The sequence below is a fragment of the Ancylobacter polymorphus genome (assembly GCF_022836935.1).
Classification (GTDB): Bacteria; Pseudomonadota; Alphaproteobacteria; order Rhizobiales; family Xanthobacteraceae; genus Ancylobacter; species Ancylobacter polymorphus_A.
Genome location: NZ_CP083239.1, coordinates 284220 through 727462, shown reverse-complemented (window position 1 = coordinate 727462; position 443243 = coordinate 284220). Strand labels below are relative to the sequence as shown.

Sequence of the window (443243 nt, the reverse complement as noted above, 5' to 3'; positions counted from 1 at the left end):
CCGGCGAGGCGATCTGGCGCGGCGTCGGCGGCGCGGTGCTCGGGGTCGACGAGGTGCTGTCGGGAAAGGTGAGCAATGCCTTCGTCTCGATGCGGCCGCCCGGCCACCACGCCGAGACGCGGACCCCGATGGGCTTCTGCCTGTTCAACAATGTTGCCATCGCTGCCCGCCATGCCCAGAAGGTGCACGGCATCGGCCGTGTCGCCATCGTCGATTTCGACGTGCATCACGGCAATGGCACGCAGGAGATTTTCTTCTCCGATCCGAGCGTAATGTATGCCTCCACCCACCAGATGCCGCTCTTTCCCGGCACGGGCGCGGTGGGCGAGCGCGGCACGACCGACAACATCGTCAATGCCCCGTTGCGTTCCGGCGACGATGGCGTGCATTTCCGCGAGGCCTTTGAAAGCCGCATCCTGCCGCGCCTGCAGGCCTTCGGTCCGGAACTGCTCATCATCTCCGCCGGCTTCGACGCGCATACGCGCGACCCGCTGGGCAACATCAACCTGCTGGAAGACGATTATACCTGGGTGACCAAGAAGCTGATGGACATTGCCGACAAGCATTGCGGCGGCAAGATTGTCTCGGTGCTGGAGGGTGGCTACGACCTCGAAGGTTTGGCGCGCTCCGCCTCTGCCCATGTCATGGCGCTGATGCGCGGCTGACCGCGAAGGGGTGAGTGCGGCGCGTGCGCCCTGTATAAGGAACGCGACTCATCTCAAGGAGAACGCGATGACCGACGCGGCGGACGTGAACGCGCTGAGCTTTGAAAAGGCGCTCGCGGAACTGGAGACCATCGTCGCCAAGCTCGAGGGCGGCAATGTCCCGCTGGAGGAGTCGATCGCGCTCTATGCCCGCGGCGAGGCACTGAAAGCCCGCTGCGATGCGCTGCTCAAGGACGCCGAGGCGCGGGTCGAAAAGATCACCCTCGGCGCCGATGGCCGCCCGTCCGGCACCCAGCCGCTGGACGGTGAGTAAGCCGGACCCTCAGCGCGAGGCACTGCCCATGGCTGTGCGCCTGCGCGCCCATCATCTGCTCTGTGTGCTGACCTTTGTCGGCAGGGGATACACGCCCGCCTTCACCGCCAATTATCGGCGCGTCGTTGCCCGCCTGAACGCGGGAGAGCCGGCCGAGCTTGTTGAGGGGCCGGATGATATCTGCGCGCCGATGCTCAAGGAGCAGGGCTCCCATTGCCGCACGGAGAGCGTGGCGCAGCGCGATGCGCAGGCCCGCGCCGCACTCGCGCAACGGCTGGGCCTGATGCTGGAACAGGGCGGACGGATCGTCCTGACCGCCGAAAGGCTGACGCAGATGCGCGCGGCCTATGCTGAAGGCGCGATGCAAGCCACCTGCACCGGCTGCGAGTGGGCCGCGTTCTGCACAGACATCGCCGGGCAGGGGTTTGCGGGGACGCGGCTTGCCGGCGTGCGGATCAGCCCGCCTGCCGGTTCCGGCAGTCCGGATTGAACACCCGTACCGTCGAGGCCGGATGACGGGCCAGCGCCGTTGGCGGGCGCACCGGGCGGCGCACCAGCTCCCCCGCGCAATTGGGGCAGATGCCGCCCAGCACCGCCCTCGCGCAGTCCGCGCAGAAGGTGCATTCGAAAGTGCAGATCATCGCCTCGCGCGAGCTCGGCGGGAGATCGCGGTTGCAGCATTCGCAGCCTGGCCGAAGCTCCAGCATGAGCCCGTCCCTTCCTTCAGTAAACGCCTGGGATCAGCCGTGCCGTGCGGGCGCTGTAGGCGCGGTATTCATCGCCGAACGTGTCCAGCATCATCTTCTCTTCGCGGCCGATGCGGAAGGCGTAAAGGATGCCGAAGCCGATGAACCCCGCCGGGCCGGCGACCCAGTTCGGGATCAGGATCAGCTGCGCCAGCGCCCACAGGAAGAAGGCCGAGTACATGGGGTGGCGCACATGCCGGTAGACGCCGCCGGTGACCAGCTTGTGCGTATCCTTGATCTCCAGCGTCACCGACCAGTTCTTGCCGAGGTCCTTATGGGTGCGGCGGAACAGCCACAGCGCCGCGACGAAGGTCAACGTGCCGAGCGCGAACTGGAGGACCGAATAGGGATAATTGGCGAAATCGAACACCCGCGAGGTTGCCCACAGCAGCGGCACGATGCCGAGGCCGGCGGTGGAGCAGGAGAGCAGAATGAGCTCGCGCAGCCGGTCGCGGGCGTCGACGACGCGCTCGCGCTTCACCTTGCGTTCGAAGGGCAGGCGGATGACGTACCAGCCGATACAGCCGGCGGCCCACACGATCTTGGCGGCGAGGAGAAGGTTCATGAAGCGTCCGTTGGTTCAGGCGATCAGGGAGCCATCCGCCGCGAAGCGACCGACCGGGCCCTCCGGGCGTGAGGACAGGTCGGCGAAGGCAAGCGGGCCGAGGGCGAACATAAAATAGTCGTAGGGCGCCTTCTGCTCGTTCGCCAGCAGGAACTGGTAATGCAGCCGCATGGCGTGCCAGCGCAGCCGCCTCAGCTTGGCGTGGGTGAGCATTTCCTTGATGTTGGCGTTGCGCAGCAGGGGCTGGCTGGCTTCCGGCTGATCAAAGCTGGTTCGGCGCAGCGTCACCGGGTGGAATTTGTAGAAATTGATCGCGTCATGCCGCGCCTGATATTCGACCCAGGTAAGGCCCGGGGTCTGCGCGACACGGGCGGCCTGCCGGCGCACCTTGCCGCCCTTGGCGTGCAGGGCGAGCTTGGGAATGGTGGCGCCGCAGGTGAGCAGGTTCACCCGCGTCGGCCCCTCCGCCAGGCCAGGATAGCGGTCCAGCGCCCGGTCGATCACGCCGAGCATCAGCGTCGCCCCGAGGCTGTGGCCGACGAGGATGATCTCGTCCTGGTCGCCGGCGCGCACCGCCTCCACCAGCACCTCGGCGAAGCGGTCAAGCCTTGCATCGACCGCAGGCGTGGCATCGTGAAGATAGTCGCGGGCAAGGTCCCAGTCGTCGAGCGCCTGATGCAGCCGCCAGTCGCGCCCCGGCCGGCGGAAGAGGCCGAAGAAGGTGGCGATGCCAGCGGCGAGCGCAGCGGCCCAAGCGAGCGGGGCCGGCAGGACGAGGCCGGCGCCCCACAGCACGAGCCCGCCCGCTGCGAGCCCGGCGGTGAGGAACAGCGCGGCGATGAGATAGGGAAAGAAGAAGAAGGCGCCGTAGCGGGGGCTGGCGCGGAAATAGCCGCGCGCCGCGCCGCCGCGCAAAAAATCCCCGAGCCCGCCGAAGCCGCGCCACAGCCGCACCGGGTCGGACCGGGCATCGAGCGTCTGGATGATGTCCTCCCACCGCAGGATTCGGTAGTCGGTACGGGTCGACCAGTTTGGACCTTTCGCGTCGATCTCCCAGCGGGCATAGGGCTGCGCGCCATCGTCGAGACGGGGCGATACTTTCACCTGGACCGACCACAATGCGCCGAAGCGCTCGGCCTGATTGGCGAAGCGGCCGTGGTGATAGTCCATTTCGGTCGGGTCATGACCGGGGAAGAACAGCATCAGCCGGCGGAAGGTCCGGCCGGCCTGCGGGGCGGCGCCGGGCGCCGCGACAGCCCCATGGGCGGGGACATCGGGCGCGGGGCGCGCAGTGGCGGCCTCCGGTCCGTCATCCCTGTCCGTCGTCGCGGTGACTCGTGCTTCCATGCCACTTTTCTAGAGTAAGCCGGGGCGTGAGGCCAATGTCGTCTGGGTCTGTCCGTCCTGTCTCCACATGCGGTTGCGTGGCTGGCTGGCCTTTGCGGTCGCGCGGGCGTGCGTTGCGCCCCTCGCTATCCTTGTGTATGCCGTTGAACTTCGCTCGGCGGCGCGCGCGCCTGTGCGCGCCTCGGCGGATGTGTTTTCGGAGCCGTTCTTGACCCGTCCCTCCACGCCGCTACTCGACACGATCCGCGAGCCGGCCGATTTGCGCCGCTTGCCGGAGGAGCAGTTGCCGCAGATCGCGGCGGAACTGCGCGAGGAGATGATCGACGCGGTTTCCGTAACCGGCGGTCACCTCGGCGCCGGGCTTGGCGTGGTTGAGCTGACCGTGGCGCTGCACCACGTCTTCGACACGCCCAATGACCGGCTGATCTGGGATGTCGGGCACCAGTGCTATCCGCACAAGATTCTCACCGGCCGGCGCGAGCGCATGCGCACGCTGCGCCAGGGCGGGGGGCTCTCGGGCTTCACCAACCGGGCGGAAAGCGTCTACGATCCCTTCGGTGCCGGCCATTCCTCCACCTCGATCTCTGCCGGGCTCGGCATGGCGGTGGCGCGCGACCTCGCGGGCGAGGCCCGCAACGTGGTCTGCGTGATCGGCGACGGCGCGATGTCGGCCGGCATGGCCTATGAGGCGATGAACAATGCCGGGGCGATGGATTCGCGCCTCATCGTCATTCTCAATGACAATGACATGTCGATCGCCCCGCCCGTGGGCGCGATGTCGGCCTATCTGGCGCGGCTTCTCTCCGGCCGCACCTACCGCTCGCTGCGCGAGACCGCGAAGCAGCTCGCCGGCAGCCTGCCGAAGTTCTTCGGCCGTCAGGCGGCGCGGGCGGAAGAGTTCGCGCGCGGGTTCTGGACCGGCGGTACGCTGTTTGAGGAACTGGGCTTCTATTATGTCGGGCCGATCGATGGGCATAATCTGAGCCATCTCCTGCCCATTCTGCGCAATGTGCGCGACGCCGAGACCGGTCCGGTGCTGGTCCATGTCGTGACCCAGAAGGGCAAGGGCTACCCGCCCGCCGAAGCCTCCGCCGACAAATATCACGGCGTCCAGCGCTTTGATGTCGCCACGGGGGCGCAGAAGAAGGCCGCGTCCAACGCGCCGAGCTATACCCGCGTTTTCGCCGACAGCCTGATCGAGGAAGCCCGCCACGACGACAAGATCGTCGCCATCAACGCTGCCATGCCGGCCGGCACGGGGCTCGACCTGTTCGGCGAGGCCTTTCCCACCCGCACTTTCGATGTCGGCATCGCCGAGCAGCATGCCGTGACCTTCGCTGCCGGGCTAGCGACCGAGGGCTACAAGCCGTTCTGCGCGATCTATTCGACCTTCCTCCAACGCGCCTACGACCAGATCGTCCATGACGTGGCGATCCAGCGCCTGCCCGTGCGCTTCGCCATCGACCGCGCCGGCCTCGTCGGGGCGGATGGGGCGACCCATGTCGGCGCCTTCGATGTGCCGATGCTCGCCAGCCTGCCCGGCATGGTGGTGATGGCGGCGGCTGATGAGGCGGAGCTCGTCCACATGGTCGCCACCGCTGCGGCCTTTGATGAAGGGCCGATCGCTTTTCGCTATCCCCGAGGCGAGGGCGTGGGCGTGGAGCGCCCGGCCCGCGGCACGCCGCTGGAGATCGGGCGCGGGCGGGTCGTCCGCGAGGGCTCGAAGATCGCCCTGCTGTCGCTCGGCACCCGGCTCGCGGCCTGTCTCGGTGCCGCCGACCAGCTCGCCGGCTTCGGCCTGTCGACAACCGTCGCCGATGCCCGCTTCGCCAAGCCGATCGACCGTGATCTGGTGCTGCGTCTGGCGCGTGAGCATGAAGTGCTCGTCGTGGTCGAGGAGGGAGCGGTCGGCGGCTTTGGCAGCCATGTGCTGACCCTGCTGGCCGAAACCGGTGCGCTGGATCGGGGGCTCAAGGTGCGCACCCTCGCCTTGCCGGACCGTTTCATCGAGCAGGATTCCCCGGCCAGCCAGATGCACGAGGCCGGCCTTGATGCGGAAGGCATCGTGCGCGGTGTCTTCAATGCACTGGGCCGCGAGGAAGAAGCCGCGCTCGCGCTGCTGCGCGGCTGATCCGGCCGCGCGCCCGGCATGGTGTCGCCCCCTTCCCCTCCCGACGGCCGTGACCGCGCCGACCGCGTGCTGGTGGCGCGAGGCTTCTTCGATAGCCGCGCCCGGGCGCAGGCGGCCATTGCCGCCGGGCTCGTCACCGCCGATGGAAAGCAGGTCTCCAAGGCTTCGGAAACCATCGCCGCCAATGCCGCGATCGCGGCGCGCGAAGCCTATGAATGGGTGTCGCGGGCGGGATTGAAGCTGGAGGCGGCGCTGGACACGGCGGGGCTTGCCGTCGAGGGCGTGGAGGCGCTCGATGTCGGCGCATCCACCGGCGGCTTCAGTGAGGTGCTACTGGCACGCGGAGCAGCGCGTGTGCATGCGGTGGATGTCGGCCATGGGCAATTGCACGCGCGACTGCGGGATGACCCGCGCGTGGTGTCGCTGGAAGGCACCGACATACGTGGCCTCTCTCCCGGAGCGGTGCCGCCTGCGGGAATGATCTCCATCGACGTGTCGTTTATCTCGCTGCAACAGGTGTTGCCTGCGGCGCTTCGGCATGCCGCCCCGAAGGCGCATCTCGTGGCGCTGGTGAAGCCGCAGTTCGAGGTGGGGCGCGACAAGCTGTCGAAGGGCGGGATCGTGAAGGATGCAGGGGCCCGCAGCGACGCGGTCGAGCGGGTCGTTGCACTCTTGCAGGATCACGGCTGGCAGGTGTTGCACCGTCTGCCATCGCCTATTCTCGGCGGCGACGGCAACGAGGAGTATCTGCTCGTGGCGGCGCGGGCGGCGTGAAGCATCAGCAGGCAGACACCGATGCAGAGGCGGCCCAGACGGGCGAGCCCAGAAACAGTCCGGCCGCGACGCCCGAACGGTGCCGATATTGATCGACCAGAGCCGAGACAAGCGAGCCATTTTCCCTGAATTATGACGCATGATGGAGCTGCTTCCCGCATGAAGGTCGTCACGCTGGAGATCGACCGCCTGGGCCACCGTGGCGATGGCATTGCCGACACGCCGGAGGGGCCGGTCTTCGTGCCGCTGACTCTGCCCGGCGAGGTGGTGGAAGTGGCACGCGAAAATGACCGCGCGCAGCTGCTGGCGATCCGCACACCGAGCCCGGAGCGCGTGGAGCCAATCTGCCCGCATGTCGGTCTGTGCGGCGGCTGCGCGCTCCAGCACTGGGCGCCGGCGCCCTATGAAACCTGGAAACGCAGCCTTGTGGTCGAGGCGCTGGCGCGGGCCGGGCTTGCCACCGAGGTGGCGCCGCTGCTCCCCGCGCATGGCGACGGGCGTCGCCGGGCGACTTTCCACGCCCGGGGCACCGGCGGCAGCGCGCCGAAAGGGCGTGACACGCTGGCGGTCGGCTTTGCCGGACGGCGCAGCCACGCGGTGGTGGCCATCGATGCCTGCCCCATTCTGGCGCCGGGACTCGACGGTGCGCTGGCGGCGGCGTGGGCGGTGGCGCAGGAACTGGTGCCGCTGGCCAAGCCGCTCGACATTCAGGTAACGGCCACCGAAACCGGGCTCGACATGGATGTGCGCGGCAGCGGCCCGTTGAAGCCGGACCGCGTCGCCGCTCTGGCGCAGATCGCGGGTGCGCACCGGCTGGCGCGTCTCACCCGCCATGGCGAACTGGTGCTGCAGCGCGAGCCGCCACTGCTCACCATGGGCCGTGCGCGGGTGGCCCTGCCGCCGGGGTCGTTCCTGCAGGCGACGGCGGCGGGGGAGGCGGCGCTGGCGCATTTGGTCATGGAAGCCGTCGATGGCGCGCGCGGCGCGGCGCGGGCGGTGGACCTGTTCTCCGGCGTCGGCACCTTCGCCCTGCGGCTGGCCGAGCGGGTGCGGGTGAGCGCCTATGAATCCTCCGCCACTGCCATCGAGGCGCTGAACAAGGCGGTGCGGGGGGCGGCGGGGCTCAAGCCGCTGGCCGGCGAGGTGCGGGACCTGTTCCGCCGGCCGCTGCTGGCGCAGGAGATGAAAGGCGTGGATGTCGCGGTGTTCGATCCCCCGCGCCAGGGAGCGGAGGCGCAGGCGCGCCAGCTGGCGGCGAGCGCGGTGCCGCTGGTGATCGGCGTCTCCTGCGACCCCGTCACCTTCGCGCGCGACGCGCAGATCCTTGCCGAAGGCGGCTACCGGCTGGAGCGCGTCACCCCGGTCGACCAGTTCCTCTATTCCTCGCATGTGGAAGTGGTGGGTGTGTTCCGGCGCTGAGCGGCGTCAATTGCCCCAGCGCTCCATCCACATGCGCTCGCCGATGGAGCAGGACACGCGCGGCTCGGCGGCGGAGGCGGGCCGCACAAGCGGCGCGGGGGGCGGGCGGACGCCGGCGATTTCCAGCACCAGCTTGGTCTTGATGGCGTCGGCGAATTCGTGCGTGCCGCGCACGGGAATGACAAAAGCGCCCGGCCCGCCGATCACGCAGTCCTCATAATAGATGTCGAGGTCGCCAATATCGAGCAGCGAGCCGCTGGCTTCCTTCAGCATCAGCGGCAGGCCGTTAATGGTGATGCCGCGCGCCACCACCGCGTCGCGGGTGACATCCACCAGCGGCCCCTGATTATTGGTGCCGTCGCCCGATATGTCGATCACGCGCCGCAGGCCACGAATGCCGTTGCCCTCCATCAGGTCGGCACCGAAGGTCATGGCGCTGGAAATGGAGGTGCGGTAGACGCGCCGCAACGGTGCCCGGCTGATCGCGTCGGCGAAGGCGCGGGCCTCGCCGGGGCTGCCGATCAGCATCCAGTCGACCACCAGCTTCTGCTCGTCCGCCCCCGCCCATTCGACATAGGCGATGGCGACGCGGCCATGCGGGCCGAGCCGCAGCGCATTGAGGAATTCCGGCGAGGTGACGGCGGCGATATAGCCCTCGCGCTGCAGCGCGAGTTCGTCGAGGTCCATGGAGTAGGACACGTCGACCGCCAGCACCAATTCGACATCGACGATCGTGTCGGCGCGGGCGAGGGCCGGTGCGCTCACACCCAGAAAGGCCGCGGCCAGGGCGGCAAAGGCACACATGCACGCCATCGCGACCTCCGTCCTTGACGGGTCTCGACGTGTCAGAGACGCGTCGTCACGATGGTGACACGAGCCTTGCCCGGCCAGAAGCCGAAAGTGCAGGCAGAAGCGCCGAGCCGATGCCGTTCGCGTGAGCGTTCGCTACCGGGGTAGCGCCCGCGCCCGCTGCCGTCAGCCGTCCAGCATCTCCGTGCCGAGGATTTCGATGCCGAAGCCGGCGACGCCGACATAGGTGCGCGCGCGCGACGCCAGCAGGCGGATGGAGGAAATGCCGAGATCGCGCAGGATCTGTGCGCCGAGGCCGACCTCGCGCCAGTTTTGGTCGCGCAGCTTGGCGGTTTCGATCTTGTCCTCGCCGCCGACGGTGGACACCGGCACGCCGGTCGTGCCGTCGCGCAGATAGACCAGCACGCCGCGCCCTTCCGCCTTGATGCGCTCCAGCGAGGCGCGCAGCGCCTTGCCGCCGGTGAACACGTCGCCAATCGGGTCGGCCCGGTGCAGCCGTACCAGCACGTCGCGCCCGTCGCCGATCTTGCCGTAGACGAGGGCGATATGGTTCACCGGCTCGAACGGCGTGACATAGGAAATGGCGTGCATCTCGCCGACGATGGTGGGCGCGGCGAATTCGGCGGTGCGGCTCACCAGCTTCTCGCGCAGCTGGCGATAGGCGATGAGATCGGCCACCGAAATGCGGGTGAGCTTGTGCGCGGCGGCGAAGTCCGTGACCTTCGGCCCGCGCATCACCGTGCCGTCGTCATTGACCAGCTCGCAGATGACGCCGACCGGCTCCAGATTGGCGAGGCGGCACAGATCCACCGCCGCCTCGGTGTGGCCGGAGCGGATGAGCACGCCGCCTTCCTTGGCGATGAGCGGGAAGATGTGGCCGGGGCGGACGAAATCCACCGCGCCGGCATTGGGGTTGGCGAGGCCGCGCACGGTGGCGGTGCGGTCCTCGGCGGAAATGCCCGTGGTGGTGCCGTGGCGGTAGTCCACCGAGATGGTGAAGGCGGTGGCGTGCGGGGCGTCGTTATCCGTCACCATCGGGTTGAGCCGCAGCCGCTTGGCGTGCTCGGCGGTGAGCGGGGTGCAGACGATCCCCGAGGTGTGGCGCACGATGAAGGCGAGCTTTTCCGCCGTCGCGAACTGGGCGGCGACGATGAGGTCGCCTTCGTTCTCGCGGTCGTCATCGTCGGTGACGACGAGCATCTCGCCACGGGCAAAGGCTTCGATGGCCGCTTCGACGCGGGCCTGCAGATTATCGCTCATGAAGGTCGCTTCCACGCTCGCCAGCCCGAGGAAATCGTTCGGCGTCACCGCGCCGCCGGTGGCGGCGGCGATGCGCGCGCCCGCTTCCCGGGAAATCCAGGCCGTCTCGTCCTTGCACAGCGCGGTGATGCTGGCGGGCGACAGGCCGACGGCGCGCGCGAAGGCGCTCTTGGTCGTGCCTGAGGTGGTGAGCCAGTCCGCGAGTTTCATGACCGACAGGCTAGGCCGTCCTGCTTTCGTCCGCAATGAAAAGATGCGGAGCTTTCAGTAATACTGAAAGAGGGGGCGCGGGCCACGCGGCAAAGCAGGCAGCGTGAAGCACCCCGTCGCCGGTTCGGGCGCGGGGCTGCGGGCCGGCACGTCGCCTGCCGCCCCGAAAAGGGGCGTGCGGGGCGCCGGGGCGGAAACCCCGGCGGTCGCCTGCACCGTGTGTGAAAAGGTGGTGCAAGCAGGTCTTCAACCGTCCGACGCGCCGCCTCCGGCGCCCCGCAACGCGGTGTTTCTAGGCTTGCTCCATGCGCGCCCGGGAGGACTGTCGCTTTCTATCCTCCCCTGTGGGGTGCTTGACGCGCCGGCACGCCCTTGCGGACGGGTCGGCGCGCGTCGCCCCGTGGCCGGTGGGAAGACCGACCGGGGACGCATGGCTTGGGCCGCCGGGCCTTGGGGTGCGTTATCCCCGCTGCTCGGCCACCGCCCCCCACCCCGCGCGAGCCGGCCGCTCCGGTTGCGCCCCCTTCGTCGGGATGAGGTGGGGCAAGGATGGCAGAGAAAATGGGGCGTGTCTAGGATTTTATTCCTCGATGAGGTCGAGCGTAAATGCCGTGGCCGCCTCCTGTTCCCGCGCCGTCATCCCGGACGGCCGTCAGGCCGATCCGGGATCGTGCTGACATCGTGCCGACATTGGAGAGCGATCCCGGCTCTTCGCTGCGCTTCGGCCGGGATGACGACGCTTGGCGATGAATGCTGCCCCTTCGCTGCCACCGGCCGCAAGCGCCGGCCTCAGCGCGGGAACGGCCATACGGGCGGCGTGCCGACCTGCCCGCGATGGCGCAGGAAATGGTCGGCGAGCACGCAGGCCACCATCGCCTCGCCCACCGGCACGGCGCGGATGCCGACGCAGGGGTCGTGCCTTCCCTTGGTGACGATCTCCGCGTCTTCACCATGGCGCGTCACCGTGCGGCGCGGGGTGAGGATGGAGGAGGTGGGCTTCACCGCGAACCGCACCACCACCGGCTGGCCGGTGGAAATGCCGCCGAGAATGCCGCCGGCATGGTTGGCGAGGAAGACCGGGCGGCCGTCATTGCCTATGCGCATCTCGTCGGCATTGTCCTCGCCGGTGAGCGTGGCGCTGGCGAAGCCCTCGCCGATCTCCACGCCCTTCACCGCGTTGATGCTCATCAGCGCCGCCGCGAGGTCGGCGTCGAGCTTGCCATAGAGCGGGGCGCCGAGGCCCGGCGGCACGCCTTCCGCCACCACCTCGATCACCGCGCCCACCGAGGAGCCGGATTTGCGGATGCCGTCGAGATAGTCCGCCATGCGCGCGGCGGCCTGCGCGTCCGGGCAGAAGAACGGGTTGCTGCCGATCTCGGCGCTGTCCCAGTTCGCCCGGTCGATGCCGATCTCGCCCATCTGCACCAGCGCGCCGGTGATGGTCACGCCAGGCAGCACCTTGGCGGCGATGGCGCCGGCGGCGACGCGCACCGCCGTCTCGCGCGCGGAGGAGCGCCCGCCGCCGCGAGGGTCGCGCAGGCCGTATTTCACGTCATAGGCATAATCGGCATGGCCGGGGCGGTAGCTCTCGGAAATCGCCGAATAATCCTTGGAGCGCTGGTCGACATTCTCGATGAGGAAGGCGATCGGCGTGCCGGTGGAAATAAGCGTGCCGTCCTCCTCGGCCAGCGTGCCGGAGAGGATCTTCACCTCGTCCGGCTCGCGGCGCTGGGTGGTGAAGCGCGACTGGCCGGGGCGGCGGCGGTCGAGCGCGGCCTGCACCTCCTCCAGCCGGAAGCGGAGGCCGGGCGGGCAGCCGTCGATCACCCCGCCAATCGCCGGGCCATGGCTCTCGCCGAAGGTGGTGACACGGAAGAGATGGCCGAAACTGTTGAAGGACATAGCGGTTCCGCCGGCGGCAGGGGAGGGGTCACGGCGCTTCTAGGCGCCCGCGCGGCGGGCGTCAAACGCGGCGCCGCACCCTCCGACCGTTGAGCGCCATGGAGAATGCGACCAATCGTGCTACATCATTGCGATCCCTGATTGCCAACCCCGAGCCGATGCCCCTTTTTGAAATCGCCGTCGTCGTCCTGCTCGTCCTGATCAATGGCGTGCTCGCCATGGCCGAGCTTTCCGTCGTCTCCGCCCGCCCGGCCCGCCTGCGCTCCATGGCCGATGCCGGCTCCCGCGGCGCCCGCATGGCGCTGCAGCTCGCCGCCGACCCCGGCCGCTTCCTCTCCACCGTGCAGATCGGCATCACCCTGATCGGCATTCTGGCCGGCGCCTTCTCCGGCGCCACGCTCGGCACCATGCTGGGCGAATGGCTGCAGCAACAGGGCATGTCGCCCGGCCTTGCCGGCGGCCTCGGCTATTCGCTCGTGGTGGCGGCGATCACCTATATCTCGCTGATCATCGGCGAACTCATCCCCAAGCGCCTCGCTCTGCAGAGCCCGGAAAAGCTCGCGAGCCTGGTGGCGCCGGGCATGGTGATGCTGGCCCGCATCGGCGCGCCGGCGGTGTGGCTGCTCGACATTTCCTCCCGCCTCGTGCTGCGCCTGCTCGGCGAGCACGGCAAGGGCGAGGAGAACAACGTCACCGACGAGGAAATCCGCGCCATCGTGATGGAGGCGGAGACGGCGGGCGTCATCGACCCCGACGAGCGCAAGATGATCGCGGGCGTGATGCGCCTCGCCGACCGGCCGGTGCGCGCGGTGATGACGCCGCGCACCGATGTCGACTGGATCGACCTCACCGACGACCCCGACGCCGTGCGCCAGACCATTCGCGAGACCCGCCACACCCGCATGCCGGCCTGCGAGGGCACGCCGGAGGAGAGCGTCGGCGTCATCGACATTCGCGACCTGCTCGAAGCCTATCTCAATGGCGAGACGCCGGACCCGCGCCGCCTGGTGAAGCCCGCCGCCGTGCTGGTGGAGACCGCCGGCGCGCTCGACGCGATGAAGGTGCTGCGCCATGCGGAATCGCCGCTGGCGCTGGTGGTGGACGAATATGGCTCGATGGTCGGCATCCTCACCCCTGCCGACCTGCTCGACGCCATCGCCGGCACGGTGGTGCTGGACGAGGCGGGCCTTGCCAAGCCCGATGTGGTGGAACGCGCCGATGGCAGCTATCTCGTCGCCGGCTCCACGCCGGTGGACGAACTCGCCGAGGTGCTCGGCATCCAGCTGCCGCAGGACGCCGGCTTCCACACCGCCGCCGGCCTGGTGCTGCATGAACTCAAGGCGCTGCCGCAGGAGGGCGCTGCCTTCGAATCCATGGGCTGGCGCTTCGAGGTGGTGGACATGGACGGACGGCGCGTCGACAAGCTGCTGGTGCAGCGCGCCGTGGTGCCGCGCCGGCGGGCGCCGCTTTTGGGCTGAACCTGATCGGAAAAACGTGCTCTGCCGCGCTTCAGCGCACCATCACATCGACCGAGACCGCCGACGTGGCCGTCGGCAGCCCGCCATAGCGGGTGCCGACGCCGACGACGACGGTGACGATGGCGACCGCGAGCGCGGCGGCGATCAGGCCATATTCAAGGCCTGTGCCCTGGGGGCGGCGTGCGACGGCGGTGCGACGGCGCGATGCCATCGACTGCCCGACCATTTCCCGTTCCACCATTTCGCGCATGGGCCTGTCTCTGCTTGAAATCATCCACGTGACATCTGTCTTGGGACAGATTTTGTTGTGGGGTCAGCTTGCGCCTCACACCTTGACCACGCGTTAAAGCCAGCCTTGCGCGCTCATCCTCTTGGTCTGTGGTTAATGTTTGCCGGAACGGCATGGTTAATACTTTGTCGCGGCAAGGAATTCAGCCGCGCGGCTTCGCCCGCCTTGTCGGCTCGGCCTGCGCCGGGTCTTCCGGCCAGGGGTGGCGCGGGTAGCGCCCGCGCATCTCCGCGCGCACATCGCGCCAGGAGCCGGCCCAGAAGGCCGGCAGGTCGCGGGTGAGCTGGATCGGCCGGTGCGCCGGGGAGAGCAGCGACAGGATCAGCGGCACCCGCCCGCCGGCGATGCTGGGGTGGGTGGTGAGGCCGAACAGTTCCTGCACCCGCACATGCAGCGTCGGCCCGCCCTCGGCGGCGTAGTCGATGGGCAGGCGCGAGCCGGTCGGCACCTCGTAATGGGTGGGCGCCGCCGCTTCCATGCCGCGCGACAGCTCCCAGGGCAGCAGGCCGGAGAGCGCCTGGCCGAGCCGGTCGGCGGTGACAGCCCCGAACGAGGTGACATCGCCCAGCGCCGGGGCCAGCCAGTCCTCGGCGGTGGCGGCCAGTGTCTCCCAGCCAAGGTCCGGCCAGAGGTCCGGCGCGCTGGCGTGGAGAAAGCGCGCACGGTCCAGCCATTGCCGCTGCGCCTCGGACCAGGCGAGCCGCTCCAGCCCGCGCGCGGCGGCGGCACGGGCCAGCGCCCGCGCGGTCTCCGGCCCGGGTTTGAGCGGCGCGGTGCGCTCCGCCAGCACCAGCGCGCCGAGCCGGCGGATGTGGCGCGCGCGCAGCGCGCCCGCGGCGGGGTCGAACGCCGTTTCCACGCCCTCGGTGATGGCGTCGCCGAATTCGGCCTCGATCTCGGCTTCGGTCAGCTCGGCGGCGAGCAGGATGCGGGCCTCGTCCGCCGTGCCGGTGAGTTCGGCGACGGCGAGGAAGCGGGCGCGGGCGAGTGCGGTGGCGGGGTCGATCGCTGCGCCGCGCCCATTCGCCAGCACGAAGCGCCGCCCGTCGCCGCGCCCGCGGGCCACGCGGTCAGGAAAGGCCAGCGCCAGCAGCACAGCGGGGGAGGGGGCGTCGCCCGCCGCCCGCGTCCCCGCCCCGCGCACCCCCGCTACCTGCCGTTCCGCCTCGCCGGCCCAGCGCTCCGCCAGACGGCGCGCCTCCTCCGCGCGGCGGGAGCGGTCGCGGGAAAAATCCATCAGCCGGTGCGCGAGGTCGGGCGCGTCGCCGCCGAGGCCGCGCTCGGACACGAGGGCGGCGATGCGCGCCGCTTCTTCGCCCGCGCCGCGCCGCGCGCCCTCGATCACCATGCGGGCGAGGCGCGGTTCCAGCGGCAGCCGGGCCATGGCGCGGCCGAGCGGGCTCACCTGCCCGTCGGCGTCAAAGGCGCCGAGCGCCGTCAGCAGCGCCTTCGCCTCCGTCACCGCTGGGGTGGGCGGCGGATCAAGAAAGGCGAGGCTGGCGGGATCGCGCACGCCCCACACGGCGAGGTCGAGCACGAGGCGGGAGAGATCGGCGGCGAGGATTTCCGGCGTGGCGAAGGCCGGCAGGCTCGCGGTTTCCGGTTCGCTCCACAGCCGCAGGCACACGCCGGGCTCGGTGCGCCCGGCGCGGCCGCGCCGCTGGTCGGCGGCGGCGCGCGACACCCGCACCGTTTCCAGCCGGGTGAGGCCGACGCCGGGCTCGAAGCGGGGCACCCGGGCGAGGCCGCTGTCGATGACGACGCGCACGCCCTCGATGGTGAGGCTGGTCTCGGCGATGGAGGTGGCGAGCACCACCTTGCGCCGGCCTTTGGGCGCCGGGGCGATGGCGCGGTCCTGCTCGGTCGGGGGGAGGGCGCCGTAGAGCGGGGCGATGTCGAGCGCGGGGTCGTGGACCATCTCGCGCAGAAAGCGCTCGGTGCGGCGGATCTCAGACGCGCCGGGCAGGAAGGCGAGCAGCGAGCCCGTCTCTTCGCGCAGCGCGCGGGCGATGAGATCGGCCATTTGCCGCTCCACCGGCGCGCCCGGCACCCGGCCGGCATAGCGCGTTGCCACCGGGAAGGCGCGGCCGAGGCTCTCGATGACCGGCGCGCCGGCGAGCAGCCGGGCGACGCGGGCGCCGTCCAGCGTCGCGGACATCACCAGGAGCCGCAAATCCTCGCGCAGCGCGCCCTGCGCGTCGAGCGCCAGAGCGAGGCCGAGATCGGCGTCGAGGCTGCGCTCATGGAACTCGTCGAACAGCACGGCGGCGACCTCGGAAAGTTCCGGGTCGTCCAGCATCATGCGGGTGAAGATGCCTTCGGTTATCACCTCGATGCGGGTGGCGCGCCCCACCTTGGAGCCGAAACGGGCGCGGTAGCCGACCGTCTGCCCGGCCTCCTCGCCCAGCGTCTGCGCCATGCGCGTGGCGGCGGCGCGGGCGGCGAGGCGGCGCGGCTCCAGCACGAGGATTTTCCGCCCCGCCACCCAGGGCTCGCCGAGCAGCGCCAGCGGCACCCGCGTGGTCTTGCCCGCGCCGGGCGGGGCGACGAGCACGGCGGACGCGCCCGCGCGCAGGGCGGCGGTGAGTTCCGGCAGGGCGTCGTCGATGGGGAGGGGCGAGAGGGGCGGCGGCATGGGCAGGGCTATACAGCCGCCGGGTCGATTGCGGAACTGTCCGGCGGGTGGGTCGTTCCGGCATCTCGGCCGCGACGCCCCGCGCGTCTCGGCGCGCCGTCATCCTGAGGCGCCGCCGCAGGCGGCCTCGAAGGATGGTCCGTTCGGTGCGCCCCGGCGCGCCTCCTCCGAGGCCCGGCCGCTGGCCGGGCATCCTTGGGATGACGTTGCTTGGGTTGGGGCCGCGAGGCCGTTTCCGTGCCCTCACGACCGGGCTTGACCCGGCCACCCAGGCTTTTGGCCGGGTGCTACTGGGAAGGCTGGGTCCCCGGGTCAAGCCCGGGGATGAGGGAGGCGGAAGGTCGCCCAGGCTTTTCAGCGGTGCAGTACGGCGCCGCCGGATTCCCGGGACAGGACGCGCGAAGGGCGCCGACCTTCCGGCCCGCGCCCTCCCCTCACAGATTGCGATGCTCTCAGCGGGTGGAGCGAGCGTTCTGTTCGATCTGGCGCTGGATGTAGGGCTCGACATTCTGGGTCGAGGGCTGCTGCACATAGGCGTTGCGGCCCTCGATGACCGGGCCCGCCACGCCGCCATTGGCCCGCGCCTCGCTGGAGCTGCGGACAGCGGCGTCGTAGCCGGCCTTCTCCGCCGGGTCCCGCCCATCGGCCAAAGCCGTGTTGACCAGGCCAGCGGCAGACAGAGAAAGAACGGCGGCGGTGAGGGTCATCTTCCAGTTGATCTTGGTCATGATAGTATCTCCTGTTTTGATCTCTCCTGATCCGATTTGTCGGTGCGCCGGAGAGCCTATATAAACTGAATGAGTAATTGCCTTTACTCGGGTATCTGACGCGCCGGCGGCTTGCCGACGTCCGATGAAGCCAAGATAGGCGGCAGATGTCGCAGAAATTCTTCGCAAGAGACCGTCAATTGTCTCCGGCTGTCGCAACCGATCGGCGCTATACGCTTTGTTACAATTTTTCCCAGCGGGCAAAGGGCGATGGCGGTATGTAAAAGGCGTGGAGCTTAACCATGGACGCCGTACCGCACATCGCCATCGTCGACGACCATCGCGACATTCGCGATCTCGTCGGTAAATATCTGCACCGGCACGGTTACCGCACTTCGCTGGCGGAGAACGCTGCCGCGTTCCGCCGGCTGATGGAGCGTAACGCCTTCGACCTCGTGGTGCTCGACGTGATGATGCCGGGCGAGGACGGCCTCTCGCTCTGCCGCTATCTCAGGGAATCCACCCAGCTGCCCGTCATCATGCTGACCGCCATGGCGGAAGAGACCGACCGCATCGTCGGGCTGGAACTGGGGGCGGATGACTATCTCTCCAAGCCTTTCAACCCGCGCGAACTGCTCGCCCGCATCAAGGCGGTGCTGCGGCGAGTGCAGAGCCTGCCGCCGCAGCGGGGCCAGCTGAAGGCCAAGGAACTGCGCTTCGACCGCTGGGCGCTCAATGTCGGGCGACGCGAACTGATCGATCCGGACGGCCTCACCGTGCCGTTGAGCACCGCCGAGTTCCGGCTGCTCAGCGTGTTTCTCGACCATGCCGGGCTGGTGCTAAGCCGCGACCAGTTGCTCGACCTTACCGTCGGACGCAGTGCGGAGCCGTTCGACCGCGCCATCGACAACCAGGTGAGCCGGCTGCGCAAGAAGATCGAGACCGACCCCAAGTCCCCGGCGCTGATCAAGACGCATTGGGGCGGCGGCTACAGCTTCTCGGCCGAGGTGGAAGGCCAATGATGAGTGTGTGGAACCGCAGCCTGACCGCCCGCTTCGTCGCCGTGATGCTGCTGGCGCTCGCAGTGTCGCAGGGCATCAGCTTCCTGCTGTTTACCGACGAGATGGGCGGCGTGCTGCTGCGCACGGCCAAGGCGGAGTTCCTCAGCCGCAGCGCCTCGGTGGCGCAGGTGCTGGAAACCACCCCCGCCGCCGTGCAGCAGGACATATTGCAGGCAAGCGGCACGAGCTATACGCGCTTCTGGGTGACACCGAGCTTCCCCAGCGATGTCGAGAGCTGGCGCCGCGAGGCCAAGCAGCGCCTGGCCGAGCCGCTGCCGACCCTGGCCAATCTGGCCGGTAGCGAGACGGGTGGACGGGAAACGGCGGCAGCGCCGCCGCCTTCACCTGCGCTCGCCCCGCAGCCGGTAAGCACGGCCGGCGGAACGACGGCGCCGTCGAATGGCGCGCCCTACACGACCTGGCTCGACCTGCCGGCGCATGCCTGGCCGCTCTCGCGCGCGGCCAAGTTCATGTATTGGGGCGACACCACCGGCCTCGGCCTCGCCGTGCAGCTGAAGGACGGGTCCTGGCTCAACAGCGCCTTCTCCAAGAAGATGGCGAACAGCATGTGGACCACCCGCTCGCTGATTTCGCTGGCGGTGACGGCGATCGTGCTGTCGCTCTGCGCGGTCTTCATCGCCCGCACCATGACCAAGCCCATGCGGCGCCTCGCCGCGGCGGCGGAAGCGCTGGGGCGGGGCGAAAGCGTCGCGCCGTTGGAGGAGAAGGGGCCGGACGACCTTCGTCACACGGCGGTGGCGTTCAACCTCATGCAGTCGCGACTGCAGCGCTTCGTCGAGGACCGCACCCGGATGCTGGCGGCGATCGGGCACGATCTGCGCACGCCGATCACCTCGCTCCGGCTGCGGGCGGAATTCGTTGCCGATGACGAGACGCGCGAGAAGATGCTCGACACGCTGGACGAACTGCGCGCCATGACCGAGGCGACGCTGGCCTTCTCGCGCGAGCAGGCGACCGAGGAGGTCACACGCAATGTCGATCTCACCGCGCTGGTGGGCAGCCTGTGCGACGACCTTGTGGAGATCGGCTACGAGGTCGCCTGTGCCGAAGGGCCGAAGATCAGCTATCGCTGCCGGCCCGACGCGCTGAAGCGGGCGGTGCGCAATCTGGTGGAGAATGCGGTGCGCTATGGCGAGCGCGCCCGCGTCACCTTGAGAACGACGCCGCAGGCGATCGAGATCGTCATCGAAGATGACGGGCCGGGCATTCCGCCCGAGATCGCCGAGAAGGTGTTCGAGCCCTTCTTCCGCCTGGAGCGTTCGCGCAACCGGGAAACCGGGGGGATCGGCCTCGGCCTGTCGATCTCGCGCAATATGGTGCGGCACCATGGCGGCGACATCACGCTGGCCAATACCGGCCACGGCCTGCGTGCCACGATCAGCCTGCCCCATGCGGCTCTCGCCGGGCCGGAAGCGAAAGGCCCGGTACGCGCGTCGCGTCGGTCCGGCCTTCCCATCGGCGCCCGCACGCCGGCGGAGTGATGTTGCCCGTCCGCTTCTGATTACGGCCGTACGGCCGGCGTTTCGATCTCCATGCCGGCGGCGCGCTGCATGAGGTAAAGCTCCAGTGCGATGAACTCCTCGGAGCCCGCCGCGAAAGGTTCGGCCCGTACGCCGATCATGCAGTTTCGCATGCGGCGCTGCAGCGAGCCGATGCCCTGCCATTCCAGCCGATAGAGCGGATAGCCTGTCGGGTGCGCCTGGGTGACGGCGCTGCCGGCAAGGCGTCCGCGCCAGTTGTCGTCATGGCAATTGGCGCAGGAGAGGTCGAGCTGGCCCATGCGGGTGGTGAAGAGGTCACGCCCGGTCGCGCGATAAGGGTCGAGCCGCGGGTCGGCGGGCGGCGTGATGGGCAGGCCGCGCGACTGGTGCGCCACGAAGGTGGTGAGGGCGAGCATCTCGTCGCTCTCGCGCGCCAGCGCCGGCGCGCCCTGCCGCGTGCTGCGGCACTGGCTGATGCGTCCGGTGAGGTCGACAGGTTTTCCGCTGGCGGAATCGAGGGCAGGATAGCGGGCGGCGACGCCGCGCATCGCCTCCGCCGCCCCGTGGCAGTCGGCGCAGGACTGGCCGGACGTGCCGGCCTTCTCCGCCCACAGGCCCGCGCCCTGCAGCACCCAAAGCATGCCGGGATTGGCGGAATCGTCCGCCTGCATGGCCTGTGTCTCCGGTGCCATGAAGGTCGCGCCGGAGCGCCGCTCCCCCGGCGCGATGCCGTTCGCCGCTGCCGGGTCAGCGAGAAGGGCCAGGGCGAGGAGGGCCAGGGCGAGGAGGCTCACGGCCGCCCGGCGCATCAGCTCACCACGATCTCGGCGCTGGCGGTCTCCGTTTGGCCTCCATCGCCGGTCCACTCGAACGAAACCGTGCCGCTTTCCGTGGCAATGAGGGAGAACGAGACGAACGGGTTCGCCGACATGGCGGGGAAGAACTCCGCCGCGAACACCTCGGTGCCATTATAGGTGCAGACGAGGCGGGTGAGGATGTTGCGCGGGATCGTCGCCCCGTTAGGCCCCATGCGGTAGCCGGTTTCCATGGGATGGGCGATCATCGCCCTGACGTCGACGATCTCGCCCTTTCTCGCGGTCTTCGGCACGCTGACGAGGGCGCGGGTCATGACAAATCCTCGATGCAGGCGGCGAGGGTGACGATGACATTGGCGTCGCTTGACCAGTAGCTGCCGTCGCTCAGCTCGGCGACGGCGAGCACGGTCTGCGAGGTGGCGAGGCGAATGCGGGTGGCGATGCGGGCGCGGCCATTGCGCGGGCCGAGATGGAAGATGGCGACATCCGCCTGCGGGTTCTTTTCATTGAACAGCCCGATACGGCGGACATAAGCGGCCTCACTCATCGGGCTCTCGACCGCGACGGTGACGCCGACCGCATTGCCGTTCTCCACCAGCGGCGGGACGGTGAGCGTCACCCGGCCGGCATTGACCGGCGCGCCACCAGTGAAGCCGGCGACGGCTTCTTCCAGCGAGGGCCGCGCCAGCGCACGTAGCGGCAGTGCCATGACCAGAAGGCCGATGCCGCCGGCCAGCATGGCGCGGCGACCCAGCGAGGGACCGCCAGCGGGTTCCAGTATCGCGCGCTCTCGGATCGTGGGCGTTTCCATGGGCTCACTCCTTGAGGGTCAAGAGATAGGCGACCAAATGCTCGATCTCGGCCGCCCCGAGCACCGGCTTGTCCTGCCAGGCCGGCGCGATCCGCGCCCCTGTCGCACGCGCGTGGTAGCTGGGCATGATGCTCTCCGGGTTGAGCCGCTTCATGTCGACGATGCGCAGCCTGATCTGCGCCTCATTGAGCCGCGCGCCGACGCCGGCAAGGCTCGGCGCGAGCGTGCCCTGAAGCTGCATCGCACCGCCGGGAACCGCGTGACACAGGATGCACAGGCTGCGATGCCGCTCGGCGATCAGCGCCTGCCCCATGGCTGGATCGCCGCGCTGCCCGCCCAGCTTTTCGCGAATGCCGTCGTCGGTAACGACATAGGGCACCGGTTCGGTACCCTCCCGAGCGTCGGCGCGTAGGGCGTCCCCCGCCACGCCGGACAAGGCGAGAGCGGCACCCGCCAGGGCCCGCCTCACCCGAACGCCTCCGTGGTGATCGTCGCGAACCACGCCTCGCCATAGGCGGCCTCCTCGGCGCGGATGGAGGCCGACGCGTCCAAAGGCGAGGTGCCGCCGGCGCCCTCCACTTCTGTGAGCAGCCCGTTCTGCGGGCTGTAGACCCCGGCGATGGAGATGCCGTAATCCGGCGCCAGCAGGCTGTAGCAGGTGTTGATCAGCTTCGGCTCGCCCGGGTCGCGCCCGCGCAGCAGGGCGATGACGGCGCTGGCGCAGGCCTTGGCCTGGGCGTTGGCCGTAAAGGCAGATTTCGGCATCGCCCCGCCAATGGCCGCGTCGCCGATGACATGGATATGCGGCACCAGCCGGGATTCGAAGGTGACGGGGTCGATCGGGCACCAGCCGGTGCGATCCGTGACGCCGGCGATGGCGGCGATGGCGCCGGCGCGCTGCGGGGGAATGACGTTGGCCACCGTAGCTTTGTGCTCGCCGAACTCGGTCCGCAGGGTCCGGCTCGCGGCCTCCACCTCGGTCAGCGCGCCGCCGAAGGACAGGCCCACCCATTCGATCATGCCGGGGTAGAGCGCGGCCCAGCCCGCTTCGAACAGCCGCTGCTTGGAGAAGGCGTCCTTGGCGTCGAGGATGATGAGCTTGGAGCGCGGCTTATGGGCTTTGAGGTAGTGCGCGATCAGGCTCGCCCGCTCATAGGGACCGGGCGGGCAGCGGAACGGATTTGCCGGGGCGGAGATGACCACCAGCCCGCCATCCTCCATCGCCTCCAGCTGGCGGCGCAGCAGCAGGGTCTGCTCGCCGGCCTTCCAGGCATGCGGCATCAGCTGGCTCGCCGCCGCGTCATAGCCGGGAATGGCGTCGAAGTTGAGCTCGATCCCGGGCGCGACGACGAGGCGATCATAGCTGAGCCGCACCTCGTCGGCGAGCACGACGCGGCGCTGGTCCGCCTCGACGCGCACGGCCTTCTGCGGCACATGGGTGATGCCGTCGGCGGCGAGGCCGGCATAGCCGAAATGCTGGGCCTTCATGTCGCGCAGCCCTGCGATCACCGCATTGCTGAGCGGGCAGGCGGTGTAATGCGCATTGGGTTCCACCAGCGCCACTGATATGCCGGGGTCCTCGCGCTTCAGGGCGCGGGCAAGGCTCGCCCCGCCGAAACCGCCGCCAATCACCACCACGCGGGGGGCCGACTGTGCGCGCACGGCAGGGCTGGTGAGAGCGGCGCAGACCCCCGCCGCCAGCCCGCCCAGAACGCGCCTACGGCTGGGCGGGTGCGTTGCCCCCATTGGCGAAATAATCGGCGATGGCCCGTGTTTCCTCATCGGTGAAACCCTTGGCGATGCGCGTCATCACGGTTGAACGGCGCTCGCCCGAGCGGAACGCCGCCATGTCCGCCACGATCTTGTCGGCGGGCTGCCCGTTCAGGCTCGGCACCGGCCCGCTGGTGGCCGTGCGCGGATGGCAGCCGGAGCAGGAGGCCGCCCCGCGCGGTGGCGCGGCGTCTGCCGGCGCAGCGGACATCAACAGTCCTAGAGCCGGCAGCAGCAGAAAGAGGCCGCGCATCAGGCAAGCTCGTGGTTCTTCAAGGGCATGGTGCGGTAGCGCTTGCCGGTGGCGGCGAACAGCGCGTTGAGCACCGCCGGCGCGGCGACGGCGATGGTCGGCTCACCCACCCCGCCCCAGAACCCGCCGGAGGGCAGCATGATGGTTTCCACGTCAGGCATCTGCGCCATGCGCAGCACCTCGTAGGTGTCGAAATTGGTCTCGGCAATCTGGCCTCCCTCCACGGTGCATTCGCCATAGAGGCAGGCGGAAAGGCCGTAGACGAAGGAGCCCTCGACCTGCCGCTCGACCTGCGCCGGATTGACCACATGGCCGGGATCGGTGGCGGCAACGATACGGTGGATCTTCAACTCGCCATTCTCCACCGAGACTTCGGCGGCGGCGGCGACATAGGAGCCGAAGCCCATGATCTGGCCAAGGCCGCGATGGCGCCCCGGTGCCGGGGGCGTGTCCCAGCCGATGCCGTTCGCCGCCGCTTCCAGCACGGCGAGATGTTTGGGGTGGTTTGCCATCAGCTTGCGGCGGAAGGCGAGCGGCTCAGTGCCGGCGGCATGGGCGAGCTCGTCGATGAAGCATTCGACATAGATGGCGTTCTGGTTGAGGTTCACCCCGCGCCAGAAGCCGGGCGGCACCGGCGGGTTGCGCATGGCGTGGTCGATCAACAGGTTCGGCACGGTATAGGCGAGGTGGCCCTCCGGCAGGCTTGCCGTCAGACCCTGGAACACCACAGGGTCCATGCCGCCCTGCATGCCTTCCGGCCGAACCGCAGCGAGGATGGACTGGCCAGAAATGCGCAGATGCAGCGCCGTGAGGTTGCCGTCCGCGTCCAGCGCGCCGGTCAGCTTGGCCTGGGTCGTGGGGTGATAGGCCCCGTGCAGCATGTCCTCCTCGCGGGTCCACAACAGCTTGACCGGGATGCCCGGCATCTGCCGGGCGATGCTGACCGACTGGCGGACATAATCCTGGAAGTTGCCGCGCCGGCCGAAGCCACCGCCGAGGTGGATCTTGTAGACCTCGCACTGGCCGACCGGCAGGCCGGCGGCCTCGGCGGCGGCCGCGAGGCTGGCTTCGCCATTCTGCGTCGGGACCCACACCTCGCATTTCTCCGCCGTCCAGCGCGCGGTGGCGTTCATCGGCTCCATGGTGGCGTGGTTCTGGTAGGGGAAGGCGTAGGTAGCGGTGATGACCTTGCCGCCCGCGGCCTTGATGCGGGCAATCTCCGCCTTTGCGTCGCCCTGGCGGTTGCCGACGAAGGCCTCCTCCGCGTCCAGCCCCTCCGCCAGCATCGCGCTTATGTCGGCGCTGGAAAGGCTCTTGTTGGGGCCCTCGTCCCAGGTGATCGGCAGCGCGTCCAGCGCCGTCTTCGCTCGCCACCAGGTGTCGGCGACGACGGCGACGGAGCGGTCATCCACCTTCACCACCTGCTTCACGCCGGGCATGGACCGGATGGTGGCCGCGTCGAAGCTGACGAGCCGGCCGCCGAAGACCGGGCAGGCCTTGATCGCGGCATTGAGCAGGCCTTCCATCTTCAGGTCGGCGCCGTAGACTTGGCGGCCGGTGAGCTTTTCCACCGTGTCGAGGCGCGGCAGCGGTTGGCCGGCGACGGTCCAGTCCTTGGCGTCTTTGAGCGTCACCTCGGCCGGTGGCGTCTGGCGGCCGGCGGCTTCCGCCACCTCGCCATAGCGCAGGGTGCGCCCGCTCGGGCCATGGGTGACGACGCTTTTCGCCGCCGTGCATTCGCTCGCCGGCACGCCCCAGCGCTCCGCGGCGGCGGCGACCAGCATATGGCGCGCGGCGGCGCCGCCCTTGCGGACATAGTCATGTGAATCGCGAATGCCGCGCGAGCCGCCGGTGGAGTAGCTGCCCCAAACGCGGTTGCGGCGCAGATTCTCGCCCGGCGGCGGATATTCCGTCGTGACCTTCGACCAGTCGCCTTCCAGCTCCTCCACCACCAGCTGGGCGAGGCCGGTAAGCGTGCCCTGGCCCATTTCCGAGCGGGCGATGCGGACGACGATGGTGTCGTCCGGTTTCACCACCACCCAGGCATTGATCTCCGGTGGCAGGGTCGCCGCCTCCTGCGCCGAGGCCGACGCCAGGAAGGGCACATGGAAGCCGAGCGACAGGCCGCCGATGCTGGCGGCGGAACCGACGATGAAATGGCGGCGCGAGACCGACTGGACGATGCTCATGGCGCTCTCCCTCAGCCGGCCTTGCCGTCGGCGGCCAGGTGAATGGCGGCGCGGACGCGGTTATAGGTGCCACACCGGCAGATATTGGTGATCTCGGCGTTGATGTCGTCGTCGCTGGGGTTGGGGTTGGTCTCCAACAGGCTCGCCACCGCCATGATCATGCCGGTCTGGCAGTAGCCGCACTGGGGAACGTCCAGCGCCAGCCAGGCCTTCTGCACCGGGTGCGAGCCGTCGGGCGACAGGCCCTCGATGGTGACGATCTTCTGCCCGGCCTCGATGGCGGAAAGCGGCATCACGCAGGAGCGCGTCGCCACCCCGTCGATATGAACCGTGCAGGCGCCGCACATGGCGATGCCGCAGCCGAACTTGGTGCCGGTGAGCCCGATCTGCTCGCGCAGGACCCAGAGAAGCGGCGTATCGGGCTCCGCCTCGATCGTGTGCATCTGCCCGTTGACGGTGAGCTGGACCATGGTGGCCTCCCGGCTGGAGAAACGGAGACTGCCGCACGGGCCGGACAGCGAGGGGCTTCCGGCGACGGGGCGGCAGGCATTGGTCGGCCGGGAAAAGCTAGGCGCGGGCTGTCGCAGAAGCGTGCCGCCCACGCCATCTATTGTCGCGAGGTGTCGCAACGGCAGCTGCTGATAAGAATTGATACAAAGTGACGGGGTGGCGCCCGCTCAGCTGACCGGCGCCGCGAAGTAGCCGGCGCCTCTCATGTCGTCGAGCAGCCCCGGTCCCATCGGCTGCCAGCCGAGCGCGCGTTGCGTGATGTCGGTGGAGGCCGGGTGGTCCATCCGCGCGAAGCCGGTGAACCAGCCGAAATAGCCGCGCACCTCCTCCGGGGCCAGCGACACGCAAGGCAGACCCAGCCCGTCCGCGATGGTCCGGGCGATGTCACGAAAGGGAATGCCGAGTTCCCCGGCAGCGTGAAAGGCATCGCCGCTCGGGCCGCGCTCCATGGCGAGGCGATAGGCGCGGGCGGCATCGGCCACATGCACCGCCGGCCAGACATTGGTGCCGTCACCTATATAGGCCGCACGGCGCTGTTCCCGCGCCAGGCCGATCAGCATGGGCACGAAACCGTGGTCGCCGCGCCCATGGACGGAGGGCGGAAGGCGCATGATCGTCGTGGGGATGCCGCGCGCGGTGAGCGCCCGCGCCGCGCTGTCGGAGGCGCGGGGATAGGCGTCGCTGGGTTGCGGGGCGATGACGTCTTCGGTCACCGGCACGCCCGGTAGGCCCAGCCCGGCGAGACCGGCGGTGACGATGAACGGCTTCTGCGTGCCGGCGATCGCCGCCCCTATCGTCTCGATGGCCGCCTTGTCGAGCGCGCAGGCCCAGGCGAAGCGGGCGAAATCGTGGATGAAGCCCGTATGAATGATGGCGTCGCACCGCTCCGCCCCCTCGCGCAGGGTCTCCGGCGCTTCGAGGTCGCCCCGCGACACCTGCGCGCCCATGCGGACGAGTTGATCCGCGCCGCGTTGCGAGCGCGCGAGGCCCAGCACGCGATATCCGTTTGCGATGAGCTCGGCGGTTACGGCGGAACCGACAAAACCTGTCGCGCCGGTCACAAATACTTGCATCACACTTCTCCTTCTTGTCGGGGAGAAGAATAGGCGTCACACTGTATCAAGTTAAAGTAGTGACTTTATAGGGGTATAATGACTACCATGCTGCAGGATGCCGCTGATAGGCACCGGCTCGGCGCCTATCTCAGGGATCGCCGCCAGCGGCTCGACGCGGCCGCGCTGGGTTTCGATGGCCGCCGCCGCACGCCGGGCCTGCGCCGCGAGGAAGTCGCGCAGCGCGCCCATATCAGCACCACCTGGTACACCTGGCTGGAGCAGGGCAGGGGCGGCGCCCCTTCGCCGCGCGTGCTCGACAGCCTCGCCCGCGCGCTGATGCTGACCGAGGCGGAGCGCGAGCATCTCTACCTCGTGGGCATCGGCCATCGCCCCAAGGCGGGTGCCCCCGCGCAGGAGGGAATTTCCGGGCGGCTGCAGCGCTTTCTCGATGCCATGCCGATGATCCCGGCCACCGTCGCCACCGCGACATGGGACATCATCGGCTGGAACCGCGCGGCACGGCTGGCTCTCGCCGATTACGAGGCCATGGCCCCCGATGAGCGCAACATATTGCGGCGGATATTCCTCGATCCGGCCACGCGCGCCGCCCAGAGCGACTGGGAGGCCGTCGCTCGGTTTCTGGTGGCGACGTTTCGGGCGGAGACCGTCCGCGCCGGCGCGGATGCGCGGGCGTCCGTACTTGTCGCCGAACTGTCCGCGCGCAGCGCCGATTTCGCCCGCCTGTGGAGCGAGAACGACGTGCGCACCACGGGCGAAGGCGCGAAGACCATTCGTCACGCGAGGGTGGGCGAGATTACCTTCGAGTTCTCCTCCTTTGCCATCGACGGACGGCCGGACCTCAGGCTGATGGCCTATGTACCAGCGACGGCCGGCGACCTCGATAAAATGAGCCGGCTATGTAGTGAGGTCTAGGCGCGTCGGAAACCAGCCTTGGAGCCGGCAGATTTCGCGTCGCCTGGCGCGGCGGCGGCCATGGCCTTGGTTGATCATGTCCGGGAGGTTTCAGATCTCGCTTTCGAGGATGTGTCGGAAGCGGTTGATACCTGCCCGGGGATAAGGGCGGCGGCAGGTCCGGCCGCTGGCCGGGCACCTCAGGATGAACGTTATGCGGGAAGAACGCTGCGCCAGTTACACGCATGGCCGGGCGTGACCCGGCCATGCAGGTTTTCGACGGTGCAAGGCGGGACCGCTGGATCCCCGGGACAGGCCCGGGGATGAGGGCGGCTCGCCCGCCGGTTCAGAAGATCGCGTCGAGCGTGCGGCCGATCTTCTCGACGATCTCGCCCATCTGGCTCTCGCTGACGATGAGCGGCGGGCTGACGGCGAAGGTGTCGCCGGCGGTGCGCACCAGCATGCCCTCGTCGTGGAACAGCCGCTCCATGCCCTCATAGGCGCGGCGGCCGACACCGTCCTCGCGCGAGGCGAAGTCGATGGCGCCGACGAGGCCGACGGTGCGGATGTCGAGCACGCCGGGCTTGGAACGCAGCGAGTGGAACGCCTCCGCCCACACCGGCTCCAGCGCGCGGGCGCGCTCGAACAGGCCTTCCTCGCGGTAGAGGTCCAGCGTCGCCAGCGAGGCCGCGCAGGCCAGCGGGTGGGCCGAATAGGTGTAGCCGTGGAACAGGTCGATGACCGGCGCGTCGCTCTTCACGAAGGCGTCGTAAATGTGCTTGCGCACCAGCACGCCGCCCATCGGCACCGCGCCAGAGGTGACGCCCTTGGCGAAGGTGATCATGTCGGGCACCACGCCATAGCGCTCGGCGGCGAAGGCATAGCCGAGGCGGCCGAAGCCGGTGATGACCTCGTCGAAGATCAGCAGGATGCCGTATTTGTCGCAGATCTCGCGCAGGCGCTTGAGATAGCCGACCGGGGCGGGAATGGCGCCGGTGGAGCCGGCCATCGGCTCGACGATGACGGCGGCGATGGTGGAGGCGTCGTGCAGGGCGACGAGGTTCTCCAGCGCGTCGGCGCGCTCGGCGCCCCACTCCGGCTCTCCCTTGGAGAAGGCCTGCTTCTCGCGATTATAGGTGTGCGGCAGATGGTCGACGCCCGGCAGCAGCGAGCCGAACATCTTGCGGTTCGGCGACATGCCACCGACCGAGATGCCGCCGAAGCCGACGCCGTGATAGCCGCGCTCGCGGCCGATGAGGCGGGTGCGCGTCGCGTTGCCCGTGGTGGCGTGGTAGGCGAGCGCGATCTTCAGCGCGCTGTCGCCGGCCTCCGAGCCGGAATTGCACAGGAACACATGGTCGAGATCGCCCGGCGCCAGCGCGGCGATGCGGGCGGCGACGGCGAACGCCTTGGGGTGGCCGTACTGGAAGGGCGGGGCGAAATCCATCTCCGCCGCCTGGTTCTGGATCGCCTCGACGATGGGATCGCGGTTATGGCCGGCATTGGCGCACCACAGACCGGCGGTGGCATCCAGCACCCCGCGCCCTTCGGGCGTGTAGTAGTGCATGTCCTTGGCGCGGGACAGCAGCCGCGGCCGCGCCTTGAACGCCCGGTTGGGCGTGAAGGGCATGAAGAACGCCTCAAGGTCGTTCGGGCTGGCAATGGCGGACGAAGAGGAGGGCATGGAAAACTCCGTCAGGGGACGACGATCAGGGCAGGCCGCGCTTTTTTATTCATGTATAATATCTATGCAGGATCTGCTCACGAGAAATAATCATGATGTGATCACTTTCCTTTCTGCCGCCCGACGGAGCTTGACCCCGCCGCCTCATCGCGGCCATCAAGGCGCGGCAGAGGGAAAGTGGTCACGTTGCGTCATGCGGCGCGCGGCATACTTTCCGTGGAGCGTTTCGGCCGTTGCGGGAGGGGGGACCCGGGACGGCGCAGGATAGGACGTTGCAGTGCCGGAGAGCACGACACTCGACTCGCCCGCCGCCGGTGCCGCCACCCCGGAAGCGGTGCGGCACGCGCTGGCGCTCGTGCTCGGCTCCGATGAGCTGCGCTCCTCGCCGCAGCTCGGCAACATCCTGCGTTTCGTCGTCGAAGCCACATTGGAAGGACGGCGCGAGGCGATCAAGGGCTACACCATCGCCGTCGAGGCGCTGGGCCGCGACGCCTCCTTCGACCCGCAGGCGGACCCGATCGTGCGGGTGGAGGCCACCAGGCTGCGCCGGGCGCTGGAGCGCTATTATGCCGGCGCCGGGGCGGGCGACGAGATCGAAATCGCCATTCCGCGCGGCAGCTATGTGCCGCAATTCCTGCCGCGCCTCGCGGCCGGGGAGGGCGCGGACGAGGCGTTTGTCAGTGACGGCGACGCCGAGGCCGACGCCACCACCCATGCCTCCCCGCCGGAGACACCCGCACCCGCCGCCCTGCCGCCGCCGGCCCGGCCGCGGCTCGGCCGCGTGCTCGCGCTCGCTTTGCTGCTGCTGGCCTGCGGCATCGTCGTGGCGGGCCTCGTCACCGGCAGCCATGACCCGCTGGGCGTGCGCAGCCTGCTCGCCGGCTCCACCTGGCAACCGCTGGAGCGCACCAACCGGCTCGGCATCCCGATGATCGAGGTGCGGGGCTTCGAGACCACCGGGGGCGCGGCCAAGGCCCCCGGCGCCGCCGCCAGCGGCGATTTCACCGCCGAGGGGATCGAGGTGCGGGTGCGCGACGCGCTCGCCCGCTTCGACCTGCTCGACGTGCTGGCGAGCCCGGATGCGCGGCCGGCGCTGCGCTGTTCCGGCGAGGGCGCTGCCGCCAGCTCCGCCTTCGCGCTGGGCGGGCTGGTGGAGAACCATGACGACGGCACGCTTTCCGTGCTTCTGCGGCTGTCCGACCTGTGCGACGGCACCATCGTCTGGTCGCGCGAGTTCGACAGCCTCAAGCGCGGCGGCGACGCCACGGCACTGGAGATCGGCCTGGTGCGCGACATCATGGCGGCGATCGCCGAGCCCTATGGCGTCATCCAGGCCCGGGCGCGGGCGCGCGTCACCGCCGCCGGCGGCCCGGCGAGCGCGGGGCCTTATGGCTGCGTGCTGATCGCCTATTCCTATTGGCGCTCCTATCTCCCGGCCGAGCATGAGGCGGCGCAGGCGTGCCTGGAAAAGGCGGTGGCGGAGGATCGCACCTTCGCCCTCGGCTATGCGCTGCTGGCCGAGCTTTCGCTCGACGAGATCCGCGCCGGCGCCCCGATGCGCGCCGCCACCCCGACGCTCAACCGCGCCCTCGCCGCCGCCGAGCAGGCGGTGGAACTGGCGCCCACCAGCGCCTTCGCCCGGCGCGTGCTGATGGATGTGCATTTCTTCCGGGGCGAACGCGCGGCGACGCTGGCGGCCGGCACCGCCGCGCTGGAGCTGAACCCCTATGATGTCGACATCATCGCCGATTTCGGCGGCCGACTGATCGCGCTGGGCGAGACCGCGCGCGGCGAGGCCATGCTGGCGCAGGCGGCGCAGGCGGCACCGGGCATGCCGCCCTGGGTGGAATATCACCGCGTCATCGCCGCCTATATAAGGGGCGATGCGGTGGCGGCGATGGCGGCGGCGGATCATCTCATGGGCGAGGGCTACGCGCCCGGCTTGCTGGCGCGGGCGCTGGCCAGCCATCTCGCCGGCGAGGATGAGGAGGCGCGGGCCGATGTGTCCAAGCTCGTCGCGCTCGCCCCCGCCTGGGGCAGCGACCCCGACACCATGATCGCCCGTTTCTTCCCCGATGCCGGCGTCGCCCGCAAGGTGCGGGCCGATCTCGCCGATCTCGGCCTGAAGCGGTCGAATTCCGCCGCCGCGAATTGATAACCCGCCCGCACACAGGAACGCGTGGCAGGACGGGGCGGGAGGCGCTATAGGCTTGGTCCGCCCGGATCACCCCTTCCACGCGGACCCCTCTCATGTCGGACAGTTTCGATCTCGCCATTGTCGGTGCGGGCGTCGTCGGCCTTGGCCATGCCCTTGCCGCCCGCCGCCGCGGGCTGAAGGCCGTCGTCATCGACCGCGACGCGCAGGCCAATGGCGCCTCGGTGCGCAATTTCGGCTTCGTCACCGTCACCGGCCAGCAGCGTGGGACGTGCTGGCGCCGCGCCATGCGCTCGCGCGACATCTGGGCCGAGGTGGCGCCCAAGGCCGGCATCGCGGTGGAGCATCGCGGCCTGCTGGTCGCCGTGCGCCGGCCGGAGGCGATGCCGGTGCTGGAAGCCTTCCGCGCCACCGAGATGGGCGAGGGCTGCGAGCTGCTGACCGCCGAGGCGGCGCGCGAACGGCTGCCGGCGCTCACCGGCCCGCTTTCCGGCGGCCTGTGGAGCCCGCACGACATGCGGGTGGAATCGCGCGACGCCATTCCCCGCCTCGCCGCCTGGCTGGCGAGCGAGGGCGTGGAATTCCGCCGCGAAAGTGCGGTGACCGCCGTGGAGCCGGGGCGGGTCGTCACCTCCTCCGGCACGGTTTCGGCCGCGCGCATCGTGGTGGCGCCGGGCGACGATTTCCACACGCTGTTCGAGGACCGTTTCAAAGCCTATGGCGTCACCCGCTGCAAGCTGCACATGCTGCGCGTGACCGACCCCGCGCTTGGCCGGCTGCCGGGCTCGGTAATGACCGACCTCTCGCTCGGGCGCTATCTCGGCTATGCCGAACTGCCCGAGGCGGAGGCGCTGAAGCGCGTGCTGGAAGCCGAGCAGGCCGAGCATCTGAAACACGGGGTGCATCTCATCGTGGTGCAGTCGGCCGACGGCTCGCTCGTGGTCGGCGACAGCCATCATTACGCCGCGACGCCGGACCCCTTCGCTCCGGATTTCGTCGATGAACTGATCCTCGACGAATATGAAGCCCTGTTCGGCCGCCGGCCTGCCGTCACCGAGCGCTGGATCGGCACCTATGCCTCGGCTGCCGACCGGCTCGCCTTCATCGACCGGCCGCATGAGCATATCCGCCTCGTGGTGGTGACCAGCGGCACTGGCGCTTCCACCGGCTTCGCCATTGCCGAGGAAGCGGTGGCGGAGCTGTTCGACTGAAGCTCCGGCATTGCCGCCAAGCCATTGGCGCCAAGCCATTGCGCCAAGCCATTGCCGCACGTCGCCCCATCCTCTAAACCCGCGCCGTACTTCGAGAAGGACGGCGCCCATGGCCAAGGACAAACCCACCAAGCTCCGCGCCCGCATGCCGCGCGGCTTCGCCGATCGCGGGCCGGGCGACCTCGCGCCGACGCGGGAGATGCTGGACAAGATCCGGCGGGTCTATGAGCTCTATGGCTTCGAGGCGCTGGAAACCCCCTTCATCGAATATACCGACGCGCTGGGGAAGTTCCTGCCGGACCAGGACCGGCCGAATGAGGGCGTGTTCTCGTTCCAGGACGATGACGAGCAGTGGCTGTCGCTGCGCTACGACCTCACCGCCCCGCTCGCCCGCCATGTGGCGGAGAATTTCGACAAGCTGCCGAAACCCTTCCGCAGCTACCGCGCCGGCTGGGTGTTTCGCAACGAGAAGCCCGGGCCGGGGCGCTTCCGCCAGTTCATGCAGTTCGACGCCGACACGGTGGGCGCGCCGACGGTCGCGGCGGACGCCGAGATCTGCATGATGATGGCGGACACGCTGGAAGCGCTGGGGCTGGCCGGCAAGTTCGTCATCAAGGTGAACAACCGCAAGGTGCTCGACGGCGTGCTGGAGGCCATCGGCCTCGGCGGCGACGCGAATGCCGGCCGCCGGCTGACCGTGCTGCGCGCCATCGACAAGTTCGACAAGGTGGGACCGCAGGGTGTCGAGGATCTATTGGGTGAAGGCAGGTGGGAAAATCCAGAAGCCAAGAGCGGCGACTTCACCAAGGGCGCGGGCCTTAACAACAGCCAGATCTATAGAATAATCAGGCTTCTCAATTTGGAGCCCAGTTCGGGCATCAGGGCTGAAGCTCGGTTCCTGTCCAAAGCGGAGTTCGATGAGAAATGGGGCAATCATCCGGCCAGGTGGTTTGACCGTTTGGATCAAGAGGGCTTCTCCGACGATATTAGAACTCTGGTGGATGACTGGCTGGGATTGGACGCCGAGGTCCCGACTGCTCTGTTGGAAGGGTTAGCTGAGCTAAAGGCAATTCAGTTCTTGTGCAATGCTGGTGGTTATGAAGGAGATCGTATTCGAGGCGACGTATCCGTCGTCCGTGGCCTCGAATACTATACCGGCCCGGTCTTCGAGGCCGAGCTGACCTTCGAGGTGAAGGACGAGAAGGGCCGCCCGGTGCGCTTCGGTTCGGTCGGCGGCGGCGGGCGCTATGACGGGCTGGTGGGGCGCTTCCGGGGGGAAGCGGTGCCGGCGACGGGCTTCTCCATCGGCGTCTCGCGGCTGGCTTCCGCGCTGTCCTACCTCAAGACCGACGCCGCGCCGGAGTTCGGCCCCGTGGTGGTGGTGGTGATGGACCGCGACCAGACCGCGCATTACATGGGCCTCGTCGCCACCCTGCGGCAGGCGGGCATCCGCGCCGAGATGTATCTCGGCAACCCGAAGAATCTCGGCAACCAGTTCAAATATGCCGACCGCCGCAACTCGCCCTGCGTGGTCATCCAGGGCTCGGACGAGCGGGCAAACGGGCAGGTGCAGATCAAGGATCTGATCGAAGGCGCCAAGGCCGCCGCCGCCATCACCGACAATGCCGAATGGCGCAGCACCCGCCCAGCGCAGTTCGCCTGCGGTGAGGCCGAGCTGGTGGAAAAGGTGCGCGAGCTGCTCGACCATCACGGCGTGCCGCACGGGGCCGCGCTGGGGTAGGGGCGCCCGTCTGCGTGCGTCAACCCCCGGCGTTGCCGGGCGCCTCAGCATGACGGGCGTGCGGACGGGCCGTCATTGCGCGCACCGTCATCCCATCAGAAACCGTGCAGCGGGCCTTCGACGGAGATTTCCACCCCGTTCAGCGTGCCCTTGCGGTGGGGCGCGGCGGGGGGCGCGAGGTGGGGCTCGACCTCGGCCTTGAACGCCTTGAGCGCGTCGCGCTGGGCGGTGATGGTCTTCGCCTCCAGCCGCAGCCGGAAATCGGCGGGGTTGAGGCCATTGGCCTGAAGCCAGGCGGAGAGTTCGCTGAGGGCGCCTTTCATCGCGGAAGTCCTTGGCAGGAAACGGAATGCGGCGAGGAGATAGGCGCGGACCCGCCGGGATGCCAGAGGGGGCGAGGCGCACGGGAACGGGCGGCCCGTCGCCCACCCCGAAACCATCTCGCCGCCCGCGCATGGACCCGCGCGCGGGGCTTTGCTAGAAGCGCGCAGCTTCTCGCCGCCCCGTTTCCCGCACACCGGACCCGCCCATGCCCGCCGACCAAAGCCACGCCGAGGAACTGCTCGCGCTCTATGCGCGCGCCGGTTTCACGCGCGTCGAGCCGCCGGTGCTCCAGCCCGCCGATGCCTTTCTCGACCTGTCGGGCGAGGAGATGCGGCGCACCATGTTCATCACCATGGACCCGGACGGGCACGAGCTGTGCCTGCGACCGGACCTCACTCTGCCGGTGTGCCGCCATTACATCGCCGAGGGCGCCGCCCAGCCGCGCGATTTCGCCTATCTCGGCCCGGTGTTCCGCTCGGATGTGGCGGGCGGGGAGCTGCTGCAGGCCGGCGTCGAATCCCTCGGCCGGCACGACCGCGAGGCGGCGGATGCCGATGTGCTGGCGCTGGGGCTGGAGACGGCGGCGCTGTGGGGGGTGATCGACCCCACCATCCGGCTCGGCGATGCCGGCCTGTTCGCCACGCTGCTCGACGCGCTGAACCTGCCGCCCGTGTGGCGGCGGCGGCTCATCAAGGATTTCGCCCGCTCCGGCGATCTCGGCGCTGACCTCGCGCTGCTGAAGCACCGCCCCGAGGCCGGCGGCGTCACCGCCCATGCCGGCGTGCTCTCGGCGCTGGCGGGCTCCGACCCGGCGGCGGCGCGGGCGCTGGTGACGGATTTGCTCTCCATCGCCGGCATTTCCACCGTCGGCGGGCGTTCCGTTTCGGAAATCGCCGAGCGCTTTCTCGAACAGGCCGCGCCCGGCGATGCCGAAGGCCTGTCGGCGGAGAAGGTCATGGTGATCGAGCGCTATCTCGCCATTGCCGGCACGCCCGACCAGGCGGCGGCGCGGCTGCGGGCGCTGGCTGAGGAGGCGGGGCTGGAGCTGGACGGCGCGCTCGACGCCTTCGAGACCCGCACCCATTTCATCGCCGCGCAGGGCATCGAGCCCGAGCGCCTCTCCTTCGCCACCGCCTTCGGCCGGCCACTGGATTACTATTCCGGCATGGTGTTCGAGCTGCATGAGAACGGGGCGGGTGCGCCCTTGGTCGCCGGCGGGCGCTATGACGGGCTGCTCGGCCGGCTCGGCGCCGGGGAACCCATTCCCGCCGTCGGCTTCGCCGTCTGGCTCGGCCGGCTCGATGCCGTGGAGGCCCGTCTATGAGCGCGCTGATCGTCGCCGTGCCGTCCAAGGGCCGGCTGCAGGAAAACGCCACCGGCTTCTTCGCCCGCGCCGGCATGTCGCTGACCCAGTCGCGCGGCGCGCGCGACTATCGCGGCACGCTGAGCGGGGTGGAGGGGGTGGAAGTCGCCTATCTCTCGGCCTCCGAGATCGCCAGCCAGCTGGCGGCGGGCGCCGTGCATCTCGGCGTCACCGGCGAGGATCTGGTGCGCGAGAGCATCCCCGACGCTGATTCCAAGGTGCTGCTGGTGGAAGGGCTCGGATTCGGCCACGCCAATGTGGTGGTGGCGGTGCCGCAGGCCTGGATCGACGTGCGCACCATGCGCGACCTCGACGATGTCGCCACGCATTTCCACGCCACGCGCGGGCGGCGGGTGCGGGTGGCGACGAAATATCTCAACCTCACGCGCGGCTTCTTCGCCCGCCACGGTATTGTCGATTACCGCATCGTGGAAAGCTTAGGCGCCACCGAGGGCACGCCGGCGGCGGGCACGGCGGAGCTGATCGTCGACATCACCACGACCGGCTCGACGCTGGCGGCGAACGCGCTGAAGGTGATCGACGACGGCGTCATCCTGCGCTCCGAGGCCAATCTCGTCGCCTCGCTCAACGCGGACTGGAACCAGGCGGCGCGGGCGGCGGCGCGGGCGCTGCTCGACCGGGTGACGGCGGCCAAGCGCGCCGCCACCATGCGCGAGGTGAAGACGCGCTTTGCCGCCTGCGATGCCGGCGTGGTGCAGGAGGCGGTGCGCCGTTTCCGCGCCGTGGCGCCCTTCGGCGCGCCGACTTCCTCCGGCATGGTGACGCTGCACTGCCCGCCGGACACGCTGCACCCGCTGGCGGTGTTTTTGCGCGAACAGGGGGCGGCCACCGTCTCGGTCGGCCCGCTCGACTATGTGTTCGCCGCCGAGAACCCGCTTTACGAAAAGCTGGAAGAGCGGATCGGGTAGGGTTTCGCTACCCTTGCCTCCTCATGGCCGGGCTTGACCCGGCCACCCCGCTCTGGCCCGCGCCTCGAAGGACGCAGACGGCCACTCGGCCCGTGCCCCGCTCAAGACTTGGCTCCCCGGGTCAAGCCCGGGGATGGGGGGGATTCGTCATCCCGGCCGAGCGGAGCGAGAGCCGGGATCGTTCTCAGGACTGGCGGCAATCCCGGATCGGCCTTCGGCCGTCCGGGATGACGGTGAAGAGCGTTTACCCCCGCGCGGCCTGGGCCACTTCCGCCGCTTCCGGCTGCGCGAAGGCTGCCGCCTCGCCAATCGCATGGCCGAACAGAATGAGGCAGGGCCCGCTGGCGCCATCCGCCACCGCCGCTTCCAGCGCCGCCTGCAACGTGGCGACGGTGGCGGGGATTTGCCGTTCCTCCGGCCGCGTGGCCGAGAACAGCGCGATGGCCGGCGTCGCCGGATCGAGCCCCGCCGCCATCGCCTTGCCCGCCAGTTCGCCCCAGGTGCGCTGGGGCATGTAGACCACCGTGGTGGCGGCGGGATCGGCCAGCGCCTGCCAGTCGAGATCGCGCGGGAGCTTGCCGTCGCGCGCATGGGCGGTGACGAATTGCAGCCGGCGCGCATGGTCGCGATGGGTGAGCGAGGTGGTGAGCCGGCTCGCCGCCCCCTGCGCCGCGGTGATGCCGGGCACCACTTCCACCGGCAGGCCGGCATGGCGCGCGGCGGTGATTTCCTCGCCGGCGCGGCCGAACACCATGGGGTCGCCGCCCTTCAGCCGCACCACGCGCTTGCCCTGCTTGGCCAGCGAGACCATCAGCGCGTTGATGTCGTCCTGCTTGCAGGAGGCCTTGTAGCCGGTCTTGCCGACCAGCATCTTGCGGGCCTCGCGGCGGGCGACATCGAGCACCGCCGGGGCGACGAGATCGTCATACAGCACCACATCGGCGGATTGCAGCACGCGCACCGCCTTCAGGGTGAGCAGTTCCGGATCGCCCGGGCCGGCGCCGACCAGCGCGACGGAACCCTGGGGCGTGTCGGAGCGCTCGACCTCGGCGCGGCCGAGCAGGCTCTCGCGCAAGGCCTCCGTCGGTTCGGCCTCCGGCGTCTCCAGCGCGGCGCGGGTGAAGCGCTCCCAGAAGCCGCGGCGGCCCTGATAGGACAGGGCGAGGGCGGACACCGCCGGGCGCCAGCTGCGCGCCGCTTCCGCCCAGCGCTTGAAGCCCTGTGGGATCACCGCCTCGATCTTGGCCCGCACCGCCTGCCCGAACACCGGGGCGGCGCCGTCGGTGGAAATGCCGACCACCAGCGGCGAGCGGTTGACGATGGCGCCGAAGGCGAAATCGCAGAAGGCGGGCTTGTCGACCACATTGACCGGCACGCCGGCGCGCCGCGCGGCCTCAGCGAAGCGCGCGCACTCCTCGTCCTCCTCGATCGCGCCGATGGCGAGCGCCGCGCCGTCGAGGTCGGCCGGGGTCCAGTCGCGGGCGATGAGCAGGAGCGGGCCGTCGGGCGGGGCGGCGGCGAGTTCGACCAGATCCTCGCAGAAATCGGGGGCGATCACCTCCACCCGCGCCCCGGCGGCGGAGAGCAGCTCCGCCTTCCACGCCGCCGCCTCCGAGCCGCCGGCCAGCACGACGCGGCGCCCGGCCAGCGCGAAGAACACCGGCAGGCGGGCGAGCGGGTCCATGCGCCCGGAAGCGCGGCGGGCCCGGCGCGCGCCGGGCGGGGTGGGGAGGGCGGAATCGGTCATCGCGGCGGTCGTCCGAGAGGGGCTGGTGGACTTATCACACAAAATTCCCGTCGATTAAAGGTAATGGACGAAAATTGTTCGGAAAATATCAGTGGGCCTTTTCCGACAGCTTGTCGGTCCAGGCCAGCACCACGCCGGAGAGCACGAACACGACATGGATGATGACCAGCCACATCAGCTGCTTCTCGTCGACGCCGCGGTCGAGATTCATGAAGGCTTTCAAGAGCGCGATGGCGGAAATGGCGACGATGGAGGCGAGCAGCTTCTGCTTGAGGCCGGAGAAATCGACCTTGGTCATCCATTCCGGCCAGTCGGAATGGCCTGAGGCGTCGATCTTGGAGACGAAATTCTCATAGCCGGAGAAGATGACGATGATGACCAGCGAGCCGGTGAAGGTGAGGTCGATCAGCGCCAATATGCCGAGAATGGTGTCGGCCTCGTCGAACTCATTGGCGTGGGTGACGAAATGCAGGAGTTCGACGCCGAATTTGAACAGAAGCACCGCAAGCGCGATCACCAGCCCGAGATAGAACGGCGCCATGATCCAGCGGCTGACGAAGATGAAGCGTTCGATGACCTTTTCCATGCGTCCGTCGCCTTGAGCTGACCCCGCCTCTCGCGGGTGCGAAAGGCGTGCCACGACGCGGCGCCGGCGGCAATAGGCTCTATGAAGGGGCGCGAGGGGCGCGCGCGGGGCGTCGCGTACCCCTCGCTGGGCGACAGCGTGCTAGAGCACGTTCCGATCTGTTTGCATCGCAATCAGATCGGAAAAACGTTCTCTATCAATAATCGAGAGACTGATTCACCGATCAGCTTGATTCAAGCTGATCGGATCAGGCTCTAGTTCGCCGTCACTTTCTGATAGGTGTTCTTCAGCTCGTCCTGAATGACGATGGCGGTGCCCTTGGCGTCGAGCAGCAGGTCCTGCTGCGGCGTGCGGGTGCTGTAGCTCCAGCCCGCCGGCGGCTTGAGCCGGCTGCCGAGGCCGGCGAGGTCGGCATAGCTCAGCGTCGGGTCGACGATCTGGGCGTAGGACTGCATCACATAGACCGCGCCGTCCGGGGCGGTGAGCTGGAACACCGGCTTGCCGGCGTCGAAGCGGTAGGTGGTCTCGCGGTCGATGGTCTGCTCGGTATAGCTCGGCCCCATCGCCTGATGCAGCGACAGCGACACTTCCGCCCGCTTGGCCATGACGATGCCGCCCACCGTGATGACCTCGCCGGTCTTGGTGTCGCCGGTGGCGGTGATGCCGTCCATGATGAAATGGCGCGGCCCGTTCATGACCACGGCGAGCGTGTCGAACTCCCGGAGCAGGTCGCGCCGGGTCAGCGCGTCCCATTTGTCGGCGGGGCAGTCGTCAAAGCCGAGCGTGTTGAACACCGAGGCCTTGAGGCCGTCCAGGGTGAGATGCACCGCCACCAGCTCGCAATAGCGCGCGTCGCGCAGCACCGCCGGCAGCTTCGGCGTGACATCCGGCGTCGGCTGCTGCGCCAGCGCCGCCGTCGCGCACAGCGGCAGCAGGGCAAGAAGGGCGGAGCGGGTGAGCGTGGGGAGCCGGGCGAACATGGGCAACATCCTCGGTCGGGGCGGGTGGCGGGAAGCTACCCCCACACCGGCGCCAGGCGGAAGACGCGCCCGGCGATGCGACCAAGAATAGACAGGCAAAGAACAGACAGGCACGGCGGGTGGCGAGGCGCGGCGGGAAGACCCGCCGCCCCCGGTGGCGTCAGGCGGTGACGTCAGGCGGTGACGCCGGTGCCGATGGGGCAGGAGACGCCGGTGCCGCCGAGCCCGCAATAGCCGTTCGGGTTCTTGGCGAGGTATTGCTGGTGGTAGTCCTCGGCGAAGTAGAACACCGGGGCGTCGACGATCTCGGTGGTGATGGCGGGGAAGCCCTTCGCCTTCAGCGCCGGCTCATAGGCCGCCTTGCTCGCCTCGGCCTCCGCGCGCTGCTGGGCTGAGGTGACATAGATGCCGGAACGGTAGGTGGTGCCGACATCATTGCCCTGCCGCATGCCCTGGGTCGGGTCGTGGCTCTCCCAGAACAGCTTGAGCAGCTGTGCGTAGCTGACCTTCGCGGGGTCGAACACGACCAGCACCGCCTCGGCATGGCCGGTGAGCCCGGTGCAGGTCTCCTCATAGGTCGGGTTCGGGGTGATGCCGTTGATGTAGCCGACGGCGGTCACATAGACGCCCGGCGTCTGCCAGAACTTGCGCTCCGCGCCCCAGAAGCAGCCAAGCCCGAAAATCGCGGTCTCGAACCCTTCGGGATAGGGGCCCTTCAGCTTGTGGCCGTTGACGAAATGGGTCTCGGCGGTGGGCAGCGGGCGGGCGCGGCCGGGCAGCGCCTGCGCGGGGGTCGGCAGGTCGATACTCTTCTTGAAGAAGAACATGGGGCAAATCCCTTGCTGGAATGGCGCCAATATGGGGATTGCCGCCGCTTCGCGCGAGGGCGGAGCCGTGCCGCGCTCTTCACGCGCGCGGCATCACGCCGCCGGGCGGCGGCCGATCAGCAGCAGCAGCGCGCCGATGACGCCGAGCACGAGGAAGAGAGGGGCGCCGAGCACCGGCACGACGAGATAATCCCACACCGTGGCGGAGAGGGTGCGGGTGACGAAGGCCTGGAAGCGGGTCAGCGAGTCCGGTCCCACGGCGAGCCAGGTGACGCCGAGCGGGGTGGTGACGATCTCCGCCGAGGCGATGGAGCGCACCCCGTCCAGCACCAGCGCCACGAAGGCCCCGGCCAGAACCCACAGGCCGACGAAGCGGAAGAGAAAGCGGATCATGCGCGGCGTCCCGGTCCTCATGCGCTGTGGCGCATCTGTCGCGTCCGACCGTCTGTAGGCGGGGCGGGCGGGGGAGGCAAGGCCCGCGCGGTCCGGCACGGCCGGGGAGGGCCGCGGCAAAACCCTGTGCGCGCGGCATTGCGCCGCCGGTCTCGCGCGTCCGTGAAGACCCTTAGCCTTGATGTGGATCAAGGTTGTCGCTCGCCCGCGGCGCGAAAGCTCCCTCCACATCATGGAGTCGTTCCAGATCGGCCGATCGGAACGTGGAGGGTCGAATGACGCAGCTACAAAGCTCCGCTGGACGCGGCTCGGGTGCCACCGAGCCGGGCGTCGATCAGAGCGGAAAGAAGATGACCTTCGGCGAGGGCGGCCTCGCCTTCGTCTTCGCGGTCCTGGCGCTGTCCTGCATCACCGTCGCGGCAAAGACGCACGATGCCGCCTATGCCTTCCACGCCTATCTCTCGGCCTTCGCCAGCATCGCGGCGGTGTTCGTCATCCTCAACCGCTATGTGGACCGCCCGGCGGCCCTGCCGGCGCTGGAGATCGACGGCAAGCCGAACTACAATTTCGGCCCGGTGAAATTCGCCACCGCGGCGGCGATGTTCTGGGGCATTGCCGGCTTCCTGGTCGGCGTCGTCATCGCCTTCCAGCTCGCCTTCCCCTGGCTCAACTTCGACCTGCCCTGGACCGCCTTCGGCCGGCTGCGCCCGCTGCACACCTCGGCGGTGATCTTCGCCTTTGGCGGCAACGTGCTGATCGCCACCTCGTTCTATGTGGTGCAGCGCACCTCGCGCGCCCGCCTCGTCGGCTATCTCGCGCCGTGGTTCGTGGTGCTGGGCTATAATTTCTTCATCGTCATCGCCGGCACGGGTTATCTCCTGGGCATCACCCAGGGCAAGGAATATGCCGAGCCGGAATGGTACGCCGATCTGTGGCTGACCGTGGTGTGGGTGACCTATCTGCTCGTGTTCCTCGCCACGCTGTGGCGCCGCAAGGAACCGCACATCTATGTGGCGAACTGGTTCTACCTCGCCTTCATCGTCACCATCGCGATGCTGCATCTCGGCAATAATGCCAGCATCCCGGTCTCGGTGTTCTCGCCCAAATCCTACATCGTCTGGGCGGGCGTGCAGGATGCAATGGTGCAGTGGTGGTACGGCCATAACGCGGTCGGCTTCTTCCTCACCGCCGGCTTTCTCGCCATCATGTACTATTTCATCCCCAAGCGGGCCGACCGGCCGGTCTATTCCTACCGGCTGTCGATCATCCACTTCTGGGCGCTGATCTTCATCTATATCTGGGCCGGCCCGCACCACCTGCACTACACCGCGCTGCCGGACTGGGCGCAGACGCTGGGCATGACCTTCTCCATCATCCTGTGGATGCCCTCCTGGGGCGGCATGATCAACGGCCTGATGACGCTCTCGGGCGCCTGGGACAAGCTGCGCACCGACCCGGTACTGCGCATGATGGTGGTGTCGGTCGCCTTCTACGGCATGTCGACCTTCGAAGGCCCTATGATGTCGGTGAAGGCGGTGAACTCGCTGTCCCACTACACCGACTGGACCATCGGCCATGTGCATTCCGGTGCGCTGGGCTGGGTCGCCTACATCTCCTTCGGCGCCATCTACTGCCTCGTGCCCTGGCTCTGGCAGAAGCGGGAACTGTATTCGCTCCGCCTCGTCAACTGGCACTTCTGGATCTCGACCATCGGTATCGTCTTCTACATCTCGGCGATGTGGGTGGCGGGCATCCTACAGGGCCTGATGTGGCGCGCCTACACCTCGCTCGGCTTCCTCGAATACTCGTTCATCGAGACGGTCGAGGCGATGCACCCCTTCTACATCATCCGCGCGGTGGGTGGCGTGCTGTTCCTGATCGGCGGGCTGATCATGGCCTTCAACCTGATCATGACCATCCGCCAGCCGGATCTGGCGGAAGCCGGCACCGGCGTCCCCAACCCGTCCCTCGTGCCGGCCGAGTGAGGAGGCAAGATCATGGCTGAAGCCGTCGCTCCGAAGAAATCCCTCTGGGCCAAGCACGCCTTTCTCGAGAAGAACTCGATCTGGCTGGTGATCGGCATCCTGCTCGTGGTCGCCATTGGCGGCCTCGTGGAAATCGTGCCGCTGTTCTACCTCAAGAGCACCATCGAGAAGGTCTCCGGCATCCGTCCCTGGACACCGCTGGAGCTTGCGGGCCGCAACATCTATGTCCGCGAGGGCTGCTACAACTGCCACTCGCAGATGGTGCGCCCGCTGCGCGACGAGGTGGAACGCTACGGCCACTACTCGCTGGCGGCCGAGAGCATGTATGACCGCCCGTTCCAGTGGGGCTCCAAGCGCACCGGGCCGGACCTCGCCCGCGTCGGCAACAAATATTCCGACGAATGGCAGCGCCAGCACCTCGCCGATCCGCGCTCGGTGGTTCCGGGCTCGATCATGCCCGGCTACCCCTTCCTGGCGCAGACCCCGCTCAAGACCTATGAGGTCGCCGACGACATGAAGGTGAACGCCGTGCTCGGCGTGCCCTATTCCGAGGCGATGGTCACGGAAGCGCTGGCGGACCTTCGGGCGCAGGCCAACCCCGACGCCGATGCCGACGGGCTGAAGGAACGCTATCCCGGCGCGCAGCAGCGCGACTTTGACGGCAATCCCAAGCTTCTGTCGGAAGCGGATGCGCTGATCGCCTATCTCCAGGCGCTCGGCACCATGGTCGACTTCAAGCTCTACGACGACAAGGCAAACATCCGCTGAGGAGGCTGGGATGAACGAGACCTATCGCGCCCTCGCCGAATTCGCTCAGACCTGGGGGCTTCTCTACTTCGTCGGCATCTTCCTCTGCGTGCTCGCCTATGCGCTCTCGCCGCGGCGCAAGGCGCAGTTCGAGGACGCTGCCCGCATGCCGCTGCGCGAGGATTGATCATGGCCGAGCATCACAAGAACGAAGTCGACGCCGTCACCGGCGTCTCGACGACCGGCCACGAGTGGGACGGCATTCGCGAACTGAACAACCCGCTGCCGCGCTGGTGGCTGTGGACCTTCTATGCCTGCATCGTCTGGGCGGTGGTCTACTGGATCGCCTACCCGGCCTGGCCGCTGGTCTCCGGCTACACCTCAGGCGTGCTCGGCTGGAAGTCGCGCGAGGCGGTGCAGGTCCAGCTCGCGGACCTGCGCACCCAGCGCGGCGCCTTCGCCGAGAAGCTGGAGGCTGCCTCGCTCGAACAGATCGAGGCCAATCCCGAACTTCTGGCCTTCGCCCGCGCCCAGGGCCGCGCCGCCTTCGGCGACAATTGCGCCCCGTGCCATGGCTCGGGTGCCGCCGGCTCCAAGGGCTATCCCAACCTGAACGACGACGACTGGATGTGGGGCGGCTCGCTGGAGCAGATCCAGCAGACCATCCTGCACGGCATCCGCTCCACCGATGCCGACGCCCATGTCGGCGATATGCCCGCCTTCGGCCGCGACGGCCTGCTGCAGCGTCCGGAAATCGTCGCGGTGGCGGATTATGTGCGCTCGCTCTCCAACCTGCCGGTGCCGAAGGGCGTGACGCCGGACCTCGCCAAGGGCAAGGAAGTGTTCGCCGCCAATTGCGCCGCCTGCCACGGCGCCGACGGCAAGGGCAATATCGAGCTTGGCGCGCCCAATCTCACCGACGGCATCTGGCTCTACGGTTCGGACCGCGACACCATCATCGCCACCCTGACCAATGGCCGCGCCGGCATCATGCCGGCCTGGTCGGGGCGTCTCGACCCGACCACCATCAAGGCTCTCACCGTCTATGTGCATGCGCTCGGTGGGGGACAGTAGCGCGCGCACCCTGACGGGTTGAGGCCATGCGGCGGGGCGTCTCAGCGGCGTCCCGCCGCATAAGCATTTTTCCGCCCGGCAAGCCCCGGATCAACGCTCCCCGCGCACGGGTTTAGAAAGTCTCCATGAGAGGCGCACAGCGCACGCTTCGGGGACCGACATGAACATGGCGACCAAGGTGGAACGGCTCGAAGAGCCCGAATATGACGACGATGCCCCGCTGTACGAGGCCCGGCGCAAGATCTACCCCATCGCCGTCCACGGCACGTTCCGCAAGATCAAGTGGACGCTGCTCATCGTCACCCTCGGCATCTATTATCTGCTGCCCTTCCTGCGCTGGGACCGCGGGCCGAACGCGCCCTCGCAGGCGGTGCTGGTCGATCTCGCCAATGGGCGGTTCTATTTCTTCTTCATCGAAATCTGGCCGCAGGAAATCTACTACGTCACCGGCCTTCTGATCCTCGCCGCCCTCGTGCTGTTCCTGATGAACGCGGTGGCAGGGCGGCTGTGGTGCGGCTATCTCTGCCCGCAGACCGTGTGGACCGACCTGTTCCAGGCCATTGAGCGCATGGTGGAAGGCGACCCGCGCGAGCGGCGTGAGAAGCTGAAGACCGCCTCGCGCGGCCGGCGCGTCTTCGAGGCGGCGTCCAAGCACACGCTGTGGCTGATGGTGGCGTGGTGGACCGGCGGCGCCTGGGTGCTTTATTTCGCCGACGCGCCGACGCTGGTGTGGCAGCTGTTCACCGGCACCGCGCCGATGGTGGCCTATCTCTGGATCGCCATTCTGACCTTCACCACCTATGTGCTCGCCGGCCATATGCGCGAGCAGGTGTGCACCTATATGTGCCCGTGGCCGCGCATCCAGGCCGCGCTCACCGACGAATACGCCTTCAACGTCACCTATCGCTACGATCGCGGCGAGCCGCGCGGCTCGTTCAAGAAGACCGAGGCGCTGCGCGCGGCGGGCGTGCCGGCGGGCGACTGCATCGACTGCAAGCAATGCGTCGCCGCCTGCCCGACGGGTGTCGATATCCGGCTCGGCAGCCAGCTCGCCTGCATCCAGTGCGGCCTGTGCATCGACGCCTGCGATACGGTGATGAACAAGGTGGGCCGCCCCACCGGGCTGATCGCCTACGACACCGAGATGAATGTCGAGCGCCGCATGAAGGGGCTGGCGCCGGTCAGCAAGGTGCTGCGCGCCCGCACCCTGCTCTATGCCGGGCTGATCGTCATTGTCGGCGGCATCATGGTGGCGACGCTGGCGATGCGGGGCTCGGAGGGCGTCTCCGTCATCCATGACCGCAACCCGCTGTTCGTGCGGCTCTCCGACGGCTCGCTGCGCAATGCCTACACGTTGCGCATCGTCAACAAGCAGTCGCTGCCGCGCCGCTTCGCCATCGCGGTGGAGGGCGTGCCGGAGGCGCGGCTGGAAGTAGTGGGCGGCATTTCCGAAACCGAGAACGGCCATCCCGTGGTCGAGGTCGGGCCGGACCAGACCTATGAGCTGCGGGCGCTGATCTCCACCTCCGCCAAGCTGCCGGCCAATGCCTCGCTGCCGGTCACCTTCTCCGTCACCGACGTGATCGGCGGCGAGACCTCGACCGCTCCCGACCATTTCAAGGGCCCCTGACGCCCCGACCGGAGACCCCGCATGGCCACGCTCATGACCGCGCGCGACGAACCCAAGGTCCGGCCACTCACCGGCCGGACGGTGCTGCTCTGCTTCATCGCCTTTTTCGGCGTGGTGTTCACCGCCAATTTCTTCCTGGTGCGGGCGGCGCTGACCACGTTCGGCGGGGTGGAGACGGAAAGCTCCTACAAGGCCGGGCTCGCCTTCAAGGCCGAGAGCGAGGCCGCCGCCGCCCAGGCCGCGCGCCACTGGCAGGTCGACGCCCATATCGAGCCGGGTCGGCTCGATGTCGCCGCCCGCGACGCCGCCGGCCGACCGCTCACCGATGTCGCGCTCAGCGCCACGCTGCGCCATCCCACCGACCGCCGCTTCGACGTGACGCTCGATCCGGTCAAGGTCGGCGCCGGCCAGTGGCGGGCGAGCGACACCATCGCCGCCGGCCAGTGGGAGCTGGTGATCGAACTCTCCCGCGACGGCGAGCGGCTGTTCCGCTCCACCAACCGCGTCGTCATCCGCTAGTCCTGAGGCAAACCCATGGGCGCGCAGGCTCTTTCTCTCCCGGCGACCGCCTCTCTGCCCGCCACCCCGGCGACGCAGGATTATTCGCTGTTCCTGCGCCGCGACCCGGCCGGGCAGGCGGAAATGGCCTTCGCGGTGGAGGGCATCGACTGCGCCGCCTGCATCGACGAGATCGAGGATGGCTGCGAGGCGCTGCCCGGCATCGCCCGGGCGCGGCTGAACTACACCACCCACCGCCTCACCATCGGCTGGGAGGCGAAGGCCGAGCCCGCCCCGGCACGGGTGCTGGAGGCGCTGGCGAAGGCCGGCTACCGCGCCTATCCCTTCGAGGCGGACCGGCTGGAGGAGATCGACAACGCCACCTCGCGGCACCTGCTGCGCTGCCTCGGCGTCGCCGGCTTCGCGGCGATGAACATCATGCTGCTCTCGGTGTCGGTGTGGTCGGGCAATGTCACCGACATCACCCCCGAGACGCGCGATTTCTTCCATTGGCTCTCGGCGCTGATCGCGCTGCCCGCCGCCGCCTATGCCGGCCAGCCCTTCTTCCAGAGCGCGCTGCGGGCGTTGAAGGCGCGTTCGCTCAACATGGACGTGCCGATTACGCTCGGCGTGCTGCTGGCGCTCAGCGTCTCGGTGTTCGAGACGCTGCACCATGCCGAGCACGCCTATTTCGACTCGGCGGTGATGCTGCTGTTCTTCCTGCTGGCGGGGCGCTATCTCGACCATGCCATGCGCCGGCGCACGCGGGCGGAGGCGGGCAATCTCGCGGCGCTGAAGGCGGTGAGCGCCAACCGCATCGAGCCGGACGGGCGGCTCGTCACCGTGCCCGCCGCCGCGGTTAAGCCGGGCGACGAGGTGATGTTGCGGGCGGGCGAGCGCGCGCCGGTGGACGGCATCGTGCTGTCCGGCACGGCGGCGGTGGATGAGAGCCTCGTCACCGGCGAGACGCTGCCGCGCAGCCTAAGCGTCGGCGCCACCGTGCATGCCGGCAGCCTCATCCATGACGGCGTGCTGCGGCTGAAGACCGTCGCGGCCGGGGAAGACACGTTTCTCGACGAGATCGAGCGGCTGCTCGACAAGGCCTCGACTGCGCGCGGGCGCTATATCCGCCTCGCCGACCGCGCCGCCCGGCTCTACGCGCCGATGGTGCACACCACGGCGCTGCTGGCGCTGGTCGGCTGGCTGATCGCCGGTGCCTCGCTGCACCAGGCGGTGCTGATCGCGGTAGCGGTTCTCATCATCACCTGCCCCTGCGCGCTGGCGCTGGCCGTGCCGGCGGTGCAGGTGGTGGCGGCGGGCACGCTGATGCGCGCCGGCGTGCTGCTGCATTCCGGCGACACCTTCGAGCGCCTCGCCGAAATCGACACCGTCGCCTTCGACAAGACCGGCACGCTGACCCTGCCGGAGCCGAGCCTTTCCGACGCGGGCGATGTGCCGGCACCGCTGCTCGCCGCCGCCGCCCGGCTGGCGCTGGCCAGCACCCACCCGCTGGCGCGGGCGATCGCCGCCGCGCACCCCGACGCACGGCCGCTCGACACGGTGCGCGAGGTGCCCGGCGCGGGGGTGGAGGCGGAGATTGACGGGGTTATGGCGCGGCTCGGCAGCCCGGCCTTTTGCGGCTGCGAAAAGCTCGCGGCCGAACGTGCCGCCCTGAGCCCCGAGGCCTCGCTGGTCGCGGTGCGGCTGGGGGAAGCCTGCGCCGTGCTCGACATTCGCCAGGCGCTGCGCCGCGACGCCAGGGCGGTGATCGACGAGCTGCGCGCCGCCGGGCTGAAGGTGGTGCTGCTTTCGGGCGACCGGCGCGCGGCGGTGGCGGCGGTGGCGGGCGAACTCGGCGTCACCGACTGGTGGGCGCAGATGCGGCCGGGCGACAAGATCGCCGTGCTGGAGAGCCTCGACGCCACGGGGAAGGGCGTGCTTATGGTGGGCGACGGCATCAATGACGCGCCCTCGCTCGCCAGCGCCCATGTCTCGCTCTCGCCGATCAGCGCCGCCGACGTGACGCGGGCGCAGGCCGACGCGGTGTTTCTCGGCGAGAAGCTGGCGCCTGTCGTCCTCGCGCTGAAAGTGGCGCGGCGGGCGCGGCACCTGATGCGGCAGAACCTGATGATTGCCGTCATCTACAATCTCATCGCCGTGCCGCTGGCGGTCGCCGGCTATGTGACGCCCTTGGTGGCGGCGCTGGCCATGTCGGGCTCGTCGGTCATCGTCACGCTGAACGCGCTCCGTGCGCGGCAGGGCGGCTTTGCCGCCGGGGAAAAGGAGGCGGCATGAGCGTGCTGCTCTATCTGGTGCCGGCGGCGCTGAGCCTCGGCCTGCTCGGGCTGGTGGCCTTCCTCTGGTCGCTGCGCAGCGGCCAGTATGACGATATCGAGGGCGCGGCGGTGCGCGTGCTGTCCGATGACGATCTACACGAGACGGCGCATGAGCGCCCGGACCGCAACGCCCTGACCGGCGAGCCGCGGGCATGAGCGCGAGCGAGTATTTCGACGCCGAGGCGGAAGCCGCCCGTGCCGGCCGGCTCGGCTGCGCCTGCCCGGAAGACGCGCCACGCGCGCTGCGCCGCTCGCTCGGCATCGGCCGACTGGCCGGCGGCTTCGCCCTCGTGGTGCTGGCGCAGGCGCTGACGCTGGGCGCGCTGCCGCTCGCCGGGGCGATGCTGGCCCCGCGCCCCGAACTCGCCACCCTGCCGCTCGGCGCCCTGCTGCTCGGCGCGGCGCTGGCGAGCCTTCCCGCCAGCTTTTTGCTCGACAATTTCGGCCGGCGCGCCGCCTTCGCGCTCGGCGCCAGCCTCGGCGTCGCCGGCGGGCTGATGGCGGCCTATGCGATGGCGCTCGGTGCCTTCCCGATGCTGGTGCTGGGTGCCGCCTGGCTCGGCGCAGCGCAGGGCTTCGGCATGTTCTACCGCCACGCGGCGGCGTTCGGCGCCGCCTCCGGGGCGCAGGCGGGGATGGTGGCGCGCCTCATCGGCGCCGGGGCGCTGGCCGGCCTTGCCGGGCCGCTGCTGGCAGGGGCGGCGGAAGCGGCCCTCGCGCCCTACACCTTCGCCGGCACGCTGCTGCTCGCCGCGCTGGCGCAGCTCGGTGCGCTGGCCTTCGCCGTGCTGCTGCCCGAGGCGCGCTTCTCCCATGCCGATCTCACCGTGGAGGCGATGACCGCCCCGCTGGAACGCCCCGCGCCGCTGGCCTGGCGGGCGCTGATCCTGCCGACGCTGATCGGCGCGCTGGCCTGGGGGGCGATGACCTCGGCCATGGCCGGCGCGCCGCTGTCGCTGGCCGGCTGCGGCGTCGGCGTGCCGCTGATCTCGGGAATCGTCGCCTGGCATGTGGTGGCGATGTACGCGCCGGCGCTGGCCGGCGGGGTGCTGGTGCGCCGGATCGGCGCGACGCCGCTGGCACTGCTCGCCCTCGCGCTGTGTCTCGGCGCGGCTGTGGCGGTGACGCAGGCGAGCGACGCGGTGACGATCAGCCTCGCTTTTCTCACCGTGGGCGCCGGCTGGGCGCTGGCGAGCCTTGCCACCACGCTGATGCTGCATGGCGCGGGCACGCCCAACCGGCTGCAGCTCGCCGCCCATGACGGCCTGCTGCTCGCCGCCGCGCTGCTCGGCGTGCTGATTTAGCCCTCACATCCCCCCTCATCCCGGACGGCGCCGGCCGATCCGGCATGACGGCCTTGGTCGCGATATTGACGCCCGCGACGCTTTATGTAAGTGATCGTTCACTGACATTGCGGTGAGGGATCAGGCATGTTCACGCGGCTGATGACGGCACGGCGCTTCGCGCCGCTGTTCTGGTGCCAGTTTTTCGCGGCGTTCAACGACAATTTCGTGAAGAACGCCATGGCGCTGCTGATCCTCTACGGCATCGCCCATGTGAATGGCGGCGCGCTGGTGACGCTGGCGGGCGGCGTGTTCATCCTGCCCTTTTTCCTGTTCTCCTCGCTCGGCGGCCAGCTCGCCGACCGCTACGACAAGGCGCTGATCGCCCGGCGGGTGAAGTTCGCCGAAATCTGGATCGTGCTCATCGCCAGCGCCGGCTTCGTCATCCAGTCGATCCCGCTGCTGTTCATCGGCCTGTTCCTCATGGGCACGCTGAGCGCGCTGTTCGGGCCGGTGAAATACGGCATCCTGCCCGACCACCTCGCCAAGGACGAACTCGTTTCCGGCAATGCGCTGATCGAGATGGCGACCTTCGCCGCCATTCTCGGCGGCACGGTGGGCGGGGCGCTGGCCTTCACCCATACCGGCGAATGGGCGGTGGCCGGCTTCACCTTCGTGCTCGCCGTCATCGCCTGGCTGTCCGCCCGCGCTATCCCCCCGACGCTGGCCGGCGCGCCGGACCTCGTGATCGACCGCAACATCTGGCGCAGCACGATGACGCTGCTGGCCGACATCCGCGCGGAGAAGCCGATCTGGCGCGGGGCGCTGATCGTCTCCTGGTTCTGGCTGGTCGGCGGCGTGGTGCTCTCGCTGCTGCCCACCCTGGTGAAGGACAATATTGGCGGGCTGGAAAGCGTCGTCACCCTGTTCCTCGTCCTGTTCACCATCGGCGTCGCCATCGGCTCGACGCTGGCGGCGAAACTGTCGGAAGGGCGCATCCTGCTGGCGCTGGTGCCGGCGGCGGGGCTGCTGATGGGCGTGTTCGCGCTCGATCTCGCCTTCATGATGGGCACGCTCGCCCCGGCGGCCCAGCCGATCGGCTGGTATGATTTCCTCACCTCCGGCGCCGGCGTGCATGCCGCCATCGGGCTGATCGGCCTGGCCGCCGCCGGCGGCGCCTTCGTGGTGCCGACCTTCGCCTTCGTGCAGGCGGCGGCGGGCGAGGACCGGCGCGCCCGGGTGATCGCCGGCAACAATGTGCTGAACGCCGCCTTCATGGTGGCCGGCGCGGTCATCGTCGCCGGGCTGCAATTCGCCGGCTTCACCGCGCCGGCGCTGCTCGGGCTGATCGGCGCGGCGAGCCTCGTCGTCGCCATTCTCGCCGGCCGCGCCTTCCAGGGGCAGGTGCTGCGCGACCTCATCAAGCTGGTGTTCCGCGTGCTGTTCCGCGTCGAGGTGACGGGGGCGGAGCATCTCAAAGCCGCCGGTCCCGGCTCGGTGATCGCCATCAACCATGTCAGCTTTCTCGACGCGCCGCTGATCATGGCGCTGCTCGACAATGACCCGGTCTTCGCCGTCGACCGCGCCATCGCCGAGGCGTGGTGGGTAAAGCCCTTCCTCAAGCTGGTGCGCGCCTTCCCGCTCGACCCGACCAAGCCGATGGCGACCCGCGACCTGATCCGCCAGGTGCAGCAGGGCGAGCAATTGGTGATCTTCCCCGAGGGGCGCATCACCGTCACCGGCTCGATCATGAAGATCTATGACGGCTCGGCGCTGATCGCCGACAAGGCCGACGCCCCCGTGGTGCCGGTGCGCATCGAAGGGCTGGAGCAGACCTATTTCTCCCGCCTCGACGGCCACCAGACCCGCAAGCGCCTGTTCCCCAAGGTGCGCGTCACCATCCTGCCGCCGCGCAAGCTGAAGGTCGACAAGGAGCTGTTCGGCCGCAAGCGCCGGCGCGCGGCGGGCGCGGCGCTCTATGACGTGATGAGCGATCTCGTCTTCGAGACCAGCCACACCAATGTCACCGTCTATCAGGCGGTGGAAGACGCGGCGGTGCGGCTCGGCATGAAGCGCATCGTGCTGGAAGACCCGCTCGGCACCATCCTGTCCTATCGCAAGCTGCTGCTCGGGGCGAAGATCCTCGGTGACAAGCTGGCGAAGGAGACCGCGCCGGGCGAGAAGGTCGGCGTGCTGCTGCCCAACGCCGCCGGCATCGCCGTGGTGCTGATGGGCCTCTCCCGCCATGGCCGCGTGCCGGTCATGCTCAACTACACCGCCGGCGCCACCAATCTCGTCATCGCCTGCAAGGCGGCCGAGGTGAAGCTCGTGGTCGCCTCGCGCGCGTTCATCGAGAAGGCGCGGCTGGAGGCGGAAGTCGCGGAACTGGAAAAGCATGTGCGGGTGCTGATGAGCGAGGACATCCGCGCCTCCGTCACCACGCCGGACAAGATAAGGGCGATGCTGCCGTTGCCGGCGCCGAAGCCCGCCCACCCGGATGACCCGGCCTTCGTGCTGTTCACCTCGGGCTCGGAAGGCACGCCGAAGGGCGTGGTGCTCTCCCACCGCAACATTCTCACCAATGTGGCGCAGGTGGCGGCGCGGATCGACTTCTCGCCCGCCGACATCATGTTCAACGTGCTGCCCGTGTTCCATTCCTTCGGGCTCACCGGCGGGCTGGTGCTGCCGATGGTGTCGGGGCTGAAGACGTATCTCTACCCCTCGCCGCTGCACTACCGGATCATCCCGGAACTGGTCTACGCCACCAACGCCACCGCCATTGTCGGCACCGATACCTTCCTCATGGGCTATGCCCGCACCGCCAACCCCTATGATTTCCGCTCGCTGCGCTTCGTGGTGGCGGGGGCCGAGCCGGTGAAGGCGGAAACGCGTCGGGTGTGGATGGAGAAGTTCGGCCACCGCATTCTGGAAGGCTACGGCGTCACCGAATGCGCGCCGGTGCTGGCGGTGAACACGCCGATGTTCAACCGCGTCGGCACGGTCGGCCGCATGCTGCCGGGCATCCATCACCGGCTGGAGACCATGGCCGGAATCGAGGAAGGCGGGCGGCTTCAGGTGCGCGGGCCGAATGTGATGCTCGGCTATCTCCGCGCGGAGAAGCCCGGCGTGATCGAGCCGCCGGAGCATGGCTGGTACGACACGGGCGACATCGTCAGCTTCGACGAGGAGGGCTTTGTCGCCATTCGCGGCCGGGTGAAGCGCTTCGCCAAGATCGCCGGCGAGATGATCTCGCTCGCCGCCATCGACGCCATGGTGGCGACGCTGCGGCCCGATGCCGAGCATGTCGCCGTGGCGGTGCCGGATGCGCGGCGCGGCGAGCGCATCATCCTGATGACTACGGCGCCGGACCTCACCCGCGCCGCGCTTCAGGCCTATGGCCGGGAGCGGGCGGTGACCGAGCTGATGATCCCGGCGGATATCCTGCGCATGGACGCGCTGCCGCTGCTCGGTTCGGGCAAGGTGGACTTCACCAAGGCGCGCGGCATCGCGTTGGAAATGCTCGCCGCCCGCGCGCCAGCCGGAGACGGGGCATGAGGGCGGCGCCCGCCCGGCGCGGGCGCGAGGGCGGGGCGGCGCGGGCGCGCGGGCCTGATCCGCGGGCGCGGGGGGCGGATACGCGCGCGCGCATCGAGGCGGTGGCGCTGGAACTCTTCGCGCAGAAGGGCGTCGCCGGCACCTCGGTACGCGACATCGCGCTCGGCGTCGGGGTGAGCGAGGGGGCGCTCTACCGGCATTTCCCCTCCAAGGAGCAATTGGCGCGCGAGCTTTTTCTCACCCGCTATGCCGGGCTGGCGGCGCAGATTTGCCAGCTCGACGCCGCCGAGCCGGAATTGGAGCCCAAGCTGCGGGCGGTGGTGCGGCTGGCCTGCGGCCTGTTCGATGCCGAGCCGGCGCTGTTCGCCTATCTGCTCATCCACCAGCACGAGCATCTCGGCACCGTGCCGGACGCGCCGGACGCGAATGTGGTGGAAGCGGTGGCGCAGATGCTGCGCGGCGCCGGCGTGCCGCCCGCGCGCGTCACACTGGCCAGCGCCATGGCGCTCGGCTGCGTGGTGCAGCCGGCGGTGTTCGCGCTCTATGGCCGGATCGAAGGTCCGCTGGCGGCGCAGGCGGAGGCGATCGCGGCGGCGGTGCTGGGCGTGGTGGAACGGGCGAAGGCGGGATAGGGCGGGGCGAGGTCGGGCCGTTCTTCACCTCTCCCCATGGGGGGAGAGGTCGCCGCGCAGCGGCGGGTGAGGGGCGGGGCGTGTTCGGCGCAACAGAAAAGGCCCCTCACCCCAACCCTCTCCCCGATGGGGAGAGGGAGCGGCGGCGCCCTGCGTCGAAACGGGCCCTGCCGTTCTTCACCTCACCCCATGGGGGAGAGGTCGCCGGCGCCGTCCTCAGAACAGCTTCATGCCGGGCGGGATCGGCAGGCCGGCGGTGATCGCCTGGGTCTTTTCCTGCACGATGCGCTCGCCCTTGGCGCGGGCATCGGCATGGGCGGCGACGATCAGGTCTTCCAGAATCTCGGCCTCGTCCGGGTTCAGCAGGCTCGGGTCGATATGGATCGCCTTGAGCGCGCCCTTGGCCGAGACCCGCACCGTGACCATGCCGCCGCCGGCGGCGCCGTCGACCTCGATGGCTTCAAGCTCCGCCTGGAGCTGCTCCATCTTGGACTGCATCTCCTTCACCTTCGACATGATGCCGAGAAGGTCTTTCATCGGGAAACTCCTCTAATCAGAATTCGATCTCGTCATCCGCGCCCGGCCCGTCGTCGCGGGCGGCCATCAGATCGGCGTCGGTCATGTCGGCATCGCCGGTGAAGCCGGCGGGTTCCTCCGGGGCGAGGGAGCGCACATCGACGATGGTGGCGCCGGGAAAACGCGCCAGCGCCGCCGCGACCAGCGGGTCGGCGCGCACGCCGGTCATCATCGCGTCGCGCTGGGCGGCGGCCTTCTCGGCCAGCGTCGGCTCGCCCTCTTCGCGCGAAAGCGCGACCAGCCAGCGCCGGCCGGTCCATTCCGACAGCTTGGACTGCAGTTCCTGAATGAGGTTCGGCGCGCCGCCAGGGGCGAGCGCCACTTCCATCTGCCCGTCCTCGAAGGCGACGAGGCGCACGCTGTTTTCCAGCGCGAATTTCAGCTTGAGGTCGCGCCGGGCGGCGGCGAGGGCGACGAGGTCCTCGAAGCTCGCCACGGCGAGTCCGGGCGTGGGCGCGGGCGCCGCTGCGGCCGGGCGCGGCGTGGCGCGCGAGGCGACGGACAGGTGGCTGGCGGCAGTCGGCGCGGCGGAAGGGGCTTTCGAGGGCGCGGGGAAACTGCGCGGCGCTGTCGCCGCCATCGCCGAACCGCCACCCCCGGACCCGCCGCCCATCGGCGCGCCGCCACCGGAAGGCCGGCCGGCCGGCGCCTCCGGCGCGCCGTCGCGCAGGCGCCGCAGCGCCTCGTCCGGGGTCGGCAGGTCGCTCGCATAGGCGAGGCGCACCAGCACCATTTCCGCCGCCTGCATGGGTTTCGCCGCCTGCTGCACCTCGCTGAGGCCCTTGGTGAGCATCTGCCAGGCGCGCGAGAGCACCCGCATGGACAGGCCACGGGCGAACTCCCGCCCGCGCAGGCGCTCGGCTTCCACCAGCGCCGCGTCGTCCGCCGTCTCGGGCAGGATTTTCATGCGGGTGACGAGATGGGTGAATTCAGCGAGATCGGCGATCACCACCGCCGGGTCGGCGCCGGAATCATATTGCTCGCGCAGTTCGGTCAGCGCTTTCGCGATGTCGCCCTGCATCAGGGCCTCGAACAGGTCGATGACCCGCCCGCGATCGGCGAGGCCGAGCAGCGCGCGCACCTGCTCGCCATGCACCATGCCGCCGGTCGCCTGGCCGCCGGAATGGGCGATGGCCTGATCGAGCAGCGAGAGCGCGTCGCGCACCGAGCCTTCCGCGGCGCGGGCGATGAGGCTCAGCGCCTCGGCGTCGATGCCGACCCCTTCCGCCGTGCAGATGCCCTGGAGATGGCGCGCCAGCGTGCCGGCCTCGACCCGGCGCAGATCGAAGCGCTGGGTGCGCGAGAGCACCGTGACCGGCACCTTGCGGATTTCCGTGGTGGCGAAGATGAACTTCACATGCTCGGGCGGCTCTTCCAGCGTCTTCAGCAGGCCGTTGAAGGCCGCCGTGGAGAGCATGTGCACTTCGTCGATGATGAACACCTTGTAGCGCGCCAGCACCGGCTTGTAGCGCGCCGCCTCGATGATCTCGCGGATGTCGCCGATGCCGGTATTGGACGCGGCGTCCATTTCCTGCACGTCGACATGCCGGCTCTCGATGATGTCCCGGCAGTGGCGGCCGAGCACGGGCATATCGAGCGTCGGCGCGCCGCCGCCGGCGGGGCCGTCGGCCGGCTCGTAATTGAGCGCGCGGGCGAGGATGCGGGCGGTGGTGGTCTTGCCGACGCCGCGCACGCCGGTGAGGATATAGGCCTGCGCGATGCGCCCGGAGGCGAAGGCGTTGCCCAGCGTGCGCACCATCGCCTCCTGGCCGATCAGATCGGCGAAGGTCTGCGGCCGGTATTTGCGCGCCAGGACGCGATACGGGGCGGCGGCCGCCGCCGGGACCACGGCCGGCACCATGGCCGGCACGCTCGGCAGCGGGCCGAGATCGAAGCCCGGCCCATCATCGCCGGGGTGCGTCAGGTCGGGCATGTCGGGAGTGTCGGCGCTCATGGCCCCTTCATAGCATCGCGGGCGGTGCCGGGCACAACGGCGCAGTGACGCGCGGGGGAAATTTCCGGGGACGAGAGCGAGGGCAGCGCCGGTGGTGCCTTCGGGGCAGGGTCCGCGCGGAGCGGTCGGCGCACAGCGTGGCCAAGGGTGGGAGGCTGGACAGAGACCCGATCCGGGCTCGTTGGGGCTGCTTCCTTCCGGACCTGACCCGGTTGGCGAGTGGCTCGTCCACCGCCAACCTCCCGCCGCCTATATCGTCCAGATGCACGGGGGATGCAAGGGGGCTGGCTGGGGCGGGCGCTCATAGGTCGTGTGGGGACATGCCGCCACCCGGCGGATCAGGGACATCGTCGTCTCGCTTCCAGGGACGAAGCGAGAAAACGCCGCTCGCGTCGCGCCTCGGCGACTGTCCGCGACATCGTTTATCTCGCGGAAGGACGATGGTATGAAAGCGCGTTATATGCGCGCCTTGGCGCGAGTTTTGGTGATGGAATAGAAGTCTTTGTTGCAGTGCGCGCGAACTCGATGCGCAGCCGGAGAGGCCACATATGACCAAAATCGTATCGTCGAAAGCAATTGCTGAATTCTGTGTGCAAAAGCTAGGGGCTGAACTGATTGGCGAGCCGGGAGAATTTTCAATACGCCGTGTCTGTACGTCGAGTGGGCTGGTTGAAGGCGGAATTGCTTTTTCAAAGACAGATCCGAGCGAGGCGACGCAGCGGCTCATTCCCCGCAATTCGGTTTTGCTCGCTCCGTTGGGTTCTTCGGTGGTGCCGGATCCGGAAGGGTTGATAATTCTGCTCGAAAACCCTCGACTCGCCTTTGCCCAGGTTGTCGCCGAATTTCTTGTTGGTCCTTCTTTTTCTGGTATTCATCCAACCTCTATAATTCATCCCTCCGCCCACATCGACGAGACCGCTTCCATAGGTGAATATAGCATTATTGGACCGGATTGTGTTGTCGGTGCTGGAAGCGTTGTTCATCGGCACGTTGTTTTATCGAGAAATGTTACAATAGGAAAGAATTGCGTCATCTTTTCTCACGCCGTGCTGGGTGAGGATGGCTTCGGCGTCGAGACGGATTCGAATGGGAACCTGCTCAGGATTCCTCATCTCGGCGGCGTTGTCGTCGGGGACTTTGTCCAGATCGGCAATTTCACGGCTGTGGCATCGGGCACGATCGAGCCGACGATTATCGGCGATTACACAATGATCGACAATTTGGTCCATGTCGCCCACAACGTTCGCATTGGACGAAATTGTCAGATCATCGCGTGCAGCGAGATCAGCGGAAGTGTCACGATCGGCGATCGCGCTTGGATCGCACCAAATGCGGCCATCCTGCAAAAACTGCAAATTGGTGCGGGCGCTGTTGTCGGGCTCGGAGCGGCCGTGACAAAGTCGGTGGAGCCGAGTACCGTTGTAGCGGGAGTTCCGGCACGTGTCATCAAGAGACTGGAGGGGCCGTAAGTGCCCATATCTGATTCCGCTTCGCCGCGCGGCTTTACGTGGGCTGATTATTTATTCTTGCTGCAGGAATTTCTGAAGTCTGGATATCGAATCGTCAATTACAGCGATTTCGATCCGCTTCAGTCTCATGCCATCATCCGTCATGACATTGATTTTTCTTTCAAGTCGGCTCTCGATATAGCTCTTATGGAGGCGGATTTAGGGGTTTCGGCTCAATATTTTATCCTGCTGAGGACTGAATTTTACAATTTATGTTCCCCGTCGGATCTTCAGATAGTCGAAAAAATCCGCGATCTCGGGCACGAGATAGGGCTTCATTTTGATGCTTCCCGTTACGAGGATCGGTCCGATGTTCTCGAGGCCGCCGCGCGTCGGGAGTGCGTTATTCTTGAAAGCATCATCTCGCGGCCCGTCACGTCAATTAGTTTTCATCGGCCGGCCAAGTCGCTTTTGGGGATGTCGAATTGTCTGGCGGGTCGCCAGCATACGTATCAGCCAAAGTTCTTCTCGGATGTGGCGTATTACAGTGATAGCCAAGGATCTTTCAGGTTTGGGCATCCGCTTGATAGCGAGGCTTTTCGCGCCCGGGCGGCGATGCAGTTGCTGACGCATCCAATCTGGTGGACGTCGGAGCCTGTGACGGACCGGCTGGGGCTGATTGACCGTTTTCTTGAGGATCGGTCCTCGCTCTTGCGCCGGGAAGCTGCCGCAAACTGCAAGCCCTACGCCCAGCGCCTGGCTGAAGCGGATCGCGCGGCGGGCGGATTCACCGCGCGCGCCGATTGTCCCTGATCCCGCGCACTTGGCGCACATCCTGCGGATCGCCGTCGGGCGTCTTGCACGTTGTCCGGCGGTCATGGGTCTGCACAGGCGGCACGCCCCATCGGGCCTACGTCTACGCACCCGCTGCGCCTAGGGCGTTGCTGCGCTGCGGAAACCCCTCGCTCAAACCGTTGTGACCGTTGCGGCGTCAAGGTTAATTGAGTGGTGGCGTTGAAGATCGGATGTTACCAAGAGGAAGGTTTAAACAAGAGTCGATAGAGCAAGTATCAACCGAAGGAGAGGTAAGTTGCTACGAGCGTTCGACGAAAATTTTTCCTTTTGTCATCAGTCGATTCAGGCTGCCGTTGCATCGCTTATCGGTGGGGCGCAGCGCAAAGAACAGGTGGCGCGGCGCAGAGGCGCCTCGGCCGCCGGCCTCGCCGCCCTGCTCGCCGCGGGCGCGCTGACGCTGGCCGGCCCGGCCGCGGCGCAGACGGCGCCGCCGGTGAACTCCCCGCCCGAGGTCACGACCTCGGCCGAGGAAGGCTATGCGCCGCAATCCGGCCAGCCCGGCAAGGATGTGGTGTGGGTGCCGACCCCCGACACGCTGGTGGAGCGCATGCTCGACATGGCCGAGGTGACGCCGCAGGACCACCTGATCGACCTCGGCTCCGGCGACGGGCGCACGGTGATCGCCGCCGCCCAGCGCGGGCTGCGCGCCCATGGCATCGAATACAATCCCGAGCTGGTCGCGCTGGCCAAGCGCCGCGCCGAGGCGGCCGGGGTCGCCGACCGCGCCAGCTTCGAGCAGGCCGATATCTTCGAGACCGATTTCACCAAGGCGCAGGTGCTGACCCTGTTCCTGCTGCCGGAGCTGAACGAGCGGCTGCGGCCGCAGATTCTCGAACTCGAACCCGGCACCCGCGTCGTTTCCAACAGTTTCGACATGGGCGACTGGGAGGCCGACCGGGTCGATCGTCTCGACGACAATTGCGCCCGCTGGTGCACGGCGCTGATGTGGATCGTGCCGGCCAAGGTGGAAGGCGAGTGGCAGCTCGGCGAACAGCCGCTGCGGCTCACCCAGAGCTATCAGAAGGTCACCGGCGACCTCGGCGGCAAGCCGATCGAGCAGGGCCGCGTCGTCGGCAAGGAGCTGCGCTTCACCGTCGATGGTGTCGACTATGTCGGCGCGGTGGTCGGCAACAGCCTGTCCGGCACCGCCTCGGACGGGCCGGTGAAGAACTGGACCGCCGTTCGCAGCTAACGCCTCCGCGCCCCGCCCGTGCCGCCCCGGCCTGCCCGCCGGCCGGGGTGCCGCGCCCGTGCGCGCCCGCCCCTTCCCGACATGGAGAGCCCCGTGAAGCCCCTCGCGATCGCGCGCGATTCCGCTGTGGCCGTCGATCCTGCCCGGATGCAGGGAACGCCGAAACCGGCGCTTTCCGCGCTCGACGGCATCGCCATGCTGATCGGCATCGTGGTGGGCATCGGCATTTTCCGCACCCCGCAGATCGTCGCGCTCAACGTGTCGAGCGAATGGGCCTTTGTCGGCTTCTGGGTGATCGGCGGCCTCGTCACCCTCATCGGCGCCTTCGTCTATGCCGAACTCGGCTCGGCCCATCCCCATGCCGGCGGCGAATATCACTATCTGCGCCGCGCGCTCGGGCGGCATGTGGCGCTGCTTTTCGCCTGGGCCCGGCTGACCGTGATCCAGACCGGCGCCATCGCGGCGGTGGCCTTCGTGTTCGGCGACTATGCGCAGGGAATCCTGCCATTGGGACCCTGGGGGCCGGCACTCTATGCCGCCGGGGCGATCCTGGTGTTTACCGCCATCAACCTGACCAGCTCGCGCCAGAGCCGGCGACTGCAGCTCGGCTTCACAATCCTCACCATCCTCGCCGTGCTGGCCATCGCCGGCTTCGGCCTCGCGCTCGGCAGCGCTCCCTCCCTGCCACCGGCGCCGGAAGCGAGTTCGGCGAGCGGGGCGTTCGGCCTTGCCATGGTGCTGATCCTGCTCACCTATGGCGGCTGGAACGAGGTGGCCTATCTCTCCGGCGAAATGAAGGATGTGCGGCGCAACATGCCGCGCGTGCTGGTGGTGAGCGTCGCGGTCATCACCGGGCTCTATTTCCTCGTCAACCTCGCCTATCTCAACGTGCTCGGCCTGGAGGGGCTGCGCGCCAGCGACGTGGTCGCGGCCGATACGCTGCAGCGTCTGTTCGGCCCCGGCGCCTCGCTGGCGGTGGCGCTGCTGGTGTGCTTCGCCGCGCTGAGCACGATGAACGCCACCATCTTCACCGGCGCCCGGCTGTATTATTCGCTGGGGCGCGAACTCCCGGTGCTGGGCCGTATCGGCCTGTGGGAGGAGCGCAGCAACATGCCGGTCAACGCCATTCTGGCGCAGAGCGCGATCGCGCTGGCGCTGGTGATCTTCGGCGCCGGCACCCGCGTCGGCTTCCAGGCCATGGTGGAATATACCGCGCCGGTGTTCTGGTTCTTCCTGCTGCTGGTCGGGGTGTCGTTCTTCCTGCTGCGCCGGGAGGAAGCCGGGCGGAAAGGCGCTTTCCGGGCCCCGCTCTACCCGCTGACCCCGGCGCTGTTCTGCCTCACCTGCGCCTATCTGCTCTATGCCAGCATCGCCTATACCGGCTATGGCGCGCTGGTCGGGGTGGCCGTGCTGCTGGCGGGCGTGCCCTTCCTCCGCTGGGGCGGCGCGCCGGCACGGGCGGCGTGAGCGGGTGCGTCAGCCCGCGCCGCCGAGCAGGCCTTCCACCAGCGCATAGACCGCCTTCACCCGCTCTTCATTGGGGTAGTAGCGGTTGGCCAGCACGACGACACCGAGCTTTTCCGCCGGCAGCATCACCACATAGCTGCCGAAGCCGTTGGTGGAGCCGGTCTTGTTGATGAAGCTCGCGGGGGCCGGCGGGGAGGGCGGGTCGAGCTTCTTGATCGGCTGCGGCTTCAGCGCCATGTCCGGCCCATTGCCGGCAAGCAGCCGGTCGCGTTTCGCCGGCCAGGGATAGCGCTCCCACACCATCTCCTGCACATAGCTTGACGTCTCGTAATAGCCGGTATGGGTGCGGGCCAGCGCCCGCGCCATGTCCGGCGCCACCTTGCCGACGCCCATATTGGCGTCGAGGAAGGTGAGCATGTCGATCGCGGTGGACTTCACCCCATAGGCTTCCGGCGCCAGCACGCCCGGCGTCACCCGGGTCGGCTTGTCCGCGGCGGTGTAGCCCATGGCGTAGCGCGCCATCGCCGCTTCCGGCACGTCGATATAGGTGCTGGAGAGGCCGAGCGCCGGAAACAGGTCGTTCTCCGCCGCGCGGGGAAAACTGGTGCCGAGCGCGGTGGCGGTGACGAGGCCGAGCACGCCGATGCTGATATTGGAATAGGCGCGGCGCGTCGCCGGCGGCGCGGCCGGCTTCCAGGCGGCGAGCCACTCCACCAGCTCCTTCTCGTTGCGCACGCTGTCGGGCACCTGCAGCGGCATGCCGCCCGTCGCATGGGTGGCGAGATCGAGCGGGGTGAGGGCGCCGAAAGCGGTGCCGGTGAGCCGCTGCGCCACCTTGTCGAGCGGCGCGTTGAGATCGAGCCGTCCGCGCTCCGCCGCCAGCGCGGCCAGCGTCACGTTGAAGGTCTTGCTGACCGAGCCGAGCTCGAACAGCGTGTCGCCATCCACCGGCCTGCCGTCGGTGCGCGCGGTCTGGCCGATGGCGAGGATTTCGTGCTGGCCGTTGCGGGTGATCCCGACCACGAGGCCGGGAATGCCGTGGGTCTTGGCCAGCGCGCTGAAAATGGGCGCCGCCACCTTGCCGAAATCGGCCGGGGCGGCGGCGCTCTGGGCGCGGGCCGGCGCCACGGCGGCGCCGAGCGGCAGCAGGGCCGAGGCGAGCAATGCGCGGCGGGACAGCTGGATCATGGAAGGCTCCTTGGCTCGGACACTCCCGCCCTAACGGGCGAATGTGTCCGTGGCGCGGATGAGCCGGTCGAGAATGCCGGGCTCGGAATAGGCGTGGCCGGCGCCTTCGATCAGATAGAGCTCGGCATCGGTCCAGATCTTCGACAGTTCCCAGGCGTAGCGCGCCGGGCAGGGCATGTCGTAGCGCCCATGCACGATGGCGCCGGGAATGCCCCGGAGCTTGTGCGCGTCGTCGAGGAGCTGCCGCTCGCGCAGCCAGGCCTTGTGGACGAAAAAGTGGTTCTCGATGCGGGCGAAGGCGAGGGCGAAATGCCCGTCGCTGAAATCGGCGGAATAGCCGGCATGCGGCAGCAGGGTGATGGTCTCCCCTTCCCAGGTCGACCACGCCTTGGCCGCTTCGAGCTTTGCCGCCTCGTCGGCGCCGGTGAGCAAGGCGCGATAGGCGGTGACCGGGTCGGCCCGTTCCTCCGGCGTCTTCAGCGGCTCAAGGAAGCGCTCCCATTTGTCGGGGAACATCTCGGAGACGCCGAAGCGGTAATACCAGTCGAGTTCGGCCTGGGTGAGGGTGTAGACACCGCGCAGGATCAGCTCGCTGACGCGTTCGGGATGGGTCTCGGCATAGGCGAGCGCCAGCGTCGAGCCCCAGGACCCGCCGAAGACCTGCCATTTCTCGAAGCCGAAGGTCTCGCGCAGCCGCTCGATATCCGCCACCAGGTCCCAGGTGGTGTTGTGCTCCAGCTCGGCATAGGGGGTGGAGCGCCCGCAGCCGCGCTGGTCGAACAGCACCACCTCATAGCGGGTCGGGTCGAACAGCGAGCGGTGCGCGGGCGAGATGCCGCCGCCCGGCCCGCCATGCAGGAACACGGCGGGCTTGCCGCCCTTCGTTCCCACGCGCTCCCAATAGATGGAATGGCCATTGCCGACATCGAGCATGCCGGTCTCGAACGGTTCGATCGGCGGGTAGAGGCTGCGCAGTTCGCTCATGGGGGCCGTACTTGTTGGGTTAGGGGCGCCGGCGCGGCGCCGACTCACCCGCTACTCTACTCCGATGACGGGCGGCGGCGCTGCCTCCCTGAATTGAGAGGGGCCTCGCCTTCATCGGGGACGTTCGGGCGCGGGCCGAGGCCTGTGCGGCGTTAACCCTGGGAGGAAACGCCCTTCCCGTGCCCCACTCTCTCCCCTTAACCCCCGCTTATACAATAGTCGTCTAAGTCGTTGGAATATAACGACTTTCGTTTCCAAGTTTAGCAGAATGAAGGGGGAACAGGGGGTGTACAAAACGAAACTTAGTAAACCGCCCAGAGCAATGATTGTAGCGCGTTTGTTCCCGTTTTGTCAACCTCGCCCTACCGCCTCGCAGCCGCCAGCCAGCCCTCAACTGCATCGGCGGCCAGCTGCGTGCCGTCGGCGCTCTTCAGCCCGCACAGGGCGCACCGCATCCGGCGCACGGAGCGCTCAAGGCCCTCCATCTCGCCGACCGCGCTGTGGTCGATTAGCTGCCTGGCAGTGAACACGGAGCGGTGCCAGCACGGCTTGCACTCCACGCCGAGCACTTTCTCGTCGCGCATCATGCTCAGGATGTTGGGGCCGGGCTGATAGATCATGTTCGCATTTTGTTCTCACACCGTGAGAACGTCAAGGCGCGCCGACTATCCTCTGGATCTCGAGGCACTGCGACCAGCGATACGGTACGCCGGGGCTGCGCTCGCAGTCGAAGTTCTCCCCGCCGATGCCGTCCACGAGCAGAAACGCCAGCGCCGAACTAACGATGAGGAGTATGGCAAGCTGCAGATGAGTCATCGGTGCAATCCGCCTCTAGGTGCGTCAACTACCAGTTGCCACCCTAACCGTCCCCGGTTATGGTGTCAATAAGAGGGGACGGTTATGGAGGGGGAGATTTGACAAACTTTCCGGGGACGGATAGTCGCGCACGGATGGGTCGCCCGCCGCTGCATGTGAAGGAAACCAAGGTTCGTCTCACCGACGAGCATCGCAGCCGCATTGAGGCGATCGTTGGCCCGAACCGCATGGCCTCCTTCATCCGGGAGGCGATCGAGGAGAAGCTCGAGCGGGAAGAGGCCGCGAGGCGCTCTGGGGCAAAGAAAAACCCCGCCGCCGGTTAGGGCGACGGGGTGGTGTGGGCTATAGCTTGCCGGACCTGATATCGGCGGCGAGCCGGATGGTGGTGCGCAGCATGGCCTGCGCTAATTTCACCTGATTGACTGAGCCATCAGGATTCTTCTCGGCTGCAGCGAATATGGCCGGGTCACCTGAACGTAGAAGGCCCTCGACGATCTTGCTGGCCTCGTCGAAGGCGGCGTCCTTGATGAATCGCAGTTCGCTGTCTTGAGTCACCACATCCTGCCTTCTGCCCGGCGCTTTTTGTATCGGTGCACCGCAAACGCCAAAAACTCACGCTTGAGCCGAAGTCGCGGTAAAGCCCATTCGATAGCCTGAGAACCGGCATACACCAAGATCAAGGTGCCTCCGACGACGCTATATACCACTAAGTGCGCGGCGCCGACGGCATATATCATTTGGTCCATCACGCCGCCTCCTGCATGTCGCCCCACGCCTCCAGCATGACGTCCAGCCCTGCGGCCAGATCCGCACCCTCACCGTTCCACACCGTCGCCGAGGCGCGCGGGCGGTAAGCCTCGGATGCATGCCCGCCGGCAATGCCTCCCCGGCCCTCAAGGCGAACGACGATTCCCCCAAGCTGGCGTACGCCGGCTTCCTCATTGGCGAAGCGCATGTCGTCGCACACGACCCGGCCCCCCTGGTCAATAGCCTGCAGTGCACGGTGCTGCCACAGCGACGACCAAAGGCCTGGGCCGATTAGGTCCCTTCCGAACTCTGTGCCGAGAAGCTGCATGAACTGTCGTGGCGATTTGCCCTGCAGCATTCGCGACGGGAGTTCCTTGTGCTCTCCCTCAATCTGAGACTCTGTCATCCCGATAGCGCGGCACATGTCTTTCAACGGCCCGGCGAACTTCACCAGCGTGTAGCCATGCATCGTGACGAGGTGGCGGGCCGCCGTCGACTTGCCGCCACCGGCCGGCGCGCTGAATGCCACGACCGGTGGCAGGCGGCGCGGCTGGGGGCGGTTGTCGTTGGCGGGTGGGCTGGCGTTCACGGTGAGCCGCATGCCCGGCGGAACGACGAAGCCAGGCGCATCCTTGTCGCCCACTGCGGCGTAGAAGTCCTCAGCGATGCCCATTGGTGTCCTCCGCGAGAATGGCGTCGATGGCTGCGCGCCAAGCTTGGCGATCGGGCTCGCCAGTTCCCTCAAAGTCGTCACCTGACCATCCGGCCATGGCATCAATCATGCCATCGTCAGGCTCCCGCATCGCCTCCACGGCGGCGCGAGCATCCTCCAGCCATTCGGCGCGGTGCTCCGGCAGCATGTTTTCCAGCGTTGTGTCCGGCAGCCCGTTGCGCCGCCGCATCACGTTCAGCAGCCGCTCTGCCACATCGTGCAGCTTGCCCATCACACCGCCTCCATCTCTTTGGTCTGCTCGCTCTCCACCAGCGGTCGGAACCGCCAGGACGCGAACGGTTTCTCGAAATCCACGATCTTGTCGCCGACGCGGTACGGCAGCCGGTCGTTGCGGATCTCGTCCAGCAACACGCCCTCCGCGCCGAAATGGTCCACGACGATGTCGCGGATGGTGTAGGTCTCGCCCTGGGTGGGGTATCGCTCGTCGCCATAGCCAAGCATGCCGAGCTCGGCGGTGCTGATGCAGGCGACCTTCTGGCCCTTACGGAGCATTGGCTGCCTCCACCTCGCCTGCGCACAGCTCCAAGGCTTGGCCGATGAGCCGCGCTTGTGCCGGGAGCATCACGTAGCTTGCGCCGGTCTCCCTGCAAAAAATCTCGACCAAGCCGAGAGCATCGACATCCGGGCGCACTTCGATGTCGTCGCAATTGCCGTCGTTGTCGACCACGCGCCGGGTGGTCACGATCTCGAAGTCATTCATCATCTTCCCCCATCTCGATCGGCTTGCGGCGCACGCGCCGCCAGAAGCTGGTCTTGGCCGCTTTGCGCTCACCGGCGCGCCACGAGAGGAAACGCCGCCACCCGGTCAACGCATCCTGCTCGGCACCGCCCTTCAGGGGTTCGCCCGTGGCTTTGTTGCTCACCCCATCCCCCAAGCCATGAACACCACCGGCTTGCCGGCGGCGCGGAACTCCGCGATTTCGTGCTGCACCCCGGCGCTCTCTTCCCAGCCGGGCATTTTCACCACCACGCATGCTTCGGCGAGCCGCACCCACGGAGCGTCCATTCGCTGCCAGAAGTCAGCATCGATCTTGTTGAGCCTCCCCACGCGCGCGACTTGATGCGCATGGGCAATCGGTGAGAACGCCGCGATGCCGAGCTCCATCAGCCGCGCCGTCACCTCAGCCGCGTCATAGGCGGCTGCGTCGTGGCCATGGACGTACTTCGTGTAGGGTGTGGCCACATACACCGCCTTGCCGACGAGTCCCGCCAGTTCGGCGGGGTGGATGTCGGCGTTGTCGTTGGCGGCCTCTGCGGCGTTGAACGCGGCTGCGTACTGCTCCAGTGGGTTGGTGCAGTAGGCCGTGTTTTCCTTGGTAACTATGCCAGTCGCGCCCTTCTGCGCCTCGTCATAGCCCCGCGCGATGCGGGCTGCGGTCTGGTTGGTCATGCGGCCTCCTTGGGCACAGCGTCATGGGCGCCGCGCCCCTCAAATTCCCTCCACTGGCGGGCCTTGTGCTCCTCGCGTGCCTTGATAATGGGCTCGACGAGTGGCAGCCGCTCCTCAATGCCGCTCACGACGTCGTCCATGCTTTGGCCTAAGATGGTGAACTGAAAGACCGGCCAAGATGAAGACAATTCTAGACTCGTGGCAGTTTCCACCACCGCTTTGTAGTGGGCGCGACCAAGGCGTCCAGACATTACGGCCAGACTCACCTTCACGTCGCGCTTGAACAACTCGTCAATGAGCGTATCGAACGTCTTCATCTCTTTCGTCTCCTGATTCACCCCAAACCTCCCATTACCCAAAGAAGCCCGATGACGGGCAGAATGATCTGCCAGGCCAGCACCGCGAACAGCGACAGGCTGACGAGCAGGCCGACAATGATGTTGCCGATGGTTTCGCTGCGCCGGATGCGGCGACGTGCCTTCTCGCGGGCCTCATCCAGTGTGAGGCGTCCGGCCTTGATGTCGTCGAGGATGGTCACCCCACGCTCCTCTCGTTGATGGGTTCATTGTCGTTGGCGGCTTCGGGCGGCATCCCGTCCACGATAGCGACGCGCGTGCGCCCGACCTCGCCCATGAAAGCGTCATAGGTGATGCTCTGAAGCGACCGGCCGGACAGGAACCCAGAGCCGTAATGCCACGCGTCCTGGGGCGTAGGCGTCTGGTGCACTTCGGAGATGCACCCGCCGCCTTCGGTGGCGAACTTCGCCGAGTGGTGCAGGTGGAAGCCGTGGATGTACCGGAACTTGGTGGCGCCCCAATCCTCGGCCCGCCGATGCGCCATGATGGCCGGCATGTCGCGGATCTTGGCCTCGTGGCCGTGCGTCGCGCCGATCATCACCCGGCCGAAGCGATACCAAAAAAACAGGCTGGCATCGGTATCGACAGTGACGCGCGGCTCGTTGCGATAGTGCCCCTTCAGGAAGTGCGCGACAGCAACGGCGGCGTGCTCGTCGTGGTTACCCTTCAGAATGCGAACGGTAACGAGCTCGTGCCGCAACAGGTGCGCATCGATAGCCCGAACCACCAGCCGCTCGGCGACATCCAGGCACTTATCGTACCTCCCGTCCACGTCAAGCACGTTGCCGCTGCGGGCCGTCTTGTTCTCGTTGGTGTCGCTGTGCAGCAAATCACCGCCACCGAGAACGATGGCTCTCTTGCTTGGTGGCGTGCGGCTGACAAGCTCGTCGATCGCTTCTGAAATGACGCGCTCGGCGATTGTGAGATCCCAGTTGGTGCCGGTCTCACCGGCCCACGCTTTGAGGCCGACATGCAGATCCGGCAACGGCGTAAACGTCAAACGACGGCCGGTCGGCAGTGTTGTAAGATCGGGCGGCGCGAGCGGGTAGCCCTTCGGCTCGTAGTTCTTGAACGCTTCCTGCAGTTGGGCTGCCCAGTCGATCGGCGTGCGCTCGGCCCCTGTCTTCACCCACTTCAGGACTTCCCGCCCCTCTGGATCCACCAGCGCCGAAATGCCCTTGATGGACTGGCCGGCGGGGACGGCGAACACCTCGCCATGCTCGCGGGTCTGTCGCACCCATGCGTCGCCCTGCTTGCTGGCGATGCTCTGGATGGCGTAGCCCGGCAGCACCGGTTCTGTACCGAGCATGCCGCGCTCCGCAGCGCGAGCGAGGCGGCGGCGCATCGAGTCTCGCGTCATGCCGAGAGCGTCCGCCGCCGCCTGCTTGTTGCCGTGCTCGCGGAATGCTGCGACGCAGATGGCGAGGTCTTCGTCTGTGAAGGTGATCACGCGCGACGGCCCTTGATGAGGACCTTGCATTTGCTGCCGCTGCGAAACGCCCATACGGAAAGAAAAACTGCAACAGATAACGGGCCTAGCGTCGCCGCAAGGAGATTTCCGGCCAAGTCGGACGATGTGTAATCAAAACCGGCGCGGATGTTTCGATACTCGACGAGTCCAATAAACAGAAGACCGATCACGTACCAGGCTGTCCAGAAAGTCAGCGGCTCCAAGCTGAGAGCAAATATGATAAACCAGTCCATCTTCCCCCTCCATCATCAGGACAAAAAAATAGGTGCCCGCCACCTCTCGGCAGCGGGCAGAACTAGCGACCCATGAGGCCGCAAATGGCAGAGCCGGGCACGACGAAGCCGAACCCGGTGATTGAAGGGAACATGCCGCCGAGCGCGACGCTCTGGACGCCTACGGTGATGCCGGCCAGCCGGCCACTCACGAGCACGCCGCCGCCTGACATGCCTTGCACGATGGTGCCGTTGACCGTGACAACCTCGGCCCACGGGCCGCGCCTCTCGGCCTTACCGACGACTTCTCCAGCCGCGCGCACGAAATCGACGCTGCCAGGGTTGCCGTAAGCCACATAGTGTGAGCCGGGCGCCAGCGGCTCGCAGGACAGCGTCACCGACTGCACATCGGCGAAGTCATCAATGCGAAGCAGCGCGACGTCGTAGTCTTTGTTCGACCACAGCACCTTGGCTTCGCGGGTGACGCCGGTGTCAGTGACAACCTTGACCTCGCGCCCGTCAGCGACGTGCGCAGCCGTGACGATGTAGCCACTGCCGATGTGCGCACCAGATCCGTGGCCGTCGGCGAAGTCGATCTTGACCGAGAAAGATGCTGCCGGCGGCGCCGGCATGTCACGATAGGCGGCATAAGAGAGGCCGCCGAAGACAACAGAAGCGGCCACTGCGATGGCCATCATACCGTAGCGCATGCCCAAGCCCTCTGAGGCCCGGCACCACGCCGCGACCTTCTGCGGCCAGATAGGCGTCGGCAGCGGCAAGCGGCGGCAATCCGCAAGATTGGCCGGAGTTGTCACAAATTGGAGCGGCGTGACGGCTACCGCGGCATGGCAGCGATGATGGCTGCCATCTTCTCCCATGCATAGAATCCGAACGCGGCGACGGCGCCAGCCCATCCGGTCACGCGCGCAATGCCGAGCCAGCCGATGCGGGTCACAAACAATGCGCCCTGCGCCTGCGTCAGCAGTGTCTCGATGCGGTCGATCTTGTCGTTGACCGACGCCACGTCACTGCGCACGGAACGGAACTCCCCGCGAACCTCGTCCCGGAAATCGTCGTGCTTGTCGTTGAGGTGGCGCACTTCGTTCTCGACCACGGCGAGCCTTTCCAGTTCGGTGATCGTCATTTGCGGCCCATGGCGGCTAGGAACTTGCCGGCGATGTCAGAGGCCGCCTTGCTCCCGAAATAGAACCCGATGACCGTCATCACGATGCCGGTCACCTGCACGCCTGGGTCCTTCGTCACCCCCAACTGCAGCACGGTGTCCCACACCACGATCTTGGCCACGTAGGACAGTGCGCAGAAGCCCATAAGCGAGCGGATGGAGTACCACTTGTCATTGCTCGCTGCGGCTGTCGCGAGCGATATCTGGCCTTGGAAGAACGCGATCTGCTGCTCGGATTGCAGCTTCTTGGCGTCAGTGTCCGCCGCTAGCTTGGCCTGATACGCTCGCTCCAGCGGGCCGGTCAGCTGGCTGATGACGCCGCCAGTGAGCCAGCCGACGATGCTCACGTCGGCCATCCCATGCGCTTGGCGATGCGGTACCACACCTCGGCAGCGGCCCACACAAGGCCGCCAAGCGCCATCTCTGCGACCATGGCCACTTCCGGGTCGCCGCCGAAATACTCGGCGTCGCTGGCCGCGATATAGCCCTTGTAAAGCAGCGCCCCGGCGATGACTCGCATCAGGATGCGCGCGAATGCGCCGGTCATTTGGCGCTCCTCTTGAAGATGGCGATGAGAGCAGAAACCAGATTAGCCAGCCATGACGGCTGCGCCGCAGGCGGATGAACATCGGCTGGCGTGTAATAGTCCCTCTCCGGCGGAGGCGGGGTGATTGTTGCTGTAGCCTTCCCCCATCCAGCCGCCTCTAGCGCCGCATAGAAGTCGGCGTGAGTCTTGGCGATGGTGCTGTCAGTCCCATCCGCCCCGTTCACGATGCGGCGCGGGTGGTCCTTGGGCTGGGCACTAAGAGCGGCGGGAAACTTGAAGTCGGCGAGCTTCTTGCCGGTGAATAAGCCTTCCGACATGCCCACGACGGCGATATCAGCGCCATGCACCGGATCCAGGGCAAGGCTCGGATTTTTCGTGAGCGGGATGCCGAGGCGCTTCTCGAACTTCCGATAGTTGTCGAGGTGCGTGATCTGGATCGGCCCGCGCCCGAACCACCCATCGCGCCAATACGGCGTCTTCACCCAAGACAGCCGCCCCTTGGCCCACGCTGCCTCAAGGCGCGCCTTAACCGTCGCATCGGAGGGGTTCTTATCCGTGTGAGAGGCGTACACAGTCTCCTTGATGCCGAGCATGTAGCCGCCCGTCTCGTGGTGGACCTGCGCCAGGATGTCGGCGACGTGGTGCGTGTCCTTCACGCTGTGTCGCTCGGCCGCGTCGAGAATGGCGGTTAGGCCCTCGACCTGCGGCTGGGAGAGCGAACCGCCAAACGGCCTCGCTCGCACCCGGTCGAAAAAGACCGTGCGGTTCATTGTGGTCTCCAGATTGTAAGGAGGGTCAGAAGGTGGGCGACGACTAAAGTTGTGCGGCGCTCATAGGACTTCGTAAGAGAAGCTGATCGCCAAGTTAAGCGCGCCGCTGGCAGGGGCCGCCAGGCTGACTTGCGCCTGATCGTTAGTTGCATCGCCAAGAACGCCGACAGGTCGATTCTGGCCAATGACAGCGCCTGAGCCCGTCAATTGCTGCGCTCCAGTCAAGGCGCTTGCAAACGGAAGCGTCATGTTAAAGCTCGTCGCTGTGTCAGAGCCGGCCGTTGCTGAAATCTGCACAAGTCCAGACACTTGCACATATTTCCCCAGCCTGAAGACTCGGAGAGGGTGCGTAGTAAAAGACGCGACGTTTGCGTTATTTGTAAACGTCGGCGTGTACACACCAGAATACGACCCAGAAGCGACATAGAACGATGTCTGATACTGGGAGATGATGACAGCTTGGCCCGGTGAAAGAACGATGGCCGGGCCGGCAAGCCCAGATATGGTCACATCGTTGCTTGTGCCATTGGCGCATTCAAAACTGTGATAGCGGAACCCGTTGGAAAACGAGACAGCCGTCACGGAGCCGCTAAGGACGATCTTGTCATGCCCCTCGACCGCGACCGTGCCGTTGGACGTGATGAGCTTGGTGGCCTGCTTGACGTAGCTCCCCCCGCCGCTGTCCGTCGTGTTGATGTTGATTCGGCCGGGCAAGCCAACGCCGATCCCGGACATAAGCTCCATCGTCTCAAGGGTGCCATTGAAGGTGACATCGTTGAGATTGAGGAAGGTCGAAGGGACGACGCCCGTCGTTATCTTGCCAGAGACGCGCGCGGTAGCCGCTGAGAAGTTCGAACCGAACAGCTTGGCCGGAGTGCCGGACGGGTAAGCACCTCGGCTGTAGGCGATGGAGCACTCAAAGTCTGCCAGCTCGATCGTGTCGGTGTTGCTCTTGCCTATCACCGCGATTTCGGCGTCGCTGAAATAGTCCCGAACCTTTATCCCGCTGAACTTGTGCGTCGTTCCTGTGTCCGAAAGGTCGAAATACAGTATATGAGACAGGTTTACGATGCTGTCAGTCGGGTTAGACAGCTCTCCATGCCCGTCGATGAGCACGTCGTCGACCATGCCACGAATGCGAACGGCAGGGCGCACTGTGTCAGTGTCTGTGCCGTTATTCGTGAAATACGTGCCGATGAGCTTCACGCCGCGCGTCGTATTCAGGTCGCCATCGCGCGAGCCGTCGATGCGCACGGCGCCGTACTGGTTCTCCTGGATGTTTCGCAGGTACCCGCCAATAATGGTGTGCTGGATGCAGCTCTCGTTCACGCCCTGTGCGACATCAGCGACAGTGGACGCCGTAAGCGTAGCGACATCAAGCTCATTCTGGCAGTCGATCCAGAGCGCCGGCACGTCGGTGCGGTAGCTGTAGACGGAGGGGTTTATATAGGTGAATAGCTCCGACCCGGAATTGTACACCCCGGCCTTGCGCCACCACCCATCGACACGGACGCTATCGAAGAGCATCCCCTCGCAGGTCTTGGAGGCGCCTTGAAATTCGCGCCCGAATAGCACCCCGAGATCGGGAGACAGTCCAGTCGAGGACTCGATGCTGAGATCGCGGACGCGCCAGCCTGCCGACCCGAGGAGATCGAGAACAGCGCCATCGTCAAAGCGGCCGATGATCTGCGCGCCGTTTCCCTGTAGTACGAGGCCGCGCGTCTGGAGCCCGGTGAAGTTGATAGGTCCCTCTACCGCATAGCGGAAGCCGGGCTGGAGCGCGATGCCGAATTTATGCCGCTTCCACCCGTAGGAAGAGGTTGGCGGCCATTCGACATCCTCCAGCAGCGTCAGCATCTCATCGCGCATGGCGTCGAAAGCGGGCTTGAAGTCGGTAGCGCCTGAAAAGTCAGGCACTTCGCCGCCTGGGCAATAGATGATCTGGGTATCAAGCCCGATGTACATTTCCGGCGTCAGACAGCGCGGAGCGGCGCGGGAAATGACGCTCGGCGCTTTCCCATTCAACCAGGCGTCGGTCAGCTTCTCTGTATGAAACTGGTCGCCTTGGGGGACCCATCCACCATCATAGACATACTGCCCATCGCCCACAGCATAGGCCAGCCATCCGGTTTCGGGCGTGGTGAAGGTCCACGCCGAGCCTGTCCATTGGGCCAGCTTGCCGGCATTGGCCAACCACGCTCCGGAAGGTGAATTCCCTACCGCATAGGTGTCGTCGGCGACAGGGGAGCCCGGCGGGGTGTTGGTGACAGCCTGCACGGTGTAGGTCGGCGCAGCGGACTCGATGATGCTGGTGCGCTCGATCAAGGATCGCACCTGCGTGGCGAGATAGCCGGCTGTGAAGCGCGATGGCGCGTCGTAGCGGATGTAATACGAGGCGCCGGATTGGGTGGTGCCCGTCCATGCCAGCGCGAGCGTCAGCGAGGTGTAGGGGCTAACGGGCGTGGCAGCGATCGTCACACGCTGGCCGGCGAGCTCCAGAGTATCACCGGCGCGCACGTCACTCCACAACACCCCTGAGCCGGTCACAGTCGTGCTGCCGTTCGACACCGAGACGGCGCCGGTCGCGTAATAATCAGCCATGTTGGGATGCCTTTAGAAGTATTGAATGAGCTAGAAGTCGGAGACGTTCATGGAGCCGATCCAGCCCAATGGATTCCAGGTGATGGACGTGTCTTTGTACCATCGATACTGTGATCGGTTGATAACTGCGCCGCGCCAATACGAGTTATATGTTCCGCCGCTGCCGACCACGTTTTGCATGTCGGTGTATCCGCAGCCGCACCACCATAGACCTGCTGTGTCGTTTACGAGGAAGAACGAGAAAGAGGGACCGGCCCCCGCTGGCGCGGCAGATGGAAGGCTATAGACGCCCGTCGGGAAAGAAACCGGGAAAGCGTTGAAGCCGGTGAACCGTGGCGTTTGCCGATTGGACCGAAATAAAAAGTCCGCCTCGGCGGCGGCTTCCCAGTTCACGTTGTGCTTGGTGATGTCAAGCGCGCCGTTGAAGAAGCGAATGCGCTTGATGCGACCCGTGTCTGCCGCTGGCGTGTAGGCCGGGTCTACACCAAGAATTGCATACCGGACGGCATCGTCTGACAGAAGATTGCCAATGATTATTTCATTGGCACTCACCCAGAATATCGACGGCAGGGAGTCAATATATCCCGTATCCATCCGATAAGCTATGACTGGCGGATAATCTGGATAGCTTCGACTTAATGTGATCCTGACCCCGTATCGAATAGTCGCGCTTTCATTAAATGGTCCGCCATAGACAGTGTCCGCAGGGGACCGCGCCCCGCCTCCGGTCCACTGCGTCGGCGTCGCCATGCCTGTCTCGCGAATCTGCACCATGTTGCGACTGGTCGTCAGCATCATGTCGTCCAGTGAGCAGGTCAGATGGTCGAACCCCGGACGGGAGATGAAAACCCCCATCCCATAGAGCGGGTGAACGCCGATCCTGCCGCCGTTCGGCCCCGTCGCCTCCGTGGCCGTGGCGTCGGTCTGGAACACAAGATAAGCGTAATCCCGCGTGCTGAAGGACGGCGAAACCTTGATTTCATCGGTCGCGAGATTGACGGCGCACGTGCGATACGCTTTCTGATAGCTGACGGTATCGGGTGGGAGCGAGAGCAGCCTGCCGGCGGGATGCCAGTTCACTGTTCCGCTGCCCGCCGTTGCCCACGCAAGAGCCGGTGTCTTGACCGTCGCCCCGGTGACGGGGATGCGCCTGACCGTACGGGTGCCCGGCACGGGATTGGCGGGGTAGCTGAAGCTCTGCGTCGAAAGACTGCCCCCAGCCACCACGCCGCCCTTGAGCAGCCGGAAGGCATTGGTCCAAGCGCTGTCGAACGTTAGATAGCGCTCATCAAGGGCCGGGTCCTTCAGGTCGTGCCCGGCAAGGCCCGTGCGCAAGCGCACGACGCCGTCAATGACGGCGATCGTCGTGTTTGTGCTCATGGCGCCTATGAGGAATAGAAGTCGAGGAAGGGAGCCGACGGAACGGCGCCGCTGAAGACGATCAATGGGTCAGAGCCCGGCGGCCCAAGCTCGATGCTGCCACCCTTGAGGGTGCCCATCTGGATGCTGATAGCGTCGAGCGTGGCGACGTTCAGCGCTTCCGCCGTCACCGTGCCTTCTTTGATGAGCGTGCCGGAGATCGTGACGCTGGTCCCGTCGATGACAAACGGGGTGATCGTCGCTCCGCTCACCGTGTTCTTGACGATGAACTTCTCGGCGTCGAAGGACACCACCGAATAGGCCCCGCCGCCTACCGCGGAATAGGCCGCGATTGTCATCGCCGCCTGCGTGGTGGACAGGCTGTCGCTCACCTTGGCGACGATGTCGTAGGCCGCCAGCGCTCCGGCTGGGGTTACTGCCGTCGTCCAGGAGACGTTCAGGTTCGCGCCGATGTTGTCGACCTGCGCTTGCAAGTCCGTGATCGACTGAGCGATGGCGGAATCGGGCCCAACCGCGACCGTGATCGCCTCGGTGTAGGAGGCCGTCACCCGATCGCTCGTGGCGCGAAGCTGGAAGCGCCATTCCTGCCGATCAAGGAAGGACTGCGCGTCAAGCTCCGCCTGGATCTGGGCTTGCAGTTCCAGCTTTTCGTTCAGGGTCGCGAGCGCCGCGTCGTTCTGCTCGACGATCTTCTCGCGCAGGCCCGCCTTGAAGCTGTCGATGGTGGCCTGGAGATTGTCCGCGCGCACCTCGTCCGCCCCCGGAGCGGCGAGGCTGTAGGACGCCCACGGCCCTTGCTTGCCGGTGGCATTGACCGCGGCGACCTGCAGCGTGAGCGCGAACGGGTCCACCACGGCGGAAAGGATGTTCTCGCGGGTCTCGCCGAGCGCCGTCCAGTTTTCCCCGTCGTCATAGGAGACGCGCGCTACATAGGTGACGGCGCCGGCCGACGGTGCCCACTGAGCTTCCACGCGGCGCGGCACCTCATTGGCGATGATGCGGGCCGTGAGGCCGAAGACCTGCGGGAAGGTCGGCAGCACAAGGCTCGTGCCCGTCGGCAGCGGAGGCGGCGGCGTGCCGTCCTCCACATGCACGCGCTCATCGTCCAGATAGACGCTGATCTGGACCCGGCTTCCCGAAGGAGTGCCGCGCGAGACAACGCCCCGGCGCACCCAACCAGTGCCGAGCCCGAAGGCAAGGCTGGGCAGCGGCGAACCGGGCTCCAGATCAAGCACATTGTCGAGCGTCAGGCTCTGCGCGGCTTCGACAATGCCGAGGTCGGTTCCGTCCAGCACCACCACAGCCGCATTGGCGCCCATGCTGCACTTGATCGGCCCGAAGGATTTAGCGCGCGGCGTCCGCAGCACGACGTAGTGCTGGCCGGTCTCTGCCCAGGTCAGTTTCCGATCAAGATAGAGCGACGTTCCGATCTGCTGGGCGATCTTGGCGCCCTGCCCCCATTCCAGCGGAAGATCGGATTGCAGCAGGATCGGCGTGCCGATCGAGAGCATCCGGCCTTCATATTCGGTCTCGAAGGTCGCGTGCCGGCGCCTATAAAGGTTCTGGCGCAGCAGGAATTCCGCTTCCCGTTGCGCCTGCGCCCGGTTCACCACGCCTTCAAGCTGGAGCCGCGTGGCGTCGGCGATCATCTCTTCCGTGGCGTCTCGCGGGGCCACAGCCTCCTCGATCTGCCAGGTGTCCTCGTTGATGTACTCATGAACGACGCACTGCTGCGCGTCGGACGGCTTCATGATGTACTCAATTTCGAGGGAGCCCCGGACGATCTCGCCATCGGTCAGCATCACCTCGGGAACCGACGCCCACTCATCCCGGAACAGCGAGAGCGTACCGCCGAGCCATTTGTGCTTGGCCCGACAGGCGCCGAGCGCGATGTCGAGGGCATCCGGCACCGGCTGGGTGGACGTGAAGTCGTAGTCGAACGTGTCCCCCCGGCTCGCGGCCAAGGCGTCCAGGTCATAGAACGCCTGGAAGTCCATCCGCGTGTCGGAGAACCTGCCGCCATATTCCGTGTTGGTGGCGATGTCATAGGCTGCCCAGGCCGGCGAGCGCGTCGCCTGCTCCTCCCAAGCGGAGCCAGTCCACACCGGGAGGATTCGCGTCTCGACCACGGCGAGATTGCTGGCGGAATCGCCGGAGAATTGGTCGGTGGCCTTGGCGCGGATCGCGATGGTGCTAACCGGGAAGGATTTCGGCCCGGTGATGAAGGCGCGCAGCCCCGCCCAGATCATGGTGTCGGAGACGTTCGGGTCCGTGCTCTTGAAGATCAGCCGGCGTAGCCGCCCCTCGTAACGGCCAGGGGGAACATCGCCGCCCACGCTAAAGCGAACGGCGGATTTGGACCTGAAAAACTTGGAGAATTCCGAGCCCAGCAGAGACCACGTGCCGTCACCGGTCGGATTCCCGGAACTGTCGACGGGCCGATATTCCGCCCGTGCGCCGACGGGATAGAAGGCGAAATCCCCATTGTCGTTGACCTCGCCAACGCCATTCGGGCAGACAACATCGAACACCAGGCGCGTAGCCGTGGTGCCGGAGGCGTTGGCGATGAACCCGCCCGTCCAGGCGGGGTACTGCAGTTCCTGCCCGTCCACCTCTTCCGAGGTCTCGACATTCACCGGGAAGGCGGTGATTTCCTCGCCCGGGTCATAGAAGTCGATGGTGACGCCGGTGAAATTGGGGTTCAGGCCGTCCTCCGCGGACCAGAGGACCGTGTCGCCAATCAGGATCTGTTCGCGCTCGAACTTGCCCACCCCTTCGGAGAGCAGCAGGTGCACATACTGGTTGTTGCCCTCGAAGGACGACCAGGGAACAGCCGCATAGTCGCAGGTGCGCTTGGTGCGGCCATAGGCGCAGGGGATGGGCTGGAGAGGCTTGGCGGAATTGCTCTGGCGCGCCCACGAATAGATCGGCGTTTCGGCCGCCTGGTCGCCGCCGGCCTTGACCGCCGTGAGGGTGGACAGCAGGAAGCCGCCACCGAGAAGAATGGCGCCGGAGATCACCGCCTTGCCGATGGCGCCAGAGACACCAAGGGCCGTGGCAATTCCGCCCGCTGCATAGGGCGCCAGCGCGGTCAGGGCGATCATCCCCAGCAGGCCCGCGATGCTGCCGCCGTTCATCGAGCCGCCACGGGGGAGCGACTGGAACAGTACGGACATGCCGGCCTTGATGCGGGTCTTGCGCCACTGGGCGCGCAGCACCGGCTCGCCATTCACGACGCAGATCGTCGGCGTGCGGGTCGTGCTCCAGCCGGTGCGGCGCAGGAAGCTGGCGACCGTCTCGCGGGCCTTGGGCATGGCGCGCGCAAGCTCGATCCCCGGCGCTGCGATGTGCAGCACCGGAAGCATGGTCGCAGTGGTCATGCGGTCAGTCCTAGTGGGGAGGCTCGGCAGGCGGCGCGGCTGTCACCGGCTCGAAGAACCGGACCTGATTCCATCCGGCGGCGCGGAGCGTCGGCACCGCCTCGATCTGGACGCCGAAGGTCTCGTCGCAGTGGATCACCCGGCGCTCGAGAGCGAGCCACACGCCGATATGCGCGGCGCGGTGCGCGCGGGCCATGGCGACCAAGGCGCCGTCAGGAGCGGAGATCATGCCAGGCACAGCCGGAGGCGGACATTCGCGCCAGTGGCCGCGCTCGGGGTGCTGGTCGATGGTCTCCATCATCCAGCGCCATGTGAGATCGGCAGGCAGCGCCACGGATGGCAGCGTGCGGCCGAACAGTTCCGCCTGCACCTCAACGGCAAGGTGCCAGCAGGAGCGCTCCCGCGTCCATTTCTGGCCCAGCAGGGAGGTCAGATAGGCGGCGCGGTTCATGGTCAGGAGAAAATCGTGAAAGAGCCGTCCTCGAAGTCGAGACAGATTCGTCCATCGCTGGACACGATCTTACCCACCGTGATCTGCCCCGCCGGGATTGTGCCTTGGTCCACCTCGATTGCCGACGGCCAGACGATATCGAGATCCACCACGGCGCCCTTCACCATAGGGGCCAATACTTCCGAAGGAACAGCCGCCGCCACGGCAGCAGCCGGTGCGCCAAAGCCCAAGGCACGGATCATCGTTCGACGCGAGAGCATCGGCAGTCTCCAGATTGTTGAGGGGTGGGCTACCGAACAAGCCCAGGGAAATCCGCCCGCGTGTAGACCTTGGACGGAAACTTCTTGTCGTAGAGGATGGAACCCTGAGCGGTGCCGGTGATCGTGGTGGCGGTCACCTTCACGCGCTTGATCACGAAGGGCACGGGCCCATAAGCCGGCTCGGTCACGTCCTCGCTCACATACTGGCGGAAGATGGCCACCAGATGCGCGTCGTACTCCATCGCCGCCTCAAGCGCGGCGGTGAAGCCTCGGTCGACATTGTCGATGGTGATTTCGCAGCTGGGCGGCTGGCCTTCCTGATAGGTCGGGAACGCTGCGGAGAAGGCGCCTGGCGAGAACACCACGGTCTCGCCAGGATTGAAGGTCGCCCCAAGCTCGATGCCGAACGACTGCTGGCGCACGTCGTTCACGATGCGCGCCGGCACCTCATTGTCTTCGGCATCCAGGATCGCCGGGTGCTGCAGTTCCAGTGTGTCATAGAGCATTACGCTGGGCGGGCAGGCGGCGTTCGCCTCCTCCCAAGCAGCATTCCAGATGCCGGACATATCAGGTTCTCATGAAAAAGGCCGCCCGGAGGGGCGGCCTTGCGCTGATTGAAGGACGGGCGGAGCCTAGTCGCCCGATCCGGCCACGACGGGCGAGAGCCCCAGCATCTGCGTCGCCGTCATGCCGTCAAGGCCGACGACAGCGACGATGCGGGGGGGGGCTGAGCGCTTAGGCTAGCCGCGTCAGCCCGTTGGCCGCACAGACAGCGTTGAGGTGGTCCGATCCCCACAAGATCGGCATCTCCGGGGCAGACGGGTCCGGGGAGAAATCGGCTATCAGGGCCTCGATGACGGGTCGCAGGACGGCCTCGGGCAGGGCCTCGGGATAGACGCCCTGCCTCGCCGCCGCGATCATATCGATGAAGGCGGGCCACACATCGGCCCGCAGACCTATGTGTGTCGCGTCGGTTTCGTCGCCGGCAGCGAGCGGGATGGTGTAAGATACGGGGCCCCACCCCATCGCCGCGCCGATCTGGTCGCCTGCGTCCTTGAGCGCCATCGGCAGTATAAGCACCGCGCTATGCATTACCATTCCTCCTCGGGGCGAAGCTCGCGGACGGAGATGTTGTCGTAAATTTGCACAGTGCCAGCGCCGCCAGAACTGTCGCCGAGGGAAATCACCGCAGTACTCCCAGACGCCACGAACGTCGTGGCTGCTGTTCCAGTGTAGTTTCCATATGTTGTTACCGTTAGAAGGCTGGCCCCGCCGACCACCGTGCCGATGTTAAAGCGACCGGCTCCTTGCTTTTGCGACCAGTTGACTTCAACTCGATAGGTCTTTCCTGCGACGGTGTTGATGGTCTGGCTGACCCAGCCCGCCCCGTTGTTCGTGACCTCAAGCTGGCCGGATGCGTTGCGGGCGGCAGTAACGTTGGCAGAACTTGGCGTCCAGCCAGAGGCATCAACGTCGAACGTCCCGTTCACCACCAATTCCGGCCCCGGCACTAGCAGACCCTTCGCGCCGCGCTCTTTGTAGTAGTCCAAGAGCCATTTACGCTCGGCAGCGGTCAGTGTCCTGCCGATGACGGTCCAACCTACCACATCACCAACCGCCCGCAGGATGTTTGACACGCCCCCGGTATAGGAGGTCGGGCCAAGCTGGAATGTACTGCCAGCCGCGTAGCTGGCCGGCGCGATGAGCGTGCCGTTTCGCCCCGCGATCACCACGTCGCCTGTCACCGCCTGCGGCAGCACTGTATCGAGCCGATCATCGGACATGTCTAGGCGTGCGAAATAGTAAGACGGGACGCCCTCTTCGGTCATGATGAGACCATTCAAGCTGAACGACTGATACGGGGTCAGTGGTCCATCTTCGATCTGCAATTTCCCGAGATTGATCGAGCCCGTGCCGGGAAGTAGGCGAAGGTTGGCTGATGTGAGTGCCTTGAACGAACAGCGATAGCCGCCAGAAACATGCTCCATCGCTGCGTCTGTCGTGTTGTTGCCGCTGCTTGCCACGCCGGTAACCAGATTGAAACTGGCAGTGATTGCACCTCCTGTAGAGCCAACTCCGATTGAACCTGATGTGCCTGCCGCAGCGAAAAAAGATACGGTCCTGCCCGATGCAATCGGGGCCGACATCTGAAGGATGCTAGCACCAGACGTGCCAGTAAGAGTGGTGCCAAAGCCGACACCATCCCGCACAAGCGTTGCGCCGTTCACCGTGTTAGGAGACGATCCTTCGAGTAGGTCACTACCAAGGTATATGTTCCGCCTGTCCTTCGGCGCGCGCCCAATCAGCGGCCGAAGCGACACCGACGACTGGCGGGCGTGGGTGGCGTGTATCCTGTCCGACACAAGCGCGATTTGCTGCCCCACAATCGTAGCGGGGCTGGTGCCGGCCGCGTCCTGAAAAAGCGACGACAGGTCGAAAGCGTCATACGCGGCGCCCGTTTCGCCGTAGCGGAAGAGGTCCTGTAGCGTCGGGTTGATCGCGACCTTGCCGATATTGGCGTAGGTGAGCGTCGGCATCAGGGAGCCCTCCCGTCGATCTGCACCATCATCACCCACGGGCCGGCGAGCGTGCCGCCGCCCTCGCGATGCAGCGACACCTGATCGCCCTTGGCCAGCACGAGGCCGAGGTCAGTGATGGTCGTGACCCCGGCCCCCAGCGCGATGCCGCTGCGGACGGTGGCGCCGTTCTTGCGCACCGCCAGCGTCACGCCCGTCGCCGCGCCCACCAGCATTTCGGCGCGCAGGTACTGGCACGTCGCGGCGGCGTGATAGTCCCGCGTCACCCACCAGCCGCCGAGGCCGGTATCGACCGTGTCACTCACGACGAGGAGGAGCGGCTCGCCGGGCGCGCCGGGGAGCCCCTGAGCGCCGGCGGGAAGGAAGAAGGCAAGCTTCGGCTCCTCGGGCGTGCTGCCAGGCCCCAGAACCACGTCGGCCGGCTGACCGGGCGCGAGGGTCGTGGTCGGCAGGATCGAGATGTCCGGGGTCCGGCCGACCTCACCGCGCGGGATGCTGAAGCGCAGCTTCGGCTCCTCGGGCGTGCTGTCGGGATCCAGCACCACGTCCGCATCCTGCCCCGCGTCGAGCGTGGCGGTGGAGAGCACCGAGATGTCGGGGGTCAGTCCGACGCCGCCGCGAAAATCGGTCGCCTCGGCGATATCGTCCACCAGCCCGTCGGGGCCGAGATACTGCCCCACAGACGGCTTGTCGCCGCCGCCGCCCGTCCAGTCCGCGACCCGCATGACGACGCTGTCGCCATAGGCCACGGCCGCAAACAGCGGCGCCCAGCCGCGAGGGCCCTGGATGCCGGGGACTTCGACAATACTGAGGCTCGCGGTGAGCATGTGGCCGGCGTGGCCGATCGTGATGTAGCCGGCGCCAATCTTCTTCCTAGCAGTACCCGACACCGAAAACAGGTCAATGGTCGTCTGACGCCCGTCGGGCAGCGCCTCAATCAACTCCGCGCCATAGTGAACGATAATCCCGTCGGGAAGATCAAGGGACAATTCCCCTGTTTCTGTCGACAAAACTACGGGATTTTTGCTCCCACGCGCGCGAACCTCTAGCTCTAGAGTGAGCCCGGTGAAATCATGCCCATTTACTCTGATGGTTGCTGTCAGCCCATCCTCGCCAGGATACATAGGCAGGTAAATTTCATCGGGCATTACGATGGTCTCCTATGCCAGGCGCAAAATTTGGCGAGGCTGTGCTTTTCACTTCTGTTGCGCCGTCATCTATTCAACCGGCACCATGTCGGCCGGGAAGACCCACGCCTCAAACGAGTACATGCGCAGCGAGCCAGAGCGCCCGTCGAAGTTGGGCGCGCCGATCATCTGCATGACGCGCGTGTCGCAGGGCATACCGTCAATCGCCACCGGCATCAGAAACCGCGCCGTGCCGTAATAGAGATCGTCGCGAACGAACGAAGCCCATGTGTTGGCCTGTTCCGCAGTGAACCGGAACGAGAACCGCAGGCGCATCACGTCGTCGCCAGGACGACGGCGGCGGCGGAGGTCGCCTCCTTCCATCTCGGTTTCGATAGGATCACGGAACATCAAGCCGGAGCCGTCACCTTCCATCTGCGCATGCGGAAGGGACAACGGCCATTCGGGATAGATCACGCCGTCTGCCTCCGAAGGCCGAACGTGCGCGCCGCCGCTTGGGCGCCGCGTCCGTTGCTCTGGAACTGGTTCACCATGGCTTCCTCGACCATCCGGTTGATGTCGATCTGGACGCCGGTGGGTGTGCGCTGCGTGGACACGTTGGCGCCGGCATTGTTGTTGATGACGACGCTCATCTGCGGCGCCTTGCCGGCACTCAAATGGTTCGGGAGGATGCGGCCAGAGACGTTCGGGACGAAGGTTTCCGGTCCCTGCTCACCCACCGTATAGGCGCTGCCGGCGCGGACTGGGCCGCCACCAGCGCGCTGCCCGCTTATGGCGCTGATGAAGCTGCCGACAAGGCCCCCTGGGCCGCTGCCAGGCGGGCTAAAGATGGCGTTCAATGCCATATCGAGAAGGCGATCGGCGACGCGGGCCAGGGCATTCTCTAGCGCCTGCGCGGCCGAAACCCCGTTCTGCATGTCGCTGATAAACCCACCGAGCACATCGCGGCCCAGGTCGTTCAGGTCAGCAGCCTGATCTACCAGGAACTGCTGCTCCTCGCGCAGCCGCTCCGCCTCGACAGTTGCCTCGGCATAGGCCGTGGCAAGCTCGGAAATCTTCTGGCGAACCTCGGGCGTGATTTCGATCTTGGCGCGCTCGGCCGCGTTGAGCAGGTCAGCCTCGGCCCGCGCTTTCTCCATGGTGAACCCATAGTCGTTCACCAGCGGGTTGAGGCTCGCCTGCGCCGCCGTCTCGTACTGGATAGCCTGCGTGCGCTCCTGGATCATGCGCGTCATGCGCTGATAAGCGTCGAGCTTTTCAGCTTCGGATTTGGACTTGCCAAGTGCCGGAGGCGGGCGCGTCGTCGCAGGAGACGTAAACCCGAACAGCTTGTCGAACTCAGACGACTGCTGATCGGTGAGGCTTGTGCCCATGCCGCTTCGCAGGCGAAGGAGCGCGATACCCTTTGGGTCCTGCGCAAACGCTTCGGAGAAGCGGCCGGAACCTATCAGCTTTGATTGCACTCCGATCAGCTGGAAAAGCTGCCTAATGTCATTCAGAGCCGTGCTAATGCCACCCAAAACGGTGGTGATGGCAGACAAGGCGCCGGCATCGGCGAGGGTCTTGTAAAGCTCCGTGACGGCGTTATTCAGCCGGTTGATCTCGGACGTGAGGGTGCTTTTGCGGCCCGTATCGTAAAGCTTGTTGAGCTCGTCAATGAGCCGTGGCAGCAACTCCGTTGCCGGCACGACGCCATTTTCGAGCATCTTGCCGAGCTCCTGCTCGGTGACGCCCATGGCCTTGGCGGCGAGGCCAAATGCACCAGGCAGACGCTCGCCAAGCTGGCCGCGAAGCTCTTCCGCACTCACGGTGCCCTTGGAGATCATCTGTTGGACGGCCAGCAACGCGCCTTCGGTGTCGGACGAGCTCTTTCCTAGCGAAGCCATTGCCGCCGCCACGCCCTCGAAGATCCGGCGCGTCTCCTCCCCCTCAAGGGCAGTGCCCTTCGTGGCGGCGAGAAGCGAGGCATAGGCGTTGCCGGTCGATATGAGCTCCAGGCCAAGCCGCTCAGACACCTCCGTCACGTAGGACATCTCGCCTGCAGCCGCCGCGGAGTCGCCCGTGATGGCTTTGAGGCTGGCGCCAAGACTGTCGACGCTCTGGACGGTCTTGAGGAAGTCACCGGCCGCGAAGCCGATGCCGAGGCTGGCAACCAGTGCCCGTCCGGCGTTCGACACCGAGGCCGCGAACACGTCCATGCTGCGTTTTGCGCGCGAGAACTGGTTGTCGACGTTCTTCGCCGTGCGTCCGACATCGCTATCGAGCTTGTCGAGCTGGCGCTTGATGTTCCTCGTGTCTGCACTAATAGTGAGGACAAGAGCTTCAAGATCGGTTGCCATATAGGTCCGCGCACATGAAGTTGAATTTTACCATCGGCGTGGCAGCGATTTTTGTAACGTTCTCGGCCTCAGCCGATGATTTTCAGTACAAAGGCGCGCCATCGTTCACGTACGGCTGCGATATGCGCGGCCATGACGACATGGGAGACCCGATACGGCGTTATTGCTGGCTCAATGTCAGCAACATGAGCGGACCTGGCATGTTGATAGGAAACGCCTACGTTATGTCCCAGGCAAAGATACTTGAGGTTGACGCCTCTGGCATAAAAATAGTCAGGGCACCCAACTGGGAAGGGTGCGACGTTGCTCCGCGTCGAATGGCTGTTGATGGAAAGCGTATTGATGGCTTGCCGAAAGATGAGCAGCTGCGTCGTCTTGCATCTGGATCCATCTATCTCCGCGATGAGCAAGCGCCATGGCCTAATTGCCGGATGGCGCCACGCGGGACGAGGCTCGATGGTTTTCGAGAGGCGCTTGATGCGATGACTGCGGAGTGGAGCGCCTACCGTAGTTAGGCCCTACCCATACAGCCGCTTGAGCTCGGCAAGCCGCTCGCGGCTCGGGGGCTCGATCTTCGGCTTGGTCTTGACGCCATTCGCCTCACACCAGCCCTCGTGAGCCTCGAAAAGCTCGGTGAGTGTCGCCGACCAGAACTGCGTCGGCGACCACCCTAGGTTTCCGAAGGCGAAGCGTTCCCAGAGCCGCCAGGGGAGCTCGTCTCGCCCCCGGCGGCTTCCCCGTTTCCCGCGTCGTCCTTCACGCTGTGAGCAAGCGCCGCGATGAACGCATCACGGCAGGCCGGCAGATCCTTGAGCGTCAGGCGCTTCATCGCCGCACCCACATCGCCCTTCACAGCTAGCGCCTCAACGCCAACAATCACGGCGTTGACCTCCACGTTCGCCATCTTGGCATAGAGCTCGGAAAAGCTCTGGCACCGCAGACGGCTCGACACAGTGGCGAGTCCCTGCATCGTCGCGGCGATGACGAGATCAACACCGCCAACGGTAAGCGGGACTTCTCCCCGCTCGCTGTTGTAGGTCGCCATCAGCTGGCCGCCGTGAAGGCCGGAGACTCGGTCGGCACCCAGGTCGCCGAGAAGGCGAGCGGGTCTTCCATGTCGCCGCTGAACTCGAAGTCCGCCACCATGAACGGTCCCTCGAACGTGCCGTATCCGGGGACGATGATCTGATAGTCGGTAATGGCCTGCGTCCGCGCGTCGTCCGCTACCGACTTGCCGATCTGAGCGTTGTCGAACAGGCCGTCGCCAGTGAAAGAAAGCGTCTGCCGGCCCGGCATCGCGGTGGCGGAAATCGGCGCCGACGGGTTGGTGCAGTCCGGCACGGTGGTGTCAATCTGCGCATTCGAGATCGGCATGGACCGCGTGCGGATGCCGCAGACGAAATCGAAGGTCGACCCGTTGTAGCGCTTGATGACAAGCTCGCGGGCGTTCTGCTGGCTCATAGCAAAAGGCCCTCCTATGGGCCGAAATGTGTGACTCGGATGGAAACGACGCCGTGCAGGCTTGCATTGTCGGCATCAGGGAAAAGGCGGGTGCTCGTGACAGCTGCCATCGCAGCCGATCGCCCGGCCACGGTCAGATTCTGCAGATGCACGGCGTCTCGGATAGCCTGGATGATTTCCTTGGCCGGCTGCTGGCTGCCATAGGCCGTCCAGACGTGCGCCGTGATGGTCTCTTCCAGTCCGTCCCGGCACTGCACGTCAGCCGGAACGCTGTCAGCCTCGCCCATGTCGACATACGGTAGCGCGGCGTCCTGCGGGGCACTGGCGTAGACCGGCACGTCAAGCGCATCTGACAGAAGCGCGTAGAGCGCCTTCTGCAACTCCCACATCATGGGCCTCCACCGGCCGCCACCTTACGGACAGCCTTGTTGATGGCCCGCGTGACGCGCGAGCGGATTCGCTTTCGCATGGCTCTGTAGGTCGGGAAGATGTGCGGCTGGGCAGCTTGGCCGGGGTGAGAAACGCGCGCCGCAGCGACGGTATCGCCTGTCTCATTGCGCCAGAGCAGACGGCTGGCGTTTTTGGCCTTGATGACGTGCGCTCGCGTGCCGTACTCGATGAAACGCCAGATGTAGTTGGCGAAGACGCCCCAGGCGTTTGGATCCTTGGTCTGCTGGATGCCGATTTGAGACTTTCCGGGGCGGCTCGACAGCTTATCGGCTTCAATCGAGGCGGCGTACTCGCCGCTGTCTCGAGGCGCACGCGCCGCGATAGCGCCGGCCAACTCGCGCGCGCCCGTCTCGATCGCCTTGGCGTATTCCTTCTCGGCTTCCGGCACCAGTTTTTGCAGCTTCCGCGTCAGCTTTTCGCGGCCCTCAAACTTGGCCTTCACCATCGCTATTCGGCAACCTCGACACTAAACTCGAGCATGTCGTTCCGCTGGTCAGGGTTGGCGCTGGAGCGGATGTTGTAGGTCACACCATCAACCATCACGCGGTGCTTCTGCGTGATCTGCCGAGCCTCGGTAGACGAGCGTATCCGCAGCACGCCAGCAAAAGCCGACTCCAGCCTGCCGCCCTGCACGCGCTCTCTTGCGCGCTCCGGCGTGAAGCTCGCCCACACCGTCATGATGGGCTGCCATGACCTGCTGAAGCCGCCGGCACCATCCGAAGTTTCGACCAGCGCCTCGAAGCGCGCCCGCTTGTTCAGAGTGCCGGCGCGCATGTCAGATCGTCACGCCAGGGGCAATGATTTCGACCGCGAGCACCGACGTGCTTTTGGCAATGCCGAGCAGGCAGACATTCTCGCCAGAGCCAACGTCAGCGACGGGGCAGATGCCGCCCGCGGTATCGCTGAGATAGTAAGCGGCCCCAAGCGTCAGCGTGGCGCCGATCGTTAGATCGCCCTGCTTGTGGACGACGACGGGCTGATTGGCAGCCGAGCCGGTCAGCGCGATGCCGCGTGCCGTCTTGGCCTCGGCAGTCGCCGAGTTGCTGTCCGCCAGCATCCACTTCTTGGTGGTGGACGATTTGTAGACCGACTTGCCGGCGGTCAGGGCCTCGCCAGCGAATCCAGTCTCGAGCACGGCATTAGAGCCGGGCACGACGTTCGCTGCGGTGATGGTGATGTCGGCCATTTTTGGTTCCAGCTATGAGCGCAGCGCGGCCTAGCCACCTGCGCCCCAATGACGATATGGCGTCAGAAGCGCCTCCACGCCGTATGGAACCGGCGGAAGCACCTTGTCTGAGATAGATTCACGTTCGCGAAACCATCCGCCTATAAGCAGCAAGACAGCGCGAGAAATGGCGGCAGGAACCGCATCGTAACCGGCCGTATATTCGACACGGACAGAACCCGGCTCACCGCTTGGAGTTGGCCAGGCTTTGCCTGCCTGCGGGAGAACGTAGCCACCACCGATAGAGCCGGCTCCGACAACCCTGAAATCAGTGATTTCGACCTCTGCCCCGCCTACCGGCGTATAAAACAGGCCGGTCACAACCTTGATCGGCGGCCTTGGAAGCCAGATCGCTCCCGATGGGGCGCCGTAACTGCCAGAAGCTGGGAAATTATCGAGAGAAATTTCCCAGCTCGTCGCCAAAACGCTTCGGCCAAGCCAAGAATTTTCCCCAGAAATCCAGTCCTGTGCAGCGTCTATCAGGCCCTCAATGTACGTATCTTCATCGTCATAATCGACACGAAGGTGCTTTTTTGCAGTGCTCAGGTCGACAATTTTATCAGTTGAGGCCGTCACAAGGCTCAATGTCATGTGTCGGTCCTCATTGCTCATCCGCGTTTGCGGCGCCGTTCGATCTTCTTGGGCATATCTGGCGCCGCTTCGTGATGTGGCGGCGTGTTCGCAACTGCTGCAAGCAGCCCGGCAGCCACTAACCCAGTCGCCATCGCCCCGAAGTCATCACGCTCGTCACCCTCAGCAAGGTCGACGAGCGTGAGGCCGTCAAACGAACACGGAAACGGCCTCACGACTCGGTATTTCATCAGGCCGGCGGATTGGCTGTCGGACGCGAGCGCGGGTGGCCGAGCAGCGCGATCACAGCCATCGGCGCGTTGCCTGAGTTGGCGGTGACGTCGTCAATCTCGATCGAGACGTAACGTTTGCTGCCCTTGTAGCCAATCTTGCGAGTGGCGCCATCATCAGAAAAGATGAAGCCTGCGGTCGACTCGAGGCCGATCAGGTCGGCATCGGCCACTGCGGTATGGTTGCCCTGCGTAGAGGTGTCGCCCTCCTTCACAGTCACAGTCCACGTCGCATCTGCGTCAGCGAGAGTGCCGGTAGCGATGAGGAAGGTGACGCTTTCATAGCCCTGCGTATCAATCGCGCCGGACACCTGGGCAGTGCCGTCAGCCACGACGACAGGGGCAATCGCCACCTTCGGGGTGACGTTATTGACGAGATCCTTGGAAGCCATCAGGCTATCTCCTTGGTGTGAGGATTGGCGGCCCGGTCAGGCTAGGCCGCCGCTCTGTTGGCTATCAGGACGCGGCGCACTTCAGCTTCCGCACCGCTTCGGCCAGGACAACCTGGCCGCCGAGGCGGCGACGGAAGATGTAGCGAACATTGCCGGAAGTGGCCTGCGTGTACGGATCGCGCAGCATCACCATTGCGATGCGGTCGACCAGCAGGTACGCGCGGCTGAAGTCGCCATAAGCGATCGGATAGGTGCCGGCACCCTCCGACGGCATATCGGGCACCTCAACATACGGATCGCCATCGATGGTGTTCGGCTTCCCGAGGGCGACGCCAGGCATCCAGATGTAATTCTTGTCGGCATCCTTGAGCTTGCGGACAGAGCCCAGAGTGGTCCGATTGAGCGACCACACAGCGTTGCGCGTATAGGCGGTCTTCAGCGCATGCTTGAGGGTAAGCAGACCGTTCGCCTGTCCGTCGGCATCGGCGATGGTGGCAGCCGAGCCAGAGATGGTCTCCGCGAGGCCGGCACTGGCGTCCATAAAGCCCTGAGGCTTGCCGACACCGTTGCCAGCAACCACCGCAGTGCCTTCAGCAAGGGCAAACTGCTCGTTGGCCTCCAGGCTGATCTCCGAGGCGAGATCGAACGCCGAGTCCTCGAGATTCTGCTCGCTGATGTCAATCAGCGCATACAGTTCATGGGTGGGAATTTCCCACATGCCATAGCGCAGACCGTCAGTCTCCGAGCGGGCGCCCTGCTCGGCAACCCACTGTGCGGCGAACTGCGCCGTGCGCTTCGGAATCTGGATGGACTTCGACGCGGTCTGGCGAACGCGAACCATCGAACGAACCGGAGAAATCTCCGTGACGCCCTTGATGATCTCACGCACGTACTCCGCCGGAGCCAGATAGCCGCCGGTGGTGTCATTGCCGACCGACAGAGCCTTGTATTCGTCTTCGACGTCCTTGAGGGCCTTCTGCTCGGCCGCAGTCAGGTTCATTGTGCCGCGGGTGGTGGCGCCGATGACAGCGCGCGCCCACTCATTGACCTTGCCCTTGAGCTCTTCCTTGCGAGCCTCCGGATTGGCGGTCGCGGCAAGCGAAAGCCGGTTCAGCTTTGCTTCCAGGTCGTCGACGTGCTTCTTTTCGTCGTCGAGGGCCTTCTTGGCTTCCAGGAGCTCAGCGGTGCGCTTCTGGTTGTCGGTCTCGAACTTATCCATGGCCGCATTGATGCGGTCGACCTTCTCGGTCAGGACAACGTCCGCAGAACCCTTCTTCTCGATTTCCTTGATGCGGTCATCGTTGGCCTTCTTGAACTCTTCGAAGGCAGACATGACCTGCTCAATGCCGGATTTCTCCGTCATGGCAACTTCCTTATGATTGAGTTGGGGTGTGAGCTCGCCGCTACGCGGCGGTTAGCGCCTTGATGCGCTCCGCCAGCAGCACCAGGCATTCATCCTGCTGCTTGACTTCGGCTGCGCCCTCGCCGGCCGTTTCGTCCTCATCACGAGGCGTCGTGTCCGTCTCCGCTTCGTCTCGAAGCGCACTTTTGAAGACTGCGACAGCTTTTACGCTGTCGGTACGCGACAGCCCGGCATCACGCAGGGCGTCTTCGATGTCGCGTGGGTTGAAGCTCTTGAATCCGGTGACGCGCGATCTGTCGTTTGACGGGTCATCAACCAGCGAAATCTCGAACAGCTTTACAGCTTCAAGAACCCGCTTGGCTTCTCCGGCTCCTGATTTGGCCTTGGTTGCTCGATATCCGATGGACAGACCATCGAGCACTCCGTCTTTCATCAGAGCATGAATGGTCTTGCCGCGGTCGGTATCAAGGCCGGACAGTTTGCCCTCGACGTAGAGGCCGCGATCATCCTCAGCCATCTTGGTCCACTTGCCGATCGGCAGGTCGTCGCCGGTAAAGGGGTTGCCGCCGCTGCCGTGCATCAGCTTCATGGCCGGCAGGCGCCCCTTTTTGGACCACTCGGCCAGGGAGGCTGCGAATGCGCCGGGAGCGATGATGTCGCCATGGCTGTCAACGTTGCCAAAAACGGCGCCGTAGCCCTTAAACTCTCCGGTCGTCCCGTCGACATCGCTTGCGGCGAACTTCACCTCAAGGCGGTTGATTGTCATGCTGTTAAATCCTGCGCGCCAGCGGCGCCATTTTGGCCGACATCGACGGTGCCTGTTGGTGTACCGCCAACATTGCTCGGGATGGGAAGCACAGAAGCTGTTCCGCCCATGGCGTTGAGCTCTTCCTCGTACCGAACCTCATCCTGCGTCATCCACGCAGGAGAACCGCCAGAACCAAGAGCCTTGGAATAGTACTCTGCTCGATCCTTGGTGGCGCCACGCATCAATGAATTCATATAAAACGATGCAAAATATTGCTCGTCCTCTGGGCCATCAAGCAAATCATTGTCGATTGACTGCTCAATACGCACTACCCACGGCATGAGCGTGTGAACGACATGCTGCAAGAAGATTGATTCCGTCGCTGCGCGCGCCGCCATATCGGCCGGATGGCCAACCATCAGCGGCATGACGCGCATGGCGCGACAAAGCTCCTCAATTTGGAACTTTCGAGTGTCCAGATGCTGCGCATCGACGCCGGTCATTGACCTTGGCGCCCACTGCAGGCCGGAATCGATAATGAACGGCTTGTGGCGGTTGCTTCCGCCAATTTGCGCGGCAACCCACGCTTGAAGCTGCTGAAATTTGGCCGGATCGAGCTTCTGATCAGTCGACAAAACGCCGGACATCTGCAGGCCGTTAGCGTGGAGCTCGGCCTGCGTGTTCTCCGTGGCGATTGTCAGCCCGATCGCCTCTCTGGCGCGCCGAACTGCGTCCATACCGCGCCAAGTATCCCACGACGGACCCCTGACATGCCAAATCATGGCTTGCGGGAACGTCGCCGTTGATCCATCCGGCGCGGTTACAGTGTATGTGAGCGAATAGTCATTGTTCCTGGTGACTGTGATGCACCCAGGATCAATGGGGATAAGCTCCTTGACGCGCCCGCGGACCAGGTTTTTGTAGAAAAAGGCATTTCCAGTCAGGGCGAGATGAAAAATCATCGTCTCGCGCATGGCGAACGACGTCTGCCAAGGGTTTGGACGACGATTCAGCACCTTGTAGAGCGGGTGTTCGGTAGCCGGCTTGCTCCCCTTCCCATCAGGGAGCTCCTGCATTACGCGCAGCGGCACCTGCGCAACACCCTCGGCGATGACACGCACGCAAGCCAGAATCGTAGAGACATCAAGAGCGCTATCCCAGCTGACCTCGACGCCTGCCTTCGATTTCCTGGATCCGAAGAATTCGAGCCATGCAGGGTCAAAAGACACTGATTTATGCTCGGATCGGCGCCCGAGCACCCAATCAATGATACCCATCAGGCAATCCCTAAATTTCTGGCACTGCCACTAGGGCACAAGAACCAAAGCGCCGTCGGCTAGTAGCTCTTTGAAGGGTCAAGCACTTCCCAGAAGGAAGCCACCGGCGCCTCGACGACTTCCCGCGCCTTCAGCCCGATTGCCATGGCAGCCGCCACCGCGCCGTCGATGCGGAAACGCGTCTTGGACTTGTCGAGCTTTCGGTTGCCGGACGGGTCAGACACCACAATCGCGTTGGCGAAGCAGAAGCCCAGAAGGGGATTCCCTTCGTGCTTGAGCCGCCGATGAACGACAGACGCCTCAAGCGCTTCAACCGCCGGTGACATGTCGCGGAAGCCCTGCCCCCACGGAATGAGCCGAATTCCGTCCCGCGCCGTGTCTTTGCCCTCGATATAGGCGCTTATGCCAAGGCGCTGGAACTCGCTGAGCAACTGCTCGATGCGCCAGCGGTCGTAAGCAAGGCCGACGACGTTGTATTCGTCCGCTATGTCGCCAATCTGGCGCGCCACGTAGGAGTAATCCACGGCGCGACCAGGCGGCGTTTCCAGCCACCCGTCTGCCGCCCACACGTCATAAGGCGCACGATCTCGGTGGGCATGGTCTTTGACGAACTCTTTTGGCTTCCAGAACCACGCGCCAAGACGCTCCTCGCCATGCTTGGCAGATACGCCTAGAAGCGCTGTAAGGTCATGCACGCCGGACAAGTCCAGCGCGAGATAGATGTCCTCGCCAGGCACCAACTTGTCGCCGGTCTGACACGCCTTCCATTCAGAGCGCGCAATGAGTGGCGTTTGCTGATCAACCCGCTGATTGAGATACAGGTTGCGGAACGCAGCTTCCTTTGACTTCTGGCGCCCCGCCTCATCGGCGAGCGCCGCCAGATCCTCGATTGACCGAAAGTCGCCAAGCGCCGGGTTCGCCGCCTCCCAGGCCGCGCGGTCGAGGATATCAGCCTCGTCGTCGGCGCAATACAGATGCACCAGGATGCGGTCGTCGTTGGCCACTAGCCCGTCGTCAATGAGCTTCGACAGCGGATGCTCTGGATCGGGAGACTGCGTCGAGATGACGAGCCCCAGCGGCTCCTGCCGCGCGCCCTGCGACGTGTTGAGCACGTCGTAAAGCTCGGAATTACGGGACTGCGCAAGCTCGTCGTAGATCCATACCGACGGGTTCAAGCCGTGTTTTGTGCCGGCGTCGGCGGACAAAGCGCGGTAGAACGAGCCGTTCTGCTTGCACACCACCGTCTTGGTCGACGGCACGATGGTCAGGATCTGCGCCAGTTCCTCGTCGGCCTCAACCAGCTGGCGAATGAATTTGAAGACCTGCCCGGCCTGCTCCCGGTCGTTGGCCGCGGAATAGATTTCCCCGTTCAGGATTGCCTCAGGGCCAACCAGATGCGCCAGCGCAATCGCCGCGATGATCGCAGTTTTCCCGTTCTTGCGGGCCACTGACAGGATGGCTCGCCGCACCTTGCGATTGGCGCCCTTGTGCGGCGCATACAGGTCGATGATGAACTGCTTCTGCCAAGGCCGCAGCTTCATCAAGCCGCCTTGCCCCTCGCCGGACGGCACCTTCAGAAGCTCGATGAAGTCGATGACACGCTGCGCACGCGCCAAGCCGGCCTTGGTTACGCCGTCTCCCCGGCGCGCCCATTCGGGCCGTTGAACGGCCATTCGCTATTCCTATTTGCCGCCGATGAGGCCGGCGAACTTGCTTTTTGGCTTTTCCGTTTTGGGCGCCAACGCCGCCCGCGCCTTTGGGTCCAGCCCAAGGCGATCGCCCATGGCCATCATGATCCGTGATGCTTCATTTCGGATCTTGAACCAGGGGTTTGGAACTAGGTTTCCGGTCGCTCCAGGCACAAGAGGCGGCTCGGTCTTCAGTGCCTCGGTGGCGCGCTTATGGTCTGCCCAGGCAACGGCATAGACTGCAATCCCGCCAGCGTCGGTGGCCGCATAGGTCTGCGGCGGCATGGCCGCAACAATCATCTCAAAGCAGTCGCGTGCGTCGCCCTCAAGATAGTTCGGGATGTACACATCGCCGGCTGGGCGTATCGAGGGTGCGCGCTGTTTTCGCTTTCCGGGATTGCCCTTAAGCGCCTGCATTTCTGGCGTTTCGGGGCGCGGACCTCTTGCGCCCATGTCTGATTCCTGCTAGTGTAATTTTAACGTCGTAGAGCGTTGCTCCGACGCAACATGCAGCCCGAAAAATTAATCCCGAAACCTGCGGGATTTATTGCGCGATTGGGCCGCCGGTAGTTAGAACGCGTCGCCCTAGAGATATGACCTCCCCCTAGGGTGCCTTCTTCTGCCCATCAAACTTGGCCTTGACGTGCTCGGCAGCCTCTTTGACTGCGTCGATCGCAGCAGAAGCATCGCCCTTGACCGCGGCGGCCACAGCCTGAACTGCTGCCCGCCTCGCCTTACTGCAATGATGACAGGGCATGCTCACTCCACTGGCCAGCCATCAGGACCGAACTCAATGTACGTCCCGCGCTCCATCTGCTGCTTGTCCCTGTCGTGATGCTGCTTGCACAGCGGCTGTAGGTTGGACATGTCGAAGAACAGCAGATGGTCGCCGTGATGTGGCTTGATGTGGTCAACCACATCCGCCTCTGTCACCACATCATCGCGCAGGCACATCACGCACAGTGGCTGCTCTGCCCTTACAGCCTCACGCAGGCGCTTCCACCGCGCAGTGTCATAGAGCTTGCGGTACTCGGCCGCCTCAGCACTGCGCCCATCAACACGTCCCCGCGCACTCTCCAATGTCGTCTTCCTCGTCATCGTCATAGAGCGAGTACAGCGCAGCAGCAGGGAACAGCGCATAGTGCAGCACGTCGGCTGCATCGAACCACGCCACCAGCGTGGATGTGCCGCCCTGCCGGCCGATGACCGTCATGGCCGGGCCACCAGTCAGCAGCGCGACGGGCTCTCCGTCATCGAAGCGCGCGGCTGCCGGGAACATTCCGAACGGCGTATGGATGAGATTGTCGTCGTCGCTCATCATGCTCTCCTCAGCATTGCATCAGATCGCCACCTAAGCAGCGTCATCCGGAACCATCGGCCAGATCATCGCGCCGGTGGCCGTCACGACCACCATCACGCCACGCCCGCCAGGTTGTGGGTTGCTTGTCAGGAAGCGCGCCAGCGCGGCGCTACAGCGGATCATGAGGCACCTGCAGGCAGAACGCCGTCGAGCGCCAGATGCAGCGCCACTGCGGACGCGCCGGTCAGCAGCACGTTGCGGATCACGCTCACGGCGCTTTACGCGGTTCGATGGTCCCGGTCACCCGGAGCGGCCAAGACGGCTCCCATTCTGGATCCTGCCATGATTTCAGGTAGATGATGGCCGCGAAGATATGCTCGCTGAGGATGAACAGCGGAAGGAACAGCCAGTGGCGCTGATGGATAAGCGGTGCTGGGCTGTCGAGGCCACCGATGTAGACCGGGCACACGCCAAACCAGCCCTTATGCGTCAGCATCATAGTCAAGCCCTTCGATGTGGTGGCGTGGTGCAAGCGCCGTGCAGGGTCGGCTCCGACATGCAAGGCGGTGGAGATATCCCGCCTTGATAGGCCTCGACGCGGGCGCCCATGCGGTGCGCCTATGACCAGCAAGAGCCGAAGCTCCGAGCTGCGCATCGTTTCGAAGGGTGGAACAGGTGAACAAAGGTCGGCCTAAGCCGCCGTCCATACCCCTGTACGCCACCCGCTCGCTGGCCTAGGACCCCAGCGGCCCGGTTTGTACCCGGTGACCTCGAAAACTGCAGGCGGGGCGACCGTCACGCCGAAGCGCGCTGCCGTCGTTGTTCCCCGCCTCTTGGGAATGCGCACAGCGCACCCCGAATGACCAAACGCGCCGGCCTCAACCACACTCGCGAACGCAGGGAGGCCGGCGCAGTCACCGCGGCGGAGGAGAGCGCCGTCGGTGAGGGGGAGACGTCAGGTACTGCATGACGAACATGTCGCCGTGGCTCGCTGCGTCCATGGGCATGAGGCGGGTCGACGTATTGGCTGCCCAGCGGCTCGCGTGCTCGACGCTAGCGCCTCAATCTCGGCGGGGCCTGAAATCAACCCCTTCATATAACCCGCACGGCGAACGGTTCCGGTTATAACCAACGTCACGCAGCGCGAAGGCTGGGTGCCGTCTCGTCCATTCGGATGCGGGCAAGCTCGTTCTGCACGGCATAGAGGCCGACCATCACCAGCGCCTTGCCCGCCCCCATCGCCCCGGCCCGGTTTCCGCTTCCCGCGCTTCGCCCCACCTGCTCCAGCGTCTCACCGTAGACGGCAGCCGCCTCAAAGCATTCTACCAGGGGACCAAGTGCGCTGCGCAGGCGCGCAAGGCGCCGTTGGTCGTCAATGCGCGCGTTGACCTTCTCGTCACCGCTCCACGGCTTCGGGACGGGGGCGGCCGGCCGCATCATGCCGTCAGTCTGTCGCCCGGCCTGCGTCGGCGGCACGTCCGCATAGGCGGCGGCGGTGAGCCTGCGCTCGCCCTTGTAGATGATTTCACCGTCTGGACGGATCCATGTCCGCTGGTCGATCTGCACCGGCTCCATACCCAGTGATGTGCCGCCAAGCAGCGTGCCGCTGTTCGCGCTCGCCTCAATGCGGCGATACTCCATCGCCGCGCGGAGCAGACTGGTCTTGCCGTCAGCAATCAGCGCCTTGGCAAGCGGCCACGAGCGATTGTCATTGTCGGCCTCGCCGTCCCAGTCCTCGCCGAGTATCTGCCGGTGACGCGCTCGCGTGCCGGCCTTACGGCACGACTTGGCCTCTGCACGTTGGGCGGTCTCTCGTGCCTTGCGGGCCGTGGCGACATGCGCGGCGCTTTCGGCTGCAAGATCGGCATAGGTCTCGCGCCACTTCGTGGTAGGCGCGTTGTCGTTGTCAGGCTGCACCGCTTGCCTCCCAGCGTGGTGAACTGCCCCGATATAGGCGCGGCAGCGGCGATGCGGGTGCAATGCCAGACGTTGGCCGGAGTTGTCCTTAGGCGGCCAGCCGCGAGGGGGCGTTGTCGTTAGCCGCCCATCCAGCCATCGCCAGCCACTCCTCAACTGTCGCCTCGACAAGGTCAGCGGCTTCGTCCTCGGTGGTGGCGTGGATTGTCACCACCATGTAGCCGAGCCCGATGAGCAGCGCGTGCCGGTTGATCTGCGCCTCGCTCGGCTTGCCGTTCTCGGCCTTGAGCTCAATCATCAGCAGCCGCCCGTGGGCGCCGTAGACGCGCAGGTCAGGCTCACCAGCCTCCAGCCCAGTGGCCTTGGCCTTGACAGCCTCCTGCCGCCCACGACGCCCGGCATTCATGTCCCCGGCCAGGGCGAACGCGCCGGGCTTGTCGGCATCGGCGGTGTAGTCGGGCCGGGCGCGGAGCCGGCGCACCGCAGCCGCCTGCAGGCGCCATTCGAGATCGGGAGCCTCCGCGGTGTGCGTCGTGACAACCCGCGTGCCGGTGGTGGTGACGCTGGTGCGCTTGCGGGTGACGATACGGGGCATGGGGCTGGTCCTGATGGGCTGGTTGTGTAGCTGCATAGGCACAACCGAGATGCCGATTTGGGGAGCGTGTAAATATTATCTCTCATCGCGGAATTACCCTTAAAATAAGGGGAGAGAGAGATATCTTACATTTTTACACTCTCTATATTAAAACGTTGATTTTGTTGAAGAAAGAGCGTGCAAAAAATTTGCACGCTCTCTGCACGCTCCGCACGCTCTCAAGGGGGAGCGTGCAAAACAGGGTGGAGCGTGCAAACCGAAATTCACGCTCTAAGCAGCCTCCTTTAGGCGTATCCTGACACCGTTTGCAGAGGCTTCGGGGGCGTGGATATCCCCCGCCAAAGTAAGCCGCTCGAGGGCCGATTTGACCATGCGGTCGTCGGCTTTGGAGATGCCCTTCTTGCGCACAAGGTGCGACAGTCGCATCACGCCATCCTCCGACTTTCGCAGGGCGGCGACGATGGCCTTGCACAGTTCCTCGAACTGCGAACCAGACATGTACTCGGCGATGCCGGTATCGACGCAGTCAATGGAACGCTGAACGATGCCGTAACCCCATTCCACGTCGTCCACGTCTACCGCGGGAGCCGATGGGTCGCGCGACAGCGCCCTGATAGTGGCGAGCTTGATGACGTGCTCAGCGGTTCGCCCTATGAGTCCCTCGTGGGCGCCGTTGTCCTCTATCTGCGAGATCTGCCAATCTTCGATTGCCAGCCACCTCTGTTCGGCCTCCTTGTCGGCCCACGGCACCGTGTAAAGCGTCGGGCGCATGGTGGCATTCTTCCAGTTGGCCTTGGCCAGCGTCCCGCCAGGAAGCGCCTCGTGAGCCTTGTTGATGGCGTTGATGAGCGAAGGCGGCGTGATCTGCTGCGGAGGCGCCTCTTGTCTCTCTGGCCGCTGCTTCACCTCGACAACCACGAGGCGCGCGATGAAGCCGTCGGACAGCGTTTCTTCTGAAAGGCCGCGGTAGAACGTCGTCGGCGTCGACATGCCGAACAGCGATACGGTCGGGCAGTGGATTGGCTCCGTTGTCGCCACTCGCGTCGGGTCGGCATGTTCCTTGCCAGACCATACGCTGGTTGATTTCGAGAACACCTCGAGAAGCACCTTGCGAATGGTCTTCGCCCATGACGACGAACCGGTGCCCGTGACGGACTGCATCACAACTCCCATTTCGTCCCACGGCATGACGAACACCGGATTGCTGCGGCACACCTTCTCGATTGCACTGCCGGACGTCACCTCCCCCGGCCCGATGAGGTACGGCTTGCGTGTATCCATGGCGAGCGTGTGGAGCGACTTCTGCGGGTGCTCCTTGCCGAACCCCGGCCCGGCTATGCCAACCATGTAGGTGTTGAGCCCTGCCCCCGTCGGGCCAATTGCCTGCCTGCCGTACATGGTGCCGACGAAAGACGTTGCCGCCATGACCGCGAATTCAGGCACTGGGCGTCGTCCCGTGTCGAGTATCCACCTTGCGATTTGCTCGATAAGCCCACCAGCCACGTCAGGCGAGAACGGGTCCATCTTTGCCCGCGGCGCACGCACAGGAACAACTTCCTCCACGTCGTCGTTTCCTGGAGTATCGTCGTTGGCTTGGTCATGCCCTCCGGCCGGCACCTCTTCCACAGTCGCCGCAGCGCGGGCTTTAGCGGCGAGCACAGCCGCGCTGCGCATCGCCCCCAGGGTCCATTTATCCTCCTTCGGCGCGTAGCCCGTGCGCTCGATGAGCCACTTGTAGGCAACTTCGTGATAGCTGGTGCAGTTGGCTGCCATCACCAAATCGATCGGAGTATAGGACAGCGATGCACCCCAATCCGTAATGCCAGTGGGGTGAATGCCGACGTTGAAATTCTCCACCCCGCGCCAGAACGCCCTAGCCCGGTAGCTGCCATCGCGCTGTCGGCGCGCCTCCTGCCCGAAAAGCGCCGGCACCCACAGATCGAGGTTGTCCAGCGCGTGAGAGTTCGCCTCGCGCCAGATCGTATCGCCGAATATCGCGTCACCAGACCGCTGCTGCTGCCTATGCTCCTGCACGGTCCCGAACGGGCGCAGCGCCTCGACCAGCCGCTCTGCGATGTCATCTGGAAGCTCCGGCAACTTTTCTAGTGGCGTGTCCATGAGTGTGTCTTCCGTGGTCCACTCATAGGGCTTGCCAGAGTCCGGGTGCAGGGTCGGCGGCAGCACGGTCTGACGACCGTAGGCGAGCAGGTCAATGACGCGCGATTCGAACCCGCCAGGAAGCAGCAGGTTGAACGGTCGGTTTACGATGTTGTCTGACCCGCGGAAGAACGCGCTATAGCCCTTCTTCCCCCGCTTCTTCACCGGGCTTTCAGGCAGCACAGCCTCAATAGCTGCGCGCAAATCCTGGTCGTCGGTGTCGATGTCGATGACCTTCAGTGTCTTGTCTATAGCAACGCAAACACCGGCATCGGGCCACCGCGACCAAATGCTGGTTTCGATCTCGGTGGGGAGGCGGTCGCAGAACCGGCTCCAGTCCATGTCGCCGTACCATTGCCCGCCCGACACGGACCCAGGGCGCTTACTCCCCGGCATGATGGGAATGGCGCTGTAGCCCATGTCGACGAGCTCGGCGCCGCAGCGAGAATAAGGGGAGTTGGTCATGGTGGCGCTGCCGTTGAGCATTATGCGGCCCTTTTGACTGACATGTTCGGGGTAACGACGCGGTGCCACTCGGAGTGGCATTTGCGGCACAGATGGCTGGTCGGCCATTCGTTTGCATCATTGAAGAGGTGTGACGGTGCCCAATGATGTACTTCTGAGCCATCCAGAGAACCGCATCTCTCACATGGAGTGATTTTGTGTGCAGCCAGTACCGGTATACGGCCCTCATCTAGTCCGGCTATCTGCTCATGCGGCAAGTCGGTTCCTTTGCCGCCGCATTCAGGGCAAAAGGCTTTGTATTGGATCGATCCATTGGAACAGATGATTTTGCCTAGATTGGCGAACGGTGTGGACCCACTGCACCTGCGTCGGTGATTGGGCCTCTTGTTCCATGGAAGGTCTTCTAGGTTTGCGGTGTATGCCGATTCCGCTCCAGCGCCGGTCAAGACAACCCCCTTCAGCACGGAAACACGGGCCAGCCGATAGCGGCATAGGACAGGGCTAGGTCTAGGGACATGCAAAAACCTGTGGTCTGGAATTAGGCTGCGCGCTGCAGGTTGGTGGTGGCGACAGAGCGGACCATGGCAATCAGGATGTCGCGGAACGGCACAGGGGTATGAATCCGTGGTGTGCTGTTGGTGCCGCCGCCCTTCGCCCCGACTTCGCCGATCCGCTTTGCTCGCTTCAGGCCCATCCGTGCGACGACTGCCGGATCCAGCCGTATCTCGCTCTCGCCCCATTCAAGTTCTGGCAGCTCGACGCCAACGGCATAAAGCAGCGTGGGCTTGCGCGCGTAATGACCGTAACGCCCCTGCTCCACACAGCACGTCCAGCCACCATAGAAGTCGGCCACAATCCAGCCGCCTGAGCGCGGAGGCACGTTCAATCCGAAGTGCGGCCACGCATGGCTCTGCCACGGATGCTCAAGTACGCCGCCCCAACGTCGAACTGCTTTCAGCGCCGCGTCAAAGCACCCACCATCATCTCCCTTCTTTTTTCGCTCGCCGGTGCGCTTGATCCACAGCGGTTGGCCGGCCCAGAACTTACCCCACCGCTGACACGGCGGGTGCGCCACCACGGGGTACGGCCCGGCATATTGGCGGGCATCCCTCACCTCGTCCCACGGGTCGACGCCGGGGATGCCGTAATAAGCTCCGTCGGTTTCGACGTAGAGCGCGGCTATCGTGTTGCCGGCGCCAGCCGCAACGCGCAGGTTGTCGTTGGCATGCTCCATCAGAACGGGCTTTCGTGCTTGAGCGTCGTCACCAGCGCCTCGCGGCGCCCGGCCTCGATGCGCTCGAGGAACTCCCACCACTCGTCTTCGGTCAGCGATGCAAGGTCCGTCTTTTGGATGGAATCCAGATACTCACCGCCCTTGTCGCCACCCTCCCGGATGGCGAGGCGCTCGATGCGAGTCAGTTTCTGCTGAGGCATGCGATACGTGTCCCTTGCTAGTGGGATGCAGTCCGGGTCGTCACAGAGCCAGGCGATGGGATGCCTATCGCTGGGGGCCCAGCCGTGCCCGGTGCCTGGCCTGCCGCAGACGGCGCAGATGAGGTAGTTGTTGAGGCGGGTTGCGCTGGGCGGGGGTGTGGGGGCGGTCATGCGGCGTCACCGAAGAGCGACGCAGTGACGGCGTTGTCGTTGGCCGGCTTCGGGCGGAACATGGACGGCTGGTCGATGGCGCGCTCAATGGCGCGGCACGCCGAGTCGAAATAGCCGGCGTCAAGCTCGACGCCGACGAATCCCCGTCCGAGGCGCGCGCACGCAACGCCGGTGCTTCCAGATCCCATGAACGGGTCGAACACCACGCCGTCGGTCCATAGAATTACCTGTTCCATCAATTCTACCGGCTTCTGCGTCGGATGGTCGGTGTTGCCCGTCCGAGGCGCGCGCACGACATCAGATGGGCGGCCATTTGCGAAGAAGTGGTCTTCGCCGGGATAGAACAGGGCAACCTCGGTCTGGCGCCCGTGCTCATGTTTAAGGTCACCCATAGACCAGTTGTTCTTCACCCATGTGATCATGGACTTCGGCTTCGGAACGTCTGGAAGATTGTCCCATCGGCAGAAGATGTACTTGCTATGCCGAGCAGGGAGGCCGCATGTCCATTGCAGCATGCCAACATCGCCATCATTGGCTATCGCGGCATGCTTCGTGCTGCGATGGTTGGATCTGAACTCCATGCCATAGGGCGGGTCGGTAATGATGGTCGCGTACACGGCAGCCGGCGCGATGTCGCGGCAATCAGCGTTGTAAAGAACAATGTCGTCGAACCGCTCTACGCGCATGCCCGCACCTCCTGATTATCATTCGCCGCGCTAAACTTCCCCGCCTCTAGCCCCCATGCCGTCCACCCAGGCCAGGCCTGACGGGCGAACATCTCGAGATATGGGCCAGCGACGAGCCGCTCGATGCGGTCGTACTGCGCATCCGGCTTGCGGCTGTGCTCGCGGCGCGGCGCGCGGATGACCTGCCTGACACCCTTGCCGATCCGGCGAGGCTTGCCGCGCTTGAACAGGTGGCAAATCTCTGCCTCTTGGCGAGTCCAGTACCCCATGCCCATGCGGCCCTTGTCCCAAACAAAGGCGATCGAGACCGGCTTGAACCCCCATGCCGCGGCCACGTCCATTGCCTCGCGCTGCAGGTGGGACACGGTCCACATAAACAGCAGACAGTCCTTCGCGGCGCTGTCGGCGACAGGAAGCCCCTTCAAGTCGGCGAGCGACATAGTGCTGTACGGTTGCGCGCCGAGTGTGGGCGCCAGGTGCTTGCCGCCGTAGCTGGTGAACTGCCAGGGAGGATCGGCCAAGATGGCGCCGAACGGGCCGGCTGGTAGGCTCTGCATCTGAACCTCGCTCAAAACGGAATCTCGTCGTCCAGGTCGCCGGTCCACGCCGGCTCTGGTGCTGGCCTTGTTGCCGCCAGCAGCGCCCCAAGGCTGCGCTTCTGGGGCACTGGCGGCGCGGCGTAGTTGTCGTTGCCGCCGCCGGGCTTCCAATCCACCACATCTTGGTAGCGCCCTGCCGGCTTCAGCCGGACTTCCAGGGTTGGCGCGAGCTCACCGGCCCGCGCCAACCATTCATTGACCGACGCCGGAAACGGCCTGGCGCCGCCGTGTTTTGCCCAGTACCTGTCTGCCTTCGACTTCGCGAAACCGGCGTGCTGCGGGCAAAGCCATTCCTTCTGCACCGCCATGCCGAGCCTGTAGTCGCAGCGCACGCTCGGCGGCTTGTTCGGATCTTTGTTGATGTGCTCGCGGAAGGTGCGGCCGGTGACGCGATGCCATACCGGCTCGGCGGTGGAGAGGATGGGCGCGATGTCGGCTTGGGCCGTGAACTTCACATCTTCTGACGGCGGAAACTCGTGCCCGCAGCACGGGCACGTCATCACCGAGATGTGGACCAATTCCTCGCATTGCGGGCACAGCTTCACAGGAGCCTCGCCCTGTCCCTTTCCAGGAACCCGCGGCTGCACCATGTCCACCGGCCCGTGCTTTCGCACCAATCCGGCGAAGTCCAGCACAAGGCAGTTGGGTTTTGGACCGGCGGCGATGGCCGCGAGACGGTCTTCAACCCCAGTAAGTGACGCTCCGGGCGCGTAGAGCGGCCTTGTGCCTCTGCCCATCATCTGCAGATAGAGCGACGCCGAAAGCGTCGGGCGAAGTGCCGCGATGAGGTCGACGCCCTTGTGGTTGAATCCCGTGGTCAGCACCGAGTTGTTCGTGATGGCGCGCAGCCGGTAGGCCTTGAAGTCTTCGATGATACGGCGCCGCTCGTCTTTGGGCGTATCGCCCGTCACCGTCTCGCAGCTGATTCCATGGCTGCGGATTTCGTCACGGACGTGCAGCGCGTGCTCCACGCCGGAGCAGAAACACAGCCAGGAGCGTCGATCGCGGCCCTTGGCGACTATTTCCTGCACGGCGGCAGCTGTCACGGCGGCCTTGTCGACAGCCTCTTGCAGGGCACTCTGCTTATAGTCGCCGCCGATGCGCCCGACGCCGCTAAGGTCAAAGCCTGTGTCTGTTCCCTTAGACGAAAGCGGCGCGAGGTAACCGTCGCGGATGCCGTCGCCAATGCCGTATTCATAGACGACCTTGTCGAAGAGCCGATCATCGCCTTCGTCCAGTCGCCCACTATCCAGCCGGAAGGGTGTGGCGGTCAGGCCGACGATCTTGAGGTCAGGATTCACCTCTCGCAGGCCTGCGATGAACTTGCCGTACATCGTCTCGGACTTCGCCGGGATGAGGTGGCACTCATCCACCATCAGCACATCGACATGGCCGAGGCTGACGACCTTGTTCCACACGGTCTGAATGCCGGCGAACAGGATTTGCGCATGTCGGTCGCGCCGTCCAAGACCAGCGGAATAGATGCCGGCCGGAGCGAACGGCCAAGAGCCCAGAAGCTCGAGATAGTTCTGTTCAATCAACTCGGCGACATGGGTGGCGACGAGCACGCGCATGTCCGGCCAGCCCTGCACCAGGCGCTGGATAAGCTCGGCCATGACGAGGCTCTTACCGCATCCCGTGGCGAGGTCCACGAGCGGGTTGCCCGGCTCCGACTGCCAATAGTCGAAGACGGCGTCAACCGCATCCTGCTGATAGGGGCGGAGCTCAAGCGGCATGGCTTGACTCCGAAGCACAACGGGAGCGCTGGCGCTTTTCGCTCCTCACGCCGCCATCCCCATCTTTGCCAGACGCAGGCGCTCGGCTTCCGCAAGCTGGCGTGCGCGCTCACGGCCGACGCCAAGGCTACGCCCGATCTCGGCGAGGTCGTCGCCCATGGCTTGGCGCAGCACCACCGTGCCGTTGCGCCCCTGTAGGCGGGACAGCGCGAGCGAAAGCTCGGCATAGTGCTCCTGCGACGGCATTGTGGCGGTGATGTCCACGTCTTCGCGCGCACCAACCAGCACTGGACGGCACGCACGGCGGCGCTTGTTCTCGGCGATGATGCCGCGCATGGCCCAGTGCAGATAGGCGAAGAACGACCCCTCCTCACGGTACGACTGCCAGTTGGCGAGGCAGCGCACATAGACGTCGTTGACCAGGTCATCGGCCTCGTCGCCGACGTAGCCGCGGCGTCTGGCAAGGGCGAAGAGGCCCTTTCGATAGGCCAGCAGCTTGGCGTCGAACCATGCCGGGCGCTTGGCAGTGGCGTTGTCGTTGTGTGCGTGCATTGTGGTGTCCTGCGTGGATGGAGGAGTCAGGCGGACGGCGCCCGCCGTTGGGGGCGGTCATGCGGCAACTGGCCAGCCGTCAGCATCCAACACGGGCGGCACGCATTCCTCGCCCTTGAGTCCGGCGATGTGGCGCAGCAGACCTTCGGGCGTACCAGGCATGTTGTCGTTGTCTGGCTTCTGCCACGGCTCGTCTTCGGCCTTGTCGACGGTCAGCGCCTCAATTGCGGCGGCGAGGCTGAACGGTAGGTGTTCGTTCTCAAGCACGACCTTGTCGCCATAGGCCCCGCCGATCTGGTCCTTCAGGTCATCCCAAGACTCAATTCGAACACCACGGACAGCGAGCGCGATCTTCATCATGTCGCCCTTGCCGATGGTGTAGCCGCGCTGCTGGTACTTCAGCACACGGCACGCCGAGGCGAGCGGGAAGCGCGTGCCGGGGTTGAAGCGCAGGAAGCGCTGGCTGTTGTGCTTCAGGAAGTCGTCGTGGAGGATGAAGCCGGAGTCGGGAGCGTCTTCACCGACGTCATAGAGTTCGAAGCTGACGGGGTTGTATTTCTGCTTCTTGCCCGTATCCAGATCCAGCGCGCCCATCACGATGGTGAAGTCGAACGCAGCGAAGATGTCTTCGGCGGTCGGGAAGAAATCGAAGTGCATAAGCTGGGCGATGTTGTTGCTGCGGTCAGCGAACGTTACGGCGCGCTTACTGGCGGCAACGCACCAGAGCCCGTCTTCGTATGCTTGGTAGACTCCAAGCTCGAACGCGGCGCGCGACTTGAAGTACAGGTCCACGTCGTTGATCTTGGCGCCTGTGAATACACTGGTCACGGCGCCACCCGCGACGAAGGCATGGTCGAAGTGCGCCGGCAGCGCCGTCACGATCTGACGGCGTTCGGTCTCATAGGTCATCGGTAGGTTCCTCTGAAAAAACTAGCGAAAGCTAATCGCCTCTAGCGGCGCTACGCCGCGTTCTGGCCCCTGTCGTCGCTCGCGCCGTCGGTCCACAGCGTCCCGTCCGGCATCTCGTAAGTGATCGTCTCGTTGTCCGGGTCGCAGTCCACTTGGCGCCCCTGAACCAGTCCGGGGACATAGAGGTGCGCAGGGCAGCCCTCGTCCTGCTCCGCCAGCGAAAGCGGCTTTGACCAGCGCGCGCAGTCCCAGCCTGCGTTGCCGTCCATCAGGGGCGTGGCGTGCAGGCACGTCCGGCAGTGCGCCCTGGCCCACGTCTCGCCCCAGCACACCTCTGCCTGCCGGCAGAACCTGCCGCGGAAGTCGTCGCGCTTGGTGCAGAGCCGTGATGGCGGCTCTGGCATGCTGATGACGCGCTCGACACGCGCAACGGCGCGCATGGCGAAGTCGGCGTCATAAGGCACGCGTTCGAAGTGCAGATCCTCGTCGTTCTTGTTTGACGCCATGTAGAGCACGCGATCTATGCCAAGGCCGAACATGTAAAATTGGAATGTGGCGTAGTGCTCCGGCTTACCATCCTTCACGCCAATCTTGACGACTTTCTTGAAGATGTCGTCCTTCATGGATTTGCACTCGACGATGTGCTCCTTCTTAGGGGCCTCTACGATGCCGATGGCTCTCCCGTCGATCTTGCCGCGTAGATGCCCACCAACGGCGCGCACCTTGTCCTGTTGGCCACTCACCTCGATTCCAATGAGGCGCAGCAGATCCAGCAGACGCTCCTCCTCGATGTTGCCGCGCTCGAAAATGCGGCGCTGCCGCCATCCGATCTGCTCCGGCACCGAGGCGCGCCGGAACGCGAGCCACAGGGCGCGGTCGCACTCCAGGCCGATGTCGCCTGCCGGCACTCCGACGGATTCCCAGTCATCGTACCCTTCTGTCAGTGCCTGCCGCACAGCGCGAAGTGTGCTGGACTCGGGGCGAGGTAGGGGTGGCACGGTTAGCCCAACACGCTGTCGATGTAGGTGAACTCCGGCTCTGGTTTCGGAAGCGGGGCCGGCTCTGTGGAGATGTCCGCCAGCGTCGCGTCGCGCCAGGTATTGCCCCAGCGCCCCGCGACTTCGACCTGCAGCACTACCTTGCCGCGCCAGTTTGTGCGGTATCGTGTCTTGCCCGTTACCATCACGCCGCCTCCACGTCCGGCCCGCCGCAGTGCGCCGCGATCGTCATCCCCAGAGCCTTGGTAATGTGGCCGTCCAGCCCGCCCATCTTCTGCGGCGGGCTGGTGCTCATCGCCCGCTGATATGCCGCCCGGCATTCCGACTCGTCGGCGTAGCGGGGGAAGAACTCGCGCTCGAGCGCGGCAATGCCGTCGTCAATGCGGCCGGTCTTGAGCATGATGAGCGCGTCGAGCACGACTTCGCGCCCACGACTTGCAAGCTCGCGCACAAGGTCACCCGTGCTGATGTCTTCAAGCGCTTCGTCGACATCAACGTCGACCTGAACCGTCACCGTTCCCATCACGCTGCCCTCATCGGCATAACCACTGCCAGCAGATCGCCGCCCGCCTGAAACACAGCCGGCGAGCCGGGATCCGCGAGGCACATGTCCACTTCGGCCCCGCCAAACGCGGCGAGCGTCGAAACTAGGTAGGCGCCGTTGAACCCGATGGTGATTGGCTCGCCGCTGTAGTCGGTGGCGATGTCCGCGCCCGCCTCGCCACCGGGTCCGCGCGACGACACCTGAATGCCGCCAGGTGCAATCTCAAGCCGCACCGTCTTCGACGTGCCTTCCGATACGGTCATGGCGAGATCTGTGGCCTTGCTCAGTGCAGTCTTGTCGACGCGCACCACCTTGTCGTTGCGGAGCGGGATGACGCGGCCATAGTCCGGGAATGTGCCGTCGATGAGCTTCGACGTCAGCACCGTGTCACCGCTGGCCACGCGGATCTTCGACGACGACAGCGACACACGCGCCTCGCCCTTGGGCAGCACCGCAATGGCCTTGCGCGGGATGATAGAGGCCGGAACGGTGCCTATGTCAGCGCCAGTCCGCTTGGCCAGCACATGGCCTGTGGTGGCCACTGCGATCAGGCCGTCCGTGGTCGAATGCAAGTACACGCCGTTCAGGTAATAGCGGGTCTCCTCCGTCGACTGCGCGTAGGCCACCGGCGCGACGAAGTCAGCGAGATCGAGATCGAATTCGGTGGTGAACGCGCCGACGTTGAGCGTCGGATATTCGTCCGCCGGCAGCGTCGGCAGCTTGGCGCGATTTCGGCCCGCCTTCAGCGTCAGAGTGTCGTCAGCCAGTCCGATGTCGATGGTGTCGCCGGAGACGCGCTTGACGAAGTCGAGCAGGCGCGCCGCGTCGACAGTGGTTTCGCCGGACTTGGCGACGGTGGCAGGCAGGCTCGCCGATATCTCGATGTCGAGATCGGTGGCACGCGCCGTCAGTGTGTCCGTGCCGGCCGAGAGATGCACATTGGCGAGAATCGGAATGGTGTTTCTGCGCTCGACGACGCGCGAGACGGCGCCAAGCACGCGCGCCAGATCGGCGCGCTGCACGGTGATGTTCATGTGGTGTGTCCTGGTGGTGGTGTTACGCGCCGAGATACAAGGCCAACGCCATGTAGAGGTGATAGGCGAGCCACCCAGCACTGCCGAGCACGATGATGGCAGCGCAGGCAAGGCCGAACAGGCCGAAGTAGATGAGCGGGGCGAGGTCGGGGAAGTTGTACATTATGCAGCCCTCCTTCGCCGGGCATGCACCTTGCGCTGGTCTGTGATGACGTTCTCAGACAATCGCTTCATTTCGCTCACCAGCGCTCCGACGTCCTGGCCAAGCTCGTTGCCGAGGTCCACGACCTTCGCCAGCGCCTCCAGAAACGTGTTGCGCTTGGCCTCTTCGGCACTCGGCATGGCAGCGATGAACTTGACTGCCTTGTCGAGTGCTTCCGCCGGTGTGTCGGCGCGCAGGAACTCATAGTGGGTGTTGCTGATGCCGTTCTGCTTCCACCACTTGAGCATGACGCTCGGCGTCGAGTTTGCCCTGATGCAGAACTCCCCATCAGGCTGCCGCAGGCCCTTGTCCGCCATGCGGGCAGGTATGGCGTCGATGAGGGCCTGGATGTCGGTGGTGTTCATGCTCATCGCGCCACCCTCTCCTCAGTCACTTTGAACCCCGGCACCGTCCGCATCCCGCCGCGCACTGCCTCATCGGCAAGCTGCTGCGTTGCGGCCACCAGGCGCTCCGGCGCGTAGCTCCACGCCCAGTCCAGCGCCTTCTCTTGGTCCACCATCTCGGCGCTCCACACGCTGCGCAGGCCCGTCTTGGTGGTCGCGGCCTTGTCGGCGCGCTTCGCCACACGCTCGACGTCCTGCGCCGCCTGGTACAGTTCCTCGGCTTTCTCACGCTCCTCGAGATTGCCGCGGCTGGCCTGCATTGCGGCCTGCGCAGCTGCAGCCGCGTCGGCCGCCTCCTTGGCCAGGCGCGCGGCCTCGGCGCGCTTCTCCTCTTCAAGCTTGTTACGCCACGGCGTCAGCAGCCCCTGCAGTGCCTCCTTGGCGAGCACAGCGCGGCCGGTGAGCTTCGTGGTCTTGCCGATGAGGCGATTATATCGCTCTTGGATCTCGGCGACGGCCTCGTCCAGCGGACGCTTTTCTTCTTTGCGCGCTTCTTCGGCGCGCTTCATGGCATCGGCGATAAGCTCCAGTAGCTCCGTCACCGCATCGGCCTGCTTCTGGTCCGATATCGGCTCGCCATCCGCCCAGTTCTTCGCCTCCAGGAACAGGTCTTCGATTTCCTGCCGGATGGCGTCGTAGGATGATGGGTCCTCGACACGCGGGGCCTCGTCACGCGGGGTCTCGTCAGGTGGCGGCCCGTTGTGCCCCACCGCTATGGGCGCCGCAGATGGCGCGCCCCAAGATTCCGGGACGTGGCCAAGAACGACGCCGTCCTTTGGCGCGTACTTGTCGGCGACACGCGCCACGCTTGCCTTGCTGTGTGTGTTCATCTATCCAGCCTGCCGTGTGTGTGGTGATTGCCGGGCGGCTATGTGGTGTGGCCGCCCGGCGCTCTTCTGGTCAGGCGGCGCGCTTGGCGCCCCAGGGGCGGCTTCCAGCCGGCTTGGCAGCGGCAGCCGGCTGTGCGGCAGCCGGGCGAGCGGCGGGCCGATTGTCGTTGGCTGCCGGCTTTGGCTGGGTGTCGTCGATGGCCGGCGCGGGAATCTCGTCGGCGTCCGGGAAGTAGTACCGCTTGATCTCGGCGCGAGCGGGGTACTGGCCGTCCTTTGACGGCTTCCCGAGGCCGATCTTCGCGGTGTACGACTTGAAGTGAAGATCCTCGCTGTCTTCGACGTCGTTGACGCCGATAGCCCGGCAGAGCGAGGCGAACTGGCGCTGGCCGATTTCCTGCGCCTGCGGGCTGGGATTCTCCAGGTTGAAGTTGGCGAAGAGCTTGCGCCCCTCATAGTCCGCAGGCTCGATGACGCGGTTCGTCACCTTCAGGATTGTGCCTCTGCCGTCTTTCGTCGGCGCGACGTCAGACGCTTCGATCTCCAGGAGATAGATGCCGTTCGGCAGTTCAGAATAGTCGCTCTGCGTCGTGTCGTGCGCGGTCGCGTCAAAGCGCTGGCCGAGAGAAGCCATGTGGATAGTCTCCTAGGTGGTGGCTAGTGGTGTGCGTGCTAGTGCTGGTGTGGGTGCCGCTCACGCCGCGCGCAGGGCTTCGGCGATGCGCTGGAACTGGTCGGCGAGATCGCGTGAGAATGACGACGCGTCGAGCGACAGGGTGACGACGAGGGGTTCGCGGGGAGATGGCTGGGAGGGAGCGCCCGATGGGAGTAGCGTGAGACTTTCATCGTTCACGTACCAAAAGCGGCCCGATCCATAATCACTGTCCGGCCAACCGTCTGACTTTTCGACGATGAAATATGTTCCGTCGAAGCCAACGATGGTGGATTCCCACACATCGTCGCCTTCCTGCACCCGCACCCCGTCACCCACCTTGAACTTCGGCGGCTCGGCGGGCTCAAGCTGGTTGTCGGTGTAGAAGTAGATTCCAGAGCCTTCCAGCATCCAGCCATCACCACTGGCTGATCGGGCGATCTTCGCGACCGTGCCAGGCGTTACGGGCTTGAAGAAGCCACCAGGCGTGCTGTTGTCAGTGACACGCACATAGTCACCAACCTTGAACCGGTGTTCCACCTTCTCCACCGCGTCAAGCGGCAGCCACGAGCCATGCCTGAGGATGACCTTGTCGTCGGTCACGCTGTCCACCTCGGCGGTATAGCTGCCGGTGGTGAAGGTCTCGCCGGACTTCAGGCGCACGGTGTCGTTGGCGGAGAGGGAGGCGATGGAGAATTCATCCCAGCTTTTGCTGATATTCCTCGTGTCTCCAACGTCGTCATGGATAGAATAGCTATTTTCAAACACATGGGTCACTTCATAATTCTTGCCGTTTGTCATATCCACCCAGGTGTCTTCGTCGTCCCAAAAACGAACCTTGTCACCCACCTTCACATTCTCAACACTCATCATCCCCTCCTCACGCCGCCTTGCGGCCCGACGGCGCCACAGCGCCGGGAAAATACTTGGAAAGCTCTGCGAAGCCGGCGCCCTTGACGTACCGGACACTGTCGGGCATCGAGAACCGATTCTTGGCCACGAAGCCGGCGCCCTCGACGAGGTGGATCTGGCGCTCCTTGCCGCCCTCGGCATGGGTGATGGTCTTCTTCGGCGCGACCTCCTTCTCCTTGAGGGTCACGCGGTAGTTCATGAACGCCACCACGTCGGCCTGCTCACGCACCAAGGCGTTGCCGCGCTTATGCAGCTTGATGGTGTAGCGGCTGTAAGGGTCGGTGGTGGGCGAGTCGAAGCGCACGATCTCCGGGTGCGCCAGCTGCACGACGGCAATGCCGGCCTGCTGCAACTCGCCCATGGCGGCGAGGAATTCACGCCATTCGGCGTCGGCCTCGACATAGCCGCGGCCATAGCCCGGCTCCTCGATCGAGGACACGCCGAGGCGGGCGCATGTCGCCTTCCAGATCAGACCCTCGAGGCCATCGAGCGAGTCGATGATGACGGTCTTGAAATCGTGCTGGGTGTCGAGAAGATCGCCGACGACAGACCACAGATCGTCGAGCGCCTTGATGGTGCCGGGTGTCGGCATGTCCACATCAGACGGCGGGCGCTCGCCTTCGGTGGGGAGATAGAGCGGGTCAGGCCACTCGGCGGCAAGACTGGTCTTGCCGATGCCGTCCACGCCGTAGAGCACGACGATGGGCGGATTGGTGCTCTTGGACGACTTGAGAGACGAGAGGGAAATTGCCATCACCCACCCCTCACGCCGGCTGTTCGGGGTCGGCGGCGCCCATCAGCGCCCAGATCGCCAGCGCCGCAAACGCGATGATTGTCACCTCCAACATCAGTTCGCCCTCGCTACAGCCGGGAACGGAACGACGTTGTTGAGGGGTGTTGCCGCCCGCAGGTGCTCCTCGGGGAATTCAAGCTGCGCGCCGTCATTTGCGCGGCGGGCAGTGTAATAGTCGCCGTATCCGGTGCGGTGCTGCTTGAGCACCGTGGCGATTTCACCAGTCTTCGCAATGCGCACGGGTTCGCCGAGCGCGTATCTGAACTGCGTCATGTGGTGTTTGTCCTGGTGGTGTCAGGAAGTCAGGAGGCGCGCGTAACGAACGCCGGCAGTTCGGCGCTGTCGCACGCCACGTCATCGGCGCGCAGCACGAATTGCTCGTCGATGAACTTGTTGTAGCGGTCGCCAGTCGGCTCGACGCCGGTGATGCGGTAAGAGAAATAGCCGTTTGCGTATTCGGTAACGGCGGTGACGCGGCCTTTGATGAGTGCCGTCACATTGTCGCCAATGGCGAACTTCGGTGCGCTTTCCGGCATGGTGTCTCCGGTGGTCGCGATGTAGCGCTGTAGCTTTCCGCGGCATCTGCCGCACCGGGCCATATAGGCGCGCGGTTCGTCGTGTGGGGAAATATCGGTGCTTGGTCGGAGTTGTCCTAAATTGATGCCTACACAAAAAGACCATGGGCGCCGGCCGCATATGAGCAGCTGGCGTCCATGGCTAAGGCGGCATGGGGAGACGGTGGGATCTTAATCTTCTGGGTGTGCAGGGCGCGGGGGTCATCGCCATGTCCTCGGTGGTGCGTGGTTGATGGCGCCAAACTACACGATTCGTAGCGCAGGTCAACAGCGATCTACATTTTTCGTAGCGGACAATGTCCTGCAGGTGTGCAAGAAGCGTAGCATGTCAAATGCTTCGCGCTACGATTTGTCCAGCATCGGTGGACGGGTTGGCTGGGCTCTCGGCGCTGCCAAGGGCAAAAGCCAGGCCGGCCTTGGCAAGGCGCTCGATCGTCCGAGTAGTGCCATCAGCAACATTGTCACCAAAAACAGGGCACTGCGTCCGAATGGTCGATGGGATGAGATCGCCAGCTATTTGGGCGTGAACCTGCCGTGGTTGATGACTGGGAAGGGCCCTGTCTGGGCCGACCCGCTCCTCAATGACGACATCGACCACCAGTTTACTCGCACCTCGCTTGACAGCGATTTCAAGCGAATCCCGCTCGATGATGACCAGCGCGCCTACACAGAGAGCGAACGGTACTCGCCTGTGATCCCTGGCGCGTTCCCGGAACTGGACATATCGGCCGGCGCGGGAGAGGGAATTGTCGGTGATGTTTACAGCCTGCCCACTGGCAGCGCCTCGATCAGCGGGCACCGCGTCGTTGCTGAATGGAAATTCCCTGACGCATTCGTCCGCCACGAGCTTGGACTATCAACGGCGCAAACGATCATTGCTCCGGTGCGTGGCGACTCAATGTCCCCGACATACCGCGACGGCGACCGAGTGATTATTGACCTCAGGGTTCGCGATTTCGCTGACGATGGAGTCTATTTCATCACCGACGGGCAAAGCGCGCCGCGCATCAAACGACTCGAGTACGTTTTCAATAGCTCACCCCCCACCGTTCGCGTGATTTCCGACAACCCGGCGAGCGCAGAGCAAAAGGTAGCGCTACATGAGCTTACGATTCTAGGGCGGATATCAGGCAGGATTACAAGGGGTTAGACCAAGCGTTGCGCTGGCTGCTATTTTTTTCGTAGCGTGTCCATTGACGGGCTACACATACCGTAGCACATTGCTCCCCGAAGCCGGCGCACCGCCGGTCAGAGGAGCCCGCCATGAACGACCGCAGACGCACCGCCACCGCCGGCCAGTCTATCCACCCCCACGGACGTGATGCCGCCAAGAGCGGCCAGACCACCAAGCCTCGCCGCAAGCGCGAGCCGACGCAGGCGCATCGGCGCCACGTCGAACAGCACCCGGACGACGCCATGTCGGCGCTCCGCCTCTCCAAGCTCGAAAGCGGGGCGGCGTGATCATGGGCGCTCATTTCACCACCAGCACCGGCACCCCCACCGCCGTCGACATCGCGTATGGCCGTGCGCCGCTCGCCGCCTATGACCGCATTCTGGCAGCCGTCGCGCGCTGGAACGCCATTGAGGCAGCCGGCGAAAACCTGATGGCGCGCGACCTCATCAAAGACGCGGAGCGCAACGAGCGCCGCGGCCAGACCTGGCGGGCCTCTGAGGCGCGCGGTAAGGCGGCGGCACATGCCGCCAACGCTGTCCGGCACCGGCTGAACGCCGCCGAGTGCGAGACGGTTCTCGCCGAGATGAGCGTCGAGCGGGAGGCGGCGTGATCCCATGCGCCAGTCCTCCCACGGCATCCGCCCCATAGCCTCATCTATCCGCGACGCAGAGCGCGAGCTTAGCGATGCCGAATGGACGGGCGACGAACAAGCAATAACGCGAGCGTCAACTGTCCTCGCGTCCCTGAAATCACAACAGGCACGCGGCGAAGAATACGCCGTGCCGTTCTGAGGTACGCCAAAATGGCTGGAACCATAACCTCCCGCTTTTCGGTTATCTTGACGGGCTTAATGCTTGCCGGCTGTGGCGCTGAGCCTATCGAGACTGAGAACACTGGAAACCCTGAGGTAAGTGCAGGGCTTTTGGCCGAAGTCGACGGATGTCGCATATGGCGTCTCAGAGATGGAAATTCTCGCAACGTCTATTTCGCCAACTGCTCTGGTCGCGCCCAGCAAATGACTTGGGAAGAGACGCATCCATGCGGAGGAAAGGGCCAGACATGCGCATACCCAGTCACTACGCTGGGAGATGACCGATGAACATCACTGCCATCAGGGCCACCCCATGACCTACACCATCATCCTCGACGGCGTGCCGCTGTCACCGTGCTGCATTGCCGAGGCAGCGGCCATTCTTGACGCAGCGATCTCCACCGGCCGGCGTTGCAGCCTGTATGCGCGACGGAGTCCGCAATGAGCCGCACGCTGAAAGACACCACCACCAGGCTGCTCGGCGAGCAGCTGCGTGCCGCGGAGGTGCGTGCCGAGCGGTACGAAGAGGCGCTGCGGAAGATTGTTGAGCGGGCCGACAACGGCGCGCTCGGCACGAGCAAGGTGCAGGACATGCGCCGCATCGCGGCGGACGTGCTGCCATGACCACCAAGCCTAAGCCTTGGCACGGCATACCGCCAAATGGTGCCGCGTGCTTCTGGCTTATCGCCGCCCCGCAGATTGCAGCGCTGGTCCTCGTGCTGGTGCTGCTCGGGCGGAGATTAGCGGACTGAAATTCGCGGGCGTGTGTGGACATGGAGTGCGCGCAATCCAACTAGGCTGCCGCCCACACGTCCGCGAACACCAATTGCAGGGACGGCCATCTAAAGGGAGCAACCCAGGCACACAGCGCCAACCCTGCAACCCCATTCGACTGGTCGGGCCGGAATGATTGCGAAACCCAGAAGGGCCACGCCCGGCCAGTCGAACCACAATGCAGCGCCGGCCGAACGACGAGCGTAACCCATCACGCCCCCCGCCGACGCTGCATCCCCTAACCCTGCCGGGCCGTCCACGCCTCGCAACCCGACGATCCAGCGCCCGGCAGGGCCACCCCCACGCCACAGGAGACCACCATGGCCGCCATTAACTTCGCACCGACGCCTCGTAGAAACTCCGAAACCCTGATTGGTGTGGCGGAGCGCATGATGCGGGAGGCCGGTGGAGACCTCGACGCCGCCACCGAGAAAATGACGAACTACGTCCTGAACAAGAAGCGCCTCACGGATGAGGCTGTGCGCCTCGCATGCCGGAACCTGCTCGGTGAGACCGTGCGTAGCGAGCGGCGCGCCATCGACACACTGCTGGCTGATCCGCGCGCCACGGGACCGAAGGCACCGGCCAGCAAGTCCAAGTCTTACAACGAGCGCGTGGCGCACATTTTCAACGCAAGCGCCGAAGCTACCCGCCGCCGGCTGGCCGATCTCGGCACGCACGTTCGTGAGGCTCTGCTCGACAAGCCGTACGTCATTGACGGCGTCCGTCGCCCGCTGCGCGACCACATCGGCTCCGACATCGTGAAGTACGCCACGGAGCACATGAACAAGGGCCTGACGATGGTCCGCGACGGCAGGTTTCTCATCGCCGTCGGCAACACGGCCGGCAACCGCAAGATCGGTGACGCCGTGACGGCCGAAGAAGCCATTCGCCTCCGTATCGAGGCTGACAAGACCTCGGCGTAAGCCGAGTGGCGGGGCCATTCGTCTATCGCAATCCAAAGAGCGAGCGCCCCGCCGACACATTGCCTGCTTGGGCCATCACCGGTGCGTAACCCAGCCGAAGAGCGCCCGAGCAGGCAAGGCAATTCAGATACCGGACGGGTTGGTGCCCGCGGCCTTGCGCAACCCAATCGAATGACGCCCCGGCCGTCCGGTTCCTAATACGCAGTCGTGGTGGCCAAGTGAGCCGAGCAACCCAATATGTGCGCGCCACCCGACTGCGTAGCCCCCTAACTGCCGGCCGAAAGTGCGCAGCAACCCAGTAGCGTAGCGCCGGCAGCACCCATCGCGAGATCCGGCCAGTGGCGTCCCGCAACCCAATCGGCCTGCGCCGTCTCTCGCGTACCCCACATCGCAACCCAGGGTATGCACCATGTACATCGAGACCAACCAAGACGTTGCCACCAACAACAACCCCGCAGACATTGCCGCCGCTGTCGAGCGACGGACCAAGACGAGCAGGGCGCGGGCCGTCACGCCCTCGCAACCCACAAGCGCAATGCCCGCCCCTGCTCACCCCATCCACGGCGGCGCGGCCGAGAAGGCGGTGCAACCCAACTGTGCTCCGCCCGCCGTCGTGGACCCTGATTACGTGCCGCTGCCGGACTATGTGCCCAGCGACGCCGTCACCGCGCTCGTCGCGCAGATACAGAACGACCACAAATTTCGGCAGGGCATGATCCGCGCCAAGAACCGCATCGTCCTACAGGGCATGGCTTGTGTGCGCGTCGCCATCCATCAGCCGGCAGATTACGAAAACGACGCCACCAAGAAGGCGCTGCGCGAACGCGCCGACAAGATATACCGCGAAGCAGCCGCTAACCCTGACCACGAGTTTCATGAGAGGATCTGGCCTTATCTTATGGCCGCCGAGCCTCTGGAGAACGCCGCAGCGGGCGCGGCCCGCGGCCTCGACAAGCTCGCCAAGCAGTTGCCCGTCTTCCCGTGGGTGCAGTCCGTCAAAGGGCTCGGCACCGTGTCGTTTGCGACCATCGTTGGCGAGGCCGGCGACATCGGCACCTATCGCAACCCGTCGTGCCTCTGGAAGCGCATGGGTGTGGCGGTCATCGGCGGCAAGGCGCAGGGCAAGCCTGGCGCTGGCGCTACGGCGGAAGACTGGATCGCTCACGGCTATCGCGCGCCGCGCCGCTCCGTGTCATGGAACGCCCGCAATGGTCTCATTCTCGGCATGGGCAAGTGGCGTCCGATGTTCGGTGAAGATGTCGATGCCAACCCCGATCTGACGCCGTACCAGCGGCTGTTCGCGAAGCGAGTGAGGCACGAGGCGATCAAGTGCCCGCACAGGCGTAAGGACGGCACCATCATCCTTGGCGAAGATGGCCAGCCGCTTCGCATCAAGTGCAGCGCAACGGGCAAGGAATCCTATAGCGCCCACGCCATCGCACGGGCCATGCGCTACGTCGAAAAGCGGATGCTCAAGGATCTCTATCTGAATTGGCGCCGGGCTTCGGCCTGATGCCGGGCGGGGCCAATCGTCGAGAGCAACCCAGGACTATCGCGCCCCGCCACTAATTGCCTGCCGGCCATACCCCCCCCCCCCAGCGCGGAACCCAACAAGGGCGCGCCGGCAGGCACCCAAGAAGCGACGACGCAGGGCCATCCATGTGTCGCAACCCATTGAGGCATGCGCCCCGCGTCGTCGCCACCAGCTACCCCACACACGCCATGGAACACCACGCCATGATTCCCGCTAACGACAACGCGCGCGCTTCGCATGCTAACGCTGTGCCGCACGCTACTGCCACTCAGCACGCTACCGCCCCTTCGCACACCGCCACACCCTACGCCACCTACACGGCGCCAGGCGGAATCCGGCACCGGGTCCGTATCGTCAGCACCACCAAGGCCGGACGGCTCGGCATCACCGAGAACCTTGGAGATGCAAGCTCGCCGCAGAGATACGTCTCAACCCGCGAACTCTCGCAGTTCCTGCCGACGCCCTATCCGGTGCGCGCTGGCGAGACCGCCCCCGCGTCCATCACGCCGCTCGCCGCGATCCGTCGCGCAAACCGAGACGGTCGTGTTGAGGCAGCCCATCGTATTGCCGCGATGGTGGCTGCGCTCAATGAGGATAGCTCCGACATAGCCGGCTGTGTTTGCAGCGCACTCGGCATCACGCGCCTAGATCTCATCGGAGATTCACGCATCGGGCTGCTCATTCAGGCGCGTCGCGTCATCGTCGCCAGCACATTCGTGCGAGAGCGCGGCGTGACGCTGCACAAACTCGGTGAAGCTGCCGGCTGTCACTACAGTACTGCCAAGTACCACCTGCAGGCAGCGGGCATATCGCGGCGCACCGTTTCTGAGTTCGACGTGCCGTTCATGCGGGCGCTCTGGCGGCGTGGCTTCGCGCGGCTGGGTGGCGAGCCTGGACAGATGCCGCCGGAAGTCGCTGCGCGCGTGTCTGCGTTCATCCACGTCATCGGGCCAGGCGCTGTCGAGCCGAAAGCTATCAACGATTTGCGCCGCTACCTCGCCGAGAAGATCGCGCGCGAGCGGCTGGATCTCCAAGGGGAAACGAAATGCGCCGCGTGATGGCATGGCTGCTGGCAACGTGGTTGCTGGCCTGGCGCGACGAGCCTGATGTCTACGACGAGGTGCATGGAGACGTGGTGATCGTGCCGCGCCGTGGTGCCGCCCATGACTGAACTGCAGAGGCGCGTCGAGCGTGCCATGACGTTCCGCGTTGGCGGGGACGAAGGCGCAGTGAATGCCAAAGCAGCACTGCGCAAGGTCGAGGCCGAGATGAAATCCACCCCCGCGCCGGGGCTGGTGAACGAGGATGTGCTTGCCAACGCAGCCGACAACCTCGAAGCGGCTGGCTTCTATACCAGCGCCAATCGCGTGCGGGAGGCATGGGACCGCATCGAAGCCCTACAGGCCGAGGTGGCGAAGGTTCAGGCGAAGTACGACCGCGAGCGCCACGCCGCCGACGAGTACGAAACCCGCGCCACAGCCGCCGAAGCCGAGCGCGACAAGCTCAAGGCCGAGGTGGAGCGGCTGCGCATTGCCTTGGGAGGGGCGGAATGATCGTTCGCACGGCTCGCGCCCGTAAGGGCGACGTCATCTGTGACATTGATGGCATCCTCTGCCTGTTCCCGCGAAAGATGGCGCAGCCGGAGCCGGGCATTGATTTGGAGGTGATGATAACTCACCACCCGACCCCTATCTGGCCCGACCTGCCATCAGATGCATCGGTTGAGGTTGTGCGCGCCAATCCGCCCAGGCTCGGCTACCTCTTCGTTGCGCCCGTTACCGACGATCATGTGCTGGTCTCGCACAAGGGCTTTGAGTGCTCAGGGTCGATGTGTCGGACTACTGCTCGCGTCGATGAGCGCGGAGATGCTGCCGTCAAGGCGCGATTGGGGCGTGGAGTGGGATGGCTTACGCCCGGCCGCTCGCCCGTTATCGAGACCGACAACGTGAACGTCGGCTGGCACGGGCAGCAGTATCGCGAACCAAAGCCGGGGCTTGCCTATGTAAGCCTCACCGATCTGCGCGACGGGAAGAACCGCGTCTGCGGACTGCCCGATCTAGCGCACGTCGATCCTCGCATCCTGGCAATGCTGAGACGGCCAACAGCCCGCGCCGCCCTGTCGCCGGCCAAGGCGGGAGGGTGAGATGCGCATCAACGTCACGGAGCTTCCGACCTTCGCCCAACCTGTCGTCGGGAATGTCTATGCCTGCGGAGGCGGATACGGGCGCAAGGCCGGGCACGCCATGGTCCTACTAGCCATTACCGCGAAACAAAGCGCTCTGTTACTGGTGATCGACAAGGATGGCGAGCCGGTAGGCGTTACCTCCTATGGGCTGCACGCGATTGAGGAGCGCGCCCCAATAGCCTTCGTGCGCGGGCTCGACCAGATCGACCTGACAATGGAGCCGCTTCCATGAATGACCGCGCACCGACCAAGGCGACGCTGCTGCCCTGTCCGTTTTGCGGCGGGGAGCCGCGCCAATTCAATTGCGTTGAGCCTGATGGTTTCGTTTCCGGCACTTTCGTCCGTTGTGACGCCTGTGGCATCGACATCAACGACGAATACGAAGCCGATGCCATCGCAGCCTGGAACCGCCGCGCCTCCCCGCCCGCTCCGGCGGCTGAGCCGGTGGCGTACTTACGGGCGTTTTACGGCCCCAGAGGGATTGAGGTTTCGGTCAGCGTCATCTGCCCGAAGGACTTCCCGGTCGTAAATGACCGCACCACGGAATACCCCCTCTACACCCACCCCCTCGACGCAGCCGCGATCCGCGCCGAGGCGAGGAAAGCTGCGTTGGAGGAGGCGGCGGCTTGGCACGACGATCAAGCCGCGCTGCACGATGCGCAGGGCGACGCGTGCGGAACGGGCTCCGATGGATGGAAGCGCCACACCGTAGCCGCTGCCGATCATCGCCGGTCTGCCACCTCCGTCCGCGCCCTCGCCGACAAGGGGGAGGCGGAGTGATGAAGATCACGGTGCTGAACGCCGAAGCCGAAGACATCTGGCGCGTGCCGGGGCTGATCGCGGTGTATCGGCGCAGCGGGTTTGCCGAGGGGAACCGTCCGCGTCAGCAAGATTGCGTCATTTATGTCGGAGAAGGCCGCGAGCGGACGGCGGCGGTCTGGGGCGGCCCCGATCATATCCGGGTAGCTTTCCCCGCACCTCCCGCAGGAGTGCGCGATGGGGAGTGAGAGGCGGAAATTTAACCGCTGGTTCGTCGAGACATTCAGCGATCCAGACCACCGGTTTGACCACATTCCCAAATGGCTCAAGGCGGATCTATGGCTAGCTTGGCAAGCCGCCACCCGCGCCGCTCTCCCCCAGGAGGAACAGGAATGACCCTACTCACAGATAAGCAGCGAGAGGAAGTGGTGGAGGCGATGCGGACTAAGCGCCGTGAGCTTATCGCCAAGCCGCTGGACCGCATCTACGGCGACCTTCTCACCGCCGCATTGCCGGCGATAGAGCGTGCGGTGCTGGATGGAATTGGCGCCGAAATGGCAGATCGGCAGTGGTGCGAGGGCATGAAGACGGCAGCGGCGATGCTGGACAACCATGTTTATGGCCTAATGACGTGGCCGGTATCCGAGCAAGAGAAATACCTAGCGGCTATGCGCGAGATTGATCGCCGCGTGGCCGTCACTCAAGCCGCTATTGCTGAAAGCCGCGCCGAACGCCGCGCTCTTGCCGGGGAAGTGGGGTGATGGTCGAGTCCCCGACGCTGAAACACGCCGGAGCCACATGGTGGCATACCGACGACTACGCGAGCCCGAACCTCTCGAAGGCCAGCCTTGGAGAATTCTTCCTCGTGGCATTGAGCGCGGGCGCTCAAATTGGCGAGGTGTGGCCTTTCAATTATCGCTACGCCCGGTCGCTGGTGCAAGTGTCGCTGTTCGCCACCGAGGCGCAGAAGGCGGAGATTGAGGCCAAGACGCGCTATCGCCTGCGCAAGCCGCCAGTGGTGAAGCCATGCTGACCCCCGAGCGCACCGGGCGCCGCTGGCGCGACTACCTCATGGGCTTCGCGCGGCAGGCCGCCACGATGTCGAAGGACAGCACAAAGGTCGGTGCCGCGGCGTTTGGCGACGTGCGGCAGATCCTGGAGACTGGTTTCAACGGGCTGCCGCGTGGCGTGGATGACCTGCCGGAGCGGATGGAACGCCCGGCCAAATATCTCTGGACCGGTCACGCCGAGGAGAACCTGGTCGCCCACGCGGCCCGCCCACGGCTTGCCGGCTCGACGGTCTACGTCACGCACTTCTGCTGCTCGAGGTGCGCTCGGATGCTCATCAACGCTGGCGTCGCGCGTGTCGTTGTCGGTGACGGCAGCACCAGCATGCCGGCCGAAGAGTTTGAGGCTGCGGCTGTGATGTTTCGCGAGGCAGGTGTCGAGATTGAGGAGATGCGCGATGCGGCATGATAATGATAACCGGCCCGTCTTCGTCTCGCGCAAGACTGCAGCCGCATTGCTTGAGATCAGCGTCGACACGTTTGACCAATGGGTTCAATCCGGGTTCGTGCCACCAGCTTCGGTCAATCGCGGCCAGATCACACGCTGGCATTGGCCGACCGTTGAAGCCAAGCTGTCAGAACGGCACAATACGGCAGAGGCGGACGTGTTCACCTTGCCGCCAGGCCCGTATGTCAGGAAGGGGCGTCGTAAGTGACCAGGCAGGCGAAGTACCCTAAGGGCGTGTTCTGCACCCGCAAGCCGAACGGCACGACCTACTGGTACTATCAACGCGACAAGGGCAAGCCCACACGCGGGCCGTTGGTGCGTCTGCCTGACTTCGGCTCTCCCGAGTTCTACGAGGCGCTGAGGGACATCGCGCGCGGTGACGCCCCGACTCGCTACAACATCGCGGCCATGATTGCGGACTACAAGTCCGATCCGCAGTGGGGGACGAAGCGCCCGGCGACGATCGCCACCTATGAATCGGCTCTGGCGCCAATCCTTCAGTACTGGGGCGAGCGCGAGCCGGGGGAGATCACCGTCGCTCACGTCATCGATCTGATCAACAAGTTCGCCGGCAAGCCATCCATGGGGAACATGGTGTTGGTGATGGTCAAGAAGCTGATGAAGTTCGCGGTGCAGCGCGGGCATCGGATGGATAACCCGGCGCGAGAGGTGGACGCGCTCTATGAGGACACAGACGGCGCCAAGCCGCTCACGCCCGCAGCCTGGGCGGCGTTGATGGCGCCAGAGTGCCCGACATCGGTGCGCCGACTTGCCATCTTGGGGCGCGCCACGGGGCAACGCATTTCAGATCTCATCCGCATGCGGCCTGCCGACCGAGACGAGGACGGAATCAGCCACACCATCACCAAGCTGCGGGACAAGCCGCATTGGAGCCTGCTGAAGCCGGAAGAAGCGGCCGAGATTGACGGATGGGGCGTTGGGCCGGCCACCCCCTATGTGCTGCGGCCTGATGGCCGGCGCTACGACACGGACTCCATGCGCGACGCCTGGAACGGCTACATCAAGACCGAGTCTGGTGCGGCGCTGGCCGGATTTACGCCGCACGACCTGCGCGCGACGAAGGTCTGTGACGAGCGGATCGCAGGCAAGACCCATCAGCAGATCGCCGCCATGGTCGGCATGTCGGTGGGCATGGTGATGAAATACAGCAAGCACATTGACCAGCGTTTGGCGGCTCGCGGAGGGGCCTGACGCCGCCCCAAACCCGACACGTTCTGCGAACGGAAACAGAACAAGAACAGTAAACTTTCGGCAGTTTTACGAAAACCGGCAGGGCGCGGCGCTTTGAAAAATAGGCGTTTGCGACCTTTTTCGTTTAACCCCCGCTTAAAAGCCCTGATTTAGGGTTCGTTTACCGGCTCACACAGGTGCCCTGCGGGGCGGAGGTTCATGTTCGGACGACGCGGCGAGAGGGAGAGGCGGGAGCCGGTGCTGGGCACGCCCGGCTTCGATGGTGACCTGCGCCTCAGCGCCGAGGACCGGCCGACGATTCCGCCTGCGCCGCTGGAGCGCGCCCCCGCCCGCAACCGCAAGGCGCCGCCAAAGGCACTGCCGCCGCCGCGCATCAACCGCCGCCGCCATGACGAATGGGACGAGGCCGAGGAAGCCGATTGGGAGGACGAGCCGCGCGTGGCGAGGAAAAGCCGGAACCGCCGACAGGATGAGGAGCGCGTACGCGAGCGCGGCCGTGGCGGCGGGCGCCGCCGCCCGCCCAAGCGCGGCCTGTTCGGCCGGCTGGTCTATTGGGGCCTCGTGCTCGGCCTGTGGGGGACGATCGGCCTTGCCGGGCTGATCGTCTATGAGGCGAGCCAGCTGCCGCCGATTCAGAACCTCGCCATTCCCGACCGCCCGCCCACCGTCATTATCCAGGGCGCGGACGGGCAGGCGATTGCCACGCGCGGCGAGATGGGCGGCACCAATGTGCCGCTGCGCGCGCTGCCGCCCTATCTGCCGCAGGCTTTCGTCGCCATCGAGGACCGGCGCTTCTACGCGCATTTCGGCCTCGACCCGATGGGCCTCGCCCGCGCGGTGGTGGTCAACCTGACCAAGGGAAGGCTGCGCGAGGGCGGCTCGACCCTGACCCAGCAGCTCGCCAAGAACCTGTTCCTCACCCAGGAGCGCACCCTGTCGCGCAAGGTGCAGGAACTGATCCTCTCGATCTGGCTGGAGACCAAATACTCCAAGAACGAGATTCTCGAACTCTATATGAACCGCGTCTATTTCGGCGCTGGCGCCTATGGGGTGGAAGCCGCCGCGCAACGTTATTTCGGCAAGTCGGCGCGGCAGGTCACGCTGTCGGAAGCGGCGATGCTGGCGGGACTGGTGAAATCGCCCTCCGCCCTCGCCCCCACGCGCAATCTGGAGGGCGCGCAGGCCCGCGCCGAGATCGTGCTGGCGGCGATGCAGGAGGCCGGCTTCATCACCCCGGAAATGCGCCAGACCGCGCTCAATCGCCCCGCCACCGTGGCCAAGGCGCAGGGGCCGGATTCCTATGGCTATGTCGCCGACTGGGTGCTGGAGCAGGTGAAGACGCTGGTCGGCCCGGTGACGCAGGACCTCGTGGTGCAGACCACCATCGACCCCGCCGTGCAGACCGCCGCCGACAAGGCGCTGAAGGACGCGCTGGCGAAATCCGGCAAGAAGCTCGGCGTCGAGCAGGGCGCGCTCGTGGTGATGGACACCAGCGGTGGCGTGCGGGCGCTGGTCGGCGGGCGCTCCTATGAGGAGAGCCAGTATAACCGCGCGGTGACGGCGCGGCGCCAGCCCGGCTCCTCCTTCAAGCCCTTCGTCTATCTCACCGCCATGGAACGCGGGCTGACGCCGGAAAGCGTGCGCGCCGACGCGCCGATCCAGCTCAAGGGCTGGAAGCCGGAGAACTTCTCGCGCGAATATCGCGGCGCGGTGGATTTGAAGACCGCGCTGGCGCTCTCGCTCAACACCGTGTCGGTGCGCCTCGCGCTGGAAGTGGGGCCGGACGAGGTGGTGAAGACCGCGCACCGGCTCGGCATCAACTCCAAGCTGGAGCCCAACGCCTCGATCGCGCTCGGCACGTCGGAAGTGTCGGTGCTGGAAATGGCGAGCGCCTATGCGCCCTTCGCCAATGGCGGCGTCGGCGTCACCCCGCACATCATCGCGCGGGTGCGCGACAAGGCGGGAACCATCCTCTACGCCTATGCCGAGGCCGGGCGCGGCCTGGTGATGGCGCCGCCGCATGTGGCGATGATGAACCGCATGATGCAGGAGGTGCTCGTCACCGGCACGGCGCGGCGCGCCGACCTGCCGGGCTGGCCCGCCGCCGGCAAGACCGGCACCAGCCAGGATTACCGCGACGCCTGGTTCGTCGGCTATACCGGCCGCTTCATCACCAGCGTCTGGATCGGCAATGACGATTCCTCGCCAACCAAGAAGGCGGGCGGCTCCGGCCTGCCGGTGGATATCTGGAGCCAGGTGATGAAGGTGGCGCACAAGGACCAGCCGGTGGTGCCGCTGCCCGGCACCGAGGCGCCCGCCATCGCCGGCGGGGCGGGCCAGTTGCCCCCGGGCGACGTGCCGGAGGAACCGGTGGTGACCGGCGGCCCGCAGCGCGCCCCCGCCGCCCCGCGCCCGGGCCTCGACAACTGGCTGCTCGACAAGCTGTTCGGCAGCGGGTGAGACGGGCCACAGGCCGCGCACCCTGCCGGCGGAGCGGCTACTCCGCCCCGTAACGGTGCAGGCTCGCGCCGTGCTTCTTCAGCCAGGCTTCGGCGGCGTGCCGCTCGGGGAAGAGGCGGTCCACCGTCGCCCAGAAGCGCGGGCCGTGGTTCATCTCGCGCCGATGCGCCACCTCATGCGCCGCGAGATAGTCGAGCACCGAGGGCGGGGCGAGGATCAGACGCCAGGAAAAGGACAACGCGCCGGTGCTGGAGCAGGAGCCCCAGCGGCTCGCCGTGTCGCGCAGGGTGACGCGGGTGATGGAAACGCCGAGCGCGCCGGCATGGCGCCGCGCCGCCTCCAGGAGATCGCGCCGCGCCTCGCGCTTGAGAAAATCACTGACCCGCCGCGCCACATGCGCGCTGTCGCCGGCCACGAATAGCGCGGCCTCGTCGTCTTCCCTGCCGGTCCACACCGTGCCGCGCATCTCCGGCCGATGGACGATGCGGTGCGGGGTGCCGCGCAGCGGCACGGTGGCGCCGGGGGTGAAGGCGACGACCTCCGGCAGGCGCGAGAGCCGCAATTCCACCCAGCCGGCATGGCGGCGGGCGAAATCCAGCGCTTCGTCCAGTGTGCCACGGGCGGGAAGGGTGAGCACCACATCGCGCGTCGCCGCCCGCACGCGCAGTGTGTAGCGCCGGGCGCGCGGATTACGCCGGAGCTGGACAAGGACCTCCTCCGCCGTCAGCCGCAGCCGGAAATGGCTGGGCTCCGGCGCGGCCGGGGTCTTGCGTCGGGCGGAGGCGAGGGCGCGGAAGAGCATGAAACGACCGGGCCGGGAAAAGGCGCCCCAATTATGGCACCCGCCGGCGCGGCAGCGCCAGACGGGGAACGTGCCGGCCGGTTTCGCCGCGTGCGGCGTCGCTATCCAGAACTTAGAGACTGATTTACCGATCAGGTTGTTTCAACCTGATCGGATCAGGCTCTAGCGGGCGACGCGGCGGCGGTTGCGGTCCTGCACCGGCTGATAGGCGATGCGCGCGTGATAGGCGCAATAGGGCAGGCCGGTCTTGGAGCGGCTGCCGCAATAGTGGAAATCGCCCTTGCCGGGGTCGCCCACCGGCCAGCGGCAGGTGAACTCGGTGAGGTCGAGAATGGTGCAGCGCTCGCCCATCGGGATCACCTTGGCGGCGACCTCGGGCACAACCTCGGGCTCCGGCTCGGCGACTGGCGCCATCACCGGGGCGAGGACGGTGTTGCCCTGCACCATCGGCCGCGCGACCTGGGCGGCCGGGGCGGGGCGCGGCTTGCGCGGGCGGGGTGCCGGGGCGGCGGGCGCCTTGGCGCGGCCGGAAAGGCCCAGACGGTGCACCTTGCCGATGACCGCGTTGCGGGTGACGCCGCCGAGTTCGGCCGCGATCTGGCTCGCCGAGAGGCCTTCCGACCAGAGTTTCTTGAGCAGCTCGACGCGTTCGTCGGTCCAGTTCATCGCTTGGCCTCCTTCGTGCTGACCGGGAAGCGGAATCCCTCAACGCTCCGGCAGGTCGAACCTGCCGAACCCAACGCCCGCAAACGCAACAGGGAATTGCCGCCGCACGAGATGTCGTATCTCACTGGGGGGAGGCTACAATATGCGCGGACTCGGAGCGAGTAGGTTCAGAGCCGAAACGATCGTTTTCCCCAGCTAGAGTCCGCACTGCAACACTCGCGGGCGAAGCGGAGTCGGATCAAGCACTTGGCCGCGCCGGCCAAGCGGGCGCCGGGCCGATGGCTGTCATTCCGGTGCAGATCAGTCATGCATGAGCGTGGGAACTCAACCGGTTTCTGCCGGTTTGGACGGAATGCGCGGCCGTTCCGTTTCGCTGCGGCGGAAGGGTAGGGGCGCGTCCCACCCGCAGTGGAGATGCCGATGAAACGGCTTGCCCGCGCCTTCCCCTGCCTTGCCCTCCTCGGTGCCCTATTCGGTGCCCTCGCCACACCCGCCATGGCCGCCCCCGCCGCGCCGCAGGCGCCGCTCGCGCTTGCGGCAAAAGTAGGCCCGCACATTACCCCCGTCGCGCAGGGCTGTGGCCCCGGCGCCTGGCGCGGGCCGTGGGGCGGATGCCGTGACACGCCCTATTATGGCCCGCTGCCCGGGGGCGGCTATGCCGGCCCGCCCGGCGCGCCGGTCTATTACGGCAATGGCTGCCCGCCCGGCTTCTGGCGCGGGCCCTGGGGTCATTGCCGCGACACGCCCTATCACGGCCCGCTGCCCGGCGGCGGCTGGAAGCCCTGAAGCCCTCGCGCGCACGGAGACAGATGATGACCTCTTTCCTCAGACTGGCGACCCTCGCCACCGTGCTTGCTCTTGGCGCCACTGCGCAGGCGCAGAGCCCGGCGCCCGCCGCCCCGCCGCCCCCGGCCGAGGCGGCACAGCCGTTGGTCGACCTCTACAGCGCGGAGGACGCGCAGGCCACGCTCGACGCCCGGCTGGTGGCGCTGAAGACCGTGATCCGCCTTACCCCTGAGCAGGAAAAGCTCTGGCTGCCGGTGGAGGAGGCGATCCGCCAGGCGGCGAAGAACGCCGCCGGGCGCGCGGCGGACCGCGCGGAAGCGGAGCCGGCTCAGGACTTCCTCGACGTGCTGGAGCGGCTTGCCGGCGCGGAGGCGGCGCGCGCCGCCGACCTCAATTCAGTCATCGCCGCGCTGAAGCCGCTGGTCGCGACGCTGAGCGTGGAGCAGAAGCGCCGCATCCCGGCCTTTCTCGACATGACCGACCATGCCGGGCGTCCGCAGCCGACGCTGGAACTGTGGATCTTCGAGGCCGAGCAGGAATAGCGACGCCGAGGCGCGCGGCCCGGCGGCAATTCGCGCGCGCCGGGCCGGCGAATATTGACCGCACGTCGCCATTCGCTAGAATTGCCGCCATCGGGTGCCGCCCCCGCAAGGGCGGCACGTTTCGTTTTGGGCGGGCGTTGACCCTGCGGGCGCGCTGCATGTTGAGAGAGGGAGGGGCGAGGTGATCACCCCCATCCTGCCGACCTATAACCGTGTCGACCTCGTTTTCGAGCGGGGCGAGGGCGCCTGGCTGTTCACCAAGGACGGCGAGCGATATCTCGACTTCACCGCCGGCATCGCGGTGAACGTGCTCGGCCACGCCCATCCCCATCTCGTCGCCGCGCTCACCGCGCAGGCCGGCAAGCTCTGGCACCTCTCCAACCTGTTCCGCATCGAAGGCGGCGAGCGCCTCGCCGCGCGCCTCACCGCGGCGACCTTCGCCGACACCATGTTCTTTACGAACTCGGGCGCCGAGGCGCTGGAATGCGCGATCAAGATGGCGCGCAAATACCATTCCGCCAGCGGCCAGCCCGAGCGCGCCCGCATCATCACCTTCGAGGGCGCCTTCCACGGCCGCACGCTGGCGACCATCGCCGCCGGCGGCAACGCGAAATATCTCGAAGGCTTCGGCCCGGCCATGCCCGGATTCGACCAGGTGCCGTTCGGCGATCTCGACGCGGTGAAGGCGGCGATCGGCCCGGAAACCGGTGCCATCCTCATCGAGCCGGTGCAGGGCGAAGGCGGCGTGCGCACCGCGCCCTGGGCCTTCCTGCGCGAATTGCGGGCGCTGTGCGACGCGCATGGGCTGCTGCTCATCCTCGACGAGGTGCAGTGCGGCGTCGGGCGCACCGGCAAGTTCTTCGCCCATGAATGGGCCGGCATCACGCCGGATATCATGGCGGTCGCCAAGGGCATTGGCGGCGGCTTCCCCGTCGGCGCCTGCCTCGCCACCGAGAACGCCGCCAAAGGCATGACCGCCGGCACCCATGGCTCGACCTATGGCGGCAACCCGCTGGCGATGAGCGTCGCCAATGCGGTGCTGGACGTGGTGCTGGAAGAGGGTTTCTTCGAGCAGGTGCTCGCCACCTCGGCCCGGCTGCGCCAGCGCCTCGCCGAGCTGAAGGACCGCCACCCCGCGGTGATCGCGGAAGTGCGCGGCGAGGGCCTGCTGCTCGGCCTGCGCACCGTGGTGCCCAACACCGATCTCATCGCCGCCATGCGGACTGAGGGCATGCTCGCCCCCTCGGCGGCGGACAATGTCGTGCGCCTGCTGCCGCCGCTGACCATTGGCGACGCCGAAATCGACGCGGCATTCGCCAAGCTCGACGCCGCCTGCGCGCGGATCGAGGCGACGCTGAAGGCGGATGCCGCCAAGGGAGCTGCGGCATGAACGCGCATAATCCGGGTGCGGTGAAGCACTTCCTCGACCTCGACCAGATGCCGGCGGACGAACTCCGGGCGGTGATGGAGCTGTCCAAGAGCCTCAAGAGCCGCCGGCGCGAAGTGGCGGCGGAGAAGCCGTTTGCCGGCAAAGTGCTGGCCATGGTGTTCGACCAGCCCTCCACGCGCACGCGCATTTCCTTCGATCTCGCCATGCGCCAGCTCGGCGGCGACACGCTGATGCTGACCGGCGCGGAAATGCAGCTCGGGCGCGGCGAGACCATTGCCGACACCGCCCGCGTGCTCTCGCGCTATGTCGACGCGATCATGATCCGCATTCTCGACCATGCGGCGCTGGCGGAACTCGCCGAATATGCCACGGTGCCGGTCATCAACGGGCTGACGCGCGATTCCCATCCCTGCCAGATCATGGCCGATGTGCTCACCTTCGAGGAGCATCGCGGGCCGATCGCTGGGCGCACCGTCGCCTGGACCGGTGACGCCAATAATGTGCTGGTGTCCTGGGTGCATGCTGCCCAGCGCTTCGACTTCGCGCTCAATGTCGCCACCCCGCCCGAACTCGCCCCGCGCCCGGCGCTGGTGAACTGGGTGCGCGAGACCGGCGCCCGGGTCACTTTCGGCCATGAGGCCGAGGCGGCGGTGGAGGGCGCGGATTGCGTCGTCACCGACACCTGGGTGTCGATGGGCGATGCCGAGGCCGAACGCCGGCACAATCTGCTGAAACCTTTCCAGGTCAATGGCGCGCTGATGCGGCGGGCGGCGAAAGATGCGCTGTTCATGCACTGCCTGCCGGCGCATCGCGGTGAGGAAGTCACCGACGAGGTGATGGACGGCCCGCAATCCGTGGTGTTTGACGAGGCGGAAAACCGGCTGCACGCGCAGAAGGGCATTCTCGCCTGGTGCCTCGACGGCGCGGTGGCCTAGTTCCGGGCCGTCATCCCGGCCGACGCGCAGCGGCGTGCCGGGATCGCGTTCCCTCCTGAATCCGATCCCGGATCGGCCTGCGTCCGTCCGGGATGACAGCACTGACGGGCGTCCTCCGGCCCCCTCGCACATTCCCGGCGGCGCTCCTATATGGGCGGGCGACATGACAACACACAGCGCTTCTCCCTCCCCGGCCTCTCGTGGGCCCGATCCCCGCGCGGTCGATGACCGCGTGACCCCGTTCCACATTGACGGGCTCGATGTGCGCGGGCGCGTCGTGCGTCTGGGCACCAGCCTCGACGCCGTGCTCGCGCATCACGACTATCCCGCCGCGGTCAAGCGCCTGCTCGGCGAGGCCGTGGCGCTCACCGTGCTGCTCGGCTCGACGCTGAAGATTCAGGGCCGCTTCATTCTGCAGACGCGCACCGACGGGCCGGTCGACCTTCTCGTGGTGGATTTCGCCGCCCCGCAGGATGTGCGCGCCTATGCCCGCTTCGATCTGGAGCGGCTGGAGGCGATGCAGGCGGCACTGCCGGCCGGCGCCGGCTTCGACAGCGGCGCGCTGCTCGGCCATGGCCATCTCGCCATGACCATCGACCAGGGGCTGAGCGTCAACCGCTACCAGGGCGTGGTCGCGCTGGCGGGCGAGGGGCTGGAAGCCGCCGCGCACCAATATTTCACCCAGTCCGAACAGATCCCCACCCGCGTGCGCCTCGCCGTGGCGGAGGAGATGCACCCGGGCGGGGCGCCGTCCTCCTGGCGGGCCGGCGGGCTGATGGTGCAGTTCCTGCCGACCGAGGGCGGGCGGGTGCGCCCGGTCGACCTGCATCCCGGCGACGCGCCGGAGGGCATGGACCTCCCCGAGACGGACGAGGACGACGCCTGGGTCGAGACGCTCTCCATCATGGGCACGGTGGAAGATGTGGAACTGGTCGACGCGGACCTCTCCAGCGAGCGACTGCTGTTCCGCCTGTTCCACGAGCGCGGCGTGCGGGTGTTCGACACCGAGGCCGTGGTCGCCAAATGCTCCTGCTCGCGCGAGCGGGTGATGAACGTGCTCTCCAGCTTCACGACGGAAGAGCGCGGCAGCCTGGTGGAGGACGGCAAGATCGCCGTCACCTGCGAGTTCTGCGGCCGCACCTATGACTTCAAGGCCGAGGAAGTCGTCGAGGGCGGCGAAGCGGACGAAAGCGCCGCGCAGGGCTGAGCCGCCCGTCTGGTGGACCCACGCATTCCCCGGGCGTGGCCCGGGGAATGTTGCCGACAGCGGCGCTTACCCCGCGCACTCCGCGATGAGCCCGGCGAGGAACCGCTCGCAGGCGCGCAGCTGGCTGATCTCGATATATTCGTCCGGCTTGTGCGCCTGGTCGATGGAGCCCGGCCCGCAGATGATGGTGGGGATGCCCTGGGCCTGGAAGTGGCCGCCTTCGGTGCCGTAGGACACGGTATAGGTGCGGTTCTGCCCGGCGAGGCGCAGCGCCAGCGTCTCGGCCGGCGAGCCGGTCTGGGGCGCGAGCGGCGGCACCTTGTAGATGAAATCGGTGGTGATGGCGGCTTCCGGCGCGGTCTCGCGCAGCTTCGGCAGCACCACCTCCGCGCCGAAACGGGTGAAGCGCTCCAGCAACGCGTCCTCGTCGAAGCCCGGCAGGCCGCGCACATTCCAGCGAATGGCGCATTCGCGCGGCACGATATTGCCGGCGGTGCCGCCGCCGACCACCGTCACCTGCAGCGTGGTGCTGGGCGGGTCGAAGCGGCCCGAAGGGTCGCCCGCCGCCACCAGCTCGGCGCGGATGCGGTCGAGCTCCCCGATCAGCGCGGCGGCGGCGAAGATGGCGTTGGCCCCGAGCTGCGGCATGGAGGAATGTGCCTCCCGCCCGGTGACCGTGGTGACATAAGCGATGCCGGATTTATGCGCGTCCACCACCCGCATCGAGGTCGGCTCGCCGACGATGCAGGCGCGCGGCAGGGGCAGGTCGACGCCCAGCCGGCGCACCGCCGGCACCACGCCGGTGCAGCCGACCTCCTCGTCATAGGACACCAGAAGATGGATCGGCGTCGCCAGCGGCCGGGCCACCATGTCCGGCACCATGGCGAGGCAGCAGGCGAGAAAGCCCTTCATGTCGCAGGAGCCGCGCCCATAGACCTTGTCATCGACGGGGGTGAGGGTGAACGGGTCGGTGCTCCAGGGCTGGCCGTCCACCGGCACCACATCGGAATGGCCGGAGAGGCAGACGCCGCCCACGCCCGCCGGCCCGATAGTGGCGAACAGGCTCGCCTTGTCGCCGGCCTCGCTGGGGATGATCGTGCTCTCGATGCCGAAGGCGGCGAGATAGTCGCGCACGAAGGCGATGAGATCGAGATTGGAGTTGCGGCTCGTCGTGTCGAAGGCGACCAGATAGGCCAGCAATTCCTCGGTCGTCGTCCGTACGGCAAGCATGGAGAATCCTCGTCGCGAAGTGAGCGCCAGCATACCGGCTTATGCTGCGGTGCCCAACTAGCGCCGCCAGAAACTCGGCAGGAACAGCACCAGCACGGTGAACAATTCCAGCCGGCCCGCCAGCATGCCGAAGGACAGCAGCCAGATCACATGGTCGGGCAGGGTGGCGAAATTCTGCGCAGGGCCGACCACGGGCCCGAGGCCGGGGCCGACATTCGCCACCGCGGTGATCGAGGCGGAGAAGGCCGTCACCAGATCGAAGCCGAGTATGTTGATGGCGATGGCGATGAGCATGAAGCTGGTGAGGTAGAGAAAGGCGAAGGACAGCACCGAGGCCACCACATCGTCGCCGATCGGCTTGCCGCCATAGACCACCGGGAACACGCCATTGGGATAGATGACGCGCTTGAGGTGCTGCTTCAGCGCCGAGCCGAGAACGGCGACGCGGAAGGCTTTCATGCCGCCGGCGGTGGAGCCGGTGCAGGCGCCGAGAAACAGCAGGATGAAATAGAGCGCCTCGGTCGGCGGTCCCCAGTTCGTGTAGTCGTCGGCGACAAAGCCGGTGGTCGACATGATCGAGACGACATTGAACAGCGCGTTGCGTAGCGCGGTCTCGCCCTGGTTGATGCCGCCGCTCACCTGCTGCACGGTGGAGACGACGGTGAACAGAGCCACCAGCGTCAGGAACAGCCGCACCTCGGCATTGGCGAACAGCCGGCTGAAATCGCCTGCCAGCACCCGCACATACAGCACGAAGGGCAGCGAGCCCGACAGCATGAAGAAGATGGCGGCGTATTCGATGGCGGGGCTGTTGAAATAGCCGATCGAGGCGTCGTGGGTGGAGAAGCCGCCGGTGGAGATGGTCGCCATGGCGTGGGCGACGGCGTCGAACACGCTCATGCCGCAAAAGGCATAGGTGAGGGCGCAGGCGAAGGTGAGGAAGATGTAGGAGGCGAGAATGCCCTTGGCCATCTGCGCCGCGCGCGGCAGCAGCTTCTCCGACTTGTCGGAGGATTCGGCGCGGAACAGCTGCATGCCGCCGATCTGCATCATCGGCAGCAGGGCGATGGCCAGCACGATGATGCCGATGCCGCCATACCAGTGCAGGAAGGCGCGCCAGATGAGCAGGCCCGGCGGGCGATGGTCGAGGCCGCCAATGACGGTGGCGCCGGTCGTGGTGAGCCCGCTCATCGCCTCGAAATAGGCATCGGCAAAGGAGAGGTTCGATTCCGCCCACATGAAGGGGACGGCGGCGAAGGCGGAGAGCAGCAGCCAGCTCAGCGTGGTGAGCACGAAGGCCTGGCGCAGCGACAGGCGCTGCACCTCGCTGGAACGGCCCGCCAGCCACAGCGACAGGCCGACGAACACGGTGATGACGGAGGAGGCGGCATAGGCGAGGAAGTCGCCGCGGCCCGCGACGAGGTCGACCATCGCCGGAATCATCATCGTCGTGCCGAGGACGGCGAGGAGGACGCCGAGAATGGCGGCGATCGGGCGGAAGTCGATCACGGGATCAGGAGACCATTCGGCGCGGCGGGGGCCCACGAAGCAAAGCTGCCGCCACCATAGCCGCTTCCCGGCAGGGCCGGAAGCCGGCTGCGCCGGTCATCCCGTCAGTTCAGCGTCCGCGCTTCGCCGGGCACATCCAGCGAGAAGGCCGGAACTTCGGCCTCGAAGGTCTCGCCGGTGGTGGTTTCCAGGCTGTAGCGGCCTTCCATGATGCCGGTGGAGGTCGGCAGCGGCACGCCGCTTGTATATTCGAAATGCCCGCCCGGCGGCAGCACCGGCTGCTCGCCGACCACGCCGGCGCCGCGCACTTCCTGCACGCGGCCCAGCGCGTCGGTGATGACCCAGTGGCGGGATTTGAGCTGCACCGTGTCGACGCCGAGATTGATGATCTCGATCGTGTAGGCCCAGAAATACTGGCTACGCTCGGGATCGGAGCGTTCGGGTGCGAAGCGCGGGGTTACCGTCACCTGCACGCCTTTCGTCGTCGCCCGATACATGCCCGCTCTCCCGCGCCCCCCGAATCGCCCAAGTGTGTCTACTGAAAGGCTTTTGGCGCCGCAGAGCAAGCGGCGGCGGGTCACGCCTGCGTTTGCGTGCCGCCGCCGGATACCGTGCCGCGTGGTTTCCTCACACCTCTTTCAGCGCGCGGGCGACGTCGTCGGTGAGGTCGTCGACATGCTCCAGCCCCACCGAGAGCCGCACCATGCCGTCGAAAATGCCCATCTCGGCGCGGGCTTCCGGGGTGAAGCGCTGATGCGTTGTGGTGGCGGGATGGGTGACGAGGCTCTTGGCGTCGCCGAGATTGTTGGAGATGCGCACCACCTTCAACGCATTGAGGAAGCGGAACGCGCCGGCCTTGCCGCCCTCCACCTCGAAGGTCACCAGCGTGCCGCCGCCGCGCATCTGGCGCTTCGCCAATTCGTGCTGGGGATGGTCGGCGCGGAAGGGATAGATGACGCGGGAGACGCCGGGCAGGGCGGCGAGACGGTCGGCCAGCGTGGCGGCGCTCGCCTGCGCACGCTCGACCCGCAGCGGCAGCGTTTCCAGCCCCTTCAGCATCACCCAGGCATTGAAGGGCGAAACGGACGGCCCGGTCTGGCGCAGGAAGGTCTGCAGATGGTCGGTGAGGAATTTCTCCGAACACAGCACCACGCCGGCGAGGCAGCGGCCCTGGCCGTCAATATGCTTAGTGGCGGAATACACCACCACATCGGCCCCCAGGCTGAGCGGGCTCTGCAGCATCGGCGTGGCGAAGACGTTGTCGACGATGAGGCAGGCGCCGGCCGCCTTCGAAATCTCCGCCACGGCCGCGATGTCGACCAGTTCCAGCGTCGGGTTGGTCGGGCTTTCCAGGAAGAACACGCGGGTTTCCGGCCGCACCGCCGCCTTCCAGGCAGCGAGGTCGGTGCCGTCCACCAGCGTCGAGGCAATGCCGAAGCGCGGCAGCAATTCCTCGATCACATAGCGGCAGGAGCCGAACAGCGCCCGCGCCGCCACCACATGGTCGCCGGCTTTCAGCTGGCACAGCAGCGAGGCGGTGACGGCCGCCATGCCCGACGCCGTGGCGCGGGCGACTTCCGCCCCTTCCAGCAGCGCGAGGCGGGTTTCGAACATCGCCGCCGTCGGGTTGGAGTAGCGGGTGTAGATGAAGCCGGGGTCCTCGCCCTTGAAGCGGGCTTCGGCCTGCTCGGCGCTCTCATAGACATAGCCCTGGGTGAGGTACAGCGCCTCCGCAGTCTCGCCGAAGGGCGAGCGCAGGATGCCGCCCTGCACGAGGCGGGTCTCGGGGCGCAGCCCGGCGATGTCGGCAGGGGAAAGCTTGGGCGTGTCGGACATTCGCGGCTCCGGTCTCTCGCATTGAACCGGGGTCGCCCGCGCTGTCGCGCGGCCCCGGCCTGTTTAGCAACCTTGTTTAGCGTGGCGGCAAGCCGGCCGGCTCAAATGACCACGTCGATCCGTTTCGCTTACTCCCGTGCCGGGCGGGCCGTCAAGCGGACTTCTGCCGACCAGCACTTGGCCAGCACTTGGCCATCCAGCACTTGGCGTCGTCGGATGCCTCCGCTAAAGCCATCACACGGTTGGCGCGCAGCGACGGAGCGGCAGAGTGGCGGAGTCAGGTCTGAGCGGCGAGGGCATTCTGCCCGGCCACGCCATCGAGGCGCTGGCCGCGGGCGGCGCCATTCGCAGCACCCGCCCGTTCGATGCCGACCAGGTGCAGCCGGCCAGCCTCGACCTGCGGCTCGGCCCGGTGGCCTGGCGCATCCGCGCCAGCTTCCTGCCCGGCCCCGGCGAGACGGTGGCGGACCGCCTGACCCGGCTCGGCCTGCATAAGCTCGACCTCACCGGCGGCGAGGTGCTGGAGACGGGCTGCGTCTATCTCGTCGAGCTGGAAGAAGCGCTGGCGCTGCCCGCCGACATCGCCGCCTCGGCCAATCCGAAAAGCTCCACTGGCCGGCTCGACGTGTTCACCCGCGTCATCGCCGACCGTTCGCGCGCCTTCGACATCGTGCCCGCCGGCTATGCCGGCAAGCTCTATCTGGAAATCAGCCCGCGCACCTTTCCCATTCTGGTGCGGCAGGGCTCGCGCCTGTCGCAGATCCGCTTCCGGCGGGGGGATGCGCGGCTCGACGAGGCCGGCATCGCCTCCCTCAACGCCGCCGAGCGACTGGTCGACAGCCCCGAGCCTGACGTGGCCGGCGGCGGCATCGCGGTGAGCGTCGATCTCTCCGGCGAGGGCTTTGGCGGCCTGCTCGGCTTCCGCGCCAAGCGCCACACCGGGGTCATCGATGTCGACCGCCGCGCCGCCTGCGAGGTCGAGGATTTCTGGGAGCCGCTGGTGACGCGCGGCCGGCGCGAGCTGGTGCTGGACCCCGACGCCTTCTACATCCTCGCCTCCAAGGAGGCGGTGCATGTGCCGCCCGGCCATGCGGCGGAGATGGTGCCGTTCGACCCGCTGGTGGGCGAGTTCCGCGTGCATTATGCCGGCTTCTTCGACCCCGGCTTCGGCCATGACGCCGCCGGCGGGCGCGGCGCCCGCGCCGTGCTGGAAGTGCGCTCGCGCGAGGTGCCGTTCATTCTCGAAGACGGGCAGATCGTCGGCCGGCTGGTCTATGAGACCATGCTGGAGCGCCCCCGCACCCTCTATGGCGAGGGCCTCGGCTCCAATTATCAGGCGCAGGGGCTGAAACTCTCCAAGCATTTCAAGGCCTGGACGCGGGACTGAGGGGACGGGGCCCCTATGCCGTCATCCCCGAGCCATCCGCGCACGCACCGTCATCCTGAGGTGCGAGCGCAGCGAGCCTCGAAGGATGGAGGTAGGGGCGGGGCTCCGCGACATCCTTCGAGGCCCGGCCGATGGCCGGGCACCTCAGGATGACGGTGTGCCTGCGGGAAGCGATCCCGGCTCTTGCTTCGCGCGGCCGGGATGATGGTGTGAGAACGGCGGGATGCCCGCCCTTGCATCCTCACCCCGCCGGCGGGTCGCGCCCTTCCACGAAGGCGCGCAGCAGATGATGCGCGATCGCCATGCGCGGCGGGGCGATCAGCCCCTCCGGATGGGTGCGGGTGAGCAGCAGCCGCGCTTCCTCGCGCGGGAACCAGCGTGCGGCTTCCAGCTCGTTCGGATCGATCGCGATCTCCCGCGACGCCGCCTGCGCGTGGAAGCCGGTCATGATCGACATCGGGAACGGCCAGGGCTGCGAACACAGATAGCGCACCGCGCCGGTGGCGATGCCGGCCTCTTCCAGCGTCTCGCGCCGCACCGCGTCCTCGAAGGTCTCGCCGGGTTCGACGAAGCCGGCGAGGCAGGACCACATGCCGGGCGCGAAGCGGGCGGAACGGCCGAGCAGGCACTCATCGCCATCGACGGTGAGCATGATGACGACCGGATCGGTGCGCGGAAAATGCTGCGCGCCGCAACTCGGGCAGTCACGCCGCCAGCCGGCCTCGGCCATGGCGAGCCGCCCGCCGCAATTGGAGCAGAAGCTGCGCCGCGCGTGCCAGGCGAGCATCGCCTTGGCGGTGGCGAGCTGGCCAGTCTCCTCGACGCTGGTGAGTTCGCGCACCGCGATGGCGCGCAGGTCGATGACGAAGAGGTCCGGCCGCGCTTCCGGCCGCTCGGTCAGGGCGCCGAGAGCGGGGGCGGGAAGCGGCAGGACGAGATGCGGCACCTCGCCTTCCAACCCGAGCAGGCAGGCTTCATTCAGCCGCCCGCCCAGCGCGACGGCGTCTTCGAGCGCAAACAGCGCGGTGCAGGAGCCCGGCCCCTCTTCCATGCCGGCGATGAAGCCGGGCAGGCGGCGCAGCACGACGCTCTCGCCGGAAATCAGGCAGGCGCGGGCGCGTGGATCGGCGCGGAAACGCTCCATCTCGCCGCGCCGCAGCCCGGCCCGGTCGAGCCGGGAGCCGGTATAGCCGAGATGCGGCCACAGGCCGAGCGAAGTGTCGTCGGTGGAGGCAACGCCGCTCATGCCGCCAGCGCCTCACGCAGCCGCGCCGCCAGCATCAAGGCCTGCGGTGCCGCATAGGTCTGGCGCTCGCCACCCGCGCCCCACACCGCGCCGGGCCAGGCGGCATCCCGCTCGAAGCGGGCGATGACATGGATGTGCAGCTGGCGCACCATATTGCCGAGCGCGGCGACGTTCAGCTTGTCGCAGTGGGTGAGCGACTTCAGCGCCCGGCTCACCGCGTCGATCTCGCCCCACAGGGTGGCGCGGGCCGCGTCGTCGAGGTCGATCAGCTCGGCGAGGCCGGGGCGGCGCGGCACCAGGATGACCCAGGGAAACCGGGCATCGTCCATCAGCCGCACGCTGGCGAGGGCAAGGTCGAGAACGGGGAAGCTGTCGCCCTCAAGGCGCGGGTCGAGAACGAAGGTCGAGGCGTCGCTCATGCGGGCGCTAAGCTCCCCATGCCCGCCGGCTGCGGGCGCGGGAAAGCTATAGCCCTCACTGGCCCGCCTTTCCATCGCCGCGCGCGGGGGGCGATGCCGACCTGCAATGCAGCAACAGCATTTGTCGTGCGCGTCACTTTGTCCTAGAGAGAAGGCAGCGTTCCCCCGCCGAAGCAGCGTGCCATGTCCCTCTCCGTGCCGGCCGATTCCCTGCGCCGCACCGCCATGCCGGTGCTGGTGGCGCTGAGCGCCGCCCATTTCCTCAACGACATGATCCAGTCGCTGATTCCGGCGATCTACCCGCTGATCAAGAGCGCCTATGCGCTCGATTTCGGCCAGATCGGCATCATCACCCTGACCTTCCAGATTTCCGCCTCGCTGCTGCAGCCGCTGATCGGGCTCTATACCGACCGGCATCCGCTGCCCTATTCCACCGTGGCGGGGATGGGGTTCACGCTTCTCGGCCTCATCGGCCTCGCCCATGCCGGCACCTACCCGCTGCTGCTGGTGTCGGCGGCCTTTGTCGGCATCGGCTCGTCGATCTTCCACCCGGAGGCGACGCGCATGGCGCGCAAGGCCTCGGGCGGGCGGCACGGCTTCGCGCAGGGGCTGTTTCAGGTCGGCGGACAGACCGGCGGTGCCATCGGGCCGCTGCTGGCGGCGTTCATCATCGTGCCGAACGGCCAGTCGAGCCTCGCCTGGTTCTGCGCTGCCGCGCTCGTCGCCATGCCGCTGCTCACCTGGACCGCCCGCCACAGCGCGCTCGCCGTGCCGGTGCGGTCGGAAGGGCACCGGGGCGAGCCTGACGTGCCGCACCGCCCGTTCCGCGAAGTGGCGTTTCCGCTGGCGGTGCTGATCGTGCTGCTGTGCTCGAAGACCGCCTATACTGCCAGTTTCACCTCCTTCTACACCTTCTACCTGATCGAGCGTTTCGGCGTGTCGGTGCAGGCCTCGCAGCTGATGCTGTTCCTGTTCCTCGTCTCCTCGGCGGCGGGGGTGCTGTTCGGCGGCATGCTGGGCGACCGGATCGGCCGCAACAAGATCATCTGGTTCTCGATCCTCGGCGCGCTGCCCTTCACGCTGGCGCTGCCCTATGCCGGGCTCGCCGGCACGGCGGCGCTGACCATCGTCATCAACCTCATCATGTCGAGCGCCTTCGCCGCCATCCTCGTCTACGCCATCGAGCTGATGCCGCACCGCATCGGGCTGGTCGGCGGGTTCTTCTATGGGCTGGTGTTCGGCCTTGGCGGGCTGGCGGCGGCGGCGCTGGGCGTGTTCGCCGACCGCTACGGCATCGACGCGGTGTATCAGGCCTGCGCCTTCCTGCCCGCCTTCGGCCTGCTGGCCTTTCTCCTGCCGAGCCTGCGCGGCGCGCGGGTGTCCTGACCCCGCGCGCCCGGCACATACCGTAGCGCCGCCTCAGGCGGCGTTGGCCTCGTCATCGGCGTCCAGCACCTGCAACAGCGCGCGGCGGATGGCGGAATGGCGCGCCGCGCCCATGATCTTCGCCCCCATCAGATCGGTGACGTAGAACACGTCCACCGCCCGCTCGCCAAAGGTGGCGATGTGCGCCGAGGCGATGTTGAGGTTGAGCCGCGACAGCGTCTGGGTCAGGCCGTAGAGCAGGCCCGGCCGGTCGAGCCCGGACACTTCGATCACGGTGTGGCGGTTCGACCAGGAATTGTTGAGCGTGACCTCGGGCTCCACGGTGAAGGCGCGCGGCCGCCGCGGGATGCGGCGGGCGACCACTTCCGGCAGCCGGATCTCGCCGGCCAGCGACTTCTCGATGGCGGAGGCGATGCGATCGGCGCGGCGCATCTCGTCCTCGTCCTGCTCGAAGGCGCGGGTGAGCGAAATGGTGTCGAGCGCCCGCCCGTCCGTGGTGGTGCTGATCTGCGCGTCGACAATGTGCGCCCCGGCGCTGGCGCAGGCGCCGGCGATCACCGCCAGTAGCTTGGGGTGATCGGGCGCGAAGACGGTGAGCTCGGTGATGCCGCGCGTGGGATCGGTGATGGCGCGGGTGGCGAGCGCCTTGCCCTGCGCCTCGGTCTCGCGGATGAAGCGGGCATGCTCCATCTGGTGCTGGCGGTCGGTCTGCAGCCAGTAGGTGGGGTAGTGGCGGCCCATATAGGCGTCGAGGTCGGCCGCGTCCCACTCGGCGAGGGCGCCGCGCAGTTCCGCCTGGGCGCGGGCGACGCGCTGGTTGCGGTTGCTCTCGGAGAAGCCGCCGGTGATGACCGGCTCGGTCTCGTGATAGAGCGTGCGCAGAAGCTGCGACTTCCAGTTGTTCCACACGCCCGGCCCCACGGCGCGGATATCGGCGGTGGTGAGGATGAGCAGCAGCTTCATCCGCTCCAGATTCTGCACCACGCTTGCGAAATTCTCGATCGTCTTGCGGTCGGAGAGGTCGCGCGATTGGGCGATGGTGGACATGGTGAGGTGCTGTTCGATCAACCAGGCCACCGTGTCGGTATCCACCGGGCTGAGGCCGAAACGCGGGCACAGGCGGCGGGCGACGCGGGCGCCGGCGATGGAATGGTCCTCCGGCCGGCCCTTGGCGATGTCGTGCAGCAGCACCGCGATATAGAGCAGCTGCCGGTTCTTGATCGTCGGCATCAGCTCATTGGCGAGGCCGTAATCGGGCCGGTCGCCGCGCTCGATGCGCGAGAGCGCGCCGATGGAGCGGATGAGGTGCTCGTCCACCGTGTAGGAATGATACATGTTGAACTGCATCATCGCGACGATGCGGCCGAATTCCGGGATGAAGCGGCCGAGCACGCCGGTCTCGTTCATCCGCCGCAAGACGATTTCCGGGCTTTCCTTCGAGGTGAGGATCTCGACGAACAGCCGGTTGGCTTCCGGGTTCTCGCGCAGATTGTGGTCGATGAGCTTGAGCGAGCGCGTGGCGAGGCGCATCGCGTCGGGGTGGAAGTTCAGCCCGTGCTTGCCGGCGAGATGGAAGATGCGGATGAGGTTGAGCGGGTCGCGGCCGAAGGCGCTGGAATCGGCGACATTGATGCGGTCATTGTCGACGATGAAATCGGCGCTTTCCTTCAGCGTGCGCCGGCCGGAGCGGCGCAGCCGCGCGATCATCCGGTCGAGCCGCGGCACCGGCTTGTCGTGGCGCTCTTCCAGCGCGGCGGAGACGATGGCGGTGAGGTCGCCGACATCCTTGGCCACGAGGAAATAGTGCTTCATGAAGCGCTCCACATCCTTCAGGCCGGGATGGGAGACATAGCCGAGCCGCTCGGCCATTTCGCGCTGCAGGTCGAAGGAGAGGCGCTCCTCCGGCTTGCCGGCGAGGAAATGCAGGTGGCAGCGCACGGACCAGAGGAAATTCTCGCAGCGGCGGAAGATCTTGGCTTCCTCAGGCGTGAACACGCCCTTGGCCACGAGTTCGCGCGTCTCGTGCACGCGGTAGACATATTTCGCGATCCAGAACAGCGTGTGCAGATCGCGCAGGCCGCCCTTGCCGTCCTTCACATTCGGCTCGACGACATAGCGCGACTGGCCGGCGCGCTTCAGCCGCTCCTCGCGCTCGCCGAGCTTGGCGGCGACGAATTCCGCCGCCGTGCCCTGCACCACCTCCTTGTCGAAGCGGGCGGTCAGCTCCTCGAACAGCGTCTTCTCGCCGATGAGCAGCCGCGCTTCGAGCAGCGCGGTGCGGATGGTCATGTCGCCGCGCGCCTGGCGGATGCACTCATCGACCGAGCGGGTAGAGTGGCCGACCTTGAGCCCCATGTCCCACAGCACGTAGAGAATGGCCTCGGCGACGCTCTCGCCCCAGGCGGTCTGCTTGTAGGGCAGCAGGAAAAGGATGTCTGTGTCCGAGCCCGGCGCCATCAGGCCGCGGCCATAGCCGCCGACGGCGACAATCGCCATGCGCTCGGAGGTGGAGGGATTGTCCGAGGGATAGAGCGTCTTTACCGCCAGCTCGTGCACCAGGGCGATGATCTCGTCCTGCAGGCGCGAGAGCCGCTCGGCGCAGCGACGGCCGGAGCCTTCCACCATCAGCCAGCGCTCGGCGACCTTGTGGCCGTGCTGATAGGCGGCCTTGAGGCGTCGCGCCATCTGCGTGCGCAATTCGATCTCGCGGCCGGACTTGCTGGTGCCGAGCACCTCGCGCGCCAGCGCGGCGAGTTCGACGCGCATGGCGTCGATGTCGAACAGTTCCTTGAAGGGATGGTCGGGGCGGCGGCGGGGTTCGGTCATGGCGGGGTCCGGCTGGTCGGATATCCGCTTTACCCGATCCGCCGGCCGCCGTCATCGTGCGCTGCCGCGCGGGAAGGCCGGCGCAGCCACACGACATGTCCGCACGAGGGCGGACATGGTTCCAAAAACGAGACATGCCCGCCGCGAGGGCGGGCAAGGCTCTCAAACGAGACATGCCCGCCGCGAGGGCGGGCAAGGCTCTCAAACGAGACATGCCCGCCACGAGGGCGGGCATGTCCATCCTGACGGCACGGCAGACGCCGGCGGTCGCTACATGAGGGCCGCGGGCGCGGCCGAACCGTGAGGCGTGGATCAGTTGGTCGTGGTGGTGGTCGCACCCGTGCTCGGGGTTTCCGAACGGGCCTGCTCCAGGCTCTTGAACTCGGGAGCCGCGTTCAGCTCTTCCTTGGTCATCGAGACCACGACCTTCTCGCCATTGTCGGTGGGGGTGGCGGTCAGCGAGTCGAAGGACACTGCGACCGGCTTGGCGCCGATGCCGAGGAAGCCGCCGACATCGATCACCACGGCGATGATCTCGCCTTCGCGCTCGACGATCACGTCGCTGATTGAGCCGAGCTTCTCGTCATTGGCGGTCACCACCTCGGTGCCCATCAGGTCGGAGCCGAGCCACTGGCCCGCGCTCTGGGCGCTGATGAATTTCGGCGTCGCCGGGGTCGCAGTCGCCGAGGCGGCCGGAGCGGCGCTGTCGGTCGAGCCGGCCGTGCCGGGGGTCGGGGTGGTCGCCGGCATTTCGGAGGCCGGGGCCTGCGGGTTGCCGGCATCCGGCTGAACCGGGCTGGCGGCCGGCGGCGTGGTGGTCTCAGGCGCCGGGCTCTGGGCGAAGGCGACCGCGGGGGCGAGCGCCAGGGCAGCGGCGGCGGTGAGTGTCGCGAGCTTGCTGGTCATCGTCTTCTCCGTGTTCGATAATTTCGAAAATCGGACCGATCGTTCGATCCTCTGTTGTAGAAACGAAATAGAACCGGATGAGTTCCCCAACGTAGCGACTTTTCGAAGGTGGTATTTATTTAGGAAAATCTCAACTACGACCGACGAGCGAAGCGTCGGCGACGCAAACCGTCAATTCTTCGGTCGATAGACTTGATTTCGTCACGCCCAGCGCGGAAAGGCAGCCCTTGGGGGTGCGGGTGGCGCGGCTCGGGGCCAGCGGCGCGGGCTCCGGCTGGCTGTTGACGATGACGGGCGCGGGGGCCGTGGCCGGAACCGGCGCCGTCGCGGCGGGGGTCGGCTGCGGCATCGCGTCGAGACGTGCGCCCTTGCCGGCACGATTGACGAGATGCGCCTGCCGGGCACCCAACTCCGGCCCGAAGGCGTCGATGGCGATCGCCTGGGGCGCGGTGCGGGTGAGCGAGCCGGTGGCGAGGGCGCCGGCGGTGAGCGGCACCATGAAGGCGACGCCGGTGATGGCGCCGAGAAGATAGGCGGAGCCTTTGAAAACGCTGTCGGTGCCCCTCATCACTGTTCCCCTTCCCTCCGGCATCCGCAGACAGCCATGCCCGGTCGCGCGACGTGCATCACGTCGCCGCCGCAGTGTTCCGCAGACGATGTTTCGCTGAAATCGGTCCGGCGATTCGTCGCCGGGATCGCAGGGTTAACGCGCGTAAACCGTAACGCGTTCCCGTTCAGGATCACGTTTTCGTGCGCGGCCTGTGCAGTGGGAGGAGGAGAAAACGCCCGGCGCGGTCAGCGCTCGGGCGTCAAATGGCTCTCGGGCACGCTCACCGTGCAGATGAGTCCGGAGGGGGCGAAGTTGAGTTCCACCTTGCCGTCGAGCGCGCGGGCGAGGTTGCGCTCGATCACCAGCGAGCCGAAGCCGCGTCCTTCCGGCTTGGAGACGACGGGGCCGCCGCGCTCCCGCCAGGAGAGCTCGAAGCCCCCGCCGGCCTCCGGCGTGCGCCGGGCCCAGAGGATGTCGACATGGCCGCTCGGCACGGACAGCGCGCCATATTTGGCGGCGTTGGTCGACAGTTCGTGGATGGCGAGGCCGATATTCTGCGCCGCTTCCGGCTTCAGGAACAGGCTCGGCCCCTCGATGGTGAACTGGCTGTTCTCGCGATCGAGGTGATGGCCGAGCTGCGAGCGCACCATGTCGTTCAGCGAGGCGCCGTACCAGCTCTCCTGCACCAGAAGGTCGTGCGACTTGGAGAGGGCCTGCAGGCGGGCGCTGAAAATCTCGACGAAATTGTCGATCGAGCCGGCATGGCGGGCGGTCTGCCGCGCCATGGCCTGGATCACCGCCAGCAGGTTTTTCGAGCGGTGGGTGAGTTCGCGCATCAACAGGCGCAGATGCTGCTCATTCTCCTTGCGCTCGGTGACATCGACGGCGGCGCCGGTGAGGCCCACCGTGGTGCCGGCGAGATCGCGCAGCGGGTCGATATGAATGTCGTACCAGCATTTGCGCCCGCCTTCCTCGATCTCGATCTCGCCCTTGCGCGAGGCGGAGGAGGCGAGGGCGTCGCGCTTGAGCAGGGTCAGCGCCTGCGCCTGCGCCTCGCCGAGCAGATCGGCATCGCTGGAGCCGAGCACCTGCTCCACGGGGAAGCCGAACAGCGGCTTGCTGACCGAGGTGTAGCGGAGCTCGCGGTCCTGGGTGAAGATGGCGACATTGGAGCCGCGCAGCGCCATCTCGTAGCGCTGAAGGGCCGTTGCGAGCTCAAGGGTGAGTCGTCGCTGCTCGCTCACCGCATGGCGCGGTGTCGGCATGTCGATCAGCGCGGCGAAGTTCGACCACAGAGCGATCGCGCCGATCAGGTTGAGCAGGGCGATGCCGATGCGCACGCCCATCGGCAGCAAGGGATAGGTGCTGCCGAAATCGAAGATCACCAGCAGCGAGAGCACGCCGAAAAGCAGCACCAGGGTCGCCAGCAGCAAACCCAGAAGCCGTGTGCGGATCGATAGGTTGCGGCGCAGGAACAGCAGCCGCACCAGGGCCACGAAGATGGCCAGCGACGACAGGACGGTGATCCAGCGTGCCGCGTTGTCGACAAGGGCGATGTCGGGCATTTAGGGGCTCAGGCGCTGGCACGCTGCTCCCGCGGACGGGCGCGTCGCTCGAAGAACAGCGCCTGGCTGATGACGGCGGCGACGGTCGAGGGCTGGAAGGGCTTGGCGATTAGGAAGGCCGGTTCGGGGCGGACACCGGTGAGGAAGCGCTCGGGATAGGCGGTGATGAAGATCACCGGGACCTCGGTGTTCTCGATCAGCTCGTTGACCGCGTCGAGGCCGGACGAGCCATCCGCCAGCTGGATGTCGGCGAGGATGAGGCCAGGCGCCTTGCGGCGGGCGAGATCCACCGCCTCGGTATGGGTGCGGGCGATGCCGGTGACGCGGTGGCCGAGGCCTTCGACCAACCCTTCGAGATCGAGCGCGATGAAGGGCTCATCCTCGATGATCAGCACGTCGGTGGCGATTTCCGCCGCCAGTTCGCGCCCGGCATCGGCGACCAGGTTGCGCAAGGTCGGTACGTCGATGGAGAGGATGCTCGCGGCCTCCTCCTCGGTGAAGCCTTCCAGCGACACCAGCAGGAACGCCTGGCGCACCACCGGGGTGATGTGGCCAAGCCGCCGCTCTCCCTGCAGCGGGGCCGGCGGGGCGTCGAGCTGGGCGTTCAGCGTGACGGAATCCCACAGCCGCGTGAGCAGGGTGTAAAGCGCCACACGGGGATCGATCGAGCGGTCGAGCGTCGAGGGATCGGCGATGAGCGTCTCCAGCATGGCCGTAACATAGGCGTCGCCGGCCGACTGGCTGCCACTGAGCGCGCGCGCATAGCGGCGCAGAAAGGGCAGGTGCTGCGCGACAAGTTGAGAAGTGCTCACTCGCGTCTCCCCGAAGCTGCAAATTGTGAAGCGGCTGATAACGCGCGATGGACCGCGTGGTTCCGGAGTAGGTCAAAAATTTTCGCGATGCACTAGAATTCCTGGAACCGTTTCGCTTCTGGCTCGTTGTGGCCTCGTATGCAGCGACGGAGCCGTCTTCCCTCTCGACCTTTCGGGGGCTCAATGTCGGGAAAGAAAATGATGAGTGACGATCATTCGGAGGGTGCGGCCGCTGCGGCGGACGGCATGTCCTCCTCGCCTCTGGGCGGCGGCAAGGAAACCGCTCTCGGCAGCGAGATACAGGCCAAGATCGGCCAACACCTGCGCGCCATGTATGACGACGTGGTGCGCCAGGGCGTGCCAGACCGTTTCATCGACCTGCTCTCCAAACTCGATAAGGCGGACGGCACGTCTGGCGAGGGTGGAGGGCGCAAGTGAGCCGGTTCGATCCGACTTTGCGCGACGAAATCATCGCCGCCATTCCCAATCTGCGAGCCTTCGCGATCTCGCTTTCGGGCAGCGTCGACCGGGCGGACGATCTGGTGCAGGAGACGCTGCTGCGCGCCTTCGCCAATATTTCCAGCTTCCGGCCCGGCACCAACCTGCCGGCCTGGCTGTTCACCATCCTGCGCAACCTGTTCCGCTCCGAATACCGCAAGAGGCGGCGGGAAGTGCCGGATTCGGACGGCGCCTTCGCCGCGACGCTGACCAGCAATCCCGACCAGAACACTCATCTGGATTTCGAGGATTTCCGCGCCGCGCTCGACCAGCTGCCGCCCGACCAGCGCGAAGCGCTTGTGCTGGTGGGTGCCTCCGGCTTTTCCTATGAGGAAGCCGCCGATATCTGCCAATGCGCGGTCGGCACCATCAAGAGCCGGGTGAACCGGGCGCGCAAGCGGCTCGGCGAAATGCTGGCGCTGGACGATGTCAGCGATTTCGGCCCAGACAAGACCACGCGCGCGGTGCTGGCTGCCGAGCGTACCTGACCTGCCCTCCGGCGGTTCTTCGCCACCCACCGTCGCTCTCACCGGGTGGTTCCTGCACATATCAACAGACCTGTTCGCCTCGCGTCTTGTGCGAGAACGCCCCCGGCTTGCGCCGGGGGCGTTTGCATTGGTGCCACCGAGCGGTTCGGCTTCCGGGCCGAAGCCCGGAAGCCGAGGCTTCAAGGCGCGCGGCCGCGCCGCATGAACCCGAACACCGCCGACACCAGAAACAGGATGATGGCGACGAAGAAGATGATCTTGGCGATTTCGATGGCGGTTCCGGCAATGCCGCCGAAACCGAGAACGGCGGCGATCAGAGCCACCACGAGAAAGGTCAGCGCCCAACCCAGCATGTAAGCCTCCACTTCGCGAGACGGCCGTGGCCGTGTGGCGGGACAACAAATGAGGCGGCTCAGGGTTCCTCGGGCGCGGGACGGGCTCAGATGCGCTTCGCCAGCGAGGGGGCGACGGCGCGGGCTTCCGCCAGCAGGGCGGTGACGATCGGCGTCATCGGCTCGCGGTCGAGCACGACGAGGCCCATCTGGTGCAGCACTTCCGGCCCCTCGATCGGGATGGAGCGGATGCTGGCGGGAAAGGCGAACACATCCGCCAGCGTGTTGGCCACCACGCTCGCCCATTTGCCGGTGCGCACATGCGAGAGAAGAGCGAGCGTCGAATTGGCCTCCAGCATCGGCACCACCGCATGCCCGGCCTCGGCGAGCTGCTTGTCGACGATGCGGCGGTTCTGCATGTCGGGGGTGAGCAGGCACAGCGGCACCCGGCCGATTTCCTCCCAGGTCACCTTGGCCTTGTCGCCGAGCGGCGAGTCGGCGGAGGTGAGGAAGCGATAGCCTTCCTTGTAGAGCGGCACGGTCTGCACCCGCCCGAGCGGGTCGTTGTCGAGATAGGTGATGCCGGCATCGGCCTCCAGATTCTCGATCAGCCGTAGCACCTCGTTGGAGGAGGCGGAAATCAGCGTGAAGCGCACATCGGCGTGCTTGGCGTGGAACGGCGTGGTGAGCTCGGAGAGCATCGGCATGGCGGTGGGGATGGCGGCGATGCGCAGATGGCCGGAAAGCCCCTTGCGCATGCCGGCGATTTCCTGGCGCATGGCGCGCACATCGCCGATGACCCGCCGCGCCCATTGCAGCGCGCGCTCCCCTTCCGGGGTGAAACCGATGAAGCGCGAACCCCGCTCCACCAGCCGGACGCCGAGCTGTTCTTCCAGCTGCTTGAGGCCGGCCGAGAGCGTGGGCTGGGTCACCCCGCAGGATTCGGCGGCACGGCCGAAATGGCGCTCCTTGGCGAGGGCGAGCAGGAGTTCAAAACGGTCGATCACGCGGGACGTTTCCTGACACAGACGATAGAAACATTCTATCAAACTATCAGAAAAGCTTCATCCTGCGAATTGGACGGATTAAAGACCGCCGCGCCCCACCGTCACCCCTCATTCGGCCGCCCCCCGCAGCGGCGGGGTGGGCAGCGTATCCGCCGCGAAGAGATCGGGCGGCGCGGGTGCGCGCGCCGGGCCGTCGGCCTCGAACTCCAGCTGCTCGATGCGCGCGCCGCGTTTGGCGATCTTGTCGGCGGAGGTCAATGCCTGCGCCACGTCGTCGGTCATCTGGCCGAAGTGCTTTTGCAGATTGCCGACGCGGTCGCGCAGGCGGATCACATCGGCGACCAGCTTGCCGCATTCCGTGCGGATGAGGTCGGCCTGCTCGCGCATGCGCGCATCCTTGCAGATGGCCTGCACCACCTGCACGGCGAGCATCAGCAGCGAGGGCGAGACGAGGATGACGCGGGCGCGGAACGCCTGCTGGATGAGATCGTCGAAATGCTCGTGCAATTCGCCATAGACGGATTCGGAGGGCACGAACATCAGCGCCACGTCCTGCGTCTCGCCGCCGACGAGGTAGCGTTCGGCAATGTCCTTCACATGCCGGCCGACATCGGCCTTCAGCCGCGCTTCCGCCGGCTTGCGCGCTTCCGGCGTCGGCGCCTCGCGAAAGGCGGTGATCGCTTCCAGCGGAAATTTGGAATCGACCAGCAGCGGGCGGGTGTCGCCGGGCAGGAAGATGGCGCAGTCGGCGCGCCGTCCATTGGAGAGCGTGTGCTGGAAGGCGAAGCTGTCGCGCGGCAAAGCGTCGGCGATGATCGCCTGCAGCCGCCCTTCGCCGAAGGCGCCGCGCGCCTGCTTGTTGGCCAGCGTCTCGCGCAGGCTCATCACCTGGCCGGAGAGTTCGCCCAGACTCGCCCGCGCCTGATCGACAAGGGCGAGGCGCTCGTTCAGCCGCACGAGGTTTTCGTGCGTGGCCTCGCTCGCCCGCGCCAGACTTTCGCCCATGCGGTGGGAGGAGGCGTCGAGCCGCTCAGCCACGGCGCGGGCGAGGTCGCCCTGGCGCTGGGCCAGCACCTCCGTCATGGACTGCACCCGGCCGATGGTTTCCGCCTGGGTGCGGGCGAGATCGGCGAGGCGTTCCTCCAGCTCGTCGGCGCGGCGCGCCTGCTCGTCCGCCTCAAGCGCGTTCTGCCGGGCGCTGCGCGAGACCGCGCGCAGAACGGCGACGAGCAGCAGAAAGGCGAGCGCACCGGCGCCGGCGAGCGTCTGCGCCAGCGTCACCGGCTGCGTGCCGAGCGTGAACACGATCTGATCCATCGCCGTCTTCTACCAGATTCTGGTCATGGTGCGAACGGAGAGTGAACATCGCTTCGACTCAGGGTAAACCCCGCGTTGACGGAATTCGGCGCGGCGCTTATCTGAACGGCATGTCGATACGTCCGCTCGTGATCCTCCCCGATACCCGCCTGCGCCAGCTCTCCGACCCCGTGCTGCGCGTGGATGCGCGCGTGCGCGCCATCGTCGAGGACATGTTCGAGACCATGTATGACGCCCCCGGCATCGGGCTGGCGGCGATCCAGGTTGGCATTCCCGAGCGCATCGTCACCGTCGATGTCGGCCCGCGCCAGGCGCAGGCGGACGGGGCGGAGGACGAGGAGGCGGAGCGCGAAAAGCACCCGCTGGCGCTGATCAACCCGGAGATCATCGCCTCGTCAGAGGAAATGTCGGTCTATGCCGAGGGCTGTCTGTCGATCCCGGAATATTACGCCGATGTCGAGCGCCCGGCACGGGTGAAGGTCCGCTATATGGACCTCAATGGCGAGACGCAGGAAATGGACGCCGACGGCCTGCTCGCCACCTGCGTGCAGCATGAGATCGACCATCTCAACGGCGTGCTGTTCATCGACCACATCTCCAAGCTCAAGCGCGACCGGGTGATCACCAAGTTCACCAAGCTGGCGAAGAAAGAGCGGGCCTGACCCCGCCGCGCAGGCGACGCGTCGTTTCCCACCTTCCAGCGGAGAGCCGCATGCGCATCGTCTTCATGGGCACGCCCGATTTCGCGGTTTCCACGCTGGTGGAGATCGTCGGCGCCGGCCACGAGGTGGTGGCGGCCTATACGCGCGCGCCGGCGCCGGGCGGGCGGCGCGGGCTCGATCTCGTGCCCTCGCCGGTGCACCGCGCGGCGGAACGGCTCGGCATTCCCGTCCTGACGCCGTCCACCCTGCGCACCGAGGACGCGGCCGCAACCTTCGCCGCGCATGAGGCCGACGCCGCCGTGGTGGTGGCCTATGGGCGCCTTCTCCCGCAGGCGATCCTCGATCTTCCCCCGCTCGGCTGCCTCAACCTGCACGCCTCGCTGCTGCCGCGCTGGCGCGGCGCCGCGCCGATCCAGCGGGCCATTATGGCCGGCGACAGCGAGACCGGCGTCGCGGTCATGAAGATGGAGGCAGGGCTCGATACCGGGCCGGTGGGGCTGGTGGAGCGCGTCGCCATCGGGCCGGACATGACGGCGGGCGAGTTGCACGACCGGCTGATGATCGTCGGCGGCGACCTGATGGCGCGGGCGCTGGCGGCGCTGGAGCGCGGGGCGCTCGGCTTCACGCCGCAGCCGAGCGAGGGCGTGACCTATGCCGCCAAGATCGACAAGAACGAGACCCGCATCGACTGGACCCGGCCGGCGCAGGCGGTGCACGACCATATTCGCGGCCTCTCGCCCTTTCCCGGCGCCTGGTTCGATCTCGACGGCGCGCGGGTGAAAGTGCTGCGCTCGACGCTCGGGGCGGGTGCTGGCGCGCCCGGGACGGTGCTTGACGATGCGCTCACCATCGCCTGCGGAGAGGGCGCGGTACGGCTCGTCGAGGTGCAGAAGGCTGGCAGCCGGGCGATGCCGGCGGATGAGTTTTTGCGCGGCAGCGACCTGACCGCGGGCAGGGTGGTGACATGACGGACATACGCGCTCTCACGGCCGAGGATCACGCGCTCTGGCTGCCGCTCTGGCAGGCCTATCTCGTCTTTTACGAGGCGACGCTGCCGGACGAGGTGACGGCGACCACCTGGCAGCGCCTGCTCGATCCGGCCGAGCCGGTGCATGGCGCGCTGGCCTTCGATGCGGCCGGGAAGGCGGTGGGCCTCACCCACTGGCTGTTCCACCGCTCTACCTGGTCGGTGGGCAATGTATGCTACCTCAACGACCTCTATGTGGACGCCAGCCAGCGCGGGCAGGGCCTCGGCCGCCGGCTGATCGACCATGTCGCGGCGGACGCGGCGGCCAAGGGCAGCCCGAAGGTCTATTGGCTGACGCACGAGACCAACCAGACGGCGCAGCGGCTGTATAACAGCCTCGCCGAGCGCACCGGCTTCATTCAGTACCGCAAGCCGCTCACGGTCTGAGGACGTACCCCTTGCGGCCGTCATCCCGGACGGCCGCAAGGCCGATCCGGGATCGCGTGGTTCAGGGGCGTGTGACATTGACGAGCGATCCAGGCTCTTCGCTCTGCTTCGGCCGGGATGGCGCTTTCGTCTTGCGGGGCGGCGTTCGCCCCCTCACTTGCCCGGCTGCGGCACCACGCGCAGATAAGGCTTCAGCGTCTTCCAGCCGCCGGGAAACTTCTCCTTCGCCGCCTCGTCGCTGACCGAGGGGACGATGATCACGTCCTCGCCGTCCTTCCAGTTGGCCGGGGTGGCGACGGCGTGCCGGGCGGTGAGTTGCAGCGAGTCGATCACCCGCAGGATCTCGTCGAAATTGCGTCCGGCGCTGGCGGGATAGGTGAGGGAGAGTTTAAGCTTCTTGTCCGGTCCGACGACGAACACCGAGCGAACGGTCATCGTGTCCGAGGCGTTGGGGTGGATCATGTCGTAAAGACCGGAGACGGTGCGCTCCGGGTCGGCGATCAGCGGGAAGTTCGGGGCGTAGCCCTGCGTTTCCGCGATGTCTTCCGCCCATTTCGCATGCGCGTCGAGCGGATCGACGGAGAGGCCGATCACCTTGACGTTGCGCCGGTCGAATTCCGGCTTCAGCCGCGCCACCTGCCCGAGTTCCGTGGTGCAGACCGGCGTGAAGTTCTTCGGGTGCGAGAACAGCACCCCCCAGGAATCGCCCAGCCATTCATGGAAGCGGATCGGCCCGTCGGTGGTCTCGGCGTCGAAATCGGGAACGACGTCCCCGAGGCGGATGGTCATGGCGAACTCCCGTCAAGAAATCTAGTGTTTTAGTAGCATACTCCGCGCGGCGGCGGGTGCAAGCCGCATCCTACCCTGCGACCGTGACAGTGGAACCTGCGGGCCAACCGCACGTTACCGGACGGGCGCCGCCTCCGGCTTGGGGGAACGGCACCATCGAGATCAGGTATCGCCGTCACGGTCTGCCGGGCAGGTCCGGCATGCTCAAAAGGAGAGGGATCATGCTCAAGATCGTTGTGCTTTCGCTGGCCACGCTCAGCATCGCCGCCTGCACCACCACGGAACGCCGCGCCGCGGGCGGCGCGCTCATCGGCGGCGGCACCGGCGCGGTCATTGGCGGCATTGCCGGCGGCGGCACGGGCGCGGCGATCGGCGCGGGCGTGGGTGCGGGCACCGGCGCGCTGATTGGCGCGGCGACCTCGCCGGGCGATTGCTGGGCCTATGACCGCTATGGCCGCCGCGTGGCGGTGCGCTGCTGACCGCAGCGCCTTATCCAAGCGAGACATGAGGCGGCCCCCAAGCGGGGCCGTTTTCGCGTTCGGCTATTGGCTCGCCCACAGCACACGGGCGATCCAGGCGATGTCCGCCTCCTGCAGCAGGCGGTCGGGATGCTCGGGGTTGAGCGAGCGCAGCTCCACCGTGCGGTTGGTCTGGCGCTTCAGCTCCTTGGCCAAAACCTCGCCTTCGCGGGTCTTCACCACCACCCGGTCGCCGCGCCGGATCGGCGCCGAGGGCGAGAGCACGACGACATCGCCGTCGCGATAGAGCGGCAGCATGGAATCGCCGGAGATTTCCAGCGCATAGGCGTGTTCGTCGCCGACATTGGGAAAGGCGATCTCGTCCCAGGCGCCGCCGACGGGAAAGCCGGCATCGTCGAAATAGCCGCCTTCGCCCGCCTGCGCGAAGCCGATGAGCGGGATGGCGCGGCGCCCGCCGGTGCCGCCATTCACCAGCCCCATGAAATCGTCGAGGCTCGTGCCGGTGGCGGCCAGCACCTTGGCGATGCTCTCGGTGGAGGGCCAGCGCGGCCGCCCGTCCGCCGCCTCGCGCTTGGAGCGGTTGAAGGTGGTGGCGTCCAGCCCGGCGCGGCGGGCGAGGGCGGAGGGGCTGAGGTCCAGCCGTTCCGCCAGCCTGTCCAAAGCGCGCCAGATCTGGGCATGGCTGAGCATGATTCGTGCCCGGATTTTTGTCAGGTGCGTAGGAATTATACCCTAATCTCGCCATTGTCCAGCCGCGGTGCGGCGGCTTTGGCGTCGCTGCCGCCCGGCGCTGGACAGGGCGCGTGCCCTGCCTAGGATGGCCGCCCTTTCGGGCAGGGGCCGGCATGCGCATGGACGAGACGCCACAGGACGAGACGCCACAGGACGAGACCGGGGCCCTGCTGCTGGCGGCGGCGCGCCGGGCCATCGCCTACCGCGCGGACCCCACAGCGCACCCGCCCGCGCAGGATTATGCCGCCTGCCTCGCTGCCTTTGACGGCCCGCTGCCCGAGCACGGCGTGCCGGGCGCGGACGTGCTCGACGCGCTGGTGGCGCGGGCCGAGCCGGGGCTGCGCGCCTCCGCCGGGCCGCGCTTCTTCGGCTGGGTGATCGGCAATTCCCACCCGGTTGGCGTTGCCGCCGACTGGCTGACCGCCGCCTGGGGACAGAACACCGCCAATCATTTTGCCGCGCCCGCCGCCGCCGCCGCCGAGACGGTGGCGGCGCGCTGGCTGCTGGAGGTGCTGCGCCTGCCGGCGGAAAGCGGGGTCGGCTTCGTCACCGGCGCCACCATGGCGAGTTTCGTCGCCCTCGCCGCCGCGCGCGGCGAGGTGTTGCGCCGGGCGGGGTGGGATGTGGAGGCGCTGGGCCTGTTCGGCGCCCCGCCGGTGCGGGTGCTGATCGGCGAGGAGGCCCATGCCAGCGTGTTCTCGGCGCTGCATTATCTCGGCTTCGGCAAGGCGAGCCTGATCCGCGTGCCGGCCGATGCTGAGGGCGTGATGCGGCCGGACGCCTTCGAGGACCTGCTGGCGCGGGCCGTGCCCGCAGGCGCGCCGCTCATCGTGGTGACGCAGGCCGGGCATATCCATAGTGGCGCCAGCGACGACCATGTGCGGCTGGTCCCGCTCGCCCGGGCGCGGGCGGGGTGGGTGCATGTGGACGGCGCCTTCGGCTTGTGGGCGCGCGCCTGCCCGACGCGCGCGCACCTCGCCGGCGGTGTCGAGACGGCCGATTCCTGGGCGACGGACGGGCACAAATGGCTGCAGACGCCGTTCGACTGCGGCTATGCCATCGTGCGCGACGCCGACGCCCACCGCCGGGCCATGACCATCGCGGCGAGCTATCTGCCGCCGGTGAGCGAGCATGAGCGCGACCCCTCGCATTATGTGCCGGAGCTGTCGCGCCGCGCCCGGGGCTTCGCCAGCTGGGCGCTGCTGCGCCATTTCGGCCGGGCCGGCATCGCCGCGATGGTGGAGCGCCATTGCGCGCAGGCCCGGCTTCTGGCGGAACGTCTCGCCGCCGAGCCGGGGGTGACGGTGCTGAACGAGGTGGTGCTGAACCAGGTGGCGGTGCGCTTCGGCGGCGCGGAGGCGGGGGCGGCGGAGGGGGCGCAAGGCGACGCGCTGACCCGCGCCACCATCGCGGCGGTGCAGGAAGACGGCACCTGCTTCGCCGCCGGCGCGGCATGGCGCGGGCGCTGGATCATGCGGCTCTCGGTGATCGGCGCCTCCACCACCGAGGCGGACATCCATCTCTCCGCCGACGCCATTATCCGCGCCTGGCGCCGCGTTGCCTCGGCGGCCGTGGCCCTGTAGGACGGGCCGAACGGCACGAGGCGGGAAACGGACATGGCGGCGGCGCAGGCGAGGCTCATCTACAAGATCGCGCCGCGCGCGCTGTGGCAGGCGGCGGAGGCCGCCGGGCGGTTCGACGGCGCGCCGGTGGATGTGGCCGACGGGTTCATCCATTTCTCCACAGCGGGCCAAGTGGCGGAGACGGCGGCGAAGCATTTCGCCGGGCAGGGCGACCTGCTGCTGGTGGCGGTACGGGTGGAGCATCTCCCGCCCGATCTTCTGCGCTGGGAGCCCTCACGCGGGGGCGACCTGTTCCCGCATCTCTACGGCCCGCTCGCGCTCGACGCGGTAGCCTATGTGCGCGACCTGCCGCTCGGCCCGCAGGGGCGGCATCTGTTCCCGGCACTGGAGGGCTGATCGATGAGCCGCCTGCTCGACCTCGCCCTTCCCTTCGCCCGGCTGATGGACCCCGAGACCGCGCACGGTCTCTCCATCCGCGCGCTTGCCTGCCTGCCGCCCCGCCCGGCGCCTGTGGACGATCCCCGCCTCAACGTGTCGGCCTTCGGCCTCGCCTTTCCCAATCCGGTGGGGCTGGCGGCGGGGTTCGACAAGGAGGCGGAGGTGCCCGACGCGATGCTGGGCGCCGGCTTCGGCTTTGTCGAGGTCGGCACCATCACGCCGCGCCCGCAGCCCGGCAATCCGCGCCCGCGCAATTTCCGCCTGGTCGAGGACCGGGCGGTGATCAACCGCTACGGTTTCAACAGCGGCGGCCATGGCCCGGCGCTGGCGCGGCTTTCCGCCCGCACAAAGCGCCGGGCGCCCGGCATTGTCGGGGTGAATGTCGGGGCGAACAAGGACAGCACCGACCGCGCCGCCGATTACGTCGCCGGCATCCGCGCCTTCGCCGGAGTGGCGAGCTATTTCACCGCCAATGTCTCCTCGCCCAACACCCCCGGCCTGCGCGACCTGCAGGAGGAAAAGGCGCTCGACGAACTGCTGGCGCGGGTGATCGAGGCGCGCGATGCGGCCGCGCCCGGCGTGCCGCTGCTGCTGAAGATCGCGCCCGATCTCGCTCTGCCGCATCTCGACGGGGTGGTGAGCGTGGCGCGCCGGCGGCGGATCGACGGGCTGATCGTCTCCAACACCACCCTTTCCCGCCCGCCCAGCCTGCGCTCGCCGCACAAGAGCGAGACCGGCGGCCTCTCCGGCCGGCCGCTGTTCACGCTCTCCACCCGCATGCTGGCGGAGACCTATGTGCGGGTGGACGGTGCCTTCCCGTTGATCGGGGTCGGCGGCATCGACAGCCCCGCCGCCGCTCTGGCCAAGATCGAGGCCGGGGCGAGCCTCATCCAGCTCTATTCCGCTCTCGTCTACGAGGGGCTGGGGCTGGTGGAGCGGATCAAGCAGGGGCTATGTGAGCACTTGGTCCGCAAAGGACACACCCTAAAGGAGGCCGTGGGCTCACGAGCAGCTTGGCACATTGCAACGAATCGAACCGTCGAGCAAGATTAAGTATGTGAAATCAAAGGCTTGATAGCCACCCTATTTTAGGAAGGTCTAAGAGATACTAAGAGGGCACCTTGTGGCGGGGGACCAAAAACATGCCACCCCGCAACCCGCTGAAAAGAAATAGAATCCCCATTCTCCTCCACTTTGTCGACTCGCCGATATTGACTCAAGGTCCCGAAAGGGCATTCTAAACTTCTGTTCTGTTCTCAAGTGATTCAATGACGGAATCCGCCATGAGAACTGAGCAGCCTGACGAAATCATTGTCCAACTGTGGGCTATTTCAATTTCGGCCAAGGGGACATGGCCGGTGATGGTTATTGCTGTCGCCGTATCTCTCGTCCTAGCCGTGTTTTTTTGGCGGATGCTTCATATCAAATTCTGGCCGGGAAAGTTCGATTGACCAGCGCCGGCATCCGCAATGCCAGGAAAACGCCGCGGCCGGCGATGAAGGCGAGATAGGCCAGCCACAGGCCGGTATTGCCCAGAGGCAGGGTCAGCCACCAGGCGAGGAAGAACAGCGCCACCGCCGGGAACATCATGTTGCGCATGTCGCGCGCCCAGGTCGATCCGCCATAGATGCCGTCATAGGCGAAGGCGGCGACGCCGAGCAGCGGGGTCAGCGCCGCCAGCGGCAGGAAGGCGCGGCCGACCTCCCGCACCTGGTCGTTCGCCGACAGAAGATCGATCAGCGGTCCGCCGCCCACCAGCAGCAGCGCACTGGCCGGCGCGGCGAAGCCGAAGCCCCAGGCCAGCACCAGCCGCACCGCGCGGCGGAAACCCGCTCTGTCCCTGGCGCCGACGCTCTGGCCGCAAATCTGCTCGGCCGCAGTGGAGAAACCGTCGAGGAAGAAGGCCGAGACCATGACGATGTTGTAGAGCACCGCATTGGCGGCGAGCGTCACATCGTCCTGCCGCGCCCCCTGCGCGGTGAAGAACAGCAGCACGCTCATCAGCAGCGCGGTGCGGATCATGATGTCGCGATTGACCGCCACCGTCTCGATGAGCCGGCTGCGGTCGATGACCGTGCGCCACGGCACCCGCCAGTCCCGCCCCACCAGCCGGGCGGCGGCAATGAGGCCGAACGCCGTCCCGGTGATTTCCGCCAGCACATTGGCGCTCGCGGCGCCGGCAATGCCGAAATCCCACCACAGCACCAGAGCGACCGTGGCCACCGCATTCACGACGGCGATGAGGATTTGCAGGGCGAGGCCGATATCGGTGCGCGCGATGCCGACCAGCCAGCCGAGCAGGGCGAAATTGGCAATGGCGAAGGGCGCGGAAAGGATGCGCACGGAGAAATACAGCGTCGCCGCCGCGTGAACGCCCTCGCTGGCGCCCATGGCGAGAAAGGCGAGATCGGCCAGCGGGGCGTGCAGCACGATGAGCGCGAGGCCGATACCGGCGGAGATCAGCAAAGCGCGGATCAGTACCGCGCGCAGTTCCACGCTCTCGCCGCGCCCGAGCGCCTGGGCGGTGAGGCCGGCCGTGCCCATGCGGATCGAGCCGAAGATCCAAAAGGCGAAATCGAACAGCAGCGCGCCCACCGCCACCGCGCCGAGCAGCGTCGCGTCGCCGAGCCGGCCGATGGCGCCGGTGGCGACGAGGCCCAGGATGGGCGTCGTCATCTGCGCCAGCGTCGCCGGCAAGGCGAGGGCGAGGAAGCGCCGGGAGGTGACCTCCACCCGGCCGGCGGCCGCGAGGCTCACGGGATCAGCGTCCGCGATTGGCGATGCGCAGGATGAGCCAGAGCGGGACGACGATCACCGCGCCGAGGATGAAATAGCGCCACAGCCGCTCGATCGCCTCGAAGCTGAAGTTGAACAGATGCCGCACCAGGCTTTCCAGGCTGGCGAGGATGTTGAGCGGGTCGAGCCCCAGTGCGGCGAGGATGACGCCCACCACCACCGAGAGCAGCACGAGCCGCATGAGAACCCAGAAGGGCGAACCGCCCATCCAGCGGGCAAGCTGATTATCGGCCATGACTCACATTTCCCCGGCAGGCGAACGCTGCTTCCCTAGCACGGCGCTGGGCCGGCGGGGAGCGTGGCTTTCGTCCTCGCCGATCATCGCCTCCAGCGTTTCCAGCCGGTCGGCCTCGCCCGGCGGCTTGTCCCAGCGCAGCCGGGCGATGCGGGGAAAGCGCATGGCGAGGCCGGAGCGGTGGCGGGTGGAGCGCGCCAGCCCTTCAAAGGCGACTTCCACCACCAGCCCCTCCGTCGGCGTGTGCACCACCTCGCGCACCGGACCGAAGCGGTTCACCGTGTTGCGGCGCACGAAGCGGTCGATCTCGATGAGCTCGGCATCGGTGAAGCCGAAATAGGCCTTGCCGACCGGCACCAGCTCCCCCGCTTCCGTCCAGACGCCGAAAGTGTAGTCGGAATAATAGGAGGAGCGCTTGCCATGGCCGCGCTGGGCATACATCAGCACCGCGTCGACGCTGTGCGGGTCGCGCTTCCATTTCCACCACGGCCCCTTGGGGCGGCCGGGCAGATAGGCGCTGTCGGCGCGCTTGAGCATCACCCCTTCCACCGCTTCCGCGTCCTCTCCCGCGCCATGGGCGGCGGGGTCGGCACGGGCCGCAGTCAGCGCGTCCCATGTGGGGAAGGGCACGAGCGGCGAGAGGTCGAGCCGTCCCTCCGTGGGATGGGTTTCTATCAACGCCTCCAGCCGCGCGCGGCGGGCGTCGAAGGGCAGATCGCGCAGATCCTCGCCCGCCGCCATCAGGAGGTCATAGGCGCGGATATGGGCGGGGAACTCCATCAGCAGCTTGGGCGACACCGCCTTGCGGTTCAGCCGCTGCTGCAGCACGTTGAAGGACTGCACCCGCCCCTCGCGCAGGATCAGCAATTCGCCGTCGATTACGCCGTCAAAGGCGAGCGCTTCGGCAAGGTCGGGGAACGCGCCGGAAATATCCTCGCCGGTGCGGCTGTAGAGCCGCGTCACGTGCCGCCCGTCCGGCCCCGCGGCACGGGCCGCCTGCACGCGGATGCCGTCCCATTTCCATTCGGCGCGGAAATCGGCGGGGTCGAGCTTGGCGACATCCGCCTCTTCCAGCGGGTGCGAGAGCATGACCGGGCGGAACGGGGCGGGGTCCTCGGTTTCCGGCTTCGGCCCGCGCCCTTCCGCCCAGGCGAATAGCTCCTCATAGGGCGGCGCCAGCCCCGGCCAGACCAGTTCGATCGCGTCCGGCGCGTGCTCGCCCAGCGCCGCCACGGCGGTCTTGGCGAGGCGGGCGGACACGCCGATGCGCAGCCCACCGGTGATGAGCTTCAACAGCGCCCAGCGCCCGGTCTCGTCCAGCCGGTCGAGCAGGGAGGCGAGCACCGCCGGCATCTCGGCGCGGCCCATATGGGTGAAGGCGTGGACGATGGCGGAAAGCGGCGGCGGCTCGGTGTCGTTGAGCCCGTGCGGCGCCGGCCACATCAGCGCGACCGTCTCCGAGAGGTCGCCGACATAGTCATAGGAGAGGGCGAACAGCACCGGGTCGGTGCGCTCGCCGATGAGCTGACGGATGAGGCCGGGCTTGGCGTTGCGGAACGACAGCGCCCCGGTGAGCGCGGCCAGCGCCCAGCCGCGCTCCGGGTCCGGCGTGTGGCGGAAATAATCGGCGATGAGCCTTATCTTGCCGTTGCGGCGCGGTTCATAGGCGAGGCGGTCGAGCAGAGCGGCGAAACGGTTCACGGCGCCACCTCCGGTGCCGGCGGCACGTCCGTAGTGGGGGCATCGGGCGCGGGGGCGTCGGGCGTGGCGCTCTCGCCCTCCTCCTCGCCATAGCCGACCATGTGCAGCGGCCGGGCGCGCAGCCCTTGCTCCGTTGCCCAGTGCACCAGCGCGTCTTCCTGCCCGTGGGTGACCCAGAGCTCCTCGCAGCCGGTGGCGCGGATGGCGACCTGCAACTCGTCCCAATCCGCATGGTCGGAAAGGATCAGCGGCAGCTCGACGCCGTTCTGCCGGGCACGGGCGCGGATGCGCATCCAGCCCGAGGCGAAGGCGGTGACGGGATCGGGGAAGCGCCGCGACCAAACATCGGTGAGCGCGCCCGGCGGGCACAGCACTACGGCGCCCGCCCGCTCGGCCGGGGTCGCGTCGCGGGCGGGCCGGGTCTCGCCGAGATCGATGCCCTGCGTGCGGTAATAGGCGGTGAGCTTCTCCATGGCGCCGTGCAGCAGGATCGGCCGGTCATGGCCGGCAGCGCGCAGCAGCGCCATCACCCGCTGCGCCTTGCCGAGCGCATAGGCGCCGACGAGATGCGCGCGCTCGGGAAACAGCGCCAGCGAGTCCATCAGCTTGCCGATCTCCGTCGCCGGAGCGGGATGGCGGAACACCGGCAGGCCGAAGGTCGCCTCCGAGATGAAGACATGGCAGGGCACCGGTGCGAAGGGCAGGGCGGTGGGGTCGGCGCCGGGCTTGTAGTCGCCCGAGGCGACGATGGTGCAGCCGCGCCAGTCGAGCGCGATCTGCGCGCTGCCCAGAATATGCCCGGCGGGGTGGAAGGTGACGCCGACGCCGTTCACCTCGATGCGCGCGCCATAGTCGGCCGCCTGGGTCGCCCCGGCGAAGGCCTCGCCATAGCGGATGGCCATGATGTCGAGCGTCTGCCGCGTCGCGAGCACGCGGCCATGGCCGGCGCGGGCATGGTCGGAATGGCCATGGGTGATGAGCGCCCGCGCCACCGGCCGCGTCGGGTCGATGAAGAAGTCGCCGGCTGGCGAGTAAAGCCCCTGTGGGGTGGTGTGGAGAAGCTCTTCCGGGCGCATCGTGAAACCTATATAGGGCGCGCCTCCTCTTTTTTCGCGAGACCCCGCCATGGCCGACGGCCGGCTCATTCTCTCCTCCGGCGACCCGACGGTCGATCGCCGGATCGACTGGGCGCGCGCGCTGATGGAGGAAGGCAACGCCGCCGACGCGGTGGAGCTTCTCGCCGAGGCGGTGGCCCGCGCCGGCCACTATGCGCCGGGCTGGTTCCTGCTCGGCGAGGCGCGTGAGGCGGCGGGCGACGCGCCGGGGGCGGGCGAGGCCTTCGCGCAGGCGCGGGCGCTCGATCCCGCCGACACGCTCGGCGCCACGCTGCGCCTCGCCCGGCTGGAGGGCGAGGTGGCGGGCATGAGCCCGGCCTATGTGCGCGCGCTGTTCGACCAATATGCCGACCGCTTCGACGCGGCGCTGGCGCGGCTCGACTATCGCGGGCCGGAGGTGATCGAAGCGGGGCTGGCGCAGGTCTGCGAAAGGCTGGCGCGCCCTTTCGCCTTCGCCCATGGGCTCGATCTCGGCTGTGGCACCGGGCTGGTCGGTGCCCGGCTGGTCGACCGCATCGGCACGATGGAGGGTGTGGACCTCTCGCCCAACATGGTCGCCCATGCGCGGCGGCGGAAGGTCTATGATACGCTCGCCGCCGGCGAGATGGTCGCCTTCCTCGCGGCGCGCCCGGCGCGCGAGGTGGATTTGATCTTCGCCGGCGACGCCTTCTGCTATCTCGACGACCTCACCCCCATTCTCACCGAGAGCCGGCGGGTGCTGGAGCCGGGCGGGCTGCTCGCCTTCACCACCGAGACCCATGGCGGTGAGGGCGTCCTGCTGCGCGACACGCTGCGCTTCGCCCATGCGGCGGACTATGTGCGGGCCGAACTCGTCGCCGCGGGGCTCGTGCCGCTCACCCTCGATCCGGTGTCGGTGCGCAAGGAAAAGGAGCAGCCGGTCGCCGGCCTCCTCGTGCTGGCGCTGCGCGAGGGGTGAGGGCTCGCAATTCCCGCCCAAGTCACTAGCTTCTCGCGGTGACGATCATGGATGCCGCGCCCGACGATCTCCTGCCCGAGCCGTTCCGACGCTGGTTTGCCGGCAGGGGCTGGGCGCCGCGCGCGCATCAGCTGGAACTGCTGGCGCAGGCGCGGGAGGGCCGCTCCACCCTGCTCATCGCCCCCACCGGCGCGGGCAAGACGCTGGCCGGCTTCCTGCCGAGCCTCGTCGAACTCGCCGGTCGGCCGGCGGCGCGCAACAATCCGCGCCCGCTCGGCCTGCACACGCTCTACATCTCGCCGCTGAAGGCGCTCGCCGTCGATGTCGCCCGCAATCTGGAACGGCCGGCGCAGGAAATGGGCTTGGCCGTCCGCATCGAGACCCGCACCGGCGACACGCCCGCCTCGCGCCGCCAGCGCCAGCGCCGCGACCCGCCCGACATCCTGCTCACCACGCCGGAGCAGATCGCCCTGCTGCTCGCCTCCGCCGACGCCGAGCCGCTGTTCGCCGACCTCAAGCGCGTCGTGCTGGACGAATTGCACGCGCTCGTCGGCTCCAAGCGCGGCGATCTGCTGAGCCTCGGACTTGCCCGGCTGCGTCGCCTCGCCCCCGGCGTGCAGACGGTGGGCCTCTCCGCCACCGTGGCCGACCCCGACACGCTGCGCCGCTGGCTGGTGCCGCAGCGCGGTAACGCGGAGATGGGCGAGCTGGTGATTGCCGATCGCGGCGCGGCGCCGGATCTTTCCATGCTCGACAGCGCCGCCCATGTGCCCTGGGCCGGGCACACGGCGCGCCATTCGCTGAAAGAGATTTACCGCCTGATCGAGCGGCACACGACGACGCTCGTTTTCGTCAACACCCGCATGCAGGCGGAACTGCTGTTCCAGGAGCTGTGGCACATCAACGACGCCAATTTGCCGATCGCCCTGCATCACGGCTCGCTCGACGTGTCGCAGCGCCGGCGGGTCGAGGCGGCGATGGGCGAGGGCAAGCTGAAGGCGGTGGTCTGCACCTCCTCGCTCGATCTCGGCATCGATTGGGGCGCGGTGGACCTTGTGGTCAATGTCGGCGCGCCGAAGGGCTCCTCGCGCCTCATGCAGCGCATCGGCCGCGCCAATCACCGGCTGGACGAGCCGAGCCGCGCCGTTCTCGTGCCGGCCAACCGCTTCGAGGTGCTGGAATGCCGGGCCGCGCTGGAGGCGGTGCGGGCGGGGGCGCAGGACAGCGCGGTGGTGCGCTCCGGCGCGCTCGACGTGCTGGCGCAGCATGTGCTCGGCATGGCCTGCGCCGGGCCGTTCGAGGCCGACGATCTCTACGCGGAAATCACCTCCGCCGAGCCCTATGCCGACCTCGCGCGCGCCGATTTCGACGATGTGGTCGGCTTCAACGCCAATGGTGGCTATGCGCTGCGCGCCTATGAGCGCTTCGCCCGCATCCGCCAGAGGAAGGACGGAAGCTGGCGCGTCGCCAACCCGCAGGTGGCGCAGCAATACCGGCTCAATGTCGGTACCATCGTCGAATCCACCACGCTGAAAGTGCGCCTCGCCAGCGCCAAATCGCGCTATGGCGGGCGGGTGCTGGGCGAGGTGGAGGAGTATTTCGTCGAGACGATGAGCCCCGGCGACACCTTCGTCTTCGCGGGCGAGGTGCTGGAATATCTCACCATCGTGGAGAACGAGGTCCGCGTCGCCCGCTCCAGCGCCAAGGAGCCGCGCGTTCCCTCCTATGCCGGCGGCAAGTTCCCGCTTTCCACCTTCCTCGCCGCGCGGGTGCGGGCGCTGCTCTCCGAGCCGGCGCGCTGGGCGAGCCTGCCCGGCCAGGTGCGCGACTGGCTGGAGTTGCAGAAGCTGCGCTCCCGCCTGCCGGGGCGGGAAGACCTGCTGGTCGAGACCTTTCCGCGCGGCGACCGCTACCATCTCGTCGCCTATCCGTTCGAGGGAAGGCTCGCCCACCAGACGCTCGGCATGCTGCTGACCCGCCGGCTCGACCGCGCCGGGCTGCACCCGCTCGGCTTCATGGCCAATGACTACGCGCTGGTGATCTATGGCGTGCGCGACATGTCGCTGGCCATCGCCCAGGGGCGGTTGTCGCTCGATGCGCTGTTCGACGCCGACATGCTCGGCGACGATCTGGAGGAATGGCTGGCGGAATCGGCGCTGATGAAGCGCACCTTCCGCCAATGCGCTGTTATTGCCGGGCTGATCGAGCGGCGCTTCCCCGGCAGGGAGAAGAATTCCCGCCAGGTGACCATGTCCACCGATCTCGTCTATGACGTGCTGCGCCGGCATGAGCCGGGCCATGTGCTGCTGCGCGCGGCGCGGGCGGATGCAGCGACGGGCCTGTTGGACATTCGCCGGCTCTCGGACATGCTCGCCCGTATCAGAGGCCGAATCGACCATGTCGCCCTGTCGCGGGTCTCGCCGCTGGCCGTGCCGGTCATGCTGGAGATCGGCCGGGAAATGGTGGCGGGCGGGGCGTCGGAGGCGCTGCTGGCCGAGGCCGAGGACGAACTGATCCGGGAGGCGATGGACGGTGCAGGCGAGGGAAGCGGTTGAGGCACAGCCGGCGGTGCAGGACGCAGTGCCGGACGGCACGGCGGTGATGCTGGCCGGCGCGACGCTGGTGCTCGACGCCGCCGGGGCGCTGTGGTGGCCCGCCGAGCGGATGCTGATCGTCGCCGACCTGCATCTGGAAAAGGGTTCCGCCTTCGCCGTGCGCGGCGTGCCGCTGCCGCCCTATGACAGCCGGGCGACGCTCGACCTGCTGGCCCGTCTCGTCGCGCGCCGGCGCCCGCGCGTGGTGGTGGCGCTGGGCGACAGTTTTCACGATCGTGGCGGCGCGGACCGGCTCGGCCCGGACGAGCGCGCCAGCCTCGCGGAACTCGCGCGCGGGCGCGATCTCATGTGGATCGCCGGCAATCACGATCCCGCGCCGATGCCGGGCCTCGCCGGCGACAGTGCCGACGAGCTGCGCGTGGGTCCGCTCACATTCCGCCATGAGCCCGAAGCTGGCGCGGATGAGGGGGAGATCGCCGGGCATTTCCATCCCGTCGCGCGGGTGGTGGTGCGTGGGCGCAGCCTGCGCCGGCGCTGCTTCGCCACCGATGGAAGGCGGCTCGTTCTGCCCGCGCTCGGCGCCTATGCCGGCGGGCTGAACATACGCGATGCGGCGGTGGCGGACCTGTTCGGCGGGGCCTATGACGCGCATCTCGTCGGTGCCGCGCGCACCTACCGCATCGCCCACCACGCCTGCCTGCCGGACCGCTGACCGGCGCGAGCTTTCAGCGCGAGAAGATGAGATTGGACGGCGGGGCGGGGGCGCGCGGGGCGCCCTTGCCGACCGAGCCGGTGATGTCCTCCGGGCCCGGCACGGTGGCAGGGCCGGCGGCGCGCAGCTGCTCCTGCCGCATCTGCGCCAAAAGCTGCCAGGACCCATAGGCCAACGCCGAGCCGCACACCGCGATCACCAGCATGGCGCGGATGCGCGCCAGCCAGCGGCCGGGCGCCGGGGCCGGGCGGGCGCCGATATGGCGGCGCGGCTCCGCCGGTGCGGCGGGGGCGGGCCGGGGCGCGGCCGGCCGTTCCGTCGGGCTGGCGGCGCGGCGGGCCTGCGCGATCAGGGTCGCCCGGCTGGTGGCAGCGTCGTTCGCCGCCACCGGCGGGAGAGGCGCCGGCGCGGCTTCGGCTTCGGCTTGCGTCGGAGACGCCGCGGGTGTGCGGCGGGTGGCGGCCGCGGTGCGGCTGAGCGCTTCCAGCGCGGCGCGCATCAGCTGCGGCTCGAAGGCTTTCGGGATCGAGGCCGGAGCCGGCGTGAACACGACTTCGGCAGGCGTGGGGACGGGGGCGGGGGCGCTCGCTTCCGGCTCCGGCGTCGCAGTTTCGGGCGTCGCCGGCGGCGAGGGGGCGGCGAGGCTGGCGAGTTCGGCCGCGACTGCGGCTTCCGCCGCCGCCGTGACGGAGGCGCGCTCCGCCGATTTCTCGGTGCTGCGCCGGCTCTCCAGCGCGGCGATCTCGCGGCGAATGAGGGCGGTGATGGTTTCGGGATCGCCGCTAGGGCCGGCGGGCGGGCGTGGCTGGGAGGCGGCGAGCAGGCTGGCCCGCGTTTCCTCCATCTGGATGAACAGGTCGTTGACCGCGCGCTCGATGCCGGCGAGCTGGACCGCGAACTGGCCGGCGAGCTGACCGGAAAGCTGGCTGGCGAGGTCGCCGGCCAACGCGCTGCCGCCGGACCCGACGCGCTGCGCCAGCGCTTCGATCTGCCGGCCGAGCGCCTCGAAGCGCGGCCCGTCATCGACCGGCGGGGCGATCTGGTCCAGCCGTTCGGACATGCGGGTGAACAGGGCTTCCAGACCGGCGGGCATCTCGCCGCGCGTGCTGGCGAGATCGGCCCGGATGGCGTCGAGACGGGCGAGCACATCATCGAGCGGCACGGCGGCCGGCGCGGTCCTCGTCTCGGAGAGCGTGTCGAGCCGCCGTTCCAGCGCGCCGAAGGCCGCCGAGATGGTCTCGTTCTCGCTGGCGGCCATTTCCGCCACGCGGGTGGCGAGCAGCGACACCTGCTCGGCCAGCAGCCGCAGCGAATCCGAGGAGAGGGCGCGGGCCTGCAGGTCGCGGATTTCGCCGATCTGCGCCTGCAGCCGGGCGACGGTCGCCCCGTCCACCACCTTGGCGTTGACGATGTCGATCTTGCGTTCCAGCGCCGCGAGACGTCCGAGCAGGACCTCCGGCGGCTCCGGCAGGCGCAGCCCGCCGATCATCTCGCGCAGCGCGGCGAGACTGGCGCGCAGGCTTTCGTCGCGCGTTTCGGAGCGCTCCACCCGCTCGACCAGCAGCGCGACCACGCGCTGCAATTCGTCGACCGAGTGGCGCGGGGCAAGGCCGGCGATGGACTGCCGCAGGCCGGCAAGTTCTTCCTGCAGCGCGGCGAGCGCCTCGGACGGCAGCGGCGCGGGAGGCGCAGGCGGGGGCACGGTTTCGCGCGCCACGCCGGCGCCGAACAGGTCGCGCGGCGGCGCCGGGCGTGCGGGGGCTTCCGGCATCGGGCTTTCAAGCGCCGGCGCGTCAGCGGACTCCGGCATCGGCGTATCAGCCGCGCGTCGGGCGGGGGACGCCGCGAGGGGCCGGCGCGGGGTGATGTCGCGGTCGAGCTCGCTCTGGCGCGCGGCGATCTCGGCCACGGCGGCCTCGATGGCGGCGGGGCTGGGGGCGGCTTCCGGGGTCGCGGCGCGGCGGCGCGAAAGCTGCAACGCTGCCAGACGATGGTCGATTTCGCGCATGGCGGCGGCGAGACGGTCGTTGGAGGACATTGCCGCAGCGGCGACGGCCTCGCGCGGCGCGGGTATCTCGACGGGCTGCGGTTCGATGGCCATAGGTTGGGCGGGAGCGGCGGCCTCGATGCGGCCGATCTGGCCAGCGAGTTCCTCGATGCGGCGGCGCAGCTCGGCGAGATTATTCAGGCTCTCCAGCCCCGGCGGTGTGACCCCGGCGGCCGGACCCATGAGCTGGGCGCGCAGCCATTGGTCGAGCGGAAGGCCGTCCCGGCGGGCCGCCTCGTCCAGGGCGCGCCACGCCTCCGGGGCGATCGTTCCGGTCGTCGAAGGGGCCTCTTGCCTCACCTGGGGTCTCCGTCGTCCGGCACGATTGGCGGCAGGAATCATCGCGGCGACCGCGGAAGGCTGCCTGCCGCAACTGTTACGAATCTTGGTAAAGGGCTGGTTAATGACGGGGACGGCGATCGCGCCTTTCCCGGCTTTCCAAGGGGGCCGGACCGGTCGATTCCGGTTACCGCAGCGCCCCTTGCCGGGCGTTCTCGCGGCTCGCGCCGGCCTTCTCCCGCGCTTTACCCCCGACGGACAGATGGCCGAGGCATTCAATATACATCAATAGAAACAAGGGTTTGGGTTCTTATTTAACAGTAAGTTTCCCTAACGGAGGGTGTGACTTTCTCCCCTTGCGGCAACCTCTCTGCGACAGTGGGTCAACAGCGCTGACGCGTGACCCATCCCTTCCCCCCGGAGCTGCCCAGATGGATTTCACCTCCTACGAGGCCGAACGCACCCTCGACGTCGCCCACACCACGTCGGGCGAAGCCGGTTTTTTCACCATTGGCGACCTCGCCCGCGAATTCGGCGTGACGCTGCGCGCGCTGCGCTTCTATGAGGACAAGGGCCTGCTGGCGCCGCGCCGCGAGGGTCTTACCCGCCTCTACAGCGCCGCCGAGCGCTCGCGCCTCGCCATCATTCTGAAGGGCAAGAAGCTCGGCTTCACCCTCGCCGAGATCAAGGCCATGGTCGCGCTGCGCGAAGGCAGCGCCGTGCCGGCCGGCGGCCTCGCCCTCACCGCCGAGAAGTGCACCGAGCAGCTTGGCCTGCTGGAGCAGCAGAAGGTGGAGATCGAGGAAGCCATTGGCGAGCTGCGCCAGATGGTCGCCGCCTTCGCCACCCGCAGCGCGGCCTGACGCCTTCTTCCTCAGACCCGATCTGAACGGCGCCCCGGTGGGCGCCGTTTGCTTTTCGGTGCGGCGCCGGGTGGGGCGTGCCCACGGACGGCAAAAATCGGTTAGCGTGGGCGGCAAGGTCCGGATCACCCCGTTCAGCCGAGTGCCGCCATGTCGCGTTCCATCGACTATTATTTCTCCGTCATCAGCCCCTGGGCCTTCATCGGCCATGCCCGCTGTCTCGATCTGGCGCAACGCCATGGGGTGCGGGTGAATTTCCGCCCAGTGCAGCTTGGCGATCTGTTCGCCGAGACCGGCGGGCTGCCGCTCGCCAAGCGCCACCCCGCCCGCCAGCGTTACCGTCTGGTCGAGCTGAAGCGCTGGCGCGAGGCGCGGGGCGTCGACCTCCATGTCAAGCCGGCGCACTGGCCGTTCGATCCGAAGCCGGCCGACCGGCTGATCATCGCCGCGCAGATCGCCGGGCATGATGTCGGCCCGCTGGCGCAGCGGCTGATGTCCGGGGTGTGGCAGCGCGAGGAGAACCTCGCCGATGCCGCGACGCTCGCCACCGTGCTGGCGGACCTCGGCCTGCCGTCGGAGCTGCTTGACGCCGCCTCGCAGGACCGCACCGCCACCATCTACCAGGCCAATCACGATGCCGCCATCGAGGCGGACGTTTTCGGCTCGCCCGCCTATGTGCTGGATGGCGAGGTGTTCTGGGGCCAGGACCGGATCGAACTCCTCGACGCGGCGTTGTCGAGCGGGCGGGCGCCGTTCACGCCGTAACACGCACGCCCGCATCAGGCGAAGGAGGCCGAGCATGCGGCTGAGCACGGAAATGACGACACGCCTTGGCCGCGGGGGCCTCATCGTCGGCGCGGTCCTGCTGGCGGCAGGGGCGCAGGCGCAGCCGGGGCCGGGTGCGGGGGCTCCCCCGGCGGAGGCGACCGGCTTCACCATGCAGCCGGTGGAGGGCGGGCTGATGCGGCTCGACACCCGCACCGGGGCAATGTCGTTCTGTGCCGCCCGTGCCGGTGGCTGGAGCTGCGAGGCGGTGCCCGATGACCGGGCGGCGCTGGAAGCGGAGATCGGCCGGCTGCAGGCGCGGCTCGCGGCGCTGGAGAAGCGGGCCGCTGCCGGCGGTGCGGGCGTTCCCGACATCATGGCGCCACCGGAGGCGACGCCCCCGAAGGATGCGCCGCCTTCCGCCTCGCCCGAGGACCTGCCGGGGGAGGCGCGCCAGAAGCTCGACCAGGCGGTCGATCTAGCTGAGCACGCCTTCCGCCGCTTCGTCGAGATGATCGAGCGCCTGCGCAAGGACCTGCCGCCGGATGGCGCGCCCCCGCCGCCGAAGGGCGAGGGACTGTAGAGCCCCGTCGCTACGGTCAGCAGGTGCCGATAAAGGCGTGGATGCGCGCAAGCGCCTGGTCGGCCAGCGAGCCGGGGAAGCCGACAAAGACATGGCAGCCGCCGGGATAGACGGCGAGCTCCGCGCCATTTCCGGCGGCGAGCCAGCGCGGCGCCATGAACAGCGTGTCGTCCAGCAGCGCGTCGCGCGTGCCGATGGTGAACAGCGCCGGCGGCAGGCCCTTGAGGTCGGCATGCAGTGGCGAGATGTCCGACGCGGCGACGTCGCCGCCCTCGCGCAGATAGTGGCCGACGAAGACGTTGATATCGCGCGTGTTCAGCACCAGCGGCTCGTCGCCCCAGTTGCGGGCGCTCGGCGTTAGGCCGAGATCATAGGCGCCGGCATTGAGATTGGCCGCGCGGAACGGGGTGAGCCCGTGCCGGTCACGCAGGCGCAGCAATGTCGCCACCGAGAGATTGGCCCCGGCGGATTCCCCGCCAATGGCGAAGCGGTCGGTGCCGAACCGCGCCGGCCCCTCGCGCAGCAGCCACAGCGCGGCAGCCTCGCAATCGTCCGGGCCGGCGGGATAGGGGTGCTCCGGCGCCAGCCGGTAATCGACCGAGACCACGGCGAAGCCGGTGCGTTCGACGAAGCGGTGGTTGAGCCCGTCATTCTCGCGCGCCGAGCCGAGGCACCAGCCGCCGCCATGAAGATGCAGATACACGCCCCTGGCCGGCGTTGGCGGGGTGAGGATGCGCAGCGGGATGGGGCCGCGCGGGCCCTCGATCTCGATCGCCTTGGCATAGGGGCTTTCCGGCGAGAGCGGGAACGGGCCCTTTCCCTCCAGCCGCAGCTTGCGCAGCATGGCCATGGGAAAAACCCAGCGGTCCGGCACGGCGCCGAGCGCCTTGATGATGCTGGCGTTCACCGCCCGCGTGTCCGGGGCGATGGCCGAGGAGTCAAACAGGGCGGGATCAACCACCAGCGGGGCGGCAGCGCGCGCGGGCGCCGGGGAAGGCATCGAACTCATAGGCAAGCGACACTCCGAAGATCGGGGGTGGCGAAGGACCTGTCATCAGGGGCTGATCGGGTCTATCCAAGCCTAGCTGGCGCGCGACGTCCAGCGCGCAAGGGGGCAGGAGGCATGCCGATGGCGCGGATCCGTCAGGGCGAGGTGCGCGAAAGCGCGGTGACGCGGCGGTTCACCACCCTTCTCACCGTCGACACGCCGGGGCGGGGTTTTATTGAGATCACCGCGCCGGTGGCGGCCTTCCTCGCCGAGATCGGCGCCGGCGAGGGCGAGGTGTCGGTGTTCTGCCGCCACACCTCCGCGTCTCTCACCTTGCAGGAAAATGCCGACCCGGATGTGAAGACGGACCTGCTCACCGCGCTGGAACGGCTGGCGCCGGAGCATGCGGGATGGGTTCACGATCTCGAAGGGCCGGACGACATGCCCGCCCATATCAAGGCCGTGCTCACCGGGGTGCATCTCGCCGTGCCGGTTCTTGGCGGGCGGATGGCGCTCGGCACCTGGCAGGGGCTGTATCTCGTCGAGCACCGGGTGCGGGCGCACCGGCGCGAATTGGTTGTGGCCTTTGTCGGCGAGGCCCACTAAAGGTCGCGTAACGACCGGCGGTCAGGCCCGCAGCGGGCCCGCCGGCGGCGTGGCTTGCGGTGGCGGTCCGTCCGCACCATGATCGCGGCACGGGCCCGCGGCGAGAACGGGTCGGTGCAGGTGGAGGGGGCCGCTGCGCGTGGATAGGACGACGAGTTTCCGGCTGGTGATCGCCGACGATCACCCGCTGTTCCGGGGCGCGCTGCGCGAGGCGCTGTCCCGCCAGTTTCCCGAGGCGGAACTGTTCGAGGCCGGCGGCTTCGAGGATCTTCAGGCGCTGCTGGAGCGCGAGAGCGACCTCGACCTGATCCTGCTCGATCTCACCATGCCCGGGGTGCGCGGCTTTTCCGGGCTGATGTATTTGCGCGCGCAATATCCCGGCATTCCGGTCGTGGTGGTGTCCGCCAATGAGGAAGCCGGCGTCATCCGCAACTGCATGGAATTCGGCGCCTCCGGCTTCATCCCGAAGACCAGCGCGGCCGAGACCATGCGCGAGGCCATCGCCGCCGTGCTGGAGGGCCGCACCTGGACGCCGCGCGATGTCGATCTCTCCGGCGGTTCCGACAAGGAGACGCAGGCCCTCGTCGCCCGCCTCGCCACGCTGACCCCGCAGCAGGTGCGGGTGCTGATGATGCTGTCCGAAGGCCTGCTCAACAAGCAGATCGCCTATGAGCTCGGCGTCTCCGAGGCGACGGTGAAGGCGCATGTCTCCGCCATCCTGCAGAAGTTGGGGGTCGAGAGCCGCACCCAGGCGGTGATCGCGGCCTCGAAGATCGAGGGCGGCACCTGGGCGCAGGGTTCGCAGCCGGCGGGGTGAGCGCCATGACCGCGCGGGATACGCTCTTTCTGCTGCGGCCCGGCTTTGCCGATCCGGCCTATCCCGGGCAGACATTCTATTGCTGGCACTGTGCCCTGATCGAGGGCGTGCTCGCCTCCTTTCCCGATCTCGCCGCTTGCGTCGCTGTCGAGCGGATCGACTGGGTAAGACCTCGGCAGGCGCTCATTCGCATCGTCGGCGAGGCGCACCAGTCGCTCCCGCTGCTCTTGCTGGCTCCTGGCGCGACCTCGGCCCATGAGACGGGCCGTCATGAAGGGCGGGGCTTCATCGCCGACAAGGATGGAATTCTCGCGGCGTTGAGCGAGAGGCACGGCTTTCCCGATCCGCATCCCTGAGACGGGCGTTCTTCACTCCGCCGCCGCCCGCGCGGCGCGGCACTGGGCGAGGAGAGCCCGCAGCGCCGCCGGGCGCACCGGCTTGTTCAGCACTTCCATCTCCGTCGCCTTCGCTCCGTCGCGCACGCGCTTGGAGCGGTCGGCGGTGATCAGCACGGCCGGCAGGCTCTGGCCGAGCTTCCAGCGCAGTTTCTTGGTCGCCTCGATGCCGTCGCCGGCATCGAGATGATAGTCGATCAGCAGCACGTCGGGCGGGGCCCGCCGCTCGCGCAGCATGGCGAGCGCCACCTCGACGCCCGGCGCTTTCAACACCTCGCAGCCCCAGCCATGCAGCAGCGTCTCCATGCCGTCGAGAATGGCGGGGTCGTTGTCGATGCACAGCACGCTGAGGCCCTGAAGCGTCGCCAGCGGCGCCGCCGCGCGCGGTGAAGGCGTCTCGCGGGCGGGCAGGGCCGGGGCGGCCGGCAGTTCGACGGAGAACACCGAGCCCTTGCCGGGCACGGAAGCCAGGGTGATGCTGTGGCCGAGCACGCGGGCGATGCGCTCGACGATGGACAGGCCGAGACCCAGCCCGCGCGCCACCCGCGCGCCTTCGTCGAGGCGCTGGAACTCCTTGAAGATGATCTTCTGCTTGGCCTGCGGCACGCCGACACCGGTGTCCAGCACCTCGATGCGTAGCTTTCCGCGCCGCCGGCGCACGCCCACCAGCACCCGGCCGCGCGGCGTGTATTTGATGGCGTTGGAAACGAGGTTCTGCAGCAGCCGGCGCAGCAGCCGCCGGTCCGAACGCACGGCGGCCGAACTCGGCACGAAGGTGAGGCGCAGCCCCTTCTCGGTCGCCATCGGGGCGAATTCGACGTCGAGCTGGCGGAAGATCTCATCGAGGCGCAGCGCGGCGAATTCCGGCTTGTGGGCGCCGGCGTCGAGGCGGGAAATGTCGAGCAGGGCGCCGAGAATTTCCTCCACCGCTTCCAGCGAGGCATCGACATTGCGGGCGAGGCGGGCATCGTCGCCGCCCTCGGCGCGCTCGACCAGGCTGGTGGCGTAGAGCCGGGCGGCGTTCAGCGGCTGCAGAATGTCGTGGCTGGCGGCGGCGAGGAAGCGGGTCTTGGAGATGTTGGCCTCGTCCGCCTCGGATTTCGCCTGCGCCAGCTGGGCGTTGAGGTTCTCCAGCGCCTTGGTGCGCTCGCGCACCCGCCGCTCCAGCGTCTCATTGGCGCGCTCCAGCGCCTCGGCGGCTTCCACGCTGGGGGTGATGTCGGTGAAGGTCACCACCACCCCGCCATCCGGCATGGTGCTGACGCGCACCTCCATCACCACCCCGCGCGGGGCGAGCCGTTCCTGGAAGGCGACATTGCGCCGGGCATAGCGCGAGAGCTTCTCGCGCACGATCTCCTCCACCGGGCCGGGGCCGAACTGGCCGGCGACGGCGTTGAAGCGGATGATCTGGTCGATCCCGACGCCGATGCGCAGGATTTCCGGCGGCAGGTCCAGCATCTCGCCGAATTGGCGGTTCCAGGTGACGAGCCGCAGGTCGCGGTCGAACACCGCGATGCCCTGGCGCACATGGTCGAGCGCGGTCTGCAGGATTTCGCGGTTGTACTGGATGGCGGCGGAGGCGTCGTCGAGCAGCTTCAGCGCCGCCTTGGTGGAAACGGTGCGCTTGCGCAGCATCAGCGACAGCACGAGCCGCGAGGAAGCGGCGCCGATGGCCGAGGCGAGCAGGTGCTCGGCATAGCGGATGAGCTGGAAATCCGCCTCGCGGCCCGGCTCCAGCGACACGCCGCGCATCGCCGCCACGCTCTCGAACGAGGCGCGCGTGCGCTCCTCGCCGAGATAGCGGGCGACGGTGGCGATGAGTTCGCCCACCGTCACCGGCGAGCGCCACAGCCGGAAGCTCGGGGCGGAGGGCGCGTGCTCGCTCTGCACGAACACGCTGGCCTGCAGCCGCTCGATCGGCGTCGGCCGGCGGATCATGGAGGCGGCGAAGAAAACCAGCACATTGACCGTGAGGCTCCACAGCACGCCATGCACCAGCGGGCTCGCCTGCACGCCGAGCAGCGCCTGCGGCCGCAGGAAGGCGAGGCCCATCGGCCCCTCGCTCACCAGCGCCGGGCTGAACAGGCCGGCATCGACCAGATTGGGCAGCAGCAGCGTGTAGGCCCAGAGCGCGATGCCGGCGGCGATGCCGGCCAGCGCGCCGAGCCCGGTGCCGCGCCGCCAGACGAGGCCGATCAGCAGCGCCGGCCCGAACTGGGCGACGGCGGCGAAGGACAACAGGCCGATCTGCGCCAGCTGCGCCTCGCCGGTGACGCGGTAATAGAGATAGGCCAGCAGCAGGATGGCGAAGATGGCGATGCGGCGCACGGTGAGCAGGCGGTGGCCCATGTCCACATGCTCCGGCGCGGCCCCCGCGCGCCCCGCCTCGTCGCCGTCGCGCAGCCGGCGGCCGCGCACCATCAGCGGCATGAAGATGTCGTTCGACACCATGACGGCGAGCGCCACCGTCTCGACGATCACCATGGCGGTGGCGGCGGAAAGCCCGCCGACAAAGGCCACCAGCGACATGAGCTGCGCCCCGGCCGAGAGCGGCAGGGTGACGACATACATGTCGCCATCGATGAAGCCGGGCGGAAAGGCGACGAGACCGGCCACCGCAATGGGGATGACGAACAGGTTGATCAGCACGAGATAGAGCGGGAACAGCCAGCGGGCGGTGCGGATCTCGCTTTCCGAGGTGTTCTCCACCACCGCGACATGGAACTGGCGCGGCAGCAGCAGGATGGCGAGCGCCGAGAGCAGGGTCATCGCCGCCCAGCTGCCGAGACTGAAGCCGTCGGTCAGCACCGGCAGCACGCCCTTCTCGGCCGCCTTGTCGAACAGGTCCCACGGGCCGGCGAACATACCGAAGACCACGAACAGGCCGACCGCGAGAAAGCTCACCAGCTTGACGATGGATTCTGTCGCCACCGCCAGCATCAGCCCTTCCTGATGCTCGGTGGCGTCGATGTGGCGGGTGCCGAACAGCACCGCGAACACCGCCATCGCCACCGCGACGGTGAGCGCGAGATCGCCCACCAGCGGGTAATGCAGCCCCAGCCCGTCGAAATCGCCGAGCATGGCGAGCAGGGCGGCGGACACGGCCTTCAGCTGCAGCGCGATGTAGGGCAGCGAGCCGACAATGGCGACGCCCGCCACCAGCGCCGCCACGCCCTGGCTTTTGCCATAGCGGGCGGCGACGAAATCGGCGATCGAGGTGATGTTCTGCCCCTTGGCGAGCCGCACCAGCCGCAGCAGGAACGGCGTGCCCATCGCGAAGACCAGGATCGGGCCGATATAGATGGTGAGGAAGTTGATGCCCTGGGTGGTGGCAAGGCCCACCGAGCCGAAGAAGGTCCACGACGTGCAATAGACCGCCAGAGAGAGCGAATAGATATAGGGCCGCCCCTCGCGTCCGCGCCGCGGCAGGCGCCGGTCGCCGAAGCTCGCCACGGCGAAGAGGAAGCCGATATAGACGAGCGCGACGGCAATGATCGACCATGCCTGAAGCATGCACTCTCCCGGCGGCGAGGGGCCTTCGTCTTTATGCGCCGCGCCCGCCCGCGCCGGCAAGATGGGGCGCGGCGGCGCCTGTCCACCGCATGGGGGTGCCGCAAGGGTTGCCGGGACCAGCGGCGCGTATCACAGTGGCACGGTCGCTCGGCAGTGCATCGGAGGTCGCATGAGCAAGGTTCTCACCGAATTCCGCGAATTCGCGGTGAAGGGCAATGTGGTCGATCTCGCCATCGGCGTGATCATCGGCGCCGCCTTCGGGCAGATCGTCTCGTCCATCGTCACCGACCTGTTCATGCCGGTGGTCGGCGCGGTGTTCGGCGGCCTCGACTTCTCCAACTATTTCGTCGGGCTCTCCCCCAATGTCACCGCCACCTCGCTCGCCGCCGCGCGCGAGCAGGGCGCGGTGTTCGCCTATGGCCACTTCCTCACCGTAGTGATCAATTTCCTCATCATCGCCTGGATCCTGTTCCTGGTGGTGAAGGGCATCAACCGGCTGCGCCGCAACGCCGCCAAGGAGCCGCCGGCGCCCGCACCGCCCACCAAGGAAGAGGTGCTGCTCACCGAAATCCGCGATCTTCTGGCAAAGAAGGTCTGACCCGCCCGCCGGCGTCTACGGCCATGGGAGGGCTGTGACGCGGGCGCGAGACCGGGTAGAAGCGCGCAGTTCCCGTGAGTGCCAGTCTATGACCACCTTCACCCGCCTTGCCATTGCCGATGTCGTTCTCGTCCAGCCGGTCCGCCATGGCGACGCGCGGGGCTATTTCTGCGAGACCTACAAGAAGCCGCAGTTCGACGCCTTCGGCCTCGACATCACCTTCGTGCAGGACAATGAATCGCTCTCGCGCGAGGTCGGCGTGGTGCGGGGCCTGCACTTCCAGACCCCGCCCATGGTGCAGGCCAAGCTGGTGCGGGCGGTGCGCGGCGCGATCTTCGACGTGGCGGTGGATATCCGCAAGGGTTCGCCCAGCTATGGGCGCTGGGTGGCGGCGACGCTGACGGCTGAAAAGGGCGAGCAATTGCTGGTGCCGCATGGTTTCGCCCATGGCTTCTGCACGTTGGAGCCCGATACGATCGTGGCCTACAAGGTCGACGCGCCTTACTCGCCGCCGCACGATGCCGGCATACGCTGGGACGACCCGGACCTTGCCATCGACTGGCCGCTGGCGGCCGGGGCGGCGATCCTCTCCAGCAAGGACCGGGCGGCGCCGCTGCTGCGCGACTATGCGAGCCCCTTCACCTTCCAGCCGGCGGAGGCGTGAGAGCATGAGTGTTCCCGCCCAGCGCGTTCTCGTCACCGGCGGCGCCGGCTTCATCGGTTCGGCGGTGGTGCGCCGGCTGGTGCGGCAGGGCCGGCAGGTGCTGACCTATGACAAGCTGACCTATGCCGGCAATCTCGCCTCGCTGGGCGAGGTGCACAATCTGCCCGGCCACAGCTTCCTTCAGGCCGATATCTGCGACGGCAAGGCCTTCCGCGCCGCGCTGGCGGAATTCCGGCCCGATCTGGTGATGCACCTCGCCGCGGAGTCGCATGTCGACCGCTCCATCGACGGGCCGGGCGACTTCATCCGCACCAATATCGTCGGCACCTACACGCTGCTGGAGGAGACGCTGGCCTATTGGCGCGGGCTTGACGGCGCCGCGCGGGGGCGCTTTCGCTTCCATCACATCTCCACCGACGAGGTCTATGGCACGCTGGGCGCGGAAGGGCTTTTTCGCGAGGACACGCCCTATCAGCCCAATTCCCCGTACTCGGCTTCGAAAGCCTCCTCCGACCATCTGGTGCGGGCCTGGTTCCACACCTATGGGCTGCCGGTGGTGATGTCGAACTGCTCGAACAATTACGGGCCGTATCATTTCCCGGAAAAGCTGATCCCGCTCACCATCCTCAACGCGCTGGAGGGCGCGCCGCTGCCGGTCTATGGCAAGGGCGAGAATGTGCGCGACTGGCTCTATGTCGACGACCACGCCGCCGCGCTCGATCTCATCGCCACGCGCGGCCGGCTCGGCGAGAGCTACAATGTCGGCGGCAACAATGAGCGTCGCAACATCGACGTGGTACGCACCATCTGCGCCATCATGGACCGCGTGGTGCCGGATGCGAAAATCGGCCCGCGCGAGGGGCTGATCCGCTTCGTCACCGACCGGCCGGGCCATGATGCGCGCTACGCCATCGACGCCACCAAGCTGACGCGCGAGCTCGGCTGGGTGCCGGCGGAAACCTTCGAGAGCGGCATCGAGAAGACGGTGCGCTGGTATCTCGACAATCCCGGCTGGTGGGAGCCGCTGAAGGCGCGCTACGCCCGCCAGCGCATCGGTCTCGCGACATGACCCGGCTTCTGCTCCTCGGCGCCGGCGGGCAGGTCGGCCGCGAAATCGCGGCGCAGGCGGCGGGCGCCGGCCATGAGCTGGTGGCGCTCGACCATGCTGGGCTCGACATTACGGACGCCGCCGCGCTCACGCGGGCGCTGGCCACCGCCCGGCCGGAAGTGGTGATCAACGCCGCCGCCTATACGGCGGTGGACCGCGCCGAAAGCGAGCCGGAGCGCGCGCATCTCATCAATGCGGCGGCCCCGGGCCTGATCGCGCAGGCCTGCGCCGAACAGGGCGCGGCACTGATCCATCTCTCCACCGACTATGTGTTCGACGGCACCAAGCAGGGCGCCTATGTCGAGACCGATCCCGTCGCCCCGCTCGGCGTCTATGGCGCCTCGAAGGAAGAGGGCGAGCGGGCGGTGCGCGCCGCGCTGGCGCGCCATCTCATCATCCGCACCTCCTGGGTCTATGGCGTCCATGGCGCCAATTTTCTCAAGACCATGCTGCGGCTCGCCGCCGAGCGCGACCGGCTGACCATCGTCGCCGACCAGCGCGGCTGCCCGACCGCGACGCGCGACATCGCCGATGGGCTGCTGGCCGCCGCACCCCTGCTCGCCGCCGGCACGCTCGCCCCGACCACCTATCACCTCGCCGGCAGCGGGGCGACGACCTGGTTCGACTTCGCCAGGGCCATCGTCGAACGGGCGGGTCTGCATACTGGCCGCCATCCCGAGATCGTGCCGATCACGACAGCGGACTACCCCACCCCGGCGCGCCGCCCGGCCAATTCGGAGCTTTCCAGCGTGGCCTTCGCGCAGGCCAGCGGCTTCCGTGCCGCGCCGTGGCAGGACCGGGTGGTCGAGGTGGTCGACACGCTTCTCGCCTCGCCGGCCGGCTGATTGCACAGGACACGGACACCTATGAAGGGCATCATCCTCGCCGGCGGTTCCGGCACGCGGCTCCACCCGATCACCCTCGTGGTGTCGAAGCAGCTGCTGCCGGTCTATGACAAGCCGATGATCTACTATCCCCTCACCACGCTGATGATGGCGGGTATCCGGGACATTCTGGTCATCACCACGCCGCATGACAGCCCGCTGTTCCAGAAGCTGCTGGGCGACGGCGCTCAATTCGGCCTGCGGCTCAGCTACGCCGTGCAGGACAGCCCGCGCGGGCTGGCGGATGCCTTCCTCGTCGGGCGGGATTTCATCGGCGACGACCCCGTGGCGCTGGTGCTGGGCGACAATCTGTTCTTCGGCCACGGCCTGCCGGAACTGCTCGGCAAGGCAGCAGCGCGTGAGACCGGCGCCACCGTGTTCGGCTACCCCGTCAAGGACCCCGAGCGCTACGGCGTGGTGGAAATGGGGCCGGGCGGCAAGGTGATCTCGATCGAGGAAAAGCCCGCCGTCCCACGCTCCAATCTCGCCGTGACGGGGCTCTATTTCTACGACAACCGGGTGGTGGAGATCGCCGCCGGGCTGAAACCCTCGGCGCGCGGCGAGATCGAGATCACCGATGTGAACCGCGCCTATATGGAGCGGGGCGAGCTCGACGTGCTGATGATGGGCCGGGGCTTCGCCTGGCTCGACACCGGCACGCCGGAATCGCTGATCGAGGCGGCGCAGTTCGTGCAGATTCTCGAAAGCCGGCAGGGCCTGCGCATCGCCTCGCCGGAGGAGGTCGCCTTCCGCGCCGGCTTCATCGATGCCGCGCAGCTGCGCGCGCTCGGCGAGGCGCAGAAGAAATCGGCCTATGGCGCCTATCTGCTGCGCGTCGCGGAGGAAGCCGGCTGAGCGGGCGGCGCGATCCATCGCCTTTTTTCATCGCCGCTTCACCTCTTTGAATGAGGGGGCGCCGTCTCCCGGTTGTAGACTGGCGTCCCGCCCTTTCCCAGGTTCCCCTCATGTCCGCCGACGCCGCACCCTACCTTCCCGCGCCCTCGCTGCTCGATCACATCCGCCCGCAGGCCCTGTCCCTGCCGGAAAGCGGCATTGTCGAGGTGATGAATTACGGCCGCCGCAAAGAGGGGCTGATCCCGCTCTGGGCCGGCGAGGGCGACCTGCCGACCCCCGCCTTCATCAGCGAGGCGGCGACGCGCTCGCTGGCGGCGGGCGAGACCTTCTACACCTGGCAGCGCGGCATACCGGAACTGCGCGCGGCCATTGCCGGCTACATGCACCGGCTCTATGGCGTGGCCGACGACCCCGAGCGCTATTACGTCACCGGCTCCGGCATGCAGGCGATCCAGGTGGCGCTGGCGCTCACTCTGTCGGCCGGCGAGGAAATCCTCATTCCCTCGCCCTCCTGGCCCAATGCCGCCGCGGCGGCCGAGGTGGTGGGCGCGCGGCCGGTGTTCGTGCCCTTCTCCTTCGATGAGACTCGCGGCTTCTGGCTTGATCTCGACCGGCTGGAGAGCGCGGTGACGCCGCGCACGCGGGTGATCTTCATCAACTCGCCGGCCAACCCGACCGGCTTCGTCGCCTCAGCGGACACGTTGCGCGGCGTGCTCGACATCGCCCGCCGGCACGGGCTGTGGATCGTCGCCGACGAGATCTATGGCCGCTTCTTCTACGACGCGGAGGAGGGCGGCCCGGCCCTCGCCCCCTCCTTCCACGACGTGATGGCGGAGGACGACCGCATCCTCTTCGTCCAGACCTTCTCCAAGAACTGGGCGATGACCGGCTGGCGGCTCGGCTGGATCGAGGCGCATCCCTCGCTCGGCCCGGTGCTGGAGAACCTGATCCAGTATTCCACCTCCGGCGTCGCCGCCTTCATGCAGCGGGCGGGCGTGGCGGCGCTGGAGCGCGGCGAGAGCTTCGTCGCCCACCAGATCGAGCGGGCGCGGCGCGGGCGCGACATCGTGGCGAAGGGGCTCGCCTCCTCCAACCGCGTGCGCTTCGCCACGCCGCCGGGGGCGTTCTACATGTTCTTCGGCGTCGAGGGCGAGCCGGACATGCGCGCCCTCGCGCTAAAGCTCGTGGACGAGGCGGGCATCGGCCTCGCCCCCGGCACGGCCTTCGGCCCGGGCGGAGAGAACTATATCCGCCTGTGCTTCGCCCGCGGCGAGGCGCAGATGACGGAGGCGACCGACCGGCTCGTGCGCTGGCTGCAGAAATGAGTTGTCCGCGCCGCCGGCGCCGGCGAAATCGCGCAACGGCCGGTTGCGGCGGGCGGGTGGCGGGAGCACACTGAAATCATGAAGGATTTTGCCTCCCCGCCGGCGCCGCCCTCCGCTTCACCCGAAACCTCGCCGCACCCGCCGACGGTGTCGGAGGCGCGGCTGCTGTCGGTGCTGGACACGGCGGCCGATGGCATCATCGTCATCGACGAGCATGCCCGCATCCTCATTTTCAACAAGGCCTGCGAGAAGATGTTCGGCATCGCCGCCGCCGAGGCGGTGGGCCAGAACGTCAAGCTGGTGATGCCGAGCGACTATGCGCGCCAGCACGACGCCTATGTCGGCAGCTATATCCGCACCGGGGTGAAGAAGATCATCGGCATCGGCCGCGAGGTGCAGGGCCGGCATGCCGATGGCACGGTGTTTCCGCTGGAACTCTCGGTCGGCGAGGCGGCGACGCCGGAAGGGCGGCAGTTCATCGGCATTCTGCGTGACCTGCGCCCGCGCAAGGAAAGCGAGCAGCGCCTCGCCGATCTGCAGAGCGAACTCGTCCATCTCGCCCGCGTCTCCGCCATCGACGAGATGGGCGCCGCCATCGCCCATGAGCTGAACCAGCCGCTGACCGCGCTGATGCTCTATCTGCAGGCGATCCGCCGCGCCCATAGCCGTGGCGTCGATATCGTCACCGTGGTGGGGGATATTCTCGACAAGGCGGCGGGCGAGGCCGAGCGGGCCGGCCACATCATCCAGCGCATGCGTCAATTCGTGGAGAAGCGCGACCCCGAGCGCCATGCGCGCGCGCTCGACCCGCTGATCGACGAGGCGATCGACCTCACCTTGCTCGGCCAGCGCCACCGCATCCGCATCGAGCGCGAGCCGGGGCAGAACCTGCCGCCGGTCTCGGTCGATCCGGTGCAGGTGCAGCAGATCGTGGTCAATCTGGTGCGCAACGCCATCGAGGCCGCCGCCGGCGCGCCCGATCCGGCGATCCGCATCCGCACCCTTGCCAGCGACGGCAGCGTCCGGCTGGAAGTGCAGGACAACGGCCCCGGCATCGCGCCCGAAGCGCTGCCCAAGCTGTTCGAGGCCTTCGCTAGTTCAAAACGTCGCGGTATGGGGCTCGGCCTTGCGATTTCGCGGACGATCGCCCAGAACCACGGGGGAGACCTGCTGGTCGATCCCGGCGGCAATGGCAGGGGCGCGTGCTTCACGCTGGTGCTGCCGGCGGCGCCGGTGCCGGACGAGGTCGGGTGAGGAGAGCCGTGAATGGCACATCTGGGTGAGGTCTTCATCGTCGACGACGATCCGGCGGTGCGCGATGCGCTTTCTCTCGTGCTCAGCTTAGAGGGCTACCATGTGCGCGGCTTCTCCGACGGCGCGGCCTTTCTCGCCGTGGCGCGCGGCCATGTGCCGTCCTGCATCGTGCTGGACGTTCACATGCCCGGCCGCTCCGGGCTCGACATTCTGAAAGAGCTGGAAGCCGACCGCTACCCGGCGCCGATCTTCATCATTTCCGGCCAGGGCGACATTCCCATGGCGGTGGACGCCATCCGCCACGGGGCGCTCGACTTCATCGAGAAGCCGTTCGACGCCGACACCGTGCTGGAGCGGGTGCGTGACGCCATCGCCGCGCATGGACGGCGGGCCTCGGCGGAGCCGGGCGACCTGCTCACCGCGCATTTCCCCGGCCACGACCTCTTGACCCCGCGCGAGCGGGAGGTGCTGGTGCAGATCGCCTCTGGCGCCTCCAACAAGGAAGCGGGCCGCACGCTGGGCATCTCGCCGCGCACCATCGAGGTGCACCGCGCCCGCATCATGGAAAAGCTCGGCGCCAAGAACGCCGCCGATCTCGTGCGCATCGTGCTGAAGGATATGCGGGACTGAGCCTGAGTCCGCCTCGTCGCGCCCGTGCACGACGCGGCCGTCTACGCATCCCTACGAATTGCTGATGCCGGTGCGCTTTTCCACTGTCAGCGAAAACCGTGGGAGAGAGCCCTTGCGTGTTCACGTGGTCGAGGATGATGCCGGTGTGAGCGATTCGCTCGCCCTCATCCTGCGCAATATCGGCCACGACGTGGTCTCCCATCGCGACGCCGAAAGCCTGTTCAAGGGACCGGTGCCCGAGGGTGGGGATACCGTGATCGTCGATCTCAGCCTGCCCGGCATACCGGGCGCGCAGCTGGTGCGCTGGCTGCTGAACCTCGCCGCGCCGCCGCGCGTGGTGGTCATCACCGGCCAGTCGCAGGGCTTCATCGATCACCAGCTGCGCGGCCTTGTGCCGGACGGGGTGATGCGCAAGCCGCTCGATGTCGACGCCATCGCCCGGGTGCTGCCGCACGCCTGAGGCGCGGGAATCGGCGCGCGGCCGAAACATCGTCGGCGCGCTTCCGGAAAGTCACTTACGCAGCCCACCGAACTGTGCCGCCGCTCTTTGCCCTTTAGCCTTGCGCAAGATCAAAGGGGTGGAGCGAGACAGATGCGACAGATCATCGACGAACGCACCGGCGGCACCGTGCGCCCGCCCCATGGCACCGAAGCGCATTGCCCGACCATGCGGGTCGCCGCCCATGTCACCGTGCTGCATGAGGGCGATCCCGCCCGCCGCATCATGGAAGTGGTCGACGGCGCTGTCATGCTGAGCAAGCTGCTGCCCGATGGGCGCCGCCAGGTGGTGGAACTGCTCGGCCCCGGCGACGTGTTCGGCCTCGCTCACAGCGATCTCTATGCCTGCTCGGCCGAGACGCTGACCCCTGCCACCATCAACACCCATGACCGCAGCGCGCTGGAGCGCGACCCGGTGCTCGCGGCCCGGCTGCTGCGGCGTTTCGAGGCGCAGCTCTGCGTCATGCATTCCCATGCGCTGGTGCTGGGCCGCATGTCGGCGCTGGAGCGCGTCGCCTTCTTCCTGCTGCGGCTGATGCCCGAGGGCATGGTCGGCGGCACGTTGCACCTTTCCATGACGCGGCAGGAAATCGCCGATTTCCTCGGCCTGACGCTGGAGACGGTGAGCCGGGCCTTTTCCGAACTCAAGCGGCGCGGCCTCGTGGTGCTGCAGCGCGCCGACGAGGTCCGCATCCAGGACCGCGGCAGCATGCGCCGTCTCGCCGGGGCGTTGTAGCCCTCGGATTTTCCAGCGGGCCGCATTTCCCGTGCGGCGACGCCCTCCAGCAACTGGGCGCCCTTCGCAGGGCGCTTTTCTTTTGGGGTATCGCCGGCGGACTGACGCGACCGATCACACGGCGGCGGAATGGCGCGCGGTGGTCTGGCTCTGCAGCCGGTGGTCCAGAGCCGCCGCCGCGAGGCGTACAAAGGGCCGCCCGCCGGGGGTCATGGCGATGCGCCCGCCTTCCAGCGTCAGCAGCCCGTCGGCGGCGAGGCCGGCGAGACGCGGGGCGGCCTCGGCCAGCGTCGAGGGATCGAGATCGACTTCGAGGTCGCACATCAGCCGCTCGATGAGGGCGCCGCGCTGGCGGTCCTCCGGGGTAAAGGCGATGCCGCGCACCGTGGCGAAGCCGCCCTCGTCGATGGCGCGCATATAGGAGGCGGCATCGGGTGCGTTCTGGGTGAAACCCTGCGGGAAGCGGCTGATCGCCGAGGCGCCCATGCCGATGAGCACGTCCGCCTGGTCGGCGGTGTAGCCCTGGAAATTGCGCCGCAGCTGGCCGGACGCCGCCGCACGCGCCAGCGCATCGTCGGCGCGGGCGAAATGATCGAGCCCCACGGCGACATAGCCATTGGCCAGCAGCACCTCGCGCGCCGCTTCGGACTGGTCGAGCCGCTCGGCGGCGCCGGGTAGGGCGGACTCGTCGATCATCTTCTGGTTGGCGCGCATCCACGGCACATGGGCATAGCCGAACAGGGCGAGCCGTTCCGGCGCCAGCAGCGTGGCGAGCTGGGTGGTGCGGCGAATGTCGCGCTCGGTCTGGTGCGGCAGGCCGTACATCAGGTCGAGATTGATCGAGGAGATGCCGGCGTCGCGCAGCAGGCGCATGGCGCGTTCCACCGTGGCGAAGGGCTGGATGCGGCCGATCGCCTTCTGCACATGGACGCTGAAATCCTGCACGCCGAGGCTGACGCGGTCGACCCCCATGGCGGCGAGCGCATCGGCGAGCGGCTCGTCGGTCTCGCGCGGGTCGAGCTCGAAGGCGTATTCGGCGAGGTGATCGAAGTCGAATCGCTCGGCGAGCTTTTCGCCGAGCCGGCGCAGCCGCTCCGGCCCCAGCAGGCTGGGCGTGCCGCCGCCCCAGGCGATGTGGGTGACGCGGCGCCCGCCGATGCGGTCGGCGACGAGGTCGATCTCGCGTTCCAGCCGGTCCGCATAGGCCGCCACCGGCTCCGGCCGCCGCGTCGCCTTGGTGGTGCAGCCGCAATAGAAGCACAGCGCCGGGCAGAACGGCACATGCAGATAGAGCGAGACGCTCGCCTGAGCCGGCAGGACGGCGAGCCAGTCGGCATGCGCGCCGGCCCGTATCGCGCCGGTAAAATGCGGCGCGGTGGGGTAGGAGGTGTAGCGGGGCACGGCCCGCTCTGCATGGATGAGCGTTGCGTTATGCATGGAGAGGATTTGACCCGATCCGGCATTCGTCGCATTGATCCGCCGCAAATGTCGCCGCGTCGCGGGCTCTTGCGCAGGCCCTGCGGGCGTGCCCGGGGGCTCCCGTTCCCTGGTTCCGCCCGATGCCGCTTCCCGCCTTCGTGAAATCCCCCGCCCTCCGCCGCCACGCCTGGTATGTCGGCACGCTCGCCCTGGCCTTCGGCGGCGGCGGCTTCTTCGCCTGGCTCGCCATGCCGGCGGGCTGGCTCTCCGGCGCCTTGGTGGCGACCGCGCTGGCCGCCCTGCTCGGCGCGCCGGTGGGGGTGGAGAAGAACACCCGGCTCGGCGTCTACATGATCCTCGGCACCTCGATGGGCTCGGCCATCACGCCGGAGACGCTGCGTGGCATCACCACCTGGCCGGTGACGATGGGCGTGCTGGTGGCCTCCGTGCCGGTCATGATGGTGGCGGTGATGTTCTATCTGGAGAAGGTTGCCGGCTGGGACCGGCGCAGCGCCTTCTTCGCCGCCGCGCCCGGCGCGCTCTCCACCGTGCTGGTCATGGCGGAAAGCTCCGGCGCCGACACGCGGCGGGTGGTGTTCGGCCAGTCGCTGCGGCTGTTCGTGCTGGTGGCGCTGCTGCCGGCGGCGATCGGCGGGCTGGGGCATGAGCCCTCCGGCACGCTGCCCATCACCCCCGTGGTGCCTGACATGACGAGCTTCCTCACCTCGCTTGGCGTCGGCATTTTCGGCGGGCTGCTCGCCGAGCGCAGCCGTTTTCCCGGCGGCGCCATGGTCGGGGCGATGCTGGCGAGCGCGCTGGTGCACGGCTTCGGGCTGATCGAGGGGCGGCTGCCCGACGTCTTCCTCATCATCGGCTTCGTGGTGCTGGGCGCCAATACCGGCAGCCGCTTCGCCGGCACACGCGTGGCGACGCTGCGCCACTTCCTGGTGGATTCGTTGGCGGCGCTGGCGATCGCCACGGCGATCGCGCTGGCCTTCGCCGTGCTCGGCGCCTGGCTCTCCGGCGAGCCGCTGCCCAAAGTGCTGGTGTCCTATGTGCCCGGCGCGCTGGAGGCGATGACCATCATGGCCTTCGTGCTCGGCATGGACCCGGCCTTCGTCGCCGCGCACCATCTGATGCGCTTCCTCGGCCTTGCCCTGGCGATCCCGGTCATCGCCCGGCTGTTCTTCGGCCGGGCGGAAATCCCCTCCGAAAATGTCGAGATCGACAAGACCGAGCCGAAGGACTGAGTGGGGCGCATTCTCCGCCGGAGCTTTGCCTTTCGCGGCGGCTTATTCCGCCGGAATTTTGCGTCTTGCGGCGGCTTATTCCGCCGCTTGCGCCCGCTTGACGAAGCCGAGCCCGAGCCGGCTCCACACATCGCTCAGCGCATGGGCGAGGTGGGCGATCAGCGCATCGTCATGGAACGGGCCGGGGGTGATGCGCAGCCGCTCCGTGCCGCGCGGCACGGTGGGGTAGTTGATCGGCTGGATATAGATGCCGTGATCCTGAAGCAGCATGTCGCTCGCCGCCTTGCAGGCCTCGGCGTCGCCGACCATGATCGGGACGATATGGGTGTCGGTCACCATCTGCGGCAGGCCGGCGAGATCCAGCGCCCGCTTCACCTTGGCGACCTGCGCCTGCTGGCGGGTGCGCTCATGGGCTGAGGCCTTGAGGTGGCGCACCGAGGCCGCCGCCGCCGCCGCCACCGCCGGCGGCAGGGCGGTGGTGAAAATGAAGCCGGGCGCATAGGAGCGCACTGCATCCATCACCGCGCGCGTGCCGGTGATGTAGCCGCCGACCACGCCGAACGCCTTGCCCAGCGTGCCCTCGATCACATCGACCCGGTGCATGACCCCGTCACGCTCGGCGACGCCGGCGCCGCGCGGGCCATACATGCCGACTGCGTGCACCTCGTCGAGATAGGTCATGGCGCCGTAGCGCTCGGCGAGATCGCAGATGGCGCTTATGGGGGCGACATCGCCATCCATGGAATAGATGCTCTCGAACACGACGAGCTTCGGTCGGTCGCCGGCGGCACGCAGCAGCTCTTCGAGATGGGCGAGGTCGTTATGCCGGAACACCACCTTGTCGCGCCCGGCCTGGCGCACGCCCTCGATCATCGAATTGTGGTTGAGTGCGTCGGAGAGGATGAGGCAATTCGGGATCAGCTTGGCCAGCGTGGCGATGCCGGTCTGGTTCGACACATAGCCGGAGGTGAAGACGAGGCCGGCTTCCTTGCCGTGCAGATCGGCGAGTTCGGCCTCCAGTTCGACCACGGCATGGCTATTGCCGGAAATGTTGCGGGTGCCGCCGGCGCCGGCGCCGGACTGGCGGGCAGTGGCGCACATCGCTTCCACCACATCGGGGTGGCAGCCCATGCCGAGATAATCGTTCGAGCACCAGATGACGATGTCGCGTTCGCCCTGCGGCGTGTGCCAGATGGCGTGCGGGAAGCGCGCGGTGTCGCGTTCGATTTCGGCGAAGGTGCGGTAGCGACGCTCATTCTTGAGCGTGTCGACGGCATCCTGGAAGAAGTGGGCGTAGTCCATGGCGCATCCCAACTGGGCGTCGCCGGCGAGCCAGCGAGGCACTGTGTCGGCACCATGAACTTTGGAGCGGTTCCGATCAACCCGGCAAAGCCCGGACGCGGCGATCGGGCGCGCCTATCGGAAAAAGCCGGCGCTCACGTCTGCGCGAGGGCGCGCACCTCTGCCAAGGTGAGCGGCAGCGTCGCCGATCCGTCGAAATAGACGAAGCGCAGCGTGCGCCGGCGCGAGGTCATGGCCGCCGGCAGCGGGTCGTAGCGGAAGCTGCCGCCGCCGAGATGCGGCATCACCGTGCCGACATCGGTGGTCTCCCCGGTCTCGACCCGCAGCAGGCTGACGCGCACGCCTTCCGCCGTGACCGCATCGAACGGGATGCGGGCGAGACGCAGGAAGCTGGTGGGGTCGCTCGCCGTGGCGAAGCCTTCGACGAAGGCCTTTTCCACGAGATCGAGATCGGCTTCGGGCTGTGAGTGTTCCTCCGGCTCCGGCCCGTGCGGCAGATGCGGCGTCTGCCACTGCGCCGCGGGGCGCGGGGAATGGCCGTGATTATGGCCATGGGAATGAGCGTGGGCGTGCGCCTCGGCATGGGAATGGCTGTGCCCGCCGGCGCCGTGGTCATGGTGGTGATGGTCGTGGCCGCGATGCATGTTCTAAGCCTTCTGCGTGCTTCGAGGCCGCCTGCGGCGGCACCTCAGCATGACGGTGGTGGTGCCGGGTGCATCGTCATCCTGAGGTGCTCGGGCATCGCCCGGGCCTCGAAAGATGCTCGTCCGGGATCGGCTCAGAAACTCACCGGCTTGTCGATGATGTGCTTGTGCGCGCCGAGCTTGCCATGGGCGATCATCGAGCCGAGCGCCTCCACCACCACGCGGGTGGCGAACAGGGCGGTGATATCGGAAGTGTCGTAGGGCGGAGAGACTTCCACCACTTCCAGCCCGCACAGTCCCTCCGCCGCCACCAGGCCGAGGATCTTCAGCGCCTCGCGCGGCAGGAAGCCGCCCGGTTCCGGCCAGCCGGTGCCAGGGACGAAGCCGCAATCGATGCTGTCCACGTCGAAGGAGATATAGACCGCGTCGGCGTCCTTCCAAGCGAGTTCGAGCGCGATCTCGGCCGCCTTCTCCAGCCCGATCTTCTCGATATCGTCGATAGTCAGCACATTGGTGCCGCGCTTGCGCGCCTCCTGCACGCCATAGCGCGGGACCTGCCAGCCGCCGATGCCGAGCTGGACGAGGTTCTTGGGCGAGACATTCGGCAGGTTCGTCGCCCAGTACCAGGGCGTGGTGTGCATGCGCTCGTCGAGATCCTTTTCCTGAATGTCGATATGGCGGTCGAAATGGATGATGCCGATGCGCTTGGACGTGCATTCGGCGATGCCGCGCACGCAGGGAAAGCCGATGGAATGGTCGCCGCCCAGCATCACCGGCAGAGCGCCGGAGGAGAAGACGTGGCTCACGCCCTTGGAAATCTGGTCGAAGCTCTTTTCCAGATTGGCGGGAATGGTGAACACGTCGCCGGCGTCGCATAGCGTCATCTGTTCGCGCAGGTCGACGCCGAGCTCGTAATTATAGGGGGTGTAGAGCGCGGAGATGCGGCGGATGCCCTGCGGCCCGAAGCGGGTGCCGGGGCGGTAGGTGGTCCCAGAGTCAAAGGGGATGCCGAGCACCGCCGCGTCGTATTTGCCGACATCGCGGACATTCTCGACGTAAGGCGCCTTCATGAAGGTGTTGATGCCGGCGAAATGCGGCAGCTCGCCGCGCGCGAAGGTCGGGATCGACTTGTCGGTGATGGAATCGGCGCCGGGCAGGCCCATGTCGAGCGCCCATTGCTGCTCCTTGCGCCAGCCATCCTCGGAGAGCTTTTCCTCCGCTTCCAGCGCCTTCCAGCCTTGCATGCCCCGGATTTCGAAATTGGGGTGATGAAGCCGCAGGCGCTGCGGCGCGGGGGTGAGGCCGGCATAGCGGCGGGAGCGGGTGGGGGAGCGGCGCATGTCGTGTCTCCGTTCGTCGAAGGGCCTGACGGCCTTCGCGGGAGACCCCGGCGCGCATGCGAGAGGGTCTTCGCCGCGAACGCCGCCGCGCGAGCCTCCCGGGCTTTTGTCCCGCCGTGGACCGGACACTGGCGGCGCGCCCGGCTGCCCCTCTCGGACCAGCACGCCGCAGAGACGCGGCGCCGGAACCCTAGGGACATTTGCCTGAAGGGTAGAACGGTCCGCCATCCCATCAAAGCCCGTATGGCAGGCAGTTGCACGGGCGCGGTGCCGAGATTTTCGGCGCCGTGGCGCCGTCGCTCACGCTATTTGGTGCCGAAGATGCGGTCGCCGGCGTCGCCGATGCCGGGCACGATATAGCCGTGATCATTGAGGTGGCTATCCACCGCCGCCGTGTAGACCGGCACGTCGGGATGGGCGTCGTGCAGGGTCTTCAGCCCTTCCGGCGCGGCGATGAGGCAGACGAACTTCACCGACTGGCAGCCGGCCGCCTTGACCTCCGACACCGCCGCCGCCGCCGAATTACCGGTGGCGAGCATGGGGTCGAGCACGATGGCGGTGCGCTCGGAAATGTCGCGCGGCAGTTTCAGATAATATTCCACCGCCGCCAGCGAGACCGGGTCGCGGTAGAGCCCGACATGGCCGACGCGCGCGGCGGGCAGGATTTCCAGCATGCCCTCCAGAATGCCGCCACCGGCGCGCAGCACGGAGACGAGGCACAGCTTCTTGCCGGCGAGGATCGGCGCCTGCATCGTGGTGAGCGGCGTCTCGATCTCGATCGTCTCGGTCGGCATGTCGCGCGTCACCTCATAGGCGAGCAGCATGCTGATCTCGCGCAGCAGCAGCCGGAACTCGTTCGCCGGGGTGCGCGAGCGGCGCATCAGCGTCAGCTTGTGCTGGATCAGCGGGTGATCGACGACGACCGTGTTGGACGGCACGGCGGCTTTCGGGCTGGTGGGGGCGTTCATCTCGGCGTCGTCCTCGCATGGTACTCAGGCGCGGCACGGTGCCCGCCCCCGTCACGGAACTCACAATAACGCGAAATCCGATTCAAGAAACGGACCATCCCGTCCGTTTTTTCGCGACCGGGCGCGCCGCCCCTCTTGCGGAAGCGGCGTTTTCACGCTCACATAGGTTGCTTCCAGGACGCCGGCGATGTCCGCCGGACTTGAAGCGAGCCCCCTATGTCCGTCAATGCCAGTGCAGGCGGTCGTTCCCGCAACCACATCGTCCTCACCTCCCATGGCGCGCCCACCGGCGTCGCGGCCGATGGCCCGGCGCTGAACTGGGGCGCGCCCGATCCGGCCCTGCGCGGGCCCGTGGTCGCCACCCTCACCGATCCCAAGCGCCGCAACGCCATCGGCACCCATGCCGGCGGCTATTCGGTCTATCGCGCGCTTGCCATCGCTGCCGGCGCCTTGCCGGCCGATTTCAAGGCCGACCTCACCAATACCGCGCCCTCCGACATCATCGGCCCGCATCCGCAATGGGGCGACCCCGGCAAGATCGTCTCGCTCGACCCGTTCGGCCACATGATCGGCGAGGCCTTCGGCACCGAGGTCGCGGCCGGGCTCGATGTGCGCCCGAGCATCGCCATCACCCGCGCCCATATCGACATGCCGGAAATCCGCGACGCTCTGCGCGCCGGGCGGCTGAGCATCGACGGCGACATTATCGGGCCGAAGGGCGATGTGCGCGTGACCAAGGCGGCGATCGAGCCGGTGTGGTACCTGCCGGGCATCGCGCAGCGCTTCGGTGTTTCCGAGGGCGCGCTGCGCCGGGCGCTGTTCGAGCACACGGGCGGCATGTTCCCGGAACTCGTCACCCGCGGCGATCTCAAGGTGTTCCTGCCGCCCATCGGCGGCATGACGCTCTATCTGTTCGGCGACCCCTCCAAGATCGGCGACGGCGCCACCCCGCTCGCCTGCCGGGTGCATGACGAGTGCAACGGTTCGGACGTGTTCTCCTCCGACATCTGCACCTGCCGTCCCTATCTCGCCCATGGCATCGAAATGTGCGTGGAGATGGCGCAGAAGGGCGGCACCGGCCTGGTGGTCTATAACCGCAAGGAAGGGCGCGCACTGGGCGAAGTCACCAAGTTCCTCGTCTACAATGCCCGCAAGCGGCAGGAGGGTGGCGACCTGCCCGAGACCTATTTCAAGCGCACCGAATGCGTCGCCGGCGTGCAGGACATGCGCTTCCAGGAACTGATGCCGGACGTGTTCCACTGGCTCGGCATCTCGAAGATCGACCGCTTCGCCTCGATGAGCGACATGAAGTTCAACGCGCTGGCCCGCGCCGGCATCGAGGTGGTGGAGCGCGTGCCGATCCCCGCCGAGCTGATCCCGCCCGATGCCCGCGTCGAGATGGAGGCGAAGGTCTCCGCCGGCTATTACGGCGTCGGCTTCGACAGCCGGTTCGAGGAGACGCAGGGTCGCGGGCTGGAGGAGTAAGTTTCCCGTATCTCCCAAGCCACGTCATCCTGAGGTGCCCGGCGCACGCCGGGCCTCGAAGGATGGTCATTGCCGAGCCGCCAAGGACATCCTTCGAGGCTCGCTACGCTCGCACCTCAGGATGACGTCGCGCCGGGGCGGACGTCGGAGCAGGAAAGTAACGCATGATCCCCCCCGAACTCGCCGCCCTGCGCTCGCCTGCCGCCGTGCGGGCCCGCAGCCACCAGGTTCTCGACCATGTGCGGGAAGGGCGCTCGCCGCATTTCACCGTCGATCTCGCCGCGCTCGACGCGGTGGCTGACTATGTGGCTGAGGTGACGCGGCAGGACTATCCCAGTCTCGACATTCCCTATCACAGCCGTTGGAGGCACTTCGATGCCGGCGGCGTGGCGCGCTGGGAGGCGCTTAACCCCCGCCTTGAGGGTATGGACGCCGCCGAGCGGGCGCGCACCATGATCGACCTTGCCGTGGTCAGTGTGCTGCTCGACGCCGGGGCGGGGGACGCCTGGCGCTACCATGAGGAAGAGACGGGGCTTTCCATCGGCCGGTCCGAAGGGCTGGCGGTGGCGAGCCTCGACATGTTCGCGGCCGGCGGCTTCTCGGCCGATCCCGACCGGCCTTTGCGCGCCGATGCCTCCGCGCTGATCGGCCTCGGCGCGGCGACGCTCGGCCGGTTCTTTCAGGTGTCGGAGCAAAATCCGCTCGTGGGTCTCGCCGGCCGGGCGGCGCTGCTGAACCGGCTCGGCGCGGCGGTGGCGGCGCGGCCGGATATTTTCGGCCCGAGCGGACGGCCCGGCGGGCTCTATGACACGCTCGCCCCGCAGGCGCGGATTCGCCGGCTGCCGGCGGAAGCCATTCTCACAGCGCTGCTCGACGGGCTTTCCGTCATCTGGCCGTCCGGGCTGGAGGTGGCGGGGGTGGCGCTGGGCGATGTCGGGCGTCATCCGGCGGTGCGGGTGGCGGATCGCTCCGACCAGCTCGTGCCGTTTCACAAGCTGTCGCAATGGCTGACCTATTCCCTGCTGGAGCCGTTCGAGGCCTCCGGCCTCGCGATCACCGATCTCGACGCGCTCACCGCCTTGCCGGAATACCGCAATGGCGGGCTGCTGATCGATCTCGGCGCGGTGGTGCCGCGCGCACCGCTCGACCCCGCGCACAAGCACGAGGTGACATCTGAACTCGTGGTCGAGTGGCGGGCCCTGACCGTGGCGCTGTTGGACCTGCTGGCCGACCGGGTGCGCGAGCGGCTGGGGCTCGACGCCGCGCAATTCCCGCTCGCCAAGCTGCTGCAGGGCGGCACATGGACGGCAGGACGGCGCATCGCTGCGGAGCGGCGCCCGCCCGCCGGTCCGCCGCCGCTCGCCATCGACGCCGACGGCACGGTGTTCTGAGCTTTTCGTCATCCCGGACGGCCGAAGGCCGATCCGGGATCGTGTGCCGAAGATAGAGCGATCCCGGCTCTGCGCTGCGCTTCGGCCGGGATGACGCCCTTGTCAGAGAGTGCTCAATCCAGCTGCGCGCCGGACGCCTTCACGATCGGCGCCCATTTGGCGATTTCCTTCTTCACATGCTCGCCCAGTTCCTCCGGCGTCGAGCCGACCGAGACGGCGCTGAAATCCGCGAGGCGGGCCTGCACCTTCGGGTCGGCCAGCGCCTTGTTGGCGGCGGCGTTGAGCTTGGCGACCACATCCGGCGGCGTGCCGGCGGGGGCGAAGACGGCGTTCCAGGTGTAGGTCTCATAGCCCGGCACGGCTTCCGCGATGGCCGGCACATCGGGGAAGGAGGGCGCGCGCTTGGCCGTGGTCACGCCCAGCGCCCGCAGCTTGCCGGATTTGATGTGGCTGGTGGAGGAGGGGAGGTTGTCGAACATGATCGGCACCTGGCCGGAGAGCACATCGACCAGCGCCGGGCCGGCGCCCTGATAGGGAATGTGCTGCATGTCGACATCGGCCATGCTCTTGAACAGCTCGCCGGAGAGATGCAGCGGCGTGCCGTTGCCGGAGGAGGCGTAGGAGTACTTGCCCGGGTCCTTCTTCAGCAGCGCGATCAGCTCCTCGGTGGTCTTGGCCGGGAAATCCGGGTTCACCACCAGCACGTTGGGCACCACCACCAGCAGCGACACCGGCGCGAAGCTGGTGACGGGGTCATAGGGCATCTTCTTGTACAGCGCCGGGTTCAGCGCATGGGTGGCCACCGTGCCCATGAGAATGGTGTAGCCGTCCGGGCTCGCCTTGGCGACCTGCGCCGCGCCGAGATTGCCGCCGGCCCCGCCCTTGTTCTCCACCACCACGGGCTGTCCCAGCTCCGCCGCCATGCGCTCGGCGATCAGCCGGCCGACGAGATCGGTGGAGCCGCCGGCGGCGAAGGGAATGACCAAGGTGACCGGCCGGGTGGGGAAATCCTGCGCGGCGACCGGGCCGGCCGGGGCCAGCGCGACGGCCAGCGCGGCGATGGCGGCGGCAAAAAGGGTGCGTTTCATGCGGCGTGTCCTCCTTCAGCGCGCCCCATGCGCGCGATGGGCCTCTGCGGACCCTTGGTGGGAGATAGAGTGCGACATCACCGCGTCACGCTCAATCCGCCATCTGTCTGAGGGAGTGCGCGCGGGCGGCCGCTAACTGGGCACGGGATGCGCGATCTGCCTGTTCGCTAGGCAGCGACAGGGAGCGTGCGGTAACCGGCTCCGCGCCGTGTCATCGGGGCGTGGGCGCGAGCGCGACGGGCCGGGATTCGCGGCAGGGTTGCCCCGGCTGGCATATCGCTTGCGTGAAGAGCCGCCTGTTCGCAGCCGAAGGGGAGCCATGCCGACCACATGAGCAAAGGCGCCGAGATCGAACTCATCGACGTGACCAAGCGCTATGGGCAGGCCATGGCGGTGGACCACGTCTCGCTGAAGATTCCGGCCGGCACCTATTGCTGCCTGCTCGGCCCTTCCGGCTGCGGCAAGACCACGACGCTGCGCATGATCGCCGGCCATGAGAGCGTGACGGAAGGCGACATCCGCCTCGGCCCCACCGTGGTCACGGACCTGCCGCCGGCCAAGCGCGGCACGGCGATGATGTTCCAGAGCTACGCGCTCTTCCCGCATCTCGACATCGTCGACAATGTCGCCTTCTCCATGAAGATGAAGGGGGTCGACAAGCCGACCCGCCGGGCGCGGGCCATGGAGATGCTGAAGCTGGTTCAGATGGAGCATCTGGCCGAGCGTCGTCCCGCCCAGCTCTCGGGCGGCCAGCAGCAGCGCGTGGCGCTCGCCCGCGCGCTGATCACCGATCCGCAGGCGCTGCTGCTCGACGAGCCGCTCTCCGCACTCGACCCTTTCCTCAAGATCAAGGTGCGGCAGGAGCTGAAGAAGCTGCAGCTTCAGCTCGGCATTTCCTTCATCCACGTCACCCACAGCCAGGAGGAGGCGATGGCGCTTTCCGACCTGGTGGTGGTGATGAATGGCGGGCGGATCGAGCAGGCGGGCCCGCCGCGCGAGGTGTTCAACCGCCCCGCCACCGCCTTCGTCGCCCGCTTCATGGGCGACCATAATGTGATCGCCGGCCGGGTGACGCAGCTCGGCGGCGAGGAGGTGACGTTCGAGGTGCCGGGCGGCGCCTCCTTCCGCGCCCCCACCGCGCCGGGGCTGGAGCCGGGCGCGCCGGTGGAGATCGCCGTGCGCACCGACCGTGTGACGCTCGGCGCCGGGGCGATGCCGGGGTGCGGCCTCACCGGCCTCGTGCAGAACATCGAATATCACGGCCAGAAGGTGCAGGTGGCGCTGGCCGCGCCTGGCGTGTCGGAATTCTCGGTTCAGGTGCCGGAAACCGCCTTCTTCGCCGCCCCGCTCAGCATCGGCGATGCCGTGCCGCTCGGCTGGACGCCGCAGGACGTTCACATCCTTCAGCCTTCGCCTTCCGCCTGACACCAGACACATCGGCGGCTCACCCCGCCGCACAACGCTCGGGAGACTGCAATGAGCAAGAAGACCACGGATCGCGCCAGAGCCGCCGGCGCCAAGGGCGTCAGCCGCCGCGGCCTGCTGAAGGGCGCGGCGGCGCTGGGCGGCCTCGCCGTCGGCGGGCAGGCGGTCACCGGCTTCCCGACCATCTGGGCGCAGAACCCGATCACGCTGCGCCAGTTCGGCACCGGCGTGTCGAACCTCAACGCCATCGCCGAGAAGTGCAAGGCCGACCTCGGCATCACCCTGCAGATGACCGCGCTCGATTCCGACGCGGTGTCGCAGCGCGTGGTGACGCAGGCCAATTCCTTCGATATCGCCGATATCGAGTACTGGATCTGCAAGAAGGTGTTCGCCGCCGGCACGCTGCAGCCCATGGATGTGACCAAGATCAAATATTACGACCAGATCGTGCCGATCTTCACCACCGGCAAGCTGACCCCGGAATCGAAGATCGCGCAGGGCACCGCGCCCAACACGGTCGGCTTCGTCGAGGGCCCGGATTCCAAGAAGTTCGCCGCCGCGCCGACCCAGTGGATGACGCTGATCCCCACCATCTACAACGCCGACACGCTCGGCATCCGCCCCGACCTCGTCGGTCGGCCGATCAAGAACTGGAAGGACATTCTCGACCCCGCCTTCAAGGGCAAGACCTCGATCATCAACATTCCGTCCATCGGCATCATGGACGCGGCGATGATCTGCGAGAGCGCCGGCATCATCAAATATGGCGACAAGGGCAACATGACCAAGGCGGAGATCGACACCACGATCGATTTCCTGATCAAGACCAAGAAGGCCGGCCAGTTCCGCGCCTTCTGGAAGACCTTCGACGAGAGCGTGAACCTCATGGCCTCGGGCGAGGTGGTGATCCAGTCCATGTGGTCGCCGGCGGTGGCGGCGGTGCGCTCCAAGGGCGTGGCCTGCGTCTACCAGCCGCTGGAAGAAGGCTATCGCGCCTGGGGCGGCGGCCTCGGCATCGCCAAGCACCTGAAGGGCGCGCAGCTCGACGCCGCCTATGAATATATCAACTGGTATCTCTCCGGCTGGGTCGGCGCCTATCTCAACCGGCAGGGCTATTACTCCGCCGTTCTCTCCACCGCCGAGAAGAACATGACGCCGGATGAATGGGCGTTCTGGATGCTTGGCCAGCCGGCCAAGGCCGACATCCTCTCGCCGGAGGGCAAGGTAATGTACACGGCCGGCGCGGTGCGCGACGGCGGCTCCTTCGAGCAGCGCATGGGCGCGGTGGCGTGCTGGAACTCGGTGATGGACGAGGACCGCTACATGGTCCGCCGCTGGAACGAGTTCATCGCCGCGTGAGGCAAAGGTGGTTGCGAGTGGCGCCTCCGGCTCCCTCCCCCCGTGGGGGGAGAGGGCTGGGGTGAGGGGCCTCTCCGGGTGCCGCCGCATGCTTCCCTCACCCAACCCTCTCCCCGATGGGGAGAGGGCCTTTGTCCCGGACGTTCGCTGACCGGAAACCCCGCATGACCCTGTCCCGGATCGCCCCCTATCTGCAGGCCACGCCGCTGACGCTGATCCTGGCGGCGTTTCTGGTGCTGCCGATCGCCACCATCGTAATGGTGAGCTTCTGGGACTATGACTCGATCCAGATCTTCCCGGCTTTCGTCTTCACCAATTACGAGGAGACGATCACCTCGCCGGTGACCTGGAGCACCTATCTCAACACGCTGAAATACACGGTCATCGTCTGGGCGGTGACGCTCCTTGTCGGCTTCTGGGTCGCCTATTACCTCGCCTTCCACATCCGCTCGGCGACCATGCAGATGGTGCTGTTCCTCATCTGCACCATCCCATTCCTCACCTCGAACATCATCCGCATGATCTCGTGGATTCCGTTCCTCGGCCGCAACGGGCTGCTGAACCAGTCGCTGATGTCGATGGGCGTGATCGACCAGCCGCTGGAATTCCTGCTGTTCTCGGATTTCGCCGTCGTGCTGGCCATGGTGCATCTCTACACGCTGTTCATGGTCACCCCGATCTTCAACACGCTGATGCGCATCGACCGGGCGCTGATCGAGGCGGCGCGCGACGCCGGTGCCAGCGCCTTCCAGATACTCACCAATGTCATCATCCCGCTGGCCAAGCCCGGCATCGCCATCGGCTCGATCTTCGTGGTGACGCTGGTCATGGGCGACTTCATCACCGTGCGGTTCATGTCCGGCGGCCAGTCGGCCTCGGTGGGGCTGATGATGGCGAACCAGATCGCGCTGCTGCAATACCCGGCGGCGGCGGCGAATGCGGTGATCCTGCTGGTGCTCGTGCTGCTGCTGGTCGCTGCCATCCTGCGCATCGTCAACATCCGCAAGGAGCTGTGAGCGATGAACTCGGAAAAGCGCGGCCTTGGCTTCTACGTGCTCACCGCCTTCTTCATCCTGTTCGTGCTGTTCCTGTACGGGCCGCTCTCCACCATCTTCATCCTCTCCTTCCAGGGGCCGAATGGCGGGCTCACCTTCCCGATGAACGGGGTGTCGCTGCGCTGGTTCGAGAACCTGCTGTTCGAGCAGCAGGCGGTGGGCGATTTCGGCGGCGCCTTCGCGCGCTCGCTCCTTCTCGGCCTGATGACCATGTTGACCACGGTGGTGGTCTCGCTGCTGGCCGGCCTTGCCTTCCGCCGCCGTTTCCTCGGCAGCGGGCCGCTGTTCTACCTCACCATCGCCAGCCTGATCGTGCCCGCGATCCTCATTTCGCTCGGCATCGGCCTCGCCTTCAACGTGTTCGGGCTGGAGCCGGCCTGGTATTCCTCCGGCTTCGGCGCGCATCTCACTTGGACGCTGCCCTTCGGCCTCTTGATCATGTTCGCGGTATTCAACCGCTTCAACCCGGCCTATGAGGAAGCGGCGCGCGACCTCGGCGCCAGCCCGTGGCAGACCTTCGCCCATGTGGTGCTGCCGATCATCCTGCCGAGCCTCATCGGCGTCGGCCTGTTCGGCTTCACCCTTTCCTATGACGAATTCGCCCGAACGCTGATGACCTCCGGCAGCTTCAACACGTTGCCGCTGGAGATCTACGGCATGACCACCAATGTCACCACCCCGGTGCTCTACGCGCTGGGCACGGTGACCACGGTGTTCTCGCTGGCGGTGATTCTCCTCGCGCTGGCGACCATCGCCGTGCTGCGCAAGCGCCGCGCCCGCCGGCTGGCGGGGTGACGCAGGGGCTCACGCAATCTCGCGCGAGCGTGCGCGCAGGGCGGCCGAAGCGGTTTCCAGATGATGCGCCGATGCGGCAATGGCATCCATGCTGCGAGTGATCGTGCCCACGTTCTTCGCGGCTTCCTGCATGCTTAGCGACATGTCGCGCGCCACCGCCGACTGTTCCTCCACCGCGCCGGCAATGCCGGTCGAAATCGCATCGATGTCGCCGATGCGCTGGCCGATGGCGGCGAGCGCCTGCGCGGTCTGCCGCGTGCAGTCCTGAATGGCGGCGATCTGCGCCGTGATCTGGCCGGTGGCGTCCGCCGTCTGGCCGGCGAGCTCCTTCACCTCCGTCGCAACCACCGAGAAGCCGCGTCCGGCCTCGCCCGCCCGTGCCGCCTCGATGGTGGCGTTGAGGGCGAGCAGATTGGTCTGGCCGGCGATCTTGGTGATCAGATCGATGACAAGGCCGATGCGCTGGGCGGTGTCGGTGAGGGCGGTGACGACCTCATGCGCCCGTGTGTTCTCCGCCACGGCGCCGCGTGAATTTTCCAGCGCCACCGCGACCTGCCGGCTGATCTCGCTGATCGAGGCGGAGAGCTCTTCCGCGCCGGAGGCGACCGCGTTGATTCCGACGGAGGTCTGCTCGGTCGCCTGCGAGGCGGTCGCGGCCTGATGGCTGGCGTCGCTGATCTCGCGCGTGATGCGCTCGATGTCGGTGCCGATCAAGCTTTGCAACGCTTCACGATGCTGCCGCCGCACCACCTCGGCGGTGATGTTGGTGGCGAACTTCACCACCTTGGTCAGGGTTCCGCTGGCGTCGAACATCGGATTGTAGCTGGCCTGTATCCACACATCGCGCCCATCCTTGGCGATGCGGTGGAACTCGCCGGCCTGGAAGGTTCCCCGCCCCAGCTCGGCCCAGAAGCTACGATAGGCGGGTGTGTCGCGCTCTTGCGGCGGGACGAAGAGCGCGTGGTGCCGGCCCTTGATCTCGTCGAGCGTGTAGCCAAGCGCGTTCAGGAAGTTCGCGTTGGCGTCCAGCACATGGCCGTCGGGCGTAAAATAGATAAGGGCCTGCGAGGTGTTCGCGGCGCGAATGAGACTCTCATACTCGGCCTCGCGCGCCCTCTGCGCCGAAACATCGGAAGCGAACTTGATGACCTTGACCACTTTGCCGCGGACGACGATGGGATTGTAAGTCGCCTGGATGAAGACAGAACGGCCTTCTTTGGTCACGCGGTGGAATTCGGCCGATTTGAACACGCCACGGCGCAGATCGTCCCAGAACGCGGCATAGGCCTCGCTCGCGCGCTCGTCCGGACGAACGAACAGCGTGTGCGGCTTCCCCGCGATCTCCGCCAACTCATAGCCCATGAGCGTGAGAAAATTGGCATTGGCGGTGATGAGCCGTGCGTCCGGCGTGAATTCGACAACGGCGAGCGAGCGGTCGAGGGCTTCGAGGGTCGCAGGGGCATGGCGGTTCGACAGCAGGTGCATTCAGCGCTCTCCACATCGCCGCCCGCGTGCGGCGACTGCGTTTCGCTAGAAGGCGAGGCTTGCTTCAGGATTGCGCGCGGTGGCCCTCACGCGACTTTGCCTGTTCCTCCACGGGTGATTTGCTAGGATGTCGCTGCGGCTCCCAAGAGCCGCTCGCCGCGCCGAGAGGTGCGTGGCGTTGTGCTTTCGGGAGCTCTCAATGCGAAGCGTTTTCTTTCTCTCTGCCGCGCTGGTTCTCGGCATTGCCTCGGCGCAGGCGCAGGAAAACCCGCGCTCCACCACGATGAGCTGCGCGCAGGTGAACGCGCTGGTGCAGCAGCGCGGCCAGGTGGTGTTCGACACGGGTGGCGGCGATCTCAGCCGCGTCGTCTCCAATCCCAGTCTGTGCATGGCCTCCGACGGTGGTGCGCCGAGCTGGATCCCCTCGCAGGACCAGAGCCAGTGTCTTGCCGGCTATCGTTGCCAGGAGCGTTCGGGTCACGGCAACTGAGGCCGTGCCGCCGCCCGCGTTAGCGCGCGCGCCGTGTGAGCGCGCGCTGCACGTCGCCCAGTGCGAGGTCGACGGTGACGGCGAACAGGGCCACTAGCACCGTGCCCTGCAGCACATAGGCCGGGTTGCCGCCTGACAGGCCGTCAATGATCGGCGAGCCCAGCGTCAGCGCACCGACGGTCGAGCCGATAGTGGCCGTGCCGATGCCGATCGTCACCGAGGTGCGGATGCCGGCAAAGAGGATCGGCGCCGCCAGCGGCAGCTCGATCCGCCATAACCGGCCGGCGGGCGAGAAGCCGCTGCCATCGGCGGCCTCTAGCACCGGCGCCGGCACGCTGCGCAGCCCCGCCATCCCCGCCCCCATCACCGGTAGCACGCCATAGAGCACCAACGCGAAGGCGGTGGGCAGCGCGCCATAGCTGAGGCTCGGCACGGCAAGCGCCAGCACGGCGACTGGCGGAAATGTCTGGGCCAGCGCGCCGAGCCGGTCCAGCGTTCCCGCATAGGCGCGGCCCATCGGCCGGGTGGCGAACAGCGCGGCGGCGACACCGAGCGTGATGGCGACGAGGCTCGCCGCGCCGGTCAGAATTGCATGCGCGGCGACGAGTTCAGGGAAGCTGGCGCGGCTGTAGACGAGACGTGTGCCCGGCGGAAACAGAAAGCCGAGATGCGGCGCCAGCGCGTCCATGCCAAAGGTGAGGGCAAGGAACGCCGCTCCGACCCACAGCACCGGCCGGCGGGCGATCCACGCCGCCGCCCCCGTCGCGCGCCGGAGCTTCATGGCCGAACCAGATCGGCAAGGGTGAGCACGCCGGGCTGCCCATCGCTTGAGCGGCGGACCGGCAGCTGCGCGCGGCCTTCCGCCACCATGCGGGCCAGGGCCTCTTCCAGTGTCGCCTCGGCGGTGATCGGCGCGGCGTCTATCGGTGACGCCGAGGGGGTGAAAACGGCGCGGTCGCCGACGCACAGCGCTTTGAGCCGGTTCAGCCCCAGCAGCGGCCCGCCGAAGAAGCGCGCCACCGCCTCGCTCGCGGGGTGGGCCAGCACCTGTGCCGGGGTGCCCCTCTGCAACAGGCGTCCCTGGTGCAGCACGGCGAGCGTGCCGCCGAGGCGGATCGCTTCTTCTACATCATGGGTGACGAGCAGGATGGTGGTGCCGGTGCGTCGCTGTATGTCGCGGAGGCTGTCCTGGAGACCGCGCCGCGTCGGCGGGTCGACGGCGCCGAACGGCTCGTCCATCAGCAACACTTCGGGATCGCCGGCCAGTGCGCGGGCGACGCCGACGCGCTGCTGCTGGCCGCCGGACAGTTCGTCCGGGTAACGTTGGGCATGGTGCTCGGGTGGGAGGCCGACGAGGTCGAGCAGTTCGGCCACTCTTGCCCGGATCCGCGCCGCCGGCCAGCCGAGGAGCGTCGGCACGGTGGCGACGTTGCGCGCCACGGTCCAATGCGGGAAAAGTCCAACGGACTGAATGACATAACCCATGCGCCGGCGCAGCGCGACCGGGGGGAGGGTGGCGATGTCGGTGCCGTCGACGAGGATGCGCCCGGCATCCGCCTCCAGCAGCCGGTTGGCGAGGCGCAGCAGGGTCGACTTGCCGGAACCGGACGTGCCGACCAGCGCGCAGAGCGTGCCGCGCGGGACGTTGAGCGACACCTCATCCACGGCGGGCACCGCGCCGAAGCGCTTGGAAACGCTCTCGAATCGGATCATCGCTGCGGCCTCCGCACGAGGAAAAGTGCGACGCCGCGCAAAGCGGTATCGGCGATCAGCGCGAGGGCGATGGCCGAGAGCGCGCCCAGCAGCACGAGATCGGCCGCCGTCTGTCCAAGTCCTTGAAAAATAAACGTTCCTAACCCGCCGGCGCCGATCAGCGCCGCCAGCACGGCGAGGCCGATGAGCTGCACCAAAGTGAGGCGCAGCGTCTGCAGCAGCGTCGGCAAGGCAAGCGGAATCAACGTGTTACGCACGATCTGCGCCGGCGTCATGCCCATGCCGCGCGCGGCCTCCACCACATCCGGCGGGACGCTGGAGAGCCCGGCATGGACGCCGCGCGCGACCGGGAGCAGGCCGTAGAGCCCCAGCGCGAGGATGGCCGGGGTCGCCCCGATGCCGGAAATGCCGAGCTGGCGCAGGCCCGGCACCAGTTCGATGAGGAGGACGATGGGACCGATGAGGAGGGCGAAGAGTGCGAGCGAGGGGATGGTCTGCACGATGTTGAGCACGGCGAACACCGGCGCGGCGCGACCCGGCCGGCGATAGGCCATCAGCCCGATTGCCCCGCCGGCGAGGAGGGCGAGTGCCAGCCCCGCCCCGGTGAGCTGGAGATGGCGCACCACCTCGTCGAGATAGGCCTGCTGGCGCACCGCATATTCGCGCGCAAGCGAGAGTGGGGCGAGGGTGCCGCTGGCGAGCAGCGCGGCGATTCCGGCCAGCGTGGCGAGCGGCGGCGCGGCCTTGCCGGCACGGCCCGGCGCCCGCTCGGCGCTGTCGGCGAGCAGCAGCAGCCCCGCCGTGAACACGACCCAGAAGCCGGTGCCGAGCGACACGCGGGTGAGCGGCCCGGCGGCGACGGCCTGTTCCCCCGCCGCCTGCCCCGCCAGCGCCAGCGCCGCCAGCATCAGCGCGCCGGCGCACAGGCCGAGCAGGGCCGGCTGGGCGGGAAGGGTGGGGCGCAGCGCCAGCGCGGCGATCCCCGCGAGCAACATCAGCACGGCAAGGCTCGGGCCCATCCCCACAGCGTCCCACAGCGGCAGCGGGGCTCCCGACAGCAGCCGGTTGGGCGCCACCACGACGAAGCCGCACGCGAGCAGCGCCACCAGCGCGACGGCGGCGAGCAGCAGGGGCAGGGCCTCGACCCCGGCCGCCGGGCGCGACAGGGACGCCGGCACGCGGCCGGCGAGGCGTCTCACCCGAGCAGCCCCTGCGCCTTCAGATAGGCTTCGGCGACGGCGCGGGCGTCACGGCCTTCGAGCTGCACCTGCGCGTTCAGCTGCTGCAGCGTCGGCAGGGTGAGGCCGGCAAAGGCCGGCGCGAGCTTGGCGGCGATCTCCGGATGGGCGTCGAGCACGCCTTTGCGGATCACCGGCGCCGGCTGATACACCGGCTGCACCTGCTTGGTGTCGGCCATCACCTTGAGATCGAGCGCGGCGATGGCGCCGTCCGTGCCATAGACCATGGCGGCATTGACGCCGGAGGTGCCTTCCGCCGCCGCCTTGATGGTGGCGGCGGTGTCGCCGCCCGAGAGCACCAGCAGTTGGTCGCCCGACAGCTTGAAGCCATAAGCCTGCTGGAAGGCGGGCAGCGCCGCCGCGCTTTCCACGAATTCAGCCGAGGCGGCGAGCTTCACCTTGCCGTCCCTGGTCCAGCGGGCGAAATCGTCCAGCGTCGCCAGTTTTTCGCGCGCCGCGACATCGCCGCGCACGGCGATGCCCCAGGTGTTGTCCGCCGGCGCCGGGGCGAGCCAGACAAGGCCGTTGGCGGCGTCGAGATCGCGGGCCTTCTCATAGGCGGCGGTGGCGTTCTTCCACAGCGGGTCGTCCGCCATGGCGAAGAAGAAGCCGGCATTGCCGGTATATTCGGGATAGAGGTCGATCTCCCCCGCCAGCAGCGCGGTGCGCACGATCTTGGTGGGGCCGAGCTGAAGCCGCCGGGTCACCGGAATGCCGGCATGTTCCAGCACCAGCGCGATGATGTTGCCGAGCACCGCGCCTTCCGTGTCGATCTTGGACGCGACCACGACCGGCGCGGCGGCGCGGGCGGCGGTGCCCTCCAGGAGTGACGCCGCCGCGAAAGTCGCCAGAAGGCCGCGCCGGCTGATGGATGTGACCATGAAATCCCCCGCTGTGACTGGTGTCGAGATGCTGCCGACAAAAGCCGGCGCGGGCACGATAGTTCCACCCCTGCGGCGAGGGCCGCGCTGCAAAGCGCTCAGCTCTTCATCTTCTGCAGCGCCTGCGCGCAGCCCACCGACATTTCCTTGGTATGCGCCTTGAGGCACTTCATCACCCGGCCGCCACCCGGCTGCACGGTCGGGCACAGGCGCTTGATGTCCGCCTGGCAGTATTTGGCGAGATCGTTCTGCGGCGCCTGCGCCTGCGCGGCGGTGCCGGCGGCAAGGGCGATGAGCAGCGACGTGGCGAGACTAATGGCGCGCATGGGGGGCTCCCTTCCCTGGTTTGATCGTCTTGCGCGATCGGCTTGAGTGTAGAGCGGAAGCGCGCCGCATTGAATGGCGAAATTGGCGGCATCGCGCGCCCGCGCGGGCCGCCCGGCACTGCGGAAGGAAACACTTGGCCGGCTGAGGCGTTCTCCCCCGACCCCGTGCGCCGCGCCGTGCACTCTCCCGCCCTTCCGGATCGTTTCCATGACCGACGCGCCCGCCCGCCTTCGCCTCGGCTACCACGCCTCGCATGAGCAGTTCGCGCCGAGCGATCTTCTCGGCTGCGTCCGCGCCGCCGAACAGGCGGGTTTCGACGCCGCCATGTGCTCGGACCATTTCGCCCCGTGGAGCGCGCGCCAGCCGCATTCCGGCTTTGCCTGGAGCTGGCTCGGCGCCGCGCTGGCCACCACCTCGCTCTCCTTCGGCGTGGTGACGACGCCAATCGGCCGCCGCTACCACCCCGCGCTCACCGCCCAGGCGGCGGCGACGCTGGCAGAGATGTTTCCCGAGCGGTTCTGGATGGCGCTCGGCTCCGGCGAGGCGTTGAACGAGCGCGTGACCGGCCAGCGCTGGCCGGCCAAGGCGGAGCGGGACGCGCGGCTGCGCGAGTCGGTGGAGATCATGCGCGCCTTGTTCGCCGGCGAAACGGTGAGCCGGCGCGGCGGGCTGATCGATGTGGAGGAGGCCCGGCTCTATACGCGGCCGAAGGTGCCGCCGGCCTTCATCGCCGCCGCGCTGACGCCGGAAACCGCGCGCCGCGCGGGGGCGTGGGCGGATGGGCTCGTTACCATCAACCAGCCGGTGGAGCGGCTGCGGGCGATCCTCGACGCCTTCCGCGAGGGCGGCGGCGCGGGGAGCCGGCTGGTGCTGCAGGTGCATGTCTCCTACGCGCCGACGCAGGCAGAGGCGCGCGCCAACGCCCATGACCAGTGGCGCTTCAACACGCTGTCGTCCTCGGTCGCGGCGGAACTGAAACTGCCGGAACAGTTCGACGCCGCCACTCGTCTGGTGCGGCCGGAGGACCTCGACGAGAGCATCCTCATTTCCGACGATCCCGGCTGGCACGCGGCGCGGCTGGCGGAATTCGCCGAACTCGGCTTCCACGACATCTACCTTCACAATGTCGGGCTAAACCAGTCGGCGTTCATCGAGACGTTCGGCGCCCGCGTGCTGCCGCAGGTGCGGCGCGGGGCCTGACCAAATCTGACCAAGCCCAAGGGAGGCGCGGATGGCGCAGACACGCTGGTGGCAGCGGGGAATTTTCTATCAGGTCTATCCCCGCTCGTTTCAGGACAGCAATGCCGACGGCATTGGCGACCTCGACGGCATCCGCGCCCGGCTCGACCATCTCGTCACGCTCGGCGTGGACGCGGTGTGGATCTCGCCCATCTTCCCCTCGCCCATGGCCGATTTCGGCTATGACGTGGCCGATTATTGCGGCATCGACCCGATGTTCGGCGATCTCGACGCCTTCGACCGGCTGGTGGCGGAGGTGCATGGGCGCGGGCTGAAGATCGTGCTCGACTTCGTGCCCAACCACACTTCCGACCAGCACCCCTGGTTCGCCGAGAGCCGGGCCGCGCGCGACAACCCCAAGCGCGACTGGTACATCTGGCGCGACCCCGCGCCCGATGGCGGGCCGCCGAACAACTGGATGAGCAATTTCGGCGGGCCGGCCTGGAGCCTGGATGCGGCCACCGGCCAATATTACTACCACGCCTTCCTCAAGGAGCAGCCGGACCTGAACTGGCGCAACCCGGCCGTGCGGGCGGCGATGCACGACGTGCTGCGCTTCTGGATGGCGCGCGGGGTCGACGGCTTCCGCGTCGACGTGATCTGGCACCTGATGAAGGACGCGGAATTCCGCGACAACCCGCCCAACCCGGAATACGCGCCCGGCGACGGCGACATTCGCCGCTTCCTGCAGACGCGCTCCACCGACCAGCCGGATGTCCACGACATCATCGCCGAGCTGCGCGCGGTGATCGACGAATATGAGGACCGGGTGCTGATCGGCGAGATCTACCTGCCGATCGACCGGCTGGTGGCCTATTACGGCGAGAACCTTGAAGGCGCACATCTGCCGTTCAACTTCCAGCTCATCCATGCCAGCTGGACGGCCCCGCAGCTCGCGGCGCTGATCGCCGAATATGACGCGGCGGTGCCGGAAGGCGGCTGGCCGAACTGGGTGCTGGGCAATCACGACCAGCCGCGCATTGCTTCCCGCATCGGCGCGGCGCGCACACGGGTGGCGGCGATGCTGCTGCTCACCCTGCGCGGCACGCCGACCCTGTATTATGGCGACGAGATCGGCATGGAGAATGTGCCGATCCCGACGCAGGAGGCGCAGGACCCCTGGGAGAAGAACGAGCCGGGCCTCGGCCTCGGCCGCGACCCCGAGCGCACGCCGATGCAGTGGGACGCCTCGCCCCATGCCGGCTTCACCAATGGCCGCCCCTGGCTGCCGCTGGCGGCGGACTTCGCCACCCGCAATGTCGCGGTGCAGATGCAGCAGCCCACCTCGCTGCTGAACCTCTACCGCGACCTCATCGCGCTGCGCCGCGCCCATCCGGTGCTGCACGCCGGCACCTATCGCAAGATCACCGCGCTGGGCGATGTGCTGGTGTTCCTGCGCGAGAGCGCGGCGGAATGCGTGCTGGTGGCGCTCAACCTCGCCGGCAATGCGCAGGAGGACATTCCGCTGCCGCCCGGCACGCTTGGGCAGGTGCTGCTCTCCACCGAGCCGGGCCGGGCGGAGCGGGTGGAGGGCCACCTTTCGCTCCGGCCCTATGAGGGCGTCATCGTCGCGCTCGACGCGCGGGGCTAAAGCTCCGTGCGCCGGTAGGCATAGTCGAGCCCGCCCATGCGGAACCAGCGATAGCCGTAGGGCTCCAGCGTCAGCTCGTAGCGGCCCTTGGCGTCGCCCTGGGAGTGATCCTCGGACAGCAAGTTGACGAGCCGGTTCGGCTCGCCTTCCGGCGCCGGCAGGGTAAAGCGGACGCTCACCCCCTCGGGGTGGAAATTGTGCAGGAACACGGCGACGTTGTTGCGCCACTCATAGCGCAGGCACAGCACGGCGTCGTGGCCGACATCCACCACCCCGAACGCGCCCCAGCCGATTTCCTGCGTCTCCTGCCGGGTGCGGATCATCCGCTCCATCCAGTTGAGGAAGGAGTCCGGGTCGCGCCGCTGGTCGGCGACATTGACCTGTTCCCAGCCATAGGCGCCCTCGGAAATGACCGGCAGATAGGTCTTTTCCGCCGAGCTGAAGCCGCCCTGCTTCTCGTTCGACCATTGCATGGGCGTGCGGGCGCAGTAGCGTTCGGGCAGGCTGAGGTCGTCGCCCATGCCGATCTCGTCGCCATAGCGCAGCACCGGCGTGCCGGGCAGCGAGAGCATGAGGCTGTAGGCCAGCTCCATCATCCGGCGGTCGCCCTTGAGCATCGGGGCGAGCCTGCGGCGGATGCCGCGGTCATAGAGCTGCATCGATTTGTCCGGCCCGAAGGCGGCGAACACCTGTTCGCGCTGCGCCTTGGTCAGCCGGCCGAGGTCGAGCTCGTCATGATTGCGCAGGAACAGGCCCCATTGCGCCGTCGCATAGTCCGGCCGCGTGGCGTTGAGCGCCTTGACCAGCGGCTTCATGTCGGCGCTGGCGAGCGCGTAGAACAGCGACTGGTTGACCTGGAAATTGAACATCATGTGCATGCGGTCGCCGTCCTCGCCGAAGTACTTCTTGTCGTCTTCGGGGAGGATGTTGGCTTCGGCGAGAATGATGGCGTCGCCGCGCCGCCACTGCAGGAATTCGCGGAAGGTGCGCAGCATGTTGAAATGCTCGACCGGCGTGCCGCCGACCTCCGCCCCCTTCTCCGCGATCACGAACGGCACCGCGTCCATGCGGAAGCCGGAGACGCCGAGCTGCAGCCAGAAGCCCATGATGCGCAGGATTTCCGCCTGCACGTCGGGATTGGCGGTGTTGAGGTCGGGCTGGAAATCGTAGAAGCGGTGGAAATAATATTCCTTAGCCACCTTGTCATAGGTCCAGGTGGTCTTCTGCACGCCGGGGAAGACCATGCCTTCATTGGCGTTTTTCGGCTTCTTCTTCGACCACACATACCAGTCGCGATAGGGCGAGTTCGGGTCCGAGCGGGCGGATTTGAACCAGGGGTGCTGGTTCGAGGTGTGGTTGACCACGAGGTCGATCAGCACCCGCATGCCGCGCTGCTTGGCGGCGTGGGTGAACTCGACGAAATCGCCCAGCGTGCCGTAGCGCGGATCGACTCCGTAGTAATCGGCGACATCATAGCCGTCGTCGCCGCCGGGCGAGACCTGGAACGGCATCAGCCAGATGGCGGTGACGCCCAGCCCGTGGAGATAATCCAGCCGCCGCATCAGGCCGCGGAAATCGCCGACGCCGTCGCCGTTCGAATCCATGAAGCCTTCGACGGAGAGGCAATAGACGATGGCGTTCTTGTACCAGAGGTCGGTGATCACGCGCGGCGCTCCCGGTGAGAAATCCCGGGGCGCAACGCCTCACGCGGCGCAAGCGTTCCTCGCGCGGTGTCCGCCCGCCACGTCCGGCGGACGGGCCGCTGTCACGTCATCATGCGCATGTGCTGGTCGTAGAGGATCCAGATCGTACCGGACACCATGATGAGCAGGATCAGCACGGTGAACAGGATGAGCAGGAGGTCGTCGCGGTGCGAGCGCTGAAGGTCGATGTGCAGGAAATAGCGCAGATGCACCACCGCCTGCACCACGGCGAGCAGCGCCAGCGCGCCAAGCGCCGCCGTGCCGGTGAAGAGATCGAACCACACCACCGCAAAGGCGCCCGTGGTCAGCACCAGCGCGAGAACGAGGCCGATCACATAGGAGCGGCGCTCATGGCCCTCGTCCTCAATGTCGGTGGCGGGCCTGTTGGCGGGAACCCGGTTGCTCATGACACCACCCCGTAGAGATAGACGAAGGTGAAGATGCCGATCCAGACCACGTCCAGCATGTGCCAGAACAAAGCGAGCCGCATCAGCCGCAGTTTCACCGCCGGGTTGAGGCCGAACACCACCACCTGCACCGCCATGACCGCCATCCACACCAGCCCGGAGGAGACATGCAGCGCATGGGTGCCGGTGAGCAGATAATAGGCGGAGAGGAAACCGCTGGTCTGCGGCGTGGCGCCGTGGGCGGTGATCATCACATAATAGTCGTGCAGTTCCATGCCGACGAAGCCGGCGCCGAGCAGGCCGGTGACGAGCAGCCAGCCGAGCACGCCGCGCCGGTTTTCGCGGTACTTCATCTCCAGCATGGCGAAGCCGAAGGCGAAGCTGGAGAACAGCAGCAGCAGCGTCTCAAGGAAGGCGGCGGTAAGGTCGAACACCTCGGCGGGCCGGGGGCCTTCGGCGATGCCCTGCACGCTCATCGCGGCATAGGTGGCGAACAGCACTGCGAACAGCACCAGATCGCTCATCAGGAAGATCCAGAAGCCGAACAGCACCTCTTCGGCGGCTTCGTGGCTTTCGGGATCGGTGCCGGCGAGATTGATGCCGGGATGGAGACGTTCGGAAAGGCTCATCGCGTCACCTCCACGGCGGCACGGGCGGCGAAGGCGCCGGTGCTGGATTCCAGGCTTTCCGGGATGGCACGGCCCCGGTTCGCCGCCGTCATTTCCTGATCGCGGGTCACGCCCGGCGTGGCGCGCACGGCGGCGAGGAACGCCTCGTTCACCGCCTTCACCGTCGCCGCCGGCACGATCTCCTCCGTCTCGGTGGCGAAGGAGCGGGCGATCACCACCGCCCAGAGAAGCACGAAGGAGACGATCACCAGCCACCAGATGTGCCAGACAAGGCCGAAGGCCCAGGCGCAGGCGAACAGGCCGATGAGCGGCGCCGTCGCGGTGTTGCGCGGTACCTCGATATCCTCATAGGCGGCAGGGGAGCGATAGGCGGTGCCGTCCTTCTTGGCTTCATAGAAGGCGTCGCGCGCCGTCACCTGCGGCAGCACGGCGAAGTTCCAGGCCGGGGGCGGGGAGGGGATCGACCATTCCAGCGCCCGCCCGTCCCAGGGGTCGCCCAAGGGGGCGGCGAGTTCCGCCCGCCGGCGCACCGAGACGACGATCTGCGCCACCATGAAGGCGAAGCCGGCGAGGATCAGCGCCGCGCCAAGCATGGCGAGGGCGAACCAGGGCAGATAGTCCGGGTTCGACCAGGTGAAGGTGCGCCGCGTCGCGCCCATCATCCCGAGCCAGTAGAGCGGGAAGAAGGCCAGCAGGAAGCCGGGCGCGAAGCACCAGAAGGAGGCGCGGCCCAGCCCTTCATGCAGCCGGAAGCCGAAGGCCTTGGGGAACCAGAACTGCACCGCCGCGAACATGCCGAACAGCACGCCGGGGATGATCATGTTGTGGAAATGCGCCACCAGGAACAGCGTGTTGTGAACCTGGAAGTCGATGCCGGGATTGGCCAGCAGCACCCCGGTCATGCCGCCGAGGATGAAGGTGAGCAGGAAGTTGATGTGGAACAGCATCGCCGTGGTGAGGCGGATGCGCCCGCCCACCATGGTGAGCAGCCAGTCATAGACCTTCACCCCCGTCGGTACGCCGATGATCATCGTGGCGATGCCGAAAATGGCGTTCACATTGGCGCTCTGGCCCATGGTGAAGAAGTGGTGCAGCCACACGGCGAAGGAGAGCACGGCGATGCACATGGTGGCGTAGACCAGTGAGGTATAGCCATAGATGCGTTTGCTGGAATAGGTGGCCACCACTTCCGACCACACGCCGAAGGCCGGCAGGATGAGGATGTAGACCTCCGGGTGGCCGAACAGCCAGAACAGATTGGCGTAGTTCATCATGTTGCCGCCGTCGCCATTGGTGAAGAAATGGAAGCCGGCATAGCGGTCGAGGGCGAGCATGACGGTGGCGGCGGTCAGCGGCGCCATGGCGAAGATCATCAGGATCGACGTGCACAGCGTCGTCCAGGTGAACAGCGGCATGCGGAACAGCGACATGCCGGGGCAGCGCTTCTTGTAGATGGTGACGGCGAAGTTGAGCCCGGTCAGCGTCGAGCCGATGGAGCCGAGCGACACCGCCCAGATCCAGTAATCCACCCCCTCGCCGGGGCTGAAGTCGATGCCGGTGAAGGGCGGATAGGCGCTCCAGCCGCCGGTGGAGAACTGGCCCACCACCAGCGACACCATGATGAGCACCGCGCCCGCCATGGTCAGCATCAGCGAGATGGCGTTGAGCAGCGGGAAGGACACGTCGCGCGCGCCGATCTGCAGCGGCATGACATAGTTCATCAGCCCGGTGATGAACGGCATGGCGACGAAGAAGATCATGATCGTGCCATGGGTGCTGAACAGCTGGCCGAAATGATCCGCCGAGAGGAAGCCGCCGCCATCGGTGGCGGCGAGCTGCTGGGCGCGCATCAGCGCCGCCTCGATCACCGCGCGGGCGAACATGACCAGCGCGAGGACGATGTACATGATGCCGACCTTCTTATGGTCGACGCTGGTGAGCCAGTCACGCCACAGCGGCACCCACCAGCCCTTCACCGTGAGCATAACCACCGTGCCCAGAGCGCCGAGCACGGCGATCGACCCGGCGCCGGAGGCGATGGCCTCGCTGAGCGAGGGATTCTCGATCATCCCGGCGAAGACGAAGGAGGTCCACTTGATCTGGCCGAAGATCAGCTCCCAGTTCATTGCGCGGCCTCCGGCGTGTGGGCGTCATGCTGATGGGCGGCGGCCGGCGCGGCGGCTTCCCCCGCCTGCGACGCGTGGCCCTGATGGCCTCCGGCCATGCCGGGGGCGAAGCTGGCGATGATCTGGTCGAACAGGCCCGGCGTGAACCGGCCATAGATGACGGGTTCGTTCACCACGGAAGGCGGCAGCAGCTTGGCATAGGCGGCGGCGTCGAGACCGGCCGGCTGCGCCTTCGCGCCCGTCACCCAGGCGGCGAAGTCCTCCGCACTCACCACGCGGGTGGTGAAGGATTGGGTGGCAAAGCCCAGGCCATTATACTGGGTGTTGCGCCCGGTGAAGTCGCCGGTCGCGTCGGCGATGAGGTTGAGCTGCGTCTGCATGCCGGCCATGGCGTAGATCTGGCCGGCGAGGCGCGGAACGATGAAGGACTGCATCACCGTCCCGCTGGTCAGCTTCAGCGTCACCGGCCGGCCCTGCGGCAGCACCAGCAGGTCGAGCGTCGCCACGCCCTGTTCGGGGTAGAGGAACAGGAATTTCCAGTCGAGCGCGACCACCTCCACCACCAGCGGCGACGGACCCAGCGGGCGGTAGGGGTCGTTCTTCAGCGTGTGATTCCACAGCGCCGTGCCGAGCGCGGCCACAAGCGCGACCGGAATGCCCCAGATGAGCAGTTCCAGCCCCCAGTTGAACTCCCAGTCCGGGCGGTAGGTGCCCTTGCCGCCGCGCCGGTAGCGCAGCAGCACGAGCGGCAGGGCGATGAACATCGGCACGATGACGATGAGCATCAGCGCGCTGATCGTGCCGAAATGCGAGAGCTGCGCCGCCGCCACCGGCCCGGCGGGTTCGAGAAAGCCCGCGGCGGAGGCCGCGCATGGCATGGCCAGGGCCGGTACTCCGGCCATCAATCCCCTCAACCTCAACACGGCCCCCTTGCGACTGTCGCGCGCCTCTCATGTGAAGACATCGACCCGTTCCCCGCTTGCAGGAAAGCACGAAAGGCGACGGAATTCACCGTCCCGTGCCGGGCAGATTGCGGAAAAGTCGTGACCGCCGGATGGCGGGGACGTGGCCGGGGGCGCCGCTCGCTCCCTCAGGCGAGCGGAGAGGAAGGCTGTTCATTCAGGGCGGGATGGCTATAATCGCGCGACGCAGCGTCACGTTGAAGGCAGGATGTAGGTGCGACTTAGTCACTCTTTGCCGCGTGACAATAGACCCGGATTTGTACTGAATCCGAACTGGCGCACTCTTCTTTTTTCTTCGCGCCTTGCTGTCGCGGCCATCGTCGCGCTCGCCCTTGCTTACTGGCTTGAGCTTCAGGAGCCGCAATGGGCGATCCTGACCGTCTATCTGCTCACGCAGTCCTCGACCGGGGCGGCGCTGGCGAAGGGGGCGTTCCGCTTCCTCGGCACCATCCTCGCCGCGCTCTACGGCCTCACGGCGGTGAAGCTGTTCTCCCAGGACCCGCTGCTCCTCGTCGGCAGCGCGATGGGCTGGACCTTCCTGTGCTATTACGGCGCCGCACGGGCGCGCAATTTCACCGCCTATGGCTTCATGCTGGCGGGGTTCACCGGGCTGCTGGTGATCTTTCAGGGCGCGGCCGCGCCCACGGCGGCCTGGCTGGTGGCGCTGGACCGGGTGAGCGAGATCAGCATCGGCATTGCCTGCGCCACGCTCGCCGGCGCGCTGGTGGTGCCGGACCATGCCGGCACGCAGCTGCGCGGGCTGATGGCCACATCGCGCCGCGCCCTTGCCGCCCATTGCGCACTCGCCCTGCGCGGGGCGAGCCCCGGCGCGCGGGTGATCGACGACCGCAACGCCCTGCTGCCGCTGCTGGTGAAGTTCGACGCGCTCCGCTCCTATAGCCGCTTCGAGGCGGCGCAGATGCGCGCCGACCACGCCCGCATGGACGAGGTCACGCGCCGCTTTCTCGGCGTGCTGGCGCAGGCGCGCATGCTGCATCTGCGCCTCGCCGAGGGCGGCCTGGGCGACAGCCCCGAACTGGCCCCTGTGCGCGCGGCGCTGGAACAGGCGGCGGCGCTGCTGGAGCGTGGAGCGCCGGGACCCCTGCCGGAGAACCGCGCGCGTTGCGCCGAACTGTCCCGCCTGCGCCGCGACCTCTCCGCGCTCGGGCGCCGGTTCGCGCAGGCGGAGCACGATCTGCCCTTCGAGAAGCGGGCGGAGGCCGTGCTGGTCTGCCGGCAGGCGGCGGAGATGCTGCGCGGCCTTGCGCTGCTGTTCGTGGCCGAAGGCGCGGTGTTCCGGCCGCACCCCGCCCGCACCATGCCGCGAGGGCAGGCGCGTCACGCCGCCCACGCCTCCGCGCTTCTGCAGGGGGCACGGGCCGCGCTGGCGCTGCTGGTGTTCTGCGCCATCTGGTACGCCACGCAATGGGATCAGGGCCTTGCCGGCATCACCGGCCTCGCGCTGATGAACTATCAATGCGTGAACAATGACGATCCGGCAACGCTCGGCTGGCCCTATTTGCGGGCGGTGGCGGCGGCGTGCCTCGCCGCCTACGCCACGATGGGCCTCATCTATCCCTGGCTCGAAGGCTTCGAGGCGCTGGCGCTGTTCCTGCTGGCGGTGCTGGTGCCGGCGGGGCTGCTCATCGGCACCCCGCGCCATGCCCGCGCGGCGGGCACCTTCACCATCTTCTATGTCGCGGCGGCGGCGACGGGGAACGTCTTCACCCCCGATCCGCTGGCCTTCGCCAATTTCTGCTTCGCCCTCGCCTTCGGCATGTTCGTCTGCCTCATGGTGGCGCGCCTCGTGCCGGTGACGGCGGAGGGCGCCCGCCGCCACGTGGCGGCGCGCACGCGCGCGGTGCTGCTGCCCGAGGTGGCGCGCGGGGAGCGGCCCGCCGCGTGGGTGTCGCGCGAGATACTGGAATCGGTCGGCGCGCTGCTGCCGCAATTGGCACTGGCGCGTCCCGCTCACGACATGCTGGCGCGCGGCCTGCTCGCCAGCGCTGCCAGCGCGTGGGAACTCGGGCGATTGAGGCGGATCGCCGACAGCCCGTATCTGCCGGAGCGGCTGCGCGGGACCATGCGCGACGGACTTGCCAGTTTCGCCAGCGCTGCCGGCGGGCCGCCCCGGGCGGCTGAAGAGGCTCTGGCGCGGATAAGGTCCGCGCTGGCGGGGGAGGCGCGGCCGGAAGGCCCGGCGTCGCCGCTGCGGGTGGAGGCGGCGGGGAGCCTGCGCTTTCTGGAGGACCGGCTGAGCCGCGACCACGCCTTCCGCGCCTTCATCTTTGGCGAGGAACGCGCATGACGTGGAATCCGCTGTTTCACACCCTCGATCTCTTCGGCTTCTACCTGCCGCCGGTGCTGCTCTGGGCGCTGGTGGCCCTGCTGCCCTTCTTCGCCCTGAGCCGGCTGGCGCAGGCATGCGGGCTCTACGCCTTCGTCTGGCATCGTCCGCTGTTCGATGCCGCACTTTATGTGATCGTTCTGGTGGCCCTCACCCTCGGGCTGCCGCTTCTGACAGGAGGGCCGGCATGAGCGGGCGCAGCGTGATCCGTGTCGCGGTAACGGTCGGCACCGTCGCCGTCGCCGCTTTCGCCGGCTGGCAGTTCTGGACCTACTATCTGCTCTCGCCCTGGACCCGCGACGCGCGGGTGCTGGCCGATGTGCTGCGCGTGGCGCCCGACGTGTCCGGTCTCATCAGCACTATCCATGTGCGCGACAACCAGACGGTGCAGAAGGGCGATCTTCTGTTCGAGATCGACCCGGAGCGTTTTCAGGCGGCGCTGAACCTCGCCCGCGCCGATGTGGCGATGAAGGCGGAGGCGGCGGCGCTGGCGCAGGAAAACGCCCGCCGCTTCCAGACCCTGCAGCGCGAGGACAGCCCGGGCTTTTCCATCGAGGCCGGGGAGAGCATGCAGACCCGGGCCGCCGAAGCGGCGGCGGCGCTGCGTGTGGCGCAGGCGGAGCTCACCATCGCGGAGATCAATATGCGCCGCAGCCGCGTGCATGCGGCGGTGAGCGGCTATGTCACCAATCTCACCGCCGTCGCCGGCGACTTCGCCACAGCGGGGCAGGGTGTGCTGGCGATCGTCGATTCCAGCTCCTTCTATGTCTATGGCTACTTCATGGAAACCAAGGTTCCGCAGATCCGTGTCGGCGCCCCGGCCAAGGTGGAACTGATGGCGGGAAATGTGGTACTGGACGGCGTGGTGGAAGGGATGGCGCGCGCCATCGCCAATCCCGACGACGCGGCCGGCCTGCTGGCGCGGGTCGATCCGCAGTTCAGCTGGATCCGCCTCGCCCAGCGCCTTCCGGTGCGGATCAAGTTGGAAACGCTGCCACCCGATATGCGCCTCGCCGCCGGCATGTCGGCGACCGTGGTGATCAAGCCGGCGGCGGAGGCACCCTAGCGTCTCGAACGGCATGTCGAGCACGGCACGTCCGGGCCGCCCGGCGCCGACCGCCGCGCCGGGGCGTTGCTGCGGCGGCCGCGTGGCGGCCACACGTCGAGCAACCATGCGTCGCTTGTTCCGCTTCCGGTGGAGTGTTACCGTACCAATGAAGCGATTGTGGGCGCTTCAGCTCGGTGGGCTTGGGACTGGGGATGCGGCGTCACCCGCGCCATCGACGTCGTCGGCTCTGCGCCTCCGGGCCGGGCCCGCGTCGATGACGTTCCCCTGGCGCGTCCGTGGCTTCTACGTGTATCCGTGGTCGGGCAGGGGCAATGGGCAGAAGTTCCCGGGATTTCGTTACGTTCGTCAGGCAATATCTGCAATATGATCTTCGCCGGGAGCTCATCGCCTGGTGGAAGATCGGGAAATTCTACCTGCCGATCGGGCTCGTCGTCGCGGTTCTTGCGCTGGCGATCCTCGTCTATATCGAGCCCTTTCCCCGGGGAACCACCGTTCTGGCCATCGGCCAGCGCGGCACGGCCAGCCACGATCTCGGCGAGGCCTTCCAGTCCTATTTCGCGCGCCACGGGCTGACCCTCGATATAAGCAGCCGCCCTGGTCTCGACGCGGTCGAGAAGGACATTCAAGACCCCGGCTCGGACATCAATGCCAGCTTCGTCGTGTCCGGGGCGGGGGCGGCGGCGGACTATCCCGACCTCGTCTCGCTCGGCAACGTCGCGATCGCGCCGGCCTGGCTGTTCTATCGCGGCGACACGGTGAAGGTCGACGATCCCTTCCAATATTACCGCGACAGGCCGATCGCCGTCGGCGCGCCGGGCACGGTGAGCGCGCGGCTGTTCGCCACCCTGATGGAGCTGAACAATCCGGGCACGGGCGACCAGCCCAACTTCCTCAAGCTTCCGAACCAGGAGGCGGTCGCGCAGCTGCACGCCGGCACGATCGACGCGCTGTTCATCGTCGATGGCTTCGCCTCGCCGGTGATCCAGAAATTGCTGCGCGATCCCACGATCAAGCTGATGAATTTCCCGCTGGTAGACGCCTATGTCCGGCGGCTGCCTTTCCTGCGCAAGGTGACGGTGCCGCGCGGCGCCATCGACATTGGCGATGTGCGGCCGGAGAGCGACATCGCCCTGCTCGCCTCCTCGGTGAACCTGCTGGTGGAGAAGGACACCCATCCCGCGGTGCAATGGGCTTTCCTCCTCGCGTCGCGCGAGATCAGCCTGAAGTCGGATAATTTCTTCCCCGTTGCGGATAATCTCCCGCAATATCGCGACCGGTCCTTTCCGCTGAGCCCGATCGCCACCCGCTTCTATACCAGCGGTGTCCCGGGAATCTTCGCCTATCTCCCGCTTTGGCTCGCGGCGCTGCTGGAGAATGTCTGGATCGTGCTGCTCGCCTTGCTGCTGCTCGGCCTGCCGCTGTTCAACAAGATCATCGGCTATCGCGGCTTTGCCTCGCAGAAACTGCTCTGGCTGCATTTCTGGGAGCTGCGCTACCTCGAGGACGAGCTTGTGGCGGCAAGCACCGTCGGCGGGGTGGAATCGGTGATCGACCGCCTCCGCCTGCTCGATGCAAAGACGACCGAGACCTGGGTGCAAGACGACCAGATGCGCCACTATTTCACGCTCCGGCGCAACATCAGCGGCATGCTTCAGGACGCGCAGAAGAAGATAAGCTCGTTGCAGAAATCCTGAACGTGACGACCAGCCGGGGGCGCTGATCCATGTATCTCTCCGTTCTTCAATACATGACGGACACGCAGCTTCTGCTGCTGATGCCGGCGCTGTCCTGCGTCGTCTTGCTGCTTGTCGCCCTTGGCGTGCGGTATATCAACGCGAAATGGGGCTGGCTCGACTATGACAGCGACATCGTCGACACCGCGACCCAGAACACCATGTCGGGCGCCTATGTGGTGCTCGGCTTCGTGCTCGCGCTGGTGATGACCACGGCGTCCGGGCTCGACGACAAGGTCTCGCAGGAGGCGCAGGCGATCAAGAGCCTGAACGGGCTGCTGATCCTCGACGGCAGCCCGCCGGCGCTGGAGGCGCGCGCCGCGCTGCTCGCCTATACGAAATCCATCGTCACCGACGAATGGCCGGTGCTGCGGGAGGGCCATGGCAGCCCCGCGACCTCGAAGGCGCTGTCCGACCTGTTCCGGCAGATCGACCGCATCGAGCCGCAATCGCCGAAGAGCGTCGTCATCTTCTCCAAGACATTGGAGGCGGCCGATCGCATCGCGCAGATCCGCAATGATCGCATATTGAGCGTGACCAGCGCCTTGCCCGACATCTTCTATACGGTGAGCCTGCTCAGCATTCTCGGCGTGATCATCATCTGCGGCCTGCGGCTGATCGAGGCGACGCCGGTCCGGGCGATCACGCTGGTGGTCCAGCTGGTCATGCTGACGCTGATGCTGGGCGCCATCGCCATCATCGACCTGCCCTATCTCGGCGATACCGCGACCTCGGCCGAGAACCTGCAGGATGTCTATCACGCGCTGGAACGGCAGGATCCCGGCCTGCTGGGGCAACCCTGATCATGGCAACGAAGACGCTGGAACACCTTCCCGAGGCCATCACCGGCACGCAGCGTCTGGTGGCCGGCGTCACCTATGTCGCGACGACGGATGTGCGGGTGCGGGACGGCGCTAAACTGATCGTCGAGGACGGGGTGACGATCCTCATCCGCAACGGCCTCGTGCCGGCAAGCCCGATCGGCCATGCGGCGCTGATCTTCGAGCAGGGCTCGGCGCTCGACGCGCAAAGGCTCTCCATCCGCGCCTGCAATGCGCACTTCCGCCCGGTGAAGAGCGCCGACAATGGTGGCGTCTGGTTCTTCGGCGGCTACCGCAGCGCGGAGAAGGACGGGCTGGAGGTCGCGGTCGCCCGGCCGCACGCGGTGTCGTCCTTCGACGCCGCCCTGATCGCGGCCTATTATCTCGGCCATGGCGACCCCGTGGCGCCGAGCGACGACCCGCTGCTGGACGACCGGGACGGTTTTTCGCTCATGGGGGTGGGGCCGCAGGAATGGCGGGTGGCGGAAATCCGCAGCTTCCATTCCGGCGATGACGGGCTCGATCTCACCAATTCGCAGATCCGGCTGGAGCGGCTGCGCGTGGTGGCGCCGGCCGAAGATGGGATCAATCTCAGCAGCAGCCGTCTGGAGGTGGCGCGCAGCCTGTTCGTCGACGTAGCGATGACCCAAGTCGCCGACCGCGACATCTTCGATTTCGAGGTGGATGACGGCCCGAGTTCTGTCGAGATCGCCCAGCACTGCCATGTCGATATAAGCGGCGTGTTCGGCGACCAGCTGCATCTCATCAGCCCGGACATGCCGGTCGCCACCGAGGCGGAGGATGTGCCCTACCGCTTCAAGGGCTTCCTGCGCCAATCCCCCGCCTTGGTCTATTCGCTGAACGAGGACTGAGATGCGCGGCGGCGGTACGGGTGGGCGTCTGCGCTATCTGCGTCTCCTGCTCGGGCTGGCCCTCACGCTCGCCGCCGAGACGGGCGCGGCGGCGGAGCCGAGGGTTCAGGCCTGCCCGCTCCCCCCGTCGGCGACGGCGGGTGCGGTGCAATGGGCCTCGCCGCCGCAGGCCAACAAGGACGACAAGGCCCCAAAGCCCTGCGCGCCCTGCAGCGACCCGGCGAACATCGCGGCCAAGACCTGCACCGTGTTCCGCTTTCTCACTTCCGAGGCCTGCGCCAGCGGGCGCTGCACGGATGCGGAAGGGGAGTTCGTGCGCCGCAGCCATGGCGGAGACGCGTTCTTCCTGCAATATGACACGCGCTACCGTGACCCGGCGCGGTACCCGCGCGCCCGTGGCGAGAATTGCCGCTTTGTGCTGTGGGCCATCCCGCCGGTCATCGGCATCGAGGACGTGGCCGGCTATGCCGGGCGGAACTACTGGCAGGACGCCTATGCCGCCTCGCAGACCATGGTCGAGCCGCCCTTTGCGCGGAACGATCTCGCCTTCGCCATCCAGCCCCCCACCGTGCGCGGCCAGCACCAGTTTCACATCCATATCGGGACTTTGGCGCCGGCTTACCGCACGGCGCTGGCCGGGCTGGCGCCCACGGCGACGCGGGTCCGCATCAACGGCCTCGATTTCCACACCCGGTTCTTCCCCGTCCCGGCGGGGAGCGATCCCTTTGCCGGCTTTGACGTCTCGGGCATCGTGCGCGCGATGCTGCCGGGCGGCGCGGCGGACCTTCCGCTCTATGGGGTGATGGCGGTGGTGACGGATGACGGGCGGGGGCTCTGGATTCTCGCCGCCGAAGCGTTCGAGCGGGCCGAGCTGAATTTCATCGGCCCCACCGCCTGCCGCCTGCGCTGAGCCCGGAGCGTGATTACCTTATCCCGCCGCCCATGAAGCCCGCCGCTCATGAAGCGGCCGGCTGTCTCCCGTCGGCCTTTTGACGCCGCCGCCCCGGGGTAGCAGCGGCGTCGGTCTCGCGCGCGCGTCTGGCGGTGCAAGGGCCCGGTCGCCGCGGCTTCGCCCGAACCGATGCGAGGCGAGGGGAAGAGGGGCGGGATCGCCCCTGGTGTGGAATGTCACCAGCGTCGCGTGCAGCGCGGGGGCGAACATGCCTGCCACCCGCGCAATAGCCGCCGCCACGCCGCGAAATCGCCACCTCAGCGAGGTGATTTCGTTCCGTGCAGGAACACACGGATGCACTCACGGACATAGGCCCGGCGGCGGTCACTGCCGTCCCAGGCGAGCCGTCCGTCGAGGCCGCGGGTGGTGGAGCCCGCGACCATGTCCATCAGCATGCGCGCCGCGTCTTTCGGATCGGGGACATCGAGGCGCCCGCGACGGCATTCGTGAGCGATCCAGTCGCCGAGCAACTGCAGGATGACGCCTTTGCCGTGCGTCGCCGATATCTGATCCAGTTCGGGGTGCTGAACCGCTTCGACGAATATGAGCTGCAGGAAGGCAAAGCGCTCGCGGTCGGCCTCGTCGTCGATATCGTTGCCGAAGATCAGGTCCAGCGCGCGCTCGAGCGGGACATCATCGTACTCCGCCGGCAGCCGGATCATGCGCGTGCGATGCTGGTCGATGATCGCCGTCAACAGCGCCGCCTTGCTGGGAAACAGTTCATAGAGCGTGCGCTTGGAGATGCGGCAGCGAGCCGCCACCGCGTCTGTGGTCAGCCGCGCATAACCCGCCTCCTGAAACATCTGGGTTGCCACGGCAACGATTTCGTCACGACGGGCGGCGGCAGGCATCAGCTTGGGACGTCCCCGTGAGCGGGGGGCAGTAGCGGGCTTCGTTTCTTCGCAGGGCACAGCAACGCTTCCAGCAGGCGACAATCGGTGTTGCAGACCTAACACAATTGACAATCCGGCCGCTTGAGAAATATTGGTACTGCAACGTACCATAAATCAGATCGGCTCCGATGTCACGTCTCAACGGCCGTTTGGCTCAAATTGCAGTGCTTGTTCTCTTCGCGGTGGCGCTGGCGGCGTGCGACGGGAAGGACAATGCGGGCTTGCCCGGCCCGGGCGCGCAGGGGCGCCCGCAGGTTGGTGTCGTCACCGTGCATCCGCAGTCGGTGGCGATCACCGCCGAGATGCCGGGACGCACCTCGGCCTCGCTGGTTGCCGAAGTCCGGCCGCAGGTCGGCGGGCTTATCAAGGAGCGGCTTTTCCAGGAGGGCGGTGAGGTCAAGGCCGGTGACCCGCTCTACCAGATCGAACCGGCGAGCTATCAGGCCGCCTATGACAGCGCTGTCGCCAGCCTGCAGAAGGCTGAGGCGGCGGTGCCGAGCGCCGAGGCCAAGGTCGAGCGCTATGCCGGGCTGATCAAGCAGAATGCGGTAAGCAAGCAGGACAATGACGACGCCGTCGCCTCGCTGGCGCAGGCCAAGGCCGAAGTCGCGGCCGCGCGCGCCAGCGTCGACACCGCGCGGATCAATCTCGACTACACCCGCATCACCGCGCCGATCGGCGGACGCATCGACAAGTCGGTGCTCACCCCCGGCGCGCTGGTGACGGCGAGCCAGGATACGGCGCTCACCACCATCCGCACGCTCGATCCGATCAATGTCGATGTGACCCAGTCGAGCACCAATCTGCTCAACCTGCGGCAGGCGATCCGCGACGGGCGCATCAAGATCAGCGGCGACAGGGTGCAGGTGCGGCTGAAGCTGGATAACGGCCAGCTTTACCCGCTGCCGGGTACGCTGGAATTCACTTCCGCCTATGTCGACACCACCACCGGCACCTATGGCGTGCGCGCGCAATTCCCCAACCCGGACCGGCTGCTGCTGCCCGGCATGTATGTGCGCGCCATCATCGAGGAAGGCGTTGCCCCGGACAGCTACCTCGTTCCCCAGCGCGGCGTGACCCGCAACACCAAGGGCGAGCCGGTGGCGCTGGTCGTCAATGCTGACAACAAGGTCGAGCAGCGCGTGCTCACCGTCGCGCGCAGCGTCGGCAATAGCTGGCTGGTCGAGGCTGGCATTGGCGATGGCGACCGCGTGGTGGTCGAAGGCAGTCAGTTCGCCCGCCCCGGCCAGGACGTGACCCCGGTCGACGTGGTGGTGGACGAAACCACCGGCGAGGTGCGCGAGCGCGGCCAGCAGAGCGCAGCCCCGGCGGCGAGCGCGGCCATTGCCCAAGGCGCGGCCCGCGTGGACGCCGCCGGCACCTCCACGGCGAACTGAAGGCGCGTTCCATGTCCCGCTACTTCATCGACCGACCGGTCTTCGCCTGGGTCATCGCGCTGCTGATCATGCTCGGCGGCGTCCTGGCGCTGAACACCCTGCCCATCGCGCAATACCCCCAGATCGCCCCGACGACGGTGAGCGTCACCGCCTCCTATCCCGGCGCCGACGCGCAGACGGTCGAGAATTCGGTGACCAAGATCATCGAGCAGGGCATGACCGGCATCGACAATCTCGACTACATGTCGGCCACCTCGACCTCGACCGGCCAGGCGACGATCACCCTCACCTTCACCACCGCGGCCGACCCCGACATCGCCCAGATGCAGGTGCAGAACAAGCTGCAGCTGGTCCAGGCGCAGCTGCCGAGCGTGGTGCAGACCAATGGCATCGCGGTCGAAAAGGCCTCGGACGGCTTCCTGCTGGTCATCGGCTTCGTCTCGACCGATGGGCGCCTGTCGTCCACCGACGTGTCAGACTATGTCGACTCGACCCTCAACGACACGCTGAAGCGCATCGAGGGCGTGGGTTCCACCACGCTGTTCGGCTCCTCCTACGCCATGCGCATCTGGCTCGACCCGGAGAAGCTGTCGAAGTACCAGCTCATGCCGAGCGACGTGACGAGTGCCATCGGGGCGCAGAACACGCAGGTTTCCGCCGGCCAGCTTGGCGGCCTGCCGGCCCGCACCGGCCAGCAGCTCAACGCCACGGTCACCGCGCGCTCGCGCCTGCAGACGCCCGAGCAGTTCCGGAACATCATCCTCAAGAGCACCACGGATGGCTCGTTGGTGCGCATCAACGATGTCGCCACCGTCGAACTGGCGGCGGAGAGCTTCACCACCGCCTCGCGCTACAACGGCAAGCCGGCGGGTGGCCTCGCCATCAATCTCGGCACGGGCGCGAACGCCATCGCCACCGCCGAGCGCGTCAAGGCGGCGCTGGAGCGGATGAAGCCGACGTTCCCGGAAGGGGTCGAGGTTGTCTATCCCTACGACACCACGCCCTTCGTCGTGCTCTCCATCGAGGAGGTGGTGCGCACGCTGGCCGAGGCCATCGTCCTCGTCTTCATCGTGATGTTCGTCTTCCTGCAGAGCTTCCGGGCGACGCTCATTCCCTCGCTGGCCGTGCCGGTGGTCCTGCTCGGCACCTTCGGCGTGCTCGCGCTGTTCGGCTACTCCGTCAACACGCTCACCATGTTCGCCATGGTGCTGGCCATCGGCCTCCTGGTCGACGACGCCATCGTCGTGGTTGAAAATGTCGAGCGCGTGATGGAGGAGGAGGGGCTCTCCCCCAAGGAGGCCACCCGCAAGTCGATGGGGGAGATCACTGGCGCGCTGATCGGCATCGCCACCGTGCTCTCTGCCGTGTTCATCCCGATGGCCTTTTTCGGCGGGTCGGTGGGCGTGATCTACCGCCAGTTCTCCGTCACCATCGTCTCGGCGATGATCCTGTCGGTGCTGGTGGCGCTGATCCTCACCCCGGCGCTCTGCGCCACGCTGCTGCGCCCGGTGCAGCAAGGGGCCAAGCAGACCGGCTGGGCCGGTTGGTTCAACCGCACTTTCGAGCGCGGCACGCGGGCCTACCGCACAGGCACGGCCGGTGTTGTGGCGCGCAGCGGGCGCTTCCTCGCCATCTTCCTCGCCCTCGCCGTGGCATTGGGCTGGATGTTCGTACGCCTGCCCTCCTCCTTCCTGCCGGAAGAGGACCAGGGCATCCTCATCACAATGGTGCAGCTCCCCGCGGGCGCCACATCGGACCGCACCGAGGCCGTGCTGGACACCGTCCGCCGCCACTTCCTCGAAGAGGAAAAGGAGGCGGTCGAAGGCGTGTTCAGTGTCAACGGCTTCGGCTTCAGCGGCCAGGGTCAGAATCTCGGCATCGCCTTCGTTCGGCTGAAGCCGTTCGACGAGCGCAAGTCGCCGGCCTTGTCCTCGCAGGCGGTGGCCGGCCGGGCCATGGCGAAGCTGCATGCGCGCGACGCCATGGTGTTCACCCTCATGCCGCCGGCCATTCAGGGCATGGGCAATAGCGGCGGTTTCAGCCTCTATCTCCAGGACATCAACGGGGCCGGCCATGAGAAGCTGATGGCCGCGCGCAACCAGGTGCTGGGCATGGCGGCGCAGGACCCTCGCCTCGTCGCCACACGCCCGAACGGGCTTGAGGACGAGCCGCAATTCGTCGTCGACATCGACCAGGAAAAGGCGAGCGCGCTCGGCGTCTCGCTGGCCGACATCAACGACACGCTCTCCACGGCCTGGGGCAGCAGCTATGTGAACGACTTCCTCGACCGCGGCCGCGTGAAGAAGGTCTATCTCCAGTCGGCGGCCGATTTCCGCATGCAGCCGGAAGATCTCGCCAAGTGGGAGGTGCGCAACTCCGCCGGAACCATGGTGCCGTTCTCCTCCTTCGCCTCGACCCACTGGACCTATGGCTCGCCGCGGCTGGAGCGCTTCAACGGCGCCTCGGCGTTGGAGATCCAGGGCCAGGCCGCGCCGGGCGTCTCATCTGGCGACGCCATGACGGCGATGGACGAGATCATCGGCAGGCTGCCGGCGGGCTATGGCCATGAGTGGACCGGCCTGTCGCATCAGGAGCGGCTCTCCGCCAATCAGGCGACGGCGCTTTACGTCATCTCGCTGCTGGTCGTGTTCCTCTGCCTCGCCGCGCTCTATGAGAGCTGGTCGATCCCCTTCGCGGTGCTGCTGTCGGTGCCGATCGGCGTGTTCGGCGCGCTGCTCGCCGCCACCATGTTCGGCCAGAGCAACGACGTCTATTTCAAGGTCGGCCTCCTCACCACGATCGGCCTCGCCGCCAAGAACGCCATCCTCATCGTCGAGTTCGCCATCGAGCGGCAGGCGCATGGCATGGGGCTCGTCGAGGCGACGCTGGATGCGGCACGCCAGCGGCTGCGCCCTATCCTGATGACCTCGCTCGCCTTCATCCTCGGCGTGACGCCTCTCGCCATCGCCACCGGGGCCGGTTCGGGCGCGCAGAACGCCATCGGCATCGGCGTGATGGGCGGCATGATCGCGGCCACCGTGCTCGGCGTGTTTTTCATACCGCTGCTTTTCGTAACGGTGCGGCGGGTGTTCGCAGGCCATGCCGCGCCGCGTGGCGCTTCGGAACCTGCCGTCCCGGTGGAGAGCGCCGATGCCCGCTAACCGCTTCTCCGGGGCTGCCCGGCCTTCTGACGCGACCGGTGAACTCATGCCCCCCTCCCAGCTGCGGCCGCTCTGGCACATCTCGCTTGTCCTCATCGCCGGCCTGGTGAGCGGTTGCGCCGTCGGCCCCGACTACACCGCCCCGGCGATGCAGATGCCTACCGCCTGGGGTAGCGGCAAAACGGCCAGCCTGACGGCGGACGATGCCACCCGTCTGCCACCGGACCTCGCCCATTGGTGGGAGCAGCTCAACGACGCGACGCTGAACCGCCTTGTCGAGCAGGCGGTCGCCGGCAATCTCGATGTCGCGACGGCCAAAGCCCGTGTGCGTGAGGCGCGGGCCACGCGGCGGCAGGCTCTGGCCGCGCTCGCCCCGACGCTGACCGGCTCCGGCAGCTACAGCCGTGCCGACAATGGCAGCAATGTCTCCGACACCGGGGATGTGACGGTGTCCGGTCCGTTCGACACCTTCAACCTCGGCGCCAATGCGAGCTGGGAGCTTGACCTGTTCGGCGAGAACCGCCGCGCGGTCGAAGCCGCGAAATATGGGCTCGACGCTTCCGAGGAGAGCCTGCGCAACACGCTGCTGGTGCTCATCGGCGACGTGACCACCAGCTATGTCGAGGCGCGCGGCTATCAGGCCCGCATCGCGCTGGCACGGCGCACGGCAACCTCGCAGCGCGAGACGGCGGCGCTGACGCGCACCAAGCTGGAGGCCGGGTCCGCGTCCGCCGTCGACGCGGCCAATGCCGAAGGGCAGGCGGCCAGCACGGAAGCCGATATTCCTCAGCTTGAATCTTCTTATCAGCAGTCGGTGCACCAGCTCGCCATCCTGCTGGGCCAACCGCCCTCCGCGCTGAACGACGTTATGAAGCGCAGCGCTCCCATTCCCGCGCCGGGCCGCCCGGTGCCGGAGGGCGTGCCGGCCGACGTGCTGCTGTCACGCCCGGATGTGCGGCTCGCCGAACGCCAGCTCGCCCAATACACCGCGCAGATCGGTCAGGCCGAGGCCGCGCGCTATCCCGATGTCAGCCTTGCCGGCGAGGTGTCGACCTCGGCGAGCAAGATCGGCGGTCTTGGAAAGAGTTCGTCCATCAACTGGAGTTTTGGCCCGAGCGTGAGTGTGCCACTGTTCAATGCCGGGCAGTTGGAAGCCGCGGTCGAGTACGCTCAGGCCGAGCGCGACGCCTATTTCGTCGCCTATCGCACGGCGGTGCTGACGGCGCTGCAGGATGTCGAGAATGCCAGCGTGGCGCTGAGGCAGGAGCAGCGGCGCATCCGCAGCCTCGACGCGTCCGTGCGGTCCTACCGGCAGGCGGCCTCGTTGGCGCGCACGCTGTATCAAAGCGGCAGCAGCAGCTTCCTCGACGTGCTCGATGCGGAACGTTCGCTCTATTCGGCAGAAGACGCCCAATTGCAGAGCCGCGTGGCGATCACGACGGACTACATCGCCCTGAACAAGGCGCTGGGCGGCGGATGGTCGAGTGTCGTCGACACGCGCACACCGGAAGTGACCGACCGGATGGCGCCCCGCTTTGTTCGCACGGACTGGGCGCAGAAATTCGCGATGTCTGAACGCAACTGAACGGGTTGCTGGGGGCGTCCGTTTCGGCGCTCCTGACGGGAGGTTGAAGGTCAGCACCTGGCCAGGAGGCGCCGTGGGGCCCACTCGCCGATGTCCGTTTGTCGGCCCCCCTTGGCCGGCAACGCCCAACAGAGCCGCCTTATCCTGCGCCCCCGCGCGCCGTGACGGGGCTGACCTCATCTCTGCGATGCTTTTCGGCTTCGGCGTGAAGTCGGCACGGCGCTTGCTTGGCAGCTTGTATACCAGCTGGTGAGCAAGCCTTATGAGCCTACCCCCGCCCAATATCGAGGACGCGATCCTTTCCGCGATCCTCGCAGGTCGCATCGAGCCCGGTACGCGGCTCGGCGAGCAGCAACTCGCGGATCTGTTCAGCGTGTCTGACCTGAGACCCTTTGCTCTTCCGGCTTAGGAGAGAGACCGAGGGTTGATTGATCCGAGACCATTTTCTGGACCGCCGGAGGCTGGAGTTTCCGGCCTTGGTCACGGCGGAGGGCTGGGTGCGCCGCCGGGTGTTGATTTCCACTGAGATCTGACCCTGCAGGAGCGGATTTTTCCATCGAGAAGTGACCCATGTTTTCACCACGTCTCACGCGGCACACGCGGGGGACAGCGGAGTGATCGACATGGAGTTATTGAGCGTCATCCGACGCTGGCATCATAGGGATCGTAGCTCGATCCGGGAGATATCCCGCCGCACCGGGCTCTCACGGAACACCGTGCGTAAGTACCTGCGAGCGGACAGCGTCGAACCCCGGTTTCACGTTCCGGACCGGCCGAGCAAGCTCGATCCCTATGCCGACAAGCTCGCGGCGATGCTGCGGGTGGAGAGCGGCAAGTCGCGCAAGCACAAGCGCACCGTCAAGCAGTTGCACGCCGATCTCGTGACGTTGGGCTATGAGGGCTCCTACAATCGGGTGGCGGCCTTTGCCCGCGACTGGAAGGCCGCCCGGTTGCGCGAGCAGCAGACCAGCGGCCGCGGCACCTTCGTGCCGCTGGCCTTTGTGCCCGGAGAGGCGTTCCAGTTCGACTGGTCTGAGGACTGGGCGATCATCGCCGGCGAGCGCACCAAGCTGCAGGTCGCTCACGTCAAGCTGTCCTACAGCCGCGCCTTCACTCTGCGAGCCTACCCGCAGCAGACCCACGAGATGCTGTTCGACGCCCATAACCACGCCTTCCGGGTACTGGGCGGCGTGCCGCGGCGGGGGATTTACGACAACATGCGAACGGCCGTCGACAAGGTCGGCCGGGGCAAGGAGCGCCAGGTCAACATCCGCTTCTCGGCCATGGTCAGCCACTTCCTGTTCGAGGCGGAGTTCTGCAACCCGGCCTCCGGCTGGGAGAAGGGGCAGATCGAGAAGAACGTACAGGATGCCCGTCATCGGCTCTGGCAACCCATACCGAACGTCCCCTCGCTGGAGGCCTTGAACGAGTGGCTCGAGACCCGGTGCCGGGAGCTGTGGTCGCAGGCCGGGCACGGCTCGCAACCCGGCTCGATCGCCGATGTGTGGGCTGAGGAGATCCGCCACCTGATGCCGATGCCGCGGCCGTTCGACGGCTTCGTCGAACACGCCAAGCGCGTTTCCCCGACCTGCCTCGTCCACCTCGAGCGCAATCGCTACAGCGTGCCGGCCTCCTTCGCCAACCGCCCGGTGAGCTTGCGTGTCTATCCCGACCGGATCGTTGTGGTCGCTGAGGGACAGGCCATCTGTGAGCATGGTCGGGTGTTCGCTCGCTCCCATGATCGCCAGAGCCGGACCGTCTATGACTGGCGGCATTATCTGGCCGTGGTCCAGCGCAAGCCCGGCGCATTGCGCAACGGCGCACCGTTCGCCGAGATGCCGCCGGCGTTCCGATCCTTGCAGCAGCATCTGCTCAAGCGGCCGGGCGGTGACCGCGAGATGGTGGAGATCCTGTCCCTGGTCCTCCAGCATGACGAGCAGGTCGTGCTCACGGCCGTCGAACTCGCGCTGCAAGCAGGCGTGCCGACCAAGACCCACATCCTCAATCTGCTGCACCGCCTGATCGACGGTACACCGCTGAGCACGCCGACGATCCCAGCTCCTGGCGCCCTTACGCTGACCACCGAGCCTCAAGCCAATGTCGAACGCTATGACGCCCTCCGCAGGGCCAGGGAGGCGCGCCATGCGTCATGATCCGGCCAGCGGAGCCCTCGTCATTATGCTGAGAAGCCTCAAGATGCACGGCATGGCGCAAGCCGCTGCCGAACTCATCGAACAGGGGTCTCCCGCCTTCGAGACCGCCATGCCGATCCTCTCACAGCTCCTGAAGGCAGAGACCGCCGAGCGGGAGGTGCGCTCGACCGCCTATCAGCTCAAGGCCGCCCGCTTCCCGGCCTATCGCGACCTCGCCGGCTTCGACTTCACCAGCAGCGAGGTCAATGAGGCGCTCGTGCGCCAACTCCATCGCTGCGAGTTCCTCGACGACGCGCACAACGTCGTCCTGATCGGTGGTCCCGGTACCGGCAAGACCCACATCGCCACGGCTCTCGGCGTCCACGCCGTCGAGCATCATCACAGGCGGGTCCGCTTCTTCTCTACCGTCGAGCTCGTCAACGCTCTCGAACAGGAGAAGGCCCAAGGCAAAGCGGGTCAGATCGCCGGTCGGCTCCTCCATGCCGACCTCGTCATCCTCGACGAGCTCGGCTACCTGCCGTTCAGCACCTCGGGCGGCGCCTTGCTGTTCCACCTGCTGAGCAAGCTCTATGAGCGCACCAGCGTGATCATCACCACCAATCTCAGCTTCTCCGAATGGGCTGCCGTCTTCGGCGATGCCAAGATGACCACGGCCCTGCTCGACCGGCTCACCCATCACTGCCATATCCTCGAGACCGGCAATGACAGCTTCCGCTTCAAGAGCAGCTCGGCAAAGCCACCCAAACCCACCAGGGAGAAGCCGCGAAACTTGACCGCAACCTAACCCCAAGACCACCATCAGCCCGGGTCACTTCTCACTGGAAATCCAGGGTCACTTCTCAACGGAAATCAACACTCTGGTTCACCGGCCTCGTCGCGGAGCGCCCCGTGCGCCGCTACACGCGCGGCGTCGCCCGCATCGAATGGGTGCCCGACCCTGGCGTGCGCAACGAGCCGCTCGACTGCCGCGTCTACGCCACGGCGGCGCTGCACGGGCTCTATGCCGCCGGCATGAGCCTGGCGGAGATGGTGGGCAAGGTGGAGGCGGCGGAGGTGCGGGCCGGCGCTGCGGCGCCGGAAGTCGCCGGCGAAGCGCCGCGCCGGGCACCGGCCGTGGTGCGGTCAAGCTGGGTGGGGTGATCAGTACATCCCGATGATTTTCACTACCTTCTTACACTGGGCACGCAGCTGCGTGGGATCTGGGGACGTTGTCCCGCGGTGATGTTCTGGCCGACTAAACTCGTTCAGGGCGCGGAGGTCGTTCCGATGGATATGGAGATCGTCGTTCGGCCCTGCGGCATCAATTGCATCGACCATGGCGCCGAGAAGTGTGCGGGGGGCAAAACGCCCCGGGAAACGAAGGTCAATGTATTCCTCGACAAAGATACGGATATCACTGGCCAAGAGCGGGCCGTTGCAGCCGGTCAGATGCACACCAGTGGAGGCGTAGGCGCGGATGCGCTCGGCGCGTCGGACGTAGTCAGCTTTGACCTCGTCTTCGACGTTCCAAATCTTGAGGCTGGCTACCCAGTCGCTTTCGGCGACGATTTGATGCTGTGTGACGACCAATGTGCCCTTATCTTTCTCGATCAGGTGAAGGAAGCGCGGATCATGGGACAGAACCACGACTTGGCGCGCATGGGCGGCAATGAGGCGGATTTGGGAGGCAGTCTCGAATTGACGCGCAGTATCTTGGCTGTTGAATGGGTCGTCGAAGACTACGATGCAGTCACCGAGGTCGGCGCGCTGTTTCACTTGGGTGACGAAGAGGGCAAGAGCCAAACTTGACTTGTCGCCGGCGCTGAGGACGGTGCGAAAACTCGGCTTGGAGGCAGCCCCAGACTCCCCCGCCTTCAGCACGTGACCGTTGACGTCAATGCAGTATTCCGTGTTCGGATCACGACCGACGTAGCTGGCCTTGGTCTGGCAGAGCCGGAAGTTAGCCCCAAACGCTTCGAGCAACTCGTTGATTCCTGCCTCATAGGCAGTCGCTGTCGCCTCCACATGTGCCGTCAAAGCCCTTTGCGCCGTGCTGCGGTTACTTGCCAGCGCCGCTCGCTCGTCAGTTATGGACTTCCAGCGCTCGCACAGGGTCTTCAACGGGTCCTGAGCCTTAGCTTGGAGCGCCAAGCGCTTGTCGACCGCTTCCTGGAGTTCCCGCATCTGGCTCGCCGTGAGTTCAGCGGCGTTTTCCGTGCGAACAACCTCAATGGCGTGATTGCAAGCCAAGACCTGCCCAGCGTAGATCTCGGCAATGCTAATTGCTTCCCGGGCGGCGCGGACCAGATCGGCGTCGAGCTGGATCGGCGTCAACGGCGCTGCTGCTTTGCGCTCTAGCGCTGTCATGACGGGTTGCAGCGCCGCCTCGAGTCGCTCGATATCAGTGTCGTGGAGTTCATCCAGAACCGGCAGATCGCCGACTTGGCGCCAGAAATCCAAGGCCACCCGGTTCGCCTCGGCGACAGCGCGGATGCTGCCCACCTTACCGGCGGTGAGGAGGCCATCGAGGATCGACAGCTGGGCGTCTATAGACGCGGTCAGGGTGGTGTAGGCCTCACCGAAAAGAAATTTGATTTCCGCCGCAATCGTCGAGGGCCCGAGATCCTGATCGCAATACGGGCAAGTATTTCTAGCGCGTTGGGCACCATAGGCCAGCCATCGCCGTCCACCAGAGTCGAACCCGTGCTTGGCCATATGATCGGCAATGCGGCGCTCGGCGGCGTCGCTGGCGCCATCAAGGACATCGGTTAAAAGGTCAATCACCCTATCTAGATCGGGCAGTTGTCGCCAAAGCGTAATGTTCTGTCGAGTGCGAACGTCGTTCGCACGTTGGGCGGCCAACAAGCGACGGCGGCGCTCGTCGATCCGAAGCTGGATGTCGTCCGGGATGGCGGCGTTGGCGAAACCCGAATAGTCCGAGATTGAGGGATGGGCGGTACGGATCGCGCGTTCCAGGTCCCTCAGCTCAGTGTTGAGCTGGGTGTTCTTCGCATCAATGTCGGTGACGGTTTCGGCGAGGCGGACACCCGTCGCCCCGACGATTACCCGGAGTAGCTGGCGCTTGTTGTCGCGCGTGACCTCGTCGGCCGTGTGGACATTCCGGCGGATGAATTCGCCGTCGAAGATAAGGATGCTCGGCGGGGTTCGGTTCCAGCTCCCATTCTGGAACACGACACCCCCGGTCGGATCAAAGTTAAGGGCCGCCTCGGGTAGGCCCGCGTTGCCCAAGTGCAGACGCTCGCCGATCGGCGCGGAGTCCTGCGTTGAGGCAGACCGAAGCACGGCGCAAATGGTGGTCTTGCCATAGCCGTTCCTGGCGAAGACCAACGCCACTTGTCCCAGCGCGTCGGCGCGCTGCTTAAAGGACGTGAAGCGCCCGATGTTCTTAAGTTGATCTATACGTGTCAGCACTGAACGCTACCCTTTATGGGAGCTTACGATATACTGCGGTCTTGTCCAGCGGCGCCTAACTTAAGCGGCTGCTGGACAGGCAGCCATGAGGCAGATCGCACCGAGATGCGGATAGCCGATGTGCATGCAATTCGGCTTTCCCAGTAGGCGCCGATGGCGTAGGTATTGCAGAGTGGCATGGTCCTCCAGACTTTGCGACCGTTACTGCGTGCCGAAAGGCTGAGGGCGATGACAGCAAAGACAAAATCCGAACGACTTCGACGCCTTCTGTCACACGGATATTTCGCCCCGGAGCTGCCACCGTGCTTTGTTTCACACGATCTAGCGAAATATCGAAAATCAATCCTTGACAGTATCGACGCAATGCCACTGGTAAAGGGTAAGCCAGCATTCCACCGCTATATTTCTGAGCCAAGCTGGTTCTATTTTCCCCGATTCGGGAAGGACGACCGCCGCCATGGTGTCCCGAATCCTATTGCCTATTTGCTTTTATCGCGGGCTATAGCCGACAATTACATGAAAATCAGGGCGGCAGCTAAGAATTCACGAATCTCCTCGTCGCCGCCGATCTTTGACTGGAATGGTCCGCGCGCCTTAGTTCGGCCGAGCGTCGATCTTCGCGATGACTTTCGCGTGGACCTATCATCGAGGCGTGAGGAATTCGTAGGCGCCGACATTCGCGCCTTTTTTCATTCGATCTACACACACGCAATTCCCTGGGCGATTCACGGCAAAGCGTTCGCCAAACTTAATCGCGGTGTGGAGCATTTTGGCAATCTTATCGACCTGTTGTGCCGCAATGCGCAGGACGGCCAGACCATCGGCTTGCCGGTGGGTCCCGACTGCTCACGCCTAATCGCCGAAGTTGTCGCATCCGCGATTGACGTTGCTCTGCGTGAAAAGGTTAGAATCGGACCACGTGACGCTTCGCGATATATCGATGACTATACAATTAGTAGTGGTGCCAATCACTCAGGAAAAGACCTTATCGCAGCTCTTCGCCAAGCTGCCGCGCAGTACGAACTTGAGTTAAACAGCGACAAGTCGGCAATCATTTCAACTTCAATTAGGCACGATAACGGCTGGAAGCAGGAAGTGCGATCTTATGTGCCCGGCGGTCCAAGTAGTGACGCGGAATTTCAACAATTTTTTTATCGCGTGGGTCGGATCTGCGATGCACATCCCGACATCAACGTTGAGAAATATGCCTTCCAGAATGCGCGCGCAGCATTCGTGCGGGCGGCCAGTTGGGCCAAGATTCAGAGCCATCTAATCGCGGCCTACCGGCGCAACGCGAGCTTGGTCGCGTTTCTCGTTGAGATCACACTGCTGCGCCAAGCCGAGCGCAACGACGTCGAATTGCCAAAGCTGGCCGAATTCCTTGAACATCGCCTGCCAGCACTCGCCCGAGAGAACCGGACCGGTGAGATTGTCTGGTTTTTGTTTCTTGCTGCCCGCTTGCGAATCCCGCTTTCAGCGTCGAGTGTTGAACCCCTCACCGCGATCGATAACGCGTTGGTAGCCTTGCTGACTGCATTGTGTGTCAGTCTTCGGCTCGTAGGGGGCCCGATCGACTTCACCAGATGGAATAGCGCGCTTTCCGGCGAAGGTCTCCGCAGTGGCATGTGGCTGTACGCCTATGAGAGCGTGTGCCTCGGCATCAATCCAGCGCCCTCAACAGCGTTCATCGAGGCGGACCCTTATTTTGCGCCGCTACAAGCTAGGAAGATCCGGTTCCTCTCGATCACTACCGGGTTCACGTCGATCGACACTACTCTGCGCTCTCTGCGCGGTGACAATGTTCGTCTCAAGCGGGTCCGCGACGATTTCCTTGACGACTTCACGTTCGAATTGGATGAGCTCGACGATGACAATGATTACGACGAGGACGACGGCTATTAGGCTGAGTTACAGGGGGGGGCGTAGACCCGCAAGCCGTCCGATTGTGGGGTGAGATCGAGGCCGCTGCAATGACTGGTATGGGGGCGAAGCGGAACGTCTGCGGTCGGACGCTCAGCAATTGTCCGCTCCCGGCGCAGTCCAGCACCTCATATCAGACGTTTGATTCTCGCGTAGAATTCCTCAACCACCCCCGGCCTTCACAGATCGCGGCGACGAATATGGTCGAGCAGAAATTTGTCAGTGAGCTATCTGGACGGGCTCAATTCGCCACGTCGCCGTTGTTCTCTTTCCCGCCGAAAACAAGCCGCCGCTTTAGGCTTTAGTTTTGTAAGTTGATCAATCAACTCGTCGACATGCATACTGAATTCAGACTCGCTTACCGCATCAGCCGTCAAACAGATAAGGTCACCTTTAAGGGAAAAACCCTTTGGAACACTCGATTTTTTGAGCTGAACATACGCTTTTATACCGGGCCTGCCTTCCGCATCTTTCACTGTAAATACGTCAAACATGCCTTGATCGATTGCCATGTGAAGCCCCTGGATTTGGAGTGTCTCTCGCTGAAGGCGGTCAGTTTCGGCCAATCATAACGGGCTCATAGGACGAGAATACGCGGCTCACGCGGCGGTGGGCCATCCTTGCCTTCGACGATTACAGCATCAAGCGCGGCGATAGCGAGATGTACGCGCACGAGCTTTTCAATCCGCTCGTCATGATGGGAATTGCCGACCATGTAGGCCTCATCACGGCGCCTTTCTACAAGTTGGTCGCGTAGGACCTTCAAGTCATCGATTGTGTTGCTCATCTTGCGTCTCCTCGATCAGAGTCAGAGCTTACCGCTTCTTGAGTCTCACGCCGGGGCCTTCCCCATTCTCGTCCACAAAAATGACGCCGGCCTCTTCTAGTGCCCGCTGGATCGCCTCGACCGTCCGGGGCAGAAGCGCCTCGCCCTTCTCAAGGCGGGTGATCGTATCGATCGAGACGCTAGCCTCCCTGGCCAAGTCGCGCACGCCCCAACCTAAGGCGGCGCGGGCCATACGGCACTGAACGGCAATCATCAGTACAATGTCCTGAAATCCTGTTGACGTACTGGCATCTGCACTGCTATCAGGACAGTGCACTGAAATCAGCATTACCACAGGAGCACGCGCATGGACAGCCATGCCCGCGAACGGGAGAAGTGCGTCACGCGGCCCGGCAGCGTTGCGGCTGAGGGCTCCTAACCGGATGGGCGGGGTGCGTTCGGATAAGCGCACGCCGGGCATCCGGGGCCGCGCGCCCGTCAAGGCGCGCTGGCTTTCCTGCTCGGTGTGGAACCTACCCCGCCCGCCACCGGCCGGAGCCTCGCACCGGCGGATGGGCGCCTCTGGCCTCCGCGCGCTGATGGTCTTGGCCAGCGCGCCGGAGGGCACTGCACCCGCCATCAGCTGAGGCCCCGGCCCGGAGGGGCGTGGCGCGGCCGGCCGGCCCGCGCTGGGATTCCTGGGCAGCGCGGAGCGCGCCACGCCCCTTCGTCATCGAGCCTGCCGGCCAACTGCCGCCGGCAGCTACCAACCAAGCGCCGCCAATGGCGGACTACCCGTTGTCACCGTCTGAACCGCTTTCTAAGGCCGCCTCATCGAAGCTAGGGCGCGGCGGACGCGGGCCGCCGGGGTCAACAACATCGAGATATTGCTCAAGCGAAGAAGCGTAATTTGAAATAACAATGGCCTCCATAGCTAACATCTTAATGTTGCTAGAGAGGTTCTTTATTCCCTTGGAGAGCGGTGCGGCTGAGACGAGATTAAAGGTTTGCTCCAGTCTCGAAACAATCTCGGCGTTCATCGAACGGTTGTTCTTCCTCGCCTCCTCGGCGATGCGCTCGCGCATCCCGTCCGGCAAGCGAACGATAAAGCGGTCCTGACTTTGGCTGGGGTAGGATTTCTCACTCATATCCGCAGCCTACTCGAATGATGCTAATTTGGAATGATGCCTAGTTGACATCAATCCTTCCTTCGGTTCCTATGATGCCAAGTTGGCAGTATGGAGTTCGCAATGAGCGGGCAGCGCGACTGGCCAAAGCTGATGCTTCGGCTTCCCCCGGATTTCAAGGCTTTCATCGAGCATGAGGCGACCCGCAACGGCTCGTCGCAGAACTCGGAAATCGTCCGTTCCATTCGCGAGCGCATGGATCGCCAGCGCTCTTCGGCCGTGACGCCGGCCTAGCGCCACCACGTCATTTCCCCCTTCGAACCTGATTGGAGCACGCGCATGGACAGCCATGTTCGCGAACGGGAGAGCCTTGTTCCCAGCCGGCGCCAGGCGCTTTGCCTTGGTGCGGCGCTTGTGACCGTGCCGACGGGCGTTCTGGCTCTGGCGATGCCCGCGCCAAGCCTTGCCGCACCGGCCCCCATCGATCCGCTGCAGCGCCCCCGCGCGGCGTGGCTGGCCTTTGCCGCCGCTATGGATGAGCTGGCGGCGCCGGGCGATGGGTGGATGCTGGAGGGTGCCGGCGCCCGGCGGGCCGCGCATGGCCGGCCGGCCGAGGCGTGGGTCCATGCCAGCCGCCTGACCTATGAGTGGCGGGCTGATCCGCGCTTTCAACGCGGCGGCATCCTCGACGAGATCGCCGAACCCATCGACCTGTGGCGCAAGCCCCGCGCCTCCCAGCCGGAGGGGCGGACATGAGCGGCGACCTGTTCGGACAGGCGGTGCCGGCGACGGCGCTGCTCTCGCCCCAGCTTCGGCTGGAGATGGTGCCCAGCGACACCATGGAGCCGACGCTCCGCAGCCGGTGGGACCATGTGCTGGTGCGCCCCTGCACAAGCTATGAGGGCGAGGGCATCTATCTCATGAGCGACCCTTTCGGCGGCGTAAAGCTCACACGCGCCTCCAGCACGCTCGGCGGCAGGAAGGGGCACCTGCTGCTCTATTCCGACAACAAGCATTATGGCGAGCACGTGGTCGAGCGCGACTGGTTCGACGAGAGCGTGCTCGCCATCGTGGTGGCGGACGTGAAGGTGCGCGACGCTCGGCTGCTGATGCCCGCGCCGGCCAGTCGGGAGGTGCGGCCATGAACGTCCACACCCGCGAGTTCGTGATGGTCGAGCGCCAGCGCCTGCGCGAGCGGGCCGAGCGCGCCATTGAAGCCCTTATCGCCATGCTCGACGAGCTGGAGGGCGACCCCGATGAGGAAGACGGCGGCGACGATGAGCCGGACAGCGATGGCGAGCCCTCGCTCGGCTGGGAGGGCGGCCGGCCGGAGCTCTTTGGCGGCGGCACCGGCCATTGGGATTGCGACTGCGAGCATGACCAGGCTGAGGACGGAATCGCCGATGCGGAAGGGCTGATGGACCAGTGGGGCGGGGTTTGGAACGGGTGGCACGTCGAGTGAGGCACGCAACAACGGGCTGACTTGACCCCGATTGCGAAGCGTGCATAATCGGGTCAACGAAGCCCCGTTTTCGAGAGAGCCCCATGGACACCGAACGCCCCTTCACCATCAGCACCGCCTGCGAGGCGCTCGGCATCAAGGTCGAGCGCTTCAAGTCCCTGCGCCGCCGCGATCACCTGCCTTTCGCCGACCTCTCCACCGTCGGCCCCGACGGCGAGGATCGCGGCGGCTGGACGCGCTACAGCGCCTCCGAGATCGCGCTTACCTCCGCTCTGGTCGAACTGGTCGACGTGATGAAGCTCGATGTGGTCGCCGCCTCCCGCCTGCTTGCTAATGCGCGCGGCGCCTTTGAGGGCGAGCACCCGCAGACGGCCAAGCCCTTCGCCGATATCTGGATCGGCGCGCTGATCTTCGGCGGCGACGACGAGGGCCGCGCCCATATCGGCGGCACGCTGGAGGAGGTGAATGCCCGCATCCTCAAGGAAACGGCGGAGATGGCCGCCGAGCATGGTGCCGCCCCCAGCCAGATCGTGCTGGTGAACCTCTCCAAGCATGTCCGCAAGATCGACGCGGCGCTGGCCAAGGTGGCGTAATGTTCCCGGCCGCGCTCTCCCGCCTTATGAACCGGCTGCGCTCGCGTTCCTATGAGGGCGCGGCGACGGGCCGCCGTGCGACGGGCTGGGGCAAGACGGCCAACCAGCACGGCGCGGCGCAGAAGGCCCGCGCCCCGCTCTCCTACCGCGCCCGCTATCTCGTCGCCAACAACCCACACGCGGCGGCCGGGAAGGCGGCGCATGTCAGCAGCCTCGTCGGCACCGGCATCGTCCCGGCGGTGACGGGCACGCTGGCTGCGCGCTGGACGGCGTGGACGGACGAGGCGGACGCCGACGGCCTGATGGACTTCTATGGCCTCACCGCCCTGATGGTTGGCGGCATGGTGGTGGATGGCGAAGCGCTGGCGCTGCTGATCGCCACCCCGGCAGGCCTGCGCATCCGTGTGCTCGATCCCGACCAGCTGGACGCCTCGCTCACCCGCCCGCTCCCCCAGGGCGGGCGCATCGTCAACGGCGTCGAGTTCGACAGGTTCGGCTCCCGCGTCGCCTACTGGATCGTCAAGGAGCGCCCGGAGATCGGCCTCGGCCTCAACCTTCAGCCGGTGCGCGTGCCGGCCGAGGACGTGGTGCATCTGTTCCGCCCCGACTTCCCCGGCCAGGTGCGCGGCGTCTCGTGGTTCGCCCCGGCCATCCTGCGGCTGGCCGAACATGACGAGTGGCACGGCGCCCAGCTGGTGCGCCAGAAGGTCGGGGCGCTGCTGACCGGCTTCATTGTCACCCCTGATGGATCGATGCCCTTCGGGGGCGAGGTGTCGCAGGGCGCCCTCATCGCCGGCATGGAGCCGGGCACACTGTTGCCGCTGCTGCCGGGGCAGGACGTTCGCACCACCACGCCCCCCGCCATCGCGCAGGAGGCCAACGACTTCGCCCGCATCACCCTCCACGAGATCGCCGCCGCGCTCGGCCTGCCCTATGAGGTGCTGACCGGCGACCTCTCCAGCGTCAACTATTCCTCGATCCGCGCCGGCCTCGTCGAGTGGCGCCGCCGGGTGGAGATGATCCAGCACAATGTCATCGTCTTCCAGGCGCTGCGCCCCATCTGGCGCCGCTGGGCGATGATCGAGAGCCTGCAGGGCCGGCTTGCCGCCCGCCCGCAGGAGCTGCTCCCGGTGCGCTGGATAACCCCGAAGCAGCAATGGGTGGACCCGGCGAAGGATGTGCAGGCGGAGATCGAGGCGATCAATGCCGGGCTGATGAGCCGCCGCGAGGCGGTTGCCGCGCGCGGCATGGATCTCGGCGCGCTCGATGCCGAGATCGCCGCCGACAAGGCCCGCGAGGCGAGCCTCGGCCTGACCTTCACCGCGCCGGCCAAGGCCAAGCCTGCCGCCGCTCCGGCGCCCATCGAGGAGACCGTGGCATGAACGGCTATTTCGACACCCCCGAGTTCCATGCGCGCATGCGCAACCTGAACGACGCGATGCAGCGCGGCATGATGCCCCCGGCCGCCGACATGCCGAAGCATCTCGGCTGCACCATGGACGCCTTCATGGACCACCTCGCCGCCATCGCCGACGAGGACGGCATGGCCTATGTCGGCGTCGGCAATGGCGAGTGCATCTGCCTTGAGGCGCCGCCCCGCCCGGCCAAGGTGGAAACCCGTTCCGCTGCCCCCGCCGAGATCCTCACCCGTCGCGCGACGCTTCCCGCCTCCAGCTGGGATGCGGAGAGCCAGACCTTCGAGGCGGTGCTCTCCACCGGCGCGGCTGTCGAGCGCTGGGACGTGCGCGGCCCCTATGACGAAATTCTCCTCCTGTCGCAGCCGGCCTGGCCCGCCCGCGTGCCCCTGCTCGACAGCCATGGAAGGGAGAGCGTGGACCGCCAGCTCGGGAGCGTCGACACGCTGCGCGTGGTCGGCGGGGACCTCCTCGGCCGCGCCACGCTCTCCCGCCACAATCCCCGCTCCCAGCGCATCGCCGCCGAGCTGTCGGACGGTGCCACCTTCGGCATCTCCATCGGCTACGCCGTCGAGCGCTGGTCCGAGCGCACCAACCTCAAGACCGGCCGCCGCGAGAAGGTGGCCGAGCGCTTCACCCTGATCGAGGCCAGCCTCGTCGTTGTCCCCGCCGACCCGCATGCAGGCATCAGGAGCCACGACATGACGGTCAGCACCGAGCCGGCGCCCGCGCCCGCTCATTCCACCCCGGCCCCCGCGCCGTCCCTCAACCCGCCGGCCGCTGCAGAGCGGGCGGCGATCAACATGGAGATCCGTTCCATCGCCAATGTCGCCGGCCTCGATCAGGGCTGGATCGACAGCCAGATCGACGCCAACGCCACCACCGACGCCGCCCGCGCCGCCGCCTTCGCCGCCATGCAGGCCCGCAGCGCGCCCCTGCAGACCTTCCACCCGACCGTGGCGACCGTCACCCACGACCACACCGACCCGGCGGCGATCCGCTCCGCCATGGGCGAGGCTCTCGCCCATCGCCTCGCTCCCGGCCGGGTGAAGCTGGAAGGGCGCTCGCGCGCCTATGCCGGCTTCCGCATGCTGGACATGATCGGCGACCTCGCCCAGGCGCGCGGCGAACGCCTCAATTTGCGCGACCAGAACGCGCTGATGGAGCGCGCCGTCGGCGCCCATTCCACCAGCGACTTCCCCCTGCTGCTGGCGGACGCGGCCAACAAGGCCCTGCTCGCCAACTACGCCGCCGCCGAGCCGACCTATCGCCTCATCGCCGCCCGCCGGTCCTTCACCGACTTTCGCGACCATTCCTTCCTGCGCATCGGCGACTTCCCGACCTTCCAGGAGACCAATGAGGGCGGTGAGCTGAAATACGGCACCCTCTCCGAGAACCGGGAGAAGGTACGGGCGAAGGAGCTGAATGCCGGCATCGCCATCGGCCGCCGCGCCCTCATCAATGACGACCTCTCGGCGCTGGCGGACTTCTCCTCCATGATCGCCATCCGCGCCGCCAGCGACGAGAACGCCCGCGTCTACGGCCTGCTCGCCGCCAACGCCGCCCTCTCCGACGGCAAGGCGCTGTTCCATGCCGACCATGGCAACAAGGCTACCACCGGCGCCGCTCTTTCGGTCGCCTCGGTCGGCCTCGCCGTCGCCGCGCTGCGCAAGCAGAAGAGCCTCGACGGCGTGCCGCTCAACCTTGCCCCCCGCTTCCTCGTGGTCGGGCCGGACACCGAGCTTGCCGCCCGCCAGGTGCTTGCCGCCATCACCGCCGCCAAGGCGGGCGATGTGAACCCGTGGGCGGGCACGATGGAGCTGGTGGTCGACGCCAACATCACCGGCACCAGCTGGTACGTCATGGCGGACCCGGCCGCCGCCCCCAGCCTCGTCTATGGCTATGTCTCCGGCGCCGAGGGGCCGCAGATCCGCACCGAGATCGACTTCGACACCCGCGCCGTCAAGGTCGCCGCCGGGCTCGACTTCGGCTGCGGCGTCATCGACTTCCGCGGCCTCTACAAGAACGAGGGCGCGTGATGGCGGACCTCTCCACCCTGCACGAGCGTCTCGACTCCCTCCGCGCCATGCGCGCGGAGGGCACCAGCCGGGTGCGCCTCTCCGACGGTCGCGAGATCACCTATCGCACCGATGCCGAGTTCGCCGCCGCCATCGCCGACCTCGAACGCCAGATCCGCGACGCCTCCCGCGCCGCGCCAAAGGCCGTCTATCTCGCAACCAGCAAAGGGCTCTGACGATGGCGAAGGCGATGCTCTCACTTCAGGTGCAGCCCTACCGGATGCTCAAGAAGGCCGATGCGGCAGCCTATTGTGGGCTGCCGGCGGCGCGCTTCGAGATGCTCTGCCCCGTGCCGGCCGTCGCCTATCCCGACGGCTCGCGCCTGTGGGACGTGCGCGACCTCGATTCGTGGGTGGACAGCCTCAAGACCGGCGCCGCCGACAGCGACGACGCCATTCTCGAAAAGCTGGGCTAGCCATGACCGTGGTGCACGTCAAAGGCTTCCAGATCTTCAAGGACCGGCACGGGAAGATGCGGTGCTATCACCGCGCTTCCCGTATGCCGGTTGATCTTGTGAAGGCCCCGATCGGCACCGCTGCGTTTCTGGCGGAGTGTGCCCGCATCACGGCACTGCAGGACCGTGCCAGCACGACCCGCCCCGGCACGCTGGGGGCTCTCATCAAGGAGTACCGTGGGAGCAAGGATTTCCTCGAGCGCCTGACCCGCACGACGCGCGCCGGCTATCAGCGTGTCTTCGACTATCTCAAGCCCATTGAAGATACGCCGCTGACGCGCTTCACCCCGCCCTTCGTGGTGAAGCTGCGTGACAAGGCCGAGGCCAAGCACAAGCGCTGGTTCGCGAACTATCTCAAGACCGTCCTGTCCCTGCTCTTCGCCTGGGGCAAGGAGCGCGGCCACGTGAAGGAGAACCCGGCGGAGGGCATCCGCAGCATTCGCCGCCCCAAGGGCCTGCCGAAGCAGAATCGCCGCTGGACCGATGAAGAGCGCCACGCGGTGCTCGATGCCGCTCCCGCGCATATGCTGCCGGCGCTGGCCTTGATGATGTTTACCGGGCTCGGGCCGAAGGATGCGCTCACCCTGCCGCGCACGGCCTATACCGGCGGCCGGATCAACACCAGCAGGTCGAAGACCGAGGAAGGCGTCATCTGGCCCGTCATCGACCCGCTGCGCGACATTCTCGCGGCGGCGCCGGCGCATTCGGCCATCACCCTGTGCGCCAACTCGCGCGGCCGGCCGTGGACCGTCTCCGGCTTCAACTCGTCATGGATGAAGCTGCAGCACACGCTGGAGAAGGCTGGCGCCATCGGCGAGGGGCTGACGCTCTACGGCCTGCGGCACACGGTGGCGGCGATTCTGCGCGAGAGCGGGGCCGACCTGCGCACCATCGCCGACGCGCTCGGGCAGAAGACCGAGGCCATGGCGCAGATGTACGCGCAGGGCTCGGACCTGTCGAAAAAGATGGATGAGGTGGCCGGCCGCTTCGGCCACGAAGTGAACAGCCGCAGAACAAGGGCTGTCAAACCGGGTCAGAAAATATGACAAACTGGCTGAAAAACACCGCCCCCTGCGCTGAAAAGTCTAGCGATATCAAGGGGTTAGATGGTGCCCAGGGACGGAGTCGAACCGCCGACACTGCGATTTTCAGTCGCATGCTCTACCAACTGAGCTACCTGGGCGTAGCCGGCAACGGCTGCAAGCCGTGCGGAGCGGGCGGGTTATAGAGTCTCGGCTGCGGCCTGTCCATATGTCATGAAACGGAAATTCAGCCTTTCCCCAGCCGTGTCACCGATGGTCGGCTCGCCCCGCACCGTCGCGCCCGGCGCCGTTTCAGATGGAGCGTCGTTCGCCGCTCGTCGCCCGCGGGCATTCGGCAACGCCGGAGATGTTGGGCGTGGGGCCGGCCGCACATGCATCGGCCCGTGCCGCAACAGAGCGGTATCGGGGCCGGACGCCGCCCGAAAGTCCCCCTTCAGCCCTCGCGCGGCGGCTTGGGGGCGAGGGAAGGCTCCTCGCCGTCCTCGTCGTCGTTTTCCGTGACCGGGATCGCATAGACCCCGGTCAGCCAGCGGTTGAGATCGACATCGGCGCAGCGGGCGGAGCAGAAGGGGTGGTATTTTTCAACCATCGGCTTGCCGCAGATCGGGCACGGCTTGCCGCTTGGGCCGGCAATGTCGGCGCTCATTCCGGGTGGCCCCAGCGCTTATAGATCGGGAAACGCTCGCCCCCCAGCAGCGCCACGGTTTCCGCCAGCGGCAGGCCGACCACATTGGTGTAGGAGCCGACCAGCTTGACCACGAATACGCCGGCAAGGCCCTGAATGGCGTAGCCGCCGGCCTTGCCCTCCCATTCGCGCGAGGCGACATAGGCGTCCATCTCTTCGCGCGACAGGCGCTTAAAGCGCACGCGGGTCTCGACAAGGCGCGTGCGTATCCCGCCCTTCGGCGTCATCAGCGCGAGGCCGGTATAGACGCGGTGGGCGCGGCCGGAGAGCAGGCGCAGGCAGTCCGCCGCCTCTTCGGCAATATCCGGCTTGGGCAGGATGCGGCGTCCCACCGCCACCACCGTGTCGGCGGCGAGCAGGAAAGCGCCCTCATGCTGGTCCATGGCGCGGCGGCGCGCATCGGCGGCGTCCAGCTTCTCGCGGGCCAGCCGCAGCGCCAGCCGCCGGGGCAGCTCGCCGCGTTCGGGCGTCTCGTCAATATCGGCGGGCAGAAGGGCGTCGGGTTCGATTCCGGCCTGGGCCAGCAGCGCCAGGCGGCGCGGCGAACCCGAGGCCAGCACCAGTGTCGGGCGGGCGCTCACGCGGTCACTCCTTTGCGCCGGCGGGCCGGCGGGGCAATCGGCCGGCAAGCTAGAGCATGTGCGGGGAAAACGGAACGGCCTTGCCGCCGCCGGCTCATTTCGGGCGGAAGCGGGCGCGGATCCGCCGTTCCAGCTCGTCGCGAACCTCGCGATAGGCGTCGAGCCGCTGTTCGCGGTTGCCGCTGGCGAGCGTCGGGTCGGGGGTCGGCCAGTATTCCACGTCGATGGCGTTGGTGCGGGTCAGTTCCAGCGCGCGGTGATGGGCGTCGGGCGATAGGGTGATGACGAGATCGAAGCCGAGCCCCTCATTCTCTTCCAGTTCCTCCAGCGTCTGCGGCCGGTGGCGGGAGAGGTCGAGACCTACTTCGTCGATGGCGGCGGTGACGAACGGGTCGGTCTCGCCCTTCATCACCCCGGCGGAGCCGACATAGAGCGAGCGCCCGAACAGATGGCGCGCCAGCACCGCCGCCATGGGCGAGCGCACGCAGTTCTGCCCGCACATGAACAGAACCGATTGAGGCCGCTCGCGGCGAGCGGCCGGCGCGGGGCCGGGGGAGGCGTCGGCGGAGCCGGGCGGCGCCACGCTCAGCCTTTCCAGTGCAGCGCGCAGACCAGCGTGAACAGGCGCCGGGCCGTGCCGAAGTCGAGGGCGATCTTGTCCTTCAGCCGCTCGCGCAGCAATTCGGAGGCCTCGTTGTGCAGGCCGCGCCGGCCCATGTCGATGGCTTCGATCTGCGACGGGCTGGCGGTGCGGATGGCGGAATAATAGCTCTCGCAGACCATGAAATAATCGCGCACCACGCGCCGCAGCGGGCTGAGCGAGAGCTGATGCTGCACGACCGGCGCGCCGTCCTCGCGGGTGACGTCGAGCACCAGGCGGCCCTCATTTAGGGCAATCGCGAGCCGGTAGGGGCCGGGGGCGGTGTCGCCGAGCGGGGCGAAGCTGTTTTCCGCCAGCAGGTCATAGATGGCGACGGCGCGTTCATGCTCGACATCGACATTGGAGCGGCCGATGGAAGCGCCGTCCAGCGTCACCGCCGACAGGCGGCGGGTTTCGGCATGGGGATCCGGGTCGCCCATCGCCGCCCCGTCACAGGTTGAGGCGGATCGCCACCGAGCGGGCGTGGGCGCCGAGCCCCTCCGCCTCGCCGAGCGCGATCGCCGCCGGGCCGAGCGCGCGCAGCTGCTCCGGCCCGCATTTGAGGATCGAGGTGCGCTTCATGAAGTCGAGCACGCCGAGGCCGGAGGAGAAGCGCGCCGAGCGCGCGGTCGGCAGCACATGGTTGGAGCCGCCGACATAGTCGCCGATCGCTTCCGGCGTGTGGGCGCCGAGGAAGATCGCGCCGGCATGGTGGATCGCGTCGGCCAGCGCCTCGGCCTCCGCCGCCATGATTTCAAGGTGCTCGGGGGCGATGCGGTTGGCCAGCGCCGGCGCCTCATCGAGGCTGGCGAGAAGGATGACCGCGCCGAACTCGTCCCAGCTCTTCGCCGCGATGTCGCGCCGGGGCAGGGTGGCGAGTTGGCGTTCCACCGCCGCCACCACGGCATCGGCCAGGCCGGCGTCGTTGGTCATCAGGATTGACTGGGCGGCGGTGTCGTGCTCGGCCTGGGCCAGCAGGTCGGCGGCGATCCAGTCGGGGTTCTGCTCGCCATCGGCAATGACCAGCACCTCGGAAGGGCCCGCCACCATGTCGATGCCCACCGTGCCGAAGACATGGCGTTTGGCGGCGGCGACATAGGCGTTTCCGGGGCCGACGATCTTGGCGACAGGGGCGATGGTTTCCGTGCCATAGGCCAGCGCGGCGATCGCCTGCGCCCCGCCCACACGGTACACCTCGTCGACCCCGGCGAGCTCCGCAGCGGCGAGCACCAGCGGGTTGAGCACGCCGTCCGGCGCCGGGACCACCATGGCGAGGCGGGCGACGCCCGCCACCTTGGCCGGCACCGCGTTCATCAGCACGGAGGAGGGGTAGGCCGCCGTGCCGCCGGGCACATAGAGCCCGACCGCGTCCACCGGCGTCCAGCGATGGCCGAGCTCGACGCCGGCGGCGTCGACATAGCGCCCGCTTGTTGGCAGCTGGCGCGCATGATGGGCGCGAATGCGCTCATGGGCGAAGCTCAGCGCCTCCAGCGTCGCGGCATCGCAGGCGCGGCGGGCGGCGGCGATCTCGTCCGTCGTCACCCTTATGCCCAGCGTGGCGAGGTCCACCCGGTCGAAGGTCTTGGAGAAGTCGATCAGCGCCGCGTCGCCGCGCTGGCGCACCGCGTCGATGATCTGCGCCACGGCCTCCGCCACATCGGCCGACACTTCACGCTTGGTACCGAGAAAGGCGCGGAAGCGCTCGGAGAAATCGGGCGAGCGGGTGTCGAGGCGAAGCGGCATGGCGGGGTCCTACGGGTCGGCAAGCGGCACGTCGGCAGCAGCCTCTCTTCCCGGCCGTCGCCCCGACGCCGCGGGGGCGTCAGGTCGCGCGGGGCGCCGCTGCCTGTTCCCCTGTCCTATCGCAACCGGGCTTGCCGAAGACAAGGACATTCGCAAGGGAGCGCGCGGCCGGCTGCTGCGCTCTCACGCCTCGTGGCAGGGCGTGCCCTTGGCGTCCCAGGCGGGGCCGAGATCTTCCAGCCCGGCTTCCATGCACTCGACATCGAGCTGCACCTCGCCACCGCCGGAGAACAGGAAGGTGACGATGCCGGAGGGGGCGTCGATTTCCTGGAACGTGACCGCCAGCAGGTTGAGCACGCCCTGTTTCTTCTTGAGGTCGATGCCGCGCACCCGGGCGCCCAGCACCCGCTCGAAGCGCAGCCCGGCCCGGCGGCGCACGCAGGGGCCGGCGGCGGCCGCCGCCGCGCCGATGGGGGCGTCGGCATCGGCCATCGCCTCAGCCTGGATCGCCTTTTCCCAGTCGAAGCGGTTGGCGAGCAGCACGAAGCGCCGCTCCTTCGGCAGGAAGGTCATGTCGCCGATCGCGACCACCGCGTCCTGCAGATGCACCGAGAGGACCGCGAGGTCCTCGCTGTCCAGCGCCACCAGCTTCAAACCGGCCATGTCATTCTCTCCGCCGCCTCACTCGCGGCACAGATGGCGCCGCAACCCCGCTCCGGCAAGGGGTTGCGGACGTCCAAGAGGCTGCGGAAGACTGCGTAGCCGGGCTCAGCCCGCCAGGCGCTCGATTTCGGCGCCGCAGGCGGAGAGCTTCTCCTCCAGCCGCTCGAAGCCGCGATCGAGGTGGTAGACGCGGTGAATCATGCTTTCGCCCTCGGCGGCGAGCGCGCCGATGACCAGCGACACCGAGGCGCGCAGATCCGTGGCCATGACCGGGGCGCCCTTCAGCCGCTCCACTCCCTCGATGGTGGCGGTCTCGCCGTCGAGATGAATGCGGGCGCCGAGCCGGGCGAGCTCCTGCACATGCATGAAGCGGTTCTCGAAGATCGTCTCGGTGATGTGCGAGGTGCCGCGTGCCCGGGTGGTCAGCGCCATCAGCTGCGCCTGAAGGTCGGTGGGGAAGCCGGGGAAAGGCTCCGTCGTCACCGTCACCGGGGAGATGCCGGCGCCGTTGCGCTTCACCCGCAGCCCCTCATTGGAAACGGAAATCTCCGCCCCCGCCTCGCGCAGCGTGTCGAGTGCCGTCTCCAGCAAATCGGCGCGCGCGCCGGAAAGCAGCACGTCGCCCCCCGTCATCGCCACCGCCATGGCATAGGTGCCGGTTTCGATACGGTCGGGCAGCACGCTGTGGCGCGCACCGCGCAGCCGCGGCACGCCGGTGATGCGGATGGTGGAGGTGCCCTGTCCCTCGATGCGCCCGCCCATGGCGTTGATGCAGTCGGCGACATCGACGATCTCCGGCTCGCGCGCGGCGTTTTCGATCACCGTCTCGCCGTCGGCGAGGCTCGCCGCCATCAGCGCGGTATGGGTGGCGCCGACCGTCACCTTCGGGAAGACGATGCGGCCGCCCTTCAGCCCTTTCGGCGCGCGGGCCAGCACATAGCCCGCATCGATCTCGATCTCGGCGCCCAGCGCTTCCAGCGCCGCAATATGCAGGTCGACGGGGCGCGTGCCGATGGCGCAGCCGCCGGGCAGCGAGACCTTGGCCTCGCCCATCCGCGCAAGCAGCGGGCCGATGACCCAGAAGCTGGCCCGCATCTTGGACACCAGCTCATAGGGCGCGGTGGTGTCGACGATCACCCGCGCGTCGATTTCCAGCGTCTGCCCGGCATTGGCGTCGTCGCCGCGCCGCTTGCCGTTCACCGTGATGTCGATGCCGTGGTTGCCGAGAATGCGCTGCAGCTGCGAGACATCCGCCAGACGCGGGACATTCTCCAGAATGAGCTTCTCGTCGGTGAGCAGGCCGGCGACCATCAGCGGCAGGGCGGCGTTCTTGGCGCCGGAGATCGGGATCGTCCCGTTGAGCGGATTGCCGCCGACGATGCGGATGCGGTCCATGAGGTCAGGTACTCCTTCAGCGCGCGACAGCGGCGCGACCCGCGCGATCCGGTCGCGTCCGGCGCCTGTCGGCAGCGGCATGTCTGGGCGATGGGGCCGATTCGTGGCGCCCCATCCTTGTTCCCGTCATCTTTAGCGCGGGGCGCGGCCTGCGACAACGCGCGCTCAACCCTCGCCGTCGGAGGGGGCTGGCGTCTGCGGCCGCGCTCCGGCGTGCGGTGGCTGGCAGGCATCGGTCGCCTCGGTTGCCGGCGGACTCTCCCGACGCCCGCGCGCCTGCTGCTTGCGCCGGGCGAGATTGGCGCGCAGCGCGGCGGCGAGCCGCTCGGCCCGCTCGGTTTCCCCCTCGCCACTCATCCCGTCGCCTCCGCGTCGCGTTTCGCCACCGGCGCGCCTTGTTTGCCGGTGATCCGATCTTCTACTGTGCCCCGGCTATGGGCGGAAGGGCCGGCCCGCGCCCGGCGGGGGAGGGGCCTTGAGGGCGCCGCCGCGCGCCGGCTTGTCCACGGCATGCACAGGCTTTGGGGATTTGCACGCCGGACGCTTGCGCCGACCGGCACACTGTGGCAAACGTCCCCGCGCCTTGGTGGCCCTGCCCACCGAGAGCCGGCGCTGCGGTAGCTCAGTGGTAGAGCACTCCCTTGGTAAGGGAGAGGTCGAGAGTTCAATCCTCTCTCGCAGCACCATTCATGTTCCTGAAAAATCAAGAACTTATTGAGATATCGAGATTTTTGTGGCCGCTCTTGCTGCAGAACGGTGCTCGCAGCCGTTTTAGCTTGGGCGGTCGACAAAGCTGAACGAGGTTGCCCGCCCGAGGTTGCTCGTTCAGGATTTGACTTTGGGGAAAGCTACCCCCACCTTCTGGGCATGCCTATCGCACGCGCACAATATCAGCATTTTCGGGTGTGTCCCATCGCGGGACACTAGCCCCCGGCTGGGCCGCCCTGCGCCCTGGCACCGGGGCGCGCGGTCTCAGGCTGTAGGTCGCGAAGCCGCCTTGGGCGGCACAATCCACATCATCAGACTAACGACACGCGAAGCGCGCGCCGCGCGCTGCGGTCATTTCAATTGGAGACTTCAATGGCACTCGCCAGCCGCAAGCCGGCCATCCTCATCACAAGCGACGACCACGCACGCCTGACGAAGCTGGCGGACAGCTATGCGTCGCGCCATCCCGACCTTGCCGAGGAGCTGTACACCGAGCTGGACCGGGCGCGGGTTGTGGCCACGCAGAAGCCGGGCTCGCCCTTCGTGCGCCTCGGCTCGCGGTTCAGGTTCACCACCGATGACGGCGACGACCGCACCGTGACGCTCGTTCTCCCCGGCGAGGCCGATATTCTGGCGGGGAAGGTATCCGTGATGACACCCATGGGCGTGGCGTTGATCGGGCTCTCAGGGGGACAGTCGATGAAGTGGACGGCCCGTGACGGCACGGTCCATACGCTCACGGTCGTCAGCGTGGAGGCGGACGAGGAGGCCGTCAGCAACGAGATGGCGGGTGTCGGCTCCTGAGGGGGCCGGCCTCATCCGACAGGCGGTTTACCGGCTCACGGACGCCCGCGCCGAACAGGCGCAGGCGTCGGCGGCATGGGGGCTCCGAGGTGGGGCAGGCTGTCGAGGCGCTCGCTGTACTGCCGGCGCCCATAGCTGATGATGCGGGCCGCTATGGTCCCCATGAGGAGGCCGGCAAGCGCCCCTCCGCCGCTCATGAGAAAGTCGCTCCATGTCGTGGAGCGGCCGGGCGAGAGCTGCTGCAGCACCTCCATGAGGCCGCCAAGGCCGACCAGGGCAAGACCCGCAAGCGCCAGCACCGCGCCGCGCCCCCGGAAGGCGAGCGCCATCAGGCCGCCCGTGCCCCAATAGGCGATGAAATGGTCGGTGCCATCGGGAATGCCCGTGCGCGGCATCTCCTCGGCAGGGAGCAGTGAGAGGACCACGATGATGAGGACGCAGGCGAACGCCGCCCCATAAAGGAGGCGATTAATGGCGGGCGGCACGGGGACGGGTTTGTTCATGCCTGCGGCCTACGGCAAAGCTGTAGCGATTATAGGGCATGGTGGATGAAAAGGCCGGAGCCGCTGTGCGGGGATGAGCGCGGATGGCTACGGCATGGGTGATCGCCCTCGCGCCGCAGCTCCGCCAGGCTCCGTTCCCCGATGCTAAAGGTTTTTGATGATCGCGGTCATACGGGCGAGGCCGGCGGCGAAGCTGTGATGTTCCTCCGCGCGGCGCAGCCCATCGGCCGAAAGCTGCTGCCACAAGGGCTCGTCGCGATAGGCGCGCACCACCAGCGCGGCGAAGTCCTCGGGGGCGTCGGCGACCAGAATGCCCCCGTCGCTGCCCAACTGCATCCCTTCGGCGGCGATCGAGGTGCAGATGCAGGGCACGCCATGGGTCAGGCTGGACAGCACCTTGCCCTTCGCGCCGGCGCCATAGCGAAGGGGCGCCACGGTCAGCCGCATGTCCTCGAAAGCGGCGCGCAAATCCGGCACATGTCCCACGATCACCAGGCCGGGATCCGTCCGGGCGCTTAGGCAATCGGGCATGTCGGCGCCCATGAGGTGGAACTGAGCCTCCGGCAGTTCTCCACGGATGCGCGGCCAGATCGCCTCCAGAAAGTGGAGCGCGGCGTCGATGTTGGGCTGGTGTTTGTAGCCGCCGACGAACCCGATATGGCGCCGGGCGGCAAAATCGGTGTCCCGGCCGGCAATAGCGCGGATCAGCGGGAAGGCGTGGACGCGGGCCTCCGGCGCTTCTCTGCGCAGCAGCGTCAGCTCGTCCTGCGAGACAACGAGGGCTGCGTCCGCCTGGCGCACAAGGTGCAGTTCTCTCTCGCGGGTCGCGCGTGCGGCGTCGATCTTGGCCGGGTTGTCTTCGAGCCGGCCTTCTCGATCTTCCCGCCGAAAATGCAGATCCACCGTATTGAAGAGGATCCGTGCCTCTGGGGCGTGTGCGCGTATCGTCTCATAGAAGTGCCCGCCGGCATACACGCGGGACAGAAAGAAGAGATCGAACAGGAAGCTATTCGCGCGGATGAAATCGTCGGGGCTGCGCGCATAGACATCGTCTACGACGATCGCGCCGAGATGCTGAAGGCGCACCTTGGCGTCGCTCTGAACGGCGTCCAGTGCGCCGGAGCTGAAACTGCCGGTGGCACAGAAATAGACGCTGTATCCGAGTTCCCTGAAGATCCGCACGAAATGGACCGCGTCGATGGAGCCGGAATCCCGGTCGGGCGTGGGATAGGTGCCGTCGATGATGAGCACCCGGGGGCGGTCTTCGACGATCGGTATGCCGGCCAATGGGCGCTCCGGCAGCACGGCCGAGGCCGCGTCCGGGATGCCGGGGCCGTCGGCACGAGGTCTCGCGGCGGCGTGAACGCCAAACGCCTTGGGCAAGGCGCGGTAGGCCTCGCTTCGCATCCAGGGCTGGAGCAGGCGGGGTGGCGCGCCATGGCGCATGAACCAGAGCCGGAGCAGGCGGCGCGGCTTGCCGCTGGTGTGGAACAGCAGGCGACGCAGGGCCAGCCTCGGCGTGCCGTCCTTTTCAAACAGCATCCGGGGTAAAGGTCCGGGGCGGGGAGGGGCCTCAGGCGCTTGCGCCGGCTCCGGCCGGCGGAGCGGTTCCGCCACGATGCTGTCGAACAGCGCCTGCTGCTCCGTCGCGAAGCGGGCGAGCGCCTCGCTGTCTTCGAACGGGTCGGCGGGCCCGTCGGCGAGCGGATTGTCCCGGTACCAGCGCAGGACTGCGGCGAGCCCCGACGCCCGCACCAGCAGCGGGGCGCGCATCAGGCTCGGCCGCATGTCCGGCAGCCGGATCGCCGGCGCTATGGCCTCGGCATAATGGCGCCGGCCCTCGTCGATATGGGAAACGAAGACGCAGGGGATGTCGAGCGACAGCGCCGCATCGCGCCATTTGAACGGCAGGTCGATGTTCTTTCCGCTCCAGAAGGCGAAAGGCCGCCGATAGGCCGCGGCGACCAGACAGGCGTGCATGGCCGAGGCGAGCACGAAATCGGCGGAGAAGATCGCATCGATGACATAGGTCAGTGCCTTTTCCGACGGCGCGATCGTGGTGCGCACCACCACATCGCAGCCCGAGGCGGCGCGAAGAGCCTCATCGTCGCGCGTGTCATGGAAATGCGGGATGCAAAGGGTTTTTCCGCGCAGCGCCTCCAGCTTTCGCGGGCGGTAAAGCGCGGGAAGGAGAAACGCCGGGTCGCCTTGCGGCACATCGGCGCCAAATTGGAGTTCGGCGGCGCTCAGCGGCCCTCGTACGGCGCGAATCTCGGTCGATGGCCGGTTTGCCTGCGACAGACCACCGGGTTCGCGCACGCCGCATCCCCAGAACACGACCGGGCGTTCCCTGGCGGCGTGCGGCGGGACGAAGATGTCGTCGATCACGCTGCCGATGATGTGGATGCCGGACGTGCCGGGCCGATGGTCGAAGAAGAGGTGCGATATCAAGTATTCAGAAATATAATCGCCGAAATTCTGCGTATTTTCGCCGAAAAGCCAATAACGGACGCGAGATTCATCGGTCGACATTGCGCAAAATGAGCCTTGTGGGCGCAGAGAAAGAGCGGCGAGGCGAAGGAGTGTCGATAATGCGAAATGGTATAATCTGCAACTCGTAGGCCACGTGCCTCCGGTCGTCAACCGAAAGCCCCCATTTCCCTCCCGCGCGCGATCGCTGGATGAGGGAGTGGGAGGCGATGCGTATCGCCTCCCGGCCGTGTGGTTTAGGGCTTTCCCCCTGGGCCTTTGCGGCCCGCCTTGCCGCCGGCCCCGTAAATGGGCGCGCGGATGGCTGGGTCAGGCGTTGAAGCCACCGTCGACGGTCAGGGCGGTGCCGCTGATCTGCCGTGCTGCGGGGCTGGCGAGGAAGGCGACCGCCGCCGCGATATCGGCCGGCGCACCGTAGCGGCCCAGCGCGGTGAGGGCGCGCATGCCGTCGGCGTGCTCGCCATCGGCCGGGTTCATGTCGGTGTCGGTGGCGCCGGGCTGCACCACATTCACCGTGATGTCGGACGGGCCCAACTCGCGGGCGAGGCCGCGCGTGAAGGACAGCAGCGCCGATTTGGTCATGGAATAGACCGTCACGCCGCCAAAGGGCACGCGCTCGCCGAGGCAGGAGCCGATGGAAATGATGCGGCCGCCGGCCTTCAGATGCGGGATCGCCGCCTGCGAGGCCAGCACCACGGCTCGCACATTGACGTTCAGCAGCGCGTCGAGATCGGCGAGGCTGATCTCCGCCACCGGGCCCTGGCGGGCGATGCCGGCATTGTTGACGAGAATGTCGAGCCCGCCGAGCCCCGCCACCGCCTCGTCGACCGAGCGCTTCACCGCCGCCGGATCGGCGCTGTCGGCCTGGATCGCCAGCCCGCGCCGGCCCAGCGCCTCGATGCGGCTTACCACCTCTCCCGCGCGCTCGGCCGAGCGCTCATAGGTGAGCGCGACATCCGCGCCCTTTTCCGCCAGTGCCAGGGCGATGGCCGCCCCGATGCCACGCGAGGCGCCCGTTACCAAAGCGCGCTTTCCAGCCAGTTCACTCATGATCGATCCATTTATATAGTGATTGATACATAAATGGCTAAAGCGATTGATCGGGACGGTCAAGCCTTTATATATCGAACGATGCAGAATTCAGACGGCCCCGCCTCGAACCGTCCCGCCGGCCCGGCCCGCAGCCGGGGACGCCCGCGCGCCTTCGACCGCGACGCGGCTCTGGCGCAGGCGATGCGGCTGTTCTGGACCAAGGGCTATGAGGCGACCTCCGTCGCCGATCTCACCGCCGCCATGGGCATCGGTGCCCCCAGCCTCTATGCCGCTTTCGGCTGCAAGGAAGCGCTTTATGTCGAAGCGCTCGGCCATTACGGGCAGAGCTATGAGGGGCTGGTCTGGGCCGGCTTCCAGGCGGCGCCAACGGCACGCGAGGCGGTCGCGGCGCTGCTGTTCGATTCCGCCGCGGCGTTGACCGGCTGTCGCGCCGACATTCCCCATGGCTGCATGGTGGCGCTCGCGGCGGTGGATGGCGAGGCGCATCCCGCGCTCTGCGACCGTCTGCGCACCGCCCGCGAAACCACGCTGGAACGGCTCACCGCGCGGCTGGCGCGCGGCGTTGCGGAAGGCGAACTGCCCGCCGGCCTCGATTGCCACGCCCTTGCCCGCTTCCTCCAGACCGTGCAGGGGGGCATGTCGCTTCTCGCCCGCGACGGCGTCGGCCGGGCGGATCTGGAAGCGGTGGCCGAGGTCGCGCTTCAGGGCGTCGACGCCCGCATCCGGCAGGCGCGTGAGGCCGAGGCCGCGCCCGGCGGGGCGGCGCCCTGATCGACCTCCCCCAGCCTGTTTCTTAGCCGCGTAACGATAGGACACAGCGCGCCCTCGGCTCGAAAGCCGTTGGTCGCGATGAAACGAAACGCGCCCCCGGTGCTTATCCCTATCGGAGTAGGTCGGATCGGACGATGCCACCGCTCCCGGGCCGATGCCCCAGCCACAGGAGACCGAGAGCCGTATGTGTGGAATTGCCGGAGACGTTCGCTTTGATGGGTCCTTCGCCGATGCGCGTGCCATTGCGTCCATGATGGATGTGCTCGCGCCGCGCGGACCAGACGGGGCCGGGCTGGAAGCGCGGGGGCCTGTCGCCTTCGGCCATCGCCGCCTGCGCATCATCGATCTCTCCGACAAGGCCGCACAGCCCATGGTCGACCCCGAACTCGGGCTGACCCTGACCTTCAATGGCTGCATCTACAATTATCCGGAGCTGCGCGCCGCGCTGGAGGCGAAGGGCTACCGCTTCTTCTCGCACGGCGACACCGAGGTCATCCTCAAGGCCTATCACGCCTGGGGCGAGGCCTGCGTCGAGCGCTTTCATGGCATGTTCGCCTTCGCCATCGCCGAGCGCGACAGCGGGGCGGTGGTGCTGGCGCGCGACCGTTTCGGCATCAAGCCGCTCTATTATACGGAAGGGACCAAGCGCCTGCGCTTCGCGTCCAGCCTGCCGGCGCTGCTGGCGGCGGGGGATGTCGACACAACGATCGACCGCGACGCCCTGCACAACTATATGAGCTTCCACGCCGTGGTGCCGCCGCCGCGCACCATTCTCAAGGGCGTGCGCAAGCTGCCGCCGGCGACAGTGCGCCGCTATACGCCGGACGGCACCTTCACCGAGCGCGTCTATTGGCGCCCGCCCTATGAACGCCGGGCGGAGGATGTCACCCTCTCCGCCGATGACTGGCGCGACCGGGTGCTGGACGCGCTGCGCACCGCCGTGCGCCGGCGCATGGTGGCGGATGTGCCGGTTGGCGTGCTGCTGTCGGGCGGGGTGGATTCCTCGATCATCGTCGGCCTGCTGGCACAGGAGGGGCAGCGCGATCTCGCCACCTATTCCATCGGCTTCGAGGAGGCCAATGGCGAGAAGGGCGACGAGTTCGTCTATTCCGACCTCATCGCGAAGCACTTCGGCACCAACCATCACAAGATCTTCGTGCCGTCCGCCGACCTGATGGGCGCGCTGCCCGACACCATCCACGCCATGTCCGAGCCGATGGTGTCCTATGACAATATCGGCTTCTACCTGCTCTCGCGCGAGGTCTCGAAGTCGATCAAGGTGGTGCAGTCCGGCCAGGGTGCGGACGAAGTGTTTGCCGGCTATCACTGGTACCCTCCGCTCGCCGACAGTGACGACGTGGTGGGCGACTATGCGCGCGGCTTCTTCGACCGCGACCATGCCACGCTCGCCCGGCAGCTCAATCCGCAATGGCTGGCGGACAGCGATGTCAGCCGCGACCTCGTCGCCGCCCATCTGCTGGCGGAGGGCGCGGCGACCCCGGTGGACCGGGCGCTGCGGCTGGATTCGCAGGTGATGCTGGTCGACGATCCGGTGAAGCGGGTCGACAACATGACCATGGCCTGGGGGCTGGAAGCGCGCGTGCCCTTCCTCGACCATGAGCTGGTGGAACTCGCCGCCACCATTCCGCCGGAGTTCAAGCTGGCGCAGGGCGGCAAGGGCGTGCTGAAGGAGGCCGCCCGGCTGGTCGTGCCGCACGAGGTGATCGACCGGCCCAAGGGCTATTTCCCGGTGCCGCAGCTCAAATACATCTCCGGCCCCTATCTCGACATGGTGCGCGACGTACTCGGCTCGCAGGCGGCGCGCGAGCGCTCCCTGTTCCGGCAGGACTATCTCGACACTCTGTTCGCCGATCCCGTCTCCCACATCACGCCGCTGCGCGGCTCGGAGCTCTGGCAGGTGGCGTTGCTGGAAATGTGGCTCCAGTCGCACGGCGTCTGAGCGGGAGGGACGCGATATGACACGCAATTGCGCTCTCAATGTCGGCTGGGGCCGGCTGATCTTCGGCCAGACCTTCGACAGCCTGCCCGATCTCGTCGACACGCTGCGCGAGGAAGGCCCGGACCGGCGCGACATCGCCGTCTATGTCGAGGAGCCGCATGTGCTGCTCTCGCACGCGCCGCAGGAAGTGTTCCTCGATCCCTCGCACACCTTCCGGCTCGATCTCGCCCGCTACCGCCCATCCGACCGGCCGCCGGCGGGCTTTCGCATTCGCCCGCTGGAAACGGGCGCGGATGCCGACGCCATCAACCGCATCTATGCCTCGCGCGGCATGGTGACGGTGCCGCTGGAGTTCTTCCAGTCGCCGCGCGCGCCCGACCCGCTCACCTATCTCGTGGCCGAGGATGAGGCGACGGGGCGCATCGTCGGCACGGTGACGGGCGTCGATCACCGCCTCGCCTTCGACGATCCGGCGCGCGGCACCTCGCTCTGGTGTCTGGCGGTCGACCCGCAGGCGCGCCAACCCGGCATTGGCGAGGCGCTGGTGCGCTGCCTCGCCGAGCGCTTCGCGGAGCAGGGCGCGGCCTTTCTCGATCTCTCCGTGATGCACGACAACGCGCAGGCCATCGCGCTCTATGAGAAGCTCGGCTTCGAGCGGGTGACCTTCTTCACGGTAAAGCGCAAGAACCCGATCAATGAGAAGCTGTTCGCCGGCCCGGAGCCGAGCGAAGGCTACAACCCCTACGCCCAGATCATCATCAACGAGGCACGCCGGCGCGGCATTCTGGTGGAGCCGATCGACCCCGCCGGCGGGTTCTTCCGCTTGGCTTTTGGCGCCCGCACCGTGCGCTGCCGCGAGAGCCTGTCGGAACTGACCTCGGCGGTGGCGATGTCGATCTGCGACGACAAGAGTATCACCCGCCGCATCGTCGCCGAGGCGGGCGTGCGGGTGCCGGCGCAGCTCACCACCAGCGCGCCGATGGAGGAGATCGCCGCCTTCCTCAAGCGCCATGGCCGTCTGGTGGTGAAGCCGGCGCGCGGCGAGCAGGGGCAGGGCGTCAGCGTCGGGGTGGCCTCGCTGGACGAGCTCGACGCCGCCATCGCCGAGGCGCGCAACTACTGCAGCGAGGTGCTGGTCGAGCAATGCGTCGAGGGCGAGGACGTGCGGCTCGTCGTCATCAATTACCGCGTGGTCGCCGCCGCGATCCGCCGCCCGGCCACGGTGGTCGGCGACGGCCGCAGCACGGTGCGCGCGCTGATCGAGGCGCAAAGCCGCCGGCGCGCCGCTGCGACCTCGGGGGAATCGCGCATTCCCTGCGATGGGGAGACGGAACGCACGGTGCGCGATGCCGGCTTCTCGATGGAGGATGTCCTGCCTTCCGGCAAAGAGCTGAAGGTGCGGCGCACGGCCAATCTGCACACGGGCGGCACCATCCATGACATCACCGACATGGTGCATCCCACCCTGGTGGAGGCCGCCATCAAGGTGGCGCGGGCCATCGACATTCCCGTGGTCGGCGTCGATCTGATGGTCAAATCGCCCACCGGGCCGGACTATGCGTTCATCGAGGCCAATGAACGTCCCGGGCTCGCCAACCACGAACCGCAGCCCACCGCCGAGCGCTTCATTGACCTCTTGTTCCCCCTCGCCATTCCGGCCGGCGTGCGTCACGCCATGGACGCGCCGCAGGGGAGGGCGGAGGCATGACGCGGCTGACCATCGACGCGGACTATCTCGCCAAGGTGCTGCGCCGGCTGCTCGCCATCCCCAGCCCCACCGGCTACACCGACACCATCGTCCGCTTCGTCGCCAAGGAACTCGCCCATTTCGACTTGAAGGTGGAGCTCACCCGGCGCGGTGCCATCCGCGCCGTCCGCCCCGGCGGCACGCCGCTGGGCGCGCGGGCGCTGGTGGCGCATGTCGACACCCTCGGCGCACAGGTGAAGGCGCTGAAGGAGAATGGTCGTTTGTCGCTCGTGCCGATCGGCACCTGGTCGGCGCGCTTCGCCGAAGGCGCGCGCGGCACGGTTTTTACCGAGAAGGGCAGCTATAGCGGCACGATCCTGCCGCTGAAGGCCTCCGGCCACACCTTCAACGAGGAGGTGGACCATCTGCCGGTCGGCTGGGAGCATGTGGAAATGCGGGTCGATGCGCGGGCGCGCAACGCGGCGGATCTGCATCATCTCGGCTTCGAGATCGGCGACATCATCGCCATCGACCCGCAGCCGGAGTTCCTCGACAGCGGCTTCATCGTCTCGCGCCATCTCGACGACAAGGCGGGCGTCGCGGTGATGCTGGCGGCGATCCGGGCGCTGCACGAGGCGAAGGCGGAAACGCCGGTCGATATTCACTGGCTGTTTTCGATCGCCGAGGAAGTGGGGGTCGGCGCCTCCGCCGTGCTCACCGCCGATGTCGCCTCGCTTGTCGTGATCGACAACGGCACCACCGCGCCGGGGCAGAATTCCGACGAGTTCGGCGTGACGATTTCCATGGCGGATGAGAGCGGGCCGTTCGACTATCACCTCACCCGCAAGCTGGTGGAACTGTGCCGCGCCAACGACATTCGCTACCAGAAGGACGTTTTTCGCTTCTACCGCTCGGATTCGGCAAGCGCCGTGGTCGCCGGGGCGGATGTGCGCACCGCGCTCATCACCTTCGGCGTCGATGCGTCCCACGGCTATGAGCGCATCCACATGCACGCGCTGCGCTCGCTGGCGGAACTGGTGACCGCCTATGTCGTCAGCCCGGTGGAGATCACCCGCGACTTCCAGCCGACCGCCGACCTCAAGGGCTTCACCCGCCAGCCAACGCGCGAGGCGGTGCAGGAACTGTCCTCCGATGTCGAGAGCGAGGACCTCGCGGAATAGACGCCCGGAGGCGGAAAAGTCATCCCCGGGGCGCACCGCCCATGCGACCCGGGGCCCTCCACGGGCCGGTGCCGTGTGAGCGCCCGTCCCGCGAAGACCGGCGGACCCGCATCCGCCGGATTACGGTGTTCCCGTCAGAAGCTCAGCTTGAAACTGGCGTTGAAGCCGTTCTCGGTGACGTCGTCGCCATATTGGCCGGTATAGGCGACGCCGAGCGTGGCGCCGGCGCCGACATGCACATCGAGCCCCGCTTCCACCACGGCAGCGTCTTCGGCGAGAGCGACGCCTGTCGTGTCGAACGTCGCCGAGCCGAGGAAGGCCTGCGTCGCCACCGGAGTGATGTCGCCAAAGGCATGGCGCCAGCCGGCCGAGGCGCGCAGCGTGGTCGCGAAGCTGCCGAGCACCATGTCTCTCTCGGCCCTGAGGCCGAGCGTGGTGAAGCTGGTTTCCATGTCGTTGCCGCGGGTCGCGAGCGCGGCCGCGCCTCCCCATTCGCCCGCGCTGTCGGTGTCAAGGCTGACATAAGCGAGGTTGGCGAAGGGCTCGAAGGCGGCGAAGGCCGTCTCCAGCCGGTAGCCGAGCTCGCCGAAGGCCTGGAACAGGCCGGCGTGATAATCCGCGCTCAGGCTGTCGGCGAAGCCGGGGAAGGCGACCGAGCGCGAGGTCGACACGTCCTGCCACGTATAGGCGAGGCCGGCGCGCAGGGCGAGCGCGCCCCATTGGTTGCCGCCATAGGCGCCGATATGCCAGTTGTTGCTGTCGCCGGAGGCGCCCGACCCGCTGAATGAGGTGGCGCTGTAGCCGCCCGCCACGCCGAGCCGCCAGCCGCCGTCGAAGCCGGCATCCCCGCCCATGAGGAAGCCGCCCGTCGAGCCGTTGAAGCCGGCGGCGTCGGCGCTGCCGTCGAAATCGGTCCAGGAGCCGAAGCCGGTCGCCCATAGCGCCCGTTCCGGCGTGGTCGCCGCGAGGGGAGTGGCCTTGGTGGCAAGCCCGTCGTCGATGGCCCGCGCGGCGGGGCTGCTGCCCGGCGCCGGCGCATAGCCCAGCACCGGCGCGGCGGAGGCACCCACTGCCCCCTGCGCCGCCCGCATCCGGTCGATCAACGCGTTGCGGATCAGGCTGCTCTGCTGGACGAACAGGCTCTGCGAGGAGGCGTACACCTCGCCCGCGAGCTGGTCGAAGGCGCCCCGCGCCTGCGCGTCGGTGGTAAGGAAGGCCAGCGCGTTGCGCAGGGTGCCCGTCGGCTCCTTGCCCGGCAGCGTGTCGAGCGCGCTCGCCACGGCGAACTGGTCGCGCGTTGCGGCGGCGGCGGTGAAGTCGCGCACCTGATCGTAGCGGACATAAAGGTCGTAGCCGGTATTGAGAGAGGTGAGGCCGACAAAGGCCGAGACCTCCACCTCGCCGTCGACCTCGCCGAAATTGCCGGTTACCCCGCCAGCGGCGCTGAGCACGCGGTAGTCGGTGCCGAAAGCGATTTCGTCCACGGCGCGCAGGCGGATCGCGGCGCCGGAATCGATCGTCGCCTTGCCTTCGGCGCTGATCAGGTCCGCCTGCCCGGCAAGGCCGACATCGATGATGTAGGTCGCGCCCTTGGCGAAGGCGACATCGCCCGCGAACACCGCCGTGTCGCCGGCCCCGCCATCGGCAAGGCTGAAGATACGTTGGTTGGTGAAGGTTTCCAGCCCGTCGAAGCGGGTGGTCTCGGCGGTGTCGGCGAGGGCCGCCGCGTAGATGGTGCCCTTGTTGGTCAGCGCGTCCTGGCCGGAGCCGAAATCATTGACGCCGCTGACCACCCAGCCGCCGGTGTTCTCGAACACGTCGTCCGACTTGGTGAGCTGGACGCGGCCGATGAGAATGCCGTCATTGGCGATCGCGATCCGCCCGCCCGTGGCCTTCACCACCGTCACCGCCGAGGCGGCGGCGATCTGCTCGCGGGTGATCTCGCCGTCCAGCACCGGCAGCGCCTGGCTGATGATGATGCCCCCGGCCTCGTTGGTCAGCGTGGCGCCGCCCGTGTCGTCCTTCGCCGAGTAAGCCCCGCTGTCGATGACGATGCCGCCGGTGATGAAGCCGAACTGCTCAATCTCCTCGGCGTCGAGACCGGGTCGGTTGATGATGGTCACGCTGGCGCCGTCGGCATAGATGCCGCCCTTGGCCGAGGCGATGAGGCCACCGCTGTTCTCGATGAGCGTGTCGCCCTCGACGAGATAGGCGAGCAGGGCATAGTCCTTCGAGCTGGTGATCTTGCCGCCCGTGCCGTTCTTCACCTCCACATCGCCGCCAATGGTGACGAAGGAGGCGCCGCTGGAGCTGACGCCGGCAAGGGTGCCGCTGCCATTGCTGACCTTCGCGCTGCCGCCGAGATCGTAGATGTCGATGCCGTAAGACGTGCCCGATATCGTGCCGCTGCCGTTCTCGATGGTCAGGTCGCCGCTGCTGAACCAGGCGCCGAAGGCGGTTGAACCGGTGATCGAGCTGCCGTCGTTCGAGATCGAGATATTCCCGTCGATGTCGTTGGCGAAGACACCGTCGCTGCTCTTGGTCGTGCCGGTGATCTTGCTGCCGTTTTCGTTGATGAGCGTGAAGCTGTCGGCATGCCAGACATTGAGCCCGGCCGAATTGCCGCTGATGGCGTTGGCGTCGCCGCCCGAATTGGTGATCTTCACCGAGCCGACATCGTAGAAGTTAACACCGGAGGAGGCGAAACCGGTGCCGGTGATCGAACCATCGACGGTGATGTCGATTTCCGACGCCACGATCTCCAGCGCGTTGTCCTTGGTGGACATGTTGCCGAACGTACCGGTGACTTTGCCATCGGTGGTCTTGAGATAGACGCTGTCACCGTAATTGTTGGTGATGGTGCCGGATTTCTGGTGGAAATCGATATTCCCGCCCTGCAGGAGCTGGATCTCGATGCCGTCGGCGACATCGGCGGCGACGTTGACGGTCCGGTCGGTGCGGCCGCTGGTGACGATCTCTTCATAGCCGGCCGGCGAGGCCGTCGCGCAGGTCACCACAGTATCGTTGCGCACGCAGTCCGCCTGCGCCTGCGGGGCGAGGCCCGAGAAGGCAGCGACGAGCGCGCCGCCGGCCGCGATTCTCCCGACGGTGCGCCCGCGGCTCACCCGGCGTTCAAGCTTTCCCATCTTCCCGTAATTCCCGTTCAGCCCTCAACCCTGGGGCGGTAAAGTAGCGAAGACGGGAGGTGAAAGATTACAGAAGCTTACCGGAGGTATTGGAGGGTTGTCTGGGCGACGACGTGCCGTTCAGGTCAAGACGATCGGTTCGCAGAACTGGTAGCCCCAATTGCGGATCGCGCGCAGCGGATGCGCGCCGCCACCGCAGTGCCGCAGCTTGGCGGAGAGGCGGGACATGGTCACGGTGAGGGCGTTGCGGTTCGGCGCGCGGTCGCCCTGTTCGAGCACGACGATGATCTGCCAGGTCTCCAGCCGGTGGTCCTGCGCCCGGGCGAAGGCCGCGAGCAGCGCCGCCTCGGGCGCAGAGAGGCCGAGTGCGCCCTGCGGCCCGGCCAGAGTGAGCCGCACCGTGTCGAGCACAAGCCCCGTCGGCGCCGGCGCGGCCGGGCGCAGGCGCCGCGACAGCGCCAGAATGGCAGCGGTCAGCTCCTCCAGCGAGACCGGCTTCGGCAGATAGATATCCGCGCCGCTTTCATAGCCGATCCGCTTGTCGTCGCTGCGGGTGCGGGCGGTCATCATGATGATGCCGATATCAGGGTTGGTGACGCGCAGCCTCCGGGTAAGGCTCAGCCCATCCTCGCCGGGAAGGTTGAGATCGACCACGACCAGGTCGATGCGCAGCGCCTGCCCCTGTTCGGCGATGGCCTCGGCGCAGTCGAAACCGACCACATGGTGGCCCTCGCCCTTCAGGGCGTTGACGATGGCGGTTCGCAGATCGTCATTGTCTTCGACGACGGCAATGCTGAGCATGGCAACCAGACGCTGAAGCGCGCTCTTCCCTCGATGAAATCGTATGTGATCAAACCATCAAGGAGGTCCACGATTCCGTGGACGATGTAAAGCCCCAGCCCGGAGCCGCTCTTGGTGCGCGCGTGTGGCCCCCGGTAGAATTTCTCGAACAATTGCGTCGGATCGGGCACGCCCGTGCGCCCGCACCCGTTTTCGACCGTGATCCGCACGCCGGGGCCGGCCTCGCCCGCCTCCGCCGCGGCCGTCACCTCCACGGTCGAGCCCTCCGGCGAGTATTTCAGCGCATTGTCGATGAGATTGTGCAGCACCGTGGCGATGAGCCGGGCGTCGGAGGTGACGCTGGGCAGTGCCCCGACCTGCAGCGCGACGCGCGCGGCCTCGGAACTCGCCGCCACCGCCGCCCGCAGCGCCGCCGCGACATCCACTGGTGCCCGCACCACGTCGAGGCCCTTCTGCTCCATGCGGTCGGCGAAGCTGCAGCGGTCGATGATGCCTTCCATATTGCCGAAGGCGGCCTCGATCAGCCGGCGCGGCTCGCCCGCCACCTTCGCCGTGTCGACGCAGAGGCGGATGACGGAGAGCGGCGTGCGCAGTTCATGGGTGAGCATCGCCATGAAGCGGTTCTGCATCTCGAACTGCGCCCGCTGCAGTTCCAACTGGCCGCGCGTGAGATCGAGCGCCAGCTGTGCCTCGATGCCGCGCTCGCGCGCTTCCCGCGAGCGCAGGGCCAGCAGCACGAACATGGGTAGGTCGGACAGCAGCCCGTGGATGATATTGGCGTCGAGGTTCCAGGTCGAGGCGGGCAGCACGCCGAGGATCGGCAGCATGGTGAGCAGGAGCGCCACCGCCTGGATGACATAGAAGACCCGCAGCACCCGTCGGCCGGGCGGCGCCTCGCGGCGCGTGCCGAACGCCATCAGCGGCAGCAGCAGCACGATGAGCGCCACCACCAGGGCGTTCAGCTTCAGCGCCTGCTGGGTGGCGCCCGCCGCCAGCAGGCCGAAGGCGATGACCAAGGCCAGAAGCAGCGTGTCGATGCCCCAGCGCGCCAGCGGGATCAGGTCGAATTGGCGCAGCAGCAGGCGGTTGGTCAGCAGCGAGAACAGCGGTGCCGCGATGATCGAGACGCTGGTGAGCGTGTCGACGAAGCCCGCCGGCGCGTTGGGAAAGATCAGGGCGCCATAGCCCATGATCAGCACGTTATAGCTGATGAAAAACAGCTGGTTGATCGCGAAGCAGCCCACCACGATGTCGTGGTTGAGGGCGAAGTCGCTGGCGGTCCAGAACAGGATGAACAGCAGCAGCGCCAGGATGAAGATCTGGCTGACATGGATGTGCAGGTCGCGCAGCGCCGCCACTTGCGGCACGAGCGCCTCGGCGTGCATCAGCGAGGTGCTGGTGGTGGTGAGGCGCAGATAATAGGTCGTCGCCGGCCCGGTCGGCCAGATGGTGAAGCCGAGCGTGACCGAGGGCATTTCGCGTTCGAGAAACGGGGTGCGGTCGCCGGTGACATATTCGCGCCAGACGCCTTGCCGGCCGGGCACGGGTTCGAACAGGGCGACGCGGTCGAGATAGGTCGGGCGGATGCGCAGCACCAGCGGCCCGCCATCGGCCGGGCCGACGGTGAGCCGCAGCCAGGTGGCGGAGGGCGTATAGCCGCGCGTGAGAATCGGCGCGACGGGCGCGAAGGCAGCACCGGTCACCTCGTCGATGGTCATGGTGCCGTCGCGGTCCTCAAACATGGCGCGGGCGATCACATGGTCCTGCGAGGGAATTGTCGCCGTCCAGGCGATGGCGCCGCCACCGCCCACGAGAAGCAGCAGGATCAGCAGGCGGACGACCGCCGAAAGCGAGCTGCTGCGGGTTGCGATGGCGCGCGCCCGCGCCCGCCCGGCGGCCTGTGGCGTTTCATCTCCTGCCGGCTGCTGCATGCCGCTCCGCCCGTCTTCGGCCCGCCATCGGCGCGGCACCCGTCCTGAGATAACCGATCCCAGATAGACCAGGCGCCCTTCCGTTCGCTAGCGGCGTGTGCGCTCGCCCTCGGTGTCGCCTTGTGTCAGGGCCCGAATCTCCGCCAGAAGGCCGGCGGGAATCTGCACGCCCTCACGGCTGCGGGCGCGGGCGGCATAGCGGCGCTCGGCCGGCAGCCGGACCCCCGGTTGGGCCTTGGCGAGGGCGAAAAGCGCGTCGGCGTCCTCAAGCCGCTGGCTCAGCGTGTCGCGGCCGAACATGGCGGGGTCCATGGCGATGAACAGCTCCCCGCCGAGGGGCGGGCCGGCATCGCCATTTTCCACCGCCTTGGCCTGGCGGCTGGTGAGATCGCCGATCAGCGGGCCGGCGATCAGTTCCACCATGAGCGAGAGGGCCGAGCCCTTATGCCCGCCGAAGGGTAGCAGTGCGCCTTTGAGCGCGGCGGCGGGGTCGGTGGTCGGGGCGCCGTCGGGGCCGACCGCCCAGCCCTGGGGCAGCGTCTCGCCCGCGCGGCGCTTGAGTTCCACCTCGCCGCGCGCGGCCGCGCTGGTGGCGAAATCGAAAATGAAGGGTTGCCCCGCCGGCCCGGGCCAGCCGAAGGCGATCGGGTTGGTGCCCAGCAAGGGCGTCGTGCCACCCGCCGGCGCGACGCAGCACTGGCCGATGGTGAAACACCAGGCCGCCAACCCCGCCTCGACGGCGGGTTCAATATCCGCCCACAGCGCGGAGAAATGATAGCAGTCATGGATCGCCAGCGCGGCGATGCCATAGGTCTTCGCCGCCTCGATCAGCGGCGGCACGCCGGCCTCGATGGCGAGCGGGGCGAAGCCGCGCCGGGCATCGACATTGAGAATGACCGGCGTCGTGCGGGTGAGCACGGGCAGCGCCTCGCGCTCGGCCTTGCCGCTGCGCACGCTGTCGACATAGCCGAGCAGCCGATACAGCCCATGCGAATGGCATTCATCCGCCTGGGCGCGGGTGATGGAGCGGGCGATGGCTTCCGCATGCGCGACGCCGAGCCCGGCGGCCCGCAGCGTGTCGCGGGTGAGCGCATGGACCTCGGCAAGGCTCAGCGTGACCAGCGCGTTTCCCGTGCCCGGCGCGTTCATGAAACGGCTCCTGCTTCCTGGAGACGGGCCGCTTCCCGCGCGCCCCGCTCCAGCGCCCGCAGCAGGTCGTCATGCACGGTGCGGATGTGTTCTTCGAGGAAGGCGCAGGCGCGCGCCGTCTCCCCCGCGCGGCTGAGGTCGATCAGCGTGGCATGTTCCTCGAATGCGCGCTGCATGCCGGCCATACCGGACCCCGCAGTGTCGCTGAGTTGCACCCGCGTGTAGCGGTCGCTCGACTGCAGCAGCGAGTGGACAATGGAAAGGGAGCGCGGCTGGCCGGCATGGCCATAGAGCGCCATGTGGAATTCCGCGTTCATCTGGCCCCAGCGGCTGAGATCCTGCGCCGCGGTGGCCGCGACCATCTGCTGCTGCATGTCCTCGAAGCGGGCGAAGTCCCCGGCATCGAGATGAGGGATGGAGCGGGCGAGCAGGCGGGGTTCCAGCAGCATGCGCAGGCCGAACACGTCGTTGATCTCATCGGCCGAGAGTTCGGAAACGATCGCGCCTTTCTGCGGCACGATCCGCACCAGCCCCTCGGCATCGAGCTGGAACAGCGCCTCGCGAATGGGAATGCGGCTCACATTGAAGGTGGCGGCCAGCGCGTCCTGCCGGAGCTGGGCGCCGGCGGGATAGGTGCCGTCCAATATGGCGCGGCGCAGCTGATCGAGGATCGCCGCCGACAGGGTCCGGTGCTTGAGAAGCGGGTTCATTTACCTTCGGTCGCGCCCCGAATAATCACCCAAACATATTGACGGATATAATTTATAAAATCTACGATCACAAAAAAGAGGGGAACGGGTATATGACGCACACCAACGGCTTTGCTGCCGGTGGTCGGCCCTTTCGTGCCGTCACCGCAGCGTCGGAAGCCCTTCTGGTCCTGGAGCGCTTCGCCATTGGCAGCCTGATGGCGCTGCTCACCGGGCTGATCCTGCTCAACGTCGTCACCCGCTACAGCCATGTCCCGCTCTACTGGATCGACGAATCCGCCATCTTCACCACCGTCTGGCTCACCTTTCTCGGCGCTTCCGCCATGTCGCGGCTGCGGCTCGATTTCTCCATGACCATTCTGACCGAGCGCCTGCCTCCTTCGGCGGTGAAGGCGATGCGGGTCCTCGCCACGCTCTGCATTCTCGGCTTCGGCGTGGCGCTGGCGGTGATGTGCTGGCTGTGGATGGACCCGGTCGGCATCGCCTCGGCCGGCTTCGATGCGCGTGAATATGGCGGGGCGACGTTCAACTTCCTCTATACGGAGCGCACCCAGACGCTGAACTGGCCGAGCTGGGTGGTCTATCTCGTGATGCCGCTCTTCGCGCTCACCCTCATGGTCCATAGCGCGGCCAACCTCCTTGAGGATATCGGCCTCGCCAGCCCGCCGGACCGCAGCGGTATCGGCCTCAGCAATGCCGAGGAGGTCGCCTGATGCTCACCGGCGCCGCCTTCCTCGTCTTCCTGCTGGTCGGCGTGCCGATCGGCATCGCCATCTGCCTTACCGGTGTCGTCTTCATCCAGGCCTCGGGCAATCCGGTGCTCTATCAGAGCTTCCCGATGCAGATGTTCGGCTCGGTCGACAATTACGGGCTGATCGCCATCCCGTTGTTCATTCTCATCGGCGAGATCATGAATGGCGGCGGCATCACCCGCCAGATCATCTCCATGACCATGGCCTTTGTCGGCTCGCTGCGCGGCGGCCTCGCCTATGTGAACATGCTGGCCAACATGTTCGTCTCCTCGATCCTCGGTTCGGCGACGGCGCAGGTCGCGATCATGGCGCAGATCATGGTGCCGGAGATGGAGGCGAAGGGATACGACAAGACCTTCGCCGCCGGCCTCACCGCCTATGCCGGCATGCTGGGGCCGATCATTCCGCCCTCGATCATGTTCGTGATGTATTCCGTGCTGGCGCAGGTGCCGGTCGGCACCATGCTGGTGGCCGGGCTGATCCCCGGCATCGTGCTCACCGCGATGTTCTGCGTCGTCATCGCCGTCATGGGCTATGTCTACAATTACCCGCGCGGCGAGAGCTTCACCCTGCGCGAGCGCGTCGCCACCGTGGTGGCCTGCGCGCCGACGCTGCTGATCCCCATCGTCATCGTCGGCTCCATCCTCACCGGCCTCGCCAACCCCACCGAATCCGCCGCCGTCGGCGCCCTGGCCTCCGTGCTGGTGGGTCGGTTCTGGACCCGTGAGCTGTCGCTGTCGCAGCTGCCGCGCATGCTGGTGCGGGCGGGCGTCTATTCCGGCATCGTGCTGTTTCTTGTGGCGGCGGCCGGTGTGCTGTCCTGGGTACTGGTCTTCGCCAAGGTGCCGCAGGAAGTGGCGCTGTGGATTCAGTCCATCGCCACCGGCCCGGTCAGCTTCATGCTGCTGGTCAACGTCATCCTGCTGGTCATCGGCACGGTGATCGACGGCGCGCCGGGGCTGATCATGACGGTGCCGATCCTGCTGCCGATCGCCACCGAGGTCTATCACATCGACCCCGTGCAGTTCGGCGTGGTGGCGGTGGTCAACCTCGTGCTCGGCTTCCTCTCCCCGCCGGTGGGCCTGTGCTTCTTCGTGGCGGCGGCGGTGACGGGAGCGAAACCCGGCAAGATGTTTCTCGTCACCCTGCCGTTCTTCTTCGCCGCCTGCCTGCTGCTGGTGCTGCTCTCGATCTTTCCCGGCCTCTCCACCGCCCTCATCCGCTGAACCCTTCCAGCCGAAAGGACCGCCCCGATGATCACCCGCCGTACCCTGCTCGCCGCCGCTGCCGGCGCCACCCTGCCGCTCGCCGCCCCCGGCGTGCTGCGCGCCCAGGCGCGCGATCTGCGCCTCGGCATCATCACCCCGCCCGGCCACCCCTGGAACAACGCCGCGCTGAAGGTCGCCGAGGTGCTGAAGGAAAAGACCGGCGGCAAGCTCACCATGACCGTGTTCCATGCCGGCCAGCTCGGCAATGAGGGCGCGATGATGCAGCAGCTGCAGACCGGCGCACTCGACATGGCCTTCCTGCAGGCGGCCGAAGTCGGCAACCGGGTGCCGAACGTCGCCGCCATCCTCGCGCCTTACGTGATCCGTTCCACCGAGGCCGCCGCCAAGCTGGTTCGCCAGCCCATCGCCATGCAGATGCTGGAGCCGCTGCCGAAGGAAACCGGCACGCTCGGCCTCGGCTGGGGCATCACCTCGATCCGCGTGGTGTTCTCGGCCAAGGAGATCGACGGCATTGCCGGGCTCAACGGCATGAAGCTGCGCATCAACACGACGCCGGCCTTCCGCGATTTCTACTCGCTGCTCGGCGCCGCCCCGACCCCGATCCCGACGCCGCAGGTCTATGACGCCATGGCCAATGGCCAGGTGGACGGGCTGGAGGCCGATCTCGATTTCTCGTGGAATCAGCGTTTCGACAAGGTGTCGAAGGTGCTGATGCGGATGGACGCGGTGTTCATGCCCTTCATCGCGTTGGCCTCCGGCAAGGCGTGGCAGACGCTGTCCACCGAGGACCGCGCGCTGATCACCGCCGCGACCAAGGAAGCGCTGGCGGTGCAGGTCGACCAGACCGTGACCAATGCGCCGAAGCTCCTCAAGGATTTCGAGGGCACCGGCATCAAGATCGTCGTGCCGCCGACCGCCGACGCGGCGCCGATCATCGCCGAATACGACAAGATCTGGACGCCCAAGGCGCCGATCCTGCCCGAGCTGCGCAAGATCGGCGCGACGCTGGGCTGAGAGCGCTTGCCGCTTGAAATGAAAGAGGCGCCTCGCGGGGCGCCTCTTTTTTTGGTGGCTCACAACGTCATCCTGAGGCGCGAGCGATAGCGAGCCTCGAAGGATGCTGAAGCCGAGGGCGCCCTGCGCGAGCCTCCTTCGAGGCTCGGGCGATGCCCGAGCACCTCAGGATGACGGCGCGGATTCAAGCCCCGTCCGTCCCGCTTCCGCACCGGCCGGAACGCGAACCTCAGTCCTGCTTCCAAACCGGCCACGTATCGGAGAGCCGGTAGCCGGTCGGCCATGGGTCTTCCGGGTCGACCATCAGCTGCGCGGTGTGCGTCACCCAGGCCCGGCCCATGATCGAGGGCAGGATCGCCGGTCGCCCGCCGAGCGTCGTTTCGCCCTCGATCCGGCACTCGAAGCGGGAATCGATGATCGAGCGGCCGATGAAGGTCTCGCCCACTTTCAGCTGGCCCTTGGCGTGCAGCACGGCCATGCGGGCGGAGCAGCCGGTGCCGGTGGGCGAACGGTCGATCTTGCCGGGGCGGATGGCCACCGCATTGGCGCCGGTCTTCACGCCGTCCACCTCCATCACGGGCGCGGCGAACTGGCAGAAGGAAATGTGGTTCCAGTCGGCATTCTCAGGGTGTTTGAAGCCGAGCTGGCGGTTCGCCGCCTTGACGATGCGCATGCCCGTCTCGGCGAGGTCCTTCGCCTCGTCCGGGCGGATCGAAAAGCCGAGCGCGTGGGCGTCGAGAATGACGAAGCTGTCGCCGCCATAGGCGGTGTCGACGGTGAGCGTGCCGAGCCCCTCCACTTCCAGCTGCGCGTCCAGCTTGTCAGCGAAGGAGGGGTGGTTGCGCACCTTGATCCGCTCGGCCTTGCCATGGCGGCAATAGGCCGTGACCTCGATCAGCCCGCCCGGCGCCTCCAGCACCATATGGGTCTCCGGCTCGGTCATCGGCACGAGGCCGGTGTCGAGCAGCACGGTGGAGACGCAGATGGAGTTGGAGCCGGACATGGGCGGCGTGTCTTCCGGCTCCATGATGATGAACGCCGCCGCCGCCTTCGGGTCCTTCGGCGGCACCAAGAGGTTCACATGGCGGAACACCCCGCCGCGCGGTTCCTGCAGCACGAAATTGCGCAGCGTGTTGTCGGAGGCGAGGAAGCGCGACTGCGCCCACACGCTGTCGCCCGGCGGCGGCGCCACGCCGCCGACGATCACGTCGCCGACCTCGCCCTCGGCATGGCAGCCGACGATGTGGATGATCTTGGAGCTACGCATGGGGCCTCGCGTTTACGTGCGGCGCCTTGACCCTCTCCCCGACGGGGAGAGGTGGCCCGCGAAGCGGGTCGGTGAGGGGGGCTGCCATTGCGGCGTGTCGAAGACCCCTCACCCCGATCCTCTCCCCGACGGGGAGAGGGAGTGAAAGTCCTCAGCCGATTACCACCACGGGGTCGCCGAGCACGTCGAACAGCGGGGTGATGCCCAGCCCCGGCGCGTCGGCGGCGGTCATGAAGCCGTTGACACGTTTGGGCGCGCCGCTGGCGATGTCCACCGTGCCATAGCTGTTGAAGTCGGTAGCGGAGAAGGTGAACTCCTCCGGCGTCGAGCGGGCGAGATGGGCGATGGTGGCGGTGACGATGTCGCCGCCCCAGGTGTCCTCGATGGTCATCGGCGTGCCGGAGGCGACGCAGATGTCGCGCATCAGCCGCGCCTTGGTCAGCCCGCCGACCTTGGAGATCTTGAGGTTGATGATGTCCATCGCGTCATCCGCCAGCCCCTTCATCAGCGTGCCGACGCCGTCGATCACCTCGTCGAGCACGAAGGGCCGCGCGGTGCGGGCACGCACCGAGAGGCATTCCTCATAGGTCGGGCAGGGCTGCTCGATATAGACATCGAGGTCGGCCACTTCCGCGCAGATGCGCGCCGCTTCGGCCCGGGTCCAGCCGGTATTGGCGTCGGCGACGAGAATGTCCGAGGCGTCAAGAATGTCGCGCGTGGCGCGGATGCGGTCGATGTCCTGGTCGGCATCGCCGCCGACCTTCAGCTGGAACTTGGTGTAGCCCTCGGCCTTGTAGCCGGCGATTTTCTTCGCCATCACGTCAGGCGCTTCCTGCGAGATGGCGCGGTAGAGCGCGACCTTTTCCTGCGCCGCGCCGCCCAGCAGCTTGTAGACCGGCAGGCCCGCCACCTTGCCGAGAATGTCCCAGCAGGCGATGTCGATCGGCGCCTTCACATAGGGGTGGCCGCGCAGCACCGCGTCCATATGCCGGTTCAGCACGTTGAGGTCGGTGGGGTCGAGGCCGATCACCTTCGGGCCGATTTCCTCCAGCCCGGCGCGCACGCCATGCGCATAGGCCGGAAGGTACGCCGAGCCGAGCGGGCAGCATTCGGCATAGCCGGTGATGCCGGCATCGGTCTCCACCGCCACCACGGTGGAATCGAACACCTCGATGAAATTGCCGTTTGACCAGTTGTAGCGGCCTTCCCGCAGCGGGAGCCCGACCTTGTAGGCCTTGATGCCGGTGATCTTCATGGCGTGGTTTCCGTTGTCTGCCGTTGCCGCCCGCGTTCAGCCGTCATCCTGAGGTGCGAGCGCAGCGAGCCTCGAAGGATGTTGAAACAGATGGCGCCCTGCGTGAGCCTCCTTCGAGGCTCGGGCGAAGCCCGAGCACCTCAGGATGACGGTGCGCCCGGCGTTGTTCACACCACCACGAAGCCGTGCGCGAAGGGGTCGCGGTCGTCGATGAAAATGGTGTTGTAGCCGGTCATGCGCGCCCAGCCGCCGATGGAGGGGATGATCGCGTCGCGCTCGCCCACCTTCACCGCCGCCTCGACCCGGCCCTTGAACAGCGAGCCGATGATGCTCTCATGCACGAAATCATCGCCTACCTTCAGCTGGCCGAGCGCGGCGAGATGCGCCATGCGGGACGAGGTGCCGGTGCCGCAGGGCGAGCGGTCGATCGCCTTGTCGCCATAGAACACCGCGTTGCGCGCATGCGCCTCCGGGTGGCGGGCGACGCCGGTCCAGAGAATGTGCGACAGGCCGCGAATCTCCGGCTTTTCCGGGTGCACGAATTCATATTTCTCGTTCAGCGCGCGGCGCAGTGCCGGGCTCATGCCCACCAGTTCGCCGGCGGTGAAGTCCGCCATGTCGCGGAAGGCGTCCTGCGGCTCGACAATGGCGTAGAAATTGCCGCCATAGGCGACATCCACCGTCACCTCGCCAAGGCCGGGGCATTCGGCGGTGAGCCCGCGCGCATAGAGGAAGGCCGGCACATTGGTGATGCGCACTTCTTCCACATATTGCCCGACCTGTTTGTATTCCGCCTTCACCACGCCGGCGGGGGTGTCGAGCATCAGCACGCCCGGCGTCTTCGGCGTTACCAGCCCGTGCTCGATCGCCATCGTCACCGTGCCGATGGTGCCGTGGCCGCACATGGGCAGGCAGCCGGAGGTCTCGATGAACAGGATGGCGACGTCGCAATCCGACCGCGTCGGCGGGTAGAGGATCGAGCCGGACATCATGTCGTGGCCGCGCGGCTCGAACATCAGCCCGGTGCGGATCCAGTCGAACTCGCGCAGGAAATGGGCGCGCTTCTCGATCATGGTCTCGCCGACGAGGTTCGGCCCGCCGCCGGCCACCAGCCGCACGGGGTTGCCGCAGGTGTGGCCGTCTATGCAGAAGAAGCTGTGTCGCGCCATGGGTTCTACTCGTCAGAAACGGTCGGGGCGGAAAGGGTCGAGCGGGATGGAGGGCCGGCGCCCGGCGGCAAGATCGGCCACCAGCTTACCCGTCGCCGCGCTCTGGGTCAGGCCGAGATGGCCGTGGCCGAAGGCATAGAGCACGCGCGGCGAGGCGGTGGCGGGGCCGATCACGGGCAGCGAATCCGGCAGCGAGGGGCGGAAGCCCATCCATTGCTTGCCGCCCTCGGTGCGCAGGCCCGGCAGGAAGCGCGCCGCCTTGGTCAGCATCGCCTCGGAGCGCTTGAAATTCGGCGGCGCCTTCAGCCCGCCCAGTTCCACCGCGCCGCCGACGCGGATGCCGGTGGACAGCGGCGTCACCACGAAGCCGTGGCCGCCAAAGGTGAGCTGGCGCCGCAGGTCGAAGGCGCCGGGGGGCAGTGTGGTGTTGTAGCCGCGTTCGGTCTCCAGCGGCACGGAATCGCCGAGCGACTTCGCCAGCGGGCGCGACCACGCGCCGCCCGCGATCACCACCCGGCCGGCCCTGAGCCGCTTGCCGTCGGCGAGGCGCAGCTCGACGCCATTCGCGTCCGCCGTGACGCCGACCACCTCGCCATGCACGAGCCCGGCGCCGCGGGCCATCACCGTGCGGAACAGAGCGAGCGCGAAATGATAGGGGTCGCTCACCGTCTGCCAGTGCGGGGTGAAGGTGCCGACCGTGAAGCGCGGCGACAGGCCGGGCTGGAGTTCCGCCAGCCGCGCGCCGCGCACATGCTCGAAGGCGATGCCCTCGCGCGCCCGCGCCTCCCAGCCCGGCATCGCCGCGGCAAGCTCGGCCTCGCTCTCATAGAGCTGGAGATTGCCGTCGGCACGCAGATGCTCGGCAAGGCCGGCCTGGTTCACCAGCGCCTGCATGGCGGTGGCGGCAAAGCGCATGAGGTTGCCCTGCGCCGTTATCGAGGCCTGGTAGCGGTCCGGCAGGCTGGCGCGCCAGAAGCGGATCAGCCACGGGGTGATCGGCACGAGGTAGCGCGGGGGAATGGTCAGCGGCCCGAGCGGGTCGAGCAGCCATTTCGGCGCCTTGCGCAGCATGCCGGGCGAGGCGAGGGGGAGAATGTCGGTGAAGGCGAGAGCCCCGGCATTGCCATAGCTCGCCCCTTCCGCCACGCCCCCGCGCTCGACCAGACGCACCCGGTGCCCCTCGGCCAGAAGATGGAACGCGGCGGAAAGTCCGACAATGCCGGCGCCGATGATGACGATGTCGTTCGGGGGGGAGGCTGAGGGCACGTTTTTGACCGCGCTGTTCACATTGGGCGTCCTCCCGGAGCGGCCGCAGGCCGCATCCGGGATCGCCTAAAAATATCCGAGAGGGAATCCCGGCCCCTGGGTCCCCGGGTCAAGCCCGGGGATGAGGGGTCGCGTCGATGGACGCTGCCCTCACGCCGCCTTGGCGAGGGTCGGGCGGGTGGCGAGGGCCTCGCGCACGATCTTCTCCACCTTGGCGCGCTGCTCGCCTTCCAGCGGCAGGCGCGGCGCGCGCACGCGCTCGGTGGTGCCGGTGACCATGGCTTCGACCAGCTTGAGGTTCTGGACGAGATAGGTCGACACGTCGAGGTCGAGCAGCGGGCGGAACCAGCGGTAGATCGCCAGCGCCTCGTCATAGCGCTTGGCCTTCATCAGCCGGTAGATCGCGACCGTTTCCTCGGGGAAGGCGACGACGAGACCGGCGACCCAGCCCACCGCGCCGAGCGCCAGCGCCTCATAGGCGAGATTGTCGACGCCGGTGAAGATGTCGAAGCGGTCGCCGAAGGCGTTCTGCAGTTCCACCGTGCGGCGGATGTCGTCCGACGACTCCTTCACCGCGACGAAGCGCTTGTCCTTGGCGAGTTCTGCCATGATCTCGACGGTCACGTCGACGCGGTAGGCGACGCGGTTGGAATAGATCATGACCGGCAGGTCGGCCGCCTCCGCCACCGCGGAGAGGGTGGCCACCGTCTCCTTCGGGTTGGTGTGGTAGACGAGGCTCGGCACCACCATCAGCCCGTCGGCGCCGGCCTGGGCGGCGCGCTTGGCGAGGCTCGCGCAATCGCGGGTGGCGGAATCGGCGATGGTCATCAGCACCGGGCGCTTGCCGGCGACCGCCTTGGCAGTCTTCAGCACGGCGAGGCGCTCGTCATGCGAGAGCATCGGGCCTTCGCCGAGCGAGCCGTTGACGATGATGCCGTCGACGCCGGCGTCGATCTGCAGGCCGAAGCACCGCTCCATCTCCTTGTGATCGAGCGTGTCGTCTTCGTTGAACTTGGCGGTAACGGCGGGATAGACGCCCTGCCACATGGGAATGCTCCTTAAAGTCTCGTGCGAATGCGCGAAGGGATCAGAGGACGGATTTCAGGAAGTCGATGGTCTCGGGCTTTTGCGGATTTCCGATGACCTGGGCGGGCGGGCCGATCTCGTGGATCTTGCCCTTGTGGAAGAAGGCGACGCGGTCGGAGACCTCGCGGGCGAAGGCGATTTCGTGGGTGACGACGATCATGGTCATGCCCTCGGCGGAGAGCGAGCGCATGGTGTCGAGCACCTCGCCGACGAGCTGCGGGTCGAGCGCCGAGGTCACCTCGTCGAACAGCATGTAGTCGGGCGACATGGCAAGCGCGCGGGCGATCGCCATGCGCTGCTGCTGGCCGCCGGAGAGCTTGGAGGGATAGACCTTCAGCTTTTCCGACAGGCCGACGCGAGCGAGCTTGTCCACCGCAATGGCCTCGGCCTCGGCCTTCGACTTGCCCAGCACCTTGCGCGGGGCGAGCATCACGTTTTCCAGTACCGTCAGGTGGGGAAACGCATTCCACTGCTGAAAGACGATGCCGATCTTGCGGCGCAGCTTGTTGAGGTCGGTGCCGCGCCCGTGAACGTCGGTGCCGTCGACGAGGATACGGCCGGAATTGATCGGCTCAAGCCCGTTGATGCACATGAGCAAAGTGGACTTGCCCGAGCCGGACCCACCAATGACGGAGACGACCTCGCCCTTCTCGACGGTCATGGTCACGCCCTTGACCACTTCGAGCGAGCCGAAGGATTTGTGAACGTCCTGTATTTCGATCGACATACAAAAACCTCAGCGTCTCAGTCGTTCTCGCGCCAGCGCTTTTCGAGGCGGGCGCCGAGGCGGGCGATGGGGAAGCTCATCAGGAAGTAGATCAGCCCGGCGATGGAGAGCACGAACAGCGGCTCCTGGATGCGGGTGACGATGACCTGCGAGGAGCGCAGCAATTCGACGACGCCGATCCACCACACCATGGCGGTGTCCTTCATCACGCCGAGCGTCAGGCCGATCCAGCTCGGCAAGGCGACGCGGAGCGCGATGGGGAACACGATCTCGGTCAGGTCCTGCCGCCAGGAGAGCCCGAGCGAGCGGGCAGCGCGGCGCGTGGTGGCGGGCACGGCGAGGAAGCCGGAGCGGACGATCTCGGTGCAATAGGCCGACATGTACAGCGCCAGCACGACGCAGCCGACAGTGAACGGCGCCCAGTGCAAGCCGATGATCGTCTTGAAGGAATTCGCCACCACCAGCTGGATCAGCAGCGGGATGGAGCGGAACACGTCGAGAATGGCGCCGAGCGGGGCGTTGACCCACCAGGGCGCGATGGCGCGGATGACGCCGAAGACGACGCCGAGCAGCGTGCCGCCGAGCACCGCCCAGAAGGTGAGCATCAGCGTGACGCCGGCGCCCTTCAGCATGAACAGCAGGTCGTTGAAGGAGAAGCTGGTCTCGAACAGCGAGGAGAACATGGCGCGCGCCCCTCTCAGTAGCGGAACAGCCGCCACGCCATCAGGCGCGCGGAGAGGGTGACGAATTTGGCGAGCAGGTAATAGATCACGGCGGCGAGCGCGAAATATTCGAAGGTGCGGAAGGAGCGCACATTCAGATCCTGGGTGACGCCGGTGAGATCGTTGTTGAGGCCGACGATGACGCCGAGCGAGGTCATCAGGATCGCCCACACCATCTGGTTGGTGAGGGGATAGAAGACGATGCGGAACATCTGCGGCATCACCACTAGGCGGAAGGCCTGGACCTGCCCCATGCCGAGCGAGCGGGCGGCGCGCACCTGCGTCGGCGGCACGGCGCGCAGGCCGCCGCGGAAGGTTTCGGCGAGATAGCCGGCATTGTTGAAGGTGATGCCCGCGAGCAGGGCGACGAAACTGTCGAGATGGATGCCGAGCGAGCCGAGGCCGAAATAGGCCATGTAGATCTGGAACAGCGCCGGTGTGTTGCGGGCAAGCTCGATCCAACTGGCCGCCAGCGCCCGCAGCGCCCGGTAGGGCGAGGCGGCGGCGAGTGCGAGCAGGATCGCGAAGGCGACCCCGAGCAGCATGGAGAGCACGGCGATCTCCAGCGTGACCAGCGCCCCCCACAACATGTCGGGCAGGGCGCGGAACGCCGGCAGCCAGTGGAAAGTGTAGTTCATGGCGGGCTCGTGGTCGCGGGCATCGGGCGCAGAATGCAGGGGCAAGAAAGATGCCGGGCCGTCATCCCGGCCTGAGGCGAAGCCACAGAGCCGGGAGCGTCGACCGGGCTTGCCTCGGCGTCATCCCGCAGCGGCCTGCCGGCCGTCCGGGATGACGCGTTGGGCGAGCGCTCAGCGATAGACGCCGGGCACCGTCAGGTCGGGGGCAGCGCCGAGGCCGATCCACTTGTCGTAGAGCGCCTTGTAGCGGCCGGTGCGGACCTGCTGGTTGATGAACAGGTTCAGGTAGTTGAGGAGGCCCTGCTCGTTGCGCAGGGCGATGAGGGCGACATAGTCGATGTCGTAGGGGGCATCGCCGCCCATCATCAGGCCCTTATACTTGCCTTCCTTCACGATCGCGGCGGCGACGGTGGAGGTGACGACCGTGGCGTCGATCTGGCCCTGGGCGAGGGCGAGGAACACATCCGCCTGCGTCTGGTAGCCACGGAAGGTCGTGCCCGCGCCCCACGCCTTCACGTCCTTCTCAAGCGCCAGCGCTTCGAAGGTGCCGGCGACCGAACCGGTCTTCTTGCCCTTCAGGCTGTCGTAATCCTTGATGCCGAGGCCGTCCTTGGTGAGCACGACCATCTTGAAGGCGAAATAGGGGATGGTGAAGCCGGCGGTCTTGGCGCGTTCCAGCGTGTCGGAGGTCGAGGCGACGCCGACATCGACGCGGCCGGAGATGAGCGCCGGGATACGGTCGGGGAACGGGGTCTCGACGATTTCCGCCTTCACGCCGAGCGCCTTGGCGAGGTCGTTGCAGTAATCGACGTCGAAGCCGATCGGGTTGTTGTTGGCATCACGCGAGCCCATGGGCGGGAAGTCCAGCACCACCGCGCAGCGCAGCGTGCCGGAAGCGATGATGTCGTCGAGCTTGTCCGCCTGCGCGGGCAGAGCGGCGGCGAGCGTCAGCGCCGCCGCGGCCAGAATGCCGAATCCCTTAGCCATAATGGCTCTCCTCTGGAGGAAGCTGTCTTCATTGTTGATGACCGGCGGCGCCCCTGCGGTGCCCGAGCCGGCGACGGAAAGGAGCTTCCAATTTTTGGATCCAAGTTGCAATATCCATTTTAAGGTCGCGGTGCGAATTTTACCTGTGCACATCAGGTAGAATCGCGGACGACAAAACGGCACGCTGCCGAAAGCCGGATGTCGGCTGAATCGGCGCCGGGTTTCGGGAGGCAGGCAGGTGAAGGTGAAGGCGACGGACATCGCGCAGATGGCATCCGCATCGGATGTCATTTTCGACGCGCTGCGCCAGGCGATCGCCAAGGGCGACATTGCCGAAGGCCAGACCCTGCGGCAGGACCATATCGCCCGCATGTTCAATGTCAGCCGCATTCCCGTCCGCGAGGCGCTGACCCGGCTGGAAGAGCAGGGGCTGGTCTCGACCCAGCGTTATCGCGGCGCCGTGGTCACGACCCTGTCCACCGACGAGATCCGCGAGATCTTCCAGTTCCGCGCCCTGCTGGAGCCCGAGGTGCTACGCTATTCGGTGGAGCGCATGTCGGACGAGGCGCTGGAGGCGGCCAAGCGGTTCGCTCATGCCTTTGCCACCGAGACCGATTCCTCGCACTGGGGCGAGCTCAACCGCAGCTTCCACTACAGCCTCTACGAGGCGTCCGGGCGGCCCTATTACCTGCAGACCATCAGCGCCGCGCTCGACCGCGTAGACCGCTATCTGCGCGCCCAGCTGGTGCTCACCGACGGCATGGCCCGCGCGCGACGCGAACATGAGGGCATCCTGCTCGCCTGCATCCGCCGCGATGCGGAGGAGGCCGCCGAACTCACCCGCCAGCATATTCTCGGCGCCTGCGTCTCGCTGATCGATTTCCTCGAACGTACCCGCGCGGCCGAGGAGACGGCGTCATAGGGGAAACGCGCCGTCAGGTTGCGGCAGGTGGATTGCGTCCCCGTTCGCGGTCCGCCAATCTCGTCGACCATGTGGCGGCCATCGCCTTGGCGCGGCCGAGTGTGAGCGAACGGTGGGTACATGAAGCGGCTCATGCGGTCGGCGGCGACCGGTCATTCTCGGCTGGTCGAGCGCGGCTCCCGCTCAAAGCTACTGCTTGTCCGCCACGGCGAGCTGCATACCCTTCCCGAGCGCATTCATCTGCGGCGGTTCATCAAGCATTTCGCTATCGACTGCATTTTCGATGTCGGTGCCAATATAGGCCAATCCGCGACCATGCTGCGCCAGCAGGTCGGCTATCAGGGGCTCATCGTCTCTTTCGAGCCGATTCCCAAATGCGCCGACCATGTACGGGCGCTGGCCAAGGGCGACCCGTTGTGGCAGATTGAGGAGGTGGCACTGGCGGACCATGTGGGCGTGGACAGCTTCAATATCATGGCGTCCAACCAGTTCAGCTCGCTCGCGTCTCCCGACCACAGCGCTGTCGATATCTTCCAGGATCACAACAAGATCGTTCGTTCCGTCGAGGTCAAGGTCGACCTGCTGACGAATTACTATCGGATGTATCGCGAGAGGTTCGGGTTCACGCGGCTGTCCGTCGTCAGCGCCCATGGCACAGATTTGAGGTTGTGATTTAAGGAGGATTTGGGCTTCGTCGTAGTGACGAAGGAACGAAGATGAAGCCCAGATCCTCCAATGCAAAATCGCCAGCGAAGACCCCTGCCAAGCAGGTGGTGAAGGACATCAGGCGCTAGACCCGGCGCCACTTCTCGGCCGAGGACAAGATCCGCATCGTGCTCGAAGGGCTGCGCGGGGAGGACAGCATCGCCGAACTGTGCCGCAAGGAAGGCATTGCCCAGAGCCTGTATTACACCTGGTCGAAGGAGTTCATGGAGCGGGCAAGCGCCGCCTGGCCGGCGATACGACCCGTGCCGCGACCGCCGGCGAGGTGCAGGACCTGCGCCGCGAATCCCGCGCCCTGAAAGAATGCGTGGCCGACCTGACGCTCGAGAACCGTCTGCTCAAAAGCATGATCGCGGATGGGGGCGACGAAGAATGAGGTATCGCGCATCCGAGAAGCTGGAGATCATCCGGATCGTCGAGCGGTCGCACCTGCCGGCCAAGCGTACGCTGGACCAGTTCGGGATCCCCCGTCGGACGTTTTACCGCTGGTATGATCGCTACCTTGAAGGCGGGCCGGAGGCGCTGGAGGATCGCCCGTCGGCGCCGAGCCGGGTGTGGAACCGTATCCCTGCGGGCATCCACGACCAGATCATCGAACTGGCGCTGGAACAAGCCGAGCTGAGCCCCCGGGAGTTGGCCGTGCGCTTCACCGACGAGAAGCGCTACTTCGTGTCGGAATCAACGATCTACCGGCTGCTCAAGGCGCACGATCTGATCACCAGCCCGGCTTTCGTCGTGATCAAGGCCGCCGATGCTTGCACACCCGGACCACCCGCCCAAACGAGATGTGGCAGACCGACTTTACCTACTTCAAGATGATCGGTTGGGGCTGGATGTACCTGTCGACCGTGCTCGACGACTTCTCGCGCTACATCATTGCCTGGAAGCTGTGCACCAACATGCGCGCCGAGGACGTCAACGACACGTTGGACCTCGCCCTGGCGGCGTCCGGCTGCGACAGCGCCACGGTGTTGCACAAGTCTCAGCTGCTCAGCGACAACGGCCCCAGCTACATCGCCAGCGAACTGGCCGGATACATCGAGGCCAATAAGATGAGCCATGTGCGCGGCGCCCCGTGCCATCCTCAGACCCAAGGCAAGATCGAGGTAGCACCAGAACCTGAAAAACCGCATCCTCCTGGAAAACTAGTTCCTGCCCGGCGACCTTGAGGCCCGGATCGAGGCTTTCGTCGAGCACTACAATCACCAGCGTTACCACGAGAGCCTGGCAAACTGACACCCGTCGATGCCGACTTCGGCAGGGCTCCAGCCATCGTCCAACAACGGATGAGGATCAAGCGACAGACCATCGAACTGCGGCGAGTGCAGCACCGCAAGCTCGCTGCCTAACATCACCCCCAGACAAGGCCCGCTCTCCGCTAATCTGCGCCGCGATCGGCGCCAAATGTGCTGACGACGGACAAGGCCGTGCCCAGCGCCAGCGCCATCGTCAGCACGGCGATGAAGCCGATCAGCAGGCGGCGGCGGACAAGGAAGTCCACGACCTGATGAAGATCGATGCGATCATCATCCTCCGCCGCCGGGGCTCGGTTCATCTGTCCGTGCATCAGGTCCCATCCAAAGACGGCGAACAATCGCGACCCGCGAGGCGGGCGGCGCAGGCTGCCGCCGGCAACAACTATATGAAACCGAGGGGGGATGCCTAGAGCGGCGCGGCCCGGGCCCTTCGCACCGCAGCGGATCCTGGGCGTTGTGGCAGGTTCGTCTCATCTGCGCGTCTTCAATTTATTACATTTATAATCTTTGTCATGTCTCTCTTTTGTGCCGCGTTGCTGTGGAATTGGGAGGTACGCCTGCCTATTGTGCCGGCGACGAACAGAAGAGAGACGCATGATGCTGCGGCGCATACCGATCACGAGTGTCCCTGCGAGGGTGGTGCTGGCTATGGGCCTGCTGGCGTTGACCGTCATCGGCCAGGGGCCGGCCGCGCATGCTGCCTCCGCCACCGCGCCCCAGCGCATTCTCGCCATTGGCGGCGCCGTGACCGAGACGCTTTATGCTCTGGGGCTGGAGGATCGCGTGGTCGCCGTCGACACGTCGAGCACCTACCCCCCGCGCGCCCTCGCCGAGAAGCCCAATGTCGGCTACATGCGCGCGCTGTCGCCCGAAGGGGTGCTGTCGGTCGGTCCCGATCTCATCATCGCGCTCGACGGCGCCGGCCCGCCGGATGCGGTGAAGGTGCTGAAGAGCGCCGCCATTCCCTTCGAGACGCTGCCCGAGGCGCGGGACGAGGCCGGCGTGCTCGCCACCATCCGCCGTGTCGCGGCGCTGGCCGGTGTGCCGGAGCGCGGCGAGGTGCTGGCGGGCGAGGTGGCGGCGGATTTTGCCGCGCTGGCGCAGCTGCGCGCCCGCCTTCCCGCGCCGCGCAGCGTCGTCTTCGTGCTTTCGGCATCGGGGACAGCGCCGGTCGTCGGCGGGGCCGGCACGGGCGCGCAGGCGATGTTCGCCCTTGCCGGCGTCAGCAACGCCATGACGGGGCTCAATGGCTACAAGCCGGCGGTCGGCGAGGCGGTGCTGGGCGCCGACCCCTATGCCATCGTGCTGATGAAAGACCAGAACCACGCGGTCTCCGACGCGGCGGTGAAGGCGATGCCGGCTTTTGCCGGCACCTCGGCGATCGAGGCCGGCCGTCTCTACCGCATGGATGGCGGCTATCTCCTCAGCTTCGGGCCGCGCACGCCGCAGGCGGCCCGCGATCTCGCCGCGCTGATCTATCCCGAACTGGCGCTACCGCCGCTGCCGGCCCATGCCGCCAACGCGGCCTCCACGCCCAGCGCGACCGGCACGCCGTGAGCATGGTCGCTTCTCCCGTGGTCGGAACGCGGGCGTTCCGGCCGCGTCGCGCGTCCGTCGTCCTCGGCCTGTGCGCCGGTCTGGTCGCACTGGCCTTCCTGGCCTCACTGGCGATCGGACCGGTCACCATCGCCCCCGGGCGCATCCTCGACATTCTCGCCGCCGCGCTGGCCGGCGAGCGGGCGAGCGGAGCGGCGCTGCGCGAGGCGGTGATCGTGCTCGACGTGCGCCTGCCGCGCACCTTGCTCGGCCTGCTGGTCGGCGGCGGCATCGCGCTCGCGGGCGCGGTGACGCAGGGCATTTTCCGCAACCCGCTGGCCGATCCCGGCCTCATCGGCATTTCCAACGGCGCCGCGCTGGCGGCCGCGGCGTGGATCGTCGCCGGCAGCCATTTCGCCGGCTATCTGCCGCCGGCGCTCGCCGATCTCGGCCTGCCGCTGATGGCCTTTTGCGGCGCGCTCATCGCCACGGTGGCGCTTTACGCGATTTCGACGCATGAGGGCCGCACCTCGGTGGTCACCATGCTGTTCGCCGGCATCGCCATTGCGGCGCTGGCCGCCGCCGGCACCGGCCTCCTCGTCTTCGCCGCCTCCGATCAGCAATTGCGCGATTTCACCTTCTGGTCCTTCGGTTCGCTCGGCGGCGCGACCTGGGCGAAGGTGGCGGCACTGCTGCCCTTCATGGCGCTGCTGGTGCTGATCTCCACCCGTCTCGCCCGGGCGCTGGACGCGCTGGCGCTCGGCGAGGCGGAGGCGTTCCATGTCGGCATCGATGTGCAGCGGGCGAAATGGCTGGCCATTCTCGGCATCGCCGCCGGGGCGGGGGCCTCGGTGGCGGTGGCGGGGGTGATCGGCTTCATCGGCCTCGTCGTGCCCCATCTCATCCGGCTGATGGTCGGCCCCGGCCATCGCCTGCTGCTGCCCTGTGCCGGGTTGCTCGGCGGGGCGCTGCTGCTGGGGGCGGATGTGGTGGCGCGCACCGTGGTCAGCCCCGCGGAACTGCCGCTCGGCGTCGTCACCGCCGGCTTCGGCGCGCCGTTCTTCCTCTGGCTGCTGCTGCGCAAGCGCGCGGCGCTGATGGGGTGAGAAGATGTATTGTGCCCATGACATCGGCTTTTCCGCCGGCGGGCGGCGCCTGCTTGAAGGCGCGTCGGTCGCGGTGCGGCCCGGCACGGTCACCGTGCTGATCGGCCCGAACGGCGCGGGCAAGTCGACCCTGTTCAAGCTGATGGCGGGCGAGCGGCGTCCGCAGCGCGGGCAGGTGACGCTGGACGGCATCGATCTCGCCGGGTTGCGGCCGGCGCAGCTCGCCCGCCTGCGGGCGGTACTGCCGCAGAGCGTGCATGTGGCCTTTCCCTTCACCGTCGCGGAAGTGGTCGGCATCGGCGCGACTCGTGGGCGCGACCTGCCGGCGCGCATCGGCCGGGCGCTGGCGCGGGTCGAACTCGGCGCTCTCGCCGGTCAGAACTATGAATTGCTCTCGGGCGGCGAGAAGCAGCGTGTGCAACTCGCCCGGGCGCTGGTGCAGCTGGAGGCGGGCGAGGGGCCGGGCTATCTGCTGCTCGACGAGCCGACCGCCAGCCTCGACCTCGCCCAGCAATTGCTGGTGCTGCGGCTGATGCGCGATCTCGCGGCCGAGGGGGCCGGCATTCTCGCCGTGCTGCACGATCTCAACCTCGCCGCCATGGTGGCGGACGAGATCGTCGCGCTGAAGCAGGGCCGCGTCGCCGCGCGCGGCACGCCGGAACAGGTGCTGACGCAGGAGCACATTGCCGCGCTCTATGGCGTGGATGTACGGGTCGGCTGGGCGCCCCCGACCCCCTTCCTGCTGCCGCAGGCCGCTTCACGCGCTTGAATTGGCGCGCATGAAAAAGCCCCGCCCGGGGACCGGACGGGGCTTGAATTGGGCGGTGCGGATGCGTGTCAGGCGGCGAGTTCGCGCCCGACCAGCGTCTCCACATGCAGGAAGGCTTCGGTGGCGGCAGCCTCGATCCGCGCTTCTTCCTCCGCTGTCAGTTCCACCTCATTGAGCGCGGCGGTGAAGCGGCGCCAGTGCAGCGCCCGCCCTTCCGGGTGGCCGGCGAGATGGCGCGCGCCATGCTCGGCGGTGAAGCCGATCTTCGCCGCTTCCTTGGCGAGGATGGCGGCGCCCATATTGGAGCCTTCGACCACATAGAGCCAGCCGAGCGCCTCGGCGAGGCTGAGCGACGGGCCGAGATCCGCCTCGGGAGGCGTCATGCCGAGATCGGCGAAGTCCTGTTCCAGCGCCTCAAGGCGGGAGCGCTCGGCGAGGTCCGGCAGTAATTCCTGCAGCGCGGCATCGGCATAGAGCGTCTCCACCCGGCGGTGCAGATGATACTGGAACTTCAGGAAGCGGGCATAGTTTTCGGCGCTGGCGAAGGGCGCCGCCTGCATCACCCCGTTATCCACCCGCTCATGCGCGGCATTGGACACGGCCTTCAGCCGCTTGGCACGGCTCGGCGCTTCCACATCGGTGGCAATAGACATCAACTGCTCCTCTCATCCCGCCCGGCGACGGGACCGTTTCACTTCACATAGAGCGGGTCGGCGACGGAAGCGACCTCGCCGCCCCCGAACCGCACCGTCAGGGCTCCCTTCACCGTCAGTCCGGCGCTTGGCAGGAAGTTCTCATATTGGGTGTACTGCTCGTTGAGCAGGTTCTCGACCGACAGCCGCCACAGGATGTTCTCGCTGGGCTGATAGCCGGCATAGACGCTGACCAGGTTGAAGCTGTCGGTCGGCTCGAACACCGAATTGGCCGGCAGGTCGGAAGCGGTGACGGCGGCGACGGCCGTCCAGCGCACGGCGACGGTGAGCTTTTCTTCCAGGAAGCGGAAGCCGAGCGTCGCGGTGACCTGGTCGGGCTGGATGCTGGAGAGCGGCTGCCCGGCATAGATGCCGGACGTGACCTCGCCTTCCGAGATCTGCCCGGCCAGGCCGACGAACCATTTGCGGGCATCATAGGTGCCTTCGAACTCGAAGCCCTTCAGCCGCGCTTCCTGCACGTTCTGATACTGGGCATAGCCGGGCACGCCCCAATTATAGGGGAAGCAGGTGGTCGGCCGGCCGGGAATGGGGCAGATCGTGCCGGTGGAGGGGCCGAACTCGACCAGCTCGATATAGTTTTCCACATCGTTCTGATAGTAGTTCAGCTTGGCGCGCAGCTTGTCGCCGGCGACGAACAGGTCGTCCTTCTTGATGTTGATGCCGACTTCCTTGTTCTTGCCGATTTCGGCCTGCAGGCCGGGATTGGGCAGGAAGTAGAACATCGTGCCGCCGGTGTTGAAGGGCAGCGGATGCGGGCCGGAGACCAGCGCCTCGGTGACGGTCGGGGCGCGGTAGCCCTCGGCATAGGTGCCGTAGAGGGTCAGCCACGACCAGGGGGTGACGCCGAGGGTGAATTTCGGCGAGAGACGCTCGCCGCTGGTGCCGCCATCGTCGGAATTGAGCGAATAGGCGTCGTAGCGCAGGGCGGCGATGGCTTCCAGCCAGGTGGAATAATTGCCCTTCCACTGCACGAAGGCGCCGCCGACGCCGCGATCGCCCGAGGGGTTGTAGCCCTCGCCGAAACCGTAATCGTCGGTGTTGTCGATCTGGTCCTGGAAATAGTCGCCGCCGAAGGTGATGGCGTTGTTCCAGCCGGCGGCCGAGAAGCGGCTGGTATTGTTGGCGTCGAAGCCCACCGTGTCGATGACGAAGCTGCGCGGATCGCCCACGGCGCCGGTGATCGGGTTGGAAGAGCCGGAAACCTTCACCTGATCCTGGTCGACCTGGTTCCAATAGACCGAGCTGCGCCAGTCGAACAGATTGTCCTCCGGGTTCTGGTAGTTCCAGGCGGCCGTCACCGTGCGGTTGGTCGCCTGCGTCGAATAGGACGTGGCCGCGTTGGCGTCCGCGCTGGTGGTGAACTGAGTGTCGTAGTTCAGCGCGCTGAGCTTGATCTCGTGGAAATCGGCCGGGCGGAAGGTCGCCTTGGCGATGCCGGTCCAGGTCTCGTAGCCGCTGTCGGGCACCACGTCGCCATTGCCGTCATGGTAGTTGTCGGCGTCGCGATAGGTGCCGCCGATGAACAGGTCGACATTCTGGCCGACCTTCGCCGCGCCGAGCACCGAGCCATAGCCCATGAAGCCGTTGCCGGCGGCCTCGCCGGTCGCTTCCACGCCCCAGCTCTTGCCGGGGGCGATGATGTCCTCGGCGTCCTTGGTTCGCATGGTGACCACGCCGCCAATGGCGCCGGAGCCATAGATGTTCGACACCGGGCCGCGCACCACGTCGACATCGGCGATGAGGCCGGGTTCGACGAAGAAGCCGCCGGCGCCGGCATGGCCGAGCTGGTTGAAGTTCTGCCGCGCACCGTCGACGATCACCGCCACGCGGCCGAAATCCTGCAGGCCGCGAATATTGATCTGCGTCTGGCTGGTATTGGCGTTCTGGATCGCCGTCGTGCCGGGCATGCCCTGGAACAGGTCCGCCGTGCGCTCCGGCATCAGCGCCTCAAGCTGCTCCGAGCGCCGCACGGTGACGCCGGCCAGCGTGTCGATCCAGCTCTCGGCGGTGCGGGTGGCGACGACGGTGATGGGATCAAGCTCGACGAACTCCTCCGTCTCGACCACGGCGGCGGTGGAGGCCGGGGCCTGCGCGCTCGCCTGCTGCGCCATGGCCGGCGCGGCCGCCAGCAGGGCGAGCCAGGAAACGCCCCAACCTGCCGTCCTTGCCATTGCCGAGAGGGGGCGGCGCCCCCGGATCGTCTTGCGCATCTCTATCCATCCCCAATCGAGCGTCCGCCGGACGACACGACTTCCCCGGCGGGCGCCGGGAGCCCGCATCCCTGTTCGGTGGCGCCGAACGCAGAGTTAATGTCGAGGCGGGACGGTTAAGAGAAGTAAATAGTTGAGTCAAATCACGTATTAATTTGATTTTTAGAACTTAAAAACAAAGGAGCTACGTATAGCAATTCTAAAGAGCGCCAATTTTGTATGGTTCTAAACATGATCACTGAATCTTATTAGAGTAATTAAAGACAAGGTGGCGTCAGCCAGGGCGGAAGGGCGCCAAAGCGAGGAAATGCAAGGTGCCGCGCGCCCCGGCGGTAAGGCGAAGGCGGCGGCGCGCTGCGGCGCCGGCCTCCACCGCTCCGCCTTGGGGCGTGACCGGCGGTCATCCCGCGAGAGCGGTGGACAGGGTGGGAACGAACGGGCCAGCCGTGCCCGCGAATCACCCATGGCCCGCGCGCGGGAGTGAGGCGCGTGCCTTGCCGGCCGTCAGCGTATGGTATCAGACAAGGATGGGCGGCTTGCGGGAGACGGCGAGGGGGCCGTTGGGGTTCGATGGCCGGAGAGGATGCGGGATGAAAGACAGCGTGCGGATCGTGATCTTCGCTCTTGCCAATGTGCTGCTCGGCATCTGCGTCGGCTTCGCGCTGGCCGCCAGTTTTTGGGACCGGCTGCTGGTCGGCATCAACGACGCCAACATCTCGAACTGGCTCGGCTTCACCGGGGCGATCCTCGCCGCCCTCGCCACCGTCACCGCCGGCGCGCTCGCCTATCTCGGCGTGCTCTACAGCCATTCCGCCAGCACGCGCGACGATGCGGTGCATCGTATCACCGGCTATCTCGCCGGCCTGCGCAACCTCTACGCCAGCTGGCTCGAACTGAAGGACATGCCGGAGACGGACCCCAGCCGCCCGCTCAAGGTCCACACGCTGCAGAGCGAACTCGTCCGGCCCGAAGTCACCGTCGCGCTGTATGATTCGATCCTGCAGGAGGACCAGGTCCCGGTCTTCGTGTTCTGCAACACGCTGCGCGTCGCGCTAACCAACGGCCATCCGCATCAGCACAATGCGATGGCCATCGTCCTGTTCATCTTCGAGGATGTCACCCGGGCCCTGACCGTCCGCAAGCGGCTGCTGGAGGAGGGCACCCCGTTGCGCAAGGTGCAGGGCACCAAGTTCCTCACGCCCGAACCCTATATCAAGGCGCTCTCCAGCGGGCAGACGGACGAATTGGCGGCCAAGAAGGCCTGGGTCTATGTCGAGCCCGGCGAGGCACCGCCTGCCGTACCGGAAGCCCCGATCTCGCTGGCCAGCCGCTCCTAGATCATTTCACCGTTTCGCGGAAACAGCGAATTGACCTAATTCTTTGTTTTGCCGCGTTTTCTTCACGCGAACCGGTATCCACTTCGCTCGAAAACGCTCCTCGGCGTCGGTGCCTCAGAGCCTTCCGGCCATCGCCTCGATCCGCGCCAGCACCTCGGCGATCTCCGCGTCGGTGACGGTGAGCGGCAGCGACAGGCCGATGGAGGCGTCGTCCTTGGCGGTGGTCGACAGTCCCTCGGCGAAGGCGCAGGCGACGAGACGTTCGGCAAAGGCCGGGCCCGGGGGATGGCCGACACGGTCGGGAGCGAATTCCACCGCCAGCAGCAGCCCGAGCCCGCGTATCCCGCTGACGCAGGGCCTCCGCGTGGCGATGGCGGCGATCCCCTCGCGCAGCCTCTGCCCGGCCGCCTCGGCGCGGGCGACCAGAGCGTCGCGGGCGATGATCTCCAGCGCGGTCAGCGCCGCCCGTGTGGTCAGCGGGTTCTTCTCATGGGTGTAATGGCCGAGTTCCAGTTCGGGCGCGACATCGAGCCGGGCATCGCCGATCACCGCCGCGAGCGGCACCATGCCGCCGCCCAGCGCCTTGCCGAGCACGGCGAGGTCCGGCACCGCGTTGAAATGCTCGAAGGCGAAGAAGCGGCCGGTCTTGCCGAGGCCGGAGGGTATCTCGTCGAAGATCAGCTTGGTTCCGTGCGCGTCGCACAGCGCACGAACCTGTGGCCACAGATCGGCCGGCGGCACATGGCAGTTCGCGCGCATCGGCTCGGCGATGACCGCCGCGATGCGCCCGGTGGCGAGATGCCGGGCGATCTCCTCCAACATCCGCGCCGCCCCCTCCTCACCCGCCCAATAGGGCGTGACATGGTGGCGTCCCGGCAGGAAGGCACCGAGGCGCGGGTCCGGCGCCGCTGAAGAGAGCCCGAAGGCGCCGAAGCCATGGCCGTGATAGGCGCCTTCGAGCGACACCGTTTCCGACCGGCCGGTGGCGACCCGCGCCAGCTTGAGGGCGATCTCGATCGCGTCCGAGCCGCCGGTGGCGAACAGCACCCGCGCCGGTGGACCGGGCCAGCGCGCGCGCAGCGCTTCCGCCAGCGCGATGGCGGGCGGGTTGGTGTAGCGGCGCGGGGCGAAGGCGAGCTCATTCAGCTGCGCCTTCAGCGCCGCCACGATTTCCGGGTTGCCATGGCCGAGATGGTGGACGGTGTTGCCGTGCAGGTCGATGAATCGCCGGCCATCCGCATCTTCCAGCCAGATACCCTGTGCGGCGCGCAGCGCGCCGAGGCTCGGCGTGGAGCCGTGCTGGTGGAAGAAGGCCGCGCTGTCGCGGGCGAGCAGATCGTTGGCTTCGGTCATGGTGCGTCTCGGTGGGCGGTGGCCTTCGGCAGATTAACAGCGCCGGGCCTGTGCTTCTCAATGAGGAACGCAACGGCGTCACGACGCCCGTGGGCGACGATTTTTGCGCCGGGACGGCACGGCCCGACCCCCTGCTGGCCTGCAAATTGCTCATACGTGGTAAAATGAGGGTGGCTGGTGCTGCGCGTATTGGTGATCGACCAGAATCGAAAACGGGCCGAGATCGTCGAGGCCGCGTTGCGGGCAGACCCTGATGTGGACGTGCAGATTGCCGCCGTCAGCTCAGGTCAATTGCTGCCCCTGCTGCGGCAGGCCGCGCCGGATGTCCTGATCGTCGATCTCGATCTGCCCGATCGCGACACAATCGAACAATTGCGCATCGCCAACCGGGAGTTCGCCCGGCCGGTGGTGCTGTTCGTCGATGAGAGCGACACGGAGGCGATGCGCACCGCCGTCAGCGCGGGGGTCAGCGCCTATGTGGTGGACGGGCTGCAGCCGCGCCGGGTGAAGGCCGTGCTGGAGGTTGCCGTCGCGCGCTTCCAGGAATTCGAACGTCTGCGACGCGAACTCGATCTCGCGCGGACCAGCCTTGCCGAGCGCAAGCTGATCGACCGGGCCAAGGGCATATTGATGCGGGCGCGCGGCATGAACGAGGAAGACGCCTATAATCTGCTGCGCTCCAAGGCGATGAAGGACCAGAAGAAAGTGGCGGAGATCGCCCAGTCCGTCATCACGGCGTCGGAGTTGCTGAAATGAGGATCCGCGCCGGCTTCATTCCGCTGGTCGATGCGGCGGTGCTGGTGGCGGCAGCCGATCAGGGCTTTGCCGCCGCCGAGGGCATCGAGCTTGAACTCGTGCGCGAGGTGTCCTGGTCGAATGTCCGCGACAAGCTGACGCTCGGTCATTTCGAGGCGGCCCATATCCTCGCGCCATTGGCGATCGCCATCAGCCTCGGGCTCGACTATGCCCGCGTCCCGCTCTCGACCCTGGTGTCGCTGAACCAGAATGGCAGCTCCTTCCTCCTGGGCAACGAGACCTTTCGGGCGCTGGAAGAGGAGGCGCGGGGCGAGCCGATTGGCGATCCCCACGTCTCCGGCGCCGCACTGAAGCGGCTGGTGGCGGCCCGCGCCGCACGGGGCGAGGGACAGCTCGTCTTCGCCATGACCTTCCCGTTCTCCCCGCACAACTATCTGCTGCGCTACTGGATGGCAGCGGCCGGCATCAACCCGGATCGCGATGTCCGCCTCATCGTCATGCCCCCGCCCTACATGGTCGACGCCCTGTTGAGCGGGCATGTCCACGGCTTCTGCGTGGGCGCGCCCTGGCCGAGCGTCGCGGTGGAAGTCGGCATGGGCCGCATCCTGCATTTCGGCTCGGACATCGTCGCGAACAGTCCGGAGAAGGTTCTGGCCACGCGCGCCAGCTTCGTCGCGGAACATCGCGAGGCGGCGCTGGCGCTCACCCGCGCGCTCATCCGCGCCACCGCCTGGTGCGGTGCGCCGGAGAATCGGCTGGCCCTTGCCCATCTTCTGGCCGCGCCGGAACGGCTCAATGTCGGGGCGGATCTGGTCCTGCGCTCGCTCGAAGGGCGCCTGCGGATCGACCTGCAGGGCACGGTACGGGAGTATTCGCGCTACATGGTGCTCGAAAGTGCGGCAGCGCGGCCGGATGTGCGTCAGGCGCTCTGGCTCTATGCGCAGATGGTGCGCTGGGGCCAAGCCAAGCTTGACGACGCCGGACGTAGCGCCGTGGAAAGGTGTTATTCGCCGGAAATCCATGATCTCGCGCTCGAAAGCATGGCCGGGAGCGAACGCGGCGACGGAATCGGTGCGTTCGCCGGCCCGGTCTTCGACCCGCACGATCTGTCGACTTATCTCGCAGAAATCGGCAGATGACCAATTGGTGGGCAGTGTCCGCCTAATAAACACTCTTGCGCAGAGTTAAGACTGCTTCGAAACTGATGATCAGGTTGCGGCCCTGCCAAGTGCAGGCTGTCTGAGCCAGAGTATTCGCCGCCCCATGATGTGGGCGGGCACCTATCGCGCCCAACGAAGGGCGCTTTCATAAGCATCGCCGCTGCGAGCCTGGTCGTCTGACCCGGATGCGCAGCGGCGTTTTTGTTTTTCGCCCAGGGGGAGCGACATGACAGGTCCTACGAAGTCGAACGGCAACACCATGCGCGGCGGGCTCACCCGGCGGGGCATCCTGCGGGCCGCGTCCGCGACCGCCGTGCTGGCCGCCGCGAAAACCGCCTTCCCGTTCGGGGCGCATGTGGCCGAGGCCGCCGGCCCGGAAACCACGCGGGCCGTGCTCGGCTATATCGCGCTCACCGATGCCTCGCCCCTCATCATCGCCAAGGAGATGGGCCTCTTCGCCAAATATGGCATGCCCGATGTCGAGGTGAACAAGCAGGCGAGCTGGGGCACCACGCGCGACAATCTCGTGCTCGGCTCCCAAGGGTCGGGCATTGACGGCGCGCACATCCTGACGCCGATGCCCTATCTCATCTCGGCCGGCAAGGTGACGCAGAACAACGTGCCGCTGCCGATGTACATCCTCGCCCGGCTCAATCTCGATGCGCAGGCCATCTCGGTCGCCAAGGAGTATGCGAGCCTCGGGGTCGGCGTGAATGCGGGCCCGCTCAAGGACGCGTTCGCCAAGAAGAAGGCCGCCGGCCAGGCCGCCAAGGTCGCCGTGACCTTTCCCGGCGGCACGCATGATCTCTGGATGCGCTACTGGCTCGCCGCCGCCGGCATCGACCCCGACCGGGATGTCGAGACCATCGTCGTGCCGCCCCCGCAGATGGTGGCGAACATGAAGGTCGGCACCATGGACGCGTTCTGCGTCGGCGAGCCCTGGAACGAGCAACTGGTCAATCAGGGCATCGGCTTCACCGCCTGCAACACCGCCGAACTGTGGAACCTCCACCCCGAGAAGACCTTCGCCATGCGCGCGGATTGGGTGGACGCCAATCCGAAGGCGACCCAGGCGCTGCTGATGGCCGTGATGGAAGCCCAGCAATGGTGCGACGACATGGCGAACAAGGACCAGATGGCCGAGATCATCGGCAAGCGCGCCTGGTTCAACGTGCCCAAGAAGGACATCATCGACCGCATCAAGGGCAATTACGACTACGGAAATGGCCGCGTCGAACCCAATAGCCCGTACTTCATGAAGTTCTGGCGCGACCACGCCTCCTATCCCTTCCAGAGCCATGAAGTGTGGTTCCTCACCGAAGATATTCGCTGGGGCAAGCTGCCGCCGGAGACCGACGTCAAGGCGATGGTCGCGAAGGTGAACCGGCAGGACCTGTGGAAGGACGCCGCGACCCAGCTGGGCGTGAAGGACATTCCCACCTCCACCTCGCGGGGCGTCGAAACCTTCTTCGACGGCAAGGTCTTCGATCCCGACAAGCCCGGTGACTATCTCGCCAGCCTCACGATCAAGCGCGTCACCGCGTGAACGCGAGCCGCAGGAGAACCGCATGAGCGTTCCGGCCCGAGACAATGTTCCGACTCTCGACAGCGCTGCCGTGCGGGAGAGCCTTCCTCTCGGTGGCACCAAGGTTGCTGCATTCCCCAAGGTTCAGGCTCTGACGGTCGCCACGACCCGCACGCGGCCTCGGGGTGCGGGCCTTGTAAAGCTCGCACGCAAAGTCGCGGGCGAGGTCGTGCCGCCCCTCATCCCGCTCGTTGTCCTGCTCGGCGTGTGGGAGTTGCTGTGCGCGGGCCCCGATGCGGCACTGCCGCCGCCCTCGCGCGTGCTGGCCGATACCTGGGAACTGATCACCGACCCCTTCTATGACCGGGGCGGGCTCGACAAGGGCCTGTTCTGGCACCTGCTCGCAAGCCTCCAGCGCGTGATGCTCGGCTATTCGCTGGCGGCGGTCGGCGGCGTGGCGGTGGGCACGCTCATCGGTCAGTCGCAATGGGCGATGCGCAGCCTCGATCCGCTGTTCCAGGTGCTGCGCACCGTACCGCCTCTCGCCTGGCTGCCGCTGGCGCTCGCAGCTTTCAAGAGCGGCGAGCCGTCCGCCATCTTTGTGATCTTCATCACCGCGGTCTGGCCGATCATCATCAATACCGCGGTCGGTATCCGAAATATTCCCGAAGATTACCGAAATGTCGCGCGGGTGCTTCAGCTCAACCCGTTCGAATATGCCGTCAAGATCATGATCCCAGCCGCCGCGCCGTACATTTTCACCGGGCTGCGCATCGGTATCGGTCTGTCCTGGCTGGCCATCGTCGCGGCGGAGATGCTGATCGGCGGTGTCGGCATCGGCTTCTTCATCTGGGATGCCTGGAACTCCTCGCTGATCAGCGACATCATCGTCGCGCTGATCTATGTCGGGATCATCGGCTTCTTCCTGGATCGTTCCGTCGCGCTGGTCGGGGTGCTCGTCACCCGCGGCACCGCCACCTCCTGAGGAGACCGCAGCATGGCCAGCGCCTATCTCTCCATCGAACAGGTCGGCAAGTCGTTCACGCGCGGGGGCAGCACGACGCAGGTGCTTGCCGACATCGACCTGAAGGTCGGTCGCGGCGAGTACATCTCGATCATCGGCCATTCCGGCTGCGGCAAATCCACCTTGCTCAACATCGTGGCCGGCCTCACCCCGGTAAGCACCGGCGCGGTTCTGCTCGACAATAGCGAGGTGAACGCGCCGGGCCCGGACCGCGCCGTGGTGTTTCAGAACCACTCGCTGCTGCCCTGGCTCACCGTCTACGACAATGTCCGCCTCGCGGTCGACAAGGTGTTTCGCGGCCGCAAGAGCGCGGCCGAGCGCCACGACTGGACGATGCACAATCTCGATCTCGTGCAGATGGCCCATGCCCGCACCCGGCGCCCGTCGGAGATTTCCGGCGGCATGAAGCAGCGTGTCGGCATCGCCCGCGCCCTCGCCATGGAACCCAAGGTGCTGCTGCTCGACGAGCCCTTCGGCGCGCTCGATGCGCTCACCCGCGCCCATCTCCAGGACTCGGTGATGCAGATCCATGCCAGCCTCGGCAACACGGTGATGATGATCACCCATGATGTCGACGAGGCCGTGCTGCTCTCCGACCGCATCGTGATGATGACCAACGGGCCGGCCGCGCGTATCGGCGAGATTCTCGACGTGCCCCTGGCGCGCCCGCGCGAGCGGCTCGATCTCGTGGCGGACCCGACCTATCTGCGCTGCCGGGCAGCGGTGCTGAAATTCCTTTACGAGCGTCATCGCCTGGTCGAGGCGGCGTGAGGTCGGTCATGCACGCCGCCGCGCCCGAGCGCCTCCTCATCATCGGCCATGGAATGGCGAGCACGCGCCTCGTCGAGGAACTGGTGGAGCGCGCTCCCGGCCGCTTCAACATCACCCTTCTCGGTGCCGAGCCGCGCCCGGCCTATAACCGCATCCTGCTCTCGCCGGTTCTGGCGGGTGAGCGGGCGGCGGACGATATCCTCATCCATCCGGCTGACTGGTATGCCCGCCGTGGCGTCGCCCTGCATTGCGGCGTCACGGCCACCGCCGTGGATGCCGGCGCGCGCCGCGTCACGACCTCCGACGGCCGGTCGTTCGACTATGACCGGCTGGTGATCGCCACGGGGTCCAGCCCGCTGATGCCGCCGCTGCCCGGCGCCGGCCTGCCGGGTGTCGTCAGCTTCCGCGATGTCGAGGATGTCGCCGCCATGCTCGACAGGGCCGGCGAGGGCCGGCACGCCGTGGTGATTGGCGGTGGCCTGCTCGGCCTTGAGGCGGCGCATGGCCTCGCCCAACGCGGCATGGCGGTGACCGTGCTGCATCTCATGCCGCATCTGATGGAGCGCCAGCTCGACGCCGAGGCCGCCGGCCTGTTGCGCGGTGCCCTGGAAGGCCGGGGCCTGACCCTGCTCACGGGCGTAACGACGCAGGAGATTCTGGGCACCGACCACGTTTCGGGCGTGCGGCTCGCCGATGGCCGATGCCTGCCGGCCGATCTTGTCGTGCTCGCGATCGGCGTTCGGCCGCGCGTGGACCTCGCCCGCAGCGCAGGTCTCGCCGTGGCGCGCGGTATCGTCGTCGACGACGCGCTGCGCACCAGCGCGCCCGGCATCTATGCGCTTGGCGAATGTGCCGAGCACCGGGGCATCTGCCACGGGCTCGTGGCGCCGCTCTATGAGATGGCCCGTTCGCTCGCCGCCCATCTTGCGGGCTCGGAAGCCCTCTACTGCCCCGCGCCCACGGCGACCCGGCTGAAGGTGAGCGGCATCGATGTGTTCTCCGCGGGCGACTTCACGGAAGGGCCGGATGTCGAGGACATTGTGCTGCGCGATTTCCGGCTTGGCCATTACGCCCGGCTGACGGTCCGCGCCGACCGCCTCGTCGGCGCCGTCCTCTATGGCAACACGGCCGATGCGCCCTTCTTCGCCGATCTCATTCAGAGCGGGCGGAGCATTTCCGCCATGCGCGACACGCTGATCTTTGGCCCGGCCTTGTGCGCGGCGGCCTGACAAATCCTGCTGAGGGTGCCCATGAGCGCGGATTTCACGGTCGAACAGAAGAACTATCTGGAGGGCTTCGTCTCCGGCATCGCGGCGTTGCGCACCTCGCGCGGGCTGCCGCCGATCGGCGGGGCGAAGGGCACTCGCGCGACCTCGCCCGCCTCGTTGCCCGCGCCGGAAGGACCGGATGCGGCCGCCCATCGCGCGATGGCGCGCGTCGAGGCTGCCGGGAAGAAGCTGGCAGATGCCGAGCGCGCCAAGCGCGAGGAACTGGGCCTCGATTCCTACCCGCGTATGGTCAAGGCCGCCCGCGAGGGCGTGTTTCCCAGGGGCGATGACGTGCTGCGCTGGCGCTATCACGGGCTGTTCTTCGTCGGCCCGACCCAGCAAAGCTACATGGTGCGGCTGCGCATCCCCAACGGGATCCTGACGCATTGGCAGCTGGCCGGCATGGCCGATATCGCCGAGGCCCATGCCGGCCCCTATGCCCATGTCACCACCCGCGCCAATCTCCAGATCCGCGAGGTGCCGGCGAGCGATGGCATTGCCGTGCTGGAAAAGCTCGTCGGGCTCGGCCTCACCTGCAAGGGGACAGGGGCCGACAACATCCGTAACGTCACCGGCACGCCGACGGCGGGGATCGACCCGCAGGAACTGATCGACACCCGCCCTTATGCGCTGGAATGGCACCACCACATCCTCAATGAGCGGGCGATGTACGGCCTGCCGCGCAAGTTCAACGTGGCGTTCGACGGCGCAGGCCTGATTGCTGCGCTGGAGGATACCAACGACATCGGCTTCCAGGCTGTCGAGGTAAGGGAGGGCCACGGCGTCGCGCCGGGCGTGTGGTTCCGCCTCGCGCTGGGGGGGATCACCGGCCACAAGGATTTCGCCCGCGACACCGGCGTCATCGTCCCGCTGCCGGACGCCACCCGCGTCGCCGACGCCATCGTCCGCGTGTTCATCGACCGGGGCGACCGCAGCAACCGGAACAAGGCGCGGCTCAAATATGTGCTCGATGAGCTGGGCTTCGATGCCTTCCTGGCCGAGGTCGAGGCCAAGCTCGGCGCGCCGCTGACCCGTGCCCCTGCAGGCGCCATCGTCGCCCGGCCGGACGCGGGACGGCAGACCCATATCGGCGTGCACCGGCAGAAGCAGGCCGGGCTCAACTGGATCGGCATCGTCCTTCCCGTCGGGCGCATGAATGTCGACCAGATGCGCGGCATCGCCCGCATCGCGCGCGACCTCGGCGATGGCGAGCTGCGTCTCACCGTCTGGCAGAACCTGCTGATCCCGGGCGTGAAGGATGCGGATGTGCCGCTCGCCGTCGCCGCTCTGGAGGCCCTGGGCATCGGCATCTCCGCCAGCGCCGTGCGGGCGGGGCTGGTGGCGTGTACGGGGAGCGAAGGCTGCAAGTTCGCCGCCGCCCCCACCAAGCGCAACGCCGAGGAAATCGCGGCGTGGTGCGACGGGCGCATCCGCGTCGACCAGCCGGTGAACATCCATCTGACCGGCTGCCACCACTCCTGCGCCCAGCATTACATCGGCGATATCGGGCTGATCGGCGCCCGCGTGCCCGTCTCCGACGAGGGCGACACGGTGGATGGCTACAATGTGCTGGTGGGCGGCGGCTTCGGCCCGGACGCCGCCATCGGCCGCGAGGTCTTCGCCAAGGTGAAGGCCGAGGACATGCCCCCTCTGATCGAACGCATGCTCGGGGTGTGGATGGAGCGGCGGGCCTCGGCCGATGAGAGCTTTGCCCAGTTCTCCCGCCGCCACGAGGTCGCCGAGCTCGCGGCCATGTTCCGCCCGGAGATGACGTGATGAGCGTTCAGCCGCCGCCCTTCCTGACCCCGCTTCTGCCGGACAATGCGCCCTTCAGCCCCGCCCAGCGCGCCTGGCTCAACGGCTTTTTCGCCGGTCTCCTCTCGCTTGAAGGCCAGGGCGCCGCGCCGCTCGCGCCCGAACAGGCGAAGGCGCTGATGCCGGGCGTCGATCTCGCCTCCCCGTCCGCCACGCCGGGCGATGGCGATGACGGCGCCGCCCCCTGGCACGACCCCTCGCTCCCGCTTGCCGAGCGCATGGACATGGCGGCCGGCCGTCCGCTGCGCCGGCGGATGATGGCGGCCATGGCGCAGCAGGATTGCGGCCAGTGCGGCTACAATTGCGAGGACTATTCCAACGCGCTCGCCGCCGGCAGCGAGACGCGGCTCAATCTCTGCCAGCCCGGCGGCAAGGACACGCTGCGCATGCTGAAGAAGCTGGCGGCGGAAGGGGAGGGCTCAGCGCAGGCGCCCCCGCCCGCCACGGGCGCAGCGGTGCCGGCACGGGTGGAACATGCGGCACCGGCGGGGCCCCAGCCGGGCTATTCGCGCGATCATCCGGTCAAGGCGACCTTCCTGTCGCGCCGCCGGCTCAACGCCGAGGCGTCGGCAAAACAAACCTGGCACCTCGACTTCCGCCTTCCCGCCGGGCTCGACTATGCCGCCGGCGACAGTTTCGGCCTGCTGCCGGTGAACGCGCCCGAACTGGTCGCGGCGGTGATGGCCCGGCTCGGTCTTGCCAGCGACGCACGCCTCGACGGGCGCCCGATACGCGACATGCTTCTGAGGGAGAAGGCGCTCGGTGCCGCGCCGGACGGGCTCTTCACCCTGCTCGCCGAGACGACGGCCGCGCCGGACGAGAAGGTGAAGCTCGCCCGCCTCGCCGAAGGGGAGGATCCCGACGGCGACCTCGACACAACCGATGTCCTCGCCGCGCTCGACAAGTGCTCGGCCGTGCCGGAGGCGGGCGCCTTCCTCGCCGCGCTCGATCCCCTCCAGCCGCGCCTCTACTCCATCTCCTCCAGCCCGAAGGCGTCACCTGGCCAGCTGAGCCTGACGGTGGACACGGTGCGTTACGATATTGGCGCCCGCACGCGCCTCGGTGTCGCCTCGACCTTCCTCGCCGACCGGATCGAACCCGGCACCGAACTGCCGGTCTATGTGCAGAAGGCGCATGGCTTCGCCCTGCCGGCGTCCGGCGAGGTGCCGATCATCATGGTGGGGCCCGGCACCGGCATCGCGCCCTTCCGCGCCTTCCTGCAGGAGCGGCTCGCGCTGCGGGCCACCGGCGGCGCCTGGCTGTTCTTCGGCCACCAGCGGCGCGACAGCGACTTTTTCTATGAGGAGGAACTCGGCGGCCTGCAGGCCACCGGAACGCTCACGCGCCTGTCTTTGGCCTGGTCGCGTGACGCCGGCCCCAAGGTCTATGTGCAGGACCGGATGCGGGAGGAAGGCGCGGCCCTGTTCGAATGGCTTGAGCGGGGAGCGCATTTCTACATCTGCGGCGATGCCAAGCGCATGGCGGCCGATGTCGACAAGGCGCTGCACGCCGTGGTCGAGCAGCACGGCCCGCGCGATGCCGCCGGCGCCAAGGCTTATATCGCCGCGCTGAAAGCCGCCGGTCGCTACCAGGCCGATGTGTATTGACGGGGCGACGGATGACCGCGTTCACACATCCCGCTCCGGTTCGCACCACCTGTCCCTATTGCGGCACGGGATGCGGGGTGCTGGGGGGCGCGTCGCCCGTGACCAAGGGCGATCCGGCCCACCCGGCCAATCACGGGCGGGTCTGCACCAAGGGAGCGGCGCTGGGTGAAACGCTCGCGCTGGATCGACGGCTGCTTCACCCGCTGGTGAAGGGCGCCCGCGCCAGCTGGGACGAGGCGCTCGATCTGGTGGCGACCCGCTTTCGCACCGCCATCGAGACGCACGGCCCGGAATCGGTGGCCCTCTACGGCTCGGGTCAGCTTCTGACCGAGGACTATTATGTCGCCAACAAGCTGATGAAAGGCTTCATCGGCGCCGCCAACATCGACACCAATTCCCGCCTCTGCATGGCCTCCTCGGTCGCCGGCCATGTCCGTGCCTTCGGCGAGGACATCGTCCCTGGCTGCTACGAGGATCTGGACGAGGCCGACCTTGTCGTGCTCGTCGGCTCCAATGCCGCCTGGTGCCACCCGATCCTGTTCCGCCGGCTGAACGACGCCCGTACACGGCGCGGCACAAGGCTGGTGGCGATCGATCCGCGCCGCAGCGCCACTGCCGCCGATTGCGATCTGTTCCTGCCGCTCCGCCCCGGCACCGATGTGCTGCTGTTCAATGGGCTGCTGGCCCATCTCGCCCGCACCGGCGCGCTCGACACGGCCTATATCGAGCGTTCGACCGCCGGCTATGCCGCCGCACTCGCCGCAGCACGCGACGACGCGCCGGACATCGGCACGGTGGCGCGGGGCTGCGGGCTCGACCCGGCGCAGGTCGAAGACTTTTACGCCGCCTTCGCCGCGACCCGTCGCGTCGTCACCGTCTATTCGCAGGGTGTGAACCAGTCCTCGCAGGGCACGGACAAGGTCAACGCCATCATCAACTGCCATCTCGCCACCGGGCGGATCGGCGGGCCGGGGATGGGGCCCTTCTCCTTCACCGGCCAGCCCAATGCGATGGGCGGGCGCGAGGTCGGGGGCCTCGCCAATCAGCTCGCCGCCCATGCCGGCTTCGGCGATGCCGACGACCTCGCCCGCGTGCGCGATTTCTGGCGCGCCCCCCGCCTTGCCGAGCGCCCCGGTCTTAAGGCGGTCGATCTGTTCACAGCGCTGGGCGAGGGCCGCATCCGCGCCCTCTGGGTGATGGGGACCAACCCGGCCGCGAGCCTTCCCGATGGCGGGCGGGTGCGGGCGGCACTGGCGGCCTGCGACTTCCTCGTCGTTTCCGATTGCGTCGCCGGCACCGACACGGCGCGCCATGCCGACGTGCTGCTGCCGGCCGCCGCCTGGGGCGAGAAGGCGGGCACCGTCACCAATTCGGAACGCCGCATCTCCCGCCAGCGCGCCTTCATGCCGCTGCCGGGCGAGGCGCGGCCCGACTGGTGGATGCTGACCGAAGTCGCCAGGCGCCTCGGCCATGGCGAGGCCTTCCCCTATAAGGCCCCTGCGGACATTTTCCGCGAGCATGCGGCGCTGTCCGGCTTTCGCACCGGGCGCCGCCTGTTCGACATCTCAGGCCTCGCCGCTCTCTCCGACGCCGCCTATGAGGCACTCGATCCCGTGCAATGGCCCGTGCCGGCCGGTCAGAAAGACGGCACGGCGCGGCTGTTCACCCAGGGGCGCTTCCCCACGCCGGACGGCCGGGCGCGTCTCGTCCCCGTCCGGCAGGCGGCTGCCGTCAACGCCCCCTCCCTCGCGGCGCCGCTGGTCTTGAACACCGGACGGCTGCGCGACCAGTGGCACACCATGACCCGCACCGGCGACGTGCCGCGCCTGAGGATGCAGGCGCCCGAGGCGTTCGTCGCCGTCCATCCCGCGGACGCGGCGGCGGCCGGGCTGCGGGCGGGCGCCCTAGCCGAGGTCACGAGCGCCTGGGGCAGGGCGGTCGCTCGGGTGAGCATCAGCGATGACGTGGCGACCGGCCAGATCTTCATGCCGATGCACTGGACCGACGAGGCCATGCCCGGCGGATCGCCCGGCCGGGTGGTCAATCCCGCCTGCGACCCGATCTCCGGCCAGCCGGAGTTGAAGCACACGCCCGTAAGGCTCGCCCCGGTGGCCCTTCGCTGGGAGGGGCTGCTCCTCTCGCGCCGCCGCCTGCGGCCCGAGGCGATCGAGCATTGGTCGCGCACGCCCATCGCGGGCGGGCACGCCTACCGGCTCGCGGGGGCGGGATCGGCACAGGACAGCCTCGATCGCGTGCTCGCCCTTCTCGGCGACAGCACCGGGCGGGCCGAACTGCGCGATGCAAGGCGCGGCGTGTTCCGCTGTTCGACGACGGATGAGACGGGCCGGCTGCTGGATTGCCTGATGATGGGCGCGCCCGGCACGCTGCCCGATCCGGGCTGGCTGCTCGCGACCTTCGCCTCCGACGCGCCGCTGGAGGCACGCACCCGCCGAAACCTGCTGGCCGCGCGCGGCGGCGAGCCGGCGCCGGCGAGCGGGGACATCGTCTGTTCCTGTTTCGGCATAGGTGCCGACGCGATCCTCGACGCCGTCCGCGCGGGTTCCCGCACGACGGCCGAGCTCGGCAAGGTCCTGAAATGCGGCACGAATTGCGGCTCCTGTCTTCCCGAGCTGCGCCAGTTCCTTGCGGTTCAGCCCGGCATCCAGTCACGCGAGCAGCCATGCCCTTCCTTGTCCTGACCCTGGTGCTTGTTCTCGCCGTCACCCTCAGCTTGCCGAGCTTTCTGGTTCTGCTTGGGGGACAGAATGAACGGGTATCTCCCGTGACGGCGACGTTGGGGACCTCGGCGCTGATGGGTTCGCTGCTGCTTCTCGGCACCCAATCGGGTTGGGCCTACGCCATCATCGCGCTGGCCGCGGCCCTTGCCTTCGCGCGCTTCGTCTACGCGCCGCGCGCCTGTGTCGCCTACGCCCTCGGTGCTGGCGCGGGCTTCGCTCTCCTGCTCACCGGGATCGCCATGGGCGGAGGACCCACCGAGGCCCGATGGGCCTTGTTCGCTTCCCCGCCCCTCTCCGCCAGCGCCCCATCCGCCCCCAGAATGGTGCAGGCTGTGGCATCGCCTCTGTACAGTAAGTACTGAACCGAGCCATGGGTGAGCACCGGCTCGCCGCCTGGTCCGCACGGCATGTTCGAACCCGCCGGGCTGGACCGCAAATGCTGGAGCACGGCCGTGCCGATTCTCACGATCTTCCGCAATGCCTTCGAAAGAGCCGGGCTTGGCTCTTTCAACCCGCATTCGTTCTCAAAGCCACTTGCGCGGCTCGGCGAGCAACGGTGCCGCACGCCGGAGGATGGCAGGGCCTGGAGCCAGAATCTCGGCCACGAACAGGCGCTCACCATCGGCTGCGTCGGCTTGTTAGAGAGAGGCGGAAAACCCTCCCGGCGCACTTGGGCCTGCCAGGATGAGCCGCGTTTGCGGATGGTCGCCATCAGTCGTTTTCCGTTCAGCTGTGACGGGTTTGACTCCGGGGCTGTTTCGACGGCGTGGCCTTCCGGCGCAAAATCTAAGCCTCTCAAGGCTTAAGAGTGGCGCACCGCCGTTAATGAGACTGAGAACTGCATCTGCGCTCCAGCACTCCAAAGCCCACTGCCGTTCCGATGACAATAAAGGCCGGCGCGGCCCTCGCGGTTGCGTCAGATTCCGGTTCCCACAGTGTGGTTTGCACGCGTCCGGAATACAGTCGAACGTCGAGCCGAAGCCGGGTGCAGGCCGGCATCGTCAACCCGCAGAGAAGGTGCCCTGGCGCCCCGCCATCTCGCGCGCCAGAGCGAGGAAGGCCTGCACGCCCGCCGATAAATTCCGGCGTCCGGGGTAATAGAGGCTAAGGCCGGGATAGGGGGGCGTCCAATCTTGCAGCACCCGGATCAGATGGCCGGCCTCTATGTCGGCAAGAACGCTTTGCTCCATGAAGTAGCCAATGCCGACATTCTCCAGCACCGCTGTTCGGGCGAGGCTGGCTTCGTCGAGGATGAGCGGGCCTTGCACGTCGATCTGGACGGCCTCCCCGTCCTTCTCGAAGCGCCAGCGGAACAGCGAACCGTCCGGCAGGCGCACGCGGATGCACCGGTGGTTGATCAGATCCGGGGGAACGCGCGGCCTCTCATGCCGGGCGAAATAGTCGGCCGACCCGACGATGGCGTGCCGCTGCGGGCGCCCGAGCGACAAGGCGATCATGTCCGTGGGAACCAGCCCGGCGACGCGTACGCCTAGGTCGAACCCCTCGGCGACGACGTCGATCAGGCGTCCCTCGGTGACGAGGTCCACATGCATGTCGGGGTAGCGACGCAGAAATTCCAGCACCAGGGGTGAGAGAATGGCGCGGGCAGCAAAGGGCGCCGCGTTGATCCGGATGGTGCCGGACAGGGTCTCGCGCTGCGCGCGCACCGCCTCCAGCGCGCCGTGAATGTCCTTTAGCGCCGGCCCCACCTGTTCCACGAACAGCTTGCCGGCTTCGGTCAAGGCGACGCTGCGGGTCGTGCGGTTGAACAGGCGGACACCGAGGCTCGTCTCCAGCTTGGCGACCGCGTGGCTGAGCGCGGTGGTCGACATGCCGAGATCGATCGCGGCGGCGCGGAAGGTCCCGCGCCGGGCGATCGTGAGGATGGCCTCCAGCTCACTTAGGCCCGCGCGGTTCATTGTCCCGAAATCCTCGATACGACATCCTGCTTTGTCCCACTTATGAGAATAATGGTCGAGCCTTATTGTGAAAGTCAGGATTTTCCGATGAGGAGCCGAACGATGCATATGCCGGAGAGCGTGCAGGCCTATTTCGACGCCGAGCGTCGCAACGACCCCGATGCGCTGGTGGCGGCGTTTGCCGCCGGAGCGGTGGTGCGGGATGAGGGGGCCGTCCATGAGGGGCTCCCCGCGATCCGCCGCTGGTGGGTCGCGGCCAAGGAGAAGACCCACCACGTCACCGCCCCGATCGAGATATCCGGAGGCGGGGACACGGTGTCCGTCTGCGCGCTGGTGTCAGGCGTTTTCCCCAACAGCCCGGCGACGCTCGATTTCGCCTTCACGATCGCGCAGGGCAAGATCGTCGCGCTGGAGATCGGATGATGACCGATTTCCTGAACCTGAACGGCAAGCGCGCCCTGATAACGGCGGGAACAAAGGGCGCCGCCCCGGCAAGGTGGGGCCGTTTCCTTGGCGCGGCGTCTCCTGCTGGTGGTGTTTGCTATCGTTTCAATCAAATGCAGCAACTCTCCCATTTCTTCGTCGTGCGTCCTATAGTGCGGGGTCGGCGCCCCTTCCCGACGCCTTCGCCGGGGTGGGACGCCGATCTCCGCGTGTGGGAAGGCGATGGGAAAGACGGACAAGGACATCCTGACGACGGCCGAAACCGCCAAAATACTCGGCGTGTCGGTCCGCACAGCACAATTGCTCATCGAGGGTGGCTCCGTGCCGTCGTGGAAGACACCGGGCGGGCACCGCCGGGTCTACCGCGCGGATGTCATGGGACTGATCGAGCGGCCCGTACCGGGCGCGCCCGTTGCGCCGCCCGCGTCCGCCACCGTCATCATCGTCGCTCCGACCGAACGGCTAACCCATTATGATCGCCTGTTCGCCGGCATAGCCGAATGCATGGTGGAAGCCATCGATAACGTCCACAGGGCCCTGTTTGCCATCGGCTCCGTCCGCCCTTACGCCATCATCGTCGATCTTGAGCCGCCCGATGCCGAGCGGGTGCGGCTACTGCACAGCCTTTCTGCCAACCCGTCGCTGGGTCACAGCCGGATTCTCGCGGTCGCGGCCACAGGCACGATCGCTAGCGCGGATTTGCCCGGCCGTGTCGTGCCGGTCGAGACCGCCGAACAGGCGGCCGCCGCGATACGTGTGTCCCTGACCGATACGGGTGCGCCGATCCCCCCGCCCGGCGAAACGCTGTTTCCACTCGCGCTCAACGAGAGCCAGAGGCTGGTGGCGCTCGAGCGCTCGGGGCTGTTGGACACGCTTCCCGAGGAAGCGTTCGACCGTCTGACATGGCTGGCCGCCCGCACTCTCGACGCGCCGATCGCGCTGCTGACCCTGCTCACTCCCACGCGGCAATGGTTCAAGTCGCGCATCGGCGTTGATGCGCCGGAAACCCCGCGAAGCTGGGCCTTCTGCAATCATACGATCCTGCAGAAGGGTGTGTTCGCAGTGGAGGACCTGTCGGGCGATCCGCGCTTTGCCGCCAATCCGGCCGTCGCGGGGGACCTCGGTTTCCGCTTCTACGCCGGGGCCACTGTTCATGACAATGAGGGCTTCACCGTGGGGTCGCTGTGCGTCATCGACCGGAGGCCGCGCACGCTGGACGATGGCGAGAGGCGGGCGCTGATGGCGCTTGCGGCGCTGGCATCGGACGAGGTGCGGCTGCGCTCCACCGAGCGGCAGCTGCGGGACGCGCTTGGCAAGGCAGAGCGGCAGACACCCCGCCAGGGCCACATCGCGCCGGTCGCGCCAGCCGTGCCTGAAGGTGGAGGCCGATCTCACAGGGGACGGCCGGCGCGAGGACGTCAGAGATCATAGGTCCGGCGGATTATTCCGGCGGCACGCTCACCGATGACGGCACAGGGGGCCTGCGTGTTTCCGGTGGTGACGCGCGGCATGATCGAGGCATCGGCGATCCGCAGACCCTCGACCCCATAGACATTGAGAGAGGCGTCCACGACCGACATCGCGTCACGACCCATCTTCGCCGTGCAGCTCTGGTGCCAGTAGGTGACGGCGGATTCGCGCACGAACTGCTTCATCGCCTCGCCCTTGAGCGGGCCCGGCAGCGCCTCACCCTTCACCAGAGGCTGGAAGGCCCGAGCAGTGCCAAGCTCACGGCAGAGATCGATACAGGCGAGTGCCGTCTCCATGTCGGCGGGGTCCGACAGCATGTTCGCGTCGATCTCGATCGCGGACAGCGGATCAGCGCCGGTGAGGCGAAGCCGGCCACGGCTGCTTGGCCGCGCCAGCCCGGCGAACATCGTCCACCCCTGCGCGGGCACACCCCGTGCCGCCGTCCGCTCGCTCGGCACCGGGAACTCGGCCTGGCAGAACAGCAGGTCGGGCGATTCAAGCTCGGGACGAGTCTTCCAGTACAGTTTCGCTTCGCTGCCATTGTTGCGGGGGGCAATGGCGTCGCGGTACTCCCAGATGCAGCAGAAGGCTGTGTGATCCTGTAGGTTCGCACCGACACCGGGTAGGTGCTGGCGGACCGGGATGCCGTGTCGCCCAAGCTCCGAGGCATCGCCGATCCCCGAATGCATCAGCACCTTCGGCGTATGGATGGCGCCGAGCGAAAGGATCACCTCCGCGCTAGCGCAAATGCGCGAGACCTCTCCGTCGCGGCCCACTTCGATCCCGACGGCGCGCCGGCCTTCGAAGATCACCCGACGCACCGTCGTTCCCGTGAGCACCGTCAGGTTGGGCCGGTCCATCGAGGGCCGCGCATAGGCGCGGAAGAGGGAGTGGCGTCGCCCGTCTCGCACCGGCATGTCGGAGAGGGCGACGCCTCCAGCGCCTTCCATCATCGCGCCATTGGGATGATCGAAGCGCGGGATGCCGATTTCGGTCGCGGCATCGAGCAGGGCGAGCGCGACCGGGCTGGGATCGCGCGGCGGCTGCACCCACACCGGACCCGTTGTGCCGCGATAGTGCGGATCGGGTGTGCCCTGCCAGTTTTCGATGCCACGATAGATATCGAGCACCGCCGGATAGCCCCAGGCGGGATCGCCGCTCTCCTGGGCAAAGAAGTCCCAGTCGCTGCGGTGCCCGCGCGCCCACACCATCACATTGATGCTGGACCCGCCGCCCAGACCCTTGCCCATCGACATCGACAGGGTCCGGCCGTCGAGGTGCGGATTGGGTGTCGCCTGAAAGCCCCAGTCACGCGCGCTGCCGAGATTGAGCGGCCATTTCGACGGGTCGAGCACCGTCTCGGCTTCGTCATCTCCCCCCGCCTCGACGAGGAGCACCTCGACATCGGGGTTCTCAGCCAGACGCCGCGCCACCACCGAGCCGGAAGAGCCGGCGCCGCAGACGATGAAACTGTACTGCGCCGGCGGTCTTTCCCTCAGCCGGTGCTGGTTCTCGGCGGCCCGCCTGGCGAATCCAGCGCGTCGTTCTTGTCCATCTCGCTCATGTCGCAAACTCCTCTGAATGGCGACGCAGTATCAAATTTGTCAAATTCAGCAAATATAGTCTTTGTGCTAGGACGCTGCGGGGGGCCGCGACGCGCGACAGCAAGGCCTCGTCGCCGCAACTGCGGGGGCCCCCTCGTCGCCGCGCTTCGTCGTGCGCCGCCGATCGCCCGGCCTGAGGCGCCGTGCGTCTGCGGCCGGGATGGGTGTGGGGGTGTCGGTCGTTCGGCGTGGGCCCGTGCCCCGCCGGCTCGCCCGTCCGGGGGGCCGAGAACGCCCCCCGGCGCGATCGGCCCGCTCAGTACGTCGCGGCCGGATCGACCTGCCAGATTTCGTCGACCAGCTTGTCGCCGCGATAGAGCAGCACGTAGCGCACCTTGACGGTGTTCTTCTGCCGGCGAAGGTGGCGTCCACCGTCACGGTGCCGCCCTTGGGATTGGCCGCTTCCACCGCCGCGGCGATGGTCGCCTTCTGGGCGCCTTGGACGGCGAAGAACTTCGACCAGACCTCCTTGATTTTGGCCGGCTGGCTATAGGTGCCGTCGAGCGGGCCGCCGACCCAGTGCAGGGTCGCGCCGGGGCCATAGGCAGCCGACACGTCCGCGAGGTTTCCCCCGGCAATGGCGGCGATGCGCGACCTGGCGAGGTCCTCGGCGGATCCCGCCAGCGCGGCCGAGCCGGAAGCGGTGACAAAGAGTAGGGTAGCGGTGAGGGTTGAAAGGCGCATGTGACTCGATCTCCATTGTGGCCTGCACCGGGAGACTCGTGCCGCGCCGCTTTATTCCGCCGGGAAGGGCTCACCTTCCGCTTTTCGCGTCGAACGGCATGGGGTCGGGGGCGGGGGCGGGGGCGGAGGCCCGGAGAAAATTCCCGCCCGGGCGGAATAATCGCGCCGGCTGCGAGTCCACCTTCCGAAGGCGTCATCGCCCGAAGGAGAAAAGTCCATGCGACAACGACACCTGTCTTGTGTCGGCGTGCTGCTCGCGCTCTGCCTGACCGGCAGCGCGGCCGCGGCGGGCGACCACAACCATGACCCCAATGCAGCTTCGACAACCAGCGCCGAATCTCCGTTTATCGCCGAGAACGCCGCTGCCATGGACAAGATGATGGCGGACATGGAGGTGACGCCGACCGGCGGCATCGACGCCGATTTCACGGCGATGATGATCCCGCATCATCAGGGCGCCATCGACATGGCCGTCGCCTATCTGCGCTACGGCCAGAACCCGCAGCTGCGCCGCCTCGCGCAGGAGATCATCATCGAGCAGCAGCAGGAGATCGCGGCGATGCGGCTCGCGACCGGCCAGCCTCTGCCGCCTTCCGCGCCGGCTCCGACCCAGCCCGAGGCCAGCGCGGCCCATGACCATTCCGCCATGCCCAAAAGCACCCTGTCGCCCGGCCCGATATCCGCCAGCACCATGGCGATGCCGGCCCTGCCGACCCCGGTGAAGTAGGAACCTTCCCATGAACAGATCCGTCCTCACCGGCCTGCTCGCCAGCACCCTGCTCTCCTGTGCGGTGCCCGCCGTTGCCGGACAGGCCCCGTTCGCCGCCTCCGCCCCGGACATTCCGCTGAGCAGCCGCGACCGCGTTTATGCCGCCGAGCAGTTCTCCAACACCATCTCCGTCACCGATCCAGCCACCAACCGGCTGGTCGGCATCATCCGGCTGGGCGAGCCGCAGCCGATGAATTTCAGCCCGCTCTACAAGGGGCAGGTGCTGGTGCACGGCATGGGCTTCTCACCCGACCGCAAGACGCTCGCGGTGGTGTCGATCGGCTCGAACGCGGTCACCTTCATCGACACCGCCACCAATGCGGTGAAGCACACGACGTATGTCGGTCGCCGCCGCACGAGGCCTTCTTCACGCCGGACGGCAAGGAGGTCTGGGTGACGGTGCGCGGCGAGGACTATATCGCCGTGCTCGACAGCGCCACCTATGAGGAGAAGACGCGCATCAAGGTGCCAAACGGGCCGGGTATGCAGATCTTCTCGCCGGACGGCAAATACGGCTATGTCTGCTCCTCCTTCATGCCCGAAACGGTGGTCGTTTCGGTCACCGACCACGCGATTGTCGGCCGTGTGAAGCAGGCGAGCCCGTTCTGTCCGAACATCGCCGCGACGCCGGACGGCAAGCAGGTCTGGCTCACGCTGAAGGACATCGGAAAGACGCAAGTGTTCAACGCACAGCCGCCCTTCGACGTGATCACGACGATCGACACCGGCCCGCTTACCAACCACGTCAACTTCGCGCGGAACGCCAATGGCAGCTTCGCCTATGTGACAATCGGCGGCCTCAACGAGGTCAAGGTGTTCCGCACGGACGACTTCACGCAGGTGGCGATGATCCCGGTCGGCAAGCTGCCGCACGGCCTCTGGCCGTCGGGTGATGGCTCGCGCGTTTATGTCGGGCTGGAGAACGCCGATGCGCTGGCCGCGATCGACACGCTGACCAACACGGTGATTGCCACCATTCCCGTTGGCCAGGCGCCGCAGGTGGTCAATTATGTGCCAGGCGCCGTGCCGGAGGGCGAGGGCACGCAGAACCTCCAGCCGCTCGGCGTCGCCGGGCAGGCGGCCCATCTCGGCCTGACCAGGGACGGCAAGGCCGCCGGCAAGGCCCCGACCAGCCTCTCGCTGTTCGACCAGGGGCTTATCCAGGTCCTGCAGGCGTCGGTGACCGGCCTCGCGCCGAAGACGCCGCATACATTGGCGCTGGCCAGCCAGCCCGACGGCACGGGCGCGATCGAGCCGCTCTCGGTCTTCATGACCAATCCCGCCGGCTCCGCAATCGTCAACGCCGCCGGACCCATCCGCCAGATCGTGCAGAACGAGGCCAAGGCAGGGCGCCGCTATCTCGTCATCATGGAGGGTACGGTCGCTCAGCCTGATGCCGTCGTCCAGCGCCAGGCTCTGGATTGACGCGCCACCGCCTCCGCCTGGACAGTCGCTCATAGGGGAGGCGCGCCTCTCCCCGAAAGGAGACACCGTGAACCACGAGATGGTGCGCCTCTTCGAGCCGCTGATCCCCGCATTGCGGCGATATGCGCGCGCGCTGATGCGGGAGCGGACGGCGGCGGACGATCTGGTGCAGGATTGTCTGGAGCGTACCATCAGCCGCTGGCACCAGCGGCGGCCGGGCGAAGACCCTCGGGCCTGGATCTTCACTATCCTGCACAATCTCGCCATGACGCGGCTGCGCCGGTCGACGCAGCGTCCGATCCATATAGCGCTCGACGATGCCGATCCGGCGAGCTTTGCCTCGGCGGCCCGACAGGAGGACGGGTTGCGCCATCGAGACCTCGTCGACGCGCTGGCGCAGTTGCCCGATGAGCAGCGGACCGTGCTTCTGCTGGTCACTGTCGAGGAACTCTCCTATGTCGACGCGGCGCAGGTGTTGGGCGTGCCGATCGGCACGGTCATGTCGCGCCTGTCGCGTGCCCGCGAACGCCTTGCGAAGCTGATGTCCGCAGAGCCGCCCACAGCCCGCCAGTCGCCCCATCTCCGGAGCGTGAAATGACCCCTCTTCCGATCACCGAGGACGACCTGAACGGTTTCGTCGACGGCACGCTCACTCCCGATCGCCGCGCCGAGGTAAGCGCCTATCTCGACGCACATCCGCACATTGGCCAACGAATCGCGGTCTATGGCGAGCAGCGCGACATGCTGCGTGCCGCCTTCGCGCCTGTCATGGACGAGCCGGTGCCGACGGAACTCGACCTGTCGCGCATGATCGAGGAACGCCGCCTGCCACGGCAGGCGCCACGCTGGGCGATTGCGGCGGCGGCGGTGTTGCTGCTGTCAATGGGCGCCGCCGGCGGCTGGTCGCTGCGCGACCTGAGCGCCCCGAGCTCGGAAGGCGTTCAGGCACTCGCCCGCGAGGCGGCCGCGAGTTATGCGACCTATGTGCCGGACCTGGTGCGACCAGTCGAAATTCGGGCCAGCGATCGTGACGTGCTCGCCGCCTGGACCGCCAAGCGCATCGGTCGTCCGATAGGCATTCCGGATCTGACGGCGGCCGGCTATCGGCTGATGGGCGGGCGCGTGGTTCCAACCGAGCACGGTCCTGCCGCGCTGTTCATGTTTGACGACGATCGCGGGACGCGCCTCGTGATGCTGGCGCGCCCGATGAAGGTCGATCCGACCCTGCCAATGTCGCCGCACACCGAAGGCGCCCTCAACGGCTTCGCCTGGGCTGACGATGGCCTTGGCTACAGCCTCATCGGAGCGGTGGCCCCGGACCGGCTGCATCCGCTGGCGGACGAGCTGCGCCGGCAGATACTCAGCGAGGCCTGAGCGGTGGGTGATCGCGCTTGTCGCCTGCTCAACAGTGCTGCTGGGCAGGGTCGCGCGGGCGGTGAATGGACCGCGATTCGTGAAAAGGCCCAGGCCGACGCGCGCAGGCCGCGGTCGAGCGGATCGGCCCGAAAGTCATCATCGAGAGCCTGAAGCGCTTCTCTGACGCCGCCCGCGCCAAGCTACAGACAGAAGCTGGTGAATATCCGCATCGTCTGCTCGCCGCGAGGCAAGGTCTTTTGGGGCGAGCCCGATCAGACCGCAGGCCCGACGCTGCGAGTAGCTCTTCTCCTCGATCGCCCAGTTCACTAGCGCTCTCCGCGATCCGGGCTTCAGAATTTTTTCCGAGCGCCTCGCGAAGCGTCGCGACGTCCAGCATCGATTCCGCCAAAAGCTTCTTGAGCTTGCGGTTCTCGTCGTCCAACGCCTTCAGCCGACGTGCGTCGGATACTTCCATCCCGCCATAGCGATTGCGCCAGTTGTAGAAGGCCGCGTCGCTGATCCCGTGCTTGCGGCAGATATCCGCGACCGCAATCCCGGCCTGATGCTCCTTCAGCACCGCAATGATCTGCTCTTCGCTGAACCGGCTCTTGTTCATCTCCGTCTCCTTCCGACGGAATCCAATTCAAACCGAGGGTGCTTCAGGGAGCAACGTCATCATAAACGCGGCGCCGGTGCGGAACGTAAGATATGTTCCGAAAGAGGACACTAGCGGGCATGACGGCGTACTGTCGTCTGAACCTTAATCTCGGGGAATATTCTCTCGTCCAAGCATCGACGTTGTTGAGCTAGACGCCATGCTGCGCGTGGCCAAATCTTGCCATCGGACGTCCACCCCTTAGCCAAGCGACATTCAGCTATAACGAGCGTAAGCGATCGACACAGACTCGCAGCGTCTCATCGCTGGCGGTGGACCACCACCGATTCGAGAATATCTCGATCTCAGCAAATCCGGTGAAATCGGTGGCCTCAACATTGCGGCGCAGTTCGCCAAGATCAATGACACCATCGCCCATCATGCCGCGATCCATCAGCAGATCGGCGGTGGGGACCAGCCAATCGCAGATGTGAAAGGCGAGGAGCCGCCGCTCGCGGCCAGCGCGACGGATGCCGGCGGAAAGGTCCGGGTCCCACCACACGTGATAGGCGTCGAGCGCGACGCCGATGCCGCCGGCATTGTCGGGATCGAGGCGAGCGCACAGATCGAGGGCCTGCGCCAGGGTGTTCACGCAGCATCGGTCGGCCGCGTACATCGGGTGAAGTGGCTCGATGGCGACGGGCACACCGAGAGAGCGCGCCTCCACCAGCAGATGGCCGAGCCCTTCCTCGACCTGGGCACGGGCATCCGCGAGGTCGCGGCTGCCGCCTGCAAGCCCGCCGGCGACGATGACGAAACATGCCGCGCCCAGCGTGGCGGCATCCGCCAGAGCCCGCCGGTTCTCCTCCAGCTGCGCCCGCCGCGCCGCAGCCGTCTCGGCAGGGATCGCCGTGCTGCGGCAATAGCCGGAGACGGCAAGGCCGGCATCGCGTATCTGCCGGCCGATCGCGGCAACGTCGCCGCCCTCGACTTCCCGGCGCCATGGGGCGATGGCGCCGAAGCCATGGCGGGCGATCTGGTCGATGACGCGGTCGATCGGCTCCTTATAGCCAAGCGTTGCCGTGTTGATCGCACAGTGTTGTGGCGTTAGCGTCATGGCGCGGCCAGCCCAAAGAAATCGCACACCGCGTCGACCTGGCCCTCGAGCATGGGGGCGCCGGCATGGGTGAGGCAGCCGCGGCGGCCGGCTTCGGCTAGCAGCGGCGTCACCGTCGGCTTGAGGATGATGTCGACAACGAGCGTGCCGGGGCCGAGAGGGTCGACAGCCACCGGGAACGGATCCTCCGGCCGCATGCCGACCGAGGTGCAGTTGACCACCACGTCGAAGCCGGACGGGTCGGGCGCGCCGATATCGGCGTCGAGACCGGGAGCGGCAGCCTTGAGCTCCGCGACCACGGTTTGCGCGCGCGCGGGATCGACATCGAACAGGCGCAGCCGCGCCGGCCTTTCATCGGCAACGGCATGCGCCACGGCGCGGCCGGCACCGCCGGAGCCGATGACGAGGACGCGGCGGCGGCCGAGCCCATGGCCCTTGGCCTGCAGCCCGCGCACAAAGCCGGTGCCGTCGAAATTGTCGCCGACGAGCCGGCCGTCGCGCTTGTGGATGGCGTTCACCGCGCCGATCCGGCGCCCCATCGGACCGATCTCGTCGATCAGTGCGGCAATGGCGATCTTGTGCGGAACGGTGACGATGAGGCCGTCAAAGTTCTTCGTCGCGCGAAACATGCGCATAAGGTCGGCGAGGCCGTCCGGCGCTACATGCAGCGGCACGAGAATCGCTTCGACGCCCCGGCGCCGGAAGGCGGCGTTGAACAGGCCGGGCGAGCCGACCTGCGCGATCGGATCGCCGACAATGGCATAGACCCGCGTGGCGCCGGAAAGGGGCAGCGGCAGGCCGGGGAGGTCGGGAAGCGTGGCGGGTGTCATCCCTCGATCCCGCGCAGCGCCATCACCACCTTCATCCGGCGCGTCGCCCGTTCGGGATCGGCCAGCAGGCCATTCGCATCGGCGAGACGGAAAATGTCGGCGAGGTGAACGGCCGAGCGCGCGCTCTCCAGCCCGCCGGCCATGGTGAAATGATCCTGGTGGCCATTGAGATAGGCCATGAACACCACGCCCGTCTTGTAGAACTGGGTCGGCGCGGCGAAGAGGTGCCGGGACAGCGATTCGGTCGGCTGGAGGAGGGCGCGGTATCCCTCGGCATCGCCATCCGCCAGCCGGCCCAAAGCGGCGGAGGCTGCCGGCGCAATGGCATCGAAGGCGCCGAGCAGCGCATGCGAGTGATAGCTGCCGTCGCCCTCGATCAGCGCGACATAGTTGAAGTCGTCGCCCGTATACATCCTCACGCCCTCCGGTAGGCGACGGCGCAGCGCGATCTCGTGGGCGGCCTCAAGCAGGGAGATCTTGATGCCGTCCACCTTCGCGGCGTGGGTGCCGATGATGCCGGCCACCACATCCATGGCGCCGGCTACGTCCGGCGTTCCCCAATACCCCGCCAGAGCGGGGTCGAACATGTCGCCGAGCCAGTGCAGCACGACGGGACGGCTGACCTGCCGCAGCAGCCGGTCATAGACGGCGATATAATCGTCGGGTCCTTTGGCGACGCGGGCGAGCGCGCGCGACGCCATGAGCACGAGACGGCTGCCGCTGGCCTCGATCGCCTCGATCTGTTCTTCATAGGCGCGGATGACATCGTCGAGCGTGCGGGCCTCGGCCGGCGCGAGCTGATCGGTGCCGCAGCCGGAGACCACGAGCCGGTCGCGGCCGGCGGCGGCGCTGGTGCGGCGGATCAGCTCCAGCGAGGTCGGCCAGTCCACGCCCATGCCGCGCTGGGCGGTGTCCATCGCCTCGGCGATGCCGAGCCCAAGACCCCACAGATGCTCGCGGAACGCCAGGGTGCGCTCCCAGTCCACCACCGTCCGAACTGCAGGGTCGAAGGGCGCGCGCGGGTCGACGACGACATGGCCGGCGGCATAGGCGATGCGGGTGAACGGACGCTGCGGCGCGGTCGCCGGCAGCGGCGTGCCGGTGAGACGATAGGTCTCCAGCGTGCCGTCCGCGCGAGGAAGCGAGAGGGAGAGGCCAGAGGGGCGCGTCGCGGGGGGTGTCATGGCGTTTTCCCTGCTGAGGTTCACGAGGCGGAGCGCAGCCGATCGTGCACGCGCCAGTCGCCCGGCATGTCGGCGGCGATTCCCATCGGCTCGGGACGGAAGAGGCGTGCATCCATGCACTTGAGCGTTGGAGCGATGCGGGGGGTGAAGGCCATCTGGCCGAGCACGTCGCGCTCCAGATCGATGCCGGGGGCGATCTCGATCAGTTCGATCCCATCCTCACCGGTGCGGAACACCGCGCGCTCGGTGACGAACAGCGTGGTCTGGCCGCGGGAGCGTCCATAGGGGCCGCTATAGGCGACCTGCTCGACGGCCTCGACGAATTTGCGGTGCTTGCCTTCCTCGACGATGACGAGTTCGCCATTCTCGGCCCGCACCTTCAGGCCTCCGGCGGTGAAGGTGCCGCCGAACACCATGGTGCGCGCGTTCTGGCTGATGTTGACGAAGCCGCCAATGCCGACGACCCGGCCGGCGAAGCGACTGATGTTCACATTGCCGGCGCGGTCGACCTCCACCGCGGAGAGGAAAGCGATGTCGAGCCCGCCGCCATCATAGAAATCGAACTGGTAGGGCTGGTCGATCATCGCCCAATAGTTGCGCGCCGCGCCCGCATCGAGGCCGGAGGCCGGCGCGCCGCCGATCAGTCCCTGTTCATTGGTGAGCACCACCTCGTCGAGCAGCCCCTCCTCGGCGCCCACAAGGCCGATGCCGGTGCAGATGCCCGATCCGATGTTGCAGACGGCGCCCCGCCGCAATTCCATCGCGCAACGCCGGGCGACGATCTTGCGCTCGTCGAGCGGCAGGCGCGGGAAGCCTTCCAGCGGCATGCGGAGTTGGCCGGCGAAGGCGGGATCGAAGAAGGTCTGGTAGGTCTGCTTCTGCTCGGCATCGACCACAACGGCGTCCACCAGCATGCCGGGGATTTTCACCGTCTTGGCGGGCAGCGTGCCGCGTCGCGCGAGGCGCTTGACCTGCACGATCACCAGCCCGCCAAGGCGCCGCGTGGCCTGCGCCATGGAGAGCATCTCGCCGAAGATCGCCTCGTCCTCCATCGAGATGTTGCCATCCTCATCGGCAGTGGTCCCGCGCAGGAAGGCGACGTCGATGGGGAAGGGCTTGTAGAACAGCCATTCGCGGTCCTTCAGCGTGACCAGCTCCACGAGGTCCTCGGAGCAGGCTCGGCTCTGCTTGCCGCCGGCGAGGCGGGGATCGACGAAGGTGTGCAGCCCGACATGGGTCAGCAGCCCCGGCCGGCCGGCGGCGATCTCGCGGATCAGCTGGGACAGGGCGCCCTGGGGCAGGGTGTAGCACTCGATCGCGTCGCGGCTCGCCATGGCGGCCAGAGGCGGCGCGTCGACCACAGTGCCGCAGACCACGCGGCGGATCAGGCCGTCATGGGCGAAGCGCGAGGCGCCAGCCTCGCCGCGATTGCCGAGACCAACGGGGTGGATCGTGGTCAGGCGGCGCGGCTGCTGTTCGGCCAGGAAACGCAGTTCGACGGCGGCGATGAGAGCTTCCGGTACCGCGTGTCCGGACCCGGAACCGCCGATGAGAATCGTGTCGCCATCGCGCACGAGCGCCGCTGCGGCCGACGCCGTGAGGATATTCATCCCAAGACTCCAGAAGGATGGAAGGCACCAATTGCCTCTAAACTTACTTATCAGTAAGTCAGAATCCGCACATCCGCAACCCTGTGCTTGAGACGACCTTCCCGCGCAACGGCGGTGCTGCGCCCGGGACCGCCCTGCATGGCAAGGCGGCTCTTCGGCGCAAGGGCGAGAATGACGTGAGAAGGGCGCGGTGGTGCGGGACGGGACGGCGCCGGAGGTTACTGGGCCGCGACGTCCGGTCGGCTCACAGGCGCGTAGGCGGAGAGCATCACCCGCGAGAAAGCCTCGAAGAACTGTTCCAGCCGCTCGAAATTGCCGGCGTCCTGGGTGAAGACCGACGAACTGTTGACGATGTTCACCAAGAGAAAGGCGATGTCGTCCAGCGGCGCGTCGCTGACGAGTTCGCCGCGGTCATAGGCGATCTGCACCGCGACGCGGACGGCGGCCTGCACATTGTCGGTGAACGAGGCGAGTGATTCGCGCGCGCCCGGGCTCAGCACTTCGCCTTCCAGACGCAGCCGCCCGATGAGGCTCCAGGGCTGCCCGCTCTTGCGGCCGCGGTTGAACGCCTTGTAGCGGGTGCGGTTGAAGACGGCGACGTCCATCAGCTTCTGCGGCAGCGAACGGTCCGGCGCTTCCCAGATCGCCTTGTGTTTGGCGCAGGTGCTGGTGACGTAGTCGCGCACGACCTCCTCGACCAGCTTTTCCTTGTTGCCGAAATGGTAGTGGATATTGGTCGTGGTGATATCGAGCCGGTCGGCGATGTGGCGAAAGCTGGTGCCGTGATAGCCGTGGCGGATCAGCAGTTCGGTCGCCACCTTCTTGATGTTGTCGCGCATCGACAGGCGGCTCGGTGCCACCGTCTCTCCGCCGGCCTTGCGCGCCATCGGCTGATAACTCCCACTCACGCGGCGTATTCGCGTGCTGCAAACAGATGAGCAAGCGGCGGCAATCGGTCAAGCCGATGCCGCGTCGCTCGTTTTTCGTCCCCCCATCATCAGCAGGGTCTGCCCTTCCTGCACCACCTCGCCATTCTGGTTCACGACGTTCACGTTAAAGCTGACGATGCCCCGGTCGGCGCGGCGGGTCGGGCGCTTGGCGTACACATCGAAGCGTGCGGCGATGCGGTCGCCGATCAGGATTGGCGCCTTGAACGACCAGTTCCACGACAGCGTCGCGATTCCCTGCAGCCTGACCGGGCAACGGGTCTTCAGCCCGTCGATCAGGGCGAGGCCCAGCAGGCCATGGGCGATGCGGCCGGGAAAGCCCTGCTCGCGCGCGAAGGCATCGTCCATATGCACGTCGAACAGATCGCCGGAGATGCCGGCATAGCCGACGATATGGGCTTCGGTGACGGTGACGCCGGAGGTGAGGAAGAAAGCTCCTTCGGAGAGGTCGTCATAGCCGTAAAGACCGGGCGGCAGCGCGCCGGCAGGCGAAAGAAGTGTCGTTGCGTCAACGGTCATGCGGCCTCCCCAGAAAACTTACTTATCGATAAGTAACTTTGCATTGACCGCCTCCAAGGTCAATGCTAGCTCTCTGGACGAGCGTCGGCCCGGCAAGGCCTAAGAGGCGCAGTGGAAACGCAGTGCCACGCCTGCCTCGGGTGGCGAATCCAGGATCGTGAGACCTTCCCCATGGCATCGGTGACCATCCGCGACGTCCACAAGAAGTTCGGGGAAACCCATATTCTGCGGGGCGTTTCGGTCGACATTGCGGACGGGGAGTTCGTCATCCTCGTCGGCCCGTCCGGCTGCGGAAAATCAACGCTCCTGCGTACCATCGCCGGGCTTGAGAAGGCGACGGCCGGCGAGATCCAGATCGGCACGCGCGTGGTCAACGACGTGTCGCCGAAGGATCGCGACATCGCCATGGTGTTCCAGAGCTACGCGCTCTACCCGCACATGTCGATCTACGAGAACATGGCCTTCGCCCTGTCGCTGCGCAGCGCGCCGAAAGAGGAAATCCGCCAGCGGGTCGAAAAGGCGGCGCAGATCCTCGGCCTGATGCCGCTGCTCGACCGCTATCCGCGCCAGCTCTCCGGCGGCCAGCGCCAGCGCGTCGCCATGGGGCGCGCCATCGTCCGCGACCCGCAGGTGTTCCTGTTCGACGAGCCGCTCTCCAACCTGGACGCCAAGCTGCGCGTCGCCATGCGGGCGGAAATCAAGGAACTGCAGCAGCGGCTCAAGACCACCACCGTCTACGTCACCCATGACCAGATCGAGGCGATGACGATGGCGGACAAGATCGTGGTGATGCGCGACGGGGTGATCGAGCAGATCGGCGCGCCGCTCGACCTCTATGATCGCCCGGACAATCAGTTCGTCGCCGGCTTCATCGGCTCGCCCAGCATGAACTTTCTCGAAGGGCAGTTCGAGAACGGCGCGTTTCGCGCCGGCGACCGGCTGGTGCTTCCGGCGGGCCGGCGGTGGCAGGCGGCCCCACAGGGTGAGGCGGTCTATGGCGTGCGCCCCGAGCATTTCCGCATCGACGACGCCGGCGTCGAGGCCGATGTGGTGGTTGTCGAGCCCACGGGCTCGGAGACCGAGGTGCTGGTCCGCGTCGGCGGTGCCGAGTTCAACTGTCTGTTCCGCAGCCGCGTCGCCGTCCGGCCGGGCGAGAAAATCCGCGTCCTGCCCGATGCGGATCAGGTGCATCTGTTCGACCGGACAACGGGGCGCCGCATCAGTTGACCCCCGCCTCGGGCGTGGCAGGCTGGACCCGAAATTGACTTATCGATAAGTAAGTCTAGAGTTCTCTGGCATGAGACGCGACAAGCGATGGGCCGCACCCTTGCCGCGCATTTGAAGCGTCCCGAGAAATGTGGATGCGAGATCGAAACCGGCCCAGCAACGGAGGAATGACAATGACGCTTTCCCTGCCGCGTCGCGCCCTGCTCATGGGGGCGGGTGCGCTTGCCCTCGCCTGCGGCCTGCTCCACCCCTTCGCCACCCCGGCGGCGGCCCAGGAAACGCTGGTGATCAACACCGATCGCAGCGGCGCCGGGCAGAAGGCGGCGATGAACAAGATCGTCGCCGATTTCGAGGCCGCCAATCCCGGCGTCAAGGTCACCGTCAATTACAGCGACGTCGAATCCTACAAGACCTCGATCCGCAACTTCCTTGTCGCCAGCCCGCCGGACGTAGCCTTCTGGTTCACCGGCGCCCGCATGCGCGCCTTCACCAAGCGCGACCTGTTCACCGATATCAGCGGCTTCTACACGCAGAACAAGCTTGAGAAGCCGATGGAGCCCTTCCTTGCCGCCGTCACGGACAACGGCAAGCAGTATATGATGCCCACCAATTTCAACACCTGGGGCTTCTTCTACAACAAGGAAGTGTTCGCCAAGCTCGGCGTCGAGCCGCCCAAGACGTGGGACGAGCTGATGGCGATCGCCGAGAAAGCGAAGGCGGCCGGCATCGTGCCGTTCACCATCGGCACGCGCGACCTCTGGGCCAATGCGCTGTGGTTCGACTATCTCACCAAGCGTATCAACGGCCTCGATTTCTACATGGGCCTGATGAACGGGCAGGAAAGCTACACCGATCCGCGCATGAAGAAGGTGTTCGACACCTGGCGCGTGCCGATCGAGAAGGGCTATTTCCTCGATAATGCCTCCTCCTATGGCTGGCAGGAAGCGATCCCGTTCCTGGCGCAGGGCAAGGCGGCGATGTATCTGCTCGGCCCCTATGTGCTGACTTCGCTGCCCGAGGAAGCCCGCAAGAACATCGGCTTCTTCCCGTTCCCGACGGTCGATCCTTCCGTGCCCAATATCGAGCAGGTCTCGATCAACGGCGTCGGCATTCCCAAAGGCGCGAAGAACAAGGAGCTGGCGCTGAAGTTCCTCGCCTTCCTCGCCCAGCCGGAGAACCTCTCGGCCTTCGCTAAGGGCGGCTCGGTGGTGCCCGCGCGCACCGATATCCAGATCGACCCGAATGATTTCGCCTCGGTGCAGATGGAACAGGTACGCAATTCCGCCGGCTCGTCGCAGTTCTATGACCGCGACACCGACCCGGAAATGGCGCAGGTCGGCATGAAGGGCTTCCAGGAGTTCCTCGCCAAGCCCGACCGCGAGGACGCGATCCTCGAGCGGCTGGACGCGGCCCGCAAGCGCATCTTCAACTGAACGCGGCCGGGGCCCGCCATGGCGGGCCCCTATCGGCGGGGCGACCCGTCCCTTCTCGCCCGAGGTTCCCATGCTGCGCATCTGGCGCCGAAACCAGTCCTGGCTGACGCCAATCCTCCTGCTGCTGCTGCCGCTGGCGCTGTTCCTGATGATGATCGTCTGGCCGATCCTCCAGAGCATCGCCATCAGCTTCTATGAGTGGGACGGCACGGGTCCGGCCACCTTCGTCGGGCTGGACAATTACCGGGAACTGTTCGCCGACGCGCAGTTCTTCACCTCATTGAAGAACAACATCATCTGGATCGTTCTGTTTCTTCTGGCGCCGGTGTTCGGTCTCGCGCTCGCGCTGTTTCTCAACCAGCCGCTCGGCGAGATGCGCATCGTCAAATCCGTGTTCTTCATCCCGCTGGTGCTGGCCAATGTCATCATCGGTGTAGTGTTCACCTGGTTCTACGACCCGACCTTCGGCATCCTCGCCATAGTGATGCGTTTCTTCGGCTTCGAACCCTTCGCCATTCTCTCCGACGAGCATTTCGTCACTTTCGGCATCGTCTTCGCCGCGCTGTGGGCGCAGACCGCCTTCTGCCTGGTGCTGTTCCTCGCCGGGCTTTCCCAGCTCGACGGCGAACTGATCGCTGCGGGCCGGATTGACGGCGCCTCCGGCTGGACGCTGCTGCGCCACATCGTGCTGCCGCAGCTGCGCGCCGTCTCCTTCGTGGCGACGATCATCACGGTGATCGGCTCGCTGCGGAATTTCGACCTCATCGCGGTGATGACGCAGGGCGGGCCCTATGGCAGTTCCACCGTCCTCGCCTATCAGATGTACGACGCCACCATCTTTAGCTACCGCGCCGGCTATGGCGCCGCCATCGCCACGGTGCTGTTCCTCATCATGAGCGTCTACATCGCCTTCTTCCTGCGGCACACGCTGCGTCGTGAACAGAGGGGCGCCTGATGTATCCCACCCCGGTCACTGAACGCTCCGCCGGCGTGCGCCTGGGCTATCGCTTGGCGCTCTATGCGGCGATGCTGGTGTGGATGCTGCCGCTCCTCGCCATCATGATGACGGCGATCCGCTCGCAGTCGGACCTGTTGGAAGGCAATTACTGGGGCGCGCCGTCGCGCTTCGCATTGGTCGATAATTACCGTGAAATGTTCGCGACCTCGCCGATGTGGGGGTTCTTCCTCAACAGCGTCACGGTTACCGGCACCACGGTGGTGCTGGTGCTGATCCTCGCCACCATGGCTGCTGTGGCGCTGGCGAAATACCGCATCCCCGGCAGTACCTTGCTGTTCGCGATGTTCATCGGCGGCAATTTCATCCCCTACCAGATCCTGATGATCCCGGTGCGCAACATGGTGCTGGGGGTCGGGCTCTATGACACCGTGTGGGGGCTGGTGCTGTTCCACACCGCGTTCCAGACGGGGTTCGCCACCCTGTTCCTGCGCAACTTCATCATCTCGCTGCCCAACGAGTTGTTCGAGGCGGCGCGCATCGAGGGGGCCACCGAGATGCAGATCCTGCGCCGCATCGTACTGCCGCTGCTGCGCCCGGCGCTCGCGGGACTGGCCGTGCTGATCTTCACCTTTGTCTGGAACGACTATTTCTGGGCGCTGGTGCTGGTGCAGAGCGATTCCGCCAAGCCGCTGACGCTCGGCATCGCCGGCCTCAAGGGCGAGTGGCTGACGGCCTGGAACCTTATTTCCTCCGCGGCGCTCTTCGCCGCCTTGCCGCCGGTGTGCCTGTTCTTCCTGATGCAGAAGCATTTCGTGGCGGGACTGACGGCCGGAGCGGTGAAAGCATAGTTCACCCCCCCACGCGCGAATGCGGCCGTTGGCGCCAGGGGCGGAAATGCAGCGCGAGGAGGACATTGGCCGATGGAGGCGGCTGCAGAACGGTGGCTATTTTCTACAGCGGCAGCCCAATTCGGTCGGTCCGCTGACGGCCCCAAGCGGGTCATTCGCGATAGCCGCTGTGAACCGCCCATAACAGGACCTGCCGATTCATGACGGACAGCTTGCTGAAATGAAACGCAGGGTTCCAGCCCGGCGCGTCGGCTTGCCGGTGTCGCTGGTGTGGTTGATGCCGTCCATTACCGGCACCTCGGCGAAATCGAAGGGGCTGACGCCGTCGAGGCAGGCGACGTTGACCGCGTACAGGCTCTGGTTCGAGCGGCGCTGATGGTGGGTGTAGATCCCGCAGCGGGAACAGAAGAAGTGCTGCGCGGCACCGGTGTGGAAACGGTAGCGGGTCAGCACCTCTTCCCCCTGCAGGATCTCGATCCCGCCCATTTCGGCCATGGCGACGACCGCGCCGCGCATGCGGCAATAGGAGCAGGTGCAGCGACGGATCGAGTTGAAGCCGTCGCTGAGCGCTACCGCGAAGCGCACCGCCCCGCAATGGCACTGGCCTAACCGCCTGTTCGTATCGCCTGTCATGTCGTTTCCTGTCGCTGTCTCCCCGCGGGGGATCTGATCGCGTGACGGCCACCCCTCACTGCCGCGCCAGCCGCGGCCCGAGGGCGAGGGCGAGCGGCAGGTTGATCAGGGCGGCGACGGCGGTTCCGAGCGTGGCGATGACCGGGCCGGCCTGGTCGCCCACCGCGCCGAACAGCAGCGGCGCCAGCGCCCCGGAACCGATCACCCCGGTGTAGAAAATGGCGAAGGCCCGCTCGGTGCGGTCGGCCGGCGCCAGTTCCGGCACCGTGCCATAGAGCACCGACGACGTGCCGTTGAGGGTGAGCCCCAGCAGCGGCAGGAGCACCAGCAGAGCCCACAGCGGAAGGACGGCGGCGAGCACGATCATCAGGGCCGTCAGCGCTTCGGTGCAGAGCGTGACCCCGACAATGCCCCAGCGCTGGGCGAGCCAGCCGCAGACGAGCTTGCCCGCCGCGCCGCCGAGGAAGACCAGCGCCAGCGCTGTGCCGATCAACGGCTGCGAGGCGTCCTTCAGCTGCAGCAGGAAGGGTAGGAAGGTGAGGAAGCCCATGCGCACGCCGGTATCGATCACGCCGATGGCCAGCAGCAGCGGGAAGCCGTTGCCGCCGCGCGATGACGCGGCACGTGTGGCGGGCGCGGGCGGAGCGGGCGCGATCTTCGGCATGGAGAGGGCGATCAGTCCGGCGACCGCGATCCCCGCTAGCGCCAGCAGCCAGAGCGAGGGACGCCACGGCGCGAAGGACAGCCCGAAGGACAGCGCCGCCGGAAGAGCCGCCTTGCCGAGGTCGCCGCTGAAATTATAGGTGCCGAGCGGCCCGCGCGCGGCCGTTCCATAAGCGCGGGACACGGCGCTGGAGGCAATGGGATGCTGGACGCTGGAGCCGGCGCCGGCGAGGAACAGCGCCGCGCAGAGCCCCAGCGCGCCGCCGCTGAACCCGGCCAGCCCATAGCCCGCGGCGGCGATCAGCGTGCCGAGGATCAGCACCGCGCGCCCACCCATGCGGTCGGCCAGCCAGCTTGCCGGCACCTGCAGCGCGGCCATGGCGCCGGCATAGAGCCCGCGCAGCAGGGCGAGCGCGACATAGTCGAGCCCGAACTCGGCCCGCCAGACCGGAAGCAGCACATAGATCGCGTCGGTGTAGCCGTCATGCAGCGCATGGGCGAGGCCGGAGAGCACCAGCGTGCGCCGGCGGGTGTCCGGCGGGGAAGACAGCGCCGGCGACGCGGCGGAAGAGGTGAGGCTTGATGTTTTTGTCACCTCACCGGTATGCGCCCGCTGGACGGCGGGCCGCAAACGACTAATTTCGGGGTATGATGTCAGATAAACTCACATGACGGCCCCCTCGAAAGATCGCCCCCTGCCGCCGCTCAACGCCGTGCGGGCCTTCGAGGCGGCCGCGCGTCGGTCGAGTTTCAAGGACGCGGCGGCGGAACTCGGCGTCACCCATGGCGCGGTCAGCCGGCAGATAAGGCTGCTGGAGGAATGGCTCGGTCCGCCGGCGCTGTTCCGGCGGCTCAGCCACGGCGTGGCCCTCACCGCCGAGGGGCGGGCGCTGCTGGCCGAGATTCAGCCCGCGCTGGAGCGCATCGCGCGGGCGGCGGCGGGGCACGGCAGCAAGCCCAGCGGCGCGGTGGTGTTAAGGGCCCATGCGCTCGCCACCTTCAGCCTGCGCTGGCTGGTGCCGAAGCTCGGCCAGTTGCGCGCGGCGCATCCCTATATCGAGATCGAGCTGACGACCGGCAGCGAGCCGGTGGACGGGCTGGCCGGCGAGTACGACCTGATCATTCGCGGCGGGCCGGATGCCTTCGACGGCTTCGAGGCCCGCCTGCTGCTGCCGGAGAGCCGGCTGCCCGCCTGCAGCCCCGCGCTGCTGCGGCGCCAGCCGCTGGACGAGGTGGGCGACCTCGGCCAGCACACCCTGCTCCACGTCGCCAGCATGCCCCGGCTGTGGCGCGACTGGCTGGCGAAAGCGGGCCATGGCGCGCTGCAACCGGCGGCGACGCTGATGCTCGACCATTTCTATCTGTCGATCCAGGCCGCCATCGACGGGCTGGGCGTGGCGATGGCGCCCGCCACCCTGATCGCGGACGATGTGCGCGCCGGCCGGCTGGTGACGCCTTTTCCGCACATCTTTCTGCCCTCGCGCAGCTATTACGCCTACACCCCGCTCGGCTCGCCGCTGCGCGCCGCCAGCGACAAGATATGCGCGTGGATCGAGGAGTTTGACGGCGCCCCCAGCACGCCGGCTGGCGAGCCGTAGCACCCGGGCGCGCTCCGGACGCTGGGCGAATGACTGCCATATGCAAAGCTCGACCGGCAGCGATCAGCGCGGGTGCTCGGCCGTTTCCACGTGAATGCCGCCCGCCTACGAGCTTTCCCGGCACAGGCCCGACCGCCTGACCTCTTCAATCCGCCAGCTGGAAGCGTTTTCGCCCTGCGCAACCCGCCTCGCGGCGAGCAGGAGGCGGCAGACAGTTGGAGCCGTTGGCAGACTGCCGCTTTCCAGCTTGGGACCCGCGCCGTCGTTTAGCGGCAGCACGAAAACGCGCCCGCCCTCGATGTCATATTCATCCGACGGGACAAGGCCAGTGTACCGGGAGAACTCAGCCACCGTCATTCCGGCGATCGGGCGCATGTCACTGATCGGATGGTTCTCGGACATGGAAACGCCCTGGCACCCGGACGTCGACAAGGCCGTGATCGCCAGGGCGCCGATCAGCGTTGTGTGGGACGCGAATGTGGGACTGACCGATTTGCCAGCCGCAAAACGAGCTAAGCTACTGAGAAAATTGGCGCGCCGACGTTGATGAAACTGAGAACTACGTTTTCGCTGCGGCACTCTGAGATGCGCGCATCAAGATTGCTGAAACCCGTGTTGCAGGGCGCAGTTCGAATCCCTCTCGCTCCGCCAACCCCGCCGATTTCCCTCTATGACCCGATATTGCCGCCGAACACCGCACATCGCCATGCGGTATAAAGAACCGCCGTTTCCACGCTATTGTCCGATACTTGCACACCAGGGCCGGCAGTGCAGCAGCTTTCAACCAACCATTGCCATTCCGGGGTCGAAGATTAACGTCTGTTCATGCCGGAACTAGTCATCCGCCTACGATCCCGCGGGCATCCCGCTGAGCACTTAGTTCCTACGCGTCCTTGGGTCCAGCATCTAATGATGGGACTTCCGGGAGAGGGATCGCAATTCTAATCTTGTCCAAAGCATACTTCTGCGCTCTATCGGCAGAATGCGACATCATCGTAGTAGGAGACGGCCCTTGCCTACTTCCCCTTCTCCTCTGCGTCTCAACGGGTTGGTGCGAACCGGCCAAGTATTCATCTGCCGCCGCGATCTCCGCCTAATCCTGGCGATGATCGATGCCGGGCTAAAGGATCAGCAGATCCACGCCTTTTTCAGCCAGCCCGGACGCGACTTCAATCATAACAGGATATCAGCCCTGCGCTCGGCCGATCGGTCCCTCCTGCCGCCGCCCGCAACCCACGCGCAGTTACAAGCCTTTCTTGACTGCTGGTCGACCTTTCCTCCCGTCTCCCATTTTTGGTATTGCCTCGACGAGCAGGGCCTCAATGGGGATGCGTGGCAGGTCGCTTATCGTTTCCATCCCGTGGGCCAGGGCATGCTGCACTCGGGCGAATTGCGACAGGGACGCCGCCCGCCCTTCACCTGGGTCTATGATTGCGGCAGCGTCACCGCGCAGGCGCAGGTCGAAAGCGAGCTCGATGACCTGTGCACCGCACGCGGCGCGGCGCACGGGTCGAAACCCGAGCTCGATTTCGTCGCGCTGTCCCATTTCGATGCGGACCATATCTCTGGTCTCGTGCACCTGCTCGGGCTGTTCGAGGTCAAGATGATCCTCCTGCCCTTCCTGCAGCTTTGGCAGCGATTCTGGATTGCGGCATCAGCCGACGATCTCGACGCCGACTTCCTCCAGTTTCTGATCGATCCCGCCGGCTACTTTCTTCGCGTGGACGGCGGCGCGGAGGCGAGGATCGTGTTTGTGTCGCCGAGCGAGAGCGATCCCCCGCCCCCGCCCCCGCCCGCGCCCGATCCCGGTCCGCCCGAAGGTCCGCGCGGCGAACTCGACGTCCGGCCGATGAAATTGGGGCTGGAGACTGAGCGCGTCCCGGTCGTGGTCGACGGCGAGATCCCTGGCGTGACGGGCCTGCGCCTGTCGGAGGCTGAGTTCCTGAGGGCAGAATCGGTGCTCCACATCGACGGGCTGTGGGAGTTCGTGCCGTATAACGACGCGCACCAGGCCGAGCGTTGCCCGGCTGGCTTCCCGGCGACTGTCGAGCCGCTAATCAAGACGTTGCTGGCCGCCGCCAATCCGGCCGACCGCAAAAAGGCCCTCGATGCCCTCAAGGCCCATTATGACGCGACCTTCGGCGGCGGCGCCTATCGCCGCAATATCATCTCGCTGTTCCTGTACGGCGGTCCGGTGTCGACACCCGTCGAGGCCTATTTCGGGACCGGCGAGACCCTATTTGGGAATATGGCCTGGCACCACGAGCCAGATTGGTCCCGCCTCTCTGCGAGCCATTTCTCGATTCTGTTCACAGGGGATGGTTCGCTCAACTCAAAACCGCGTCGGACAGGGTTTGAGACTTTCTTCACGCCCTATGGCCGACTCGACAAGGCATCCGTTTTCCAAGTGATGCATCATGGCGCGTCCGGGAACTCGTCGCCCGAGGTCGCAGCCCTTGTGGCGCCACGTGCGAGCATCTTTTGTTCCGACCCCAGCAAGGGCGACAAGCATCCCCATGCTGACGTGTTGCGGCAGTTCTGGCCCTATAACTGCATTCAGGTCGATGATGCCATCGGCTGGCTGATGCTCGGGGTGTTCAAGTTCTAGGTCAAACAGGTCGCTCGCGACCGCTGGACGGGCGATAGCGGTTCCAAACGAATGATCGGGCGCCTATCGGCGATGCCGGTATCTTCGCTCTAGGGCTCGTAAAAGTGCCACCGACTCCCGATCGGGTTTCGGCACATTCGGGTTTGGGATCGCCGCTCTCAGCGTAAGCTGCCGTCCAACTGTCGGCTTGCGAATGGCGGCATCGTCCCAGTTCTTACCGTTTGATTGAACTGTAGCACAGGTTTAACAGACCGGTAGATCGAAGGAGCAACTGCATGGCGATATCGGCCGACGAACTGGAGATGCCCCGCCAAGCGCCCGAAATGGCCGCCATTAGCCACCCAAATGCCGCCGATAACCTCACAATGCCAAGTATCTTCATAATAATCAAAGGGTTATGAAGATTTCATAGTTCTCATCTTCATCGGGCGCTGCCCACCAGCTCTCGTGGGCACCCGGAAAACTCTATGGTCAGGTGCCCGTTTTCGGCTTTGCCATCTTCCCGCGCTTGCCGCTCCGTTTGCCCGCCATGTCCACCAGTCGGCGAAACGTCGGGCACTCCATATGGGAGGGGGCCGGGCAATCGGCGACATGGCGGAGGGTATCGCGCAGTGCCGTCATTTCGCGGATTTTTCGGTCAATCTCTTCCGCCTTCGCGTGAAGCGCCGCTCGCGGCAGATCCGGCATACCGTTCCTGCCGAACATCCCAGCGATCTCGTCGAGCGAAAAGCCGGCCGACTTGCCCATTGCGATCAGCTTGAGCTGCAACAGCACCTCGGGGGCAAACTGTCGGCGCAATCCATGCCGGGTGACCGAGGAAATCAGCCCGGCTTCCTCATAGTAGCGCAGCGCCGAGGGCTTGTTCCCGCTCCTCTCTGCGACCTCGCCAATATCCAGAAATTTCATGCTTGACCTCAACTCGGCTTGAAGTGGCAGCCTGCTCGCTATCGGCTCTCGAAGCAAGAGGACGAGGCAATGGGACAGGCACGGTCAGGCGTAATGGAGAAGGCACAAGCGGGAATCGCGGTCACACTGGCGTTCGGGACGCTGTTGGCCGCGCTCGGCACGAGCATAGCCAATATCGCGTTGCCGGCGCTTGCTGAGGCCTTCTCGGCCCCCTTCGCACAGGTGCAGGCGGTCGTCGTCGCCTATCTCGCGGCCCTGACGGTCTGCGTGGTGATCGCCGGTCGTCTCGGCGACCGTTGCGGACTGAAGCCCATGCTGGTGGCCGGCCTCGCCCTGTTCGCCGTTGCCTCGCTGCTGTGCGCCGTCGCGCCGAACCTGTTGCTGCTGATCGGCGCGCGGGTGCTTCAAGGCATCGGGGCGGCATTCCTGATGACGCTCGCCACGGCGCTGATGCGCCAAACTGCAAACGAGGCGCGCGTCGGGCGAGCTATGGGCCTGCTCGGCACGGTATCGGCGCTAGGCACGGCGCTTGGCCCCTCGCTCGGTGGGCTGCTGATCCCGGTGGCAGGATGGCGCGGTATCTTCTGGGTTCAGGTGCCATTGGCGGCTCTGGCCCTGGTACTGGCGATCACCATGCTCCCGGCCGAGCCCGTGAAGGAGAGGACACCGGCCGTTCGCCTGCGCTCCGTCATGAACCGGAATCTCGCGCCAAGCCTTCTGGTGAATATCGTCGTTGCCGCGGTCATGATGACGACGCTGTTGGTCGTGCCCTTCTATCTCAGCGGCGGGCTTGGTCTGACGGCGCGGCAGGTCGGCTTCGTCATGGCGGTCGGCCCTGTGATCTCCATCTTCAGCGGCGTCCCGTCCGGAAGGTTGGTGGATGCCTGGGGCAGCAATCGCATGCTCGCTGTCGGCCTGGCCCTGCTGGCGACAGGCGCGCTTCTGCTGGCGTTTCTGCCGAACGGGATCGGCATTGCGGGCTATGTGCTGTCGATCGTCGTGCTGACGCCCGGCTATCAGCTGTTTCAGGCCGCAAACAACACCGCCGCGCTGGCCGACATCTCCAAGGACCGGCGCGGCGCCGTCTCCGGATTGCTCGGCCTGTCACGCAATATCGGCCTAATTGCCGGGGCGTCCGCCATGGGTGCCGTCTTCGCTTTCGGCGTGGGGACGGAGGAGTTCGCGCGTGCGACGCCTTTGGCCATCGCCTCGGGGATGCGGCTGACCTTCCTGCTGGCTGGCACAATGATGCTTGCCGCCGTCGCGGTTGCGTTCGGTCATCGTCATTCCGCTAGGCACGCGCCTTGATCGTACCCCTCCGCTGCGGGCCGCCTTGCGTGATGTAGGCGAGGTGCCCAGCCTTTCGGTCCTCTGATCTGGCAGTAGTGCCAGCAGCGGTGCTGGAGAAGGACGGTGGACGCAGAAGAGACCTATGTACGGCGTCGGCGCTGGAGTTGGGCCGAGAAGCGAGCGGTCGTTGAAGAGGCGGCCGCGAGCGGCAACGTCATCGAGACGGCGAAGCGCCATGGCATCCAGGCGCAGCAGATTTATCGATGGCGCGAACGCCTTTCCGAACGGATGGAACCTGCAGGGTTTGCGGCAGTGTCAGTTATTGATCCACCGAAGGCTCTTCCAGCACCGATGCCGGGTATGGATCGTCTGGAGGGATGTTCCACATCCAGCACTGCCCACACCGACACTCGGATCGAGATCGCGTCGGCTGGAGGTGTGACGGTTAGCCTGCCTGTCGGGTCCTCAGCGGAGTTCGTGGTGGCGATTGCTGGCGGGCTATCGCGAGGCCGGCGATGATCCCAGTTCCAAGCGGGGTTCGGGTGTGGCTGGCGACGGGCCACACGGATATGAGGAAGGGCTTCGCGGGTCTGGCATTGCAGGTCCAGGAAGTTCTACGGCGCGATCCCCATTGCGGGCACCTGTTCGTATTCCGGGGCAAGCGCGGCGATCTGGTGAAGGTGATCTGGCATGACGGCCAGGGCGCCTGCCTGTTCTCGAAGCGGCTGGAGCGGGGTGGTTTTCTGTGGCCGTCTCCGGCCGACGGCATGGTGACGATCACCCCTGCGCAGCTCGGCTATCTGCTGGAAGGCATAGACTGGCGGCATCCGCAGAGGACGTGGCGACCGGGCGCATCGGGGTAATTTGGGCGTGGCACAGGAGCGGCGGATATGATTCCATCGCCCTATGTCGAGCCCGATGGATCCTTTGCCGAGCGACCTTGCCGCGGCCCACGCCATGATCCTGGCGGAGCGTAGCGCGCGGCTGGAAGCCGAGGCGACCGTCGCCCGGGAGCGCGCTGCGAACAGCAGCACGGATGCCCTCATCGCGCGGCTGAAGCTGGAGATCGAGAAGCTCCGGCGCGAGCTTTACGGCACGCGCTCGGAGCGCAAGGCACGGCTGCTCGACCAGCTGGAGATGCAGCTCGAGGACCTGGAGGCTGACGCCACCGAAGACGAACTGGCCGCGGAAGCCGCAGCACAAACGGCCAATGTGGCGTCCTTCGAGCGCAAGCGGCCGGCACGCAAGCCGTTCCCTGATCATCTCCCGCGTGAGCGCGTCATCGTCGCCGCACCCGAGAGCTGCCCGTGCTGCGGATCCGGCAGACTGGTGAAGCTCGGGGAAGATATCACCGAGACGCTGGAGGTGATCCCGCGCCAGTGGAAGGTGATCCAGACGGTGCGCGAGCGCTTCTCCTGCCGGGCCTGCGAGGCGGTGACCCAGGCGCCGGCGCCGTTCCACGTCATCCCGCGCGGCCATGTCGGGCCGAACCTGCTGGCTATGGTGCTGTTCGAGAAGTTCGGCCAGCACCAGCCTCTGAACCGGCAGAGCGAGCGCTATGCTCGCGAGGGCATCGATCTGCCGCTGTCGACGCTGGCCGATCATGTCGGCGCCTGCGCCGCAGCGCTGCACCCGTTGCACGTGCTGCTCGAGCGCCATGTCATGGCGGCAGATCGCCTGCATGGCGACGACACGCCGGTGCCGATCCTGGCGAAGGGCACGACCGACACCGGTCGAGCCTGGGTGTATGTGCGCGACGATCGGCCCTTCGGCGGCGCCGATCCGCCGGCGGTGTTGTTCCGGGCATCACGCGACCGCTCGGGCGAACACCCGCAAGAGCATCTGACGCACTTCACCGGCAGCCTGCAGGCCGACGCCTATGCCGGTTACAATCGCCTGCTCGCTCCCGACCGCCAGCCGGGGCCGATCGTCGAGGCCCTGTGCTGGGCTCATGCACGCCGCAAGTTATTCGAGCTCGCCGACATCGCGGCGAACCGCCGGCGTGGGCGTAACGCCGCACCGATCTCACCGATTGCCTTCGAGGCCGTCGCCCGCATCGACGCGCTGTTCGACATGGAGCGTGAGATCAATGGCCTGAGTGCCGATCAGCGCCGAGCCGTTCGCCAGGAGCGCAGCGCTCCTCTCGTCGCCGAGCTTGAGGTTTGGATGCGCGAGCATCGCGCCAGGCTCTCCCGCCATGCACCTGTCGCCCAGGCCATGGACTACATGCTGCGGCGCTGGGACGCCTTCGCCCGCTTCCTCGATGACGGACACGTCTGCCTCACGAACAATGCGGCAGAACGGGCGCTGCGCGGCATCGCCCTCGGCCGCAAGGCCTGGCTGTTCGCCGGTTCCGACCGCGGCGCCGAGCGCGCCGCCGTCATGTACAGCCTGATCGGGACCGCCCGGCTCAACGACATCGATCCGCAGGCCTGGCTCGCTGACGTGCTCGCTCGCATCGCAGACATGCCGCAGAACCGGCTCGCCGAGCTGCTGCCCTGGAACTGGCATGCGGCGCGAGAGCCCGGGAGTCTCGCGGCATGAGCCATGTCGATCGGATCGCTCGCCTGAAGATCGAACTGGATGACTGGCAGCCCACCATCTGGCGCCGTGTCGAGGTGCCGCTCACCTCGTCGCTCAAGGCCTTGCACGACGTCATCCAGGCCGTCATGCCGTTCGAGGACACTCACCTGTTCGAGTTCCGCGCCGGCGGGCAGCGCTTTGCCATCCCCGATCCAGAATGGGACAGCCTGCGCGACAGGACCTATTCCGCCAAGACGTTGAGGCTCGGCGCTCTCATCGACCGCAGCATCACCGAGTTCAGCTACACCTATGACTTCGGCGACGACTGGCGGCACACGATCACGATCGAGGCGACCACCGCAGCCGATCCCGCCACGGATTATCCCCGTTACCTCGATGGTGCCCACCGTGCACCACCCGAGGATGTCGGCGGGCATCCCCGGCTTCAAGCTCTTCCTCGAAGCCATCGCCGATCCAACCCACGAGGAGCATGACGAGCTCATGCGCTGGTACGGGGCGCCGTTCGATCCGGCTCTCATCGACGAGGACCTCATCCGCGCCCGCATCGCAAGGCTCGCCCGACGCCGCGCAATCGGCAAAGCCGCGTTCGCCAAGAGCCGTGGTCAAATCAACTGATCAGGCCGATAACCCCCGTGGCCCTCGCCGGGGGGGTACCCAGATCATGACGCTGTTTGACGAGTACCAGTCGAAGGAAAATGCGAAGCACACCCTGCGGGCGATGAAGGAGAATGCCCGTCAGGGCTATTGGAACGGCTCACGCCCACCGATCGGCTACCGCATCGTGATCGCCGGCCAGCGCGGCTCCAAGGTCAAGAAGAAGCTGGAGATCGATCCGATCCATGCCGACACGGTCCGGCTGATCTACAGGCTGGCCCTGACGGGTGATCCGCAGCGCAACGGCAGCCCGATGGGGATCAAATCGATCACCGCTTACCTCAATGAGCGAAACATCCGCACCCGCGATGGCGGGCGCTGGGGGATCGCTTCCGTCCATCAGATCCTGACCCGAACCACCTATATCGGGAAGCATCGGTTCAACACCCGGGACCACAAGAGCCGAGCCCCCAAACCGGAAGCCGAGCACGCGATTGCCCAGGTCCCTTCGATCATCACAGAGGCTGAATTCCGTGCCGTGCAGGCGAACCTCAAGGCGCGAAGCCCGCAATGGACGCCGCCACGCGAGGTGAGCGGCCCGACACTTCTGACGGGCATCTGCTTCTGCGCCAGCTGCGGTGGCGCTATGACGCTCCGGACCGGCAAGGGCAGTTCCGGCGGCATGTATCGCTACTACGCCTGTTCGACGACAGCGCGCATGGGCAAGACCGGCTGCAAGGGTCTTGCCGTCCGTATGGACCGGCTTGACCGAGCCGTCATCGATCATCTGGAGCGGCGCATCCTCGACCCCGAACGCCTTTCCGTCCTTATGGAACAACTTATCGACCGGCGCGAGGAATGGGTCGAGCGGCGGCGCAACCACATCACCGAGCTCAACAAGCGGGCGACGGAGGCCGAGGCCAAGCTGAAGCGCCTTTATGAGGCGATCGAAAACGGCCTCATCAACATGGCCGATCTCTCATTTAAGGACCGCATCGCCGAACTGACCGCGATTCGCGACCAGGCCCAGGCCGACGCCGAGCGCGCGCAAGCGGCTGTGGAGAGGACTGGCCCGAAGGTCACCGCTGAAAGCTTGAAGCGCTTTTCCGAGGTCGCCCGCGCCAAGCTGCGCACCGAGACCGGCGAGTATCACCGCGATCACCTTCGCGCGCTCGCGCAGCGCATCGAGGTGGTGAGCAAGTCGGAGATTCGGCTCATGGGAAATAAATCGGACCTTCTGCGCACGTTGGCTGCCGCATCAAGCGTAGGAGCGGCGGCGAACGGCGTTCGCAGTTTTGTACCGAAGTGGCGCACCCGGCACGATTCGAACGTGCGACCTCTGCCTTCGGAGGGCAGCGCTCTATCCAGCTGAGCTACGGGTGCCTGGGCGCGAGGAATGCGCCTGTGCCGCGTCTTCATAATCGAAGCGCCGGCCCCCGGCAACGGGGGCGCGGGAGGTTTCATGGGGAGAGGGGGCAGGATCTCGGTACCCCTCCGCTGCGGGCCGCCTTGCGTGATGTAGGCGAGGTGCCCAGCCTTTCGGTCCTCTGATCTGGCAGTAGTGCCAGCAGCGGTGCTGGAGAAGGACGGTGGACGCAGAAGAGACCTATGTACGGCGTCGGCGCTGGAGTTGGGCCGAGAAGCGAGCGGTCGTTGAAGAGGCGGCCGCGAGCGGCAACGTCATCGAGACGGCGAAGCGCCATGGCATCCAGGCGCAGCAGATTTATCGATGGCGCGAACGCCTTTCCGAACGGATGGAACCTGCAGGGTTTGCGGCAGTGTCAGTTATTGATCCACCGAAGGCTCTTCCAGCACCGATGCCGGGTATGGATCGTCTGGAGGGATGTTCCACATCCAGCACTGCCCACACCGACACTCGGATCGAGATCGCGTCGGCTGGAGGTGTGACGGTTAGCCTGCCTGTCGGGTCCTCAGCGGAGTTCGTGGTGGCGATTGCTGGCGGGCTATCGCGAGGCCGGCGATGATCCCAGTTCCAAGCGGGGTTCGGGTGTGGCTGGCGACGGGCCACACGGATATGAGGAAGGGCTTCGCGGGTCTGGCATTGCAGGTCCAGGAAGTTCTACGGCGCGATCCCCATTGCGGGCACCTGTTCGTATTCCGGGGCAAGCGCGGCGATCTGGTGAAGGTGATCTGGCATGACGGCCAGGGCGCCTGCCTGTTCTCGAAGCGGCTGGAGCGGGGTGGTTTTCTGTGGCCGTCTCCGGCCGACGGCATGGTGACGATCACCCCTGCGCAGCTCGGCTATCTGCTGGAAGGCATAGACTGGCGGCATCCGCAGAGGACGTGGCGACCGGGCGCATCGGGGTAATTTGGGCGTGGCACAGGAGCGGCGGATATGATTCCATCGCCCTATGTCGAGCCCGATGGATCCTTTGCCGAGCGACCTTGCCGCGGCCCACGCCATGATCCTGGCGGAGCGTAGCGCGCGGCTGGAAGCCGAGGCGACCGTCGCCCGGGAGCGCGCTGCGAACAGCAGCACGGATGCCCTCATCGCGCGGCTGAAGCTGGAGATCGAGAAGCTCCGGCGCGAGCTTTACGGCACGCGCTCGGAGCGCAAGGCACGGCTGCTCGACCAGCTGGAGATGCAGCTCGAGGACCTGGAGGCTGACGCCACCGAAGACGAACTGGCCGCGGAAGCCGCAGCACAAACGGCCAATGTGGCGTCCTTCGAGCGCAAGCGGCCGGCACGCAAGCCGTTCCCTGATCATCTCCCGCGTGAGCGCGTCATCGTCGCCGCACCCGAGAGCTGCCCGTGCTGCGGATCCGGCAGACTGGTGAAGCTCGGGGAAGATATCACCGAGACGCTGGAGGTGATCCCGCGCCAGTGGAAGGTGATCCAGACGGTGCGCGAGCGCTTCTCCTGCCGGGCCTGCGAGGCGGTGACCCAGGCGCCGGCGCCGTTCCACGTCATCCCGCGCGGCCATGTCGGGCCGAACCTGCTGGCTATGGTGCTGTTCGAGAAGTTCGGCCAGCACCAGCCTCTGAACCGGCAGAGCGAGCGCTATGCTCGCGAGGGCATCGATCTGCCGCTGTCGACGCTGGCCGATCATGTCGGCGCCTGCGCCGCAGCGCTGCACCCGTTGCACGTGCTGCTCGAGCGCCATGTCATGGCGGCAGATCGCCTGCATGGCGACGACACGCCGGTGCCGATCCTGGCGAAGGGCACGACCGACACCGGTCGAGCCTGGGTGTATGTGCGCGACGATCGGCCCTTCGGCGGCGCCGATCCGCCGGCGGTGTTGTTCCGGGCATCACGCGACCGCTCGGGCGAACACCCGCAAGAGCATCTGACGCACTTCACCGGCAGCCTGCAGGCCGACGCCTATGCCGGTTACAATCGCCTGCTCGCTCCCGACCGCCAGCCGGGGCCGATCGTCGAGGCCCTGTGCTGGGCTCATGCACGCCGCAAGTTATTCGAGCTCGCCGACATCGCGGCGAACCGCCGGCGTGGGCGTAACGCCGCACCGATCTCACCGATTGCCTTCGAGGCCGTCGCCCGCATCGACGCGCTGTTCGACATGGAGCGTGAGATCAATGGCCTGAGTGCCGATCAGCGCCGAGCCGTTCGCCAGGAGCGCAGCGCTCCTCTCGTCGCCGAGCTTGAGGTTTGGATGCGCGAGCATCGCGCCAGGCTCTCCCGCCATGCACCTGTCGCCCAGGCCATGGACTACATGCTGCGGCGCTGGGACGCCTTCGCCCGCTTCCTCGATGACGGACACGTCTGCCTCACGAACAATGCGGCAGAACGGGCGCTGCGCGGCATCGCCCTCGGCCGCAAGGCCTGGCTGTTCGCCGGTTCCGACCGCGGCGCCGAGCGCGCCGCCGTCATGTACAGCCTGATCGGGACCGCCCGGCTCAACGACATCGATCCGCAGGCCTGGCTCGCTGACGTGCTCGCTCGCATCGCAGACATGCCGCAGAACCGGCTCGCCGAGCTGCTGCCCTGGAACTGGCATGCGGCGCGAGAGCCCGGGAGTCTCGCGGCATGAGCCATGTCGATCGGATCGCTCGCCTGAAGATCGAACTGGATGACTGGCAGCCCACCATCTGGCGCCGTGTCGAGGTGCCGCTCACCTCGTCGCTCAAGGCCTTGCACGACGTCATCCAGGCCGTCATGCCGTTCGAGGACACTCACCTGTTCGAGTTCCGCGCCGGCGGGCAGCGCTTTGCCATCCCCGATCCAGAATGGGACAGCCTGCGCGACAGGACCTATTCCGCCAAGACGTTGAGGCTCGGCGCTCTCATCGACCGCAGCATCACCGAGTTCAGCTACACCTATGACTTCGGCGACGACTGGCGGCACACGATCACGATCGAGGCGACCACCGCAGCCGATCCCGCCACGGATTATCCCCGTTACCTCGATGGTGCCCACCGTGCACCACCCGAGGATGTCGGCGGGCATCCCCGGCTTCAAGCTCTTCCTCGAAGCCATCGCCGATCCAACCCACGAGGAGCATGACGAGCTCATGCGCTGGTACGGGGCGCCGTTCGATCCGGCTCTCATCGACGAGGACCTCATCCGCGCCCGCATCGCAAGGCTCGCCCGACGCCGCGCAATCGGCAAAGCCGCGTTCGCCAAGAGCCGTGGTCAAATCAACTGATCAGGCCGATAACCCCCGTGGCCCTCGCCGGGGGGGTACGTATCTCGCATTGCCTCCTGCGGCAAAGGTCGCGCGTTCGAATCGTGCCGGGTGCGTGCCGGCCGGGCGGGCCTAACGCAACAGACCGTCGACCGGAACGCGATAGCGCAGAGCCGCAGCTTCCAGGCGCGCCCTGGCGTCGGTTGTGGCCGGCGCGATCATGTAGCCCGTTTCGAGGTCGCCTATCATGATCGATTGATGGCGCGGCGCCGCCAGCCAGTGAAAGCCGACGATGGCACATAGGACAGCATCCAGCTTGTCCTGATCGGCCTTGGCGGGCCTCTCAATCAAGCCCAGCTGAGCGATCCAGCGACTGACGCTCTCGATCTCATTGGAATCGCCATAGCGGATCAACGCGGCCATCAGAGCTTGCCAGTCCGACAGACGGAATGTCTTCCGCCGAGCCGGGTTATAGCGTGGACCGAGCAGCCGGCCGAAGAATGCCGCCTCGAGCGAGGCGATCGCGAGCGCCGGGAAGACCTCGATGAGGTAGCGGCCCGATGTGGCCGACCGCGCCTGCTCCGGGTCTTCAATGGCGTCCAGCTTGGAAAGGAAGGGCCACAGCGGTGCCGCATCATCGAACATGCCGATCTTGGAGCGGTTGGCGGGCTGCACGCCACCGCCGAGCCAGGAGATGAGCGAGGCAGCTACCCGATCAACCGGTCGCAGGCTTGTGAGGTTCGGAACGATCGTCGGTTGATCGAGGGCGACGAGACAGCGATCACCCATCGCGCTCTCCGCCCTGATGAAGCTGAGGGCGTCAGCGAAGGAGGCGAGGCGTGGTTCGATGAGTTCGCGATGGCCACGCTCGTCGATGCGGATGCTGCAGATCGCGCCCGGCGCATCGGGCTTGTCCGTCCAGGCAGAGTCGAAGCCTATGACACAGGTGGAGGGCACGCCTTTCTTCCCCTGGGCGCGCGGCCTTGCCTTATCGCGACACCGGCCACGCTTCCCTTGCCAAGGGTAGGCGGCCAGGTGGTGAATGCGCAAGCTGAGCAGCGCCGTGCCCCAAGCTGGATTAATGCGTGTCTGAGCTCCGGGTGCCAGGCGACGAGGGCGGGGGCCGCAGGGAGAGCCGCCGCCTAGGCCGCGCGCGCGCCGGCGAGCAGCGACTCGATCCGCGCGGGCAGGGCCGCTACGCCGGCGGGATTAAGCTCCACGCCCGCCGTGTCCGCCCGCAGCGCAGCGGCGAGGAGGTCGGCGACCAAAGCCATGTCCGCCGCATCGAGCCCCAGCGTGGCGAGAAACTGCGTGCCGACCCGCAGCGCGCTGCGCCCCGGCCGGGTGATGTCGGGGCACAGGCCGACAATGATGCCGACCTCCGCCAGTGCCGCCACCAGCGCGCGCGGTTCGGCCGAGGGCGCGACAGGGATCAGCATCTGGTGCGTATGGCCCGCCTCCGGCGCGATCACCGGCAGGCCGCGCGCGCGGCAGGCCTGCGCGAGGGCGGCGGTGTTGGCCACCACGCGCCCGGCATAATCCGCCGCCCCGGCGCGCATGTCGGTGAGCAGGCGCAGCAGCGGCGGCAGCAGGGCGGCGTTATAATTGGCGAGGAAGCGGGCATCGAGCAGCCGCGCCAGCGCCTCGCCCTGCGCCGGATCGCGGCCGAGGATAAGCCCGTGCGGCAGGCCCGGCAGGGTCTTGTAGGTCGAGGTGACCAGCACATCGACCCCCGCCGCCAGCGGGTTGGGGTAGGTGCCGCCCGCGATCAGCCCGGCGACATGCGAGGCGTCGAACACCGTCGTCGCCCCCACCGCGCGCGCCGCCGCCACCACGGGGGCGATGTCGTCCGCCCGAACCATCACGCTGCGCCCGAGCATCACGAGGCGCGGCCGCCGCGCCTCCACCAGCCGCGCGGCGCCTGTCGCGTCGAGGCACAGGCCGGCGGCATCGAAGGGCAGTTCCTCGCAGATGAGTCCGGCAAGCTCTGGCGTGCCGCCGCGCCGCTGGCTCAGATGCCCGCCCTGCGCCTTGTCAGGCGCCAGCATCACATCGCCCGGGCGAGCGAAGGCGTGAAAGACAGCGAGATTGCACAGGGTGGCGCTCGGCAGGCGCGGCTCGGCCCAGACGGCGCCGAACAGCGCGCAGGCTTCCGCCCGGATGGCCACCTCGAACTGCGAGACGATCTCGGTGCCGGGCTGCTCCTTGTCGAAGCTCGGGCCCATGGAGGGCATGGCGCCGAGGCCCGGCGCAAACGCCGCCAGCACGTCCGGGGAGGGCAGGTTGGCGCCGGCATAGAGCACCAGCCGCGCGCGGGTCAGCGTCTCGGCGTGGCGGGCGGCGGCGGCGAAGAGTGCGTCATGGTCCGGGGTCATGGCGGGGAGATAGCCGCTAATCGCCGCCCGGCCAATGCTTCCTCGCCACGCAGAGTGTGGCGGGTGGGCGGCGGGTTGTTATATAGCTCGGCCATGACCGACACACCCGCCGCCTCTGCCCCGCCGCGCGCGCCTTTGTTCTCCCCCGAGGAGGTGGAGCGCTATGCCCGCCATCTCGTGCTGGCCGAAATCGGTGGGCCGGGCCAGCAGAAGCTGAAAAAGGCGCGGATGCTGGTCGTGGGCGCGGGTGGTCTCGGCGCGCCGGCGCTGATGTATCTCGCCGCCGCCGGGGTCGGCCATCTCACGGTCATCGACGATGACGAGGTATCGCTGTCGAATTTGCAGCGTCAGGTCATCCACACGACCCAGGCCATCGGCCGGCGCAAGACCGAGAGCGCGGGCGCGTTCATCGCCGCGCTCAACCCGCATGTGGGGTTCGAGGGGATCACGGCGCGGCTGACGGCGGAAAACGCGCTGGCGCTGGTGGGCAAGGCCGATGTGGTGATCGACGGCTCGGATAATTTTTCCACCCGCTATCTCGTCTCGGATGCCTGCGCGCTGGCGGGCCGGCCGCTCGTCTCCGCCGCGCTGGGGCGTTTTGATGCCACGGTGACGACGCTGCGCCCGCATGAGAAGGGGCCGGACGGCACGCCGAACCCGACCTATCGCTGCCTGTTCCCGGAGCCGCCGCCGGCCGGCCTGGTGCCCAGCTGCGCCGAGGCCGGCATTCTCGGCGCGGTGGCCGGGGTGGCCGGCACGCTGGTGGCGCTGGAAGCGGCGCGCGCCGTGGTCGGCTTCGGCGAGGGGCTGGTCGGGCGGCTGCTGATGATCGACACCCTCACCATGCGCTTCGAGACGCTGAGCTATGGCTGGGACCCGGACAACCCGCTGACCGGGGAGAACCCGACGATCAAGGATCTGTCAGGGCATAGGCGCTGAAGCGCCGCTCACTGCATGACGTCGAGGGGGCGTCATCCCGGCCGAGCGGAGAGTGGCCATCTGCGGGAGAGCTATGTCATCGGTTGCCGAACTGAAGTTGACGTTAGGCAAAGGGGGCGTTCTCTATCGTCGCGCTATTGAGCAGAGAGATCGGGTATGAGGTTGCCTTTGCTCTGAATATTACTACTATTCTCAGGTATTGCATGGGCGGGCGAGATCGCCCCTCTGAATTCAGCCTCGCTGTTTTCACAGAAGCGGGCTGTTTGCTCAGGGCCCTACAGCCGCCTTCGCGCCAAGATTATTCACCGCTTTGAAGGATGTTCCATGAGCAAGGACGAATATCTCATTATCTATCCAATTCCCAGTCTTGTCTCCACTCTAATCAGCCGGGAGCGAACCAAGGGAAGCCCTTTGACTGAGGAAGAGGTGATCGAAATCCGCGACAATTGTGAAGCGGTTGCTGTTCCGCCCGACGTTGCCCGGAAGATCGATGAAGCACGAGGTTACCTCGATATCGATCCCGAAAATTGCTGGGAGGAGTGGCAACGAGCCCGAAAAGAGCTGATGGACAGTTAAGTGCCAGTTCCCCATCCGACTATCGAATTTTCGTACAGGCTCTGAGGCGGCGCCGGCGAGGAACGGACATGCGTTGCCGGACAGGGTGTTCGCACACACTCATCGTGGCAGCGGCGCGCGATGGTCGCGAAGCGCCCAGAGGCGCGTGCAACTAGCGTTTCTTGTGCTCTCTTATGAATGTCTTGAGTGAAGCTCGGAAAATTTCGTAATCGGCCTTGGTTGTAGTGTGTTGAGTTGATATGATATTTACGTTATTGAAATTTTTATCGAAAAAACTGAATAAGTATTCGCCATTATTCTCCTGAACATCGAACGCAAAGGGGCCATCCAGAAAGGATAAGGTTCCGAGGGATCCATATTTGTCTAGCCCCTGACTCCACGACAGGGGCGTGTCTTCGATATCCATCCAGCCCAATTGCGGGAAATATTCTCCATCGAACTCGAAATAAAGCTCTACGGTCTTTGGGGAAACATCCTTTCGGCTCCGAACCGTCAGTCTCAGTGTTTGAGTCGTCATTGCCGCGCCTCATCCCCGTTTATGTCGTCCTTATCCCCCGAGAAATGCTCGGTGAATAGACATGCGAAGGCGTCGCGATCTGTCGGGGGCGGCGCATAGGCGCTGAAGCGGCGCTTCCCGCATGGCTTCAGGCTGGCGTCATCCCGGCCGAGCGGCGCGAGAGCCGGGATCGGGTTGTTGAGGGCGTGCGATCATTCGGCGCGATCCCGGATGGGCCTTCGGCCGTCCGGGATGACGATCGAGCCGACCCGGCCAATCCCGTCATGCTGAGGTGCGCGCGCAGCGCGCCTCGAAGCACGCAGATGCGAGGGGTGAAAGCCGATTGCGCTGGCGCGAGGCCTCTCCTCGGCCCCGGATCAGCGCCGCGCGGGGTGCGGCGTGTCCGGGGAACGCGCCCGCCCCCGCCCTACAGCATCGCCGGCAGCACCCGGTCTGGCGGGCGGTGGCCGTCCATGAACGCCTTGATGTTGACGATCACCTTCTCGCCGGTGTCGACGCGGGCCTCCACCGTGGCCGAGCCCATATGCGGCAGCAGCACCACCTTGCCCGCGCGGGCGAGCTTGAGCAGCTTCGGGCTCACCGCCGGCTCGCGCTCGAACACGTCGAGCCCGGCGCCGGCGATCTCGCCCTGCTCGATCATGCGGATCAGCGCATGCTCGTCGATCACCTCGCCGCGCGCGGTGTTGACGATATAGGCGTCGCGCCGCACCAGCTTCAGCCGGCGGGCGGAGAGCAGGTGGAAGGTGGCCGGCGTGTGCGGGCAGTTGATGGAGAGAATGTCCATCCGCGCCAGCATCTGGTCGAGGCTGTCCCAATAGGTCGCCTCCAGCTCCTCCTCGATCTGCGCGGGGAGGGGGCGGCGGTTGTGGTAGTGGATCTGCAGGCCGAAGGCGCGGGCGCGGCGCGCCACCGCCTGGCCGATGCGGCCCATGCCGATGATGCCGAGCCGCTTGCCCCAGATGCGGTGGCCGAGCATCCAGGTCGGCGACCAGCCGGGCCAAGCGCCGTCATCGCTGGTGATGAGCGCGGCCCCCTCGGTGAGCCGGCGCGGCACGGCGAGAATCAGCGCCATGGTCATGTCGGCGGTGTCCTCGGTAAGGACGCCGGGCGTGTTGGTGATGGTGATGCCGCGCTCCGTGGCGGCGGTGACATCGATATGATCGACGCCATTGCCGAAATTGGCGATCAGCTTGAGGTTCGGCCCGGCCGCCTCGATGACACGGGCGTCGATGCGGTCGCAAATGGCCGGCACCAGCACATCGGCGGTGGCGACGGCCTCGGCGAGCGCGGCCGGGCTCATCGGCACGTCGTCGACATTGAGCCGCGCATCGAACAATTCGCGCATGCGGGTTTCGATCTTGTCGGGCAGCTTGCGCGTCACGACGACCAGCGGCTTCCTGCGGGCCATGTTGCTCCCCGTACAAATCACCGTGCGGTCAAGCTCCCGTTAACGCTACGGGCCCCACACTCGCGCCAAAACCGGGCGAGCCGTTCCTTAGCAGACAGGTCCGGGAAACACAAAAATGCACCGATTGGCGGTGCAGGCGTGTTTCCACGGTCGCGCTGCGCGACAGCGCCGCCCGATGGCGAAGGATGATTGAGACGATGCGTGACAACAAGCTTCGAGGCCGAACGAAGCTGCCGATGACGATTGCCGTGCTGGCCGGTCTGGCCTCACTGTCCACCTCACTGCACTCACCGGTCATGGCGCAGGAGGCGGCGCAGGAGGGGGCGAAGGACGCCGCGCCGGCCGACGCGGCGGGGCCGGTGGGGCGTACCAGCGGCCTGCCCGTGCCGCGTTTCGTCAGCCTCAAAGCCGACAAGGTGAATGTCCGCTCCGGCCCCACCCGCGACCATGGCGTCGCCTGGGTGTTCACCCGCGCCGGTCTACCCGTTGAAATCACGGCCGAATTTGAGACCTGGCGACGTATCCGCGATTCCGACGGGGCCGAGGGGTGGGTGTACCATTCCATGCTGTCGGGCCGGCGCACCGCGCTGGTCAATCCGTGGAAGGCGGGCGAAGAGGTCTCCCTCTATGCCGAGCCCTCCGCCAAATCGCCCGTCCGCGCCCGGCTGGAAGCCGGTGTTCTCGGCAAGGTCGAACATTGCGACGGCAAATGGTGCCGCTTCTTCGACAATGGCTTCGATGGTTTCATCGAGCAGGAGCGCCTCTGGGGCGTCTATCCCGGCGAAAAACTGGAGTAAAGGCAAGGCGTTAGGCATTGCCGCCTCAGGCGAAGCGCCGCGCGCCCGCCACGCACAGCACAACGAGCAGCGTCGCCGCGATCATGGTGGACGAGACCTGCTCGCCCACCAAGAACGCCGCCAAAGCCAGCCCGAAGAAGGGCTGAAGCAGCTGCAGCTGGCCCACCGCCGCGATGCCGCCCAGCGCCAGCCCGCGATACCAGAAGACGAATCCGACCAGCATGCTGAACACCGAGACATAGGCGAGGCCCGCCCAGGCGGCGGCGGTCACCGGCGCCAGCGTTTCCGGCCGCGTTGCCACCGCCACGGCCAGCATCAGCGGCAACGCCAGCAACAGCGCCCAGGAAATCACCTGCCAGCCGCCGAGACGGCGCGACAGCCGGGCCCCCTCGGCATAGCCGAGCCCGCACAGCAGCACCGCCCCGACCATGAGCAGGTCGCCGACAACCGAGCTCGGCACCCCATTGCCCAGCGCGAAGCCGGCGACGGTGGCTGCCCCGACGACGGAGAACAGCCAGAAGGCCGGCTTCGGCCGCTCGCCGCCGCGCAGCACGCCGAACAGCGCTGTCGCCAGCGGCAGCAGCCCGATGAAGACGATGGAGCGCGCGGCGGTGATGTGTTCCAGTGCCAGGGCGGTAAGCAGCGGAAACCCGATCACCACCCCGGCCGCCACCACCGTCAGCGGCCCGATATCTGCGCGTGCGGGCCGCTTCTGCGGCAGCAGGAGCAGCAGGCCGGCGCCCAGCAGTGCGGCGATGACGGCGCGCGCAGAGGTGAGGAACAGCGGCGTGAAGCCGCTGACGGCGATGCGCGTCGCCGGCAGCGAGCCGCTGAAGATGATCACGCCGATCAGTCCGCTCCACCATCCCCGCGCCACATCAGGCTCCTTTTCTCGACAGCTCTCCTCCTAAGCGCGGAAGGATGGCGCTGACAGCCACGGTTCCGTATGATGGAGCCGAACAGTGAGGGCATACGGAGCCATACAGTTGATGCCGCCCGAGGTTCCATCGGCTCCGTCCGCCGGGCGCACGGAAACGGTGGTGCTGGCGATCCGGCGCCTGATCGCCACCCAGTCCCTGCTGCCGGGGGACAAGCTGCCCTCCATCCGCAAGCTGGCGCGGGAGAAGGCGGTTTCGCCCTCCACCGTGGTCGAGGCCTATGACCGTCTCGCCGCCGAGGGGCTGATCCGCCCCCGCGCCGGATCGGGGTTTTATGTCGCGGCCGGCGCCCCGCCCGGGCGGGCAGGCGATACGCACGCGCCGCTCGACCGCGCCGTCGATCCTTTCTGGGTCTCCCGGCAATCGCTGGATGCCGGAAGGGAGATGCTCCGGCCCGGCTGCGGCTGGCTCCCGCCCGACTGGATGCCGCTCGCCGCCATCCGCCGTGCGCTGCGCGCGGCGGCGAAGACGGCGGATGCCACACTGGTGGAATACGGCTCCACCCGCGGCTCACCGGCTCTGCGCCGGCTGCTGGCCCGCCCTTTCGCCGCCGAGGGAATCGAAGCCAGTCCCGAGAACCTGTTGCTGACCAGTTCCGGCACGCAGGCCATCGACCTCATCTGCCGCCATCTGCTGCGGCCGGGCGATGCGGTGCTGGTGGACGACCCCTGCTATTTCAATTTTCGCGCGCTGCTTCAGGCACATGCGGTGCGCATTGTCGGCGTAACCTATACACCTTCCGGTCCCGACATCGCCCGGTTCGAGGAGGCGCTCGCCCTCCACCGGCCGCGCCTCTATCTCACCAATGCCGCGCTGCATAATCCCACGGGCGCCAGCCTGTCGCCGCGCACCGCCCATCAGCTTCTCGCCGCGGCCGCCGCTCATGACCTCACCATCGTCGAGGACGAGATCTTCGCCGATTTCGAGCCGGAACGCTCGGTGCGCCTGGCCGCCCTCGACGGGCTGAACCGGGTGATCCGCGTCGGCAGCTTCTCCAAGACGCTCTCGGCGTCGATCCGCTGCGGCTACATCGCCGCCCGGCCGGACCTCGCCGAGGCACTGGTCGACCTGCAATTGGCCACGGGCTTTGGCGGCCCGAGCCCGCTTGCCGCCGAACTTGTGTTCCGCACCCTCAGCGACGGTAGCTATTACCGTCATCTCGGCAGCCTTCAGGGCCGGCTGACGCGCCGCCGCCGCGAGGCCATCGCCGCACTGGCCACATGCGACGTGCATCCGTGGACGCAGCCCCGGGGCGGCTTCTATCTTTGGTGCCGGCTACCGCGTGCCACCGATGCGTCCGAACTGGCGCAGCGCGGGCTGCGGGAAGGCATCGTCCTCGCGCCGGGCAATGTCTTCAGCGTCAGCCGCACGGCGGCGGATTTCGTGCGCTTCAACGTTACCCAGATGCCCCCCGAGGTTCTGGCCTTTCTGCGGCGCGCGCTTGGCTAATGAAATCGCCGCCCGGCGCATCGCGAAGGTGCCATGGGTGTCGGCATTCAGTTTGTGTTGACATTGCCGCCGCCGGCGAATGCGCCAGAACAAGCGTTGGATGCCAACGGGTGGCGTCAGCCCCAAAACGAAAAAGCCGCCAAAACACTTTGGTTTCAGCGGCTTTTCGGTGGTCTCCGGACGGTCTCGGACGGTCAAATGGTGCCCAGGAGAGGACCGAGCGGCGACGCACGATAATCGTTGAAATATAAGGCTTTCAAGCGGGCCCGTCCAGCGATTGTTACACATATCTGTAGCGCAGCGGCTCCTCGCCTTCTCTGCCGACGCTACGCATATGCAGAGTTTAAAGTTGTTGCGGCACAACCCGGCGTCACCATAATGGCGGGCGCAATGCGAACTAGGAGATTGCGCATGAACACCGCCACCACGTCTCCCACTGCCGCCGCTACGCCCTCCCTCCCGATGAACGACGCCGAGGCCATCGACTTCGCGCTCCGGCATGTGGAGGGATGGGAGGTTGCCACCTTCTTGGCCGACTGGCGCGAAGGCCGGAACATGGCCGGATGGCTCCCGCAAGCGGACGCCGAGGCGTAGGGGCAGGACCAACCGCCGGCGGAGTTAGGCTTACACTTGAAACAGAGACGGTCGGAAGCGCCGGCAGGGCGCGAAATTCTATCCCTCTTGAAGTCGCCTACCAGAGCGCTGCATCTCCGCAGCAATAGGCGTCTTCTTTAGAGCGAGATATGCGTGCTGCCAATTAGGTCCCTTCTTGAAAGGGCGGACGGCCAAACCCGATTTTGCCCTTCACCAACTTAGGTGCGGTCCATCGAGATTTAATTCCCTCCTTCTTGAAGGGCGTACCGGCCGGAATGGCTCAGGATGTCGCGAGCCAGTGGGATGGGCGGGCGGGATGGTGCCGATTGGGGCATGCCGCACATGACCAGTTAGGTGCCCCCTTGAAGCCGGCCTCAGCACAGTCCGCCAAATGTCTCTGGAGTTACCCTCCCTCTTGAAGGCAGGACAGCGCCAGTGTCGGAGAGGTCGCGGCCAATTAGGCTTCTTCTTGAAACCAGCACAACGCTGGCCTCCGGGCTGATTGTCGGAGTTACCCTTCTTCTAGAACCCCGAACGACGTGGACCCGGCGGCTCGTTCGCCAATTAGGCGCCCTCTTGAAGGGCGGCAGCGGCGCAGGTTGCGTGGGGCGCCATGAGGGCACGCCGAGAGGCATGGCGAGGAGGCCTGTTTCTGCTCCATGGCCGTACTCCCTCGGCGACCAAGAGGGGGCGGGACCGCTCCGCGCTGCTCCATGGTGGTGCTCCCTCGGTATCCACATGGGGGAGGCCGGGCCGTCCGCCATGGCCGCCCGTATTGCCGAAGGTCGATCCTGCCTCAAGTATCTACGGCGCAATACTTTTTCGCCTGAAACTAGGCAGTCGCGGAGAATTAGGCGCCTTCTTGAAATCAGCATAACGCTGACCTCATGCGCGAGCCCCGATGCGGCGACATTGGGGATGCCCGCGAGAGACTGAATCAGTGCCACCGCCCGGTTCCCCCGATGCACCTCGCGCGGCCACTCCAATGCACCCCGTCGGCCACCCACGGCACCCGTGCGAGACCCATACTGAAGCGGCCACTATGGCTAAGCCGCTGTCCGCTTTGTCCTTTCGGGCCGCTCTCTAGCGGCCGTTGACGTCGGCCGGGCGCATCCACCCGCACACCCATCACCACGAAGCCTCTCCCCTTCGGCCTGCCATGGGTCGGGAGCGGGAGCGCTTTGTCTTTCTCCAGGGGAGACACGATGAACGACGACGATATCTTCCAGCAGGCCATCGACGCGGTAGACAAAGCGGAGCCTGATGCAGCCCCGGCGACATCCCCCGCGAACGCGGCGCCGCCCGCTTCCTCTCCCTCCACCGCGACAGCACCAGAGACCACTGCGCCAAAACAACCGTATGCCGTCGTGCGTGCCCTGAATGGGGCGGAGGCGGTTTGGCGCTCCATGGGCGCGGGCATTGGCAAGGCCGCTCTGGAGACGAAGGATTTCTTCGTTGGGGAGCCGGCGGAGGAAGACAAGTGGGCTTTCCGGCGGTCCTTTGAGGGGCGAGCGAAGGAACTCTCCAATGCCAGCCCGGTCAATGCTGCCGCCATGGGCGTCTCGCAGTTTGTCACGGGGATGGTCGGCGTGGGCAAAATCGCTGCGCCGCTGAAGGTTCTCCAGAAGTCCAAGACGGCCTTCGAGATGGGCAAGGCGGCCGTCGCCACGGGTCTCGTGATGGACCCGCACGAGCAACGGCTGTCCGACCTTATCCAGTCAGTGCCCGCGCTGCGGAACCCCGTAACCGCCTATCTCGCCTCCGACCCTACGGACAGCGCGGCCGAAGGGCGCTTCAAGAACGCCGTCGAGGGGCTCGGTATCGACCTCGCGCTGATCGGGGCGGTGAAAGCCTTCAAGCTCCTCCGCCGAGGCGAGCCCGAAGGCATAGCGCAAGCCATGGAGCCGGAGGAGGTGAGCCCGGCGGTGGACGTGGATGCACCATACTCCCCCGGCGCTCGCGTCACCGAGGAGGCCACACCGCCGAGCGTGAATGACAATACCCCGGCGATGAATCTAGGCGCTCCAGCCAACGACACGGGCGGGGAGCCGCTTGGAGCCGGACGGCAGGCGGACATCGGGGTGCGCACAGGGGACGAGCCGGGGGCTATGCCGCCGAAGGCCGCCAATCAGAACGAACAGATAGATGCCGCCAAGCTCCCGGAGACTGGACCCGCTAACGACAACCTCACGCCCGGCGCGGTTCGTGCCGCTGACGAGGTTCCGGCCACGCCCGGCTCTGCCGCATCGCCCTCTGCTATCTCGGCGGACGAAGCCGCGCAGGCGATGGCGAGGGGCGAGGTCACCGACGAGGCCCTCGGCGCTATCCTGAAGTCTACCGATGCGGAGCTTTCCGCCATCAAGCGGTACGGATCGCGTGAGGCCGCCGCCGAGGCTGGGCAGGTCGCGCTACGCTCCACCACCTCCCTGCCGTGGCAGAAGCTGCGGGGCACCGACGAGGTGATGACGTTCATGGAGACTTCGGCGCGGGTCCTCAAGAGCCAGATGGATATCGCCAAGGGCGGAGACATTCTCTCGGACGCTCGGGTGTCCTCCATGGTCCAAGCCCGCGCTGATATGTTCGGGGAAGACCCGGCTATGCTGATGGGGCAGATCACTAAGGCCGGCAACGCGGCCGGGGAAATGGTGGCGAACATGGAGGCCGGCTATTTGCTCGCCAATCGCATGTTTCAGGACACCTATGACCTCGCTTTCCGCATCCGCAACGGCATGGAGGCCGATACGGTTCGGGCCACGGGGGAGCTTAAGGCACGTCTCTCCGCATCGGCGGACCTACTGGCGTCCGCCCGCTCCATGTCGTCCAATGCCGGCCGGGCGCTGCGTCGCATGCGGGGACAATTCCAGTTCAGCCCGGAGGACGTTCAGAAGATCAAGGCAGTGGACCCGGAGAAGCTCGCGGACCTGATTTACCAGACCAAGGGAGACCCCCAGCAACTGATGCGAATTGCTGACCCTTCCTTCCTCACACGCGTGATGGATGAGGCGGCGTATTCTCTCACCAACTCGCTCTTGTGGCTCTGGCCGACCCATGTGGTGAACATCGCTTCAAACCTTTACATGCTGGCCGGGCGACCGACCGAAAAGCTGCTCGGGTCTCTCGCGGTAGGATCGAAGCGGGGCGGGAACGCTCTGCGGTCGCAGGCCATCCGAGAATACGCATATACGGCGTCGTCCCTTGGCGATGCCTGGACGGCTATGAAAGACGCCTTCGTGCGCGGCGACTCTATCCTCTCGCCACACAACACCGAGACGTTCCAGGGCGGCACGTCGGTGCGGACGGCTCAACAGCCCTTGCCGTGGAAGCCGGTCAACGGCGTTCTAGACCTCGCCCAAAACGCATGGATGGCGGCGAACTATCGGAACATCGTCGGTCTCCCTACGCGCACCCTCGGGGCGGCGGATGAGTTCTTCAAGACGCTCCGCTACCGGGCATATGTTCAGGCGGGGGCCGCCGTGGAGGCGAACGCCAAGGGGCTCAAAGGGGAGGAGTTTCGGCGGTTCGTCGGTCGCGAACTGGAGAAGGCAATCGACCCGGCCACTGGCCAAGCTCTGGACCAAAGGGCGCTGCAAGAGGCGCAGGTAAGCACCTTCCAGCAGGAACTGCTCTCGGGAACGCTCGGCGCTACCATCCAGCAGGCCCGTGCGCGTCACCCTGTGCTGACCTTTGTCATGCCGTTCGTGAAGACGCCCGTGAATGTCTTGCGCTACGGCTGGAAGATGACGCCCGGCCTCAACCTTCTCCAGCGGGAGTATAAGACGGACTTCTTCGGCGGCTCCGGTACGGAGCAACAGGCGCAGGCCATGGGCCAGATGGCTTTGGGGATGACGTTCAGTGCCCTTAGCGCCTTGCTGGCATTGAACGGGCGGATCACCGGAGGCGGGCCGTCCGACCCGGCGCTCCAGAAGGAACTGCGGGCCACCGGATGGCAGCCTTATGCCTATGTCGTGGAGGGTGGCGACGGGTCTCGGAAGTATATTCCGATGGGACGGGTGGACCCGGCGGGCATGACCATGTCCATCGTTGCCGACCTTGTGGAGATGATGCGGCTGGACCCTGAAGGCTCCGACGCGGAGAAGGGCATCGGGGCTATCGCCATGACGCTAGCCAAAGCATTCTCTGACCGCACGTTTCTCCAGAGCATGCATCAGGCTCTTGAGGCCCTTAGCGATCCATCGGGGGACCGGGCGGAGCGATACCTCGCCTCCATTGCCGGCAGCGCTATACCGCTTTCCTCGGCTCTCCGGGGGCTCAATCCCGACCCGTATCTCCGGGAGGCGAGGGGGTTTGTGGATAGTCTGAAGCGGGGGCTTCCGGGTCTCAGCGAAACCCTGCCGAAGGCCATTGATGTTTGGGGCGATCCGGTCGAGAGGTCGATTAGTCTTCTTACGTCTCAAGAGAGTGACCTAGTGGAGGCGGAGAATAACCGCCTGATGGTCGAGACCGGAAAGAGCATTGGCCGTGTCAGTCCCATCGTTGAAGGGCTGGACCTAAGAGACATAACGCTGAAGAACGGCCAAAATGCCTATGAGAGGCTTCAAGTACTTTCGGGTCATATTCCTGGATACAGTAGTCTGAAACAGCATTTGCTGCCGATCATCAGGGCTGAAGCGTATCAGGATATGGAAGATGGCGCGGCCAACATCAAGGGGACACGACTGTACCATTTGGGGCAAGCGGTGCAGACATATCGCGACGCTGCTCGTAGGGCTCTGATTGTGGAAAATCTTGATGTCCTCTCCCCGCTGGTCCGAAAGCGCCAGCAGGAGGCCATGGGCGCCTATCAGAAGAGCCGGGAGCGGCGGCAGGCGCAGCAATCCGGCAGTCAACAGATACTGGACGCTTTGCGGCCGAAGTAGCGGCGGCACTGGGGGAGGCGTTCGGCGCCTCCTCCGCATTCCTAATCCGACAACCCGGAGCGACCCCGATGCCATTCCGCAGGCAGGATGACCCATGACCATTTTTCCTCCAAGCCGACCGGCTGGCGGGGCAGGGGAGGAACGCCGAGGCGACTTCACGTCCGTCTTCATAGACCCTTGGCTTACCTGTCAGGGGGATGCGCTGAAGGCACTCACCGACACCATCATGTCCCGCCTCTCAGCCGCCGCACCCCGTGCTCCCGTCACCCGCGCCGCCCGCCGCGATGCACTGGCCCGGAAGGAGCTTGCCGTCGCCAACCTCGTGGCGAACCTCGCGGCTCTTGCACTCAGCCCCCACGCGGCGCCTTCCACCCGCCTCGGCGTATCCACCGCCAAGACCAAGGCCACGAGATACGACCGCGCGGATTACCCGAGGCGCATCCTAGCGGAGACGCTCGCGGCGCTGGAGACGATAGGAGTCCTGAAACGGTACCCATATCTCTACAAGCAGCTCGCCACCACGGTGGAGCCCACTGAGGCGTTCAAGGCAGACTTGGAGAGCCATGGTGTCCGCCTCCGGGACATCGGCCGGGAGCGAGGCGGGGAGGCGATTTGGCTCAATGCCCGCACCGGGGAGGCTCCCTTCGGGAACAACCCGATGCCCAAGGCGCTGATGCCCTATGACGATACGGAGGAGACCAATCGGCTCCGCTCCGAGGTCCAGCGGCTCAATGCCTTCCTCAACGCCTCCGCCATGACGTTCGACGGGGAGCCTCAGGTGCCGGTAGCCCTTCGGCGGACGTTCCTCCTTCGCTCTCCTCAGGACACCCCCGCGTTCAACCTCAACGGCCGGCTGGTGGGAGGCTGGTGGCAGAACCTGAAGTCGACCGAGCGGCACCGCATTGCCATTGATGGCGAGGCAATATGTGACATCGATTTCGCCTCCTGCTTTGCCATGCTGGCGTATCTCCGGGTTACAGGCGGCATCCCGAATAGCGACGCTTATGACATCCCCGGACTGGAGGAGCACCGCCAAGGCGCCAAGCTGGGGCTCCTCTCGCTCCTCTCGCGGTCCACAGAGATGCGCCGGCTGGCGCCAGAGCTTAAGGCCGCGCTGCCTCACGGGTGGAATGCCCAGCGTTTGCACGAGGCGATGGCCCGGCGGCACCCTGCCATTGCGGGCTGCTTCGGGACAGACATCGGAGTGGAGCTTATGGCCGATGAGAGCCGGCTTCTCATGGCGGTGCTTCTGGAACTGGAGGCACGGGAAATTCCGACGCAATCGCTTCACGATGGCCTTCAGGTCCGCATATCCGACCGAGAGGAGGCCATGGAGGTGATGCAGGCCGTATCGGCGCGGGAACTTGGTCAGGCTCTCCCCGTGCGGGAGAAGGCCGTAAGGCGGCCCACTATTGGCGCGGCGTGATGGACGACATGGAAAAGGGTCAGACGTTTGCCCCGTCTGACCCTTCCCATTTGGCTGTAGCTTGAAGGCCGGACCATCGCGGCTGCAATCATCAGGCAGGAAGCATTCTACTCGATAGAATCGCAGACTTACAAGTTAAAATTCCATCGCTTCGGGATATTTCTGCTAACCGGCCACTAATGGGGGGAGGTGGCTCTAGGTGGGGTCTCTAGGTCACAAGGTGGAGGTCTGGTCTTCGACCATCAACGACCTCTTATTTCACCGAGAGGGGGGCTAGAGGTGTGCCGGTCTATAGTGCTCAATGTCACTGAGTAGCTACCGGATAACCCTAAGCATCCCTCTATGACGGGAGGGGGGCGGATGAATATCCCCTCCACCTCAAGCACCTCCTCCTCTCAGTCACCCTCTCGACGGATGGCCGGCCCATCCCATCGGGCCCCCCGCCATCGCCCCCGCCATCGCCGCCCCGCCTTCGGCCCCCTCTAGCACCGCCCCCATGCCGGCCTCGCGCTCTCCCGCCGCTCTCTCCCATCGCTGCCAATGGGTCTCCGCCTCAGGCGCCCGCCTCGCGGTGCCTGTAAGTGCGCCCATGCGATGGGGCATCGGGGCCGCTCGTCCCGTGAGCATCACGTAAATCGGCAGTCTCCATTAGGCGTAGCACGTGGAGGTGCCGATGCCGCGAAGAACCCGGAAGGAGGCCATGAAGCTCCTCCGGGCTCCTATGAAGGATAAAGGATCAATGAACGAGAGAAACCCTCAGGTCTCCCCCGAAGTCACCGCCGAGATTGCCCGTGAGTTCCTTGAGTATAACCCGGAGACGGGCATGATGATTTGGCGGGTGCGACCCCGGAAGTGGTTCACGACTGACGCCGAGCATCGGACTTGGAACAGTAAGTACGCAGGGCGGCAGGCTGGTACGCTGAAAACGGACACGGGATACCGGGGAGTTCGCATCTTCGGCCGCCGCTACCCCGAGCACCGCCTCGCGTGGTTAATGCAGACGGGGGCATGGCCGGAGACGGAATTGGACCACATCAACCATCGCCGCGACGACAACCGATGGAAGAACCTTCGTCCTGTCACGTCCTCGGAGAACCGGCAGAACTTGGGGCGCCGCTGCAATGGTCGCCTTCTTCCGTTGGGAATTGATCGGTTGCCGGGCAGCAAGAAGCTACGCGCCAGGATCACCGTGGACGGCGTAAAGATGGAGCTTGGTCGGTTCGACACCGAGGAGGAGGCCGTTAGGGCGCGTGAGGTGGCGGAGATCGCCGCCGGCTATCACCCGAACCATGGTCGCGATGTTGTGGAAGGCGAGGAGCCGCCCATTCGTATCGTGGTCCAACTGGACGACTGACCCTCCGCCACCCGCCCCCCGGAGCCGCCTATCCAGCCTCCCGGATTGCCCCACGGGTGCCTCACGCGAATTCTCGAACATACGTGGCAATTGACAGCTTTCCCCCCGGTGGGTGGGTGGGGGGTGCCCCCGTGGTCTTTGCGTGAGGGTTCGGCCCGCTGGCGGCTTGCCGGGCACCCCCTCGGCGCTTCCCTGCCGCGAAATAACATCCACAACCAACGTTGACATTAGATAATTAGCGAAGGAGAATCATCAGCAAGGCACATGAAGGGAAGCCGCGCCATGAAACGCTATGTCATCTACACGCGAGTGAGCACCGAGGATCAAGGAAAGAGCGGCCTTGGTCTGGAGGCGCAGCGTAGAGACATAGAAATCTTCCTCACTAACTTCTCAGAGGAGCCTTGGGAGGTAATCGGGGAGTTTCGGGACATCCTCTCAGGCAAGAGTGATGACCGCCCGCAATTGGCCGCTGCCCTGAAGCTGGTGCGGGAGACTGGCGCGGAGCTTCTCATCGCCAAGCTGGACCGCTTGAGCCGCAAGGTGTCCTTCATCGCTGGCATCATGGACGACAAGCGGGTGCGGCTCCGGGTCGCCTCCATGCCCTTCGCGGATAACTTCCAGCTTCATATCTACGCAGCGCTGGCGGAGCAGGAGCGCGACTTCATCTCCAAGCGCACCAAGGCCGCTCTCGCCATCGCCAAGGAGAAGGGGAGGCAGCTTGGAGGGCTCCGGGACGCCACCATGAAGCGCAATGCTGCCATTCAGGAGAAGGCGGCGGCAGAGGCCCGGAAGGTCATGCAGATCATCGGCCCCTTGCGCCAGTCAGGCCGAACCCTCGCCAGTATCGCCGGAGCGCTTAATGACATGCAGGTGGCGACATCGCGTGGCGGCCAATGGACGGCCATGCAGGTTAAGCGGGTGCTGGAGAGGGTCTAGTGCGCTATGATATTCTACGCTTAGAAGAATGCACTCACGGAGAAGCTAGCGATTCTTTCGTTCACGTGCTGCCTGTGCTCTGCGCTGTTTGCGGTTCCCATAAAATCCTTGATTGGCTCGTGTTTTGGTGGGCGAGGCTAGGGGGAATTCCGCGCTGTGATGGTTCTTTTCTTGGACATTTCTCATAATGCCAAGTTCCTCGCAGTCTCTTTGAGCGTTCTGGCGGTCAATTTCCGTCCATTCCGATTGTATTCCATATATTATGTCTTCCGAAGCTCCTCGCCCTTGACCTGGGGGTTCCATTGCTATGCCGATAATTCTCTGCATGCGTGGGTACTTCATCAAAAATGACTGAGCATATGTCTTAAGGTAATGCGTCCGCATCAGCCTATATTTTTCATACCCGCCTGTCTCGTCCATCCAGTCTTTGTATTTAAGGGTAAGGAAAAAGAACCCCGTCTCGTGGCGGGGCGAGCCTTCCGGGGAGATCATAGCTCGAAAGAATGAGTCGCCATGACGGCCTCTCTCTAAGGCACCAAGTATCGCTTCACTATGGCTTCGCCGGAGAAAGCGATTCTGTAAAGCCATATGTCTGACAGCAATCTCGCTTTCGGTTAGAGAGTATTCAAATCCAGGAAGAACAATAGATGTTCCTCCCAACATATGATTTGTGAAGGTCTCAATCAAACGATCCCAAGCATATGAATTTTCATTTGCTTTAGCTCGTGCCGAGTACTCAGGGCTCGATATGTAGGACTTATAGTGCCCTGGCCCTATGGCTAGAATGTCACCGTCTTTCCATATGACGCCATTTGGTGGAGTGAAGTCGTGCTCGCCATTTTCGTTCATTCGAACTGCATAATAGGCAAGTAAGTCTTCTTCTCCATGAGCCAATCCAAGGTGCCCGGATCGTATGAAAGCTGATCGCTTATCTAAATATTCAGTGAAGTCGGAAATTGTATCAAGTTCATTCATTACAATATCAAGTGCAGTTTCGTCAAAAACATGCACAAAATCGCCACTAGGGTCAATATCTCCCACGGTAAAGGGAGAGTAGGTCTGTGACGCGGGCCGACAATGATCCTCTCCTTTGATGGACGGATCAATAATAAGCGTCCCAAGGCCGCCTTCAAAATAGCCACGACAGGCTTCGGCAGCTCCTCGTGCAACGACGACTCGGTGAACGCGTCGCTTTTCCAGAGATGGGAGATTAAGTGGAAATTTTTCTTTGCACTCACGATCAAGAAATATACGATCTGGAAAATCTTTGATCCATCGTTCGGCGCCCTTCAGCTGAGATGCTGCCGCTAATACGGCCTTTCGAAACCACCGTGGCCACGCAACATCGAGATTTGTATTTGGCCAAGTTATATTTTTCTCGGAAAACACAATAATGTGTGGTTCACATACAACAAGAAGATCGCACAGCTCTTTACCTTCACCATTTCCCGATAGTTTTTGCGCTCGAAATGGATTTGGATAAGACCATAGATTCAAGAAGGTTCTATCTGATAATTTTGCTAGGTAACGCTCCGACGGAGTGGATCCGGTAGACCGTATTATTGCAGGTCGCAACTGCTCGAAATGATCGGAAATGTTTGCCGGTTTTTTGATCATTTTTGATGTCATGAGTTTGATGTTGCGTCGAATATTTAATATTCGTGGTGAATTATATTGTAAATATTGATGAATATTTTTATTTATAAAACCATCGTGATATAATATTTTATATTAGACGCATGGATGTCCCCACAGGCGGGCCCGTTGGACGCGGTCAGCCGACGGAATGAATTCCGCTTTGCCCACTATAGCAATTTATGAAGCGGTAAGCTGCTGCGAATTCGAAGGGGCGCCAGCAGGGCGCGTTCGCGGGGAATACTATTCCGTCAAGCGGGAGTGACGCTCCGGCAGTTTGGTGACGAACCGGGGGAACCGCTCCAGCGCTGCCGCCATGGCCCTGATGGTCACGCCCCCGTAGGTCTCGCCTTCCGTCCGGGGCGCGTGGCCCTGTATGGCGTCCAGCGTCCGCTGCTCAATGCCGGCATCGCCACCCAGAGCCTTGAAGGTGTGCCGCCAGCCATGATTCGGCTGGACGTTCGGGTCTGTCACGACCTTGCGCACCTCATCGGTGATGACCCGTTTGGCGTAGCGCCACGAAGCCCGCTCGGTGCCGGACCACATGAACAGGAAGCCGGCCGGTGCCGATTGCACGAACTCCACGAAGCCAAGCTCCACGAGGTGCGGATGCAGCGGGACGGTTCGCATTTGCCCGCCCTTCACCGTGACGGCCTCAGGCGTGATGGAGACCACCCATTGCCCCGCCTCCTGCCGGACATCCTGCTTGCGTAGCTGGACCATCTCCCCGACCCGCGCCCCGGTATAGGCACAGAGCCACGGAACCCACCGCCGGAGGGCAAACCGCTGCGCTGGCTCCCCATTCTCCCTCTTGGCGTTGAGAGCGGGGGAGAGGATCGCGCCCGCCTCCTCCTCCGTGAACCACGGTTGCCGAACCTTCTGCTTCCGCGCCGACTTCATCGTCACCTTCTCGGCGGGGTTGCTGGCGAGCTTCAGGTTGGCGACGGCCCACCCAAAGACGCTCTTGAGGCCCGCGAGGTAGCTGTCTTTGATGGTTTTGGCGCTCAGCGGCTTGCCCGTTGCCGGGCTCGGCGTGGACACCATGTGATCCTTGAACCGCACGATATCCTCGGCGGAGACCTTCGCGGCGTCATCATGCCCGAGGAAGGCAATGAGGCGCTCCAGCGCGGTGCTGTAGCTGTCCTTGGTGCTGACCGACCGGCCGGCGCGTTCCGCCTCCCGCCACCACTCCGCAAAGAGGCCGCGCATGGACACGGCCGGCGCTGCCTTCAGGGGCTTGGAGGGCTTGGGGGGAGGGCCGGGCGGTTGCCATTCAGGGAACCTCGTGGCCTTCGGGTCTTCGCTGTAGTCGCCTTCGGCCATCCGGGCGCTGGCCTCCAGCCCGTCCGCAAGCGCCTTGATGAACTCACCAAGAAGCAGGCGGCGCGAGGCTTCATCCACGAAGGGGATGCCGTGGCGCATCAGGGTGCGGTTTACGAGGGGGCCGACTTCGCGCTCCCGGTCTTCAGTTTCCGCCGCGAGGAGCTTTTCAGCGGCACGGCGACGGCCGGCGGCCTGTTCCTCCGGGTCTATGCCGTGCTCACGCACGAGGGTGCCATCGGCCTCGGCTTGGATGGTGATGGATTTGGAGGTCTCCAGCTCCTCCGCCCACGCGCGGTAGACTTCGCCAGACAATGCGACGCACTGCTTATGCGAGAGCGTGGCAGGCACCGCCGCTCGCAGGCCCGCATAGATGCCCTCCAGATGGGCGATAATGGTCGCCTGCCGGCGCTTCGCCTCGCTGGGGTCGAATGTGCGCAGGGAGACCCGAATGGCCTGTGCGCTCTCCGAAATGGAGACCGGCGCGAAATCGTCACCGAGCGGCACCTCCAGCGTCACGCCGACCAGTCGCGGCCGAACGTCCACGGGGATTCGCTGGACGAATTGGTGATTGGAAGAATTTTTGCGCTTCATCGGCGCCACAAGCCAAAGACCCATCGTTGCACACCGTTGTTACACAGTGCGACACCGACAGGACCTTGAAAAGGCTTGACCTTTTGATACCGCACAATTCTGCGGTATGCTGGTGCCCAGGAGAGGACTCGAACCTCCACGGTGTTACCCACTGGTACCTGAAACCAGCGCGTCTACCAATTCCGCCACCTGGGCATGTGCCTTGCGGCACGGCGGCGAGAGATAGTCGGGTGGACTCCCTCTTGTCAACGCACCTTTCACAGAAGATTCCAGCTAGCGGTGGAAATCTCGCGGATCCACCTTCTGGCGGCGCTCCCGCTATGGCGGTGTCATCTCGGCGCCCCGGCGTGCCGTCCCGCGTTATGCCTGCGCGCAAAAGCCCGCGGCGCTCTCACGCGGAGCGCTGGACGCTGCCGCAGCGGCGCGCTAATCGTCGTGGCATGCCAATGCCGGGCCGGGAGACGTCACATGGTCGACACCACGAAGGAACTGCCGCTGGAGAGCGAGGCTGAACTGGCCCGGCGCCCGGCGCCGATGGAACGGCTGGTGACGATCTATGGCGGCTCCGGTTTCGTCGGCCGCCACGTGGTGCGCGCTCTGGCGCGGCTGGGCTGGCGGGTTCGGGTGGCGGTACGCCGGCCGGACCTCGCGGGCCATCTGCAGCCGCTCGGCGCCGTCGGGCAGATCGCCCCGGTGCAGGCCAATCTGCGCTACCCCGCCTCCGTGCTGCGGGCGGCGGAAGGCGCGGAAGTGGTGATCAACCTCGTGGGCGTGCTGCATGAGAGCGGCCGCCAGAGCTTCGAGGCCGTGCATAACTTCGGCGCGCGGCAGGTGGCGCTCGCGGCGCGGGAAGTCGGCGCGCGGCTGATCCATATGTCGGCCCTTGGCGCCTCGGCCGAGTCCGACGCGCTTTATGCCCGCAGCAAGGCGGCGGGCGAGGCGGCGGCGCTGGAAGCTGTTCCTGGCGCGGTGGTGATGCGCCCGTCCATCGTGTTCGGCCCGGAAGACGATTTCTTCAACCGCTTCGCCGCCATGGCGCGGCTCTCCCCGGCGCTGCCACTGATCGGTGGCGGCGGAACGCGCTTCCAGCCGGTGTTCGTCGGCGATGTCGCCGAGGCCTTTGCCCGCGCGGTGGACGGTCAGGCGCGGCCGGGCACGGTCTATGAGCTCGGCGGGCCGGAAGTGCTGACCTTCAAGGCGCTGATGGAACTGCTGCTGGCAGAGATCGACCGCAAGCGCCTGCTGCTGCCGATGCCGGCCGGGCTCGCGGCGTTCAATGCCCGTTTCCTCGAAATGCTGCCCAATCCGCTGCTGACCCGCGACCAGGTGCGCCTGCTCGGTTACGACAATGTGGTCTCCGACGCCGCCAAGGCGGAAGGGCGGACCCTGGAAGGGCTCGGCATCACGCCCAGCGCTCTCGGGGGCATCCTGCCCGGCTATCTCTGGCGTTACCGCAAGGCTGGCCAGTTCTCCCGCCCGGAAGCCGCCTGATCGACGCGAACACCGCCAACGAAAAGCCGCCGACGCGCCCGCGCCGGCGGCTTTTTTTATGGGGCGTGCGCGGGCCTCAGCCCACCAGCGCCAGTGCCACCAGCCCGACGCCGCCCACCCCGATGCGCCACCAGCCGAACGGCGCGAAGCCATGGCGGGAGACGAAGGCGATGAGCCCGCGCACCACGGCGAGCGCGGCGATGAAGGCGGCGATGAAGCCGACCGCGATGATGGTCATGTCGTCGGCATTCAGCGCGTCGCGGTTCTTGTAGAGGTCATAGGCGAAGGCGCCGGTCATCGTCGGCAGAGCGAGGAAGAAGGAGAATTCCGCCGCCGCCGGCTTGCTGGCGCCGAGCAGCAGGCCACCGACAATGGTGGAGCCCGACCGGGACACGCCGGGAATCATGGCCAGGCACTGGATGAAGCCGATCTTCAGCGCCAGCAGCGGCGGGAAGGCCATGGCGTCGGTGTGCACCGGCTTCACCTTCAGCGTGTCCACCCACACCAGCACGATGCCGCCAAGGATCAGCATGATGCAGATCAGCGCCGGTGTCTCGAACAGCACGCTCTTGATAAAGCCGTGGGCGAAGGCGCCGATCACCGCTGCCGGGAGGAAGGCGATGAGGATGCCGAACACGAAATTACGCGAGCGCGGGCTCGTCGGCAGGGTGATCAGCACATCGAAGAAGCGGCGGAAATAGACCACCAGCAAGGCGAGGATGGCGCCGAGCTGGATGACGACCTCGAACACCTTGCCCTCGCTCTCGAAGCCGAGGAAATGCCCGGCGAGCAGGATATGGCCGGTGGAGGAGACGGGCAGGAACTCGGTAAAGCCTTCCAGAAGGCCGAGAAGGAAGGCTTCGAGCAGAGTGCCGAATGACATGAGGCTTATCCGTGGGGAAAGGGCGATGAGCGGTGGGCGGGCGCCGGGGCGACGCGGGCGCATCCTGTCCGCTTCGCGCCGGCTTCGCAACGTGACGCAATGGAAGCCCCGGACAAGGGCCGACAAATAAACTTCCGTTGCGGTCGGCCTCAGCCTCGGGCAGACATGAATCCGCCTCAACTGGCGGCTCCCCTTGCCGTTGGTCGGCGTTGCCCGGAAACGGCGGCGTTTGGGAGTTTTTCATGAAGAGAATGGTGGCGGGCGCCCTGCTGTGGCTGGCGCTCGCGGGTGCCGCGGTCGCGCAGGACCGCGGATTTGTAACAACGAATGTGAATTTGCGGGCGGGGCCCGGTGTGGATTACCCCGTGGTTGTGGTGCTCGCCGAAGGCGCGCCGCTGGCGATTTTCGGCTGCCTTGGCGATTACAGCTGGTGCGATGTCGGCATTGACGACATGCGCGGCTGGGTGGCTGCGCAATATATCGAGACCGTCTATCGCGGCCGGCGGGTCGAGTTTTACGACTACGCCCCGACCATCGGCGTGCCGATCGTCGCTTTCAGCTTCAATGATTATTGGGGCCGCTATTATCGCGGGCGGCCCTGGTATTCGACCTATGACCGCTGGGGCCCGCCCTATCGGCCGGGGCCGTATCCGGGCCCGGGGCCGGGCTGGGGTCCGCCGCCTCCGGGCGGCTGGGGACCTCCGCCTCCCGGCGGTTGGGGTCCGCGTCCGCCGAATTGGGGGCCCGGCCATCCCGGCTGGGGGGCGCCGGGTAGGCCCGGTGGTCCTGGTGGTCCCGGTGGTCCCGGTGGTCCCGGTTGGGGTGGCCCCGGCAAGCCGGGCGGCCCCGGAGGACCGGGTGGTCCCGGCAAACCTGGCGGTCCCGGTAATCCCGGCGGAGCCGGTTGGGGTGGCCCCGGCAAGCCTGGCGGTCCCGGAGGACCGGGTGGTCCCGGTTGGGGCGGCCCTGGCAAGCCGGGCGGCCCTGGTGGTCCGGGTGGTCCCGGTAATCCCGGCGGCCCCGGTTGGGGTGGCCCTGGCAAGCCGGGTGGCCCTGGTGGTCCGGGTGGTCCCGGTAATCCCGGCGGTCCTGGTTGGGGCGGTCCCGGCAAGCCGGGCGGCCCTGGCGGCCCGGGTGGTCCCGGGAATCCTGGCGGTCCCGGCTGGGGCGGTCCCGGCAAGCCGGGCGGTCCAGGTGGTCCTGGTAATCCGGGTGGTCCGGGTCGTCCCGGTGGTCCCGGCTTCGGTGGTCCGGGTGGCCCGGGCGGCCCTGGTGCCGGCCGGGCGCCGCAGGGTGGCCCTCCGCAGGGCGGCCGTCCGCCGCAGGGGCAGGCGCCCTGCGCGCCGGGTGCGCCCGGCTGCAACATCTGAAGCGGGTCGGCCCGGCGGTATCCACACCGTCGGGTCCTCCCCGTCACCGACTTGAAATAATGCCGCCGCTCCTGTAGAGGGTGCGGCCTTCAAGAACCGCCCGGCTACAAGGGCTGCCGTGGCGGTTCGAACGCTCACACTAGATTGGGCCGGGACATCCCCTCGCGGGAGCGCCGCCGGCCGTGGAGATCGAGCCAAATGCCCAAGATGAAGACCAAGTCCGGAGCGAAGAAGCGCTTCAAGCTCTCCGGCACCGGCAAGGTGATCATGGCCCAGGCCAATAAGCGCCACGGCATGATCAAGCGTACCAACAAGCAGATCCGCGACCAGCGCGGCACCACGGTCATGTCCGAGCGTGATGCCTTCAACGTTCGCAAGTTCTTTCTGCCCAACGGCTGACGCCCCCTAGCCAGTCCCAGGAGATTTCCCCATGGCACGTGTCAAACGCGGCGTCACTTCCCACGCCAAGCACAAGAAGGTGCTGAAGGCGGCGAAGGGCTATTTCGGCCGCCGCAAGAATACCATCCGCGTCGCGAAGCAGGCCGTCGAGAAGGCGCAGCAATACGCCTATCGCGACCGTAAGGTGAAGAAGCGCAATTTCCGCGCGCTCTGGATCCAGCGCATCAACGCCGCGACCCGTGAGCTCGGCTTCACCTATGGCCGATTTATCGACGGTCTCGGCAAGGCCGGGATCGAGGTCGACCGCAAGGTGCTCTCGGATATCGCCATCCACGAGCCCGCCGCCTTCGCGGCGCTGGTCGAGCAGGCCAAGGCCGCGCTGGAAAAGCAGGCCGCCTGACCTTCCCGAACCGCCGGGACCTAAATCTGGAAAGCCCCGCGCGCAAGCGTTGGGGCTTTTCGCGTTGGAGCGGCTCGGCTATGAGACCACGCTCCAGGTGCCGTCATCCTCTCGCGCCGTCTTCCTTCGGGACTCACTGCGTTCGCACCTCAGGATGATGGCAGGCGGAGGGAGGCCCGTGCTTCCGCTCTGCCCATCCTTCCGTCCACACCGCCTTGCCGCCGAGGATTCGATATGTCCGTTGCCGCCCTTCCCGATCTCGACGCGCTGGAGCGCGAACTGGCCGCTGGCATTGCGGGCGCAGCCGACGAGCTGGCGCTGGAGGCGATCCGCGTTGCTGCTTTGGGCAAGAAGGGCTCCGTGTCCGAACTGCTCAAAAGCCTCGGCGGCATGAGCCCGGAAGAGCGCAAGAGCGCCGGCCCGGCGATCAACGGCCTGCGCGACCGGCTGAATGAGGCCCTTGCCGCGCGGCGCGCCGACCTCAAGGCCGCGGCGCTGGCCAAGCGCCTGGAGACGGAGCGGGTGGATGTCAGCCTTCCCGTGCGCGAGACGTCGGCGGAGCAGGGCCGCCTGCACCCGATCAGCCAAGTGATCGACGAACTTACCGCCATCTTCGCCGATATGGGCTTCGCGGTGGCGGAAGGCCCGGATATCGAAGACGACTTCCACAATTTCACCGCGCTGAACTTCCCGGAAGGGCACCCGGCGCGGGAGATGCACGACACCTTCTATCTGCCGACGAAGGAAGACGGTTCGCGCCTGGTGCTGCGTACCCACACCTCGCCGGTGCAGGTGCGCACCATGCTGTCCAAGAAGCCGCCGATCCGCGTCATTTGCCCCGGCCGCACCTATCGCTCGGACAGCGACCAGACCCACACGCCGATGTTCCATCAGGTGGAGGGGCTCGTCATCGACAAGGGGTCGAATCTCGGCCACCTCAAATGGATTCTCGAAGAGTTCTGCAAGGCGTTCTTCGAGGTGGACAATGTGAAGATGCGGTTCCGCCCGTCCTTCTTCCCCTTCACCGAACCGTCCATGGAAGTGGATATCCAGTGCGACCGTTCGCGCCCGGGCGAGATCCGCTTCGGCGAGGGCTCCGACTGGCTGGAGATTCTCGGCTGCGGCATGGTGCATCCGAATGTGCTGCGCAATTGCGGGCTCGACCCGGACGAGTATCAGGGCTTCGCCTGGGGCATGGGCATCGACCGCATCGCCATGCTGAAATACGGCATGCCGGACCTGCGCGCCTTCTTCGAGGCCGATGTCCGCTGGCTCGCCCATTATGGCTTCCGCCCGCTCGACTTCCCGACACTGGCGGGCGGGCTTTCGGCCTGATCCGTCTCCCGGATGGCGATTGGCCGATCCGGGACCGCCTTCCTCGCCTTAATCGTCCTAATACGATCCCGGCTCTGTGCTTCGCTCCGGCCGGGATGACGCCTGACAAAGGGCTTGTCCGATGAAATTCACCCTCTCCTGGCTGCGCGAGCATCTTTCCGGCGACTACGGGCTCGACGACGTGACCGGCGCGCTCAACCGCATCGGGCTGGAAGTGGAAGGCGTCGAGGACAAGGCGGCCAAGCTCAAGGGCTTCACCATCGCCTATGTGCTCTCCGCCGTTCAGCACCCGAACGCGGACAAGCTGCGGGTGTGCCTCGTCGACACCGGGACCGGCGACCCGGTGCAGGTGGTGTGCGGCGCGCCGAACGCCCGCACCGGTATGAAGAGCGTGTTCTCCCCGCCCGGCACCTATATTCCCGGCAAGGACATCACGCTCGGCATCGGCTCGATTCGCGGCGTGGAGAGCCGGGGCATGCTGTGCTCGGCCGCCGAGCTTCAGCTGTCGGAAGATCATGACGGCATCATCGACCTGCCCGATGACGCGCCGGTGGGCGCCACTTATGTCGATTGGATCGGCCTTGACGATCCCGTCATCGAAATCGCAGTGACGCCGAACCGGGCCGATGCGCTCGGCGTGCACGGCATCGCCCGCGATCTTGCCGCCGCCGGTCTCGGCCGGCTGGTGGAAGACGCGATCGCTCCGGTGAAGGGCACTTATCCCTGCCCGGTGTCCGTCACCATCACGGAGGACGCCCCGTGCCCGGCCTTCGCGCTGCGCCTCATTCGTGGCGTCAAGAACGGCCCGTCGCCGGAGTGGCTGCAGGCCAAGCTGCGGGCCATTGGGCTGAGGCCGATCAACGCTTTGGTCGATGTCACCAACCTGCTGACCTTCGACCAGAACCGGCCCCTGCATGTGTTCGACGCGAAGAAGGTGCACGGCAATCTGGTCGTGCGCCGCGCGCAGGCGGGTGAGAGCCTGCTCGCGCTCGACGGCAAGACCTATGCGCTCGACGCCACCATGTGCGTCATCGCCGACGACAAGGGCGTGGAATCGCTCGCCGGCGTGATGGGCGGCGAGGAGACGGGCTGCGACGCCGAAACCGTTGACGCTCTTGTCGAATCCGCGCTGTGGGAGCCGATCAACATCGCCCAGACCGGCCGCAGGCTGGGGCTGAATTCCGATGCGCGCTTCCGTTTCGAGCGCGGCATCGACCCCGCCTTCACCCTTCCTGGACTGGAACTGGCCACCCGGCTGATCCTCGATCTGTGCGGCGGCGAGGCTTCCGACATCGTGCTGGCGGGCGCGATTCCCGACACCACAAGGGTGATCGACTTCCCGCTGGAGCTGACCGAAAAACTGACCGGTCTGGTCGCCAGTGAGACCGAACAGACCGACACGCTCACGTCGCTCGGCTTCGCCGTGGAGGGCACCACCGGCACGGTGCGCGTCACCCCGCCGAGCTGGCGCGGGGACATCGAGGGCAAGGCCGATCTCGTCGAGGAAGTCATCCGCATCGTCGGTCTCGACCGCGTGCCCTCGCTGCCGTTCCCGCGCGACGAGACCGCGCGCAAGCCGGTGCTGACCACGCTGCAGCTTCGCACCCGCAAGGCCAAGCGCGCGCTTGCCGCGCGCGGGCTGGTGGAGGCCGTCACCTGGTCCTTCGTGCCGAAGCCGCAGGCGGAGCTGTTTGGCGGCGGGCAGCCGGCGCTCGCGCTCGCCAACCCGATCGCCGCCGACCTCTCGGATATGCGCCCCAGCCTGCTGCCAGGGCTGGTGCGTTCCGCGCAGGCCAATGCCGATCGCGGCTTCGGCGATGTCGCGCTGTTCGAGGTCGGGCAGGTGTTCAAGGGCGACCGCCCGCAGGACCAGTTCATCGCGGCGACCGGCATCCGCCGCGCAACGGCGAAGCCGACCGGCGCCGGGCGGCATTGGTCCGGCAAGGCGGCGGGCGTCGATGCGTTCGACGCCAAGGCGGACGCGCTGGCGCTGCTCGCCGCCTGCGGCGCGCCGGTGGCGAATCTACAAATCTCGACCGACGCGCCCGCCTGGTTCCATCCCGGCCGTTCCGGCAGCTTCCGGCTCGGACCGAATGTGATCGGCCATTTCGGCGAACTGCACCCGTCGGTGCTGGAGGCGCTGGATGCGGCGGGGCCGCTGGTCGGCTTCGAGGTGCTGCTCGAACGCATCCCCGAGCCCAAGGCCAAGGCGACGCGGGTGAAGCCGCTGCTGGAGCTGATCCCCTTCCAGCCGGTGGAGCGCGACTTCGCCTTCGTGGTGGCGCGGGGCGTCGCCGCCGGCGACATGGTGAAGGCGGCGGCCGGCGTCGACCGCAAGCTGATCACCGGCGTGAACGTGTTCGACCTCTATGAGGGGCCGGGCATCGACGCGGACAAGAAGTCGGTGGCGCTTTCCGTCACGCTGCAGCCGCGCGAGAAGACGCTGACCGATGCCGAGATCGATGCGGTCGCGGCGAAGATCGTCGCCGAAGTGGCGAAAAAGACGGGCGCCACGCTTCGGGGCTGACCTCCGTCGACCGCGAGGCTCAGGCCGGGCCGTCGCCGAACAGGCGTAGCGCCCGGCCGGCGGCTTCCTCGCCGGAGACCCAGGCGCCGGCCAGCGTGCCCCAGCCGGTTTCCGGCACATAGTCGCCGGCAAGGAAAATGCGGTTCTGCACCGTGTCGGTGAAGACCCGGCGCTGCGCCCCCTGGCCGGGCAAGGCCGGGCTCAGCGCGCCGCGGATCAGCGGGTCTTGCCCCCAGCGCGAGGCCACCACCTCGGAAACCGCCGTCTCCGCGCCGGGGAAGTTGGTGCGGAGCCAGCCCTGCGCCAGCGGCAGGGCGGCCTCCGCCCCCTTCTCGGCAATGGCGCGGGCCGGCGCGTCGCCGAAAGTGAGCACATGCAGCTCGCCGCCATTGATGCGGCCGCGCAGCAGCGCCGGCACGGTGGCGTTGGCCTTGGCCAGCACGGTTTCGTTCGGCTGCAGGCCGAGCGGATTGCCGGCAAGGCGGAACGCCACCTGTTCGAGATAACCGGCGGGAATCGCCCGTAGTGCCGTCACCAGCCGTGTCGGCAGCACCGGGTTGAAGCGGATCGCGCCCGCGGCCAGCACGGGGGCCGGCACGGCGAGCACGATGGCGCGGGCGCGGATCGGCATGCGCTGCCCGCGCACGCTCACGCTGTGGAAGCGCCCGCCATTGGTGATGAGCGTGACCGGCGCGTCCCTCTGCACATTCACCCAGGCGCCGAGCGCTTCCATCAACGCGCCGACACCGAAAGGGCTCGTCGTGTCGTCCGGCCGGGCGTCCCGGCGGGCGAGATCGAGCGCGGAGAGGGCGGCGAGAGTGCGCCCGCAGCTCAGGGGGCCAAGAAACTGCGCCACCGTGGCGGCCCACGGTCCGCCGGAGCCGGGTGTGCCCTTGGCCGGCGGCGGGGCGTTTGCGAGGGCTTGCGCCGCCGCCATATCCTTGCCGCCCTCGATGGCCGCGAGCATGTCCCGCCGCGACGCGCCCAATGTGGCGGTGAAGGCGTCATAGGCGCTTTCGCGCACCTCGCGCCCTTCCGCGAACAGGCGCCGTCCCGAGGGGAGGGGAACGAGCGTCTGCCCGGCCGCCAGCGCGGCGGCACCCAGCGTGCCGTCGCCGCCGGCGAAACAGCCGGCGCCGAGATCGACCTTGAGCCCGAAGGCGCTCTCCGTGCGGGCCCGCCCGCCCAGACGCGGCCCGGCCTCCAGCAGCACATAGGAGCGCTTGGCTTCGGCGACCCGGCGGGCGGCGGCGATGCCGGCCGCGCCGCCGCCGATGATGACGACATCGACATCGCTGGCCCCGGCCTGGGCGAGGGCCGAAGTCGGCAGCAGCGCGGCCGAGGCGGCAGCGAGGAAGTGGCGGCGGTTCAGCGTGCCGGGGAGGCGCGTTCGGATCATAAGGCGGGTACTCATGCAATGAGGCGGGCAGGCTAGCATGCCCGGCCGGGCGGGCGAAGGCGCCAGCCGCCATGGCTACCGCGAGGAGGGGAGACGCCGGCTAAAGGCTTGCGCTGAATCATGTTTTGTTCGTGGAGAACGAATCGGGACTCGCAGGCGCGTGGCGCGAATCAAGCCCGAACGTGCCCGCGCCGCTGGCGATCGGACCGGCGCGGCTTGAGCGGCGGGGCCGGGCGCCCTACCTAGGGGCGGTTGCCAGAGGGGGAACTCGATGCTGCGGGACGCGATCACGGCCTTCGCCCAGACCTTTTCGCCGGAGTATCGCCGCGTGCTGCTGCGCTCGGTCGGCCTCGCCATCGGGCTCTTGATCGCGCTCGGCGTCGGGGCGCATTACGCGCTGACCTATTTCGTCGCGCTGGACCTGCGCTGGGCGGAGATCACCATCGATATTCTCGCCGCCTTCGGCATCTTCATCGGCGCGATTTTCCTGGTGCCGCCGGTGACTTCGCTCGTCGCCGGCCTGTTTCTCGACGATGTCGCCGCGCAGGTGGAGCGCAGCGATTTCCCGCTGGAGCCGGAGGGGCAGGCGCTGCCGATTGCCCGTTCGCTCTGGCTCACCGTGAAATTCTTCGGCGTCATGCTGGCGGTGAACCTGGTGGCGCTGCTGCTCCTGCTCGTGCCGGGGGTGAACCTCGTCGTGTTCTATGTCGCCAATGGCTATCTGCTCGGCCGGGAATATTTCCAGCTCGCGGCCATGCGCTACCGCAGCGAGGACGAGGTGGCGCTGCTGCGCCGCCACCACGCGGGGGCCATCTTCCTCGGCGGGCTGGTGATCGCCGCCGTGGTGTCGGTGCCGATCCTCAACCTCATCACCCCTGTGTTCGCCACCATCTTCATGGTGCGGCTGCACAGGCGGCTGTCGCGGGCCGGGTAAAGCTCAGGCCGGCGTCTTTTCCGGCCAGCGGCACAGGTCGGCGATCAGGCAACGCGGGCAGTCCGGCTTCAGCGCCTTGCAGACATAGCGCCCGTGCAGGATCAGCCAGTGATGGGCGTGCAGCTTGAAGCGGTTGGGAATGATGCGCTCCAGCCCCAGCTCCACCTCCAGCGGCGTCTTGCCCGGCGCCAGCCCGGTGCGGTTGGCGATGCGGAACAGATGCGTGTCGACGGCGATGGTTGGCAGGCCAAAGGCGATGTTGAGCACCACATTGGCCGTCTTGCGGCCGACGCCGGGCAGGGTTTCCAGCACCTCCCGATCGGCCGGCACCTGCCCGCCATGCTCAGCGAGGAGGCGGCGGGAGAGTTCGACCACATTCTTCGCCTTGCCGCGATAAAGGCCGAGCGTGCGGATGTGCTGCGCTACCCCCTCCTCGCCCAGCGCCACCATCGCCGCCGGGGTGGGGGCGGCCTTGAACAGGCCGCGTGTCGCCTTGTTGACGCCGGCATCGGTGGCCTGGGCCGAGAGCACCACCGCCACCAGCAAAGTGAAGGGGTCGTGATGCTCCAATTCGCCTTCGGGATGCGGGTTGGCGGCCTCGAAGCGGGTGAAGGCGGTGACGATCTCCGCGTCGCTCCACGGCCGGAAGGCGCCACCGATGGCGGCGGCCGCCGCATTGGCCACGGCCCGCCGGCGGGCGGGGCGGGTGGCGGACTGCTGTTCCAGCGCGGCCAGAGCGGCCTTGGTTTTAGCGGTGAGGCGTGAGGCCTTGGCGCCGCGCGCCGGGGCGGGCGCGGCAGGGCTGGGCTTCGCCGGCGCCTGCTTGCGCGGGCGCGCGCTGGGTCGCACCGAATCCTTGTCCTCATCCGCCATTTTCGACCTATAATGCGGGCCCATGAGCGCTGCCAATACCGCCTTTCCGAAAGAGGGCGCCGGCTTGGACGAGCCGGAGCTGTTTTCCGTGCGCTACCAGCCCCACCGCTCGCTCGGGCCGCGCGGCTTTCTGGTGGTCATGGGCATCATTGCCGGCATCAGCTTCGTCTGCGGCCTCGCCTTCCTGATGATGGGCGCCTGGCCGGTATTCGGCCTGTTCGGGCTCGACGTGCTGGCGATCTGGTGGGGCTTCCGGCTGAATTACCGTGCCGCCCGCGCCTGCGAGGAAATCACCGTGACGCCGAGCGTGATCCGGCTGCGCCATGTCGCGGCCGACGGCACGGAATATCGCGAGGAGCTGAACCCGCTCTGGACCCGGCTCACGCGCGATGAAATCGAGGATTTCGGCGTGCAGCGTCTAGCGCTGGAAATGCGCGGCCGGCCCTATGTGATTGGCAGCTTCCTGCACACGGCGCAGCGGGAGGAACTGGCGGAGAGCCTCTCGCGCGCGCTCGCCGAGGCCAAGCGCGGCGTGGCGCGCTCGGCCGTCTGACGCCACCGTCGAAATCGGGTGGCCCGCGTCGGCGGGGCGTGGTCCGATGGAGCCAGCTTGAGGAGAACGCCCGTGCTCGCGCCCAATCTCGACGCCGCCCATCCCCTGGAAATCGCCGCCGCGGATTATGAAATCGTCCGCCGCGCGGTGGAATATGTGAATCTGCGCTTCCGCGACCAGCCGGAGGTGGAGGAGATCGCCCGCGCCTCCGGCGTGCATCCGCGCGCGCTGACCGACCTGTTCCGCCGCTGGTGCGGCCTAACCCCGAAGGACTTTTTGCAGGCGGTGACGATCGACGCCGCCCGCCGGGTGCTGTCGGAATCCGACAATGTGCTCGACGCCGCCTATGAGCTCGGCCTGTCCGGTCCGGGGCGCCTGCACGATCTGTTCGTGGTGCACGAATCCATGTCGCCGGGCGAGTGGAAGACCGGCGGCGCCGGGCTGGTGGTGCGTTATGGCTTCCACGCCTCGCCCTTCGGCGCCGCGCTCGCCATGGTGACGCCGCGCGGCCTGTGCGGCCTCGCCTTCGCTGATGAGGGCGAGGAGGACGCCGCGCTCGCCGACATGCGCCGGCGCTGGCCGAACGCGCTCTATATCGAGGACCCCGTCGCCACCGCCCCCTATGCGGCGCGCATCTTCGACCGCGGCGCCTGGAGCCCGGACGATCCGCTGCGCATCGTCTTCATCGGCACCGATTTCGAGGTGAAGGTGTGGGAGACGCTGATGCGCATCCCGCTCGGCAAGGCCACCACCTATTCCAGCATCGCCCATTGCGTGGAGAAGCCGAAGGCGGCGCGCGCCATCGGCGCGGCGGTGGGCAAGAACCCGATGTCCTTCGTCGTGCCCTGCCACCGCGTGCTTGGCAAGAATGGCGATCTCACCGGCTATCACTGGGGGCTCACTCGCAAGCGCGCCATTCTCGGCTGGGAGGCGGGCCAGCTCACCAAGGGCTGACCCCGCACCCGCCGGTCCGGTGTCAGCGCGGCACGGCGGCTGCCGGGTGGCGGGGCTCCGGCAGCGGGAACAGGGCATCATAGGCCCAGTTGAACAGGAAGGCGTAGACGAGGAAGAATACCGTCAGCGCCAGATCCATCAGAAAGGCCTCGTAGAGGCCGACGCCGAGATACCAGGCGACGAAGGGCACGAGGACGAGCACGAGGCCGGCCTCGAACAGCAGGGCATGCAGCACCCGCAGCGCCAGCGTCTTGCGCACCGAGCCGCGCAGGCGCGCCAGGGCGTGGTCGAAGCCGAGATTGAACACATAGTTCCAGCCGGCGGCGATCAGCGCCGCGCCGGCGCCCACCGCGCCCATGTCCAGCATCGGCACGCCGAACACCCACGCCCCGAGCGGGGTGATGATCGACAGGGCGACGATTTCGAAGCTGATGACGTGGCGGATGCGGTCGGCGGTGCCGCGCATGACGGTCCTCCCCTTGGTCTCGGGCCGTCCCGCCTGGGTTCCCGAACTGGGGGAAGTCGTCTTCACGCTGGTCATATGGGGCTGCTTGGCGTTACGGCAAGGCCGGCGCTTCCCTTAAGGCGCGCCGGCCGCACAGTGCGGGCGGAAGGTTCAGCCGGCGAGGTCGGTGATGCTCTCGACCGTCGTGTCGGCCTTCAGCCGATAGATCACCGGCGCGCCGGTGGCGAGCTCGCGCTTCATGATGCTCTCGGGCGAGTGCTTCTCAAGCACCATGATCAGCGCGCGCAGCGAATTGCCATGGGCGGCGACCAGAACGCGGTTGCCCTGCATCACCTTCGGCAGGATCTCGGTGACGTAATAGGGCAGGGCACGGGCCACTGTGTCCTTCAGGCTCTCGCCGCCGGGCGGGGGCACGTCATAGGAACGGCGCCACACGTGAACCTGCTCCTCGCCCCACTTCACCCGGGCATCGTCCTTGTTGAGGCCGGAAAGGTCGCCATAGTCGCGCTCGTTCAGCGCGAGGTCGCGGGTGATCGGCAGGCCGGTCTGGCCGAGTTCGGTGAGCGCGAGGTCGAGCGTCTTCTGCGCCCGCGACAGCTGCGAGGTGAAGGCGAGGTCGAACTGGTAGCCCTCCGCCTTCAGCCGCGCGCCGGCCTTCTTGGCCTCTTCAACGCCGAGGGCGGTGAGGTCCGGGTCGCGCCAGCCGGTGAACAGGTTCTTGAGGTTCCACTCGCTCTGGCCGTGGCGCACGAGCACGAGAAGGCGTTCGGACATCGGGTCGTTCTCCGGCTGGATCAGAAATCGGTGAGGCCGAGGACATCGGTCATGGAATAGAGGCCGGGCTTGCGCCCGCGCGCCCAGCGGGCGGCGGCGAGCGCGCCGCGGGCGAAGATGCCGCGATCTTCGGCCTTGTGGCCGAGTTCGATCCGCTCGCCCGCCCCGGCGAAGATGACGTTATGATCGCCCACCACCGTGCCGCCGCGCAGCGTGGCGAAGCCGATATCGCCCGGCTTGCGCGCGCCGGTGTGGCCATGGCGAGTGAACACACCGGCTTCCTGCAGGGTGACGCCGCGCCCCTGCGCGGCGGCCTCGCCCAGCAGCAGGGCGGTGCCGGAGGGCGCGTCGATCTTGCGGTTATGGTGCATCTCGACGATTTCGATGTCGAAATCCTCGTCCAGCGTGCGCGCCACCCGCCGCACCAGCGCCGCCAGCAGATTGACGCCGAGGCTCATATTGCCGGAACGCACGATGGCGGCATGGCGGGCGGCGGCGGTGATCTTCGCCTCTTCCTCGGCTGAGAAGCCCGTCGTGCCGATGACATGGACGATGCGCGCCTGCGCGGCGAAGGCGGCATAGGCGACGCTGGCGGCCGGAATGGTGAAGTCGATCACCCCGTCGGCCGCGGCGAAGAGCGGCAGCGGATCGTCCGACACGTTAAGGCCGAGCGCCGGCAGGCCGGCGAGTTCGCCCGCATCGCGGCCGAGATATTCACTGCCGGGCTGGTCCACCGCGCCGACGAGGACGAGATCGGCCGCCTCGCTGATGGCACGCACCAGCACCCGGCCCATGCGGCCCGAGGCCCCGACGACGACGAGCCGCATCTGCGTCATAGGATCGCCTGCTCCTGTTGCACTGCGGGGGTATAGCGGCGTTCATCCGCCGCGAAAAGTGCGCTATTCTCCTACAATCTTCGCGCCGTCGTGCCCATGTGCTTGACGCCTGCGCGGCGTGGCTGTAGAGGTCGCGCAACTTTACGAAGGAGCGGCGCCGTAATGCGCAATATTATTACCCTTATCGTAGGACGGCGCGTCGCCGCGGGGTTGGCCTAACGGCTGCTCCGCTCAACGGTGACGCGCGAAAATGGCCCCTGACGGGGCCTTTTGATTTTCTGGCTCTCCCCGGGGCCGTTCCGAAACGACGCAAGACACGACGAGCGTGGAAGGAAAAAGACCATGATGCGCGAGATGACCGGCGCCGAAATGGTGATGCAGGCCCTGATCGATCAGGGCGTCGAGCACATGTTCGGCTATCCCGGCGGCGCGGTGCTGCCGATCTATGACGCGATGTTCCACCAGAACCAGGTGAAGCACATTCTCGTGCGGCACGAGCAGGGGGCGGTGCACATGGCGGAGGGCTATGCCCGCTCCTCCGGCAAGGTGGGCGTGGTGCTCGTCACCTCCGGCCCCGGCGCCACCAATGCGGTGACCGGCCTCACCGACGCGCTGCTCGATTCCATTCCGCTCGTCTGCATCACCGGTCAGGTTCCGACCCATCTCATCGGCTCGGACGCCTTCCAGGAGTGCGACACGGTCGGCATCACCCGGCCCTGCACCAAGCACAATTACCTCGTCCGCGACATCAACGACCTCGCCCGCGTCATGCATGAGGCGTTCTATGTCGCGCAGAACGGGCGTCCGGGTCCGGTCGTCGTCGACATCCCGAAGGACGTGCAGTTCGCCAAGGGCATGTATGTCGGGCCGGAGAACATCCAGCACCGCACCTATCAGCCGCGGCTGAAGGGCGACCCGGAAAAGATCAAGGCCGCGGTGGAAATGCTGGCCAAGGCCAAGCGCCCGATCCTTTACACCGGCGGCGGCGTGATCAATTCCGGCCCCGAGGCGAGCCGCCTGCTGCGCGAATTCGCGCGGCTGTCGGGCTATCCCGTCACCTCGACGCTGATGGGCCTCGGCGCCTTTCCGGCCTCCGACAAGCAGTGGCTGGGCATGCTGGGCATGCACGGCACCTATGAAGCCAACATGGCGATGCATGATTGCGACGTCATGGTGTGCATCGGCGCGCGCTTCGACGACCGCATCACCGGCCGTGTCGATGCCTTCTCGCCGGGCTCGAAGAAGATCCACATCGACATCGACCCGTCCTCGATCAACAAGAACATCAAGGTCGACCTGCCGATCATCGGCGACGTGAAGCATGTGCTGGAAGACATGCTGACCATGTGGCGCGCGATGAAGGCCGAGCCGGACCGCAAGGCCATCGCAGGCTGGTGGGGGCAGATCGACAAGTGGCGCGCCCGCAAGTCGCTGGCCTTCAAGGCTTCCGACCGCATCATCAAGCCGCAGCAGGCGATCAAGGCGCTGTACGACCAGGTGAAGGACAAGGATGTCTACATCACCACCGAGGTCGGCCAGCACCAGATGTGGGCGGCGCAGCACTTCCACTTCGAGGAGCCCAACCGCTGGATGACCTCCGGCGGCCTCGGCACCATGGGCTATGGCCTGCCGGCGGCGATCGGCGCGCAGGTGGCCCATCCCGAGAGCCTCGTCATCGACATTGCCGGCGAAGCCTCGATCCAGATGTGCCTGCAGGAGCTTTCCACCGCGCTGCAGTTCGATCTGCCGATCAAGATCTTCGTGCTGAACAACGAATATATGGGCATGGTGCGCCAGTGGCAGGACCTGCTGCATGGCGGGCGCTACTCGCATTCCTATTCGGAATCGCTGCCGGACTTCGTCAAGCTGGCGGAAGCCTATGGCGGCGTCGGCATTCGCTGCTCCAACCCGGCCGATCTCGACGGGGCGATCCACGAGATGATCTCCGTCAACCGGCCGGTTCTGTTCGATTGCCTGGTCGACAAGATGGAGAACTGCCTGCCGATGATCCCGTCGGGCAAGCCGCATAACGAGATGATCCTCCCCGATCATCCCGAGGCGCTGGACGAGGCCATCGACGAGGAAGGCAAGATGCTGGTGTGACGCGCTTCACCTCTCCCCGACGGGGAGAGGTCGGTCGCGTAGCGGCCGGGTGAGGGGGCGGACGCGCCAGTAACCCCTCACCCCACCCCTCTCCCCGCCGGGGAGAGGGAGCCTGGCGTTCCAGCCCCTTTTCCGAGTTCCCCATGTCCACCGTCAAAGAACCCGCCGAGCGCCACACCCTGTCCATGCTGGTCGACAACGAGCCGGGCGTTCTCGCCCGCATCGTCGGCCTGTTTTCCGGGCGCGGCTACAACATCGACAGCCTCACCGTCTCCGAGGTCAGCCACGCCTCGCATCTCTCGCGCATCACCGTGGTGACCACGGGCGCGCCGCCGATCATCGAGCAGATCAAGAGCCAGCTCGACCGGCTGGTGCCGGTGCACCGGGTGGTGGATCTCACCGTCGTCGGCAAGTCGGTGGAGCGCGAGCTGGCGCTGATCAAGGTGCGCGGCAAGGGCGAGGTGCGCCAGGAGGCGCTGCTGATCGCCGACAGTTTCCGCGCCCGCACCGTCGACACGACGCTGGAGAGCTTCGTGTTCGAGATCACCGGCAAGCCGGAAAAGATCGACCAGTTCGTCTCGCTGCTGGAGCCGCTCGGCCTCGTCGAGGTCTCGCGCACCGGCGTCGCCGCCATCGGCCGCGGCGCCGAAGGCATGTGAGGAGCCGGCGCGGCGGCTTTGTCTGCCGCGCCGTTCCCTTAGAGTGCGATCCGATCAGATTGAACCAATCTGATCGGTAAATCGCCCTCTAACTCTAAGATAGAGAACGCGTTATCCGATCAGTTTGCGATGCAAGCTGATCGGCGCGTGCTCTAGCCGGCGAAGCCGCCTGAGGTGAGGAAGGCGTGTTCCTCTTCCGTCATCGCCCGGCCGAGCACCGGATTGCGGTGCGGGAAGCGGCCGAAATCGCGGATGATGTCGTGATGGATGACGGCGTGATGCACGCCCTCCTCATCCCCGGCGGCCTCGCACAGCGCCACGCAGCGCTGCTGGTCCGCCAGATCTTCCGAATGCATGAACGGCACGTAGAAGAAGCGCCGCTCCGGTAGCGCGAAGGCGCGGTCGAAGCCGCGCGCAATGGCGGCATCCGCCACGTCGCGCGCCTGTGCATCGGTGGCGAAGGCGCGCTGCGAGCCGCGGAACAGGTTGCGCGGAAACTGGTCGAGCAGCAAGATCAGCGCGTAGCTTCCCTCCGGCGTGTCCTCCCACGCGCGCAGCTCCCCGGCGGCGGCAGCCTCATAGGCGGCGAGAAACCGGGCGCGGATGGCGGCGTCGAAGGCGTCGTCCTTGGCGAACCAGCGCTCCGGACCGGCTTGGCGCCAGAAGGCGATGATGGCGTAGGCCGTCGGAAGGTCGGTGTTCGGCAGGGTCATGGCGGGGGCTCCGTTTTCTGTCGACGGTCCCGGATAGGACGGCGCGAGGGCGAGGTCGAGCCCAAAGCCTGTGCTGCGCTGCACACAAGCTCTTGGCCTGTCCGGCCAAGGCATGTGAAGATGCGGCTTCGCGGGGTGCGTCGCGGCGCCTCGCGCCGCCCCCATGCAGTGGAGGCGTGGAAAGGTGAGCGAGCGTGCAGGCGCGGTGCCGGCGGCGGGCACAGGCAAGCCCCTATGGCTGCTGGCGGCGCCGTTCGTCTTTTTGCTGCTGTGGTCGGGCGGCTTCGCGGTGGCGAAGATCGGCATCCTTTCCACCGGCCCCTTCACCCTGCTGGCCTGGCGCTACGGGCTGGTGCTGGCGGTGCTGCTGCCCCTGCTGGCCTGGTTCCGCCCGCCTCTGCCGCGTCAGCCGCGTGCCTATGCCGACCTCGCCGTGGTCGGCTTCCTGATCCAGGTGCTCTATTTCAACCTCAGCTACTTCGCCTTCCGCTTCGGCATTTCGGCGGGCGCGCTGGCGATCATCGTCTCGCTGCAGCCGATCGTGGTCGGGCTGGTGGCGCCGGTGTTCACCGGCGAGCGGGTCGGGGCGCTGCGCTGGCTCGGCCTGCTGCTCGGCCTCGCCGGGGCAGGGCTGGTGATTGCCTCGCGCTCGGCCATCGAAGTGACCTCTCCCGGCGTGGTGCTGCTGGCGGTCGGCGCGCTGCTCGCCATGTGCGCCGGCGCGCTTTATGAGAAGCGCTTCGGCACGCCGCAACATCCGCTGGTGTCCAACACGGTGCAGTGCGCCATCGGCTTTGTCTGCACACTTCCGCTGGCGCTGCTGATGGAGGATGGCCACGTCGATTGGTCGCCGACCTTCCTTGCGGTGCTGGCCTATCTCGTGATCGGCAACTCGCTCATCGCCATTTCGCTCTATCTCGCCATGATCCGCGCCGGCGAGGTGTCGAAAGTGTCGGCTCTGTTCTTCCTGGTGCCGCCGACGACGGCGCTGATCGCCTGGGGGCTGATCGGCGAGGCCATGCCGCCGCTCGCCTGGGCGGGAATGGCGCTGGCGGCCGGCGGCGTCGCGCTCGCCTCGCTGAAGGGCATTCCCTGGACATACCGCCTGCGGCGCGGGGCGCGCTGACTCCGCTTGCGCCCGGAGGGGGCCTCCTGTAGAGGGAACCGTAACGTACGGTACGGACCTCTGGCGCCCATGGCTTTGCCCCCCGACACGCAGGACGAGATGTTGACGGAGCGCCAGCAGGCGGTCCTCGACGCCGTGCTGGCGCTGATGGTGGAACAGGGCGGCGAACTGACGATGAATGCGGTGGCGCGCCGCGCCTCCTGCTCGAAGGAAAGCCTGTACAAATGGTTCGGCGACCGTGAGGGGCTGCTCACCGCCACCGTGCGCTGGCAGGCCTCCAAGGTTCGCGCCGGCAATTACGACCGCACCAGGCTCGACGCGCTGGCCTTGCGCGACAGCCTGATCCGCTTCGCCGTCAACTGGCTCGGCGTGATCTCCAGCCCGACCTCGATCGCGCTGAACCGCGTCGCCATCGCCCAGAGCGGCGGCGGTGCGCGCGCGCCGGGCGAGGGCGCGAGCCTCGGCGCCATCATGCTGGCCAATGGCCGCTTCGCCATCGGCGCGCGGCTGAAGCCAGTGCTCGATGCCGGCCGCGAGGCCGGGCTGATCGCCTTCGACGACACCGAGACCGCCTTCCGCAGCTTCATCGGGCTGGTAGGCCGCGACGTGCAGATCCGCCTGCTGCTCGGTGACACGCTGAATCTCACGCCGGCGGAGATCGAGCGCGACGCCGCCCGCGCCACCGACCAGTTCCTCACTCTCTACGGCACGGGCAACCCCTTGCCGGAACGTTCAAAAATCAACGCGTGACATAGGAGACACCCATGCGCGTTTATTACGACCGCGATGCCGACGTGAACCTGATCAAGGGCAAGAAGGTCGGCATCATTGGCTATGGCTCGCAGGGCCGCGCCCATGCGCTGAACCTCAAGGAGTCCGGCGTCAAGGAGATCGCCATCGGCCTGAAGCCGGGCTCGGCGACCGCCAAGAAGGTCGAGGCCGATGGGCTCAAGGTGATGAGCGTCGCCGAACTCGCCAAGTGGGCCGACCTGATGATGATGGCGACCCCGGACGAGCTGCAGGCCGACATCTACCGCGACGAGATCGCCCCCAACATCCGCGACGGCGCCGCCATCGCTTTCGCGCACGGCCTCAACGTGCATTTCGGCCTGATCGAGCCGAAGGCGACGGTGGACGTGCTGATGGTCGCCCCCAAGGGCCCCGGCCACACCGTGCGCGGCGAATACCAGAAGGGCGGCGGCGTGCCCTGCCTCGTGGCCGTGCATCAGGACGCCTCGGGCAACGCGCTCGACCTCGGCCTCTCCTACGCCTGCGGCGTCGGCGGCGGCCGTTCCGGCATCATCGAGACCACCTTCAAGGAAGAGTGCGAGACCGACCTGTTCGGCGAGCAGGTGGTGCTGTGCGGCGGCCTGGTGGAGCTGATCCGCGCCGGCTTCGAGACGCTGGTGGAAGCCGGCTACGCCCCGGAAATGGCCTATTTCGAGTGCCTGCACGAAGTGAAGCTGATCGTCGACCTCATCTATGAGGGCGGCATCGCCAATATGAACTACTCGATCTCCAACACCGCCGAGTGGGGCGAGTACGTCTCCGGCCCGCGCATCATCACCGCCGAGACCAAGGCCGAGATGAAGCGCGTGCTGACCGACATCCAGACCGGCAAGTTCACCTCCGACTGGATGCAGGAATACAAGGCCGGCGCGTCGCGCTTCAAGGGCATCCGCCGCATGAACGACAGCCACCAGATCGAGCAGGTCGGCGAGAAGCTGCGCGGCATGATGCCGTGGATCGGCGCCAACAAGCTGGTCGACAAGTCGAAGAACTGAGTTTTTCGCCTTCCGGACGAACGACATGGCCGGGCTCCGCCCGGCCATGTGCGTTTGGGGCCGGCCACAAAAGCAAAGGGCAGCCGCGCGGCCGCCCTCCGTTTGGTCGGTGTGCGGCCTCAGGCCGCCGCCTTCAGCCCCGGCTCATTGGCCTTCTGGCCCTTGTGATAGACCGCATAGACATAGACCGGGATGTCGATCTCGCTCAGATGCCGTTCGATCAGCGGCTTGACCTGCGCCCATTCCAGCCCGCCGACGCCGGTGGCGAGGCGCGGCAAGGCGAGACTGGCGATGCCTTCCGCCGTCACGAGGCGGGCCAGCGCCTTGAGCGCGTGGCCGACATTCTCGATCGACGCCCGGCCGGGCCGGCCGATGGCGTTTTCCGCCGCGTCCTGCGTCAGCAGGTTGACGATATGCACCGCCGCGCCATCTTCCGCCACGCCGCCCCATACCCAGAGCCCGCCGGCCTGCGGGTTGTCGACCCGGCAATAATGGCGGAAGTCCTTGGCCAGCGACGGGAAGCGCTCGCGCAAAGCGAGGGCGAGGCCGCTGTCGAAATGATCGTTCGGCGCCACACCGTGGGCGATCGCGGCGGCGCCGCTCAGCAGGATGTCGCCTTCCACTTCATAGATCTTGGCCATGGGGTGTCCTTCCTCGGCTGCTTTGGTTGCGCCCTGTGTCGGGGAAGGCGAGGCCGGTGTCGTTGAGGAAACGCAAGAAGGCCTGGCCGGGGCCTCAGTAGCCCAAGGCCTCAGTAGCCCAAGGCCTTCACCGCTGCGGCGCCGGGGCCGAGCATGAGCAGCGCCCACAGCATGGCGGAGGTGAGGTTGACCATCTGAAACCGCGACATGGGCATGGCGAACATGCCGGCCGCCAGCGGCACGAAGGGGCGCAGCGGGCCGGAGAAGCGGCCGAAAAACACGCCGAGCGTGCCATAGCGCAGAAAGAAGTGCTCGCCGCGCGTGAGCGCCTGCGAGAAGCGGTTGAGCGGCCAGCGCTGGCGGGCGCTGCCTTTCAGGTTGAAGCCGATCCAGAACGACAGGCTGTCACCCAGCACCGCGCCCGTCACCGCCGCCGCCCAGACCGGGAAGAACGGCACGCCGCCGGCGGCGATGACCGGGGAGAGGCCGAGCAGCACGAAGGTGCCGGGGACGAAGAGCGAGACGATCGGCAGCGATTCGCAGAAGGCGAGCAGGAAAGCGATATAGGGGGCGTAATGGGCGTGCGCCTCCACGAAGGCGAGCACGTCGCGGGCATAGGCGTGGAAATCCGCCACAGGCTAGAGCCGGTCGCGCAGGGCGTAATAGCTCAGCCCCGCCACCAGAAGCGGCCAGCGCATCAGCGGCCCGCCGGGGAAGGCCGGCACCGGCAGGCGTCCCAGCAGGTCGAACTGCCCAAGCTGGCCCTTCACCGCCTCGCCCAGCAGCTTGCCGAAATAGGGCGCCAACATCACCCCCTGGCCGGAATAGCCGGCGGCGGTGAGGACGCGGGGCGAGAGTTTGCGCACGAAGGGCAGGCGGGTCATGGTGATGCCGAGCACGCCGCCCCAGCCATAGTCGATGGCGACATCCGCGAGCTGCGGGAAGATGCGCAGCATATAGGGACGCACGAACTCGGCCGGGTTCGGCCGCAGCCCGCGCCGGTAGCTCTCGCCGCCGCCGAACAGCAAGCGTCCGTCGCCGGAGAGACGGTAGTAATTGACCACGAAGCGGCTGTCGGCCACCGCCGCGCCATTGGAGATGATCTCCTGCGCCCGTTCGCCCAGCGGGGCGGTGGCCGCGATGTAGTTGCAGATCGGCATGACATGGGTGTCGACGCGCCGGTCGAGCCCGTCCTGCAGCCCGTCGCCGCATTCCAGCACCCAGTCCGCCTCCACCGAGCCGGCGCTCGTGACGACGCGGACCTTGGCGCCCTCCTCGATGCGCAGCGCGCGCGACTGCTCATAGAGCCGCGCGCCGGCGCGGCGGGCGGCGTCGGCGAGGCCGAGGGCGAGGTTGAGCGGGTGCAGATGCCCGCCGCCATGGTCGATCATGCCGCCGTGATAGACATCCGTGCCGACGATGGCGCGCAACTCCTCGCGGCTCAGCGGCGCGGCGTCGGGGTAGTCATAGACCTCGTTGAGCTTCTTCGCATAGGCGTGGCTGTGGGCGACATAGCCGGGCTTATGGTCGGCGACGACAAGGCCGGGGCGGACATCGCAGTCTATAGCGTGGCGCTTGATGAGCGCGTGCAGCAGCGCCTTGGCGTCCTCGGCCATGCGCCACAGCGCCTTGGCGTCGTCGAGCCCGACCTGCGCTTCGAGAAAATCCTGGTCGCGGCGGTGGCCGCTGTGAACCTGCCCGCCATTGCGGCCCGAGGCCCCGGAGCCGACGCGCCCGGCTTCCAGCAGCACCACGTCGAGCCCGGCTTCCGCCATGTGCAGCGCGGCAGAGAGCCCGGTATAGCCGCCGCCTATGACGCAGACATCCGCCCGCGTGCCGCCCTGCAGCGGGGGGAGGGGGGAGAAGCGGTTCGCCGTGGCGGCGTACCAGCTCTTGGGGTGGTCGAGGGTGGAAGCCATGATAAAACTCTCGCCGTCAGCGCCGCGCGAACAGGCGCTCTATGTCGGCCAGCGCCAGGGTGACGAAGGTCGGCCGGCCATGATTGCACTGCGCGGCGTTCGGCGTCTCCTCCATCTCGCGCAGCAGGGCGTTCATCTCTTCCACCCGCAGCCGGCGGCCGGCGCGCACGGAGCCGTGGCAGGCCATGGTGGCGGCGATGTGGAGCAGCCGGCGCTCCAGCGGCAGCGCGTCGTCCCATTCCGCCGTGTGCTCGGCGAGTTCGCGCACCAGCGCGGTAATGTCGGCGTCGCCAAGCAGGGCCGGCACCTCCCGCACCAGCAGCGCGCCGGGGCCGAAGGGTTCGATAACGAGGCCGAGCTTTTCCAGCGCCCCGGCCCGCTCGGCAAGGCGTGCGGCCTCGGAGGGGTCGAGTTCCACCACCAGCGGCACCAGCAGCATCTGCCGGGCGAGACCGTCGCGCTCCATCGCCGCCTTGAGCTTTTCATAGACGATGCGCTCATGCGCGGCGTGCTGGTCGATCACCACGACGCCGTCGCGGGTCTGGGCGATGATGTAGGTCTCGTGCAACTGCGCCCGTGCGGCGCCGAGCGGGCGCTCCAGCGCCTCCGGCGCGGCGGGGGCGGCATTGGCACGGGCGTCGGCTCCGGGCGCGAGGGCGAGGCCGAGACCGCCGCCCGGGGAGTGGACGGGGGCGTCGAAATCGAAGCGGGCGGGCGCCTCATTCAATCCGGGCGCGCGCGGGTCGGCCACGCCCTCCGGTGCCGCCCAGGAGCGGGTCCAGTCATAGGCGCCCGGCCGCGGCTCGGGCCGATAAGCGGTCGCGAAGTCGGGCCGCGCGAACTGCGCCAGCCGGTCGGCGGCGGTGGAGGCGGTGCGCGGCACGCCGGCGGTCAGCGCGTCGGTGAGGGTGCGCACGATCAGCGCCCGGATGTTGCCGGCGTCGCGGAAACGCACCTCCGTCTTGGCGGGGTGGACGTTCACATCCACCTCGCGCGGGTCGAGATCGAGGAACAGCGCCGTCACCGGGTGCCGGTCGGAGGGCAGCAGGTCAGCGTAAGCCGCGCGGATGGCGCCGATCAGCACCTTGTCGCGCACCGGGCGGCCATTGACGAACAGATATTGCGACAGCGAATTGGCCTTGGAATAGGTCGGCAGGCCGGCGAGGCCGGAAAGGCGCGCCCCCTCGCGCAGGCCCTCGACATCGAGCGCGTTGCCACCGGCCTCCGCGCCCAGCACGTCGGCGATGCGCGCGCGCTGTCCGGCCGCATCGCGCGCGCGGGCCGGCCAGGTGATCGGCGCGCGGTCATCGGTGACGAGGGTGAAGCCGACCTCAGGCCGCGCCAGAGCGAGGCGCTTGACCGCATCCACCGCGGCCGCCGTTTCCGCGCGCTCGGATTTGAGGAATTTCAGCCGCGCCGGCGTGGCGAAGAACAGGTCGCGCACCTCCACCCGCGTGCCGAAGCCAAGCGCCGCCGGGCGCACCGGGGATTTCACCCCGCCCTCGACACGGATTTCATGGGCGCTGTCGCTGCCCTTCGGGCGGCTGGTGATGGTGAGCCGCGCCACGGCGCCGATGGAGGGCAGCGCCTCGCCGCGAAAGCCCAGCGTGTGGATGGCGAGCAAATCCTCGCTGTCGAGCTTGGAGGTGGCGTGGCGCTCGACCGCCAGCGCGAGTTCCTCCGCGCTCATGCCACTCCCATCGTCGGTGACGCGCATCAGCCGCCGGCCGCCGCCGTCGATGACGATCTCGATGCGGGTGGCGCCGGCGTCGAGGGCGTTCTCGACAATCTCCTTCAGCGCCGCCGCCGGGCGTTCCACCACCTCGCCGGCCGCGATGCGGTCGACCAGTGTGGAAGGCAGCAGGCGCAGCGGCATGATGGGTCCGGGAACGATTCGGGGGCGATGGCGGCCGGACTATAGCAGGCGGGCGACGCGCGCGCCCGAATCCGCTGCTTTTGGCTTTTGGGACGTCGTCATCCTGAGGCGCCCGGCGCAGCCGGGCCTCGAAGGGCGCACGCTGCGTCGGCGAGGGGCGGCCAGGGCCTGCGTGCTTCGAGGCCGGCCGATGGCCGGCACCTCAGCATGACGCGCCATAGGCAGTGTTTCCCGGCCAGTGCGAACCGTCCCTCATGCCCGGGCGTGACCCGGACATCCAGGTTTTCACCTCTTACGCGGGCGAGAGACGGGATCCCCGAGTTACGCCCGGGATGAGGGAAGGGCGCGGGAAAGCGTGGCGCCCCTCCCGCTTCCGAAGCGCCGGCCTACCCCGCCGCCGCCAGACGCTCGGCCTTCTCCCGCTCGATTTCCTGCCGCTTGGTCATGATCGAGGCGAAGATGACCACCACGGTGACGATGGCGATGAGGATGGTGCAGGCGGCGTTGATTTCCGGCGTCACGCCGAGACGCACCTGGGAATAGATGCGCATCGGCAGGGTGGTGGCGCCGGGGCCGGTGGTGAAGCTGGCGATGACGAGGTCGTCCAGCGACAGGGTGAAGGCGAGCATCCAGCCCGAGATCACCGCCGGCAGGATGATCGGCAGCGTCACCACGAAGAAGGTCTTGAACGGCGGGCAGCCGAGATCTTGTGCCGCCTCCTCCAGCGAACGGTCGAAAGTGACGAGGCGCGACTGCACCACGACCGAGACGAAGCACAGGGTGAAGGTGATGTGGGCGAGGGTGATGGTCCAGAAGCCGCGATCGATGCCGACGGCCACGAACAGCAGCAGCAGCGACAGGCCGGTGATGACTTCCGGCATCACCAGCGGCGCATAGACCATGCCGGAGAACAGGGTGCGGCCGAAGAAGCGCCCGTAGCGGGTGAGCGCGATCGCCGCCAGCGTGCCGAGCACGGTGGCGACGGTGGCGGTGAGGAAGGCGACGCGCAGCGTCACCCAGGCGGCATCGAGCAGTTGCTCGTTCTGGAACAGCTGCACATACCAGTGGGTGGAAAAGCCCGCCCACACCGTCACCATGCGCGAGGCGTTGAAGGAGTAGATCACCAAAAGGATGATCGGGATGTAGAGGAAGGCGAAGCCCAGCGTGATCGAGGTCACGTTGAACCAGGAGAGACCCTTGCGCATCAGCGTCGCTCCACTTCGCGAGCCTGGAGGTTCTGGTAGAAGACGATCGGGATCACCAGCACCATCAACAGCAGCACCGCCACCGCCGCGGAGACGGTCCAGGAGCGGTTCACCGAGAATTCGGTCCACAGCACCTTGCCGATCATCAGCGTGTCCGAGCCGCCGAGCAGGTCGGGGATGACGAACTCGCCCACCGCCGGGATGAAGCACAGCAGGCAGCCGGCGAACACGCCCGGCAGCGAGAGCGGCCAGGTGATCTTCCAGAAGGCGGTGAGGGGCGGACAGCCGAGATCGGCGGCGGCTTCCAGCAGTGTCTCGTCCATCTTCTCCAGCGCCGAATAGAGCGGCAGGATCATAAAGGGCAGGTAGGAATAGACGATGCCGATATAGACCGCCGTGTCCGTGGCGAGAATCTGCAGCGGCGCGTCGCGGTCGACGATGCCGAGCGCGAACAGAAGCTGGTTGAGCAGACCTTCCGGCGAGAGGATGCCGATCCAGGCATAGACGCGGATCAGGAACGAGGTCCAGAACGGCAGGATGACCAGCATCAGCAGCGTGGGGCGGATGGATTTCGGCGCCCGCGCCATGCCATAGGCGATGGGATAGCCGACCATCAGCAGCAGCAGGGTGGAAATGCCGGCGATCCAGAGGCTGGAGCCATAGGCCTCGATGAACTCATTGTCCCACGAGAGCACATAGCCGTAATTCTCGAAGGACAGTTCACTGAGGGCGTCCTTGAACGCCGCCCAGCCCTCGGCGAGATCGAAGGTCGGAACATAGGGCGGCTGCGCGATCGCGTCCTGCGACAGGCTGATCTTGAAGACGATCAGGAACGGGATCAGGAACAGCGCGAGCAGCCAGAGATAGGGGATGGTGAGCACCAGCCATCGCCCGTTCGCCTTGCTTGCCATGGTGGCCTCCCTCAGCTCGTCAGGACCACGCCGGCATCGGGCGAGAAGTACACATAGACCTTGTCGTCCCAGGTGATGGGGCGCTCGACCATGCGGGTGAGGTTCGGCTTGGCGGCCTTGACGCGCGTGCCGCCCGGCAGCTCGACATGGAAGATGGAGAGATCGCCGAGATAGCCGATGTCCCAGATCTCGCCCTGCAGGCAGTTGATGCCGGTATCGGCGGGCGGGTCGAGCTCGACCCGCATCTTCTCCGGCCGCAGGGCGATGGCGACGCTGTCGCCGGGCTTCACCGCGCAGTCCTGGGCGATGCGGAAGCGCCGCTCCGGCGCCACGCTCGGCCGCAGCGTGACCATGCCGGCCTCCACCGCTTCGACCGTGGCGTCGAGAATGTTCACATCGCCGACGAAATCGGCGACGTAGCGGGAGTTGGGGTGCTCGTAGATCACCGCCGGCGGGGCGACCTGCACCAGCTTGCCGTGATTCATCACCGCGATGCGGTCGGCCACCGTCATCGCCTCTTCCTGGTCGTGGGTAACGATCAGGAAGGTCATGCCGAGCTCCATCTGGATGTCCATGAGCTCGAACTGGGTCTCCTCGCGCAGCTTCTTGTCGAGCGCGCCGAGCGGCTCGTCCAGCAGCAGCACCTTGGGCCGCTTGGCGAGCGAGCGGGCGAGCGCCACGCGCTGGCGCTGGCCACCGGAGAGCTGGTGCGGCTTGCGCTTGGCGAATTTCTCAAGCTTCACCAGCTTGAGCATCTCCTCCACGCGGGCGGCGATGGCGCCCTTCTCCATCCGGTCCTGGCGGAGGCCGAAGGCGATATTGTCCCACACGCTCATATGCGGGAACAGCGCGTAGGACTGGAACATCATGTTGGTCTGCCGCTTGTAGGGCGGCGTGCCGACGAGGTCGTGCCCGGCAAGGGTGATCTGTCCCTCGGTCGGGTCCTCGAAGCCGGCGAGCATGCGCATCAGCGTGGTCTTGCCACAGCCGGACGGGCCCAGCAGGGCGAAGAATTCGCGCTCATAGATGTCGAGGGAGAGGTTGTCGACGGCGGTGAACTCGCCGAAGCGCTTGGTGACGTTCTTGTAGCTGATCAGCGGGACGGCCTGCGGGTCGTTCCAGGGAGCGAATTTCCGGCGGATGCCGCCGATGGTCTTCTGCGTCTTTTCGGTGACGCCGGTGCTCATGCTGACTGGTCCCGTTTCCCCGCCGGTTATGTCGGCGCATCGACGCTAACCGGCTTCGCGTACCGGCTCAACGCCCCGCTGCGAACAATTTTACCATGCCTGCAAAGGTGGCGCGGTAGCCCTGCCTTGACGGCAGCAAGCGGGCCGTGATTGCCTCAAGCGGCGCAGAAAGCGCATCAGGAAGGCAATCATGGCCAAGAAGAAGCGTTCTGATAAGGACGCGGTCGACAATCCCCGCGGCGTCACCACCCTTGCCGAGGCAAAGGCATGGATGGCTGCACGCGGCATTACCGAAATCGAATGCGCGGTGCCGGATCTCGCCGGCGTCGGACGCGGCAAGATCATGCCGGTCTCGAAGTTCCTGTCCGGCCCGACGATGAACCTGCCGCTCAGCGTGTTCTTCCAGACCATTTCCGGCGACTACCCCCCTTACGACAATCTCGTCGACTCGGTGGTGGTGGACAGCGATCTGGTGATGGAGCCGGACTTCTCCACCCTCGCCATCGTGCCCTGGGCGCAGGACCCCACCGCGCAGGTGATCCACGACGCCTTCCACCGCGACGGGCGCCCGGTGGAACTGGCGCCCCGGCAGGTGCTGAAGAACGTGGTCGATCTCTACGCCAAGAAGGGCTGGAAGGCGGTCGTCGCGCCGGAGATCGAGTTCTATCTCGTCGAGCCGAACACCGATGCCGACTACCCGCTCAAGCCGCCCATTGGCCGTTCGGGCCGGCCGGAAATCGGCCGCCAGTCCTATTCGATCCAGGCGGTGAACGAGTTCGACGCCCTGTTCGAGGACATGTACGACTACTCCGAGGCGCAGGGCCTGGAGATCGACACGCTGATCCATGAGGACGGCGCGGCGCAGATGGAAATCAACCTGCTGCACGGCGATCCCATCGTGCTCGCCGACCAGGTCTATCTGTTCAAGCGCACGATCCGCGAGGCGGCGCTGCAGCACAAGATCTACGCCACCTTCATGGCCAAGCCCATCGCCGACGAGCCGGGCTCGGCCATGCACATCCACCAGTCCATCGTGGATGGCGAGACGGGGCGCAACATCTTCTCCGACGCCGATGGCGACCCGACGCCGGAGTTCTTCTCCTTCATCGCCGGCCAGCAGCGCTACCTGCCGGCGGTCATGTCCATCCTCGCGCCTTACGTGAATTCCTACCGCCGGCTGACGCGCGATTCGATGGCGCCGATCAACGTGCAGTGGGGCTATGACAACCGCACGGCCGGGCTGCGCGTGCCGCCCTCCTCGCCGGCGGCGCGGCGCGTGGAGAACCGGGTGCCGTCCTCCGACGCCAACCCCTATCTCGTCATCGCCGCCTCGCTCGCCTGCGGCTATCTCGGCATGGTGGAAGGGCTGCGCCCGACCGAGCCGCTGGAAGCCGACGCCAAGGGGCTCGATTTCGAGCTGCCGCGCGGCCTGCTCGAAGCGGTGGCGGCGCTGCAGCACTCGGAGGAAATCGCCACGGTGCTCGGGCCGTCTTTCGTCAAGACCTATACGGCGGTGAAGCAGACCGAGTTCGACACCTTCATGCGGGTGATCTCGCCCTGGGAGCGGGAATATCTGCTGCTGAACGTGTGAGCTTAACCCCCTCCCCGGCGGGGAGGGGGCTATCGCCGGCGTACTTCGAGGCCGGCCTTGCGGCCGGCACCTCAGCATGACGAACGGCATGACTGGCTGGACCGGTTCGCGCGCCGTCATCCTGAGGCGCGCGCAGCTCGCCTCGCAGGATTGGGCTTTCGGCCAATCAGCCCGGCCGCGTTGCCAGCAGCCCTCTACCCCTCACGCCGCCACCGTCTCTTCCGCCAGAATCTCCCGCACGCGCGGTATGACCTTGGTGCCGTAGAGTTCAATGGCGCGCATCATCCGCGCGTGGGAGAGCGGGCCGGCGCTGTACTTCAGATCGAAGCGCGAAAGGCGCAGCGCCTTCGCCGTCTTGGCGATCTTGCGCGCCACCGTTTCCGGCGATCCGAGATAGAGCGAGCCATGGGCGATCTCATGCTCGAAGGCGTCGCGGCCATAGGGCGGCCAGCCGCGCTCGGCGCCGATGCGGTCATGCATGCGCTTGTAGTCGGCATAGAATTCCTCGCGCGCCTGCGCATCCGTCTCGGCGATATAACCGTGCGAATGCACGCCGATCGGCTGCGCCGTGCCACCAAGCTGGCCGATGGCCTTGTGGTAGAGATCGACATAGGGCGCGAAGCGGGCCGGATTGCCGCCGATGATCGCGAGCATCAGCGGCAGGCCATAGCGCGCCGCCCGCACCACCGATTCCGGTGAGCCGCCAACGCCGATCCAGGTCTTCAGTGTGCCGGATTCCACCAAGGGATAGACGTGCTGATCCCTCAGCGGCGGGCGCAGCTTGCCCTGCCAGGTGACGCCTTGCGCGGTGGCATTGTCGCGCAGCAGCGCCGCGAACAGATCCAGCTTCTCGCTGAACAGCGCCTCATAGTCCTTCAGGTCGAAGCCGAAGAGCGGGAAGGATTCGGTGAAGGAGCCGCGCCCGAGAATGACCTCCGCCCGCCCATTGGACAGCGCATCGACCGTGGCGAAGCGCTGGAACACGCGGATCGGATCGTCGGAGGACAGCACGGTGACCGCCGAGCCGAGGCGGATGCGCTTTGTCCGCGTGGCCATGCCGGCCAGCACCACTTCCGGCGCGGACACGGCGAAATCGTCGCGATGATGCTCGCCGACGCCGATAAAGTCGATGCCGACCTCATCCGCCAGCACCGCTTCGTCCACCAGATCGCGAATCACCTGGGCGTGGGAGAGCGGGCGCCCATCGACGCCGGAGGTCACGTCGCCGAATGTGTCGAGGCCGAGTTCGAGAAGCTGTGCCATGGGAGAGGTCCCCTTCGTGTCCGGCACCGCGCCGGCGCTCCCCATATGGACCGGACGCGGCCGGTGCGCATCCCCGGCGCTGCAAGGACGGGATTTCGCTTCTGCAAGCAAAGGGCTGCCGCCGTGGAGCGAAGGCACAAAAAAAGCCCGCTGGACCAGCCAGCGGGCTTCAAGTCGGCGACACGAGGGGGTCGATGTCGCCGTAAATTCGTGCGGGCGGCCGGTGCCGCGACGAAAATGCGGGCATGGTCAGCCGCAGGAGACGGGAGTGTCCTGGCGGGGGGTGACGGGCGAAAGACCGTCGGAGCGGCGGTCGCGCGCGGCCTTGCCGGCGGCGTCCTGCCGTGCGGCCTCGCGCAGCGCCTCGCGCATAGTCGAGCGGCGGGCGGCGCGGCGTTCCACCGAGCGGACCACGAGCACGGCCGTCGGGTCCTGCCACAGCGGGCCGGACGAGGCGTCGAGCAGGTCGCCGCGGGTGAGGCCGATATCGCGCAGCATGCGGTCGTCGAAGCCGCCGAGCTGGGCGATATGGCGCCGGCGGGCAACCGCCTTGATGAACTGGATGGACCCCATGACAGCGGCGATCAGCAGCCCGCTCGCCGCGGTACCGAACGAGGAGAAGGGCTTTCTCCGGACTTCGCCAACAAACGACATCGTATCCTCCATGTGCCGGCCGCGCAGCGACGATGCGGGGTTTGTGAGCTGGGGGAGGCGTGGGGGCCACCCGATCTCGACATCGTCCGTTCGCGGCGGGATCGTTATGAAGGAGCGGGATCAATCACGCTAGCGAATGTTTATGATCGCTGATATCATCAGGATTGATGATAGGCCATCGTGAGGGCTCCGATGAGCGTGTTGCTCGATATTGATCAATTAAGAACATTCATTGCGATTGCCGAAACCGGCAGTTTCACAAAGGCTGCCGAGGTGGTTCACAAAACCCAGTCGGCGGTGTCGATGCAGATGAAGCGGCTGGAGGAGCGGGTCGGCCGGCCGATCTTCGCCCGCGACGGGCGCGCCTCGCGCCTCACCGATGAAGGCGACCGGCTGCTCGATTATGCCCGCCGCATCGTCAAGCTGAACATCGAGGCCATGGCCAGCCTCGCCTCGGCGGAACTGTCGGGCCGGGTGCGGCTCGGCGTGCCGGACGATTACGCCGACCGATACCTGCCGGAAATCATGGCGCGGTTTTCCGCCACCCATCCCAATGTCGAGCTGACCGTGGTGTGCGATCCCTCGACCGATCTCGTCGACCGCATCGACACGGGCGATCTCGACCTCGCTATCATCACCGATTGCGAGACGATGAATCGCGAGACCGAGATCATCCGCCGCGAGCAATTGCTCTGGGTGGGCTCTACCCGCCATTCCGTGCATCTGGAAGGCCCGGTGCCGCTGGCGCTGGGGCGGCAGACCTGCAACTGGCGGCAGGAGGCGATCTCCATGCTGCAGGCGGTCGACCGGCCATTCCGCATTCTCTACACCTCATCCAACTCGACCGCCGTTTCGGCGGCGGTGCTGGCCGGGCTCGCCATTTCCGTGCTGCCGGAATCCGGGCTGCGCCCCGGCATGCGGGTTCTGGGGCCGTCCGACGGCTTCCCGGCGCTGGCGCCCTGCCGTATCGGCCTGCTGCGCAACCGCCACGAGGCGTCCCCGCTCGCCGACGCGCTGGCCCATCACATCGTGCAGGGGCTCGACAACATCTCCGACACGGCGATCGCCGCGGAGTGAGCGGCGCCTGAACCCGCATGGCCCGCGCGGCGTCTCTGCCACTGCCAAGGAGATCGAGTGATGAGCCGTCCCGTTCCCGGCGATATCGTGCCTTTCCTCCGCTACAGTGACCCGGGTTCCGCCATCAACTGGCTGGAGAAGGCACTCGGCTTCAAGCCCCTCTTCGTCGTGGAGGACGGGCAGGGCGGCGTGGCCCATGCGGAACTCGCGCTCGGCACCAGCGCGATCATGCTTGGCGGCGCCAAGGACGACGTGCTCGGCATGCGCAGCCCGGCGCAGGCGGGCGGCGTCACGCAGGGAATCTATGTCGTGGTGCCCGATGCCGATGTCGCGTGGGCCCGCATCCAGGCCGCCGGCGCGCAGGTGGTGATGGCGCTCTATGACACGCCCTATGGCTCGCGCGAATTCACCGTGCGCGATCCCGAGGGGCATCTGTGGAGCGTCGGCACCTATCGGGCCGGCAGCTACCAGGGCTGATCAGTAGGCATCCTCGACGAAAACCGGCTCCACCGAGCGGTTCCACACGCCCTCATAGCGCTCCAGCAGCACTTCCGCCGGAGTCTTGCCGGCTTTAAGGCTGGCCTCCAGCGGGGCGAGGAAGCGGCTCTCGTCGCGGCCCTGGCTGTCGCGATAGTCGCGGCGCTGAAGGCCGGCGCGGGTGATCTCGACCACGTCGCGCGCCACGTCGAGCAGGGAGCGCCCGGCGATCTCGGCCTTGAAGCCGAGCCGGGGCACCTCGTCGCGCAGCTTCTGCCGCTCCTCCATGCTCCAGCCCTTGGCGAGGTCCCAGGCGGCATCGAGGCTCGTCGTGTCGTAATAGAGCCCGGTCCACAGCGCCGGCAGCGCACACAGGCTGCGCCACGGCCCGCCATCGGCGCCGCGCATTTCGAGGTAACGCTTCAGCCGCACTTCCGGGAAAATGGTGGAGAGGTGGTTGGCCCAGTCGGAGACCGTGGCGCCCTCACCCGGCATGGCGGGGTGGCGGCCGGCGAGCAGATCACGGAAGGACGAGCCGGCGACATCGATATAGCTGTCGCCGCGCTTGATGAAATACATCGGCACATCGAGCGCGTAGTCGACATAACGCTCGAAGCCCATCCCGTCCTCGAAGGCGAAGGGCAGCATGCCGGCGCGGTTATTGTCGGTGTCGCGCCAGATTTCCGAGCGGTAGGAGAGGAAGCCATTGGGCTTGCCTTCCGTAAACGGCGAATTGGCGAAGAGGGCGGTGGCCACCGGCTGCAAGGCGAGGCCGACGCGCAGCTTCTTCACCATGTCGGCTTCGGAGGCGAAGTCGAGATTCACCTGCACGGTACAGGTGCGGTACATCATGTCGAGGCCGCGCGTGCCAACCTTCGGCATGTAGTTCGACATGATCTTGTAACGGCCCTTGGGCATGACCGGCGTTTCCGCCAGCGTCCATTTCGGGCTCATGCCGAGGCCGAGGAAGCCGAAGCCGAGCGGCGTCGCCACCTCGCGCACCTGGTCGAGATGGCCGTTCACCTCGGCGCAGGTCTCGTGAATGGTGATGAGCGGCGCGCCGGACAGTTCGAACTGCCCGCCCGGCTCCAGCGAGATCGCCCCGCCACCGACCGTGTCGGCGAGGCCGATAATGGTCTCGCCTTCCATGATCGGTTCCCAGCAGTTCAGCGCCTGCATGCCTTCCAGCAGGGCGCGTATGCCGTTGGGACCTTCATAGGGCACCGGCTCGTGCCCCTTCAGCGTGAAGGGAAACTTCTCGTGTTCCGTGCCGATGCGGAATTTCGACGGCGCTTTGCTACCCGCCTCGAACCACGCGACGAGTTCGTCGCGGCTTTCGATGGGCTGCGTGTCGATCTGGTCTCGCGCCATGGGGAACTCCGGGCGGCATGCGGGGCGCGCGACCATACACACGCCAAGCTCCGGCGCAAATCGCTGTAACTACCGATGGAAAATGGAAATTGCGGGGCCGCAAGCGCCCCTTCAACCTGTCGCTGTGCCCGCCCGCTGCGGCGGGCTATTGCGCGGAGGCGTGGGCGAGCCAGGTGTTCACCGCCTTCAGCCCTTCCGCGCGGTTGCCGGTGCGGTGGGCGGCTTCCTGATAGACGGCGATCTGGATGTCGGCGCTGGTGCCGCCGCGAATGATCGTGCGCAGATGCTCCAGTTCCGCCCGCCCGCCGAGCGCGTCGGCGTCCTCGGTGAGCTGGTCGATCAGCGCCTCCACCGCCTGCGCCACCGGCACCGCCTCGCGGGCGCGGCGGTCGACGAAGCTGCCATGGACGCCATAGCGCTGGGCGCGCCACTTGTTCTCTGCCGCGATGGCGCGCTCGACCGGATCGATGCCGGCATTGAGTCTTGGGTTGCGCACGAGATGGCGCACCAGCGCCCGGTAAAGCGCGGCAATGGCGACGGAATCCTCCACCCGCGTGCAGCTGTCGGGCGCGCGCAGTTCCAGCGTCGGGTGCTTTTCCGACGGGCGGATGGTCCACCACACATAGCTCGAATCGCGGATCGCCCGCGCGGCCACCAGCGCGTCGATATAGTCCTGGTAGTCCTTCGCGCTCTCGAACAGTTCCGGCAGGCCGGTGCGCGGCAGCTCGTCATAGGCGGCGAGGCGGTAGCCCATCAGGCCGGTGCGCTTGGATTCCCAGAAGGGCGAGGAGGTGGAGAGCGCGACGAAGACCGGAAGATAGGGAAGGATGCGGCGCATCACGTCGATGCGCTGGTCGGCGTCCGGGAGTTCCACATGCACATGCATGCCGCACAGCATGTTGCGCTCGCCCAGCATCTGCAGGTCGTGCATCAACCCGTCATAGCGCTGCGTCGGCGCGCGCTTGCCACCCTGCCAGCTGGCGGTGGGATGGGTGCCGGCGGCGATGAAGGCGAGGTCGAAACCAGCGCTCACCTCAGCGAGGCTCCGGCGCAGCCCGTGCAACTCCCGCCGCGCCTCGGCGGCGCTGCGGTGCGGACGGGTCATCACCTCGATCTGCGACGGCTGCACGTCGCCCGAGACGGCGGGGCCGAGCGAGGTCCGTATCTGGTTCATGAAGGCGGACGGCACGCGCCGCAGCGGGCTTTTGGTCTCGGCTTCGACGAGGAAATACTCTTCCTCGATGCCGATGCGGTATTCTTCTGTTCCGACCTGAGACATCACGACCTTCCCGCATTCACGCCACGAACCGGCGCCGTTGTCGCTTAGCCGGCAGCGAATCAACAGGGCGGTGCGTCGCGGGGAGGGATGATGGAGAAGTAAGACCTCCGTGTGACCTTTGCGTTTACTACAGATATTGAAAATACATTTTAATTAGTCGATTGATGAGATCTGCGGATAGTTGGGGCGCGGCAGGCTTGGCGTCCGGTCAGCGTGCGGCCTGACGGGCGGCTTCCACCAGGGCGAGGGCGGCGACGGCAGCGGTGTCGGCGCGCAGGATGCGCGGGCCGAGCGACAGCACGATGGCACCGGGATGGGCGGCGAGCAGGCGCCGCTCCTCCTCGGCGAAGCCGCCTTCCGGGCCGATCAGCACCGCAAGCGGGCCGGCCACGGCGGCGCGCAGCGGCGCCAGCGGGTCGGCCTGCGGCGCCGCCTCGTCGCAGAAGACCAGCCGGCGGTCCGGCTCCAGCGCGGCGAGCCAGCGCGGCAGCGGCACGGGCTCAACGACCTGCGGCGGGGTGAGGATGCCGCATTGCTCAGCCGCCTCGATGACATTGGCACGCATGCGCTCGGTGTTCACCCGGGTCGCCTGGGTGCGCCGGGTCATCACCGGCACCAGCCGGCCGGCCCCCATCTCCACCGCCTTCTGCACCATGTAGTCCAGCCGGGCATGCTTGAGCGGGGCAAAGACATAATCGAGATCGGGCGGCGGCGACTGGCGCCGCAGCTGCGCCTCGCAGCGCAGCAGCACCTCGCGCCGTCCGCCGGCCTCGCGCACCGCGCGCCACTCGCCATCGCGGCCATTGAACAGATGCAGGTGCCCGCCCACCTCCAGCCGGATCACATCGGAGACATAATGCGCCCGGTCGCGGTCGAGCCGTACCAGCGCGGCCTCGGTCAGCGGCTCCTCGACAAACAGCCGTTGGGCGCGAAAATCATAGGGCTCAGTGGTCGAATCGTCGTGGGCGCGGGTCATGGGTCGATTTTCGTCCGGAATTTGCAGGAAATATCGCGGGCGCCGCGATGTTGCCCAATCTTTCATGCCTCTGTATCACGCTTGGTCAACGACACGGCACCGATCGACCACCTGATGAGAGATTGGCTTTTGAACACGCACCCGAAGCGCCTGCGGGCACGTAGCATGACCCCGACGCTGGCAGGCGTTCTGCTCGCCGGGATGCTCGGCACGCTCCCGGCCGGCGCGCAGTGGATCGGCGCGCCCGGCGGTTCGGGCGGCGAGGCCTCCTCCGGCGCGGTGGTGGTTCAGCCGGTGCCTATCGCACCGCAGGCGGATGAGGCCGCGCAGCCGGCGCCCGGCTTCAGTCCGGGCTTCTCTGCGGGTGCTGGCGGCCTCGCTCCCGGCGTCGCCGCGCCCCCGCCGCAGCAGGCCAATCCGAATGCCTCGGAATGCCAGGGGCAGGTCGCCAAGCTGCGCGAAGAAGTCGAGAATCGGGGCAAAGCCCTGGAGGGCGCCGCGAAGAAGAAGGCGTCGCCGTCCGAGCTGTGCCCGATGTTCCGCAGTTTCGCGAACGCGCAGCAGAGCTTCTATTCGTACCTCAACACCAACAAGACCAAGTGCGGTGTGCCCGACGAGGTGCTGGCGAAGTTCAAGCAGAATGTCAGCTCGGTGAACACCACGCGCAACAAGGTCTGCGAGGTGGCGAAGATCCAGGAAAGCGGCGGCGGTGGCGGCCCCAGCGGCCCGCCGCCCCAGGGAGCGATCTCCGCCGGTCTCGGCCTGTCGAGCGGCCTGCCGACGACGGGCGCACCTCCGGGCGGCGTGTTCGACACGCTCGGCGGCGACGCGCTGCGCTGATCCGATGATCCCGGCGGCGCCGTCTCCTGTCGGGCCGGTGCCGGCCGATTCCGCCGGCAATTGGGTGGATCGCTACGCCCCGGCACCGCTCCGCCCCTATCTCCGCCTCGCCCGGGCCGACCGGCCGATCGGCAGCTGGCTGCTGCTCATTCCCTGCTGGTGGTCGCTGGCGCTCGCCCTGCGGGTGCAGGCCGAAGGCGGTGCGCCCGCCTATGGCGCGGCGGTGGGCTGGGCGGTGCTGTTCGCCATCGGCGCGGTGGCGATGCGCGGCGCCGGCTGCACCTGGAACGACATTCTCGACCGGGACATTGACGGACGCGTGGAGCGCACGCGCTCGCGCCCGCTACCGGCCGGGCAGGTGACGCTGACGGGTGCGCTGGTCTTTCTCGCGCTTCAGCTGCTCGCGGGGCTCGCCGTCCTTCTCTGCCTGCCGTTTTTCGCCATCGGTGTCGCGCTCTCGTCGCTCGGGCTTGTGGTGGTCTACCCGCTGATGAAGCGGGTGATGTGGATCCCGCAGCTGGTGCTCGGCCTTGCCTTTTCCTGGGGCGCGCTGATGGGCTTTGCGGTGCTGCTGCAAGCGCTGCCGGCGCCGGCCTTCCTGCTCTATGCCGGCGCGGTGCTGTGGGTGGTGGGCTATGACACGATCTATGCCCATCAGGACCGGGAGGACGACGCCGTCGTCGGGGTGAAATCTTCCGCCCTGCTTTTCGGGGCTCATACCGCTAAATGGCTGGCGGGCCTTTATGGCGCCGCCCTGGTGCTGATCGGCCTCGCATTGGTGAGCGCCGGATCGGGTCCCTGGGCCTGGGGCGGGCTCGGCATCTTCACCGTGCAGCTCGCCAATCAGCTGCGCCGGCTCGATATCGACGATCGGGAGCTGTGCCTGCGGCTGTTCCGCTCCAACCGTGATTCCGGGCTGATCCTGCTTGCCGGCCTCGTGGTGGACGCGCTGCTCGCCTGAGCGGGGGCGCCCGCTGCCGGTTGCCGGGGCGGGGGCGGTGGTGGTAAGCAGCGCAAACTCTTCAAAATTATGGTTCCCATGAGCATCCGCCTGCACCGCGGCGACCTTGTCGACCTCGCCCGCTACACGCCCGACAAAGCGCCCTTCGTCGCCATCGACACCGAGACGCTCGGCCTCAACCCGCACCGCGACCGGCTGTGCGTGGTGCAGCTCTCTCCCGGCGACGGCACCGCCGATGTGGTGCAGATCCCCGCCGGGGCGGGTCCGGGCAGCGCGCCGAACCTCGAAAAGCTGCTCACCGACCCACGCAGCGTGAAGCTGTTCCACTTCGCCCGCTTCGATGTCGCCGTGCTCGGCAAGACCTTCGGCCTCACCGTGTCGCCGGTGTGGTGCACCAAGATCGCCTCGCGGCTGACCCGCACCTATACCGACCGGCACGGGCTGAAGGAGCTGGTGCGGGAACTGCTCGGCGTTGACCTGTCCAAGCAGCAGCAGAGTTCGGACTGGGCCGCGGACGAGCTGAGCGATGCCCAGCTGCACTATGCCGCCTCCGATGTGCTGCATCTGCACGCGCTGCAGGCGCGGCTCGCCGCCATGCTGGCGCGCGAGGGGCGCGGGGAACTGGCGCAGGCCTGCTTCGAGTTCCTGCCCACCCGCGCGCAGCTCGACCTCGCGGGATGGCCGGACCAGGACATCTTCGCGCATACGTGAGCGCTTCGCGCACATGTGAGAATGCGGCCCGACAATCGCCGGCTTTTCGCGCGAGGGGGAGAGCGGGCGGCCATGCTGGCTTGCGCCTTCGGCCGGAAGCCGCCATCTTGAGCCCCGGCCGGGATGCGGAAGGTGGCCGTCAGTCGGGGATGAACCGTCGCGCATGAACAAACATGTCGAACCCCCCGCGGTGCGGGGCGCGAAGACGAGCGAGCCGGTGGTGCGCCGTGGGTCGGCGAATGTCGCTGCGCACGAGGCCCGGCGCGCCAAATTGTTCAAGAACGCCCGGCGCCACAGCCGGCGCGTGCGGTTCCTGCGCGTGGCCCTGCCACTCGGCGTGATCACCGCTATCGGCGTCACCGTGGCGATCAATTATCTCGATCCCTTCACCCTCGCCGTCGACCTGCCCTTCGATCTCGGCCGGGTGTCGCTGTCGGGCACGCAGGTGAAGATGGAATTTCCCCGCCTGCACGGGTTCACCGCCGATAATCGCGGCTATGACGTGTCCGCCTTTTCCGCCTCGCAGGATCTGACGCAACCCAACCGCATCACGCTCGACAAGATCGAAGCCAAGCTTGAGCTGGCGGACAAGGGCTGGGCCAATCTGACCGCCATCGGCGGTAGCTACGACACCAAGACCGAGAATCTGACGCTCGACGGCGGGGTGATTTTCGACACCTCGTCCGGCTATGGCGGGCGGCTGAAGGAAGCCGAGATCGACGTCAAGGGCGGGACATTGGTGTCGAAGAGCCCGGTGGAGCTGACCTATCTCGACGGCAAGCTGACCGCCGACACGCTGGAAGTGTCGCAGAAGGATTCGCGCGCCCTGCTCGTCGGCAATGTGCAGCTGGATTTCAAGATGCCCGCCCCGGAGAAACCGGCGACCGAGAAGCCGGCGACGCCGGCGCCGGCGGCGGTCGCCGCGCCCGACGCCGCAACGCCCGCGCCTGCCGTCGGCAGCAATCCGTGACCCCGCCCTCATTGAACCCCCGGCGCGGGGCAGGTAGACATGTCGGGATGAACATGCCCCTCGCTTTCACCCGTTCCGGCCTCGCCGCCCTCGTCCTTACCGCCGGCCTCGCGGGGGCGTCTTCCGCCGCGCTGGCGCAGGCCAATAATGTGCCGAACGCCCTGCAGGGCTTTGCGGCGAATCGCGACGAGCCGATCCGCATCAACGCCAACAGCCTGGAAGTGCGCGACCAGCAGAAGCAGGCGGTGTTCAGCGGCAATGTCGTGGTGCAACAGGGCGACACCACCATGCGCTGCAAGGAGCTGGTGGTGTTCTATGACGGCAAGGACGCGGCCGGGGGCAAGGACGCGCCGGGCGGCAAGCCGGCGGCGGCTTCCGGCGATGCGCTGGCGGCGGGAAGCCCGATCAACTCCTCCGCGATCCGCCGGCTGGAGATCAACGGCTCGGTGGTGGTGACCACCAAGGAACAGACCGCCACCGGCGACCAGGGCGTGTTCGAGACCAAGGCCAACACCATCACGCTCACCGGCAATCCCGTGGTGCTCACCTCCGGCCCCAACGTCATTCGCGGCAAGAAGCTGACCGTGGATCTCACCACCGGCCTGTCGCGCTTCGACGGCGGCCGCATCGAAAGCCTGATCGTGCCCAACAGCATGAAGGGCGCGGATGGCGCGCTGCCGGGTGCCAAGCCGGCCGCGCCGGCGGCGAAGCCGAAACCGGCGCCCTGAGCCTGCCGGCGCCGCTCGGTGGGGCGGCGCTTTGCCGTTTCGCACCCCCAATGGCGGGCGGGCGCGGTGACGGCCGGCGATTGGCGCATCTTGGGGTGCATGGGCACCGTTTCCGGCTTTTGCCTCACTCTGCCCCGATTCCGGCCCGCTTCTTGCATCGCGATTTGCCAGCGGCGTCCTGAACGTTTATCACCTTCCGGGTGGTGATTTCACCACGGAGGGTGCGCGTGGGTCTTTTCTCGACCATCGTCGGACGCGGCAAGTCAGCGTCGCAAGGTTCCGGTTCAGCGTCCGCGCCGGTGCGCGGTGTCGACGGCCACAGAGAAGCGGCGCCGGGCGCCGATGACATCGAGGCCCAGTTCCAGGCCGATTTCGAGGCGGCACTGGCGGCGGATTTGCGCCCGTCGCGCGAGGCGCCCGCCTCCGCCCGCGCCAGTGATCCCCGCCGCGCGCCGGCCGTCCCTGCGTCCCGTGCGCCAGAGGCGATCGCCGGCGAGCAGCGCATGCTCAACGCGGTCGGCCTCGCCAAGAGCTATGGCGGCCGGCAGGTGGTGCGCGGGGCGAGCCTGCATGTGCGGCGTGGCGAGGCGGTGGGCCTGCTGGGGCCGAACGGCGCCGGCAAGACCACCATCTTCTACATGATCACCGGGCTGGTGAAGGCCGATGCCGGCCGCATCGAACTCGACAGCTACGACGTGACCCACCTGCCCATGTACCGGCGTGCCCGCCTCGGCGTCGGGTATCTCCCGCAGGAAGCCTCGATCTTTCGCGGCCTGTCGGTCGAGAACAATATCCGCGCCGTGCTGGAAGTGGTGGAGCCGAACCGCCGCGAGCGCGAACGCCAGCTCGACGAACTGCTGGAAGAGTTCCGCGTCACCCATGTGCGCAAGTCACCCTCCATCGCCCTTTCCGGCGGCGAGCGGCGCCGCGTGGAAATTGCCCGTGCGCTGGCCTCGCGCCCGACCTTCATGCTGCTCGACGAGCCCTTCGCCGGCATCGACCCGATCGCGGTGGGCGACATTCAGGCGCTGGTGCGCCAGCTGACCGAGCGTGGCATCGGCGTGCTGATCACCGATCACAATGTGCGCGAGACGCTGGGCCTCATCGACCGTGCCTACATCATCCATTCCGGCACGGTGCTGATGGAAGGCTCGCCCGAGGAAATCGTGGCGAGCGAGGACGTCCGTCGCCTCTATCTCGGCGAGGAGTTCCGTCTGTAGCATGGACCGGGTCCCGCCCATCGCCCTTGCCGCCGCCCGTGGAGAGTGCGCGCCATGTCGCTAGGTCCGCGACTCGAATTCCGCCAGACCCAGTCGCTGGTAATGACGCCGCAGCTCATGCAGGCGATCAAGCTGCTGCAGCTCTCCAATCTCGATCTCGTGGCCTATGTCGAGGCGGAGCTGGAGCGCAACCCGCTGCTGGAACGCCAGGCCGAGCCTGAGGGTGAGCGCGCGGGGGAGGGCGAGGCGGACGCCGGGGCGGTGCGCGAGCGCACCAGCGACGCCGATCTCGATCCCCGGGCCGATCAGGTGCATGAGCGCGAGGAGCGCGTCTCCGACTGGCTGGAGGAGCGGCTGGAGACGAGCCGCAGTGCCATCGAGGATCGGCTCGATACCGGCATGGAGAACGTCTTCCCCGACGATAATGGCCGCGAGCCGGCGGCGCCGCTGCCGAGCGGCGAAGGCCCGACCTATTCGGAATGGACCGGCGCGGGCGGCGGCGGGGCGGATGGTGAGGGCTACAATCTCGAAGCCTTCGTTTCGGCCGAGACCTCGCTCGCCGACCATCTCGAAGCCCAGCTGGTGCTGGCGGTCAGCAACCCGGTGGAGCGCCTCATCGGCCACAACCTCATCGATCTCATCGACGAGGCCGGTTATCTCTCCGCCGACCTCGCCAGCGTGGCCGAGCGGCTCGGCGCACCGCTCGCGGCCGTGGAGAAGGTGCTGGCGGTGATCCAGGCCTTCGACCCGCCGGGCATCGGCGCGCGATCGCTGGCCGAATGCCTCGCCATCCAGCTGCGCGAGCGTAACCGCTACGATCCCTGCATGGCGGCGCTGCTCGCCCATCTCGAACTGCTGGCCCGGCGCGAATTCAACACGCTGAAGCGGGTCTGCGGCGTCGATGACGAGGACCTCGCCGAAATGGTCGGCGAGATTCGCCGGCTGAACCCCAAGCCCGGCCTCGCCTTCGGTTCCGGCATTCTCCAGCCGGTGGTGCCCGACGTGTTCGTGCGCGGCAGCGCCGACAACTGGCTGGTGGAGCTCAATTCGGAGACGCTGCCGCGGGTGCTGGTCAACCAGGCCTATTATTCCCGGGTGCAGAAGATCACCCGCAACGAGCGCGAAAAGGCCTTTCTCTCCGATTGCATGCAGACGGCGACCTGGCTCACCCGCTCGCTCGACCAGCGCGCCCGCACCATCCTCAAGGTGGCGACCGAGATCGTCCGGCAGCAGGATGCGTTCCTCACCCTCGGCGTCCAGCATCTGCGCCCGCTGAACCTGCGCATGGTGGCCGATGCCATCGGCATGCACGAATCCACGGTCTCGCGCGTCACCTCTAACAAATACATGGCGACGCCGCGCGGAATCTTCGAGATGAAGTATTTCTTCTCGTCGTCTATTTCATCTTCCGACGGTGGCGAGGCGCATTCCGCGGAATCGGTGCGCTTCCGCATCAAGCAGATGATCGAGGCGGAGAGCCCGGACGACGTGCTTTCCGACGACACGCTGGTGCAGCGCCTGCGCGAGGCGGGGATCGACATCGCCCGCCGTACGGTGGCAAAATACCGTGAAGCCATGCGCATTCCCTCGTCCGTCCAGCGCCGGCGCGAGAAACAGGCGGCGGCGGCCGGAGGCTGACGAGGGCGCTCTCGAGGCGTGCAGGACGGCTTCACACAAGCTTCACACACGCTGTCCACCGCTTCTCGTTGACACTTTCCTTTCCGGCTCATACCTCTTAGTGGCACCGGCCGGGCATGTTAGGGAGTTCGGGCAGGGCGAGGGGCGAATTCGCGAACGCTTCCCGACCCGCCCCAGCAGAAGGACGAGTCACGATGCCGCTGCGGGTTTCAGGAAAAAATCTCGACGTGGGCGAGGCTCTCAGGCAGCGCGTTTCCGATCGCGTCGCCGGGGCGATGGACAAGTACTTCGACGGTGGCTGGTCCGGCCACGTCACGGTCGCCCGCGAGGGCTCCGGCTATCGCGCGGATTGCGCGCTGCATCTCGACAGCGGGACAGTGCTGCAGGCCCATGCCGATGCGCAGGACCCCTATGCCAGCGCCGACGCCGCCGTGGAGCGGATCGAGACGCGGCTCCGCCGCTACAAGAGCCGGGTCAAGCGCCGCGCCGCCAATGGCGAGAATGCCGCCGAGCCCGCCGCTGCCGGCGAGACCGTGCCGCTCACCGTGTTCTCCGCCCCCGACCATGAGGACGCCGAGCCGACGGAAGGCTGGTGCCCGACCGTGGTGGCCGAGGCGACCGCGACGCTGCCGCGTCTCTCGGTGAGCAACGCGGTTCTCGAACTCGACTTCACCGGCGCCACCGCCCTGGTGTTCCGCCATGCCGGTCACGGCCGTATCAACGTCGTCTACCGGCGCGGGGACGGGCATGTCGGCTGGGTGGACCCGCCGGCCAGCGCCCAGGCGGAAGACGTCCATTGATCCCCCGACCTCATGGGAAGCGCGCGGCCGCTGCGGCGGTTCGCGCGCTTCGTCTCGCCCCGACCCGGATCGCCACGCCGCGGATCGTTTCATGGCTCTGATCGACATTCTGTCACCGTCCGCGGTGTTTCCGACCCTCAAGGTTGGCAGCAAGAAACAGGCCCTGCAGGAGCTTTCCGCCCATGCGGCGACGCTGCTGAAGCGGGACGAGCGCGAGATTTTCGAGACGCTGAACCAGCGCGAGCGCCTCGGCTCCACCGGCGTCGGCAATGGCATCGCCATTCCGCACGGCAAGCTGGCGAAGATGGACCGGCTGTTCGGCATGTTCGCGCGGCTGGAGCGGCCGATTGACTTCGAATCGCTCGATGGCGAGCCGGTCGACCTCATCTTCCTGCTGCTGGCACCGGAATCGGCGGGCGCCGATCATCTCAAGGCGCTGGCGCGGGTGGCGCGGCTGCTGCGCGACCCCGAGGTGGCGCGCAAGCTACGCCAGTGCCGCGACGCGCAGGCGATCCACGCCCTGCTCACCGGTGCCCCAGCCGACGCGGTGTGACACCGCTCCCGAGGCGCCCGGGCGGTGCCGCCTGAGGCGGGTGACATCGACGCCCGCCGCCCTATCTCGTCAGGGTCAGACCCCGTTCGTTCAGGAGGCCCGCCATGCCCGAAACCCTTCCCGCCAACCTCGCCCTTTCCGCCGGCCAGTGCCGGGCGGCGCGCGCCCTTCTGGGCTGGAGCGCCGCGGAACTGGCGCAAAAGGCGCGGGTGACGGCGGAGTGGCTGGAGCGGTTCGAGCGCGGGGGCGAGGCGGTCGACGATTTCGACCCCTCGGAAGCCGAGCGCGTGTTGCGCGCCTTGGAAGAGGGGGGCGTGGAACTTCTCGCCCCCGGCCAGGCCAGCAGCGGCGGTGGCGCGGGCCTGCGCATCCGCCAGCAGGGCGGCTATATCCCCGCCAATCGGCTCAGTTCCGCCAATGATGGCTGACGCCGCCGCGCGTCGTCCCGGACGGCTCTGAAGGCCGTTCCGGGAGCGTTCGCAGTGCGCCGCAGGGACGGTGGAGACCGTTACGGCGTAATAGCCACTTTCAGCACGCCGTCGCGCTGATGCGAGAACAGGTCGTAGGCGGCCTCGATATCGTCCAGCTTGAAGCGATGCGTGACCAGCGGTTTCAGGTCCACCCGGCCGGAGGCGATCACGTCGATCAGCCGGCGCATGCGCTCCTTGCCGCCGGGGCAGAGCGTGGTGACGATCTTGTTGTCACCGAGGCCGGCGGAGAAGGCGCCGAGCGGGATCTTGAGATCGGTGGAATAGACGCCGAGCGAAGAGAGCGTCCCGCCGGGGCGCAGCACTTTCAGCGCGCTTTCGAATGTGTGCTGGGTGCCCAGCGCCTCGATGGCGACATCGACCCCGCGCCCGTCGGTCAGCGCCAGAATCTGCTCGACCACGTCGCCCTGCTTGAAGTCCACCACGTCGCTGCAGCCGAGCTGCCGGGCGATGGCGAGGCGCTCCGGCACGGTGTCGACGCCGATGATGCGGGTGGCGCCCTTCAGCTTGGCGCCGGCGACGGCGCACAGGCCGATGGGGCCGAGCGCGAACACCGCGACGATGTCGCCGATCTGCACCGCGCCGCTTTCCGCGCCGGAGAAGCCCGTGGACATGATGTCCGGGCACATCAGCACTTCTTCGTCGGTCAGCGCGTCCGGCACCGGGGCGAGATTGGCGAGGGCATCGGGCACCAGCACATATTCCGCCTGGGTACCGTCGATGGTGTTGCCGAATTTCCAGCCGCCCATGGGCTTGAAGCCGTGCTTCATGCCGGGGCCGTCCTGCGAGCCGCAGCCGCACAGGCAGGCATAGGAATGGCCTGAGGGGGTGATGGCGCCGGCAATGACGCGCTGGCCTTCGCTGTAGCCGGTCACGGCCGAGCCGAGCTTCTCGATCACGCCCACCGGCTCATGGCCGATGGTGAGGCCCTTGGCGACGGGATACTCGCCCTTGAGGATGTGCACATCGGTGCCGCAGATGGTGGTGGTGGTGACGCGCACCAGCGCGTCAAGCGGCCCGACATCGGGAATCGGCTTCTCGTCGAGAACGATTCGGCCGGGCTCGACGAAGATGGCGGCTTTCATCTTGGGCATCGGACTCTCCTGCGGTTAACGCGCGCGACCTTCGCGCGCCCGACAGGGGCCGGCCATGACAGGGGTCAAAAGCCGGCGATCAAACCCTGCTGGGGCGTTAACGCGCCAACCCGCAGGAAGATGCCTCAGCGCACGCCGCGCTCGGCCATCAGCCGGATCACCGCCGCGCGCAACTCGCCAATGCCGCTGCCATCGCGGCTGGAGGTGGGAAAGACGAGCGGGAACGCCGCCGGACGCCGGGCGAGACCCGCCTGCGTCTCCTCGACCCGCTGGGCGAGTTCCGCCGGTTTCAGCTGGTCGGCCTTGGTGAGTACCACGGCATAGGAGACGGCCGCCTTGTCGAGCCCGTCCAGCACGTCGCGGTCGATCGGCTTCAGCCCATGGCGGGAATCGATCAGCACGAAGACGCGGGCGAGGTTGGCGCGCCCGCGCAAGTAAGCGTGGACGGTGGCGGTCCAGGCGTCGACCTTGTCCTTCGGCGCCTTGGCGAAGCCATAGCCGGGCATGTCGACCAGGGTGAGGTCCGGGCCGAGACCGAAGAAGATCAGCTCCTGTGTGCGGCCCGGCGTCACCGAGGTGCGGGCCAGCGCCTTGCGCCCGGTCAGCGCGTTGACGAGGCTCGACTTGCCGACATTGGAGCGGCCGGCCAACGCGATTTCGATCGAACGCATGGGCGGCAGCGTGGCGATGGTCGGTGCCGCCGAGAGGAAGGTCCACTCGCCGGCGAAGAGGCGTCGCCCGGCCTCGATCTCGTCGGGCGTGAAGGCCGACGCGGCGGACGTGTCGTCGGCCTGTTCCATGGTGTGCGCGCCTTCCTCAGCCGGCCTTTGGCTTCTTCTTGCGGACGAAGGTGCTCTTCACATTGTCCCACAATTCGATCTTCACGCCGTTCTTGCGCATGATGATCGACTGCTGGATCACCGACAGGGTGTTGTTCCACGCCCAGTAGATGACGAGACCGGAGGCGAAGGAGGCCAGCATGAAGGTGAAGACCAGCGGCATCCAGTCGAAGATCATCTTCTGCGTCGGGTCCGGCGGGGCCGGGTTGAGCTTCATCTGCGCCCACATCGTGCAGCCCATGATGATCGGCCAGATGCCGAGCATGAGGAAGTGGCCGATGACGGGAACCGAACCCGGATCCCAGGGGATGAGGCCGAACAGGTTGAAGATGGTCGTCGGGTCGGGCGCCGAGAGGTCGCGGATCCAGCCGAAGAACGGCGCGTGCCGCATTTCGATGGTGACGAACAGCACCTTGTAGAGGGCGAAGAAGACGGGGATCTGGATCAGGATCGGAAGGCAGCCCGCGACCGGGTTGATCTTCTCCTTCTTGTAGATCTCCATCATCTCCTGCTGGAGCTTGACGCGGTCGTCGCCATAGCGCTCGCGCAGGGCCTGGATCTCCGGCTGCACCGCCTTCATCTTCGCCATCGAGGCATAGCTCTTATTGGCGAGCGGGAGGAAGATGGCCTTGAGCAGCACGGTGACGACGAGGATGGCGACGCCGAAATTGCCGACGAAGCGGTAAATCCAGTCGATGACCAGGAACAGCGGCTTGGTGATGAAATAGAACCAGCCCCAGTCGATCAGCAGGTCGAAGCGGTCGATATTGTACTGCTGCTGATAGCCGTCGACGAGCTGCACTACCTTGGCGCCGGCGAACAGGCGGCCATCGGTAGAGGCCTTAGCGCCGGGCGCCACGGTGACGGCGTCGCCGAGGAAGTCGGTCTGATAGGTCAGGTCGTTTCCGGACTGCGCGGCGGAGAAGCGCGCCTGCACCTTTTCCTGCGCGCCGGGAATGACGGTGGCGGCCCAGTACTTGTCGGTGATGCCGAGCCAGCCGCCGACGGAGGGGAAAGTCTCGGCCTTCTTCTCGGCGATGTCCTTGTACTTGATCTCGTGCAGGCCGCCTTCCGAGGTCACCCCGATCAGGCCCTCATGCAGGATGTAGTAACCGAGCGTATGCGGGGTGCCGTGGCGCGAGACCAGCGCATAGGGATGCAGCGCCACCGGATTGGCGGTGGCGTTGTCCACCTCGTCCAGCACATGGAACATGTAGTTGGCGTCAATGGTCAGGGTGCGGCGGAAGGTGAGGCCGGCGCCATTGTCCCAGGTGAGGACCAGCGGCGTCTCCGGCGTCAGGCGCGCGCCTTCCGGCGCGGTCCACACCGTGTCGGCGGCGGGCACTGCGACGGTGGAGCCGGCGCCCGGCACCCAGCCGAATTCGGCATAGAACGGGTTGGGCCCGCCCGAGGGCGAGAGCAGCACGATGATCGGGCTGCTCTTGTCGACCGTCTCGTGATAGCCCTTGAGCGACAGATCGTCGATCCGGCCGCCCTTCAGCGCCACCGAGCCGATGACGCTCGGCGTCTCGATGGCGACGCGCGGCGAGCGCGCCAGCGCTTCCGCCCGGCTCAGCGCACGCGGCGGCGTCGCCGTCGGGGCGGGAGCGGCGGTGCCGGGGGCAGGGGCCTGCGAGCCGGCCGCGCCGGGGGCCTGCTGGGCCGCCTGCTGCTGGGCCTGCTGGCGCTGCTGCTCCATCTGCGGCACGCCGGAGAAGAACTGCCAGGCAATGAGCACCGCCATCGACATGACGATGGCGAGGATCATGTTGCGGTTTTCGGACGTCATGGCAGGGGCTCTCCGTCGGCGCGCGGCGGGCGTTGCGCGGCATCGGCGCGCGCAGGCTTGGGCGGGCGCCGGCTTCCTGAGTGAAGGCGGGCGATACCCCGCTCTATATCGTGGATAAGGGCACTGAACGGTGTGCCGAGCGCGGCGCGCCGGGCAACGATCACATAGTCGAAACCGTCCTGGCCAGCGCGTGGCAAGGCGTCGCGGACCGCCGCGCGCAGGCGGCGGCGGATGCGGTTTCGTTCGACGGCATTGCCGTGCTTCTTGGTGACGGTGAGCCCGATACGGGCCGGCGCCTGGTCGGCGCGATCGCGGCCCTGAAGCAGGAGCGGGCCGGAATTGGCGCGCAGCGCGGACGCTGCGGCCAGGAAGTCCTTGCGCTTGACGAGCCGGTCCATGGTAGGGCGCCGATCCTCATGCAACAGAGGGGCGCGCCCCAGCCATGTGGGGTCGAAAAGCTCGGTCAGGCCGACAGGCGCTTACGGCCATGGGCCCGGCGCGCATTGATGATCTTGCGGCCGTTGCGGGTCGCCATGCGCGCACGGAAGCCGTGCCGGCGGGCGCGCACGAGCTTGCTCGGTTGATAAGTGCGCTTCACGGTTGTCTCTCCGCTTGTTCGATCTGCCGCCCTTCCGCCGGACGTTTCCCTTTCCGGCGCGCCACGGAACCAGCCGAGGCGAAGAAGCGCAGATGCAGGAGACTTCCAACGGCGGGTAGCCGTGGGTTGGGCGGCTTATAGGGGGCGCTCCGGCCCGAGTCAATGCGCCAATGCCACGGGAGCCCGCCAATCCACGGGCCGCGCGACAGCCGCTCCTCAGCCTGCGGGCTTGGCGGCCTCTGGCAACCGCGCCCCGCGACCTTACATGAATGTGATCGGTTGCGGCAGGGGGAGCCGGGGAGGGGTCAGGGATGCTCTTTCCTGATCCGCCGTCGTTTCCGCGCCGTAATCCTTTCGTCCGATGCAGCGCATTCGCGGATCGAACACCGTGATGTGAAGGCGGAAAGAGCACTGTTGGGCATGACGAAGCACTCGCAAGCCGGGACCGATGGCGTCGCCGTGCCCGCCATGCCGGCGGGCGAGGCCGCGCGGCCGGAAGGCCGGCGCCTCGCGCGCGGGGCCGCAGAGATTCGCGCCTCGGGCGGCCGCGCCTCGTCGGGATCGGATGCGCGCCGCGGTTTTCATCTCGGCCTTTCCGGCAAGCTGCTGGCCTTCACCCTCGCCTTCGTGCTGCTGGCGGAAGTGCTGATTCTGGTGCCGGCGGTCGCTGCCTTCCGGCTCAACTGGCTGTCCGACCGGCTGGCCTCCGCCCGCACCGCCGCGCTGGTGCTCGACGCCGCCCCGGACGGCATGATCTCGCCGCAACTAACGCAGGAACTGCTGCGCAGCGTCGGCGCCATCACCGTGGCGCTCAAGCGCGACGACACGCGCCGGCTGCTCGCCTCCTCCGACATGCCGCCGGAAGTCGACCATCATGCGGATGTGCGCGATGTCGGCCCGGTGCAGGCGGTGCGCGAAGCCTTCGACACGCTGCTGGCGCCGGATGGGCGCATCATCCGCGCCGTCGGCACGCCGCCGCGCGGCGATGGTTTCGTCGAGATCGTCATCAGCGAAACGCCGCTGCGCAAGGCGATGCTGCGCTTCACCGGCAATGTGCTTCTGGTGTCGCTGGTCATCGCCGCGCTGACCGGCGCGCTGGTCTATCTCGGTCTCGCCTGGATGTTCGTGCGGCCGATGCGCCGGCTTACCCAGCGCATGGTCGCTTTCCGCCTCAACCCGGCCCTGCCGGTGCTGGAGCGCGACGACGACCGCCGCATGGACGAGATCGGCCAGGCCGAGCGCGAGCTCACCACCATGCAGCGCCAGATCGCCGAGACGCTGCAGCAGAAGAACCATCTCGCCGCGCTTGGCCTTGCCGTGTCGAAGATCAATCACGACCTGCGCAATCTGCTGGCCTCGGTGCAGCTGATTTCCGACCGCCTCGCCGACATACGCGACCCGGCGGTGCAGCGATTCGCCCCCAAGCTGGAAGCGGCGCTGGACCGCGCCATTGCCTATTGCGAGCACACGCTCGCCTATGGCAAGGCGCAGGAACCGCCGCCGGAGCGGCGCATGGTGGCGCTGGGCCCGCTGGTGGCCGAAGTGCGCGATACGCTCGGCCTCGGCGTGGGCGAGGACGGCACCGGCATCGGCTTCGTCGAATCGATCGACCGCGATCTCACGGTCGATGCCGATCCCGACCAGCTGTTCCGGGTGCTGCTCAATCTCTGCCGCAATGCGGTGGAAGCGCTGCGCGGCCGCGCGCCCAACGATGTCGCCCGCGACCAGATCCGCATCACCGGCCGGCGCGAGGGTGCCATCGTCATCATCGAGGTTGCCGATACCGGCCCCGGCGTGCCGGAGCGGGCGCGGGCGCATCTGTTCGAGGCGTTCCAGGGCTCGGTCAGCCGGGGCGGCACCGGGCTCGGCCTCGCCATCGCCGCCGAGCTGATGCAGGCCCATGGCGGCGATCTGCAACTGGTCCCCGGCACCATCGGCGCTACCTTCCAGTTGCGGGTGCCCGACCGGCCAGTCGATCTCGACGCCCATCGGGCGCTGCGCGCCTTCGGCTGAGGCGGGGGCGACGCACCCCGATTCTGCGAAAGGACGCGATGTGAACCGACGCCATCCTCACTCCCTGCAACGTGGCGTGAGCCGCCGGACGGTGCTTGCCGGGCTGGCCGTCTCGCTGCCCTTGGTGGCGGGCTCCGGTGCCCCGGCGCAGCCCAATCTCGCCACGCCGGTGATTCCCGGCACGCCGGGGGCGAAGCCCGCGCAGGTGACGGTGGAGGGGCGGAACATCCTCGTCGACGGCCAGCCCTTCCTCGTGCGTGGCGTCGCCGGCGACGGGCCGCTGGCGCTGCTGCCCGGCCTCGGCGCCACCACGGTACGCAGCTATGGCGAGGACCCCGGCCCGCTGCTCGACGCGGCCGGCACGCTGGGGCTGAAGGTGATTGCCGGCCTGTGGGTCGGCCAGCCGCGCCAGGGCGCCGATTATGCCGACGCAAGCTTCCGCGCCCGCCAGCTCGCCGAGCTGGAAGCTATGGTGACCAAGTATCGCGACCATCCCGCGCTGCTGATGTGGGGCATCGGCAATGAGGTGGAGGTCGACCTTGCCGATGATTCGGCGGTGTGGCCGGTGATCGAGGAGGTGGCCGCGATGGTCGCCCGCGTCGATCCCGCCCATCCTCCGCTCGCCGTGCTGGCGGAAACCGGTACCGACAAGGTGGAGAAGCTGCGCAAGGCGCCCAGCATCAGGGTGCTCGGCCTCAATTCCTATGGCGATGCCCTCTATTCCGTGGCCGAGCGGGCGCGCAAGCAGGGCTGGGAGGGGCCGATCATCATCACCGAGCTGGGCGCGCTCGGCCAGTGGCAGGCGGCGCATGCGCCCTGGGGCGCGCCCTTCGAGCCGAGCTCGACCCAGAAGGCGATCCAGCTGCGCCGCTATCTCGCCGCGCTGGACGAGCAGGGGGCGGGCGCCATTCTCTTCCTCTGGGGCCAGAAGCAGGAGGTGACGCCGAGCTGGCACAGCCTGCTGCTGCCGGACGGGGTGTGGCTGGAAGCGGCGGAGGCCATGGCGCAGGCCTGGGGCGGTCAGTCGCCGGGCGTCAATCAGGCGCCGCGCATTGCCTCGCTGCGGGTGGCGGGCGAACCGAGCGCGCCTTTCGGCCGTTGGCGCGCGGACGAGGAAGGCGCCTTCACCCTCGACGCCGTCGAACCCGATGGCGACCTGATGGAGGTGCGCTGGTTCGTCATGGCCGAAAGCGCCGATCGCGGCATTGGCGGCGATGCCGAACAGGTGCCGCCCCTCTTCCCCGAGGCGGTGCGCCAGAGCGGACCCAGTGGCGCCCGCGTCTCCGGCCTCACACCGGGTCGTTACCGGATCTTCGTGGAACTGCGTGATGGCAAGGGCGCCGGCGCCACCGCCAACATGCCGTTCGAGGTGCGGTGAGGCGGGCTCTTCCGGGGACTTGGACCGCCGCCGACGGAACGTTCGGCCTGTGGATAGCTTCGTTCCGCGTCGCTGGCGCTTGCAATGCCCGCGCAAACGGGGTAGCAGACGGGCCCTCGCGGTTGGCCAACCACTTCGGTGTCCACCGGCCGCGAACAGGTTTCCCGCTCCGGCGGAAAGCCGGGCGCCCGTAGCTCAGCTGGATAGAGCACCAGACTACGAATCTGGGGGTCAGAGGTTCGAATCCTTTCGGGCGCGCCATTATTTTCAAGGACTTAGCTGGATTTCACCGCTCTAAAGCGCTCTGCCGAAGCGGTTTTTGAAACGGCTTTCGAGTGGGATCATTCCCGGGATTCCCAATCCACACATAGGGCCATCGATCCGATTCGAGCCTGGCGTGAAGCCGAGGTTTAATCCCGGAGATTGACTGTGCTTCATCGTTACTTGATTACCATTTCTTCAAATGGGAATAGCTCGCCCCTGAATTTGGGGTGCGGAGTAACGGCAAGCAGCTAAAGCGAAGCTGAGGCTATGATTCGAGATTTAATTTCGCGCCTTTCGGCGAGCGAGAATTTTCAAGCATACAGAAAGATATAGACGTCAAAACTCTCGAAGCTGACCATCTGTTTACAACCATTGGCAATCCAGCTGTCCGAGGGGTTTGGTTTCCGGTCATCTGACATCACTTTTCTGATATCAAACCAAACCGAAGCTCCTTGGCATCCGCGATAGGGTACTAGGCCAAGGCGCTACTCTGTGAATAAGCCATACCATCGGGACCTGCGCTGCGCCCGCCCCCGACAAGGTTACGCTCACGGTCACCGGCGACATTGAGCGAGTGACATCTTATATCTACGAGGGCGCGCCGGCAGCGTGGACGGCGGAGACCTTCTGGCGGCTCGACGTTCATGCCGACGCGCAGCTGGTGATGCCGGATGCCGGCGGGGCAACCGTGCCGGTGTTGAATGCCAGGGAGTGAGCGGTTTTAACGTGAACAACGGTGCTGGCTATAAAGATCAGCCGACAAATCGCTTCATGATAAAGGGTGATTCGCGGCCGAGTGTTGTTCCAGTCAGCTCCGGGAGCAGGTCCGATGATTGACAAAAAACTGCTGGAAGAATTAAATGGTATGCACGTCAACCTTAACCAGGCTACGTTGGGATTAAATAATAATTTTAGAATGGTTGCTTTTTCTAAGGTGGGTGATCGTTGGTTGTTTAAATTTTATCTAGAGCATGATAACCCGGCAGATAGAGAAGAAGTGGATGATATAGTCGATCAGATTGAGGCGATCGAGTGGCCTGATTTTAAGGCAGACGTAGAAGTAATTGTCGGGAAGGAGCCGATACCGTGGCCAACTGACGATGCCCGTGTTGTTGTTCGTAGGCGAGAATGATAGAATGTTTATCTATGTGTTTTCATGGCTGAGTGCGTATGCTGGCGCTTGGTGGTCTCAATTAGCCCGTCTCGTTGAACCGCTTCGCAGCCGCCACCCAAAAGCTACCTAAGGTCACCTAGCTCTTGTCGAAGCCCAGCCGCGGGCGAGAGGTGTTCAGCCTATTCTCGTCATCCGAACGCAGGCTGGGAAACAGATGCCTCCTGCGAAGGAGAGGGGTTAAATTGATGGCGCGAGCGATCAATTCGGTCGAGGCAGGATAGCAACGCGCCAAGAGCTAGATCGGCTAAACTAAACTGCGCGCATGCGGGACATCGCTAATCGGGCGGCAGGGGTCCACTGCAACACCGCCGTTGTCGCCTCCGGAGGACATGCGCCTTTGTCCGCCGCCAGCGCCAGGCTGACGCGGCATCAACCTCACCCGCCTGCTCGAAGCGGACGATCCCCTGAACCAGCAGGCGCCCGCTTGATGGGCTTCCGACCGGTCAAAAACCCATCGCGACGCCATCACTGCGGGGGTCTCCCGCGCCTTCGAGCGTGGCGTCAGGGCGGCGGACGATGGCGCCGGCATGACCCATCATCGCGTCAAAGGCGGGCACCATCTCCACATCGTGCCCGGCGGCGCGCAGGGCGGCGATGAGGTCCGGCGGGAAGCGATCCTCTAGCTTCAGCGTCACGGTTTCTGCCCCCCAGGTCCGGCCGAGCAGCCAGCGCGGCGCGGTGATCGCCGCCTGAAGTTCCTGGCCGAACAGGCCGTAGCGCGAGAACAGCGCTCCTTGCGTCTGCGGCTGTCCCTCGCCGCCCATCGTGCCATAGACCATGTGCCGGCCATCGGCGAAGCTCGCCATGGCGGGGTTCAGCGTGTGGAAGGGCTTGCGGCCCGGGGCGAGCAGGCGCGGCCCGTCTCCCGCAAGGGCGAAGCTCGAACCGCGATTCTGCCAGACGATGCCGGTCTGCGGCAGCACCACGCCGGAGCCGAATTCGAAATAGATGCTCTGGATGAAGCTGGCGGCGAGGCCGTCGCGGTCGATGGCGCCCAGCCACACCGTATCGCCGGCGGAAGGCGGCGCCGGCCAGGGCAGCGCCCGCGCCGGGTCGATGCGCCGCGCGAGGCGTTCGAGAACGCCGTCGGCAAGAAAAGCGCGCGGATCCTCGCTCATCGTGCCGGGGTCGCCGACGACGCGGTCGCGCACGAGGAACGCCTGCTTGGTCGCCTCGATGAGCCCGTGGAGATGGGCGAAGCCCTCCGCGTCCCGCACGCCGAGCCGGCTGAAAATGCCGAGGATCATCAGCGAGGCCAGCCCCTGAGTGGGCGGCGGGAAGTTGAACAGCCGGACGCCCGGCAGGTCGACCTGCAGCGGCTCCACCCGGCTGGCGCGGCAGGCGGCGAGGTCGTCCGCCGTCACCGGCGTTCCGGCAGCGGCGAGATCATGGGCGATGTCGCGGGCGAGCGGGCCGCGATAGAAGCTCTCCGTGCCCTCGCGGCCGAGCCGCTCCAGCGTCTGCGCCAGGGCCGGCAGCGTCATCGTCGCGCCGGTGGCCGGGGCGGCGCCGTCCGTGAGGAACACGTCGGCGAAACCCGACACGTCAGCAAGTTCCGGCAGCTTGGCGGCGGTGAGCTGGCTCTGGCTGGCGGTCACGGCAAAGCCGTTTCGGGCGTGCCAGACCGCGTCTTCCAGAAGGCGGGCGAGCGGCAGACGTCCGCCGCGCTCAGTGCTCAGCCTCAAGGCCTCGCCCCAGCCCGCAACGGTCCCGGCCGTCGTGTTGGCCGCCAGAGGGCCGCGCGGCGGGATCGTCGTCAGGCCCGCCTGCGCATAAAGCTCCGGCGTCGCCGCGGCGGCGGCGCGGCTGCAGGCATCGATGCCGACCGGGGTTTCGCCCGGCGCGCCGATCAGCCAGAAGCCATCGCCGCCGATCGCTGTCATATGCGGGTAGACGACCGCCAGCGTGGCAGCCATGGCCACCGTGGCTTCGATGGCATTGCCGCCCTCGCGCAGAACGCGCAGCCCCGCCTCGCTCGCCAGATGATGCGGCGAGGTCACCATGCCCCGACGGGCACGAACCGTGTTTAGCATGTCACGCGACCTCTACCAGCCGATCGCCTTGGGCAGCCAGGTGGCCACCGCCGGGAAGGTGAAGACGAGGGCGACCGCCATCAACTGCAGCGCGATGAAGGGAAGGACGCCGCGATAGATGTCGGCCGTGCGCACCTCCGGCGGAGCGACGCCGCGCAGATAGAACAGCGCCCAGCCGAAGGGCGGGGTCAGGAAGGAGGTCTGCAGCACGGTGGCGATCAGCGCCGCCGCCCAGACCAGATCGACGCCGGCGTTCTGCATCAGCGGCAGGAACATCGGCACGACGATGTAGCTGATCTCGATCCACTCGATGAAGAAGCCGAGCACGAAGATGATCAGCAGCATGAAGATCAGGATGCCGTCCGTTCCACCCGGCACCAGGGCGAAGGCGTCATGCACCAGCCGCTCACCGCCGAGGCCGCGGAAGGACAGCGCAAAGACCTGCGAGCAGATCAGCACGAAGAACATCATCGCGGTGATGCGCGCGGTGGACTGCACGGTGTCGACCAGCGTCTTCAGCGTGAAGCGGCCCGCAACGGAAGCGACGAGTATGGAGCCGAGCGCGCCCATGCTGGCGGCCTCGGTCGGGGCGGCAATGCCGCCGATGATCGAGCCGAGCACGGCCAGCACCAGCCCGATCGGCGGCAGGCCGACCTTGAGCGCCTTCAGCCATAGCTCCTTGCGCGGCATGGCGCGCCGCTCTTCGAGCGGGATGGCGGGCACCTTCTCCGGCCAGATGATGCCGACGACGAGCATGTAGATGCAGAAAATGCCGGTGAGCATCAAGCCGGGCATCAGGGCGGCGGCGAACAGCGTCCCGACGGATTCGCCGAGAATGTCGGCGAGCAGGATGAGGATGGTCGAGGGGGGAATGAGCTGCCCGAGCGTGCCGGAGGCGCAGATCGCCCCGCAGGACAGGCTCTTGTCATAGCCCCGCCGCAGCAGGGTCGGCAGGGTCAGCAGGCCGAGCGTGACGATGGTGGCGCCGACAATGCCGGTTGTCGCGCCCATCATCATGCCGACCAGGACGATACCCAGCCCCATGCCGCCGCGCAGGCTGCCGGAGAGATGGCCGATCACTTCCATCAGTTCGTCGGCAAGGCGCGATTTCTCCAGCATCACGCCCATGAACACGAAAAGCGGGATGGCGATCAGCGTGTAATTGGCGGTGACGCCGTAGATGCGCGCCGGCAAAAGGCTGAACAGCGTCGTGCCGAAGCCGAGCCAGCCGAAGAAGAAGCCGCTGATCGCCAGGGTGAGCGCCACCGGCACGCCGACGAACAGCATGACGAAGAAGGAGGCGATGCAGGCGATCGCCAGGATTTCATTATAGGGCATTGGCAGGCACCTGTTCCGACAACGGCGCCGGCGGTAGGCTGACGGGAGAAAGCAGGGCGGCGAGCGCGCGCGCCGTGGCGGCCAGGCTCTGCAGCAGCAGCAGCGCGAAACCCGCCGGAATCATCGCCTTGAGGATGAAGCGGTAAGGCAGCCCGCCGGGGTCGGGCGACCCCTCGCTGATCCGGTAGGACTGGCCCACATAGCGCCAGGACAGAAGGATGATGATGACCGAGAGCGCCACCACCGCGAGGGCCGAGAACAGATCGATCCCCTGCTGCACGCGCACTGGAAGCCGGGCGAACAGGATGTCCACCCGCACATGGCCTTCATGCTTGATGGTGTAGGCGATGCAGAGCAGCGTGAGCGGCGACATCAGGTGCCATTCCAGCTCCTGCATGGCCACCGAGCCGGTGTTGAAGGCGTAGCGCATCAGCACATTGCCGGCCATGACGAGGACGAGCGCGAGGCCCGTCCACGCCGCGACCCAGCCGCAGGCCTCGACGATCGCGTCGAGGCCACGGGCGCATTTTTCCAGCACGCTGGTCACGGGGGTCGAACTCATGCGCCCGAACTCACGCGCCCCGACGGATCTGGGTCTGGTACACCGCCTCCGAGAGGCCCGCCCACTGGCTGTGCTCGGCGGCGAACTTGCTGAACGAGTCGTAGACCTTCTTGATCTTGGGGTCGGAGTCGGCGAGCTGCTGCAGCGTGGTGGTGGTGACGTCGCGCAGCTTGGCGACCACCTCGGCCGGATAGGGCGCGGCGATCACGCCCTGGTTCTTCACCAGGTCGGTCATCGCCTCGCCATTGGTCGCCTCGCACCAGGTGTGGCTGAGCACGTTGCAGGCCATGGCGGCGGCGCGGACGATTTCCTTGAGGTCGTCCGGCAGGCTTTCCCAGGCGGCCTTGTTGATGACGAGCTCAGTGACGTTGCTCGGCTCGTGCCAGCCGGTGGTGTAATAGTATTTGGCCGCCTTTTGCAGGCCGAGGCGGCGGTCCTGATAGGGGCCGACGAATTCGGCCGCGTCGATCACGCCGCGCTCCAGTGCCGGGAAAATCTCGCCGCCGGGCAGCAGCTTCACATCGACGCCGAGCTGCGCATAGACCTTACCGGCGAGGCCGGGGATGCGCATCTTCAGGCCCTTGAAGTCCTCCACCTTCTCGATCGGCTTGCGGAACCAGCCCGACATCTGCACGCCGGTATTGCCGAGCGGCATCGGCACAAGGTTGAAGGGCTCGTAGAGCTCTTCCCACAGCTTCAGCCCGCCGCCATGGTAGATCCAGGCGTTCTGGCCCTGGAAGTTCAGCCCGAAGGGCACGCAGGTGAAGAACTGCGCCGCCGGCACCTTGCCCGCCCAGAAATAGGAATTCGCCGCGTTCATCTCGACCGTGCCGGAGGACACCGCGTCGAAGCCTTCCAGCGCCGGGATCAGTTCGCCGGCGGCGAAGTGCTGGATGGTCAGTCGCCCGCCCGACATCTTGCCGACGAGGTCGCAGAAATAGGTCGGGCTGCCCGGGCCGGTGACATAGAAGGGCGCGCCCGGCCCGTAGGCGTTGGTCATCTTCCAGCTGAAGCTCTGCTGGGCGCGCGCGACATGCGGCGCGGCGATAGTGGCGACGGCGGCCGTACCCGCCAGACCGGCGCCCAGGAATCCACGGCGATCCATTGTTGTTCCCCTTTGTCCGGAGGGCGCCAGAGGCGGCGCCTTGACGTTGCTGGACGCCACTAAGCCGCCCGAGCGCGGCATCGGCAATGCCCCTAAAGAGGCAGAGGGATGGCCGAAGGCGTTGCTGGAACCAGTACGAGTGCGAAAAAAATTATTCTTATTCAATATCTTGTCGGTCTATGACGAGGAATTGTGCAGTGGGGGCGACTCTCGACGCGACAAGTTTTTGTGCGCCATTCGTCAAAGTGCTTCACTGGCGATCCGGCGCCGCCTGCGTCATCTCTCCGCCCATGAGTTCCGCTGCCATGAACCGCGCCGTTCCCATCTCGATCAACGCCTTTCCCGCCTCCAAGCAGGAGGCGGCGTGGCGGGAAACGCTGGCTTCGCTCGGCCTTGCCGCGCAGCTCTCCGACACCGACGCCTTCCATTTCGGCGAGGTCTCCATCAAGCGCTCGCCGACCCAGGCGACCTTTGCCCTGCTGCGCTCGGCGGCGCAGAAGCTTACCGCCTGGGATCAGACCGCCCGGAAGGGCCGGGAGCCGGCGAGGAGCGAGCCGCCGATCCTCATCGGCTTCGTCACCTATGGGCGCGGGCATCTCACCGATTCCGGCCGGCGCGCCGCCGAATTCGCCGATGGCGACCTCTGGGTCTGCGATCCCGCCACCCCTTTCTCGGTGCAGTTCCGCAAGGATTTCGAGCTTCTGCTGCTGTGTCTGCCGCGCGAGCGGCTGGTCGGCCGCTTCAGCCGTGCCGCGACCGTGCCGACGCTGGTGCTTGGCGAAACCGTCTCGGCGGCGGCGGCGCGGCCCCTGATGCGGGCGCTGGCGTCGCATTTCGCCGTCATGGAGGACGGCGACGTGATGGCCGCCGAGCCGGCAATCACCGAACTCGTCCTCTCCGCGCTGCTGGCGGAAGCGCGGCCAGAGGAAGACAACGCCACTCAGGTGCAGGCGGCGCATTTCGCCCGCATCTGCGCCCAGATCGAAGCACGCCTGCGCGAGCCCGATCTGTCGGTGAACGACATCGCCAGCGCGGAGGGGCTGTCGGCCCGCTACATCCAGCGGCTCTTCGAGGGGCAGGACCGCTCCTTTTCCGACTATGTGCGCCATCGCCGGCTGGAGCAGTGCCGGCTCGATCTGGTCAACCCGCAGCACGCTGACCGCTCCATCGCCGAGATCGGCTTCCGCTGGGGCTTCGCGGATCAGGCGCATTTCAGCCGGGTGTTCAGTGCCGCCTACGGCATCTCGCCGCGCGACTACCGCAAATCCTCCGGCGCCACCGTGGAGACGCGGTGGACCCGAGGTCGCCCCATGCATTCCGGCGCGCGGCCCGCCCGTCCGGCGCCCGCAGCCGCGCCCGCCACCGAGGCCCCCGATGTGCCGGAGCCGGTGCGCCCGCGCGAGGTCGTCGCGCCCGGCCATCATCACCTGCCGGTGTCGCGCGAGACGGTGCATTGGGGCTATCTCTCGCGCAGCATTCCGCCCGCACTCCGGGTGCGCTCCGGCGCCCGCGTGACCATCGAGACCCTGACCCAGCACGCTTACGACGATCATGAGCGGATGATCGCCGGCGATCCCGGCGCCGAGAGCGTCTTTCGCTGGACCGCCGACTACAAGGCCGTCGACCGACGGGGGGCCGGGCCGGTCAACGCCTCGATCTTCGGGCGCGGGGCGGGCGAGGGCTTCGGCGTGCATATCTGCACGGGTCCCATCTTCGTCCACGGCGCCGAGCCGGGCGATGTGCTGGAAGTCGAGATTCTCGACCTGAAGCCGCGCCCCAGCGCCAACCCGGCCTATGCCGGCTATGCGTTTGGCTCCAACGCCGCAGCGGCGTGGGGCTTTCATCATGACGACGTACTGGACGAGCCGCGCAAGCGCGAAGTCATCACCATCTACCGCACAGATGCCACTGGCGAGAGCGGGTTCGCGGAGGCGGTCTACTCCTTCCGCTGGGCACCGCAGACCGACCCGTTCGGCGTCGTTCACGAAACCATCGACTACCCCGGCGTTCCCGTCGATCACGGACGGATCGAGAAGCGCGAGACCGTGCTCGCCGGCGTGCGCATTCCCGTCCGCCCGCATTTCGGCTTCATCGCGGTGGCACCGCGCGAGAGCGACATGGTGGACTCGGTGCCGCCCGGTTATTTCGGCGGCAACATCGACAATTGGCGCGCCGGCAAGGGGTCTTCCGTCTATCTGCCGGTGGCCGTGCCGGGTGCCCTGCTGTCCATTGGCGATCCGCATCTGGCGCAAGGCGATGGCGAGATCAGCGGCACGGCGCTGGAATGTTCGCTCACCGGCGAGATCCGCCTCGTGCTGCACAAGCGCGGGGAGACCGACAAACCCTTCCTCAACGGGCTCGGCGCGCCTTTGATCGAGACGCCCGACGCCTGGCTGCTGCATGGCTTCAGCTACACCAATTACCTGCGTGAGCTCGGCCGCAACGCGCAGTCCGAAGTCTTCAAGCGCTCCTCGCTGAGCCGGGCGCTACGCAGCGCCTTCCGCGCCGCCCGCAAGTTCCTGATGGAGCGCTATGGGCTCGATGAGGACGAGGCGATCTCGCTGATGTCGGTGGCGGTCGATTTCGGCGTGACGCAAGTCGCCGACGGCAATTGGGGCGTGCACGCGCGCATCAGCAAGGCCATCTTTCCGTAGAGCGCCGGGGCTTCGAACCAGCGCCCGGCTCGCGGGAGTGCCAAGCGCTTTACCGAGAAGCTCGCCGATATCGTCCAGCTGGTCGGGACGGAGGCGCGAGCCGGTCTGGATTTCTCGACCGATCCGGCTGCACGATCGGCCGCTTTCACCAGCGCGCCATGCCGATCGCGGCAAGCGCTTCCGCCCGCCGCGATCGGTTCCTGACCGGCCCGCGTTCTACGGTTCGCCGTAGCCGACGATGCCCTTGATTTCCAGGAAGTCCCGCAGCCCGAAATCCGCGTATTCGCGCCCATTGCCGGACTGCTTGTAGCCGCCGAAGGGCGCGAACAGGTCCCAGTCCGGATAGTTCAGATAAATGGAACCGGCGCGCAGCCGGCCGGCGACGCGGCGCGCCTCGTCGAGATCCGTGCCCTGCACATAGGCGGCGAGGCCATAGAGCGTATCGTTGGCGATGCTGATTGCTTCATCGACCGTCTCATAGGGGATGATCGACAGGACCGGCCCGAAAATCTCCTCGCGCTCGATGCGCATGCCGGGCTTCACGTCGCCAAACACGGTGGGCTTCACATAGTACCCCGTCTCAAGCCCGGCCGGCTTGCCGGTGCCGCCGATGACGAGTGTCGCGCCTTCGTCGATGCCGGCCTGAATGAGCGCCTGCACCTTGGCGAACTGGACATCACTGACCAGCGGCCCGATCTGGGTCTCGACATCGGTCGGGGAGCCGACGCGCACGGTCTCGGCGGTGCGGCGAGCGATCTCCAGCGCTTCCGCCTGCCGTGCGGCCGGCACAAGCATGCGGGTCGGGGCATCGCAGGACTGTCCCGTATTGGAGAAGCAGGCGCGCACGCCCTCGGACACGGCGGTTTCGAGATCGGCGTCCGGGAGCACGATATTGGCCGATTTGCCGCCCAGTTCCTGGGCCACGCGCTTGACGGTCGCGGCGGCGTTGCGGGCGACGTCGATGCCGGCGCGGGTCGAGCCGGTGAACGACACCATGTCGATGTCCGGATGCGAGGAAAGCGCGGCGCCGACTTCCGGCCCCGTGCCATTCACGAGGTTGAACACGCCCGGCGGGATGCCCGCCTCATGAACGATCTCCGCGAAGACGATGCCGGAGATCGGCGCGATCTCGCTCGGCTTCAGCACCATGGTGCAGCCGGCGGCGATGGCCGGCGCCACCTTGCACATGATCTGGTTGAGCGGCCAGTTCCACGGAGTGATCAAGCCGACGACGCCCACCGGCTCATGCGTCACCCGCGTGGTGCCGCGCGTCTCGTCGAACTCGAAGCGCCGAAAGGCCTCGATGGTCGCCTTGAGGTGCCCGAGCCCCGCATAGGCCTGGGAGTCGCGGGCCCGCGCGATCGGCGAGCCCATTTCGCGGCTGATCGCCTGGGCGACATCTTCGTAGCGGCGCTCATAGACCGCGAGCAGCGCCTCAAGAAGCGCGAGACGCTCTTGCTTGGACGTGAACTGGAAATCGGCGAAGGCGGCCTTGGCGGCGGCGACGGCGCGATCCACGTCGGCCTGCCCGCCGAGCGAGATGGTGGCGAAGGGCTGCTCGGTGGCGGGATCGATCACGTCGAGCGTCCGGCTGCCCGCCGGATCGACGAAGGCGCCGTCAATGTAGAATTTGAGATCGTTGGACGTCATGAAAGGCCTCGTCTCTGTGAAGGCGGCTCAGATGCCGGGCGCGTTGCGCGCCCGGCCATAGGCTATGCGTATCGAAGCACCGATCGGCCACAAGCTGTGGAACGGGAAGGCCCTCGCGGGACGCACCGGCATATCGAGGGTATCCGGCTCAGTGCCGGTTGCCCAGCGGGCGAGTTCGCCGCCCATGGCCGTCGCCATTGCGACGCTGCGGCCCTTGTAACCGATGCATGCCATGAGGCCGGGCGCCGGCGCGGTGAGGTCGGGATACGAGTCGGCTGTGATGGCGCGTTGGCCGCTCCAGCCATGTGTCCAGCGGATGTCGCCGAGAAACGCTGGCGTATGGGCAAAAACCCGCGTGCCAGCCGCCGTGGCGGCTTCGGCAAGACCACGGCTATAGGCGAACCACATTCGACAAGCGGTGGAAGGATGCACGCGGCGTGTCCTCGCTTGTAAGGCAGTACCGGATTGTGGAAAGCTCTGTGCTTGCGCGGGAAGGTTGATGGCGGCACGTCTTCAATACGCCTAAGCAAGCGAACCGCCCCTCGGAACCCGCCGGCGATGAAGATCATCTGCATCACGCAGCTTCGGAACGAGGAGCGCTTCCTCCCCGGCTTTCTCCATCACATTGCGCCGCATGTGGACGGCATTGTCGCGCTTGACGAGGGCTCGACCGACGCCACGCCCGAACTTCTTCGCGCCGAGCCGAAGGTGGTCTCGGTGCTGGACGAACGACGCCCGGCGCCGGCCCATGCGCATGAGTCGCAGAACCGGCACCGCCTGATTCTCGAAGCGGCGCGGCTGGGGGCGGACTGGGTGATCTGCGGCGATGCCGATGAGCGTTACGAAGACCGCTTCCTGCGCCGGCTGCGGCCGGTTCTCGAACGGCGCGAGGCGCGGGGACAGCCGATTCTCGCCGTGAGAATCGTCAATCTCTGGAACAGCCGCAGCGAGTATCGGATCGACGGGACGTGCGGGCCACGCTGGACGCCCCGCCTGTTCAGGATACCGCGCACCGTCACCCGGCGCCCCGATCGCATGCACCAGCCCTGGTTCCCGCCTGAGCTGGACGGTGCCCCGCGCGGGTTCGTTCCCGCCTTCCTCTATCATCTCAAGATGATCGAGCGGCGCGACCGCGAGGCCCGCCACGCCAAGTTCACGGCCGTCGATCCCGATGGCGAGCACCAGCCCGCCGGCTATGATCATCTCATCGACGAGACTGGGCTGACCTTGCGCCGCGTGCTGCCGTTCAAAAACTATGTCGACCTGCCACGCGAGGCCTGGACACCCCCGCCCGAGCCCCCGGCGCTGACGGGATGCCTGGCCGATCCCGCTTTCGTCGAACGATTCCGCATCGACACCGCCCGCCGCGCGCCGGCGGACGCAGGGGCATGGCCGCATTTCTATGGCCTCGATTTCGAGACCATCTTCGCTGAAAGGCGGGCCGACGCACGATGAGCCCTTCGCGTACCGTGCCGACCCGGCCGAAGAACCTTTTCGTCTTTCACCTCGAAAGCACATCGTGGCAGACCTTCAACGCCTTCCCCGAGGCGTTTGCGCATCTGCGCGCGCTGATGGGCGAGGCGCGCACCTATCAACGCCATTATTCCTCCGCCACCTCGACCCAGATGGTGATGTCGGCGTTTCTGCACGGCAATGATTTCGAGATGGACGGCGCGGCGGGCCTGTCGCGGCCGGTGGGCAACAATCCGAGCCTGTTCACTCAGCTTGCGGCGCGTGGCTATGAAACGTCATTCCTCTGCGCTTCCGCCTATCCCCGACTGCCGATCCTGCATCTCCTGAACGCGTCGCTGCCCGAAGCCTGGAAGACCAACGACTTCGCCACGCTGCTCCAGGCGTTCGAGCAGCGCACTGCGACAGGCCCGTTCGCGATTTATGTGTGGTGCCAGCTCCCCCATATCGAGGCGGACCTCGCCCTGGCCTCGCATGCCCGCCATCTCGACGAGCTGTTCGAAGGCAGCTGCGCCGCCACCGACACGCTGCTTGGCGCGATGCTCGAAATCCTGCGCCGCGCGGGCGCGCTGGAGCACACCACGACCCTCGTCTATGGCGATCATGGCGACGACCACGGCACCCACGGCTTCAAGAGCGGGCTGCTGCACGCGGTCGAGCCTTATCCCGCTTTGATCCACACGCCCCTCGTCATTCGCGATGAGCGTCTGCCCATCGGCAGCGATGGCCGTCTTGTCAGCACGGTCGACCTCGCTTCCACCTGCCTCGACCTTCTGGGCGTAGAGGGTGATTGGCCTTTCCCGCATTCGGGCCGCAGCCTGCTGGCCGAAGGGGCTCGCACCGTTGCCTTCGCGCAGAACCTCACCGCCAGCCAGGCCGACATGGACAGCTGCGATGTGAAGAAGGGCTTCGCGGCACTCGACCATTCCCATGCTCTGCTGGTTACCGAGCGCGGGCTGCAATTGTTCAATCACCGGCTCGATCCGGGCGGGCACCACAACCTGTTGCACCATTTCGATCGCGATACTGGCGGACACCTGGTGCCGGTCGATCTGCCGCGGCCCCAGCATCAGCATTTCAGAACGCAGCGCCATCTATGGCGGTCGGGGGCGCTGCAGGAAGACGTGGTGCGTTTGCGAGACGCGCTGCAGGCCCATGTCGCCGCCAAGAATGCCCATGCGCGGGAACGGCAGGCCGACGCCTCGACGCTTCTCGACCTCGCCGCCTTCGACAGGCTGGACCGCACCGGACGCGAAGCCTTCCTGGGCTGTGCGCCCCCGGGGCCATCGGTGGGCAGGCTTCCGCCGGCGCGGCCTTCCTCCCCGGCCGCGCCGGCAAGTGCGAGGAAGCGACCCCGCTGGAAAAAGTGGTTGCCACGCATGTTTCAACCCCGTCCGAAGCGCTCAGGGGGCCGCTCATGAAAGTCCAGGGACTCCTTCAGGCGGCGGGCAGCGGCACGCGGCTCGGGCGCGGACCGAAAGCGTTCGTCGCGCTGGCCGGGCGAACGCTGCTTGAGCGCGCGGTGGACCGCCTGCTGCCGGAAGTCGACTCCATCATCGTCGCGGTGGCGGCGGCGGATATGGAGCGTGCGCGCGCCCTCATCCGTGATGAGCGGGTCGCGTTCGTGGAAGGGGCGGCGACGCGCAGCGGCACCACGCGCCGCCTGATGGCGCAGGCGACGGCGCCCTGGCTCATCCTGCACGACGTCGTCCACCCCTTCGCCGCACCCGAACTGCTGCGCGCCCTGCTGCAGGAGGCGCATGTGAGCGGGGCCGCTGCGCCGGGCCTCGTCAATGCCGAGTTCCTGTACACCCGCAGCGGCGATCTGCTGCACCCGCCGGGCGCCGTGCTCATCGGCCAGAAGCCGGTGGCATTCCGGCGCGACGCCGCCTGTGCCGGCTATGGGAAGCTGCCGGAGGATGGGCTCGACAGCGATCCCAGCTTTCTCGACATCCTCGCGCTCGGCGGGGTTAAGACCGCCTTCGTGCCCGGCAGCGCCGTCAATCTGAAGATCACCACGCCCGACGATCTGAGGCTGGCCGAGGCGCTGCTGGCCGTAGCCGGCTGAGCGCTCCCAAACCCGTCCGCCCGCCGGTGGTTGCCGACTGTCCTCTCCTCGCGGAGACTATCGGCGCGCGGACCGTCGCTCGACCGTCGGCGCACCCGATTCCTTCCGGAGCCGTGCAGAACCAATGTCGCCTTCCCCTATGGAGCTCAGCGCGAGCGAGCTGTCCCGCCTCATCGCCACACGCGCCCTGGCGCCGTCCGAGCTGATGGAGGCGTATCTCGCCCGCCTTTCCGCCGCCAATCCCGCCATCAATGCCATCGTCTCGGCGGTCGATCCCGACGCGTTGCGGGCGCAGGCGCGCGCGCTTGACGACGCGCCGCCGCGTGGCTGGCTGCACGGTCTGCCGCTGGCGGTGAAGGACCTTGTCGCGGTGCGCGGCGTGCGCACGACCTATGGTTCGCCGCTCTACCGCGAGCATGTCCCGGAAGAGGACGATCTGGTGGCGGCGCGGCTGCGCGCGGCTGGCGCCATCCTCGCCGGCAAGACCAACACGCCGGAATGGGGGCAGGGCAGCCACAGCTTCAACCCGGTCTTCGGCGCCACGCGCAACCCCTATGACCTCACCCGCTCGGCCGGGGGATCGTCCGGAGGCGCGGCGGCCGCGCTGGCCGCCCGGCTGGTGCCGGTCGCGGACGGTTCGGACATGATGGGGAGCCTGCGCAACCCGGCAGCCTTCTGCAATGTCTATGGTTTCCGGCCGAGCTGGGGGCTCGTGCCCGCCGATGCGGTGGGCGACACCTTCCTCTCGACGCTGGCGACCGACGGGCCGATGGCGCGCACCATCGAGGACCTCGCGCGCCTGCTGGAAACGCTGGCCGGTCCCAATCCGGCCGTGCCCTTCGGCCGTGACTGTCCGACGCTAGCGGACCGCCTGGAGACCGATCTGCGCGGCCGGCGCATCGGCTGGCTGGCGGACTGGGGCGGCGCTTATCGCTGCGAGCCGGGCATTCTCGACATCTGCGCCAGGGGGCTGAAGGTGTTCGAGGAATTGGGCGCTGAGGTCGAGGCGCTGGCGCCGCCCTTTCCCGCCGAGGAATTGTGGGACGCCTGGATTCGCCTGCGCGGCTTCCTCAATGCCGGCTCCAAGGGCGCGCTGCTCGCCGATCCGCACAGCCGCGACTTGCTCAAGCCGGAGAGCCGCTGGGAAATCGAATTCGGCCAGACGGTGACGGCGGCCCAGCTCTACGCGGCCAGCGTCACCCGTTCGCGCTGGTATGCGCAGGCGGCGCAACTGTTCGACGCGTATGATTTCCTCGTCATGCCCTCGGCTCAGGTCTGGCCGTTCCCGGTGGAATGGCGCTGGCCGGAGTCCATCGACGGGCATCGCATGGACACCTATCACCGCTGGATGGAGATCGTCGTGCCGGTCAGCCTCATCGGCCTGCCCGCTTTGGCGCTGCCTTGCGGCTTCGGTGCCGGCGGGCTGCCGATGGGAATGCAGCTGATCGGGCGCGACGGCGCCGACGCGGCCGTCCTTGCTGCCGGAGAGCAGTATCACCGCGCCACCAACTGGCCGGCGGTGGCGCCCTCCTGAATGCGCGCCCGCTGCCCGGGCTCGTCAGCCATGGGCGGCCCAGCCGACCAGGGCGCGTTCCACCAGGCGGATCGCCAGTTCGAGCGCGAAGGCCACAGTGGCGATGACGAAGATGCCGGCCACCACCACATCCGTGGCGAGGAAATTGGCGGCGGACTGGATCATGAAGCCGACGCCGCGCGTCGCCGCCACCAGTTCCGCCGCCACCAGCGTCGACCACCCCGCGCCGAGGGCGATGCGGGTGCCGGTGAGGATGGAGGGTGAGGCCGATGGGAGCACGACCAGCCGCAGCAGCTGCGCCCGCGTGGCGCCCAGCGCGCGCGCCACATTCAGCCGGTTGCGGTCGACGCCGCGCACCCCGGCGGAGGTGGCGATGATGACCGGCGGCAGCATGGCAAGCGCAATCACCAGAACCTTGGCGCTCTCGCCGATGCCGGCCCAGATGATGACGAGCGGCAGATAGGCCAGCGGCGGGATCGGCCGCAGGAACTCGACGATGGGATCGAGAATGCCG

The 443243-nt window shown here is 67.0% G+C and carries 437 protein-coding genes, 5 tRNA genes, 1 other RNA gene, 7 pseudogenes and 2 riboswitches (2 of these 452 cut by a window edge); of the genes and pseudogenes, 221 read left to right on the top strand and 229 right to left on the bottom strand.

Annotated features, from left to right (window positions below; translation table 11 throughout):
- The 3 genes from K9D25_RS03475 to K9D25_RS03465 all read left to right on the top strand — a co-directional run.
- A protein-coding gene (locus K9D25_RS03475; protein ID WP_244379274.1) for a histone deacetylase family protein crosses the window boundary here: on the top strand, window positions 1-665 show its 3' portion. It extends 265 nt beyond the left edge of the window; 665 of the gene's 930 nt are visible here — the last part of the coding sequence; its start codon lies beyond the left edge, outside the window; its stop codon occupies window positions 663-665.
- Window positions 666-732: 67 nt separating this feature from the next.
- Window positions 733-978 carry an exodeoxyribonuclease VII small subunit gene (locus tag K9D25_RS03470; RefSeq protein WP_244379273.1) on the top strand — a complete coding sequence of 82 codons (246 nt, stop codon included), beginning with the start codon at window positions 733-735 and terminating at the stop codon, window positions 976-978.
- 28 nt (window positions 979-1006) lie between these two features.
- A complete protein-coding gene (locus K9D25_RS03465; RefSeq protein ID WP_244379272.1) occupies window positions 1007-1468 on the top strand; it encodes a DUF1284 domain-containing protein in 462 nt (153 codons plus the stop codon).
- Here the strand turns inward: K9D25_RS03465 and K9D25_RS03460 are convergent.
- The 3 genes from K9D25_RS03460 to K9D25_RS03450 are packed head-to-tail and all read right to left on the bottom strand — an operon-like array spanning window position 1434 to window position 3636.
- Window positions 1434-1685, bottom strand: coding sequence for a DUF1272 domain-containing protein (locus K9D25_RS03460; RefSeq protein WP_244379271.1), 252 nt, complete (start codon window positions 1683-1685; stop codon window positions 1434-1436). The genes K9D25_RS03465 and K9D25_RS03460 overlap by 35 nt on opposite strands.
- Before the next feature lie 16 nt (window positions 1686-1701).
- Window positions 1702-2289 (bottom strand): protein-S-isoprenylcysteine O-methyltransferase, encoded by a 588-nt coding sequence (locus tag K9D25_RS03455; RefSeq protein WP_244379270.1) that lies wholly within the window; start codon window positions 2287-2289, stop codon window positions 1702-1704.
- A 15-nt stretch (window positions 2290-2304) separates the two neighbouring features.
- Window positions 2305-3636 carry a hypothetical protein gene (locus K9D25_RS03450; protein WP_244379269.1) on the bottom strand — a complete coding sequence of 444 codons (1332 nt, stop codon included), beginning with the start codon at window positions 3634-3636 and terminating at the stop codon, window positions 2305-2307.
- Window positions 3637-3844: 208 nt separating this feature from the next.
- Between K9D25_RS03450 and dxs the strand changes: the two genes are divergently transcribed.
- From dxs to K9D25_RS03435, 3 genes are all read left to right on the top strand, one after another.
- Complete coding sequence (gene dxs, locus K9D25_RS03445; protein WP_244379268.1) at window positions 3845-5767, top strand: 1-deoxy-D-xylulose-5-phosphate synthase; 1923 nt, start codon at window positions 3845-3847, stop codon at window positions 5765-5767.
- A gap of 18 nt (window positions 5768-5785) precedes the next feature.
- Window positions 5786-6541 carry a TlyA family RNA methyltransferase gene (locus tag K9D25_RS03440; RefSeq protein WP_244379266.1) on the top strand — a complete coding sequence of 252 codons (756 nt, stop codon included), beginning with the start codon at window positions 5786-5788 and terminating at the stop codon, window positions 6539-6541.
- Window positions 6542-6700: 159 nt separating this feature from the next.
- Entirely contained in the window at window positions 6701-7960 is a 1260-nt protein-coding gene (locus tag K9D25_RS03435) for a class I SAM-dependent RNA methyltransferase (protein ID WP_244379265.1), read from the top strand.
- A gap of 6 nt (window positions 7961-7966) precedes the next feature.
- Here K9D25_RS03435 and K9D25_RS03430 read toward each other — a convergent pair whose 3' ends face one another.
- The 3 genes from K9D25_RS03430 to aroC all read right to left on the bottom strand — a co-directional run bounded on the left by K9D25_RS03430 (window position 7967) and on the right by aroC (window position 12142).
- A complete protein-coding gene (locus tag K9D25_RS03430) occupies window positions 7967-8773 on the bottom strand; it encodes a DUF1194 domain-containing protein (protein WP_244379264.1) in 807 nt (268 codons plus the stop codon).
- A 162-nt stretch (window positions 8774-8935) separates the two neighbouring features.
- Window positions 8936-10240, bottom strand: coding sequence for a 3,4-dihydroxy-2-butanone-4-phosphate synthase (gene ribB, locus K9D25_RS03425; protein ID WP_244379263.1), 1305 nt, complete (start codon window positions 10238-10240; stop codon window positions 8936-8938).
- Between the two features lie 789 nt (window positions 10241-11029).
- Complete coding sequence (gene aroC / locus K9D25_RS03420; RefSeq protein ID WP_244379261.1) at window positions 11030-12142, bottom strand: chorismate synthase; 1113 nt, start codon at window positions 12140-12142, stop codon at window positions 11030-11032.
- Window positions 12143-12300: 158 nt separating this feature from the next.
- Here aroC and K9D25_RS03415 point away from each other — a divergent pair, with 158 nt between their 5' ends.
- Complete coding sequence (locus K9D25_RS03415) at window positions 12301-13620, top strand: hemolysin family protein (RefSeq protein WP_244379259.1); 1320 nt, start codon at window positions 12301-12303, stop codon at window positions 13618-13620.
- A 31-nt stretch (window positions 13621-13651) separates the two neighbouring features.
- On the opposite strand, the gene K9D25_RS03410 is transcribed toward K9D25_RS03415, so the two are convergent.
- The 3 genes from K9D25_RS03410 to K9D25_RS03400 form a co-directional block, all read right to left on the bottom strand.
- Window positions 13652-13870: a hypothetical protein gene (locus K9D25_RS03410; protein WP_244379257.1), complete on the bottom strand. Its 219-nt coding sequence runs from the start codon at window positions 13868-13870 to the stop codon at window positions 13652-13654.
- Window positions 13871-14051: 181 nt separating this feature from the next.
- Window positions 14052-16544: an ATP-dependent helicase HrpB gene (gene hrpB / locus K9D25_RS03405; RefSeq protein WP_244379255.1), complete on the bottom strand. Its 2493-nt coding sequence runs from the start codon at window positions 16542-16544 to the stop codon at window positions 14052-14054.
- Window positions 16545-16996: 452 nt separating this feature from the next.
- The gene (locus K9D25_RS03400; protein WP_244379253.1) at window positions 16997-17272 is read right to left on the bottom strand and encodes a hypothetical protein; all 276 of its coding nucleotides are present in this window, start codon (window positions 17270-17272) and stop codon (window positions 16997-16999) included.
- A 281-nt stretch (window positions 17273-17553) separates the two neighbouring features.
- Here K9D25_RS03400 and K9D25_RS03395 point away from each other — a divergent pair, with 281 nt between their 5' ends.
- Together K9D25_RS03395 and K9D25_RS03390 are read left to right on the top strand one after the other, a co-directional pair.
- Window positions 17554-18273 (top strand): response regulator, encoded by a 720-nt coding sequence (locus tag K9D25_RS03395; protein WP_244379251.1) that lies wholly within the window; start codon window positions 17554-17556, stop codon window positions 18271-18273.
- Window positions 18270-19814, top strand: coding sequence for a sensor histidine kinase (locus tag K9D25_RS03390; RefSeq protein ID WP_244379249.1), 1545 nt, complete (start codon window positions 18270-18272; stop codon window positions 19812-19814). The genes K9D25_RS03395 and K9D25_RS03390 overlap by 4 nt, the downstream gene beginning before the upstream one ends.
- Window positions 19815-19834: 20 nt before the next feature.
- Here the strand turns inward: K9D25_RS03390 and soxA are convergent, their stop codons facing one another.
- The 9 genes from soxA to K9D25_RS03345 form a co-directional block, all read right to left on the bottom strand.
- Window positions 19835-20623, bottom strand: a complete 789-nt coding sequence (gene soxA, locus K9D25_RS03385; RefSeq protein ID WP_244379247.1) for a sulfur oxidation c-type cytochrome SoxA — start codon at window positions 20621-20623, stop codon at window positions 19835-19837.
- The gene (soxZ, locus tag K9D25_RS03380; protein ID WP_244379245.1) at window positions 20623-20943 is read right to left on the bottom strand and encodes a thiosulfate oxidation carrier complex protein SoxZ; all 321 of its coding nucleotides are present in this window, start codon (window positions 20941-20943) and stop codon (window positions 20623-20625) included. Before soxZ ends, soxA begins: the two co-directional genes overlap by 1 nt.
- Window positions 20940-21440 (bottom strand): SoxY-related AACIE arm protein, encoded by a 501-nt coding sequence (locus K9D25_RS03375; RefSeq protein ID WP_244379243.1) that lies wholly within the window; start codon window positions 21438-21440, stop codon window positions 20940-20942. Before K9D25_RS03375 ends, soxZ begins: the two co-directional genes overlap by 4 nt.
- Window positions 21441-21444: 4 nt before the next feature.
- Window positions 21445-21909: a sulfur oxidation c-type cytochrome SoxX gene (gene soxX, locus K9D25_RS03370; protein ID WP_244379241.1), complete on the bottom strand. Its 465-nt coding sequence runs from the start codon at window positions 21907-21909 to the stop codon at window positions 21445-21447.
- Complete coding sequence (locus K9D25_RS03365) at window positions 21906-23186, bottom strand: NAD(P)/FAD-dependent oxidoreductase (protein WP_244379239.1); 1281 nt, start codon at window positions 23184-23186, stop codon at window positions 21906-21908. Before K9D25_RS03365 ends, soxX begins: the two co-directional genes overlap by 4 nt.
- Window positions 23158-23463 (bottom strand): c-type cytochrome, encoded by a 306-nt coding sequence (locus K9D25_RS03360; protein ID WP_244379237.1) that lies wholly within the window; start codon window positions 23461-23463, stop codon window positions 23158-23160. The genes K9D25_RS03365 and K9D25_RS03360 overlap by 29 nt, the downstream gene beginning before the upstream one ends.
- Window positions 23463-25652 (bottom strand): xanthine dehydrogenase family protein molybdopterin-binding subunit, encoded by a 2190-nt coding sequence (locus tag K9D25_RS03355; RefSeq protein WP_244379235.1) that lies wholly within the window; start codon window positions 25650-25652, stop codon window positions 23463-23465. Before K9D25_RS03355 ends, K9D25_RS03360 begins: the two co-directional genes overlap by 1 nt.
- An 11-nt stretch (window positions 25653-25663) precedes the next feature.
- On the bottom strand, window positions 25664-26122 hold the full coding sequence (locus tag K9D25_RS03350) for a (2Fe-2S)-binding protein (protein WP_244379233.1): 459 nt from the start codon (window positions 26120-26122) through the stop codon (window positions 25664-25666).
- Between the two features lie 207 nt (window positions 26123-26329).
- A complete protein-coding gene (locus K9D25_RS03345; protein WP_244379231.1) occupies window positions 26330-27235 on the bottom strand; it encodes an SDR family oxidoreductase in 906 nt (301 codons plus the stop codon).
- Window positions 27236-27322: 87 nt separating this feature from the next.
- Here K9D25_RS03345 and K9D25_RS03340 point away from each other — a divergent pair, with 87 nt between their 5' ends.
- Window positions 27323-28150 (top strand): helix-turn-helix transcriptional regulator, encoded by an 828-nt coding sequence (locus K9D25_RS03340; RefSeq protein WP_244450777.1) that lies wholly within the window; start codon window positions 27323-27325, stop codon window positions 28148-28150.
- Between the two features lie 325 nt (window positions 28151-28475).
- Here the strand turns inward: K9D25_RS03340 and K9D25_RS03335 are convergent, their stop codons facing one another.
- Window positions 28476-29813: an aspartate aminotransferase family protein gene (locus tag K9D25_RS03335; RefSeq protein ID WP_244379229.1), complete on the bottom strand. Its 1338-nt coding sequence runs from the start codon at window positions 29811-29813 to the stop codon at window positions 28476-28478.
- 277 nt (window positions 29814-30090) lie between these two features.
- Here K9D25_RS03335 and K9D25_RS03330 point away from each other — a divergent pair, with 277 nt between their 5' ends.
- From K9D25_RS03330 to hisS, 3 genes are all read left to right on the top strand, one after another.
- Window positions 30091-31968, top strand: a complete 1878-nt coding sequence (locus K9D25_RS03330; protein ID WP_244379227.1) for a hypothetical protein — start codon at window positions 30091-30093, stop codon at window positions 31966-31968.
- A gap of 95 nt (window positions 31969-32063) precedes the next feature.
- Entirely contained in the window at window positions 32064-33179 is a 1116-nt protein-coding gene (locus K9D25_RS03325; protein WP_244379225.1) for a TIGR03364 family FAD-dependent oxidoreductase, read from the top strand.
- A gap of 109 nt (window positions 33180-33288) precedes the next feature.
- Window positions 33289-34920, top strand: coding sequence for a histidine--tRNA ligase (hisS, locus tag K9D25_RS03320; RefSeq protein WP_244379223.1), 1632 nt, complete (start codon window positions 33289-33291; stop codon window positions 34918-34920).
- Between the two features lie 95 nt (window positions 34921-35015).
- Here hisS and K9D25_RS03315 read toward each other — a convergent pair whose 3' ends face one another.
- Window positions 35016-35243, bottom strand: a complete 228-nt coding sequence (locus K9D25_RS03315; RefSeq protein WP_244379221.1) for a hypothetical protein — start codon at window positions 35241-35243, stop codon at window positions 35016-35018.
- Window positions 35244-35449: 206 nt separating this feature from the next.
- On the opposite strand from K9D25_RS03315, the gene K9D25_RS03310 reads away from it, so the two are divergent.
- A complete protein-coding gene (locus K9D25_RS03310) occupies window positions 35450-36568 on the top strand; it encodes an ATP phosphoribosyltransferase regulatory subunit (RefSeq protein WP_244379219.1) in 1119 nt (372 codons plus the stop codon).
- A complete protein-coding gene (gene hisG, locus K9D25_RS03305) occupies window positions 36565-37536 on the top strand; it encodes an ATP phosphoribosyltransferase (protein ID WP_244379217.1) in 972 nt (323 codons plus the stop codon). The genes K9D25_RS03310 and hisG overlap by 4 nt, the downstream gene beginning before the upstream one ends.
- Before the next feature lie 244 nt (window positions 37537-37780).
- On the opposite strand, the gene cysG is transcribed toward hisG, so the two are convergent.
- From cysG to K9D25_RS03280, 5 genes are all read right to left on the bottom strand, one after another.
- The gene (gene cysG / locus K9D25_RS03300; protein ID WP_432207909.1) at window positions 37781-39283 is read right to left on the bottom strand and encodes a siroheme synthase CysG; all 1503 of its coding nucleotides are present in this window, start codon (window positions 39281-39283) and stop codon (window positions 37781-37783) included.
- Between the two features lie 88 nt (window positions 39284-39371).
- Entirely contained in the window at window positions 39372-39869 is a 498-nt protein-coding gene (locus tag K9D25_RS03295; RefSeq protein WP_244379215.1) for a TIGR00645 family protein, read from the bottom strand.
- 254 nt (window positions 39870-40123) lie between these two features.
- Window positions 40124-40849, bottom strand: a complete 726-nt coding sequence (locus tag K9D25_RS03290) for a hypothetical protein (RefSeq protein ID WP_244379213.1) — start codon at window positions 40847-40849, stop codon at window positions 40124-40126.
- A 173-nt stretch (window positions 40850-41022) separates the two neighbouring features.
- Complete coding sequence (msrA, locus tag K9D25_RS03285) at window positions 41023-41676, bottom strand: peptide-methionine (S)-S-oxide reductase MsrA (RefSeq protein ID WP_244379211.1); 654 nt, start codon at window positions 41674-41676, stop codon at window positions 41023-41025.
- 93 nt (window positions 41677-41769) lie between these two features.
- Entirely contained in the window at window positions 41770-42069 is a 300-nt protein-coding gene (locus K9D25_RS03280) for a hypothetical protein (protein ID WP_244379209.1), read from the bottom strand.
- Between the two features lie 350 nt (window positions 42070-42419).
- Between K9D25_RS03280 and ccoN the strand changes: the two genes are divergently transcribed.
- From ccoN to K9D25_RS03225, 11 genes are all read left to right on the top strand, one after another.
- Window positions 42420-44054 carry a cytochrome-c oxidase, cbb3-type subunit I gene (gene ccoN, locus K9D25_RS03275; RefSeq protein WP_244450775.1) on the top strand — a complete coding sequence of 545 codons (1635 nt, stop codon included), beginning with the start codon at window positions 42420-42422 and terminating at the stop codon, window positions 44052-44054.
- A 12-nt stretch (window positions 44055-44066) separates the two neighbouring features.
- Window positions 44067-44822 carry a cytochrome-c oxidase, cbb3-type subunit II gene (gene ccoO, locus K9D25_RS03270; protein ID WP_244379207.1) on the top strand — a complete coding sequence of 252 codons (756 nt, stop codon included), beginning with the start codon at window positions 44067-44069 and terminating at the stop codon, window positions 44820-44822.
- A 10-nt stretch (window positions 44823-44832) separates the two neighbouring features.
- The gene (locus K9D25_RS03265) at window positions 44833-44988 is read left to right on the top strand and encodes a cbb3-type cytochrome c oxidase subunit 3 (RefSeq protein WP_244379205.1); all 156 of its coding nucleotides are present in this window, start codon (window positions 44833-44835) and stop codon (window positions 44986-44988) included.
- 2 nt (window positions 44989-44990) lie between these two features.
- Complete coding sequence (gene ccoP / locus K9D25_RS03260; protein ID WP_244379203.1) at window positions 44991-45875, top strand: cytochrome-c oxidase, cbb3-type subunit III; 885 nt, start codon at window positions 44991-44993, stop codon at window positions 45873-45875.
- 160 nt (window positions 45876-46035) lie between these two features.
- Complete coding sequence (ccoG, locus tag K9D25_RS03255) at window positions 46036-47505, top strand: cytochrome c oxidase accessory protein CcoG (protein ID WP_244379201.1); 1470 nt, start codon at window positions 46036-46038, stop codon at window positions 47503-47505.
- Between the two features lie 21 nt (window positions 47506-47526).
- Window positions 47527-48024, top strand: coding sequence for a FixH family protein (locus K9D25_RS03250; RefSeq protein WP_244379199.1), 498 nt, complete (start codon window positions 47527-47529; stop codon window positions 48022-48024).
- A 15-nt stretch (window positions 48025-48039) separates the two neighbouring features.
- Window positions 48040-50298 (top strand): heavy metal translocating P-type ATPase, encoded by a 2259-nt coding sequence (locus K9D25_RS03245; protein ID WP_244379198.1) that lies wholly within the window; start codon window positions 48040-48042, stop codon window positions 50296-50298.
- Window positions 50295-50495 carry a cbb3-type cytochrome oxidase assembly protein CcoS gene (gene ccoS / locus K9D25_RS03240; protein ID WP_244379196.1) on the top strand — a complete coding sequence of 67 codons (201 nt, stop codon included), beginning with the start codon at window positions 50295-50297 and terminating at the stop codon, window positions 50493-50495. The genes K9D25_RS03245 and ccoS overlap by 4 nt, the downstream gene beginning before the upstream one ends.
- Window positions 50492-51643 (top strand): MFS transporter, encoded by a 1152-nt coding sequence (locus K9D25_RS03235; RefSeq protein WP_244379195.1) that lies wholly within the window; start codon window positions 50492-50494, stop codon window positions 51641-51643. The genes ccoS and K9D25_RS03235 overlap by 4 nt, the downstream gene beginning before the upstream one ends.
- 126 nt (window positions 51644-51769) lie before the next feature.
- Window positions 51770-55177 carry an acyl-[ACP]--phospholipid O-acyltransferase gene (locus tag K9D25_RS03230; protein ID WP_244379194.1) on the top strand — a complete coding sequence of 1136 codons (3408 nt, stop codon included), beginning with the start codon at window positions 51770-51772 and terminating at the stop codon, window positions 55175-55177.
- Complete coding sequence (locus K9D25_RS03225; protein WP_244379192.1) at window positions 55174-55809, top strand: TetR/AcrR family transcriptional regulator; 636 nt, start codon at window positions 55174-55176, stop codon at window positions 55807-55809. Before K9D25_RS03230 ends, K9D25_RS03225 begins: the two co-directional genes overlap by 4 nt.
- A gap of 216 nt (window positions 55810-56025) precedes the next feature.
- On the opposite strand, the gene K9D25_RS03220 is transcribed toward K9D25_RS03225, so the two are convergent.
- From K9D25_RS03220 to ffs, 3 genes are all read right to left on the bottom strand, one after another.
- A complete protein-coding gene (locus K9D25_RS03220; protein ID WP_244379191.1) occupies window positions 56026-56346 on the bottom strand; it encodes a YbaB/EbfC family nucleoid-associated protein in 321 nt (106 codons plus the stop codon).
- Between the two features lie 16 nt (window positions 56347-56362).
- Entirely contained in the window at window positions 56363-58339 is a 1977-nt protein-coding gene (locus K9D25_RS03215) for a DNA polymerase III subunit gamma/tau (RefSeq protein ID WP_244379190.1), read from the bottom strand.
- A 146-nt stretch (window positions 58340-58485) separates the two neighbouring features.
- An RNA gene (gene ffs / locus K9D25_RS03210) (signal recognition particle sRNA small type) lies at window positions 58486-58583 on the bottom strand.
- A gap of 304 nt (window positions 58584-58887) precedes the next feature.
- On the opposite strand from ffs, the gene K9D25_RS03205 reads away from it, so the two are divergent.
- The 4 genes from K9D25_RS03205 to K9D25_RS03190 all read left to right on the top strand — a co-directional run bounded on the left by K9D25_RS03205 (window position 58888) and on the right by K9D25_RS03190 (window position 63301).
- A complete protein-coding gene (locus K9D25_RS03205) occupies window positions 58888-59808 on the top strand; it encodes a hypothetical protein (RefSeq protein WP_244379188.1) in 921 nt (306 codons plus the stop codon).
- Window positions 59809-60600, top strand: coding sequence for a hypothetical protein (locus K9D25_RS03200; RefSeq protein WP_244379187.1), 792 nt, complete (start codon window positions 59809-59811; stop codon window positions 60598-60600).
- Between the two features lie 373 nt (window positions 60601-60973).
- Window positions 60974-61834, top strand: coding sequence for an SAM-dependent methyltransferase (locus K9D25_RS03195; RefSeq protein ID WP_244379186.1), 861 nt, complete (start codon window positions 60974-60976; stop codon window positions 61832-61834).
- Between the two features lie 93 nt (window positions 61835-61927).
- Window positions 61928-63301 (top strand): APC family permease, encoded by a 1374-nt coding sequence (locus tag K9D25_RS03190; RefSeq protein ID WP_244379185.1) that lies wholly within the window; start codon window positions 61928-61930, stop codon window positions 63299-63301.
- A gap of 9 nt (window positions 63302-63310) precedes the next feature.
- On the opposite strand, the gene ampC is transcribed toward K9D25_RS03190, so the two are convergent.
- From ampC to K9D25_RS03170, 4 genes are all read right to left on the bottom strand, one after another.
- On the bottom strand, window positions 63311-64489 hold the full coding sequence (ampC, locus tag K9D25_RS03185) for a class C beta-lactamase (RefSeq protein ID WP_244379183.1): 1179 nt from the start codon (window positions 64487-64489) through the stop codon (window positions 63311-63313).
- A 30-nt stretch (window positions 64490-64519) separates the two neighbouring features.
- Window positions 64520-65473, bottom strand: coding sequence for a prolyl aminopeptidase (gene pip / locus K9D25_RS03180; protein ID WP_244379182.1), 954 nt, complete (start codon window positions 65471-65473; stop codon window positions 64520-64522).
- Window positions 65474-65835: 362 nt separating this feature from the next.
- Complete coding sequence (locus tag K9D25_RS03175) at window positions 65836-66093, bottom strand: hypothetical protein (protein WP_244379180.1); 258 nt, start codon at window positions 66091-66093, stop codon at window positions 65836-65838.
- Window positions 66094-66124: 31 nt separating this feature from the next.
- Window positions 66125-66289 carry a hypothetical protein gene (locus tag K9D25_RS03170; protein WP_244379178.1) on the bottom strand — a complete coding sequence of 55 codons (165 nt, stop codon included), beginning with the start codon at window positions 66287-66289 and terminating at the stop codon, window positions 66125-66127.
- Window positions 66290-66423: 134 nt separating this feature from the next.
- Between K9D25_RS03170 and K9D25_RS03165 the strand changes: the two genes are divergently transcribed.
- The gene (locus K9D25_RS03165; RefSeq protein ID WP_244379176.1) at window positions 66424-66612 is read left to right on the top strand and encodes a hypothetical protein; all 189 of its coding nucleotides are present in this window, start codon (window positions 66424-66426) and stop codon (window positions 66610-66612) included.
- A 19-nt stretch (window positions 66613-66631) separates the two neighbouring features.
- On the opposite strand, the gene K9D25_RS03160 is transcribed toward K9D25_RS03165, so the two are convergent.
- The 27 genes from K9D25_RS03160 to K9D25_RS03030 all read right to left on the bottom strand — a co-directional run bounded on the left by K9D25_RS03160 (window position 66632) and on the right by K9D25_RS03030 (window position 87794).
- A complete protein-coding gene (locus tag K9D25_RS03160) occupies window positions 66632-66844 on the bottom strand; it encodes a hypothetical protein (RefSeq protein ID WP_244379174.1) in 213 nt (70 codons plus the stop codon).
- Between the two features lie 190 nt (window positions 66845-67034).
- Window positions 67035-67709 carry a deoxynucleotide monophosphate kinase gene (locus K9D25_RS03155; protein ID WP_244379172.1) on the bottom strand — a complete coding sequence of 225 codons (675 nt, stop codon included), beginning with the start codon at window positions 67707-67709 and terminating at the stop codon, window positions 67035-67037.
- The gene (locus K9D25_RS03150; RefSeq protein ID WP_244379170.1) at window positions 67696-67980 is read right to left on the bottom strand and encodes a hypothetical protein; all 285 of its coding nucleotides are present in this window, start codon (window positions 67978-67980) and stop codon (window positions 67696-67698) included. Before K9D25_RS03150 ends, K9D25_RS03155 begins: the two co-directional genes overlap by 14 nt.
- Window positions 67980-68261, bottom strand: coding sequence for a hypothetical protein (locus K9D25_RS03145; protein WP_244379168.1), 282 nt, complete (start codon window positions 68259-68261; stop codon window positions 67980-67982). The genes K9D25_RS03150 and K9D25_RS03145 overlap by 1 nt, the downstream gene beginning before the upstream one ends.
- The gene (locus tag K9D25_RS03140; protein ID WP_244379166.1) at window positions 68251-68469 is read right to left on the bottom strand and encodes a hypothetical protein; all 219 of its coding nucleotides are present in this window, start codon (window positions 68467-68469) and stop codon (window positions 68251-68253) included. Before K9D25_RS03140 ends, K9D25_RS03145 begins: the two co-directional genes overlap by 11 nt.
- Entirely contained in the window at window positions 68462-68632 is a 171-nt protein-coding gene (locus K9D25_RS03135) for a hypothetical protein (RefSeq protein ID WP_244379155.1), read from the bottom strand. The genes K9D25_RS03140 and K9D25_RS03135 overlap by 8 nt, the downstream gene beginning before the upstream one ends.
- Window positions 68629-69159: a DUF1937 family protein gene (locus K9D25_RS03130; protein ID WP_244379148.1), complete on the bottom strand. Its 531-nt coding sequence runs from the start codon at window positions 69157-69159 to the stop codon at window positions 68629-68631. The genes K9D25_RS03135 and K9D25_RS03130 overlap by 4 nt, the downstream gene beginning before the upstream one ends.
- Complete coding sequence (locus K9D25_RS03125) at window positions 69156-69476, bottom strand: hypothetical protein (RefSeq protein ID WP_244379142.1); 321 nt, start codon at window positions 69474-69476, stop codon at window positions 69156-69158. Before K9D25_RS03125 ends, K9D25_RS03130 begins: the two co-directional genes overlap by 4 nt.
- Before the next feature lie 17 nt (window positions 69477-69493).
- Window positions 69494-69697, bottom strand: coding sequence for a hypothetical protein (locus tag K9D25_RS03120; protein WP_244379140.1), 204 nt, complete (start codon window positions 69695-69697; stop codon window positions 69494-69496).
- The gene (locus tag K9D25_RS03115; RefSeq protein ID WP_244379138.1) at window positions 69694-70965 is read right to left on the bottom strand and encodes a helix-turn-helix domain-containing protein; all 1272 of its coding nucleotides are present in this window, start codon (window positions 70963-70965) and stop codon (window positions 69694-69696) included. Before K9D25_RS03115 ends, K9D25_RS03120 begins: the two co-directional genes overlap by 4 nt.
- A complete protein-coding gene (locus K9D25_RS03110; RefSeq protein WP_244379136.1) occupies window positions 70962-71219 on the bottom strand; it encodes a hypothetical protein in 258 nt (85 codons plus the stop codon). Before K9D25_RS03110 ends, K9D25_RS03115 begins: the two co-directional genes overlap by 4 nt.
- A gap of 62 nt (window positions 71220-71281) precedes the next feature.
- Window positions 71282-72076 (bottom strand): S1 family peptidase, encoded by a 795-nt coding sequence (locus tag K9D25_RS03105; RefSeq protein ID WP_244379134.1) that lies wholly within the window; start codon window positions 72074-72076, stop codon window positions 71282-71284.
- The gene (locus tag K9D25_RS03100; RefSeq protein ID WP_244379132.1) at window positions 72034-72342 is read right to left on the bottom strand and encodes a hypothetical protein; all 309 of its coding nucleotides are present in this window, start codon (window positions 72340-72342) and stop codon (window positions 72034-72036) included. The genes K9D25_RS03105 and K9D25_RS03100 overlap by 43 nt, the downstream gene beginning before the upstream one ends.
- On the bottom strand, window positions 72339-72728 hold the full coding sequence (locus tag K9D25_RS03095) for a hypothetical protein (RefSeq protein WP_244379130.1): 390 nt from the start codon (window positions 72726-72728) through the stop codon (window positions 72339-72341). Before K9D25_RS03095 ends, K9D25_RS03100 begins: the two co-directional genes overlap by 4 nt.
- Window positions 72725-72928 (bottom strand): hypothetical protein, encoded by a 204-nt coding sequence (locus tag K9D25_RS03090; protein WP_244379128.1) that lies wholly within the window; start codon window positions 72926-72928, stop codon window positions 72725-72727. The genes K9D25_RS03095 and K9D25_RS03090 overlap by 4 nt, the downstream gene beginning before the upstream one ends.
- Window positions 72925-73698, bottom strand: a complete 774-nt coding sequence (locus tag K9D25_RS03085) for a glycoside hydrolase family 19 protein (RefSeq protein ID WP_244379126.1) — start codon at window positions 73696-73698, stop codon at window positions 72925-72927. The genes K9D25_RS03090 and K9D25_RS03085 overlap by 4 nt, the downstream gene beginning before the upstream one ends.
- Window positions 73699-73758: 60 nt before the next feature.
- Window positions 73759-76299, bottom strand: coding sequence for a DUF2793 domain-containing protein (locus K9D25_RS03080; RefSeq protein ID WP_244379124.1), 2541 nt, complete (start codon window positions 76297-76299; stop codon window positions 73759-73761).
- Between the two features lie 30 nt (window positions 76300-76329).
- The gene (locus K9D25_RS03075) at window positions 76330-77679 is read right to left on the bottom strand and encodes a hypothetical protein (RefSeq protein ID WP_244379122.1); all 1350 of its coding nucleotides are present in this window, start codon (window positions 77677-77679) and stop codon (window positions 76330-76332) included.
- Between the two features lie 5 nt (window positions 77680-77684).
- Window positions 77685-81059: a host specificity factor TipJ family phage tail protein gene (locus K9D25_RS03070; RefSeq protein ID WP_244379120.1), complete on the bottom strand. Its 3375-nt coding sequence runs from the start codon at window positions 81057-81059 to the stop codon at window positions 77685-77687.
- Window positions 81060-81069: 10 nt separating this feature from the next.
- Entirely contained in the window at window positions 81070-81510 is a 441-nt protein-coding gene (locus tag K9D25_RS03065) for a hypothetical protein (protein WP_244379118.1), read from the bottom strand.
- 2 nt (window positions 81511-81512) lie between these two features.
- Window positions 81513-81770: a hypothetical protein gene (locus tag K9D25_RS03060; protein ID WP_244379116.1), complete on the bottom strand. Its 258-nt coding sequence runs from the start codon at window positions 81768-81770 to the stop codon at window positions 81513-81515.
- 29 nt (window positions 81771-81799) lie between these two features.
- Window positions 81800-82336, bottom strand: coding sequence for a DUF1833 family protein (locus K9D25_RS03055; RefSeq protein ID WP_244379114.1), 537 nt, complete (start codon window positions 82334-82336; stop codon window positions 81800-81802).
- Window positions 82337-82505: 169 nt separating this feature from the next.
- Window positions 82506-82862, bottom strand: coding sequence for a hypothetical protein (locus K9D25_RS03050; RefSeq protein WP_244379112.1), 357 nt, complete (start codon window positions 82860-82862; stop codon window positions 82506-82508).
- The gene (locus K9D25_RS03045) at window positions 82862-84307 is read right to left on the bottom strand and encodes a phage head spike fiber domain-containing protein (protein WP_244379110.1); all 1446 of its coding nucleotides are present in this window, start codon (window positions 84305-84307) and stop codon (window positions 82862-82864) included. Before K9D25_RS03045 ends, K9D25_RS03050 begins: the two co-directional genes overlap by 1 nt.
- Complete coding sequence (locus K9D25_RS03040) at window positions 84307-85455, bottom strand: hypothetical protein (RefSeq protein ID WP_244379108.1); 1149 nt, start codon at window positions 85453-85455, stop codon at window positions 84307-84309. The genes K9D25_RS03045 and K9D25_RS03040 overlap by 1 nt, the downstream gene beginning before the upstream one ends.
- Before the next feature lie 69 nt (window positions 85456-85524).
- Window positions 85525-85911 carry a hypothetical protein gene (locus tag K9D25_RS03035; RefSeq protein WP_244379102.1) on the bottom strand — a complete coding sequence of 129 codons (387 nt, stop codon included), beginning with the start codon at window positions 85909-85911 and terminating at the stop codon, window positions 85525-85527.
- A complete protein-coding gene (locus K9D25_RS03030) occupies window positions 85908-87794 on the bottom strand; it encodes a tape measure protein (RefSeq protein ID WP_244379100.1) in 1887 nt (628 codons plus the stop codon). Before K9D25_RS03030 ends, K9D25_RS03035 begins: the two co-directional genes overlap by 4 nt.
- Window positions 87795-87808: 14 nt before the next feature.
- Between K9D25_RS03030 and K9D25_RS03025 the strand changes: the two genes are divergently transcribed.
- Window positions 87809-88309, top strand: coding sequence for a hypothetical protein (locus tag K9D25_RS03025; RefSeq protein WP_244379098.1), 501 nt, complete (start codon window positions 87809-87811; stop codon window positions 88307-88309).
- A 3-nt stretch (window positions 88310-88312) separates the two neighbouring features.
- Here the strand turns inward: K9D25_RS03025 and K9D25_RS25030 are convergent.
- From K9D25_RS25030 to K9D25_RS02835, 39 genes and pseudogenes are all read right to left on the bottom strand, one after another.
- A pseudogene (locus K9D25_RS25030) lies at window positions 88313-88459 on the bottom strand (phage tail assembly chaperone); the annotation flags it as partial.
- Between the two features lie 5 nt (window positions 88460-88464).
- A complete protein-coding gene (locus K9D25_RS03020; protein ID WP_244379096.1) occupies window positions 88465-88839 on the bottom strand; it encodes a hypothetical protein in 375 nt (124 codons plus the stop codon).
- Window positions 88839-89255: a phage tail tube protein gene (locus tag K9D25_RS03015; RefSeq protein ID WP_244379094.1), complete on the bottom strand. Its 417-nt coding sequence runs from the start codon at window positions 89253-89255 to the stop codon at window positions 88839-88841. The genes K9D25_RS03020 and K9D25_RS03015 overlap by 1 nt, the downstream gene beginning before the upstream one ends.
- 14 nt (window positions 89256-89269) lie before the next feature.
- Window positions 89270-89644: a DUF3168 domain-containing protein gene (locus K9D25_RS03010; protein WP_244379093.1), complete on the bottom strand. Its 375-nt coding sequence runs from the start codon at window positions 89642-89644 to the stop codon at window positions 89270-89272.
- On the bottom strand, window positions 89644-90150 hold the full coding sequence (locus K9D25_RS03005; RefSeq protein ID WP_244379091.1) for an HK97-gp10 family putative phage morphogenesis protein: 507 nt from the start codon (window positions 90148-90150) through the stop codon (window positions 89644-89646). Before K9D25_RS03005 ends, K9D25_RS03010 begins: the two co-directional genes overlap by 1 nt.
- Before the next feature lie 2 nt (window positions 90151-90152).
- Window positions 90153-90479, bottom strand: coding sequence for a phage head closure protein (locus K9D25_RS03000; protein ID WP_244379089.1), 327 nt, complete (start codon window positions 90477-90479; stop codon window positions 90153-90155).
- Between the two features lies 1 nt (window position 90480).
- A complete protein-coding gene (locus K9D25_RS02995) occupies window positions 90481-90891 on the bottom strand; it encodes a hypothetical protein (protein ID WP_244379087.1) in 411 nt (136 codons plus the stop codon).
- 30 nt (window positions 90892-90921) lie between these two features.
- Window positions 90922-91521, bottom strand: coding sequence for a head-tail connector protein (locus K9D25_RS02990; protein WP_244379085.1), 600 nt, complete (start codon window positions 91519-91521; stop codon window positions 90922-90924).
- Window positions 91522-91750: 229 nt separating this feature from the next.
- Window positions 91751-92182: a hypothetical protein gene (locus K9D25_RS02985; RefSeq protein WP_244379083.1), complete on the bottom strand. Its 432-nt coding sequence runs from the start codon at window positions 92180-92182 to the stop codon at window positions 91751-91753.
- A gap of 64 nt (window positions 92183-92246) precedes the next feature.
- Entirely contained in the window at window positions 92247-93545 is a 1299-nt protein-coding gene (locus K9D25_RS02980; RefSeq protein ID WP_244379081.1) for a phage major capsid protein, read from the bottom strand.
- 40 nt (window positions 93546-93585) lie between these two features.
- Window positions 93586-94311: an HK97 family phage prohead protease gene (locus K9D25_RS02975; RefSeq protein WP_244379079.1), complete on the bottom strand. Its 726-nt coding sequence runs from the start codon at window positions 94309-94311 to the stop codon at window positions 93586-93588.
- Window positions 94308-95570 carry a phage portal protein gene (locus K9D25_RS02970; RefSeq protein WP_244379077.1) on the bottom strand — a complete coding sequence of 421 codons (1263 nt, stop codon included), beginning with the start codon at window positions 95568-95570 and terminating at the stop codon, window positions 94308-94310. Before K9D25_RS02970 ends, K9D25_RS02975 begins: the two co-directional genes overlap by 4 nt.
- Window positions 95571-95629: 59 nt before the next feature.
- Complete coding sequence (locus K9D25_RS02965; protein ID WP_244379076.1) at window positions 95630-97243, bottom strand: terminase large subunit; 1614 nt, start codon at window positions 97241-97243, stop codon at window positions 95630-95632.
- Between the two features lie 9 nt (window positions 97244-97252).
- Window positions 97253-97711 carry a P27 family phage terminase small subunit gene (locus K9D25_RS02960; RefSeq protein ID WP_244379074.1) on the bottom strand — a complete coding sequence of 153 codons (459 nt, stop codon included), beginning with the start codon at window positions 97709-97711 and terminating at the stop codon, window positions 97253-97255.
- Window positions 97712-98017: 306 nt separating this feature from the next.
- Complete coding sequence (locus K9D25_RS02955) at window positions 98018-98338, bottom strand: HNH endonuclease signature motif containing protein (RefSeq protein ID WP_244379072.1); 321 nt, start codon at window positions 98336-98338, stop codon at window positions 98018-98020.
- Complete coding sequence (locus K9D25_RS02950) at window positions 98313-98576, bottom strand: DUF2158 domain-containing protein (RefSeq protein WP_244379070.1); 264 nt, start codon at window positions 98574-98576, stop codon at window positions 98313-98315. The genes K9D25_RS02955 and K9D25_RS02950 overlap by 26 nt, the downstream gene beginning before the upstream one ends.
- A gap of 250 nt (window positions 98577-98826) precedes the next feature.
- Window positions 98827-99057 carry a hypothetical protein gene (locus tag K9D25_RS02945; protein WP_244379068.1) on the bottom strand — a complete coding sequence of 77 codons (231 nt, stop codon included), beginning with the start codon at window positions 99055-99057 and terminating at the stop codon, window positions 98827-98829.
- A 635-nt stretch (window positions 99058-99692) separates the two neighbouring features.
- On the bottom strand, window positions 99693-100475 hold the full coding sequence (locus tag K9D25_RS02940; RefSeq protein WP_244379066.1) for a hypothetical protein: 783 nt from the start codon (window positions 100473-100475) through the stop codon (window positions 99693-99695).
- A gap of 88 nt (window positions 100476-100563) precedes the next feature.
- The gene (locus K9D25_RS02935) at window positions 100564-101070 is read right to left on the bottom strand and encodes a VRR-NUC domain-containing protein (RefSeq protein WP_244379064.1); all 507 of its coding nucleotides are present in this window, start codon (window positions 101068-101070) and stop codon (window positions 100564-100566) included.
- Window positions 101071-101340: 270 nt separating this feature from the next.
- Entirely contained in the window at window positions 101341-103713 is a 2373-nt protein-coding gene (locus K9D25_RS02930) for a bifunctional DNA primase/polymerase (protein WP_244379062.1), read from the bottom strand.
- A 517-nt stretch (window positions 103714-104230) separates the two neighbouring features.
- The gene (locus tag K9D25_RS02925) at window positions 104231-104926 is read right to left on the bottom strand and encodes a hypothetical protein (RefSeq protein ID WP_244379060.1); all 696 of its coding nucleotides are present in this window, start codon (window positions 104924-104926) and stop codon (window positions 104231-104233) included.
- Entirely contained in the window at window positions 104926-105126 is a 201-nt protein-coding gene (locus tag K9D25_RS02920; RefSeq protein ID WP_244379058.1) for a DUF6511 domain-containing protein, read from the bottom strand. The genes K9D25_RS02925 and K9D25_RS02920 overlap by 1 nt, the downstream gene beginning before the upstream one ends.
- Before the next feature lie 167 nt (window positions 105127-105293).
- On the bottom strand, window positions 105294-105983 hold the full coding sequence (locus K9D25_RS02915; protein ID WP_244379057.1) for a DNA-methyltransferase: 690 nt from the start codon (window positions 105981-105983) through the stop codon (window positions 105294-105296).
- Window positions 105974-106555, bottom strand: coding sequence for an MT-A70 family methyltransferase (locus K9D25_RS02910; protein ID WP_244379056.1), 582 nt, complete (start codon window positions 106553-106555; stop codon window positions 105974-105976). The genes K9D25_RS02915 and K9D25_RS02910 overlap by 10 nt, the downstream gene beginning before the upstream one ends.
- Window positions 106552-108318: a DEAD/DEAH box helicase gene (locus tag K9D25_RS02905; RefSeq protein WP_244379055.1), complete on the bottom strand. Its 1767-nt coding sequence runs from the start codon at window positions 108316-108318 to the stop codon at window positions 106552-106554. The genes K9D25_RS02910 and K9D25_RS02905 overlap by 4 nt, the downstream gene beginning before the upstream one ends.
- 45 nt (window positions 108319-108363) lie before the next feature.
- Window positions 108364-108870 (bottom strand): RNA polymerase sigma factor, encoded by a 507-nt coding sequence (locus K9D25_RS02900; protein WP_244379054.1) that lies wholly within the window; start codon window positions 108868-108870, stop codon window positions 108364-108366.
- A 57-nt stretch (window positions 108871-108927) separates the two neighbouring features.
- Entirely contained in the window at window positions 108928-109779 is an 852-nt protein-coding gene (locus K9D25_RS02895) for a hypothetical protein (protein WP_244379053.1), read from the bottom strand.
- A gap of 50 nt (window positions 109780-109829) precedes the next feature.
- Complete coding sequence (locus K9D25_RS02890; RefSeq protein WP_244379052.1) at window positions 109830-110687, bottom strand: oxidoreductase; 858 nt, start codon at window positions 110685-110687, stop codon at window positions 109830-109832.
- 92 nt (window positions 110688-110779) lie between these two features.
- Entirely contained in the window at window positions 110780-110962 is a 183-nt protein-coding gene (locus K9D25_RS02885; protein WP_244379051.1) for a hypothetical protein, read from the bottom strand.
- Window positions 110962-111300 (bottom strand): hypothetical protein, encoded by a 339-nt coding sequence (locus K9D25_RS02880; RefSeq protein WP_244379049.1) that lies wholly within the window; start codon window positions 111298-111300, stop codon window positions 110962-110964. The genes K9D25_RS02885 and K9D25_RS02880 overlap by 1 nt, the downstream gene beginning before the upstream one ends.
- Window positions 111300-112355, bottom strand: coding sequence for a DNA polymerase III subunit beta (dnaN, locus tag K9D25_RS02875; RefSeq protein WP_244379048.1), 1056 nt, complete (start codon window positions 112353-112355; stop codon window positions 111300-111302). The genes K9D25_RS02880 and dnaN overlap by 1 nt, the downstream gene beginning before the upstream one ends.
- Window positions 112356-112377: 22 nt before the next feature.
- Window positions 112378-112518 (bottom strand): hypothetical protein, encoded by a 141-nt coding sequence (locus K9D25_RS02870; RefSeq protein WP_244379046.1) that lies wholly within the window; start codon window positions 112516-112518, stop codon window positions 112378-112380.
- Window positions 112518-112928: a hypothetical protein gene (locus K9D25_RS02865; RefSeq protein WP_244379045.1), complete on the bottom strand. Its 411-nt coding sequence runs from the start codon at window positions 112926-112928 to the stop codon at window positions 112518-112520. The genes K9D25_RS02870 and K9D25_RS02865 overlap by 1 nt, the downstream gene beginning before the upstream one ends.
- The gene (locus tag K9D25_RS02860; protein ID WP_244379044.1) at window positions 112925-113791 is read right to left on the bottom strand and encodes a hypothetical protein; all 867 of its coding nucleotides are present in this window, start codon (window positions 113789-113791) and stop codon (window positions 112925-112927) included. Before K9D25_RS02860 ends, K9D25_RS02865 begins: the two co-directional genes overlap by 4 nt.
- A 70-nt stretch (window positions 113792-113861) precedes the next feature.
- Entirely contained in the window at window positions 113862-114425 is a 564-nt protein-coding gene (locus K9D25_RS02855) for a DUF669 domain-containing protein (RefSeq protein WP_244379042.1), read from the bottom strand.
- Window positions 114426-114485: 60 nt separating this feature from the next.
- Window positions 114486-115313: a hypothetical protein gene (locus tag K9D25_RS02850; protein ID WP_244379041.1), complete on the bottom strand. Its 828-nt coding sequence runs from the start codon at window positions 115311-115313 to the stop codon at window positions 114486-114488.
- Between the two features lie 10 nt (window positions 115314-115323).
- Window positions 115324-116109: an ATP-binding protein gene (locus K9D25_RS02845; RefSeq protein WP_244379039.1), complete on the bottom strand. Its 786-nt coding sequence runs from the start codon at window positions 116107-116109 to the stop codon at window positions 115324-115326.
- Between the two features lie 93 nt (window positions 116110-116202).
- Window positions 116203-116421 carry a hypothetical protein gene (locus K9D25_RS02840; protein ID WP_244379038.1) on the bottom strand — a complete coding sequence of 73 codons (219 nt, stop codon included), beginning with the start codon at window positions 116419-116421 and terminating at the stop codon, window positions 116203-116205.
- 29 nt (window positions 116422-116450) lie between these two features.
- Window positions 116451-116684, bottom strand: a complete 234-nt coding sequence (locus K9D25_RS02835; RefSeq protein ID WP_244379036.1) for a hypothetical protein — start codon at window positions 116682-116684, stop codon at window positions 116451-116453.
- A 364-nt stretch (window positions 116685-117048) separates the two neighbouring features.
- On the opposite strand from K9D25_RS02835, the gene K9D25_RS02830 reads away from it, so the two are divergent.
- The 21 genes from K9D25_RS02830 (at window position 117049) to K9D25_RS02745 (ending at window position 130073) form a co-directional block, all read left to right on the top strand.
- A complete protein-coding gene (locus K9D25_RS02830; protein WP_244379035.1) occupies window positions 117049-117873 on the top strand; it encodes a LexA family transcriptional regulator in 825 nt (274 codons plus the stop codon).
- A 113-nt stretch (window positions 117874-117986) separates the two neighbouring features.
- Window positions 117987-118184, top strand: coding sequence for a hypothetical protein (locus K9D25_RS02825; protein WP_244379034.1), 198 nt, complete (start codon window positions 117987-117989; stop codon window positions 118182-118184).
- Between the two features lie 2 nt (window positions 118185-118186).
- A complete protein-coding gene (locus K9D25_RS02820) occupies window positions 118187-118507 on the top strand; it encodes a hypothetical protein (protein ID WP_244379033.1) in 321 nt (106 codons plus the stop codon).
- Between the two features lie 514 nt (window positions 118508-119021).
- Window positions 119022-119153, top strand: coding sequence for a hypothetical protein (locus K9D25_RS24890; RefSeq protein WP_279613780.1), 132 nt, complete (start codon window positions 119022-119024; stop codon window positions 119151-119153).
- A complete protein-coding gene (locus K9D25_RS02815; RefSeq protein WP_244379031.1) occupies window positions 119150-119332 on the top strand; it encodes a hypothetical protein in 183 nt (60 codons plus the stop codon). The genes K9D25_RS24890 and K9D25_RS02815 overlap by 4 nt, the downstream gene beginning before the upstream one ends.
- On the top strand, window positions 119329-119460 hold the full coding sequence (locus K9D25_RS24885; protein WP_279613779.1) for a hypothetical protein: 132 nt from the start codon (window positions 119329-119331) through the stop codon (window positions 119458-119460). The genes K9D25_RS02815 and K9D25_RS24885 overlap by 4 nt, the downstream gene beginning before the upstream one ends.
- A 342-nt stretch (window positions 119461-119802) precedes the next feature.
- Complete coding sequence (locus tag K9D25_RS02810; protein ID WP_244379030.1) at window positions 119803-120408, top strand: hypothetical protein; 606 nt, start codon at window positions 119803-119805, stop codon at window positions 120406-120408.
- A gap of 409 nt (window positions 120409-120817) precedes the next feature.
- Complete coding sequence (locus tag K9D25_RS02805) at window positions 120818-121921, top strand: hypothetical protein (RefSeq protein WP_244379028.1); 1104 nt, start codon at window positions 120818-120820, stop codon at window positions 121919-121921.
- Window positions 121922-122145: 224 nt separating this feature from the next.
- Window positions 122146-123000: a hypothetical protein gene (locus K9D25_RS02800; protein ID WP_244379027.1), complete on the top strand. Its 855-nt coding sequence runs from the start codon at window positions 122146-122148 to the stop codon at window positions 122998-123000.
- Window positions 122988-123113, top strand: coding sequence for a hypothetical protein (locus K9D25_RS24880; RefSeq protein ID WP_279613778.1), 126 nt, complete (start codon window positions 122988-122990; stop codon window positions 123111-123113). Before K9D25_RS02800 ends, K9D25_RS24880 begins: the two co-directional genes overlap by 13 nt.
- Window positions 123106-123495 (top strand): hypothetical protein, encoded by a 390-nt coding sequence (locus K9D25_RS02795; RefSeq protein ID WP_244379026.1) that lies wholly within the window; start codon window positions 123106-123108, stop codon window positions 123493-123495. Before K9D25_RS24880 ends, K9D25_RS02795 begins: the two co-directional genes overlap by 8 nt.
- The gene (locus tag K9D25_RS02790; protein WP_244379025.1) at window positions 123492-124085 is read left to right on the top strand and encodes a hypothetical protein; all 594 of its coding nucleotides are present in this window, start codon (window positions 123492-123494) and stop codon (window positions 124083-124085) included. The genes K9D25_RS02795 and K9D25_RS02790 overlap by 4 nt, the downstream gene beginning before the upstream one ends.
- 1 nt (window position 124086) lies before the next feature.
- A complete protein-coding gene (locus K9D25_RS02785; RefSeq protein WP_244379023.1) occupies window positions 124087-124359 on the top strand; it encodes a hypothetical protein in 273 nt (90 codons plus the stop codon).
- A complete protein-coding gene (locus K9D25_RS02780) occupies window positions 124356-124907 on the top strand; it encodes a Lar family restriction alleviation protein (protein ID WP_244379022.1) in 552 nt (183 codons plus the stop codon). Before K9D25_RS02785 ends, K9D25_RS02780 begins: the two co-directional genes overlap by 4 nt.
- Window positions 124907-125134, top strand: a complete 228-nt coding sequence (locus tag K9D25_RS02775) for a hypothetical protein (RefSeq protein WP_244379021.1) — start codon at window positions 124907-124909, stop codon at window positions 125132-125134. Before K9D25_RS02780 ends, K9D25_RS02775 begins: the two co-directional genes overlap by 1 nt.
- 144 nt (window positions 125135-125278) lie before the next feature.
- The gene (locus K9D25_RS02770) at window positions 125279-125647 is read left to right on the top strand and encodes a hypothetical protein (protein ID WP_244379020.1); all 369 of its coding nucleotides are present in this window, start codon (window positions 125279-125281) and stop codon (window positions 125645-125647) included.
- A complete protein-coding gene (locus tag K9D25_RS02765; RefSeq protein ID WP_244379019.1) occupies window positions 125647-125919 on the top strand; it encodes a hypothetical protein in 273 nt (90 codons plus the stop codon). Before K9D25_RS02770 ends, K9D25_RS02765 begins: the two co-directional genes overlap by 1 nt.
- A complete protein-coding gene (locus K9D25_RS02760; protein WP_244379018.1) occupies window positions 125913-126362 on the top strand; it encodes a deoxycytidylate deaminase in 450 nt (149 codons plus the stop codon). The genes K9D25_RS02765 and K9D25_RS02760 overlap by 7 nt, the downstream gene beginning before the upstream one ends.
- Window positions 126352-126609, top strand: coding sequence for a hypothetical protein (locus K9D25_RS02755; RefSeq protein WP_244379017.1), 258 nt, complete (start codon window positions 126352-126354; stop codon window positions 126607-126609). The genes K9D25_RS02760 and K9D25_RS02755 overlap by 11 nt, the downstream gene beginning before the upstream one ends.
- Window positions 126606-127613, top strand: coding sequence for a tyrosine-type recombinase/integrase (locus K9D25_RS02750; RefSeq protein ID WP_244379016.1), 1008 nt, complete (start codon window positions 126606-126608; stop codon window positions 127611-127613). The genes K9D25_RS02755 and K9D25_RS02750 overlap by 4 nt, the downstream gene beginning before the upstream one ends.
- Before the next feature lie 198 nt (window positions 127614-127811).
- On the top strand, window positions 127812-130073 hold the full coding sequence (locus K9D25_RS02745) for a transglycosylase domain-containing protein (protein WP_244379014.1): 2262 nt from the start codon (window positions 127812-127814) through the stop codon (window positions 130071-130073).
- Window positions 130074-130110: 37 nt separating this feature from the next.
- Here K9D25_RS02745 and K9D25_RS02740 read toward each other — a convergent pair whose 3' ends face one another.
- Together K9D25_RS02740 and K9D25_RS02735 are read right to left on the bottom strand one after the other, a co-directional pair.
- Window positions 130111-130875, bottom strand: coding sequence for a M48 family metallopeptidase (locus K9D25_RS02740; RefSeq protein ID WP_244379013.1), 765 nt, complete (start codon window positions 130873-130875; stop codon window positions 130111-130113).
- A 162-nt stretch (window positions 130876-131037) separates the two neighbouring features.
- Window positions 131038-131541 carry a GcrA family cell cycle regulator gene (locus K9D25_RS02735; protein ID WP_244379012.1) on the bottom strand — a complete coding sequence of 168 codons (504 nt, stop codon included), beginning with the start codon at window positions 131539-131541 and terminating at the stop codon, window positions 131038-131040.
- Between the two features lie 420 nt (window positions 131542-131961).
- On the opposite strand from K9D25_RS02735, the gene K9D25_RS02730 reads away from it, so the two are divergent.
- The 5 genes from K9D25_RS02730 to K9D25_RS02710 all read left to right on the top strand — a co-directional run bounded on the left by K9D25_RS02730 (window position 131962) and on the right by K9D25_RS02710 (window position 136401).
- Window positions 131962-132327, top strand: a complete 366-nt coding sequence (locus K9D25_RS02730) for a GCG_CRPN prefix-to-repeats domain-containing protein (RefSeq protein WP_432207908.1) — start codon at window positions 131962-131964, stop codon at window positions 132325-132327.
- Window positions 132328-132353: 26 nt separating this feature from the next.
- Window positions 132354-132869 (top strand): Spy/CpxP family protein refolding chaperone, encoded by a 516-nt coding sequence (locus K9D25_RS02725; protein WP_244379011.1) that lies wholly within the window; start codon window positions 132354-132356, stop codon window positions 132867-132869.
- A gap of 181 nt (window positions 132870-133050) precedes the next feature.
- Complete coding sequence (locus K9D25_RS02720) at window positions 133051-134259, top strand: aspartate aminotransferase family protein (RefSeq protein WP_244379010.1); 1209 nt, start codon at window positions 133051-133053, stop codon at window positions 134257-134259.
- Complete coding sequence (gene argF / locus K9D25_RS02715) at window positions 134256-135194, top strand: ornithine carbamoyltransferase (protein ID WP_244379008.1); 939 nt, start codon at window positions 134256-134258, stop codon at window positions 135192-135194. The genes K9D25_RS02720 and argF overlap by 4 nt, the downstream gene beginning before the upstream one ends.
- A 163-nt stretch (window positions 135195-135357) precedes the next feature.
- Window positions 135358-136401, top strand: a complete 1044-nt coding sequence (locus K9D25_RS02710; RefSeq protein ID WP_244379006.1) for an Hsp33 family molecular chaperone — start codon at window positions 135358-135360, stop codon at window positions 136399-136401.
- Window positions 136402-136467: 66 nt separating this feature from the next.
- Here the strand turns inward: K9D25_RS02710 and argE are convergent, their stop codons facing one another.
- From argE to K9D25_RS02690, 4 genes are all read right to left on the bottom strand, one after another.
- Window positions 136468-137631 carry an acetylornithine deacetylase gene (argE, locus tag K9D25_RS02705; RefSeq protein ID WP_244379004.1) on the bottom strand — a complete coding sequence of 388 codons (1164 nt, stop codon included), beginning with the start codon at window positions 137629-137631 and terminating at the stop codon, window positions 136468-136470.
- A gap of 57 nt (window positions 137632-137688) precedes the next feature.
- Window positions 137689-139176 carry a TrkH family potassium uptake protein gene (locus K9D25_RS02700; protein WP_244379002.1) on the bottom strand — a complete coding sequence of 496 codons (1488 nt, stop codon included), beginning with the start codon at window positions 139174-139176 and terminating at the stop codon, window positions 137689-137691.
- A gap of 68 nt (window positions 139177-139244) precedes the next feature.
- The gene (gene apaG / locus K9D25_RS02695) at window positions 139245-139637 is read right to left on the bottom strand and encodes a Co2+/Mg2+ efflux protein ApaG (RefSeq protein WP_244379000.1); all 393 of its coding nucleotides are present in this window, start codon (window positions 139635-139637) and stop codon (window positions 139245-139247) included.
- A 130-nt stretch (window positions 139638-139767) separates the two neighbouring features.
- Window positions 139768-140976 (bottom strand): O-succinylhomoserine sulfhydrylase, encoded by a 1209-nt coding sequence (locus K9D25_RS02690; protein ID WP_244378998.1) that lies wholly within the window; start codon window positions 140974-140976, stop codon window positions 139768-139770.
- 42 nt (window positions 140977-141018) lie between these two features.
- Window positions 141019-141099, bottom strand: a riboswitch (SAM riboswitch).
- Window positions 141100-141244: 145 nt separating this feature from the next.
- On the opposite strand from K9D25_RS02690, the gene K9D25_RS02685 reads away from it, so the two are divergent.
- On the top strand, window positions 141245-142363 hold the full coding sequence (locus K9D25_RS02685; RefSeq protein WP_244378996.1) for a 2'-deoxycytidine 5'-triphosphate deaminase: 1119 nt from the start codon (window positions 141245-141247) through the stop codon (window positions 142361-142363).
- Window positions 142364-142604: 241 nt separating this feature from the next.
- Here K9D25_RS02685 and nudC read toward each other — a convergent pair whose 3' ends face one another.
- On the bottom strand, window positions 142605-143609 hold the full coding sequence (nudC, locus tag K9D25_RS02680) for an NAD(+) diphosphatase (RefSeq protein ID WP_244378994.1): 1005 nt from the start codon (window positions 143607-143609) through the stop codon (window positions 142605-142607).
- The gene (locus tag K9D25_RS02675; protein WP_244378992.1) at window positions 143606-144028 is read right to left on the bottom strand and encodes an HIT domain-containing protein; all 423 of its coding nucleotides are present in this window, start codon (window positions 144026-144028) and stop codon (window positions 143606-143608) included. The genes nudC and K9D25_RS02675 overlap by 4 nt, the downstream gene beginning before the upstream one ends.
- A 183-nt stretch (window positions 144029-144211) precedes the next feature.
- Between K9D25_RS02675 and K9D25_RS02670 the strand changes: the two genes are divergently transcribed.
- The gene (locus K9D25_RS02670; protein ID WP_244378991.1) at window positions 144212-145414 is read left to right on the top strand and encodes an MFS transporter; all 1203 of its coding nucleotides are present in this window, start codon (window positions 144212-144214) and stop codon (window positions 145412-145414) included.
- Between the two features lie 33 nt (window positions 145415-145447).
- Here K9D25_RS02670 and K9D25_RS02665 read toward each other — a convergent pair whose 3' ends face one another.
- The 5 genes from K9D25_RS02665 to K9D25_RS02645 form a co-directional block, all read right to left on the bottom strand.
- The gene (locus K9D25_RS02665; RefSeq protein ID WP_279613777.1) at window positions 145448-148240 is read right to left on the bottom strand and encodes a [protein-PII] uridylyltransferase; all 2793 of its coding nucleotides are present in this window, start codon (window positions 148238-148240) and stop codon (window positions 145448-145450) included.
- Window positions 148241-148552: 312 nt separating this feature from the next.
- Window positions 148553-149146 (bottom strand): PRC-barrel domain-containing protein, encoded by a 594-nt coding sequence (locus K9D25_RS02660; RefSeq protein ID WP_244378990.1) that lies wholly within the window; start codon window positions 149144-149146, stop codon window positions 148553-148555.
- 130 nt (window positions 149147-149276) lie between these two features.
- The gene (locus K9D25_RS02655; RefSeq protein ID WP_244378989.1) at window positions 149277-149714 is read right to left on the bottom strand and encodes a hypothetical protein; all 438 of its coding nucleotides are present in this window, start codon (window positions 149712-149714) and stop codon (window positions 149277-149279) included.
- A 227-nt stretch (window positions 149715-149941) separates the two neighbouring features.
- Window positions 149942-151261, bottom strand: coding sequence for a sensor histidine kinase (locus tag K9D25_RS02650; protein ID WP_244378987.1), 1320 nt, complete (start codon window positions 151259-151261; stop codon window positions 149942-149944).
- 8 nt (window positions 151262-151269) lie between these two features.
- Window positions 151270-152073 carry a response regulator gene (locus K9D25_RS02645; RefSeq protein ID WP_244378985.1) on the bottom strand — a complete coding sequence of 268 codons (804 nt, stop codon included), beginning with the start codon at window positions 152071-152073 and terminating at the stop codon, window positions 151270-151272.
- A 201-nt stretch (window positions 152074-152274) separates the two neighbouring features.
- On the opposite strand from K9D25_RS02645, the gene K9D25_RS02640 reads away from it, so the two are divergent.
- Entirely contained in the window at window positions 152275-152511 is a 237-nt protein-coding gene (locus K9D25_RS02640) for a NepR family anti-sigma factor (protein ID WP_432207907.1), read from the top strand.
- Window positions 152508-153059 carry a sigma-70 family RNA polymerase sigma factor gene (locus K9D25_RS02635; RefSeq protein WP_244378983.1) on the top strand — a complete coding sequence of 184 codons (552 nt, stop codon included), beginning with the start codon at window positions 152508-152510 and terminating at the stop codon, window positions 153057-153059. Before K9D25_RS02640 ends, K9D25_RS02635 begins: the two co-directional genes overlap by 4 nt.
- Before the next feature lie 179 nt (window positions 153060-153238).
- Here K9D25_RS02635 and K9D25_RS02630 read toward each other — a convergent pair whose 3' ends face one another.
- The 3 genes from K9D25_RS02630 to K9D25_RS02620 form a co-directional block, all read right to left on the bottom strand.
- Complete coding sequence (locus K9D25_RS02630; RefSeq protein ID WP_018389091.1) at window positions 153239-153412, bottom strand: DUF1328 domain-containing protein; 174 nt, start codon at window positions 153410-153412, stop codon at window positions 153239-153241.
- Window positions 153413-153498: 86 nt separating this feature from the next.
- A complete protein-coding gene (locus K9D25_RS02625) occupies window positions 153499-154398 on the bottom strand; it encodes a LysR family transcriptional regulator (RefSeq protein WP_244378981.1) in 900 nt (299 codons plus the stop codon).
- 108 nt (window positions 154399-154506) lie between these two features.
- On the bottom strand, window positions 154507-155715 hold the full coding sequence (locus K9D25_RS02620; protein ID WP_244378979.1) for a DNA recombination protein RmuC: 1209 nt from the start codon (window positions 155713-155715) through the stop codon (window positions 154507-154509).
- Window positions 155716-155825: 110 nt separating this feature from the next.
- Here K9D25_RS02620 and def point away from each other — a divergent pair, with 110 nt between their 5' ends.
- From def to K9D25_RS02605, 3 genes are read left to right on the top strand one after another with little or no spacing between them, the layout of a single operon-like run.
- Window positions 155826-156377: a peptide deformylase gene (def, locus tag K9D25_RS02615; protein ID WP_244378977.1), complete on the top strand. Its 552-nt coding sequence runs from the start codon at window positions 155826-155828 to the stop codon at window positions 156375-156377.
- A gap of 50 nt (window positions 156378-156427) precedes the next feature.
- Complete coding sequence (fmt, locus tag K9D25_RS02610; RefSeq protein WP_244378975.1) at window positions 156428-157345, top strand: methionyl-tRNA formyltransferase; 918 nt, start codon at window positions 156428-156430, stop codon at window positions 157343-157345.
- Window positions 157342-157791 (top strand): GNAT family N-acetyltransferase, encoded by a 450-nt coding sequence (locus tag K9D25_RS02605; protein WP_244378973.1) that lies wholly within the window; start codon window positions 157342-157344, stop codon window positions 157789-157791. Before fmt ends, K9D25_RS02605 begins: the two co-directional genes overlap by 4 nt.
- 153 nt (window positions 157792-157944) lie before the next feature.
- Here K9D25_RS02605 and K9D25_RS02600 read toward each other — a convergent pair whose 3' ends face one another.
- Window positions 157945-158580 carry a peroxiredoxin gene (locus tag K9D25_RS02600; protein WP_244378971.1) on the bottom strand — a complete coding sequence of 212 codons (636 nt, stop codon included), beginning with the start codon at window positions 158578-158580 and terminating at the stop codon, window positions 157945-157947.
- Between the two features lie 221 nt (window positions 158581-158801).
- Between K9D25_RS02600 and K9D25_RS02595 the strand changes: the two genes are divergently transcribed.
- The gene (locus K9D25_RS02595) at window positions 158802-159059 is read left to right on the top strand and encodes a YMGG-like glycine zipper-containing protein (protein WP_244378969.1); all 258 of its coding nucleotides are present in this window, start codon (window positions 158802-158804) and stop codon (window positions 159057-159059) included.
- Window positions 159060-159122: 63 nt separating this feature from the next.
- On the opposite strand, the gene K9D25_RS02590 is transcribed toward K9D25_RS02595, so the two are convergent.
- Window positions 159123-159749 (bottom strand): helix-turn-helix transcriptional regulator, encoded by a 627-nt coding sequence (locus K9D25_RS02590; RefSeq protein ID WP_244378967.1) that lies wholly within the window; start codon window positions 159747-159749, stop codon window positions 159123-159125.
- Between the two features lie 161 nt (window positions 159750-159910).
- On the opposite strand from K9D25_RS02590, the gene K9D25_RS02585 reads away from it, so the two are divergent.
- Genes K9D25_RS02585 through K9D25_RS02575 form a run of 3 tightly spaced genes read left to right on the top strand, consistent with a single transcriptional unit; the run spans window position 159911 to window position 162865 of the window.
- Entirely contained in the window at window positions 159911-161374 is a 1464-nt protein-coding gene (locus K9D25_RS02585) for a pyridoxal phosphate-dependent decarboxylase family protein (protein ID WP_244378965.1), read from the top strand.
- Between the two features lie 33 nt (window positions 161375-161407).
- Complete coding sequence (locus K9D25_RS02580; RefSeq protein ID WP_244378963.1) at window positions 161408-161770, top strand: DUF952 domain-containing protein; 363 nt, start codon at window positions 161408-161410, stop codon at window positions 161768-161770.
- Window positions 161771-161773: 3 nt separating this feature from the next.
- A complete protein-coding gene (locus K9D25_RS02575; RefSeq protein ID WP_244378961.1) occupies window positions 161774-162865 on the top strand; it encodes a quinone-dependent dihydroorotate dehydrogenase in 1092 nt (363 codons plus the stop codon).
- A 369-nt stretch (window positions 162866-163234) separates the two neighbouring features.
- Here the strand turns inward: K9D25_RS02575 and K9D25_RS02570 are convergent, their stop codons facing one another.
- Genes K9D25_RS02570 through K9D25_RS02555 form a run of 4 tightly spaced genes read right to left on the bottom strand, consistent with a single transcriptional unit; the run spans window position 163235 to window position 167620 of the window.
- On the bottom strand, window positions 163235-164569 hold the full coding sequence (locus K9D25_RS02570; RefSeq protein WP_244378959.1) for an MATE family efflux transporter: 1335 nt from the start codon (window positions 164567-164569) through the stop codon (window positions 163235-163237).
- Between the two features lie 4 nt (window positions 164570-164573).
- Window positions 164574-164843, bottom strand: a complete 270-nt coding sequence (locus K9D25_RS02565; RefSeq protein WP_244378957.1) for a DUF6460 domain-containing protein — start codon at window positions 164841-164843, stop codon at window positions 164574-164576.
- A gap of 3 nt (window positions 164844-164846) precedes the next feature.
- Window positions 164847-166544 carry a cisplatin damage response ATP-dependent DNA ligase gene (locus tag K9D25_RS02560; RefSeq protein WP_244378955.1) on the bottom strand — a complete coding sequence of 566 codons (1698 nt, stop codon included), beginning with the start codon at window positions 166542-166544 and terminating at the stop codon, window positions 164847-164849.
- On the bottom strand, window positions 166541-167620 hold the full coding sequence (locus K9D25_RS02555) for a ligase-associated DNA damage response exonuclease (RefSeq protein ID WP_244378953.1): 1080 nt from the start codon (window positions 167618-167620) through the stop codon (window positions 166541-166543). Before K9D25_RS02555 ends, K9D25_RS02560 begins: the two co-directional genes overlap by 4 nt.
- Before the next feature lie 49 nt (window positions 167621-167669).
- Here K9D25_RS02555 and K9D25_RS02550 point away from each other — a divergent pair, with 49 nt between their 5' ends.
- Genes K9D25_RS02550 through pdeM form a run of 3 tightly spaced genes read left to right on the top strand, consistent with a single transcriptional unit; the run spans window position 167670 to window position 171863 of the window.
- Window positions 167670-168596: a methyltransferase domain-containing protein gene (locus K9D25_RS02550; RefSeq protein ID WP_244378951.1), complete on the top strand. Its 927-nt coding sequence runs from the start codon at window positions 167670-167672 to the stop codon at window positions 168594-168596.
- Between the two features lie 47 nt (window positions 168597-168643).
- Window positions 168644-171151 (top strand): ligase-associated DNA damage response DEXH box helicase, encoded by a 2508-nt coding sequence (locus tag K9D25_RS02545; RefSeq protein WP_244378949.1) that lies wholly within the window; start codon window positions 168644-168646, stop codon window positions 171149-171151.
- 46 nt (window positions 171152-171197) lie between these two features.
- Entirely contained in the window at window positions 171198-171863 is a 666-nt protein-coding gene (gene pdeM / locus K9D25_RS02540; protein ID WP_244450771.1) for a ligase-associated DNA damage response endonuclease PdeM, read from the top strand.
- A 13-nt stretch (window positions 171864-171876) separates the two neighbouring features.
- On the opposite strand, the gene K9D25_RS02535 is transcribed toward pdeM, so the two are convergent.
- The gene (locus tag K9D25_RS02535) at window positions 171877-174210 is read right to left on the bottom strand and encodes a hypothetical protein (RefSeq protein WP_244378947.1); all 2334 of its coding nucleotides are present in this window, start codon (window positions 174208-174210) and stop codon (window positions 171877-171879) included.
- 410 nt (window positions 174211-174620) lie between these two features.
- Between K9D25_RS02535 and K9D25_RS02530 the strand changes: the two genes are divergently transcribed.
- From K9D25_RS02530 to K9D25_RS02520, 3 genes are all read left to right on the top strand, one after another.
- Complete coding sequence (locus tag K9D25_RS02530) at window positions 174621-175052, top strand: MerR family transcriptional regulator (protein ID WP_244378945.1); 432 nt, start codon at window positions 174621-174623, stop codon at window positions 175050-175052.
- 150 nt (window positions 175053-175202) lie between these two features.
- Window positions 175203-175817 carry a 2-hydroxychromene-2-carboxylate isomerase gene (locus K9D25_RS02525; RefSeq protein ID WP_244378943.1) on the top strand — a complete coding sequence of 205 codons (615 nt, stop codon included), beginning with the start codon at window positions 175203-175205 and terminating at the stop codon, window positions 175815-175817.
- A 34-nt stretch (window positions 175818-175851) separates the two neighbouring features.
- Complete coding sequence (locus K9D25_RS02520) at window positions 175852-176400, top strand: hypothetical protein (protein WP_244378941.1); 549 nt, start codon at window positions 175852-175854, stop codon at window positions 176398-176400.
- A gap of 16 nt (window positions 176401-176416) precedes the next feature.
- Here the strand turns inward: K9D25_RS02520 and K9D25_RS02515 are convergent, their stop codons facing one another.
- Entirely contained in the window at window positions 176417-177400 is a 984-nt protein-coding gene (locus tag K9D25_RS02515) for an alpha/beta hydrolase (protein ID WP_432207933.1), read from the bottom strand.
- Window positions 177401-177529: 129 nt separating this feature from the next.
- Between K9D25_RS02515 and K9D25_RS02510 the strand changes: the two genes are divergently transcribed.
- From K9D25_RS02510 to K9D25_RS02500, 3 genes are all read left to right on the top strand, one after another.
- Entirely contained in the window at window positions 177530-177994 is a 465-nt protein-coding gene (locus K9D25_RS02510; protein ID WP_244378937.1) for a secondary thiamine-phosphate synthase enzyme YjbQ, read from the top strand.
- Between the two features lie 139 nt (window positions 177995-178133).
- Window positions 178134-178811: a response regulator transcription factor gene (locus K9D25_RS02505; protein ID WP_244378935.1), complete on the top strand. Its 678-nt coding sequence runs from the start codon at window positions 178134-178136 to the stop codon at window positions 178809-178811.
- A 5-nt stretch (window positions 178812-178816) separates the two neighbouring features.
- A complete protein-coding gene (locus K9D25_RS02500; RefSeq protein WP_244378933.1) occupies window positions 178817-179167 on the top strand; it encodes a DUF3088 domain-containing protein in 351 nt (116 codons plus the stop codon).
- Between the two features lie 12 nt (window positions 179168-179179).
- On the opposite strand, the gene K9D25_RS02495 is transcribed toward K9D25_RS02500, so the two are convergent.
- Entirely contained in the window at window positions 179180-182719 is a 3540-nt protein-coding gene (locus K9D25_RS02495) for a PAS domain-containing hybrid sensor histidine kinase/response regulator (protein WP_244378931.1), read from the bottom strand.
- Window positions 182720-182888: 169 nt separating this feature from the next.
- Here K9D25_RS02495 and mscL point away from each other — a divergent pair, with 169 nt between their 5' ends.
- From mscL to K9D25_RS02445, 10 genes are all read left to right on the top strand, one after another.
- On the top strand, window positions 182889-183317 hold the full coding sequence (mscL, locus tag K9D25_RS02490) for a large conductance mechanosensitive channel protein MscL (protein WP_244378929.1): 429 nt from the start codon (window positions 182889-182891) through the stop codon (window positions 183315-183317).
- Window positions 183318-183405: 88 nt separating this feature from the next.
- Entirely contained in the window at window positions 183406-183981 is a 576-nt protein-coding gene (rfbC, locus tag K9D25_RS02485) for a dTDP-4-dehydrorhamnose 3,5-epimerase (protein ID WP_244378927.1), read from the top strand.
- 4 nt (window positions 183982-183985) lie between these two features.
- Window positions 183986-185050, top strand: coding sequence for a dTDP-glucose 4,6-dehydratase (gene rfbB / locus K9D25_RS02480; RefSeq protein WP_244378925.1), 1065 nt, complete (start codon window positions 183986-183988; stop codon window positions 185048-185050).
- Complete coding sequence (gene rfbD / locus K9D25_RS02475; protein WP_244378924.1) at window positions 185047-185934, top strand: dTDP-4-dehydrorhamnose reductase; 888 nt, start codon at window positions 185047-185049, stop codon at window positions 185932-185934. Before rfbB ends, rfbD begins: the two co-directional genes overlap by 4 nt.
- A 21-nt stretch (window positions 185935-185955) precedes the next feature.
- A complete protein-coding gene (gene rfbA / locus K9D25_RS02470; protein WP_244378923.1) occupies window positions 185956-186828 on the top strand; it encodes a glucose-1-phosphate thymidylyltransferase RfbA in 873 nt (290 codons plus the stop codon).
- 110 nt (window positions 186829-186938) lie between these two features.
- Complete coding sequence (locus K9D25_RS02465; protein WP_244378922.1) at window positions 186939-188153, top strand: pyridoxal phosphate-dependent aminotransferase; 1215 nt, start codon at window positions 186939-186941, stop codon at window positions 188151-188153.
- 78 nt (window positions 188154-188231) lie between these two features.
- Window positions 188232-189407, top strand: coding sequence for a sensor histidine kinase (locus tag K9D25_RS02460; protein ID WP_244378921.1), 1176 nt, complete (start codon window positions 188232-188234; stop codon window positions 189405-189407).
- Window positions 189408-189419: 12 nt separating this feature from the next.
- A complete protein-coding gene (locus K9D25_RS02455) occupies window positions 189420-190037 on the top strand; it encodes a response regulator transcription factor (protein ID WP_244378919.1) in 618 nt (205 codons plus the stop codon).
- Window positions 190038-190149: 112 nt separating this feature from the next.
- A complete protein-coding gene (locus tag K9D25_RS02450) occupies window positions 190150-190497 on the top strand; it encodes a response regulator (protein ID WP_244378917.1) in 348 nt (115 codons plus the stop codon).
- Between the two features lie 132 nt (window positions 190498-190629).
- The gene (locus K9D25_RS02445) at window positions 190630-191271 is read left to right on the top strand and encodes a Crp/Fnr family transcriptional regulator (protein ID WP_244378915.1); all 642 of its coding nucleotides are present in this window, start codon (window positions 190630-190632) and stop codon (window positions 191269-191271) included.
- A 114-nt stretch (window positions 191272-191385) separates the two neighbouring features.
- On the opposite strand, the gene hemN is transcribed toward K9D25_RS02445, so the two are convergent.
- Window positions 191386-192708, bottom strand: coding sequence for an oxygen-independent coproporphyrinogen III oxidase (gene hemN, locus K9D25_RS02440; RefSeq protein ID WP_244378913.1), 1323 nt, complete (start codon window positions 192706-192708; stop codon window positions 191386-191388).
- A gap of 122 nt (window positions 192709-192830) precedes the next feature.
- Between hemN and K9D25_RS02435 the strand changes: the two genes are divergently transcribed.
- Window positions 192831-193940 carry an AbrB family transcriptional regulator gene (locus tag K9D25_RS02435; protein WP_244378911.1) on the top strand — a complete coding sequence of 370 codons (1110 nt, stop codon included), beginning with the start codon at window positions 192831-192833 and terminating at the stop codon, window positions 193938-193940.
- Window positions 193941-194015: 75 nt separating this feature from the next.
- On the opposite strand, the gene hemA is transcribed toward K9D25_RS02435, so the two are convergent.
- The 4 genes from hemA to upp form a co-directional block, all read right to left on the bottom strand.
- Window positions 194016-195242 (bottom strand): 5-aminolevulinate synthase, encoded by a 1227-nt coding sequence (hemA, locus tag K9D25_RS02430; protein ID WP_244378910.1) that lies wholly within the window; start codon window positions 195240-195242, stop codon window positions 194016-194018.
- 134 nt (window positions 195243-195376) lie between these two features.
- Entirely contained in the window at window positions 195377-195886 is a 510-nt protein-coding gene (locus tag K9D25_RS02425) for a hypothetical protein (protein ID WP_244378908.1), read from the bottom strand.
- Window positions 195887-196020: 134 nt separating this feature from the next.
- Window positions 196021-197226, bottom strand: coding sequence for an agmatinase family protein (locus K9D25_RS02420; RefSeq protein WP_244378906.1), 1206 nt, complete (start codon window positions 197224-197226; stop codon window positions 196021-196023).
- 93 nt (window positions 197227-197319) lie between these two features.
- A riboswitch (guanidine-I (ykkC/yxkD leader) is annotated at window positions 197320-197431 on the bottom strand.
- 100 nt (window positions 197432-197531) lie between these two features.
- Window positions 197532-198194, bottom strand: a complete 663-nt coding sequence (gene upp / locus K9D25_RS02415) for a uracil phosphoribosyltransferase (RefSeq protein WP_244378904.1) — start codon at window positions 198192-198194, stop codon at window positions 197532-197534.
- A gap of 216 nt (window positions 198195-198410) precedes the next feature.
- On the opposite strand from upp, the gene K9D25_RS02410 reads away from it, so the two are divergent.
- Window positions 198411-199679 carry a GTP cyclohydrolase II gene (locus K9D25_RS02410; protein ID WP_244378902.1) on the top strand — a complete coding sequence of 423 codons (1269 nt, stop codon included), beginning with the start codon at window positions 198411-198413 and terminating at the stop codon, window positions 199677-199679.
- Between the two features lie 164 nt (window positions 199680-199843).
- Window positions 199844-201070, top strand: a complete 1227-nt coding sequence (locus K9D25_RS02405) for a URC4/urg3 family protein (protein WP_244378900.1) — start codon at window positions 199844-199846, stop codon at window positions 201068-201070.
- Window positions 201071-201183: 113 nt separating this feature from the next.
- Here K9D25_RS02405 and K9D25_RS02400 read toward each other — a convergent pair whose 3' ends face one another.
- A complete protein-coding gene (locus K9D25_RS02400) occupies window positions 201184-202158 on the bottom strand; it encodes a Bug family tripartite tricarboxylate transporter substrate binding protein (protein ID WP_244378899.1) in 975 nt (324 codons plus the stop codon).
- Window positions 202159-202488: 330 nt separating this feature from the next.
- Here K9D25_RS02400 and K9D25_RS02395 point away from each other — a divergent pair, with 330 nt between their 5' ends.
- From K9D25_RS02395 to K9D25_RS02380, 4 genes are all read left to right on the top strand, one after another.
- A complete protein-coding gene (locus tag K9D25_RS02395; RefSeq protein ID WP_244378897.1) occupies window positions 202489-203583 on the top strand; it encodes an ABC transporter ATP-binding protein in 1095 nt (364 codons plus the stop codon).
- 51 nt (window positions 203584-203634) lie between these two features.
- Window positions 203635-204942 carry an ABC transporter substrate-binding protein gene (locus K9D25_RS02390; RefSeq protein ID WP_244378895.1) on the top strand — a complete coding sequence of 436 codons (1308 nt, stop codon included), beginning with the start codon at window positions 203635-203637 and terminating at the stop codon, window positions 204940-204942.
- A gap of 164 nt (window positions 204943-205106) precedes the next feature.
- Window positions 205107-205958: an ABC transporter permease gene (locus tag K9D25_RS02385; protein WP_244378893.1), complete on the top strand. Its 852-nt coding sequence runs from the start codon at window positions 205107-205109 to the stop codon at window positions 205956-205958.
- Between the two features lie 3 nt (window positions 205959-205961).
- Window positions 205962-206792 carry an ABC transporter permease gene (locus K9D25_RS02380; protein ID WP_244378891.1) on the top strand — a complete coding sequence of 277 codons (831 nt, stop codon included), beginning with the start codon at window positions 205962-205964 and terminating at the stop codon, window positions 206790-206792.
- Between the two features lie 9 nt (window positions 206793-206801).
- Here the strand turns inward: K9D25_RS02380 and K9D25_RS02375 are convergent, their stop codons facing one another.
- Window positions 206802-208277: a methyl-accepting chemotaxis protein gene (locus K9D25_RS02375; protein ID WP_244378889.1), complete on the bottom strand. Its 1476-nt coding sequence runs from the start codon at window positions 208275-208277 to the stop codon at window positions 206802-206804.
- A gap of 199 nt (window positions 208278-208476) precedes the next feature.
- On the opposite strand from K9D25_RS02375, the gene K9D25_RS02370 reads away from it, so the two are divergent.
- Window positions 208477-208767 (top strand): hypothetical protein, encoded by a 291-nt coding sequence (locus K9D25_RS02370; RefSeq protein WP_244378887.1) that lies wholly within the window; start codon window positions 208477-208479, stop codon window positions 208765-208767.
- Window positions 208768-208786: 19 nt separating this feature from the next.
- Here K9D25_RS02370 and K9D25_RS02365 read toward each other — a convergent pair whose 3' ends face one another.
- From K9D25_RS02365 to K9D25_RS02345, 5 genes are all read right to left on the bottom strand, one after another.
- Window positions 208787-209548: an ABC transporter permease gene (locus tag K9D25_RS02365; RefSeq protein ID WP_244378886.1), complete on the bottom strand. Its 762-nt coding sequence runs from the start codon at window positions 209546-209548 to the stop codon at window positions 208787-208789.
- Window positions 209545-210480 (bottom strand): ABC transporter ATP-binding protein, encoded by a 936-nt coding sequence (locus K9D25_RS02360; protein ID WP_244378884.1) that lies wholly within the window; start codon window positions 210478-210480, stop codon window positions 209545-209547. The genes K9D25_RS02365 and K9D25_RS02360 overlap by 4 nt, the downstream gene beginning before the upstream one ends.
- Entirely contained in the window at window positions 210477-211679 is a 1203-nt protein-coding gene (locus tag K9D25_RS02355) for an ABC transporter permease (protein ID WP_244378882.1), read from the bottom strand. Before K9D25_RS02355 ends, K9D25_RS02360 begins: the two co-directional genes overlap by 4 nt.
- Window positions 211676-212599, bottom strand: coding sequence for a glycine betaine ABC transporter substrate-binding protein OsmF (gene osmF / locus K9D25_RS02350; RefSeq protein ID WP_244378880.1), 924 nt, complete (start codon window positions 212597-212599; stop codon window positions 211676-211678). Before osmF ends, K9D25_RS02355 begins: the two co-directional genes overlap by 4 nt.
- Before the next feature lie 98 nt (window positions 212600-212697).
- Window positions 212698-212925 carry a cysteine rich repeat-containing protein gene (locus tag K9D25_RS02345; protein ID WP_244378878.1) on the bottom strand — a complete coding sequence of 76 codons (228 nt, stop codon included), beginning with the start codon at window positions 212923-212925 and terminating at the stop codon, window positions 212698-212700.
- Between the two features lie 208 nt (window positions 212926-213133).
- Here K9D25_RS02345 and K9D25_RS02340 point away from each other — a divergent pair, with 208 nt between their 5' ends.
- Together K9D25_RS02340 and K9D25_RS02335 are read left to right on the top strand one after the other, a co-directional pair.
- A complete protein-coding gene (locus tag K9D25_RS02340) occupies window positions 213134-214126 on the top strand; it encodes a TIGR03885 family FMN-dependent LLM class oxidoreductase (RefSeq protein ID WP_244378875.1) in 993 nt (330 codons plus the stop codon).
- A gap of 31 nt (window positions 214127-214157) precedes the next feature.
- Window positions 214158-215756, top strand: a complete 1599-nt coding sequence (locus K9D25_RS02335; protein WP_244378873.1) for an alpha-amylase family glycosyl hydrolase — start codon at window positions 214158-214160, stop codon at window positions 215754-215756.
- Here K9D25_RS02335 and K9D25_RS02330 read toward each other — a convergent pair.
- The 5 genes from K9D25_RS02330 to K9D25_RS02310 all read right to left on the bottom strand — a co-directional run bounded on the left by K9D25_RS02330 (window position 215753) and on the right by K9D25_RS02310 (window position 221523).
- The gene (locus K9D25_RS02330; RefSeq protein ID WP_244378869.1) at window positions 215753-217420 is read right to left on the bottom strand and encodes an alpha-amylase family protein; all 1668 of its coding nucleotides are present in this window, start codon (window positions 217418-217420) and stop codon (window positions 215753-215755) included. The two genes, K9D25_RS02335 and K9D25_RS02330, sit on opposite strands and share 4 nt — an antisense overlap.
- A 101-nt stretch (window positions 217421-217521) precedes the next feature.
- Complete coding sequence (gene cyoD, locus K9D25_RS02325; protein ID WP_244378867.1) at window positions 217522-217866, bottom strand: cytochrome o ubiquinol oxidase subunit IV; 345 nt, start codon at window positions 217864-217866, stop codon at window positions 217522-217524.
- Entirely contained in the window at window positions 217863-218495 is a 633-nt protein-coding gene (locus K9D25_RS02320) for a cytochrome c oxidase subunit 3 (protein ID WP_244378857.1), read from the bottom strand. Before K9D25_RS02320 ends, cyoD begins: the two co-directional genes overlap by 4 nt.
- Entirely contained in the window at window positions 218492-220621 is a 2130-nt protein-coding gene (locus tag K9D25_RS02315; RefSeq protein WP_244378855.1) for a cbb3-type cytochrome c oxidase subunit I, read from the bottom strand. Before K9D25_RS02315 ends, K9D25_RS02320 begins: the two co-directional genes overlap by 4 nt.
- Complete coding sequence (locus K9D25_RS02310; RefSeq protein WP_244378853.1) at window positions 220618-221523, bottom strand: ubiquinol oxidase subunit II; 906 nt, start codon at window positions 221521-221523, stop codon at window positions 220618-220620. The genes K9D25_RS02315 and K9D25_RS02310 overlap by 4 nt, the downstream gene beginning before the upstream one ends.
- Window positions 221524-221815: 292 nt before the next feature.
- On the opposite strand from K9D25_RS02310, the gene K9D25_RS02305 reads away from it, so the two are divergent.
- The 7 genes from K9D25_RS02305 (at window position 221816) to K9D25_RS02275 (ending at window position 229335) form a co-directional block, all read left to right on the top strand.
- Window positions 221816-223891 carry an FUSC family protein gene (locus K9D25_RS02305; RefSeq protein ID WP_244378851.1) on the top strand — a complete coding sequence of 692 codons (2076 nt, stop codon included), beginning with the start codon at window positions 221816-221818 and terminating at the stop codon, window positions 223889-223891.
- Window positions 223888-224121: a DUF1656 domain-containing protein gene (locus tag K9D25_RS02300; protein WP_244378850.1), complete on the top strand. Its 234-nt coding sequence runs from the start codon at window positions 223888-223890 to the stop codon at window positions 224119-224121. The genes K9D25_RS02305 and K9D25_RS02300 overlap by 4 nt, the downstream gene beginning before the upstream one ends.
- A complete protein-coding gene (locus K9D25_RS02295) occupies window positions 224118-224996 on the top strand; it encodes an efflux RND transporter periplasmic adaptor subunit (RefSeq protein ID WP_244378849.1) in 879 nt (292 codons plus the stop codon). Before K9D25_RS02300 ends, K9D25_RS02295 begins: the two co-directional genes overlap by 4 nt.
- Window positions 224997-225310: 314 nt before the next feature.
- The gene (locus tag K9D25_RS02290; RefSeq protein WP_244378848.1) at window positions 225311-226693 is read left to right on the top strand and encodes a hypothetical protein; all 1383 of its coding nucleotides are present in this window, start codon (window positions 225311-225313) and stop codon (window positions 226691-226693) included.
- A gap of 29 nt (window positions 226694-226722) precedes the next feature.
- On the top strand, window positions 226723-227535 hold the full coding sequence (locus K9D25_RS02285) for a DUF4239 domain-containing protein (protein ID WP_244378846.1): 813 nt from the start codon (window positions 226723-226725) through the stop codon (window positions 227533-227535).
- Between the two features lie 2 nt (window positions 227536-227537).
- Window positions 227538-228425 carry a hypothetical protein gene (locus K9D25_RS02280; RefSeq protein ID WP_244378843.1) on the top strand — a complete coding sequence of 296 codons (888 nt, stop codon included), beginning with the start codon at window positions 227538-227540 and terminating at the stop codon, window positions 228423-228425.
- A gap of 1 nt (window position 228426) precedes the next feature.
- On the top strand, window positions 228427-229335 hold the full coding sequence (locus tag K9D25_RS02275) for a CDP-diacylglycerol diphosphatase (protein ID WP_244378839.1): 909 nt from the start codon (window positions 228427-228429) through the stop codon (window positions 229333-229335).
- A 299-nt stretch (window positions 229336-229634) separates the two neighbouring features.
- On the opposite strand, the gene K9D25_RS02270 is transcribed toward K9D25_RS02275, so the two are convergent.
- Window positions 229635-230228: a TetR/AcrR family transcriptional regulator gene (locus K9D25_RS02270; protein WP_244378837.1), complete on the bottom strand. Its 594-nt coding sequence runs from the start codon at window positions 230226-230228 to the stop codon at window positions 229635-229637.
- 170 nt (window positions 230229-230398) lie between these two features.
- Here K9D25_RS02270 and K9D25_RS02265 point away from each other — a divergent pair, with 170 nt between their 5' ends.
- The 6 genes and pseudogenes from K9D25_RS02265 to K9D25_RS02235 all read left to right on the top strand — a co-directional run.
- Window positions 230399-231667 (top strand): efflux RND transporter periplasmic adaptor subunit, encoded by a 1269-nt coding sequence (locus K9D25_RS02265; protein ID WP_244378835.1) that lies wholly within the window; start codon window positions 230399-230401, stop codon window positions 231665-231667.
- Window positions 231668-231678: 11 nt separating this feature from the next.
- Window positions 231679-234828, top strand: a complete 3150-nt coding sequence (locus tag K9D25_RS02260) for an efflux RND transporter permease subunit (RefSeq protein ID WP_244378833.1) — start codon at window positions 231679-231681, stop codon at window positions 234826-234828.
- A 46-nt stretch (window positions 234829-234874) separates the two neighbouring features.
- Window positions 234875-236413, top strand: a complete 1539-nt coding sequence (locus K9D25_RS02255; protein ID WP_244378831.1) for an efflux transporter outer membrane subunit — start codon at window positions 234875-234877, stop codon at window positions 236411-236413.
- 623 nt (window positions 236414-237036) lie between these two features.
- Window positions 237037-238566 (top strand): IS21 family transposase, encoded by a 1530-nt coding sequence (gene istA / locus K9D25_RS02245; protein WP_244450770.1) that lies wholly within the window; start codon window positions 237037-237039, stop codon window positions 238564-238566.
- On the top strand, window positions 238556-239350 hold the full coding sequence (istB, locus tag K9D25_RS02240; protein WP_244376040.1) for an IS21-like element helper ATPase IstB: 795 nt from the start codon (window positions 238556-238558) through the stop codon (window positions 239348-239350). The genes istA and istB overlap by 11 nt, the downstream gene beginning before the upstream one ends.
- Before the next feature lie 68 nt (window positions 239351-239418).
- Window positions 239419-239706 (top strand): annotated as a pseudogene (locus K9D25_RS02235) (terminase gpA endonuclease subunit); the annotation flags it as partial.
- Here K9D25_RS02235 and K9D25_RS02230 read toward each other — a convergent pair.
- The gene (locus K9D25_RS02230; RefSeq protein WP_244378829.1) at window positions 239707-241977 is read right to left on the bottom strand and encodes an AAA family ATPase; all 2271 of its coding nucleotides are present in this window, start codon (window positions 241975-241977) and stop codon (window positions 239707-239709) included.
- Window positions 241978-242154: 177 nt separating this feature from the next.
- Between K9D25_RS02230 and K9D25_RS02225 the strand changes: the two genes are divergently transcribed.
- Window positions 242155-243879 carry an RNA-directed DNA polymerase gene (locus K9D25_RS02225; RefSeq protein ID WP_244378827.1) on the top strand — a complete coding sequence of 575 codons (1725 nt, stop codon included), beginning with the start codon at window positions 242155-242157 and terminating at the stop codon, window positions 243877-243879.
- Window positions 243880-244124: 245 nt separating this feature from the next.
- Here K9D25_RS02225 and K9D25_RS02220 read toward each other — a convergent pair whose 3' ends face one another.
- The 4 genes from K9D25_RS02220 to K9D25_RS24875 form a co-directional block, all read right to left on the bottom strand.
- A complete protein-coding gene (locus K9D25_RS02220; RefSeq protein ID WP_244378825.1) occupies window positions 244125-244409 on the bottom strand; it encodes a hypothetical protein in 285 nt (94 codons plus the stop codon).
- 65 nt (window positions 244410-244474) lie between these two features.
- Window positions 244475-244684: a hypothetical protein gene (locus K9D25_RS02215; RefSeq protein ID WP_244378823.1), complete on the bottom strand. Its 210-nt coding sequence runs from the start codon at window positions 244682-244684 to the stop codon at window positions 244475-244477.
- A gap of 28 nt (window positions 244685-244712) precedes the next feature.
- Window positions 244713-244937: a helix-turn-helix domain-containing protein gene (locus K9D25_RS02210; protein WP_244378821.1), complete on the bottom strand. Its 225-nt coding sequence runs from the start codon at window positions 244935-244937 to the stop codon at window positions 244713-244715.
- Between the two features lie 517 nt (window positions 244938-245454).
- Entirely contained in the window at window positions 245455-245811 is a 357-nt protein-coding gene (locus K9D25_RS24875) for an Arc family DNA-binding protein (RefSeq protein WP_279613774.1), read from the bottom strand.
- 102 nt (window positions 245812-245913) lie between these two features.
- Here K9D25_RS24875 and K9D25_RS02200 point away from each other — a divergent pair, with 102 nt between their 5' ends.
- The 10 genes from K9D25_RS02200 (at window position 245914) to K9D25_RS02155 (ending at window position 252838) form a co-directional block, all read left to right on the top strand.
- On the top strand, window positions 245914-246084 hold the full coding sequence (locus tag K9D25_RS02200; protein ID WP_244378819.1) for an Arc family DNA-binding protein: 171 nt from the start codon (window positions 245914-245916) through the stop codon (window positions 246082-246084).
- Window positions 246085-246129: 45 nt separating this feature from the next.
- Window positions 246130-246546 (top strand): hypothetical protein, encoded by a 417-nt coding sequence (locus tag K9D25_RS02195; RefSeq protein WP_244378817.1) that lies wholly within the window; start codon window positions 246130-246132, stop codon window positions 246544-246546.
- Window positions 246543-246935 (top strand): hypothetical protein, encoded by a 393-nt coding sequence (locus K9D25_RS02190; protein WP_244378815.1) that lies wholly within the window; start codon window positions 246543-246545, stop codon window positions 246933-246935. Before K9D25_RS02195 ends, K9D25_RS02190 begins: the two co-directional genes overlap by 4 nt.
- Window positions 246932-247252 (top strand): hypothetical protein, encoded by a 321-nt coding sequence (locus K9D25_RS02185; protein WP_244378813.1) that lies wholly within the window; start codon window positions 246932-246934, stop codon window positions 247250-247252. The genes K9D25_RS02190 and K9D25_RS02185 overlap by 4 nt, the downstream gene beginning before the upstream one ends.
- An 83-nt stretch (window positions 247253-247335) precedes the next feature.
- A complete protein-coding gene (locus tag K9D25_RS02180) occupies window positions 247336-247845 on the top strand; it encodes a hypothetical protein (RefSeq protein ID WP_244378811.1) in 510 nt (169 codons plus the stop codon).
- A complete protein-coding gene (locus K9D25_RS02175; protein ID WP_244378810.1) occupies window positions 247845-249227 on the top strand; it encodes a phage portal protein in 1383 nt (460 codons plus the stop codon). The genes K9D25_RS02180 and K9D25_RS02175 overlap by 1 nt, the downstream gene beginning before the upstream one ends.
- A complete protein-coding gene (locus tag K9D25_RS02170) occupies window positions 249224-251299 on the top strand; it encodes a prohead protease/major capsid protein fusion protein (protein WP_244378809.1) in 2076 nt (691 codons plus the stop codon). Before K9D25_RS02175 ends, K9D25_RS02170 begins: the two co-directional genes overlap by 4 nt.
- The gene (locus K9D25_RS02165; protein WP_244378807.1) at window positions 251299-251514 is read left to right on the top strand and encodes a phage head-tail joining protein; all 216 of its coding nucleotides are present in this window, start codon (window positions 251299-251301) and stop codon (window positions 251512-251514) included. The genes K9D25_RS02170 and K9D25_RS02165 overlap by 1 nt, the downstream gene beginning before the upstream one ends.
- Before the next feature lie 2 nt (window positions 251515-251516).
- Window positions 251517-251753 (top strand): hypothetical protein, encoded by a 237-nt coding sequence (locus tag K9D25_RS02160; protein ID WP_244378805.1) that lies wholly within the window; start codon window positions 251517-251519, stop codon window positions 251751-251753.
- A 2-nt stretch (window positions 251754-251755) separates the two neighbouring features.
- Entirely contained in the window at window positions 251756-252838 is a 1083-nt protein-coding gene (locus K9D25_RS02155; protein ID WP_244378803.1) for a tyrosine-type recombinase/integrase, read from the top strand.
- 61 nt (window positions 252839-252899) lie between these two features.
- Here the strand turns inward: K9D25_RS02155 and K9D25_RS02150 are convergent.
- The 9 genes from K9D25_RS02150 to K9D25_RS02110 all read right to left on the bottom strand — a co-directional run bounded on the left by K9D25_RS02150 (window position 252900) and on the right by K9D25_RS02110 (window position 258899).
- Window positions 252900-252975: transfer RNA gene (locus K9D25_RS02150), tRNA-Phe, on the bottom strand.
- Between the two features lie 293 nt (window positions 252976-253268).
- Entirely contained in the window at window positions 253269-253481 is a 213-nt protein-coding gene (yacG, locus tag K9D25_RS02145; RefSeq protein ID WP_244378799.1) for a DNA gyrase inhibitor YacG, read from the bottom strand.
- Window positions 253478-254101, bottom strand: a complete 624-nt coding sequence (locus K9D25_RS02140; protein ID WP_244378797.1) for a Maf-like protein — start codon at window positions 254099-254101, stop codon at window positions 253478-253480. Before K9D25_RS02140 ends, yacG begins: the two co-directional genes overlap by 4 nt.
- Window positions 254102-254195: 94 nt before the next feature.
- Window positions 254196-254603, bottom strand: a complete 408-nt coding sequence (locus K9D25_RS02135) for a low molecular weight phosphatase family protein (protein WP_244450769.1) — start codon at window positions 254601-254603, stop codon at window positions 254196-254198.
- Window positions 254604-254686: 83 nt separating this feature from the next.
- A complete protein-coding gene (locus K9D25_RS02130; RefSeq protein ID WP_244378795.1) occupies window positions 254687-255181 on the bottom strand; it encodes a UPF0262 family protein in 495 nt (164 codons plus the stop codon).
- Window positions 255182-255191: 10 nt separating this feature from the next.
- Window positions 255192-256484: a histidinol dehydrogenase gene (hisD, locus tag K9D25_RS02125; RefSeq protein ID WP_244378793.1), complete on the bottom strand. Its 1293-nt coding sequence runs from the start codon at window positions 256482-256484 to the stop codon at window positions 255192-255194.
- 183 nt (window positions 256485-256667) lie between these two features.
- The gene (locus K9D25_RS02120; RefSeq protein WP_244378791.1) at window positions 256668-257147 is read right to left on the bottom strand and encodes a DUF2948 family protein; all 480 of its coding nucleotides are present in this window, start codon (window positions 257145-257147) and stop codon (window positions 256668-256670) included.
- A 105-nt stretch (window positions 257148-257252) separates the two neighbouring features.
- Window positions 257253-258542 carry a UDP-N-acetylglucosamine 1-carboxyvinyltransferase gene (murA, locus tag K9D25_RS02115; protein WP_244378787.1) on the bottom strand — a complete coding sequence of 430 codons (1290 nt, stop codon included), beginning with the start codon at window positions 258540-258542 and terminating at the stop codon, window positions 257253-257255.
- Window positions 258543-258707: 165 nt separating this feature from the next.
- Window positions 258708-258899: a hypothetical protein gene (locus K9D25_RS02110; protein ID WP_244378785.1), complete on the bottom strand. Its 192-nt coding sequence runs from the start codon at window positions 258897-258899 to the stop codon at window positions 258708-258710.
- Window positions 258900-259153: 254 nt separating this feature from the next.
- Here K9D25_RS02110 and K9D25_RS02105 point away from each other — a divergent pair.
- A tRNA-Thr gene (locus tag K9D25_RS02105) sits at window positions 259154-259228 on the top strand.
- A 394-nt stretch (window positions 259229-259622) separates the two neighbouring features.
- On the top strand, window positions 259623-260054 hold the full coding sequence (gene rnk, locus K9D25_RS02100) for a nucleoside diphosphate kinase regulator (RefSeq protein WP_244378783.1): 432 nt from the start codon (window positions 259623-259625) through the stop codon (window positions 260052-260054).
- Window positions 260055-260089: 35 nt separating this feature from the next.
- Here rnk and K9D25_RS02095 read toward each other — a convergent pair whose 3' ends face one another.
- On the bottom strand, window positions 260090-260557 hold the full coding sequence (locus tag K9D25_RS02095; RefSeq protein ID WP_244378781.1) for a hypothetical protein: 468 nt from the start codon (window positions 260555-260557) through the stop codon (window positions 260090-260092).
- Window positions 260558-260701: 144 nt separating this feature from the next.
- Window positions 260702-262330, bottom strand: coding sequence for a glycosyltransferase (locus K9D25_RS02090; RefSeq protein WP_244378779.1), 1629 nt, complete (start codon window positions 262328-262330; stop codon window positions 260702-260704).
- 54 nt (window positions 262331-262384) lie between these two features.
- On the opposite strand from K9D25_RS02090, the gene K9D25_RS02085 reads away from it, so the two are divergent.
- Window positions 262385-263101, top strand: coding sequence for a hypothetical protein (locus K9D25_RS02085; protein WP_244378777.1), 717 nt, complete (start codon window positions 262385-262387; stop codon window positions 263099-263101).
- Between the two features lie 255 nt (window positions 263102-263356).
- Here K9D25_RS02085 and K9D25_RS02080 read toward each other — a convergent pair whose 3' ends face one another.
- Entirely contained in the window at window positions 263357-264097 is a 741-nt protein-coding gene (locus tag K9D25_RS02080; RefSeq protein WP_244378776.1) for an SDR family NAD(P)-dependent oxidoreductase, read from the bottom strand.
- Between the two features lie 81 nt (window positions 264098-264178).
- Between K9D25_RS02080 and K9D25_RS02075 the strand changes: the two genes are divergently transcribed.
- The 4 genes from K9D25_RS02075 (at window position 264179) to K9D25_RS02060 (ending at window position 269699) form a co-directional block, all read left to right on the top strand.
- A complete protein-coding gene (locus tag K9D25_RS02075) occupies window positions 264179-264871 on the top strand; it encodes a TetR/AcrR family transcriptional regulator (protein WP_244378775.1) in 693 nt (230 codons plus the stop codon).
- Window positions 264872-265055: 184 nt separating this feature from the next.
- Complete coding sequence (locus K9D25_RS02070; RefSeq protein ID WP_244378774.1) at window positions 265056-266831, top strand: N-acetylglutaminylglutamine amidotransferase; 1776 nt, start codon at window positions 265056-265058, stop codon at window positions 266829-266831.
- A 16-nt stretch (window positions 266832-266847) separates the two neighbouring features.
- The gene (gene ngg, locus K9D25_RS02065; protein WP_244378773.1) at window positions 266848-268539 is read left to right on the top strand and encodes an N-acetylglutaminylglutamine synthetase; all 1692 of its coding nucleotides are present in this window, start codon (window positions 266848-266850) and stop codon (window positions 268537-268539) included.
- Window positions 268536-269699 (top strand): osmoprotectant NAGGN system M42 family peptidase, encoded by a 1164-nt coding sequence (locus K9D25_RS02060; protein WP_244378772.1) that lies wholly within the window; start codon window positions 268536-268538, stop codon window positions 269697-269699. Before ngg ends, K9D25_RS02060 begins: the two co-directional genes overlap by 4 nt.
- Before the next feature lie 134 nt (window positions 269700-269833).
- Here the strand turns inward: K9D25_RS02060 and K9D25_RS02055 are convergent, their stop codons facing one another.
- From K9D25_RS02055 to K9D25_RS02035, 5 genes are all read right to left on the bottom strand, one after another.
- On the bottom strand, window positions 269834-272845 hold the full coding sequence (locus tag K9D25_RS02055; protein ID WP_244378770.1) for an autotransporter outer membrane beta-barrel domain-containing protein: 3012 nt from the start codon (window positions 272843-272845) through the stop codon (window positions 269834-269836).
- A gap of 120 nt (window positions 272846-272965) precedes the next feature.
- Complete coding sequence (locus tag K9D25_RS02050; RefSeq protein WP_244378768.1) at window positions 272966-273646, bottom strand: response regulator transcription factor; 681 nt, start codon at window positions 273644-273646, stop codon at window positions 272966-272968.
- A complete protein-coding gene (locus tag K9D25_RS02045) occupies window positions 273583-275577 on the bottom strand; it encodes a sensor histidine kinase (protein WP_244378765.1) in 1995 nt (664 codons plus the stop codon). The genes K9D25_RS02050 and K9D25_RS02045 overlap by 64 nt, the downstream gene beginning before the upstream one ends.
- Before the next feature lie 87 nt (window positions 275578-275664).
- Window positions 275665-276726: an Ldh family oxidoreductase gene (locus K9D25_RS02040; RefSeq protein ID WP_244378763.1), complete on the bottom strand. Its 1062-nt coding sequence runs from the start codon at window positions 276724-276726 to the stop codon at window positions 275665-275667.
- Window positions 276723-277436 (bottom strand): GntR family transcriptional regulator, encoded by a 714-nt coding sequence (locus K9D25_RS02035; RefSeq protein WP_244378761.1) that lies wholly within the window; start codon window positions 277434-277436, stop codon window positions 276723-276725. Before K9D25_RS02035 ends, K9D25_RS02040 begins: the two co-directional genes overlap by 4 nt.
- A gap of 92 nt (window positions 277437-277528) precedes the next feature.
- Here K9D25_RS02035 and K9D25_RS02030 point away from each other — a divergent pair, with 92 nt between their 5' ends.
- From K9D25_RS02030 to K9D25_RS02020, 3 genes are read left to right on the top strand one after another with little or no spacing between them, the layout of a single operon-like run.
- Window positions 277529-278149, top strand: a complete 621-nt coding sequence (locus K9D25_RS02030; protein WP_244378759.1) for a TRAP transporter small permease — start codon at window positions 277529-277531, stop codon at window positions 278147-278149.
- On the top strand, window positions 278149-279414 hold the full coding sequence (locus K9D25_RS02025) for a TRAP transporter large permease (RefSeq protein ID WP_244378757.1): 1266 nt from the start codon (window positions 278149-278151) through the stop codon (window positions 279412-279414). The genes K9D25_RS02030 and K9D25_RS02025 overlap by 1 nt, the downstream gene beginning before the upstream one ends.
- Before the next feature lie 27 nt (window positions 279415-279441).
- Window positions 279442-280431 carry a TRAP transporter substrate-binding protein gene (locus K9D25_RS02020; protein ID WP_244378755.1) on the top strand — a complete coding sequence of 330 codons (990 nt, stop codon included), beginning with the start codon at window positions 279442-279444 and terminating at the stop codon, window positions 280429-280431.
- A 229-nt stretch (window positions 280432-280660) separates the two neighbouring features.
- Here the strand turns inward: K9D25_RS02020 and K9D25_RS02015 are convergent, their stop codons facing one another.
- From K9D25_RS02015 to K9D25_RS01975, 9 genes are all read right to left on the bottom strand, one after another.
- Window positions 280661-281698, bottom strand: a complete 1038-nt coding sequence (locus tag K9D25_RS02015; protein ID WP_244378753.1) for a trans-3-hydroxy-L-proline dehydratase — start codon at window positions 281696-281698, stop codon at window positions 280661-280663.
- A 151-nt stretch (window positions 281699-281849) separates the two neighbouring features.
- The gene (locus K9D25_RS02010) at window positions 281850-282953 is read right to left on the bottom strand and encodes a cis-3-hydroxy-L-proline dehydratase (protein WP_244378751.1); all 1104 of its coding nucleotides are present in this window, start codon (window positions 282951-282953) and stop codon (window positions 281850-281852) included.
- A gap of 167 nt (window positions 282954-283120) precedes the next feature.
- Window positions 283121-284122 (bottom strand): 4-hydroxyproline epimerase, encoded by a 1002-nt coding sequence (locus tag K9D25_RS02005; RefSeq protein WP_244378749.1) that lies wholly within the window; start codon window positions 284120-284122, stop codon window positions 283121-283123.
- A gap of 12 nt (window positions 284123-284134) precedes the next feature.
- A complete protein-coding gene (locus K9D25_RS02000; protein WP_244378747.1) occupies window positions 284135-285409 on the bottom strand; it encodes an NAD(P)/FAD-dependent oxidoreductase in 1275 nt (424 codons plus the stop codon).
- A gap of 129 nt (window positions 285410-285538) precedes the next feature.
- Entirely contained in the window at window positions 285539-286435 is an 897-nt protein-coding gene (locus K9D25_RS01995) for a dihydrodipicolinate synthase family protein (RefSeq protein WP_244378745.1), read from the bottom strand.
- A gap of 40 nt (window positions 286436-286475) precedes the next feature.
- Window positions 286476-287201 carry an amino acid ABC transporter ATP-binding protein gene (locus K9D25_RS01990; protein ID WP_244378743.1) on the bottom strand — a complete coding sequence of 242 codons (726 nt, stop codon included), beginning with the start codon at window positions 287199-287201 and terminating at the stop codon, window positions 286476-286478.
- Between the two features lie 17 nt (window positions 287202-287218).
- Entirely contained in the window at window positions 287219-287872 is a 654-nt protein-coding gene (locus K9D25_RS01985) for an amino acid ABC transporter permease (RefSeq protein ID WP_244450768.1), read from the bottom strand.
- 26 nt (window positions 287873-287898) lie between these two features.
- Window positions 287899-288561 carry an amino acid ABC transporter permease gene (locus K9D25_RS01980; RefSeq protein ID WP_244378741.1) on the bottom strand — a complete coding sequence of 221 codons (663 nt, stop codon included), beginning with the start codon at window positions 288559-288561 and terminating at the stop codon, window positions 287899-287901.
- Window positions 288562-288732: 171 nt separating this feature from the next.
- Window positions 288733-289548 carry a transporter substrate-binding domain-containing protein gene (locus K9D25_RS01975; protein WP_244378739.1) on the bottom strand — a complete coding sequence of 272 codons (816 nt, stop codon included), beginning with the start codon at window positions 289546-289548 and terminating at the stop codon, window positions 288733-288735.
- Window positions 289549-289816: 268 nt separating this feature from the next.
- Here K9D25_RS01975 and K9D25_RS01970 point away from each other — a divergent pair, with 268 nt between their 5' ends.
- From K9D25_RS01970 to K9D25_RS01960, 3 genes and pseudogenes are all read left to right on the top strand, one after another.
- Window positions 289817-290470, top strand: a complete 654-nt coding sequence (locus tag K9D25_RS01970; RefSeq protein ID WP_244378737.1) for a GntR family transcriptional regulator — start codon at window positions 289817-289819, stop codon at window positions 290468-290470.
- 120 nt (window positions 290471-290590) lie between these two features.
- Window positions 290591-291142 carry an FkbM family methyltransferase gene (locus K9D25_RS01965; RefSeq protein WP_279613773.1) on the top strand — a complete coding sequence of 184 codons (552 nt, stop codon included), beginning with the start codon at window positions 290591-290593 and terminating at the stop codon, window positions 291140-291142.
- A 44-nt stretch (window positions 291143-291186) separates the two neighbouring features.
- Window positions 291187-292542, top strand: a pseudogene (locus K9D25_RS01960) (IS3 family transposase).
- A 29-nt stretch (window positions 292543-292571) separates the two neighbouring features.
- Here K9D25_RS01960 and K9D25_RS01955 read toward each other — a convergent pair.
- Window positions 292572-292760, bottom strand: a complete 189-nt coding sequence (locus K9D25_RS01955) for a hypothetical protein (RefSeq protein WP_244378736.1) — start codon at window positions 292758-292760, stop codon at window positions 292572-292574.
- 283 nt (window positions 292761-293043) lie between these two features.
- Between K9D25_RS01955 and K9D25_RS01950 the strand changes: the two genes are divergently transcribed.
- The 3 genes from K9D25_RS01950 to K9D25_RS01940 are packed head-to-tail and all read left to right on the top strand — an operon-like array spanning window position 293044 to window position 295860.
- On the top strand, window positions 293044-294006 hold the full coding sequence (locus tag K9D25_RS01950) for a heme/hemin ABC transporter substrate-binding protein (protein ID WP_244378735.1): 963 nt from the start codon (window positions 293044-293046) through the stop codon (window positions 294004-294006).
- Window positions 294007-294008: 2 nt separating this feature from the next.
- A complete protein-coding gene (locus tag K9D25_RS01945) occupies window positions 294009-295091 on the top strand; it encodes a FecCD family ABC transporter permease (RefSeq protein ID WP_244378734.1) in 1083 nt (360 codons plus the stop codon).
- Window positions 295092-295095: 4 nt separating this feature from the next.
- Entirely contained in the window at window positions 295096-295860 is a 765-nt protein-coding gene (locus K9D25_RS01940; protein WP_244378732.1) for a heme ABC transporter ATP-binding protein, read from the top strand.
- Between the two features lie 68 nt (window positions 295861-295928).
- On the opposite strand, the gene K9D25_RS01935 is transcribed toward K9D25_RS01940, so the two are convergent.
- On the bottom strand, window positions 295929-296513 hold the full coding sequence (locus K9D25_RS01935) for a biliverdin-producing heme oxygenase (RefSeq protein ID WP_244378730.1): 585 nt from the start codon (window positions 296511-296513) through the stop codon (window positions 295929-295931).
- 38 nt (window positions 296514-296551) lie between these two features.
- A complete protein-coding gene (locus K9D25_RS01930) occupies window positions 296552-298783 on the bottom strand; it encodes a TonB-dependent hemoglobin/transferrin/lactoferrin family receptor (RefSeq protein WP_244378728.1) in 2232 nt (743 codons plus the stop codon).
- Window positions 298784-299373: 590 nt separating this feature from the next.
- Between K9D25_RS01930 and K9D25_RS01925 the strand changes: the two genes are divergently transcribed.
- Window positions 299374-300120 carry a hypothetical protein gene (locus K9D25_RS01925; RefSeq protein WP_244378726.1) on the top strand — a complete coding sequence of 249 codons (747 nt, stop codon included), beginning with the start codon at window positions 299374-299376 and terminating at the stop codon, window positions 300118-300120.
- A 114-nt stretch (window positions 300121-300234) separates the two neighbouring features.
- On the opposite strand, the gene K9D25_RS01920 is transcribed toward K9D25_RS01925, so the two are convergent.
- Window positions 300235-301473 carry an aminotransferase class III-fold pyridoxal phosphate-dependent enzyme gene (locus K9D25_RS01920; protein WP_244378724.1) on the bottom strand — a complete coding sequence of 413 codons (1239 nt, stop codon included), beginning with the start codon at window positions 301471-301473 and terminating at the stop codon, window positions 300235-300237.
- Window positions 301474-301647: 174 nt separating this feature from the next.
- On the opposite strand from K9D25_RS01920, the gene K9D25_RS01915 reads away from it, so the two are divergent.
- The 11 genes from K9D25_RS01915 (at window position 301648) to K9D25_RS01865 (ending at window position 314943) form a co-directional block, all read left to right on the top strand.
- Entirely contained in the window at window positions 301648-302229 is a 582-nt protein-coding gene (locus K9D25_RS01915) for an ANTAR domain-containing response regulator (RefSeq protein WP_244450767.1), read from the top strand.
- Window positions 302226-303368 (top strand): CmpA/NrtA family ABC transporter substrate-binding protein, encoded by a 1143-nt coding sequence (locus tag K9D25_RS01910; protein ID WP_244378722.1) that lies wholly within the window; start codon window positions 302226-302228, stop codon window positions 303366-303368. Before K9D25_RS01915 ends, K9D25_RS01910 begins: the two co-directional genes overlap by 4 nt.
- 247 nt (window positions 303369-303615) lie before the next feature.
- The gene (locus K9D25_RS01905) at window positions 303616-304935 is read left to right on the top strand and encodes a CmpA/NrtA family ABC transporter substrate-binding protein (RefSeq protein ID WP_244378720.1); all 1320 of its coding nucleotides are present in this window, start codon (window positions 303616-303618) and stop codon (window positions 304933-304935) included.
- 22 nt (window positions 304936-304957) lie between these two features.
- Window positions 304958-305899 (top strand): nitrate ABC transporter permease, encoded by a 942-nt coding sequence (ntrB, locus tag K9D25_RS01900; protein WP_244378719.1) that lies wholly within the window; start codon window positions 304958-304960, stop codon window positions 305897-305899.
- A gap of 12 nt (window positions 305900-305911) precedes the next feature.
- Window positions 305912-306709, top strand: a complete 798-nt coding sequence (locus K9D25_RS01895; RefSeq protein ID WP_244378717.1) for an ABC transporter ATP-binding protein — start codon at window positions 305912-305914, stop codon at window positions 306707-306709.
- Window positions 306710-306717: 8 nt separating this feature from the next.
- The gene (locus K9D25_RS01890; protein WP_244378715.1) at window positions 306718-307938 is read left to right on the top strand and encodes an NAD(P)/FAD-dependent oxidoreductase; all 1221 of its coding nucleotides are present in this window, start codon (window positions 306718-306720) and stop codon (window positions 307936-307938) included.
- Window positions 307939-307959: 21 nt separating this feature from the next.
- Window positions 307960-309753 (top strand): NirA family protein, encoded by a 1794-nt coding sequence (locus tag K9D25_RS01885; RefSeq protein ID WP_244378713.1) that lies wholly within the window; start codon window positions 307960-307962, stop codon window positions 309751-309753.
- The gene (locus K9D25_RS01880; protein ID WP_244378710.1) at window positions 309753-311399 is read left to right on the top strand and encodes a sulfite reductase subunit alpha; all 1647 of its coding nucleotides are present in this window, start codon (window positions 309753-309755) and stop codon (window positions 311397-311399) included. Before K9D25_RS01885 ends, K9D25_RS01880 begins: the two co-directional genes overlap by 1 nt.
- 11 nt (window positions 311400-311410) lie before the next feature.
- Window positions 311411-314098: a nitrate reductase gene (locus tag K9D25_RS01875; protein ID WP_244378708.1), complete on the top strand. Its 2688-nt coding sequence runs from the start codon at window positions 311411-311413 to the stop codon at window positions 314096-314098.
- Window positions 314080-314499 (top strand): hypothetical protein, encoded by a 420-nt coding sequence (locus K9D25_RS01870; protein ID WP_244378706.1) that lies wholly within the window; start codon window positions 314080-314082, stop codon window positions 314497-314499. Before K9D25_RS01875 ends, K9D25_RS01870 begins: the two co-directional genes overlap by 19 nt.
- A gap of 45 nt (window positions 314500-314544) precedes the next feature.
- Entirely contained in the window at window positions 314545-314943 is a 399-nt protein-coding gene (locus tag K9D25_RS01865) for a hypothetical protein (RefSeq protein WP_244378704.1), read from the top strand.
- A gap of 195 nt (window positions 314944-315138) precedes the next feature.
- Here the strand turns inward: K9D25_RS01865 and K9D25_RS01860 are convergent, their stop codons facing one another.
- A complete protein-coding gene (locus tag K9D25_RS01860; RefSeq protein ID WP_244378702.1) occupies window positions 315139-316056 on the bottom strand; it encodes a LysR family transcriptional regulator in 918 nt (305 codons plus the stop codon).
- 102 nt (window positions 316057-316158) lie between these two features.
- On the opposite strand from K9D25_RS01860, the gene K9D25_RS01855 reads away from it, so the two are divergent.
- The 3 genes and pseudogenes from K9D25_RS01855 (at window position 316159) to K9D25_RS01850 (ending at window position 317931) form a co-directional block, all read left to right on the top strand.
- Window positions 316159-316479: a nuclear transport factor 2 family protein gene (locus K9D25_RS01855; RefSeq protein WP_244378700.1), complete on the top strand. Its 321-nt coding sequence runs from the start codon at window positions 316159-316161 to the stop codon at window positions 316477-316479.
- Window positions 316479-316574: pseudogene (locus tag K9D25_RS25025) on the top strand (short-chain dehydrogenase); the annotation flags it as partial. The gene K9D25_RS01855 and the pseudogene K9D25_RS25025, both read left to right, overlap by 1 nt.
- Before the next feature lie 148 nt (window positions 316575-316722).
- Complete coding sequence (locus K9D25_RS01850) at window positions 316723-317931, top strand: GAF domain-containing protein (protein WP_244378698.1); 1209 nt, start codon at window positions 316723-316725, stop codon at window positions 317929-317931.
- On the opposite strand, the gene K9D25_RS01845 is transcribed toward K9D25_RS01850, so the two are convergent.
- Window positions 317919-319469: a GMC family oxidoreductase gene (locus K9D25_RS01845; RefSeq protein ID WP_244450766.1), complete on the bottom strand. Its 1551-nt coding sequence runs from the start codon at window positions 319467-319469 to the stop codon at window positions 317919-317921. The two genes, K9D25_RS01850 and K9D25_RS01845, sit on opposite strands and share 13 nt — an antisense overlap.
- Before the next feature lie 1006 nt (window positions 319470-320475).
- Between K9D25_RS01845 and K9D25_RS01840 the strand changes: the two genes are divergently transcribed.
- The 4 genes and pseudogenes from K9D25_RS01840 (at window position 320476) to K9D25_RS01825 (ending at window position 323826) form a co-directional block, all read left to right on the top strand.
- Window positions 320476-320985, top strand: a complete 510-nt coding sequence (locus K9D25_RS01840; protein ID WP_244378697.1) for a DUF305 domain-containing protein — start codon at window positions 320476-320478, stop codon at window positions 320983-320985.
- Window positions 320986-320995: 10 nt separating this feature from the next.
- A pseudogene (locus K9D25_RS01835) lies at window positions 320996-322452 on the top strand (YncE family protein).
- Between the two features lie 79 nt (window positions 322453-322531).
- A complete protein-coding gene (locus tag K9D25_RS01830) occupies window positions 322532-323050 on the top strand; it encodes a sigma-70 family RNA polymerase sigma factor (protein ID WP_244450765.1) in 519 nt (172 codons plus the stop codon).
- Window positions 323047-323826, top strand: a complete 780-nt coding sequence (locus tag K9D25_RS01825) for an anti-sigma factor family protein (protein ID WP_244378695.1) — start codon at window positions 323047-323049, stop codon at window positions 323824-323826. Before K9D25_RS01830 ends, K9D25_RS01825 begins: the two co-directional genes overlap by 4 nt.
- 165 nt (window positions 323827-323991) lie before the next feature.
- Here the strand turns inward: K9D25_RS01825 and K9D25_RS01820 are convergent.
- The 7 genes and pseudogenes from K9D25_RS01820 to K9D25_RS01790 all read right to left on the bottom strand — a co-directional run.
- A pseudogene (locus tag K9D25_RS01820) lies at window positions 323992-324424 on the bottom strand (transposase); the annotation flags it as partial.
- Between the two features lie 259 nt (window positions 324425-324683).
- Window positions 324684-325520 (bottom strand): sugar phosphate isomerase/epimerase family protein, encoded by an 837-nt coding sequence (locus K9D25_RS01815; protein ID WP_244378693.1) that lies wholly within the window; start codon window positions 325518-325520, stop codon window positions 324684-324686.
- Entirely contained in the window at window positions 325517-326350 is an 834-nt protein-coding gene (locus K9D25_RS01810; protein ID WP_244378691.1) for a shikimate dehydrogenase family protein, read from the bottom strand. Before K9D25_RS01810 ends, K9D25_RS01815 begins: the two co-directional genes overlap by 4 nt.
- The gene (locus K9D25_RS01805; protein WP_244378689.1) at window positions 326347-327534 is read right to left on the bottom strand and encodes a dihydrodipicolinate synthase family protein; all 1188 of its coding nucleotides are present in this window, start codon (window positions 327532-327534) and stop codon (window positions 326347-326349) included. Before K9D25_RS01805 ends, K9D25_RS01810 begins: the two co-directional genes overlap by 4 nt.
- Before the next feature lie 20 nt (window positions 327535-327554).
- Window positions 327555-329144 (bottom strand): acyl CoA:acetate/3-ketoacid CoA transferase, encoded by a 1590-nt coding sequence (locus K9D25_RS01800; protein WP_244378688.1) that lies wholly within the window; start codon window positions 329142-329144, stop codon window positions 327555-327557.
- Window positions 329145-329362: 218 nt separating this feature from the next.
- Window positions 329363-330031, bottom strand: a complete 669-nt coding sequence (locus tag K9D25_RS01795; RefSeq protein ID WP_244378686.1) for a TetR/AcrR family transcriptional regulator — start codon at window positions 330029-330031, stop codon at window positions 329363-329365.
- A 69-nt stretch (window positions 330032-330100) separates the two neighbouring features.
- On the bottom strand, window positions 330101-330610 hold the full coding sequence (locus tag K9D25_RS01790) for a MaoC family dehydratase (RefSeq protein WP_244378684.1): 510 nt from the start codon (window positions 330608-330610) through the stop codon (window positions 330101-330103).
- Between the two features lie 171 nt (window positions 330611-330781).
- Here K9D25_RS01790 and K9D25_RS01785 point away from each other — a divergent pair, with 171 nt between their 5' ends.
- From K9D25_RS01785 to K9D25_RS01770, 4 genes are all read left to right on the top strand, one after another.
- Entirely contained in the window at window positions 330782-331837 is a 1056-nt protein-coding gene (locus K9D25_RS01785) for an ABC transporter ATP-binding protein (RefSeq protein WP_244378682.1), read from the top strand.
- 173 nt (window positions 331838-332010) lie between these two features.
- Complete coding sequence (locus K9D25_RS01780) at window positions 332011-333270, top strand: ABC transporter substrate-binding protein (protein WP_244378680.1); 1260 nt, start codon at window positions 332011-332013, stop codon at window positions 333268-333270.
- Window positions 333271-333340: 70 nt separating this feature from the next.
- On the top strand, window positions 333341-334225 hold the full coding sequence (locus K9D25_RS01775) for a carbohydrate ABC transporter permease (RefSeq protein WP_244378678.1): 885 nt from the start codon (window positions 333341-333343) through the stop codon (window positions 334223-334225).
- Window positions 334225-335076 carry a carbohydrate ABC transporter permease gene (locus K9D25_RS01770; protein WP_244378676.1) on the top strand — a complete coding sequence of 284 codons (852 nt, stop codon included), beginning with the start codon at window positions 334225-334227 and terminating at the stop codon, window positions 335074-335076. Before K9D25_RS01775 ends, K9D25_RS01770 begins: the two co-directional genes overlap by 1 nt.
- Window positions 335077-335274: 198 nt before the next feature.
- On the opposite strand, the gene K9D25_RS01765 is transcribed toward K9D25_RS01770, so the two are convergent.
- Together K9D25_RS01765 and K9D25_RS01760 are read right to left on the bottom strand one after the other, a co-directional pair.
- Entirely contained in the window at window positions 335275-335709 is a 435-nt protein-coding gene (locus K9D25_RS01765; protein WP_244378674.1) for a GFA family protein, read from the bottom strand.
- A 55-nt stretch (window positions 335710-335764) separates the two neighbouring features.
- The gene (locus tag K9D25_RS01760) at window positions 335765-336967 is read right to left on the bottom strand and encodes an MFS transporter (protein WP_244378664.1); all 1203 of its coding nucleotides are present in this window, start codon (window positions 336965-336967) and stop codon (window positions 335765-335767) included.
- A gap of 73 nt (window positions 336968-337040) precedes the next feature.
- On the opposite strand from K9D25_RS01760, the gene K9D25_RS01755 reads away from it, so the two are divergent.
- Window positions 337041-337970 (top strand): LysR substrate-binding domain-containing protein, encoded by a 930-nt coding sequence (locus K9D25_RS01755; RefSeq protein WP_244378662.1) that lies wholly within the window; start codon window positions 337041-337043, stop codon window positions 337968-337970.
- 105 nt (window positions 337971-338075) lie between these two features.
- Here the strand turns inward: K9D25_RS01755 and K9D25_RS01750 are convergent, their stop codons facing one another.
- Complete coding sequence (locus K9D25_RS01750) at window positions 338076-338372, bottom strand: hypothetical protein (RefSeq protein WP_244378660.1); 297 nt, start codon at window positions 338370-338372, stop codon at window positions 338076-338078.
- 610 nt (window positions 338373-338982) lie between these two features.
- Between K9D25_RS01750 and K9D25_RS01745 the strand changes: the two genes are divergently transcribed.
- Window positions 338983-340578: a hypothetical protein gene (locus K9D25_RS01745; RefSeq protein ID WP_244378658.1), complete on the top strand. Its 1596-nt coding sequence runs from the start codon at window positions 338983-338985 to the stop codon at window positions 340576-340578.
- A 471-nt stretch (window positions 340579-341049) separates the two neighbouring features.
- On the opposite strand, the gene K9D25_RS01740 is transcribed toward K9D25_RS01745, so the two are convergent.
- Window positions 341050-341484 (bottom strand): helix-turn-helix domain-containing protein, encoded by a 435-nt coding sequence (locus K9D25_RS01740; RefSeq protein WP_244378656.1) that lies wholly within the window; start codon window positions 341482-341484, stop codon window positions 341050-341052.
- A gap of 69 nt (window positions 341485-341553) precedes the next feature.
- On the opposite strand from K9D25_RS01740, the gene K9D25_RS01735 reads away from it, so the two are divergent.
- The 7 genes and pseudogenes from K9D25_RS01735 to K9D25_RS01705 all read left to right on the top strand — a co-directional run.
- Window positions 341554-342792 carry an MFS transporter gene (locus tag K9D25_RS01735; RefSeq protein WP_279613772.1) on the top strand — a complete coding sequence of 413 codons (1239 nt, stop codon included), beginning with the start codon at window positions 341554-341556 and terminating at the stop codon, window positions 342790-342792.
- A gap of 105 nt (window positions 342793-342897) precedes the next feature.
- Window positions 342898-343293, top strand: a complete 396-nt coding sequence (locus K9D25_RS01730) for a transposase (protein ID WP_244378650.1) — start codon at window positions 342898-342900, stop codon at window positions 343291-343293.
- A complete protein-coding gene (gene tnpB, locus K9D25_RS01725; protein WP_244378641.1) occupies window positions 343290-343637 on the top strand; it encodes an IS66 family insertion sequence element accessory protein TnpB in 348 nt (115 codons plus the stop codon). The genes K9D25_RS01730 and tnpB (K9D25_RS01725) overlap by 4 nt, the downstream gene beginning before the upstream one ends.
- Window positions 343638-343692: 55 nt before the next feature.
- A complete protein-coding gene (tnpC, locus tag K9D25_RS01720; RefSeq protein ID WP_432207932.1) occupies window positions 343693-345318 on the top strand; it encodes an IS66 family transposase in 1626 nt (541 codons plus the stop codon).
- On the top strand, window positions 345315-345791 hold the full coding sequence (locus tag K9D25_RS01715) for a plasmid pRiA4b ORF-3 family protein (protein WP_244376038.1): 477 nt from the start codon (window positions 345315-345317) through the stop codon (window positions 345789-345791). Before tnpC (K9D25_RS01720) ends, K9D25_RS01715 begins: the two co-directional genes overlap by 4 nt.
- On the top strand, window positions 345694-345933 hold the full coding sequence (locus K9D25_RS01710; RefSeq protein WP_347881449.1) for an IS1096 element passenger TnpR family protein: 240 nt from the start codon (window positions 345694-345696) through the stop codon (window positions 345931-345933). Before K9D25_RS01715 ends, K9D25_RS01710 begins: the two co-directional genes overlap by 98 nt.
- A 46-nt stretch (window positions 345934-345979) precedes the next feature.
- Window positions 345980-346642 (top strand): annotated as a pseudogene (locus tag K9D25_RS01705) (recombinase family protein); the annotation flags it as partial.
- 249 nt (window positions 346643-346891) lie between these two features.
- Here K9D25_RS01705 and K9D25_RS01700 read toward each other — a convergent pair.
- The gene (locus tag K9D25_RS01700) at window positions 346892-347074 is read right to left on the bottom strand and encodes a hypothetical protein (RefSeq protein ID WP_244378652.1); all 183 of its coding nucleotides are present in this window, start codon (window positions 347072-347074) and stop codon (window positions 346892-346894) included.
- A 144-nt stretch (window positions 347075-347218) separates the two neighbouring features.
- Window positions 347219-347295, bottom strand: a tRNA-Arg gene (locus K9D25_RS01695).
- 206 nt (window positions 347296-347501) lie between these two features.
- Here K9D25_RS01695 and K9D25_RS01690 point away from each other — a divergent pair.
- The 5 genes from K9D25_RS01690 to K9D25_RS01670 are packed head-to-tail and all read left to right on the top strand — an operon-like array spanning window position 347502 to window position 350537.
- Window positions 347502-347897 carry a transposase gene (locus K9D25_RS01690; protein WP_244378650.1) on the top strand — a complete coding sequence of 132 codons (396 nt, stop codon included), beginning with the start codon at window positions 347502-347504 and terminating at the stop codon, window positions 347895-347897.
- A complete protein-coding gene (gene tnpB, locus K9D25_RS01685) occupies window positions 347894-348241 on the top strand; it encodes an IS66 family insertion sequence element accessory protein TnpB (protein WP_244378641.1) in 348 nt (115 codons plus the stop codon). The genes K9D25_RS01690 and tnpB (K9D25_RS01685) overlap by 4 nt, the downstream gene beginning before the upstream one ends.
- Before the next feature lie 55 nt (window positions 348242-348296).
- The gene (gene tnpC / locus K9D25_RS01680) at window positions 348297-349922 is read left to right on the top strand and encodes an IS66 family transposase (RefSeq protein WP_432207932.1); all 1626 of its coding nucleotides are present in this window, start codon (window positions 348297-348299) and stop codon (window positions 349920-349922) included.
- Window positions 349919-350395, top strand: coding sequence for a plasmid pRiA4b ORF-3 family protein (locus tag K9D25_RS01675; protein WP_244376038.1), 477 nt, complete (start codon window positions 349919-349921; stop codon window positions 350393-350395). The genes tnpC (K9D25_RS01680) and K9D25_RS01675 overlap by 4 nt, the downstream gene beginning before the upstream one ends.
- Window positions 350298-350537, top strand: coding sequence for an IS1096 element passenger TnpR family protein (locus K9D25_RS01670; RefSeq protein WP_347881449.1), 240 nt, complete (start codon window positions 350298-350300; stop codon window positions 350535-350537). The genes K9D25_RS01675 and K9D25_RS01670 overlap by 98 nt, the downstream gene beginning before the upstream one ends.
- 111 nt (window positions 350538-350648) lie before the next feature.
- Here the strand turns inward: K9D25_RS01670 and K9D25_RS01665 are convergent, their stop codons facing one another.
- Window positions 350649-351473 (bottom strand): DUF429 domain-containing protein, encoded by an 825-nt coding sequence (locus tag K9D25_RS01665; protein ID WP_244378638.1) that lies wholly within the window; start codon window positions 351471-351473, stop codon window positions 350649-350651.
- A 185-nt stretch (window positions 351474-351658) separates the two neighbouring features.
- The gene (locus K9D25_RS01660) at window positions 351659-352891 is read right to left on the bottom strand and encodes a glycine hydroxymethyltransferase (protein WP_244378636.1); all 1233 of its coding nucleotides are present in this window, start codon (window positions 352889-352891) and stop codon (window positions 351659-351661) included.
- A 93-nt stretch (window positions 352892-352984) separates the two neighbouring features.
- Here K9D25_RS01660 and K9D25_RS01655 point away from each other — a divergent pair, with 93 nt between their 5' ends.
- Window positions 352985-353830, top strand: coding sequence for a HesA/MoeB/ThiF family protein (locus K9D25_RS01655; protein ID WP_432207906.1), 846 nt, complete (start codon window positions 352985-352987; stop codon window positions 353828-353830).
- 324 nt (window positions 353831-354154) lie between these two features.
- The gene (locus K9D25_RS01650; protein WP_244378634.1) at window positions 354155-354406 is read left to right on the top strand and encodes a hypothetical protein; all 252 of its coding nucleotides are present in this window, start codon (window positions 354155-354157) and stop codon (window positions 354404-354406) included.
- 923 nt (window positions 354407-355329) lie between these two features.
- Here the strand turns inward: K9D25_RS01650 and K9D25_RS01645 are convergent.
- The gene (locus K9D25_RS01645; protein ID WP_244378632.1) at window positions 355330-356331 is read right to left on the bottom strand and encodes a 2-hydroxyacid dehydrogenase; all 1002 of its coding nucleotides are present in this window, start codon (window positions 356329-356331) and stop codon (window positions 355330-355332) included.
- A 296-nt stretch (window positions 356332-356627) separates the two neighbouring features.
- Here K9D25_RS01645 and K9D25_RS01640 point away from each other — a divergent pair, with 296 nt between their 5' ends.
- Window positions 356628-357128 carry an SH3 domain-containing protein gene (locus K9D25_RS01640; RefSeq protein ID WP_244450762.1) on the top strand — a complete coding sequence of 167 codons (501 nt, stop codon included), beginning with the start codon at window positions 356628-356630 and terminating at the stop codon, window positions 357126-357128.
- Between the two features lie 25 nt (window positions 357129-357153).
- Here K9D25_RS01640 and K9D25_RS01635 read toward each other — a convergent pair whose 3' ends face one another.
- Window positions 357154-358005, bottom strand: coding sequence for a DMT family transporter (locus tag K9D25_RS01635; protein WP_244378630.1), 852 nt, complete (start codon window positions 358003-358005; stop codon window positions 357154-357156).
- Between the two features lie 112 nt (window positions 358006-358117).
- On the opposite strand from K9D25_RS01635, the gene K9D25_RS01630 reads away from it, so the two are divergent.
- The 6 genes from K9D25_RS01630 to K9D25_RS01605 all read left to right on the top strand — a co-directional run bounded on the left by K9D25_RS01630 (window position 358118) and on the right by K9D25_RS01605 (window position 368702).
- Window positions 358118-359515: a PLP-dependent aminotransferase family protein gene (locus tag K9D25_RS01630; protein ID WP_244378628.1), complete on the top strand. Its 1398-nt coding sequence runs from the start codon at window positions 358118-358120 to the stop codon at window positions 359513-359515.
- Window positions 359516-359926: 411 nt separating this feature from the next.
- Window positions 359927-360109: a hypothetical protein gene (locus tag K9D25_RS01625; RefSeq protein ID WP_244378626.1), complete on the top strand. Its 183-nt coding sequence runs from the start codon at window positions 359927-359929 to the stop codon at window positions 360107-360109.
- A gap of 1205 nt (window positions 360110-361314) precedes the next feature.
- Window positions 361315-364986: a hypothetical protein gene (locus tag K9D25_RS01620; protein WP_244378624.1), complete on the top strand. Its 3672-nt coding sequence runs from the start codon at window positions 361315-361317 to the stop codon at window positions 364984-364986.
- Between the two features lie 94 nt (window positions 364987-365080).
- Window positions 365081-366412: a hypothetical protein gene (locus K9D25_RS01615; RefSeq protein WP_244378622.1), complete on the top strand. Its 1332-nt coding sequence runs from the start codon at window positions 365081-365083 to the stop codon at window positions 366410-366412.
- A gap of 739 nt (window positions 366413-367151) precedes the next feature.
- Window positions 367152-367766: an HNH endonuclease signature motif containing protein gene (locus K9D25_RS01610; RefSeq protein ID WP_244378620.1), complete on the top strand. Its 615-nt coding sequence runs from the start codon at window positions 367152-367154 to the stop codon at window positions 367764-367766.
- 282 nt (window positions 367767-368048) lie between these two features.
- Window positions 368049-368702 carry a recombinase family protein gene (locus tag K9D25_RS01605; RefSeq protein ID WP_244378617.1) on the top strand — a complete coding sequence of 218 codons (654 nt, stop codon included), beginning with the start codon at window positions 368049-368051 and terminating at the stop codon, window positions 368700-368702.
- A gap of 45 nt (window positions 368703-368747) precedes the next feature.
- Here the strand turns inward: K9D25_RS01605 and K9D25_RS01600 are convergent, their stop codons facing one another.
- From K9D25_RS01600 to K9D25_RS01590, 3 genes are all read right to left on the bottom strand, one after another.
- Complete coding sequence (locus K9D25_RS01600; RefSeq protein WP_244378615.1) at window positions 368748-370319, bottom strand: hypothetical protein; 1572 nt, start codon at window positions 370317-370319, stop codon at window positions 368748-368750.
- A gap of 261 nt (window positions 370320-370580) precedes the next feature.
- On the bottom strand, window positions 370581-372275 hold the full coding sequence (locus K9D25_RS01595; RefSeq protein WP_244378612.1) for a tyrosine-type recombinase/integrase: 1695 nt from the start codon (window positions 372273-372275) through the stop codon (window positions 370581-370583).
- 86 nt (window positions 372276-372361) lie between these two features.
- Window positions 372362-372446, bottom strand: a tRNA-Leu gene (locus tag K9D25_RS01590).
- Window positions 372447-372719: 273 nt separating this feature from the next.
- Here K9D25_RS01590 and K9D25_RS01585 point away from each other — a divergent pair.
- Entirely contained in the window at window positions 372720-373742 is a 1023-nt protein-coding gene (locus K9D25_RS01585; RefSeq protein WP_244378610.1) for a complex I NDUFA9 subunit family protein, read from the top strand.
- A 76-nt stretch (window positions 373743-373818) separates the two neighbouring features.
- Here K9D25_RS01585 and K9D25_RS01580 read toward each other — a convergent pair whose 3' ends face one another.
- A complete protein-coding gene (locus K9D25_RS01580) occupies window positions 373819-374625 on the bottom strand; it encodes an undecaprenyl-diphosphate phosphatase (protein ID WP_244378608.1) in 807 nt (268 codons plus the stop codon).
- Between the two features lie 242 nt (window positions 374626-374867).
- On the opposite strand from K9D25_RS01580, the gene K9D25_RS25020 reads away from it, so the two are divergent.
- From K9D25_RS25020 to pheT, 5 genes are all read left to right on the top strand, one after another.
- Window positions 374868-375995 (top strand): SH3 domain-containing protein, encoded by a 1128-nt coding sequence (locus K9D25_RS25020; protein WP_432207905.1) that lies wholly within the window; start codon window positions 374868-374870, stop codon window positions 375993-375995.
- 198 nt (window positions 375996-376193) lie between these two features.
- On the top strand, window positions 376194-376394 hold the full coding sequence (gene rpmI, locus K9D25_RS01575) for a 50S ribosomal protein L35 (protein WP_091437955.1): 201 nt from the start codon (window positions 376194-376196) through the stop codon (window positions 376392-376394).
- A 31-nt stretch (window positions 376395-376425) separates the two neighbouring features.
- The gene (gene rplT / locus K9D25_RS01570; RefSeq protein WP_013165152.1) at window positions 376426-376794 is read left to right on the top strand and encodes a 50S ribosomal protein L20; all 369 of its coding nucleotides are present in this window, start codon (window positions 376426-376428) and stop codon (window positions 376792-376794) included.
- A 234-nt stretch (window positions 376795-377028) separates the two neighbouring features.
- Window positions 377029-378129: a phenylalanine--tRNA ligase subunit alpha gene (gene pheS / locus K9D25_RS01565; RefSeq protein ID WP_244378606.1), complete on the top strand. Its 1101-nt coding sequence runs from the start codon at window positions 377029-377031 to the stop codon at window positions 378127-378129.
- Between the two features lie 121 nt (window positions 378130-378250).
- Window positions 378251-380656: a phenylalanine--tRNA ligase subunit beta gene (gene pheT, locus K9D25_RS01560; RefSeq protein ID WP_244378604.1), complete on the top strand. Its 2406-nt coding sequence runs from the start codon at window positions 378251-378253 to the stop codon at window positions 380654-380656.
- Window positions 380657-380675: 19 nt separating this feature from the next.
- On the opposite strand, the gene K9D25_RS01555 is transcribed toward pheT, so the two are convergent.
- On the bottom strand, window positions 380676-382055 hold the full coding sequence (locus K9D25_RS01555; protein WP_244378599.1) for a flavin monoamine oxidase family protein: 1380 nt from the start codon (window positions 382053-382055) through the stop codon (window positions 380676-380678).
- A 271-nt stretch (window positions 382056-382326) separates the two neighbouring features.
- Here K9D25_RS01555 and K9D25_RS01550 point away from each other — a divergent pair, with 271 nt between their 5' ends.
- Window positions 382327-382989: a sulfate transporter family protein gene (locus K9D25_RS01550; protein ID WP_244378597.1), complete on the top strand. Its 663-nt coding sequence runs from the start codon at window positions 382327-382329 to the stop codon at window positions 382987-382989.
- Between the two features lie 3 nt (window positions 382990-382992).
- Here K9D25_RS01550 and nth read toward each other — a convergent pair whose 3' ends face one another.
- Window positions 382993-383886, bottom strand: coding sequence for an endonuclease III (nth, locus tag K9D25_RS01545; RefSeq protein WP_244378595.1), 894 nt, complete (start codon window positions 383884-383886; stop codon window positions 382993-382995).
- Between nth and K9D25_RS01540 the strand changes: the two genes are divergently transcribed.
- Together K9D25_RS01540 and K9D25_RS01535 are read left to right on the top strand one after the other, a co-directional pair.
- A complete protein-coding gene (locus tag K9D25_RS01540; RefSeq protein WP_244378594.1) occupies window positions 383885-384415 on the top strand; it encodes a DUF2244 domain-containing protein in 531 nt (176 codons plus the stop codon). The two genes, nth and K9D25_RS01540, sit on opposite strands and share 2 nt — an antisense overlap.
- A 72-nt stretch (window positions 384416-384487) precedes the next feature.
- On the top strand, window positions 384488-385369 hold the full coding sequence (locus K9D25_RS01535) for a methylated-DNA--[protein]-cysteine S-methyltransferase (RefSeq protein ID WP_244378593.1): 882 nt from the start codon (window positions 384488-384490) through the stop codon (window positions 385367-385369).
- Between the two features lie 22 nt (window positions 385370-385391).
- Here the strand turns inward: K9D25_RS01535 and K9D25_RS01530 are convergent, their stop codons facing one another.
- From K9D25_RS01530 to dapB, 3 genes are all read right to left on the bottom strand, one after another.
- A complete protein-coding gene (locus K9D25_RS01530; protein ID WP_244378592.1) occupies window positions 385392-385835 on the bottom strand; it encodes a PACE efflux transporter in 444 nt (147 codons plus the stop codon).
- Window positions 385836-385985: 150 nt separating this feature from the next.
- Entirely contained in the window at window positions 385986-386609 is a 624-nt protein-coding gene (locus tag K9D25_RS01525; RefSeq protein WP_244378591.1) for a 2,3-bisphosphoglycerate-dependent phosphoglycerate mutase, read from the bottom strand.
- 20 nt (window positions 386610-386629) lie between these two features.
- Window positions 386630-387436: a 4-hydroxy-tetrahydrodipicolinate reductase gene (gene dapB, locus K9D25_RS01520; RefSeq protein WP_244450761.1), complete on the bottom strand. Its 807-nt coding sequence runs from the start codon at window positions 387434-387436 to the stop codon at window positions 386630-386632.
- Window positions 387437-387787: 351 nt separating this feature from the next.
- On the opposite strand from dapB, the gene K9D25_RS01515 reads away from it, so the two are divergent.
- On the top strand, window positions 387788-389548 hold the full coding sequence (locus K9D25_RS01515) for an acetolactate synthase 3 large subunit (RefSeq protein WP_244378590.1): 1761 nt from the start codon (window positions 387788-387790) through the stop codon (window positions 389546-389548).
- 143 nt (window positions 389549-389691) lie between these two features.
- Window positions 389692-390207, top strand: coding sequence for an acetolactate synthase small subunit (gene ilvN, locus K9D25_RS01510; RefSeq protein ID WP_244378588.1), 516 nt, complete (start codon window positions 389692-389694; stop codon window positions 390205-390207).
- 152 nt (window positions 390208-390359) lie between these two features.
- Here the strand turns inward: ilvN and K9D25_RS01505 are convergent, their stop codons facing one another.
- Window positions 390360-390920, bottom strand: coding sequence for a DUF924 family protein (locus tag K9D25_RS01505; RefSeq protein ID WP_244378586.1), 561 nt, complete (start codon window positions 390918-390920; stop codon window positions 390360-390362).
- Window positions 390921-391104: 184 nt separating this feature from the next.
- Here K9D25_RS01505 and K9D25_RS01500 point away from each other — a divergent pair, with 184 nt between their 5' ends.
- The 3 genes from K9D25_RS01500 (at window position 391105) to ilvC (ending at window position 393830) form a co-directional block, all read left to right on the top strand.
- Window positions 391105-392046 (top strand): DMT family transporter, encoded by a 942-nt coding sequence (locus K9D25_RS01500; protein WP_244378584.1) that lies wholly within the window; start codon window positions 391105-391107, stop codon window positions 392044-392046.
- Between the two features lie 69 nt (window positions 392047-392115).
- Window positions 392116-392796 (top strand): TetR/AcrR family transcriptional regulator C-terminal domain-containing protein, encoded by a 681-nt coding sequence (locus K9D25_RS01495; RefSeq protein WP_244378582.1) that lies wholly within the window; start codon window positions 392116-392118, stop codon window positions 392794-392796.
- Between the two features lie 14 nt (window positions 392797-392810).
- Window positions 392811-393830 (top strand): ketol-acid reductoisomerase, encoded by a 1020-nt coding sequence (gene ilvC, locus K9D25_RS01490; RefSeq protein ID WP_244378580.1) that lies wholly within the window; start codon window positions 392811-392813, stop codon window positions 393828-393830.
- Between the two features lie 119 nt (window positions 393831-393949).
- Here the strand turns inward: ilvC and K9D25_RS01485 are convergent, their stop codons facing one another.
- The 7 genes from K9D25_RS01485 to K9D25_RS01455 all read right to left on the bottom strand — a co-directional run bounded on the left by K9D25_RS01485 (window position 393950) and on the right by K9D25_RS01455 (window position 401569).
- Window positions 393950-394471, bottom strand: a complete 522-nt coding sequence (locus K9D25_RS01485) for a macro domain-containing protein (RefSeq protein WP_244378578.1) — start codon at window positions 394469-394471, stop codon at window positions 393950-393952.
- A 110-nt stretch (window positions 394472-394581) separates the two neighbouring features.
- Complete coding sequence (locus K9D25_RS01480) at window positions 394582-395106, bottom strand: DedA family protein (protein ID WP_244378571.1); 525 nt, start codon at window positions 395104-395106, stop codon at window positions 394582-394584.
- Between the two features lie 3 nt (window positions 395107-395109).
- Window positions 395110-396390 (bottom strand): NAD(P)/FAD-dependent oxidoreductase, encoded by a 1281-nt coding sequence (locus tag K9D25_RS01475; RefSeq protein WP_244378569.1) that lies wholly within the window; start codon window positions 396388-396390, stop codon window positions 395110-395112.
- A gap of 16 nt (window positions 396391-396406) precedes the next feature.
- A complete protein-coding gene (mutL, locus tag K9D25_RS01470; protein ID WP_244378567.1) occupies window positions 396407-398266 on the bottom strand; it encodes a DNA mismatch repair endonuclease MutL in 1860 nt (619 codons plus the stop codon).
- 386 nt (window positions 398267-398652) lie between these two features.
- Window positions 398653-399471 carry an ABC transporter permease gene (locus K9D25_RS01465; protein ID WP_244378565.1) on the bottom strand — a complete coding sequence of 273 codons (819 nt, stop codon included), beginning with the start codon at window positions 399469-399471 and terminating at the stop codon, window positions 398653-398655.
- Window positions 399471-400382: an ABC transporter permease gene (locus K9D25_RS01460; protein WP_244378563.1), complete on the bottom strand. Its 912-nt coding sequence runs from the start codon at window positions 400380-400382 to the stop codon at window positions 399471-399473. The genes K9D25_RS01465 and K9D25_RS01460 overlap by 1 nt, the downstream gene beginning before the upstream one ends.
- Before the next feature lie 11 nt (window positions 400383-400393).
- The gene (locus tag K9D25_RS01455; protein ID WP_244378561.1) at window positions 400394-401569 is read right to left on the bottom strand and encodes an ABC transporter ATP-binding protein; all 1176 of its coding nucleotides are present in this window, start codon (window positions 401567-401569) and stop codon (window positions 400394-400396) included.
- Window positions 401570-401759: 190 nt separating this feature from the next.
- Between K9D25_RS01455 and K9D25_RS01450 the strand changes: the two genes are divergently transcribed.
- On the top strand, window positions 401760-403160 hold the full coding sequence (locus K9D25_RS01450) for a glutamine synthetase family protein (RefSeq protein ID WP_244378559.1): 1401 nt from the start codon (window positions 401760-401762) through the stop codon (window positions 403158-403160).
- 201 nt (window positions 403161-403361) lie between these two features.
- Here K9D25_RS01450 and K9D25_RS01445 read toward each other — a convergent pair whose 3' ends face one another.
- Both K9D25_RS01445 and K9D25_RS01440 read right to left on the bottom strand, forming a co-directional pair.
- A complete protein-coding gene (locus tag K9D25_RS01445; protein WP_244378549.1) occupies window positions 403362-404423 on the bottom strand; it encodes an LLM class flavin-dependent oxidoreductase in 1062 nt (353 codons plus the stop codon).
- A gap of 249 nt (window positions 404424-404672) precedes the next feature.
- A complete protein-coding gene (locus tag K9D25_RS01440) occupies window positions 404673-405077 on the bottom strand; it encodes a DUF1127 domain-containing protein (RefSeq protein ID WP_244378547.1) in 405 nt (134 codons plus the stop codon).
- Window positions 405078-405269: 192 nt separating this feature from the next.
- Here K9D25_RS01440 and K9D25_RS01435 point away from each other — a divergent pair, with 192 nt between their 5' ends.
- Together K9D25_RS01435 and K9D25_RS01430 are read left to right on the top strand one after the other, a co-directional pair.
- Window positions 405270-406154 (top strand): LysR substrate-binding domain-containing protein, encoded by an 885-nt coding sequence (locus K9D25_RS01435; RefSeq protein ID WP_244378544.1) that lies wholly within the window; start codon window positions 405270-405272, stop codon window positions 406152-406154.
- Window positions 406155-406214: 60 nt separating this feature from the next.
- Entirely contained in the window at window positions 406215-406631 is a 417-nt protein-coding gene (locus tag K9D25_RS01430; protein ID WP_244378542.1) for a VOC family protein, read from the top strand.
- Here K9D25_RS01430 and K9D25_RS01425 read toward each other — a convergent pair whose 3' ends face one another.
- The 3 genes from K9D25_RS01425 to K9D25_RS01415 form a co-directional block, all read right to left on the bottom strand.
- Entirely contained in the window at window positions 406632-408002 is a 1371-nt protein-coding gene (locus tag K9D25_RS01425) for a glutamate--cysteine ligase (RefSeq protein WP_244378541.1), read from the bottom strand.
- A 145-nt stretch (window positions 408003-408147) separates the two neighbouring features.
- Window positions 408148-409281 carry a carboxylate-amine ligase gene (locus K9D25_RS01420; protein WP_244378540.1) on the bottom strand — a complete coding sequence of 378 codons (1134 nt, stop codon included), beginning with the start codon at window positions 409279-409281 and terminating at the stop codon, window positions 408148-408150.
- Window positions 409282-409489: 208 nt separating this feature from the next.
- Complete coding sequence (locus K9D25_RS01415; protein ID WP_244378538.1) at window positions 409490-410257, bottom strand: 16S rRNA (uracil(1498)-N(3))-methyltransferase; 768 nt, start codon at window positions 410255-410257, stop codon at window positions 409490-409492.
- An 81-nt stretch (window positions 410258-410338) separates the two neighbouring features.
- Here K9D25_RS01415 and K9D25_RS01410 point away from each other — a divergent pair, with 81 nt between their 5' ends.
- The 10 genes from K9D25_RS01410 to K9D25_RS01365 all read left to right on the top strand — a co-directional run bounded on the left by K9D25_RS01410 (window position 410339) and on the right by K9D25_RS01365 (window position 419106).
- Window positions 410339-411097 (top strand): hypothetical protein, encoded by a 759-nt coding sequence (locus tag K9D25_RS01410; protein ID WP_244378536.1) that lies wholly within the window; start codon window positions 410339-410341, stop codon window positions 411095-411097.
- A gap of 4 nt (window positions 411098-411101) precedes the next feature.
- The gene (gene ubiA, locus K9D25_RS01405; protein WP_244378534.1) at window positions 411102-412058 is read left to right on the top strand and encodes a 4-hydroxybenzoate octaprenyltransferase; all 957 of its coding nucleotides are present in this window, start codon (window positions 411102-411104) and stop codon (window positions 412056-412058) included.
- Window positions 412059-412136: 78 nt separating this feature from the next.
- Window positions 412137-412769 carry a ribonuclease D gene (locus K9D25_RS01400; protein ID WP_244378532.1) on the top strand — a complete coding sequence of 211 codons (633 nt, stop codon included), beginning with the start codon at window positions 412137-412139 and terminating at the stop codon, window positions 412767-412769.
- Between the two features lie 163 nt (window positions 412770-412932).
- On the top strand, window positions 412933-413739 hold the full coding sequence (locus tag K9D25_RS01395; protein ID WP_244378530.1) for a hypothetical protein: 807 nt from the start codon (window positions 412933-412935) through the stop codon (window positions 413737-413739).
- A gap of 47 nt (window positions 413740-413786) precedes the next feature.
- Window positions 413787-414467 (top strand): LptA/OstA family protein, encoded by a 681-nt coding sequence (locus K9D25_RS01390; protein ID WP_244378528.1) that lies wholly within the window; start codon window positions 413787-413789, stop codon window positions 414465-414467.
- A 227-nt stretch (window positions 414468-414694) separates the two neighbouring features.
- The gene (gene lptB, locus K9D25_RS01385) at window positions 414695-415687 is read left to right on the top strand and encodes an LPS export ABC transporter ATP-binding protein (RefSeq protein ID WP_244378526.1); all 993 of its coding nucleotides are present in this window, start codon (window positions 414695-414697) and stop codon (window positions 415685-415687) included.
- Window positions 415688-415741: 54 nt separating this feature from the next.
- Window positions 415742-417325: an RNA polymerase factor sigma-54 gene (gene rpoN / locus K9D25_RS01380; RefSeq protein ID WP_244378524.1), complete on the top strand. Its 1584-nt coding sequence runs from the start codon at window positions 415742-415744 to the stop codon at window positions 417323-417325.
- A 194-nt stretch (window positions 417326-417519) separates the two neighbouring features.
- Window positions 417520-418125, top strand: coding sequence for a ribosome hibernation-promoting factor, HPF/YfiA family (hpf, locus tag K9D25_RS01375; protein ID WP_244378522.1), 606 nt, complete (start codon window positions 417520-417522; stop codon window positions 418123-418125).
- 91 nt (window positions 418126-418216) lie between these two features.
- Window positions 418217-418678 (top strand): PTS IIA-like nitrogen regulatory protein PtsN, encoded by a 462-nt coding sequence (gene ptsN, locus K9D25_RS01370; RefSeq protein ID WP_244378520.1) that lies wholly within the window; start codon window positions 418217-418219, stop codon window positions 418676-418678.
- A gap of 104 nt (window positions 418679-418782) precedes the next feature.
- Window positions 418783-419106: a helix-turn-helix domain-containing protein gene (locus tag K9D25_RS01365; RefSeq protein ID WP_244378518.1), complete on the top strand. Its 324-nt coding sequence runs from the start codon at window positions 418783-418785 to the stop codon at window positions 419104-419106.
- Window positions 419107-419186: 80 nt separating this feature from the next.
- Here the strand turns inward: K9D25_RS01365 and K9D25_RS01360 are convergent, their stop codons facing one another.
- From K9D25_RS01360 to rpmH, 5 genes are all read right to left on the bottom strand, one after another.
- Complete coding sequence (locus K9D25_RS01360) at window positions 419187-420260, bottom strand: NAD(P)-dependent alcohol dehydrogenase (protein ID WP_244378516.1); 1074 nt, start codon at window positions 420258-420260, stop codon at window positions 419187-419189.
- Window positions 420261-420385: 125 nt separating this feature from the next.
- The gene (gene yihA, locus K9D25_RS01355; RefSeq protein ID WP_244378512.1) at window positions 420386-421060 is read right to left on the bottom strand and encodes a ribosome biogenesis GTP-binding protein YihA/YsxC; all 675 of its coding nucleotides are present in this window, start codon (window positions 421058-421060) and stop codon (window positions 420386-420388) included.
- Between the two features lie 16 nt (window positions 421061-421076).
- On the bottom strand, window positions 421077-422888 hold the full coding sequence (yidC, locus tag K9D25_RS01350) for a membrane protein insertase YidC (RefSeq protein ID WP_244378508.1): 1812 nt from the start codon (window positions 422886-422888) through the stop codon (window positions 421077-421079).
- Window positions 422885-423286 carry a ribonuclease P protein component gene (gene rnpA / locus K9D25_RS01345; protein WP_244378506.1) on the bottom strand — a complete coding sequence of 134 codons (402 nt, stop codon included), beginning with the start codon at window positions 423284-423286 and terminating at the stop codon, window positions 422885-422887. The genes yidC and rnpA overlap by 4 nt, the downstream gene beginning before the upstream one ends.
- Window positions 423287-423351: 65 nt before the next feature.
- The gene (gene rpmH, locus K9D25_RS01340; protein ID WP_013165198.1) at window positions 423352-423486 is read right to left on the bottom strand and encodes a 50S ribosomal protein L34; all 135 of its coding nucleotides are present in this window, start codon (window positions 423484-423486) and stop codon (window positions 423352-423354) included.
- A gap of 420 nt (window positions 423487-423906) precedes the next feature.
- On the opposite strand from rpmH, the gene K9D25_RS01335 reads away from it, so the two are divergent.
- From K9D25_RS01335 to K9D25_RS01315, 5 genes are all read left to right on the top strand, one after another.
- Window positions 423907-425499, top strand: coding sequence for a sensor histidine kinase (locus K9D25_RS01335; protein ID WP_244378504.1), 1593 nt, complete (start codon window positions 423907-423909; stop codon window positions 425497-425499).
- Between the two features lie 76 nt (window positions 425500-425575).
- Window positions 425576-426877 carry a glycosyl hydrolase gene (locus tag K9D25_RS01330; protein ID WP_244378503.1) on the top strand — a complete coding sequence of 434 codons (1302 nt, stop codon included), beginning with the start codon at window positions 425576-425578 and terminating at the stop codon, window positions 426875-426877.
- Window positions 426878-427061: 184 nt separating this feature from the next.
- Window positions 427062-427138: transfer RNA gene (locus tag K9D25_RS01325), tRNA-Arg, on the top strand.
- Between the two features lie 577 nt (window positions 427139-427715).
- Window positions 427716-427856, top strand: a complete 141-nt coding sequence (locus tag K9D25_RS01320) for a hypothetical protein (protein WP_244378502.1) — start codon at window positions 427716-427718, stop codon at window positions 427854-427856.
- Window positions 427857-427970: 114 nt separating this feature from the next.
- The gene (locus K9D25_RS01315; RefSeq protein ID WP_244378501.1) at window positions 427971-428273 is read left to right on the top strand and encodes a hypothetical protein; all 303 of its coding nucleotides are present in this window, start codon (window positions 427971-427973) and stop codon (window positions 428271-428273) included.
- Between the two features lie 485 nt (window positions 428274-428758).
- Here the strand turns inward: K9D25_RS01315 and K9D25_RS01310 are convergent, their stop codons facing one another.
- The 4 genes from K9D25_RS01310 to K9D25_RS01295 are packed head-to-tail and all read right to left on the bottom strand — an operon-like array spanning window position 428759 to window position 433353.
- Window positions 428759-430348 carry a gamma-glutamyltransferase family protein gene (locus K9D25_RS01310; protein ID WP_244378500.1) on the bottom strand — a complete coding sequence of 530 codons (1590 nt, stop codon included), beginning with the start codon at window positions 430346-430348 and terminating at the stop codon, window positions 428759-428761.
- A gap of 12 nt (window positions 430349-430360) precedes the next feature.
- Window positions 430361-431686, bottom strand: a complete 1326-nt coding sequence (locus tag K9D25_RS01305; protein WP_244378498.1) for a TRAP transporter large permease — start codon at window positions 431684-431686, stop codon at window positions 430361-430363.
- A complete protein-coding gene (locus K9D25_RS01300; protein WP_244378496.1) occupies window positions 431676-432248 on the bottom strand; it encodes a TRAP transporter small permease subunit in 573 nt (190 codons plus the stop codon). The genes K9D25_RS01305 and K9D25_RS01300 overlap by 11 nt, the downstream gene beginning before the upstream one ends.
- A gap of 10 nt (window positions 432249-432258) precedes the next feature.
- A complete protein-coding gene (locus K9D25_RS01295) occupies window positions 432259-433353 on the bottom strand; it encodes a TRAP transporter substrate-binding protein (RefSeq protein WP_244378491.1) in 1095 nt (364 codons plus the stop codon).
- A gap of 305 nt (window positions 433354-433658) precedes the next feature.
- On the opposite strand from K9D25_RS01295, the gene K9D25_RS01290 reads away from it, so the two are divergent.
- On the top strand, window positions 433659-436007 hold the full coding sequence (locus tag K9D25_RS01290) for an acetamidase/formamidase family protein (RefSeq protein ID WP_244378489.1): 2349 nt from the start codon (window positions 433659-433661) through the stop codon (window positions 436005-436007).
- A 216-nt stretch (window positions 436008-436223) separates the two neighbouring features.
- On the opposite strand, the gene K9D25_RS01285 is transcribed toward K9D25_RS01290, so the two are convergent.
- Entirely contained in the window at window positions 436224-437657 is a 1434-nt protein-coding gene (locus K9D25_RS01285; RefSeq protein ID WP_244378487.1) for an aldehyde dehydrogenase family protein, read from the bottom strand.
- 27 nt (window positions 437658-437684) lie between these two features.
- On the bottom strand, window positions 437685-438089 hold the full coding sequence (locus K9D25_RS01280) for a hypothetical protein (RefSeq protein ID WP_244378485.1): 405 nt from the start codon (window positions 438087-438089) through the stop codon (window positions 437685-437687).
- A gap of 126 nt (window positions 438090-438215) precedes the next feature.
- Here K9D25_RS01280 and K9D25_RS01275 point away from each other — a divergent pair, with 126 nt between their 5' ends.
- The 4 genes from K9D25_RS01275 (at window position 438216) to K9D25_RS01260 (ending at window position 442729) form a co-directional block, all read left to right on the top strand.
- Complete coding sequence (locus K9D25_RS01275; protein ID WP_244378483.1) at window positions 438216-439112, top strand: glycosyltransferase family 2 protein; 897 nt, start codon at window positions 438216-438218, stop codon at window positions 439110-439112.
- Complete coding sequence (locus K9D25_RS01270) at window positions 439109-440548, top strand: sulfatase-like hydrolase/transferase (protein ID WP_244378481.1); 1440 nt, start codon at window positions 439109-439111, stop codon at window positions 440546-440548. Before K9D25_RS01275 ends, K9D25_RS01270 begins: the two co-directional genes overlap by 4 nt.
- Window positions 440545-441195: an IspD/TarI family cytidylyltransferase gene (locus K9D25_RS01265; RefSeq protein ID WP_244378479.1), complete on the top strand. Its 651-nt coding sequence runs from the start codon at window positions 440545-440547 to the stop codon at window positions 441193-441195. The genes K9D25_RS01270 and K9D25_RS01265 overlap by 4 nt, the downstream gene beginning before the upstream one ends.
- 124 nt (window positions 441196-441319) lie before the next feature.
- A complete protein-coding gene (locus K9D25_RS01260; protein ID WP_244378477.1) occupies window positions 441320-442729 on the top strand; it encodes an amidase in 1410 nt (469 codons plus the stop codon).
- Window positions 442730-442753: 24 nt separating this feature from the next.
- On the opposite strand, the gene K9D25_RS01255 is transcribed toward K9D25_RS01260, so the two are convergent.
- Window positions 442754-443243, bottom strand: partial view of an ABC transporter permease subunit gene (locus K9D25_RS01255; protein WP_244378475.1) — the 3' portion only. The gene runs 416 nt beyond the window's last position; only the last 490 of its 906 coding nucleotides appear in the window; the start codon falls outside the window, past its right edge — the gene reads right to left on this strand; it ends in the stop codon at window positions 442754-442756.

What these genes read in the sequence shown, in the direction of transcription:
- K9D25_RS01990 (WP_244378743.1), bottom strand. Translation starts at nt 287,201, where the DNA reads ATGTCGATCGAAATACAGGACGTTCACAAATCCTTCGGCTCGCTCGAA.
- istA (WP_244450770.1), top strand. Translation starts at nt 237,037, where the DNA reads ATGGAGTTATTGAGCGTCATCCGACGCTGGCATCATAGGGATCGTAGC.
- K9D25_RS01600 (WP_244378615.1), bottom strand. Translation starts at nt 370,319, where the DNA reads ATGATCAAAAAACCGGCAAACATTTCCGATCATTTCGAGCAGTTGCGA.
- K9D25_RS01935 (WP_244378730.1), bottom strand. Translation starts at nt 296,513, where the DNA reads ATGTCTATTGCCACCGATGTGGAAGCGCCGAGCCGTGCCAAGCGGCTG.
- K9D25_RS02055 (WP_244378770.1), bottom strand. Translation starts at nt 272,845, where the DNA reads ATGGGAAAGCTTGAACGCCGGGTGAGCCGCGGGCGCACCGTCGGGAGA.
- K9D25_RS02445 (WP_244378915.1), top strand. Translation starts at nt 190,630, where the DNA reads ATGCGACAGATCATCGACGAACGCACCGGCGGCACCGTGCGCCCGCCC.
- K9D25_RS01675 (WP_244376038.1), top strand. Translation starts at nt 349,919, where the DNA reads ATGAGCCATGTCGATCGGATCGCTCGCCTGAAGATCGAACTGGATGAC.
- K9D25_RS01505 (WP_244378586.1), bottom strand. Translation starts at nt 390,920, where the DNA reads ATGACCCTGCCGAACACCGACCTTCCGACGGCCTACGCCATCATCGCC.
- K9D25_RS03335 (WP_244379229.1), bottom strand. Translation starts at nt 29,813, where the DNA reads ATGCCCTCCTCTTCGTCCGCCATTGCCAGCCCGAACGACCTTGAGGCG.
- K9D25_RS01890 (WP_244378715.1), top strand. Translation starts at nt 306,718, where the DNA reads ATGCACGCCGCCGCGCCCGAGCGCCTCCTCATCATCGGCCATGGAATG.
- K9D25_RS02835 (WP_244379036.1), bottom strand. Translation starts at nt 116,684, where the DNA reads ATGCCGGAAAGCGCACCGAAGTTCGCCATTGGCGACAATGTGACGGCA.
- K9D25_RS02585 (WP_244378965.1), top strand. Translation starts at nt 159,911, where the DNA reads ATGGACGAGACGCCACAGGACGAGACGCCACAGGACGAGACCGGGGCC.
- K9D25_RS02400 (WP_244378899.1), bottom strand. Translation starts at nt 202,158, where the DNA reads ATGAAACGCACCCTTTTTGCCGCCGCCATCGCCGCGCTGGCCGTCGCG.
- K9D25_RS02710 (WP_244379006.1), top strand. Translation starts at nt 135,358, where the DNA reads ATGACAACACACAGCGCTTCTCCCTCCCCGGCCTCTCGTGGGCCCGAT.
- K9D25_RS02620 (WP_244378979.1), bottom strand. Translation starts at nt 155,715, where the DNA reads ATGGATCAGATCGTGTTCACGCTCGGCACGCAGCCGGTGACGCTGGCG.
- K9D25_RS02780 (WP_244379022.1), top strand. Translation starts at nt 124,356, where the DNA reads ATGAATGACCGCGCACCGACCAAGGCGACGCTGCTGCCCTGTCCGTTT.
- K9D25_RS01740 (WP_244378656.1), bottom strand. Translation starts at nt 341,484, where the DNA reads ATGAAATTTCTGGATATTGGCGAGGTCGCAGAGAGGAGCGGGAACAAG.
- K9D25_RS02915 (WP_244379057.1), bottom strand. Translation starts at nt 105,983, where the DNA reads ATGCGCGTAGAGCGGTTCGACGACATTGTTCTTTACAACGCTGATTGC.
- K9D25_RS02590 (WP_244378967.1), bottom strand. Translation starts at nt 159,749, where the DNA reads ATGCTCAGCCATGCCCAGATCTGGCGCGCTTTGGACAGGCTGGCGGAA.
- K9D25_RS01825 (WP_244378695.1), top strand. Translation starts at nt 323,047, where the DNA reads ATGACCCCTCTTCCGATCACCGAGGACGACCTGAACGGTTTCGTCGAC.
- K9D25_RS02885 (WP_244379051.1), bottom strand. Translation starts at nt 110,962, where the DNA reads ATGGTAACGGGCAAGACACGATACCGCACAAACTGGCGCGGCAAGGTA.
- K9D25_RS01815 (WP_244378693.1), bottom strand. Translation starts at nt 325,520, where the DNA reads ATGACGCTAACGCCACAACACTGTGCGATCAACACGGCAACGCTTGGC.
- K9D25_RS02790 (WP_244379025.1), top strand. Translation starts at nt 123,492, where the DNA reads ATGATCGTTCGCACGGCTCGCGCCCGTAAGGGCGACGTCATCTGTGAC.
- K9D25_RS03110 (WP_244379136.1), bottom strand. Translation starts at nt 71,219, where the DNA reads ATGGACTGGTTTATCATATTTGCTCTCAGCTTGGAGCCGCTGACTTTC.
- ilvC (WP_244378580.1), top strand. Translation starts at nt 392,811, where the DNA reads ATGCGCGTTTATTACGACCGCGATGCCGACGTGAACCTGATCAAGGGC.
- soxA (WP_244379247.1), bottom strand. Translation starts at nt 20,623, where the DNA reads ATGCGCCGGGCGGCCGTGAGCCTCCTCGCCCTGGCCCTCCTCGCCCTG.
- K9D25_RS02300 (WP_244378850.1), top strand. Translation starts at nt 223,888, where the DNA reads ATGACGTGGAATCCGCTGTTTCACACCCTCGATCTCTTCGGCTTCTAC.
- istB (WP_244376040.1), top strand. Translation starts at nt 238,556, where the DNA reads ATGCGTCATGATCCGGCCAGCGGAGCCCTCGTCATTATGCTGAGAAGC.
- K9D25_RS02565 (WP_244378957.1), bottom strand. Translation starts at nt 164,843, where the DNA reads ATGGCCGATAATCAGCTTGCCCGCTGGATGGGCGGTTCGCCCTTCTGG.
- K9D25_RS03025 (WP_244379098.1), top strand. Translation starts at nt 87,809, where the DNA reads ATGAAGTTGAATTTTACCATCGGCGTGGCAGCGATTTTTGTAACGTTC.
- K9D25_RS03450 (WP_244379269.1), bottom strand. Translation starts at nt 3,636, where the DNA reads ATGGAAGCACGAGTCACCGCGACGACGGACAGGGATGACGGACCGGAG.
- K9D25_RS02735 (WP_244379012.1), bottom strand. Translation starts at nt 131,541, where the DNA reads ATGAACTGGACCGACGAACGCGTCGAGCTGCTCAAGAAACTCTGGTCG.
- K9D25_RS01830 (WP_244450765.1), top strand. Translation starts at nt 322,532, where the DNA reads ATGGTGCGCCTCTTCGAGCCGCTGATCCCCGCATTGCGGCGATATGCG.
- K9D25_RS02175 (WP_244378810.1), top strand. Translation starts at nt 247,845, where the DNA reads ATGTTCCCGGCCGCGCTCTCCCGCCTTATGAACCGGCTGCGCTCGCGT.
- upp (WP_244378904.1), bottom strand. Translation starts at nt 198,194, where the DNA reads ATGAACGCCCCCACCAGCCCGAAAGCCGCCGTGCCGTCCAACACGGTC.
- ntrB (WP_244378719.1), top strand. Translation starts at nt 304,958, where the DNA reads ATGAGCGTTCCGGCCCGAGACAATGTTCCGACTCTCGACAGCGCTGCC.
- K9D25_RS03225 (WP_244379192.1), top strand. Translation starts at nt 55,174, where the DNA reads ATGAGGGCGGCGCCCGCCCGGCGCGGGCGCGAGGGCGGGGCGGCGCGG.
- K9D25_RS03040 (WP_244379108.1), bottom strand. Translation starts at nt 85,455, where the DNA reads ATGCCCGATGAAATTTACCTGCCTATGTATCCTGGCGAGGATGGGCTG.
- tnpB (WP_244378641.1), top strand. Translation starts at nt 343,290, where the DNA reads ATGATCCCAGTTCCAAGCGGGGTTCGGGTGTGGCTGGCGACGGGCCAC.
- K9D25_RS03435 (WP_244379265.1), top strand. Translation starts at nt 6,701, where the DNA reads ATGAAGGTCGTCACGCTGGAGATCGACCGCCTGGGCCACCGTGGCGAT.
- tnpB (WP_244378641.1), top strand. Translation starts at nt 347,894, where the DNA reads ATGATCCCAGTTCCAAGCGGGGTTCGGGTGTGGCTGGCGACGGGCCAC.
- K9D25_RS02575 (WP_244378961.1), top strand. Translation starts at nt 161,774, where the DNA reads ATGAGCCGCCTGCTCGACCTCGCCCTTCCCTTCGCCCGGCTGATGGAC.
- K9D25_RS02775 (WP_244379021.1), top strand. Translation starts at nt 124,907, where the DNA reads ATGAAGATCACGGTGCTGAACGCCGAAGCCGAAGACATCTGGCGCGTG.
- K9D25_RS02285 (WP_244378846.1), top strand. Translation starts at nt 226,723, where the DNA reads ATGTATCTCTCCGTTCTTCAATACATGACGGACACGCAGCTTCTGCTG.
- K9D25_RS03390 (WP_244379249.1), top strand. Translation starts at nt 18,270, where the DNA reads ATGATGAGTGTGTGGAACCGCAGCCTGACCGCCCGCTTCGTCGCCGTG.
- K9D25_RS02495 (WP_244378931.1), bottom strand. Translation starts at nt 182,719, where the DNA reads ATGCTTCAGGCATGGTCGATCATTGCCGTCGCGCTCGTCTATATCGGC.
- K9D25_RS02665 (WP_279613777.1), bottom strand. Translation starts at nt 148,240, where the DNA reads ATGACCGAACCCCGCCGCCGCCCCGACCATCCCTTCAAGGAACTGTTC.
- K9D25_RS02255 (WP_244378831.1), top strand. Translation starts at nt 234,875, where the DNA reads ATGCCCCCCTCCCAGCTGCGGCCGCTCTGGCACATCTCGCTTGTCCTC.
- K9D25_RS02805 (WP_244379028.1), top strand. Translation starts at nt 120,818, where the DNA reads ATGTACATCGAGACCAACCAAGACGTTGCCACCAACAACAACCCCGCA.
- rplT (WP_013165152.1), top strand. Translation starts at nt 376,426, where the DNA reads ATGGCACGTGTCAAACGCGGCGTCACTTCCCACGCCAAGCACAAGAAG.
- K9D25_RS02080 (WP_244378776.1), bottom strand. Translation starts at nt 264,097, where the DNA reads ATGAGTGAACTGGCTGGAAAGCGCGCTTTGGTAACGGGCGCCTCGCGT.
- K9D25_RS01950 (WP_244378735.1), top strand. Translation starts at nt 293,044, where the DNA reads ATGATGCTGCGGCGCATACCGATCACGAGTGTCCCTGCGAGGGTGGTG.
- K9D25_RS03010 (WP_244379093.1), bottom strand. Translation starts at nt 89,644, where the DNA reads ATGTGGGAGTTGCAGAAGGCGCTCTACGCGCTTCTGTCAGATGCGCTT.
- K9D25_RS02860 (WP_244379044.1), bottom strand. Translation starts at nt 113,791, where the DNA reads ATGAACACACACAGCAAGGCAAGCGTGGCGCGTGTCGCCGACAAGTAC.
- ptsN (WP_244378520.1), top strand. Translation starts at nt 418,217, where the DNA reads ATGGCTCTGATCGACATTCTGTCACCGTCCGCGGTGTTTCCGACCCTC.
- cyoD (WP_244378867.1), bottom strand. Translation starts at nt 217,866, where the DNA reads ATGAGCAACCGGGTTCCCGCCAACAGGCCCGCCACCGACATTGAGGAC.
- K9D25_RS02380 (WP_244378891.1), top strand. Translation starts at nt 205,962, where the DNA reads ATGAACTCGGAAAAGCGCGGCCTTGGCTTCTACGTGCTCACCGCCTTC.
- K9D25_RS03065 (WP_244379118.1), bottom strand. Translation starts at nt 81,510, where the DNA reads ATGAACCGCGCCGCCTATCTGACCTCCCTGCTGGGCCAGAAATGGACG.
- K9D25_RS03400 (WP_244379253.1), bottom strand. Translation starts at nt 17,272, where the DNA reads ATGACCAAGATCAACTGGAAGATGACCCTCACCGCCGCCGTTCTTTCT.
- K9D25_RS02155 (WP_244378803.1), top strand. Translation starts at nt 251,756, where the DNA reads ATGACCGTGGTGCACGTCAAAGGCTTCCAGATCTTCAAGGACCGGCAC.
- K9D25_RS03125 (WP_244379142.1), bottom strand. Translation starts at nt 69,476, where the DNA reads ATGAAGACGTTCGATACGCTCATTGACGAGTTGTTCAAGCGCGACGTG.
- pdeM (WP_244450771.1), top strand. Translation starts at nt 171,198, where the DNA reads ATGCTGGCCGGCGCGACGCTGGTGCTCGACGCCGCCGGGGCGCTGTGG.
- K9D25_RS01285 (WP_244378487.1), bottom strand. Translation starts at nt 437,657, where the DNA reads ATGACGTCCAACGATCTCAAATTCTACATTGACGGCGCCTTCGTCGAT.
- dapB (WP_244450761.1), bottom strand. Translation starts at nt 387,436, where the DNA reads ATGCGGCTCGTCGTCGTCGGGGCCTCGGGCCGCATGGGCCGGGTGCTG.
- K9D25_RS03470 (WP_244379273.1), top strand. Translation starts at nt 733, where the DNA reads ATGACCGACGCGGCGGACGTGAACGCGCTGAGCTTTGAAAAGGCGCTC.
- K9D25_RS01270 (WP_244378481.1), top strand. Translation starts at nt 439,109, where the DNA reads ATGAGCCCTTCGCGTACCGTGCCGACCCGGCCGAAGAACCTTTTCGTC.
- K9D25_RS03130 (WP_244379148.1), bottom strand. Translation starts at nt 69,159, where the DNA reads ATGACCAACCAGACCGCAGCCCGCATCGCGCGGGGCTATGACGAGGCG.
- argE (WP_244379004.1), bottom strand. Translation starts at nt 137,631, where the DNA reads ATGCTTGCCGTACGGACGACGACCGAGGAATTGCTGGCCTATCTGGTC.
- K9D25_RS01265 (WP_244378479.1), top strand. Translation starts at nt 440,545, where the DNA reads ATGAAAGTCCAGGGACTCCTTCAGGCGGCGGGCAGCGGCACGCGGCTC.
- K9D25_RS01980 (WP_244378741.1), bottom strand. Translation starts at nt 288,561, where the DNA reads ATGAACTACACTTTCCACTGGCTGCCGGCGTTCCGCGCCCTGCCCGAC.
- K9D25_RS01630 (WP_244378628.1), top strand. Translation starts at nt 358,118, where the DNA reads ATGCCGCCCGAGGTTCCATCGGCTCCGTCCGCCGGGCGCACGGAAACG.
- fmt (WP_244378975.1), top strand. Translation starts at nt 156,428, where the DNA reads ATGCGCATCGTCTTCATGGGCACGCCCGATTTCGCGGTTTCCACGCTG.
- rnpA (WP_244378506.1), bottom strand. Translation starts at nt 423,286, where the DNA reads ATGGACCGGCTCGTCAAGCGCAAGGACTTCCTGGCCGCAGCGTCCGCG.
- K9D25_RS03315 (WP_244379221.1), bottom strand. Translation starts at nt 35,243, where the DNA reads ATGAAAGGCGCCCTCAGCGAACTCTCCGCCTGGCTTCAGGCCAATGGC.
- K9D25_RS02270 (WP_244378837.1), bottom strand. Translation starts at nt 230,228, where the DNA reads ATGCCTGCCGCCGCCCGTCGTGACGAAATCGTTGCCGTGGCAACCCAG.
- K9D25_RS02035 (WP_244378761.1), bottom strand. Translation starts at nt 277,436, where the DNA reads ATGAACCCGCTTCTCAAGCACCGGACCCTGTCGGCGGCGATCCTCGAT.
- K9D25_RS02770 (WP_244379020.1), top strand. Translation starts at nt 125,279, where the DNA reads ATGACCCTACTCACAGATAAGCAGCGAGAGGAAGTGGTGGAGGCGATG.
- K9D25_RS03100 (WP_244379132.1), bottom strand. Translation starts at nt 72,342, where the DNA reads ATGACGATCACCGAACTGGAAAGGCTCGCCGTGGTCGAGAACGAAGTG.
- K9D25_RS02920 (WP_244379058.1), bottom strand. Translation starts at nt 105,126, where the DNA reads ATGCCTCAGCAGAAACTGACTCGCATCGAGCGCCTCGCCATCCGGGAG.
- yidC (WP_244378508.1), bottom strand. Translation starts at nt 422,888, where the DNA reads ATGACGTCCGAAAACCGCAACATGATCCTCGCCATCGTCATGTCGATG.
- K9D25_RS01880 (WP_244378710.1), top strand. Translation starts at nt 309,753, where the DNA reads ATGAGCGTTCAGCCGCCGCCCTTCCTGACCCCGCTTCTGCCGGACAAT.
- K9D25_RS02945 (WP_244379068.1), bottom strand. Translation starts at nt 99,057, where the DNA reads ATGATGCTGACGCATAAGGGCTGGTTTGGCGTGTGCCCGGTCTACATC.
- K9D25_RS03150 (WP_244379170.1), bottom strand. Translation starts at nt 67,980, where the DNA reads ATGGGCAAGCTGCACGATGTGGCAGAGCGGCTGCTGAACGTGATGCGG.
- K9D25_RS02550 (WP_244378951.1), top strand. Translation starts at nt 167,670, where the DNA reads ATGGCCGACGGCCGGCTCATTCTCTCCTCCGGCGACCCGACGGTCGAT.
- K9D25_RS02765 (WP_244379019.1), top strand. Translation starts at nt 125,647, where the DNA reads ATGGTCGAGTCCCCGACGCTGAAACACGCCGGAGCCACATGGTGGCAT.
- K9D25_RS01310 (WP_244378500.1), bottom strand. Translation starts at nt 430,348, where the DNA reads ATGCTAAACACGGTTCGTGCCCGTCGGGGCATGGTGACCTCGCCGCAT.
- K9D25_RS02970 (WP_244379077.1), bottom strand. Translation starts at nt 95,570, where the DNA reads ATGGGTATCATTGATTGGGTGCTCGGGCGCCGATCCGAGCATAAATCA.
- K9D25_RS01855 (WP_244378700.1), top strand. Translation starts at nt 316,159, where the DNA reads ATGCATATGCCGGAGAGCGTGCAGGCCTATTTCGACGCCGAGCGTCGC.
- K9D25_RS01525 (WP_244378591.1), bottom strand. Translation starts at nt 386,609, where the DNA reads ATGTCCGAACGCCTTCTCGTGCTCGTGCGCCACGGCCAGAGCGAGTGG.
- K9D25_RS02760 (WP_244379018.1), top strand. Translation starts at nt 125,913, where the DNA reads ATGCTGACCCCCGAGCGCACCGGGCGCCGCTGGCGCGACTACCTCATG.
- K9D25_RS01785 (WP_244378682.1), top strand. Translation starts at nt 330,782, where the DNA reads ATGGCATCGGTGACCATCCGCGACGTCCACAAGAAGTTCGGGGAAACC.
- K9D25_RS02745 (WP_244379014.1), top strand. Translation starts at nt 127,812, where the DNA reads ATGTTCGGACGACGCGGCGAGAGGGAGAGGCGGGAGCCGGTGCTGGGC.
- K9D25_RS02525 (WP_244378943.1), top strand. Translation starts at nt 175,203, where the DNA reads ATGTCGCGTTCCATCGACTATTATTTCTCCGTCATCAGCCCCTGGGCC.
- rfbC (WP_244378927.1), top strand. Translation starts at nt 183,406, where the DNA reads ATGACCACCTTCACCCGCCTTGCCATTGCCGATGTCGTTCTCGTCCAG.
- K9D25_RS02295 (WP_244378849.1), top strand. Translation starts at nt 224,118, where the DNA reads ATGAGCGGGCGCAGCGTGATCCGTGTCGCGGTAACGGTCGGCACCGTC.
- rfbA (WP_244378923.1), top strand. Translation starts at nt 185,956, where the DNA reads ATGAAGGGCATCATCCTCGCCGGCGGTTCCGGCACGCGGCTCCACCCG.
- K9D25_RS02555 (WP_244378953.1), bottom strand. Translation starts at nt 167,620, where the DNA reads ATGCGCCCGGAAGAGCTTCTCCACACCACCCCACAGGGGCTTTACTCG.
- K9D25_RS03165 (WP_244379176.1), top strand. Translation starts at nt 66,424, where the DNA reads ATGGGTCGCCCGCCGCTGCATGTGAAGGAAACCAAGGTTCGTCTCACC.
- K9D25_RS03000 (WP_244379089.1), bottom strand. Translation starts at nt 90,479, where the DNA reads ATGCGCGCCGGCACTCTGAACAAGCGGGCGCGCTTCGAGGCGCTGGTC.
- tnpC (WP_432207932.1), top strand. Translation starts at nt 348,297, where the DNA reads ATGGATCCTTTGCCGAGCGACCTTGCCGCGGCCCACGCCATGATCCTG.
- K9D25_RS02460 (WP_244378921.1), top strand. Translation starts at nt 188,232, where the DNA reads ATGAAGGATTTTGCCTCCCCGCCGGCGCCGCCCTCCGCTTCACCCGAA.
- K9D25_RS02425 (WP_244378908.1), bottom strand. Translation starts at nt 195,886, where the DNA reads ATGCATCGCGGCCACGACCATCACCACCATGACCACGGCGCCGGCGGG.
- K9D25_RS01335 (WP_244378504.1), top strand. Translation starts at nt 423,907, where the DNA reads ATGACGAAGCACTCGCAAGCCGGGACCGATGGCGTCGCCGTGCCCGCC.
- K9D25_RS01770 (WP_244378676.1), top strand. Translation starts at nt 334,225, where the DNA reads ATGTATCCCACCCCGGTCACTGAACGCTCCGCCGGCGTGCGCCTGGGC.
- K9D25_RS01290 (WP_244378489.1), top strand. Translation starts at nt 433,659, where the DNA reads ATGAACCGCGCCGTTCCCATCTCGATCAACGCCTTTCCCGCCTCCAAG.
- K9D25_RS02515 (WP_432207933.1), bottom strand. Translation starts at nt 177,400, where the DNA reads ATGCCTTCCCCGGCGCCCGCGCGCGCTGCCGCCCCGCTGGTGGTTGAT.
- K9D25_RS03365 (WP_244379239.1), bottom strand. Translation starts at nt 23,186, where the DNA reads ATGGGGGCAACGCACCCGCCCAGCCGTAGGCGCGTTCTGGGCGGGCTG.
- K9D25_RS03250 (WP_244379199.1), top strand. Translation starts at nt 47,527, where the DNA reads ATGGCCACGCTCATGACCGCGCGCGACGAACCCAAGGTCCGGCCACTC.
- K9D25_RS01460 (WP_244378563.1), bottom strand. Translation starts at nt 400,382, where the DNA reads ATGGCAAGCAAGGCGAACGGGCGATGGCTGGTGCTCACCATCCCCTAT.
- K9D25_RS01595 (WP_244378612.1), bottom strand. Translation starts at nt 372,275, where the DNA reads ATGGGTCTTTGGCTTGTGGCGCCGATGAAGCGCAAAAATTCTTCCAAT.
- K9D25_RS03030 (WP_244379100.1), bottom strand. Translation starts at nt 87,794, where the DNA reads ATGGCAACCGATCTTGAAGCTCTTGTCCTCACTATTAGTGCAGACACG.
- aroC (WP_244379261.1), bottom strand. Translation starts at nt 12,142, where the DNA reads ATGTCCTTCAACAGTTTCGGCCATCTCTTCCGTGTCACCACCTTCGGC.
- K9D25_RS03170 (WP_244379178.1), bottom strand. Translation starts at nt 66,289, where the DNA reads ATGACTCATCTGCAGCTTGCCATACTCCTCATCGTTAGTTCGGCGCTG.
- K9D25_RS02650 (WP_244378987.1), bottom strand. Translation starts at nt 151,261, where the DNA reads ATGCCCGACATCGCCCTTGTCGACAACGCGGCACGCTGGATCACCGTC.
- K9D25_RS03085 (WP_244379126.1), bottom strand. Translation starts at nt 73,698, where the DNA reads ATGAACCGCACGGTCTTTTTCGACCGGGTGCGAGCGAGGCCGTTTGGC.
- K9D25_RS02630 (WP_018389091.1), bottom strand. Translation starts at nt 153,412, where the DNA reads ATGCTGGGTTGGGCGCTGACCTTTCTCGTGGTGGCTCTGATCGCCGCC.
- cysG (WP_432207909.1), bottom strand. Translation starts at nt 39,283, where the DNA reads ATGACCGATTCCGCCCTCCCCACCCCGCCCGGCGCGCGCCGGGCCCGC.
- hisG (WP_244379217.1), top strand. Translation starts at nt 36,565, where the DNA reads ATGAGCGCGCTGATCGTCGCCGTGCCGTCCAAGGGCCGGCTGCAGGAA.
- K9D25_RS02050 (WP_244378768.1), bottom strand. Translation starts at nt 273,646, where the DNA reads ATGCTCAGCATTGCCGTCGTCGAAGACAATGACGATCTGCGAACCGCC.
- ngg (WP_244378773.1), top strand. Translation starts at nt 266,848, where the DNA reads ATGACACGCAATTGCGCTCTCAATGTCGGCTGGGGCCGGCTGATCTTC.
- K9D25_RS02165 (WP_244378807.1), top strand. Translation starts at nt 251,299, where the DNA reads ATGGCGGACCTCTCCACCCTGCACGAGCGTCTCGACTCCCTCCGCGCC.
- K9D25_RS01260 (WP_244378477.1), top strand. Translation starts at nt 441,320, where the DNA reads ATGTCGCCTTCCCCTATGGAGCTCAGCGCGAGCGAGCTGTCCCGCCTC.
- K9D25_RS02005 (WP_244378749.1), bottom strand. Translation starts at nt 284,122, where the DNA reads ATGGCGCGACACAGCTTCTTCTGCATAGACGGCCACACCTGCGGCAAC.
- K9D25_RS01555 (WP_244378599.1), bottom strand. Translation starts at nt 382,055, where the DNA reads ATGATCCGAACGCGCCTCCCCGGCACGCTGAACCGCCGCCACTTCCTC.
- K9D25_RS02025 (WP_244378757.1), top strand. Translation starts at nt 278,149, where the DNA reads ATGCTCACCGGCGCCGCCTTCCTCGTCTTCCTGCTGGTCGGCGTGCCG.
- K9D25_RS01455 (WP_244378561.1), bottom strand. Translation starts at nt 401,569, where the DNA reads ATGAGCACCGGCGTCACCGAAAAGACGCAGAAGACCATCGGCGGCATC.
- K9D25_RS01850 (WP_244378698.1), top strand. Translation starts at nt 316,723, where the DNA reads ATGGGAAAGACGGACAAGGACATCCTGACGACGGCCGAAACCGCCAAA.
- K9D25_RS02160 (WP_244378805.1), top strand. Translation starts at nt 251,517, where the DNA reads ATGGCGAAGGCGATGCTCTCACTTCAGGTGCAGCCCTACCGGATGCTC.
- K9D25_RS02865 (WP_244379045.1), bottom strand. Translation starts at nt 112,928, where the DNA reads ATGAGCATGAACACCACCGACATCCAGGCCCTCATCGACGCCATACCT.
- K9D25_RS01305 (WP_244378498.1), bottom strand. Translation starts at nt 431,686, where the DNA reads ATGCCCTATAATGAAATCCTGGCGATCGCCTGCATCGCCTCCTTCTTC.
- K9D25_RS01650 (WP_244378634.1), top strand. Translation starts at nt 354,155, where the DNA reads ATGAGCAAGGACGAATATCTCATTATCTATCCAATTCCCAGTCTTGTC.
- K9D25_RS01400 (WP_244378532.1), top strand. Translation starts at nt 412,137, where the DNA reads ATGAGCATCCGCCTGCACCGCGGCGACCTTGTCGACCTCGCCCGCTAC.
- K9D25_RS02170 (WP_244378809.1), top strand. Translation starts at nt 249,224, where the DNA reads ATGAACGGCTATTTCGACACCCCCGAGTTCCATGCGCGCATGCGCAAC.
- K9D25_RS24875 (WP_279613774.1), bottom strand. Translation starts at nt 245,811, where the DNA reads ATGAGTGAGAAATCCTACCCCAGCCAAAGTCAGGACCGCTTTATCGTT.
- K9D25_RS02655 (WP_244378989.1), bottom strand. Translation starts at nt 149,714, where the DNA reads ATGAGGGGCACCGACAGCGTTTTCAAAGGCTCCGCCTATCTTCTCGGC.
- K9D25_RS03410 (WP_244379257.1), bottom strand. Translation starts at nt 13,870, where the DNA reads ATGCGCGAAATGGTGGAACGGGAAATGGTCGGGCAGTCGATGGCATCG.
- ccoO (WP_244379207.1), top strand. Translation starts at nt 44,067, where the DNA reads ATGGCTGAAGCCGTCGCTCCGAAGAAATCCCTCTGGGCCAAGCACGCC.
- rpmI (WP_091437955.1), top strand. Translation starts at nt 376,194, where the DNA reads ATGCCCAAGATGAAGACCAAGTCCGGAGCGAAGAAGCGCTTCAAGCTC.
- ampC (WP_244379183.1), bottom strand. Translation starts at nt 64,489, where the DNA reads ATGATCCAGCTGTCCCGCCGCGCATTGCTCGCCTCGGCCCTGCTGCCG.
- K9D25_RS02870 (WP_244379046.1), bottom strand. Translation starts at nt 112,518, where the DNA reads ATGTACAACTTCCCCGACCTCGCCCCGCTCATCTACTTCGGCCTGTTC.
- K9D25_RS03070 (WP_244379120.1), bottom strand. Translation starts at nt 81,059, where the DNA reads ATGACCACTGCGACCATGCTTCCGGTGCTGCACATCGCAGCGCCGGGG.
- def (WP_244378977.1), top strand. Translation starts at nt 155,826, where the DNA reads ATGTCGATACGTCCGCTCGTGATCCTCCCCGATACCCGCCTGCGCCAG.
- K9D25_RS24880 (WP_279613778.1), top strand. Translation starts at nt 122,988, where the DNA reads ATGCGCCGCGTGATGGCATGGCTGCTGGCAACGTGGTTGCTGGCCTGG.
- K9D25_RS02070 (WP_244378774.1), top strand. Translation starts at nt 265,056, where the DNA reads ATGTGTGGAATTGCCGGAGACGTTCGCTTTGATGGGTCCTTCGCCGAT.
- K9D25_RS02130 (WP_244378795.1), bottom strand. Translation starts at nt 255,181, where the DNA reads ATGGGCGACCCGGATCCCCATGCCGAAACCCGCCGCCTGTCGGCGGTG.
- K9D25_RS02980 (WP_244379081.1), bottom strand. Translation starts at nt 93,545, where the DNA reads ATGACGGAGAAATCCGGCATTGAGCAGGTCATGTCTGCCTTCGAAGAG.
- K9D25_RS01415 (WP_244378538.1), bottom strand. Translation starts at nt 410,257, where the DNA reads ATGACCCGCGCCCACGACGATTCGACCACTGAGCCCTATGATTTTCGC.
- K9D25_RS03460 (WP_244379271.1), bottom strand. Translation starts at nt 1,685, where the DNA reads ATGCTGGAGCTTCGGCCAGGCTGCGAATGCTGCAACCGCGATCTCCCG.
- K9D25_RS03325 (WP_244379225.1), top strand. Translation starts at nt 32,064, where the DNA reads ATGTCGGACAGTTTCGATCTCGCCATTGTCGGTGCGGGCGTCGTCGGC.
- K9D25_RS02075 (WP_244378775.1), top strand. Translation starts at nt 264,179, where the DNA reads ATGCAGAATTCAGACGGCCCCGCCTCGAACCGTCCCGCCGGCCCGGCC.
- K9D25_RS01925 (WP_244378726.1), top strand. Translation starts at nt 299,374, where the DNA reads ATGAAAGACAGCGTGCGGATCGTGATCTTCGCTCTTGCCAATGTGCTG.
- K9D25_RS01860 (WP_244378702.1), bottom strand. Translation starts at nt 316,056, where the DNA reads ATGAACCGCGCGGGCCTAAGTGAGCTGGAGGCCATCCTCACGATCGCC.
- K9D25_RS01945 (WP_244378734.1), top strand. Translation starts at nt 294,009, where the DNA reads ATGGTCGCTTCTCCCGTGGTCGGAACGCGGGCGTTCCGGCCGCGTCGC.
- K9D25_RS02845 (WP_244379039.1), bottom strand. Translation starts at nt 116,109, where the DNA reads ATGGCAATTTCCCTCTCGTCTCTCAAGTCGTCCAAGAGCACCAATCCG.
- K9D25_RS01840 (WP_244378697.1), top strand. Translation starts at nt 320,476, where the DNA reads ATGCGACAACGACACCTGTCTTGTGTCGGCGTGCTGCTCGCGCTCTGC.
- K9D25_RS01795 (WP_244378686.1), bottom strand. Translation starts at nt 330,031, where the DNA reads ATGGCGCGCAAGGCCGGCGGAGAGACGGTGGCACCGAGCCGCCTGTCG.
- K9D25_RS02900 (WP_244379054.1), bottom strand. Translation starts at nt 108,870, where the DNA reads ATGCACGCACACAACGACAACGCCACTGCCAAGCGCCCGGCATGGTTC.
- K9D25_RS03310 (WP_244379219.1), top strand. Translation starts at nt 35,450, where the DNA reads ATGCCCGCCGACCAAAGCCACGCCGAGGAACTGCTCGCGCTCTATGCG.
- K9D25_RS03005 (WP_244379091.1), bottom strand. Translation starts at nt 90,150, where the DNA reads ATGGTGAAGGCCAAGTTTGAGGGCCGCGAAAAGCTGACGCGGAAGCTG.
- K9D25_RS02755 (WP_244379017.1), top strand. Translation starts at nt 126,352, where the DNA reads ATGCGGCATGATAATGATAACCGGCCCGTCTTCGTCTCGCGCAAGACT.
- hemA (WP_244378910.1), bottom strand. Translation starts at nt 195,242, where the DNA reads ATGGACTACGCCCACTTCTTCCAGGATGCCGTCGACACGCTCAAGAAT.
- K9D25_RS01655 (WP_432207906.1), top strand. Translation starts at nt 352,985, where the DNA reads ATGACCGACACACCCGCCGCCTCTGCCCCGCCGCGCGCGCCTTTGTTC.
- K9D25_RS02905 (WP_244379055.1), bottom strand. Translation starts at nt 108,318, where the DNA reads ATGCCGCTTGAGCTCCGCCCCTATCAGCAGGATGCGGTTGACGCCGTC.
- K9D25_RS01670 (WP_347881449.1), top strand. Translation starts at nt 350,298, where the DNA reads ATGGTGCCCACCGTGCACCACCCGAGGATGTCGGCGGGCATCCCCGGC.
- K9D25_RS02800 (WP_244379027.1), top strand. Translation starts at nt 122,146, where the DNA reads ATGATTCCCGCTAACGACAACGCGCGCGCTTCGCATGCTAACGCTGTG.
- K9D25_RS01440 (WP_244378547.1), bottom strand. Translation starts at nt 405,077, where the DNA reads ATGTCGTTTGTTGGCGAAGTCCGGAGAAAGCCCTTCTCCTCGTTCGGT.
- K9D25_RS02795 (WP_244379026.1), top strand. Translation starts at nt 123,106, where the DNA reads ATGACTGAACTGCAGAGGCGCGTCGAGCGTGCCATGACGTTCCGCGTT.
- K9D25_RS01640 (WP_244450762.1), top strand. Translation starts at nt 356,628, where the DNA reads ATGGCGCAGGAGGCGGCGCAGGAGGGGGCGAAGGACGCCGCGCCGGCC.
- K9D25_RS02520 (WP_244378941.1), top strand. Translation starts at nt 175,852, where the DNA reads ATGCGGCTGAGCACGGAAATGACGACACGCCTTGGCCGCGGGGGCCTC.
- K9D25_RS03145 (WP_244379168.1), bottom strand. Translation starts at nt 68,261, where the DNA reads ATGCTCCGTAAGGGCCAGAAGGTCGCCTGCATCAGCACCGCCGAGCTC.
- K9D25_RS02810 (WP_244379030.1), top strand. Translation starts at nt 119,803, where the DNA reads ATGGCCGCCATTAACTTCGCACCGACGCCTCGTAGAAACTCCGAAACC.
- K9D25_RS02930 (WP_244379062.1), bottom strand. Translation starts at nt 103,713, where the DNA reads ATGCTCAACGGCAGCGCCACCATGACCAACTCCCCTTATTCTCGCTGC.
- K9D25_RS03280 (WP_244379209.1), bottom strand. Translation starts at nt 42,069, where the DNA reads ATGATCCGCTTTCTCTTCCGCTTCGTCGGCCTGTGGGTTCTGGCCGGG.
- K9D25_RS01615 (WP_244378622.1), top strand. Translation starts at nt 365,081, where the DNA reads ATGACCATTTTTCCTCCAAGCCGACCGGCTGGCGGGGCAGGGGAGGAA.
- K9D25_RS01495 (WP_244378582.1), top strand. Translation starts at nt 392,116, where the DNA reads ATGGCTTTGCCCCCCGACACGCAGGACGAGATGTTGACGGAGCGCCAG.
- K9D25_RS02385 (WP_244378893.1), top strand. Translation starts at nt 205,107, where the DNA reads ATGACCCTGTCCCGGATCGCCCCCTATCTGCAGGCCACGCCGCTGACG.
- K9D25_RS01920 (WP_244378724.1), bottom strand. Translation starts at nt 301,473, where the DNA reads ATGACCGAAGCCAACGATCTGCTCGCCCGCGACAGCGCGGCCTTCTTC.
- K9D25_RS02785 (WP_244379023.1), top strand. Translation starts at nt 124,087, where the DNA reads ATGCGCATCAACGTCACGGAGCTTCCGACCTTCGCCCAACCTGTCGTC.
- K9D25_RS01715 (WP_244376038.1), top strand. Translation starts at nt 345,315, where the DNA reads ATGAGCCATGTCGATCGGATCGCTCGCCTGAAGATCGAACTGGATGAC.
- K9D25_RS02060 (WP_244378772.1), top strand. Translation starts at nt 268,536, where the DNA reads ATGACGCGGCTGACCATCGACGCGGACTATCTCGCCAAGGTGCTGCGC.
- K9D25_RS03080 (WP_244379124.1), bottom strand. Translation starts at nt 76,299, where the DNA reads ATGGCTGATTATTACGCGACCGGCGCCGTCTCGGTGTCGAACGGCAGC.
- K9D25_RS01750 (WP_244378660.1), bottom strand. Translation starts at nt 338,372, where the DNA reads ATGTCCGAGAACCATCCGATCAGTGACATGCGCCCGATCGCCGGAATG.
- K9D25_RS01365 (WP_244378518.1), top strand. Translation starts at nt 418,783, where the DNA reads ATGCCCGAAACCCTTCCCGCCAACCTCGCCCTTTCCGCCGGCCAGTGC.
- ribB (WP_244379263.1), bottom strand. Translation starts at nt 10,240, where the DNA reads ATGAAACTCGCGGACTGGCTCACCACCTCAGGCACGACCAAGAGCGCC.
- K9D25_RS03265 (WP_244379205.1), top strand. Translation starts at nt 44,833, where the DNA reads ATGAACGAGACCTATCGCGCCCTCGCCGAATTCGCTCAGACCTGGGGG.
- hpf (WP_244378522.1), top strand. Translation starts at nt 417,520, where the DNA reads ATGCCGCTGCGGGTTTCAGGAAAAAATCTCGACGTGGGCGAGGCTCTC.
- msrA (WP_244379211.1), bottom strand. Translation starts at nt 41,676, where the DNA reads ATGTTCTTCTTCAAGAAGAGTATCGACCTGCCGACCCCCGCGCAGGCG.
- K9D25_RS01360 (WP_244378516.1), bottom strand. Translation starts at nt 420,260, where the DNA reads ATGCCCAAGATGAAAGCCGCCATCTTCGTCGAGCCCGGCCGAATCGTT.
- rfbB (WP_244378925.1), top strand. Translation starts at nt 183,986, where the DNA reads ATGAGTGTTCCCGCCCAGCGCGTTCTCGTCACCGGCGGCGCCGGCTTC.
- K9D25_RS02030 (WP_244378759.1), top strand. Translation starts at nt 277,529, where the DNA reads ATGACGCACACCAACGGCTTTGCTGCCGGTGGTCGGCCCTTTCGTGCC.
- K9D25_RS02370 (WP_244378887.1), top strand. Translation starts at nt 208,477, where the DNA reads ATGCGAAGCGTTTTCTTTCTCTCTGCCGCGCTGGTTCTCGGCATTGCC.
- K9D25_RS01445 (WP_244378549.1), bottom strand. Translation starts at nt 404,423, where the DNA reads ATGGCACAGCTTCTCGAACTCGGCCTCGACACATTCGGCGACGTGACC.
- K9D25_RS02135 (WP_244450769.1), bottom strand. Translation starts at nt 254,603, where the DNA reads ATGTGCGGGCAGAACTGCGTGCGCTCGCCCATGGCGGCGGTGCTGGCG.
- K9D25_RS01870 (WP_244378706.1), top strand. Translation starts at nt 314,080, where the DNA reads ATGCCCTTCCTTGTCCTGACCCTGGTGCTTGTTCTCGCCGTCACCCTC.
- K9D25_RS01735 (WP_279613772.1), top strand. Translation starts at nt 341,554, where the DNA reads ATGGGACAGGCACGGTCAGGCGTAATGGAGAAGGCACAAGCGGGAATC.
- K9D25_RS01620 (WP_244378624.1), top strand. Translation starts at nt 361,315, where the DNA reads ATGAACGACGACGATATCTTCCAGCAGGCCATCGACGCGGTAGACAAA.
- rnk (WP_244378783.1), top strand. Translation starts at nt 259,623, where the DNA reads ATGGCACTCGCCAGCCGCAAGCCGGCCATCCTCATCACAAGCGACGAC.
- K9D25_RS02660 (WP_244378990.1), bottom strand. Translation starts at nt 149,146, where the DNA reads ATGACCAGCAAGCTCGCGACACTCACCGCCGCCGCTGCCCTGGCGCTC.
- tnpC (WP_432207932.1), top strand. Translation starts at nt 343,693, where the DNA reads ATGGATCCTTTGCCGAGCGACCTTGCCGCGGCCCACGCCATGATCCTG.
- yihA (WP_244378512.1), bottom strand. Translation starts at nt 421,060, where the DNA reads ATGGAACAGGCCGACGACACGTCCGCCGCGTCGGCCTTCACGCCCGAC.
- K9D25_RS03440 (WP_244379266.1), top strand. Translation starts at nt 5,786, where the DNA reads ATGGTGTCGCCCCCTTCCCCTCCCGACGGCCGTGACCGCGCCGACCGC.
- K9D25_RS01865 (WP_244378704.1), top strand. Translation starts at nt 314,545, where the DNA reads ATGTTCGAACCCGCCGGGCTGGACCGCAAATGCTGGAGCACGGCCGTG.
- K9D25_RS01775 (WP_244378678.1), top strand. Translation starts at nt 333,341, where the DNA reads ATGCTGCGCATCTGGCGCCGAAACCAGTCCTGGCTGACGCCAATCCTC.
- K9D25_RS03060 (WP_244379116.1), bottom strand. Translation starts at nt 81,770, where the DNA reads ATGCTCTCGCGTCGAACGATGATCCGTGCCTTGGGCTTTGGCGCACCG.
- K9D25_RS02365 (WP_244378886.1), bottom strand. Translation starts at nt 209,548, where the DNA reads ATGAAGCTCCGGCGCGCGACGGGGGCGGCGGCGTGGATCGCCCGCCGG.
- K9D25_RS02640 (WP_432207907.1), top strand. Translation starts at nt 152,275, where the DNA reads ATGAGTGACGATCATTCGGAGGGTGCGGCCGCTGCGGCGGACGGCATG.
- K9D25_RS03020 (WP_244379096.1), bottom strand. Translation starts at nt 88,839, where the DNA reads ATGGCGACCTACAACAGCGAGCGGGGAGAAGTCCCGCTTACCGTTGGC.
- K9D25_RS03245 (WP_244379198.1), top strand. Translation starts at nt 48,040, where the DNA reads ATGGGCGCGCAGGCTCTTTCTCTCCCGGCGACCGCCTCTCTGCCCGCC.
- K9D25_RS01625 (WP_244378626.1), top strand. Translation starts at nt 359,927, where the DNA reads ATGAACACCGCCACCACGTCTCCCACTGCCGCCGCTACGCCCTCCCTC.
- K9D25_RS02950 (WP_244379070.1), bottom strand. Translation starts at nt 98,576, where the DNA reads ATGAGCGACGACGACAATCTCATCCATACGCCGTTCGGAATGTTCCCG.
- K9D25_RS02975 (WP_244379079.1), bottom strand. Translation starts at nt 94,311, where the DNA reads ATGACAATCAACCGCCTTGAGGTGAAGTTCGCCGCAAGCGATGTCGAC.
- K9D25_RS02195 (WP_244378817.1), top strand. Translation starts at nt 246,130, where the DNA reads ATGGACAGCCATGTTCGCGAACGGGAGAGCCTTGTTCCCAGCCGGCGC.
- K9D25_RS02465 (WP_244378922.1), top strand. Translation starts at nt 186,939, where the DNA reads ATGTCCGCCGACGCCGCACCCTACCTTCCCGCGCCCTCGCTGCTCGAT.
- mutL (WP_244378567.1), bottom strand. Translation starts at nt 398,266, where the DNA reads ATGCCGCTGCGCCTGCTGCCTTCCACACTGGTCGACCGCATCGCGGCC.
- K9D25_RS02690 (WP_244378998.1), bottom strand. Translation starts at nt 140,976, where the DNA reads ATGTCCGACACGCCCAAGCTTTCCCCTGCCGACATCGCCGGGCTGCGC.
- K9D25_RS03175 (WP_244379180.1), bottom strand. Translation starts at nt 66,093, where the DNA reads ATGATCTATCAGCCCGGCCCCAACATCCTGAGCATGATGCGCGACGAG.
- K9D25_RS02895 (WP_244379053.1), bottom strand. Translation starts at nt 109,779, where the DNA reads ATGACCTATGAGACCGAACGCCGTCAGATCGTGACGGCGCTGCCGGCG.
- soxZ (WP_244379245.1), bottom strand. Translation starts at nt 20,943, where the DNA reads ATGACCCGCGCCCTCGTCAGCGTGCCGAAGACCGCGAGAAAGGGCGAG.
- K9D25_RS02960 (WP_244379074.1), bottom strand. Translation starts at nt 97,711, where the DNA reads ATGGGCGCAAGAGGTCCGCGCCCCGAAACGCCAGAAATGCAGGCGCTT.
- K9D25_RS03375 (WP_244379243.1), bottom strand. Translation starts at nt 21,440, where the DNA reads ATGGAAACGCCCACGATCCGAGAGCGCGCGATACTGGAACCCGCTGGC.
- K9D25_RS01940 (WP_244378732.1), top strand. Translation starts at nt 295,096, where the DNA reads ATGTATTGTGCCCATGACATCGGCTTTTCCGCCGGCGGGCGGCGCCTG.
- K9D25_RS01755 (WP_244378662.1), top strand. Translation starts at nt 337,041, where the DNA reads ATGACGGCCCCCTCGAAAGATCGCCCCCTGCCGCCGCTCAACGCCGTG.
- K9D25_RS02360 (WP_244378884.1), bottom strand. Translation starts at nt 210,480, where the DNA reads ATGATCCGATTCGAGAGCGTTTCCAAGCGCTTCGGCGCGGTGCCCGCC.
- K9D25_RS02340 (WP_244378875.1), top strand. Translation starts at nt 213,134, where the DNA reads ATGACCGACGCGCCCGCCCGCCTTCGCCTCGGCTACCACGCCTCGCAT.
- K9D25_RS01895 (WP_244378717.1), top strand. Translation starts at nt 305,912, where the DNA reads ATGGCCAGCGCCTATCTCTCCATCGAACAGGTCGGCAAGTCGTTCACG.
- ccoG (WP_244379201.1), top strand. Translation starts at nt 46,036, where the DNA reads ATGAACATGGCGACCAAGGTGGAACGGCTCGAAGAGCCCGAATATGAC.
- K9D25_RS01645 (WP_244378632.1), bottom strand. Translation starts at nt 356,331, where the DNA reads ATGGCCCGCAGGAAGCCGCTGGTCGTCGTGACGCGCAAGCTGCCCGAC.
- K9D25_RS03205 (WP_244379188.1), top strand. Translation starts at nt 58,888, where the DNA reads ATGACCAAAATCGTATCGTCGAAAGCAATTGCTGAATTCTGTGTGCAA.
- K9D25_RS03345 (WP_244379231.1), bottom strand. Translation starts at nt 27,235, where the DNA reads ATGCAAGTATTTGTGACCGGCGCGACAGGTTTTGTCGGTTCCGCCGTA.
- K9D25_RS02500 (WP_244378933.1), top strand. Translation starts at nt 178,817, where the DNA reads ATGACCGCGCGGGATACGCTCTTTCTGCTGCGGCCCGGCTTTGCCGAT.
- K9D25_RS03235 (WP_244379195.1), top strand. Translation starts at nt 50,492, where the DNA reads ATGAGCGCGAGCGAGTATTTCGACGCCGAGGCGGAAGCCGCCCGTGCC.
- pheS (WP_244378606.1), top strand. Translation starts at nt 377,029, where the DNA reads ATGTCCGTTGCCGCCCTTCCCGATCTCGACGCGCTGGAGCGCGAACTG.
- K9D25_RS02670 (WP_244378991.1), top strand. Translation starts at nt 144,212, where the DNA reads ATGTCCCTCTCCGTGCCGGCCGATTCCCTGCGCCGCACCGCCATGCCG.
- K9D25_RS02015 (WP_244378753.1), bottom strand. Translation starts at nt 281,698, where the DNA reads ATGCGTAGCTCCAAGATCATCCACATCGTCGGCTGCCATGCCGAGGGC.
- K9D25_RS02180 (WP_244378811.1), top strand. Translation starts at nt 247,336, where the DNA reads ATGGACACCGAACGCCCCTTCACCATCAGCACCGCCTGCGAGGCGCTC.
- K9D25_RS02420 (WP_244378906.1), bottom strand. Translation starts at nt 197,226, where the DNA reads ATGCGCCGCTCCCCCACCCGCTCCCGCCGCTATGCCGGCCTCACCCCC.
- K9D25_RS02530 (WP_244378945.1), top strand. Translation starts at nt 174,621, where the DNA reads ATGGATTTCACCTCCTACGAGGCCGAACGCACCCTCGACGTCGCCCAC.
- murA (WP_244378787.1), bottom strand. Translation starts at nt 258,542, where the DNA reads ATGGACCGCATCCGCATCGTCGGCGGCAATCCGCTCAACGGGACGATC.
- K9D25_RS01955 (WP_244378736.1), bottom strand. Translation starts at nt 292,760, where the DNA reads ATGCACGGACAGATGAACCGAGCCCCGGCGGCGGAGGATGATGATCGC.
- K9D25_RS25020 (WP_432207905.1), top strand. Translation starts at nt 374,868, where the DNA reads ATGAAGAGAATGGTGGCGGGCGCCCTGCTGTGGCTGGCGCTCGCGGGT.
- K9D25_RS02675 (WP_244378992.1), bottom strand. Translation starts at nt 144,028, where the DNA reads ATGAGCGACGCCTCGACCTTCGTTCTCGACCCGCGCCTTGAGGGCGAC.
- K9D25_RS01530 (WP_244378592.1), bottom strand. Translation starts at nt 385,835, where the DNA reads ATGCGCGGCACCGCCGACCGCATCCGCCACGTCATCAGCTTCGAAATC.
- K9D25_RS02595 (WP_244378969.1), top strand. Translation starts at nt 158,802, where the DNA reads ATGCTCAAGATCGTTGTGCTTTCGCTGGCCACGCTCAGCATCGCCGCC.
- K9D25_RS02600 (WP_244378971.1), bottom strand. Translation starts at nt 158,580, where the DNA reads ATGACCATCCGCCTCGGGGACGTCGTTCCCGATTTCGACGCCGAGACC.
- ubiA (WP_244378534.1), top strand. Translation starts at nt 411,102, where the DNA reads ATGATCCCGGCGGCGCCGTCTCCTGTCGGGCCGGTGCCGGCCGATTCC.
- K9D25_RS01275 (WP_244378483.1), top strand. Translation starts at nt 438,216, where the DNA reads ATGAAGATCATCTGCATCACGCAGCTTCGGAACGAGGAGCGCTTCCTC.
- K9D25_RS01475 (WP_244378569.1), bottom strand. Translation starts at nt 396,390, where the DNA reads ATGGCTTCCACCCTCGACCACCCCAAGAGCTGGTACGCCGCCACGGCG.
- K9D25_RS03215 (WP_244379190.1), bottom strand. Translation starts at nt 58,339, where the DNA reads ATGAGCGCCGACACTCCCGACATGCCCGACCTGACGCACCCCGGCGAT.
- dnaN (WP_244379048.1), bottom strand. Translation starts at nt 112,355, where the DNA reads ATGAACATCACCGTGCAGCGCGCCGATCTGGCGCGCGTGCTTGGCGCC.
- K9D25_RS02725 (WP_244379011.1), top strand. Translation starts at nt 132,354, where the DNA reads ATGACCTCTTTCCTCAGACTGGCGACCCTCGCCACCGTGCTTGCTCTT.
- K9D25_RS01780 (WP_244378680.1), top strand. Translation starts at nt 332,011, where the DNA reads ATGACGCTTTCCCTGCCGCGTCGCGCCCTGCTCATGGGGGCGGGTGCG.
- K9D25_RS01975 (WP_244378739.1), bottom strand. Translation starts at nt 289,548, where the DNA reads ATGGCTAAGGGATTCGGCATTCTGGCCGCGGCGGCGCTGACGCTCGCC.
- K9D25_RS02345 (WP_244378878.1), bottom strand. Translation starts at nt 212,925, where the DNA reads ATGCGCGCCATTAGTCTCGCCACGTCGCTGCTCATCGCCCTTGCCGCC.
- K9D25_RS02840 (WP_244379038.1), bottom strand. Translation starts at nt 116,421, where the DNA reads ATGACGCAGTTCAGATACGCGCTCGGCGAACCCGTGCGCATTGCGAAG.
- hrpB (WP_244379255.1), bottom strand. Translation starts at nt 16,544, where the DNA reads ATGCCGCCGCCCCTCTCGCCCCTCCCCATCGACGACGCCCTGCCGGAA.
- K9D25_RS01450 (WP_244378559.1), top strand. Translation starts at nt 401,760, where the DNA reads ATGGCCAAGAAGAAGCGTTCTGATAAGGACGCGGTCGACAATCCCCGC.
- K9D25_RS02850 (WP_244379041.1), bottom strand. Translation starts at nt 115,313, where the DNA reads ATGAGTGTTGAGAATGTGAAGGTGGGTGACAAGGTTCGTTTTTGGGAC.
- K9D25_RS01930 (WP_244378728.1), bottom strand. Translation starts at nt 298,783, where the DNA reads ATGCGCAAGACGATCCGGGGGCGCCGCCCCCTCTCGGCAATGGCAAGG.
- K9D25_RS02045 (WP_244378765.1), bottom strand. Translation starts at nt 275,577, where the DNA reads ATGCAGCAGCCGGCAGGAGATGAAACGCCACAGGCCGCCGGGCGGGCG.
- K9D25_RS02315 (WP_244378855.1), bottom strand. Translation starts at nt 220,621, where the DNA reads ATGAACTGGGAGCTGATCTTCGGCCAGATCAAGTGGACCTCCTTCGTC.
- K9D25_RS03430 (WP_244379264.1), bottom strand. Translation starts at nt 8,773, where the DNA reads ATGGCGTGCATGTGTGCCTTTGCCGCCCTGGCCGCGGCCTTTCTGGGT.
- K9D25_RS01875 (WP_244378708.1), top strand. Translation starts at nt 311,411, where the DNA reads ATGACCGCGTTCACACATCCCGCTCCGGTTCGCACCACCTGTCCCTAT.
- K9D25_RS01710 (WP_347881449.1), top strand. Translation starts at nt 345,694, where the DNA reads ATGGTGCCCACCGTGCACCACCCGAGGATGTCGGCGGGCATCCCCGGC.
- ilvN (WP_244378588.1), top strand. Translation starts at nt 389,692, where the DNA reads ATGTCCACCGTCAAAGAACCCGCCGAGCGCCACACCCTGTCCATGCTG.
- hisS (WP_244379223.1), top strand. Translation starts at nt 33,289, where the DNA reads ATGGCCAAGGACAAACCCACCAAGCTCCGCGCCCGCATGCCGCGCGGC.
- K9D25_RS02405 (WP_244378900.1), top strand. Translation starts at nt 199,844, where the DNA reads ATGATCCCCCCCGAACTCGCCGCCCTGCGCTCGCCTGCCGCCGTGCGG.
- pip (WP_244379182.1), bottom strand. Translation starts at nt 65,473, where the DNA reads ATGAGCGAACTGCGCAGCCTCTACCCGCCGATCGAACCGTTCGAGACC.
- K9D25_RS03415 (WP_244379259.1), top strand. Translation starts at nt 12,301, where the DNA reads ATGCCCCTTTTTGAAATCGCCGTCGTCGTCCTGCTCGTCCTGATCAAT.
- argF (WP_244379008.1), top strand. Translation starts at nt 134,256, where the DNA reads ATGAACGCGCATAATCCGGGTGCGGTGAAGCACTTCCTCGACCTCGAC.
- K9D25_RS02935 (WP_244379064.1), bottom strand. Translation starts at nt 101,070, where the DNA reads ATGCCCCGTATCGTCACCCGCAAGCGCACCAGCGTCACCACCACCGGC.
- K9D25_RS01425 (WP_244378541.1), bottom strand. Translation starts at nt 408,002, where the DNA reads ATGGCGCGAGACCAGATCGACACGCAGCCCATCGAAAGCCGCGACGAA.
- K9D25_RS01465 (WP_244378565.1), bottom strand. Translation starts at nt 399,471, where the DNA reads ATGCGCAAGGGTCTCTCCTGGTTCAACGTGACCTCGATCACGCTGGGC.
- K9D25_RS01790 (WP_244378684.1), bottom strand. Translation starts at nt 330,610, where the DNA reads ATGACCGTTGACGCAACGACACTTCTTTCGCCTGCCGGCGCGCTGCCG.
- K9D25_RS03355 (WP_244379235.1), bottom strand. Translation starts at nt 25,652, where the DNA reads ATGAGCATCGTCCAGTCGGTCTCGCGCCGCCATTTCATCGTCGGTTCC.
- K9D25_RS01395 (WP_244378530.1), top strand. Translation starts at nt 412,933, where the DNA reads ATGAACAAACATGTCGAACCCCCCGCGGTGCGGGGCGCGAAGACGAGC.
- K9D25_RS02310 (WP_244378853.1), bottom strand. Translation starts at nt 221,523, where the DNA reads ATGGCCGGAGTACCGGCCCTGGCCATGCCATGCGCGGCCTCCGCCGCG.
- K9D25_RS02260 (WP_244378833.1), top strand. Translation starts at nt 231,679, where the DNA reads ATGTCCCGCTACTTCATCGACCGACCGGTCTTCGCCTGGGTCATCGCG.
- K9D25_RS02375 (WP_244378889.1), bottom strand. Translation starts at nt 208,277, where the DNA reads ATGCACCTGCTGTCGAACCGCCATGCCCCTGCGACCCTCGAAGCCCTC.
- K9D25_RS02435 (WP_244378911.1), top strand. Translation starts at nt 192,831, where the DNA reads ATGCCGCTTCCCGCCTTCGTGAAATCCCCCGCCCTCCGCCGCCACGCC.
- K9D25_RS01810 (WP_244378691.1), bottom strand. Translation starts at nt 326,350, where the DNA reads ATGACACCCGCCACGCTTCCCGACCTCCCCGGCCTGCCGCTGCCCCTT.
- K9D25_RS01300 (WP_244378496.1), bottom strand. Translation starts at nt 432,248, where the DNA reads ATGAGTTCGACCCCCGTGACCAGCGTGCTGGAAAAATGCGCCCGTGGC.
- K9D25_RS24885 (WP_279613779.1), top strand. Translation starts at nt 119,329, where the DNA reads ATGACCACCAAGCCTAAGCCTTGGCACGGCATACCGCCAAATGGTGCC.
- K9D25_RS03140 (WP_244379166.1), bottom strand. Translation starts at nt 68,469, where the DNA reads ATGAATGACTTCGAGATCGTGACCACCCGGCGCGTGGTCGACAACGAC.
- K9D25_RS01315 (WP_244378501.1), top strand. Translation starts at nt 427,971, where the DNA reads ATGATTGACAAAAAACTGCTGGAAGAATTAAATGGTATGCACGTCAAC.
- ccoN (WP_244450775.1), top strand. Translation starts at nt 42,420, where the DNA reads ATGACCTTCGGCGAGGGCGGCCTCGCCTTCGTCTTCGCGGTCCTGGCG.
- K9D25_RS03230 (WP_244379194.1), top strand. Translation starts at nt 51,770, where the DNA reads ATGTTCACGCGGCTGATGACGGCACGGCGCTTCGCGCCGCTGTTCTGG.
- rfbD (WP_244378924.1), top strand. Translation starts at nt 185,047, where the DNA reads ATGACCCGGCTTCTGCTCCTCGGCGCCGGCGGGCAGGTCGGCCGCGAA.
- K9D25_RS02095 (WP_244378781.1), bottom strand. Translation starts at nt 260,557, where the DNA reads ATGAACAAACCCGTCCCCGTGCCGCCCGCCATTAATCGCCTCCTTTAT.
- K9D25_RS03455 (WP_244379270.1), bottom strand. Translation starts at nt 2,289, where the DNA reads ATGAACCTTCTCCTCGCCGCCAAGATCGTGTGGGCCGCCGGCTGTATC.
- K9D25_RS02120 (WP_244378791.1), bottom strand. Translation starts at nt 257,147, where the DNA reads ATGGCCGGTTTGAAGCTGGTGGCGCTGGACAGCGAGGACCTCGCGGTC.
- K9D25_RS03105 (WP_244379134.1), bottom strand. Translation starts at nt 72,076, where the DNA reads ATGGGAGAAGATGGCAGCCATCATCGCTGCCATGCCGCGGTAGCCGTC.
- K9D25_RS02110 (WP_244378785.1), bottom strand. Translation starts at nt 258,899, where the DNA reads ATGAGTGGCGAGGGGGAAACCGAGCGGGCCGAGCGGCTCGCCGCCGCG.
- K9D25_RS02510 (WP_244378937.1), top strand. Translation starts at nt 177,530, where the DNA reads ATGGCGCGGATCCGTCAGGGCGAGGTGCGCGAAAGCGCGGTGACGCGG.
- K9D25_RS01430 (WP_244378542.1), top strand. Translation starts at nt 406,215, where the DNA reads ATGAGCCGTCCCGTTCCCGGCGATATCGTGCCTTTCCTCCGCTACAGT.
- K9D25_RS01295 (WP_244378491.1), bottom strand. Translation starts at nt 433,353, where the DNA reads ATGGATCGCCGTGGATTCCTGGGCGCCGGTCTGGCGGGTACGGCCGCC.
- K9D25_RS02580 (WP_244378963.1), top strand. Translation starts at nt 161,408, where the DNA reads ATGGCGGCGGCGCAGGCGAGGCTCATCTACAAGATCGCGCCGCGCGCG.
- K9D25_RS01605 (WP_244378617.1), top strand. Translation starts at nt 368,049, where the DNA reads ATGAAACGCTATGTCATCTACACGCGAGTGAGCACCGAGGATCAAGGA.
- K9D25_RS01585 (WP_244378610.1), top strand. Translation starts at nt 372,720, where the DNA reads ATGGTCGACACCACGAAGGAACTGCCGCTGGAGAGCGAGGCTGAACTG.
- K9D25_RS03090 (WP_244379128.1), bottom strand. Translation starts at nt 72,928, where the DNA reads ATGACCGGCGCATTCGCGCGCATCCTGATGCGAGTCATCGCCGGGGCG.
- K9D25_RS01580 (WP_244378608.1), bottom strand. Translation starts at nt 374,625, where the DNA reads ATGTCATTCGGCACTCTGCTCGAAGCCTTCCTTCTCGGCCTTCTGGAA.
- yacG (WP_244378799.1), bottom strand. Translation starts at nt 253,481, where the DNA reads ATGAGCGCCGACATTGCCGGCCCAAGCGGCAAGCCGTGCCCGATCTGC.
- K9D25_RS02985 (WP_244379083.1), bottom strand. Translation starts at nt 92,182, where the DNA reads ATGGCTTCCAAGGATCTCGTCAATAACGTCACCCCGAAGGTGGCGATT.
- K9D25_RS03340 (WP_244450777.1), top strand. Translation starts at nt 27,323, where the DNA reads ATGCTGCAGGATGCCGCTGATAGGCACCGGCTCGGCGCCTATCTCAGG.
- K9D25_RS02215 (WP_244378823.1), bottom strand. Translation starts at nt 244,684, where the DNA reads ATGAGCAACACAATCGATGACTTGAAGGTCCTACGCGACCAACTTGTA.
- K9D25_RS01910 (WP_244378722.1), top strand. Translation starts at nt 302,226, where the DNA reads ATGAGGATCCGCGCCGGCTTCATTCCGCTGGTCGATGCGGCGGTGCTG.
- K9D25_RS01800 (WP_244378688.1), bottom strand. Translation starts at nt 329,144, where the DNA reads ATGAATATCCTCACGGCGTCGGCCGCAGCGGCGCTCGTGCGCGATGGC.
- K9D25_RS03290 (WP_244379213.1), bottom strand. Translation starts at nt 40,849, where the DNA reads ATGTTCGCCCGGCTCCCCACGCTCACCCGCTCCGCCCTTCTTGCCCTG.
- K9D25_RS24890 (WP_279613780.1), top strand. Translation starts at nt 119,022, where the DNA reads ATGACCTACACCATCATCCTCGACGGCGTGCCGCTGTCACCGTGCTGC.
- K9D25_RS02220 (WP_244378825.1), bottom strand. Translation starts at nt 244,409, where the DNA reads ATGGCAATCGATCAAGGCATGTTTGACGTATTTACAGTGAAAGATGCG.
- K9D25_RS02825 (WP_244379034.1), top strand. Translation starts at nt 117,987, where the DNA reads ATGAACGACCGCAGACGCACCGCCACCGCCGGCCAGTCTATCCACCCC.
- nth (WP_244378595.1), bottom strand. Translation starts at nt 383,886, where the DNA reads ATGGGCCCGCATTATAGGTCGAAAATGGCGGATGAGGACAAGGATTCG.
- K9D25_RS02280 (WP_244378843.1), top strand. Translation starts at nt 227,538, where the DNA reads ATGGCAACGAAGACGCTGGAACACCTTCCCGAGGCCATCACCGGCACG.
- K9D25_RS02085 (WP_244378777.1), top strand. Translation starts at nt 262,385, where the DNA reads ATGGCGCCGGCCCTCGTCGATATGGGAAACGAAGACGCAGGGGATGTC.
- mscL (WP_244378929.1), top strand. Translation starts at nt 182,889, where the DNA reads ATGAGCAAGGTTCTCACCGAATTCCGCGAATTCGCGGTGAAGGGCAAT.
- K9D25_RS03465 (WP_244379272.1), top strand. Translation starts at nt 1,007, where the DNA reads ATGGCTGTGCGCCTGCGCGCCCATCATCTGCTCTGTGTGCTGACCTTT.
- K9D25_RS01420 (WP_244378540.1), bottom strand. Translation starts at nt 409,281, where the DNA reads ATGTCTCAGGTCGGAACAGAAGAATACCGCATCGGCATCGAGGAAGAG.
- K9D25_RS02190 (WP_244378815.1), top strand. Translation starts at nt 246,543, where the DNA reads ATGAGCGGCGACCTGTTCGGACAGGCGGTGCCGGCGACGGCGCTGCTC.
- K9D25_RS01765 (WP_244378674.1), bottom strand. Translation starts at nt 335,709, where the DNA reads ATGACAGGCGATACGAACAGGCGGTTAGGCCAGTGCCATTGCGGGGCG.
- K9D25_RS02390 (WP_244378895.1), top strand. Translation starts at nt 203,635, where the DNA reads ATGAGCAAGAAGACCACGGATCGCGCCAGAGCCGCCGGCGCCAAGGGC.
- K9D25_RS03155 (WP_244379172.1), bottom strand. Translation starts at nt 67,709, where the DNA reads ATGGGCATCGCTGAGGACTTCTACGCCGCAGTGGGCGACAAGGATGCG.
- K9D25_RS02925 (WP_244379060.1), bottom strand. Translation starts at nt 104,926, where the DNA reads ATGGAGCATGCCAACGACAACCTGCGCGTTGCGGCTGGCGCCGGCAAC.
- nudC (WP_244378994.1), bottom strand. Translation starts at nt 143,609, where the DNA reads ATGAGCGGCGTTGCCTCCACCGACGACACTTCGCTCGGCCTGTGGCCG.
- K9D25_RS03220 (WP_244379191.1), bottom strand. Translation starts at nt 56,346, where the DNA reads ATGAAAGACCTTCTCGGCATCATGTCGAAGGTGAAGGAGATGCAGTCC.
- K9D25_RS02290 (WP_244378848.1), top strand. Translation starts at nt 225,311, where the DNA reads ATGGGCAGAAGTTCCCGGGATTTCGTTACGTTCGTCAGGCAATATCTG.
- K9D25_RS02815 (WP_244379031.1), top strand. Translation starts at nt 119,150, where the DNA reads ATGAGCCGCACGCTGAAAGACACCACCACCAGGCTGCTCGGCGAGCAG.
- K9D25_RS02455 (WP_244378919.1), top strand. Translation starts at nt 189,420, where the DNA reads ATGGCACATCTGGGTGAGGTCTTCATCGTCGACGACGATCCGGCGGTG.
- K9D25_RS02605 (WP_244378973.1), top strand. Translation starts at nt 157,342, where the DNA reads ATGACGGACATACGCGCTCTCACGGCCGAGGATCACGCGCTCTGGCTG.
- K9D25_RS03015 (WP_244379094.1), bottom strand. Translation starts at nt 89,255, where the DNA reads ATGAGCCAGCAGAACGCCCGCGAGCTTGTCATCAAGCGCTACAACGGG.
- K9D25_RS02855 (WP_244379042.1), bottom strand. Translation starts at nt 114,425, where the DNA reads ATGGCTTCTCTCGGCCAGCGCTTTGACGCGACCGCGCACGACACGACG.
- K9D25_RS02740 (WP_244379013.1), bottom strand. Translation starts at nt 130,875, where the DNA reads ATGCTCTTCCGCGCCCTCGCCTCCGCCCGACGCAAGACCCCGGCCGCG.
- K9D25_RS01515 (WP_244378590.1), top strand. Translation starts at nt 387,788, where the DNA reads ATGATGCGCGAGATGACCGGCGCCGAAATGGTGATGCAGGCCCTGATC.
- K9D25_RS02995 (WP_244379087.1), bottom strand. Translation starts at nt 90,891, where the DNA reads ATGGCCGACATCACCATCACCGCAGCGAACGTCGTGCCCGGCTCTAAT.
- apaG (WP_244379000.1), bottom strand. Translation starts at nt 139,637, where the DNA reads ATGTATCGGGCGACGACGAAAGGCGTGCAGGTGACGGTAACCCCGCGC.
- K9D25_RS01540 (WP_244378594.1), top strand. Translation starts at nt 383,885, where the DNA reads ATGAGCGCTGCCAATACCGCCTTTCCGAAAGAGGGCGCCGGCTTGGAC.
- K9D25_RS01965 (WP_279613773.1), top strand. Translation starts at nt 290,591, where the DNA reads ATGAAGCGGCTCATGCGGTCGGCGGCGACCGGTCATTCTCGGCTGGTC.
- K9D25_RS02225 (WP_244378827.1), top strand. Translation starts at nt 242,155, where the DNA reads ATGGTCCTCCAGACTTTGCGACCGTTACTGCGTGCCGAAAGGCTGAGG.
- K9D25_RS02990 (WP_244379085.1), bottom strand. Translation starts at nt 91,521, where the DNA reads ATGACATTGAGCCTTGTGACGGCCTCAACTGATAAAATTGTCGACCTG.
- K9D25_RS03075 (WP_244379122.1), bottom strand. Translation starts at nt 77,679, where the DNA reads ATGAGCACAAACACGACGATCGCCGTCATTGACGGCGTCGTGCGCTTG.
- K9D25_RS02090 (WP_244378779.1), bottom strand. Translation starts at nt 262,330, where the DNA reads ATGCGCGCCCCGCTGCTGGTGCGGGCGTCGGGGCTCGCCGCAGTCCTG.
- K9D25_RS03055 (WP_244379114.1), bottom strand. Translation starts at nt 82,336, where the DNA reads ATGTCCGGCATCTGGAATGCTGCTTGGGAGGAGGCGAACGCCGCCTGC.
- K9D25_RS01485 (WP_244378578.1), bottom strand. Translation starts at nt 394,471, where the DNA reads ATGGCCAAGATCTATGAAGTGGAAGGCGACATCCTGCTGAGCGGCGCC.
- K9D25_RS02545 (WP_244378949.1), top strand. Translation starts at nt 168,644, where the DNA reads ATGGATGCCGCGCCCGACGATCTCCTGCCCGAGCCGTTCCGACGCTGG.
- osmF (WP_244378880.1), bottom strand. Translation starts at nt 212,599, where the DNA reads ATGGTCACATCCATCAGCCGGCGCGGCCTTCTGGCGACTTTCGCGGCG.
- K9D25_RS02275 (WP_244378839.1), top strand. Translation starts at nt 228,427, where the DNA reads ATGCGCGGCGGCGGTACGGGTGGGCGTCTGCGCTATCTGCGTCTCCTG.
- K9D25_RS02410 (WP_244378902.1), top strand. Translation starts at nt 198,411, where the DNA reads ATGTCCGTCAATGCCAGTGCAGGCGGTCGTTCCCGCAACCACATCGTC.
- K9D25_RS03360 (WP_244379237.1), bottom strand. Translation starts at nt 23,463, where the DNA reads ATGCGCGGCCTCTTTCTGCTGCTGCCGGCTCTAGGACTGTTGATGTCC.
- K9D25_RS02320 (WP_244378857.1), bottom strand. Translation starts at nt 218,495, where the DNA reads ATGAGCCTTTCCGAACGTCTCCATCCCGGCATCAATCTCGCCGGCACC.
- K9D25_RS02265 (WP_244378835.1), top strand. Translation starts at nt 230,399, where the DNA reads ATGTCACGTCTCAACGGCCGTTTGGCTCAAATTGCAGTGCTTGTTCTC.
- K9D25_RS03350 (WP_244379233.1), bottom strand. Translation starts at nt 26,122, where the DNA reads ATGGTCCAGCTCACCGTCAACGGGCAGATGCACACGATCGAGGCGGAG.
- pheT (WP_244378604.1), top strand. Translation starts at nt 378,251, where the DNA reads ATGAAATTCACCCTCTCCTGGCTGCGCGAGCATCTTTCCGGCGACTAC.
- K9D25_RS02820 (WP_244379033.1), top strand. Translation starts at nt 118,187, where the DNA reads ATGGGCGCTCATTTCACCACCAGCACCGGCACCCCCACCGCCGTCGAC.
- K9D25_RS01610 (WP_244378620.1), top strand. Translation starts at nt 367,152, where the DNA reads ATGAACGAGAGAAACCCTCAGGTCTCCCCCGAAGTCACCGCCGAGATT.
- K9D25_RS01435 (WP_244378544.1), top strand. Translation starts at nt 405,270, where the DNA reads ATGAGCGTGTTGCTCGATATTGATCAATTAAGAACATTCATTGCGATT.
- K9D25_RS03050 (WP_244379112.1), bottom strand. Translation starts at nt 82,862, where the DNA reads ATGCATAGCGCGGTGCTTATACTGCCGATGGCGCTCAAGGACGCAGGC.
- K9D25_RS02395 (WP_244378897.1), top strand. Translation starts at nt 202,489, where the DNA reads ATGAGCAAAGGCGCCGAGATCGAACTCATCGACGTGACCAAGCGCTAT.
- K9D25_RS01995 (WP_244378745.1), bottom strand. Translation starts at nt 286,435, where the DNA reads ATGTGGCAGGGCGTCTATCCCGCCGTTACCGCCAAGTTCAACGAAGAC.
- K9D25_RS02965 (WP_244379076.1), bottom strand. Translation starts at nt 97,243, where the DNA reads ATGGCCGTTCAACGGCCCGAATGGGCGCGCCGGGGAGACGGCGTAACC.
- K9D25_RS02200 (WP_244378819.1), top strand. Translation starts at nt 245,914, where the DNA reads ATGAGCGGGCAGCGCGACTGGCCAAAGCTGATGCTTCGGCTTCCCCCG.
- ccoS (WP_244379196.1), top strand. Translation starts at nt 50,295, where the DNA reads ATGAGCGTGCTGCTCTATCTGGTGCCGGCGGCGCTGAGCCTCGGCCTG.
- K9D25_RS03295 (WP_244379215.1), bottom strand. Translation starts at nt 39,869, where the DNA reads ATGGAAAAGGTCATCGAACGCTTCATCTTCGTCAGCCGCTGGATCATG.
- K9D25_RS03395 (WP_244379251.1), top strand. Translation starts at nt 17,554, where the DNA reads ATGGACGCCGTACCGCACATCGCCATCGTCGACGACCATCGCGACATT.
- K9D25_RS01905 (WP_244378720.1), top strand. Translation starts at nt 303,616, where the DNA reads ATGACAGGTCCTACGAAGTCGAACGGCAACACCATGCGCGGCGGGCTC.
- K9D25_RS01390 (WP_244378528.1), top strand. Translation starts at nt 413,787, where the DNA reads ATGAACATGCCCCTCGCTTTCACCCGTTCCGGCCTCGCCGCCCTCGTC.
- hemN (WP_244378913.1), bottom strand. Translation starts at nt 192,708, where the DNA reads ATGCATAACGCAACGCTCATCCATGCAGAGCGGGCCGTGCCCCGCTAC.
- K9D25_RS01970 (WP_244378737.1), top strand. Translation starts at nt 289,817, where the DNA reads ATGGCATCCGCATCGGATGTCATTTTCGACGCGCTGCGCCAGGCGATC.
- ccoP (WP_244379203.1), top strand. Translation starts at nt 44,991, where the DNA reads ATGGCCGAGCATCACAAGAACGAAGTCGACGCCGTCACCGGCGTCTCG.
- rpoN (WP_244378524.1), top strand. Translation starts at nt 415,742, where the DNA reads ATGTCGCTAGGTCCGCGACTCGAATTCCGCCAGACCCAGTCGCTGGTA.
- K9D25_RS01550 (WP_244378597.1), top strand. Translation starts at nt 382,327, where the DNA reads ATGCTGCGGGACGCGATCACGGCCTTCGCCCAGACCTTTTCGCCGGAG.
- K9D25_RS01660 (WP_244378636.1), bottom strand. Translation starts at nt 352,891, where the DNA reads ATGACCCCGGACCATGACGCACTCTTCGCCGCCGCCGCCCGCCACGCC.
- K9D25_RS02210 (WP_244378821.1), bottom strand. Translation starts at nt 244,937, where the DNA reads ATGATTGCCGTTCAGTGCCGTATGGCCCGCGCCGCCTTAGGTTGGGGC.
- K9D25_RS01885 (WP_244378713.1), top strand. Translation starts at nt 307,960, where the DNA reads ATGAGCGCGGATTTCACGGTCGAACAGAAGAACTATCTGGAGGGCTTC.
- K9D25_RS02830 (WP_244379035.1), top strand. Translation starts at nt 117,049, where the DNA reads ATGTCAAATGCTTCGCGCTACGATTTGTCCAGCATCGGTGGACGGGTT.
- K9D25_RS02040 (WP_244378763.1), bottom strand. Translation starts at nt 276,726, where the DNA reads ATGAACGCGCCGGGCACGGGAAACGCGCTGGTCACGCTGAGCCTTGCC.
- hisD (WP_244378793.1), bottom strand. Translation starts at nt 256,484, where the DNA reads ATGCCGCTTCGCCTCGACACCCGCTCGCCCGATTTCTCCGAGCGCTTC.
- K9D25_RS02335 (WP_244378873.1), top strand. Translation starts at nt 214,158, where the DNA reads ATGGCGCAGACACGCTGGTGGCAGCGGGGAATTTTCTATCAGGTCTAT.
- K9D25_RS01805 (WP_244378689.1), bottom strand. Translation starts at nt 327,534, where the DNA reads ATGACACCCCCCGCGACGCGCCCCTCTGGCCTCTCCCTCTCGCTTCCT.
- K9D25_RS02185 (WP_244378813.1), top strand. Translation starts at nt 246,932, where the DNA reads ATGAACGTCCACACCCGCGAGTTCGTGATGGTCGAGCGCCAGCGCCTG.
- K9D25_RS03045 (WP_244379110.1), bottom strand. Translation starts at nt 84,307, where the DNA reads ATGCCGACGCTCACCTACGCCAATATCGGCAAGGTCGCGATCAACCCG.
- K9D25_RS02010 (WP_244378751.1), bottom strand. Translation starts at nt 282,953, where the DNA reads ATGAAGATCACCGGCATCAAGGCCTACAAGGTCGGGCTCCCGCTGCGG.
- K9D25_RS02730 (WP_432207908.1), top strand. Translation starts at nt 131,962, where the DNA reads ATGAAACGGCTTGCCCGCGCCTTCCCCTGCCTTGCCCTCCTCGGTGCC.
- K9D25_RS02880 (WP_244379049.1), bottom strand. Translation starts at nt 111,300, where the DNA reads ATGGGAACGGTGACGGTTCAGGTCGACGTTGATGTCGACGAAGCGCTT.
- K9D25_RS02020 (WP_244378755.1), top strand. Translation starts at nt 279,442, where the DNA reads ATGATCACCCGCCGTACCCTGCTCGCCGCCGCTGCCGGCGCCACCCTG.